Origin of the sequence: Neptunomonas antarctica (assembly GCF_001305295.1) — a bacterium.
GTDB lineage: Bacteria > Pseudomonadota > Gammaproteobacteria > Pseudomonadales > Balneatricaceae > Neptunomonas > Neptunomonas antarctica.
On record NZ_LJSI01000053.1, the window covers coordinates 230687 to 692059 of the forward strand.

Below are 461373 nucleotides of genomic sequence, written 5' to 3' on the forward strand. Positions count from 1 at the left end.
TCGACCTCTGCTTCAAGCAGTTCGCGCGAGCGGCGAACCAGTATACCTTTCTCTTCTAAGGGTTTAATCAGTTCTATAATACCGCCAACGTCTTCGATATTAGCGCTTCGGACTTGCTCATATGATTCTTGAATAATCATAGTGCCGGCACCGTCTCGGGTGTAAAGTTCAGCGAGTAATGCGCCATCGTCTTTATAGCTAATTAAATGGCAGCGGGGCACGCCTCCTGCGCATACTTCTGTGGCCATTTGTAGCAGCTTGGAAAGCTCGGTGTAAGCGGTTTCAGGGTTATCCAGTTGCGAGTGATATTGATGGAGAAAGCGTTCGGCCGTGCGTGCTAGTAATTCACTACGTAATGAACCACGGCTATCAATAATGCCCTTTTCGCCGCCAAACAGAATCAGCTTATCGGCTTTGAGTGTGATGGCTGTTTGTGAGGCGACCTCTTCAACCGGAAGATTGAATATTTCTCCGGTCGGCGAATAGCCAAGATTAGATAACAGCACAATATTACCCAGATCAAGTTGACTGCGTATGCCTCTATGATCAATGCGCCTGACCTCGCCGGTATGGCATAAATCGACACCTTCATAAATGCCGATCGGTCTTCCGGTAATGTAGTTACCGGAGCACACTCGCATTTCTGCTCCATGCATTGGTGTATTCACCAACCCCATGGAAAGTTTAGCTTCAATGGTGCTTCTGATGACACCTATTGCTTCAATAACGCATTGTAATGACGCGCTATCAGTCACACGTAGATCGTGATGTAGGCGAGTTTGTACGCCTTGTGCTGTTAATCTTTCTTCGATTTGTGGGCGCGCACCATGTACCAGAACCAGACGGATTCCCAGGCTGTTCATTAGCGCGATATCATGAACGATGTTTTCGAAATTGTTATCTGCTATCGCTTCGCCGCCAAGCATCAAAACAAATGTTTTGCCCTGGTGTGCATTAATATAAGGCGAAGCGTGGCGAAACCAATTGACGTAGTTAATGCTCTCGTCAGACACCTGTGTTTTCCTTTTGTACTTCTACGCAATAGCGCTGGATCATTTGTGTAAGAATATCAACAGTGGGAGTGATCTGATCCAGAGCCAAAAATTCATCCGGCTGATGGGCTTGGTTGATACTTCCCGGCCCCATAACAATGGTTTCCATGCCCAGTGATTGCAGGAAAGGCGCTTCTGTTCCAAATGCAACGGCTTCGGCCGTATGGCCTGTTAGCTGTTCAGCCATACGTACCAGTGACGCATTTTTGTCTGTTTCGAAGGAAGGGATGCCTGGAAACAGCGGTCGACAATCGATTTTGACATTAAATAAGTCTTCAATTGGGCGTACGCGCCGAGTGATATCTTCTCTCAATAATGAAAGTCCCATACCCGGTAGAGGGCGAATATCATACTCAAGTTCACACTGACCGCAGATACGGTTAGGGTTGTCGCCTCCATGAATGCAGCCAAGGTTAAGCGTTGGCACATTAACGCTAAAAGCACTGTTTTGATAATTCTGCTGTAAGTGGTTTCGGTATTTCACCAGTTCAGACAGGACTGCGTGCATTGCATCCAGTGCATTTGCACCTAAAGAAGGGTCAGATGAATGGCCCGCGCTTCCGGTTATTCGGATGCTTTCCATCATCATTCCTTTATGCATCCGAATCGGGGTCATCTCCGTAGGTTCGCCGATAATCGCATAACGGGCTTTCGGTTTGCCGGCATCTACCAGTGCTTGTGCGCCAGACATAGAGCTTTCTTCATCGGCCGTGGCAAGGATAATGAGCGGTGCTGCCAATGGTGTATTGATGAACTTGCGTGCTGCTTCAATGGCGATGGGGAAAAAACCTTTCATGTCACAGGTGCCCAAACCATAAAGCCGATTATCACGTTCGGTCAACCTGAAAGGGTTGCTTTTCCATAGCTCGTCATTGCATGGGACGGTATCAGTATGACCTGAAAGAACCAGTCCGCCCGGGCCATGCCCTAATGTTGCTATTAAATTAGCTTTTCCTGGGTAACCCGGCACTGGCATGATTTCGGTTTTGAAACCAAGGTTGTCGAGCCATTCTGCCAGAAGGGTTATCACCGCCAGGTTGCTCATATCATGTTCAGTTGTCGTTGAACTGATAGAGGGCGCTGCGATTAGCTGGCCTAGCATTTGTATAAGAGGGGGTGTTTGTTTAGACATAAAAAAAGCCTGCACATGTTTTTAATCTATTGTGCAGGCTTTTTTTGAACAGGTCGAGTGGAACTCGGTCTGCACTGCTCTCAAGTTAGATAAAGAGCTCTCAAGTCAGGTAAAAATACCTTTAAACATAAAGAAGAACATGATTGCTAAGAGCGCGCCTGCAGGAAGTGTGATTATCCAGGAGATAAAAATAGTTCCGACCACGCGCAGATTGAGTGCGGCTAAGCCTCGGGCAAGCCCTACACCTAACACAGCGCCAACCAGCGTATGTGTGGTGGAGATAGGCAACCCAGTACCTGACGCGACAACAACTGTTGCGGCGGCCGCTAATGTGGCGGCAAATCCACGGCTGGGTGTCAGTTCAGTAATATTGTTTCCGATGGTAGCAATCACCTTGTGTCCATACATCACCAATCCAGCAACAATCCCTCCGCCACCGAGCAGTAAAATCCATACCGGCATCGCGGTTTTTTGTGCTACTTCACCACCCGAACTAACCACGCCGACCACTGCAGCCAGCGGTCCGACAGCATTTGCAACATCGTTAGAGCCATGTGCAAACGCCATTGCGCAGGCAGTAAACATCATCAGCACGCCAAATACTTTCTCGACACTGGCAAAATGGTAATCTTTATCCGCTGCCGTATCGACTTTGATTTTCTTGAGCATAAAAATGCCCCCGATCATCGTCAGTACCCCGATTCCCACAGAGATAAGTGCACTGTTGCCCCATGATATATGTAAGCCAATATGCTTCAGGCCTTTAGTGAATGTCACCATGGAGATGATAAAGCCGACTAAAAAGATATACATCGGCACGTAGCGCTTAGCATTGACGAACGGATCGGCAGTGTCCAGAATTAAGCGCTGTACGCTCCTGAACAGGAAGAAAGCGATGACGCCCGCCGTTAAAGGCGAAATAACCCAGCTGGCGACAATCATTGTAACCTTGCTCCAGTTGACTGCATCAACAGAGATACCAACAGCGGCGAATCCAACAATCGCGCCAACAATCGTGTGAGTAGTGGAAACCGGCCAGCCAAAATGCGTTGCCACTAATAGCCAGATACCGGCGGCTAGCAACGCTGAGAGCATCCCAAACACCAGTAGTTCAGGTGTTCCTGAGAGCAAAGCAGGATCAATGATGCCTTTACGAATAGTCGCCGTGACCGCGCCCCCCGCGAGGTAGGCACCCGCAAATTCGAAAACGATTGCGATTAAAATGGCTTGCTTCAGTGTGAGTGCTTTGGAGCCAACCGATGTGCCCATCGCATTCGCTACATCATTCGCGCCGACGCCCCAGGCCATAAAGAAGCCAAACACACATGCCAGAATGATGATGATATCGCCGTATTGCGCAATAATTTGCATATCTAAGCCTTAATACTAGGAATTAACGAGCCAGTAGGAGCTGTAAACGGCTCCCTACCTGTTGAGCACGATCAGCCAGATCTCCTATCCAACCGATAATTTGGTATAGAAACATCGCATCGATAGGGTGGAGCTGTTTTTCAATAACAAACAATTGCGAACGAACCTGTCGCCCCAGTTCATCATTGTTATGTTCCAGCTCATCCAGCTCAATCAGCATCCGTTCCACGACTTCTACTTCACGCCCTCTAAAGCCGCTACTGACCAACTCATCAAGTTCATTCATTGATTGCAGGGCTTGCTCGGAGGTGGCTAATGCTGATTGGACAAAATCCAGCATCAGTGTTTGAATCTCAACAGGAATAGGCATTTTTCGGCCGAGCATGATGCCGCAAATATCTTTAGCGTTATTTGCGATCTTGTCTTGCATGCGCAGTAATTCAAGTAAGTCGGTACGGGGTACCGGCAGAAATATACTGTTAGGTAAGTGCTGGCGAACATCCTTTTTCATCGCATCAGCTTCGCCTTCAAGAACAGCAATCTTATGCTGGATCTTGCTGGCTTCTTCCCAATCATCCGCTATAACGGCTTCAAAGAAAGGCAGTAACTGAACGGCACAGGCTTGTGCTTTTGCAATATGTTCTTGCATGGGTTTGAACGGTGAACGAGCAAACATCTGCAGTATCGGGTTATTGGTGACCATGGCCCTCGCCTGTGTAGGTTAATTCGCGGGAATTATACGAGGAGATGTCATAAATTTGTAGTCATAATGAAATATTACTCAAAAATATCACGTTTATCCGTCTTACGGCAGGTTCAGAGCAGACCTATAAAAAGAGGGTTGTCTTTCGCGTTAACTTTTTGACTTTGTGCCCCCCTTTCGGGTTAAGTGTTGATAACTCAGGCAGGAATTATATTGATGGCTACGGAAACTGAAATAAAATTGCGTAGTTGCCCCGCGCAGGCTATTCATAAAATAGCGCCGCTACCCCTTATTTTTACGAGTTAAGTGCGGATAACTCAGGCAGGAATTACATTGATGGCTACGGAAACTGAAATAAAATTGAGTAGTTACCCCCGCGCAGGCTATTCATAAAATAGCGCCGCTACCCCCTATTTTTACGAGTTAAGTGCGGATAACTCAGGCAGGAATTACATTGATGGCTACGGAAACTGAAATAAAATTGAGTAGTTGCCCCCGCGCAGGCTATTCATAAAATAGCGCAGCTACCCCTTGTTTTCACGAGTAAAGAGCTGATAACTCAGGCAGGAATTATATTGATGGCTACGGAAACTGAAATAAAATTGTTAGTCCCCGATCAGGCTATACATAAAATAGCGCAGTTACCTTTCATTTCTACGGGGCGATGTGAAGGGCAAAAGAGATTAATAAACTGGTACTTTGATACGTCTGATTTGCGTTTATCGGCTAATAAAATGGCGCTTAGAATCAGAGAACAAAATGGTGTTTATATTCAAACCTTAAAAACTAAGGGGCAGAGTGTCAATGGTTTACACCAGCGTGGCGAGTGGGAATGGATTATTGATAAGCCGGTACTTGATCTTGCGCGGTTAAAGGAAACAGGTTTGTCTATAGTCGATGATTTTTCTGCTCTGGCGACCCGGCTTCAGGTGATTTTTTCTACTCATTTTGATCGTACCATATGGATGGTTGAATTAGCGGAAACGGCTACGGTAATCGAAGTGGCGCTTGATCAGGGAGAAGTCAGTTATACATCGCCAGAAGGAAGGGCATGGGTAGATAAAATTTGTGAGTTAGAGCTTGAACTGAAATCGGGAAGTGTTGATGCCTTGTTAGCAGTAGCCGTACAGTGCACTAACGCTATTCCTGAATTAACACCTGGTAATATTAGTAAAGCGGAACGCGGCTACTCTTTGTTTGAACAGGCGAAAGTTGCCTCTGCTTAAAAGGTTGTTATGAGATTGTTAAGCGCGCGTTATCTTTTATAAAGAAGGAATTTTTACATGCGTCAACCTGATCTTTCCATTGTGCCTTCATCTTTACATCTGTTACTTAATAAGCAATGGGAGCGCTTAAATACGGCGGTTCCGTTAGTGTTAGACACGTTGGCTGAAGCGTCTATTACCGAATTGACGCGGGTGGTCATCGGTAGTGATTACGTGGTCGATCAACTGGTTAAATTTCCTGAACTGCTGCATAACCTGGTGGCTACCGGGGTGCTTGATCGGGCATATCAGCGCCATGAATATACCGAGCTCTTATTAGTTGTTGAATTAGCAAAGGTCGATTCAGAAGCGTCCATGATGAGATTGCTGCGTCAATTTCGGCAGCAGGAGATGGTCAGGCTGATCTGGCGAGATCTGACGCGTAAAGCTAGCATGCTTGATACCACGCGCGAATTGAGTTGGTTGGCTGATGCCATAATTGAGGGGACGCTGAGTCTGCTTTATGAGCAGGGATGTGAGCGTTGGGGTACTCCCTATGGACCAGCGGATGATGCAGGCGCTCGGGAGGCGCAGCGCATGGTCGTGTTGGGGATGGGCAAGCTGGGTGCCAATGAGCTTAATCTTTCTTCGGATATTGATCTTATCTTTTGTTTTCCTGAAAATGGCGACACCGCAGGCGCGCGCAAGACGCTATCGAATCAGGATTTCTTTATACGTTTAGGGCAAAAATTGATTCAGGCGTTGGATACACTCAATGCCGACGGTTTTGTGTTTCGTGTCGATATGCGGTTACGTCCTTTTGGCTCAGCCAGTCCTTTGGCCTGCAGTTTTGCTGCCATGGAACATTATTATCAGGATCAGGGGCGTGACTGGGAACGTTACGCGATGATTAAGGCGCGCGTAGTGGCTGGCGATAAAGAGCAGGGCAGTGAGCTGTTAACGTTGCTGAGACCTTTTGTCTATCGAAAATATATCGATTTCAGCGCTTTTGAATCACTGCGTGAAATGAAACAGATGATTAATAGGGAAGTGCGCAGAAAAGGGCTGGAGTATAACGTTAAGCTGGGGTCTGGCGGAATCAGGGAAGTTGAGTTTATTGCGCAGGCATTCCAATTAATCCGTGGAGGAAGAGACAGCCGTTTACAGCAACGTGAGCTGCGAAACATTCTACCTTTATTGCCAGAGTTGGTCGGTATGCCAGAACAGGCAGTTGATGAATTAATGGCCGCCTATACTTTTTTGCGTAATGCCGAACATGCAATTCAGGCTGTTGCCGACAAACAGACACAGGAGCTACCGAAAGATGATCTCGGGCAGGCGAGATTAGCCTTCAGTATGGGATTTGATCAGTGGGATACCTTTATAAACGTGTTAGCACAGCACCGGGCTGCGGTGAGTCAGCACTTTGCTGATGTGATTGCGCCGGCACAAGAGCAATCAGAAGCAGAATCATTGCAGCAAACCGAATGGTTGGCGCTCTGGAATGGGCAGTTGTCAGAAGAAGATGCGCTGGATGTTATTACTGACAGTGGCTTTGATGATCCCCTCAGAGCGCTCAAACTACTGAGTGATTTAAAACAATCAAGAACGGTTCAGGTATTGCAACACAAGGGTGTGGAGCGTCTGAAAATTGTGTTGCCCATTCTGTTGGAAATGATTGCTCAGGTTGATAATGCTACGCAAACGCTGGCGCGCGTATTGTTACTGATTCAAGCCATATTGCGCAGATCAGCCTATCTGGTGTTGTTGGCCGAAAATCCGGCGGCTATGAAGCAGTTAGTTAAATTATGTTCTAGTAGTGGCTGGTTCTCCGATCAATTGGCGAAAAAACCGGTATTGCTGGATGAGTTGATTGATCCACGCTCACTTTACTCTCCGCCTGATAAAGCACAGCTGGGAGCTGAATTACGACAGCAATTGTTGAGAATTCCTGAAGAGGATACTGAGCAGTTAATGGAAGCTCTGCGTTATTTTAAAAGTGCACATCTGTTGCGTGTGGCTGCTTCCGATATCACCGGTGTTTTACCTTTAATGAGGGTAAGTGATTATCTGACCTGGTTGGCTGAAGTTATTCTTGAAAGCGTGCTGGATGTAGCATGGCGCGTGATGGTGGAAAAACACGGTAGTCCAATGAAGCAGGCAGGAGTGCCCTGTGAACTGGACTTTATTGTTATTGGGTATGGCAAGCTAGGTGGGATCGAGCTGTCTTATGGATCGGATCTTGATCTGGTGTTTATCCATGATAGCGACGCTAACCTGTCTACTAATGGTGATAAATCGATTGCCAATTCCGTATTTTTTACGCGCTTAGGTCAACGGATTATCCATATCCTTAACACCTTTACGGCCGGTGGGCAGTTATATGAAGTTGATATGCGACTGCGTCCTTCCGGTAACTCGGGTTTGCTGGTGAGTTCATTAAAAGCCTTTGAAGAGTATCAGCAAAAAGAAGCCTGGACATGGGAGCATCAGGCGCTTGTGCGTACTCGTGTTGTGGCCGGATCTGCGCGTTTGGGCGCAGCATTTGCGCAGGTGCGGGCGTCAATTTTACAACAAACTCGCGAGCAGGATGACCTTAAAAAAGCCGTCGTTGAGATGCGAGAGAAGATGCGTACGCATTTAGGGACGTCAGCGAAAGAAGCTGAAACGAAACATGTTTTTAATCTGAAACAGGATCTGGGTGGTATCGTTGATATTGAATTTTTGGTTCAATATCAGGTGCTGGCTTACGCACATTTATATCCTGAGTTGTATGAGTTCACCGATAATATTCGAATTCTGGATGTGATTGAAAAAGTCCAACTCTTACCAGCAGAGGATGCCGATGCATTACGCGAAGCCTATAAAGCCTACCGTGCTGCCGGGCATCGATTGACGTTGCAGGAGCAATCGAATGTGATCAGTGAAAGCGAAATGACTGAGTGCCGGGCGTTGATCGCACGGATATGGAGTTCGGTAATGGAGTCTTAGCTGGTCATAAAACTGAGGTATAAAAGGCCCGTGATGTGAATGAGCAGTGATACAAAAAAGCCTGGCTGTATTAAGTACAATCTTAATGACAGTCAGGCTTTTGGAAGAACGTAATTTAGCGCAATATTTATACGCGGGTTAACCAGCCATGTGTATCTTCGGTTTTACCCCATTGGATATCATTCAGGGCCTGGCGTAGTTTCAATGTAGTGCTGCCGACACCACCATTCCCTACTTTATATTCATTGCCTTTGTGAATCAGCGTGCCGACCGATGTCAGTACGGCTGCAGTGCCGGATAAGGCAGCTTCACAACCGGGTTTAGCGGCGCGTTCCAATAATTCAGCAACCGTGAGCTGGCGTTCAGATACCGTCATACCCATATCCCGAGCAATAGTCAGAATAGAGTCGCGTGTCACACCATGCAGGAAGCTGTCATCTAACGCTTTAGTAATAATTTCATTACCATCAATCAGTAAAAAGTTGGCGGCGCCCGTTTCTTGAACATCGCCATTCGGGCAAAACAATACCTGATCTGCTTTCACCTCTTGTTTGGCCTGCATGATAGGACGAAGCGCACTGGCGTAGTTGCCACCGCTTTTAGTCATCCCCATATGAGGCGCGCAACGCATGCCGTTTTCTTCAAGCAGTAAGCGTAACGTTGTATCACCACCGGAAAAGTAGTCGCCCACCGGTGAAAGTAAAATATACTGACAGGATGTTTGTGTCGGTGCTGCAGCTTTACCGATGGCAGGTTCAGTGCCAATATGAGTTGGGCGGATATACATAGACCCTGGTGGTTCAGGGACGTCATCAGCAAAACGGGCAACCGCATCCAGAATCATTTTTGCAGTGGCGTCTTTATCGATAGCAGGCATCGTTAATAGGCGGCTACTCTGAGCAAAGCGTTCCAGGTTGCGGTCCATACGAAAAATGTTAATAGAACCATCCGTGTGGCGGAAGGCTTTCAGCCCCTCAAAACAGGTGCTTGAATAGTGCAGCACATGCGCACCCGGGTGAAGCTGGATGCTGTTGCTGGAGACCATCTCAGCAGGGCTCCAATGGGAACCATCAAACCAGGAAATTGCCATTTCAGGCATAAAAACGGTACCGAATGCGGCCATGTAACCTACCTCAAAGAATCAAAAATAATAGTCAGTTGAGCCTATACGTTTACGGAGTATTGACTGAAAGAACACAGACGCTGCTGATTGGCTCAAGATCGAGACGTTAATTGTAATCACCACAGCCGCAAAAGGGAATTGCTACAGCCAGGTAAAAATTTAAACAGTCCTCAGTGGGTGTTTATAGCAGACTCTAGTATTATGGGCAGCATTAAGAGCATGCTTTTAGGGCGATTAATCAATTCAGTGGGAAGTGCGTGTCTGATATTTGTATTGTGAGTGACAGTAAGCCCGGGCATTTTAACCAATCCTTAGGGTTAGTAGAGGCGATACAGCGTATCGATGCCTCGCTAACGTACGACGTCTGCCCCCCTGTATCCTTATTTCAATTAGCGAGGCTAGTCATCGCCCGCCTGTTTTCTTCCTCTGTAAAAACTCACACGTCTGGCGTTAAGGTCTTTGTTGGCGCCGGTCATCAGGTGCATTTTACATTGCTGATTTATGGCTGGTTATCGGGTGCTAAAACGATTGTTTTGATGAAACCCTCTTTGCCTTGTCGTTGGTTTGATCTTTGCCTTATTCCTGAACACGACCAACCGACCGAGAATGCTTATGTGATAGAAACCTGGGGAGCATTGAATCGGATATTACCCAGCGAAAAACAGGCGGCCAGTGGTTTAATTCTGATCGGAGGCCCTTCTAGGCATTTTGATTGGAATGATGCCAATGTGTTAGCGCAGTTAGGTGATGTATTAGCACAAAATCAAAGTATTCAATGGGTATTAACGACCTCGCGCCGTACGCCCGATTCTTTTTTGGTTGGATTATTCGCCGCTGGTTTGTCTGTTGAGGTGGTGCCTTATGAGCAAACCGATAAGGACTGGCTTCCCGATAAACTGGCTAAAGCCGAGCACTGTTGGGTATCTGAAGATAGTGTATCAATGGTGTATGAGGCGCTTACAGCGGGTTGCCGGGTAGGTTTGATTGAGCTGGGGAATATAGGGAATAAGCAGAGTGAAGGGCGTGTGGTCAGAGGGTTGGCGCGTTTGCGTGCCTCTGGCAGAGTGCGTACGTTGAAGCAAGCTCTATTATCCGAAGATAAAAGTGTACCTGCGTTAGCTGAAGCAGATCGTTGTGCACAACAAATTATCAAGAAGGGCTGGCTATGAAAGTTGTTCAGGTACTGCCGGATCTGAATGGCGGTGGTGTAGAGCGTGGCTCGTTGGAAGTCGCCGAGGCGTTGGTGAAAGCCGGACATGAGTCTATCGTTATTTCGGCGGGTGGTAACATGGTAGCCGAGCTGGTAGCCGCCGATAGTCGTCATGTGGCATGGGATTTGGGGAAAAAGTCATTGCTGACCTTTCGGCATATCTGGGCCGTCCGTAAATGGCTGATAAAAGAGCAGCCAGATATTCTCCATTTGCGTTCACGCATGCCTGCCTGGGTTGTCTGGTTGGCATGGCGAGGGTTGCCCGAGCTATCGCGGCCGCATTTAGTCATGACCGTGCATGGGCTTTATTCAGTATCCGCTTACAGCGCGATTATGCTCAAAGGAGAAAAGGTCATCGCCGTATCTGATACGGTAAAAGCCTACATATCGACACAGTATCCTGATACCGATATGTCAAAAGTCGTTAGAATATTCCGTGGTGTTGATCAGGATGATTTTGTCTATGGTTATCAGCCATCCGCTGAATGGACGACAGCCTGGTATCAACAGTATCCTCAGACGCAGGATAAAATAATTCTGACGCTGCCCGGTCGGTTAACGCGTTTGAAAGGGCATCATGATTTTATTGAATTAATTGAACGCCTTAAGCTGGCGGGCTTGAATGTATGTGGTTTAATCGTGGGTGGTGAAGATCCCAAGCGCAAAGCCTATGCGCAGGAATTACTGGCCTGCGTTAACGATAAAGGTCTAGGTGACGCTATTGTTTTTACCAGTGCTCGTTCCGATATCCGGGATATCTATTCCATCAGTAATGCGGTGTTTTCCTTATCGACTAAACCGGAATCGTTTGGCCGTACGGTGCTTGAAGCGCTAAGGATGGGCGTTGCTACAATTGGATATAATCACGGCGGTGTCGGTGAAATATTAAGTGCGATGTTTCCTGCAGGGAAAGTTGTATTGGGAGATGCAGAAGCACTTGATGATGCAGTCAAGCGTGTGATTGCCGATAAGCTGATACCGGCAAAAAGCGCCTGTTTTACGAAACAACAGATGCTGGAAAAAACCCTGTTGGTTTATGCGTCGTTAATTGACACACCTGTTATCTCTAGCCCTAGTAATAAAGAGAGTTAAAAGCCCCATGATTATTTGCGAAGTGATGGCCAGCTATGAAGAAGGCGGACTGGAGAACCATTTTATTGAGTTGTGTAATAATACAGCTACGACTTTGGCCCGGAAATTAGCATAAGTATGACTTGTTATACGTGTCTGAGTTATCATCCCTTTTTCGTATATCTTTAGCGTTAACTACTCCTACATAAATTTTGGGAATTCCGATGAAAATAGCTATTATTAGTGTTGATTTTGCGCCGAATGTCGGTGGAGTCGCAGCACATGTTGTAGAGCTAGGGAAAGCCTTGGTTACGCTTGGTCATGAAGTACACGTGCTGACGCTACCCATCGCAGATAAACAAGAGTCAATTGAAACCTGGCAGGGTATGATAGTTCATCGTCCACGCTTGCCTAAATCTAAGCCGCTATACACTGTTTTTATGAAAATATGGTTGAGAAGATTTTTGAAAAAAAATCCAGTGGATATCATACATGTGCATGGAATGCGCCCGCTTGAAGCGACCAGAGGTCTTAATACCCCAGTGATCTTTACCAACCATACATCAGGTTATCTTCGCCGGTTGGAAAAAGGCCCTAAAGTACATGCAGAGCTGGCTCGGCGACTTGCGCATATTTGTCATGTTTTAGCGCCAAGTGACGAGCTGTGTGAGGCAACGAGGGTTGTTGGATTTACAAAACCTGTTGATTTTATTCCGAATGGTGTTGATGTCGCTCGTTTTACACCTTCACCGATACGCCCCGACCGCCCCGTGACTATCTTGCTGGCAAGAAGGCTGGTCGATAAGAATGGTGTGACCGTTTATGCCGAAGCGGTAAGTGCACTTAAAGGGTTAGATGTACAGCTTATTTTTGCTGGTAATGGCCCCGAACGAGTAAAAGTTGAACGCATTTTAAAATCAAATGGTATGTTTGATAAAAGTACCTTTCTTGGTGATGTATCTAACCAGGATATGCCGGATGTATATCGGTCGGCGGATATATCTGTGCTGCCATCGTTTATGGAAGCCACTAGTATTACTGGCTTGGAGTCTATGGCCTGCGGTCTGCCGCTTATTGGTACCAGAGTGGGAGGTATACCAACCCTGATTACTGAAGGTGAGACAGGGTTGATGGTGCCACCAGGAGATCCTGATGCTCTAGGTGAAGCATTAGTATTCTTGGCTAACAACCCTTTACTACAAAAAGAAATGGGGTTAAAAGCGCGTAAAAAAGCTGAACAACAATTTTCATGGCTACATATAGCAGAAAGAACAGTTGCTGTTTATCAACAGCATATCTAAGGGTAGTAGCAACATGGTTAGTTTTAAATTTTTAAAGAGTGCAGGTTGGGCTCCCTGGTTGCCGTTGTTAGCGGTAATATCACTGCCATTCGGACGTTCCGTGGAACTATTCGTTTTAATTATGGCTGTTATCGGCCTATATGATTTAATAAAAAATCATCAGAATATTCGTCAATCTTTTGGCTTAAAAGCTTTTACCATTGTATTTATCTGTTTTATGGCACCTGCTTTACTATCCCTTCCCGATGCTTTTGATCTTAGGTATTCTTCAACAAGTCTTATAGGGATGATTCGATTTTATTTTTGTGGAGTGTTTATCATTAATCGAATAACAAACTATAACACTCATCTTTGGTTAGCTACCGGGATTGGTTGTGTTTTAGCTTTTTGGGGAGTCGATGCATGGTTGCAGCAATTAGCAGGTCATGATGTGTTTGGTCTGCCACCTTTCTCTTCAGGTCGAATTAGTGGGATTTTTAGTGATAACGCAGAATTAGGCCTCATGATTATTCCTTTTTTGGGTGTGGCTATCGCTGCGTTTAAAGAAAGAATTAATGTCTACGCCTCAGTGATATTAGCTCTGCTGAGTGTGTCCGTTATTTTGATTAGCGGTGATCGCTCTGGATGGGTGTCGCTCTTTGCCATTGCAGTATTTTGGATATTGTTATTTAGACCTAAGAATTTTAAGTTTTCCAGGAATAATTTTTTAATAAGTATCAGTGGGATTGTTTTAATGGCTGTTGCCGTTTTTAATACGCCACAGTTTCAAGCAAGGTTAGATAGATCATTAATCGGACTCAGCGGGAATTATGAATCAGTTAATACCGCCTCCTCATTTCGACTGCCTATTTGGAATACCGCGCTAAGAATGTTTGCTGATAATCCTGTTAATGGTGTCGGTGTCCGGGGATTTCGTTATGCTTATCCTGATTATGCGCTTTCTGATGATATTTTCGTTGATAAAAGTTTACCTAAAGATGAACAGGTCGGTGCTTATCAGGCTCACCAGATTGTTTTAGAATTTTTGGCTGAGATGGGTATTATTGGGCTTATTGGTTTTATGGCTGCGATGTGGGTACTGTTTGTTAAATGGTACCCTATCGTTCGTAGTCAACAATCAGCATTGGCCAGTGGTTATCTTATTTCGCTAATGGCTATCTTCTTTCCAATAAACTCTCATTTATCTTCTTTTTCTTCTAGTTGGGCTCAAGTTATTTGGTTGTTGGTTGCATTATGTGTATCCGCAATGGCGATAGAAAAACGAGATTGCAGCGACAGCTAAATTAACTGTGATGCTTAAATGTCAGGTGCTGCTGATCTTAATGCAGAGTTGTCAGTATCATAGCAAAAAAGTGTTAAGGGTTGTCCAGGAGTCGACTTTAGCTTGAAGAGGTAGTATCAAGATGATTATGAGTATTATTGCTGTTCTGATCGCTGTTGTTTTGTTGTTATGGTTTTTAGGGAATTACAATATCTGGCGTCCGGTCGTTTCTTCAGATCAGCCACGTATCTTGATGTACCATAGTATTGGTGACGGAATATCGGATCTATCTGTCAGTACTGCTAAATTTGATCAACAGCTTAAGTGGTTAAAGGCAAAAGGATATCGGTTTGTTACCGTATCAGAGTTGCTTGAACTTGATTCGACGGTAAAAGTTGTTGCGCTGACTTTCGATGATGGCTTCGAAGACAATTACACAAATATGTTTCCTGTATTGCAGCGATATGCCGCTAAAGCCACGGTCTATCTGGCACCAGATATCAGTGGTATTGATAGATTAACAGTAGAACAAGTGAAAGGCATGCAGGCTTCAGGCCTTTGTGAATTCGGAGCTCATACCCTTAATCATGTTAATCTCAGTCAGCTTGATGATCCTCAGGCGCAGGTAGAGATTATAAAATCAAAACAAAAAGTTGAAAGTATGACGGAAAGCGAATGTCGCTCATTTGCTTATCCATTTGGTCGATATACAGATCGTACTGTTGAGTTAGTTAAAGCGGCGGGTTTTGATTCGGCGGTTACTGTAAAAAAAGGTATTGAGCATATCCAGGACCCTTATAAAATTAAGCGTATATCTGTATTGGGGAAAACAAACATAGTGCAATTTCAGATTGCCATGACACGGGGGCGTTATCGGGTATGAAAGATATCAGTGTTTATCTGGTTGTTATGAATGAAGAGAAAAATATTCGTCGTGTTCTGGACAGCCTGAAAGGGTTTGAGGACATTGTTATTGTTGATAGCGGTAGCCAGGATCGCACGTTAGATATCGCTAAGGAATATACCCAACGCATTTATCATAAGGCCTGGGATGGGATGGCTGCTCAGAAAGAGTACGCCAAATCTTTGTGTCAGCACGACTGGGTGTTGAACCTGGATGCGGATGAGGAGTTAACCTCTGAGTTGGGTGAACAAATCGCACAGTTAATAATACTTGATGATTACAATGGCGCAAGTATTCCCATTAGAGAACATTTCATGGGTGCGCGGATTCATGACAAAACAAAGAAAAACTCTCATATCCGTTTGTTTCGTAAAAGTCAGGGTGCCTATGGCGATGAACGCTTCCATGAAAGTCCGACTGTTCAGGGCGCTATCAAGCAATTGAGCGGCGAAATTAATCATTACGGTGAAGTTTCAGTAGAAGTTAAAGTTGATAAGGTTAATCGTTATTCATCGGGTAAAGCGCTTGATAAATTCGAAAAGGGAAAACGAAGTAGTGTGTTGAAGCTTTTACTTGTTTTTCCGATCATGTTTATTAAATCTTATTTTTTGAAACGAAATTGTCTCAATGGCCGCCGGGGTTTTATATCCAGTATGGTTAACGCGTTTTATGCTTTTTTGAAAGAAGCAAAGTTATATGAAAGAGAAGTAAACGATGATATCTGAGATTAAACAAACGGTTGATTAGGACGCCTGCGATTAAGTTCTTTGTACTTATTAGCACCTTCATATAATGGAATCAGTCGGATTTCAGATTGTGTCTTCCTAGATGTAGAAAGACCTTCACGTTTTATAGACATAATTCTTCCCTTCCGGGTGTGTCTTAAAGCGTCGATGTACCCACATGTATTGAGCTGGGTCTTTACGGATCCCTTTCTCTAACTCCTGATTAATCCTCGTGGCATCGGCGATTTCATCTCCGCTGGGGAAGTCTTTAATCACTGGAAAAATCTCAAGTTCGTAACCTGAATTATCCGCTTTACGATGATGGGTGAACATCAGAATGGGCGAGTTATTTAACTTTACCATGCGAGTGGTGGCGGTAATGGTTGCGGCGGAAACCCCGAAAAAGGGTGCATAAACTGAGTGCTTAGGGCCAAAGTCCTGATCGGGGGCATACCATACCACACGATTTTTGCGTAATGCTCTTAATACTGAGCGCAGACTTTCGCGTTCAATTGCTTTGCCCAGATGCTTTTCCCTGCAGGCTTTAATGATGCTGTCCATAAGTAGGTTGTTATGTTCACGATACATGGCATCCACGTCATAGAAGCGAGATAGTAAACGACCTCCCATGTCTAATGTCGAGAAGTGGGCGCCGAGTAAAATTACACCTTTACCTAATGCGATAGCTTCATCAAGATGTTCTTTTCCTTGCAAGGTCACGGGTAGGTTCAGGCGTTTGTCGCTCGTCCACCAGCTCATGCTGGTTTCGAATAAGCCAATGGCATTGTTACGAAATATGTCCCGCACCAGTTGCCGCTGTTCTTCCTCCGATTTGTCGGGAAAGCAGAGTCTGATATTAACTTGGGTAATATGACGGCGGGATTTAAATAGCCTATGCATCAAGTCGCCAACACGATTGCCCAGTTTAATTTGTACAGGATAGGGCAGTAGACTGATCAGATACAAAATACCCAGACCAACCCAGGTTAACCAGTATTTTGGAGCAAAAAATTGTTTATCAATATGTGTCATTTATGGTCACTAATGCAGAAGCGAGGCTAGATTGTAAGAGGCTTTTGCAGTGGCAGCAAATACTTACAAAAGCAGGTTATAATAAATTCATTTTTCAAGCATGTTTGGGTATTGAATTGAGAGTCAGATGAGTACTAATTTAAAAGATGCTGAAGGCAATAACGCTGATAGACAGAAGCCAGCGCAAGGCATACCAAATCAACCCTCGCAAGGGTGGTCTGTTTACAAGCGACTATTAACCTACGCTAAACCCTACTGGCCGGTGTTTAGTGTCGCCTTTATAGGCTATGCGCTTTACGGTGCTTCTCAGGCTATGTCTGCCAAGTGGCTGGAAAGCGTTGTTGATTCGGTGCAGGAAGGGCGTTTGGATGAGCGCGTTTGGCTGGCCTTGGCGGTGCTCGGTATTTTTGCATTACGTGGGGTTGGTACTTTTTTGGGTAATTTCTGCATCAGTTATGTGGCGCGTTTTGTGGTGCACGGCTTGCGAACGGATCTTTTTGACCGGATGTTACTGTTGCCTGCGCATTATTATCATCACCATTCCTCGGGCGAAATGCTGGCTCAATTGACGTTTAATGTTGAACAGGTAACAGGTGCCGTCACGGATGCCGTTAAAGTATTAATACGCGAAGGGTTAACCGTTATTGGTCTGTTTAGTTATCTTTTTTATCTCAACTGGAAATTGACGCTGATTTTTATTACGGCGGCACCTTTTATCGGCATTGTGGTGAGTATTGCTTCAAAACGTATGCGTCGTTTGGGGCATCGCATCCAGAAGTCTGTGGGCGATATTACAAATTCAGCCTCCGAGTCTATTCAGGGATATCAGGTGGTTCGGGTATATGGCGGTACAGAATTCGAACGTCAGCGTTTCCACGGTGCCAGTGATCTTAATCGTCGTCAGTTTATGAAGCTGGTTGTGGCAGAGTCAATCAACACGCCAGTAGTGCAGTTTTTGGTGGCCATGGCGTTGGCTGCACTTATGTATATGGCGATGGCTCCCTCGGTTATGGGAACGATGAGCACGGGGGCGTTTGTGGCATTCATTACCGCCGCAGGCATGATCACCAAGCCATTACGACTGTTGACTGAGATAAATGTGATGGTACAAAAAGGCATCTCCGCGGCAGAGGCTGTGTTTGCGACCATGGATCAGGACGTTGAAAAAGACCAGGGCGTATTAAAAGTTGATCGTGTCGCCGGACAGTTATTATTTAAACAAGTCGAATTTCTGTATCCCGACACGCGTGAGCCGGTGCTGGTTGATTTTAGTCTTGAAATACCTCAGGGGAAAACCGTTGCGCTGGTGGGTAAGTCGGGTAGTGGTAAGTCGACGGTTGCCGGGCTGATACCACGTTTTAATGATGGCTGGACCGGCCAGATATTATTGGATAATCAGCCGTTAGAGAGTTATCAGCTTGCCTCGTTGCGGGAGCAGATTGCTATCGTGAGTCAGAGTGTGGTGCTGTTTAACGGCAGTATTGCAGAGAATATTGCCTATGGCACTATGGTGTTAGCAACCGATGAACAGATTCAAGCGGCGGCTGAAGCCGCGCATGTAATGGAATTTGTGAGTCGTTTACCCGATGGATTACAGACTCAGGTAGGTGAAAGCGGTGTGTTGTTGTCGGGCGGTCAGCGCCAGCGAATTGCCATCGCACGGGCGATTTTAAAAGATGCACCGATACTGATTATGGATGAAGCGACGTCTGCACTGGATACGGAATCCGAGCGCCATATACAAGATGCTTTAGAAGAGGTGATGAAGGATCGTACAACGCTGGTGATCGCGCATCGCCTCTCGACGATCGAAAAAGCAGATATCATTGTCGTGATGGATAAAGGACGCATTATTGAACAGGGCACGCATAGCGAGTTGCTGCAAAAAGAAGGCGCTTATGCACAGCTCTATAAAATGCAGTTCGGTGAATCGGCGGATGATTAACTGGCGTCGACATCTCTATACACTGCTGTTCTATCTATTGGTGCCTCTGTTATTAATGCGTTTATGGTGGCGTGGACGAAAAGCGTCGGGGTATCGTGAACGCTGGTGGCAGCGTTTTGGTTTTGTTGCTGTTGTCGATGCACCGGATAAGCCAAAACCGCTTTGGATTCATGCGGTTTCAGTAGGCGAAACTATCGCCATTGCTCCGCTGGTTGAGCGACTGTTAGGCGATTATCCAGCGCTTCCTATTATTATCACCAGCATGACGCCAACCGGCGCCGAACGTGTTCAGGCATTATTTGGAGAACGTGTTCTTCATTACTATTGCCCTTATGATCTGCCTGATGTTATTTGTCGTTTTCTTGCCCGCGTGAAGCCTCGTGGCTGTTTGATTGTGGAGACTGAACTTTGGCCGAATATGATTGCAGGATGTCAGCGTGCTGGCGTGCCTGTTATGGTCGCCAATGCAAGGCTATCTGAGCGCTCTGCTAAAGGCTATTTACGCTTGGCCGGGTTAGCAAAACAGATGCTGTCAGGTCTGACATTACTGGTCACGCAGCATCAAAGTGATGCCGATCGTTTTCAGCAATTGGGGATGCCAGCGGATAAAATATTGGTGTCTGGCAGCATCAAATTTGATATTGAGATAGATGCAGCTTCGCAGGCTCAGGGCCGGTTGCTCAGACAGGAATTGGGAAATCGCTTTACGGTCATTCTTGCCAGTAGCCATGAAGATGAAGAAGATCAGCTTTTAGCGACGCTGAGTCCTTTGTGGTCTCACTATCCTGATCTGTTAATTATGATTGTGCCGCGCCATCCCGAGCGTTTTGAGTCGGTTTGTCAGACCTGCTTTGGCTATTCTGCAAACGTGGTACGTCGCTCAGAGATGAGCCGCATCACTCCTGGTAATACGACCCGTATCTATCTGGGTGATACCATGGGCGATCTGATGAAGCTCTATGCTGCCGCTGATGTGGCGGTGATGGGAGGCAGCTTCAGTAACGTCGGTGGGCACAATCCGTTAGAACCAGCCGTGTTAGGTCTGCCCGTTATTATGGGGCCACACTATTTTAATTTCAGTGCTATTAGCGACGCGATGACGCAGGCGGGTGGGATGTTGCTGGTGCCCAACATGGCAGCTGTTGCTGAGCTGTTACCGTCGTTTGTAGAAGTTCCCTCAGCTGTCTGTGAAGCAGGTGCTAAGGCGGCGAGCTATGCCGACTCACAACGTGGCGCGCTTGATCGGCTTTATCAGGAAGTGACCGCGCGCTTGTTGTAAGATAAGTGTGAGAGTGTGGTCTTGGTGTTAGGAAAGAAGATGTCTCATTAAACTTCGAATTTAAGCTCTTCACCTGTCTGCGTGACATAGGCGTGATTCAGCATATCCACCAACGGTGTTTGGTCGCTATCACGTAACCACTGATTGCTGGTTGCATCGTAATCAAAGTGAAAGCCGCCATCCTTGGTTGCCAGCCATAATTGTAAGACAGGTGTCTGGCGCGTGAAGATAATCTGACTGCGGTTCTCACACTTAATAGTCAGCACGCCACCACTGATCAGATAATCGATATCTGACTCCGCATCATCAAGACGTTCTTCAATTTGCTGTAGTGTGCTATCAACACGATCGTGAAATTCGGATTCGGTCATCAATAGGCTCTTTAGTAAAAATAATTCGGTTAGAAAAAATAATTAGGTGATAGTACAGCATATCAGCTTTTGTACGGTACTCATCAGGCTCTTTTCAAGGGTATAATCGGTCAATTATCGACTAAAAAATGAGAACTGTATTGTGAAACTGAGCTGGGTTTGGGTATTGGCAGGGGTGATCATTCTTTCTGGTTGTGGGCAAAAAGGCCCTCTTTACCTGCCTGAAGCGGCAGATCAGACTGAAAATCAGTAAAAATGCATGAAGTTTTGCAAGTAGGAAGGGTAAATGGATAGTTTTGAATACCGCAATGGCCGTTTGCATTGCGAAGATGTCGCGCTATATAAAGTCGCGGAGCGTTTTGGTACACCGGTTTATGTTTATTCCCGTGACGCTATTGAACGCGCTTATATGGACTATGCACAAGCACTGGAAGGCCGCGATGCACTGGTGTGCTTTGCTGTAAAAGCCAACAGTAATCTGGCTGTGTTAAATGTGCTGGCCAGGTTGGGTGCAGGTTTTGATATCGTCTCTTTGGGCGAGTTGGAACGCGTTCTTAAAGCAGGTGGTCAACCTGAGAAAATCGTCTTTTCAGGTGTTGGTAAACAGGCACATGAGATAAAGCGGGCGCTTGCCGTCGGTATTCGCTGTTTTAATATTGAGTCAGAAGCTGAGCTTGAGCGTGTTAATGAGGTTGCTGGAGAGTGCGCTAGCATTGCCGATATCTCTTTCCGCGTGAATCCCGATGTTGATGCAGGTACACATCCTTATATATCCACTGGATTGAAAGATAATAAATTTGGTATAGCGATTACCGACGCCGAACGTATTTACCGCCATGCGGCCAGCTTGCCGCATGTCAATATCGTGGGAATGGATTGTCACATAGGCAGCCAGTTAACTGAAATCGCTCCGTTTATGGATGCGCTGGATCGTTTATTGGTATTGGTAGATGAACTAGCGACACAAGGTATTCATATTCATCATCTGGATCTGGGGGGTGGTTTGGGTGTTCGCTATACCGATGAAACGCCACCAACAGCGCACAGTTACATAGAAGCTGTGCTGGAAAAACTGGGTGACCGTCCTTTAGGGCTGATTTTTGAACCTGGTCGCTCCATTGTGGCTAACGCCGGCGCGCTACTTACCCGTGTCGAGTTTCTGAAATGTACTGAGTTCAAAAACTTTGCGATTATTGATGGTGCGATGAATGACTTGATTCGTCCAGCACTTTACAGCGCTTATCAGGAAATTATCCCTGTGGAGTTGCGTGAAGAGGGTGAATCCAAAGCCTATGACCTGGTCGGTCCTGTCTGCGAGACTGGAGACTTTCTGGGTAAAAACCGTGAGCTGAACTTAGCAGCGGGCGATTTGCTGGCCGTTTGTTCAGCGGGTGCATACGGTTTTGTCATGAGCTCTAATTACAATACGCGTCCGAGAGCGGCTGAAGTCATGATTGATGATAATGCCATGTTTGAAGTACGTGCGCGTGAAACCTTGAAAGATCTGATGCGTGGCGAAGTAATGCTGCCTAAAGGGCATTAAGCGGAAGGAAAAAGATGTTAGTACGCTTTACCAAAATGCATGGTCTGGGTAATGACTTTATGGTCATTGACCTGGTAACTCAGCGCATCAACTTATCAGAAGATAAAGTCAGGCAGCTGGCCGATCGCCATCTGGGAATTGGTTTCGATCAGTTGTTGCTGGTCGAGCCGCCAACCAACCCGGAAATGGACTTTCGTTACCGTATCTATAATGCGGATGGCTCAGAGGTTGAACATTGCGGTAACGGTGCGCGCTGCTTTGCCCGTTTTGTTCGCGATAAACAGCTGACAACTAAAGACGTGATCACAGTTGAAACGGCAAAAGGTAAGGCTGTACTGACCATTCACCCAGATGATCGGATCGAAGTGGATATGGGCGCGCCTGTGTTGCTTCCAAGTGCTATTCCGTTTATTGCTGAAGAGCAGGCGGCAGTTTACCCGCTTGAAGTGGATAACCAGATCGTACACTTATCGGCTATTTCTATGGGTAATCCTCATGCGGTACTGGTGGTTGATAATGTTGATCAGGCGGCAGTAGAAACGCTAGGACCGGCGCTGGAATCACATTCGCGTTTTCCTGCAAAAGCCAATATAGGTTTTATGCAGATTATTTCGCCTAACGCAGTAAAACTGCGTGTTTACGAGCGCGGAGCGGGCGAAACGATGGCGTGTGGTACGGGTGCGTGCGCGGCTGTTGTAGCGGGGCGTCTGAGAGGCTTGTTAGATGAGAACGTAAAAGTTTATCTTCCGGGCGGCGCACTACAGATTATCTGGAAAGGCGGTACAGATGATTCCGTGATGATGACGGGGCCAGCAACGACAGTTTTTGAAGGTCAGGTGTTTATATGAAGCAGAATGAAGATCAACAGACGGCATTGCCTGACATCGGTGAAACAGTGTTGCCTGGTGTCAGTGAAGTCGCGGTGGCTGATTATTTAGCACAAAATCCGGATTTTTTCACACGTCATAAACCCCTGCTGGAAGTGCTGACGGTACCGCATGATAGTGGTCGGGCCATCTCTTTAGTTGAGCGTCAGACATCGTTATTACGTGAGCGCAACCAGCAGCTGACGATCCATTTGTCAGATATGATCGATATTGCACGGCATAATGATGCGCAGTTCGAGAAAACCAAGCGTATGGTTTTGTCGCTTTTGGATGCAGCAACACTGGATGATGTCGCGGTAGCGCTGGAAGAAAGTTTATGTCGGGATTTCTATGGTGATGAAACCGCACTAGTCTTGTTTAGTGATAAACCGCTTAGTGTGAATAATTTGAGAATATTACCGCGCGCTACGGCCGGTGTGATCGAACCTTTGCTGACCACCAATTTGCCGACCTGTGGTCAGCTACAATTGATTGAAAATCGTTTTCTATTTGAAGATGCTGCAGTCAAGGTGCAATCGGCAGCGGTGATTCCGCTGGTCAAAGGTCATACGGTCGGCTTATTGGCTATCGGTAGTTACGATCCTTATTATTTTCAGAGCAGTCAGGGAACCTTATTCCTATGCTATGTCGGTGAGGTGCTGAGCCGTGTCGCGAGCCGTATTATGCATGAGGAACAGGGTTAACATCTGATGCTTAATCAGGAGTTTGCCGACAAACTGGTGATGTCGGTGCAGTTGTTTTTGGTTTCCCTGAGCACCGAGCGCAACTTATCCTCTAATACCTGTGACAGTTATCAGCGAGACCTGAATAAGCTGGTGGGTTTTCTGGCCGACTGTCGGCAGCATCAATGGTCGGATGTCACCGAGCGTGAAATCCGTGCCTTTGTTGCAGAGATTCACCGTGAAGGCTTAAGTGGTAAAAGTATTCAGCGCTGTCTGTCTGCTGTCCGAAGCTTTTATCAGTATTTAGCAAAAGAAGGGTTGGTTTCGCATAATCCTGCGCTAGGTGTACGTGCGCCTAAGGTAGGCCGATCATTACCTGAAACCCTGGATGTTGATCAGCTTAATCAACTGCTCGCTTTCCCTGTTAATGATGCTATCTCGAGTCGTGATAAGGCGATGATGGAGCTGGTGTACTCCTCTGGATTGCGTGTTTCGGAGTTGATGAGTCTTAATATTCATGATGTGGATTTTCGTGATGCGAGCTTAGTCGTGACGGGTAAAGGGCGAAAAACCCGAATGTTACCCGTTGGGCGTATCGCGTTGGATGCCCTCAATGGCTGGATTAAGTACCGTACAGGCTGGGCCGATTATAACGAAAGTGCCCTATTTATTTCTAAGCGCGGCCAGCGTTTAAGTGTGCGTAGTGTGCAGCTGCGCTTTGATCATTGGGCGAAAATTATGCACACTCAAGGTAAAGTGTATCCGCATCGGTTACGTCATAGCTTTGCCAGCCATATGCTTGAATCCAGCGGTGACTTAAGGGCCGTGCAGGAACTGTTAGGTCATGAAGATATTTCTACCACGCAAATTTATACTCACCTGGATTTTCAGCATCTAATGGATGTCTATGAAAATGCGCATCCAAGGGCACGAAAAAAAGATGATTAAATGTATAACTTTCGATCTTGATGACACCTTGTGGGCGGTTGATCCGGTCGTGCGGGCGGCTAACCATACGTTGTATGAGTGGTTGTATGAAAATGCGCCACTGTTTAATCAGACCTATCAGTTACGCGATCTTAATCAACTCAGAGAGCAGGTGCTGATACAGCAACCTCACATAGCTTACAGCGTCTCGCGTATTCGTTTAGCCGTGCTTGAATATGGCTTAGCGCAGTCGGGATACGATACTAATCAGGTTAAAACGCTCGCTGAACAGGCCTTCACTGTTTTTTATCAGGCACGCCAGAAAGTTGAATTTTTCGAACATACTTTAGTGATGCTCGAAGCGCTCAAGGCCAGCGGTTATAGACTCGGCGCTATCAGTAACGGTAATGCGGATGTTAAGCAGGTCGGTTTGTCGCATCTGCTGGATTTTCAATTTAGTGCAGATAGTGCTGGCGTTGAAAAACCTGATCCATTGATCTTCCAGCAAATGTTGGCCCATACCAGACTCAGTCCAGAGCAAGTGATACATGTAGGCGACCATCCGGTACATGATATTGAAGGCGCTAAAGCGGTCGGAATCTGGGGCGTTTGGGTGAATCTTAAAGGCCAGACCTGGTCTGGTTCTGACATGCCCGACGCTGAAATTACCTGTCTTAGTGAATTACCACAACAGGTTAAGCGGATCAGTACGATTGTGCGCAACCGGCTGTAAAGCCGGCGGCCGGTTTCAATCAAATATACAGAAAGTCATGACACTCATCCGCTGATAAATGTTTCCAGCAGATCGTTTAAAAATAGCTGTCCCTGAGGCGTTGCTTGTAAGCGGCTGGCTTCGAGCAGGTTACGTGTACGCGCTGTTGATAATGAATCTGCAATATCGCTGAGCGGCATATAAGTGCGTTGCGGGAAACAGGATTCATCGACCCCTTCGATCAGACGCAAAGCGTTCATCATAAATTCAAACGGCCGGTCTTCTCGGGCAATCTCTTGCTCACCTCCCAGCGGGTTGATGCTTTGCAGATAAGCTTTGGGAGAACGTTGTTTCCAGCGACGTAGAATCAGATCCTGTTCGGGAAACGATACCTTGCCATGCGCGCCTGCGCCAATACCGATGTAATCACCAAACTGCCAGTAGTTGAGGTTGTGTCGGGCGCGTGCTTGTGAGCCTTTAGCATAGGCAGAGACTTCATATTGTTGAAAGCCAGCGGTGGCGATCAGGGATTGTCCGGCTTGCTGAATATCCCAGAGCGTTTCGTCCTGCGGGATTATCGGTGGCTTATTAAAAAACTCGGTGTTTGGCTCAATGGTTAGCTGATACCAGGAAAGGTGATCTGGCCCCAGCGCGATAGCCGTTTCTAAATCGTGTAGCGCTTGCTCGGGTGTTTGATCGGGCAGGCCATGCATCAGGTCAATATTCAGATGAGGAAAGCCGAGCTCTCCTGCCGCCATAATGGCTTTTTTCGCCTCGTCACCGGAGTGGATTCTGCCCAGTGCTTTCAGGTGCGTCGGGTTAAAGCTTTGTACGCCCACCGATAAGCGGTTAACACCGGCATTTAAGTAACCGGCAAAGCGTTCTTGTTCGAATGTTCCAGGGTTAGCTTCCATCGTGATTTCAATATCACGAGAGAACGGGATGATCTGGTTGGCGCCATCAAGAATCTGAGCAATGGCATCGGCGGTGAACAGGCTAGGAGTGCCGCCGCCAATAAAAATGGTGTCTATCTCGCGACCTTGTGCGGCCGGTTGCTCTAGTTGTAAATCCCGTAATAACGCCGCCACGTAAGCGGCTTCAGGTATCTCACCCTTAACGGCATGCGAGTTAAAGTCGCAATAGGGGCACTTACGCACGCACCATGGAATATGAATATACAGTGACAGTGGGGGTAGCGTGCTCATGGGTGCGTACTCAGAGAAGGTGAAGTCAGATCAAAGATAATCTGTAATCTGTTGCAGGAACATCTGCATGGCCTGCCCCCGATGGCTGATCTGATGTTTGATCTCGGGCGTCAGTTCAGCCGCTGTTTTATCCATGTCGCTGACTAAAAACAGCGGGTCGTAACCAAAGCCGTAGTCTCCACGTGGAAGATGAGCAATACGGCCTTCGAGTGTCCCCTGACATATCAGCGGCATAGGGTCTTTAGCGTGACGCATAAACACCAGCACACAACGGTAGCGTGCGGTTCTTTGTGCATCAGGCGTGTCTTTAAGTGCATCAAGTAGCTTACGGTTGTTATCCTGATCACCTTTTCCAGGGCCGGCAAAGCGTGCCGAGTAAATCCCCGGCGCGCCTTGTAATGCATCAACTTCAAGCCCTGAATCATCAGCCAGCGCAGGTAAGCCTGTTATTTCACACGCGTGGCGTGCTTTGATAATCGCATTTTCAACGAAGGTCAGGCCTGTTTCGTCCGCATCATCCACATTGAAGTGTGATTGTGGCAAAACATCAACACTGAACTGTTGGAGGATTTCGTTGAACTCTTTCAGTTTTCCTTTATTGCCGCTGGCTAAAACGATGGTCGGGGTCATGATTTATTCCGTATAAAACTTCTGATCAAAGCGAATGGTGGTGGCCGGTTGATTCGGATCTGGTTGAACGTTGATGGCAACGTGCATCACTTCTTCATTCCCAAACCTAAAGCTGCCAATGTAATAGATCGCCTTATCTTCTTTAATGAGTGTGAAGGTGATGTCTTGTGTTTGTTGCATTAAGTTAGCCACCTGACCTGATAAAATGGCAGGTACGGCCTTTTCTGTGCCGTCATTATTTTTCTCGAAAACAGCAACATTCAGCATGGCTGTATAGCGGCTGCGTTGCAGGTTGTGCTGCTGTGCTACTTCGGGCGCAACAATACTGCTATTGAACGCGTTGTAATGGATAACGTAACGATCCGTTTCAATCGATTGCTCTGCAACAGCCACTTGAGCCGTCAGTAAAAACAAGAACATCGACGCTATTAGTTTAAAAGAGCTGGCTTTTATAGGGTTAAGCTTCATGGCTGGTAATTTTATGCTGCTCAATTTCATGATCCTTGATTTCATAACGATCTCCAATTTCAAATTAGCCAGTAATAAACACGATACGACTGTGTTAATTGCTACTGACTGCTTGTTTAGCGAGTGATGCGGTAGATGGCAATTTCACCCAGCATGTTGGGCCATAACTTAGTCCACCATCTATGTTGATGCTCATTATCGACGACAGTTCGATTCAGTATCCGGATATTTTTCTGAACACACAGTTGTTCAAAATCCTTGAAGGTACAAAAGTGGATGTTGGGGGTGTCGTACCAGCTATAGGCCAGAAACTTCGATACCGGCATTTGTCCCCTGAATCCAAGATAGCCTCGGGCACGCCAATGACCAAAGTTAGGGAAGGTGACTATGCACTCTTTGCCGATGCGTAACATCTCATCAACGATCAGATCGGGGCGATGCATAACCTGCAAGGCTTGTGTCATGATAACTGAATCAAAACTGTTGTCTTTGATCGATGCCAGTCCTTGATCAATATCTTTTTCAATGACGTTAACGTGATTCAGAACGCAGGCAGTGATGTTGTCATGGTTGTTTTCCAGCCCGTAGCCACGTACTTGTTTATGATCAATCAAGTGGCGCAGGAATTTCCCATCACCACAGCCAAGATCCAAAACGCGTGTCGAAGGTTTGATCCATTCACGAATGATTGTCTGATCAGCGCGCATGCGTATTCTCCTGTGCTAAGGCCGGTATATCAGTAGCGATACGCCCCATGTAGGCGTGGAAAATTTCCATATAGCGGGGGATCGGAATTAAAAAAGCATCATGTCCCTGTGGTGAATCAATTTCTGTATAACTGACATCTTTACCAGCATCCATCAAGGCGTCCAGAATTTCACGCGAGCGCTCGGGAGCGAAGCGCCAGTCTGTTGTGAATGCTATCAGCATGAACTTGGCGGTCACATGCTTTAATGCCAGTGATAGGTCGTGATTGAACTCGGAAGCGGGGTCAAAATAATCGAGCGCCTTGGTCATCAACAGGTAAGTATTAGCATCAAACGAGGTCGAGAAGCGTTCGCCTTGGTATTGCAGGTATGATTCGACTTCAAACTGCGGGTTGAAATCAAACATCAGTTTGCCAGCGCTCATCTCACGGCCAAATTTTTCACGCATACCGTCATCAGATAAGTAGGTGATATGGCCAACCATTCGGGCCAGCATTAAACCTGTTTTAGGCACAGCATCGTAGTCGTAATAGCGACCGTTATAAAAATGAGGATCCTTGGATATAGCCTGTCGTGCCACTTCGTTAAACGCGATATTCTGGGCTGAAAGTTTGGCCGCTGCAGCAATCACCATGCAGTGCCGCAACCGGTCAGGATAGGTGATGGACCATTGTAAGGCTTGCATACCACCCAGGCTGCCGCCAATAATCGCTGCCCATTGCCAAATACCCAGATGATCAGCCAGACGTGCTTGACTGGTGACCCAATCTTTAACCGTCATCAACGGGAAATCAGGGCCATAAGGCTTACCGGTCAGCGGGTCCGCTTGATTAGGACCGCTGGATCCGTGGCAACCACCGAGGTTGTTCAACCCCACCACGAAAAATTTGTTGGTATCAATCGGCTTACCGGGGCCAATGGCTGAATCCCACCAGCCGGGCTTGGTATCACCTTCGTGATAGCCCGCAAGATGATGGTGGCCGGATAGCGCATGGCAAATCAGAATGGCATTAGACTTATCGGCGTTGAGTTCGCCATAGGTCTCTATCATCAGCGTATATTGGTCGAGCGTTCTACCGCAGGCAAGCGCAAGGGGTTCGTTAAACTCTATCGCCTGAGGCTCAACAAGGCCAACAGAGTCGTATGGATATTGCTTGGATGTAGGTGTATTGGGTATATTGTCAGACATGTAAAGGTACCTCGACTAAGGAAAAGGAAATGCGTTAGTCGGGTATCACATCTCGTATAGCAGTAGCAGCACGCGTCTTAAGATCAGCGTTTTTTGTCGGGTCAATTCACGTGCGTTCAATGTTGAGTAGCTCCGGTAGTTTGCCGGGATCTTCAATCCGGACCACTTTTTTTCGGCCTGATTCGCCGCTGGTAATTGTCACTGCTGATTTACTGACGCCGAATAATTTAGCCAGTATTTTAATTAAGTGCGCATTCGCTTTGCCATCAACGGGCGGCGCAGTAATGCGGATTTTAACACTATCATCGTATAGCCCCACAATTTCATTGCGGGACGATTTAGGCTGAATATGACAAGACAGCGTTAAAACGTCGCCTCGCCACTGGTAAAAAGACAAAAGTGCCGCCTTTAAATGACCAGCCGTGCCAGTTGTGACTGGATAAGCTGTATTGCCAGGAAAATCAAAATAGGCGATAGATCTAACCCACCTAAAGGAGGAAGAACTTTTTGCGCCAGTTTGAATAAAGGCTCTGTAATCTGGCCAATGAGCTGCGGCGCGGGATGAAAACTGCCCGGCGCTACCCAACTGATAATCACGGAGCCAATCACTGCCCAGAAGTAGATGTTAAGAATGCTGTCCATTAAACCCACGACGGCATAGATAAACAGCTTGAGCATATCCACCTGGATCGCGCCGCCCGACAGCATTATCAACGCAGCAAAGGTGCCTAGCTTAACGAGCAGCGCGACGACCAGAGGTGATAGATCCATACGTCCGGCTTTGGGCAGAATTTTCTGAAACGGTAATAATACCGGCTGCGTAAAGCGCACAATGGACTGTGATATAGGGTTGTAATAGTCAGCTCTGGCTAGTTGCAACAGGAAACGCATGAGCAGTAAAAAGATATACAGCTCGCCAAGAGTTTTGATAATGAGCGTAATTGGATCTTGTCCCATAACCGGATCAGTTCCTAATCAAATAGTGGTTTTTTGAGAGTATAGTGTTTTTCATAAAATGAATGAACCTTTATGATAATAGCTTAATCATCTCCCAGTTCTTTTGCTATGGCCACGGACCTTGCTGCGCATGCCTGCATCGCTTCCTCAACGAGTGTTTCCAGCTTATTTGCCTGGAAGGATAGAATGGCTTGTTCGGTCGTGCCGTTTGGAGATGAGACTCTGCGTCTCAGTACCGCGGGAGTGACATCACTCTGTATAGCCATTTCAGCGGCACCTCGGGCGGTCTGTAGCGTTAGCTGAGTCGCCATGTCACGTGACAGCCCTTGTTTCTCTCCGGCAGCAATCATCGCTTCCATAAAGAGGAAATAGTACGCAGGTCCGGAGCCGGATACAGCAGTCACTGCATGTAACAGCTCTTCATCTTCAACCCATAGCGTGAGCCCGGTCGCGGATAAAATCTCTTCAGCCTGAGTACGCTGTTCTGGTGTCACGCTATTATTGGCATATAAGCCATTAGTGCCCATTTTTACCAGCGCGGGTGTGTTGGGCATACAGCGAACAATAGCCTGATTACCGCCTAACCATTGATTGATGCTGCTAGACGTAATACCTGCCGCCACCGAGATGAACAAGGGTTTAGTCTGTGCTGCTGTAGCCGCGAGTTGCAGCAGTACCGCCTTAAACATCTGAGGCTTAACCGCCAGAATAACCACATCTGCGGAGTGCATCGCTTCGACATTGTCTTGTGTGGTAAATAGCCCCAGCGCTTTTAAATCATCTAATTTGTTAATAGTAGGCGCGCTGGCGCGGATTTTTTCAGCAGGGTAGCCGTTGCTGACTAAACCGCCAATGATAGCGCGTGCCATATTTCCGGCACCGATAAAGGCAAGTGTAGGATGTTGACTCAAAATAGATACCTGCTGTGATTAAAGTGAATTTTTTGAAGTAGGGTACTGACGTGGACCAAATAAAGCGGTGCCAATACGCACCATAGTAGCACCTTCCTGAATGGCAATCTGCATATCGCCGGACATGCCCATAGACAGAGTATCCAGCGCCGGATATTGCTTCTTAAGATGAGTAAACAGGGTCTGCATGTCAGCCAGAGCAGATTTTTGAATGACGCTGTCGTCAGTGGCGGCGGGTATGGCCATGAGTCCGCGCACGTTCAAATTAGGCAGTGTTGATATTTCATTCAGCAGCGCTTCAGTCTCATTAGGCAGGCATCCGGCTTTGCTGGCTTCGTGGCTGATATTTATCTGTAGACAAATATTAAGGGGAGGCATTGATGCCGGTCTTTGTTCAGACAGGCGCTGGGCAATTTTGTAACGGTCGACACTATGCACCCAATCGAACTGTTCGGCGATCGGGCGGGTTTTGTTGGATTGAATAGGGCCAATAAAGTGCCAGATAATATCGAGATCAGACAGTGCCGCTATTTTATCCAGCGATTCCTGAAGATAGTTTTCGCCGAAGTGTTTCTGTCCTTGCTGGTACAGCAAACGTAATTCATCGTTTGAGCGGGTTTTGCTGACGGCCAGTAAGGTTATCTCTTCTGGTCGGCGTTGAGCGAGTAGAGCAGCCTGATTAATTAGCTGCCTAACATGTTGGAAGTTCTCTGCTATGCTAGACATATAAATATTAATGATTCTTTGAAGTAGAATGATTTTTCTATTCTGAAGTAACTGATGACTTTAAGTAAACCCTTTAAGCAGCCCTGAGCAAAAACATTATGGATATTACAGAACTTCTTTCTTTTACGGTTAAGCAGGGCGCTTCCGACCTGCATATTACCGCGGGGATGCCACCGGTTATTCGTGTCGATGGTGATGTACGGCGCATTAAGCTACCTGCACTAGAGCAAAAGCAGGTGCAGACGTTAATTTATGACATCATGAACGACAAAATCCGTAAAGAATATGAAGACAAACTTGAGGCTGATTTTTCTTTTGAAGTGCCGGGGTTAGCGCGTTTTCGTGTCAATGCTTTTAACCAGAATCGTGGTGCCGCTGCTGTATTCCGTACCATTCCCAGTAAAGTTCTGACTATGGACGATCTGGGTATGGGGAAGGTTTTTCAGGACTTATCGATGCAGGCTCGCGGCCTGGTGTTGGTGACAGGGCCAACAGGCTCAGGTAAAAGTACCACGTTGGCCGCGATGGTCGATTATGTCAATGAAGTACGTTCCGATCATATACTGACGATTGAGGATCCAATAGAGTTCGTACACGAAAGTAAAAAATGTCTGATCAATCAGCGTGAAGTACATCGTGATACCCACAGCTTTGCGGCTGCACTACGCTCCGCATTACGTGAAGATCCCGATGTTATTCTTGTCGGTGAGATGCGTGATCTGGAAACTATCCGTTTAGCACTAACAGCAGCAGAAACCGGCCACCTGGTCTTTGGTACATTGCATACAACTTCAGCGGCGAAAACGATTGACCGTATTATTGATGTGTTTCCGGCAGCAGAAAAAGCGATGGTACGTTCGATGCTATCTGAATCTTTACAGGGCGTTATTTCGCAGACGCTCTTGAAAAAGGTGAATGGCGGTCGAGTCGCTGCGCATGAAATTATGATGGGCACTCCCGCTATCCGAAACCTGATTCGTGAAGATAAAGTTGCGCAAATGTATTCTGCAATTCAGACGGGTGCGTCGCATGGTATGAAAACATTAGATCAGTCTTTAACAGAACTTCTGCAGAAAGGACTGATATCAAGAGAAACGGCCCGCGATAAAGCCAAAAACCCTCAGGGTTTTTAGCATTGGCAAACGAGTGTCGTTAACAGGAGATTTAGAGTGGAGTTTACGCAGCTTCTTAAAGTGATGACTGAGCGCGGTGCGTCAGATCTGTTTATTTCGGCAGGGGCCCGACCTAGTATTAAGGTTGATGGAACAATGCAGCCACTGACGAAAGAGCCTCTAAAACCGTCACAGGCACGTGCACTTGTTTATTCAACGATGACGGATAAACAGATATCAGAATATGATAGAACGCATGAATGTAACTTTGCGATCAGCGCACCGGGCATAGGGCGTTTTCGTGTCAGTGCTTATTTTCAACGTAACTCATCAGGTATGGTGTTACGCCGGATTAATGCCACTATTCCGAGTTTAGAAGAGTTAAACCTACCACCGGTGATGAAAGATCTTGCCATGTCCAAACGTGGCTTGGTTTTACTGGTTGGTGGTACGTCGACCGGTAAATCTACATCGTTGGCTTCCATGGTGGATTACCGTAATCAGCACAGCCGGGGACATATCATCACGATTGAAGACCCGATCGAGTATATTCACGAGCATAAAGAAAGTATCGTGACGCAGCGTGAAGTGGGGATTGATACTGAGTCGTTCGAAGTCGCTTTGCGAAACACCTTGCGACAGGCGCCCGATGTTATTCTGATGGGCGAGATTCGTAGTCAGGAATTAATGAAGTACGGGCTGGCCTTTGCGGAAACCGGGCACTTATGTATGGCGACATTGCATGCCAATAACGCCAACCAGGCGCTTGACCGGGTGGTTAGTTTTTTCCCGCCAGAACATCATAACCAACTATGGATGGAGCTTTCGCTGAACCTGAAAGCGATTGTAGCTCAGCAACTATTACCGACAAAAGATGGTAAAGGGCGTCGTGCTGCTATTGAAGTGATGATTTGTACGCCGTTGATCCAAGACTTGATCCGAAAAGGTGACGTTCATGAGATCAAGGAGGTTATGAAAAAGTCGACCAATCTGGGTATGCAAACATTTGATCAGGCGCTCTTTGAATTGTACAAAGAAGGTGATGTTAGTTATGACACTGTACTTGCGCATGCTGACTCTGCCAATGATCTGCGCCTGATGATAAAGCTTAATGCCGATGCTAATCCGGGGTTGAATACGAGTGAAGGGGCTGATTCATTATTCCTGCAAGAAGAGGAAGATCACATGAATATTTCTGGAGCACTGGATATCAATAATATGTGAAAACGTATGCTTGAATAAGAAAAAACCGTACCCAAGTACGGTTTTTTTATGCGTAAGCTATTACGTAAAGGCTGTTCCTTGAAAGCGCAGCCTCTTTACGAAGCCTGATACACTGTTTTACCTTTAATTAAGGTATGTGTGACTTTCCCTTTTAGCGGTATGTTCATAAACGGTGAATTTTTACCGGCTGAAACACAGTTAACAGAGGTAAGCTGCCATTCTGTTTCAGGGTTGAAAATACAGATGTCGGCAATGCTGCCCACGCCCAATGATCCTTTATCCAATGACAAAATAGCGGCCGGTGCCGAGGTTAACTTCTCTATTAACTGAGGTAGAGATAGTAGTTCTTGTCGAACCAGGCGTAAGCAGAGTGGTAGCAGGGTTTCGAGTCCTGAAATTCCAGGGTCTGTGGAGGCAAAGGGGGCTTGTTTAGCGGCCGGGTCGTGAGGCTGATGATCTGAACAGATGGCTTGAATACCATCTGTTACCAGCCCGTGGAGTAATCCGGCACGATCCAGCTGGCTTCTCAGGGGTGGGATAACATGAAACATACTATTGAAGCCGTTAACATTTACGTCAGTCAGTAATAAATGGTGTATAGCAACATCGGCGGTTACATTGAGTCCGCGTTGGCGTGCATCCGTCACCATTCTGACGGAGCGCTCAGCAGACAATTGGCCAAAGTGTGCACGTACACCGGTTTGTTCTACTAGCAGTAAGCAGCGGGCGACTTCGACGGTCTCAGCTGTTTCAGGGATGCCGCTAAGGCCTAAGCGTGTGCACGTGATGTCGTCGTGCATACAGCCTTTGTCTGCAAGGTGATGATCTTGCGGTTGAAATATAACCAGAAAGTCATGCGTTGCGGCATATTCAAGGCATCGTAATAGCACCAGAGCACTTGGGATGCTTTTTCGTGCATTGCTAAAAGCGACGCATCCTGAACTGCTGAGTGCATGTAATGGCGCCAGTTGTTCGCCTTCCAGGCCCTGTGTCAGTGCTCCCATGGGCAGTACTTGCGCCAAGCCAGTGGCTTCGGCACGGTCAATAATCATTTCGGCAACGGCTGGGTTATCTACCACAGGTTTGGTGGTGGGAGGTGTCACCATGGTTGTGATGCCGCCTGCTACCGCTGCGGCCGTTTCGCTGGCAATGGTGCCTTTTTGTGTGTAGCCGGGTTCTCTGACGTGTGCGCACAGATCAATGAGTCCAGGCGTAACAACAAGGCCTGTCGCATCAATGATTTGGTTCGCACTCAGTGTTTCAGCGAAGCCTTCAGGAGCCTGACCTATAGCGATAACTTTGCCATTCTGAATGTATAGATCGCAGATTTTATCGAGTTTGTTTTTGGGGTCGATCAGACGCCCATTTTGTATTACGAGCATGGGTTATGCCTCCGCCTTCATATTTTTCTCAGCCATTTGGCCTGACATCGACATCGACATGACGGCCATTCTGACAGCAATGCCGTTGGTTACCTGATCAAGAATTAATGACTGAGGGCCATCAGCTACAGCCGATTCGATCTCAACACCTCGATTGATAGGCCCCGGGTGCATAACTACCGCATCAGGCTTAGCATGTTGCAGCTTTTCATTGGTCAGGCCAAAGAGTTTGTAGAATTCAGATTCGCTGGGCAGTAGGGCGCTTTGCATGCGTTCTTTTTGTAAACGTAACATGATGACCACATCAGCATCTTTCAGGCCGGTTTGCATATGGGTAAAGACTTTTACGCCAAGTGCCTCTATGTTTCGCGGTAGTAATGTCGTCGGGGCGATGACGCGTATTTCTGCCGCGCCTAATATGCGTAGCGCATGGATCTGTGAGCGCGCCACACGTGAGTGCAAAATATCACCGACAATCGCGACAATCAGTGGAGAGAAATCACCTTTGTGGCGACGGATAGTCAGCATATCCAACATCGCCTGTGTCGGATGGGCATGGCGTCCGTCTCCGGCATTGATAACCGCGACATTGGGTGTCACATGCTCTGCAATAAAGTGTGCCGCACCGCTGTCTGAGTGGCGTACGACAAACATATCTGAATGCATCGCTTCCAGTGTCTGTAACGTATCTTTCAGCGTTTCACCTTTTGAGGTGGACGATGTGCTGATATTCAGATTAAGCACATCGGCCGATAAGCGTTTAGCGGCCAGTTCAAAGGTGCTCAGCGTGCGCGTACTGGATTCAAAAAACAGATTAACCACCGTTTTTCCGCGCAATAAAGGGACTTTTTTGACTTGCTGGGCATTCATATCAACGAATGAATCCGCGGTTTCCAGGATCTCGGTGAGCAGTTCTCTGGATAAGCCTTCGGTTGTTATAAAATGCTTAAGTTGACCTGCGCTGTTTAGCTGAATGCTGTTAGGGTCTTTAATGTCGAACATGTTGTGCTCCAGCTCAAGTTAGTCTTTTTGACTGATTTCCAGCGTCAGAGGATCAGGGCCAGTCAGTTTGACCTGCTGGTTAGCTGCTAAGGAGAGCGTGCCTCCATAGATATCGGCTTGAATCGGCAGTTGGCGGCGTTGCAAATCCAGTAACGTCACCAGTGTGACGGATGCAGGGCGTCCATAATCGAATAGCTCGTTGAGTGCTGCTCTAATGGTTCGCCCACTCATAATGACATCATCGACGAGCACAATGTCGCGACCTTCTGTGACACAAGGGATTTGGGATGCCTGGACTTTAGGGTGCAGGCCAATTTGTGAAAAATCATCTCGGTAGAAGGAAATGTCCAGTGTGCCGATAGCATTGTCTAGCGCCAATGCCGTATGTAAACGCTCAGCAATCCAGATGCCGCCGGTACGAATGCCGATAATAATAGGGTCTTCGATCTGGCGGTGAATCAATAGTGTTTTAAGCTCTGATGCCATTTTGTCGAGCATAGACTCAACACTCAGTGTTCCCTGTACCATAAAGATCCTCCAGTCGTGTGTGGCTTGGAATGCGTTGTGAACTGTTAAACCAGCTATCAAGAATGATTTGAGCGGCAATGCCGTCGACCGACTCTTTTCGGAAATTGGTGCCGCCGCCCTGCGCAAAATGAATCTCTTTGGCTTCAGCGGTAGAGAGCCTCTCATCCATCAGGAAGCATGGTAGTTGATAGCGATCTTGCATGCGGTTGGCAAAGCGGCGTGCGCGGCGGGACATTTCGCTGATGCTGCCGTCCATATTCAGAGGGATGCCGACGACCAGCACATTGGGTTGCCACTCTTTAATCACTTTGTCGAGAGCGACCCAGTCGGGTGTGCCGTCCTTCGCTTGAATGGGTGCTAATGCTAAGGTTGTTGCGGTAATTGTTTGGCCTGTGGCAAGGCCTATGCGTCGTGTGCCAAAATCAAACGCGAGTACTTGTTGGCTGGAGGATTGGCTGGATACTGTCATAGTGGCTGCTTGGCTTGTTGTCTAAATTGTTGTTTAGTGCGTAGCATAGATTGTTGCATGAGTCAGGCATGTCCGGAATGGGCGGTGAGTAAGTGAAGATTAATGCCCAAAATGGCGGCACCTGCCTGCATTCTATCGGCAGCAGGCATGTTAAACATTATATCTGAATTTGCGGGACAGCTTAACCAAGCATTGTCACTTATTTCCTGTTCCAGTTGTCCTGGTCCCCAGCAGGAGCAACCCAGTGCAATAAGTGCGTCTGCAGAGCCGCTTTGGGCAAAAGCTTCTAGAATATCAAATGATGTTGTCAGAAATAGTTCATTGGTAATTGTATGGGTAGATAGCCAGGGATTGCCTAAATAGGCTTTATGTAAGACAAAGCCTTTGTTGTTTTGCACCGGCCCTCCAGAGTAAACCGGGATCGATCTGGCAAGATGGCCTGCGGGAAGTTCCAGGTGATCGAGGATATTATCCAGATGAAAATTGAGTGGTCGATTGACTATTAGCCCCATCGCGCCATATTCACTATGATCACAGAGGTAAATAATGGTTTGCACAAAATTTTCATCATCCAGATGAGGCATGGAGATTAAAAAATGGTCACGCAAACATGTCTGGAATTTAAGCATGATAAAGCCACATAGTCAGAAAAGAAATTAACCCTCTAAGGTTTAGTACAACTGTGTGGTTTTCTCAAATTTCCAGCTACGAATGATTTCTAAAACATCAGTGGTTTTTCTCATTTCTACACTGAATGGTTGAAACGGAGCGGCGAGTTTTACGATCCGGATAGCCGCTTCATCAAGCGTTGTACTACCGGATGATTGTGTTATTTCGACGTTTTTAAGGCTTCCATCCGGCAAGATGGCAACTAATACACGTAAAGTACCATAGAGTTTTTGTCGCCGGGCCTCTTCTGGATAATTAAGGTTGCCGATCCTTTCGATATGTTTCCGCCAGTTATCTAAATATATAGCATCTTCATGAACGGTAGTGGACACCGATGTTAATCGTCGGGTCTTTGGGCGCTGTGAAAATTGTTCTTGCTGCATTTTTATCTGCGCCTGCAGATTGGCAATCTCAAGGCTTTTAGCTAGCAGTGAGGTTGATTGCCCTGCTTTAGGTTGCGATGATATGGCTGCGGCTTTACGGGGTTTAGTAATATTTTTTTTCTTTTTTTCTTTTACAGTCGTTACGACTTTGCGTTTTATTTTATCGGTCTGGTGTGAGTTGCCTTTATCTACGACGGGATTTTCTTGCGCAGGCTTCACCATATGCGTGGGTTCAGGTGTAAGTTCAGGTTTGTCTACAGGTGGTGCGGGAAGTGCTGATTGAGTCCTGATCTTAGTATCCTGAAACGTAGAGAGTTCCGTCGTTGAGGGAAGACGTTTTTCTTCAATCGTACCGCTTGCCAATTGATTGGCTTGGGCCAGGAAATCGATTTTTTCGGGTGGCTTTTCGACAATATGTTGAGCCAGTGTGATTTCCAGAGTTTGCACGGGAGGGGTTGTTGGTGAACTAATGAAACTGCTGCCCAGGATAATGACAGCATGCAATGCTACTGCCATAAATAATGTAAAGCCCAACCGATCAGTCGCGCTGATGGCAGGGCTCGTTAACATTTCCCGTGGTGTGCTGGACACTAGGCGTTATTCCGCTTCTCTTCAATGATATTCATTAATTGCATGCCGATGTCCAAGTCGAACTGATTATCCAGTTCCCGAATACAGGTCGGGCTGGTGACATTGATTTCGGTCAGGTAGTCGCCGATAACATCTAAACCGACAAACAGTAATCCTTGCTCTCGCAGCGTCGGACCTACTTGTTCGCAGATCCAGCGATCACGATCCGTTAACGGACGACCTTCGCCGCGTCCTCCAACGGCAAGGTTACCGCGGGTTTCGCCAGCCATCGGGATACGCGCCAAGGCATAAGGAACCGGTTCACCATCCAGCATAAGGATACGCTTGTCGCCATCAATAATTTCAGGGATATATTTCTGAGCCATTATTGTTTGCGTGCCATGCTCGGTGAGAGTTTCAATGATCACGCCCAAATTTACACCATCGGCTGTAATTCTGAAAATAGACGCGCCACCCATGCCGTCCAGAGGCTTGAAAATAACGTCCTGATGTTCTGCATGGAAAGCCCGCAGCAGTGCTGAATCGCTTGTTACCAGTAAAGGCGGGCAGCACTGCGGGAAGTGAGTAGCAAACAGTTTTTCATTGAAATCACGCAGACTTTGAGGGCGATTGACGATCATCGTTCCCTTTTTTTCCGCCATTTCCAGCAGTAGAGTTGTATAGACAAACTCGTTATTAAACGGAGGGTCTTTGCGCATTAGAATGACATCCAGCGATGACAAATCGGCTATCTGGTACTCTCCCCGGGTAAAAAATGAATCTGGGTTCATGTCTACAGAGAGGGGTGCCATGTTAGCGCGTGCTTTTCCGTCACGCAGGAATAAATGCTGTGGTTCCATGTACCACAATTCCCAACCCTTTTGCTGAGCAGCCCAAAGCATCGCAAGAGAACTATCTTTTTTGTAGTTAATCCCGTCAATAGGGTCCATCACAATACCGATTTTAAGTGTCATTCTCTGCTATCCTCAGGGTAGTTTTCCATGATGAGTTTAATCTAAATGTGTACGTTGACCTAGCCCAGATCGCCCCATAAATACTGAAGTACCGCCTGAGCGGCAATCGGGGCAGTTTCTGTGCGCATTACGCGGGGGCCAAAAGCAACCGGCTTAAATCCGGCCGCCAGTGCTGCATTGACCTCTGTCTCGGTAAGTCCGCCTTCAGGGCCTATCAGCAGGGCAACGGATTCAGGTCTGGGAAGTTGGCCGAGGGGTTGTTCCGTGTGGTGATGTAATACCAGCTTCAGGTCAGCGTCAACGTTGTCCAGCCATTCTTGTAGTGTTTGAATAGGAGTAATGACTGGAAGCTCATTTCTAAGCGATTGCTCGCAGGCGCTAATTGCAATGTGTTGCCAGTGCTTGGTGCGTTTATCCTGGCGGTCATTGTTCAGCCGAACTTCACAGCGTTCAGTGAATAGCGGTGTCATACTGGACATGCCCAGTTCTGTCGATTTCTGTATGGTGTAATCCATCCGTTCACCTCGGGATATGGACTGGCCAATATGCACTTTCAGCGGGCTAGAGCGGGTTAAATTCTCTTCTTGTATAACCGTGACCTCTACGTGGCGCTTCTCAACGCGAGCGAGAGTGCATAAAAACTCGCTACCTTGCCCATTAAATAACGTAATCTGCTCTGCTGGCTTCATGCGTAACACACGGGAAATATGTTGAGTGACGGACTCACTTAACGAAAATGTTTGCCCTGGGCTTAGATCAGAAGGTTCATAGAATCGAGGTATGCGCATGCAACTCAGGTCCGGCAGTAGGAAAAGGCTTATTATGCCATTGAATACCTTAAATTAGTCTATCTCTATAATCAGGTTTTGATTTTCCAGTAATTTCATGAAGGCTTCTCTTTTTAATGGTTTGCTCAGTAGGAATCCCTGCACTATATCGCAATTCAGTGTTCTGAGGATGTTGAGTTGTTCCGGTGTTTCGACGCCCTCTGCCACGACTTTAACACCAAGCCCTTGCGCCATTGTGATAATCGCCGTGATTATTTTCTTATCTCCCTGGCTTTCAGCCAGGTTTTCAATAAAAGATTGGTCAATTTTAAGTTTATTTATCTGTAAATTGCGTATGCGGCTTAATGATGAGTAACCGGTGCCAAAGTCATCAATAGAAATGCTGATTCCCATTTCCTGAACCGTATTGATTTTATCTTGTAGTGTTTCTATAGAGGCGATCAGTACGCCTTCTGTGAGTTCGAGTTCAAGGGTGTTTAACGGAATATCATAACCGTCAGTCGCGTCATGTATCAGCTTTTTCAGGTCACTGTTCATAAATGTCAGGCCTGACAGATTGATAGCAAGATGGGGAGGGTGTACACCTGCTTGCATCCACTCGTAGATTTGTTTGGCGGCGGCTTTGAGAACCCAGGTATCAAGACGGGAAACCAGTCCGCTTTGTTCGGCAAAAGGCACAAATCGGGCAGGGGAAATAAAGCCGTGTTCAGGATGTTCCCAGCGTAGTAATACTTCTGCAGAAATTAGCTGGTTAGTCTGTAAATCGTAAAGAGGTTGGAATACCAGATAAAATTGATCGTGTTCAATCGCTTTTTGAATATCTCTCCATAGTTCTAGTCGTTCATCAAGCGCAAAGGTTTTTAATTGGCTGAAAAACAGGGAGTCCTGTTCAAGACGGCGAGCTTCGTTAAGTGCTTCTTCTGCATGGCTGATTAACAGGGATTCTTGATTACCATCGATGGGCGCGGTACTGACGCCAATTTGTGATTGAAAAGATACTTCCTGCCCGTCTATGAGAGAGGGCTGCATGATGATGTTCTGGACTGTGCTGATGAGGTTGCTGACCTCGCTGATATCTGTTAAATCATTTAAAATCAGAGCGATAGAGTCGTCTGCATGACGTGATAGCAGCGCCTTATAGTTCAGCGTGGGTTTGATTCGTTGAGAGATGTCCATCAGTACTTCATTGCAATAAGCGCTGCCCCACTGCGCTAATATGTCGCGTAATAATGGAATTTTAATAATTAAAATGGCGATTATCCGATCATCGGATTGTTTCTCCAGTGCCCGATTTAGCTCGTCATTCATGGCCTTTCGGGTGAGCAGTTGCGTCTCCGGATCGTAGGTTTCGCGATACTGAGCTTCCCTATACGCACTCCTTAGCGCGTTGTTTTCAATAGTTTGATCACGAAAGTGAATTAATGCTTTGGCAATACTGCCTATTTCATCCTTACGTTCGGCATCTGTTATTATTTCGTTGATATGACCAGATGTTAGTCTGTCAATTTGCTTGACGAGCCGGGCTGTAGGTTTAGTAATACTGTTAGCAATTCGGCCTGAAATAAGGAAGGCAAGAAGGACTGAAAATAATCCCATTAACGCGTAGGTGATACTGCGGCTAATAAAAATATTTTGAAGGTCATCTATGTAGGCACCTGTTCCTATGATCCAGTCAGTTCCAGGTATCTGTTTGGCGTAGCCAAGTTTTTCATCCAGCTGAATTTTGCCTGGATGAGGCCAATAATAGTGCCAGAATACGTCACCCGTTTCGCGAACGCCTTGTAGCATCGGTTGTAAAATAAAGGCGCCGTTGCGATCGCGAATCTGGCTTAAATTTGTATCCTCAAGCTCAGGTGAAATCGGATGGGCGATACTATTGCCGACGGTATCATATAAGAATAAATAGTTATTCGTATCGTAACGTAATGTATATATTAATTGCTTCACATGAGCGAGTTTGGCTGCTTCCGAAAGATCAGAATTTTCAGAGGAAAGAATAGGCTGTAGCTGACTGACAGTACTCTCTACCACACTCCTGATAATATTTTTGCGTGATTCAATCATATCATTATGAGACAACCACAACGAAGCAATATAGGCCGTCGCTATACTAAGCATCATAAGTGTGACGAGAATAAAAAGTTTCCGTCGGATACTGATATCTTGTAGCTGCATTCTAACTCCAACGTTCGTGTTTATGAGTAAATAATGGCTTATAAGTTAAAGCCTTATATCAAACGCTTGTATGATTTTCGAATATAAATGCAGGATATGCCAGCTTTGAATGCGTTTAGAGACAAAAAAAAGACGCTAACAGCGCCTTTTTGTATGGAGATAGCGTTAAATACCCGCGTCAGCTTTTAATGCTTCAATTTTATCCGTACGTTCCCAGGTGAATGCGGTAAATGTGTCATCTTTTACGGTCATTTCGCAAGGTGTGCGGCCAAAGTGCCCATAGGCAGCTGTTGCCCTGTACATTGGATGCAGCAGGTCCAGCATGCGGGTGATGGCGTGTGGCCGCAGATCAAAATGACGGTCTATCAGTGCGATGATTTTATCATCGGAGATTTTTCCGGTACCAAAGGTGTTGATGGCTACTGACGTAGGCTCCGCTACACCAATCGCATAAGACACCTGTATTTCGCAACGATCGGCAAGCCCGGCCGCTACCAGATTTTTGGCAACATAACGACCCGCGTATGCAGCAGAACGGTCTACTTTGGATGGGTCTTTGCCGGAGAATGCACCGCCGCCATGCCGCGCCATGCCGCCGTAAGTATCAACAATAATCTTACGACCAGTCAAACCACAATCGCCTACCGGACCACCAATAACGAAGTTGCCGGTTGGATTAATGTGGAATTTAGTATCTTTGGTAAGCCATTCAGCGGGTAGTACGTGCTTAATGATTAATTCCATCACCGCTTCGCGCAAGTCGCTCAGGGAGACGTCTGGGTTGTGCTGTGTTGACAGAACAACGGCGTCGATTCCACAAGGTTTACCATTTTCATAGCGAAAGGTTACCTGTGATTTAGCATCAGGACGTAACCAGGGTAGTAAGCCGGATTTGCGAACTTCTGCCTGACGCTCGACAAGACGGTGAGCGTAAGTAATGGGAGCCGGCATGAAAACATCGGTTTCATTGGAGGCATAACCGAACATCAGACCCTGATCGCCCGCACCCTGATCTTCAGGATTGGAGCGGTCAACGCCCTGGGCGATGTCGATAGACTGCTTACCGATGATGTTGATGACGCCACAGGTTTCGCCGTCGTAACCGACATCGGATGAGGTATAACCTATCTCGCAGATAACGTTACGCACGATACTTTCAAGATCAACCCAGGCGGAAGTGGATATTTCGCCAGAAACAATAGCCACACCTGTTTTAACCAGTGTTTCACAGGCAACACGCGCATATTTATCTTCACTGATAATGGCGTCAAGAACGGCGTCTGATATCTGATCGGCAATTTTGTCTGGGTGGCCTTCAGATACGGATTCAGAAGTAAATAGGCTGTATTCGCTCATCGCGTGTGTGTTTCCTCATTAATACGGTGGAAGTCAGAGACCGAATGACAAATGTGAGTATGTCTCTGATTCGAAAAGTAAACGGTATTTTAGCCCTGTTAATCTTGTAATGCATGATTTAAGGGCTGGTTTTCTATGAAAAATTCATGAATTAACATGAAAATCCTTCACTTTTAGCCAAAATCAGGTTTTCTCGTTGAAGCGAAAGCGTATCTGCGCGAAAATTGCCGCCTGTTTTTATACTTCGCTTTACTAACATTGGGAAAATCCCAGGAGTTGATTGAATGTCCTCTCGCAGAGAACTGGCAAACGCTATTCGTGCATTAAGTATGGATGCTGTTCAAAAAGCAAAATCGGGCCATCCAGGTGCGCCAATGGGTATGGCAGATATTGCTGAAGTGCTCTGGAACGACTTTATGCAACATAATCCGTCGAATCCACAATGGTTTGACCGTGACCGTTTTATCTTGTCTAACGGTCACGGATCTATGCTGATCTATTCGCTGTTGCACCTGACAGGTTATGACGTCTCTATTGATGACATCAAAAATTTCCGTCAACTTCATTCAAAAACCGCAGGCCATCCGGAATACGGCTACTGCCCGGGCGTAGAAACCACCACAGGTCCTCTGGGGCAGGGCTTAACTAACGCCGTGGGTTTTGCGTTAGCTGAGAAAATTCTGGCGGCACAGTTTAACCGTGAAGGCCACGAGATTATTGACCATAACACCTATGTGTTTATGGGCGATGGCTGCATGATGGAAGGTATCTCTCATGAAGCCTGCTCTCTGGCAGGTACGTTAGGTTTAGGTAAACTGGTGGCTTTCTGGGATGACAACGGCATCTCTATCGACGGTGAAGTCGAAGGCTGGTACACCGACGATAACGTTAAGCGTTTTGAAGCGTATGGCTGGCAGGTAATTCCGGGTGTTGATGGGCATGATGCTGATCAGATTCGTGATGCGATCGTTAAGGCACGCGAGAATACGGAACGTCCTACACTGATCTGCTGTAAAACCACCATCGGTTTTGGTTCGCCTAATAAAGAAGGTAAAGAAGACTGTCACGGTGCGCCATTGGGTGAAGCTGAAATTGCGCTGACCCGTGAACGTTTAAATTGGCCTCATCCTGCGTTTGAAATCCCTGAAGATCTGTATGCTGACTGGAATGCTAAGCAAGCCGGTACGCATGCAGAAAATGAATGGGATGAGCGCTTCGTTGCTTACCGTGCTGAATTTCCGGAACTGGCCAGTGAATTACTACGTCGTATGTCGGGTGATCTGCCAGCAGACTTTTCTGATAAAGCGGATGCCTGGATTGCTGATGTCGCCGCTAAAGGCGAAACCATTGCTTCTCGTAAAGCGTCACAGAATGCATTAAATGCCTATGGTCCTCTGTTGCCTGAGTTGTTGGGTGGTTCTGCCGATCTGGCAGGTTCTAACTTAACCATATGGTCCGGCGCTAAGGGCATCAATAAAGACGATGCTTCTGGTAACTATCTTTATTACGGTGTGCGTGAATTCGGCATGTCGGCGATTATGAACGGCTTGGCTCTGCACGGCGGTTTTATTCCTTACGGCGCTACCTTTCTGGTCTTCATGGAATACGCGCGTAATGCACTGCGTATGGCCGCATTGATGAAACAGCGTGTTATTCATGTTTACACACATGACTCGATTGGTCTGGGTGAAGATGGTCCGACGCATCAGCCGGTTGAGCAGGTTTCTAACTTGCGTCATACGCCGAATATGAGCTGCTGGCGTCCTGGTGATGCGGTTGAATCTGCGGTGGCCTGGAAAGCGGCGTTGGAGCGCACAGACGGCCCGACAGCGTTGGTGTTCTCTCGTCAAAACCTGCCACATCAGCAGCGTACGCCTGAACAGATCGCCAATATCGCACGTGGTGGCTATATTCTGCGTGATACCGACGGTCAGCCTGATGCCATCCTTATCGCTACCGGCTCGGAACTGGGTCTGGTTATGGATGCAGCGGCAGTCTTGACTGCTGAAGGTAAGCAGATACGTGTTGTCTCTATGCCAGAAACCGGTGTGTTTGATCGTCAGGATGCTGCTTATCGCGAATCAGTCCTGCCGGCTGCAGTAACGGCGCGCGTCGCTGTTGAAGCGCTTCAGGCAGACTTCTGGTACAAATACGTCGGTTTGAACGGTGCCATCGTAGGTATGACTACCTTTGGTGAATCAGCACCTGCTTCGGATCTGTTCAAGCACTTTGGTTTCACAGTTGATAACGTTGTTGCCAACGTAAAATCTTTATTGTAACTGCTTGCTAGATGAGCCTTAAGCCGGGCGCTTGTCCGGCTTTTTAATTTTTAGATTATATTTAAAAAGCGGGTCAGATGAGTTTTCGAATTGCGATTAACGGATATGGTCGAATCGGACAATGTGTCTTGCGGGCCATCTATGAGAATGGATTACAGCAGCATTTACAGGTGGTTGCTCTGAATGAGTTGTCTGATATCGAAACGGTCACTTACCTGACCCGATATGATACCACTCATGGCCGATTCCCTCTTCCGGTTGAACATGACGGCGAATGCCTATTGATAGCAGGGGATCGGATTCAGGTGCTTAACCAGCCTGATCCTAAACTGCTGCCTTGGGATGCGTTGGGTATTGATCTGGTGATTGAATGTTCGGGTTCTTTTAATGACCGAGAGACGGCAGAGCAGCATTTACACTCAGGTGCGAAGCGTTTGCTGTTTTCTCAACCTGCCATGCCCGATGTTGATGCCACTATCGTTTACGGGCTGAATCATCAGCTCTTAGCCGCAGACATGACGGTAGTCTCTGCCGCTTCCTGTACCACGAACTGTGTGATTCCCGTGTTGGATTTGCTACATCGTGAACTGGGAATTATCAGTGGCGTAACCACCACCATCCACTCAGCGATGAATGATCAGCCAGTGATTGATAGTTATCACCAGACAGATTTACGCTTAACGCGAAGCGCCATGCAATCGATTATTCCGGTTGATACCGGATTAAGTCGGGGTATTGACCGCTTATTGCCTGAATTGGCCGGTCGTTTTGAATGCCTGCATCTGCGCGTGCCGACTATAAATGTCTCTGTTATGGATATGAGCCTTAATGTTACACGTGCGACAACCACTGCGGATGTTAATCAAATATTTAAGCACGCTGCCGCTCAAGGCTTAAAAGGCTTGTTAGGCTATACCGAGGAGGCGCATGCCTCGGTTGATTTTAATCGTGATCCACGCTCGGCGATTGTGGACGGTACACAAACCCGTGTGAGTGGTGGCAATCTGGTTAAATTGCTCTGCTGGTTTGATAACGAGTGGGGGTTTGCGAATCGTATGCTCGATATTGCACAGGATTGGTTGCGTCTGTCTGAAAATGACGAACAGTAGCTGTTATAGTAAATATCGAACGCTAGCTAATTAAAAACCAAATACTAGCCTATTAAATATCGGGCGTTAGCCGCATTCAATGCCCGTAAGTAAGCATAAAATTATTAGTAAATCAGTAGTTAATCAATAGGACACACCCATGAGTGTATTGAAGATGACGGATCTGGATCTGAACGGAAAGCGCGTACTGATCCGTGAAGATCTCAATGTTCCTGTTAAGGATGGACAAGTAACCTCAGATGCCCGTATTCGCGCGTCGTTACCCACTATCGAGTTCGCCTTGAACGCCGGTGCCAAAGTGATGCTGATGTCTCACCTGGGTCGTCCTACTGAAGGTGAATATGAAGAGGAATTTTCACTGGCGCCTGTCGCGGCTCACCTGAGTACTCTTTTGTCGCGTCCGGTACCGCTGATTAAAGATTGGCTTGGTGGTGTAGACATTGCAGCAGGCGAAGTGGTATTGCTGGAAAACGTACGCTTCAATGTTGGTGAGAAAAAAGATAATGAAGCACTGTCTAAAAAAATGGCAGCGCTGTGTGATATCTATGTAATGGATGCATTTGGCACGGCGCATCGCGCACAGGCTTCGACGCATGGTGTAGCGCGTTTTGCTGATGTAGCCTGTGCTGGCCCCTTGTTAGCAAACGAACTGGATGCGTTGGGTAAAGCACTAAAGCAGCCTAAACCACCTTTGGTTGCTATTGTTGGTGGCTCTAAAGTGTCAACTAAACTCGAAGTACTTAATTCATTATCCGATAAAGTCGATCAGTTGATTGTTGGCGGTGGTATTGCGAACACATTTTTAGCGGCGGCGGGTAAGCCGGTCGGAAAATCTTTGTGCGAGCATGACCTGATACCGGTAGCTCAGGCATTGATGAAAAAAGTGAACATCCCATTGCCTGTGGATGTGGTCGTGGCTACTGAGTTTTCAGAAACAGCGACGGCGACCGTAAAATCAGTCGATGATGTGGCTGATAATGAGATGATTCTGGATATCGGGCCTGTGTCTGCACAGAACCTGGCTAACCTGCTAAAAGGTGCCGGAACCATCATTTGGAACGGCCCCGTCGGTGTGTTTGAGTTTGATCAGTTCGGCGGCGGAACTAAAACATTGGCGCTTGCGATTGCCGAATGTGATGGTTTTTCGATCGCTGGTGGCGGTGATACTTTGGCCGCTGTGGATAAATATGAGATTGCTGATAAAGTATCGTATATCTCGACCGGTGGTGGTGCTTTTCTGGAATTTGTCGAGGGTAAAGTATTACCTGCCGTAGCAATTCTGGAAACACGTGCCGTTCAGTAAGGCGCTAAGCCGACAATAATTTACACTAATAGGTGAACAATCATGGCTTTAATTTCAATGCGTCAGTTGCTGGATCATGCAGCTGAATACGGTTACGGCATTCCGGCGTTTAACGTTAACAATCTGGAACAGATGCGCGCGATTATGGAAGCAGCGGACAAAACCAACTCTCCGGTTATTGTTCAGGCTTCTGCTGGTGCGCGTAAGTACGCAGGCTCCAACTTCCTACGTCATATGATTCTTGCAGCGATTGCAGAGTTTCCACATATTCCTGTATGTATGCATCAGGATCACGGTACGTCTCCTTTAATCTGTCAGCGCTCTATCGCCATGGGCTTTTCCTCAGTCATGATGGATGGCTCGTTAATGATGGATGGTAAAACACCGGCAAGCTACGAATATAACGTCGATGTAACGCGTCGTACTGTCGAAATGGCGCATGCATGTGGTGTATCTGTTGAAGGTGAACTGGGTTGTTTAGGTTCATTAGAAACAGGGCAGGCGGGTGAGGAAGATGGCGTGGGTGCTGAAGGTACTCTCTCCATGGAACAGATGTTGACTGACCCTGACGAAGCGGCTGATTTCGTACGTCAAACCAATGTAGATGCATTGGCTATTGCGTGTGGTACATCGCATGGCGCCTATAAATTCACCCGTCCGCCTACCGATGATATTCTGGCGATTGACCGTATTAAGGCGATTCACCAGCGTATTCCCGGCACTCATCTGGTTATGCATGGTTCATCTTCTGTGCCACAGGAGTGGTTGGCTGTGATCAATCAGTTTGGTGGAGATATGCCAGAAACATACGGTGTTCCGGTTGAACAAATTGTTGAAGGTATTAAATTCGGTGTGCGTAAAATCAACATCGATACCGATCTTCGTTTAGCCTCTACCGGTGCGATTCGTCGTTTCCTGGCAGAAAATCCATCAGAATTCGATCCGCGTAAATACCTGCAGAAAAGCATCGATGCGATGAGTGCTATCTCTGCGGCGCGCTATGAAGCTTTTGGAGCGGCGGGTCAGGCCTCTAAAATTAAGGCGATATCGCTGGAAGATATGGCCGACGCTTATGAAGCGGGCAAGTTGGATGCGAAAATAGTTTAAAGTGACGTGTTTGAAAAAAGCAGCCTCTTGAGTCTAATGCTCTTTACGTAAGCATTTGAGCCTACGCAGTTCTTGTTAGAAAATCCGATGTCATCACTGACATCGGATTTTTTTATGCCTTTAAACAAATCGCCCGTCGATCCGGATGAGTTTTTTAACTTTTCAGGTTTAAATAGATTTACCCACAATACTCTCATGGTATCGATTGAATCGGCGCTACAGCTTTCTAATCAGGAGATGGTTCCTGTAACAGGCGTCAGCAAACACACACAGGCTTTTCCCCCCCCCATACAGCCAATGCTACGTTTGATGGCTGATGTTGACATGAAGCTATAGGTAAATCAGGTGCATGATTAGAGGTATTTTAAAAATAGTCTCTTTTTAGAGACTATTTTGTCTTTATGTAATGGTTTTTTTGAAGTCTGCACTACACTTAGACGAAATAATTACGTGGAGTTTTCTCATGGGAATCATCAGTCAATCGGCTTTGCGTTTATGTATTGCCTTTTTTGTTGTCATTGCTTCTGTTAGTCACGCTGATGAGTTGCCACACCCAAAGGGACAAGTGGTACTGACAATCACGGGCAAAATCCTTAATAGTAATTCAGAAGAGGGTGTAGTCCGCTTGGATATGGCTATGTTGGAGTCCTTGCCTGCTTTTACATTTCAAACAGTAACACCTTGGACTGAAGGATTACATACGTACAAAGGCGTTTTACTTAATGAGTTACTGGCATGGGTTGACGCAGAGGGTGATCAGTTAAAAGTGACGGCACTAAATGATTACAGCACGTTAGTTGAGGTTAGCCGAATTAAGCCATATCCCATCATTCTTGCTTACAAATCAGATGGAGACTACATGAAAGTGCGTAATAAAGGCCCTTTATGGTTGCTGTATCCCCTATCTGATTACCCCGAACTTGATACCGAGGGTGATTATTCCAGTATGGTATGGCAAGTTAAAGCGCTAGTTGTCCAATGAACGATAGCTCAATGAAAAATAGTTCAATGGGCATGATCCAGTGAAGAAAACTAAGTGAAAATGCCCAGCCACTTTTACCGATTGATGTTTTTATCGTTGATCGTTGCAGTATTTGTCGTCAGTGCCTATGTGACATTTATGAAGCACAGTGAAACGTTACGTCTGGTCACTGCCAGTAGTAAAACGACTACATGGGCGGCGTCAGAACTTGAAAGTGATATGCTGAAGTTCCTCTATACTTTCGAGCTGTATGAAACAGGCAACCGGACGCATGACGAGGTATTGTTGCGCTATGAGTTGTTATGGGGGCGTGTCAATATGTTGAAAACAGGTGATGAAACACAGAGGTTTCGTTTAATAAAAGATGCTGAAACTCTGTTAACCCGCTTGTTGACAACACTAAACCGTAATGAACAAATGGTGTTAGATTTTCCGTCCTTAAATGCCACGCTTGCGAAGAAAATACATCAAGAATTTGCCAGCTTATTGCCCAGCGTCCGGCAAGCTAATATAGATAGTTTTTTGGGGCCGCAGCGTCTGGATGACTTACTTAAAGTACATAAGCTACAAAAAGAGTTCGGTTTTTTTCTGATTGGCTTATTACTTAGCGGGCTCGCTTTCATTGCGATAATACTGATTGAAAGCACCCGGCATAAAATGCAATCGTTACATGATTCATTGACCGGTTTGCCGAATCGTAAATATTTCAATGACCGACTCAGCCTGGTAGAAATAAACTCCATAAAAAAGCGTCAGAAATTTTCTATTCATATCATTGATCTAAATGGATTTAAAAGTATTAATGATACTTATGGGCACGCCGCTGGTGATCAATTACTTAAAGAAGTGGCGATTCGTCTCCAGTACTGTATTAGTGCTGACGATATGGTTGCACGTTTAGGTGGTGATGAGTTTGGTATTATACAGGAAGGTATTAATGATTCGTCCAGAGCAGCCTTGCTGGGAGATCGTGTTTGTAAGGCCTTATCTATTCCCTTTTGTTTTAATGATATAAACATTTACCCACGCGCCAGTATAGGTATCAGCCTGTATCCCGATGATGCCAATAGTGCTATCGATACAATGGGAAATGCTGATATGGCAATGTACAGGGCAAAGAGCAGTAATTACTTTGGCTATAATTTCTTCGACTCTGTTATGTATGAAGATGCTTTGCGTCTGAAAATTCTAGGTAATGCTTTACCTCATGCGATTATTCGAAATGAATTAACTCTTTATTATCAATCTATCGTCGATATTCAAACGGGTATCATTACCGGAGTTGAAGCCTTAATAAGATGGGAGCATTCACGTTATGGATTTATAGCGGCGCGTGAAATAATTTCAGTTGCTGAGCAGATAGGACAAACGACGCATTTTAACGAATGGGTATTGAAAACGGCCTGCACACAGAATAAACAGTGGCAAGATGAGGGATTACCTTTTGTGTATATGAGTGTGAATGTTTCGCAGGTGATGTTCATACAGGATGATCTTATTGCTTCAGTGCAGCACGCTCTCGCAGTAACAGGCTTAGCGGCAAAGTATCTGACTATAGAGATAACGGAAGACTCTATTATGGTAGAGATTGATCGTGCTATCGATATTTTAGGTAATCTGAAGCGCTTAGGTGTTTCTCTTGCATTGGGGGATTTCGGGACGGGTTACTCCTCGTTAAGTCATATGAAAGAATTGCCTGTGCAGCGATTGAAAATAAACCACAGTTTTGTTCAGGATCTAAATGAAGATCCAAAAGATACCCGGTTTATTACAACTATTTTGCAGTTAGCGCAAAGTCTGGATCTGAATGTGGTGGCAGAGGGCGTTGAAACTGAGCAAAATCGTCTGGATCTTTTGGAGTTAGGGTGTCATTTTGGACAAGGTTATCTCTTTGCTATACCGATGCCGGCACTACACATGACCGCTTTGCTCCTTAAACAAAAGGATGGAATGGCTTAAATGAAGATAATGTCTGTGAAAAACTTCACTGTGAGTCTCTTCATTGTGTTGAATATACGTGCTTAAATACGGATCTTTTAATGCAGGCGCTAAGGTGGTCGCAGTATGGTTCTGATTCTTTCTACGTGGGTAAAGTTTACTTTTCTGTTGGCTCCATTTTTTGTCGTCTCAATGTTTTTAGCGCTGACCCGAACAGATTCAGTCGCTGACCGCCGTTCTATTGCCAATCGGGCGGTATTAGCAGCCTTTTGTATTAGCTTAGTATTGTTTTTCTTCGGATCTCCCTTATTCACCTTGCTGGGTATTACACTCGACTCATTTCGTATTGGCGCAGGTATTCTTTTATTTTTATCGGCTATCAGTTTGGTCAGAGACGGCGTTCGTGCAAATGCTGAGGTCCCTTCTGAACAACGTGATGATGTATCGGTGGTGCCGTTAGCTATTCCAACCATTATAGGACCAGCGACCATTGGTACGATTTTGGTATACGGTGCGGAGCTGAAAGGTCTGAATATTGCTTATGGGTTAATTGGATTGGTGTTAGCTTTATTGAGCTTGCTGGTTTGTTTGCATCTTTCTACATGGCTGGAGCGTATTTTGGGAAAAACCGGACTGAATGTGCTGAGTAAGGTCACGGGTTTGATTTTAGCTGCCATGGCATCTCAAATTGTATTAACAGGTATTCATGGCTTTATTAAATCGTCAGGTATTTAACCGAAAATTAACAGGCGATGTATATTAATAAGCCTAGTTTGTAGCCAGTTCATATATTACTTTAATCAGAGGCGTTAAACCGATGGATTTACTAAAAGTTGCAACCGAACTGTTTCTTAGCAAATTAGGCTCATCTGCTGGTGGGATAAGCGCTGATCAGGTTGCCGGCGCATTAAGCTCATTATTGGGTGGTGCTGATGGACAGATTGATCTCAGTGATTTGATTTCTAAAGTGAGTAATAGTGGCTTGGCTTCATTAGCGCAATCATGGTTAGGCGATAGCGCAAACAGCGGCTTTTCTGTTGAGCAGGTACTGTCTGTTCTGGGGCAGTCTAAGGTGAGTGAATTTTCATCGACGTTGGGTTTGAATGAGGCAACGGCAACGACTGCGCTTTCATATATGATTCCTGAACTTATTGATCAGAATAGCTCTTCCGGAGGTTTGCTTGAATCAGTTGGCGGTGTGAGTGGTTTAGCGGGTATGGCGTCAAAATTTTTTAGCTAAAATTATTTATGCTTTTCAGCCGTGAAAAAGGCAGACTATTTTAAATAGTCTGCCTTTTTTAGAAAAGTACTCGTGGCTACTTTACAGTAGCAATAACAGATACTTCTACTAACAATTCCGGCCGGGCCATGCGTGCTTCAACACACGCTCTGGCAGGTGCATAGCCCTCAGGAACCCAAGCGTCCCATACCTCGTTCATCGCAGAGAAGTCTTTCATATCCCGGATATAGAGTGTTGCCGACAGGACATGTTCTCTATCACTACCGGCTTGCTCCAATAGTGCGTCAACTTTGGCCAGCATGGTGCGGGTTTGTTCCTGAATGCCGGTATTAGCGTCTGCGCCAACCTGACCACACAGATAAATAGTGTCGTTATGAATCACGATACGGCTCATGCGTTGCTGTGTTTCTAAGCGGGTAATGCTCATGGTCTCTCTTTTCCTTTAAAGGCTGTTAGGGTTTAAGAAGGCTTACAGTAGCCGTTCTAATGTGGCGTTGATCGGGGTGTTGAGTTTTAATGTGAGTATTTCATCTGCACGTGTTTTCCCCAGCGTTAAGGCCGCAATAGGAATGTGCCACTCATGAGCTCGTTTGCAAAATCGAAAGCCCGAGTAGACCATCAGAGATGAGCCAATGACCAGTAAGCCATCCGCTTGCTGTAGGCGTGCTAATGAATGTTCAACTTGCGCGCGCGGTACGTTGTCGCCAAAAAAGACGACGTCGGGCTTCAGTGTACCAGCACACGTTGGGCAATCGCTGACTTTAAATAGACTAAAGTCTATATCTTCTAAGTCTGCATCGCCATCGGGAGCCGCATCCGCCTGAAGGTTTTTGAAGTTGGGATTCAGTGCTTGCATCCATTCATGGGTTTGATTGCGCGAATAGCGCGCGGCACAATGCATACAGAGCACCCGGTCAGAGCGTCCGTGCAGATCAATAATGTTCTTTTGACCAGCACGTTGGTGTAATCCATCGACGTTTTGTGTAATCAACAAATCGATTCGATCCGTCTGCTCAAGTTCGGCTAATATGAAATGCCCTTTATTCGGTTGCGCATCTCGCATGACCGGCCAGCCAATCAAGCTACGTGCCCAAAAACGCTGACGTGTTGCCAGGCTAGTCATAAAATCATGATGTTGTACGGGTTGTTTTCGCTTCCATTGTGCATTGTGATCCCGGTAATCAGGAATGCCCGAATCGGTGCTGATACCTGCGCCTGTCAGGACGACTAAACGCGGGTGATTATCGATAAAGGCCTGCAGTTTTTCAGCAGCGCCTTGTGCGGTATCGGTTGCCGAAAGTATTGCCGAAGTTTGTGCCAAAACGATGTTATTCATACGGTTGTTTTTTCCGCCGTTGCCGGATATTCGATTGATAACAGGGTCCAGCCCTCAGAGGTTGCCAGAGTTTTATCGGGGCTAAAAAACCGTAGCCGAGCGTCGGGTGTTATCGCCATCAGTAATGAGCGCTGGGGGTTATCCTTTTCCCAGTGTTCCAGTGTGTAATCGGCCGTCAGCCTGGTCGCTTTAATCGGGGCTTTAATCGGGGCTTTAATCGGGGCTTTAATTGAGGCGTTCTGGCTGATTAGACTCGAGAGCTTTCTGAATGAAAAGCCATCCCTACCCATGATTTTTCCCTGAAGATCAGAGGCCACGGCGTGTCTGGAGGGTAGAGTATTTGGTTTTTCTGTTTTAATAGAATATATGAAGCGAGTTTCGAACTCTCTCCTGAAATGCAAACAGACCAACGTGTTAATTTCATGTTGTGGGGTTGCCGCGAGCAGTTGCCCATAGCCGCCGAGTTCCAGTTTTTCTGAGACCCATGTTGAAAGAGGGTTTCCATGCAGTACTTTAAGACCCGCCATGCGAGCTTCTTTGATATTCTCCCAGCTAGGGTCAATCAGTAGTGTAGGAACGCCTTGCTGCACTAAAGCCTGTGCAATGGCGCGTGCTACCTTATTCGCACCAACAATTACCAGTCCTGTCGATTCAGGTTCAGTCACGCCGAGCTTCTGGGCGATAAAGCGTGCCGTCGCACTCTGGAATACAACGGTGCCGATAATCACTGAGAAGGTGAGTGCGGTTAGTATATCGGCGTTGGCATAGCCGTTTTCTTCTAAGCGCAGCGCAAAAAAGACAGACACGGCTGCCGCCACAATACCACGAGGCCCTACCCAGGCGATCAAACTTCTTTCTTGCCAACTCAGATCACTGCCGATACTACATAGCCCGACGGAAATAGGGCGTACCACAAACTGGATGATGGCGAGCAACCCCAGGGCCGGTATGCCCAGTGCCAGCAGGCTGTCCAGGTTCAGGCGTGCAGCTAATAGAATAAATAAACCGGAGATGAGTAATAGGGTTAGATTTTCTTTAAACGAGAGTATTTCATCGATATAAATGCCTTTGGCGTTAGCTAGCCATATTCCCATGATAGTGACGGCCAATAACCCTGATTCATGGGCCAAATGGTTGGATAAAGTAAAGGTCGTGAGCACTAATGCTAATGTGCCAAAGGCCTGTAAATATTCGGGTAGCCAGTGATGACGGATGACATAGGCCAGTGCCAATGCAGCTAATGCACCTAAGCCTGCGCCTATCAAAATAATCTCACCAAAAAGCAGTAGGGTATGTGATATTAAACCGCTGGCTTGCTGGCTGGAGATCACCCACTCAAAAACGAGAACGGCCATCAGAGCGCCTATCGGATCAATAATGATCCCTTCCCAGCGCAACACGTTGGCGATGCGGCGGGTGGCACGCAATGTACGCAGCATCGGGATAATAACCGTCGGGCCTGTGACTACTACCAGTGCGCCAAACAGCGCAGCGAGTTCAGCGGGCAAGCCAATGATCCAATAAGAGGCGAGTGCAATTAATGACCAGGTAATTAATGCGCCTGCGGTCACTAGCCGTCGGACAACGCCGCTGACCTCGCGTACCTCGTTAAAATGCAGTGTCAGGCTGCCTTCAAATAGAATAATAGCGATAGATAACGACACAAAAGGAAATAGTAAGTCGCCAAAAAGAGCGTCAGGATCGAGCGTGTGGCTCACCGGCCCTAAGATAATACCGGTTAATAATAAAAACAGAATGGCTGGTAACTTCAGCCGCCAGGCGAGCCATTGGCAGGCTATGCTACTTAGCGCAATAAGCGCCAGTAAAGAAGTATCTGAAAGTTGCATCGATTGATTCGCTATGATTAAAGCTGTATTAATCACTTTACTGGCTTCTCGATGAAAATCCAGTGATGTGTGTAATGCAGAGGGGTCGAATGATGGGTGTGTTTTTATTGAGATAAAAAGTTCTGATAAATAAAATCTATCAGTTCTAATAATTATTTTTCATTAGACAGTGAGTAGCATTGCAGAGCAAGCTATGCTGATGAGTAAATTGTTTAAATAGTACACAGAATAGAGGCAGGCTATGGACGTTAATATCTCCCCTTATGATCTTCGTCAGTTGATTCGCACGGGTGAATTCACCGCTAATACTTCCGGTTACGCTCAAGGATTTGTGCAAGGTAATCTGGCAATTATGCCAAAAGAGTGGGCGAATGAATTTTTACAATTTTGTCAGCTGAATCCTAAACCCTGCCCTGTTATTGGAATGTCTGCTAATCCGGGAGATTTCCTACTGCCGGACCTGGGTAGGGATCTTGATATCCGAAGTGATCTGCCGCGTTATCGTATTTACGAAAACGGTGTACTGACGCAAGAAGTTACAGATGTCCGCGAATTTTGGCGTGATGATCTGGTGACTTTTTTACTGGGTTGTTCTTTCTCGTTTGAGGAGGCGCTGATTGCTGATGGACTGGAAGTGCGTAATATTAGCGAAGGCGTTAATGTACCTATGTACCGAACTAATATTGCATGCCGACCCGCAGGGCGCTTTAGTGGTACAACGGTTGTCAGTATGCGTCCGATGAAGCCAAAAGATGCGATTCGTGCGATTCAGATCTGTACCCGTTTTCCGTCTGTGCATGGTGCGCCGCTGCACTTTGGTAACCCTGCTGATATTGGCATCAGTAATATTAACCAGCCGGACTTTGGTGATGCGGTGACTATTAAAGACGGCGAAGTACCCGTTTTTTGGGCCTGTGGTGTTACGCCTCAGGTGGCGATTGAAGAAGCGCGTCCGCCGTTTTGTATTACACATAGCCCGGGGCATATGCTGGTGACAGATATCCCTAACAGCCATCTGGCTATTATGTAATCGTTGTCAGGAGAATGAACATGGCGTTAAAACTAAATTGTGATTTAGGTGAGAGTTTCGGTTCCTGGACTATGGGAATGGACAGCGCGGTGATGCCGCATATTGATCAGGCGAATATTGCCTGTGGTTTTCATGCCGGTGATCCTTTGGTAATGCAGAAGACTCTGACGCTAGCCAAAGCACATGGCGTGAGTATAGGTGCGCACCCGGGTTACCCTGATTTGGTCGGTTTCGGCCGTCGCTCGGTAAAGGCCAGTGATGCCGAAATCCAGGCGCTGATGCTTTATCAGATAGCGGCGTTAGATGGTATGGCCGCTTCGATGGGGCTATCGTTAGAGTATGTTAAACCGCATGGTGCGTTATACAACGATATGATGGCGGATACGGCTGTGCGTAAAAGTATTATGCAGGCCGTGGCCAGCTATCATCGTCCTATTGTATTGATGTTGCAAGGCACGCCTGAAGCACAGCAGCATCGTGCGGAAGCGGCTCAGTTGGGACTGAATCTGTGGTTTGAAGCGTTTGCTGACCGTTGTTATGCCGATGATGGCAAGCTGCTATCTCGCACACAAGAAGGTGCGGTGCATAATAAGGAAAAAATGCTGGCTCAAGTCATACAACTGGCAAACACGGGTACGGTAACCAGCGTGAGTGGTCATACCTTAAATTTGCATGCTGATACTCTGTGTGTGCATGGCGATAACATAGCCGGCGTAGAGTCTATCGAAGAGATCCGTCGATTGATCTCTGGGAATAATGCCTAGATGAAAGTTGAAATTGCAGGCGAAAACTCCCTGATTATCTATTTTGGCGAAACGGCTGACCCTAAGGTGTCCGCTCAGGTGCAGCAAGCTGCCGCTCGACTGGAAGCGGTGATGGCCGATAGTCTGATCGATATGGTGCCCTCTTACGCGTCATTATTGGTGATTTATAATCCGCTTAAAACGGATCACTATGCAGTGCGTCGTCATATCCGTGAAATGCTGGCCCAGCTGGGCAATGCTACACAGCAGGAAGGTCAGGTTATTACTTTGCCTGTCTATTACAGTGTTGAGTCTGGTCCTGATCTGGAAGCGCTAGCCGTGCGTGCGCAGCTAAGCGTTGAAGAGGTAATCAGCATTCATAGTGCGATGGAATATCGCGTTTATGCTATCGGTTTTGCGCCAGGATTCGCTTATCTGGGTGAGGTAGATGCGCGCATTGCTGCACCGCGTTTGAGCACCCCCCGACTTAAAGTACCGCGTGGTGCTGTCGCCATTGCTGACCGGCAAACCGCAGTTTATCCTGCGGTTTCTCCTGGTGGCTGGAATTTGATTGGCTTGTGCCCCACCCGAATGTTTAATCCTGATGCCGATCCCACCATGCCGGTACAAGTCGGTGATCGCGTGCAGTTTTCGGCTATCGATAGGCATGAGTTTTTAGCGTTGGGAGGCGAACTATGAAGGGCTTTAAGGTAGTTCAGCCGGGTCTTCTGACGCTGATACAAGATGGTGGGCGCTATGGCCATCACCGCATTGGTTTGACAACAGGTGGTCCGTTGGATGCTCACGCCTTTAAATGGGCAAACCGACTCTGTGAAAACGATCTTAATACAACCGCATTGGAAGTCAGTATTGGAGGCTTGGTTCTTGAAGCACAAGTCGATACCCGTGTGGCTGTTTGTGGTGCCGTCATGCCCTTTAAAATTAATGGGCAACAAATGCCGCGCTGGTGTAGCCATCGGGTTAAAGCGGGCGATAAAATTGAACTGGGTTTTGCAACTTCCGGTGCACGTGCTTATCTGGCCGTTGCGGGAGGATTTGAAATTAAGCAATCTTTCTCCAGTACGTCTACGGTGACGCGTGAAATGATCGGTGGTTTACAAGGACAAAAACTACAACCGGGTGATTTCTTGCCCTGCCAGTCATCGTATTCAGGTGCCTTATGGGCGTTACCCGAATCAGAGCAGCCTGACTATTCGCGCAGCCCGACATTACGGGTGGTGCTGGGTTATCAGCACCAGGCGTTTGATCGTGTCCAGCAACAGTTATTTTTTTCCAGCGAATATACGCTCACCAGTAGTGCGGACCGCATGGGATTCCGGTTGGCCGGGCAAGCGGTTACATCGACAATGAGCGGCATGCTCTCTGAAGGGATTTGTCATGGAGCGATTCAGATACCGGCCGATGGTCAACCGATAGTCTTGTTAAATGACCGTCAAACGATTGGTGGCTATCCAAAAATGGGGTCTGTAATCGCATTGGATACTGCACAATTATCACAACAACTGCCCGGCGCGAAAGTCTGTTTTGAAGAGATTAGCCTGGAGTTGGCACATAATATTCTTTGTTTGGCTGAACGACGTTTTGTCACAACTGATGTACTGCGTATCGCCTGAACTCAATGGTTGGAGAAGTAAAGTGAGCAATAAAAAAATGGTTGATGGCGCCGCATTGAGTTTGAAAATTGAAGATGCACTGGTGGCACGTAATCCACGTGGAATGAAAACGGTACAGCAGGCATTGCAGACCGGTTACTACTTGCGTGCGGCGCGGATTCTAAATAAATGTAAAGGTCATGTTCTTATCGGTACGGGTTTCCCTGTGATCGATACGTTTGAAACTGATGGTCCCGTAGGTGCCATTGCCCTTTATAATGCGTTAGAAACCTTGGGAGCCACACCTATCATAGTCTGTGGTCCACCGGTTTCACAGGCGCTGATGCAAAACTATCGGGTTCATGAAATCCGTGTGGGTGAGCATCAGGAGCGTACTCTGGAAGCGTTTAAAGCACTGTATCATTATCAGCCCGATGCGGTGTTATCCATCGAACGTCCAGGTCAGGCGGCGGACGGTGGTTATTATAATATGCGCGGTGAAAGTATCAGTGCTCGCACGGCCTGTTTCGATACGTTTATTAATAACGCTAAGTGCCCGACCATTGGTATTGGCGATGGCGGTAATGAAATCGGCATGGGTAATATCGCGGACGCTTTGCAAGGGCTGAATATCGTACCTTCGGCTACCTGTGTGGATGAATTACTGATCGCTGACGTCTCTAACTGGGGGGCTTATGGCATCATGGCAATGTTGAGTGTCATGAATGATATTGATTTATTGGCAAGCGTTAAACCACGTGAGATCCTTGAATATCTTTCCGGGCTTGGCAGTGTCGATGGCGTTACCCGTCAGAATGAGTTGACTGAAGATGGTCTTGATCCATCGGAAGGCGAAGCCGTATTATTACAGCTTCGTCAGATTATCGGGATGGCTTGATCGAATTAGCCTGAAACAGGAAATTGCATAATGGCACGGCTGCTATCTGCCAGTAACCGGGGTAGTAGACGGTCGTCATCAAGCCGCCAGCTATAACAAAATGCAAGTTCTGGCGGTTCGGCATCTGTTTTAAGACGTATGAGTTCTCCCGTTTTCAATGACTGCTCAACCAAGGGTGTGGGCAGTAGAGCGATACCAATGCCTTGTTTAATTAAATTAAGCAGGTTGGCTACCGAGCTACAGGTATGAATCACGGGCGGTTCATTCAATGGGCTAAATAATTGCTGTAAATAATGCCAGGGGCGGCTGTCTCTGGGGAAACTCAAAATGGGAGTTTTAGCCAGATCTTCCAGGCTGCACAGCGTTTCTCTGGATAAAGCACTCTCTGGTGTGGCGACCCAGCATTGTGGGTAGCTACACAAGGGATCAACGACCAGCGTAGGCGGAATACTTTGTTCGGCTACCATCAAAGCAAAATCGATCTGGTGATTCTGAAGTTGCAGCATCAGCGTCGGGGTAACGTCACTGGTTAACTCAAATGAGATGAGTGGATGTTGTTCCTGCCAGTGTTTCAGTAATGAGGATAGCCATAAATGAGCCAGTGTATCCGCTATGCCGATTCGCATTGTTCCTTTCTGTGGTTTATCTTGGCGTACCTGCGCTTTCATTTCTTGGCTAATGGCCAGCAATTTTTCAGCATAAGGTAGTAATTGGCTTCCCCAAGCGGTAATTCGTGTCCCGCTTTTGTCACGCATGAATAGCTTAACGCCCAGCTCCTCTTCAAGAGCGACAATACGTGCAGAGATAGCCGGTTGACTGGCATGTAATTGCTGCGAGGCCGCGTGGAAACTGCCAAGACGAGCTACTTGAATAAAGGTGGCGAGATTACGTAGGCGCATAGCATTACTGAAAGCCATAAGAAGAATGCGGTAAAGTATATTGCCCCGGCTGATGGTTTAATAGTGCGGAGATTTTTGCGGTATTAAGAGTGCTTTCAATTGGCTCGATATTCTTGATAGGATAGAGGTTGTTTTCTGATAAAACTTTTAGTTGTAAGATTTCAGAATGAATTTTAATGGGGGTTTATTACCTGTTTAAAGCCATTTATTTAGTGGAAAAATCTGTTTTTTCGTTGTTTTTAGGTGTTCTTTTTTTAATTTTTTGTCTACTTGCAAATAATCCACTTTTCGTAATATAAACCTTCTTTGATTTTAAAAAATCAGGGAAGTCGTCTTGAGTTTAAGAACGTCTTCAACGAATACTGTGCAGACTTGGCAAGCCTCATATTGACTGCCTGCCGTCCGTCCGCAAATACCCTAGCAAGCACAATAGAGGTAAATGAATATGAGCATCGCATACTTAAACGGTGAATACCTGCCACTGGCAGAAGCCCGCATTTCGCCTCTGGATCGTGGTTTCCTGTTTGGTGATGGTATTTATGAAGTGATTCCATACTACGATGGAAAATCCGTCGGTTTGGTCCCTCATATTGAACGCATGATTGATGGTTTGGCGGCGATTGAAATCAAGTGTAATAAGTCAGCTGATCAATGGAAAGTTCTGTTGGATGACCTGATTGCACGTAACGCGGGTGCTACTAACAACTTGGGCATCTACGTTCATGTATCACGTGGCACAGACGTTAAACGTTTTCATGCCTACCCTGAAAATGTAGAGCCAACTATTTTTTGTTTTACATTCGATATTAAAGATCCTGAGCCAGTTGATCGTGAAAAGGTACATGGTTATACAGTGACTACGTCGGAAGACCTGCGTTGGAAAAGATGTCATATCAAATCCACAGCACTATTGGGTAATGTTATGCATTTTCAACAAGGCCATGCATCAGGTAATAGTGAGTGCTTGTTGTATAACGCAAATAATGAATTGACTGAAGGCAGCTCAGTTAATGCTTTCATTGTTAAAGATGGTGTGGTTATTACACCAATTCAGGACAACCAGATTCTGCCAGGTATCACGCGTCGTATCATCATTGATAGCTTAAAAGCTGACGGTTCAATTAAGGTAGAAGAACGCACTGTTACCATGGATGAAGTCCATAACGCCGATGAAGTTTGGATCAGCAGCTCTTCTAAAGAGATCGCGCCGATTACGCATATTGATGGCACGCCGGTAGGTGATGGAAAAGCAGGCCCTGTATGGGAGGCGGCTTTCCGTCTTTATACAGCCGCTAAGTTTACCAACAGCTAAATCTGTGTGACCTGTAAAAAGCTCCGGCCACTGATAAAGTGCCGGGGCTTTTTTATTTTTTAAAGTATTTTTAAAGCCCTTTTAAAAGTGACCTGCAAAGGTGTAGATTCTGATTCTACAAGAACTTCTTATCCTGCAATCTATCCCTTATCCTGAAATATAGTTAAGGGGTATGACAGTACTCCACAGAATGACCGTAGACGCCATTAAACCCACTAGTACACATAAACCTACTGTCAGTACTGATGTAGCGAATAAGAACGCACGATCTTCCGGTATCTGCATAATTACCGGCACCCCGGTATAAAGCAGATAGATGCTGTAGGTGAGAGCTGCCAAAACCACCATTACGTTCAGCCATAACATGGGGTATAGGCCAGAAAGACCGGCCAGGAACATAGGTGTTGCTGTAAAGGTAGTGAGTAACAGGCAGTCTTCATATGACGCATTTCCTCCATAGGTTTTCTCCATCCAGCGAATGGCATAGGCGATTAAGCCGACGGCAATCCACATGGCAAAGTAGAACGCGATGGCAGCTATTATTGCGCTGGATGAATTGAGTTTGATAAACTCACCTCCCGCAATACTCCAGCCGATCTGGGTGGTACCGATAAACAGTGATATGGCAGGAATGGCTGCCAATATACTGATTTGAGCTATGAACACATGGGTGGCCGAATAGTGTTCGTTTTTAATCACTTCCCATTCTTTTTTTGGATGGTAGAGAATGCCCATCATATGATGAATAAACATGTTTTTTCTCCCTTGTGGCGTTATCGCCTGCCCAGGTGAAACGCCTATCTGTTTTACGCTTTAGTTAATGCTGAACTTAAATTTTTGGTTTTGCTCTTGGTTTTGCTCTTTGTTTCGTACCCTTTTTTGCTCTCTGGCTCAGTCTCCACTCAATTTTGACCTTATTTTTATTTTTAATTTTATTATTAGTTCTACTCTTAGCTTTACTATTAGTCTCGTTCTCCGGTTTATAGTTGTACTCAAATATTTTTAATTCGTATAAATCATTTTTTCCCCGATACGATTATGAAAAAATCACATAGTAATGATCGATTAATAAGACGACAAACAGCAGCATAATGTAGGTGATGCTGTATCTGAACATGGCCATCGCAATTTGCTTTTCATCACTTTTGTACACGCGCCATGCCCACTGTATAAATCGTAAATTCAGAGCAACCACACCGGCCAGATACAATTCACCGCTGAGGTGCGTGAGGTAAGGAAATGCGGTTGTAGCAATCATCAACAGCGTGTAAAGCATGATCTGCAGTTTGGTGAAGGCGTCACCGTGCGTGACAGGGAGCATTGGGATACCGGCTTTTTGATAGTCGGCTTTACGTGCGAGGCATAGCGCCCAAAAGTGGGGAGGGGTCCATGCAAAGATAATCAGCATAAGAAGCAAACTATTAGGTTCCAATGTGCCTGTAACAGCCACCCAGCCGAGTAGCGGCGGAGCAGCACCGGCTACTCCACCGATCACAATATTTTGCGGCGTCGCACGTTTTAGCCACATAGAATAGATCACCGCATAGCCAATCAGGGACGCCAGCGTTAACCACGCCGTAAGAGGGTTGATGAAAATCACCAGAGAAGAGATACCCGCTATGCCTATGATGGCAGCAAACCAGAGGGCTTGCTGATGTGTGATTTTGCCTTGTGGTAGTGGGCGATGACGTGTTCGCGCCATTTTTTCATCAATATGACTGTCTACCACATGATTGACGGCTGCTGCTGAGCAAGATGCCAGTCCAATACCCGTCATGCCCCAGAATATGATATTGAGTGGTGGGAACTCGGGTGTCGCAAGGCACATACCGACAAGTACGGTGAGTAGCATGACTGCGACAACTTTAAGCTTACACAGCCCCAGATAATCCCGCCAATGAAGCGCGGTTCTGAGAGTTGCTGAGTGAGTAATATGATCAGATTGTTCCATGTGTCACCTCCTGAGAGAGCCCAGTGCTGCACTGTTGGATATTAGTACTGCACTGAAAAAAACTAATACTACGCTGATAAAGCCATAGCATGGCTAGCAGTAAAGCCACTGCTCCTGCATGATGCGCGGTTGCCAAAGGCAGCGGAACTGCCCAGATAATATTGGCAATACCAAGCCCTGCCTGAGTAATAGAAAGAAATAACACCAGTTGAATGGGGCGATTGAACGCTGTTGTTTGTCGGCGGATGGTCCACCAGAGCCAAATGATATAACTAATTAACACGAGTGCGACGAAGCGATGAGTCATCTGAATAGCCGCTCTGGCTTCGAGTGGTAACAACCCTCCTTCATAATTGGTGTGAGTGTTGCTTTGAATGCTGGTTTCAAAATTGGCTGTGCTATTGTTTTTCAACTCACCTATAAGTTGAAATCCACGGGCAAAGTCGAGTGAAATGTTCTTTTCCTGATGACAAAAAAACCAGTCAGAGCATGCCCAACCCGCATAGTTGGAACTGGTCCAGCCGCCCAAAGCCAATTGTATAAAGAGGAGACATACACCGGCTAATATCTGGTAGCGTAGCCAGGGGTTTAATGGTCGATTTGAAGTTGCAGACGGCGGCCTAGACGACATAGAAATCTTGGCCGTACGCTGTAGTTGGGCGCGTAAAGTAAACAGCAAGGTCAGCGTCAGTAAGCCGCCTAGTAAATGCAGTGTGACAATAGGAGGGAGTAATTTTAGTGTAACAGTCCACATACCAAACAGTGCCTGGATTATGACTAAAACCAGTAACAATGCCGGTAGATTGCTAGGTGTGACTTGAATCTTACGCATTTTGTAGCTGAGCAGTGCAATTCCCAGAATAAGTAAACCCAGCGTGCCTGCCGCATAACGATGGATCATCTCCAGCCAGCCTTTGTGGGTGTCGATGATGTGACCCGGAAAGTCCGTCTGCGCTTGTTGCATGCTCTCCGCTGCACTGGGTGGCACCAGTGAACCGAAGCATCCGGGCCAGTCCGGGCAGCTCAATCCTGCATAATTCAGGCGTGTCCAGCCGCCAAGCAACACTACCACGAGGGCAAGTAGCAAGGCTATATTGACCAGAACCCATAAACTACGCTGCATAGTGCGTACTCCTTACAGTCGTCTAATCTATTGTTTATTAATCTCGAAACCTTAAGTGACTAGCCTATCCGAGAGACTTTAAGTAAACGTTTAAGGTCTTTAAGTAAATCTTTAGGTGACTGTTCTAATGAATAGTGTAAAACCAGATTGCCAAACGGATCTGCCAACCACAGGGCCTCTCCCAACTGGGATTGCTGCTCACTATTAAGTTGTACTGTCGATGATGACGTTGATTGTGCACTGTTAACCAGCGTCCATAGAACTCTGTCTCTGTCTTTGCCTAATGCTTGATTTACCTGTGGTAGTTGTGTCTGCCAATAGGCGCAGCGGCCTGTACACTCCGCGTCACTGGTCAGTAGTAGTTGCCATTTACCATTGGCTTGCCATGCCTCTCCTTTACGATCAATCAGCTTCAAGTCGCTGAGTGTTTGTCCTGGCTGAAGGAGTGCGCCATGTTGGCTGGTGGCTGAAGGTGAAAATCCGTTAAAGTAGAGCAGCATCGCCAGTAGCATCGGACCTGCCCCAAATAGCCAGATTAACCAGAAATTCAAACGATTCATGATGTTGCCTCCTTATTTATAAACATTTTCCATGCGAGCACCATGCTGCAGATGAGCCATGCGACGGCGAGTCCAAACCACTGAACGGCATAGCCGATATGCCGTTCTGGGGGTAATACAACCGGTTTCCATGTCAGCGTCAGTTCTTGCAGGGGCGGCGATACAGGACGAAACAGCCATGCAGAGGCGGGTGTGTTGAGTGCGACCGCAATTTTTTTAAGATCAACCTGTTGTATGCGTTTTGGCCAACCCTCCGCCCATCGATCGGCGGTCAACAATAAAGGCTGGGAAGGGTGGTCGGCATACGCGGTAAAGTTGAATTGGTTGTCTGGGATAACGATGGAAGGAAGCTGGTTTCGGTCGCTTGTTGCAGCCAACCATCCCAAACTCACGAGTTGAAGTGACTTGCCTGAATCAGGCTGTAGTGCTGCGATCAGTTCGTAACCTACTTTTCCTTGCCAGGTGCGGTTATCCAGTAGGAAAAAGCGATGAGTCATGAGTGTGCCGCTGAGTTCAATCTTATCGAAGCGATGAATCTGATCGTCACTGATACTTTGCTTCGTTTGTGCGTTAGAAAATTTCATCAGCAGCTGCTCTTTCTCGTTAGCGCGCTGTAGTTGCCAGTTCCCCAGCCCCACCAGCAATGAACAGATAATCAACGCCTGCACTGCCACTATCCACTTGAATAGATCCGTGTGTCGGTATTTACTGTTGATATAGCCGCATTGGAGGTCACTCATGATTAAGCTTCTGCTCCTGTTACTTTTTATTGGTGCTGTCGTCAGTTTGTTTTCCGGATTGTTTTTTCTTATTCGGGATCGTGGTAAATCCCGCCGTATTATTTACTCACTGTACTTACGCGTTCTGTTTTGCGTGCTGTTACTGGTACTGGTTGTTTATGGTTTTCTGAGTGGCCATCTGGTCTCTCATGCACCTTGGCTCTGATCAGAATGCCTCTCTTAAAATACGTAAACAAATAGGAATAACCCCACCCACACCACATCGACAAAGTGCCAATACCAAGCAACTGCTTCAAATCCAAAATGGTTGTCAGGTGTGAAGTGCCCTTTAAGAACGCGTAGCCAGGTAATAATCAGCATCAGCGTGCCCATGGTGACATGCAGGCCATGGAAGCCGGTCAGCATGAAAAAAGTGGCACCGTAGACCCCGGAATGCAACGTGAGGCCTAGCTCTTGATACGCTTCTGCATATTCGATGACTTGCAGCGATAAAAAGGTAATACCTAATAAAATGGTTAAACCCTGCCAAAGCACGATGGCTGTGCGTCGCTCTGCTTTTAATGCATGGTGAGCCAGTGTAATGGTGAAACTGGAAGATATTAGAATGGCCGTATTAATCAGCGGGAGATGCCAAGGATCGATAACCGCCTTAGCCCCCGGGAATTGCTGCATATCCGGGGTGGTCAGTAAGGGCCATTCAGCTACAAAACCTTCCCACAGCATATTGCTGACACCTTTTTCACCTTCACCCCCGAGCCACGGAACCGCGAGCGTTCGTACATAAAAAAGAGCGCCGAAAAAAGCGATGAAGAACATGATTTCAGAAAAAATAAACCAGCTCATACCCCAACGAAAAGACAAATCTGCCTGTGGGCTGAATTTTCCCTCCATGCTCTCGTTAATAATATGACGAAACCAGCCAAACAGAATCAGTGCCATCATCAACGTGCCGGACAGTACCAGTACTAATCCGATGTTTCCCGTCTCGGTCTTAAGTCCGTTAATCAGGGTGCCTGCACCATAAGCCAGCAGGAATAGTGCAATAGAGGCCAGGATGGGCCAGCGGCTTTGAGCGGGGACATAGTAAGTCTCGTGACTCATAATGTGTTCCTCCCGATATTATTAGGTTGGGATGAATCAGTGACGGGCGTGGATGTGTTGGCTTGCGTTGAAGTGGATGGTGTTGAGGTGGCCTGTGTCGAGGTAATATCGAATAACGTGTAAGACAATGTAATTGTGCTGATGTGATCAGGTAGTTCCGGGTCGATAACAAACAGCAACGGCATCTCGCGCGATTCTAGGCTATTTAATGGCTGCTGGTCGAAGCAGAAACAATTGACTTTATGTAAGTATTGAGCCGCTTCTGACGGTGAGATTGAGGGTATTGCCTGTGCCACCATGCGTTGTGATGTTGGGTTATAAGCAAGATAAGCCGCCTGTTTGCTTTCGCCGGGGTAGACGCTAACCATGGGCGTAAGTGCTTTGAACTCCCATGGCATTGATTCGTTATTAACGGCGATCATCTGTACGCGGATATGGCGGCTGGTATCGCTACCAGCAGGGGTATAAGGCCCGGTATTAGTAACCTTACCGTTGAGTCCGGTGATACGGCAAAAAACGTCATACAGAGGTACCAATGCGAAGCCGAACCCAAACATCAATACGCTCGCCAGTAACAGTGTCCGTAAGATGGAGCGATTCTTTTTATGGGTTCGGTTGGCGTTATTCATGAGAGTGCCTACTTCACTTCAGGAGGGGTGGAAAAAGTGTGATAGGGGGCGGGTGAAGGAATTGTCCATTCTAAGCCGTGCGGTTCATCCCATACTTCGGCTGTAGCGGGGCTGCCGCCACGGATGGTTTTGATGACAACTACTAAAAAAATCAGTTGTGAAAAACCAAAAATGAAAGCGCCGATGGACGCGACCATATTAAAGTCTGCAAATTGCAGCGCATAATCCGGAACACGACGCGGCATGCCGGCGAGTCCGATAAAATGCATCGGAAAAAAGGTAAGGTTCACACCAATAAAACTACACCAGAAATGTACTTTTCCCAGCGTTTCCGGATAGTAATGCCCGGTCCATTTAGGTAGCCAATAATACACCCCCGCCATAATGGCAAACACGGCGCCGGGTACCAGTACATAATGAAAATGCGCGACTACAAAATAGGTGTCATGGTACTGAAAATCGGCGGGAGCAATCGCCAGCATCAGACCGGAGAGCCCCCCTATGGTGAATAGCACCACAAACGCAATGGCAAACAGCATGGGCGTTTCAAAGGTCATGGAACCGCGGAACATTGTTGCGACCCAGTTAAAAACCTTAACGCCGGTCGGCACGGCAATTAGCATCGTGGCATACATAAAGAATAACTCGCCCATCAGTGGCAAGCCCACGGTAAACATATGGTGTACCCATACGATAAAAGAGAGAAATGCGATGGACGATGTGGCATAGACCATGGAGCTGTAGCCGAATAGCCGCTTGCGTGCAAAGGTGGGAATAATCTCGCTGACGATCCCGAACGCGGGCAAAATCATAATGTAGACTTCCGGGTGGCCAAAGAACCAGAAAACATGCTGGAATAATACCGGATCGCCACCCCCGGCAGCGTTGAAGAAGCTGGTGCCAAAGTGAATATCCGTCAGCATCATGGTGACGACACCCGCTAGCACCGGCATCACAGCAATCAATAAAAAAGCGGTGATCAGCCACGTCCAGACGAACAACGGAAGTTTCATCATGGTCATGCCGGGTGCCCGCATGTTGAGGATGGTCGCGATAATATTGATCGCGCCCATAATGGAACTGATGCCCATCATATGTACCGCGAAAATGAAGTAAGTGACACTCGGTGGCGCATAAGTCGTGGAGAGCGGCGCATAAAAGGTCCAGCCAAAATTAGGCGCGCCGCCGTCCATAAAGAACGTGCTTAACATCATGGCAAAAGCGAAGGGTAGAATCCAAAAACTCCAGTTGTTCATACGAGGTAGCGCCATGTCTGGCGCACCTACCATTATCGGCAGCATCCAGTTGGCCAGACCGACAAAGGCGGGCATCACCGCACCAAATACCATAATCAGGCCATGCATGGTCGTCATTTGATTAAAAAATTCAGGTTGAATAAGTTGCAGGCCTGGTTGAAACAGCTCCGCTCTGATCATCAGTGCCATACAGCCACCGATTAAAAACATGGTGAAGCTAAACCATAGATACAGTGTGCCAATATCTTTATGATTGGTGGTGAAAAACCAGCGCCCCAAGCCACTTGCCGGGCCGTGATGTTCTGTATGTGAAACTTTGGTCATAGTATTCATCATCAGCTTCCTACTGTTTAGCCGCCATTTTGAGCTCATCGATGGCGGCAGGTTCAACCTTGTCACCCGTGTTGTTGTTCCAGGCATTACGTTCATATGTAATGACGGCAGCCAGATCGACGGCACTGAGCTGTTCGCGGAATGCCTGCATGGCGGTACCGGTTTTGCCATTCAGAACAAGATCAATATGTTGGCTGATATCTCCGGTGGCGATCAGGCTGCCGTTGAGTGCAGGAAAGACGTTGGGGATGCCTTCGCCGTTGAGTTGGTGGCAGGCTGCGCAGCTGCTGATATAGACAGCTTCTCCTTTCTCCATGAGCGCCTCCATGCTCATACTTTGCTGAGCGGAAGACTGTTCTTCGGCTTTCCTGTTTTTCATTTGCGCCAGCCATAGTTCGTAGTCGGCTGGCGTCCTTACATCGACGACAATCGGCATAAATCCGTGGTTCTTACCGCAGAGTTCAGTGCACTGGCCGCGATAAATGCCGGGTTCAGGTACATTGGTCCAAGACTCATTGATAAAACCAGGAATGGCATCTTTTTTAACGGCGAAATCAGGTACCCACCAGCTGTGGATAACATCCACAGAGGTGATTAAAAAGCGTATTTTCTTACCGGCAGGAATAACCAGAGGGTTATCCACTTCCAGTAAGTAGTGTTCACTTTTGGGGGCTTGATTGTTGATCTGCTCGGAGGGTGTGATGGTATTAGAAAAGAAATCGACCTCTTGGCCGAGGTACTGATAACGCCATTTCCATTGATAACCGGTTACCTGTATATCCAAATCGGCATCTGAGGGATCATACATTTTGACCAGTGTGGCAGTAGCAGGAATAGCCATGGCGATGAGTATCGCAAAAGGAGCCAGCGTCCAGATAATTTCAACGAGGGTATTTTCATGGAAGTTATGGGCTTTAGCGCCACGGGATTTACGGTGATGGAAAATCGACCAGAACATGACGCCAAATACCACGACGGCAATCGCTACACAGACCCAAAAAATCAGCATATGCAGGTCGAAAATCGAGTGGCTTATGTCGGTGACACCACGGCGCATGTTGAGCTGCCATTCTGCCCGAGCATATGGAACGTTACTCGCTGATACGAGTAACAGAATCAGTGCTGCTTTCATCACAGGTTCCCCTTATCGGGTACTAGCCTGTACGAAATCTGTCCACTAAAGGCGCTGTATATCAGCGTTCTGTCTGTCTTGTCTGGCAGGTTAACGCTGTAACTTCTGCATCGTCGGTAGTGACGGGTTTCGAATAGGTACTAATGACCCAAGCTCCATCCCATCTATTGTTATTATTCATCCGTTTGGAAGGCTCAGTATAGCAGTCAAGTATTATAAGAAGTCAATGCAAGAAATTATGAAATTTATAAAATCGCTTAAAATTCATAAAAATAACAATAAAGGCGTTAATTAAGCATTAAAATCTATCAAACGCCCGCTATCGATAATGCCCATCGGGTCAGAAAGATGACGGCTATAATGAAAACTATCAAAGTTATAAGACCTAAAAAAACAAAAGGCCATAGCCTGCCTTTGCTGAAATCGCGTTCATGATTCTTTTCTGACTGCACACCAATCATGGCAGCCAGAACGCTTAATAACATCTGCCAGAGTGAGGGACGTCGTTGCGACATAGATAACCTCCGCGTAGGTGCTGGGCTACATGCTCTCATGAACACTTTCACTCTAATTAATACGCAAAGAAAGACTGAAAGCAATAGCTGTAAAGTTATGACTCGCTCTAATGCTTAAGCTGGCAGATAAAACTTCCGATAGAGATAGCGCTGAATTAACGTGGTGAGCTGAATTCGCGGTTTCGTATTTTTTTTTGTTCGTACAGTGCGGCCAGCGTATTAGAAAGGAGAGCCGTCAGAATAATCATGCCACCCAATAATGTTCTTTCGGGCGTAGCTTCCCCCACCGCTAACCAGACCCAAACTGGTCCCAGAATAGTCTCGATCATCAAGAATAAACTGACTTCTGCCGAAGGAATATATCGAGGAGCCTGCATGAGCAACCAGGTAGCCAACGGCATCTGAACCAGGCCCATAATACCCAGCCAGAAATAGCTGTTTGCGGGTAATGTCAGAGGCTCTGCTTGAAAGGTTGCAAAAATACCAGCGAATGCGCCTGAGGCGGCGATGATAGGTAGCAAGGGTAGCGTATCGAAGCGCCTTAATAAGGTGAATGCCGCCCCCATCGAAGCGGCAGTAACAAGCGCTGCTATATCTCCCTGCCAGTGGCTGCCGTTAAAGGAGCCTGCAAAGATAGTGACAACACCAGTAAAGGCGAGGACTATGGTTAGCAATACACGGCGCTTGATCGGTTCGCGTAAAAATAGTCGTGAAAATATCGCTGCAAAAAGCGGCGAGCTAGCGAGTATGACCACCGTATTAGCGGTGCTGGTATGGCCTATCGAATAGACAAAAAGTACTGTGTTCAGGCCAAATAATAGTGCGATAACAACGGCGGCGAGCCCGTGTTTATAACTCTCTGGCAGGTACGTTTGTTTACGATTCAGTAGCATCAGAGCGCTAAAAGAAAGGCAGATTAACCAGCCTCGCCAAAAAATAACATCCCATGATGAGACCCCTGAAAGTCTGATCAACATGGCGTCGAAACTGAGAACAAGAACACCGCCAGCGGCAATTTGCATGCCTTTTTTATGGTTTGCCTGTGTCAAAAAAGTGACCTTGTTATCAATGTTATAAAGAGAGGGAGGTTAGCTGAGTATGTATGCAAATACCAGTCAGAAAAATAGAGTAACAAATGACTGTGAATTCAACTACCTAGGAGCTGTCACTGCTGACATTATACTCTATACAGAAAACCGGCCGATGTTACCTGCTGACATACTGTATGGCGAGCGGTTAATGATTCCCGATTTGATCGCGCTAAATGGAAATCACTGGCGAAAAATATTCACGATTTTTGCCAAACTCGTGTCGCCTTCAGATGATTGGCGTGGTTACCGGGATGGTTTTCTTCTGCAGGAAAAGGAAGCGATTTACTTTGGCGATGCTCTTCATGAAATGCTTCATGAAACGCGTAATGAAACGGGCGATGTAATAGGCAATACAACGGTGAAAATACATCTGATTTCTGGAAAATCCACGTGGGATCGTTTGGGAGTAAATCTGGAGGAATTCCAACCGCTGGACCCACAACAGCGATTGTGGGTAAAAGATAATATGATCTGTATGCCGTACTTAGATTACAGGCAATTTCCCAATAGCTTGATTGAAATTGCTCGTAACTATTTGATTAAAGCAACGCTTTAATAAGCTTTTAATGAATTTTTAATAAACTTTTGATGTATTTTTGAGACACCTCTTTTTCTTAACAAAAGTCCGTGAAAATATATTCTATCTATTTGATTTTCAAATATTTTAAAAAATATTAAGTTATCAACATTCAAGATGTGACTTTCCAGTTATGGCCTTAGTCTAATTATATAAGTGACTCATCCGAGCTTAGTATGGATGAGGTTTAATATGTATATGAATCTTCATATTTTGAAGGGGTAAATAGATGAAATTGAATAAATTGGCATATGTTATTGCTACAGTGGTTGCTGGTAGTAATGCTTCAATGGCTATCGCTGAAAATGTTTCTTTGTTTGACTATGAAGACGCCACATCTGCATACGAAGATGCATACATTAATGCAGACTTTAACCTGCAAAGCGGTAATCAGGATCAGACAAGTTATGATCTTGATCTGAACTTAGATTATGAAAAGGTGCTTTCTTCGCCGGATAGAAATACTAAGATAGATTTTTCTGGTTATACATCAAAATATCGTGGCGGTAATGCTAATGATCCAACCTTTACGCAATATAATGCAACAGGTTCTGTGACGTTGGATAACTATTTCGAACCAAACAGTAACGGTGCATTCTGGTATGGTAAGGGTGAGTTGGGTCTGCAAAAAGATATGGAAGATCCGTACACCAAAGCAACTGTGGGTATTGGTTATGGGCGTGTAGTTGTTGCAACGCCGATGGCAAAATCTATCCGTCTGGTTGAAGCATTGACTGCACGTAACATTCTGGCACAAGCGCCTTCTAAAGCTGTTTATCAGGCTATTGCAAATGTCATAGCTCGCGAAGATGAGTACCGTGCTAAGTACGGTGCAGAAGATTATGAAATGACCTGGATCCAGGATATTGAAAACGCTCTGGGTGGAAATTTGGGTGTACAAGGCGCGATTAAGTCGTACGATATCTTGTTGAATGAGCGTATTTCTACGCGTAAATATGGCTGGTTGGTACGTGCCGGTGTGGGTGCTGTATTGTCTGATTATGATGGTTCTGATGGTAAACCAGCGCTGGAACTTGGTGCTGAATATCACATGCCATTGAACAATGCGACTCAGTTCTCCAACGAAGCTATCTTTACGGCTGTATTGGATGACGATGATGATAGTTATCGCATCCGTAACGAGATGTCTTTGACGTATGAAATGACTGACCGTGTAGACTGGGAAAACTCTTGGGTGCTGGACTACCTTGATAACGAGTCTACAAATGATGTGACTACCAATGTTTTGGCTTCGACTTACCGTTATTACATCTCTAATGCGCTGAGTTTTTCAGTGACTGGTGCGTTGACAAACCTTGAAGATGGTATCAATGGCAACAATAACGACAAGCTGGATAAAAGCTTGGTTATGGGTCTCACTTACCGTCTGAAGTAATCATTACTGATCTCCCCTTGATCTTACGCCTCTGCTTTGCAGGGGCGTTTTTTATAGTGTGCGTATATTAAAAAGATTAAGCGTTATCTTCGTTAAAAAATGGAAGTATTTCCTGGATCAGAGTGTTACGTGCTCCTCGCACAGGAAAAACCGCGTATGCCGGATGTCTTATAGTAGGGGCGTCAGGTACGCAATAGAGTAGTCCGGTGGAAAGTTCGTGTTGAATCGCTTGCTTTGGTAAGTATGCACTTCCGCCTAATGTTTGAAGGTAAGAGATAGCCATTTTAGCGGTGCCTAAGCGTGTGCGGGGTTCTGGAATATCAGGAAATAAACGCTTATGGGTGAGAGAATGTGCCAGCCCCCAGTCCACCATCAAATAATGAGCGCTCATCGCTTCCGCTACCGAACAGTTAGGCGAAGAAGAAACCAAGTCCAGTTCCAGCACAAAGATTTGTTGAATTTGAAGTACATCCAGATGTGCGGGCTCAAGCATAAAAGCGACATCCAAAATGCCATCTAATAAGCGTCGAGTGAGCACTTCGGGGGTATGGGACTCAGCAATAAGCGCAATATCAGGCAAATGAGTGCGCAATGTATGCAGCCATGGCTGAAGCAACACATCCCATAACCTCAGGCTTCCGCCAATAGAAATTTGTTGGTTTGCTCCACCTGCCGAGACATCCTGGCGTGCTTTACGCCATTCGGATAACAGCATATCTGCATGGCGGGTCAGGCGGTTGCCTTCGGGGGTTAGTTTGATATCGCGTTTCAATCGGTCGAACAGTTGCACGCCTAAGTGAGACTCCAGTAATTTGATCCGGGCGCTGACGGCTGCTTGTGTAAGATGCAGTGCTTCAGCCGCATGTCCGAAATGTCGGGTGCGTGCAACTTCCAGAAATGTTCTGAGTAATTCCAGATCCATGGCAATCCATAAAAAATATTTTAATAAATGATAAAAATTTATAGTTAGATTTGTTAGTCGTAGTTAACTAAATTCTTTTCTCCATTGCAATAGTAGGCGGTCTACGGAGGAAACGGAATGAAGTTATCTGCGATTAAGGCACTAACCGATAATGAATTGGTTGATTTAATTCAGCGACAGACAGTCAATGCTGAACAACTCTACAGTGAATTAATGGGCCGCCATCAAGTGGCGTTGCTTCATCGTTGTTATTCACGTCTGGGAAATACAGCAGACGCAGAAGATGTGGTACAGGAAACACTTTCTCGTGGTTATCGGTACATGAATGCTTTTAAAGGCGACTCAAGCTTTAAAACCTGGTTATTTTCTATTGCTGATAATCAGTGCTATAGCTTGTTTGCTGCAAAGTCACGATATGAGTTGGTGGATGATGTTGCGGCGATTATCGATCAGAATGGAGAGTATTCTCTTTTTCAGGAGGAGGATGCGCAGGTACAAGTCAATGCCGTGCGTCAGGCATGGAATCAGCTACCTGAATATGCGCGTGATGTATTAATGCTACGGTTTGATCTGGAGTTGTCGCTTATGGGTATCAGTCAGACTTTGGGGATTAGCTTAAGCGCATCAAAAATGCGGCTATATCGAGCGATAGAATTGTTTGAAAAACAATTTAGCAGTAACGCTACGGTCTAGGTGTAAACTGCTGGTATATGAATACAATACTTTATATAGGTAACCAGAATGATACGGCCTCGCGTAAATATATGCCTGTGTTACCCGAACACAAGGAATGGATAGGCTATGAGAAAATACCTTACGATTGCTAATACTGAGATCGCGCCGGGTACGCGTACCGTGATCAATCTGCCATTGCCTAAACTCAGTAGCCATACCCCTATGAACATGCCGTTACATATTATTCATGGGCGTAAAGAGGGGCCGGTACTTTTCCTGAGTGCCGCGATTCATGGTGATGAGCTGAATGGGATAGAGATTATCCGTCGTGTGCTGGCAACGAAAGCATTATCAAAATTGTCAGGGACGCTGATCGCTATTCCCGTGGTAAATGCCTATGGGTTGATACAGCAGAGCCGTTATCTGCCCGATCGACGAGACTTAAACCGTTCCTTCCCGGGTTCCGAAGGAGGGTCGTTAGCGGCGCGTTTAGCGAATCTTTTTATGGAAGAGATTGTTACTAAATGCACTCATGGTATTGATCTGCATACGGGTGCCGTTAACCGTACAAATTTACCTCAGATTCGTGCCGATCTGGACGACCCTGAAACATGTCTGCTCGCTAGTAGTTTTGGTGTGCCGGTGCTGATTAACTCTTCGGTACGTGATGGATCACTGCGCGCTGAAACCAGTGCGTTAGGTATTCCTGTCTTACTGTACGAGGCCGGAGAAGCGTTGAGATATGATGAGATCTCAATCAGAGCGGGAGTTTCAGGTGTTATTAATGTTATGCGTACGCTGGGTATGTTACCGCCATCGAGAAGTCGGTCTGTGACATCAGAGCCTTTTATTGCACGTAAAAGTTTGTGGGTACGAGCTCATGAAAGTGGTATGTTGCGTACCAAAATTGCGTTAGGTGCGCATGTCAAAAAAGGGGCGTTGCTCGGATATATATATGACCCCTTTAGTGGGTCTCAGCATCCGATCTATTCTACCGTGGAAGGTGTCGTGATAGGACGTCTTGAGTTGCCGCTTGTTTATGAAGGGGATGCAACGTTTCATATCGCCTGCTTTACTGACAATGTAATGGATGTAGCTGAGCAGGTAGAATCATTTAATACTAATCATACCGATGAACCTGTATCTGCTTAAAATCATTCGGTAAGGCTGGGAGGGAAGAATTGAGAATGGCTGGTCCCATCCGTTAGAAATAATTAAGCCAGACCTGTGCGGTGCTGGCTTAATTAATAAGCGTATACTTATTCAGATACGCTATCGGGTGTTATTCAGACACCCTGCTTCGCTTTTATTTCTAAACGACGACGATGCAACACAGGTTCTGTATATCCACTTGGCTGAGTGCAGCCGTCGAATACTAATTCACAGGCAGCGGCAAAGGCGATGTTGTTATCAAAGTCAGTGGCCATAGCGGAATAGGTAGGGTCACTGGCGTTCTGCTGATCGACAATCGCAGCCATACGCTTGAGGGTTTCCATTACCTGCTCTTTTGAACAGATGCCATGGTGTAACCAATTGGCCATATGCTGGCTGGAAATACGCAGTGTTGCGCGATCTTCCATCAGACCGACGTTATTAATGTCAGGCACTTTAGAACACCCAACTCCCTGATCTACCCAGCGAACAACATAACCGAGCAGGCCTTGCGCGTTGTTATCCAGTTCTTGCTGAATCTCTTCAGCTGTCCAGCGTGGATTGGTTTCAACAGGTATCGTCAGGATGTCGTCAAGATTAGCGCGAGGACGGCTTTTCAGCTCTTCCTGTCGGGCAAATACGTCTACTTTATGGTAATGCAGTGCATGCAGTGTTGCCGCCGTAGGAGAAGGAACCCATGCAGTATTGGCACCTGATAAGGGATGCGCAATTTTCACTTCCAGCATATTTGCCATCTGTTCAGGAATGGCCCACATGCCTTTGCCTATCTGGGCACGGCCACTCAGGCCACACAGCAAGCCGTTATCAACGTTCCAGTCTTCATAAGCACCAATCCATTTGGCTGACTTCATGTCACCTTTACGGACCATCGGGCCGGCTTTCATTGAAGTGTGGATCTCATCACCGGTACGGTCGAGGAAACCGGTGTTGATAAACACAACACGCTCTTTGGCGGCGCGGATACATTCTTTCAGGTTGACGGTGGTACGGCGTTCTTCATCCATGATGCCCATTTTCAGGGTATAGCGCGCCAGCCCCAATGCATCTTCAACGCGGCCAAACAACTCATTGGAAAAGGCGACTTCTGCAGGGCCGTGCATTTTCGGTTTTACGATATACATGGAGCCTGTTGTGGTGTTGCGGAATTTTCCGAGTGATTTGACATCATGGACTGAGATCAGCGAGGTGAGCATCGCATCCAGAATGCCTTCAGGGACTTCAAATCCTTCTTTATCGATGATGGCGCTGTTCGTCATCAGATGGCCAACATTACGTACAAACATCAGGCTGCGGCCTTTAAGCGTCAGTGTGCCGCCATTGACAGATGTGTACTCGCGATCAGGATTCATTGAGCGGGTAAAGGTTTTGCCGCTTTTGGTGACTTCTTCGGTCAGGTCGCCTTTCATCAGGCCCAACCAGTTACGATAGATCACGACTTTGTCTTCAGCATCAACGGCTGCCACGGAATCTTCGCAGTCCATGATGGCCGTGAGGGCTGATTCCATGAGGATATCTTTGACGCCTGCCGCGTCACTTTTACCAATCAGACTGTTTCGATCAATCTGAACTTCAAAGTGCAGGCCGTTATTTTTCAGCAGAATACCGTCTGGGTTAGCGGCATCGCCGGTGTAACCCAGCAGTTTTTCGGGTTGCGTTAAGGTCACTTCTGAACCGTCGCGCAAGACAACAACCAGCTGGCCATTGTGGATGCTATAACCGGCAGAATCTTTATGTGATCCATTCGACAGCGGTGCCGCTTCATCAAGAAAGTTACGTGCAAATGCGATGGTCTTAGCGCCACGCGCTGGATTATAACTGCTACCCGCGGCTGCTCCGTCCTCGTCTGAAATAGCATCTGTTCCGTAAAGGCCATCATAGAGGCTACCCCAGCGCGCATTGGCTGCATTCAGTGCAAACCGGGCATTCATGACCGGCACCACTAGCTGAGGCCCTGCCATGGTCGCCATTTCAGGGTCGACATCGGTGGTTTCCGCGCTAAAGTCTGGGCCTTCCGGAATCAGATAGCCGATCTCTTTCAGAAAAGTTTTGTATTCTGCGAAGTTGAATAGCTCGCCTTTATGGCTCAGATGCCACTGATCAATTTGTGTCTGAAAGTCATCACGTATCACCAACAACTCACGGTTACGGGGTGCCAGGTCATGAATAACGGCGTCCATGGCAGACCAGAACTGTTCATTGCTGATGCCAGTGCCAGGAAGAGCTTCATTGTTAATAAAATTATAAAGACCTTGGGCAACCTTTAGGCTCCCAGCCTGTACTCTTTGACTCATAGTAGTAATGCCTCATTGTATATGGTCCGGCTCGATGCGAGGTAACCATGACCGGTCATTATTTTATATATACTTTCATTCAGCTGAATGGTGCGTTGCAAAATACATTAAAAAAGGCCGTCTTGTCGCCCCTCGCACGCCTAAAGTATGAGGGTTATAAACGGAAGCATTAGTTTTCCAACTGAATCCGGATCTCGGCAGGCAGCGCAACTGATTTCCCTGTGTGATGATCCATCCAGACTACTTTTGAATAGCCATTACTGACTGGATTTAACGTATCTGAAGCACTGTAGATTTCATAGCGGGTCATAAAACTGGAACGGCCAGGTTCACTGACAAAGCAGTCAATACGTAATGTGTCGGGATATACTACAGGGCGCATAAACGTACAACCCGTATTAATAATAACGGGATCAATTCCATTACCGTTCATTGTGGCGCCCATTTTAGCCAGTAACTGTACCCTGGCTTCCTCCATGTAGCGCATATACATGGCATTATTGACGTGGCCATAGGCATCCATATCACCCCAGCGGACAGGGATTTCACAGCTAAAAATTAATTTTCCGGTATCGGTACTCATGTTTGTGTCCTGATATTATTCTGATGTTTGCACAAGATAAGGGAGTTTACTTATTTTGTGAAGAGTCTGCACGTGTGTGGGCTCTTCACATGCTGAAGGCTCCGTACTTGTGAATATCATGCCGTATCAGGTTTTTGGGCTTCTGTGTAAGTGTACATCCAACTGTGGGAATGCAATTTCGATGTTATGCGCCTTAAAGGTATCATCAATTAACAGGTTAATATCATGAGCAACCGGTAGACGGTCCGCCATTGTACTGACGAATAAACGTAGTTCAAGATCCAGTGAGCTGGCTCCAAAAGTGGTGAAGTATGCGGAAGGTTCAGGGTCTTTGAGTACGTTGGGATGCTGTTTGGCAGCGTCGAGTAATAGCTTATGAGCGAGACGCGTATCGGAACCATAAGCGACTCCTATTTTTATGACAAGACGGGTAATAGGATCAGTTAAAGACCAGTTAATTAATTGATCGGTGACGAAGCTCTTGTTGGGAATGATGATCTCTTTACGGTCCCAATCAGTAATTGTTGTGGCTCGTATTTGGATACGCGTTACTGTACCGGAAAAGCCACCAATGGTTATAGTATCGCCAATTCTTATCGGTTTTTCGAAAAGAATAATCAGGCCTGATACAAAGTTGGCAACAATTTCCTGCAAACCAAAACCAAGACCCACACCCATGGCCGCAATGAGCCATTGTAGTTTGGACCACTCCAGTCCCAGTTGGGAGGTGCCTGCCAATATACTGATGACAATCAGAATGTATTTGGTAATGGTAGTGACGGCATAGGTCGTACCCGGCGACAGTGTCATATGGCGTAAGACCAGTAACTCTAATAAACCGGGTAAGTTATAGGCCGCTAAGATACACAGAGTAATTAATGCGCTGCTAAACAGAATGTTTTTCAGCGTTATCGACTCGGAAATAATGCCGGCTGATGTTGTGACATCGTGGCTCCATAAAACCACATTATCCAAGATGTCCAGTGTCGGTAGCGCATTTTTTAATAACATCCAGAGTAAAGTAACCAAGAGAATAACAGTGGTTGTTTTAAGTAGAATACGCGCCTGATCCGAGATGGATTGCAGGTTGATGTAGTTTTCTTCTAGTGGCGGTACGTCTTCATTTTTCTCGCGCGCTTCCAAAATTTCATTACGGCGGGCCTTTGCACGCTCAAAGGCTAAATACCTTTCTTCGATTAATAACCAGCGGTTACCGAGTTTGAAGAAGATAAAGGTTGTGTACAAAATGCCTGTAAGAACCAGTAGCAACAGCATAATAATAGAGCCGGTGTAGACGTATCCGAGCAGAGCGGCACCAATAATAACGAGGTGAATACCAACCAATCCAGTCAGCCAGAGTTGAGAACGCTGCCACCAATGTTGGCTGTCGATTATCAGGTCAATGTGCGGTGCGACCTTCCTTAATGCGGCCCAAAAAAGTGTCACAAGAATAGCGAGTGCCAGAAAGATTAAGCGACCAAGGCCTGATCTCAATGCAGTAGAATCGGACTGATCAATGAACAGTAATAATATGATTAACGGGAGACTCAGCCAGAACAATGGGTGCAATAGTTTACGAAGTTTATTGCATAATTTTTCCGGAACAGAAAAATGTCCTTGTAATAACCCGTTTGAACTACGGTTCCAAATGCACAACGTTAAATAGGTCCACGATAGTGATGCTATGGTAAAGGCTATCATCGGTAGAGATTCTGGACTCCATGCCTCAGGATTCATCACGTTTCGCGTGAAAATCATGATGGCTGCAGGAACGGGTACTGTGATGAGCGCTGGCATCACAAATAAGCCAAAGGTGTGACTGAAACGGTCGTGGATAACGTTCCCGACTTGTTGTGTCCAGATTTCTGCATTTTTTGAATAGCGCTTATATGTCACAAACGATAGTACTATCAATAATAATAAGGCAGCGACTTTAGGTACCCAGAGATTAGCAGGTTGCCAGAAAGGAACATTATTATTAGGTTTTAACAGCGCAGCGAGAGGCTTGATTCCTTGAATGATTTCAGTAAACCACTGTCCTGATACGGGTAAAATGCTGGGAATCCAGAGCAGGTGTTGTGATATTAATTCCCGCCCTAAATTTATCTGTTTATTAACCTGTTCCTGAATAGAAAGGAGCTGAGATAGCTCGTTAATACTTTGGTTGCTGGCATCTCTGATACGGGCAGAAAGGTTTTGTTTGTCTTCACGTAACTGTTTTAATTGGGATGCTTCATGTTCGCTAAGAGATGATTCGTTATTTTCGGCATTATTTTCGGCATTAAATAATGAGCGGGTAATTTCCAGATTCAAAAGGCGTAACCGGTTAATGTTTTTGCGGGTTTCACTGGTCGATACTGGTTGGGATAAGCGTTGTGTGAATTTGCGTAATTCAACCCCTAAAGGCTGTGTGCTGAGCTCTAGTTGTTGTTGGACAGCAATATAGCTTTGACTCACAATTGCTAATTGAGCATCTAGCAGGCGACGTTGTTTCAGCGCTTTTTCACTGGTAGCGATGACTGTACGCAAAGTATCACTCAGTCTCTGAGTCTCCACAGCCAGGCTGCTGATAAGCGGATTTTGTGCGGCATCGATATTATCAGAGGTCAGTGTTTGTAAGGTTTGTTCTGTTTCAGCACGGCGCTGCGTTTGTATTGTATCTTGCAGGGTATTGATGTAATCCTGCTTTTGATTCAAATCACGGTTGATTTTTTCCATGCTGAAACGATTCAGATCATTCTGACCAGGGAGGCTGAGTACCTCTAATTCTAACGCCTGGTTTTTTGCAGCGCGCAGTGCAAATTGAGCATCAAGCCACTCGTTATCCGTTTGGTTGTCAGGTGTTGCCGTTGCTTGCTTGAGTGATATCAGCTGCTCACGAAGAGAACTTAACTTCTGATCACTTTGGTTGATCTGCTTTTGCAGTTGTTCTTTAGCTTGCTCAATTTCAAGATACTCAGCTTTGCCGAGTGTTAACATCTGCTCCAATTCTGGAACCGTCTTTTGTTGTAATGCCTCAGAGTCAATAATACTGAGTTCAGTTTGCAGACTGTCCTTTAAGCGCTTCAGCACCTCAGGTTGATTTTTAAGCATTGCCTTGAGTTGTGTGGCCTTCGTTTCTAATTGAACGGCTTCTTTATAGGTGAAAAGAATTTGTTGATAGGTTTCTTTTCGTTGCATTGATGCCGGGTTATTTTCATCGACGGACAGTTGATCCAGCCGTTGTTGATAAAGGCTGACGGATTCTTGGTTTGACGCGAGCGTGAGTGGGCTGATGCAGAGAAAAATTAGAAACACAAAGCGACTAATATGTGCCATACAGATCCAGAGAATTGATAACGTGATGATGATCGATTATAAACAGTAGTTGTTCTGACGTAATAACATTTAAAGCTAATAGCTTTAAATTAACTAATAGCTATTAAATAAACTAGTCCCATTACTTAAGGGTCGCGCTATGCAAGGCTTCAATGCCGCCGCACTTCGTCATTCACTGAAGACGTTTCGACAGGGTGATTTTTTCGAGCCGGATGCTGCCTGGCTGTCATATTTTACACTCTACAATCTTGCGCCGTTAAGGGCTCGATATCAACTGAGTCTTGGCATTGTAACGTGCGGGACATTTGAGTTGGTGGTGCAGCATTATACTCAGAAGGGGAGCAGTCGGGGGCGCAGTAAGGGCAACATAGTATTGGTTCATGGTTATATGGATCATGTCGGCTTGTATAGCAAATTGATAGGTTATTTGCTGGAGCAGGGGTGGGATGTGCTTTGTTATGATTTACCCGGTCATGGTTTGTCTTCAGGTGACAGTTACGCGATTGACCACTTTTCACAGTATGCCGAACAGCTAGAGCATATTTTGCATTATCAGGTATTGGACGGACCCTGTGTGTTGATAGGACAAAGTACGGGAGGGTCGATTGTTATGGCGCATCAGTACTTATTTGGGGATGGCGAAAATAAGGTGAATTATCGTATCTTGCTCGCGCCTTTAATTCGTCCTGCACAATATGAACTGATTCGATTCAAGTATTTTATACTGCGTTTTTTCTTAAAGAGGGTGCGCCGTATTCACTCGACTAATTCACATGATACTGATTTTATCCGCTTTGTCCGTTTTCAGGATCCCCTACAAGATAAATGGGTGGCAGTTAACTGGATTGGCGCCATGCTGGAGTGGGTCGAGTTGATAGAGAGCGGGCCGTGTAAGGATGGACCTATTACAGTCATTCAGGGAACGGATGATAAAACCGTAGATGGGCAGCATAACGTGCAGGTATTACGGCAATTATATTCTGAAATTGATGTGTTATTGGTAGACGGTGGCCGTCATCATTTAGCGAATGAGGGGCTCGTATGGCGTGAGCAGGTTTTTAGTAAAATACAGAATGTGTTAAAGCAGATATCATAAAAAAGGCAGTTTCATCAGAAACTGCCTTTTATGGTCCTTAAGTCTTTTTAGGATCCATTAAAACAAGCGACGGCAACGAATTGTGCCTTCAATATCCGACATTTTATGCAAGGCAACCACGGAGCAGTCAGCATCTACGTCGATAACTACATAACCGACCTTGTCATTGGTTTGCAGGTACTGACCAGAAATGTTGATATTGTTCTCTGAAAGAATACGGTTGATGTTAGACAGTACGCCAGGGATATTATGGTGAACATGTAATATCCGGTGGGTATTTGGGTGTTCTGGTAATGCTACTTCAGGGAAGTTTACAGAGGTGATAGACGAACCATTATCACTGTATTTCACCAGTTTTTCTGCTACTTCATAGCCAATGTTTTTCTGTGCTTCCATCGTGGAACCACCGACATGTGGTGTGAGAATAACATTGTCGAACTCACGTAATGGTGAAATAAACTCATCATTATTAGAGCGCGGTTCAACGGGGAATACGTCGATAGCTGCACCGTTGAGTTTGCCTGCACGTAATGCATCACACAGATCATCGATGACAACAACCGTACCGCGCGCCGCATTGATGAAGATTGAACCATCTTTCATTTGCTCAAACTGTGCAGCACCCATCATATCTTTGGTCGATGCGGTCTCTGGTACGTGCAGAGAGATAATGTCGCAGGTACGCAGCAGCTCGTTGAGGTTTGCTGTTTGTTTCGCATTACCCAGTGTTAATTTATTTACGACGTCATGGAAGTAAACATCCATACCGAGGCCTTCAGCTAATACACTCAGTTGTGAACCGATACTGCCGTAACCGACGATACCCAGTTTTTTACCGCGGATTTCGTAAGAATTGGTGGCCGATTTCTGCCAGATGCCACGGTGTGCTTTAGCACTTTTTTCAGCCACGCCGCGTAGCAGAATAATCGCTTCGGCTAAGACCAGTTCAGCAACAGAACGGGTGTTCGAATAAGGTGCGTTAAATACAGCTACGCCCTGACGGGTAGCTGCTGCCAGATCAACTTGATTGGTGCCGATACAAAAACACCCTACGGCAACCAGTTTTTCTGCCGCTTCAAATACTTTTTCAGTTAGCTGTGTGCGTGAGCGCAGGCCAATAAAGTGAACGTCAGCGACACGCTCCAATAATTCCTCTTCCGGTAAAGAGCCGGTGTGAAATTCAATGTTGGTGTAGCCTTGAGAATTAAGCGTGTCGATAGCGGACTGATGTACGCCTTCCAACAACAGAATTTTGATTTTGCTTTTATCCAGTGACGTAGCTTTGCTCATCTTCTGCAACTCTTTGTAGTGGTCAGAAAAAATGTCGATTATCTCGACTGCGTGAAAGGGCGCTATATTATCACAGAGACAGATGAAAGTGATTGTGCCAAAAGAGTGATTTACAGGAAAAAAATTCAACTTAAGGTGAGTCAGTTTGCTGCACAGTTATGCACCCTGTGCAGCAAGAGGTTGCTAAGTTAGCTATATGAGTAACATATGAGCTAACTATAGATGCAAAGATAAGCTGTGGTCTGTGCAACGTTAAGCTGGAACTTCTGGTTCGCATCGACATTAAATTCAGTGCCTGCAGGAAAGCTGACGTATTCAGCAGCACCTGGCAGTTTAACAATCAATTCACCGCTCACAACTTTCATCAGTTCTTTCTGGCTAGTGCCAAATTCATATTCACCGGGTGCCATTACGCCCGCAGTGACCTGACCTTCACTGTTTTCAAAACCGATCGATTTTACTTTTCCGGAAAAATATTCATTTACGTTCAGCATAAGGCTCTCTCCAATTGTATGAGCGCCGCATCATAATACCTGTTTTGTATTTTGGCTACTTCGATGATCAAGCATAAAGTTAACGAATGCCCGGTTAGCCTGTGACAAGTGGCGGTCTTTATTCCAGGCAATCGATAAATCCAGCCAGACTGGCTGACTGAAGGGCAGTGCTATCAGGTCATCATCTTTTTCGATCACCATACCGAGTAACGTGGAGATGCCGAATCCCTGTTTTACGATCGACTTAATCAGAGGTATCAGGTTGGTTTCAAAGCCAATATGTGGTTTAGCACCGATCTGATTGGCAAGACGATCAACAATTTTACGGTGAAAATATCCATCTTTGAACATCACCAGCTCTTCGGCAAAAAAATCTGTATAGGTTACCGATTGTTGTGTTGCGAAAGCATGATCTTTGCCGACGGTAACGAGCATCTGTTGGCGTAAAAAAATCTCGGTATGGAGTGTATCGGGAACAAATTCTGAAACAATCACCCCCAGGTCCAATTCGCCTTGTTCAACCATCTGCTGCAGTTTCCAGGTGCCTGCTTCGATGACTTCCAGACTGAGTTCGGGATAACGATGTTTAAAAGCCATCAAAATAGGCGGAAAGTAATAAGAGCCGAGCATGCCAGGAATGCCAATGCGCACACAGCCTTGCGTTAATCCTTTAAGCTCACGCATTTCCAGTTCTGCGTCAGCTAAGTTTTGTAGAATTATTTCAGCATGTTTGAATAGACGTTCCCCTTCATCCGTCAGTCTGATCTTACGGTCATTGCGGTGGAAGAGTTTAAGATCCAGTTCACTTTCCAGCTTTTGGATAGACATGCTGATGGCTGGTTGAGCAATATGTAGGATTTCAGCCGCTTTAGAAAAACTCTTCTGACGGGCTACTTCATGAAAATAGCGAAGCTGTTTACTGTTCATATTAATTTAATTATCAATAAAATATATGGAATGGATAATAACTATATATTTTACTGATTATATTCTGCGCAGTATGGTAGTACCAGAAATAATCGATGTCCGAGCTGGTTAGTGGTTTAGATAACAGGCTTAGATCAGTGATGCAGGGGTTCATGATGATTGACGCAGGAACAAGAGCCTTTTGGCGAGCCACATTGGCGCTTTGCCTGGGCTCTTTTATGATTTTTTCCAATGTATATGTGACGCAGCCGTTACTGCCACTGCTAATGGATAACTTTCAGATATCAGAGCTTGAGGCTAGCTGGAGCTTCACAATCACCACGTTGACGCTGGGCCTGTCATTACTGATCTATGGCCCATTATCCGATGCGATCGGGCGCAAAAATATTATGTTGGTCAGTATGGCGGGTGTCGTGCTCACGACGTTCCTTTTATCACAGACACAAAATTATTCTATGTTGTTGATTCTGCGAGGGCTACAAGGGTTATGTTTAGGTGGTTTGCCTGCCATTGCTATTGCGTACATGAGTGATGAATTCAAACATAAAGCGATGATTCTGGCCGTAGGTTTTTACATTAGCGGTAACACTATTGGTGGTATCGGAGGGCGCTTGATTGGTGGTTTTGTAGGTGAGTGGTTAGGCTGGTCTGAAGCATTTTTGGTGATGACTCTGATCAGTTTTATTCTACTGGCACTATTTGCTCTATTGTTACCCGCCTCGAGTCATTTTACTGCTAAAAGTCTGAAGCCAAGCATGATGATGACACAGTTGGCAGGGCACTTGAACAATCCGCTGTTATTGTTGGCTTATCTGATAGGTGGCTTTAATTTCTTTATTTTTATTAATCAGTACAGCTTCGTTACTTTTTTATTAGCTGATGCGCCTTATCATCTGTCGCCTTCGTGGTTAGGTCTGTTGTTCCTTACCTACCTGAGCGGTACGGTAGGGTCTGCTCTTTCAGGACGTATTGCTCAGCGAATTCCGCAACCTATGTGCATGATTATTGGCATTTTGGTGCTGATGACGGGCTCTCTGATTACACTGATACCCAGCATCTGGGCGATTATTGTCGGCTTCTTTATAAACGCTTTCGGGTTTTTCTTTGCGCACTCGACGGCGAGTAGCTGGGTGAGCCATAACGCTTATCAAGCCAAAGCCAGTGCGTCGTCTTTGTATTTAGTGTTTTATTATTTAGGTGCAAGTAGTGGTGGGTTTTATCTGCAACCTTTCTGGCAATGGGCGGGATGGTCGGGCATTGTTGCAGGCTCCATGATCATACTGACACTGACGTTATTGGCTGCCATTTTGTTATACAAAATCAGTTCTCAATGCGTTTCTGATGCGCCATCAGTAAAGGTATAAGTAAGACTGAATTGACGCATTTATTGGAAATTCACGCTTACAGTCCTACAACCCTATAGCGGCTTCTATTGTCAGCAGCTGCTGTTTTAATTCAAGCCCTGCTGCATACCCTGTCAAATTACCATTTTTACCGATCACCCGATGGCAGGGAATGATGATGAGAAGCGGATTTCGGCCAATCGCAGCCGCCACAGATCGGGCTGATTCAGGCTGGTCTATACTATCGGCGAGTTGTTGATAGTAGAGGGTTTCTCCAGCGGGAATCAGTTTTAGTGCCTGCCATACGCTTTGCTGAAAAGGTGTTCCCTTGGGTGCCAAAGGTAGCGTGAATAGATGCTCAGGATGAGACGCAAAAGCTTCCAATTGCTTTTCTAGTTCGATGAAAACCGGATGATCGGGTTCTTCTTGCCATTGTGATGCAATAGCGGGTTGGTGTTTTTGGCCTATCCTATAACACCCTGTTAGTTGTTGATTCTCTTCGGTTGCCAGCATTTCACCAAAAGAGCTGTGCCATGTGCGGTAACTTATCATCAGCTTTGTTCCTTACATTGTGTGCTTATTGATGTGACCGTATTTTCAAGAGGCTGATTAGTTATATTTATCGGTGAGTTATTCCATGGTTCCCTTAATGAATGCCACAGATGCATCACTGCGTAGGCACGCCATGGGCGCCATTTTTCAGCTAATGCCAGTAGTTTTTTTGGTCTTCTTTCCTGTAATGCTTTCATAATCCCTAAGTCCGTATGCGGGAATGCATCTGGCCAGTGTAGTGCGCGCATTGCAATATAGTGTGCTGTCCAGGGGCCGATGCCGGGAATTTGCGTCAAGGTATTAATGGTAATGTCCGGTGATGCGCTGGGTTGCAGTACAATCTCACTTTTGGATATTTTTTCAGCCAGTATTATGATGGTGTGTGCCCGCTTACTGATAATACCGAGAGAGGCTATTTGATCAATACTCAGTGTTGAGGCTACTTCCGCACTGGGGAAGAGTGTTGTGAGTGCACGGTGTGTGGTGTGAATTCGGGTGCCGAATGCTTCGGCAAAGCGGCCTGCTAAGGTGTGGGCCGCTTTGACTGTAATCTGTTGGCCAAGTATGGCTCTGACCGCCATCTCAAACCCATCAAAACTGCCAGGAAGACGGATTCCTTGGTTATTATTGACCAGCTTACCTAGCTGTTTTGCTATTAGCGCGGGTTCTGCATGTAGATCAAACTGATGCTCCAGTTTTCTTAATACAATGGGAATAATATCGGATAATGATTCTGAAAGCTCGATTGCAAGAGTATTGGCTTTAGTGAGATGAAGCTGTACTTGCAGCCATCCCTGATAGTTTTTTTCGTTCACGGTCAGGTTGACGGTACGACTATAAGTTTGCTCTTCTACGTATTCAACTCCACGGACTGTTCTTTGTTCAAGAAACTCAATCAATTGTTGCCAGTTATAAGGTGGTCGGTATTGCAGCATTAGTTTAATAGGTTTTGCTGGGCTGGTTGTTGAGGCGCGGCTCTTTGTGTTAATTCGAGTTGTATCAATTCGAGTTGTATTAGCTTCAGTTATATCTGCTCGTTTTCGCAGCGAAGAGGGGGCGGATTGGTATCTGTTTTTAAAGTGCATGTTAAAAGTACGTAGGCTTGAAAATCCACTGATATAAGCAACATGGATGATAGGCAGATGTGTTTCTGTCAGTAATTGTTTGGCGCGAAGTAGTCTTCTCGTGAGTATTATATTGCTGGGTGTGGTGCCGAACTGAGCAAGCGCCATTCTGCTCAGGTGACGGGTACTGATATGAAGGTGACGTGACAATTCAGCAATACTGAAATCAGTATGTCCCAAATCCTCCAGTTGAGTAATGGCGGATAATATGAGGTTTTGATCATTTACGTGCTGTGCAATTTGCGGTGATAACTCCGGACGGCACTTAAGACAGGGGCGAAAGCCTGCCGCTTCAGCGAGTGCTGCTGAAGTATAAAAGCTGCAATTTTCTATCTTGGGTGTGCGGACGCGACAGACTGGGCGACAGTAAATGCCTGTGCTGCTGACGCCGACAAAAAAATGCCCATCAAAACGGCTATCGTGAGATACCAGCGCTTGGTAATAATATATGTTCTGTATACTCATAACGCTACTATAGGCTTATTTAAATAAGGCTGCTCGCAGCATTCGGACATGATATTTTTTACAGCTTCGTTACACTAATGCTGAAATAGAGTAGTTAAAAGAAAGGATTGTCATTTGGCGTTTAGAATATTAACCCTGTTACTACCGGCTGCGTTGTTATTAATGGGCGCATTTTTATTACTAGCACTGGTTCCAGCGTTATCAGCCGCACAGCAGAATACCTTAGCGCTGATGCCGTATCTGATGGCAGGTATTGCGGGCTTTTTGGGTTATTGCTTTAAGCACAGTCGAGTGTTACTGGTGTCGATCAATCTTTGTGCTGCTTATTTTTTAATTCAAAATAACCTCCAGTCGAGCTTAGCCCGACCCGATAATTATGTGCTGTACAGCTTTCTCTCGCTTCTTTTACCGGTCAATATTGCGTTGATTGCGACGTATGCAGAACGCGGCGTATTTACACCTATTGGCGTGATAAGACTTGTGGTTGTGAGTGCCGGTTATCTGGCCATATACATCCTTAAAGAAATGGGAGTGCTGGGGTATTGGCTTACGGAATTGCCGATCAGTCTAATCCAAATGGCCGTTGATGAAACCTACTTGAGTGAAGCCGCCGCTATGGTTTTTGTCGTGGCTTTAATTCCTGTGGTTTTGTCTTTAATCTTCAGAAGAACTCACACAGATGCGGGGCTTTTGGCTTCGCTTATTGCGGCATTAGTGACGTTGCTATGGTTTGAGCGGCCGTTGATTTCATCATTGTTTTTATCGGCGGCTTTAATAGCCTTAGCGGTTTCTGTGGTGCAAAACAGTTATAACATGGCTTTTGTTGATGAATTGACCGGCATTTTTGGACGCAGAGCACTGCGTGATAAGTTTGCTAACCTAGGCCGTCGATATACGGTTGCGATGCTGGATATTGATCATTTTAAGAAATTCAACGATACCTACGGTCACGAGACGGGCGATCATGTGTTGCGTATGGTGGCGGCCAAAATTAATAATGTAAAAGGAGGAGGTAAGGCCTACCGTTATGGTGGGGAAGAATTTGCGGTGGTATTTGCAGGCAAAACTGAGGATGAAGTGTTGCCTTATCTTGAAGAAGTACGTGAAATTATCGCTTATTATCCAATGGCGATTCGTAGTGAAGAACGTCCGACGGATAGCGATACGGGTAAACAACTGCGCTCGAACCAAAAAAGACCCGAGCATGTTCAGGTCACGATTAGTATCGGTGTCGCTGAGAAGGATGACTCGCACAGCAATCCTGATGCCGTTATGAAATCTGCAGACCAAGCGCTCTATGCTGCTAAAAAGGCGGGGCGCAACTGTACGATTGGGTCGCATCAGCCCATTTCAGTACCGAGGCGGGTACAACTACGACGAGCTAAGGTTGATTTTGTAAACCGTGAAGGATAAACATGATGTTAACAAAAGAGAGAAACAGGAGAGCTGTAGGACAGCTCTCCACATCAGCGATTACGAGCGGCTGGTGATTTCTAGCAAATGGTAACCAAACTGTGTTTTAACAGGGCCGTGAACTTTGTTCAGTTCGCCTTTGAAGACAACTTCGTCAAATTCACGCACCATCTGGCCTGGGCCAAATGAACCTAAATCACCACCCTGCTTGCCTGAAGGGCAAGACGAGTGTTGTTTTGCTACTTCAGCAAAGTCAGTACCGGCTTCGATCTGCTGTTTTAATGTTTCGCACTGCGCTTCGGTATCGACAAGAATGTGACGTGCACTTGCTTTAGCCATGAGTAAAACCTCGGGTTATTTGTGTTTTGCGTTGTTGATATAGTGTAGTTACATGAACAATCTCGGTATAGGATACCTGTTATTAACTGTGAACCAAATATTACGGAGTGAAAAATGGCATACCAACATCGATTTGTTAACGGACAGGCCTGCGAATTAACGTTGGGTAAGATTGTATGTGTGGGTCGCAATTACGCAGATCATGCTAAAGAGTTGAATAATCCTATCCCTACCGAGCCTATGTTGTTCATAAAACCCTCAACGGCGGCACTTGAGTTGGAGCAGGATTTTTCCATCCCCGTTGGCTTGGGTAGCGTTCATTTTGAAACAGAGATGTCGGTGCTGATTGGCAAAACACTCTGTAAAGCCAGCGAACTATCTGCCAAAGAAGCGATTGCAGGTGTGGGCGTAGGCTTGGATTTAACACTGCGTGATTTACAGGATGGGTTGAAATCCAAAGGTCATCCTTGGGAAAAAGCCAAAGCGTTTGATGGCGCGTGTCCATTATCTGCCTTCGTTACGCCTGATCAGGTCGATGATTTACAAAACGTACAGATTCGTCTGACGGTGAACGGGGATGTAAGACAAGACGGTAATAGTGCATATATGCTGAATCAGGTGCTTCCATTAATCAGCTATATCAGTCAGTTTTTTACATTAGAACCTGGTGATGTAGTAATGACAGGCACTCCCGCTGGTGTCGGGCCCATACTACAAGGTGATCAATTAGAGGTAGAACTCGTCAGTATTGTATCGGCAAGAACGTCAGTTATCGCTGCATAAAGATGCGGTATACGACTGTCTTTCTGCTGTGCTTAGTATGGCAAATTGCTATTGCTGAAGAGCATTGGCAAAAGCCTGAGTACATCGTGCAAAGCTTTCTCGAAGTTGCGTTGGGAAGCGAGTTTGGTGGTGCAAAGGAAATCGTGCATAAATGGGTAAAGCCTGTGCGTATTCTCGTAACGCATCAGGTGGGTGATGAAGCACTCCATGAAACCCTACTTGATGCACATATTGCCCATCTTATTCTGATTACTGGCCATGATATTAAACGTGTTCAGCGTGCAGAACAGGCGAATGTCAGGTTGTTTTTTACCCGTGAAAGTCTGTTAATACCATTAATAAAACAGCATTCAGGAGAAGCGTCAGCCGCGCATGAGCGGGGTGCGATCTGCCTTGCAGGTTTTCGTACGAATGTGGCTGATGAAATAGCGTCGGCGTCCATTTATATACCGGTAGATAGGGCGCGCCAGAAAGCAAAATTGTTGGCTTGTATCGTTGAAGAGCTGACTCAGGTTATGGGTTTGCCGCGTGATTCTGATCGTGTATATCCTTCTGTTTTTAATGATAAGACGCCGGATGATCTGTTGACTGGGTTGGATGATATCCTTTTGAGAGTGTTATATGATCCCAGAATGCGAGCAGGGTTAAATCGTAAGCAAGTGCTTAATGTCACGCCTGATATTGTGAAAGATCTTGATAGACAAGGGTTAATTAAGAATGCTGCATTCAGAGTGCGGAAACAGGGGGCTTTGTATCGGTACTATCAATAATATTATCGATATTGAAAACAGTAATAAGTTAAGTATTAAAAGAAATTACCATTAAGGAAATACTATGCTTTGGGTAAAAATGATTCATATTCTCGCCATGACCAGCTGGATGGCGGGCATCTTTTATTTGCCACGTATTTTTGTGCATTATGTTGAAGGCAAAGAAGCCGGGCAGGATGTTGCGCGTCTGCAGATCATGGGACGTAAACTGTACGGTTTTATGAGCATCATGGCGCTCTTTACCCTGGGTTTTGGGCTGTGGTTATGGCTCGGGTATGGTTTTTCCGGTGGCTGGTTACATGCCAAACTGACGTTCGTGGGCTTGCTGATTGGTTACCATTTCTGGTGTCGTCACTATTTGAAAAAGATGCAGAATGACGTGCTGGATAGAAGTGGTCGCTATTTTCGCTTATTTAATGAGCTGCCGTTGTTGATCTTCGTTCCAATTTTGATCTTTGTCGTAGTAAAACCTTTTTAGCCCTGATCTTCTAAGCTCTGTTTCTGTTGCAATACATGGATACGGGCCGTTAGTCGGTCTGTACGATCTTTCAGGTTGTCGACTGCGTCCATGAATGCGTCAGTTTCCGGGCGTGTTGGTAAAATACGCAGTTCTTCCTGAATATACTCATGCAGGTTTTCGCGCAGGCTGTCGCTGACGTGCTTAACAAAGCTGATCTGGCCTTTAACCGCATCGCTGATCTGATGTGCGGCTAAGTCACCTGTATGCTCTGCCAGTAACCCTTCCCAATCAATACGTGTGTCGGCTAAAAGATTCTGAAACTGATTCGCCAATGCTGACTCGCCCGTCACTGAAATCCCATTGCCGAAGAATAGTTCTGCTTTGTTATCGCTGCTGAGTAGTTGCAGAAGACGGTTAGACGAACCGCTGAGGGTTACATCCGCTTCTCCCTCTATATGCGACTGAAGCTGCATGCCTGCGTTAAAAGGGAGGATGAAAACAGACTGTTGTAAGTCGTCTGCTTCTATCTGGATAATTTTACCGCTGAGCCGTTGTAATGCCTGGCAAGTAACCGGATCGCTTTGCAGAAGGGCGTTGATCGCTGATTCGAGTGGAGTAAGGACTAGAGCATATAATATATCAGCGGCCATGAGAGGTTCCTTTGTTACGGTTTGATCCCTGTATGCAGGGCAACAACACCACCCGTCATATTCTGGTACTTACAATTAACCAGTCCTGCATTCTGCATCATGCTTTTCAGAGTTTCCTGATCAGGATGCATGCGTATAGATTCTGCCAGGTACTTGTAACTTTCTGCGTCGCCAGCAATGAGTTGCCCCATTTTTGGCAGGATATTGAACGAATAGAAATCGTAGATTTTAGTCAATGCTGGATTATTGGTTTTTGAAAACTCCAATACCATCACTTTTCCGCCGGGTTTGAGTACGCGAGTCATGGAGCGAATCGCTGCATCTTTATCGGTTACGTTGCGTAAGCCAAAGGCGATGGTAATAATATCGAATGTATTGTCAGGGAAAGGCAGGCACTCTGCATTGGCCTGAACAAACTCGACATTACCGGCCACACCGCGATCCATCAGACGATCACGGCCAACTTTCAGCATCGAATCATTGATATCAGCGAGTACGACTTTGCCTTGAGGACCGACAATACGGGAGAAGCGAATAGTAAGGTCGCCAGTGCCGCCAGCAATATCTAAAATGGTATTGCCGCGTCGTGCACCACTTTGCTCTATCGTGAGTTTTTTCCACAGGCGATGCACACCACCCGACATTAAATCATTCATCAGGTCGTATTTACCTGCGACGGAATGGAAAACGTCGGCTACTTTTTTGACTTTCTCTTCTACCGGTACTTCACGAAAGCCGAAATCAGTTGTGGATTCTTTGTTCTGCTCGCTCATATGCTTTTTGCTCAACCGTTTTTGCTCAATCAGTGCGTTTGAGGCATTGTACCTCCGCCGAAAAGGTTTGTCCTGTTTAGAACTTACCAATCAGATTCTGATCACGGGTTTCACCCGCATCCACTAGATTTTGTAGATATTTTTGCCAATACTCATCGTGCTGAGTGGCTAGATCGTGAAGATATTTCCAGGTATAGAGACCACTGTCGTGACCATCATCAAAGATGATTTTTAACGCATAATTACCCGATGCTTCAACGCCTGTAATTCCCACAAATTTTTTGCCAGTCTGGAGTGTGCCGTTGCCAATTCCATGGCCTCTGACTTCAGCAGAAGGTGAGTGAACTCGTAAAAACTCTGCTTCGAGTTCAAAACTGCCATCATCATAGATAAGCTCAAGGGTGCGGGATTTCTTGTGAAGCTTGATATTATTGGGGATCGGTGACTGGCTCATCTGCAATCTCTGGTTTTGGCGTTTGGCGTTTGGCCTTGGCCCTTAGCGGTTAGGTTAAAGAGAGTGAGCCAACAGTGTTGACTCACGTAAAGAGCATATTTAAGCCTGTCTTTAAAATATGTTTTAAAGGATATAGTGGCTTAAATCTTCATCCTGACTGAGCTCGTTCAGTTGTGCATTCACATAGTCAGCGTCAATAACAACAGCTTTTCCTGACTCGTCTGATGCGTGAAACGATAGCTCTTCTAAGAGGCGTTCCATCATGGTATGAAGACGGCGTGCACCAATATTTTCGGTTTTTTCGTTAACCTGAAAAGCGAGTTCTGCAACGCGAGCTATACCGTCGTCGGTAAAGCTGATATCAACACCTTCTGTTTGTAACAGGGCAATATATTGCGCGGTTAATGACGCGTTTGGTTCGGTCAGAATACGGCGGAAATCATCAGGCGTTAGTGCATTTAATTCGACGCGAATCGGTAAACGTCCCTGTAATTCAGGGATTAAGTCCGAGGGTTTTGCCAGATGGAACGCACCCGAGGCGATAAACAGGATGTGGTCTGTTTTTACCATGCCGTATTTGGTATTGACGGTACAGCCTTCTATAAGGGGTAACAGATCACGTTGTACGCCTTCACGTGAGACATCACCACCCGTTGATCCTGATCCTCCACGTTTGCAGACTTTATCGATCTCGTCGAGAAAGACAATGCCGTTTTGCTCAACCATGAAGACAGCACGTTGCTTAATATCTTCTTCTTTAACCAGGTTGGCGGCTTCTTCTTCGATAATAAGCTTCATCGCTTCTTTGACCGTCATGCGACGACTTTGTTTGTTACCACCACCCATATTAGAGAACATGCTCTGCAGTTGGCTGGTCATCTCTTCCATGCCCGGCGGAGCCATAATCTCGACGCCAGCCTTGGATTGTGTCACTTCTATTTCAATTTCTTTGTCATCCAGCAGGCCTTCGCGTAGTTTTTTACGGAAAATTTGGCGTGTGGCATTATCTGATTTTTTTTCTATAGCGCTACTATTGGCACTATCATTTGAGCCTGTTGGGCGGGCTTGTGGTAATAACGCATCCAGAATTCGGTCTTCTGCGGCATCTTCGGCACGAAAGCGTACTTTTTCAGTTTCCTGCTCGCGTATCATCTTCATGGCCATGTCGATCAGGTCACGTATGATCGTTTCTACATCGCGGCCTACATAACCCACTTCAGTGAATTTGGTCGCTTCAACTTTGATGAACGGTGCGTTGGCCAGTTTGGCGAGGCGGCGGGCAATTTCAGTCTTACCAACACCAGTGGGGCCAATCATCAGAATATTTTTTGGCGTAACTTCTACGCGCAGCTCTTCTGAAAGCTGCATACGTCTCCAGCGGTTACGCAAAGCAATGGCGACGGAGCGCTTGGCATCCTGCTGACCGATTATATGGCGATCCAGTTCGTGAACAATTTCACGGGGTGTCATGTTTGACATGGTGCGGCTCCTGAATTCGGGCTCAGACTTTTGCTGGCAGCGTTTCAATTGTTAAACTGTGGTTGGTAAATACGCAGATATCTGCAGCAATATGAAGGCTTTTTTCGACAATGTCTCTGGCGGAGTCGTCAGTGTTGGCAACCAGTGCTTTAGCTGCTGCGAGGGCGTAGTTACCGCCGGAGCCAATCGCGATAATGCCATCTTCGGGTTCAATAACATCGCCTGTGCCCGATAATAAGTAGGTTTTTTCACTATTAGCGACCAGCATCAGTGCTTCAAGGCGACGCAATGCCCTGTCAGTTCGCCATTCACGTGCGAGACTGATGACGGCATTAACGATATTGCCATGATGTTTGTCGAGCTGTTGTTCAAACAGATCCCGTAAAGTGATCGCATCAGCTGTACTGCCGGCAAACCCGGTAATTACGTTATGTTTAGGTAAAAAGTTTACTTTTTTAGCCGTACCTTTCATGACAGTGTTGCCAAGAGATACTTGCCCATCACCACCAACGACGACTTGATCGCCGCGGCGTACTGAAACAATTGTTGTCATGGTAGCTTGACCCTATTGCGGTTCGAATACCCTCAAATATGGGACGTCGGTTGACACATTTCAAGGGTAAGGGTAAAAATTGCTGGCTAATAGATAGTTGATAAATACTTAATCGATACGAATGGCCATCGCATTAATATTCAGTTTGGCTAATTTATTGTTGGCTTTGTTCATAACGGCTTGATTATCAAAGGGGCCTATACGCACCCGATACCAGATACCGTTAGCACCATCTGATTGATTTGTATGTACATTAGGTAAGCCTGAGAGAAGTAGTTGGGCTCTCATTCTCTCCGCATCAGCGGCATTGCGGAATGAGCCTGCCTGAAGTACATAATGTTTATCAAGTTTTGCATCGCGTGGTGTGGATTTATATTCTTCCACGGCGGCGGGCATTATTTCGCTTTTGGGTAGAAGCTCGTAAAACTCATACTTGTTTTGCTTAATGGCTGCCTCGGCATCGATCGACTTATCTATAACGGTCGGACCTGATGTCTGGGCGGTTGTTTTGGTTGTTTTTTCTGCAACGGGTTTGCTTATCGTTTCTTTCTTGCTTATTTTTTGGGTTGATGTGCTGGTCGTTTTTGTTGGCGCAGTCGCCGTAGGCATCTGGGTAGCGTCAACATCAAGTAGCTGATTCAGAATGAATATTAAGCCAGCCAGAGCACATAAACTAAAGAGCGCGAGTGCCCATGGCTTGCGTTTCGGAGGCGTTGCTTTGGCACGAGGCTTAGACGCTGCTAACGGTCGGTTAGGACTGGCAGAAGACTGTTTTCGTGAACGCTGTACAAAATCCTTACGCGAAGCCATGAGGTTTCCTGTTGTTTCTATATGCTTACATCTGCTCGGGTGAGTTAACACCTAAGAGCGTCAATCCGTTGTTCAGGATTTGTCGCGTCGCTTCGCTGAGCGTGATACGGGCATTACGCAGTTCTGCGTCATCTATCAGCATCTTGTTCGCGTTATAGTATGAGTGGAAATCATTCGCCAGCTCTTTCAAATAATTGGCAAGCAGATGTGGCTCATAGTTAACCGCTGCGTTGGTAAGGATTTCTGGATATTTTGATAGCTGAGTGATCAGGTCTTTTTCATATTCAGTATCGAGTCGGTTCAGATGTGCAAGACCTGCGTCGCAATCCCATGTCCAGCTGTGTTCCGCTAGCTTACGGTGAATCGAGCAAACCCGCGCATGAGCGTACTGGATGTAGTAAATAGGGTTGTCTTTTGATTCAGTTTTGGCTAATTCAAGATCAAAATCCATATGCTGATCGGCTTTGCGGGTAACGTAAAAAAAGCGGCAGGCATCTTTGCCTACTTCTTCGCGGAGTTCGCGAAGCGTGACAAAAGAGCCCGATCGGGTCGACATCTGCACACGCTCTTCACCTCGATAAAGAATCGCAAACTGAACCAAGCGAACTAATAAGCGTTCAGGATCGTAACCTAAGGCCTGGCACGCTGCTTTCATGCGGGCAATATAGCCGTGGTGATCAGCGCCCCAAATATACAGAACCTTTTCAAAACCGCGTTCAAACTTATTCTTAAGGTAAGCGATATCTGAAGCAAAGTAGGTTGTCAGGCCATTTGCACGGCGTACCACACGGTCTTTATCGTCACCGAAATCGGTGGAGCGGAACCAGAGGTTGCCTTCTTCTTCAAAGAGGTAGCCTTTTTCTTGCAGTATGTTGATAGCACTATCAACATCGCCATTGGTGTTTAAGCTGAGTTCGGAGAACCATTTTTGATAGGTGATACCGAATTCAGATAAGTCATCACGGATATCTGAAAGAATTGAATCCAGAGCAGCGTTAAAAAAGATCGCATAACCTTCTGCTGATAGAAGTTCTTGTGCTCTTTCTGTCAGCGCATCAATGTGGCTGTCTTTATCGCCACCTTGCGGTTCGTCTGCGGGGATATCACGCATAACGTCGTCAAGTGAACGGTTGTAGAGGTCGCCATGAGCGTCGGCTACCGACGCGGCAATATCAAGAATGTAATCACCTTTATAACCATTACTTGGGAAGGTGATAGCGGTATCGAATTGTTCAAGGTAGCGTAGCCATACACTGGTAGCCAGGATGTTCATTTGGCGACCAGCATCATTCACATAGTATTCCCGTTCAACAGGAACGCCTGCTGCTTCCAGCAGATCAGCGACTGCAGCGCCGTATGCAGCACCGCGACCATGGCCAACATGTAATGGACCTGTAGGGTTTGCAGACACAAATTCAACTTGGGTGCGCTCGTTGCTTCCTGCTAAACCACGGCCAAATTGGTCTTTTTGGGCGATAATCTGCTCTATGACTGCTGTTGTTGATTCCTGAGTCACAAAGAAATTAATAAAGCCCGGGCCTGCGATTTCAGTTTTTTCCAGCGTGGAGGAAATCGGCAGTGCTTCTGTGATGAGCTGAGCTAATTCTCGGGGATTACGTCGAGCCGGTTTTGCGAGAGTCAGGGCGACATTCGAGGCAAAGTCACCATGTGACTTGTCGCGGGTGTTTTCAACCATGATGTCAGGTTGAACATCGGCGGAGAATATACCATTTTCACTCAGTGTTTTGAGTGCTGCACTGATTAGGTCTGCAATATGCTGTTTCATTTGCCTGCTGTTACCGGTTCGGTTCGAGAATTTTTAAGTAGTTAAAGATTCGAGAATAAAATGATCAAGAAAGAGCCGGTAATTATCCTCTGTTGACGAGGGGATGTTAACCCCTTGTCAGCAGAAGATTTGCAGTTTTATCTTTAGATTGTGAAGCGGCGTATCAACCCTCGATTAATTTCTACGATTTTTAGCAAGGTTGCACTGCTCTCTGCGGCCATATTTGCACCCAGTGCTGTTTCTGTAGCTGAGTGATGAATGCTAACCAATGTGCGGCTAACCTCTTGGACAGCAGTGTTTTGTTGTGAGGCTGCTTCTGCAATCTGGGTATTCATATTACGAATGGTTTGTATCGATTCTTGCATTGCATTGAGTGCCTCACTTGAAGATTGAGCATAGTCGACACACTCTCCCGCCTGATTGTGGCTGTTTCGCATGCCTGTCGCTACGCTACGGATACGCATCTGCATGCTGCCCACCATCGCCTGAATTTCTTCAGTAGAGTTTTGGGTGCGGCTGGCGAGTTGTCGTACTTCATCAGCCACTACCGCGAACCCTCGTCCTTGATCACCAGCCCGAGCAGCCTCAATGGCGGCGTTGAGTGCCAGTAGGTTGGTTTGTTCTGCAATGGTGTTGATTGTGATAAGAATAGTGTCAATTTTTTTGCTGTCTTGCTCTAATTCTGTCGATGCATGTACGGCTTGTTCGATAGTAACTGCCTGTGAGGTAATGCTGGTACGTGTCAGTTCCATTTTCTGATCTACATCTAAGCTAAGCTCTTCACAATGTTGAACGGCGGACAGCGTTGAGTTCGCATGATGAGAGACTTCTGCTACGGTGTTTTCCATCTCAGTCGCGGCCGCGGAGGTGAGTTCTAATTGTTCGCTTTGGTCTGTCATTGCTGACGTGGTTTCCTGGCTTGTCTTGGCATTATCTTCGGCCATTTGTGAAAGCTGTTTAGAGTTCGTGATCATTTGTTGCAGAATTTCTTGCAGGCCCGTCACCACGGTATTCAGACTGACGGCAAGTTCTCCAAACTCATCAGGACGTTGGTCGTTAAAGCGAATGGTCAGGTCGCCCTGACCGACGGCGGCAAGTTGCTCACGCATGCTATTTAGTGGCTGACGAATGGTGTTCAATATGACCCACCCCACGAACAAAGCCATAATTAAGCCGGCGGCACTGAGGCTGTAGATAATTATCTGACTGGTTTTTATAGTGAGGTTTGCTTGTGTTCTTGCTTGATCTGTATTGTTTAGTGCGGTTTCGAGTACTTTTTCGAGTGCTGTTTCAGCGTGAGCAAGCTGTGTATCAGCATCTTTAAGCTTGCTGTTGATTAGTTTTCGGATGTTGTCCTGTTTGATGTAGGCGCCTAATAAACCAATATTTTCTTCAAGAGAGCTTTTTAAACCTTCGACAATGCCTTCGATGCGCGCGGCTTCTTTATCTGCCTTTTTAAAACTATTGAAATTTTCTATCACTTTTGCTCTTAAACCAATTAAAGATTTTTTTAATTTCTCTATATCAAGAGTCTTCTGGTAAATCCGAACGGTGGTTTTTACTTTGTTAACCGTTCTTAAGAGTGTGCGGATGCTGTCGAGCGCCTCTTCATTTGGGCCGGTTGTCAGGTATCGTTGTCCCCAATTTGACATGGAATCAATCTGTGCCTGAAACATCTGCGTTTCGGTGATGACTTTGCGGGTGAGTAGCGTGCGTTCGCCATGGATGGTCTGGACTTCTTTAGCCGCTTTTAAATAATAGTTAGCGGCTGCTCCTGACTCGCTTAGAGCAACAAAAAGGGGACTCCCCTCGATTTGTTGGCTTTTAAGTTGATCCAGCGCCTGGGTAAAATCAGCAAAGTGCAAATCAAAAGCATTAAGGTGGGTTTGGAAATTTTCCGGCCTGCTATTCAGAAACTTCAGCAGCGATTGATTTGCCTGATTAAGTGCCAGCGTTTGTTGATAGCTTCCTGTCAGTTGAGGCACGGACTCATCTGAAATAATATGTAGCTGTTTGTTGATTCCACCTATTCCGAAAATGCCACCCGCACCCACAATCAAGATTGTAATGGCCAGTACACTAAAACCCATTATTATTTTATTTGATATATTCATCTGTTTATTTACTTCTTAATTGTTAAGGCTTTAGTGTCGGTATAAACGCCATATCGGCATGGTCGCTACGAACATTAATATAATTATTAATAAAGATCATATGGATCCACATCAATGGTCCAGCGTATTTTGTTGGCCATTGGATGTTGTTCGATACTTAAACATAGACTACTTAATGCATTTTGCAATAATGGGCGGGAATGGCTTGAGAGGAGCAGTTGCGATCGGAAGAAGCCTGCACGTTTTTCCATCGGTGATGGAAATGGGCCTGACCACTGTATCTGTGGAAAAACAGTATATTGGTGATCTCTGATTGATTGAAGGAAGCCTTCTGCGCGTCCTGTATACGCGGCTTCTGCGCGCAATATAGCAATATGTTGATAAGGTGGGAGCTGGAATGAATGGCGTCGCTTAAGCTCTTCCTTGGCGAACACTTCGTACCCTTTTGTTGCTAGCAGTGAAAGCAGTGGGTGCTCAGCATGATGGGTTTGCAGCACCACGGTGCCGGGATGATCTGCTCTTCCGGCACGACCCGCCACCTGGATAATCATTTGAGCCGTTCTTTCCATTCCCCTGAAATCTGTACTGAAAAGCCCGGCATCGGCATCCAGAATGGCCACTAGGGTTACTTTGGGGAAGTGGTGGCCTTTGGCCAGCATTTGTGTGCCTACCAGAATGCAGGGATCGCCTTGATGAACTTGATCCATGATTTTCGCCATCGCGCCTTTGCGAGACGTGCTATCACGATCTACTCGCAATATAGGCGTTTTCGGGAATAGTTCGTTAAGTGTTTGCTCGGTTCTTTCAGTTCCCGCTCCCACGGGTTTTAATGACTGGCTTCCACACTGGTCGCAGTGCCTGGGGATTGGACGCTGGCTATCACAGTGGTGGCAGTGCAGATGTGCCGGTTTCTGATGGAGTGTCATTCTTGCATCGCAACGCCGACATTCTGCTAACCAGCCACAGTCATGGCAAATTAAACTCGGTGCAAAACCTCTGCGATTGATAAAAACCAGTACTTGTGTACCTTGCTTTAAATGCTGTTTTATCTGGTTAATAAGCGGTGCGGAGATGCCGTTATTAAGGGGCAGTTTTTTAATGTCGAGCAGCTGAAAATCGGGTGCTGAGGCATTGCCTGCGCGCTTTCGCAGTGTCAGGTGTTGGTATCTGTTAAGGGCGCAGTTATGCAGCGATTCAAGCGAGGGTGTGGCACTGCCTAAAATGATAGGTATTTGTTCTGCGTGCGCTCTGACAATTGATAAATCGCGTGCGGAATATCGAAATCCATCCTGTTGTTTGAATGAGCTATCGTGTTCCTCGTCGATGATGATAATGCCGGGTGATTTTAAGGGTGTGAATATAGCCGAGCGGGTGCCAATGACGATAGGAGCTTCACCCTGGCTTGCCTGCATCCAGGCATCGAAGCGTTGTTTGTCGGTAAGGCTTGAGTGTAATACGGCTACGGGCACCCGAAATCGATGCCTGAAGCGCTGAACGGTTTGTGGGGTTAAGCCAATTTCAGGCACCAGAATGAGCGCCTGTAAGCCCATTTTCAGCACATGATGTATTGCTTGTAGATAGACTTCAGTTTTGCCCGAACCGGTAATGCCATCAAGTAAGAATGTGCGGTAATCCTGACCTTGAATTATCTGGTTTAAAGCAACTTGCTGCTCAGGGTTTAGTGGTAAGGGGGCCTCTTTGAGTAAGTGGGATGCGTCGGGCAGGATGTGTTTTTGTTGAATACGTTGGATGAGCTGCTTGGTTTCTAGGGTGGCTAATAACGATGTTTGGCCGCCTTCGGCCTTTATCGCTTCCTGGCTAATGCCTTGGGGATGATCATCAATAAGTTGATAGAGTGCCTGCTGTTGATGAGCTCTGCCAGATATATCAAGAAGCGTCGTATCAGGTAATGTTTTCCAGAGGTAAGTGTGTGAGGCAACGCATTCACCTCCTTTTCTCAGGTAAACAGGCAGTGATTGAAGCAGTGCATCGCCAATAGGGTGCTGATAATAGTCAGCAGCCCAGAGTGCCAGATCGCGAATATATTGTGGCTGTAATGGTGTGGTGTCCAGAATCTCTATAACGGGCTTTAATTTACTCAAAGGAACGTCGGTTTCTGAAGTGACCTCCAGCAGTAAACCAATGAGCTCGCGTTTACCGAAAGGTACTTTTACACGGCAACCGGGATGAAAGCTGTCAGGCGCTGCATCGAGCGGGGGTAAGTAATCAAAGTGACGTCGAAGAGGAGAAGGAATGGCCACACGAAGAACAATCATGAATTTACGCTTTGCTGAATTCTGGTTTGTTTAGTGTAAGGGCTTTTCTTGTCAGTTTAAATGGTATATATGCTTGCGGCTGATACTATCTGTCCGTATAATTTGCCGCCTGTCATTATAGGCCGGTCGCGTATCGGTATATTTATATTTGTACGGTGCCTGACACGATGATCAGGTCGCGGTGCAGAAACAATTTTTGAGGTTTACTATGAAAGCGGACATCCATCCGAAGTATGAAGACATTACTGTTACTTGTTCATGCGGTAACGAAATGAAGACTAGTTCAACACTGTGCACTGATATGCACGTGGACGTATGCAGCCAGTGTCACCCTTTCTATACTGGTAAGCAGAAAGACGCGACTTCCGGTGGCCGTATCGATCGCTTCAACAAGCGTTTCGGTTCTATCGGTGCTAAAAAGACCGCTGAATGATCAAACAGTTATTACAAAAGGCACTCTTTATGAGTGCCTTTTTTGTGTCTGTTATTTCACCTGTCATGCTGCCCGTGCTTGCATCCGATAACTGCGTTTCCGGGCTTAAAAAAGAAAAAATAGCGATTCGCTATGTTTATGACGGTGATACGGTGCAGCTGTCTGATCGTCGCAAGGTTCGTTTGGCGGGTCTTAATACTCCCGAATTAAAAGCGGGGGTTGGGTGGTCCCGCGCTATTGCTAAGGATGCGAAATCATTTTTGGAGCATTGGCTTAATGTCAGGCAGGGTGGTGTTTTTCTGCAGATTGAGCAGGAAACTCATGATAGTTACGGCAGAGTGCTGGGTTATCTTGTTGATGCTAAGGGTAAAGGACCGGGTGTTGATTTACTGAAGAAGGGATTGGGGTATGCGATTGCTATCGCGCCAAATCTTGAAAAGCAGAAATGTTACTTCGCAGCAGAGCAAAAAGCCCGGTTAGCGGGTGTTGGTGTATGGTCATTTGATTCGATTGTTCTGGCAAAAAATATAACCAGGAAGCATTCAGGTTTTCTGGTTGTTGAGGGTGAAATCACGCATCAGTACCATTTTAAAACGTCGGATGCTCTGGTGCTGAATAATCACTTAGTGGTGATGTTACGTAAGGCCCCGCGTATGTCGGAACTGATGGGTAAAAAGATTAGAGTTAGAGGGTGGGTGCATGCTAAAAAATTCACGCGTGATGGTTTTTCTGCTGATTTTTCATTGTATTTAAACCATTCCGCTAATATCGATGTGCTTTGAATTATATGTGCTTTGAATTATATGTGTATTGAACAAGTATTGTGGACACTGCTTGATCGCTATCAAGCTTATGTTTGAATGATTGTTCCTTAGTTGGGGGGTGGTTGTCCCTTTAATGTCTTTTCTATATGATTCATGGTCCGTCTTTTGTTATAAAAATTGGAACAGCAATCATGTCTGAAGATCTGAAACAAGCGGCACTTGATTACCATGAATTTCCTCGCCCTGGCAAAATCAGTGTTGAAATTACGACAGCAGCAGCAACGGCCCATGATCTTGCTTTGGCTTATAGTCCGGGTGTTGCGGAGCCTGTTCGTGAAATAGCGCGTGACCCTGATAATGCATATCGCTATACCGCTAAAGGTAACTTAGTGGCAGTAATTACAAACGGTACTGCGATTCTCGGTTTAGGTAATTTAGGTCCATTGGCTTCTAAGCCGGTGATGGAAGGTAAGGCACTGCTGTTTAAGAAATTTGCAGGCATAGATTCTGTTGATATCGAAGTGGATGCAGAAAGCCCGCAGGCGTTTATCGATACTGTCGCACGTATTGCAGAGACGTTTGGTGGTATCAATCTTGAAGATATCAAAGCGCCAGAATGTTTTGAAATCGAGCGTACTTTGATCGAGCGTTGTAATATTCCTGTCTTTCATGATGATCAGCACGGTACTGCTATTGTTACTGCTGCAGGTATGATTAGTGCGTTGGAAATTGCAGGTAAAAAGCTCGAAGAAGCTCACATTGTCACCTTAGGTGCCGGTGCTGCCGCTTCTGCTTGCATGAAGCTGTTGATTAATATGGGCGCTAAAGTAGAAAATATCTACATGATTGACCGTAAAGGTGTGATTCATTCAGGTCGTGAAGATCTGACACCAGAGAAGGCAATTTTTGCTACTGAAACTGATAAGCGTACTTTAGATGATGCGATTGATGGTGCTGATGTATTCGTCGGTCTGTCGGGTCCTAATCTACTGTCTGCTGAACAGCTGAAAAAAATGGCCGCTACACCGGTAGTATTTGCCTGTGCAAATCCAGATCCTGAAATTTCGCCGGCAGTTGCTCATGCCGCACGTAACGATGTAATCATGGCGACAGGTCGTTCTGACTATCCTAACCAGGTGAACAATGTATTAGGTTTCCCGTTCATTTTCCGTGGAGCTTTGGATGTACGTGCGTCTGCCATTAATGAAGAGATGAAAGAAGCGGCGGTACGTGCGCTTATCAAGCTGGCTAAAGAACCTGTTCCGCAGGATGTCTTGGATGCATACGGTTTAGAATCTCTGGCGTTTGGTCCTGAATATATTATTCCCAAGCCAACGGACGCGCGTTTGTTCGGTGCTTTGTCTATGGCGGTAGCTCAGGCTGCAATTGATACTGGCGTGGCTCGTTTACCTTTGCCGGCTCATTATCCGCTGACAACACTGGCTGATTTGTATAAATAATGTCTACTAAATAGCGTCAAAAAAACCCGGCTTGCCGGGTTTTTTATTGTTTGTTTATTGGCTGGATTTCAGTAAATCAGAAAATTTCTTCAGTGGACTGGCCATGATTAGATGAGTTTCCGCCCATGCCTTGCCGGGGGATTTCTTCCGCTTTAAAGTATTCGAAAATAGCATTGCTTTGCTGTGGACTAGCACGCAAGCCGGTGTTGGGATCAATACGAACCTGCACTATGCCTGCAGGCTGTGGAAGCGGAGATTCCGGTGTGTCTGCGAGAGCGACTTTCATAAAGTCTATCCAGATGGGGAGTGCAGCTGAACCGCCGTATTCTGACCGCCCCATGGGTAATGGTTGATCATATCCAACCCACGTGGTTGTAACGAGTTTGTTATTGAACCCTGTGAACCACGCGTCTTTTTGTTCATTGGTCGTACCTGTCTTTCCTGCAAGATCGCTTCTGTTTAACACGTTAGCGCGAGTTCCTGTTCCCCGACGAATCACATCCTGCATGATGCTATACAATAAAAAGTTAGTGCGCTCGTCCATAATGCGAGGCGCAATATTAGTTTTCAAGCCTGGCTCTTCTTCGCTGTTTGCGCTGCAATCTGAACAGACTTTTGCTGTATTCGATGTAAAAATTGTTTCGCCGGATTGATTGTTAATACGTTCAATGAAGTAAGGTGAGATCTTATATCCTCCATTGGCAAGGCCTGCATAGCCTGTTATTAATTCCATAGGAGTGACATCGGCGCTGCCGAGTGCGAGTGATAAATTTGCCGGTAATTTTTCAGGATCGAATCCAAAACGTGATAAATATTCGATTCCCTTGTCGATGCCAAGAGAGCGTAGCAGACGAATTGAAACCAGGTTGCGCGATTTATAAAGCCCAACACGCAGGCGGGTAGGGCCTGAAAACTCGTTGCTGGAATTCTCAGGGCGCCAGTTGCCGTCGAGACCTTTATCTTGCAGTACAATGGGGGCGTCGTTAATAATAGACGCTGGGGTGAAGCCGTTTTCCATTGCCGCCGCATAGATGAAAGGTTTAAGGTTAGAGCCCGGTTGGCGATGGGCCTGTATGGCACGGTTAAACTTGTTATATGTAAAGCTAAAACCACCTACAAGAGAGCGAATAGCGCCCGTTTGAGGTGTCATTGAAATCAGCGTTCCCTGAACGCGCGGTATCTGACTCAGTTCCCAGTACTCGCCTGTATTGAAAATGCGCACTAAATCGCCGGTCTGAACTGCGTCGTCTGCTTTTTTAGGCATAGGGCCTGAATAATTTACGGTTTTAAAAGGTTTTGCCCAGCTTAGTCCTTCCCAGGGAAGAGTTATAATTTCACCATTTTTGCGCTGGGCTGTAGCGCTATCTTTATTAACTTCAAGAATAATAGCGGGTTCCAGTTTTGCGAATGTGGATTCATTTTGCAGTAGGGCTGTTATTGCATCATGCGACAGGTCTTGGATCGTGTGTTGCTTTTCCGGACCTCGGTAGCCGTGGCGTTTTACATAATTTATAAGCCCATCACGTACCGCATTGTTAGCCGCGCTTTGCATTTTGCTGTCTAGCGTCGTGTAAACCGTGAATCCATCTGTATAAAGATCTTCGCCGTGCTGGGCATATAACTCGCTTCTGACCATTTCGGCTATATAGGGGGCGTAAAGCTCTATTTCAGTAGTATGATAGCTGGCAGTGACGGGTGCCATAAGTGCTGTTTGTAGTTCTTGTTCATTGATAAAGGATAAGCTGTGCATACGCCCTAAAATCCAGTCTCTGCGCTCGGTAGCGCGCTCTGGATTTGTTATGGGATTGAAGGTTGATGGTGCTTTAGGCAGGCCTGCAATCATTGCTAACTGAGCTAAAGAAAGTTCATCAATGTTTTTCCCGTAATACACATTAGCTGCCGCCTGAATTCCATAGGAACGGTGGCCTAAGTAAATTTTATTCGCGTAAAGCTCGAAAATTTCTTCTTTGGACAAAGATTGTTCGATTTGAATTGCCAGTAGTATTTCACTGAATTTTCGTTCGAATGTGCGCTCTCTTGAAAGGAAGAAGTTTTTGGCAACCTGCATGGTAATAGTTGAGCCGCCGCTTTGGATTCTTCCTGTAGACACTAACTGAAAAACAGCTCGGGACAGGCCAATTAAATCAATGCCGAAATGCTCAAAAAAGCGGCTGTCTTCTGCTGCCTGAAGCGCTTGAACAAACTGTTCAGGGATTTGATTGTATATAATTGGCGTGCGTTTTTTTTCGCCGAACTCTGCAATTAATTTTCCATCGGCCGATAGAACTGTTAGAGGAGTCTGGAATTTAATATCGCGGAGCGTTTCAACATCAGGCAATTGAGGTGCAAAGTATTGATATAAGCCTACAGTTGCCCCTACGCCTACTAATAGCCCGATGAGTGAAAGAATAAGAACGAAGCGGAAAATGGATTTTAGTACGCGCATGCTGACCTTAAATAGTATTTATTGGAAAAAACACATTATATAGTCGTTAATATACCCTCTATAGCTGAATTAGAGTTTAATTTTTTGAGATTTATAGCTACAGTTATTAGGTAGAAGAAAATTTATATAGTTAAAGGGATATTTAAGTGGTCAGCTTTTTCGGGAAGAAAACGGCCAACTGGGTCGGTATAGACATAGGTTCGTCGTTCGTGAAGCTGGTCGTCTTGTCCAAGCGTGGTGGTTTAATTGGACTTGATGCTTATGCGGTTGTTTCGTTGCCTCCGACGGCGGTTATTGATGGTAGTATTCAGGAAGTTCAATCGGTTGCCGATGCTATAGCGCGCGGTACGAAAATCTGCGGTATTAAACAAGGGAGCGCTATCGCTGCTGTTCCTTCTTCTGCTGTGATTATCAAGCGGATGGAGTTGAGCCGGGCTTTCTCTGAAATTGAATTAGAAGATCAGGTTAAAGTCGAAGCTGATCAGTTTATTCCTTATCCTCTTGATGAAGTTGCGCTTGATTTTGAAATTATAGGTGAGTCTCGATCTCATCCTGATTTGAATGAGCTATTGTTAGTTGCGTGTCGGCGCGATGATGTCGATCAGCGTGAGGATGCTATCAATGCGACAGGCCTGAAATGCGCAGTGGTTGATGTGGATACCTATGCCGTTGAACGTGTCTTCCCTATGTTGGTGAATGAGGACCTTAAAAATGATGATATGGTCGCCATTGTGGACATCGGTGCAGCAACGCTGACCTTGAATGTTATTCGGGATCATAAAATCATCTATAATCGTGAACAGTCATTTGGTGGTAACGATCTTACAACTAATATCCATCATCAGTATGGAATGGCTATTGATGAAGTAGAACAGTCGTTAAGGCTGGGTGAGATTAGCGATGAAATACAGGAAGCGGTAGTACAGCCTTTTCGTCTTACGATATCCCAGCAAGTTTCGCGTGCATTACAGTTTTTTTATTCATCGGGTGTTCAGCATCAATTGACAAAAATCTATCTCTGCGGCGGTGCTTCTTCGATTGATGGCTTGGTTGGTATTCTCAGTGATGAATTGGGTATTCCGGTCAGTATTGCCAATCCATTTACACAAATGACTATCGGCGTGAAAGTAAACAAAGAAAGATTAGTAAAAGATGCACCTGCGTTGGTAAAAGCCTGTGGGCTGGCGCTGAGATCGTTCGATCAATAGGGAAAAGTGATGGCAAAGATTAACTTACGACCATGGCGAGAAGAACGAACCGCTGCCAGGCAGAAAGCATTCGTATCAAGCCTGATTGCTTCAGCCCTATGTGCGGCTGCGTTGGTGTTGATGATGAGCTATTATTATGATGTGCAAATGGATCGTCAGAATCTCCGTAATGGCTTTCTACAAAACAACATCAGTAAACTTGATAAAAAAATTAAAGAGATTAAAGATCTTAAACATCAAAGAGAGCGTCTTCTTGAGCGACTTAACGCTATTCAGCAGTTGCAGGGTAATAGGCCGATCACCGTTCGTAATTTTGATGAGCTGGTAAGGGTTTTGCCTGACGGTGTTTACTATAATTCTCTTCAGAGAAAAGAAGCGGGTTTCGGTGGTGCGCAAAGTCAGGATGCAATGAAGATTCAAGGGTTAGCGCTTCAAAATAAGGATGTTTCAGAGTTGATGAGGCGTTTAGACAGTTCTATCTGGTTTGGTGAAGCCAACCTTTCAAAAGTAGCGACGTTAGGTCAAGCTCGCTCAAAGGGTAGTGCGGTTGATTCATCCGACCTCAGGGAATTTGATCTCTCTGTTATTTTGGCTAAGCCTGAAGATGAGGATGCAAAATGAGCAGTCAGACATTTAAAAATGCATTTCAGGGCTTTGATCCTAATAACCTGGACTTGAATGCAGCAGGCAATTGGCCTATTGGTATTAAAATTGTTGTTTATATCATAGTCATGTCCGTTGTCGTTTACGCGGGTATCCATTTTTATATCAGTGAGCAGCATACCCAGCTTGAGCGGGAAGTTCAGAAGGAAGTTCAGTACAAGCAGGAGTTTGAAAGTAAATCATTTCAGGTTGCCAATTTGGCTACGCTACGAAAACAGATGGAAGATGTTGAAGGGACGTTTTCGGAGTTACTGGGGCAGCTTCCGACTGACAAGGAGGTACCTGGTCTGCTTGAGGATATCAGTGATATTGGTAGGGCGGCGGGCTTGCAAATACAAGTTATTAAATTAGCGGGTGAGCGTAAAGAGAAGTTCTATATTGAACTACCTATTAATATAGAAGTTAAAGGGACATATCATCAAATGGGGCAGTTTGTAAGTGGCGTAGCCGCGATAAAACGTATCGTGACACTGCATGACTACACGCTGAAACCTACTGATGATGACATGCTGGAGATGGTTATCAGTGCTAAAACTTATCGTTATGATGATACTAAATAAGCGTTCCTCCAGATGCCTGCAAGCGGCAGTTGTAGGAATAATGGTTAGTTTAGTGTCAGGGTGTATCTGGGTTGAAGATACGGCTGACTTGTCTAAATTTGTCTCGGATGTGCAGGCGAAACCTAAAGGGAAAATTGAGCCGCTGCCAACGTTCAAATCTTATAACAGTTTTGTTTATCAAGGGGCAAGCCTAAGAGACCCCTTCGAGCCATTGGTTCGCGTTGTTTCGACAGTAGCGAATTTTGAGCAGGATAATAATAGTTTACAGCCTGATCAAGACAGGCCGCGGAGCTATCTGGAGCAGTTTTCATTCGATCAGCTATTAATGGTAGGAACGATTGGGAAAGCCGATGAAGACTTTTTTTGGGCACTGCTGCTTGATGATAATCACGAAATACATCGCGTAAAAGTAGGAGATTATTTAGGACTGGATTTTGGTCGGGTAGTAGCTGTTTCTGATCAACAACTCGACGTGGTAGAAATTATATCGAATGGACGGGGTGGATGGATGAAGCGCCCTAGAACTATTGAGTTAGCCGAGCAGAAATGAGCGAAGGATAGAAACATGAATTATAATAATGCTTATCTTCAACCCCATAGCGCGGGGCTCTTCAACAGCGCCATAATAACGATTCTTTTGCTCATGCTGTTGGGTACGCTATCTCAACGTGTTTCAGCACAAGAGGTTGCCTTACAGAAATCTTCTTTTGTTGCGTTGCCAGGTAATAAAATTGAGGTGAAATTAGACTTCGATTCAGCCCCTCCGGTACCTAAAGCTTATACGATCGATAGTCCTCCCCGGCTGGTACTGGATTTCTGGGGTGTGAACAATGAACTTGGAACAAAATCTGTCGATGTTAAATCGGGTGTTGTGGAGTCGCTTAGTTTTGCTCAGGGAAGTGGACGCTTACGTATCGTCACAAACCTGCATGAAATGACGAGCTATCGTACTTTTACTGAAGGTAACAGTTTGTTTGTCGTCTTTGGTGAAAAACAAAATTCTGTAGCGGCGACGGGTACTCTAAAGAAAATGTCTGAAAAAAGATCATTGCTCGACGCGCATAATGATAAAACGCGTGTGCAGGGTATTGATTTTGAACGTGTTGATGGTGGTGTTGGGCGTGTCGTTATTACGCTTTCCGATGATCAGGCTGGATTGGATATTCAAGAAGAAGGTAATAATGTTGCTGTTAATTTTTCAGGGGCAACATTATCAGCAGCATTACAGCAACGGGTAAATGTTCAGGACTTTGCGACACCTGTTATGTTTATTGATGCGATGGCCAGCGGACGAAATACTACAGTACTTATCAAGCCAGGTGCTGAACCTTACGATTACATGGCTTATCAGACGGGAAATAAACTGATTCTGGATTTCAAACCGTTAACGCGGGCAGAAAAAGAAGAGGCCCAAAAAAATGATTTTCCTTACAGTGGTGAGAAAATAGACCTTAACTTCCAAAACGTGAGTGTTCGTTCGGTGTTGCAGATACTGGCCGAAGTCGCACAGTTAAATTTGGTTGTGGATGATGCTGTAGGCGGTGAAATCACATTACGATTAAAGCATGTTCCTTGGGACCAGGCGCTTGATATTGTAATGAAAACGCGCGGTTTGGATAAGCGTCAGGTAGGCAACGTGTTGCTGATTGCGCCCGCTGAAGATATAGCAGAACGTGAGCGTATTGAGTTGGAAAGCCAGAAGCAGGTGGAGGAGTTATCGCCGCTTAAAACTGATTATATTCAGGTTGATTATCGTAAAGCTTCTGAAATGAAATCCCGCATATATGAAGCAAAATTAGTTTCAGAACGAGGCTTTATAGTCGCTGATGACCAGACAAATGTACTGATGGTGCGGGAAACGGCGACGCAGTTGGAAGAGATACGCAGGACGCTGCGCAAGTTTGACACAGAGGTCGCGCAGATAATGGTGGAGGCGCGTTTGGTGACGGCTTCTACCGACTTTAGCCGTGAACTGGGTATAACATGGGGGTTTGGTCGTGAAGGAAATAAATTCACTATAGGTGGAGCCGGTGCTACCGGTACTAATTTGCTTGCGAGCGGAGTAAGTCCGCTGAATGTTGATTTGGGTGTGGCTGGGAACTCTGCAATCCGCATAGGTTATGCGACAAGTGATTTTTTAATCTCTTCGGAGCTTTCTGCGCTGCAAAGTGAAGGTAAAGCTGAGATCATCTCTCAGCCTAAAATTATCACTACTAACGGCAAAGCCGCGCGGATTCAATCAGGACAACAGATCCCTTACCAGACGGTTGAAGATGGTGAGGTTAAAATTGAGTTCAAGGATGTCGTTCTGAGTTTGGATGTGACGCCTCAGCTTAATCCCGGTGACCGTATAACGCTCGATCTGAAAATCACTCAGGACTCGATAGGTGGGGTGGCAACAAATGGTGAGATTATTATTAATAATAATGAGCTTGAAACTTCTGTTGTTGTCAAAGATGGCGAAACTATTGTGCTGGGTGGAGTTTATAGTAACGAAGTGTCTGATGACGTTGATAAAACTCCCTTTTTCGGTGATTTGCCGGGCATAGGAGCACTGTTTCGTCAAACCAGAGTAAATGATAAAAAAGTGGAGCTGCTGATTTTCATAACACCTAAATTAATCAGAGAGTCTTTATCCGCAAAGTAGTCGGAGTTAGGTCCGTTTGAATATATTTCTTATTGGTCCTATGGGTGCTGGAAAAAGCACTATAGGGCGTATGCTTTCTCAAGAGCTTGCTCTTGAATTTGTTGATGTTGATCGCGAGATAGAAGAGCGTGCAGGGGCAAACATACCCTGGATCTTCGATGTCGAAGGGGAAATCGGGTTCCGTGATCGTGAAGAAATGGTCGTAGATGATCTGACACAGAGCAATAATCAAGTATTGGCTACCGGCGGCGGTGCAGTGCTACGGGCAGCCAATCGTGCTTGTTTACAGAGCCGGGGGTTCGTGGTTTATTTGGATACATCTATCGAGCAACAGCTGGAACGGACCTCCAAAGACAAGAACAGGCCGCTGTTGCGGGCAGATAATCCTCAAGAAGTGCTTGAGAGGTTGATGGAAATCCGCGATCCGCTTTATCGATTAACATCAGACTTGATAGTGAAAACAGACCGTAGGCATCCCCGTGGTGTCGTGTCAGATATCGTTAAACAACTAGTTCGTCAGGGTATTATCGCTGGCGACTAACCTAGTAAATCGGAGCTGGTGTCTTGCAATCCTTAATGGTTGATCTTGGTGAACGTTCGTACCCTATTTATATTGGTCAAAATATTATATCCGCCGAGCTGATTAAACCTTTTATAAAAGGAAATCAGGTTATGGTGGTAACTAATGAAACTATAGCGCCTTTATATCTGGATTCTTTTCTAAGCAACTTGTCAGGATATACAGTGGATGTCACTGTGTTGCCTGATGGTGAATCTTACAAAGATTTGAATCACCTTAATTTAATTTTTGATGAGTTACTTAAGTGTAAACACAACCGTACGACAACACTGATTGCTCTGGGTGGTGGTGTTGTAGGTGATATGACAGGCTTTGCAGCAGCTAGTTATCAGCGCGGTGTTGATTTTATTCAAGTCCCTACCACCTTATTGTCGCAGGTCGATTCCTCTGTCGGTGGTAAAACAGGTGTTAATCACTCTTTAGGCAAAAATATGATAGGGGCTTTTTATCAGCCTCAATTGGTGGTCGCGGATATTTCTGTGTTTGCTACCTTGCCTGATTGTGAGTTCTCAGCAGGTCTTGCTGAAGTGATTAAATATGGTTTGATTTATGATTACTCTTTTTTCTGTTGGCTTGAAGAAAATATTGAATTATTGGTCGCACGTGATGCGGATACTCTCATGCGCGCTGTTTATCGTTCGTGTGAGATAAAGGCAGAAATTGTTGCTCAGGACGAAAAAGAAGGAGGGATTCGTGCCTGGCTGAATCTAGGGCATACTTTTGGGCATGCAATAGAAACACACCAGGGCTACGGTAATTGGTTGCATGGTGAGGCCGTTGCCGCCGGGAGCATGATGGCGTTGGCGCTATCATCGAAAATGGGATGGTTGCCTGTTGATGATATGCAGCGAGCACGCCAGCTTTTTGAAAAAGCAAAGTTGCCGGTGGTTCCTCCTGCTAATATGACAGCGGCGGACTTTATGGATCTAATGCTGGTCGATAAAAAAGTACTGAACGGCCAATTACGTTTAGTTCTTTTAACGGCATTAGGGGAGGGGGTAGTGACGGCTGATTATTCTAAAGATAAACTGATGGATGTGTTAAACGCCTGATCCGGGCATTGAGTGGATGGAATCAATGAGTCAACAATTCTACTTCGAGCCGCCCAGTCGTATGCAACTGGCCGATAAAATGGCCCATTTGCTAAGGTATTCTGATTTTCTGATTGTTATTGCCGGCCCTGAAGGTAGTGGTAAAAGCTCAGTTACACAAAGATTAGCATTAGTTGCCCGAACGCCGGATATTCATCAGATAATAGTGACGCTAGAAGGCGAAACAGATGCCCTTCAGCTTGCTCGCCAATGCGCAAAATTAGTGTCAGATGAGTATGCAGATGGACTGGATCCGTTAACTATTTTGCATAACCAGAGCCGGGCTTTGCACGACGTGGGTCAGCACTTATTGATTGTTATCGATAATGCCGAGTGGCTGAATGACGAGGCCGTCGAGTTATTGGCTGGATTGCTGGTGTCAGGGACCGGCAAGCCAAAAATTGTATTATGCGGCGAAGATTCGCTGGTGAGTCGTTTAACCTCCCTGAGTCTATATGAGCTATTGGAAGGGCGGTTGCATCTTGAACGGCTGAACCCTTTTACGGAAGATGAGGCAAAAGAGTTTTTGTCGCTTAGATTTTCGGCACAGCAGGATCTTAATAAGCAAGAGTTGAGAAGTATTTATAGTGTCTCTGGCGGATATCCTGGGCGGTTAACATCAGCAGCCTCTGAACTGTATCGTTCGGGTCGTGTGGTTGCCAGAGCATCGATATTACCGTTACCAATACCTCATATTGTAGGGATTAGTTTGGTGCTTTTAGGTGTGCTTTCTGTTTCATTGTGGAAGGTCCTGCAAGATGATAATACGTTGGTTGAGCCGCAAGTTGTAGATGGGCGCGTATCTGTCCCTCTTAATGTGAGTGTCGACCCTACTGTAGAATCAGATAGCCGCTCAGAGTCAATTAATGAGATGCAGAGTGCGTTGTCTAAGCTGTTGGCTGATCAGGAGCAGGTGTTGCGCAAAGAGTCTGTGTTGGAAGGGCGTGCATCAGTAGAAAATCAGCCGGATGTTGATCGTGTCGTGCTTGCGATGCCTGTTTTATCTGCAGAAACTAAAGAAGAAGTAATTGAATCACCTGCGCTGATAAATGACGCTACTCCGGTCATAGTTGAAGAGGACGTAGTGGCATTCAATAAAGTAGAACCTGATGTTGTTCCTGAGCCCAAGAGAGTAGTTGCTGATAAAGCCGAGATTAAGGCTGTTACGCAGCCTGAAATTGTAGCTCCGCCGAAACAGGTTGTTGTAGCACCTGTTAAAGCGGCTCCTGTTAAAGCAGCCCCCGTTAAAACTGCCTCGGCCAAAGTAACCACAGGATCGCAGCCAGACGCGAGTCAATGGCTTAAAGAGGATCAGTTGTTAACCTGGCCTTCTTCTGGCTATACATTACAAGTGCTGGGCGCTCGTTCCGAGGAAAGTATTGTTAGGTTTATGACGTCTTTAAGTAGCAGGGATAAACTCTATTACTTCAATACGCTGTATAAGAACGGGCCTTGGCATGTTGTTGTTTACGGGCAATATGCCAATCGGGCTGCTGCAAACCGAGCGATAAATTCCTTGCCTCCGGATTTGAAAAAACTTAAACCCTGGGCACGGAGCATTGGTGGTGTACAGCAGGACATCAAGAAGAAATAGGTTTTTCTTCATATAAAAACAGTAAATAGTGTTAAAAAAACGGCTTTTTGCCGTTTTTTTTGTGCCTGGGCAAAGGGTAATCGGCTTAATATTTGTCCCGGAAGGTGTCTGTGTGTAGAATGTTCTCCCTTTTTGCCTGCCAAGAAAATGTTCAGTCGAAAAGGTATATTGTTAAGCCTTTGTTTTTTTAAAGAACTTTTTTAAGTGAGAATGACTATGAGCACAGGTCTGTATCGCCCCGGTGAGTTTAAGGATAACTGTGGCTTTGGTTTGATGGCGCAGCTAGAAGGTATAGCCAGTCATGACCTTTTGCAAAAGGCAATGGGTGCCCTCGCCTGCATGACCCATCGTGGCGGTATCGCTGCCGATGGAAAAACCGGTGATGGTTGCGGTTTGTTAATGCAAAAGCCTGATGGTTTTATGCGTGCAGTCGCTAAAAGTGAACTCAATATTGTGTTGGGAGAGCAGTATGCCATCGGCATGGTGTTTCTATCCCAAGATTCCGCATTGGCTGAATTGTCCCGTGCTGCGTTAAATAAAGAGTTAGATGACCAAGGTCTTGTCGTAAAAGGATGGCGCGTTGTGCCAACAGATGAGAGCTGTCTGGGGCCTATTGCTAAAGATACATTGCCACGAATTGAACAGGTGTTTATAGAATCTGCGGGTAAAACCGAACGTGATTTTGGTATCAGTCTGTTTATTGCACGCCGCAAAGCTGAGATTACATTGTCTGCTGATGGTGATTTCTATATCTGTAGTTTGTCAGATAAGGTTCTTTCCTATAAAGGCCTGACAATGCCTGTTGATTTGCCGGTCTTTTATAAAGATCTCGCAGATGAGCGTTTGGAAACAGCTGTCTGTACTTATCACCAACGATTTTCTACGAATACAGCACCGCGTTGGCCTCTGGCGCAACCGTTCCGTTTCCTTGCTCATAATGGTGAAATTAATACCATTGAAGGTAATCGTAACTGGGCGCGTGCTCGTTCGCGTAAATTTTCGACGGACTTGTTGCCCGATCTTGAGGCATTGCAACCGATTGTAAATACTACCGGTTCTGACTCTTCCAGCATGGATAACATGTTGGAGTTCCTCATGGTCGGTGGGGTGGATATCTATCGAGCTGTTCGCATGATTATCCCGCCAGCCTGGCAGAACGTGGATACGATGGATACGGAGTTGCGTGCTTTCTACGAATATAACTCTATGCACATGGAGCCGTGGGACGGTCCGGCAGGTATGGTAATGACGGATGGTCGATTTGCTGTATGTATGCTTGACCGTAACGGTTTGCGTCCTTCACGTTGGGTAATTACGAAGCAGGGCTATATTTGTACAGCGTCTGAAATTGGTGTGTTTGATTATAAACCAGAAGATATCATCTCTCAGGGGCAGGTAGGACCGGGGCAGATTTTTGCAATCGATACAGTAACGGGTGAAGTCCTGCACACGGCTGATATTGATAACCGTCTGAAAAAAGCACAACCTTACAAAAAATGGCTAAGGGAAAATGCGCTGCGTCTTGAGCAGACGATGAACCTGAGTGAAGAGTCTCGGTCTTTCCGTGATATGCCGCCTGAAGAAGTCAAAAGGTACATGAAAATGTTCCAGGTGACTTTTGAAGAACGTGATCATGTTATCCGTCCACTCGGTGAGTCTGGTATGGAAGCCGTAGGTTCTATGGGTGACGATAAGCCAATGGCTGTTTTGTCCAGTCGTGTCCGTTCTCCCTATGATTATTTCCGTCAGCAGTTTGCCCAGGTTACTAATCCGCCGATAGACCCTTTGCGTGAAGCGATCGTGATGTCACTGGAAACCTGTATTGGTGCTGAGCAGAATATTTTTGAAGAAGGGCCGGAACATGCCCGACGCGTCATTCTGACATCGCCGGTATTATCTGCCTCAAAATTTCGTCGCCTGCGTGACAATAAAGTGTCCGGCTTTGAGGTGATAACGATAGATCTGAATTATGATCCGGCTCAGATGAACCTCAAAGAAGCGCTGATTTCAGTCACTGAACAGGCTGAACAGGCCGTACGTAATGGTAAGGTTATTCTGATTCTGTCCGATGCTAAGATCGAGCAGGGTAAGTTACCTATTCATGCGTCTATGGCGACAGGGGCTGTGCATCATCGTCTGGTAGATACGGGATTACGTTGTGATGCCAATATTGTTGTTGAGACAGCTACTGTCAGAGATCCGCATCATTTTGCAGTTCTGTTTGGCTTTGGTGCAACAGCGGTTTACCCGTTCCTTGCGTACCGGGTGCTTAAGGACCTATGCGCATCAGGTGAAATTCTTTTAGAGCCACTAGACAGCCATGAAAACTATCGTAAAGGTATCAATAAAGGCCTGATGAAAATCCTCTCAAAAATGGGGATTTCTACCATAGCATCGTACCGGGGTGCGCAACTGTTTGAAGCCATTGGTCTGAGCTCTGAGATTGTAAGTCAATGTTTTAAAGGCGTGAGTAGCCGTATTGAAGGCGCACGTTTTGAAGACTTTGAATATGAACAATCACTGTTGGCAAAAGAAGCCTGGACGGCACGTAAGCCTATTCAGCAGGGCGGCTTGTTAAAATATATGCCTGGTGGCGAATATCACGCTTATAATCCTGATGTAGTGCGGACTATTCATGAAGCGGTAGAAAGTGGTGATCCTGCTAAATATCAGTTATATGCTGACTTGGTAAACAACCGTGGTGTGGCAACCCTGCGTGATATGCTGGCGTTAAAAAAAGATGTGAAGCCAATATCGCTTGATCAGGTAGAACCGATAGAAGCCATTCTAAAACGGTTTGATTCTGCAGCCATGTCACTGGGTGCTCTGTCACCAGAAGCCCATGAATCATTAGCGGTTGCCATGAATGAGTTGGGTGGTCGTTCTAACTCGGGTGAAGGTGGAGAAGATCCTGCCCGTCATGGCACCATGAAACGCTCAAAAATCAAACAGATTGCATCAGGTCGATTTGGTGTAACACCAGAGTACCTGATGAGTGCAGATGTTTTGCAGATCAAGGTTGCTCAGGGCGCTAAACCCGGTGAAGGTGGACAGTTGCCGGGTGGTAAAGTAAATGAGCTGATTGCTCGCTTACGTTACTCGGTGCCGGGTGTAACACTGATTTCACCGCCGCCTCATCATGATATTTACTCGATTGAAGATTTGGCACAGCTGATTTTCGATTTAAAACAAATTAACCCTGAAGCTCTGGTCTCGGTAAAGCTGGTTTCACGTCCAGGCGTGGGTACCATTGCCTGTGGTGTGGCTAAAGCATACGCTGACTTGATTACTATCTCAGGATACGATGGCGGTACAGCGGCATCGCCGATCACCTCGATTCACCATGCCGGTTCCCCTTGGGAATTAGGTCTATCCGATGCGCATCAATCGTTACGTGGTAACCATCTGCGTGGCAAAATCCGCCTGCAAACAGACGGTGGGCTGAAAACAGGTCTGGATGTTGTTAAAGCGGCAATGTTAGGTGCTGAGAGCTTCGGTTTTGGTACCATGCCAATGGTGGCTTTAGGCTGTAAATACCTGCGTATCTGTCATTTGAATAACTGTGCAACCGGTGTGGCGACACAAAATGAACAACTACGTGAAGATTACTTCCGTGGTACGGTTGAAATGGTCAAAAACTTCTTCCGCTTCGTGGCTGAGGAAACGCGTCAATGGATGGCTCAGATGGGTGTTCGTACGCTGGAGGAGCTGGTGGGGCGTGTAGACCTGCTGGAAGCTATCGAAGGACATACGCCTAAACAGCGTAATCTGGACTTAAGCCCGATTATCAGTGATGGCGGTGTACCTGCTGAATATCCGCAGACGTGTCAGCAGCCGCGCAATGAACCTTATGATAAAGGCGCGTTAAATACGCAAATGCTTGAGTTATCATTGCACAGCATCGAAAAGAAAACCGGTGGCGAGTGGCAACTGACGATTACAAACTGTGATCGCTCTGTGGGTGCCCGTACTTCGGGTGTCATTGCGAAGCAGCATGGTAATCTGGGTATGTGTGGTCAGCAGCTCACGTTCCACTTTAAAGGTCATGCTGGTCAGTCATTTGGTGTGTGGAATGCCGGTGGTCAGGATCTTATCCTGGAAGGTGATGCCAACGACTACGTCGGTAAAGGCATGGCGGGTGGTAAGATTGTGATCAAACCGTTTAGTGCTGCGACGTTCAAATCGAATGAAACCGCGATCATGGGGAATACCTGTTTGTACGGTGCAACCGGCGGTAAGCTGTTTGCGGCAGGCCGTGCGGGTGAGCGTTTTGCAGTGCGTAACTCTGGTTGTCACGCTGTCGTTGAAGGTGCCGGTGATCACTGTTGCGAATATATGACAGGCGGTCTGGTGACTATTCTGGGTGCAACCGGTTACAACTTCGGTGCAGGGATGACCGGTGGTTTTGCTTATGTGTTGGATATGAGTAATACCTTTGTGGATAAGTACAACCACGAATTGGTTGAGATTCATCGTGTTCATACTGAACATATGGAAGCCTATAAAAACCATTTACGCTCAGTCATCATTGAGTTTACCAATGAAACAGGCAGTGCCTGGGGTCAGGAAATTGTCGATAATTTTGATGATTATATTGGTCGTTTCTGGATGGTTAAGCCAAAAGCGGCAGGCATTACTGATTTGCTGAATAGTGTTCGTAGGCGCCCTGAATAACAGGTTTCGTAGCGATAAAGTTTAACATGCGCCTGTTATCAGGCGCTTTAACGAGGTGGGGACCATGACTGAACGTCTTAACAACGATTTCCAGTTCCTCGACGTATCCCGTGAGGGGCCGAAGAAAATTAAAGCCTCGGTTCGTAAAAAGCAATATGCAGAAATTTACGAACCCTTTGTAGCAACAGAAGCAGCAGAGCAGTCACATCGTTGTCTGGATTGCGGTAATCCTTACTGTTCGTGGAAGTGCCCGGTGCACAATCATATTCCCGACTGGCTACAGTTAGTGGCAGAAGGAAATATTATTAAAGCGGCAGAGCTGAGCCATCAGACCAACACGCTGCCAGAAGTGTGTGGACGCGTTTGTCCACAGGATCGTTTGTGTGAAGGCGCGTGTACACTGAATGATGGTTTTGGTGCGGTGACTATTGGCTCGGTAGAAAAATATATTACGGATACCGCCTTTGCGATGGGCTGGAAGCCTGATATGTCTAATACGCCACAGACAGGTAAGCGAGTGGCAGTGATTGGCGCAGGCCCGGCGGGTTTGGGTGCGGCTGATATTCTGGTGCGTAATGGTGTGACGCCTGTGGTGTTTGACCGTTATCCGGAAATCGGTGGTTTGCTCACTTTCGGTATTCCAGAATTTAAGCTGGAAAAAGAAGTGATGGTAAACCGGCGCCGTGTTTTTGAAGAGATGGGTGTTGAATTCCGTCTCAACACTGAAATAGGCAAAGACGTATCGATGCAGTCTTTGGTTGATGAATACGACGCTGTATTTCTTGGTATGGGTACGTATACCTATATGAAAGGTGGTTTTCCAGGTGAAGACCTGGACGGTGTTTATGACGCATTGCCATTCTTGATCTCTAATGTAAATCATTGTCTGGGTTTTGAAAAAGATCCGGCTGATTACATTAACCTGAAAGGCAAAAAGGTAGTAGTTCTGGGCGGTGGCGACACGGCGATGGACTGCAACCGTACTTCTATTCGTCAGGACGCTAAGCGCGTTACTTGTGCATATCGTCGTGATGAAGCCAACATGCCGGGCTCTAAGGGCGAAGTCGTCAATGCCAAAGAAGAGGGCGTTAAATTTTTCTTTAACCGTCAGCCTGTTGAAGTGGTAGGTGAAAACGGCAAAGTAATCGGGGTTAAAGTGGTTACTACTCAGATGGGCGAACCTGATGAGAGGGGCCGACGCCGAGCAGAAGTGGTGCCGGGTTCAGAAGAAGTTCTGGATACTGATGTGGTGTTAGTTGCTTTCGGTTTCCGTCCTAGCCCCGCACCTTGGTTTGCTGATTTCGGTATTGAGTTGCATGAAGATGGCCGGGTTAAAGCGGACGAAAAACCTTCGCAGGGACGCCATGCTTTCCAAACAACTAACGCAAAAGTCTTTGCCGGTGGTGATATGGTACGCGGTTCTGACTTGGTTGTGACGGCTATTTTTGAAGGACGTCAGGCGGCTGAGGGTATCCTCGACTATCTGGAAGTCTGAATGCTTCGAGTACATTCGTAGGCACGTTAATACGAATTTGTATGTAAGCATTAGTAAATAAAAAGGCCGCTGATATCAGCGGCCTTTTTATGTTCTGGGTCCTGAATTAGCGACCCCTCCTCACTAAAGTAGTTACTTAAATGAGGAGAGCAGAGGGCTTACCTATTAAACATCCAGTTGCTTTTTGTAACGTTCAAAACTTTCCTGAATCGATTTCGCAGGCGCTGCTGTCATCAGGCTGACAGCGACGATAGCGACTGTAGCAAAGATGATGCCCGGAACTATCTCATACATATCAAAGATACCGCCGCTGATCTGTTTCCATACGACCACGGTAATACCACCGATAATCACGCCCGCCAGTGCACCAGAGTGATTCATGCGTTTCCAGTAAAGGCTTAAAACCAATGTCGGTCCAAAGGCGGCACCAAATCCAGCCCAGGCATAAGAAACCAGGCCTAATACTGAACTATCGGGGTTCAGCGCTAACATTAGCGCGACAAGAGACAGGCCAACAACCGCGATGCGGCCTACCATCACGACTTGCTTCTGAGACGCGTCTTTACGGAATACCTGTTTATAAAAGTCTTCTGCCAGTGCAGAGGAAGAGACCAGTAGCTGTGAATCTGCCGTACTCATAATGGCGGCCAGAATAGCGGCTAATAGAATACCGGCAATCACCGGATGGAACATGGCGTTGACCAGCAGCATGAAGATTTTTTCACCATCAGCAAGGTTGCCCGCTAGTGTGCTATCGACATAAATGATGCCGGCAAGTCCGACCAGAAGCGCGCCAGCCATTGATAAACCTGACCAGATAACCGCAATATGACGTGCCGTCTTGACTTCAGCATTGCTGCGAATCGCTGCAAAACGCGCCAGGATATGTGGCTGACCAAAGTAGCCTAAGCCCCACGCGGCGAGTGAAATAATAGCAATGGCGGTCAACGGTTCACCTTTACTGTCGTTCCAGATAGTAAGCAGTTCTGGATTTTTAACTTCAAGCGCAGTGAGTAGGTTACCAAAACCACCCTCTGTCTGTATGGCAATAATCGGAACAATAACAAGTGCGGCTGCCATCAATAAACCTTGCACCAGGTCTGTCCATGATACGGCCAGGAAACCCCCGAACATGGTGTAAGAAACAACACACACGGTGCCGACAATGACCGCCACGGTATAATCTAAGCCGAATACGGTTTCAAATAGTTTACCGCCGGCGACAAGCCCTGAGCTGGTGTAGAACAGGAAGAAAAGCAGGATAAAAAAGGCCGAGATGACGCGTAGATAGTTGGATTTATCCTCAAATCTATTGGCGAAAAATTCTGGAATAGTTAACGAATCGTTAGCTTCGATAGTGTAGGTGCGCAGACGTTTAGCGACGAATAGCCAATTTAACCAGGTGCCGATTAATAAGCCACCGCCGAGCCAGATGGCTTCCAGGCCAGATGAAAATGCATAGCCAGGCAGGCCGAGCAATAACCAGCCGCTCATATCCGAAGCACCGGCAGACAATGCCGCCGGCCAGGGACCGAGGGAACGACCACCCAAAAAGTAATCAGAAGAGTTAGCCGTACGCCGGTAAGCATACACACCAATGGCCAGCATTAAAGCCAGATAAATAGTAAAGGTGCCAATAATGGCACCGGTGTTAGCAATCATTTAACATACCCTGTAGTTGTTTCTAAAATTTATTATTAGAGGTTACTGTTATAAGCAACCTGCCAAGAACTAAGGTGTTTCTTCGCAGGTTGTGGAAGCCAAAAAAACCAGCCATCAATACGCGGGTGATTTTTGGATTAGTGGTCTTTGCCACCCAGTTCGAGCAGTGTGGCATTACCACCCACAGCGGTTGTGTTAACGGAAAGCGTACTTTCTGTTACAAAGCGCCAGGGATAATCGAGACTTGTCAGTGTTGGATAAGTCTCAAATTCAGTTTCTGAAATCAGTTGGGCTAAAACGCCGTTGCGTTGTGACAGTGTTTTATTAAGTGTTATAAGCGGTGCTGGCATTCCACAAAAGGCATAGGCATGAAATCCCTCATGGCGGCTTAATTCATCAATAGAAGCCGAGGTTAGCTGGGCAATGCTGTCTCCGATACCGGTATTGAGTAATGCAGCATGTAATTGATGTGCATACTTATCGACTGTTTGCATGATAACGACGTTACCGGTTGCTAACGCCGTGAACAGTTGTGCTGCTATCGCTGTGTCGAAGGCGGCTGTATCGGAGGCTGCTGAATCTGCGCAGATACAAATCACCCCCCGGCCACTCCAGTTCAGGCTATTAGCTTCGCCCGTGGGACCCGGCAAAATAACGCTATCAGGCATGCTAGCGGCGACGTTATTAAGTAACCAGTTAACTAAAGGCTGGTTCAATTCTTGTGCTGCTTTCTTTAGTTGAACGATACGTGCCGCTGCACCTAAAGCATTCCACGCTTCCCAGGCTGATTCTGCTTTCATCACCGCGTTATCTAAGGTTTGAATAGTCATCGGTATCTCCTCCTGCTCACGCTTGCTTGTTTTGGGTTTGAGTGCTTTGAGTTTGAGTGCTCTGAATTTCACGCGTAAAGCGTTTCAGATAATGCGGTCCACCGGCTTTTGGGCCAGTGCCTGAAAGTCCCTGCCCACCAAACGGTTGCACACCGACCACGGCACCTACCTGATCACGGTTAATGTAAATGTTGCCGGCACGAACACGGGCAGTAATATGCCTGGCGGTGGTTTCATTACGTGTATGTACGCCTAATGTCAGGCCAAAACCGCTGGCATTAATACTATCGATAACCTTATCAAGCTCACGTGATTTGTAGCGCACGACATGCAGGATAGGCCCGAACTGCTCTTCAGTTAACAAATCGATACCTGATATTTCAAAAGCAGTCGGTGCCACAAAGGTTCCTTTATCAGCATCAGACGGTAGCGGCGATTGAGCAATGAAGGTTGCGCTTTCCTGCATTCTTTCAATGTGTTTCAGCAGTCCGGACTGTGCTGTTTTATTGATGACCGGCCCCACGTCTGTTTGATGCAACTCGGGGTTGCCTACTGCCTGTTCTTGCATAGCGCCGCGTAACATCGGGATAATCCGATCAGCAACATCCTGTTGTACAAACAGCACACGCAGTGCTGAGCAGCGTTGGCCGGCGGATGCAAAGGCTGAGCGCACCACATCCCGAACCACTTGTTCAGGTAGGCAGGTGGAGTCGATAATCATGGCATTCTGGCCACCGGTTTCAGCAATAAAGGGTACCGGTTCTGCATCACGATTCGCTAAGGATCTGTTAATTCGTTGGGCGGTGCCTGTTGAACCGGTAAAGGCGACACCTGCTACACGCTTATCTGATGTCAGCGCTGCCCCGAGGATTGCGCCGTCGCCGGGAAGCAGTTGAATTGCGCCTGCCGGGATACCGGCTTCCAGCATTAGCTGAATAGCACGGAAGGCAATAATGCTGGTTTGTTCGGCTGGCTTAGCGATAACGGTATTGCCTGCGGCCAGAGCGGCTGAAATTTGTCCGAGGAAGATCGCCAGTGGAAAGTTCCAGGGAGAAATACAGACAAATATGCCACGCCCCTGGCGCTCAATAGTGGTGGTTGTGTTATCAAATGCAGGCATGCTGATAGCATCGGTCATGGCCAGACGCGCTTGCACGGCGTAATAACGACAGAAATCTACGGCCTCGCGAATTTCATCAATACTGTCCTGTAGCGTTTTACCTGCTTCGCGATGGCACAACGCCATCAGTTCACCGTAGTTTATTTCCAGTAAATCGGCTAAGCGTTCCAGTGCTGTTGCGCGTACTTCAACAGGTGTGTCGCGCCAGCTAGGGTAGGCGGCGGCTGCGTAAGAGAGCGCCTCGTCGACATGCGAGGCTGAGGCCCAGTTGATCTGTCCTACCGTTTGGTCATGATTGTAAGGAGCGGTAATGTGCTGTTGCGTCACATCCGTCGAGATCACTTCGCCGTTAATGATAGGGCCGGCTTGCCATGTTGTTGACATAAAGGGTTGAATCATCGCGTCAAAGGATGCAGATTCCGCTTCGATTTCGATATTGAAGCCGTGTGAGTTTTTACGCTCATCACCAAACAGCTGCGCAGGTAATGGGATATATGGATTAGCCAGTATCTGGCGTGATGACAGTACATCGGCCGGATGGTGAACCAATTCGCTGATTGGGCAGCGGGCATCAACCAGACGATGAACAAAGGAGCTGTTAGCGCCATTTTCTAACAGGCGGCGCACCAGGTAGGGCAGTAAATCTTTATGATTACCGACCGGTGCGTAAATCCGCACATTAACATCATTGTCTTTGATGATTCTGTTGTATAGCGCATCACCCATGCCATGCAGGCGTTGGAATTCAAAATCAGTATGCGTGCTCATCGCTATAACTGACGCGGCAGTGTGTGCGTTGTGGCTGGCAAATTGAGGATAAATATGGCCATGTACAGATTCGCTTAACAGAAAGCGGGCACAGGCAAGATAAGCCGTATCGGTGGCTTCTTTACGGGTATAAACCGGGTAGCCGCTCAGACCCCGCTGTTGGCAATTTTTAATTTCACTATCCCAGTAAGCGCCTTTTACCAAGCGTAATGGGATGCGATCGCCCTGGCTTTTAGCCAATGCGGCCAGCCAGGCCAGTACGGGTAAGGCGCGTTTTGAATAGGCTTGTATTACTAAGCCAAATTCACCCCAGCCACGGGTCGATTCGTGCTGATACAATTGCTGAAAAAGTTCCAGAGATAGTTCAAGACGATCGGCTTCTTCGGCATCGATGGTAATGCCCACACCCGATGCGCGGGCATGGCAGATCAGCTCAAGTACTTTATCGCACATTTCACCTAATACACGGGTTTTCTGGCCGACTTCATAGCGCGGGTGTAATGCCGATAATTTAATAGAAATAGTTGGTTTAGACCTGCTGCCTTTACCTTTACCTTTACCTTGATAGTTATCTTGTCCGACGGCGGTGATCGCCTGTTCGTAGTCAGTAAAGTATTTATCGGCATCTTGCGCGGTGAGTGCCGCCTCACCCAACATATCAAAAGAGTAAGAATAGCCTTTATCACGATCGCTGCGACCGTTTTTCAGCGCTTCTTTTATGGTGCGACCCAGTACAAACTGATGTCCCATAATTTTCATCGCCTGGTTCATCACTTTACGGATGACCGGTTCAGACATTTTATTAACAAAACGATTAATCACATTGGACGGTGTGCCGTCTTTGTTTTCGTCTAATGAAACTACCTTTCCGGTCAGCAATAGTCCCCAGGTAGAGGCATTGACGAACAGAGAATCAGAGTTCTTCAGGTGAGCCTTCCAGTCGGCAACAGAGAGCTTGTCCCGGATTAACGCATCAGCCGTGTCCGCATCGGGGATGCGCATGAGAGCTTCTGCCAGGCACATCAGCAGAATTCCTTCGTGGCTATCCAGACTGTATTCCAGCAGTAATGCATCGATCATGTGAATCGCGCCGTCATCAGCCCGCACTTGTTCAATGAGTGTGGTTGCGCCTTGAGTAATGCGTTGGCGCTCATGTGCGTCGGGTGCGGCTAAGGGCAGAAGTTCTTTCAGCCAGATAGATTCATCCACGGCATATAAGGGTGAAATTAATTGCCATAAGTTTGAAAGCGGCTGATCTAAAAACCCGGGGTTGAATATATCGGTGGCTTTGAACATAGTTATGCTCCCTAAACACGTTGAACTGCAGATAATGCAGCATAGATGAATATCATGGATGTTTCACTTTAGGGATAACGTGCATGTTTAGTCTTGCTAAATACTAGGTTTTTTTTGCGAAAAGCTCTGATCGCTTACCGCTGAGAGGTTTTTTAATAAACTTTTTCCATAAACGTGGAGGGAGTTCAGGGAAAATTCTAGTTTTTAAGCGATCAATCGCACAGAATTTGCTATGATCCGCTTTAGCGGTGTTAACTGAGTTAGCGCCTTTTTCAATACAATATATTGAATCGGATCGAGTTATATGCAACCGAAAGTCGCCATTATCATGGGCTCTAAAAGTGATTGGGAAACCATGAAATTTGCCACTGAAATTCTGGATCAACTTCAGGTGTCTTATCATGTTGAAGTGATCTCTGCACATCGCACGCCTGATAAGCTGTTCTCTTTCTCTTCGCAGGCAGTTGATGCCGGATATCAGGTTATTGTGGCGGGTGCCGGTGGTGCTGCGCATTTGCCGGGTATGGTGGCATCAAAAACCCGTTTGCCGGTGTTGGGTGTGCCCGTACAAAGTAAAGCACTCAATGGTATGGATAGCTTGCTGTCGATCGTTCAGATGCCTAAAGGTATTGCTGTAGGAACATTTGCAATAGGAACCGCAGGCGCTTTTAACGCAGGTTTACTGGCAGCACAGATTCTGGCGAATAATGATGCGGCGTTGGCGCAACGTCTGGACGCTTTCCGTCAGGCGCAGACTGATACTATTCTTGAAAATCCAGATCCAAGAGAAGACTAATGAATAAAGTATGGGTGTTAGGGGCGGGTCAGCTGGGAGCAATGATGCGCCATGCGGCTATGCCGCTGAATATTGATGTGGTACCTGTCGACTTTAATCAAGCGTTGCCAGCAGTATTGGCACCTGATGATGTTGTTACTGCTGAGATTGAGTTATGGCCTGATACAGAAACGACGACGGCGCTATCGAATCACCCGCACTTTATTAACGGTAAGGTGTTTCCTCGTCTGGCAGACCGTTACACTCAAAAGCAATTGTTGGACGAGCTTGATATAGCAACGGCACCTTGGCAATTAGTCGAGGTGGCTACTCAGGCAGATGAGCTTTATCAGACGCTCGGCGATACGGTGTTACTGAAACGTCGAACCGGTGGCTACGATGGTCGTGGGCAGTTCTGGTTGAAGCACGCACAAGCAACGGCTATTCCACAGGGCTGGCATGAGCAGGCAATCGCCGAACAGAAAATCCCTTTTGATGAAGAGGTGTCGCTTGTCGGTGCACGTGATCAGCAGGGGAATCTGTATTTTTATCCGCTGACATTAAATCTGCATGTTGATGGCATTCTGATGGCGTCGATCTCGCCGCTTGAGCGTCTTGCCGGTATTCAGTCCGAAGCAGAAGAGATGCTGGGCAAGTTGCTGACCTCTCTGGACTATGTCGGCGTGATGGCGATGGAATGTTTCCGTGTGGGTGAGAACCTTATGGTGAATGAGCTGGCGCCTCGTGTACACAATAGTGGCCACTGGACGCAGTCGGGTGCGAGTATCAGCCAGTTTGAATATCATGTTCGTGCGGTTGCCGGGCTACCTTTGGCTAATGCCGTGATTAAAGGTCAATCTGTGATGATCAATCTGATCGGTGTCGAACGAGATAACCGATGGATGGCGGTGGCAGGTACTGAGCTTTATTGGTACGGAAAAGAAGTGCGTGTGGGGCGTAAAGTCGGGCACCTCAATCTTACGTCTACTGATGTGCAGCAGTTGCATGGTTCGCTGAATACACTGCAACCTTACTTTCCGGAACCTTATCCACAAGTGTTTAGCTGGGTCGCGAACAATCTCAGGTAGTCATTATAATTAATAGTTGTAAATAGTCTTCATCCGTAAACAGCCATTACTTATGTAATGGCTGTTTACGTTTTGGTGCTTTTTATTAAGAGATACGTTACGCCTGAATCGCTGTTTTGCGGCAACGTGCAGGTGTTGTATTAAAATGATCACGAAATGCATGGGTGAAAGCGCTTTGACTGCTGAAGCCGCAATGTTCCGCTGTCTGCAAGACGTTCCAGCCGGCCGTAAGTTTTTCTCTGCCTTGTTCAAGGCGTTTATGTAATACATATTGATGCGGAGTAACGCCGGTGTTTTCTTTGAAGCAGGCGTGAAAATGGCTCGGGCTTAAAAAAGAGATGCCGGCTAATTCAATAATGGATATTTTTCGATGCATGTTCAGCTGGATGTGCAGGTCAATGGCAGTTTGATCAATGTATGAGTGAGTACGTCGGGGCGTGGGCGATTTTATGAGGTTTTGTATGGATAACAGCAGCGTCTGCCCGCAGGCTTGCAATAGTGGAGAATCAGCAGGTGTTTGTTTTATTTCCTGGCAAATCGCTTGCAGTAGCACCTGGCGCTGGCTGTCCAATGTAAAGTAAGAGGGTGTATCAAACAGCCGTGCTATTTGTTCTTGCATGGGTGCAAGTTCTATCTTCTCTGCGGGTATATTGATCACTACAATGCGGTTCTCGCCTACGCCACAGAAGGCATGATCGGTCGAAGAAGGTACCAGGCAGCCGCGGCCGAGTCCGACGTTTTCGCCGCGTCCCTGAATATCAAATTCAGTTTTCCCCTCAAGACCAAAGACCAATTGATGGAATTTATGATCATGATGGTTGGCCGTATCCGGCAATGTCAGTAGTTCTGTTGTCGTCACTGTTGCCCTTTTTATTGTCTGCGTAAGGCTTATTATGATTCAAGTGCAGCGTATTACTTTGATGGCCATGTTATGACTAAAAGTTTCACTAAAGTGGCACTGTTCGATTAGTGTACAGTAAATTTTTATCAACACCATCTGATTGAATGTGGCTTAGCCGCGTTTTCTTTGATATCGATCTTCTATTTAAAGCGCATTTTTCCTTAGAAATCGGTAGAATACGCCGCATTAAAAGAAACTTTTAGATGGCTGAAATTAACATGGCTGAATTGAAAAACGACCGCTTTTTACGTGCGCTGTTGCGCGAACCTGTTGATGTTACACCGGTATGGATGATGCGACAGGCCGGACGTTACTTACCGGAATACCGGGCTACGCGTGCTCAGGCAGGTGATTTTCTCAGCCTGTGCAAAAATAGAGAGTTGGCTTGTGAGGTGACGCTGCAGCCGTTGGAACGCTTTGATCTGGATGCGGCCATCCTGTTTTCCGACATTCTGACGATCCCTGATGCCATGGATCTGGGGCTTTATTTCGAGGAAGGTGAAGGCCCGCGTTTCAGAAAAATCATTCGCACCGAGCAAGATGTAGAAGCACTGAAAGTACCCGATGCTGCGACTGATCTTGATTATGTAATGAATGCAGTGAAGGAAGTTCGCAAAGAGTTGAATGGTCGGGTGCCGTTGATTGGTTTCTCCGGAAGCCCATGGACACTCGCAACCTATATGGTTGAAGGTGGCTCTTCTAAAGATTTCCGTCATATTAAGAAGATGATGTTCGCATCTCCGGAAGTGCTGCATGAACTACTGGGTAAATTGGCGGAGTCGGTCACTACTTATCTGAATGAGCAAATTCGCAGCGGTGCTCAGGCCGTTCAGATTTTTGATACCTGGGGTGGAGTCTTAAGTGGCGATATGTACAAAGCGTTCTCGCTGGATTACATGCGTAAAATCATCTCGGGCTTAATTCGCGAGCATGATGGCCGCAAAGTACCTGTGATTATGTTTACCAAAAATGGTGGTCAGTGGTTGGAAGTGATGGCTGAGGCTGGCGCTGATGCATTAGGGCTGGACTGGACCATAGATATTGATAATGCGCGTCGTCGGGTCGGTGATAAGGTTGCGTTGCAAGGTAATATGGACCCCTCCGTCTTATATGCACAGCCAGAACGTATTCGACAAGAAGTAGCGGATATTCTCCAGCGCTTCGGTACGGGCAATGGGCATGTGTTCAATCTGGGGCATGGTATTCATCAGTTTGCGGATCCGGATCATGCGAAAGTTTTTGTTGATGCGGTGCATGAACTCAGTGCCCAATATCATGTCTAACATAAACGTTTAAGGCGTCATAACTGGCACGATAAGAAAGGGGCCTGGTGTCCCTTTTCTGTATCTGAATTCTCATAGCTGATTTTCACGGATTAATATGAAAAAACTGCAGCACCTATTTGATAGTAATCGTTCATGGGCGGATAAAATTAACGAAGATTCCCCTGACTTTTTCGCCATATTAGCTAAACAGCAAGCGCCGGATTATTTGTGGATTGGTTGCTCAGACAGCCGGGTGCCGGCAAACGAAATTATGGGAATGATGCCGGGTGATGTTTTTGTCCACCGTAACGTCTCTAATTTGGTGATACATACGGATATGAATTGCCTTTCGGTCATTCAGTATGCTGTTACTGTGTTGAAAATTAAACATATTATGGTAGTCGGACATTATGGCTGCGGTGGTGTGCGTGCAGCGCTAGAGTCAAGACCGCATGGGCTGATCGATAATTGGCTACGGCATATTCGCGATATTGATATGAAACATCGTGGTTTGCTGTCGGCATGGCAAGATTCGGATCACTATCTTGATCGTCTTTGTGAGCTGAATGTCATTGAGCAGGCCTATAACGTTTGTAACACCACCATTACTCAAGATGCCTGGGAAAAGGGTCAGGAACTGACTATCCATGCGTGGGTCTATGGTTTAGATAATGGATTAATTCAGGATTTGAATTTTTGTATTTCAGATCAGGATTCCATTGAGTCGGGATATGCAGAGGCCATTGAAGCGATTAATCAGAAGGTCATAGGTTAAAAGTCATAGATTAAAGATCATAAATTGGCATCTGCCTGTCAGTTATTAACTGACGGGCAGATGCCGCATATAACACGTTGCTTATTTTTTCCGCTGCACCTGAACTATTTTGTGGCAGCCAGTGCCTGTTCAAGATCATCGATCAGATCGTCGATGTGCTCTATACCAATCGATAAACGAATCATCTCAGGCGCAACACCTGCAGATTTTAGTTCTTCATCATTGAGCTGGCGATGTGTGGTTTCTGCTGGAATCGATGCCAGTGATTTACAATCACCAATATTGACCAGACGTACAAAAATAGCCAACGCATCATAGAATGCCCGTGTAGCCTCACGTCCTCCTGTAACGCCAAAGCTCAGAATGCCAGATGCTTGGCCGTTCATATATTTTTGAGCGAGGGCGTGATCTTTATGACTTTCAAGACCCGCATAGTTTACCCATGCAACCTGCTCGTGGCATTGTAGATATTCGGCAATTTTTTGGGTGTTTTGATTTACTCGTTCCATGCGCAGTGCGAGTGTTTCTAAACCCTGTAAAATCAGGAAGGCATTCATCGGGGAAAGTGCTGCGCCCATGTTACGCAATGGCACAACACGACAACGGCCAATAAATGCAGCGGGTCCGAAAGCGTCGGTATATACCACGCCGTGATAAGAGGCATCCGGTTCATTCAGCAACGGAAAGCGTGCTTTGTTGTCGGCCCAGGGGAATTTTCCGGAATCAACAATGACGCCTGCCAGAGAGTTGCCGTGCCCACCCATATATTTTGTGGCGGCATGTACAACAATATCGGCGCCTTGTTCAATCGGGCGCCACATCATAGGGCTGGCGACGGTGTTATCGACAATCAATGGAACACCATGACGATGGGCGATCTCGGCTAGTTTTTCTATGTCAGCAATACCACCAGAAGGGTTGCCTATTGACTCACAGAACAGGCCTTTAGTGTGCTCATCAATATGTGCCTCAATGGCGGCGAAATCATCTTTATTCGCGAAACGTACCTTAATTCCCTGGCGTGGTAGTGTATGTGCAAACAGGTTGTAAGTGCCGCCGTATAGCTCGCTGGTAGAAACGATATTATCACCGACTTCTGCCAGTGTCTGAATGGTGTAGGTAATAGCAGACATACCAGAAGCGACCGCTAATGCGGCTATACCGCCTTCCAGTTCAGCGGCACGTTTTTCCAGCACGTCCGTTGTAGGATTCATGATACGGGTATAAATATTACCGGGCACTTTCAGGTCAAACAGATCAGCACCGTGCTGAGCATCATCAAATGCATACGCCGCTGTTTGATAAATAGGAACAGCAACGGCCTTGGTAGTGGGGTCTGGCGAATAGCCACCGTGAACGGCAATGGTTTCCAGTTTCATGTATTACTCCTTGGACGTGTGTTTATTGTTATCAGATATCAGTTATTAATAGATAAAGTAGGTCGATTGTAATGGTTATTGCTTATAAATAAACAGTGAAACCGACTAAAGCTTTATGAAGAGTGTGCAGGTTGGGTAGAATGCTGTTCATGTAACGAAGAGGGTGAGCATTATGGCGAAAGCCAAAACAGCCTATGTTTGTAATGAATGCGGCGCAGACTATAACAAATGGCAAGGGCAGTGTACTGCTTGTCAGGCATGGAACACGTTAAGTGAAGTCCGTTTGGGGGCGGTGCAAAGTGCAGCGGCGCGCCCTCGTTACGATGGCTATGCGGGGCAAGCCAGCCAGCGGGTGATGAGCCTGGCGGATGTAGATCTTGCGGATATGCCGCGTTTTGGTACGGGTACCGAAGAGCTGGATCGCGTCTTAGGTGGCGGCTTAGTGCCGGGCTCTTCAATATTGATAGGCGGGCATCCGGGTGCCGGTAAAAGCACGCTGTTACTGCAGATTATGTGTTATCTGGCCGAAAATATGCCCGCGCTCTATGTCACCGGAGAGGAGTCACTGCAACAGGTTGCCATGCGGGCACACCGTTTAGGTTTAAAAGCCGAGCATCTGAAAATGTTATCAGAAACCAGTGTGGAGGCGGTGTGTCAGGTGGCATCTGAGCTAAGACCCCGAGTTATTGTTATCGATTCTATTCAGGTTATGCATATGGCTGATATTCAGTCGGCCCCCGGCTCTGTTTCACAGGTGAGGGAGTCTGCCGCAGATCTGACGCGTTTTGCCAAACAGACCGGTTGCGTGTTGTTTTTGGTGGGGCACGTCACCAAAGATGGCTCATTAGCAGGGCCTAAAGTTCTGGAGCATATGATTGATTGCTCATTGCAACTGGAAGGTTCTTCAGACAGTCGTTTCAGGACATTACGTTCCCATAAAAACCGTTTTGGTGCCGTGAATGAGTTAGGTGTGTTCGCGATGCTGGAGACGGGATTACGTGAAGTAAAAAATCCCAGTTCTATTTTTCTCAGCCGTGGCGAAACAGCAAGCCCTGGCAGTGTGGTGATGGTGGTCTGGGAAGGTACACGGCCGTTGCTGGTAGAGATTCAGGCATTGGTTGATCAGTCGCATATGAATAACCCACGACGGGTAGCAGTTGGGTTAGATGGCAACCGTTTGGCCATGTTATTAGCCGTATTGCATCGCCATGGCGGCTTGCAAACCGGTGATCAGGATGTTTTTGTCAATGTTGTTGGCGGCGTCAAAGTGTTAGAAACCAGTGCGGATCTTGCCTTGTTGCTGGCGGTTGTCTCCAGTTATCGGGATAGAGCTTTGCCGCAGGATTTGATGGTGTTTGGTGAAGTGGGTTTGTCGGGAGAAATACGGCCCGTGCCTAATGGTCAGGAGCGGATCAGAGAAGCCGCCAAACATGGCTTTAAGCGTGCCATTGTTCCTAAGGGCAATGTGCCTAAAGAAGTCGTCAAAGGAATGGAAGTCGTTGGCGTCAGTCGCTTGGCTGACGCGCTGGATGCGCTTTGATAATCAGGTATATATATCAGGATCGATATTAGGTGCTATATAAATGATCGAGCTCTCGTTCCAGTAACGTCGGGTCGCCTAAGTTAAGCTCTACCAATCGGCGTAGATGGCTGATGCTTGACAGTTTCATTGTCTGGGCTTTGAAGCCCAGATATTTGTCACGCCGATGATTGATGATGGCAGGCATCTCAATAATGACCTCATTCCCGTCTAACACAATAATCAATTCTGCCTGGTCGCCTATGGACAGTGGAAGTTCAGTGTTGCTCTCTGCCAGTGCACCTTTAAAGCATATATCAATTAATTTAATCTCCCACTCCTTATCAGAAGTCCGGAGAATGCAGTTCGCATCAAAATTAATACGGGTAAACCGGCGGCGTTCTTGTATATTTTTTTCCACTACTTTCTCCCAATTGATCCAGACTCCAACATTAGTATAGTGTGTAAACCGGAATTAGCGAAGATCATCGTCTACACTTAGTTTATAAAGTGAATATGCAAAATATCATGGATGTATGGAGCGTAAATGAGCAGCTTTGTCGGGTTATTGAATAATGCTATTTTATTGTTGGCGCTTGGCGTTATCTATGACGTACTGGGTCTGCATAATATTGCCAATAAGAAACTGAGAGATCTGTTTACAGGGATTTTAGTCGGTGTTATCGGTATTTCCGTAATGTTGACGCCGTGGGAAATGACGCCTGGTTTGTTCTTCGATACGCGTTGGGTGCTGATCAGTTTATGTGGCTTGTATTTTGGTTGGGCTCCGACCCTGATTGCTGTATTTATGACAGTTTTCCTTCGACTCTATCAAGGCGGTGCAGGTATCTATGTCGGATCATTGGTGATCATTACCGGTGGAGCGATAGGACTCGCCTGGCGTTACTGGAGCCTGCATTATCACAAAGAGCTAAATTGGGGTGGGCTTTACCTATTAGGCCTTTCTGTTCAAATTGCCGTTATTTTATGTATGTTTCTGCTACCAGCAGAGGTGCGTTACTCCGTTATTTCGGCCATAGCATCTCCTCTGTTAATTATTTACCCTTTGATCACTATGTTGCTGGGGATGCTGCTTAAGATCCAGAAAGAAAGGCGACAAGCTGAAGTAGAGCTACGTAAGCATAAAGAAATACTGGATAGGGATCAGGGGCTGTTGAAAAGGATTATCGATAGCATCCCTGATTATATTTTTTATAAAAGCGTTGAGGGTGCTTATTTAGGCTGTAATAAAGCGACGTCTGAATTATTTGGCTGTGATGAGGCGGATCTTATTGGGAAAACTGATTTCGATATTTTTGAGCAGAAGCAGGCGATATTTTTTCGTCAAAAAGACAGTGAAATGTTACAGACGGGCAAGCATCAAAGTAATGCAGAAACTGTAATGCATCCCGATGGAAGAGAGATTCAGCTGGATACGTTAAAAACACCATTTTACGGTGAAACGGGCAAGCTATATGGTTTGATTGGTATCGGCCGGGATGTTACCGAGAAGCAAAAAACTGAAGAGCATATCCGTAAGAGTGCAGTAATCTATCATAGTGTTCTGAGTACAGCGCTGGATGGTTTCTGGATTGTGACTGCAGCGGGGATTATTGAAGACGTAAATGAAGCCTATGTGAAAATGTCAGGTTACGCTTTTGATGAGCTTCTGGGTATGCGAGTAACTGAGTTGGATGCTCTTGAAAGTGAAAAGATGGTGCAGCAGCACCTACAAAAAATTCTGGAGCAGAAAGAAAAGTGTTTCATTAGCCGGCATTGTCGTAAAGATGGCTCTGTTTTTGATGTCGAAATCAATGTCACCTATTGGCCGGAAGAGGGTGGGAAATTTTTCGTTTTTATCAAGGATATTACTGAGCGAATATTGTCACAGAAGCAACTTTTACAAAGTGAAACTCGTTTTCGGCATGTGTTTGAAAACATGGCTACTATTGCGGTTCAGGGATATGACAAAAACAGGAATGTTATTTTTTGGAACCGTGCCAGTGAAGTGCTCTACGGTTATGGATCAGAAGACGCGATAGGACAAAAGCTCGAAGACTTAATCATCCCGGATACTATTAGAGGGCCTGTAATTCAGGAGGTTGGTCGTTGGGTAGCAGGCGGCCCCGTTACACCTTCTGGCGAGATAGTTTTAAAGAAAGCTGACGGTTCACCGGTAACAGTATTTTCCAGCCATGTCATTATTACCGGAGTGAATAATGAACCGGAAATGTATTGTGTTGATTTGGATCTGACAGCACTGAAACGCGCAGAAGAAAGAGTGGTTATGCTGTCTCAGGCCGTTGAGCAAAGTCCGGTTTCTGTCGTGTTATCAGATACTGATGGTGTTATTGAATACGTCAATAGCGCGTTTGAAAAAGTAACGGGTTACGCCCGCCATGAAGTCATTGGGCAGTCGACACGTTTACTTCAATCGGGGCTGACGCCTTTAAGTCAGTATAAGCAGCTATGGGATGCGTTGATCTCGGGCGAATCGTGGCAAGGAGAGTTTCAGAATCGTAAGAAAAATGAACAACTCTTTTGGGAGTACGTTCATATTGCACCGGTAAAAAACGACTCAGGAGAGATAAAGCATTTTTTGGCGGTGAAACAGGATGTAACACAACAAAAAGAACAGGCTGAACAACTCCTGTATCAGGCGCATTTTGATCATTTAACAGGGCTTCCTAATCGGTTTTTGTCGTTAGATCGATTGTCACAGATGTTGAAAGAAGCAAAACGATCACAGCAACAGGTTGCCGTTTTTTTTCTGGATCTGGACGACTTTAAAAAAGTTAATGACACATTAGGGCATCAGGTTGGCGATGAATTGCTTGTTGAAGCGGCGTTCAGGTTGCGCTCGGCCGTACGAGATGATGATGTTATTGGGCGATTAGGGGGAGATGAGTTCATCGTATTAATTAAGCATATGGAAAGTAGTGCATTCATCGATCAATTAGCGGAAACACTATTGGCACAATTCAGAACACCTTTTTTGCTAGGTGAAAGGGAGCTTGTAGCGACGGTTAGCATTGGTGTAGCCGTATATCCAACCGATGGTTTTACACCGAACGAATTGCTTAAACAGGCTGATGCCGCGATGTATCATTCTAAAGAGCAGGGCCGCAACACCTATAATTTTTATACGAATAAAATGAATGAAGATGTTGCTCGTCGGTTATTAATAGAGGAGCAGCTACGTAATGCGCTCACAAAGAATGACCTCTATGTTTGTTATCAACCTGTAGTCGATCTGAAAAGCCGGGAAATTATTGGCGCGGAAGCACTGTTACGCTGGAATAATGAAGTGATGGGGAACGTGCCGCCCGATGAGTTTATACCTATCGCTGAGCAAACCGGTTTGATTGTGGCGATCGGTCGTTATGTGCTCGAGCAGGCCGTGATTTGCGCCTCAGGTTGGCGCAGTAAATATGCAGCCGACTTTAAGGTGGCTGTTAATATTTCACCCCGTCAATTCAGAGATGCTGAGTTGCTTGAATATTTAGAATCTTTGTTGATACAGCACAACTTACCCGCGTCGGGTCTTGAACTGGAAATAACTGAAGGCGTCTTAATGACAGGTCACGCCACGGTTGACAAGGCATTGTCCGATTTACATACCATGGGGATTAATATTTCCATGGATGATTTTGGAACGGGTTATTCTTCTTTAAGTTATTTACGCAGCTATCCATTCGATACATTAAAAGTGGATAAAAGCTTTATCGATGATATTTCGGTGGACCAGGCTGGTTTGCAGTTGGTCGGTGCTGCTATCGCAATGGGGCAGGTTCTTGGGTTGAAAATTATCGCTGAAGGCATTGAAACCGAAGAGCAGTACCAGTTGTTGGTCACCCAGCAATGCGACTATGGACAGGGATATCTGTTCAGTAAGCCTGTGCCCGCTGATGAGTTTGGAAAAATGCTTGAGGCTGATAGATTAAGGTTTTCGTGAGCCTCCGGCTGCATAAAAAATCAAATAAAACAGCCGGCGATGCCGACTGTTTGCGCATGATAATTTAATTGATACGTTTGTACTTAATACGCTCCGGTTGATGAGATTTACCGTGACGCTTTTTATAGTCTTCGGCGTACTCTGTGTAGTTACCTTCAAAGAAAGCGACCTGAGAATCACCCTCATAGGCCAGCATGTGAGTACAGACCCGATCAAGGAACCAACGGTCATGTGAAATAACGACGGCACAACCAGGGAACGCTAAAATAGCTTCTTCCAGTGCGCGTAATGTTTCCACATCCAAATCATTTGTCGGCTCATCCAATAACAATACGTTGCCACCTTCCTTCAACAGCTTCGCTAAATGCAATCGGTTGCGCTCTCCACCGGAAAGATCACCTACACGTTTCTGTTGATCCGAACCTTTGAAGTTAAAACGTCCGCAATAAGCACGAGAAGGTGTCTGATAATTACCAATGGTAATTATGTCTTGTCCATCAGAGAGCTCTTGCCAAACCGTGTTATCACCATTGAGCTGCCGCATCTGGTCAACATAAGCCAGTTTCACTGTACTGCCGATCACGACTTCGCCGGAATCTGGTGTTTCTTCACCTGCAATCATCTTGAAGAGAGTCGATTTACCCGCACCGTTACCACCGATGATGCCAACGATCGCTCCTTGAGGAATGGTTGCGGTCAGGTTTTCAAACAACAATTTATCGCCGTATGCTTTGGATACATTGTGTAGTTCAATGACCTGAGTACCAAGACGTGGTCCTGGTGGAATGTAGATCTCCTGCGTCTCATTGCGTGCCTGAAATTCGCGCGAATTCATCTCTTCGAACTGTTTCAGACGCGCTTTTGACTTGGCTTGTCGGCCTTTCTGGCCTTGCTGAACCCATTCTAATTCAGATTTCACGGCTTTTTGGTGCGCCGCTTCCTGTTTAGATTCTTTCGCTAACCGTTGCTCTTTTTGCTCAAGCCATGAAGAGTAATTTCCTTCGTACGGAATACCATGGCCGCGATCAAGCTCCAGAATCCAGCCAGCAGCGTTATCCAGAAAATAGCGGTCATGTGTAATCGCAACCACAGTACCGGGATATTCCTGTAAGAAGCGTTCGATCCAGGCGATAGACTCGGCATCCAGATGGTTGGTCGGCTCATCCAGTAATAGCATGTCCGGCTTATCAAGTAACAAGCGACACAAGGCTACGCGGCGACGTTCACCGCCCGATAGATGCTCCACTTTGGCATCCCACGGTGGCAGGCGCATGGCATCTGCTGCGCGCTCTAGTGCGATCTCCAGATTGTGGCCATCTTTGGTTTCAATCAGGTTTTCAAGCTCGCCCTGTTTCTTTGCTAAGGCATCAAAATCCGCATCGGGTTCTGCATAGGCAGCATAGACCTGATCAAGCTCAGTCAGCGCGTTTTTAACATCAGCAACCGATTCTTCAACGATTTCGCGTACAGTTTTGCTGTCATCTAATTCAGGTTCTTGCGGTAAATAGCCTACTTTAAGATTTGGCATTGGCTGAGCTTCACCAATAAAATCAGTGTCTACTCCGGCCATTATTTTCAGCAAAGTTGATTTGCCCGAGCCATTAAGACCCAGTACACCAATTTTTGCGCCAGGAAAGAAAGAAAGTGAAATATCTTTTAGAATTTGGCGCTTGGGCGGAACGATTTTGCCCAAGCGGTTCATTGTATAAACGTACTGTGCCATAAGCCCTCAGCATGTGGGTTGGTTAACCTGCCACTTAATTTTAACTGAATAAATCAAAATAAAACTCAAAGTTTTTCAAAGCATATCTGAGGTTATCCAAAAAGAATAATCTATAAATATACCTCATCGTCTTGAGCGTATTCTAATCAAGTGAAAGCAATAACAATAAAGGAGTAAGCGATTATGGGCAACTTAACTCGTTTTAATCGATTAATGGATGATACTTTTTTAAATGATTTTTTCATGCCAGTAGAAAAACGTATGGGTAGTCGGCTTCCTGCTATTGATGTACATGAAACGGATGAGAAATATTTAGTTAATGTCGATCTTCCCGGCATCAATAAAGAAGATATTCATGTGTCGATGGAAAACGGTGTCCTTACGGTGAAAGGCGAAACCCAAACGGAAGAGAAGGAAGAAAAGGAAGGTAAGATGATCCGTCGTGAAAGACATGTGGGAAGCTACATGCGACAATTTACCGTGGGTTCGGAAGTAGATCCTGATGCGATTGATGCCAGATTCGAAAATGGAGTATTGTCTCTGGAACTTAAGAAGCTTGAGAAAAGTAAACCTAATAAGCTTGAAATCAAAGTGAACTAAGTGGGTTGCTCCATGGATGCTTGCATAAGTTGTTACGCTTGCTAATAGTTAAGTACGGCCCAGTATTGCTGGGCCTTACTTTTAGTGTCGTTAGCTTTTTGAAGCAGATTAGCGTACTTCACTTATATTGAGCATCTAGGATGGGCTAACGAACTTTTGCTCCAGATAGCTGACGATGTCGTTGGATTCATACATCCAGCTGACGCTTCCGTCTTCATTCGTAATACGCAGGCACGGTACTTTGATTTGGCCGCCTTGTGTTAATAACTCCTGTCGGAATTGCCCCTCTTTTTTAGCATCGCGTAGCTCTATATTCAGCGAAGAACGCTTCATTGCACGACGAACCTTTACGCAGAAAGGGCAGGCGTTGAATTGGTAAAGTGCCAACAAGCAGGTTTGTTTATCGATTTGCGCCTGTTCTTCTGCGGTTCGTTTGATTCCGCGTGGAGTGGTAAGGAAATTGATCGTCAGAATGATTTTGCCTAAGAACCAGCGAATAAAAGCCATCGTAAAAATCTCAGTTAACAGTATAAAAAGGCGCCCACTTTACCATGTAATGTAGAGAATGATTAGCTGTTGGCTGCAGATGAATCTTCTTCGCGTAAAGGTGACCGACTTTCAAGTGCGTTTTTGTCTCAGGTTAGAGTATAATGCGCTCCTTTTTTAAGGCCGGACATAATCATCCGGGCGAGACCAGTAACCGTTCAGTTACCTTTCCGTTACCCAGGGGATAGCTATGTTTAGTAAAGATATGTCAATTGCCGGCTTTGATGCTGATCTGTGGTCAGCAATGCAGTCTGAAGCCACACGTCAGGAAGAGCACATTGAGCTGATTGCTTCTGAAAACTACACCAGCCCGCGGGTTATGGAAGCTCAGGGTTCTGTGCTGACCAATAAATATGCTGAAGGCTATCCTGGTAAACGTTACTACGGCGGTTGTGAGTATGTTGATGTCGTAGAACAGTTGGCGATTGATCGTGCCTGCGAACTATTCGGCGCAACCTATGCTAACGTGCAGCCGCATTCTGGTTCACAGGCAAACGCCGCAGTGTATATGGCGTTGTGCAAACCCGGTGATACTATTCTGGGTATGAGTCTGGCTCATGGTGGTCACTTGACGCACGGTGCCGCTGTTTCTTTCTCTGGTCGTATTTACAACGCGGTTCAGTATGGATTGAATGCTGAAACCGGCGAAATCGATTACGCAGAAGTTGAGCGTCTGGCGGTTGAACATAAACCAAAAATGATAGTGGCCGGATTCTCTGCTTATTCCCGTGTTGTTGATTGGCAGCGTTTTCGTGATATCGCAGACAAAGTGGGTGCGTACCTGTTTGTTGATATGGCGCATGTCGCCGGTCTTGTAGCCGCAGGTGTATACCCATCGCCTATGGCAGTGGCTGATGTGGTGACTACAACAACGCATAAAACATTAGGTGGGCCACGTGGTGGTTTGATTCTGTCTGCCCGTGCTGATGCCGATCTGCAGAAAAAACTTAATTTTGCAGTATTCCCTGAATCCCAGGGCGGCCCGTTGATGCATGTGATTGCGGGTAAAGCGGTGTGCTTTAAAGAAGCCATGCAGCCTGAATGGAAAGCATACCAGGCGCAGGTTGTTAAAAATGCACAGGCAATGGCTGAGACGTTCAAGTCTCGTGGCATTAACATTGTTTCTGATGGAACGGATAATCATCTATTCCTGATGGACCTGATTGGTAAAGACTACAGCGGTAAAGATGCAGATGCTGCTTTAGGCCGCGCTAATATTACGGTTAATAAAAACTCGGTACCTAATGACCCGCGTTCACCGTTCGTGACTTCTGGTTTACGTATTGGTACGCCAGCGGTGACACGTCGCGGCTTTAAAGAAGCAGAAGTGACGCAGTTGACTAACTGGATTTGTGATATTCTTGACGATATTAACAACGAAGAAATTAGTGCACGTGTAAAAGGCCAGGTACTGGATATCTGTAGCCGTTTCCCTGTTTATAAATAGTATTGCGGTTTATAAATAAGCACTAAATCAGGTAGAATAGACGGGCGACTGAGAGGTCGCCCTTTTTTGCTTTTATTTTTAGCTTTAAGACACTTTACTTTACAAACATCGCTCTTTATTTCGGGTACAAGCTTTGTTATTGCTTATGTATTTTTCTTGTACTCACGCTCTTTTATGACAGGATTTCACGATGCATTGTCCCTTTTGCGGCGCCAATGAAACCAAAGTAGTTGATTCACGTCTGGTCGCTGAAGGCCAGCAGGTGCGTAGACGACGTGAATGTATAGCCTGTCATGAACGCTATACCACCTTCGAAATTGCAGAACTCCTGATGCCTCGTCTGATTAAAGCCGATGGCTCACGTCAACCTTTTGATGAAGACAAACTCCGTGCGGGTATTCAACGTGCGTTAGAGAAACGTCCGGTCAGTGTTGAAGATGTCGAGGCATGCATTAACCGTATCAAACATCGCTTACGTGCTACTGGTGAGCGTGAGCTTCCGTCACGTCAATTGGGTGAAGAGGTGATGGCAGCACTGCGTAAGCTTGATCAGGTCGCCTACGTCCGTTTTGCTTCCGTTTATCGTAGCTTTCAGGATATCAACGAATTCAGAGAAGAAATTGAGCGGCTGTCCGAAGAAGACAAGGCCGGGGGCTAAGCTATGTCTGTCTGGAGTGTAGAAGATACGACATTGATGGCCGAAGCTATCCGTCTGGCACGCCAGGGGCAATACACCACACATCCTAATCCACGTGTCGGTTGTGTCTTAGTCAAGAACGGCAGCATCGTCGGGCGTGGTTTTCATGTTCGGGCCGGTGAAGGTCATGCCGAAGTTAATGCGATAAAAGAGGCAGGTGATGCCGCACGGGGTGCTACCGCGTATGTAACACTCGAACCTTGCAGTCATTATGGTCGGACGCCTCCGTGTGCTGAAGGGCTGATCAAAGCAGGCGTGGTAAGGGTTGTGAGTGCGATGCAGGACCCGAATCCAGCCGTGGCCGGGCGTGGTCTGCAGATGCTTGTCGATTCAGGTATCAGGTGTGAAGTGGGCTTGCTGGAAGCCGCCGCGCGTGAACTCAATCCGGGCTTTATTAAAAGAATGGAAACCGGGCTGCCTTGGGTACGCGTCAAACTGGCAATGAGTCTGGATGGACGAACGGCCATGCAAAGTGGTGAGTCGCAGTGGATTACCGGCGCGGCAGCACGCCGGGATGTACAACGTTTACGCGCTAAAAGTTCGGCAATAGTCACCGGTAGTGGCTCCATCATGATCGATGATTCTTCTTTGACGGTACGTGAGGCGGAGCTGAGTTTTGGGGCCGGACTTGAAAATGCCGCTGAAATTGTAAAGCAGCAGCCTCTTCGTGTTGTCCTGGATACTGCGGGACAGATGTCAGCCAGTGCTAAAATATTGAGTCAGCCAGGTCGGACTTTATGGGTCACATTAAGCGAACGTGAGATGCCTCATGCTGAAATGCTGACGGCGCAGACCAGTGATGGTCGTATTGATCTGCGTTGGTTGCTGGAGTATTTGGCGGCAAACGAACAGTGTAATGAGGTGCTCGTTGAGGCCGGCGCAACAATGGCCGGGGCTTTTGTTGCAGCCGATTTGGTCGATGAATTAATCGTCTATATGGCGCCGACATTATTGGGATCTAACGCACGTCCATTGCTGCAATTACCATTGGATAAAATGGAGCAGCAGAAACGTCTGAAAATGACAGACTGTCGTCAGCTAGGCGATGATCTGCGTTTGACCTACCGTTTTCACGTCAATACGACAGAGGGCCCTGTTTAATGTTTACCGGTATTATTGAAGCAATAGGGAACGTGGCTGCGATAGAGCAGGCTCAGGGTGATATGCGCCTTTATATACGTACCAATACGCTTGATTTGTCGGATGTGAAGCGCGGAGATAGTATTGCGACCAACGGCGTTTGTCTGACGGCCGTTGAGCTTACAGGAGATGGTTTTTGGGCGGATGTTTCACGCGAATCGTTAGCGCATACCCGCTTCGCATCATTGAAAGTGGGTGAAAAAGTTAATTTAGAAAAAGCACTGATGGCGTCCGGTCGTTTGGGCGGTCATATCGTGACCGGACATGTTGATGGTATCGGTAAGGTTATTGAGCGTCGGGAAGATGCCCGTTCAATACATCTGGTAGTTGAAGCGCCTGCGGCGTTGTCCCGCTATATTGCCGCAAAAGGCTCGATTACCGTCGATGGTGTCAGCCTGACGGTTAATAGTGTGGAAGGTGCGTTGTTAACGCTCAATATTGTGCCTCATACTGCGCAGGAAACGTTGCTTGATCGTTATGTGGCCGGAACAGAGGTGCACTTGGAAGTAGATATTATTGCCCGTTATATGGAGCGTCTTCTGCTGGCCGGACGAGCAGATGATACGCAGGAACAGCAAAGTGGGTTGACGCTGGCGACGCTGGCGGAACATGGTTATATGAAGCGCTAAAAGCTTACAAAACAGGAAGATGATGATGGAGCTCAATAGCCCACAAGAACTGATTGAAGATATTCGTCAGGGTAAAATGGTCATCCTGATGGATGATGAAGACCGTGAAAATGAAGGTGATATCCTTATCGCCGCTGACCAGGTGCGTGCTGAAGATATCAATTTTATGGCGACGCATGCCCGTGGTCTTATTTGCCTGACGTTGACACAGAATCGTTGCGAGCAGTTAAAGCTGCCGTTAATGGTGCAAAGTAACGGTGCCCAGTTCTCGACTAATTTCACCATGTCTATCGAAGCGGCAACGGGTGTGACGACGGGTATCTCTGCGGCCGATCGTGCGCACACAGTACGGGTTGCCGTTAAAGGTGATGCCAAGCCGGAAGACATTGTCCAGCCTGGCCATGTTTTTCCACTGATGGCACAGCCCGGTGGTGTATTGAGCCGTGCAGGACACACTGAAGCGGGTTGTGACTTAGCACGTTTAGCGGGTCTGACCCCGGCGGCTGTGATTGTAGAGATTATGAATGAAGACGGCACTATGGCGCGTCGTCCTGACCTCGAAAAATTCGCCGAGAAGCACAATCTGAAAATTGGTACGATTGCCGATTTGATTCATTACCGCACGACTAATGAGCGTACCGTCGAAAAAGCCGATGAAGGCATTCTTTCGACAGAATACGGTGATTTTAATTACACCACGTATCACGACACAATCCAGAACGTAACGCACATGGCGCTGGTTAAAGGTGATATTTCATCTGATGAAGCCACGATTGTGCGTGTACATGTGCGTGGCGATGTCTTGCGTGACTTGGTGGGCGTTAACCGCGATGGCGACTCTAAATGGACGATGCATCGTGCCTTGGAGTACGTTGCTAAACAAGGGCAAGGGGTTGTGCTGCTGCTGGATAATGGTCAGCGGGAAGACTTAGGTGTTGCGCTTGATCGTGTCTTGGGTAAACAGCCTAAAATACGTGCGGCTAACTTCAGTTCATCGGGTGCCTACCTGACGGTCGGTACCGGCTCTCAGATTCTACGTGATCTGGGCGTTGGCAAGATGCGTCTGCTCAGTTCTCCGATTAAATTTAATGCGATTTCCGGATTTGATCTGGAAATTGTGGAATACATCCCCTGCGATGAGTAATTAACAGGAACACACTATGTCAGTACAAATTATTGAAGGTGACTTCGTTTCCGCCGATGGTAACTACACCATCGTAGTGGGCCGTTTCAACGCATTTGTGGTTGAGAGCTTATTGGAAGGCGCGTTGGATACCCTAAAGCGCCATGGCGTTAAAGAAGAAAATATCCGGGTAGTGCGTGTACCGGGCGCATTTGAAATTCCTTTGGTGGTGCAAAAAGTTGCAGCGCAGAAGAAAGATGATGCCATTATTGCTTTAGGTGCTGTTATCCGTGGCGGAACGCCTCATTTCGAGTATGTTTCAGCCGAAAGTTCGAAAGGTGTCGCTCAGGTGGCTATGGACTCCGGCATCCCTGTAGCAAACGGTATTCTGACTGTGAATAGTATCGAACAGGCGATTGAACGTTCGGGTACAAAAGCTGGCAATAAAGGCGCTGAAGCAGCGTTATCTGCACTAGAAATGGTTAGCTTACTGCGTAACCTTGAGGCGTAATGGGAATGATAGAAGAAAACTCTCCAACTCCAGATCCAGCTCCACAAAAAGCGAAAAAAACATCATTAACCTTGCAGCGACGTGCTGCCCGTAGTTTTGCTTTGCAGGCCCTGTATCAGTGGCACATGGCTGGCCAACCGGTGAATGAGATTGAAGCTCATTTTCGGGTTGAAAATGATATGTCAGGTACCGATATAAAACTGTTTCGTGAACTCCTGCAAGGCGTGACTCATGCAAAGAGTGAGTTGGATGAAGCATTTCAGCCTTTCCTTGATAGGGGATTGCATGAGCTTGATCCTATCGAATTAGCGGTATTGCGCATCGGTAGCTTTGAATTGATGCATCGTCCTGCAGTGCCTTACCGTGTTGCGATCAACGAAAGTGTTGATTTAGCCAAGATCTTTGGCGCGACTGATAGCCATCGCTATGTTAATGGTATCTTGGACAAACTGGCTCAGCGCGTACGTATGGTTGAGATCCGGGGCGCACGCGGAAAATAGTCGATCATGGATGAGTTTGCACTGATACGACGCTATTTTCAGTCGTTGCAACAAGATGGCTTACCTTCCAGCGTATCAGTGGGGATCGGGGATGACTGTGCGGTATTGAACGTGCCGCCAGATCAGCAGTTGGTTGTGTCTATTGATACGCTGGTGGAAGGTGTCCATTTTTTACCGGATACTCCCGCCGATCAGCTCGCCTGGCGTATTTTAGGCGCTGCCGTTAGCGATTTAGCTGCCATGGGCGCAACACCTGCGTGGTTAACATTAGCGCTTACATTGCCGCAAGCAGAGGAATCCTGGATTAGTGCTTTCTCTGCTGCGCTGTCTGCAGCGACCCGGCAGTACAATATTCAGCTGGTGGGTGGCGATACGACTCGAGGGCCGCTTACGCTTACGGCGCAAGTGCATGGTTTTGTTAAAACCGGTACGGCGCTATTACGCAAAGGTGCAAAGCCTGGCGATTTGATCTGTGTAACCGGTACGCTGGGAGATAGTCGGGCAGGGCTTGACACCTTGCTGAATGATGCCTCGTTAGATGAAGATGTGGCGTATCTGCGACGGCGTTTTTATCGGCCTGAGCCGAGAATAGAGACGGGCCAATTGATATCTCCTTTCGCCTCTTCTTGTATCGATATTTCTGATGGACTGCTGGGAGATATTAATCATATTCTGGAGCAATCGGGTGTCGGGGCGCAAATAAACCCTGCCGCACTGCCGCTCTCAGCTGAGTTGCTAAGATTCGCGGGTCAAAAAAAGGCACGAAGTTGGGCGTTAACAGGTGGTGAAGATTTTGAACTTTGCTTTACTGTGCCACCCTCACAGTGGATAAGTCTGCAGTCACAATTACAGCATCACGACGTGCAAGTAACACCTGTAGGTGCTATTTGTGAAGCCACAGGTATACAGCTCTTTATAGAATGCGAGTGGCAGATGGTTGAAGCATCAGGCTATAAACACTTTTAACCGGGCTCTTTAACCAGGAGCTTTAATTAAGCTCGTTAACCCGACTGTTTAATCAAATTCAAAGAGAAATCATATGAAACCCGACGCTATCAGTATTTTAAAGAATCCTATTCACTGTCTGGCATTTGGTTTAGGCAGCGGTCTTGCTCCTAAAGCACCAGGTACTTTTGGTACGCTAGCGGCTGTGCCATTGTTTTTATTGTTGTCCTCGTTATCGTTATCTGAATACCTCTATGTGGTGGTATTTACCTCGGTTATCGGTATCTATCTCTGTGGAAAAACAGCCCGCGATTTAGGTGTACATGACCATCCGGGAATTGTTTGGGATGAGTTTGTCGGATTCTGGATTACGATGATCGCCATACCTGTTACCTGGTGGAGCGTCCTATTAGGGTTTGCACTGTTCAGACTCTTTGATATATGGAAACCATGGCCTATTAAGTGGGTAGATCAACATGTTGATGGTGGCTTTGGAATTATGTTTGATGATGTTTTAGCGGGTCTGTTAGCGCTGGGTTGTATGCATCTGTTTATTCAGTTCATGTCTTAACAAGTAATTTTTTGTTCTAAAAACAGTGGCTTTTTTCAGTTTGGTTTCAGTTTCAGGGCTTATTCTGCAATTGAAAATAAAAAAGGAGAAAGATCATGAAAACGTTCACACAGACAATTGCTCTTACTTCAATCCTCTTTGCTGCTAGCGCGATAGCTTCAGCTGAAGGATTGGCTCCACCCATGCACTCAACTGAACTCAACATGAGCTACCCAAGTACTATGATGGCGGGTAAGCATGGTCATCCTGCTGACCTTTATCAAAATACGCTTTCAAAAAGCTCCACAGAGCGCCAGATGGGGCAAGGTTCTTTTTCTACACCACATTTAGCAGATTTTTGTGTAATAACAGACTTATCTGTTGCTCTTAATGAGCATTCAGTAGAAAACCATTTAGGTGGTAAGCAATGCTGAGTATGATGTTGCGTAGTACTTTTTCTAGAGCTATATAGTATAGGGGGATGCAGCAATGTATCTCCTTTATACTATGCAGTTAACGATGGATATTATATGAATAAAAAGAAGATATATATTCTGTTACCTTTGATAGCGTTGTTATCTCCATTAGTTGAAGCGGGTGAAGGAACACCAATCAGCTCTCCTATCTATGAAAACGGTTCTCGATTAGATTATCAGGCATGTCGCGTATTAGTCAGACGAGGAGAGATTCTTCCTATGTCCGATCTGATGACGCTAGCAAAAAAGAGATCAACCGACCATATTCTGGACGCTTTTTTATTGAAGCAAAACGATCGTTACTTTTACCAAATAGAAGCGGTCGGCGATAATGGTATTGTTAATATATTCTATATGGATGCCACCTCAGGTGAGCTGCTGCAGAATTTAGGAAAGTCTGAATGAGAATACTCTTAGTAGAAGATGATCCTGCCTTAGGGCCCGATTTGAAAAAAGAGTTGGCAGGGATGGGCTACGCTGTTGATCTTGCTGATAACGGTGTTGATGCCGAAGCATTGGGTTATGAGGATATCTACGATCTGGCTGTGCTGGATTTGGGATTGCCGCAGCGCCCTGGTATTGAGGTGCTGAAAAATTGGCGTAAACGCAGTAATAATATTCCAACGTTAATACTCACGGCTCGCTCCTCATGGCAGGAAAAGATCGACGGTTTTGATGCAGGAGCCGATGATTATTTAGCGAAGCCCTTTCATACAGAGGAATTGGTCGCACGTATGACGGCCTTATTACGTCGTGCAAAACAGCAGCCAACTAAACAGCTCGAAATATCAGGTTTGATTCTGAATGAAAAGACTCAGGCCGTGAGTGTCGATGGAGTCGATGAGTTTGAGTTAACAGGAATGGAATATAAACTGTTGAGATATTTCATGCACAATCCCGGAAGGTTGCTTTCTAAACTGCAAATTGTCGAACACATTTATGATGATGGCACGGAAAATGACAGCAATGTTGTTGAAGCTTATATCAAGATGCTGCGCAAAAAAATTGGTAAAGAACGTATCCAGACAAAACGGGGTCAGGGTTATATTTTTGTAAATCAGGCATGATAAATTCTATTCAGGGTCGCCTTAATCTGGCATTTATTGGCCTGACACTTGTCGTTTTTACCATACTCTGGTTTATGCAGGGTATGGCCGTTCGGGATGTGGCTTACGAGTTCGTTAGCGCAAGAATGCAAAGTGATGCTCGCACAGTGTTGCAAGCTGTTATGCGAAAAGATAACGAATGGCAAATTGATCCCAATTACATCTCTCCCGTTTATACGCTGCCTATGTCTGGTCATTATTATCAATTCCTGGTTGATGAGGGTGAGTGGATATATTCAAGATCATTGTGGGATGAAGAGATCCCTACTTATGATGGAAAACCCGTTGGGCAAATGAATATTAATTTGCAATATAAGCGCGATATTCCCTGGCTGGTCTATGATCACCGTTTTGAAAAATCAGGCCATCAGATTCGTATCGTATTAGCGGAAGATATTAGTCATATCGAGGCTGAAGTCGAACGTTTGCGTTGGTGGGTTGCCGGTATCGGATTAAAATTTACTATTATTCTATTGATTGCTCAGATCATTATTATTCGTGGTGGTTTAAAAAGCCTAACGCGAATGCGACTGGATATAGTCAGACTTAAAGAGGGTGATATATCTAGCCTGCCTGAGGTTCAGGTTAAAGAAATAGCCCCCTTAGTCAACGAAATCAATTACATGGTTGAGAGTATGAGTCTCAGGCTGGATCGTTCACGTCATGCTGTGGGCAATTTGGCACATGCCGCTAAAACGCCGCTTACTGTGATTGACCGACAAATTGAAACCCTCAGGCAATCCAGTCCTGAATGCGCTAATGCACTTGAGCAGCAATCTAAAGCATTACGCAGTCTGGTGGAGCGCGAGCTCACCCGTGCACGTATTGCCGGTGCTGCCATGCCGGGGCAGAAGGTGATTATTGAGGAAGAAGTAGAGAAGCTCATTAAAGCGATGAAGATGATTCATCGCGACAAGCAACTTGGCTATGAGGTTTGTATCAAGAGCACTACCTTTTTTCCTGGCGAGCGGGATGATCTGATCGAGTTGATGGGGAATTTAATAGACAACGCGAGCAAATGGGCGACAACGCAGGTTCGCATCAGAGGTATGATGAACGATCACTGTTTAGAGCTGTGTATCGAGGATGATGGGCCGGGCATTCCTGCAGATAACATGGCTCAGTTAATAGCCCGGGGTGAAAGACTTGATGAATCTACCATCGGACATGGTTTAGGGCTTAGTATCGTGATGGAAATTGTTCGTCAGTATAAAGGCATGTTCGAACTTCTGCCCTCCGATATGGGTGGATTACATGCGCATCTATTGTTACCTCGGCAGCAGAATGCTGAACTGAGATCAGTTGCATCGACCAGTCAGTTATAATGATTACCCAAAAGAGCCATCCACTGATAAACTATGCTGCCTGTTTTCTGAGGATAGATGAGTGACTGTCGAGTATGTAGCTGATTCCAAACTTCCCATGCCTTGGGGAACCTTTACTATGGTGGGTTTTGAAGACACCGAAACCGGTAAAGAACATATAGCCATGGTGTTTGGCGACGTGTCCGGTGATGAACCGGTATTAGCGCGCATTCACTCAGAATGTCTCACGGGGGATGCTTTGTTTAGTCTGCGTTGTGACTGTGGATTTCAGCTCCAGGAAGCGCTTAAGCGTATCGCAGAAAATGGTTGTGGTGTGCTTCTGTATTTACGTCAGGAAGGCCGGGGAATTGGTCTGCTTAACAAGATTAAAGCCTATCACCTACAAGATCAGGGTGCTGATACCGTTGAAGCCAACGAACGTTTAGGGTTTGCCGCAGATCTGCGAAACTACAGCATGTGTGAGCCTATGCTGGAGTATTTGGGGGTCAAGTCGGTCAGATTGATGACAAATAATCCTCGTAAAGTCTCTGCTATGGAAAGCTATGGCGTTAAAGTCGCTGAACGTGTACCGCTACAGGTAGGGAAAAACCGTCATAATGAAGAATATCTGGCGACTAAAATGGGCAAGATGGGCCATATGATGTCAGAACATCATTTTACGGATAAAGATAAAAGCTAACCTGTTTGTTGGACTGTTGGTAGATAGTTTCGTGATATTTAGGCTAGTTATAGATAATTCATTGGTTTTTAATTCAGCGAATTAAGCACTGCTTCAATTGCTCGGCTCGGGAAGCATGTTCAATCCATTGATCGGGAATGCCGAGCATTTTTAGCGTTCCGTTCCAGCCCGACTGCGTAACAAACTCTGCTACGGCGGAGCCTGCCCCGCCTTGTATCGCGTGATCTTCCATCGTTATAAAACGCTGATGCGTTTTCATCAGTATGCTGAGCAGCTCGGTATCTAATGGCTTCACAAATCTCATATCGACTAACGTGTGTTGTTCTTGTTCGGCGAGTTTTCTCGCATCGGACAATAACGGGCCAAAGTTAAGCACCGCTGTGCCAGAGTCACCTGTTGATAAAAGTCTTCCCTTGCCTATAGGCACCGTTTCGGTAAGCAGTGCTTCATCGCTGCCATCAGGCGCTGCTGGACAGGTGCCGCTACCGCGTGGGTATCTGACAGCGGCAGGCCCCGGGTAATGATAGCCTGTATTCAGCATTAACCATTGTTCCTGCTCATCGGCCGGAGTCATGATGACAAGGCCGGGAATGCAGCGCATGGCAGCAATATCAAAGCAACCTGCATGTGTAGCGCCATCTTCTCCTACTAGGCCCGCACGGTCGACGGCCAGCAATACATCCAGTGACTGAATAGCAATATCGTGGATGAGCTGGTCGTAAGCGCGTTGCAAAAAAGTAGAGTAAATGGCAACGACTGGCTTAGCGCCAGCGCAGGCCAGACCTGCAGCAAAGGTCAGTGCATGTTGTTCGGCAATAGCTACATCAAAATAGCGTTCAGGGAACGCTTCTGAAAAAGCAATCAGATCAGACCCTTCACGCATCGCAGGTGTGATGCCAATGAGTTTTTTGTCTTGTTGTGCAGTGTGTAGCAACCAGCGGCCGAAGTTGTTGGCGAATGTCGGTTGTTTCTTTTTTTGAGGTGCGTTGATTGGCTCAAGTTTGGTTAGGGCATGGTAGCCCACAGGGTCGGTTTCTGCAGGCTGAAAACCTTTACCTTTTTTAGTAACAATATGCAAAAACTGCGGGCCTGATTTACTCAGCGCGCTTGTTAATGCGGGTAATAGTGCGTCAAAGTCGTGTCCATCAATAGGGCCTTGATATTCAAATGCGAGCGCTTCAAACAAAGCGGCGGTTGTTTCGCTACGGCTGCCTTTGGTTAATTTAAGGTTTTTTGCCAGATAGGTAGCCAGGCCGCCTTCATTGCGAGAGATCGACATATCATTATCATTAAGCACGACCAAAATATTGGCATTTGTATGCGCGGCATGATTGAGTGCTTCAAATGCCATACCGGCTGTTAGTGCCCCATCGCCGATGATAGCGACAGTTTTTGTATTTTTCCCGTTCAATTGGTCGGCAACAGCCATGCCTAGTGCCGCACTTATCGATGTGCTGGAATGGCCAGTGCCGAAGGCATCATAAGGGCTCTCATCACGACGCGGAAACGGAGCAAGCCCTCCTTTCTGGCGTATGCTTAGCATCTGCTCGCGTCGGCCTGTCAGTATTTTATGCGGATAGCACTGGTGGCCTACATCCCAGACTATATGGTCGTCTGGTGTGTTAAGTAGATAATGCAGCGCGATAGTGAGCTCAACCACGCCCAAACCTGCGCCAAAATGACCACCTGTCTGGCCTACGCTATAGAGTAAGAATGCGCGTAATTGTTCAGCTAACTCTGGCAGCTGAATGTTAGCTAAACGGCGCAGATCTGTTGGCAAATTAATACCATCAAGGAGCGGTGTTTCTGGGCGTATGGTGGGTATATGAGTAAACATCAGTAAGACCGGGTGACGATGTAGTCAGCTAATTCTCTGAGCAGTTTCCCCTGAGTGCTAAAAGGTAGCAATGCATCAAGAGCCGCTTGGTGAAGTTGCTCAAGTTTGGATTTTGCGCCATCCATGCCTAATAGAGCAGGGTAAGTGGGTTTGTTTTGGTCAAGATCTGATCCTTGAGGTTTACCGAGTGTTTGTGTATCGCTCTCGATATCAAGAATGTCATCTTTGACCTGGAACGCTAATCCAATAGCGTCACCGTAGGCGATTAATGCTGTTTTGATCGCCACATCCTGGCACTCAGCGGAGTGATAACCTAATTCAATGGCCGCATTAATCAGTGCACCGGTTTTATGGCGGTGCATCTGCTCAAGTTGTATTAGCGTCAGTGGTTTGTCAACATGGCACAAGTCGAATGCCTGGCCCGCGACCATGCCGCGATTACCGCTGGCTTTTGCCAATACCGATATCATTTGCAGTCGGATTTCAGCGCTTGAGGGCGTTTCTGTTAATAGCTCAAAGGCAAAGCATTGTAGTGCGTCACCCGCCAGAATGGCGGTTGCTTCATCAAATGCAATATGACAAGTAGGTTGGCCGCGGCGTAACTCATCATCATCCATCGCCGGTAGGTCATCATGCACCAGTGAGTAACTATGTATGCACTCAATAGCAGAGGCGGGCGCATCAGCTTTATCAATCTCGCCATTAAGTAGCTGGTTGACTAAATAAACCAGCAGTGGGCGCACCCGCTTACCCCCATTGAAAAGCGCATAACGCATCGCATTCTGCAATTGGGGTTCTATACTATTATGCGAAAGAGAGCGCCTTAGATGCTCATCTACGCGGGTGTGGTATGTATTGATGGCGATTTGCAGAGCCACGAGATTATTCCTGTTCTATTTGGAAAGGCTCTGTTTGTAACTCACCGTTTTGAGAGGTGAGTATAAGCACTTTTTGTTCGGCCTGATCAAGCATAGTCTGGCATTCACGCGTAAGTTTGATACCCTCTTCAAAGGTACTGAGTGACGCTTCCAATGTCAGATCTCCTTGCTCCATTTGGGTGACCAGTGATTCCAGCTCAGCTAATGAAGTTTCAAAATCAGGTGTTTTTTTCTTGCGAGGCATCATGGACTCCGTACTGACCAAAGCGTAAAAATAACAAATTGAAAACTAGAGGTTAATCAATTCATAAAGCTGCCGACATACACCTATACTTAAACTTATGTCAGCAGAGTATATCAGCCATCGATTCTGTTATTATCCTATAAAATATATCAGACCAACAGCCATTAGCTTGTAGTAAAAGGAGATTTATGTGGATATAGCAACGATCGTCGGGTTGATAGGTAGCCTCGGTATTGTTATCGCTGCCATGATGTCGGGGGGGGATATAGGCACATTTGTTAACGGACCCTCCATGCTTATCGTGATTGGGGGTACTATTTTAGTTGCGCTGATGAAGTTTACGTTAAGTCAGTTTCTCGCAACCGGCAAAGTGGCAGCCAAAGCGTTCATGTACAAATCTGTCAGCCCTGAAGTCATCATCACCGAAACGGTTGAGCTGGCTGATGCCGCGCGCAAAGGTGGTTTGCTTTCACTTGAAGACAAAACAGTCAGTACCGATTTTATGCAACGGGGTATCCAGTTGCTGGTCGATGGTCATGATCCTGACATTGTACGTACGCTCCTTAATAAAGAGATGAGGCTGACATATGACCGGCATGACTTTGGCAGTGAAATATTTAAAGCCATGGGTGATGTTGCTCCCGGTATGGGTATGATCGGCACACTTGTTGGTCTTGTGCAGATGCTTTCAAATATGAGTGACCCTAAGTCGATCGGACCCGCGATGGCCGTAGCTCTGCTGACAACCTTATATGGAGCCATGATAGCAACGATGATCGTATTGCCGATGGCTGATAAATTGTCCCTGCGTAAAAATGAAGAAGCACTTAATCAGGCATTGACCATTGACGGTTTGCTGGCCATTCAAGCGGGCCAGAATCCACGTGTTATCGAACAAATGCTCAGAAACTACCTGCCTGAGAAAAAACGGGTTGTGGCCAGTTAGAGGATTTGAGTAATGAGTGACGAAAACGAACAAGATTGTCCTCCTTGTGTACCGGGATTGCCGGGGTGGGTCGCAACATTTGCAGATTTAATGTCCCTATTAATGTGTTTCTTTGTGCTATTACTCTCTTTTTCTGAGATGGATGTGCTGAAGTTCAAACAGTTGGCCGGTTCAATGCGTGAAGCTTTTGGCGTTCAAAATGAGATTAAAGTGGAGGATATTCCTAAAGGTACTTCCATTATTGCTCAAGAGTTCAGCCCAGGGCGTCCGGAGCCTACCCCGATAAATGAAGTCCGTCAGATGACACTCAATAACGATATGAATACGTTGGATGTTCGATCGGAAAGAGGCGAATCTGAGATCGCAGATAAAAAGTTAGGGGAAGCTGAATTACTGGCGCAAATGCAGCAGGAGATGGTGCAGCAAGCGAAGCTAGAGGCGGTGATGTTTGCCGCTGCGTTGGCGCAGGAGATTGGTGATGGCAGTGTTGAAGTAGAAACAAGTGAGCGAAAAATTATTATTCGGGTAAAAGAAAAAGGCTCCTTTACGTCAGGGTCTGCTGCGTTGAAATTTGAATATATTCCAGTGATGGCGAAAATTCGTGATGTTTTGATCGAAGTTGATGGAAGTGTATCTATTGAAGGGCATACCGATAACATTCCCTATTCTGGCAGAGCGTTTCAGTCAAACTGGGATCTATCGACGGCACGTGCGTTAGCGGTGGCTAATGAGCTATTTGATGATCCACGGATTGATCAATCTCAATACCAGATCATAGGTCATGGAGATAGTAAGCCGTTAGTACCCAATGATTCGGCACAGAATAGAGCGACCAACCGACGTGTTGAAATTGTCATTCAGAAAGGTAAAGACAAAGAGTTATTAGAAAAAATTCAGGCTAAAGGTTTAGATGATACCGAAGGGGAGCGTTTGGCACCCAATGAGATATTTTAATAACTAAGATTCATATAAGGTATTGAGCACCTCTTATAGATACCAATATAGAGAGATAAAAAAACCGCCAATAGGCGGTTTTTTTTAAAGTCTTAGACGCTATTTAGAATGGCTCAGCATATGGTCGATAGCAGCTGTTAATTCTGTATCAGTACAATCCATGCAGGTGCCCATGGGTGGCATCGCATTGAGTCCTGTTTTAGCCGTCGCCAGCAGTGCTTCAGCACCTTTTGCAATGCGAGGAGCCCACGCAGCGGCATCTCCTAATTTCGGTGCACCAGCAATACCGGACGCGTGACAGACAACACATTTACCGTTATATAGTTCTTCGCCTGTGCGTTCAGCGTTAGCGGCGATAGGTAGCATCAATGCAGTCACCGTTGCCAGAAAGAAAGCCTTTTTCATAGTAATACCCTATTGTGATTTGAAGCGATAATTGTATTCAGGTAATAAACGGCAGTTTAGGTCGTTCACCTTACTTAAGTAAATAGATGAATTAGTATTAATATGCCAACAATCAATAGTCTGATTGAATCCAATACCGATTAAAATGACGAATATCAATTATTCTGCACAAAGCTATTATTATGGATAAGCGGCTATCCTCTTAATCCCATAGCGTACTTAGCCTGGTGGTGTTGGCTGAGCAGCGTTCGCTGTGTTACGTACTTATCAGTCATACAGTCACGCGTGGCCTGCTCGATAATCTCGCGGGGTGCCGTTAGTAAATTTTGAGCATCATTGATTGAATAGCCGCGTTTCAGTAATTGCTTCAACTGAACGCTTATATGATGGTGTTCCATCTTTATTTCCTTCATTAGTTAGCATCGTCATCATGCACGAAAGGTATGACATTTTTATGTCAATGTTAGATGTCAAAGTTGAATACCTTTCTTTGTATCTCAGCCTGGTCGTTACTTTTCTGACCCTGCGTTATCAGTAATGCCCTATAAGGGTGCGTTTATCAGTCAGCCGTTATTATGCGTTCGTTTATTGTGCGTGTTTGCTGCATCAATATTATAAAATTTTCAATAATGTTTAGTTAACTAATTGAAAATATGATGTTTTTTCTAGTTGGAACGGCTTGTGCTGTATAGCTTCATATCAATAATGAGATGGAGCATCAACGGTGAAGACATTTAAAAAGACGTTGTTAAGCGCAGCATGTGTATTAACGTTATCAGCTGCGGCTCAGGCTGCATTAGCTGAAGAGACCATTAAAGTAGGTATTTTACACTCCTTATCCGGCACCATGGCTATCAGTGAAACGACACTGAAAGATACGATGCTGATGCTGATTGAAGAACAGAACGCGAAAGGTGGCTTGCTCGGTAAAAAGCTGGAAGCAGTGGTGGTTGATCCTGCCTCTAACTGGCCGTTGTTTGCTGAGAAGGCACGTGAGCTAGTCTCAAAAGATAAAGTCGATGCTGTTTTCGGCTGTTGGACGTCGGTATCCCGCAAGTCCGTTTTACCGGTGTTTGAAGAAACCAATAGCCTATTGTTTTACCCGGTACAGTACGAAGGTGAAGAGTCTTCGAAAAACGTATTTTACACCGGCGCAGCGCCTAACCAGCAGGCGATTCCTGCGGTTGATTACCTGATGGCTCAAGGTGTTGAACGTTGGGTGCTGGCGGGAACAGATTACGTCTATCCGCGCACCACCAATAAAATCCTCGAAGCGTACCTTAAATTGAAAGGTGTCGCGGCTGAAGACATCATGATCAACTACACGCCATTCGGACATTCTGACTGGCAGTCGATTGTTTCAGATATCAAAAAATTCGGATCTACCGGTAAGAAAGCCGCCGTGGTGTCTACTATCAATGGTGATGCCAACGTGCCTTTCTATAAGGAATTGGGTTCGCAGGGCGTCGCTGCTTCTGATATCCCGGTTGTTGCTTTCTCGGTAGGTGAAGAAGAGCTTTCCGGTATTGATACCGGGCCGTTAGTCGGGCATTTAGCGGCATGGAATTACTTCATGAGTGTCGATAGTGAAGCCAATGATGAATTTATCGATGCATGGCATAAATATACTAAAAATGAAGATCGTGTCACTAACGATCCGATGGAAGCCCATTATTTAGGTTTCAATATGTGGGTAAAAGCGGTAACCAAAGCCGGTACAACAGACCCGGCAGCCGTACAGGAAGCCATTATTGGTGTTGCTGTTCCAAACCTGACAGGTGGATACGCCACCATGATGCCTAACCATCACATTACGAAGCCCGTGTTGATTGGTGAAATTCAGGACGATGGTCAGTTTGCTGTTGTATGGAATACGGCAGGTACCGTGGCGGGTGATGCATGGTCTGATTTCCTTGAAGGTTCAAAAGACCTGATTTCTGATTGGAGAGCACCTTTGTCGTGCGGTAACTACAACGTCAAAACAGCTAAATGTTCAGGTCAGAATTTTTAATCAGAGCTTTTAATCGGAGCTTTTAATCAGAGCTTTGAATTAGAACTTTTAATCAGAACTGATAATTAGCGCTGTTACCCGGATGTTGATTTTCTCAATGATCATTTAAGTAATAGTTTTGTACCCGGGAGCCGGTCTATTCATTAATAGGCCGACTCCTTCCGTTTTTTGTCGCCAGAGATTTAGATTTATGACCGTTAACTTCCGCACCCTTCATCGATATTTACTGAGCTGCATTGTCATCTTTTTCTTAATGTCGGCTGGTTTCTCCATGGCAGGTACAGCGCCAAATGCGAAATTGGACGAGGTGAGCCGGTTGTTGATGAGTAAGACTTTTGACGACAAAAGTCGGGCTCTGGATGTGCTGGTAGAGCAATCTCAGCCGCGTACCGCTGAACTTTTACATCTGTTGTTAGATAGCCGGTTGTACTACCACAAAAAAGAAAAGCAGCTCTATATTATTGCCGATTACGACACGGGGAAAATAGCGATAGATTTGGCGGGTGCCGAACAGCTTATTAAGAAAAAGCGAGATTATAAAAAGATAATACTGAACAACAATTTACGAGGTCAAATCAACCGGATTCTGGCGGAATTGGGGTTAAATTCCAATGACCCGCAGCAGCGTGAAAATGCTGTGCGTGATCTGTTGAAAGATATTACACCCGATACAGTGCTGGCGTTGAAGGCTCGATTTACCATTGAAGAGAGTAAAAAAGTCCGGGAGATGATTCGGATTGCACTCGCCATTAATGATATGAAAAGCAGCGATGAAGTCTTGATCAGCAATGCGATTGAGCAACTCAATGGCTCATTAGAACAGGAATCTCGCGGTGCGTTGGTGACGTTTATCGATGCTACAGAGACACTAGATACCCCAGAGGCAAGTGCGCTGAATAAACAGGCACAGATTGCGCTGAAAGGTATCGAAGACAAGGTGCAGTACTACGGCTGGCTCGAAACGCTCTATTTTGGTTTGAGCCTGGGTTCAGTGCTGGTATTGGCGGGTATCGGTTTAGCCATCACTTTTGGCGTGATGGGTGTGATTAACATGGCGCATGGTGAGCTGATTATGATCGGAGCTTACACCACCTATGTGATTCAACTATTAATGCCGAATCATATCGAATGGTCAATTTTAGTTGCCATTCCTGCGGCATTTTTAGTCTCGGGTTTGGTCGGTATAGCGATAGAGCGGGGTGTGATTCGCTTTCTTTATGGTCGTCCGCTGGAAACATTATTAGCAACCTTTGGTATTAGTCTTATTTTACAGCAGGCAGTGCGCTCGATTTTCTCGCCACTGAACCGCAGTGTTGAAACACCCGAATGGATGAGCGGGCTTATCCAGATTAACCCGGTGTTCTCATTAACCCTGAGTCGTTTATATATCATTGTCTTCTGCTTAATGGTGTTCGTGGCACTCTTGTTAGTACTGAAGAAAACCGCGTTGGGCTTACAAGTACGTGCTGTGTCGCAGAACCGTGCGATGGCGCGTGCCATGGGCGTACGTTCGAATCGAGTCGACGCTCTCACCTTCGGGCTGGGCTCTGGCGTGGCGGGTATCGCGGGAGTCGCGTTGTCTCAGCTAACCAATGTAGGCCCTAATATGGGGCAGGCTTATATTATCGACTCCTTTATGGTGGTTGTCTTTGGCGGCGTGGGTAATCTGTGGGGCACGCTGGTGGCCGGGCTTACGCTGGGTGTGGCTAATAAGGTACTCGAACCCTGGGCTGGCGCTGTGCTGGCCAAAGTATTGATGCTGATTTTTATTATTTTGTTTATTCAGAAACGCCCACGCGGGTTATTCCCGCAACGTGGCCGTGCGGCAGAGGGTTAGATCATGAGACTGCTGAATATATTGAAAAATGACCGGGGTGGTCAGATCATGATGCTTGTGTTGCTGATCATGGCTATTCTGGTACCGATATTTAATCTGATGGTGCCGGAAAATCACCCGCTGCATGTACCCACGTACACCGTCACCTTGATGGGTAAATATCTGACGCTGGCATTACTCGCCGTTGCTGTCGATCTGGTGTGGGGCTATTTGGGCATACTCACCTTAGGCCACGGTGCATTTTTTGCGCTGGGTGGCTATGCGATGGGTATGTACCTGATGCGCCAGATAGGCGACCGTGGCGTGTACGGTAATCCTGAACTTCCCGACTTTATGGTGTTTTTAGACTGGAAGGAATTGCCGTGGTTTTGGCAGGGCTTCGACCAGTTCTGGTTTGCCGCTATTATGATTATGCTAGTGCCGGGGCTGCTGGCGTTTATCTTTGGTTGGCTGGCGTTTCGTTCCCGCGTCTCGGGGGTGTATTTATCCATCATTACACAGGCCATGACCTACGCACTGATGCTGGCGTTCTATCGTAATGAGATGGGCTTTGGTGGGAATAACGGCCTGACAGACTTTAAAGACCTGGTAGGTTTCTCACTACAGGAAGATACCACGCGCATTGCGCTGTTTGTTTTGTCTGCTGTGGCGTTAGCCATCGGTTATCTGATCTGCCGTTATCTGATGAATAGCCGCTTAGGGCGTGTCTGTATTGCCGTACGTGATTCCGAGTCACGTGCCCGCTTTATGGGTTATCGGGTCGAAAATGTAAAACTCTGGATTTTTGTTATCTCCGCCATGTTAGCGGGTGTCGCTGGTGCGCTGTATGTACCGCAAGTTGGCATCATCAATCCTAATGAATTCTCACCGATTAATTCCATTGAAATCGTCGTCTGGGTCGCGGTCGGCGGTCGGGCAACCTTGTACGGTGCTGTGATTGGCGCACTACTGATTAATTATGCCAAAACCTACTTTACGGCCGAACTGCCGGAAGTGTGGCTATTTGCACTGGGTGGCATTTTCGTACTCGTCACCCTGCTATTACCTAAAGGTGTGACCGGATTAATAGCGGGATTGAAACGCCATAAAGAGGTGCCAGCATGAGCATTATTTCAACCTTAGAGCAGATCACAGACCGGCATCATGTGTACCCGTTCTTGGTGCCGGCACAGGCACCCAAGCTGGACGTCTCTCATAATGTACTGCTCTATCTTGAAGATATTACGGTGAGTTTTGATGGCTTTAAAGCCATCAATAACCTGAATATGTATATCAATGATGGCGAGTTGCGCTGCATTATCGGCCCCAATGGTGCCGGTAAGACCACCATGATGGATATCATCACCGGTAAAACTCAGCCTGATAGCGGTTCCGCCTGGTTTGGCCAGACAATCAATTTACTAGAAATGGATGAACCGGCGATCGCACAAGCGGGAATCGGCCGGAAGTTTCAAAAGCCTACTGTATTTGAAGAACTCAGCGTCTGGGAAAACCTCGAATTGGCGATGGCGGGTAACCGTAATGTATGGTCGATCCTCAATGCCCGTCTCAACAGCGAACAAAGTGCGATGTTGCTCGAGACTATTGAGTTGATTGGTTTGCAGGCCAACACACAAATGTTGGCGGGGCGTTTATCCCACGGACAAAAACAGTGGCTGGAGATTGGCATGCTGTTGATGCAAAAACCCCGTTTACTGCTGGTGGATGAACCTGTCGCCGGTATGACGCATCAGGAGATGGACCGCACTGCTGAGTTGTTAATCTCGCTGGCGGGTCGCCATTCCGTTGTCGTGGTTGAGCATGATATGGATTTTGTACGTAATCTGGCAGGTAAAGATCGTACCGTCACCGTGCTGCATCAGGGGAGCGTTCTATCCGAAGGAACGATGAGTAAAGTGCAGCAAGACCCAAAAGTGGTCGAAGTTTATCTGGGAGAGTAATTGATGCTGAAAATTGAAGGCTTAAATCAGTTTTATGGCCAAAGTCATACCCTCTGGGATGTTGATCTGCATGTGCAGGAGGGGCAATGTACCGTTCTGATGGGGCGTAATGGTGTGGGTAAGACCACCTTGCTGCAATGTATTATGGGGCATCAGGCCGTTAAAAGCGGCAGCATGATGCTGGACGGAGCAGATCTGCTAAAAGCTTCAGTCGAGCAGCGTCCACGGATGGGTATTGGTTATGTACCACAAGGGCGACAAATATTTCCGCTCCTTAGTGTCGAAGAAAATCTACAAATAGGGTTGCCCGTCAGAGCCCGTAATGACCGTAAAATCCCCGACTACATATTTGATCTTTTTCCGGTGTTGGCTGAAATGATGCACCGCCGGGGTGGTGATCTGTCGGGCGGGCAGCAGCAACAGTTAGCGATAGGGCGTGCATTGGTGGTTAATCCTAAGTTGTTAATTCTGGATGAACCCACCGAAGGTATCCAGCCTAATGTGGTGACCGAAATAGGCGATATTATTTGTAAGCTGAACCGTGAAATGGGGCTTACTGTGCTGCTGGTCGAACAAAAACTACCCTTTGCGCGTAAAGTTGGTGATCATTTTTGTCTGCTTGATCGGGGCCGCAATGTTGCCGGTGGTGAGATAGCTACATTGGACGACGAGCTGGTCAAAAAGTACCTGACCGTATGAACGCGCCAGTTAGCAATCCGTCAGTTCAAAATCAGCAGGCCGAAAATCAGCCTCCTTCCGGCACTGGCTGGAAAGCGCAGCTACAGCTGGGTTACCGCTTTCGACAGGACAAAACGCGTTTAGTCGAACGGCTGCAGCGCGGTCCGTTAGCGGTTCAACGCTCTCTCTATCCCGAAGGCAGCCCTTGCCATACGTACATACTGCATCCTCCGGGTGGCGTTGTCGGTGGCGATCAACTGGATATCCGGGTACGAACGCACAGCGGCTCACACGCGTTGCTTACCACACCGGGGGCGACCAAATATTATCGATCAGATGAAAAAATGGCGTATCAGCAGCAGACGTTAACGGTCGAAAAAGACAGTATTCTGGAGTGGTTTCCACAAGAAAATATCTGTTTCCCCGGTGCGCATGCACAAATTCACAGCGATATTTATCTGGAGCAGGGAAGCCGCTTTATCGGCTGGGAGTTGCAGTGTCTGGGTCGGCCCGCGATACAGGAAGCTTTTACACATGGCAGTATTGATGCCAGAACCCGTGTCTATATCGACGGAGAGATCACCCTGATAGACCGCATGAGCACTCAGGGTAACGGGCTTATTAACAGTGCGGCAGGGTTACGTGGTTACGCCATGAATGCCACCCTGATTGCGGGTGTTATCGATGCCGACTCGCTTGAGCTGGTACGTTCTATATTGGAAACATTTGATCCACAATTGCCGGTAGGAGCGACCTGGGTGGATAATCTGCTGGTGGTGCGGATGCTCGGTAACAACACCGAAGATATCCAGAAAGTCTTGATACCGGTCTGGAAAGCCTTGCGTCAACACTGGCTGAAAATCCCCGCGTGCTCGCCGAGGATATGGGCCACCTGATCCTCGGTAATAAAACGCCTCTTATTAAGCGGTGTTTTTAGTATGCGCAAGTGCCCAGCGGGATGCAAAAGTACCCACCACAAAAGCGATAAACACAATCAGAATATCACGGTCAATAAAGCTCAGTGAGGTAATTATCGGGCCTGGGCAATAGCCGGCCAGACCCCAGCCGATGCCGAACAGTATGCCGCCGATGATGATTCTTTTGTCGATCTCTACCTTCAAGGGCAGACGGAAAAATTCTGCCAGCAACGGCCGCTGACGCTTAAGAATGAATGGCGTTATGAGTGCGTTGACTGCCAGGCCTCCCGCCATAACAAAAGCCAGCGATGGGTCCCAGTTTCCAAAGATATCAAGGAAATTCAACACTTTGGCAGGATCGATCATTTGCGACACCGCCAACCCAAGACCCAGCAGAGTACCGGCTGCCAGTGCGGTTAACAGGCGAAACAGGTTTGACATTAGGCAACTCCCGACAGATGACGTACGACATAGACAGTGACCACTGCACTTCCCATAAAGCATAGCGTGGCAACTAAGGAACGTGGGCTGCGCCGCGCCAGGCCGCAGATGCCATGGCCGCTGGTGCAGCCGGTACCTATCTGGGTGCCGATCCCGACCAGGAGGCCACCGATGATTAGCAGCGGTGTATCGACGATCGCCCGGATATGCCCGACCCCGACGCCGAACCCCATCCACTGGTAGATAAAGCCGCCGAGTACCAGCCCCAGAACAAACATCAGCCGCCAGCTAATATCGTTCTTGTCTTCGGGGTATATGATACCGCCAGCGATGCCGGAAATACCGGCTACGCGGCCCTGAGCCAGCAGCAGGAAAGCAGCTGCCAGACCGATCAGGGATCCGCCCAACAGAGCTGGCAGCGGGGTGAAATTAATAATTGTCATAAAAGGGTACCTGTTAAAATAATAGAGCCTGATAAGGCTCGCCAATTATTCGCTGTTAGCGCGTAATCAAGTCACTTTGCTGTTGTGGGTTCGAGGGCCGGATTAAAGGTCGTGAGGCGATAGTCCGGTAACCATTCCGGCATGGGAGGACTCGTTTGATGTTAACTCTGATCTCTTGAGTCGCTCGTCAGATTTAGCGTTTGATTAAGGCGTCATGTTGATCCGATAAATCATGCCCGGCCGCATGTGCTGCCTGCAGAAGAGGGCCAATATCACAATCTGCTTTTTGTGCCTGAGTATGCGCCCAAAGGGATATTGCACGGCGGCCAGTGCGGCAGAAAGCAAGAATAGGTGTCGGCAGCGTTTCTATCGCGTGTCCGAATGCTTCAATAGCATCGGGTGTGTATTCGCCTGGAGTTACCGGGATTTCACACCATTCCAGACCTGCCTCTTCAGCGGCTTTGCGCAGAGCAGCATCATCAGAATGATCCTCAGCTTCACCCGGCTGGCGGTTGCAGATAATAGAGAGAAAGCCATTCGCTTTGACCTCCGCCATGTCAGCAGGGTAGATCGCATGGCAGATACTAAATCCGGGTTCTAGTTGTTTGATTTCCATATAACACCTCAGGGGTTAAAATAAATTGATAGGTACTTTAAGATAAATCTGGCCGTTTTTTTCAGGCGCAGGCATGTCGCCGCCGCGCATGTTGACCTGTACCGCCGGTAGAATCAGTGCCGGCATATTCAGGGTGGCATCGCGTGCCGTTCGCATCTGGACAAACTCGTCTTCGCTGATACCTTCGTGTACATGTATGTTGTGTTGGCGCTGCTCACTTATCGATGTCTGATGTTCGAAAGACTCACGGCCGGGTGCCTTGTAATCATGACAGAGGAACAGACGAGTGCTCTCCGGCAGGCTAAGAACCTTCTGAATAGAGTGGTAAAGTATTTTGGCGTCGCCGCCGGGGAAGTCACAGCGCGCTGTGCCGTAATCAGGCATAAACAAGGTATCACCGACAAAGGCCGCATCACCGATCACATAGGTCAGACAGGCAGGTGTATGCCCCGGAGTGTGCAGCACAGTGCCCTCTAACTGGCCAATACTGAAATGATCATTACCTTCAAACAAGCGGTCAAACTGACTGCCATCGTGGGCAAATTCAGTGCCGGCATTAAAGGCTTTGCCGAAGGTTTCCTGCACCAGAACTATGTTGGCGCCTATACCGGTTTTACCGCCGAGTTGCGCCTGTAAATAAGGTGCGGCAGAAAGATGATCGGCGTGAACATGGGTTTCCATAATCCACTTGACCTGAAGCTGTTCTGATCTTATAAAATCGATGATCTGGTTGGCTGAGCGTACATCGGTACGACCACTGGCATAGTCAAAATCCAGTACCGAATCGATAATCGCGCAGGCATCAGACAGCGGATCACGGATCACATAACTAAAGGTGTTGGTCGGCTCGTCAAAAAAGGCCGTAACCTGAGGGGTGACCGGGTTTCCTTTCTTATCACTCACGGCTAATCTCCTGTTACAAACATACCGCTACCCTTGGCAGGGTAACGGTATGTTGTTGTCGACTAAATTAATCAGTCTCTAAATTACAGTTTTCTCTATATTTTCGATAATATTACTGTGCTTGTCTGTTTAGCGATATCTAATTTAGCAAATTCTAAAATATATGTTATAAGTATATTTCAATCAGATCTATAGATTTTTTCTATTGGAGCTGACTATCTCAATATTTTGGAGGGTATTCTCTTCTTCGTGCAAAATTACATTAAAATTTTAAGGTAATTTTAAGTACCTCACTCATTTCAAAGCCCCCACATTAAACTAATATATGTATAACGCCTATCTATGTTGGTCGTACTACGCTTGTCAGATAGAGCAAAGTAATGTTTTTAATCTCGCAAAGGTTTTTATGATTTTTTTCAGATGTTACAACGGACTAGCTAAGGCTGGGGTCGACCACTCGCATTGCTTTACCACCAATAAAGCTTATCCTTGGCGCAGTAACCACGGAGTGGTCAATAGTAGTATGGAGCGCTGATGAATAATCTCAAAGAGCCTGGCTTTATAGAAGGCGGGCGGTTTCGCATTATCGAAGTATTTATACTGTGGGAAGGCCGGGTCAACACAAAGAATCTGCAAAATATACTGGAAATAAGCCGTCAGACTGCTTCATATATTCTGCAACAATATCAAAAGCATTATCCAGAAAATCTACAATACAGTGCTTCATTGAAAGGTTATGTGCCTACAGCAGTTTTCGCACCCTGCCATTCGCAAGGGAGAATTGATGAATATGCTCACATACTTTCTCAAAGCCAGCACCCGGAAGATGTATCACTCGTTGAGACAGGTTTTACCCATCTGGATGCTCCGCTACGCAAAATATCACCCGCGCTGGTGCAACCTGTCATTCGAGCAATCCGCAATAAATTAAGGATAAATGTTGGATACACTTCAATTGCCCATCCCGAATATGAAAGCCGAATCATAGAACCCCACAGCCTTGTATTTGAAGGCATGTGCTGGCGCGTACGCGCCTATTGTGAAAAGCATCAAGGCTATCGAGATTTCGTGCTATTACGTTTTAATGGTGAGTACACTTTCGAAGGCCCCGCAACCCATTTCGCCGCACAAGACGAGCTCTGGAACACCTGGCTAGACCTCATTATCGAGCCTGATCCACGCTTTAGGCCCGAACTGCGTCGTATGATCGAAATAGACCACCAGATGGAAAATGGCCAGAGAATCATACCGGTAAGAGCCGCGCTGCTTATGTATCTCAGGCAAAAATTACGTCTGGACCACTACCAGATCACACCTGAAATGCAGCAAATCATCACTAATCCCGAATGCCTGAAAAAAATCACACCTTACATGTCTTAAAATTTGAGGTGTTTTAATGCATAGCATTCCCCGTAATCACGGGGAATGCTGGTTAAAAGGTGGCAGGCTCTGAATCGTTTTTTCTATTGATGATATTAATCGCCATTATTCAGTGGCGACTCCTTCTCATGAAGCGACACCTGAAGCGCCTGGTTTACTGCTTCGACCGGATCGCTCATCTCGGTGAGTAGCGCTTGAATTCCTTTTCTCTTTAATCGCTGAGTGAGGCCGCTACCCATACCGGCCGTAATGAGAACATCGATGTCATCCAGAGGATGTTCAGCATTAGGATTGCTTTCTCGAAAGCATTGCTCTTTGGGTAACTCTAACAACTGCTTGCTCAGGATCTGGTTTTCTTTAACGGTGAATATCCAGAATTTTCGACAGACGCCTGCATGTTCAGTGACCGTTTTGCGATTCTGGCTGGTAACGGCAATTTTCATGACTTAGCCTCTTTCCAGGTGTTGACTGATTTTTCGTTGTGCAACATAACGTGGGTTTATTATAGCCTTGTAATATTAGAATAATCTAATATTTAAACACAGGAAAAAAAAGACGGGTGTGGATGGGCTACCTGATGCAGTTGCTTTCTGTTCAATAGCGCTTATGCTTACTCCGCAACTTTGTTGTGAAACACCGCTACGGAATAGCTAATAGCAGTATGGAGTGCTGATGAGTAACCCTAAAGACCCCGGCTTTATTGAAAGTGGACGCTTTCGCATTATCCATCAATACCAGAAGCTGCATCCCTCTAATCTGCAATACAACGCGTCCCTGAAAGGGTACGTACCCACCGCCGTATTCACGCCTCACTATTCGCTGGGCAGTATCGACGAATACAATCAAACCCTCTTACATAGCCAACATCCCGAACACGTGTCTATTGCAGAAACAGGTTTTACTCATCTGGATGCACCACTACGCAAAATATCCCCCGCATTAGTACAACCGATTATTCGCGCTATTCGAGACAAATTAAGGCTCGATATCGGCTACACCTCCATCAGCAACCCAGAATATGAAAGCCGGATCATAGAACCTCACAGCCTTGTATTTGAAGGCATGCGCTGGCACGTGCGTGCCTATTGCTGCAAAAATCAAAGTTACCGCGATTTTGTACTGTCGCGCTTCAATGGCGAGTATGCCTTTGAAGGCCCAGCCACTCAGCGTTCTCCGTAAGCAAGGGGATGAGCCACCGTAGAATCTTCTGAGTGGTTCGCTTTCTTCGTCGAAGAAAACATGTATTACTATGCAATATCAAAAAGTTATGCAGGAAGATTATCCTGAATTTTCGCGTTAAAAAACGCCGGGAAATCGCAGATAATGTGATGCAAATAATCGAAAAATATAAGAATATGGCGGGGTGTTGCTGTATTAGGCTGGCCAGAATAAAAAAGCCCCACACGCAGTCTGTGGGGCAAGTCGATTGGGTCTCAGTGGCTAATCATCCAGGGTCGCATTGATGGGAACATCTTGTTGCCGTCAGCCGTATACATAAGTTTAGAGCCGCGTTTCTTATGTGTGCAACCGCAGCCATGCTTTAATTTATCTGCATTCTCTGCGCGGGAATCCACCGTAGAATGCTGCGGTTCATGTTTAGCTGCTTCATTAAGCTCTATAGCCTGTTTTTTCTCCTTAGGCATATTAAGAATACTCGGAGACAAAATGATAATGCGTGCAGACAAGCTCTGACATTCAGGGCAGGGCATCGGTTTTGCATGATCGTCGATACTGGCCAGCTCGTAAAATAAACCGTGCTCGGCGCATTTATAATCATAAACGGGCATATTGACCTCTCGTTATTATTTGATATCAGGCGCCAGAGGCATAGTTACGCTGCCATCAAGGAATTTAGTGGGGCCGTCGGCATTGGGTTTGATATCAAACTCAAAGATATCGGTCGGGAGCCAGAGAGTAGCGCAGGAGTTGGGGATATCGACCACGCCACTAATATGGCCTTGAACCGGCGCGGTGCCGAGTAAGGAGTAGGCCTGGGCGCCTGAGTAACCAAATTTCTTAAGATACTCGATGGCGTTTAAGCAGGCTTGTCGGTAGGCCACATTCACATCAAGGTAGTGCTGTTTGCCTTGCTCATCAACGGATATACCTTCAAAAATCAGGTAGTCATCATATTTAGGCGTGATAGGGCTCGGTTTGAAAATTGGGTTTTTAATGGCATATTTTTCCATGCCTCCCTTGATTAAATTGACGCGCAGGTGAATCCATCCAGCCATTTCAATAGCGCCGCAGAAAGTAATTTCGCCGTCGCCCTGACTAAAGTGAAGATCGCCCACTGACAGACCGGCGTCTTTAACATAAACGGGGAAGTACACTTTAGAGCCGCGCGATAGATCTTTTATATCGCAGTTTCCGCCATGCTCTCGGGGAGGAACGGTACGGGCTCCCTCGGCGGCGGCTATTTTCGCCTCATCAGGTTTCATTCTGCCCATATGAGCCGTGTCAACATAGGGAAGTGCTGCCAGCGGAGGTACTCTATCCGGTTCGGTATCGTACAGTTCTTTTTCTCGGGTATTCCAGTTGTTGAGCAACTCTTTTGACGGCAGGCAACCAATCAGGCCTGGGTGAATCATGCCTGCAAATTCGACGCCGGGTATGTGACGAGAGCTGGTGAACATGCCGTTGAAATCCCAGATGGATTTTTGTGCTTCAGGAAAGTGCTCGTCGAGAAAGCCGCCCCCGTTTTTCTTAGAGAAGAAACCATTAAAACCCCATTGGCTGTCATCAAAGGTGCCAATATCTAAGATATCAACGACCAGCAGGTCGCCAGGTTCCGCGCCTTCAACGCCAACAGGACCCGATAAAAAGTGAACTTGCGTTAGGTCGACGTCCCTTACATCTGAGGCGTCATCATTATTTTTGATCTGTCCGCCGGTCCAGTCGACGCACTCTATTTTAAAATCATCACCGGGTTTAACCATGGCCGCCATCGGAATATCCGGATGCCAGCGGTTATGAATATTTTCGTTCTCATAGGCTGATCTTTTAAGGTCAACTTTAATAATAGTGTCAGTCATTTTAGGCTCCTAATTTAACCCAGTGTGTTATTAATTATTTGCTTGATAATGCTATGCAGACGTTGTCGTTATTTATTGGTTTGGTTAAAAAGTCATTTTCTTAAACTGATAGATATTTTTTGATCTGATCACTGTCGACCTGATCTCGCATGTCTTCATGAATAAATTCACCTTTATCAATCACTATGATCCGATCTGCTATTGCCATGGTGAAGCTCAGTACCTGTTCCGAAACGATGATGGTGATGTCTCTGAGCTGCTTGATTTCATTTAGGATGCGGGCGATGTCTTTAATGATGGATGGCTGAATACCTTCAGTAGGCTCATCCAACAGCAATACTTTGGGGTTGGTTACCAGTGCTCGTGCTATGGCAAGCTGCTGTTGCTGGCCTCCGGAAAGGTTTCCGCCTTTACGGTGGCGCATCTCTCTGAGCACAGGAAAGAGGGCGTAAATGTCGTCGGGGATTTCTTTAAGTTTTGAAACCTCCATGCCGGTCTCAATATTTTCCTTGACGGTTAGATTCGGAAAGATCATTCGGCCTTGAGGTACGTACGCTATGCCGTTCTCAACACGCTGGTAACTTTCGAATGTCGAGACGTCTACGCCGTCTATTTCAATCACGCCTTCAGAGGAGGGTAATATGCCAATCAGTGATTTAAATAGCGTGGTTTTACCCATGCCATTGCGGCCCATAATGGCCAAGGTTTCGTTTTTCGGTACGTTGAAAGTCAGATCACTTATGACTTCACTTTGTCCGTAGCACACCTTCAAATTAGAGACGCTTAACATATACTCACCTATTAATAATGTATGATTTTCCAGACCACGTAGCGCGTTAAAAAACGCAGCCTTGTTCTAATGACCCAGATATACTTCAATCACTTTAGGGTCGTTTTGCACCTTTTCCATGTCACCTGTGGCTAGAATTTTTCCTTGGTGGAGCACGGTTACTTTGTGGGCGATGCGGGCGACAAACTCCATGTCATGCTCGATAACCAGCACAGAGCGCCCCTGGCTGATTTTATTGAGCAGCTTTGCTGTTTGCTCTCTCTCTTTTACGCTCATTCCCGCGACCGGTTCATCGAGCATCAGCAGTTGTGGATCCTGAATTAGCAGCATTCCTATTTCTAACCATTGCTTCTGTCCATGGCTTAACAATCCCGCTTCGGTATCCAGCGCTTGCTCGAGCATGATCTCTTTAGCTATTTCATGGATTTTATCCAAGACCTTTTTATTACGTTTGAACAGTAACGACCCCAACACTCCCCGGCCATGCGGGTAGGATACTTCCAGGTTTTCAAGTACGGTCAGGTTCTCGTAGATTGAAGGTGTTTGAAATTTCCGGCCAACGCCCGCTCGTACGATGGCGTGTTCCGATAAGCCTGTCAGTTCGCTATTCAAGAACTTGATGCTGCCGGAAGTCGCTTTTGTTTTGCCGCAAATCAGATCAAGAACGGTTGTTTTACCTGCGCCGTTAGGGCCGATAATGACATGCAGTTCGTTTTTATCGAGATAGAAGTTGAGATTATCGACTGCTTTAAAACCATCGAATGAAACCGTCAGGTCTTCTATGGATAAGGTAAAGTCAGTATTTGTGTGCATGTTCATTAGCGCGCATCCTCCACTTTTTTAAGTAATGATTGAGGTACTAACTTGCTAAATGCTTTTGATATAAAAACAAACTTATTGGTGATGTGGTGACCATAATCATTCCATAGGCCTGCCAGTCCGTTCGGGAATAGCATGACAACGGCGATAAATAACCCACCTATCAGGAATAACCACATCTCCGGGAAGGATTCCGAGAAGGCTGATTTTCCGTAATTAATTAATAACGTTCCGTAGACCGCCCCAATCAGTGACATTCGGCCACCCACGGCGGCAAATATGACCATTTCAATGGACGGCACAATGCCGACAAATGAAGGCGACATGAAGCCTACCTGCAGGGTAAACATGGCTCCCCCTATGGCGGAGATCATGGCAGCAAAGCAGAAGATAAATATTTTGAAATTAGCGACGTCATATCCCGAAAACCTGACCCGGTCTTCTTTGTCTCGAATCGCTAATAAAATACGCCCGAATTTACTGGTGAGAATAAATCTTGACGCCAATATGACGGTTAGTAACAGGCCGCAATTGATAAAGTAAAAAATATTTTTGGCGCTATCTGAGGTAATGTCCCAGCCATGCAGTGTACGCAAGTCGGTGATGCCGTTTATGCCGCCGGTGACACCTTGTTGGCCGACAATAAGCACGGTGAGTATGACGGCGATAACCTGTGTGATAATCGCAAAATACACACCCCCGACGCGGCGCTTGAACATGGCAGAGCCAATGATGTATGCAAACGCGGCGGGTACTATTAATACCGCCAGAATAGTAAAGGTAAAACTGGTGAAGGGTTCCCAGAACCAGGGAAGTTCTGTTAGCTGATTCCAGTCCATAAAATCGGGTATGCCCGGGGTGGATTGTATCGTGGTATTTTCCGGGGATGAGGCTTCAAGTTTCAGAAACATCGCCATGGCATACCCGCCTAAACCAAAGAATATCCCCTGGCCCAGACTGAGTATTCCGCCATAGCCCCACAACAACACCAAACTGACCGCTACAAAGGCATAAGTGAGATATTTTCCAACCAGATTAAGACGGAATGCATCCAGAAATAGTGGGAATATTATCAATATTAATGTGGCAAGAATGATAAAGCCGGTCAGGCCTTTCTTTCCGCCCATTATTTTTTCATATACGAAGCTCATAACTCTCTCCAGGACGCATCAAAGGTCAATGTAAATAGTGACTGGCTACTGTTAGTTTTTTACATTGAGAGTAAAGCTTGGCCTAACGGCGAACTTTACTGGCGAATAGTCCTTCTGGCTTAAACATTAAAATCACGACTAGGGCGAGCAAGGTATAGACTTTTGCCATAGACCCGCTGATGAAGAATTCAAGAATCGATTGTGCCTGTGCGATAGAGAACGCTGAGGCAATGGTGCCGAATAAGCTTGCCGCGCCGCCAAAGACAACCACCATAAAGGTATCAACAATATACAGAGTGCCCGTTGTGGGTCCGGTTGAAGCGATAGTGGTAAAGGCCGCTCCTGCGATGCCGGCGATACCACAGCCTAATGCAAACGTATAACGGTCAACTTTTTTAGTGTTAATCCCCACCGCACCGCTCATGACCCGATTCTGCGTGGTAGCTCTAACGCGCAGTCCCCATCGCGATTTAAACATCAGATAGTAAACGCCGAGAGTGACTACCGCCGTTAACCCCAGTACGAACATGCCATTGATCGGTATGTAGATCGTCTCTGTGGGTTGATATGAACCTAACAACCACTCAGGTAACGTTGGGCTTACTTCTCTGGCGCCGAATAGTGACCGAAATGATTGTTGCATGATGAGGCTTAATCCCCAGGTGGCTAACAAGGTATCAAGCGGTCTTTTGTAGAGGTGCCTGATAAGTGCAAACTCAGCGAGGTAGCCCAATATGCCTGCCACAATAAATGCCACGACGATGGCAAAGACAAAATAATAAGGCATGAATGCCGGAAAGTAGGTTTCGGTAAGAGTCGCCATGAAATAGGTTGTGTAAGCCCCGACGGTCATAAATTCACCGTGGGCCATGTTTATCACACCCATTTGACCAAAAATGATCGCTAAACCTAAGGCCATTAGCAAAAGAACACTGAACAAACTAATGCCAGAAAAACCCTGCATAGCAAATATTGATATCAATTCACTACTTGTATATGCGTCCATTATTAATTCCCCAAATTTAGCCAAGAGAGACAAAGATCAAGTGATACTTTGTTTGCGCTTATGACTGAAATTTTGTAACAACGTTAATCTTTGGATAGATAAGCGAACGTCCTTGTTCGCGATTGTGGCGTTAAATTTTGCTGGCTTTTAATCGGAGGTGACTAAGAAACCAGCGATTAAAATTTATTGATAGCCAGCAGGGAATGGATTTGGTTCGATCAACTCGGAGGTGTATACCACTGTCGCCTGACCATCTTTGCTCCATTCGCCAACGCGGGCTTTGCTCCACAAATGGTGGTTTTTGTGCAGTTTCACGTAGCCTTCGGGTGCTGTTGTCAGCTCGATATCACCTTTTTCAGACTCAGCAACGACCTTGTCGATATCAAAGGAACCGGCTCTTTCAACAGCAGCTTTCCATAACCATGGGCCAAGGTAGGCCGCCTGAGTTACGTCACCCATAACACTGTCTTCGCCCCACATTTCTTTGAATGCAGCAACAAAGGCTTTGTTGTTAGGGTTATCCTGGCTTTGGAAGTACTTCATGATGGAGTAGAAGCCTTCAAGGTTTTCTCCACCAATACCCAATACTTCATCTTCTGTTACCGAAATTGTCAGCAGGGTCTGTTTTTTGGATGTGATGCCGGCTGCTTTCAACTGTTTAAACCAGGCAACGTTGCTCCCACCTACCACTGCAGCATAGATAACATCAGGTTTTTTCAAACGTATCTTATTGATGACAGAACCAAATTGAGTGTTACCTAAAGGCTTATAATCTTCGCCGACTACTTTACCGCCCAGTACATTTTCAATGTGCTTGCGTGCAATTTTCATCGCCGTTCTAGGCCAGATATAGTCAGAGCCGATTAAGTAAAAAGTCTTGGCTTCTTTCTCTTTAGCTACCCAATCCAGGCCTGCCAGGATTTGTTGTGTGGCTTCTTGTCCTGTGTAGATAACGTTTTTTGATTGCTCCAGTCCTTCGTAAAAGGTGGGGTAATATAAAAGACCGTTTTCTTTTTCAAAAACAGGGAGTACCGCTTTACGGGATGCCGATGTCCATGCGCCAAATACAGCGGCTACTTTGTCTTGTACTAGTAGTTTTCTGCTTTTTTCGGCGAAGGTTGGCCAGTCACTCGCACCATCCTCCTGGATGATTTTAATCTGTCGACCGAGAATGCCGCCCGTGGCGTTAATTTGCGAAATTGCTAACTTTTCAGCTTCTTGTGCGCCGGTTTCACTAATCGCCATGGTTCCCGTTAGCGAATGTAAAATACCGATCGTTACTGTTTCATCCGTTACCGCCAAGCCGGTTGTATTGACGTTTGCCGCTGATGCGGACATTCCGATACTGGAGAGAAGAATCGCAGCCGGGAGTGCCATCAAACCTTTTGCGAAGCATCTGCGCATTACACTGGGTAGAAGAGAACTGCTAGGTTTTCTCATGAGATAGCCTCTTTAAAGTTACTTAATCAGACAAGGTTGTCGTCCTGATAAAGTATGTTGAATTTTGCGGGAGGCTATAATTCGCTAATCACACCATCCTTCTACGTCATTTAACGTATGTTTATTGGCATGATTTATGTATTGGCTTATACGGCACACGGAAATTTAAGTGCAAGCTATTAAATTGAGAGCAGTATTTAGTGGATGAGCAGCATGTATTCAAGGCCAGACGTAAATACAATCGCTGGGTGGCGAATCAAACCTTAGAAGACTATGCCCTTCGCTTTACCTCAAAAAGTGCGCGGCGCTGGTCGGTCACAAGGGTTTCTAATACGGCCTTGGGTGCGATCTCTTTTCTTGCATTAGAAGCAATAGGAGGGGCGATTACCATCCGCTATGGGTTTGATAACGCTATTACTGCCATCATGGTGGTGTCGTTTATTATCTTTCTCACAGGATTGCCTATTAGCTACTATGCGGCACGCTACGGTGTGGATATTGACCTGCTTAGCAGGGGTGCCGGCTTTGGATACATTGGTTCGACTATTACCTCGCTTATTTATGCCTCCTTTACCTTTATATTTTTTGCTCTTGAAGCGGCCATTATGGCGTCGGCGCTGGACGTCTTGTTTGGCCTGCCTCTGAGTATTGGTTATCTGGTGAGTGCGTTGGTCATTATTCCGCTGGTTACCCATGGCATCACCTTTATCAGTCGATTTCAGCTCTGGAGCCAACCTCTCTGGCTGGTGCTGCAATTGACACCTTTCGTCTTTATCCTTTGGAATGAGTGGTCTTCGGTGGACCAGTGGGTGGAGTATTCCGGATCAGCACCTATTCAGGGCGAAGGGTTTAATCTGCTCTTTTTTGGAGCGGCTTCAGGGATATTATTCGCATTGATTGCTCAAATAGGTGAGCAAGTGGATTTTTTGCGTTTCTTACCCGAAAAAAAATCCGATAACCGGGTGCGTTGGTGGCTCGCCCTGATTTCAGCTGGGCCGGGGTGGATTATTCCCGGTAGTTTGAAAATTATGGCGGGATCATTTCTAGCGGTGTTGGCTATCAACCACGGGATATCTGAAGTACTGGCTGATGATCCTGTTCATATGTATCTGATTGCCTTTGGATATTTGCATCAGTCACCTACAGCGACGCTCGCCATGACGGGTATATTCATTATTATCTGCCAGTTAAAAATTAATGTAACCAATGCCTATGCAGGTTCAATCGCGTGGTCTAATTTCTTCTCGCGTTTAACCCATACCCACCCCGGGCGTGTTGTCTGGTTGGTCTTTAATGTTGTTATTGCACTCTTGGTGATGGAGTTAGGTATCTATGCAGCATTGGAGAATATTTTAGGGATCTACTCCAACGTCGCGGTAGCCTGGGTCGGCACATTGGTAGCGGATCTGGTCATCAACAAGCCGTTGAAGTTGAGTCCGCCGCATATCGAATTTAAAAGGGCGCACCTTTACGATATTAATCCCGTGGGTGTGGGTGCGATGTTGATTGCCTCTTGTGTAGGTATTGTTGCTTACATCGGTGAAATAGGAGAACTAGCGCAAGCGATGTCTCCTTATATTGCGTTAATGACGGCTTTTATTGCTTCACCTTTAATCGCCATCGGTACCAAGGGTCGATTCTACATCGCTCGTCCCAATACGCTTGTGATAGCGGCGGTGTCTATTGACGCAGGATCGCAGTCACCAGGCGAGAGCGCGGAGGTGCAATGCAAAGTCTGTGAAAACAAATTCGAGTTTGAAGATATGGCGTCGTGCCCCGCTTATGGCGGCGCAATTTGTTCTCTGTGCTGCACGCTTGAATCACGTTGCCATGATCAATGTAAGGTGGATGCCCGGTTTGGTGAACAAGTGGCGGCTTTAGTCGCGGCCATGTTACCTCAGCCAATAGCCTCTCGAATGAATAGAAGTGTTTTGCAGTTTTCAGGATTGCTTATTCTCATTGCTGGTGTCATTGCGTCGTTATTTGGACTGGTCTATTTACAAATGCCGATAGGCGATACCGAGCTCATAGCCGCTGTGGCATCTACCATGACCCAGCTTTTCTGGTTGTTATTGATTATTGTCGGTGTATTGATCTGGCTGTTCGTGTTGGCTAATGAAAGTCGCCTGTTTGCATTAGATGATGCGCAACGTCAAACCCATTTGCTGCAAAAAGAAATTGGTGCTCATGGAGAGACTGATCTGGCTTTACAAAAAGCCAAAGAGGTAGCTGAAGCGGCGAACCAGGCAAAGAGCCGTTACTTAACCGGTATTAGTCATGAGTTAAGAAGCCCTCTTAATTCGTTGTTAGGGTATGCGCAGATATTAGAAAAAGATCGTCGTTTATTACCTGAACATCGCGATAAAGTCAGCGTGATTCGACGCAGTGGCGATCACCTTTCGGATTTAATTGAAGGGCTGCTGGATATTTCCAGAATCGAAGCGGGACGAATAGAGATTTTGCGCGATCAAGTGTCACTCCAGGGGCTTATTGTGGAGTTGATTGAGATGTTCCGTCTGCAGGCGGCCGCAAAAGGCATTCGATTCGAATATATTCCCCTAAGTAAGCTTCCTCCGGTGGTTACGGTGGATGAGAAACATCTACGTCAAATTTTAATTAACCTGCTATCCAATGCGATTAAGTATACCCAGGTAGGTCAGGTGACGCTTGAGGTGCGATACCGCAATCAGGTAGCGGAGTTTAAGATCAGTGACACCGGAGTGGGCATAGCGCCCCACGAGTCAGAACGCATATTTAAGCCCTTTGAGCGCATCAGAAAACCCGGGTCACCCCAGACTTCAGGAACAGGGCTTGGTTTAACGATTTGTAAACTACTGAGCGAAATTATGGGAGGGGATATCGCGTTACAGAGCGTCCCGGAAGTAGGGAGTACCTTCAAACTGTCGCTAATGTTACCCACTGTCGCTAAGCCTTTAATACGCCCGGAACCTATTAAACGTATAGAGTCTTATGCTGGCAAGCGGCGCACGATTATGGTGGTTGACGATGAGCCTACACACCGGGGCGTTATCAGCGAAATCCTTTCACCTTTGGGCTTTATTGTTTTTGAAGCGACGGGCGGGGATGAGTGTTTGAGTTTCGATAGTGTTGCTGATATTGATCTCTTTTTACTAGATATTTCGATGCCCGGTATGAGTGGCTGGACATTGGTTAGGGTGCTCCGTGAACGGCAGGTAAAAGTCCCGATTATTATGGTTTCTGCTGATGCGATTGAAGGCTCAGAGCATGCAGAGTCGGCTGAAAGTAAAATACGTCTCAATGATGACTATCTGAGTAAACCTATCCGAGACAACGCATTGCTCGACAAGGTGGCTACAGCGCTCAACATAAAATGGTGTTATGAGTCTGATACGCATCAGATTCATAAGATAGATAGCGCTGAAAATACTGCTAAACAAGATAAGTCTGGTGATGAAAGTTTTGATCATGGTGTCAGTGATGACGACTGCAGAGAACTTATTTCGATGGCTGAACTTGGGTTTGTCTCTGGAATGGATACCATATTAAAGCGAATGGAAGCCGCCAATATCGCTGTTGAATTTGTTACCTCTTTGCGTCGCCATTTCAGTAGTTATCAGTTTTCAGAAATAATTTCTCTTTGTAAACAGGCAATAACAGATGATCAATAATAAGCTTAAAGGGGTTGTATTGATCGCAGATGATAACCCTGATTCATTAGGGATGCTCAATGAGGTGTTAGCCAGCGAAGGTTATACCGTCTTTGTAGCACTGGACGGTGCCCAGGCGTTAGCCATTGCTGAGCGGATGGCACCTGACATTGTATTGATGGATGCGATTATGCCAAATATGGATGGTTTTGACGCTTGTAAGGCACTCAAAAAAAACAGTGAGTTGGCTGATATCCCTGTGATCTTTATGACGGGGCTGAGTGAGAGTGAAGATGTCGTTAGAGGCTTGGAAGCGGGTGGCGTTGACTATATCAATAAACCCGTAAAACTCGATGAACTCTTAGCCAGAGTTAAAGTGCATTTAAATAATTCTCGCATGACCCGCAGTGCCAGAGTTGCTTTGGACGAAGTAGGGCAGCTCACGTTTGCTTGTGATATTAATGGGGGTGTTATCTGGTCTACCACTCATACAAGACAACTACTGGCTTCGCGCAGCGATGGCCTTACGTGGATGGAGATGCAGTTACCACAGCAACTTAAAACGTGGCTAACACACAGCCCTGAAAAGCATAATAGTTTGCAATTGAACGGGCTTACAAAACCTTTACAGGTTAATTTTTTGGGTAGATCTTCTCTGGGAGAGTACTTAATGCGTCTGCTTGATGATGACGAACTTGTGGCGCGGACTGCTTTTAAAGAACGCTTTGAGCTCACAGAACGAGAGGCTGAAGTTCTGTTTTGGTTGTCGCGTGGAAAAACTAATCAAGAGATAGGCCAGATACTGTCTATGAGCCCACGAACCGTCAATAAGCACCTTGAACCTATCTATCGAAAATTAGCGGTCGAAAATAGAACGACGGCAGCCTCTGTTTGCTTACAGTACCTCAGCAACCGCTAACGCTCATAATTAAGTAATTGCGTGGAAGTGTTGTGGCTAAAATGCTTTACCCGGGACAAAGCTGCCATAACGAATGATGGGTTCAGGTTTGCCTTCTTTATTATTTCTGTATTTGAAGTATTCATCGCCTTTACGAACAACATAGCGACAACCAAATCGGGTGTTTTCCATGTTCAGGCAGATCTTATCTTTGCTATTTATTTTCCATTGTCCGGTGCGGATTTCATCGTCTCTTTGTTGAACAACCTGACCATCAACTGCATAAAATGTATAACTGATCTGATTATTATTCAGGTTGTGCGATTCGACGGTTTGATTAACAAACAGTTCATGGAGTTGCGCACGGTTAAGCGTACCGGGTTCTATGAACTGAGGTTTAATAGCCTGGCAAGCTGTGAGCGATAGTCCGAGTAAGCCGGCAGCTAAAAAAGAATGTATTTTCATAAGTGTTCCTCTTAATGTAATGTCCAAAATTTACTGATATGAGCGAGCATGTCACTCCGGCGGGCATTTTTTCCAAAATCGTGACGTTGTTTTGGCATTAGATGCAATGTGATATCGGCGGGTAGATGCTGTTGCTCTTTCGCACGATTAGCGGCGTTAACCCACGCCTCGGCGCGTTGTAAACGGTTAATGCCCTGATCTCGGTCGAGTCGCTCCGATGTTCTCAGGCTGCCATCTCGTATCGTATCCTTACTGCCGACCATAACGATGGTGGGTATGTTTAAAAACTCCTTAAGTCTTGCTGTGCCTAGCCATAATGGCCAGTTATCCAGCCCGCGTGGAAATCGTTGTTGATCATTAGGGAACGTATACCAGCCAGCACTCACCAGTGTTAGTGATGCCAGGTTGTAGGGATGCAACAATGCATAACGATGTGCAAATTGGGCACCGCCAGAATAGCCACATAAATGTATTTTAAGATCGGTAATGTTGCGCTGTGTTTTGTACGCGAGTAATAGCCGATTAAGAGCAAGATCGGAGCGTGGCGATAACGGGTCTTTGGCCAGTCGCTGATAGCCCGGGAAGTTTTCTTCACTAAATTCAGGCGCCAATAGCCAGAGGCCGTGTTTTTCTGCCAGCAGTGAATACGCTTCAATTTGTTCAATGCTATTTCGTGAGATCCCGTGGACAGCAATAATTACTTTTTGGCTATTTGTTTCGTGAGATGGTCGAAATACCCACATCGGTAAAGAAAGGCTGGCTGCAAAGGTAATCCGGCTGCTTTTTCCTGGCTCAGGTAGTTCGTTATTGAGGCTGGATGACATCATATTTTCCTAACTATCTGCATATTTTTCGCCTGACTGTTGGTTGCTTCAGCTGTTTTTCTGACCTGGCATTCAGAGGAGAGAGTCCAAATTTGATCGTACTCATTACGGGTAGCCTGCATGTCAGTTGCAGTAATGATTATTCCTTTGTACCAGGAAAAAATAGCATTAATGATGGTCATTATTTCTTGGCTTTGTTGTGCTGAATCAGAATCGATAAGCAATATTTTCGGACGTCTTAACAAGGCTCTCGCCAGCATGATTTTATAGCGCTGGCTGTCAGACAGATTTGCTCCGTTTTCCTGTAAACGGGTATCCAGCCCTGAAGGTAAACCAGAGATCCATAGGTCCAGGCCACAGACTGATAGTACTTCCTGAGTGTATGGGTCGGTGATCCTGCGAGCGCCATAAAACAGGTTTTTTCTCAGAGTCCCTCGCAGTAATGGCATATCAGGACACATCAGCGTGGCCAGTTGCGAAATAACTAACGGGTTATAATGATTGATTTCAATATCGTTAATACGCAAATCACCACTGGTAGGGCGCAATAAGCCAGCCAGTGCCGCTAACAACGAGCTTTTTCCGCTGTCTTGTTGCCCGGTGATGAGAATCCGATTTCCTTCTTTAATCGATGTCGTTACGGCTGGAAAACGGTCATGTGAAGAAAAATTATTGAGAGATAGCCGGAGTGGTTCGGTGGGGTGCTTTTTTAAGCCTTTTCTTGACATCGTTTTGCGGTTGAAAAAATACTCCAGTTTGTGTTCAGCTACTTTTTTTAATGTCCAGAGTTCGTAGAGTCTGCTGAGTGGACGTAGATGAGACAGTAAATACAGTGCGGCGGTCATCACGATGGCAATGTCACTGGTTTGGATCATCTGCTTTTGTTCCAGCAGAAAACCAACCACCAGCAGCGTTAATATTCCGCCGCCTAAAATTGCTTCATTAAAACCGCGAAGTACACCTGACATGTTGGCTCGCTTAATGCTGCTATGGGCCAGGCGGTCGCTTTGTTCATTGAAGCGTTTCCTTTCACGATTGTGTTGGTTAAAAGATTGAATCACCTTGAACTCGCGTAATTTCTCAGTCACGTTACGAATGAGTTGACCACGTATTCTTCTGACGTGAGCTGAGCAGGTATACAGGTGCTTTCCAATCCAATAGTTTCCGGCCATGATTAATAAGGTTAATGGCACTAAACTGAGGGAAAACAGGTAGTGAATGCGTGTCAGGCCGGTAATGGCAACTAACAACCATACGCTAAGAATGATAGCCGGTACCAGGCCATTTACAATCCAGTTTCGAATAGCACTCATATCCCCGGTTAAGCGCAGCAGCGTACCGCCTTTGTTAATCATTAAGGCATCAGAGACCGGCAGTTGCAGTACTTTAGCAAACACATTGTGGCGTAATTCATTGATGTATTGCTGGGCAAAAATTTCAGCCAGATAACGTTCCATATATCGCCCGATGGCAATAATAAAAACCCCTCCTATGGCTAATGCAACCCAGCCGGCGCTCAATGAAAAGGTATCCGATTGCAGTGCTGTTTTTGCTTCATACATCATGCCTATCATGCATAATGACTGAATCAGCGCAATCAGCACCAGCCCGACAAATAGCCTGCGGCGTTTTTTATCCAGCAAGGATGTGAGCACGGCTGTAGTCCTGCTTGAGGGCGCTGTACAGGTAATCAATCGCCGTCGGTTTTGCTAAGTTAGACGCGGTGAATACCGGTAAGCCGGATTCTTGTGCCACTTCTTGACAGGCGATAGGTGAACGTGAAAACAAACCGCTGATAGCATAAACGGGGAAGTTTGCTCTGGTAATCCGCTCTGTTACCATCATGGCTGACGTTGCGCTATCGGCAGCCACTATCGCCCCCGTGATTTGTTGAACAAACCGGCTAGAGTTAATCAACGCTCTGGTTTCTGGTTGTAAAATGCCATCGGCTATTTCAAGAATTAATACCTGACAGTGGGCTGCTATCGCAGCTGACTTGAATTTTTGCAGGAGATCTAAAAAGTTATCATTGGATAAACCTATCGTTGAAGGGTGGCCCGCATCCAGAAAATCAACGACTGCATTTGCACCGGCATCGTGCATGCGCCAATAGTCAGGTCCGGCACCCGTGCCCGTTAGTTTTGCGCCTGCTGTTTTTATTCCCTGACGAGTCAACCCATTGATGCAAGCGCACGCCGTGGTGGTCTTGCCTGCATTCATATCACTGCCAATAATGACTAAAACCGGAATATCTTCCTGTGTAATTGGGATTTTGGAAATAGGTGCGAAGGCCGAAAGGTTCAAAGTGTTCCCTTGCTGATCGCCTAAAACACCCAATAGCGTTATTTCGGTGGGTGCTTTGACCTGGCCGCTGCGATGAATGACATGGCCTGCAATACCGCCTGCGGCGACTAAATGACAAGTGTCTTGCTGTGTCGGTAATTCGGCACAAAACTGATCAGTTGCATAGCGTTGTGCGGCGACCACAATAATAGTGTCGCCTTCGTAAAGATGGTTTCTTCGTCCGTGAATATCTTCAAGACGCGTATGCTGTCTTATTTTATCTACTTTACAAAGCAATAAATCACCGGCACTCGGGGGAATATCTAGCAGTTGTGTGGCGTTATCAAGCTTAACATTGCGAGTGATGTAGCTTCGTTTTGCCTTATGTATAGCATTCATAAAATCAACTCATTCTTTATTAAATTCATACGTAATGTTTCTATTATTTATGAACGATAGCTGATCAATCTTAAGTGAACCTTAAATTCCCTTATGCTTATTGATTCATATCATGAAAGTCAGTGTTGAATAAAGCAGGTGTGCTTTTTGGGGGAGCATGTTGATAGTTGGTGCATGAATTGCACCATCACGGTGCTTGCCGGATCGCTTGATCGCTTGTTTCGTTTGAATGTAGGCCAACGAACTCGTACAACGTCGCAGAATTCAAGCGATGGTACGTTCCTTGCTTTACCCCTGTTGTATATAAACTGATTTGGCTTATGGGAGGCTCCGATACCGATGGAACTTACGCCGCGCGAAAAAGATAAGCTGTTGCTGTTTACTGCAGGGTTGTTGGCCGAGCGCCGCAAAGCCCGGGGCCTCAAGCTGAATTACCCCGAAGCGGTGGCCTATATCAGTGCCGCCATTCTGGAAGGTGCTCGCGATGGAAGGTCGGTTTCTGAATTGATGGATTATGGCCGTACCTTGTTATCGCTGGAAGATGTGATGGACGGTATCGCCGAGATGATCCCGGCGGTGCAGGTTGAAGCCACTTTTCCCGATGGCACCAAGTTGGTCACCGTTCACGATCCGATTGTATAACTGAGGGCAGTCATGATGATTCCAGGTGAATTAAAAACCCTTACCGGCGATATCGAACTTAACGCAGGACGCGAAACCTGTACGGTTAATGTGGCTAACACCGGTGACCGCCCGATCCAGATCGGCTCTCACTATCATTTTTTTGAAGCCAATAACGCCTTGTCTTTCGAACGGGCTAAAACGCGTGGCTTTCGTTTGAATATTCCTGCAGGGACCGCCGTGAGGTTTGAGCCGGGGCAGTCACGGACAGTTGAGCTGGTGGCTTATGCGGGCACTCGGCGGGTATTTGGTTTTCAAGGCAAGATTATGGGCGACCTGTAACTCGATTATGGGCGACCGGTAAGGAGAACACACATGGCAACAATTTCACGGCGTGCCTACGCTGAGATGTTTGGCCCGACAACGGGCGACCGGGTGCGGTTGGCAGATACTGAGTTATGGTTGGAAGTTGAAAAGGATCTGACCACTTACGGCGACGAAGTTAAGTTTGGTGGCGGTAAGGTTATCCGTGATGGCCAGGGGCAAGGCCAGTGTTGCAGTGCTGAGACGGTTGATCTGGTGATAACTAATGCAGTGATTGTTGATCACTGGGGCATTATTAAAGCCGATATCGGGATTAAAAACGGACGTATTGTGGCTATCGGTAAGGCCGGTAATCCTGATGTGCAGCCTGATGTTGATATCGTGATTGGTCCCGGCACCGAAGTGCTGGCGGCTGAAGGTTCGATCATTACAGCGGGCGGTGTTGATGCGCATATTCACTTTATCTGCCCGCAGCAAATTGATGAAGCCTTGGTGTCAGGTGTCACCACTATGCTGGGCGGCGGCACTGGCCCTGCAACCGGCACTAATGCCACGACCTGTACACCGGGGCCCTGGAATATCCACCGCATGTTGCAGGCTGTCGATAACTTACCGATGAACATTGGGTTTTTGGGTAAAGGTAATAGCAGCCAGCCAGAGGCCTTGCGTGAGCAAGTGGCAGCGGGAGCCATGGGGCTTAAATTGCATGAAGACTGGGGCACTACGCCGGCATCGATCGATTGCTGTTTGTCGGTGGCGGATGAGATGGATGTGCAGGTGGCTATCCATACCGATACGCTGAATGAGTCCGGTTTTCTGGAAGATACACTGGCGGCGATTGGCGGTCGGGTGATTCATACTTACCACACAGAAGGCGCGGGTGGCGGCCATGCCCCGGATATTATCAAGGCGGCGGGCTTTCCTAATGTGCTGCCGTCGTCCACCAATCCGACGCGCCCATACACGGTCAATACGGTTGATGAACATCTGGATATGTTGATGGTGTGCCATCACCTGGATCCGAGTATTGCCGAGGATGTCGCCTTTGCTGAGTCGCGCATCCGTCGGGAAACCATTGCCGCCGAAGATATCCTGCATGATCTCGGCGCTTTTTCGATGATAGCGTCCGATTCGCAAGCGATGGGGCGCGTCGGTGAGGTGATTATCCGCACCTGGCAAACCGCTCATAAGATGAAGGTACAACGTGGCAGCCTGGAAGGTGATCCGGCTGAGCATGATAACGGCCGTATCAAACGTTATATCGCCAAGTACACCATTAACCCGGCATTGACGCATGGTATTGCGCATGAGGTGGGTTCGGTTGAGGTGGGTAAGTTAGCCGATTTGGTGTTGTGGAAACCGGCCTTTTTTGGCGTAAAACCCAGCGCTATTCTTAAAGGCGGGATGATTGCAGCAGCCCCGATGGGTGATCCTAATGCGTCGATTCCAACACCTCAGCCCGTGCATTATCGGCCGATGTTTGGCGCGATGGGTGCGGCGTGTCATGCCACCTCGATGCTGTTTTTATCGCAGGCCGCGATTAAAAACGACATTCCTGAAAAGCTGAATTTACAGAGTTTGATCGGTGAAGTAAAAGGCTGCCGCACACTGCAAAAGGCAGACATGATTCATAATAATTATCAGCCGGATATCAGTGTCGATTCGCAAACCTACGAGGTGAAAGCCGACGGCGTATTACTCACCTGTGAGCCGGCGGCTGAGCTACCGATGGCACAACGCTATTTTCTTTTTTGAAGTTTTTTATTAAGGAACCACTATGTTACAGCTGACAAGCGTGCTGGCGGTAGTGAAACCCCATCAGGCAACGTTAAGTCTACCAATTGATAAACGTATTAAAAGTCGTTTGCGGGTCACCCTGGATGATGGCCGCGAAGCGGGTTTGTTTCTGCCACGCGGTTTGATTTTGCGTGATGGCGATCTGGTCGAAAGTGCAGAGGGCGTTGTGGTGCTGGTGCGTGCCGCGGATGAAGCGGTATCAACGATACATTGTGCTGATGCGGTATTGCTCACACGTGTGGCCTATCACTTGGGTAACCGTCATGTATCGCTGCAGGTAGCGGCAGGCTTTGTACGTTATCAGCATGATCATGTACTGGACGATATGGTGCGCGGCTTAGGCGGCGACGTTGTGGTTGAGCAAGCCCCCTTTGAGCCAGAAGCCGGCGCTTATCACAATAGTAAGCATGGTGGACATCATAATCACGAGCACCATGATCATTAATTTTTTGGAGAATGTTATGAAGAGTGCTATGAACACATCGCTTAAGACAGCAACGCTTAAGACAACAATATTAAAAACAATGGGTTGGGTTAGTCTGGCATCATTAAGTGGTCAGGCCTTCGCGCATAATGAAGCAACGGCCAGCAGTGTGCAGGCAACTCTGGCGCATCAGCTGACGGCCCCCGACCACGTGCTGACATTTTGTGGTGTGGTGGCATTAGTCGTGGCGGCGGTGGTGTATGGTCCTGCGCTTTATCGTCGTATCCGTAACGACAAAAGATAACCGAGGTTGTCTATGCTAGCGGATCTGCGTTTATATCAATTGATCAGCCCAACCTTACCGATAGGTGCGTTTACCTATTCGCAAGGCTTGGAATGGGCGATAGATTCGCATTGGGTTACGTCTGAAGCCGAGCTCGAAGCGTGGGTATGTGGCATGTTGGTGCACAGCATGAGTACCTTGGAGTTACCTGTGTTATTGCGTTTACGCGAGGCGTTTGTGCAGCAGGATGCGGAGCAGGTTTCTTATTGGTGTCGTTTTTTGCTGGCATCGCGGGAAACCTCCGAGCTGCGTAAAGAAGAACGACAACGCGGCCAGGCTCTGGCGGTTTTGCTACCACATTTGGGCGTAAAGGTAGCGCCGGAATATGAAGACGCGGTCCGTTCCACGCAAGTCGCTGGGTTTGCTGTGGCCGCGCAGCATTTTGATATTGCTGCCGATTCCGCCTGTGGAGGTTATCTGTGGAGTTGGCTCGACAATGCCGTGATGGCCGGCGTGAAGTTAATCCCTTTAGGACAAACATCGGGGCAAAAGCTGCTATTACGTATTAGTGAGCAGATTCCTGCGGTGTTAGCGCGGGCACTACTTATTGAAGATGAACAGATTGGCAGTTCTACACCGGCTCAGGCAATCGCCAGTAGCCGTCATGAAACACAATATTCACGGCTGTTCCGCTCCTGAAAGCGGGCGTCACTATTGATCAGGAGTTAACGATGAGCGAATACAAATCACCCTTGCGTATTGGGGTGGGTGGCCCTGTAGGGTCGGGTAAAACCGCGTTGCTGGAAGTGTTATGTAAAGCTATGCGCGACCAATACGATATTGCTGTTGTGACCAACGATATCTATACACAGGAAGATGCGAAAATTCTGACGCAGGCGGGCGCGTTGGCGCCGGACCGCATCATCGGCGTTGAGACGGGCGGTTGTCCACATACGGCGATTCGTGAAGATGCTTCTATGAATTTAGCGGCAGTAGAAGAGCTGGCCAAACTTCATAAAACACTCGATATCGTATTTATAGAGAGCGGTGGCGATAACCTCAGTGCGACCTTTAGCCCTGAGCTGGCAGACCTGACTATTTACGTGATTGATGTGGCGGAAGGTGAAAAAATTCCACGTAAAGGCGGCCCGGGCATTACCCGCTCGGATCTGCTGATTATTAATAAAATCGATTTGGCCCCTTATGTAGGTGCCGATCTGAACGTCATGGATCAGGATACCAAAAGGATGCGTCCGACATCGCCCTATGTATTTACCAACCTTAAAACAGGGGTAGGTGTTGAGGAAATTATCAGCTTTATTATTGAGCAGGGGATGCTGGACGCAGCATAACAGTAATAATAGCTATCTCTGTATTGAAAAAAATCGGTAATATACCAGCTGATATCAACAGCAGGCAGAGGGTATTAACGTTATGGAAACGGGTATTCTGATAGGGGGGTGTGATAACGGAAAGGTCTTTCTGAACCCTCGTTACGCTAACCGACACGGATTGATCGCTGGGGCAACGGGCACGGGTAAGACAGTGACGCTGCAGTGCCTTGCTGAAGGCTTTTCAGATATTGGCGTGCCTGTTTTTATGGCCGATGTTAAGGGCGATCTTTCGGGATTATGCCAGACTGGTAAGCCGCATCCTAAAGTGGATGAGCGTGTTGAAAAGATCCGGATTGAGAACTTTGTTCAGCGTGGTTATCCGGTAGCGTTCTGGGATGTTTTTGGTGAGCAGGGCACGCCAGTCCGTTCGACTATTTCGGAAATGGGCCCGCAGTTACTGTCGCAGCTACTGGATTTGAACGAAACCCAGGAAAGTATCCTGACGTTGATCTTTGAATTTGCTGATAATGAAGGTCTGTTGCTGGTGGATATTAATGATCTGCGCACCACGCTGGAGTTTATCGCCTCTCATGGCAAGGAGATCAGTACAAGCCTGACGGTTTCACGCGCCTCGGTAAATGCTATTTTACGCCGCTTGCTGATGCTGGAACGCGAAGGAGGTGATCTGTTCTTTGGTGAGCCAGCCCTGTTGCTCGAAGATCTGATGCAGCTGCACAGTGATGGTCGCGGCATGATTAACGTACTGGCGGCCGATAAGCTGATTTTGAGCCCGCGTGTTTATTCTACGTTTCTGTTATGGCTGTTGTCGGAGTTATTTGAAAACCTGCCTGAAGTCGGCGACGCTGAAAAGCCGAAGATGGTGTTCTTTTTTGATGAAGCGCATCTGCTTTTTAATAACGCCTCTAAGGTGTTAATTGAGAAAGTTGAGCAGGTGGTGCGTCTGATCCGCTCTAAAGGCGTAGGGGTTTATTTTATTACCCAGAGTCCGGGTGATCTGCCTGAAAACGTATTAGGTCAGCTGGGTAATCGGGTGCAGCATGCATTGCGGGCGTTTACACCCAAAGATCAAAAGTCGGTCAGAGTCGCCGCGCAAACCTTCCGTGCTAACCCGAATATGGATACCGCTGAGGTGATAACCACTATGGGTGTGGGCGAGGCGTTGGTGTCGGTGTTGCTCAAAGACGGTGTGCCCAGCATGGTTGAGCGTACTTTAATTCGGCCGCCTTCGTCACGTATGGGGCCTGCTACTGATCAGGAGCGTCAGGCCATTATCGACAGTAGCCGCCTGCAGCGCCGTTATGCTGAGGCTTATGATCCGCGTTCAGCGCATGAGGTCCTGCTGGAGCGCACCGCAGCGCGTTTGAAAACTGCTGAGGATGAAGACGCACGTGTCGCACAAGAGAAGCAAGACGCAAAAGATAATAGAAGAAGCACGCCAAAAGGCAGTAATCGTCAATCGGTGACGGAGGCTTTATTGAAGAGTGTGATACGCAGTATCGGTAGCAGCTTAGGCCGCGGCGTTGGTAAAAGTTTATTACGCGGTATCTTAGGATCTTTGATGAAGTAAGCGACGGCTGAAGCATCACCTGCGCGAGTGCGCAGGTGATGCTTTCAATTATTCCTCTTTATACCAGCAGCCTCTTATTCAAATTCCATAGCCTCAAAGACACGGCCGGCATTTTTTGACGCCAATGCTTCGAAGGTTGCCAGATGGGAGTAAGCACTTTGATCAATCTGGTAGGCATCCGCAAGGGTGCCGCCTTGCTCAATGAGTTCCGCTACCTCGCCACGAATAAATTCCAGATAGCCACGAGTCCATTGGTCAACTGTTGCAAAATCGGTGGGGCCGCCGTGTCCCGGTACAATGATTTTGTCATAAGCAAATTTACTAAAAGTCGAGTGCCATGTTTCTAGCCATTCAGCAGTATTGGTGTCGGGGAAAATAGGTAAAAGGCGCACGTGAAAGGCGATATCACCGGCGATAAGAACATTGCGCTCCGGAATGAAAACGGAGATATCTCCTGGTGAATGTGCCGGCCCAAAGCGGATGATTTCGGCGGTAATACCACCCAGGTCCACTGTCATGTTGTCTTCAAATGTTTGGTCGATAGGGACTATTTTTGTTCCTTCGGCGCGCTCTTTAAGAATGGCCTGTAAGCTGGCGATGCCCTCTAAACCATGAGCCTGAATCTCTTTTGCGGCATCCACATGGGCAATCAGTGTGGCACCTTGTTCTTTCCAGTAATTATTGCCCAGTGAGGCATGCGACTGGCCATTTTCATCTACCACATACTTAACGGGTTTGTCGGTAAGCTGTTTTATTTCATCGTGCAGTGCTTTGGCAAGTAAGTAGGATGCACTGCCATTAACCACCAATACGGCATCGTTCCCAATGACAAAAGAGAGATTGTTATTGTGGCCGGCATTTTCGTAACTGTAATACTGGGTTTGGCCAATGGCAGACCAGACATTATCTGCGACCTTCACCGGCTTATCATAGAGAAGTGATTCAGGGTAACGATCAGGAATAACTTCAGCGAGTGTACTTGTGCTGAAAATGAGGATTAAGCTGAAGCTTAGTGTCTGAAGAGCCGGAGCACTATAATTAAGGACAATTGATCGGAGTGTTCGCATCATGAGTAAACAGCCTTTTTGAATTATTATATGAGCGTATTATTTAACTACATTAGAATTATCTAATAATTAAGCGAAACGCAATAAAAGGCAAGCTATTTGGCTGCAAACTTTGCGATCGTGATGTCCATCAATTGTTGGTAGGCGGGTTTTAACTGCTGCCAGCGTAGTGCATCAATGTTGGGTGCTTGGGGGAGCGTTCCTGACTCTTTTTGGCTGACGAGTTGCTTTAGCATATCAACCAGTGACGCCGTCTCATTGCGCTTGATGGTCTTGTCCTCGGTGGCGTAACGATAGCGGCTATCAAACAGTTCTGTATACGCCAGCCGGTCGGGTATGACGGGTATTGCGCCAGCAGCCACGCCTTCCAGTACCGCAATACCCTGAAAGTCATGTAATGCGGTGGAAAGAACCACATCGGCCGTCTGTAATAGCTGGCGATATTCACTGGCAGACTGGACATACCCAAACTGGCTAAGCAGAGAGGGTAGTTGTGTTTTTATTTTGTTAAAAGCATCCGGTAGCTTGCGGAACTGCTGGCCGACAATCGAGCAGGTGATATTGACGCCCTCGGCATGCAGCGCTGCCAATGCTTCATAAAGTAGCTCCGGGCCTTTATCGAATTCCCAACGATGATTCCAGACAATATGCAGTGGGCCGGCTTCTTTTTGTGGTGGCAGGTAGCAGTTATCATTGAGTGGTACAGGCAATACGCTGGAATGTTGTTGTAGGTGTTCAGATAAGCCAGCCGGTACAAAATCAGGTAGTTTTTTTAATAACGCGCTGGCCCCGTTCAGGAAAGTATCGCGGTTGTAGTGAGTGTTAAACACGATGTGATCGGCTGCCAGCGCAGAATAGAGATTCAGAATTTTAGGTTCTACGCTTTTGAATTCATGGCCTGATTCAGGGTAGGCGAATTGATTCTCGTGAAAGTACAGCAAGGTTGGTATGCGGCTGAGCGCCGGCACAAAGCCTCTGAGGCTGGACAGGTCTGTCATCGAGGTCGCGATGATCAGGTCATAAGGTTGTTGTAACAGCGCCGCCGATTCTCCAAATGCCCAGCTAAGGCTATTGCCCCGTAGTCGCCAGGAGAAGTATCTGGCGGGCAGGGTGAGCACTGTCCATTGGTGTTCGGGGAAGTGTGTTACCAGCCCCTTATGCCAGTATTGGTGGCTGTCAGCGTCATAAGCCGATAAAAGGAGAATGTGCATAGGTTAAAATCGATTCGTTTCAGTCATGTAATTAGTGTGTTATCAACGCTTTAGCGCTTCATCTGTTTACCTTTTTACTAATGATACGCCTTTAATCTGGGCATAGAGTTTATCTCCCGTTTTTAATGCCAGCTTATCTTTTGAGCGACGCGTGATGCGCGCTAATATCTGGCTATGCTTGCCGAGTTGCAAGCGTACGTTGCACTGAGCCGTGTCGGCTTGGCTTATCTCCAGAATAGTCACCGGCAGAATATTAATGATAGTGCTATCGAGAGCTGCTTGTCGGGTCAGGCTGATATGGCTGGCACTGAGATGGATACGTTTGGCGGTGCCTACCACACCAATATTGCCCGGGACGGTCACGGTTCCTCCATCAACACTGAACTCGGTTAAATCATAGGCTGCATCATAATGGCTTACAACGGCGTCGAGCAGTGAGCCTGCGTTGCTGAAGTGTGCCAATGGCGCTGACAGATCGAGCATCATCTCTTTAATCGGCCCTTGTGCAGTTACGCGCCCCTGATCCAGCAATACGATGTGATCCGCCAGGCTTTCCACTTCCGCTAGCGCATGTGTGACATAAATAATCGGAATAGATAAACGTTCATGCAGTTGTTCAAGGTAAGGAATGATCTCTGCTTTGGTGGCGTAATCCAGTGCCGACAGCGGTTCATCCATCAGTAAAATTCCGGGATTAGAGAGCAGAGCACGGCCAATCGAGATGCGCTGCTTTTCGCCCCCCGAAAGCTTATCTGGCATGCGTTGTAATAAGTGCGATATACCGAGCAGTTGGCTGACTTCTTCTAAGGATAAAGGGCTCTGTTGTTTCGCGCGGCGATGACCAAATAAAAGATTGTTCTTAACGGATAGATGGGGAAATAAGCTAGGTTCCTGAAAAACATAGCCGACCGCCCGTTGATGGGCCGGAAGGTGCACTCCTTGTTGTTCACAACCTTGCCGTTCCCAAAGATCACCATTAATACTCAGTTGCGCATGTTCTGCATTGTGAAGCCCCGCTATGCAGCGCAGCAGTGTTGTTTTACCGCAGCCGGAGGGGCCAAATAAAACGGTAATACCGGAAGACGGAATACTGATATCAATATCTAGCGTGAAGTGTTCCAGAGGCGTACGGAAGCTAATATGCAAAGGCGTGCTCTGCTTCAAATTCGGATTGAGGCTCTGGTTCAGGCTCTGGTTCTGGTTCATAGCCTGCTTCCTTTACGGCTGTTGCGTTCCATCAGTGTCACGCTGAGAATCACAATAAAAGAGAAGCACAACATGCCGCCGGCAATCAGGTGGGCCTTACCCCATTCAAGTGATTCAACATAGTCATACATAGCAATGGATAGCACTTTGGTTTCGCCGGAAATATTGCCACCAATCATCAGCACCACACCAAATTCACCCAGTGTGTGAACAAATGTCATGATAGAACCGGTGAGTAACCCCTGTCTTGATAGCGGTAAAACGACAGAGAAAAAAGTATCCAAAGGTGATGCACGCAATGTGGCAGCAACCTCAAGAGGCCGGGAGCCGATAGACTCAAAAGTATTGCGTAGCGGTTGCACCATAAAAGGTAGCGAAAAGATAACAGAACCAATCACAAGGCCACTGAAAGTAAAGGTGAGTGGTGCACCGAAAATGGAGGTCAGTAATTGTCCTAGCGGGCTATCTGGCCCCAGTGCAATCAGCAGATAGAAGCCCAGTACAGTAGGCGGCAGCACCAGAGGCATACTGACCAGTGTCGCGATCATATCTTTAAATAACCCACGGGATTGCGCTAGCCACCAGGCTAGTGGAATACCCAGAATCAGCAATATGAGAGTCGTTAGGGTAGCGAGTTTTAAGGTCAGCAGAATGGCATCTAACATGTGTTATTTAATCACTGTGAAATATAACCGTAGTGTTGGATAACCGACTTTGCCTTATCAGTTTGTAAAAATCGATAGAAAGCGTGTGCAGCGGGGTTATTATCGCCTCGTTTCAGTAAAAGCGCGCCCTGATGAATAGGGAGATATAATGATTGAGGAACATCCCAGGCATAACCTCTCTGATCTAATGCTATTTGAGCACGCGCAACAAAAGCGGCATCTGCATTACCGCTGGCGGCGAATTGATAGGTTTGAGCAATATTATCTCCTTTCACCAACGTCCAAGGATAAGGAGAGGAGATACTGTTATCTAATACTTGTTGAGCTGCTTTTCCATAAGGAGCTGTTTTGGGGTTGGCAATGGCCAGGCGTCTGATCGCTTTACTTTTAAGGACATCGAGCCCTGAAGACACTTCCGCTAAATCACGGCTCCATAATACCAGCTTCCCGGTGGCGTAAATAAATGCTGCTGTGTTGGCATAACCTTCGTCAAATAAGCGTTGAGGGCGTTCCATATCTGCCGCAAGCAATAGGTCAAAGGGCGCACCTTGTCGTATCTGAATATACAGCTTGCCTGTTGAGCCTGAGCTTACTTGTATAGTGTGCGTTGAGGTTTGTTCGAATAAGAGAGCCAGTTTCTGTGCCGCGATAGTAAAATTGGAGGACACCGCAATACGTGCCGTATCGGCTGGCAGATATTGTGAACAGGAAATAAACAATAAGAGTGTCAGGGTAAACCTTTTCATGATGTGCCTATTATCAATGTGCCTGTCTTAAATGCAAAAAACCTCAATTAATATAGCCGCTTAGAAAAGAAAATTCAGCTCTGTGTCTACATAAGAAGAGTTTCGTTATATCTGATAGACGATAGCAGAAGTGAAGGGTTCATTTTAGTGTCACATACCTATGTGATAGTAGGTCTATAAAAATGTTTGTGCAGCGCAACAAAAAATGTTGACAAGCATGTGAATCCGACTAAAATGACCATCATTGTGCAACGCAACATAAACCAACATACAGGGATATTATCATGACTAACAACATCGATTTACAAAAGCCACTTGAAGCTGTTAAAACTTTAATGACTCTGCAGTCTACTGCTATGAACCAGTCTGTTGAATTGCAGAAAAAAGCAGGTGAAGATCTGGCTTCTTTCTTCAAAGGCGAAGTTGAGAAAGCTAAAGAACTGAAAACTCCAGAAGACTTTGTTAAATTCAACGTTGCAGCTAACACTGCACTGTTCGAAATGCTGAAAGCTCAAGGTGAAGCTTTCACCGCTTTGGCAACTTCTGCTAGCAAGAATGCAATGGAAGAAATGCAGAAAATGGCTAAGTAATTAGCGATTCTCTTTAAGAAAACCCGACATCTGTCGGGTTTTTTTTCGCTTAAAATTTAGGTTTTACTAAGCATCACCGTATTTCGTCCTGCATTTTCGGGCAAAACTAATAAAAACTCTTCCCCTCCATCCGTCTAATATATCTGCCTAATACATCAGCATCCAGGGTAAAGATATCCACCTCATGACTTACGTGTTCAGAGCCTGATCAGTAGTTTTCCTATGGGGTTGGCAATGGCGTTCTATCTCTGCCGAAAACGCCTGTCAAAGAGCGCTGAGTCTCTATATAGAATCATTTGGCTATGTCTAATGGATACTTGCGAAAGTAATGTATTCATTTTATCGTCACATACCTATGTGATAGTAGGTCTATCAAAATATTTGTGCGGTGCAGTAAAAAGAAGCATTGACAACGATGCGAATCTGACTAAAATAATCGTTATTGTGCAGTGCAACATAATTTAATTTACAAGGATATTATCATGACTAACAACGCCGATTTACAAAAGCCTCTTGAAGCTGTTAAAACGCTAATGGCTCTTCAATCTACAGCTATGAACGCGTCTGTCGAATTGCAGAAAAAAGCGGGTGAAGACATGGCTGCTTTCTTCAAAGGCGAAGCTGAGAAAGCTAAAGAATTGAAAACTCCGGAAGACGTTGTAAAATTCAACGTTGCCGCTAACACTGCATTGTTCGAAATGTTTAAAGCTCAAGGTGAAGCTTTCACTGCTCTTGCAACATCTGCTAGCAAAAATGCAATGGAAGAAATGAAGAAAATGGCTAAGTAATTAGCGATCATTTTTAAAAAATCCGACAGTTGTCGGATTTTTTTTGTCTGTAATTTAGTCTTTACTGCGCGTTACCTTATTTCGTCCTGTGTCTTTGGCACTATATAGCAGCTCATCCAAGCGTTTTAGCAAAGAACCATAATCCTCATCTTCGCGAAGCTCTGCTACACCTGCGCTTAATGTGATTTTTATATCGGATAAAAATAGCTGCTGCTGGATATGCAAACGAACTTTATTCGCCAGATTGCATGCTCCATCAAGCGTTGTTTTAGGACAGACTAGTAAAAACTCCTCCCCTCCCCATCGGCCTAATACATCAGAGTTCCGGGTAAAGGTATCCATCTCATGACTCACCTGTATCAGAATCTCATCACCGGTTTGGTGTCCGTATTGATCATTAATATTTTTAAAGAAATCCAAATCAAAAAGGGCCATCGAAACGGGTTCGTTATAACGTTTTGCCGAAGCAATCACTATCTGAATTTCCTGATCTAATAAGTATCTGTTAGGTAGCCCGGTGAGTTGGTCTGTTGTGGCTTGTTTAGCTAGTTTCTGGTTAAGGACTTCAAGCTTTCTGTTGTATTTAGTGACTTCGCGATTACGATAAACGAGTACGAATACACATGACGTAATGACCGCAAGAATGCTTCCGAGCCATGTATAATTAAAAGGGTTATCGTAGGTGATCCCTATCCAGCTATTCTGTATTTTCTGATGCTGTTCACTGGAAATACTCTGAATGGCTTTGTTCATCAGTGGGATCCACTCCGGCCAGTCTTTTCTGATGCCAATGGCAATATCAAATTCAATAGGCAGCGTGCTTGATATTTTTAAATTAACGTAATTGCTTTTTTTAACGTTGTAAGCAATGACTTCGAGGGAATCGATATAACCGAAAACTTTTTTCTCCGAGAGCAGTTTTAGTCCCTCCTGAACAGACAGTACTTCGATAAGGTTTATCTGTGGATACTTGTTATTTACGAGTAATGCCGCTGCGCTGTTTTTTATAATAGCTATAGATTGATCGGTAATCTTGCTTAAATCAGAGATGAAAAATTGATCCAGACGTGTGGCTAATACAATGGGCGAAGTGAATAACGTTTGAGTAAAATTCAGAAATTCTTTACGTGCATCGGTAGGGTTTATAGTAGTAATAATGTCACATTTCTTGTCTTTTATAAGCGCAATGGATTCGTTCCAATGGGACGTGGGTATTAGGGAGAAATTGACATCTAAACGTTGACGAATCACATCGACAAGATCAGCACTGATACCCTCATATTTACCTTCTTTATTAATGCTTGAAAATGGTAGCCACTGAGGGCCAACGCACATTTTAAGAGTCGGTTGTTGATGTATTATAGATTTTTCGTCTTCACTAAAATTGATCACGTCATCTTTAGGCTTATTATCGACCAAGGGTTGTTGGCTAAACCATTGGGTTTGAATACGTATCCTTTCATGCGCTTTGAGTGCTGCCAATCCTTTATTAAGAATTGAAACGGCTTCTGGCCATTCCTTTCTTACGCCAAAGACCAGATTCAATTTCTGCGGTAGATGAAAAGCAATGTGCAGATAAGGCATGCCTAATTTATTCGCCAGATAGAGGGTGGCACCATTACCAAATGTTGCATCTGCAGCGCCTGTCGATATTGCCGAAAATAACTCTTCTACTGTGTCGACATAGAGAATACGAGATTCTTTAAATTGTTTCGCTAGCTCGATATCAGCCAGGTTTCCTTTTTGAATGACCAGTGTTTTATGCCGTAAGTCTGCTGGACTTTGGATTAATAGAGGATTGCCACTCGACGTGAATACAGATTTTTGGAGCGTTAAATAAGGGACGCTAAAATTAAGGTAGGATCTTCTTTTCTGAACAGCGGTCCCTGTACTTAGGCCATCTATTTCACGAGATTGTGCGCTTACCTGCATATCAGTCCATTGACCGGCTGTCAGTGTAAAATTTGCGCCGGTAAGCTGATTAATTTTTCTCAGAATATCCGCATCATAACCAGAAATATGTCCATTAGGGTTAACAATGACAAAAGGTTCCCATGACGCGTCTGTGCCCAGGGTTATTTCAGGGTGGTTTTGTAAAAATATTTTCTCTTGAGCGGATAAAATCACACTATGAGGGTTAGGTGAACTGTATTCAGAAAATACAAAAGCGGAACATGTTAATCCTAACCAGAGGAACAATACTTTGCTTAACTTATACGCAAACAATCTCTGATCCATGGCTTCTCTGCTTTCTATTTAATTGAACGTTTGCTCATTAATTCCTTATATCAATAAAGTGTAGACCGTAATTGGGTTTTTTTCTTCATCAAGGTGAATGATATTGAATTAATTATCAGGCGACCAAAAAATCCATGTTTGGGTCGCCTTATCGCATCTGAAAGAAAGGCTGGTTAAGCCTCCTGCCAAATACATCCTGATCGAAATACGAGGCTACGGACTGTCTATATAAAGATTATTTAAGCATTGACGGCGCGTGGGTCGCTCTCTGCTACACCATCAAACTCAAGCTTATTAGTACGGAAATCGGAAAGGTGGGGGTATTGTGCTAAATTTGAGAGTTCCCTGAAGTGGACCCAATCTAAAAGGCAAAATAGGCAGATAGATGAGTAATCCCACGCGGAAAACTGTCCGTCTGCTACGGCTTGCTCTAAAATTGGCAGGGTGCGTTCGATACGTTCTTTTTGCAAATTTGTAATCAAAAGATCAGCATCGGTATTTATGTTTGATCGTGTCGATAGTAATAAGACGACAAATGAATCATTGGCGGCATCAATCAGAGTCAATAGGTTTTCCTGATCCCAGCTGAGCGCGGTTCCTTTTTGCTTTTCATTCAGATAGCGATGAATAATTCGTGAATCATAAATGGTCTGTTTGTTATCAATCAAAACAGGGATTTTCATGGTGGGTGTATAAGTAGAGAGTGCCTCGCGGCCTTCGGGAGAGTATATGTTGAGGTCAATAAAATCATAGTCATGACCGTCTAAAAGCAAACGAATACGACGCACATAAGGTGACATGGCTGAGCCAATGAGTTTCATACTTTCTCCAGAGTAATATTTATTGGTCGTTTAATGAGTATTTTTTCAAAGCTATTTCGTCACGTCTTTTATAGCGTAATAACAGCTTTTCTGAAACGTTAATTCCTGCCCTGCTGAAAGATAAGTAGTCAATGCATTATTGATGTACATTATTCCAGCCAACCGCCTGTTGCTTGTAGCGGTTGTGAGCTTGCTGCGGAGGTTAGCCAGACAACCATTGCTTTACGGTGCGCTTTATCGAACGCAGGTAGGTTGAAATACCATTGCTGTGTCTGACTCAGTGCCTGTAACTCTTGTAAAGCAACGAAGTCGTGGTGTAATTCTTTGCCGCTATTTTCACCGGCTGTGACGGATGTTTTTTGGTTAAATGACAAAATAACGAGATGCGCAGTGAGGTTCTCTGAGCGAGTGGGCTTCTCTGGAGTAGTGTCAGGGGCTTGGTATGCAATGCTAACCTGCTGATTGTCGTCAACACTCACGGTTAACTGACCGCCTTGTCTGGCTGAGTTAGAAGGCAGTGGTTGGCCGAGAAAAAAACCTTGCCATTCTTTGCCGTCTACCACCCATCCTGGCGTGTAAATGCTCTCGATTGAGCCCATTTTTTTCAGTGAATACTGCCGTTCATTGAACTGGCTTTGTGCGTAAGGATCTTTCCAGCCAATGTAATCCCAGTAATCAACATGAAAGGCTATCGGTAGTTTTTGTGTCCATAGTCCGGGGTCGTTAAGCAGCGCGCCTAGCGTCCGGTCAGCGGGCGGGCAGCTAGAACAACCTTCAGATGTGTACAGCTCTATTAACTGAGGAATAGGCCCTGATTGCTCAAAAACTTGTGCGGCAGATGCCGTAAGTGATGATGAAAAACCAGCCAGGTAAACAAGCAATAAAGGAATTGAAATAGGGATCATAGTGTTTACTCTTTGAGTTCAAAATCACGTTAAGCTTATTTTTTTTATATTTTTTAAGACACATAATTATCAAGAGAGTTCATAAGGCCAACGTGCCTGTAATGAAACAGAGGTCATAATGAATTTATGTTGTCACAGTATGATAAACGTGTTATTTAGCTACTTTTTTAAAGTCTCTTTTAACTCCTCTGGTTGAGGTGCCCAATGCATCAGTGTGTGGGATGTTGTAAGCATCGTTTGCCAATGTGAATGGATTGTTATGTGATGCCGTCAACACCACCTGATTTACCGTTTGAGGCACGCTCCGCTAATGTGCCTGCACCGGAATTTGAGCTACCTGAAGCGTATCTCAGTTTATTATCTTCCTTAATTCGTAGTCCCAGTGTTGTTGGCTCGGAGCATTCCTTTTTCCGCGTATTGCAGCGTGAGTTGGAAGAGCGCGGAGCCAATGTTACCTGGTACGAAGGTGTCTTAGTGGCGCAAGGGAATAAACCGGATAGCGTTATGTTTTCGGCGCATGTTGATCGCCACGGGCTTATGTGTACCGGGCCTAATGAGTTTCAGTATGCCGCGTTTGTGTCGGGTGCACGTTCGGATCTGCTCGGCAATTCGGTTAGCGAACAGTTAATGAACAAGATTGTTAATCGCTTTGAAGCTGAGGCTGTTTACGCCTATGAGCCTTGGTCCGGGGCTTATCGTGGACGCGGTGTGATTAACAGTGCTTATATTTGTGAATACCGCAACAACTTGATTTTTGAGCTCAAAGGACTTGAACATCTGGTGGCGGGAACGCCTGTGGCATTTGCCGACAAATTGAGAATAGAAAACAACGCATTGGTAGGGCAGTTGGATAATGTCCTGACGGCGGCGGCGTTAGTCTATATGTTTGAGATAGGTTTTCAGGGCACGGCATTTTTTACCGCACAGGAAGAGGCCGGTAAAAGCTGGCGCTATCTGCTGGAGTGGTTCCGTCGATTTGGCGGCACAACTAACCAGTTGATTGTAGTTGATACCAGCCCTTATCCTGATCTTGAAACGGCGCAACAGCAACATCTGGTGTTGCGTAATAAAGATGCTAACGCGACATTCAATGCGGACCTGACACAGCAGCTAGTGTCTTTGTGTTTGCAGCATGATATTAGTTATCAAATGAAAGATCATTATGTAGACACGCAGAATGCACAGCGTATCGCAAATGGAGAATCACCGGTTTCTCTTGGCTCTACTGAGCTGGGACGGATTATCTCGGCTTCCGGCGGCCTGGTTGATGGCACGACACTACAAATACCCAGTTCGGGTTACCACACATTATCAGAGTCGGCACCTATTGCTTCTGTCAGGGGATTTATTCAGATCTTGTCAGCGCTTGCGGGTTTGAGATTTCCTGAACATTAAACGAGCGACATCTCATGCATAAAACTATCGTTGTTGTTGATACCCATGATCTGATCTTTGAAAACGATCACCTCAGTATTATTACTTTTGAACAATATTTAGCGGACTACCCAAAACGTAACGAGCCGAAAACTCGTCTTATTAACCTCTGTGATACCGAGCACTATCTGAGCCGGGGTTACTATTGCTCGCTTCTGGCGGAAGCGCGCCAGCATAAAGTGTTACCCAGTGTAAGTACGATTAATGATTTACGTGATTTATCCAATGATACCTCTGCTGGTCTGCAGTTTGCGGTGCCAGCAGAGCTGATCAGTTCAGTTCCACAAGATGAATCTATCGAATTTCTGGTATTTATGGGATGGGTGGGGCACGAGCCCTGGAAAAAACTGGCTAAGCAGCTGTTTGAAAAATATCCTGCACCTATTCTGCATTTCAGTTTATCAAAAGACAGCAATGGGGTGCTGTTGCAGGTGAAACGGCATTCCTTTATCAATCTTTCTAAAGCAGATCAGGTACTGTTTTTAGAAAGGCTCAATGTATTTACTGAGCGCGTCTGGCGTACGCCAACGGCACGTAAAAAACAGCGTTGGGATATGGCCATTCTGGTTAATCCAAACGAAGAGCAGCCGCCCAGTGATAAAGATGCTATCAAACTGTTCATTAAAGCGGCCGCTAAAGTTGGCATTCATGCCGAGACAATTACGGCAGAACAGGGCAGCCAGATTTCCCAATATGATGCGTTGTTTATTCGTGAAACAACGGCAATTGATCATCATACTTATCGGTTGGCGCGTAAAGCCGAGCGCGAAGGTCTGGTCGTCATCGATGATTCTGCGTCTATTTTGCGCTGTTGTAATAAAGTTTTTCTGCATGATGCGTTCAGTTATAACGGTGTGCCTGCGCCTAAAACACATGTAGTTATTGGAGATTCAGAGCAAGATCTTGATCATATCGAATCCAGCTTTAGCTATCCTATCGTGCTTAAAATGCCCGAGGGGTCTTTTTCTAAAGGTGTTTTTAAAGTTAAGACCAGAGAAGAGTTGAAGCTTAAATTACAGGAACTCTTGGTTGATACCGCATTAGTACTGGTGCAAGAGTATCTGTATACCGATTATGACTGGCGGATTGGGGTGCTGAATGGCCGGGCTATTTATGCCTGTCGTTATCACATGGTGCGCGATCACTGGCAAATTTATAATCATGGAAATCAAAAAAGTGAGTCGGGTGGTTTTGAAACACTGCCAACCTTTGAGGTACCCAAAAGCGTATTAGATGCCGCTCTGAAAGCCTGCGCCATGATCGGACGTGGACTGTATGGGGTTGATATTAAGCATAAGGATAATCAGGTTTATGTTATTGAAGTAAATGATAATCCGAGCATAGATCATGAGGTGGAAGATCTCTATCTGGGTAATGAGCTTTATATGCTGATTATGCAGGAGTTTGTTAGCCGTTTAGAACAACGGGGTCGGTAATGTCATTCGAGAACGAGTTGCTCTCTATCGCGCCTTATGACTGGGCTGCTATTGGAACCGCTTTTTTTTGCGGTTCTATTATCGGTCTGGAGCGGCAGTTAAGGGGCAAACCGGTCGGTATTCGCACCTCTTCGTTGATCACGTTGGGGACTTACATTTTTCTGGCAACCGCATTCCAGTTACATGGAGCAGCCGTTGATCCGTCACGTGTCATTGGGCAGGTGATTACCGGTATCGGTTTTCTGGGTGCAGGCGTGATGTTGGCAAAGAATGGCGCCGTTGTTGGTGTTACCTCTGCTGCCACGATCTGGATGCTGGCAGCCATAGGTGTAATGATATCGTCAGGGTACTTATTATCGTCGGTAAAGATTGCGGTATTGGTCGTGGTTATTTTATACGGTGTGGATTTTATGGAAGATCATACGAAAGCGTTTAGTCGCGGTGTGCATGCAAAAGTGCGTGGATATACGGTTAAAAATAAGTAAATATTAAGTGTTAATGAGGGTGTATTGCTATCACCCTCATTAACGCTGTATTTGTGGATAGTAGGCGTGTTATTTACGGATAACGACTGCGGTTCTCAGGCGCTTATTACCAAACGCCGACATTTTCGCAAAATTTTCTCTGGCAATAGGGATGTGTTGGCAATCAATAGGTAGCTGATGCTTATCGTCGGGATCGGGATCATGCACATATAAACAGATATCATCGACCGCCGTCACCGTTACCCAGTGAGGTGCTTTAAGTCCATCCATTCGATAGGTGCTGATAAGTACCAGTACGGCAAAGCCTTCGGTTAACCATGCCTGAATCTGATTCTGAGTCACATCGGCATAAATCGTTTCTACACCCTCCGCTTCCGCTTTTACATGAAACTGTTTATCGACCTCTGTCATTACCGATTTTTTATGCTCTGATCGAACGCCTTCAATGAAGAGAGGGTTGCGAGAACTAATGTAAGCGGTGGCCGTAAAGCCACGACGCTGTGCGGCTAAGGCTAACCCCAACGGGTGACAACCGCCCAGGCCTGAGGTCATGAAAATAGTCGTGGCTTCGCGCCAGATATCCAGTTCCAGCCCCTGACTGAGTGTTACCTGTTTATCCAGACTCGCCATGGCCATCATTAGCGCCGCCGGTCCGCAGCTGAACTCGGTGGTTTGCTGGTACCAGGGGGTAGGCTTGTAGGCTTGTACTGATTGCATGAAGCGGATACGTTTTTGCATCCGTAGCGCGTCTGTATGGTCTTCGTAATAGTCGGAATATTCATCAAAACAAATATATCCCAGGCTTTCATAAAGACGAATGGCACCGGTATTGGATTTAGCAACTTCCAGGCGCATGTAAAGCCTGCCGCGTGCGGAAGTATCTTCCTCAAGCTGCTGCATCAGTTGCCGGGCAACGCCGTGGTGTCGGCCTCTGCTGGCAACCGCGAGGGAATAGAGGCGGGAAAGCCGTGTGCCTTTGTGGAGCAGTACGAGCCCATAGCCAACGAGACCTTGAGAATCCTCAGCGACTAAAAAAACACAGTTGGTGGCTTTCAGCCAATGCTGGAAACGTCTTTTGCTGATTCTATCGCCGGAAAAGCACGCCTGTTCAAGTTCAAGAAGGGCTGATAGATCAGCCCCGATTGCCTGACGAATACTCAGTTCACTCATCGCTTTGAGCTTCATTCCAAAAAGGAAAGATCATACACCCGGCGGAGGTTTATCAATACGAGTCCTTAAAATAAAAAGAGGTAATTTGCCCAAATTAATCTATATCCATGCAATTCGCGTAATAAGTCACGGTTGCCGGCCAATCGGAAAAGATTCCGAGAATACCTACCTCTTTTGCAAGAACATCCAGAATATGCATCGTATTACCATCACTGTTAATGACCGCGTGCTCACTGTTCTCACCGTTTAACGTCTGATGATACCAGCCCCCACCCTTAACTAGCGGGCCAGAGCGTTCCAGCGTCCAGGTTATAATCTTCAGCCCTGCTGATTTGGCTGCTTTGGCGTAATCAGAAGGAACGATCTCGCCTTCTTTTGCTTCCAGAAGCATCCACATGGGCGGCGCGATAATGTTGACACCTTGCGTGACCAATTGCTTCATTGATGGGTTCCAGGTGGCAGGGTCCCGATGATCAAATGTTTTGTCGTCGTAGCGCCCATCCAGATAAACCGCTTGGTGAGCAAAGTCGGGCTCATTTTCAATCCAGTACTGCAGATCATCCAGGTTAAATGATTGCGCATAAACATCGGAAGCAGGAATGCCCGCTTGCTTATATTCGTTGATCATCTTCTGCGCATAGTCTTGCTGTGAAAAACCATTAAATGGCATCGGAACATCGGCTGATTTCAGTTCAGGTGTCATTTTGACGCCCAGTTTTTTGAAGAGACTTATACTGTCTTTATGCGTCATCAAGGTGCCGTGAGTGGCATACAGATCCGTTCGCCATGCGGCAGTCGCGTTCATGAAGGCTTTGGCGGAGGAGGCGTTTGGATTGGAGGCATCCATTTTTCCCTTCAGCGTTTTGAATTCAGCCAATGTGATGTCGCTGGTACAGCATTGGGCGGTTGCCGGTGTCGTTAATGTACCGTCAGCAGCAAATACAGCGGGCTGAAAAGGAACAGAGCAGTTTTCAGCGAGCGGTGTGTCAAGAATGTTAGTGGTGGATTGCAGGTCGCATTGAGAGTGACGGCAGACTAATTCTTTATCCTGAGTAAAAGTCACATCACACTCAATCACACCGGCTCCCATACGGGCGGCCGCTTCGTAAGATTCTTTTGTATGTTCAGGGAATTGCATAGCAGCGCCACGATGCCCAATAGAGAAATCAGTACGCTTAAATGGCCCTTCGGCACAACTCTGTAGCGTATCTTTGAGTGCACTCTCTGCCATTTCATTGATCAGAAAATAGGGACGGGGTCCGAGTTGTATGTTCTGCTCATGTGTTTTTGTTACGCGCGTATCAGTAGCCGCTGTAACTGTTTGGCACAGCGTGGATACTGACAAAATGGCTGTTAGCATTATTGAAAAGTGTGTTGCAAGAGGAGTCGCAAGGGATGAAACAATCGTAAGACGCCGCATATCAGTCTCCTGAGTTATATCCGTGATTCACAGGTATGTGAATCACGGAACATTACGCTACGATTGTTGCAGTTGTGTGCCTGTGTGAGGACCTGAGCTACTGAGTTACGTCACTCAGGAATTCAGTAAAGCGCTGCCATGACTTTTTATCGGCGTCTTGGCGATAACTTTCCTGATCAAATACAGTAAAGGCATGCGGGGCACCGCTGTAGGTGATCATCTCATGCTGAACTCCGCTGGCTTCAAGCTCGGTGGCGAGGCTGGCAAACTGAGTCAGAGGTATGGCGGTGTCGGCACTGCCATGCATAATCAGAAACTTTCCTTTAGCCTTGCTATAGTTTTGTCCCTCAGGTGTAGCGAGCCCCCCATGGAACGTTACAAAGCCTTTCATATTGATGCCGGATCTGGCCATTTCCAGAACGGCCGCGCCACCAAAGCAATATCCCATGACAACGGCGTTACTGGTTTTCGCGCCTTGTGCCTTCGCGGTATCCAGCGCACCGGTTAACAGGTTTCTCATTTTGCCACGGTCTTTATAAAGTTCGCCGGTGTGTTGGCGTTTATCTTCAATTTGGGTGGGGCGTACGCCCGCACCGAACAGGTCGGCGGCAAACACGCTATAGCCCATGTCGGCCAGCATGTTAGCCCGTTTTATTTCATAGTCGGTTAAACCATCCCAGTCATGGATGAGTAACACCAGTGGGGCGCCTGCCGATGGGCTTACATAATAACCTTGATAGGATTTTCCATTGACGGTGTAGTTTATATTCTTACCATCAGCCATGGCTGTGGCTGATAAGATAAAACTCAGTAAAGCGATTAGCAGTGTTTTCATTATTATTCTCCCATGCTCGATCAGAAAGGTCTCTTTACTGCTGAGATAACTCAGTGTAATACGCTGAGCTTTTGAGTCTAGCGCTATTTTCATTGTGTAAAAACTACACTAATATTTTAATATTGCTGCATGTTTGAAGATGCGGGTGGTGCTTGATCACAGGCAGTGATGGTGAACCTTCCGCCGTGTTCAGATTGCGCAAGGCTCTTTCTGACTAAGCTTAAGGCTATTTCTAATTAAGCTTAAGGCTACTTCAAACTAAGCTAAAGGCTACTTCAAAATAAGCTAAAGGCTATGCCGGTTAAGCGTTAAATTTCTCCACTTCGGATGCGTTCTCCACGGGCGCGTATGTATTCAATCGTTAGCAGCATCAGCCCTGAAATGACCACCAGTAATACGGCAACGGCCAATATGGTGGGGTTGATCTGCTCACGCAATCCTGAAAACATCTGGCGTGGAATAGTGCGCTGTTCAGGTCCGGCTAAAAATAGTATCACCACCACTTCGTCAAAAGAGGTCACAAAAGCAAATAGGGCCCCAGAGATCACACCTGGACGAATCAGCGGCATGATGACGTTAAAGAACGTATAAATAGGCGGTGCTCCTAAGCCGAGTGAGGCGCGCATCAGCGAGTGGTCAAACCCGGATAATGCCGCATTGACGGTAATAATGACGAACGGCGTACCGAGTGCCGCATGCGCAAGGATGACGCCCAGATAAGTGCCTGACAGACCTAGTTGAGTATAGAAAAAATACATGCCGGCTGCTGTGATGATTAAAGGAACAATCATCGGCGAGAGCAGCATTGCCATGATGACGCGCTGAAACGGCATCACTGGATTGGATAACCCAATGGCGGCAAAGGTACCCAGAGCGGTCGCAATAATGGTGGCGCACAGGCCAATAAAGAAGCTGTTTTTGATGGCGAGCAGCCATTTTTCGTTATTGAATATTTCCGCATACCACTCCAGTGAATAGGCATCGGCATCCAGTGATAGCATCCCTTCAGTAAAGGTGAAATAAGGCTCGGCGTTGAACGATAGCGGAATGATGACCAGTATCGGGACCATCAAAAATGCCAGCACAGCCCACGCAGTCAGTCTGAGACCGTGCATGCCTGTTTTTTGCCAAAAGGAGAAGTACTTTGGAAATTTCATAGCATTACCCCAGTTTAATATTGCTGACCCCGACCAAGCGGTCGTAGATCCAGTAGAGGAGGAGAATCAGAGCCAGTAACAGCGAGCCTAATGCGGCTGCCAGTTCCCAGTTGTTCGATGACTGCATATGGAAAGCAATAATGTTGCTGATCATTTGGCCATCAGTACCGCCGACTAAGGCCGGTGTGATGTAATAACCGATAGATATAATGAAGACCAGTAGTGCTCCGGCACTCAATCCAGGGACTGTCATAGGCATATAAATCCGGATAAATGCCGGAATAGGTTTAGCTCCTAACGACATGGCCGCCCGTAAGTAACTGGGATCGATCCCTTTCATAACGCTGTATAAAGGTAAAATCATGAAAGGTAATAGGATATGTGTCATGGCTATTACGGTTGCGAACTCGGTGTAAAGCATTTCGATGGGTTCGGATATCACATGGAGATATTGCAATACGGAATTGACCACACCATTGGTCTGCAATAACGCAATCCAGGAGGTGGTTCTCACCAGCAGTGATGTCCAGAAAGGTAACAGAACAAATACCATCAGTGTATTGGCCGTTTTCGGAGAAGCAGTCGCCAGATAATAGGATAAAGGAAAACCAATAAGTGCGGTCAGCAAGGTTATTGTGAGCGCAATTTTCAGACTTTTTAAATACAGTTGTATATAGACTTGCGTGTCTCGGGGGACAATTTCATCATCTGAATTACGGTCTAAATCCAAGGCGGTTAAATAGGAGCTGTCAGTAAAGATAGCACCGGACTTTTTCATAACACGCCATATTTCTACTGTCTGCCATTGTGGCTTAGTGGCAATCAGTAGGCTTGCTCCCTCACTGCTAAGCAGCGCAGGATCCATTTTTTTCATTTTGCGCCCGGTCGCCTTTATGACGCTGGAACTACCAGGCAGGCCACGGTTAATCTCTTCTGCAAGTTTGCCTGAATCACGGTCAATGGCGAGTTGTCGCAATTCCACCGCAAAGCGATTAAGTACCGCATCATCAGGACGCGCATCACTACTCTCATCCCAGTCGGACAGGGCTTCAAGCGTGTCTGGAATCAACTGTGCAACAGTAGGGTTATAAACACTTCGGTAGAGCATCGTGCCAATGGGCGCAATGAAAGCGATCATGACAAATACTAATAGAGGTGTGACGAAAGCAAAGGCGATTAATTTTCGTCGCCGCTGTATTTTACGGCTTTGTGCCATCTCCTCAACAGTCAGCACTGACTGCACCTTGTTCGAATTAGTTGTCAGATCAAATTGAGGCATAGTGGCAGCCCTTTAATAAAAGATAACGGGCCTGCGCCCAGAAAAAAAACCGGTGCGCTCAGAGGGGAGTATTCATTAACCCACTGAGGCACCCGTTGGATTCAGCAGTGACATTCATTACCACGACATGTCACATCAAGCCCAAATTTATTAAGCTCAGTTCAGCAGCCATTCGTTGAATTTTTCACCTAATGACTCACCATAATCAGCCCAGAATGTACCCGACGCCTGTAACCCCTCTTCAAGATGAGCAGACGGGAGCCTTGGAATAATGGCCGGATCTACATAAGCATAGGAAGATTGGCGTGTTGGACCGTAAGCTACATCCTGCATACCGCTTTCGGGCTTAGAGCTGGTAGCAAAGCGAATGAACTCTTCTGCCACCGCTTTATGTTTGGTGCCTTTTACAATGGCCCATACATCAAGATCGTAGATGTGAGCATCCCAGACCATTTCAAATGGCTTATTGTCGCTTTGAATCGCATCGAAGATACGACCGTTGGCGGATTGCACCATGACTGCGCCACCGTCATTCAGAAGTTGAGGGGCTTGAGACCAGCTATCGAACCACACCAGATCATTCTTGATGGTGTCCAATTTAGCAAAGGCTTGTTTTTGCCCTGCCTCAGTAGCAAGCACATCGTAGATTTGTTCTTTTGGTACGCCATCCGCTAACAAAGCCCATTCCATATTGACCTGAGGGCGTTTACGTAGCGCGCGTTTGCCGGGGAATTTTTCAGTATTAAATAAATCTTCTATCGTCGTGGGCTGTCCGCCTTCGATCGTCTCTTTGTTGTAAGAGTATAAAACGGTCCAGACAATGTTACCTACACCGCACTCGTTGGATAGAGCCTCAGGAGAAAAATCATCTTTAGCCGGGGTTCCATCATCGCCCGCAGGCAGGGTGTCGTGTGGGAAAACTTCAAGTAACCCTTCAGAGCACGCTCTCTCCAGATCTATTACTTCAATATCTACAACGTCCCAGAGCACATTGCCACTTTCTACCTGCGCCTTAATTTCGGCGATACCGCCGGAGTAATTTTCAAATAAAATTTTATGGCCTGTTTTTTCCATAAATGGATCGAGCATGTGTTTCTGTTGTGCTGCTCCGTATGCACCACCGAAAGAAACGGCAGTGAATTGGTCAGCCATCACAGGGGCTGCTGCTGTGCAGAGCGCGATGGCCACGCCTAATCGCTTGAGTGCTTTCATTATTATTTTTCCTCTACGTTTTTGTGCCGTTTATTGAAAAATCTTATGTGTGTATTGCGTTACTCCGAACGGTCTAGCGCCAACCCTCCGGCTGTTGACCAGGTTAGTCGGGTCATCGCACCACGTTGAAGTACCGGAGCGCGATGATCGTTCAGTGTTTTAACCATCAATTCGGAGCCCGAACTGAGTTTGAAAAAGTAGCGGATAGAATCACCGACATAAAGTCGTGTTGTAAAACTGGCTTCGATACTGTTTTCCAGGGATCTGTTATCCAAAGCGTCATTACTACTAATGGTACTGGCAATAAATAGATTTTCAGGGCGAATAGTGAGCGTGCAGGGAGAGCCTTCCGGCGGGCAGTTAGTGTTGCCTGTGGTGGCTATTGTGCCATCGGCAAGCTGCACCTGCGCAATACCGTTTTCGATCCGCGTGACGGTGCCTGGGATGCGGTTGTTCTCGCCGATAAAATTGGCCACAAAGGAATTAGCGGGCTTCTCATAGAGAATCTCGGGTGCGGCACATTGTTCAACAATTCCGTCGTTGAAGACGGCGACGCGGTCAGACATGGTTAACGCTTCAGTTTGGTCGTGAGTGACGTAAATGGCCGTAAAACCCAAGTCTTCATGTAAGCGTTTTATCTCGAACTGCATTTGTTCGCGTAAATTTTTATCGAGAGCACCAAGCGGTTCGTCCATCAGAACGATACTGGGTTCGAAAATCAGAGAACGCGCCAGTGCCACACGTTGCTTCTGACCACCGGAGAGTTGGCCTGGATAGCGTTTGGCGAAGCTTCCTAGTTCGACCAGCGCGAGTGATTCGTTAACCCGACGCTTAATTTCTGATGCGGAAATTTTACGCACTTTTAATGGATACGCCAGATTTTCGGCAATGGTCATGTGCGGAAATAGTGCGTAATGCTGAAAAACCATGCCGATGTTGCGGTGATAAGGAGCAATATTTGTGACGGGTTCACCATTGATAAGAATGCTGCCACTGGTAACGTCTTCAAATCCTGCCAGCATCATCAGGCAGGTTGTTTTGCCTGAACCCGAAGGCCCTAGTAAAGTGACGAATTCGCCCTTTTTTATGTCCAGATTAAAATCTTTAACGACAAGATTTCTCTGGTCGTAGCTTTTTTTGACATTAACAAAGCGTACATATTGATCATTGGTTGTGGGCGAATTACCGGCCGGGGGAGCGTCTGTCATCTTAGGGTAATCTCCATTTCGTTTTATCTTTGATACTACGTAAAAGCAAAAAAAGCTACTTAAGAGGATTATTTCCAGAAAAATAATGTGCACTTGTTTACTGAAGAGTTCAAGTATTTCTTTTGTTTATAATGAGTTAGTGGGCATAATTCTGGCGTGGTAAAAATGGGTGCGAAAAAACAGATACATTAATAAAGCGCATCAGAGTGAAGCAGTGAGTGACTATTGCAGTCACACCTTAAAGTTTAATATTATATAAAAATATTTAAAGCTGTAGTCGGTAGCACTGAAGCAATAGGTATTTTACGTAATGGATTTTATAACAAAACTAATAAAAATAAATTAGGTTTTTAGTTATACATCGGTACTTACAGGCAGGGATATATTATATCTTAGTTATTATAAATAGAGTGGGTGCTAATAATTTTATCTGCCCATTTTAATTGTCTTCTTTTTAAAAATACAGGCTTTGTTTTTTAATAACTTCTAATAATTCATGTTCTTTAATTGGCTTACTATAATAATAGCCTTGGTAACTACCGCATCCTTTAAGCTTTAAAAAATCGTATTGCCTTTGAGTGACGACGCCTTCAGCAACGACCCATAGATCAAGATTGTTAGCCAGCGATATAATAGTCTGGACGATGGCTTCATTATTATGATCTATGCCAATGTCTTGAATGAAAGACTGGTCAATTTTAAGAACATCTAACGGTAAACTTTTTAGATATTGAAGTGAGGAATAACCGGTACCAAAATCATCTATGGCAAGACGCACTCCCATATCTTTAAGAGTAAATAATTTATTTTGTGTTTCAGTTAAGTTATGAATAAGAAGAGATTCAGTGAGCTCTAATTCCAATTGTTGAGGTTTAATATTATATTTAAGAAGAATACGCTCCATCTCTGAAATAAAATTTTTCTGCTGAAATTGGCGAATACTCATGTTTACGCTGAGATAGGGCGTTGGTGGCGTGCTAAGTTTATTCCAATCAGAGATTTGCCGGCAAGCTTGCTCTAAAACCCAGGTGCCTATGGGAACAATTAATCCCGTTTCTTCCGAAATCGCAATAAATTCATCTGGGGTGACTAAACCACGATCAGGGTTATTCCATCGTATTAGTGCTTCTACACCGCTAATTTTTTGGGTTGAAAAGTTTATCTGTGGCTGATAAAAAAGTTCAAATTCCTGCCGTTCAAGGGCTTGGTGTAATCCATGTTGAACCGTTAGGCGTTCATCTGCTTCTTTCTGTAAACTCGGCGTAACAAATTGGTAGTTATTACGGCCCGATTTTTTAACCTTATACATGGCATTATCAGCAAGTTTAATCAAATTTGATATCTGATCAGAGTCATCAGGGAACATGACAATACCTATACTGAGAGTGATTTGTAGTTTATTGTTATTAGCAATAATCGGTTGCGAAATTTCATCAATAATTTTTTTAGCGACATTACTTGCACGTAATATAGCATTATGTTTGTCTTCACCCAGATCTGTGAGTAATACGACAAACTCGTCCCCCCCCATTCTTGATATAGTGTCTTCTTTACGAATACATGAGGTTAATCGCTTCGCCACTTCCTGTAAAAGTTCATCTCCGACCATATGTCCTAATGAATCATTAACCACTTTAAAGTGATCAATATCCAGAATGAAAACAGCACCGTGCTGACGGTTTCGATGTGATTGAACCAATGCTTGTTTTAAGCGATCTTGTAGTAAAATTCTATTTGGTAAACCTGTTAAGGGGTCATAGTAAGCCATAAAATGAATATGAGCGGCATCCTTTTTCCGCTCAGTGATATCAGAAGAAACGCTGATGTAATGTGCTATAGAATTATCAGTATTCTTTATTGCAGTCAGGCTTAGCCATTCAGGGTAGATCTCTCCATTTTTACGCTTGTTCCATATTTCACCCTGCCAATGGTTGTGTTCATTCAACTCGGACCACATTTCTTGGTAAAAAGATTCATCATGTTTTCCGGATTTTAATATTCTTGTATTTTTTCCAATGATTTCTTGCTCGGAATACCCTGTCGTTTGGATAAACGCATTATTAATTTTTATTATGTTCCTGTTGGCGTCTGTAACTACAATCATTTCGGCACATTCAGCAAAAACAGAAACGGAGAGACGTAAATCTTTCTCGAGTGCTTTTAAGTTTGAAATGTCAGTAATTGAAATATGAATACGTTTTCCTTGCTCATGCTGTTCTGGTACACAGTCTAATTTGACCCAAAATGGCTGGATTTTATCACTATGTAGTTGAAGCTCACATGTCTGTGGTTTTTTTTCAGTTATTAATTTCTGGCAACAGAAATAGAAAGTATCCTGATCTTCTTGTCGAATAAATTTACTGAAAAAATGTTTAAGGCAGTCTTCTTTTATTAAATGTAACATACGAACTAAGGTTTGATTCAGTTCAATTATACTGTAACTGCGATCGAGCGTAACATATCCCACAGGAGCAATGTCATAATGCCTGAAATGTATTGCAATTTCTTCTTTAAGTGTGTCTTGCAGTATATGAAGTTCTGTATTAGCCGTATGTAATTCTTCATTTTGTAATTCAAGTTCAATTCTATAGGTATCCAGCTCATGTAATAACCTGAAGAGATCACTATCTTTTTGAACGTTAGTTGGCTCGGATATCATTTTTAGAATATCTTCTGCTCGTTTACGTAGGTCGAAGAACTTATCTCCTATTTTCATTAGTTACCCCTCCTCTCTTCCATTAGTTTCTGGGATTATTACTAAAATAGAATTAAGAGCTCTTTCATTACTAACGTGTTTAGGTATTGTTATAGTTATTTCACAGTTGGTTATTGATTTTTCAGAGGTGTGAATTTTTGATGTAAATATAATATTTGTGCATTCTTCTATTATTATCTTTATTTGGTTGAAAATGTAATCGTGGTTAATGATTATATTTGGTAATGAATCAAGTAGTTTTTTCTTGTTCGGTTCATTAAATAAGGAGAGTCCAGATTCGTTTATATTTAAAACCTGAATAAGGTTTTTAATATTATTATCCATTATTTTATTAGATTTTAAATGAGACTTTAATTGAGCTACACTAATTAATTGATTATTCACTATATAGTTTTTAAGTTCTGAAATGTCGAGTTCTATTATTGTTACAGGGCAGTGATCAAATAAACTTCTGTAGCGTTGCTCGCTTTCTCTTAATTCTATTTCCACATCTTTAATCTTAGTTATATCTTCAAACGACATGACCACGCCTGCAATTACATTGTTTGCAGTACGGTAAGGAAGAGTACGCATGCGATAAAATTTGTTTTTGTCATCGCGTACTTCAGTTTCTATTTTCTCTAATGTTTTTAATACGATAGCCGCCGCATCGGATAATTTTATGTTCTGTAAACTTGACGAAAGATGATCGATAGGGCGATGTACATCAGAGGGGAGTAGATTGATAATATCAGTCATTTTTGGCGTGTAACGTCGAATTTTCAACTCAGTATCTAAGAAAACTGTCGCGATTTGAGTACTATCTAATAGGTTTTTAATATCGTCATTAGCCGTAGATAGTTCATCAATATGGCTTTGTAATTCAGCATTAACGGTGACTGATTCTTCGTTAAGCGATTGTAGTTCTTCTTTGGATGTTTCTAATTCTTCATTAGTGCTTTGTAATTCTTCGTTTGTCGATTGTAACTCTTCATTAGATGATTTTAGTTCTTCATTCGACGTTTCAAGTTCTTCAATGGTTGTTTGTAAATTTTCGCGTGTGCTTTCTAGTTCTTTTCGTAAAATATTGTCATCATTAAGGTCGGAGTCTTTGGCGGTTTCTTTGTTATTTTCTGTATTTTTTTTCTGTACATTCTCTAAAAAAGTAATCATTAATAAATCTTTAAAACCGCTAAAATCAGGCAGAGGTTTAATAGTAATATCTATAAATTTTTTATCTTCTTTATTACCTGTAATAATAGATTTTTTCTGTATTTCATTTTTTTGTAATAACGATTTACGTATGCTATGTGATAAAATATCTTTCAGCTCTGGTGTTCGTGCCATGTCTAGAATGTTACTGCTTGACCTGCCTTCTGCTGGTTCTAAATAATCTCCAAGACGGCCGTGTACATAAATAATGTTATGTTGGTTATCAATAATCACACAAGGTGCTATGTGACTTTGCTTTAGGATTATTTCAACCAGTTGGAGTGCACTAAATTCTTCGATTTGTGTCGTCGTCGCTGGTAAATTTATTCTATTCATTTTTAAAGAACTCATAGGGTCCGAGAAATGCAAACTTGACGTTGTAGTTTTTTTCTTATATTTACGTTTAAATAATTTCCATTTCTTATCTATTATTTCAAAATAAAGATTGGACTGGCCTGTTGTTTCAGAAGGTCCTAAAAAAAGAATACCGTCATCCTTTAAGCTGTAATGAAAGATAGGTAAAATATTTTTCTGTAATTCAGGCCCAAAATAAATTAATAAATTCCTGCAGCAAATAAGATCTATTTTTGAAAATGGAGGATCTTTTATCAGATTCTGAGTAGCAAAAACCAGCATGTCTCTCAGGGATTTATTAATGCGGTATTTATTTCCTTCTTTCGTAAAATATTTTTTACAATACTTTTCACCAATTTCTGAAATAATAGTGTCAGGATAGACACCACTACGCGCATGATCAATGGCATACTCATCAATATCAGTACCAAAAATTTGGATATTAATATTACTTTTGCTTTTTTCAATACACTCTAGCAACGCTATTGCAATAGAATACGCCTCCTGGCCGCTACTGCAGCCGGGAATCCAAACGCGAATTGTGTAATTGTCGGGCTTTTTGAGTAATAATTCAGGGATAATTGAATTCATGAGTACATCAAAAGCTTCTTTGTCCCTAAAAAAACTAGTAACACCGATCAGTAAATCTCTGAATAAAATAGTTATTTCATGGTTGTCTTTTTGTATAAAGGATAAATAGTCTTTGATGTTTTTTATCTGGTGTACGTGCATTCGCCTTTCAATTCGACGGTAAATAGTTTTTTTCTTATAGAGTGAAAAATCATGACCTATTTGATTTCTAATCAGTACGAGTATTTCATGTAGTATGTTATTTGAGATGGCTGTATTATTTTCGTTACTAGAATCATTCGGATGTATGTTTTTAATGTATTTTATTAAGCATTGAGGCATTTCGTCAGGAGGTAATATGAAATCAGCCAACCCTGTAGCGATTGCGTTTTTTGGCATGCTGTCATATTTGGCTGACAGAGGAGACTGCACCATCACCATGCCAGATTCTGCTTTTATTTCTTGCAGCCCTAATGATCCATCTGAACCTGTACCCGATAAAATGACGCAAATCGCATTCGAACCTTGATCTTGCGCCAACATTTTAAAGAAATAATCTATCGGTAGCTTAATACGAAGGTCAGAACGCTCCTCTAATCGTAATTCCCTGTTGATAATGGACAGATTCTTATTCGGAGGAATGACATAAATCCTATTGGCTTCGATACGTACGCAGTCAGTAATTTTGACCACATCCATTTTTGTTTGTCTTTGGAGCAATTCGGGTAAAAGGCTGACATGGGATGGGTCAAGATGCATAACGACCACAAAAGCCATATTATTGTTAGTAGGCATGGATGTAAAAAAGGTATCCAGGGCTTCTAGACCGCCTGCAGAGGCGCCTATCCCTACAATAGGTAGTATTTCATTCATATTAGTTTTAGGAATAGTCATTTAGTTGATTCAATAATAGGATAATATTGTTCTGCCGCGATATGTAGCATTATCGACACAGTAAGCATGCTGTCACCCGCATGTGTAGGTAACGTATTAACACCAACAATACTTCCTCTATTCTTATATTTCACAAACCAATGCCCTTTAGTTAATTGAAGGATGTTATATTAGTCATAACAAATACTATGGTTGAATAAAATTAAGGTGTCAATAATTGCTGAATTTCGTCCTGGTTCAGATGATTTAAGGTTGAATTATTCTGTGATAATATACTATCAAATATCAAATAAAATTTATTAAAATCAATCTATTAGAGTTTTAATAAGGACGTGCTATTACAGTTTTCCTGTATGTTTAATACAAAAGTATAGTTCAAAAATTTAATAAAAGGATGTAGCTGTTTTTTATTAGGCCACATCGCTTCTTTTAGTCCTGATGAATTTGTTGCATAGAGTGTTTTCTTGCTCTCAACCAAAAGAAATTTTCGCTTGATGGTTTAGCTTTTTTTCAGCTGGAAAATAAGGGTAAGCCAGATCTAAATGATGGCGATAGGTTGTGTCGTTTGAAGGAGGTCGCAGACACGTATCTTTCAAGTTGCTTGTTCTGGTTGAATAAGCAGGGAAGCCGCTAAAATCGATCTTGAAACAGTTCAGATGTATCAGCAAAAATCCTGAAATTTTTTCTTTAGCAGGTCGATATAAACTTCTACTAATACGTCAGTAATGCGCCGTCCTTGCGGATTAGGCTGTAATGACGGGTAGTGTTTGATCATGCTCTCTCGCTTATCCGAGTCTGACCGACGATCAATAGTTGTAGTGCGTCGTTCAACCTCTCTATAGGTGTCAAATAGGTTTTGAATACGCCATTCTTTAGTCAGCTCTAGCGTTTTACCTTCTGGGTTGAGGCTATCCTCTGATACATCAAACCCATAAAATCTGACGCCTTTGTCAGTAAGGTTTTTAACGAGTTCCATTAGCGTCTCTTTAAGACGTACAACGTAGCGCCGTTGTTGAATTACTGTCACGCTCTTCGTTTTATAGATACAACGCTGGATCAGGTAGCCCTCTATCATCTGCGCTGTGACATCTTGCGGCATGTTTAGCTTTACACTGAAAGCTATTATATCTTCAATGCTCCAGCCATTGAGGGCCATTAAAACGCCCTGATGATGGTTGTCTTGCGTGCTTGCCATATATCCTCCTTAATGTTTAAAGGCTTCCAGCCTAGGCCTTAGTATCCAACAATAGCTGATCGAATAACTATTTACCAACCGCACCTGACAGTTCACTTATCACTTGCTGATCCAGCAAGTCTTGCAGCGAGTTCTGGATAAAACAGAAATGACTCCCCAGAAGGTCAGGTAACGCATGTATTACGATATAGCTTTGCTAGCCACTTTGTAATGAACGGTGGGAATATTGTAACGTTACAAAGGATTCTTGGTCACTCTTCAGTGAAGACAACCATGCGTTATGTTCACCTGTGTCCTGACTTTTTAAACGCTGCTATTAAGTTCAATCAGATGAGTGGTATCAGTGGGCTTAGTAGTATGACGTTTGCTAAAGCTGTTTTTTTATACTATATATCAATGGGTTGTAAGCCATCTAGAAGTTTATAAATAGACTGCTATGAACATAAAGGAGTGTCATGTGAAAGAAATGGAATTGCTATCTAACTTCTGCTCGCTAGAAAAACAATTTAAATTGAATGAAAGAAAATCAGAATGTTTGGGTGAAGTTGAATATGGAAAATATATTTGTGTTCGTTTGGATGGTATAGGATTAAGCAAAAAATATCTCAAAAATGATATATCTAATACCAAATTTGATGGAGCTATGTGGCAAGCATTTCTATCAACATATGAAGCATTAAATATAAATAAAGATAAACTAGCAGATGCACCAAAAATTTTTCTGGGTGCAATAATTTGTTCCGACGAAATCTCAATAATATTCGACTCACAGTCGAATTATTGTGATAGAAGATTATTCAAAATAGTAACGACTATAGCCTCAACTTTCTCTTCATTCTTTACACGTAATGGGTGTGAACATTTTAAGAAAAAGCTTGGACATAAAATCTGCGGTGCATTTGATGGTAGGCCATTAGTTTTTTCAAGCGTGACGGATGTGTCAAATTATATGACTCATCGATACGCTATATGTATCCGCAATTCAATGTCGAAAATTTTAAGGGTATCTGGTGTAGATGCGAGTGAATTATACTCAAGAGAAAATTTTAACAACATTGATTATTACAAAAGAAAGATTGATGATTTGTCTCTTCAGGAACAATACAAGAGTGTCTTTGATAAACCCATCGTATTTTTACCAAATTACCTAAGGGAGATGCAATCTTACCGCCACGAATCAATGAGTCGCTTTATTTTAGGTCTAAATGGTGAGATTTTCGAATAAGTGTTTTCGACACATGCAGTAAATATCAAACTCCATACATGAAAAAGGTCTGGAAAACAGTCCCTTATCACTTGTGCTTTGGTGGCGGGTTTCGAACCCAGATACTACGCCTTTTGTTGTGCCAGTACATACCATAATGCTAGGGTTTCAAGGCTTTATGGTTTTCTTTCAAGGCTGTTAAACCACTATATAACGCTATGTTTTCGACACTTTATCGACACGTGTCATACCTATTCGCGTTTGTACTGGCATCTTGTTATGAAATTGTGCATTATCAAAAGCATAAGGAAAGCGTGAGTGAGATCCTGTAACCACTTACAACATCAAAACGCATGTTTATTTTCAACGGAGGAAAATAGCTGATGCAGTTAAAAAAATATACCATCCTTTACTATTAACTTTGAAATAAACTGGGAATGTAATGTGTTGGCGAATAGTCGGTTTACAAAAACCTTATATAGTCACACGCAGTTAAAGAAAGCAGGTCTGGATAATTTTAGAGTCAGAATATGTTTTTAAAGTTTTCTTGCTTATTTGTTGATTATTCAAAGTTTTTTGTATTTATATTGTTTATTTTCTTGTAAAAATTTAAAAAATACTAGTATTGTCTTGAGGATGTTTTTGTGTCTGAAAAAATAGCGGAACTGAATGATGGGTTTAATGATATTTCTTTGACTAAACTTAAGTTCCTATCCATAAGGAGGTTTAGTAAGAAGACTAATAAAACAACAAAGCTAATTAATAATAAAGATTCTTCTTCTTATATAAAAGGTCAGAATAGAGACTTCGGGTTTGAACTTCTTGAGCCTGTATATATTCATAAAATAAGTATTAGTTCTGAGGGTTATAGCAGCTATAAATCTGTTACTTTTTCTGGGGAGACAATAGGGAATAAAAAATTCGAAAAAAAACAACTAATCAATAGTGACGGTTCTTTTGATATTGTTATTAATAATGTGATTAAATCATTTGAATTTAAACCTGATAAGGATTATAAAAGCAGCCCTTTAATAAAGAGTATCGAAGTTACTGGGCTTTCTTTAGTTGAATTTAATATAGCAATTGGAGAGATAGCTGATATTGATGGCTATCATGCCGCCGCCTCAGAAAAGCTTGCTGGTATTACGGCTGATTATACTAATAAACAAATGGGATTAGAAACTGTTGATTCAGAACTCCAGTCGCTTCAAAAAGAAAAAAGTGAATTAGAAAATAGTGTAGAAGAACTGTATAATTTAATTGAAAAATCAGATGAGGATTTATCGGAAGTTGAAAGAAATATAGCAAGTATAAAGACTGAAGAACTTGCTGTTAGAAATCGTATTACTTCTTATGAACAAAATTTGGATAAAAGTAAAAATGAGCTAAATGAGTTAAATATAACGATAATAAAAAATAAAAAAACACTTAATAGTTTAGAAAATGACATTAATTTATTTCCAACTGATATACGTGGTTTTGTTGAACAAGGCGCTAGTAATATTCAACGCTATTTATTGCTATCTTTTTTGCCAATAGCAGCATTGTTTTATGTGACATGGTATTTGTTTGATAATGCAGCATTTTTTTCTGAGATTTATACGAATCTAAATTTATCTCAAATGTTTTCTCTCCTTATATCAAGACTCCCATTTGTTTTAGTATCGGTCGCTATAATTAGTGCTTGTTATAAAATAACAAGTATTTTTGTTTCTGAGATTATGAATATAAATAATCAGCGGCTGACACTTTCAAAAATTAGCATTATAGCTAAAGATGTGCATGATTCTTCTACGTTTGACCTAAACTTAAGTGAATCGCAGAGATATGAATTCAGAACTAAGCTGAAAATGGATCTATTAAAGTCTCACTTGAAAGGTGATATTGCAGATGATTATAGTTATGTTGGAAGTCCTATTTTACAAGATTCTTTAGAGAGAGATGTGGAAGTTAGTAAGTAACGATTTATTTGTAAATTTATATACGAATATTTTTGTGAGTTGTGAAATCATCCTTATTAAATTAAGGATGATTCGATTAAGTAAATGATGGATTGGTATGAGTTATTTATGCTGCTGGTAGCTATGAAAAATGAGCTTAATCGTAAGTTCCAAAAGGTATTAGAATCCCCCTGTATTTGGTGTCTATCCCTGCTTTATTTCTTGCCTCTTCTTGTTCCTAACCATTAAAACGAATCTCTTAATGCGTTTTTAAATTGTGTCCATTTCGTATCAAAAATCATGTTTCCGCTGTATTGAACCATCCAATAAACATCATCCTTTTTCCAAATAAATTGCCAGCTTGAGCAGTATCTGTTTTTTCTCACTAGGATGTATTTGCATGTGCTTTTACTTCTTATATTTATGTCTGGATTTCCCCATGCTCGGATCACGGCGTTAACGTTTGATCCAGGCGGGGCCAGCTGTCCATCGGGTAGCCTGATAATGGCAGATGAAGCAAATGCGTTTAGTGATAGTGTTAGTAAAACTATAACCGTGATTGTGCAAGCATGTGATTTTTTTTTAAGCGATCCAATTAAGTACAATCTGATAAGTGGTTTCGACACATACTGAAATTCTTAAACGCAAAATGTGAAAAAATCTCTTTAAAAACAGTAATTTATCAATTGTGTTTTTTGGAGTTGGCGGGTTTCAAACCCAGATACTACGCCTCTCGTTGTGGCAGGACATACCATAACGCTATGATTTTCAGGTTTTACGGTTTTACGTAGCGGTTGTTAAACCACTATAGATAGCTATGTTTTAGATACTTTATCGACACATGTCACAACTGAGGGTAGTTTCTCTAGCATCCTGATATGAAATTGTGCATTATCAATCGGCTAAGGAAAGCGTAGGTCAGATCCTGTACCGGATGATCATCTAAATACGCATGCTTTTTTCAGTGGAGGAAAATAGTGGATGTAATCAAAAAATCCCAATTTATCATTATCCTTCAAAGCGAAAAGCTGAACATATTGATTAATTTAAGGAATTCGAATGAGTGAAAAAGTAAGCTTTGGTAGTGTAAGTTTGGTTCGTCAAGGTGACCATAGGTTTTACTCATTCACAATGCCAAGTGATGTGCTTGCAGAGACATGTTACGTTGTAAATCGAGACGAAGATCCTATAGAAGGATTTCAGCGAGAACTAGATAAAAAAAGAGCATCAGAGATTGCTAATTATATTGATGCTGGGTTAGGAACAATTCCGAGTTCAATTGTTTTGTCAGCGCAAGACGGATGCGGTTTTTATTATGACTCCAAAAAGAAATCTGTGAGCTTTTCAAATATTAATAAGGCATTTTTAATAATTGACGGTCAACATCGTGTTTATGGTTTTAAACTAGCTAAAACAGCCCTTCGAATTCCTGTTGTAGTGTATGAAAACTTATCAAAACGTGATGAATCTAGATTATTTATAGATATTAATTCTAAACAAAAAGGAGTTCCTACCGAGTTACTTTTAGATATTAAAAAAATGGCTGAATACGAAAACGATACTGAACAATATCTCAGAGAGCTTTTTGATACTTTTTCAAAAGAAAGTGATAGTGTTCTTTATAATAGATTGTCAGCATCCAAAAGAGAAAAAGGAAAGATTACTCGATCAGTTTTTAATACTGCTTTAAAACCATTAGTGAAAGTATTTGGAAACAAAACTTCTGATGAAATATATGAAATATATAATTCTTATTTAGTTGCTTTTAATGAAGGTGTTTTAGTGCCACATCAGTTAGTCGAGCAAGCATTCAATACGACTGTATTTAAAGCAATTGCAGGATTTTTTCCTATCATTACAGCAAGAGTTAAAGATAGATTCGGTGCTATTTATTCTGTTGATAACTATTATGAATTTACACAAATGACTGGTCAAAGAATTAAACCGATTAAGATTGAAAATCCGACAAATGCATATAAGCCGCTTGTAGAACACCTTGAGGAGTCATTAAAACAGGAGTTTACTTTATAAATGACGCCTGAAATAAAAATAATTCATCAGCTTGCTGTAAATGAAATTTTTGAAATTACTTCAACAACAGAATCCGACTTAAAGGCATGGGTCGTGAATGGTCAATATCTAATGTCAAAAAAACTGGTACCTGCTGCTAAAAACCGTGCTACCAGTTTTGAACTTGATTTTAAACATTCTGATATCCTTCACGCGTCATTAGCAAATGACTGTAACCGATTTGCTCAAGCAGCAATTGAATCAATGTGGAGTGTAGGAAAAGTTGACAAGCTACCTAAAAGTACGGGATGGGCGGCTGTACAAATGTATTATTCTGCTTTTTTTGCTGCGCACGCAATATTGCGAATTTATGGAAGAGCTTGTACTCAATTAGAGCCCAATCATGTTAATAAAGTGTTCGAAATTGCGAGCGCAACGCAGTTTGATGACGGTGTTTCTAGTATTGAGAGTGGATTCTATTTTTCATTAATTTCGAATGGAGAAATTAAGTTTAAAAAGTTAAAAGAATCCCATGCTGATACATGGTCTTCTTTTTCAACTTTACTGACATGGCTAATTGATAATATTTCTAGTACAACGGGACTTGGATTGCATAAATCTGATGCAATTACATTTTTATCAGAGATAAAAGCGATAATCCACAGCTCCGGCGCTGCTAAGGGGAATTGGCTTTCACAAATTAGAAACAAGGTTAATTATCAGCACAGTCATGGTGTATGGTTTCCATACAAATTTGCGCTGCACAATAATGAAGCAGTATTAAGAAATGCAGAATGGTTAAAGGAACCTAAGTCATTTGATCTAGGTGTAAGTCATAATGATATATCAAAGCTATATAGTGTTAGCAATACCATATTGTCATTAATGTACCAGCTAATGAAATATGGTTATGAACGTTCTGGTAAAGTATCTGTTCCACTAACTAACGGGACATTTCGGCTTGTAAATCAAATACAGGTAGCGTGAAGGGAGTTAGGTGAACCAGTCGTTGCATGCGTTCTTATGCTTTTTTTTATATATGAGTAGGTAGATTTTTTATAATCTGTTTCTTTTCTGTACTGCGTCCTTAGCGGCATTGCTTATCCCTAGTCATTTTTTTAGGACTAAAACGAGTCCCGTAATGCGTTTTTAAATCGTGTCCATTTTGTATCAACAATCATACTGCCGCTGTATTGAACCATCCAATAAATATCATCCCTTTTCCAAATAAGTCGCCAGCTTGAGCAGTATCTGTTTTTTCTCACTAGGATGTATTTGCATGTGCTTTCGCTTTTGATGTCCATCAGAGGATTTCCCCATGCTCGGATCACGGCGTTAACGTTTGATCCAGGCGGGGGCCAGCTGTCCATCGGGTAGCCTGATAATGGCAGATGAAGCGAATGTGTTTAGTGCGAGTGTTAATAAAACTATAGCCGTGATTATGCTTTTCATTTTTGTTGCATCCTTGCTTTGCGCATTTCCCTGTTTTACTTACGGTACCAGCGTTCCCTTATCGTCTGCGCTATTCGGTATCCGTTCCCTTTGCTAATCCAGAGAGCATATTCTGGAAATAGGCTGTATGAACATTAGGCTAAGGTTGGCCCGTTTACTAGTGCTATCTGTTTCTTTAGGCGAGTGCTGGATAAAACCGGAATTGTTCTTCCAGAAGGTCAGGCAACGCATGTCTTACGACATAGCTTTGCTAGCCACTTTGTTATGAATGGTGGGAATATTATCACGTTACAAAGGATTCTTGGTCACTCTTCAGTTAATACAACCATGCGTTATGCTCACCTGTGCCCTGACTTTTTAAATGATGCTATTAAGTACAATCCGATGAGTGGTATGGGTATGTTCTGACCTTTAAATATGAGTAACTTCTAATATGCCTTGGCGTGTAGTTGTATAGGTATGCAAGTGTAGATGTTAGTCCTGTTGATTTGTAGATTGTTTAAACCTGTAGGTTTGTTGTACATTGTTATTTAGGTGGTTTATTTTCTTTTTTGTAGATGTGTATGTGCTGATTTGTAGATGTTGTAGTACATTGTTGTACAAGTGTTAATGTTTTTTTCGAGGATAGTATGACTTTCAAGCATTTTGATTTAGGCGTTGTTACGTGGCGTGATGAGAAGTCTTGAATCCGAAGGATTTACCCCATCTCAGAACTAAATAAACGAGATAAGTAAGCGCAATTCAATTGTTAGTTTCGACACATACCGTAAATCTCAAACTCCAGACATGAAAAAGGCCTGTAAAAACAGGCCCTTATCACTTGTGCTTTGGTGGAGGTGGCGGGTTTCGAACCCAGATACTACGCTTCTCGTTGTGCCAGTACATACCATAACACTAGGGTTTTAAGGCTTTATGGTTTTGTGTCGAGGCCGTTAAACCACTATACAAAGCTATGTTTTCGACACTTTATCGACACATGTCACAACTGCACGTTGTTTCGCTGGTATCTTCATATAAGATTGTGCACTATCATTCAAACGTGATGTTGTCACAATTCTCCAGCACTAAAGTGTGGGGTCAATACTCACAATAGGGAAATGTATGAGTAGTGCAGATATAAATGAGGTTGCCAGCTACCTCATATTAAAAGGGGAAGTTGGAATAACTCATAGAGAGTTACAAAAATTATTGTATTTCTCTCAAGGCTTTTATCTTGCTCAGTATGGTGAGCCGCTTTTTGATGCTGATATGGCTGCTTGGCAATTTGGCCCAGTAAACGTCTCAATATGGAGTCGGTTTAAAAGTAGAGGGTATAGTTGCTTAAGTGTTTCGAAGGATGTTTCAACTATCACATTAGATGATACAAGAAAGAAATTTCTAGCTGGAATATTAGCCTCTTTTTTAGTTCTCGGGCAGTCGGCCTTAATTGATATGTCGCATACAGACTACCCATGGGAAAGAAATTATATTGCAGACAGGAATAATCTGATCGAGAAAGATCTTATAAAGGAGTATTTCAATACGTTTGAAAGTCAGGAGCAATATATTAAAATTGCTAAAGAGAAAGTTGAGTTTTCAAATTTAATAGATAAAAGAACTGCTTATCTGTCTTCACTTGATGAAATTGGAGATGATTGGATATCTGGTGTTTCTGTGGCGCCAACAAAAGAAATTTGCGATGAGTGTAAGAAATTCTTGAATATATTTAGGCGAGACTTGTTTGCAAAAAATGCTGTGCCAAAAATACCAAAATTGTTACTCGGTCCAATACCTACAGGTGGAGTGGGGATTGAGTTACACCTTGAAAATAAAAATATTTATTTGCATTTTCATAACGAATCTCTGGTTGAGGTCTCCATTGAAGTTGGTGATAACTTTGAAGAATATGATATTGTACTTGAAGATTTCAATAAAGATATTGGTGTGTTTTTGGAAAGGGTAGCATAACAATGTTAATTAATGATGGTGATACTCTTTATCGATACGCTCGTCCTGATATCCTTCCAGAAGGTCAAGATGAATTACCTCTTTCAATTTTTAATGATCCTGAAATGTCTTGTGATTGGATGAAGTATCAAAAGAGTCCTAAGTGTTCTCCTCAGGTATTACATGGTAAAAATATGGTTATTTCAATAACTATTTGTGAGGAGATTAGGAATCCTAGAAACCCCAAAAGAGTTGGTGAGGTAGTAAGTGATTGGATGCAACAGGTCTTATATGATCCCGTAGATATAGTTGTAAATGATCCATTTACACCAAATAAATCACACTCACTTATTAAGGGAAAGAAAAAATGTGCAGTAACTACTGCTATACGTAAAAATTCGACGTTTGAAGTTTTTTTAGTCGTCACCTAACAATCTCTTCGATCTAACTCAGTTAAACTGATACTAAAATTTCTAGCGAAATGATAGTGCTAGGGGTATCAAGAAGTATGTTTTTTGGCTGAGTAGACTTTTTTATGTCGTCTGTAACTCAGCTAAAGAAACTTAATCTCCAGTCCCCTTGTTTAGCTTATAATTTCACTGTCATTAGCTTTCTTATAGGAATTATATGAAATCATCGACATTAAATACGCTATTAGTTGCGAAGTCTATTCTTGGTGAAACAAAGTACTTAGTCAATTCAGGAGACAAGTACTCTTGTACCGCTGGAATAATTTTACTGCAGGATTTTGTAGAGCTTGTTGTATTAGCCGCTTTAGATGAATTAGATGTAGAGGAGCAGAGAAGTCTCGCGTCGATGCCGTTTGATGGGTTGCTGGGAGAGCTCAAAAAACTAAAAGTTCCAATAATAAAATCAGGTACTATCAAAGCATTAAATAAACAAAGAGTTATTTCTAAACATTATGGGCAGTTGGCTGAACCTACGTCTGTTATTAATTATTTTGATGTGGCTCTGAAATTTGTAGATGCCCTTTTAGAACATGTAGTTGGCTCTAAACTGCAGGATATTTTCTTAACCGATATATTGAATGATGGTGTTGTGAAAACTTTAGTTAAACAATCCATAGAATTTTCTGAACAAGATAAATTTTTAGATTCGTTAATTTGTTTAAGGAAAGCGTTTTTTGTTGCTTATGAGTATGATTACAGTGTCTATTATTTTAGGAATGGTCTAGAGAAGAAGAGTGGATTGCTTGGATTAAGTCTACGTGGTGGCATAAAAGCAAATTATTGGGCTAAAGATAAAGAATGGATTCGAACCCATGTAAAAAAACCTATGGATTACATGCAAGTAAATCACGCACAGCTAAAAACCGACTGTATGGAGTTGGGAGTTAGTACGGTTGATATTGAAAATTTCAGAAGACTTACGCCCGAAGTCATTAGAACGGAGGATCAATCGTGGCACTTTGAATATACAACTAGTTTTGTAGCTAATGAAATTAATAAAGATAACTTTAATTTTTGCTTAGATATATTACTAAACTTTCTGCTTAAAAAGCAGGAGTTTGATTCAAGCAGAAAATATCCTAAATATGATAAATCGATTATGGCTCCACCTATATATATAGGGAAGCCAGTGTTTGAAAAACCGTCTCAGAGGTCTTCTGTTCTAACTGAAGTAAGGACCGAATATTATTACACTGTTGAACGTGTAGTAACTGGGTTTGATTCGTCTGAAAGGTATTTTTATGTATATTTATATCCACAAAAAGAACAGTATCAGAATGAAGAAGCCTTTCAGGGTTTTTTACTTATTGAGGATAGTAGCGAAGGCTGTTAAATTAAGCCTAATAATTTTCGTTAGTCGGTATCAGTCCCTGTTTTTCTGTAGACACTTTATTGGTGTATAGATGGCTGTTTGTTACTTTCTTTTATGCTTAGCAATTAAAACGAATCTCTTAATGCGTTTTTAAACCGTGTCCATTTTGTATCAACGATCATGCTGCCGCTGTATTGAACCATCCAATAAATATCATCCCTTTTCCAAATAAGTCGCCAGCTTGAGCAGTATCTGTTTTTTCTCACTAGGATGTATTTGCATGTGCTTTTGCTTCTTATATTCATGTCTGGATTTCCCCATGCTCGGATCACAGCGTTAACGTTTGATCCAGGCGGGGCCAGCTGTCCATCGGGTAGCCTGATAATGGCAGATGAAGCGAATGTGTTTAGTGATAGTGTTAATAAAACTATAGCCGTGACTGTGCTTTTCATTTTTGTTGCATCCTTGCTTTGCGCATTTCCCTGTTTTACTTACGGTACCAGCGTTCCCTTATCTTCTGCGCTATTCGGTATCCGTTCCCGTTTTGCCGTATTCACTCGCAGTCTCTTTTAACTCAGGGCTTATTTGTCCGATTTCTGGGTTTACTGTATCTAGCGTTAGCCAAAATGTATAAGCCGGATATCCCTTACAAATTGCTTTTAGTATAGAAGATGAAGGATCTGTTCCTTTGTTCTCTATGCTCTCTAAAGTTCTTTGAGAAATGCCTAATTTATCTGCAAAGGCTTTTCTACCCATTCCTTCTGAATCTCGAATAGCTCTGATTTTTTCTGATACGCTTATTGACATACCCATATTTCAGTATCTATACTCATATTCCAGTTACTCATATTTCAGTATCTGGTTTAGTTTATTTCTTAATGACGAAGTATAGAGGCGCAACGATGGAACAACAACCGATTACACCTGTGTCTATCCCGATGCCGCCTCTTATGCAGTGGAGAGCGTTTGCGGATTGGATACGTATGGATCATGGCGTTGTGCGTGGATGGCTTGATAACGGCTACCTACCGACTCAAAGAATTGGCAAACATCTTTTAGTCAACGTTGCTCTCTTATCTAAAAATTTATTGGAAAAGGATGACCTGGTCTAGTCATTCATCAGTAAGTATCAAGAGGTGAAAGGTATGGATATTCAAAGCGTTTCAAAACAAGTCCCCTTAATGGATAGGTCAAAATTTGCTGAAGAAGTCGGCATTTCTTTAGCCACTTTAAACGAGATGATCAGAAAAGGTTATGTCCCTGTCATCCGTCTCAAAAATGCTAATGGCAATACAAAACGTTCATTAGTTAATTTGGCAGCCCTTCGCATTACGTGCTTAAACGAGGAGGGGTTGCCGTCATGAAAAACCCTAAATACTCCCTGTTTCGTCGCTTCTGTGCGGATTCCTGCAAAAAGCGTGTAGTGACTCATAGTGACTATATGCAGGCGGTGGATATGTATCTCGAAATCTCCCGTTCCGGTGATACATCGTTAAGAAAAATTCATTACCGCTGGGTTCAGCTGCTAAGCCTTAAATTCAGACGTACCTCGTTTATGGCTCCGAACCCTACTCAATACCCTCGTTCAGTGTTCATGGCTCTAAAAAGTCATAGCGCTATCAGTTCCCGTATCGACGCTAAAGTCATTCAAGACTATAACAGCGTCGGGGGCCGTTGGACTGCTCACCCAGTTCGACGGTTTTTCAGAGCGTTTCAACGTGACTTTTTTGGTTACCCGAAAAAGCACAACACTCAACAGCTAGCACCTGCAACTGCTCGGGCCTCGGTCTCTTCATACCTTACCGCAGGCCCGTCACATTCTAAAAAAGGGTGTTCATTATGATCATCCTTACTACCAAGCCAGGTATCGGTGAATTTTGCACCCGTTGTGGTGAACTGTTCACAGAAACTAAGGCCTTTGCGGCCTTTATTGATCCTCTTTTAAATCGCGGTGCTTTAACTCTGTACGGAGCCGAGTGTTGCAAAAAATGCGCTGAAGCAATGCAGCGGATGGGAACTATTTTAAGAACTCACTATGCGACGACGTTTGGCATTAAAGAGCTGAAACTCGACCCTGTTCATTTGTGTCTTGTTTCCTGGTCAAGCTGGTGTCCGAAAGCATATGCCGAGTTTGGAATTCTTCATCGTCCAACATTAACAGCGTTCATCAATTCTCAAATCAAAGGTGTTTCTCATGGAAGTTAATATGACAGTAATCGTCACAGCGGCTAAACGCTATGACTTCGACGGTAACAAAGGTGCGCAGTTTTATACCCTGGGCGACATGATCGAAGAAGAGGATCGTGTGGGTTGTCCCGTTATGAAATTGTCCGGTGAATACAATGTTTTGGATAATCTGCGCGGCGTTAGATTACCGGCGCGATTCGATCTTAAATGTGATGTTCAAGTCGGTGCTAAAGACTCGATGAAGTACCACGTTGTTGGAGCAGCTCCTACGATGACTGCTCAACAGGAAAAAGCTTCTCAGCCTGCCAAGGCGTAGCCGTGCAGATAGCGGTCCGTTTTCAGAGAGAGTCAGTTTTCTCATCTGAAAAACCGCAAACGCACATTCTTAAATAACACACGTAACGTGGTGAACTATGAATTATTTGGGGTGCAACGGGAGTATTACCGAGAATGTTGACGGTTTTCCGCTGTGCTCCGATGGCTGGTTGGTTGTTTCTCAGGAAGCAATTATCCAGCAGTCTATGGTCATATCTCAACAAGATTCAGCTGAGTTATGGCCATTACTCTTAGGTCTGCTAGTCCTTGGCGGATCTATTAAAATTTTGAGAAATGTTTTCTCACAAAATCTAAAGGGTGGCTGATTATGTCTCGTAAATTTATGAAAAAACTGGCAGCGGGTGGTGTTGCTGTTTCTGGTCTTGTGGTTATGGCTTCGGCTAATGCAGCGCTTGATGCTGCGGTGACTACTCAGATCGCTACGACGTCCGCAGATATTACCGAAGCCGGTACTTTGCTGATTGGTTTGGCGGTTGTGGCCATGGGTCTTCGTTGGGTTAAAGCTACGTTCTTTTAACCTGGTGCCTCTTTAAACAGGGGGCATTACGTCCCCTTTTTTTGTGGAGAAATTTATGCTGATTGATCCGTATTCATTAATTCTTATTGTAGGCTTGGCGTCTCTTGCCATTGCAGCATCATGATTTCCTTTTCCTACTTAAAACCTAATTTCAAATCGCACCTGCTCAATTATTTCTTTGTTGTTATTTTCTTTTGTGTTGGTTTTTTTCCCGTTTCTTTATTTGCTGCTGATTATTATTGGAAAACTGGTTATACAACTCAAGGAATTCCAAGTGGCTCTTATATTAATTCATCACCTGTTGCGGGTTGCTATGCGTTAGTTGCTGATAAGGGTTGGACAGAAGCTAGTCCAAATAAAAGTTCAGATCGTTATAATTGTTCATCCAGAATGGCGCCTAATGCTCAGGGTTATACTCAATTTATTAGATATGGTAACGGGTGTCCTGAGGATACTGTTTATAATTCTGATACTTTGGTATGTGATGCTCCGGCTGAGCCAGAACATTGTACAGATTTAACGGGTACTACTGCTCAAGTTGCTTCTGCTAATTTATCAATGTGTGTTTCTGGTTGTCGTGCTACTACGTCCGGTTCTTCTATTACAGTTCAGTTAACTGGTGGAGATACTGCACCTAATACTTATACCTATAACGGTGAGGAATGTAATACCAATCCTTTAGTACCTTGGCAGACTAAATACGGTGATCTTTTTAATGGTACTGATCATGCTTTGCCTGCTCCTACTCAGGCTGAAAAAGACGAAGGAGATATGCAGACGTGTTATACGGCTGATGGTAAATATCTAGGCCAGGTCTCTGCTTCGGTCAATTGTCCGACATATCAACAGGCTTGTTACGATAATGATACGGGTGCTAAAACGTCGGTGATTGGTCAGGGTCAGTCTTGCCCTAATAATTCCAGTTCGTTGGCGGCGGCTTCTCGGGATACGATTAAAAAATGGGTTGAAAATAAAATCCTTAATCCTGATGGTTCTATTACTGAAAATAAAACGACCAGAACAACTGAGACGGGTGTTGATGGATCTACACATACCACTACTACCAGTACAACAGGTGGTACTAATGCTGATGGTTCGCCTAAAACTGAGACTACCACAACGACTATTGCAGTAGGCGGTGGCGGTGGCGGAGCTGATGAAGAAAAATCTAAAACATCGGTTGATTTGAAGTGTAAAACTCCTCCGGTTTGTGTCGGTGATGCGGTTGATTGTGCTTCATTAGAATTAAATTGGTTAGAGTTTTGTAAAGCCCAGGGCGCTGAATTTGGTGGATTAGATCAATGCGTTGAGCCTCCTACCTGTACGGGAGATCCGTGGCAATGCACCTTGATTATTCAGGATTGGAAGTCGTCGTGTAATCTTTCACCTGATGCATTAAATAGCGCTCTTGATGCTCCCGATACTGCTTATGATGATATTCGTACCTTAGTCGGTGATAACACTGATTCTGATGGTTCTTTATCTAATATTACGGAAGAGATTAATGTTGAGCAGGCTTTAGGCTTAGGTTCAATTCTGGCTGATAACGGGCGTTCGGGTTCTTGTCCTCCTAATGTTGGTTTAGGCATGTCTATGGCTGCTATTTTCAAATTCGATTCGATTTGTCAAATGATGGAAGCATTGCGGCCACTGGTATTATTCTCGGCGGCTTTCATGTGCATGATGATGATTTATCGTGGATTAGTGGAGAATATGTAAATGATGTGGGGAACGATTTTAACATTTATATTTTCAATTGCGGGCCCGTTGGTTTTTACCATTATTCGCATAATTGGTGTATCTGCGGTTACGTTTTTGGGGATGAATTTAGCGGTGGGTTTTGCGGTTGATTATATGCTTGATAATTATAATGGCCTGCCTTCTCAGCTTCTCGGTTTAATGGATTTATGCGGCGCTAATTCGGGTTTGGTTATGATTGGCGCCACTATGTCCTCTGTTGCAACATTCAAAGCGGTTAACCGTTTAAATTCAGTGTGGCGTGCTCCAGGCTCAGGCCCTAAACCGTGGAACGCATAGGAGGATAGAATATGTTTTTCTTATTTACGGGTCAGCCAGGCTCTAAAAAAACAGCCAACATGATCCACTTCGTTATGACGGATCCGCAGTTTAAAAATCGTCCGGTGTATTTTTATAATATCACTGAGTGCATTGTTCCTGGTTGGGAAGAACTGACAAAAGAACAGGTGTTAAATTGGCCTAATGAATTACCAGAAGGGGCGGTGTTGCTGATCGATGAAGCTCAGGAAATTTGGCGTCCTGCTGCCTGGGATAAAACTCCGCCTGAGCATGTAACCGGATTGGAAAAACATCGTCATCGTGGTCTGGATATACTCGCGACTACTCAACATCCCATGCTTATTCATACAGCTGTCAGAAGGCAGGTTCAACAACATAGGCATATTTCAGCGGCGTATGGTTTACGTTCAAAAGCTATGATCTGGGAAAAATGTGTTAATGATCCTGATGAGCATTTTACGAAACAAGATGCGGCCAGTGAGTCAGCCAACGTTCCTAAATCAGTTTTTCAGCTTTATAAATCTACGGCACTAAATACCCATAAAGTGCGTGTTCCGAAAAAACTCTACTTTGTTGGGTTTATTGTGGCGGCGGTTTTGATTGGCGGGATTAATTTTGTGTATGACATGTCGACCAGGGCTAATGATAAACAATCGGTTGCCGGTGGGTTGTCCGGTGTGGTGTCTACTATGGCGGGCGGTATTACTCAGGCTGCTCCTTCTCAAAATAAATCTTATGCGCCGATTTACCCTGTTGATCCGATCAAATATTTATCTATGTATAAACCTAGGATTGAAGGGCTTCCAGCCACTGCTCCTATCTATGATGAATTACAAAAGCCGGTAGTGGCTCCGCGTGTATTGTGTGTGCGTATTCATTTGAAAGAGGGTGCGAGTTGTAAATGCCTTACCCAGCAGGCCACTAGGGTAAATGTCCCTCTTGGTCGATGTGATTCATTAATTGATGATGGCATGTTTGATAATACTCGCACGCAAACAGTCTCCTATGATCGACGTGGTGATTCAGACAATAAAATAACTCAAGGTCAAAGGAGTGATTTATGATTATTGCCCCAATGCTCGCCCTTTTTCTGTTTACCTCTTTGCCGGTTGTCCAGGCTGAGACGGACTATGCTCCTGATTCGGAATGTCTGTACCTGGTGAAACAGTTAGAAGATATAAAAGATGCTCGTGCTATTGGTGGCTCTTCTCATTATTTCAGAATGTTAGCTGTTGAAAATAAGCGGCTCTATGATTTATTTAATATTTTGAATTGTTCATTTACATCTAAATTATTACAGAATCGGGGGTGATTTATGGATGATATACAGCATGTGGTTGAAACGTTATTAACGATTAATACCGTTCAAACGGGGATCTTTGTCGCCCTGGCTATTGGTGTGTCGAATGTTTTATTAGGTTCTATTACCAGTTATCGACTTGATCGCAACGATACTATTAAGGCGTTAAAAGCTGAGAATAAAAAGCTGTCTGATTTATTGTTTTCTACTTCTACTCCTTATGAAGAACACTCTTAATGGTCTTTTCTGATATGCGCGCGCCCCTGTGTGCATGGATGAGCGGAGCCCACAGGACAGGGGCGCAGATCACGACCCCTGTAACACGTGAAATATAACCCTTTAGATATACCCGTTGTATGTGTTTAGGCAGTTAGATAAACCATTAACCTTTATTTTCGTATGGTGAGATATGAAAAACCACGCTACTAGAGTTAATTCATTTGATTTTTCAGAGTCAAATACAGGTGATATTTTTATTGGTCAGGATTTCCAATCAGATCTATCAGATATCAATGTAATCATGTCTTCTGTTGATACGGTTAGGCAGTTATATCGTTGTACCCTTGATCATAATTGGTTATCTGACTTCGAGAATAGAATCCTCGTACATAGATCAACGGTTCAAAAGGTTCAATTGAACGGTTTTGATTTTATTCTCGGCTCTGGTGGTGCTTCTCGCTTTCAATATCGGTTACAGAACAATGAATTAGGAATGATTGTCTTTGTTAAGTCAGGATCGGTCAAAGGTGAATTTGAAGGGACTCATATTAAGATTGAATGTTCTCCAGGGCTGCTATTACGTTACAAGGTTGATGTTGTGCAAGCATGGATGGATGGTGTCGTTTCTGAATTAACTCAAGGTGAAATCTTTTACCAGGGCGTAGCAATACATTTGGCAGTTGATGTGCAGGGTTGGGACGTTCCTAAAGACTTTATGCAACGTTTACATTGTAGATCGTCTAAACGTGTTTCTTACGATGGTATAGAGACAGCTGAATATACGTTAGCGGGTGTTTCAGCTACGTATGGTGATAATGAGACTATGACGTTTGGTTCTGTTAGTGCTGTTCAATTCTCTAACTATGACAAGACTAAGCAAATGGTTGTTATGGATAAATCAGACTTCTTTAAGTCTGCTTGGTCTGGTGAATTTGCTACCCCTCTGTGTTTCTCTGAATATGACCCTGATAAGCCTGTAAGACGTTTAGAGATGCGTTTTCATCATAGTGTTATCAATCAGTTTCATGAGGGATTACTCAAGCTAGATGGTGAGAAGGGTGGTTCTATGAAGTCATATAAGGATGTATATCATCACCTCGGGGCTTTATGGCGCTATGCAATGAATCAATTCAAGCTGATGTACAACGAAGAATGGTTCGATCCTACCTGGACTATGTTTACTCAGGATGCCAATTTTAGCCAGGCACATGATGATGCTAAATATAAGCGTGTTTACAAAGAACCAGGACGAGATAACTCGCGGAATATAGGCATGATGTTAGGGAATATGATTTCCATCTATGCCAGGAACAAAACTAAAGCTCATGTAGCTATAAAAGCACTGGTTAAGATGCCTTTATGGGATGAAATCTGTGGTTATCTCTCAGATAAGGGAATGTCCTTCGACATGTTTTACCGGTGGTTCTCAGATGCCTTACTTGAAAGGCGTATGCGTTCAAAATGGGGTTAGTATTTGGCGTTGCTAACTTCTCATGCTTACGATCCTAAGCGTTACGTTATTCAATGTGCTTTTTTTACGTCATCCCGATAACGTAAATTCATGGGTGTTTATTCGAGTAGGAATTTATGATTAAACAAAAACCTAATGGAAAGTGGTTAGTTGATATTGAACCGGTCAAAGGTAAACGGTTTAGAAAGACGTTTGATACCAAGGCTGACTGTAAACGTTACGAAACACTTATCCTGTCAAAATTCACAACTAACAATGAATGGGTAAATCCTAATTCTGATAAACGTTCGTTGGTTGATATCGTCGATCTCTGGCACCAGCTGCATGGCCATACCCTTAAAGATGGGTTTCGTCGATTCAATGCCTTGATCAGATTGAGCAATGATTTAGGTAATCCAGTTGCGTCCAGGTTAACGTCTTCTATGTTCCTCATGTACAGAAAGCAAAGAATCAACCAGGGACTGAAACCAAAAACACTGAATAACGAGCTGATCTATATCAGAGCTGTGTTTAATGAACTGATAGCTCTACAACAATTGAACTATGTGAATCCTCTGGAGAAAGTGAAACCTTTGAAAGTACCTGAAAGGGAACTTACCTGGTTAAACAAGGATGAGATTAATGAATTGTTCGCAGCTGTAAGTCAGAGAACTGGTTATAACCTGAACCCTCATTTGTTTTTACTAATCGAAATTTGTCTTTCAACAGGTGCCAGGTGGTCTGAAGCTGAAGGTTTGAATGCTTCATTAGTAAAAAACAACCAGGTAACTTTTGTAGATACAAAGAATGGTAAAGCTAGAACTGTTCCGATCTCAGAAGATCTGGCAAATAGACTGTATAAACACTGGATTGAGTTCGGCCCGTTTACTAGTGCTATCGGTTCCTTTCGACGAGTCCTAGATAAAACTGGAATGACTCTCCCAGAAGGTCAGGCAACACATGTATTACGACATAGCTTTGCTAGTCACTTTGTAATGAATGGTGGGAATATTGTCACGTTACAAAGAATTCTTGGTCACTCTTCAGTCAAGACAACCATGCGTTATGCTCACCTGTGCCCTGACTTTTTAAACGATGCTATTAAGTACAATCCGATGAGTGAAGTCAGAAATATGGAATAGGGTTTGCTACGGCTGTATTTTTGCTCTATAAACTAACCCGTGTGAAATCCTATAAGGACGTAGGGGGACTGACAATTATTATGAAGATGTATTCTTCATAAATAATAGGGCGTCATATGTTCTAAACCAACGGAGAGGTTTATAAATTGCAATTTATTATTATGTTAATTACGTTCATTGGTATTGTTCTATTTCTTGTGTACCCAGTAAAGTTCTCAGCTGAGGCATTAGGAGCGGACAACACTGGATTTGGAAGATGTTTTTTTGCCGTTATTGCTTCAGTATTTATTAGTACCTTTACTGAAAGCATTGGTATCTCTGCTTTAATTCAATTAGTTATCACGTTAGCTGGTACTGCGGTTGTTTTTTCATTTCTGTTAGGCGCAAAGCTCGTTCAGGGTTTTATTATAGCACTACTTTCGACACTGATTCAATTTGGCTTAACCTTTGCTTTGATTGGTTTGGGGAGCATGTTTGGGCTGCTTAAATCATAAAAAACTTACTATCGCTTTAGGTGGCTGTTATGCACATATAAAAGCGAGTTTCAGAGCTAAAAAAGCATAACTATTCACTTAGCGGTTTCGACACTTTTTCGACACATGCAGCAAATCTTAAACGCCAGACATGAAAAAGGCCTGTAAAAACAGGCCCTTATCACTTGTGCTTTGGTGGAGGTGGCGGGTTTCGAACCCGCGTCCGCCAATCCGCTGCCTTAAGGTCTACATGCGTAGACACCTCTATTCAATTAACCCAGCACGGCCCGAGGGTCAGGGCGTTTAGGGCGAGCCTTTTTAGTTTTAACCGTTCAGCTTAAGGCGAAGCGTCCAGGCGATTCTGTCTCAAATGACACCACAAACCTCATAGTTACAGACACCTTTGAGTGTGGCGCTAGCGGCCCTTTAGGCTGCTAGAGCGTAGTTATCGTCGTTAGCAACTATAACTGTGCAGTAATTGATTTACGTGATTCACTACACTCACGGCATGCACTCAAGGTTTTGTAATCGGCGTCGAAGCCATGTCACCCCCAAGTCCGGTGATTATAACGGTACGGCTGGTGTAAATGAAAGAAGTTTCGGCCTTGATTAGCGCGTAGCCATGATTCTTTGCTTCTGACGGTCCCAGTCGCGATTTTTCTCGGTTTGGCGTTTGTCATGCTGCTGTTTACCTTTCACCAGTGCTATTTCACACTTTACGCGTCCGGTTTTCCAATATAAGGACAATGCAACACAGGTATATCCTTTTGCCTCAGTTTCTACCGATAGCTTATCTATCTGGCGGCGATGCAATAGAAGTTTCCGGTCACGTCTGGGTTCGGTGACATGGTGTGTCGATGCTTGCAGCAAAGGCGTGATATTTACGCCAACCAGCCACGCTTCACCGTCTTTCAACACGACATAGGAATCAACCAATTGAGCGCGTCCTTCGCGGAGACTTTTTATTTCCCAACCGGCGAACACAACGCCAGCTTCAAACTTCTCTTCGACATGATATTCATATCGAGCTCGTTTGTTCTGACAGATGGTGCTGCTCGTGTTTTTTGCTTTCTTTTGTTTAGCCATAGCTCGGGATTATAGCGATGCTGATGGTTGGTAGGAAGCTACTCAGGCTTTATTTGTTGATTATTTATTATTTAATGAATGAGTTTTTAAAATCGGTTCTACTAAAGTTGTCAAGACTGCAAAGAAAGGGAACAATACGTCTCCTTTTAGTCTGTTTTTTATTGAAACTGCTTAGTATAGAGAGACGTATGCAAGAGAAATTATCAATTCATGGTGCCTGGTCTAGCCGTTGGGTATTCATTATGGCGGCGACTGGGTCGGCTGTCGGTTTGGGTAATATCTGGAAGTTTCCTTATATCACGGGGGAAAACGGTGGCGGGGCGTTTGTCCTGGTTTATCTGATATGTATTCTCCTGGTAGGTATTCCTATCATGGTGTCCGAAGTGTTGATTGGCCGTCGCGGTCGGCAAAGCCCTATTAATTCAATGAAGGATCTTGCGGTTGAGTCGGGCCTGAGTCGCAAATGGTCTCTGGCAGGTTGGATGGGCGCTATCGCGGGTGTGATGATTTTTTCATTTTATTCGATTGTAGCGGGTTGGGTTCTCTATTATGTGGCGGGGATGGCTAATGGAGAATTCATTGATATTGGCAGTGAGATGGCCGGTAAAAAGTTTGAGGCGTTATTAGCTGACGCGCAAACCTTGTTAATCTGGCACACCGTGTTTGTTTTGATGGTGATGATTGTTGTTGCCGGTGGTGTTAATAAAGGGCTAGAGCGGGCCACTCGCATCATGATGCCTGCGTTGTTTGTGTTGTTATTTGTCCTGTTGGGATACTCCATGACATCCGGTGCTTTTGGCCAGGGTTTCGATTTCCTATTTCATTTTGATCCTTCTGAGTTGACGTGGAATTCAGTTCTGGTTGCGTTAGGCCATTCTTTCTTTACGTTGTCGTTAGGTATGGGGTCGATCATGGCGTATGGCTCTTATATGCCTAAGAAGTCCAGTATTGGCGGTACGGTCGTGATGATTGCGCTATTGGATACATTGGTTGCACTCGTTGCTGGTTTGGCAATTTTTCCTATCGTATTTGCCAATCAGCTAGACCCTGGTGCGGGTCCTGGGTTGATGTTTATCACGTTACCTGTTGCGTTTGGTCAGATGCCGGGCGGACAAATCTTTGGTTTCTTGTTCTTCGTGCTGATTGCTGTGGCCGCATGGACATCTGCGATCTCTCTGATGGAGCCTGCTGTTGCCTGGATGGTTGAAAAATTTGGTATTAAGCGCCTTCCTGCCTGTACTGCACTCGGCTTTTTAGTATGGGCGCTGGGTATTGCTTGTCTTGGATCATTTAATTTTATGTCTGACCTTAAAATAGGCAGTATGACTTTCTTTGATCTAATGGACTTTGCGACTGCAAACGTCATGTTGCCGTTGGGTGGTTTGTTTATCGCTATCTTTGCGGGTTGGAAGATCAAGCAGTCTGTTCTGAAGGATGAGCTGTCTATGCAGAATCATTTTTGGTTTTCGGCTTGGTATGTCGCTATCCGTTTTATCGCGCCGGTTGCAGTTGCAGCAATTTTCGCTCTTAATTTGTACAATAAGTTCACCGTGTAGAGTGGAAAAATAAAAGAGTGGGAAGATAAAGATGACGCAAGTTAATCGCAGCGCGCTGGTTCTTCATAGCGCTCAGCAGATGTTTGATATTGTTAATGATGTGAAGGCATATCCGGAATTTTTGCCGTGGTGTGCCCGAACTGAACTTTTATATGAAGATGAGCAAAAGATGGAGGCGACTCTGCATCTTGCTAAAGCGGGCTTGAAATACAGTTTTACTACGCGTAATCATTTGTTGAAGCCGAATCGGATTACACTTGATCTGGTGGAGGGCCCATTTTCTCAATTGTCCGGACTATGGATTTTTGAAGCGTTGAACGAAGAGGCGTGCAAGGTGAGTTTGAGTTTGAACTTTGAGTTTGCCGGTAAATTGAGAAGTATGGCGATGAGTAAGGTATTTAATCAGGTGGCCACCACGCTGGTCGATGCTTTTGTTCAGCGTGCGGATAAATTACATGGGTAATGTAATGATTAATGTTGAAGTGGCATATGCGCTGCCCACAGAGCAAAAAATTATTGCGCTTAAAGTTAACGAGGGAACGACGGTATACGAAGCGGCTAAATTATCGGGTATTACGAAAATTTACCCTCAGATAGATATAGAAACGGACGCTATGGGTATTTTTGGTAAAGCCGTCAAAGATCCCAAAACCGCCCTGTTAAATGAAGGGCAGCGGGTAGAGATTTACCGCCCGTTAATTGCCGACCCTAAAGAGGCGAGAGCAAAACGAGCGGAAAAAATTAAAGCCCAGCAAGCAGCTCAGCAGTAAGTGCAGCAGGCGTTATTGCACTTCTGTATTGGCTGAAGGTCTGTAATCACCAGAAAAGCGCGTTAATTGACCATCAGTAAAGAACAAAGACAGATGTTCCTGTGTTCTGGTGTCTCCGCCTTTTTTGAAGGTGTAGATGTAATCCCAGCGTTCTCCATTAAAGGTATCCACAACCAGAGGTGTTCCCATCACGTAGCGGACTTGGCTGCCGCTCATGCCAGGCTTGAGTTGGTCTACCATTTCCTGCGTAATGACGTTACCTTGAGGAATATCAATTTTGTATACACCCGGAAATTCGGAGCAACCCGACAGTACGGTAACAGCGATAATGCTAATTAGAAACTTTCGCATCTGTAAATGACTTCCACTTTTGCATATAAATAAAGATAATAGAGTCTAACATTCAGTTGTTGGAATCAATAGAGTAATGATCATGTCCCTCGAAAATCAAGAATTAAGGAAGGCAGGCCTTAAAGTTACTTTGCCGCGCGTTAAGATTTACCAAATTCTCGAGAAAGCGGGTGAGGGTGATCATTTTAGTGCTGAAGATATTTATAAATTACTCATGAGCATCGGCGAAGATGTGGGTTTAGCCACGGTTTACCGTGTGTTGACACAGTTTGAAGCGGCTGGTTTGGTGACGCGTCATCATTTTGAAGGTGGTCATTCAGTTTTTGAATTGGCGAGTGAGCAGCAGCATGACCATATCGTTTGTGTGAAATGTGGGAAAGTGCGGGAGTTCGTAGACCCTCAAATAATTGAGCGGCAGTATGAAATAGCTAAAAAACTGGGTTTTACCATTACTGATCGTACTTTATATCTTTATGGTGTATGCGCCGATGGTTGCAAAGAAGAGTAATTCCCCTCGTCTGGTAAATAACCTTGTGTAAAAAAGCCGGCTCGGATGTTGTTGTCTCTGGTCGGCTTTTTTATGATTAATTTACTTATAATTAATTATAGCCCAGCATCTCTTTGGCGTGATCGATAGAGCGCTGAGTCACATCGATACCCCCTAGCATACGTGCAATTTCCTGGATGCGATCTTCTTGTGACAGGGTATTAATGTGGGTATGCGTATGTTCTTTATCCGCACGTTTACTGACAAATAGATGCTGATTTCCTTGTGAAGCGACTTGTGGTTGGTGCGTGACACACATAATTTGCGCACGCTCTCCTAATTGGCGCAGCATACGTCCGACTACTTCCGCAATCGCACCGCCAATACCTACGTCAACTTCATCAAATATCAGGGTTGGCGTAGTCGAGCATTGGGCTGTAATGACCTGGATTGCCAGACTGATGCGGGAAAGTTCACCGCCGGAGGCGATTTTGGCTAATGGACGTGCTAATTGGCCTTTGTTGGTAGAAATCAAAAACTCGACATCTTCAAGCCCGCTGGCCTGAGGTTTGTCGTTTATTGTTAGCGTGGCGATAAAGCACGCAGACGTCATGCCCAGTAAATGCAGCTGTTCATTAATTTGCTTATTGATCTGAATCGCGGCCTTGGTGCGAGCCTTGCCGAGTTTTGCCGCCGCCTTCATGTACTCAGTGCGTAGACTATCCACTTCTTTGCTAAGCTGTTCCAATGCATCATCTGAGTGCTGTAATGAATCGAGTTCTTGTTGCAGTTGTTGATGGAAGGCGGGCAGTGTTTCTGGTGCAACCCGGTGTTTACGGGCAATGTCATAGATGCTGGTTAGTCGCTCTTCGGTGTTGATTAAGCGCTCGGGGTTGATTTCAACCCGATCCAAATAGTGTCGCAGCTCTTGGCTCGCTTCTTCTATCTGAATTTGGGCGCTGTTCAATAATTCTGAAATTTGATCAATAACAGGCGTCTGATTTTTTAATTCTGCCAGCAAATGCAGGGAATTAGTTAAGATCTGGCTACAGTTTTCCTGCTCTCCTTCCGTTGTCAGGGTAAGCACCAGCTGGCCATTTTGCAGTATGTCGCCTGCCTGGCTGAGTGTTTTTTGTTCCTCCTCTAAGGTGCTTAACTCACCGCTAAGCATGCCTAGCTGGTCAAGTTCGCTCATCTGATAGCTGAGTAATTGAACTTTGGCTTGATGCTCATCTCCTTGGTTCAGAAGTAATTCAAGATGTTTTTGTTTTTTCTGCCAGTGCTGATACAAGCTTTTGATTTGCTGGGCTTGGGTTGTTTGGTTAGCGAACTGGTCGAGTAGCTCCCGATGGTGCTCTTTTTTTAACAGGCGCTGATGCTCATGCTGGCCGTGAATGGCAATCAGGTACTCTCCGAATTCTTTGAGTGCATTCAATGGGCAGGGTTGGCCATTAATATAGCTACGGGATCGCCCTTCACGCGTAATGACACGCCTGATAATACATTCGTTATCCTGATCAAGATCCTGCTCTTTTAACCACTGCTTTGCGTCGTGGAGCGCTTCAATATTAAAACTGGCAATGATTTCAGCTCGTTCAGCCCCGTGCCTTACGCTGCCGCTGTCGGCTCTGTAGCCCAGGGTTAAGCCTAATGCATCAAGCATTATCGATTTGCCTGCCCCCGTTTCTCCGCTGACAACCGTCATGCCTGATTTTAGTTCCAGATCGAGAGATTCGACAATGGCGTAATTTCGAATGGTTAATTGCATCAGCATTACCAGGGCTCCATACATGTGTTTTTATACAGTAGTTATTTATAGGTTATTTTTGTTTCAGGTGCAATCTTGTCAATCATATACTTGTAAAAAAAAGCGGGTTTCAGGGTTGAATTATCGAGGATTGACCGCATAAAAGACGGCATCCTAGTTTTATGAATATTTACTGCCTGCTTGAGTTGGAGTGCCCCAATGGCGAATGATCAAACGACACAAAATGAACAGGTTCTACCTGCCGATGTTGATGAAACAATACTTGAAGGCGAGTTGGTGGGTACGGAGGATGAAACTGCATCTGACGATGCCGGGAAAGTCGCACCTGAAAGCGCTGAAAATGAAGACGTTGCATCGGACACGGGCGAGAAGTCTGAGTCCACTGTGAATGCGCTTGGTAAACAGTTAGCGGCCGCTCAGGAAGAGATAGTCACACTTAAAGAACAAACGCTGCGTGTGGCGGCTGATATGCAAAATAACCGTCGCCGTGCTGATAAAGATGTTGAAAACGCGCGTAAGTTTGCACTTGAAAAATTTGTGAATGAAATGCTACCCATTATTGACAGTCTGGAGCGTACGCTTGATGCCTGCAATGTTGAGGATGAAGCGACCAAAGTGCTGCGTGATGGTGTTGAAATGACGCACAGCATGTTTGTTGCAGGGCTGGCAAAATTCAATGTTGAACAGCTGAATCCTCAGGGTGAGGTTTTTGATCCTGTTTATCATCAGGCTATGTCTTTGGTTGATGCGCCGGATGCTAAGCCTAATACGGTGATCGCTGTGATGCAGAAAGGCTATAACCTTAATGGACGTCTTATTCGCCCGGCAATGGTAATGGTCTCGAAAAGTTAAAAAAATCCTTAGTAAATGCCTTGAAATTGTACAAAACGTAGCCATATATAAGGCATACAGAATTTAACAGATTTATAGCTCGCTGAAGCGAACTACGAATAGCGGAGTAAGAAAAATGGGCAAAATTATCGGTATAGATTTAGGTACCACCAACTCTTGTGTGGCGGTTCTGGATGGCGGCAAAACACGTGTGATCGAAAACGCTGAGGGTGATCGTACAACCCCTTCTATCATTGCCTATACAGAAGATGAAATTTTGGTAGGTCAGTCTGCTAAGCGTCAGGCGGTGACTAATCCACATAATACTTTGTATGCCATCAAACGCCTTATTGGCCGTCGTTTTAAAGATGATGTTGTACAGAAAGATATCAGCATGGTGCCTTATAAAATTATCGAAGCTGATAATGGCGATGCCTGGGTTCAGGTAAGAGACAACAAAATGGCGCCACCACAGATTTCTGCTGAAATCTTGAAAAAAATGAAGAAAACAGCAGAAGATTATCTGGGTGAAGAAGTAACGGGTGCTGTTATTACTGTACCTGCTTACTTTAACGATTCTCAGCGTCAGGCTACCAAAGATGCGGGTAAAATCGCGGGTTTGGATGTTAAACGTATTATCAACGAGCCAACAGCTGCAGCACTGGCTTACGGTATGGACCAGTCTAAAGGCGATAAAACAATCGCAGTTTATGACTTAGGTGGTGGTACGTTCGATATCTCTATTATCGAAATTGCTGATGTAGATGGTGAGCACCAGTTCGAAGTATTGGCCACTAACGGTGATACTTTCCTCGGTGGTGAAGATTTTGATATGCGTCTGATCGAGTATTTGGCAGCTGAGTTCAAAAAAGAATCCGGTATCGATCTGCATCATGATCCATTAGCGCTACAGCGCTTGAAAGAAGGTGCTGAAAAAGCCAAAGTTGAATTGTCTACTACTCAGTCTACTGATGTTAACTTGCCTTACATTACGGCTGATGCAACGGGTCCTAAGCACCTTAACGTTAAAATCACCCGTGCTAAGTTAGAATCACTGGTTGAAGAGCTGGTAACACGCTCAATCGATCCTTGCCGTACAGCATTGAAGGATGCAGGCCTGAGTGCTTCTGATATCGATGAAGTTATTCTGGTCGGTGGTCAGACACGTATGCCTATGGTGCAGCAGGTTGTGGCTGATTTCTTCGGTAAAGAAGCACGTAAAGATGTTAACCCCGATGAGGCCGTAGCCGTGGGCGCAGCGATTCAGGGTGCGGTACTGTCGGGTGATGTTAAAGACGTTCTGTTGTTGGATGTTACGCCACTGACATTAGGTATCGAAACGATGGGTGGTGTTTCGACAGCATTGATCGACAAAAACACGACGATTCCTACTAAGAAATCACAGATTTTCTCTACCGCTGACGATAACCAGAATGCAGTAACGATTCATGTTGTGCAGGGTGAGCGTAAACAGGCCACGCAGAATAAATCACTGGGTCGTTTTGATCTGGCTGATATTCCACCAGCCCCTCGTGGTGTTCCACAGGTTGAAGTGACATTTGATTTGGATGCTAACGGTATTCTGAACGTGTCGGCTAAAGATAAAGCTACCGGTAAAGAGCAGTCTATTATCATCAAAGCCAACTCAGGTTTGACCGATGAAGAGATTGAACAGATGGTGCGTGATGCAGAAGCCAATGCTGATGCTGATAAAATCTTCGAAGAGTTGACTAAGGCCCGTAACCAGGGCGACGCTATGGTTCATTCTGCTAAGAAAACGCTGAAAGAAGGTGGCGATAAAGCGACTGAAGAAGAGAAATCAGCTATTGAAGCAGCGATCGCTACTTTAGAAGAAGCCTTAAAAGCTGACGATAAAGCAGAAATCGATAGCAAGACTGAAGCGTTGACTGAAGTTATCTCTGCCCTGGCTGAGAAAATGTATGCGGATGCAGCTAAAGCAGAAGGTGCTGAAGGTGAGCAGCCGGCTACTGAAAAAGAAGCGGGTGATGATGCTGTTGATGCTGAGTTTGAAGAAGTAAAGGATGACAAGAAGTAAGTCGATTCTTGCCTTTGTAAATACTGAAGTGTGACAGCGCGGGCGACAGCCCGCGTTGTTGTGTCCGGCTCCCGGCGGGAGCTAACCGCTGAAAGAGAATTAATCCGGATATGTCCAAACAAGATTATTATGAAATTTTAGGCGTTGATCGTAACGCTAACGACCGGGATATTAAAAAGGCGTTTCGTCGTCAGGCGATGAAACACCATCCCGATCGTAATCCTGATGATGCGTCAGCTGAAGATAAGTTCAAAGAACTTAACGAGGCCTATGAAGTACTCTCAGATGCGCAGAAAAAAGCTGCTTATGATCAATATGGTCATGAGGGTTTAAACCAGAATGCACGCGGCGGCGGCGGTGGTTTTGACGGCGGCTTCTCCGATGTGTTCGGCGATGTATTTGGTGATATCTTTGGCGGAGGCGGTGGCAGACAGCGCAGTTCTGTACAACGTGGAGCCGACCTGCGTTACACCATGGATCTGACACTTGAAGAAGCAGTTCGCGGTGTTGATAAAACCATCAAAGTGCCTACGCTGGTTGCTTGTGAGCCATGTAATGGTAGTGGAGCCAAAAAGGGCACTTCGGCTAAAACATGTGGTACTTGTGGTGGTGTGGGTCAGGTGAGAATGCAGCAGGGATTTTTCTCTGTACAGCAGACGTGCCCAACGTGTCGTGGCGAAGGTAAGATTATCAGTGATCCTTGCCGTAGCTGTAACGGTCAGGGACGTGTTGAAAAAACTAAAACTTTATCCGTTAAGATTCCTGCAGGTGTTGATACCGGTGACCGGATTCGTCTATCGGGTGAAGGTGAAGCGGGTTCACACGGAGGTCCGGCCGGAGATCTGTATGTGCAGGTGAGTGTACGCGAACACGCTATTTTTGAGCGTGACGGGCGTCATTTGTATTGTGAAGTACCGATCAGCTTTATTGATGCGGCGTTGGGCGGTGAGATAGAAGTGCCTACACTGGACGGTCGCGTAAAACTGAAAGTTCCCGCTGAAACCCAAACAGGCAAATTATTCCGCCTGCGTGGAAAAGGTGTTGCGCCGGTGCGTGGTGGTGGTGCAGGTGACTTGATGGTGAAAGTGGTGGTAGAAACACCGGTTAACCTGACTAGTCGTCAGAAAGAACTCTTACGTGAGTTCAATGAGACGACTGAAGAGGGACATCGTAAGCACAGTCCGAAGAGGCATTCCTTCTTTGATTCGGTGAAAAAGTTTTTTGAAGATTGATGAGTAACGGGCCGCTTAGCGGCCCGTTTGTTATATTACGGAGTGGTGAATGACGAATTTAAGTGCAGAGCCAACTGAATTGTGGCTGAGTATCCAGGAAGAGGCTAAATCCGAAGTGGCGAAAGAGCCTTGCCTGGCTAGCTTCTATCACTCTTGTATTATTAATCATTCGGATCTTAAGTCAGCATTATCCTATTTACTCGCCAGTAAACTAGCTGATGATGTGATGTCTTCATTGTTATTGCGTGAATTGTTTCAAAAAGCGATGGATTCGGATCCTGAAATTATCACCTCAGCATGTTATGACATCATTGCCGTCAGAACACGCGATCCTGCGGTAGTGCATTGTTCTACGGTGCTGCTTTATCTGAAAGGCTTTCACGCACTGCAGGCCTATCGTGTTGCTCACTGGTTTTGGCATCAGGATCGTCGTTCCATGGCGCTGTATATTCAGAGTCGGGTGAGCAGTGTTTGTCAGGTAGATATTCATCCCGCTGCACAAATTGGTCATGGGGTGATGTTTGATCACGCGACGGGTATTGTCGTGGGTGAAACCTGTGTGATTGAAAATGATGTTTCTATATTACAATCAGTCACATTGGGAGGAACCGGCAACGAAAGTGGCGATCGCCATCCCAAAATACGCGAAGGTGTATTGATTGGTGCCGGGGCAAAAATCCTGGGTAATATTGAAGTAGGTAAGGGCGCCAAAGTTGGCGGCGGTAGCGTGGTACTTGAAGATGTACCGTGTCATACAACCGTTGTTGGTGTGCCTGCCCGTGTTGTGGGGGCGTCCGGATGTGATAAACCCGCATTGGACATGAACCAGAATTGGACATAGACGCAAGAATTAAACGTCGGCAGGCCATACAGAGAGATAAAGATGATGAGAATTGCAGTAATGGGTGCCGCCGGGCGCATGGGTAAAGCATTAATTGAAGCAGTATGTCAGGCTGAAGGTGTGAGTTTGACCGCCGCGATTATTCAACCAGGCAGTACTTTGATTGGTGCGGATGCCGGTGAAGTGGCGGGCGTCGGTAAATTGGATGTACGCTTAGTTGACCAGTTATCTAAAGCAGTCGATGATTTTGATCTGTTAATCGATTTTACTTCGCCGGAAACTACCATGGAAAATCTTGATTTTTGTGCCGCTCATGGCAAAAAAATTGTGATCGGTACCACGGGGCTGTCGGATGAGCAAAAAGATCATTTGGCCGTGTGCGCAGAAAAAACGGCCGTTATGTTTGCGCCTAATATGAGTGTGGGTGTGAATGTTTGTTTCAAAATTCTGGATATTGTCGCGCGTACGTTAGGCGATGATTACGATATAGAAATTATTGAAACACATCACCGCCATAAGGTGGACTCGCCTTCAGGAACGGCATTACGTTTGGGTGAAGTTGTCGCTGATGCGTTGGGGCGCGACCTCAAAGAGTGTGCTGTGTATGGTCGTGAAGGTAAGATTGGTGCGCGCACTCGCAAAGAGATCGGTTTTGAAACAATTCGTGCCGGTGATGTTGTTGGTGATCATACGGTTATGTTTGCAACCGAAGGTGAACGTGTAGAAATTACTCATAAGGCGAGTAGCCGAATGACCTTTGCTAAAGGGGCTGTGCGTGCAGCGGGTTGGCTGGCAGGAAAATCAACCGGCCAATTTGATATGCAGGATGTTCTGGATCTGCGTTAGTCGTCGGTTTATTCTGAATACGTAAAGTCGCCTGTAGGCGGCTTTTTTTATAGTGATTTAAAATCTAGTTTATAAAAGATTTTTGTTTCCTTTAGTGAGCTTTTTTTCTATGGTGTTTTATACTTTCGTATTGATTTAAAAAATTCTGAGGGAGTGATAAGGATATGTCAGCAGATAAGTTTCCGACATTAACAGAAATGGGTATTGATGAGCCTTCTGATATCGAGCGTTATACGTCACGTATCGAAGGGGATATAGATATTCTGAAAATTTATTACCATCGTCATCAGGGCGATTGGGTGACGAAAAGTAAAAAATTCAAGTTCAAACGTATGCATAAAAACATGCGTGTCAATGAAGGCCGCGTCCCTTATATTGCCACGACTGAGTCATCGCCTTATTTTCTGCGTGCTGTTGCTGAACTTGATCAGTTAGTCAGTGCTGAAAAAACAACACAGACTCGAAAAGCGAAATTGCTGGATGATATTGAGCATCTGGAAAAAGTCGTGGCGCGTAAGATTGAAGATATTCGTCGTCAAATCGACGAAATATAAATAACGCGTGATGGATATCAGCATGTGATGCTGATATAGCGTCGTCGTTATAATAGCGGCAATGACTAGTCGCGGTCATGCTTAAAAGGGGTCTGGTAGCACGTTGATATGTGTTGCATAGAGAATCTCGCAGGCCCCTGCTCCTGTGTCTTCGCGTGTCATTGAGGTGTGCCAGAAAAAACCGTCCGGACTCTCTATATCCACCAGTTGGCCTGATACTTGAACCATATCACCTTCATCCATACGTGATAGCTGGTCTTTTACTGTTTTATTCGCGGCAATGATGTGAACATTGGCTGCGTTTGTTTCAATGTCTCTGCGAGGAATGGGTAACTTATCCGTTCGCCAGTGAAACCAACGGCCACTTTGGGTTATTTGTATCTGATCCGTAACCTCAGGATCTGCCATTGGCCCCCAGCCAAGTGCCAGGTCGATGGGCGATAAATCCGACTCTCGTCCTAATCTGTAACGCTCCTTACTCAATAATCTTGCTGCAAAGTGTATTTCGGCTTTTGGCTGAAGTGTGTATTCGTCCATTTTAAATGCTTGAGCGTTTTATTGTGTGCGTTCCGGATTGCTCCATGCCCGTGATATTTTAATTAATAAATTTTTACTGAAGCTTTAGTCGCAAATCGAGTCAATAGTACAATAAACATTGCTCTCATGCCGCACTTGCACAACGCATCAGTAATGTCTTATGTTGTAGATCAATACAGTTATTTATGGTGTGAGTTAATATATGCATTCGCTTGTTTTTTTTGTTCCTGATTCTCATCTTGATAAAGTTAAAGCTGTTCTATTCGCAAAAGGTGCCGGCCGCATCGGAGATTATGATTCCTGTTGCTGGCAAGTGTTGGGGCAGGGACAGTTTAAACCCTGCGAAGGGAGTCAGCCTTTTATCGGTGTAAAGGGTCAACTGGAAACGTTATCCGAATGGCGGGTGGAAATGGTGTGTGCGGATGACCTTATTAAAGAGGTGGTGGCAACACTCAAAGTTGTTCATCCCTATGAGGAAGTCGCTTATAGCGTGTATAAACTTGTGGACCTGTAAATCAGATGTATGCTTTGAATTAAAAGCAGGTAGTAACGGGAAGTAATGTTACTCAGCGAATCTCTGTTACCGGAATGACTATTAAGTGGTGTCTGTGTCTGGTCACTGAATTTCTTGATTTTAGAAAGCAAGAGGATGGATAGATTAATGGACTTAGGGCTCACTTCCTATAAAGGCATAGCCAGTATTGTCGGAGATATCATCAACTTACGAGTGTCTGATGTAGCGACTATGAGTACCCCGCCGAGAAATAGAGACCTCGCGATTATTGAACAAAATGGCGAGTTCTTCTCCTTAGCACAGATTATTAAACTGTCAGATGATCTGGTCTCATTGCAGGCATTCTCCGGAACGAAAGGTTTATCAAATAATGCATCGGTACGTTTTCTGGGTGAAACCATGCAGGCCATTTATTCTGAAAATATCTTCGGTCGTATTTTTAATGGCTCTGGTGTACCTATCGATAACGGGCCTGGTTTGACTCAGGAGCCTAAGGTTGCCATTAATGGTCCTACGGTAAACCCGGTATCGCGTGTGCTTGCCTCCCGTATGATTCGTACCAATATCCCGATGATCGATGTATTTAACTGTCTTGTAGAAAGCCAGAAAATCCCGATTTTTTCAGTCGCCGGAGAGCCGTTTAATAAATTTTTAGGGCGTATTGGTGTTCAGGCAGATGCTGATGTCGTTATTTTTGCAGGCCTGGGTTTGATTTTTGATGATTACTACAGCTTCAAAAAAATGTTTGAAGATGCGGGTGTAATGTCGCGAACCGTTATGTATGTCAATCTTGCATCTGATCCTGTTGTCGAACGATTAATGGTGCCTGATCTCGCATTAGCGGTAGCCGAAAAACTGGCCGTCGAAGAGGGTAAGCGAGTATTGGTGTTAATGACTGATATGACAGCTTACGCTGATGCCATGAAAGAGATTGGTATTGCGATGGAGCATATCCCATCAAATCGTGGCTATATGGGAGATTTATACTCTCAATTGGCACGTCGTTACGAGAAAGCCTGCGACTTCAGAGGCGCTGGCTCGGTTACCATATTATCTGTTACGACCATGCCGGGTAATGATGTGACGCATCCGGTTCCTGATAACACGGGATATATCACAGAAGGCCAATTTTATTTGCATAACGGTGTTATTGATCCTTTCGGCTCATTATCTCGCCTTAAACAGCATGTTATTGGTAAGCAGACCCGAGAGGATCACAGCCAAATTATGAATACCATGATTCGCTATTACTCTGAAGGTGTTGAGGCAGAGCAGAAACAGGCGATGGCCTTCGATTTAAGTGAATTTGATCATAAATTATTGAAGTTTAGTCAGTTGTTTAAGCAACAATTTATGCGCCTGGACATTTCAATGGCACTGGAACCCGCACTGGATGCTTGCTGGGTATTACTTGCTGAGTGCTTTGATAAAGAAGAAGTGATCATTAAGCAGGTATTAAAAGACAAATATTGGGCAGGGACTGATGGCAAAGTTAGCGCTTAATAAAAGTGCCTTAAGCAAAGAAAAGCACCGTAAAGCTTCTTATGGTCGATATCTGCCATCGCTTGAAATGAAACAAAAGCAGCTGTTGCTCGAGCGGAAAAAAGCAGAGGAAGCGTTACAGCAGCATGCACACGATATTGAGTCTTTGGAAGCGTCGGTCTATCAGAAGCTGCCAATGTTAGCGGTTGCAAATATCCAAATGGAAGGCTTGGTTGTTGTCGAAAGTTTCAAGCTTGCTGAAGAAAACCTGTTAGGCACCAAAGTACCTGTTCTAGAGAGCATTATCTTCAAAAGAGCCGAATATGGTTATCTTATTCGGCCGCATTGGTTTGAAGAACTCGCTACATCCCTTGAAAAAGTAATGCATCTTAAAATGGAAGAGCAAGTACTGCGGATAAGGTTTGAAAAATTAAAATCGGCTGCACGTACCATTACTCAACGGGTTAATCTGTTTTCTAAAGTGCTTATTCCTGAAGCTGAAGAGAATATAAAGAAAATCGGGCTTTTCTTATCTGATCAGGAAAGAGCAGGCGTGGTTCGCTCAAAGCTAGCTAAACAAAAAAAGCTGGTTGATGCAGAAGGGGGGCAACGATGAGTATAGCGGCGTTAAAAAAACTAACTCTGATTGGCGAAATAAATGAAAAAAGCGCCATTATGGAGCAGTTTCAGACATTTGGATTGGCTCACCTGATTACACTGTCTGAGCAGACCTTAGATCAATCAACTGATGCAACAATCCGCTTGCGGGAAGCATTAAGCTATTTGATGAGCGCGCCACTGAAAAGAAGAATGCAGATTCCACCTGAGTCCATTGAATTATCAGAGGTGATTGATCGGGTAATAAAAAACAAAAATGGCCGCGAAGATGTCATTGATGAAATTGAATTAATGACAACGCGACAAAAAGAATTAAGCGTATGGGGTGATTTCGAATTTCCACCCTTGAATGAATTAAACCAGTATCGGGTTTGGCTTTATTTAGTACCCCTCAGTAAAGAAGCGTTGTTGGATAATGTTGAACTTCCCTGGAAAATTATAAATCGGGACCACAAAAGCATCTATCTGGTAGTGATCGCCGTTGATGAGCCTGGTGCAGAAGAGGTGCCGTTTCCTCGAGCACATATTGGGCCTAATTCCCTTTCCTGTCTGGCCAGATTAAAAAATGATGCGCTCGTGCGGTTAGAAGATCTGAATGCTGAACGGCAGCTACTAACTCGATGGATAATGTCACTGACGCTATCGTTGAATGACACTATTAATGCACATGAGTTGTCATTGGCTGAGCAGCTTGTTGTGGATACAGGTGACTTTTTTGTTCTGCAATCCTGGGTGCCTGTAGATAGCTTATCTGCTTTTAAAGCGTGGGCAGAAGGCTTGCCGGTTGCTTATCAGCTTGAGGAGCCTGCTGCCAATGAGCTTCCGCCTACGTTGTTGAAAAATGACAGTTTTATGGGAGGAGGAGGAGAAGAAGCCGTCTCTTTCTTTCAGTTACCCGGGTATCGTTCCTGGGATCCTTCCATTGTCATTTTCTTCTCTTTTTCACTGTTCTTTTCAATGATTATGGCCGATGCAGGCTATGCGCTGGTATTAGGTGGCATTCTGTTGATCTTCTGGCGGAAACTGAGCGGTGGCAGTGAAACCACGGTAAGAATTCGTAACTTGTGGTTAGCGCTCGTGGCAGCCGCCTTTGTTTATGGCGTTTTGGTGGGTAGTTACTTTGGTATTAAACCCTCTGATGGAACACTCCTTAGTATCTTGCATGTGATTAACATGGACGACTTTTCATCGATGATGAGGTTATCAATTGGTGCGGGTGTTTTGCATTTGGTGATTGCCAATAGCATGGTTGCCTGGGGAAGACGCGCATCGTTAGTCGCTCTTTCGTCTATTGGCTGGGTGCTCAGCATTGGCGGTGCTTTTGCTTTATGGCTTAACTACATGCGTGTTACGGATCTTGATGTGGCAGGTACGTTTTCTCTGAAAGTTGTGCTGGCTGGTATCGTGCTTATTTTATTATTTTCAGGTGAGCGAAAACTGGATAGCGTAAAGAGTTCGTTCTTACAGTTATTTGACGGCTTTGCGGCGTTATATGGCTTGTCTAAGGCGTTTGGTGACGTGCTGAGTTATATGCGCTTGTTTGCCTTGGGCTTATCCAGTGCTTCATTAGCCGTTACTTTTAATGATCTTGCGGTTGCCGCCAGAGACTCGGTGTCAGCGGGAGGATTTATTTTATTTGCGTTAATTATTGTCCTGGGACACGGATTAAATTTTGTGCTCGGTGTTATGAGTGGAGTGATTCATGGTCTGCGCCTGAATTTACTTGAATTTTACAACTGGGGTGTAAAAGGCGAAGGCTATCCCTTTAAAGCTTTTAAGAAACGAGGAGAGTAAACATGGAACAACTCATCATCACTTTAGGGTGGTTGGGTATATTTGCTCCAACAGCATTGGGCGCAATTGGCAGTAGTTATGGGTGCTCTCGTGCGGGGCAGGCCGCCGCAGGTGCTTTGCTGGATACAGAGAGCGGTTATGGTAAATATATTGGCTTATCTGCCATGCCTTCAACCCAGGTTATTCTAGGGATTGTCGTGATGTTTACGCTTAATCGAGAGCTTACGCTTGAAAACTCACCGGGTATTTTTGCGATTGGAGTACTGACAGGTTTGGCGCTAATGATGAGTGCTATTTATCAGGGTCAGGCGCTTGTTGCCGCCATTAATGCGGCTAAAAATAAACCTGAAATATTTGGTTTGGCGATTGCGCCTGCCGCTATTGTTGAAGGCTTCTCAGTATTCGCATTCGTTTTTGCATTAGTGCTTGCAGGTTCTCTGCCTGCTTAAGTGGCTATCAAATTAGCTCGTTTCCTTAATAAGGGAAAACTGATGGTACAGTTTAAGCATAACGCTCAGGAATAAGAGGTTGATATGTCACAGTCTTTAGATATTAAACAGTCTGCCAGTGGCGTGCAGGAGCTCATTGATCAAATTAGGGAGAAAGGAGTCAGTGAAGGTAAAACGCAAGGCTCCCGAATTGTTGAGGAAGCTGAGCAGCGAGCAGCATGGATTATTAAACAAGCGACAGAAGAAGCTGAAGCGATTAAGAAAGAAGCGGATGCTAATTACCGTTTTGTTACAGAGGCAGGTAATGGTGCATTGGCGTTAGCATTCAGGGATATAAAGTTAAAACTTAAAGATGAGCTCTCGATACAGTTCTCAGAACAGTTGCGAAAACTGGTTGAAAAAGAGTTACAAGACCCGGACACGCTCAGGTTATTGCTTATTTCTGCCGTCTCAAAAATATCTATACCTGAAGCACCGCACACTATTGCGCTACCAGATAAGACTTTAGGTCTCAATGAACTACGTGAAGATCCCAGTTCTCTTGAACGCGGGGCTTTGGTGGAGCTGGTGTCAGATACGGCTAAAAAAATGTTAACAAAAGGTGTCGATATACGTCTTGATAGCAATATAAACAGTGGATTTGTATTTTTATTAAATGATGGGGAAATTACAGTAGAAGTGACCGATAAGTCACTCTCGAATATGCTGCTCAAGCATTTGCAGCCTCGTTTTAGAGCAATACTAGAAGGAGTGGTAAGCTAGTGGCCGACGCATATGATAAGTCCTAACGTTAATGCAGACTATGTAGAGTTACTCTGCTCACTGCCGTATTTACATAATCCCTTTGTTCGTCAGCGGCCCCCTATTTCTGCCGTGCAGTTTAGTAAAAGGCTAAAGATGCTCGACTTCGAGTCCCGTAAGTTAGTCGGTGAATTAGCGGGAACCTTTTATTGGGGACGGCTAAAACTTGATGATACCGACGTGGAGCTGGTGCGTAAGGCGACACGTATCATTGAGACATTAGAATTCCAGGATATAAAAAAGTGGCAGATGTGGCGAATGGATCTTCGTACCGTTATTGCCGCCCTCAGACGTCGAAAACAAGGGCTTGCTGCCCCGGATAACAAAACATTGTGGGGATATGGTCATTATGTAAGCCATATTAGTCGTCACTGGAACCACCCTACGTTTAAATTGGAATCACGTTTTCTCTGGTTGCCTGAAGCAAAAGAGCTATTGGAATCAGGTGATAGTTATGGGCTCGAACGGCATTTGATGACGACGGCATGGAACTATTATTCGCGTCAGGAGGCAGATAGGCCCTATTCATTTTCTGATGTCTGGCTTTACGCTGTGAAATGGGATCTTGTAGATCGCTGGTGTTGTTATAACGCCGATGTTGCTAAACAACACTTCGAAGAACTTGTACAGGCCGGGCTAAAACAGCCAATGGAAGAATTGAGGGCAATGGCATGAATCCGGAAATATCAGCATTAAATACTCTTAATGCCACGGCGCGGGTTGTATCGGTTAGTGATGATGTAGTCACCATTGAAACGATAGACAAAGATGTAGGAGACGCGATTACTCCTTTGGTTAAAAATGAAGTTGTGTTTATTTGCCCGCAGACAATACCGGGTACTAAACAAGAAAAACTGAAAGCCGAAGTTCTCCGGGTAAGAGGGCGCCGGGCCGACGTCCAGGTATATGAAGATACCACCGGTGTGGCGATTGGCGACCTCGTAGAGCAAAGCGGAGAAATGCTCTCAGTAGAGCTCGGACCTGGTTTATTGAGTCAGGTTTACGATGGATTACAAAATCCGTTACATCGCTTAGAGGTGATGAACGGGCGGTTTCTTCTTCGTGGTGAAGTGGCTGCAGCACTGGATCGAAATGCGAAATGGGCCTTTGTGGCCAAAGGTCGTGTAAAAGATCAACTGAAACCCGGCGATGTCTTGGGTACGGTGCAAGAAGGACGCTTTACGCATAAAATTATGGTGCCGTTTTTGCTTAGGGGAACACTCACCATTGAGTGGATTCAGGAGGGGACGTTTCCGGTTGAAACTGTTATAGCAAGATTACGTGATGCAAAAGGCAGGCTTCATGAGGTTTCTATGGTTCAGCGTTGGCCTGTGCGTGTCCCGCTGCCGGTTAATCTAATCAAAGAGGGTAGCAGTGAGCGCAAATTTCCTACTCAGCCAATCATAACGACACTACGTCTTATCGATACGTTTTTTCCCATTGCTAAAGGCGGAACGGGGTGTATTCCCGGGCCATTTGGTGCGGGTAAAACGGTTTTGCAAAATCTGATTTCACGTTACTCTGATGTTGATATTGTTATTGTAGTAGCTTGTGGCGAGCGTGCCGGTGAGGTAGTTGAAACTATTACCGAGTTTCCTAAACTTCAGGATCCGCATACCGGTGGTACGTTAATGGACCGTACCATCATTATTTGTAATACCTCTTCGATGCCGGTTGCTGCACGAGAAGCTTCTATTTATACAGGAGTTACCCTTGGCGAATATTATCGTCAAATGGGATATGAAGTCTTATTGATTGCCGATTCTACTTCACGCTGGGCGCAGGCAATGCGTGAAACGTCCGGTCGGTTAGAAGAGATTCCCGGTGAAGAAGCGTTTCCAGCGTATCTTGAATCTTCAATTCGTAATTTATATGAGCGAGCAGGTGTTATTCGTACCAATGATAACAGTGAGGGCTCACTAACCTTGATCGGAACGGTTTCTCCCGCTGGCGGCAACTTCGAAGAGCCTGTGACGCAGGGGACTTTGAATACCGTTAAGACCTTTTTGGGGCTGACTTATGAGCGTGCCTACAAACGTTTTTATCCTGCCGTAGATCCGCTACAGTCCTGGAGTCGTTATACAGAGCAGCTTGCTCCCTGGTTTTTAGAAAATATGGGGTCATCCTGGTTAGATGGAGTGGCTCATATCAATCAGTTACTGATTAGAGGTGATGAGATATCGAGAATGATGCAGGTGACGGGTGAAGAGGGCGTAAGCCAGGCTGATTTCGTTATCGAGCAAAAATCAACATTAGTCGATATGGTCTATTTGCAGCAAGACGCTTTCGATGACGTGGACGTTTCAACGGATATAAATCGTCAGAAACACAGTTTTTCGTTGCTGGTTAGCATAGTCGATACCGAGATGGTATTTCAGTCAAAAGCGGACACGCGTCGTTGGTTTAGTCGTATGACTGACACCTTTAAAAATTTAAATTACTCACAGATGAACAGTGAAGATCATAAGAAGTATGTAGATCAAATAGGTTTATTATTAAATGAATCTATTGGGAAAATTTCCGGAACAGAAACAATGCATAAGGAAGTGGCTGAATAACCTGGATGTGGTTCCAGATAAAAAATGCAAGAGTAACGGCTGTTTATACCCAATAAATCAGTCTGTTACTCACAGTGCATGAGTTGAAAACCGATGACTATTTGGATGTATTCTTTTATGAGGATAGACTATTCAAATCTAAGATGTCGTTAAGCTTTCATTAATTTTAGCTATTCTGTTCTTGGAAGCTGTTATACAATCCGGCACCTACACGGGTTTGCAGTAAAGCACGCTTTCACCTAATGGCTGAACGGATGCAGTTTTCGATTTTTTTGAATAATGTTTAATATTATCTCATTGCGAATAGATGCCCGTTCTATCCCCAGATATCAGACGTGGGGAATGATGGCTATCATCTCACTTCTTTTAATTACTATTTTTATCTTCTTCATCTCACGTCAGTATTTGGCCGATGATAAGCGGATCGCGTCGTTGTATCAGGAAACGCTGGATGAGCAGAAATCACGCTTAAAGGCCGAGCTTGGTTCAGCGCAAGACTATATCCGTTTTATGAGTCAGCAGGCTGACGTCGTATTGAAGGATGATGTGAAAGCTGAGGTGGATCAGGCATACAGTGTGATGAATGCTATTTATCAGAGCACTAAAGGTCAGCATTCGGATCAAGATATAAAACAACTCATTAATGATGCGCTCCGTGATGTGCGTTTTTTCAATGGAAGAGGTTATCTCTTTATTGATGATATGCAGGGGAAGTGCATTTTATTGCCAACCGCTCCGCAGTTTGAAGGTCAGTCTCTTTGGGATAATCAGGACGACAGCGGCCGCTATATTATGCGCTCTCTGGTTGATGCGGTAAAAAATCCGGCGGCAGCGGGCTATAGCCGATACCGTTGGTATCCGCCGGGTAACGCTACTGAAATGAAAGATAAAATCACCTATGTACGTTATTTTGAGCCTTTCGATTGGATTATTGGTGCCGGTGATTATGTGTTTCAGGCAGAGAATGATCTAAAAAAAGCAACACTTGCACGTTTATCCTCTCAGCGATTTGGGCAATATGGTTATATATCCATACTGGACCAGGAGGGTAACGTGTTATTTACACCTCAGACTAGCGCAAAGCAGCTTCCTATTCATTACAGCTTGTTACCCGATATACACGAACGTCGGGCTGTTGAGAGTATTATGGCAACGGCAATGGAAGGGGGAGGCTTTACAGAGTATGACTGGTTTGTCTCCGATAGTAGTGAACATATATCGTCAAAGTTATCTTTGGTGGAGGTCGTGCCTTTGTGGGGCTGGGTTCTTGTTGCAGGCGTCTACCCTGAAGAAATTCAGGAGGTGTTTCTGCGTGAGCGGGATAACCAGCAACAAAATTTAAAGGATGATGGTTGGCGTTTACTGTTAGCGTTGGCCGGCGTTGGTGTATTCATGATGTTAATTGTCTGGGTTTACGGGCAGTGGCTGAAACGACTTTTTTTGAATTACCAAGCAGATATTGACGTTAAACAAGAACAAATTGAAGGTGATGCGCAGGCGTTGAAAATAGCCTCACGGGTTTTTGATACAGCGCATGAAGCGATAATGGTGACGGATCCGAGTACTAAAATAGTCGCGGTAAACCATGCGTTTACTGTGATTACCGGATATCAGTTGGCAGAGGTGTTGGGGAAAACGCCGAGAATGCTTTCATCGGGTCGTCACTCTTCCGAATTTTATCATGATATCTGGAGTTCGTTGGCCACGTCTGACCAGTGGTGCGGGGAGATCTGGAATAGGAAAAAATCAGGAAAATCTTTCCCTGAGCAACTCTCTATTTCCGTTTCTAAGGATGCTGCAGGTAAAATTGTTAATTACATAGCAACTTTTAGTGACGTGACGGATAAAAAACATGCAGAAGAACAGCTGCGCTATCTTGCTGAGTATGATGATCTGACCGGGTTGCCGAACAGGCATCTTTTAATAGATCGTGTTAATCAAACAATAGCGAGGGCTAAAAGGAATGAACTACGCTGTTTTTCATTGATGTTTATCGATCTGGACCGTTTTAAAAACATCAATGATTCGTTGGGCCATGGCATAGGGGATATGGTGCTTCAGGAGGTTGCGCAAAGGCTTGAGGGTGCCGTGCGTGAAATTGATACTGTGAGTCGTATCGGTGGTGATGAATTTGTTATTCTGATTTCCGGAAAAAGGGATGATTCCAGCATTTCTGCCGCGAATCTGGCGCAGCGATTGCTTAAGTTGGTGTCTGAGCCGATACAGGACGACGCGCTAGACCTGATCGTTACTCCGAGTATTGGTATTGCTTCTTATCCTGCCGACGGGCAAGACTTTGCTACGTTACTGAAAAATGCTGATGCGGCGTTGTATTTTGCGAAATCTCAAGGGCGTAATAATTATAAATTTTATAACAGAAAGATGAACGAAAAGGCCGCTGCGCGCTTGATAATGGAAAATGCGCTGAGGCAAGCAATTGAAAAAGGGGAGTTTGAACTTTATTACCAGCCACAATATTGTTTAGTTAATAAAACAATCAGTGGGTGTGAAGTGCTACTGCGATGGTTTCATGACGATAAATTTATTCCCCCTGATGTGTTTATTCCCCTGGCAGAAGAAACCGGTCTTATACCTTCTATCGGGCAATGGGTATTAGAGCAAGGTTGTCACCAGGGAGCACAATGGATAAGTAAGGGGATCAATATTCCTACTGTTGCCATTAATGTTTCAGCATTTCAGTTTCAGCATGAGTTTTATCGTATGGTGGATAATGCTTTACGCAAGACCGGCTTTCCTGCGAATCGATTAGAACTCGAAGTGACCGAGAGTGCGCTAATGGCTGATGCTGTAAGAACCCAGCGGCTGCTTACTGCCTTTAAAAAATCGGGGATTAAAATTTCATTGGATGACTTTGGTACAGGCTATTCTAGTTTGGCTTATCTGAAAAAATTCTCGTTGGATAAGCTTAAAATTGATCGCGCTTTTATTGATGGCTTACCAGATGATAAAGACGATATGGCAATTACGGCCTCAATTCTTGATGTGGCAAAGCATTTAGGTTTGGAAACAATTGCTGAAGGTGTAGAGACGCAAGAGCAACTGGATTTTCTTGAAGCATATGGATGCGATAATGTGCAAGGGTATTACTTTTCTAAGCCGATTCCGGCTAGCGAGTTCGAATTGCTTATTAACGCTTCTAATGACATTAGATAATTATTTATTAGGCTAATACTGTTTAAAGCGTATCCTCCAGTATTTTTGAGGGATGTTCCTATGTTAGGGCGCTGGGTACCTGCGGTTAGTCTTTTTCTGGCGATGTTGTTGTGGGCGAGTTCTTTTATTGCGTTAAAGATAGCCTTTACTTTTTATGATCCGATGGTCGTCATTTTTGGCCGTATGCTGATAGCGACTTGTTGTTTTCTGTTCTTTTTTAAATATTTACTGCGTTTTGAATACCGCGCCGGTGACTGGCGTCTGTTGTCGCTGATGATTATTTCTGAGCCTTGTTTATACTTTCTATTTGAAGCTCATGCATTACAAAATACCAGTGCCGCTCAGGCAGGTATGATTACTGCAATGGCGCCGTTATTGGTTGGAGTGGGCGCGCTCTATTTTCTGCGTGAGAAATTACCCCGGGAAGCATGGGTAGGGTTTGCGGTGGCTGTTGCAGGAGCAACCTGGTTAAGTTTGGCCGGTACTGAGACTGAACATGCACCGAATCCGTTATTGGGTAACTTTCTTGAGTTGTGCGCCATGGTGTGTGCGACTGGTTATACTTTGTGTCTGAAACAGCTGTCACAGCGCTACTCAACCTGGCTTTTAACAGCGTTGCAGGGATTTTTTGGTACGTTGTTTTTTGCGCCTTTTTTGCTGCTTCCGGGAACAACTTTGCCCTCTGCATTGGAATGGGATGGGGTGTGGGCGATTGTGTATTTGGGAACGTTAATTAATATAGGGGCTTATGGATTATATAATCTAGGGGTGTCTAAAATTAAAGCAGCGGAGGCCTCGGCATATATTAACCTGATTCCCGTATTCACTTTGTTGATGGCTTATTTGGTTCTTAAGGAAACCTTCAATTTCCAGCAGTTGTGTGCCTCGGCGTTAGTGTTAGGCGGTGTGTTTCTGAGTCAGTGGAAGCCATCGATTAAACGTGAGCTGGCTGACGTGGTGTCTGTGAAATAGGAAAATTACGAGCGAGTATTTATATATTCCCTCTGATTATTTGCGAACTCTCACCACTTTTTTGCATTTAGCCTCTATTATATAAGTCTGAAACGGTTGCGTTTAGCTGTTTATGAGGGTGATTAAATGATTAATTACCATCATGTTACCCTTCTGCTGGCGTATTATGAAAAGAGAAACTAGTCAGTAGGATTTTAGTAAAAGTATTGGTAAAGGTGCTATGTTAGATCAATTACGAGAACGATTAAGCGGGTATCAGGCGCGTAGTTTTGATAGTCAGTACCCTCAGGCGAGTGTACTGATTGCATTAACCGATTGTCACGATCCTCATGTTATTCTAACCAAGCGGGCCATTGGTCTATCTACCCATGGAGGCGAAATTGCTTTTCCGGGAGGTCGGCATGACGTCTCTGACCCCGACTTATTGTTTACTGCTCTACGTGAGGCGCATGAAGAAATTGGTCTGTTGCCTGAAGCGGTAGAGGTGCTTGCTCCCCTCGGGCAGGTGATGTCTAAACATATGCTGCAGGTGACTCCGTGGGTGGGGATTGTACCTGCGTCGGTGAAATTGATTCCTAGTCCTGATGAACTTGAAAGTGTATTTACTGTGCCGTTGAGTTTTTTTCTTGAAGATAAGCGGCATCATACCGATGAAATACACTTTAAAGGAATGACACATTTTGTGCCTGCCTATGAGTATGATGGGCATATTATCTGGGGATTAACTGCCTATATGTTGGTTGAATTATTGAATATTGGTTTTGATGCGAGGATTCCTATGAAGCCGCGTCCGGAGTATGAAAGTGGGTGTTAGTCTGAAAAATAATGATGTAGTAGGTACGATTGATAAAAGTATCGAGAGACCTGTTCGTAGCCCTTGTGTGGGTGTTTGTGCATTGGATAACAATGATCTTTGTATTGCCTGTCGCCGCAGTGGTATAGAAATAGGGGAATGGGGAGTGTTGTCAAATGATCAGCGTAAAGATGTAATTAAAAAAATTGAACAACGATATCTGGACGATATGCGTTAACAGGCTTTGCTCGATGTTGGTAATGTTGGGCGATAATGATCGGAAAGGTGCAGAAAATCTGCAGAAAATCTGCAGGACTGATAGAAAACAGTCCTACAGACAATAGAGATGCTATGGGTAGAGCGTCTTGCTGTGCGTTGCTAAGGTTTGTTTGGTCGATCAAGTTCAATAATACGTGCCGTTTTGATTAAGTTATCGGTCATCTGTAAGGTTTCAATGCGATAACCATTAATATTCAGGCAGACATTCGCGTCCGGTATGGATTCCAATGTTTCAATGATCAGGCCATTCAGCGTTTTAGGGCCATCCGTAGGTAAGTCCCAGGAAAGCGATTTGTTAATGTCGCGAATATAAACGGATGCCTCAATGAAATAGCTACCATCTTCCTGAGCATGAATATCGGAGTTCTCTTCTCTGTGCTCTGTTGATAGCTCACCCACAATCTCTTCAAGAATATCTTCCAGCGTGGCTATTCCTAATACATCCCCATATTCATCAACGACCAGGCCAATGCGTCGGCTCTCTTTCTGGAAGTTGAGTAGTTGGGTTTGCAGTGGTGTGCTCTCAGGAATGAAGTAAGGCTCACGGATAACCTGAAGAATAGAGGCTTTGGTTACTTTGCCTTGTTGGATTAGTTGCGCCAGATTACGCATATGTAAGATACCAACCACTTTGTTGATATCGCCATTATAAACAGGCAAACGTGTATGGTTAGTCGTCGATAAACGGTCAAGAATCTGATCAAGCTCAAGATCCAGATTGATTCCCTGAATATCATTTTTCGGAATCATGATGTCATCGACCGTTACATCATTCAGCTCCAGTACTCCCAATAGCATCGATTGTTTGCGTTTAGGGAGTAAGGCACCGGCTTCATGTACGAGTGTACGCAGCTCTTCTGTACTAAGATGGTGATTGCTGTTGCCGTCAGGGCTAAGGCCAAAGAGTTTGAGTAGGCCGTTAGTGATGCTGTTTACAATCCAGACAAGCGGGTAGGTCAGTGTGAGTAGAGGCGTTAAAATATAAGCAGCAGGAAATGCTATTTTTTCCGGATACAGCGCGGCGACGGTCTTGGGTGATACTTCGGCAAAGATAAGGATAACAATGGTCAGTGCGGCGGTGGCAATGACAATGCCGGCATCTCCCCATAAGCGAACCGCGATAACGGTAGCAATGGCAGAGGCTAAAATATTAACAAAATTATTACCAATCAGGATGACGCCAATCAAACGGTCAGGCTGATCTAAAAGTTTGCTGGCCTTACGTGCTCCCCGGTGATTCTGTTTGACCAGATGTTTTAATCGATAACGATTAAGGGACATCATGCCTGTTTCTGAGCTAGAAAAAAAAGCTGAGCATAGAATCAGGAAGCAAAGAACTCCCAAAAGAAAACTTATCGATGCGTCTTCCAAAACCGTAACCTTATATTGCTGACTGGAGGGCTATTTTCAGTGTGGGTTGAAGAAGTGTCAAGATTTAGCGTTGGTCCAAACGTCAATAAGATCAAGAACGAGCTTTGAACCGAAAAAACTCAGCATTAATAGGAAAAAACCGCTAATAGTCCACCTTACTGCTCGATGGCCGCGCCAGCCACGGAAGACCCTTCCCCAGAGCAAAATGGCATAAAGAAACCAGGCCATGATAGATAAGAGTGTTTTGTGGACAAGGTGCTGAGCAAAGAGATTATCTAAAAATATAAAACCCGTTAGCAGTGAGGCTGTTAATAACGCCATGCCGATCCAGAGCATTTCAAACAGTAAGCGCTCCATGGTCTGCAGTGGAGGGAGTGATGCAACCAGCCCGCGGGTGTGATGTTGTTTAAGGGCCTGGTCTTGTTTTGATAGTAAAAAAGCCTGGAATGTTGCTACGGTCAGAATGCTGTAGGCCAGTATCGATAACAGTATGTGAATGATCAGGCCGCCGTGAAATATTTTAGCTGCGCCGAGGTCAGGCCCCCAGGCAGCCAGTGATGCCGCGATGGCGGCCATCGGCAATACGCCTATAAAAAGATTTTCAATAGGCTGTCGCAGGCTACTGATCACGACGACAGCGGCTACCAGCCAGGCAACCAACGAACCGGCAATGAAAAAGCCAAGATTAATGCCGCCTGGTTGGTGTAATACCCAATAGACAGTCAACATATGCAAGATAACGCCAGAGCCTGCGATTAGCTTGATCATGACAGGAGAAGCTTTCGCTTGTCCTTTCAGAGTGAATGACTGCAAAATAGTCGCAATCAGGTATAAAAATATCGCAATATATGTTGAAAGGCTAAGCATCTTTTTCTCCTAAAGACGGCTAGTTTGGCATAAATGTCGAGTGGTTGAAATATGGGGTGTGGCCTTGATCGTCACTGCGCTATAATGTCGCCAAAGTTTTAGGAAATTTAGGGTTTGACCTTGCTCAGTTATTGGCACGGTGGATAAATACTTTTTCCATCCTGATGGGGTCTGGTCTTTTAAGAGGCGATTATGTTTGAGAATCTGTCAGAACGTTTAACGAAGACGCTACGCGCGGTTACCGGGCAGGCAAAGCTCACTGAAGATAATATCAAGGATACCTTGCGTGAAGTACGTATGGCCTTGCTTGAAGCGGATGTAGCTCTGCCTGTTGTAAAAGAATTTGTAGGCTGTGTTAAAGAACGCGCTGTCGGATTAGAAGTGTCGAAAAGCCTGACGCCAGGTCAGGTCTTCGTTAAAATTGTTAACGAAGAATTAGTGCGTGTTATGGGTGAAGCCAATGAGAGCTTAAACCTGGCCGCAATTCCTCCGGCTATCGTATTAATGGCGGGGCTTCAGGGGGCGGGTAAAACCACATCCGTTGCCAAGCTGTCGTTGTTGCTGAAAGACCGTGAGAAGAAAAAAGTATTGGTAGTCTCGGTTGACGTTTATCGCCCCGCGGCTATAAAGCAGCTGGAAATGCTGGCAAAGGAGGTCGGTGTTGACTTTTTCCCTTCGGCTGCCGATCAGGATCCTATCGCTATAGCTCAGGCGGCTATTCAGCACGCTAAAATCCAGAATTACGATGTGTTGCTGGTGGATACGGCGGGTCGTTTGCATGTCGATAATGACATGATGGACGAAATTAAGCGCCTTCACAGCGCCATCAATCCCGTTGAGACGCTGTTTGTTGTTGATGCAATGACAGGTCAGGATGCCGCGAATACAGCGCGTGCCTTTAATGAAGTGCTGCCTTTAACCGGTGTGATTCTGACCAAGGCCGATGGTGATGCACGCGGTGGTGCGGCGTTGTCAGTGCGCCATATTACCGGCAAGCCTATTAAATTTATCGGTATGGGCGAGAAGGTTGATGCACTTGAACCCTTTCATCCCGATCGTCTTGCCTCACGTATTCTGGGCATGGGTGATGTGCTTTCTCTGATTGAGGAAGCAGAGCGTAAAATTGATAAAGATAAAGCAGAAAAATTTGCTGCCAAGATTAAAAAAGGCAAAGGGTTTGATCTTGAGGATTTTCGAGAACAGCTGCAGCAAATGAAAAACATGGGCGGCATGATGGGTATGCTGGATAAAATGCCAGGAATGGGGCAGCTGGCACAGGCGGCGGATGCCACCAAAGCCGAAAAAGGCATGGGGCAGATGGAGGTCATTATCAACTCCATGACGCAGGCTGAACGTCGCAACCCGGATATTATCAGTGGTTCCCGGAAAAAGCGTATAGCTTCTGGCTCAGGTACTCAGATTCAGGATATCAATCGTCTGCTGAAACAGCACAAACAGATGTCCAAGATGATGAAGAAGTTTTCCGGCAAGGGCGGTATGACCAAAATGATGCGTGGAATGAAAGGTATGTTGCCTCCAGGCATGGGTGGCGGTCCCGGTGGTTTTCCGCGGGCTTGATTTTCCAGAAAGAATAACCGTATTTGCTTTCCAATGGGGGCGGCTTCGCGTAGAATTTGCCCCTGAATTTATTTTAGTCCGGCTGAAGCTCTATTCAGTCGGTAATGCAACGCTGGGTGATATTAAAACCCACGCAATATAAAGGGATTAACGTATGGTCATTATTCGTTTGTCACGTGGCGGCTCTAAAAAGCGTCCTTTCTATCAACTTTCAGTTGCTGATTCACGCAATGCGCGCGATGGTCGCTTTATTGAGCGTATCGGCTTCTTTAATCCTTCAGCACGTGGTCAGGAAGAACGTTTCCGCGTAGACCTTGAACGTGTTGAATACTGGACTGGTAAAGGCGCGCAGTTATCTGAGCGTGTTGCACAGTTGATAAAAGAATCTAAAAAAGCTGCACAGTAATTATTTATAGTAGCTGGATAGGTCAATGAGTCGAAATACAAAGAATGATTTTACTGTAATCGGCCAGATTACCTCGGTTTATGGTGTGAAGGGTTGGGTGAAGATTTTTTCACACACTGAGCCCATGGACAGTATCCTGACCTATTCACCGTGGTTGACGAAGGTCAACGGTCAATGGAAGCCGCTTAAAATAGAGGCTTGCAAACGACACGGTAAAGGCTTTATAGCCAAGCTGGACGGTATAGACGATCGTGATATCGCGCGCAAGTTTTGTGGTGAAGATATTGCGATTGATTCCGCGCTCTTGCCAGCATTGGAAGAGGGTGAATATTACTGGAGCCAGCTGGAAAATCTGACAGTTTATACACTTGCCGACGAATTGTTGGGACGTGTAAGTCATCTGATGGAAACCGGTGCTAACGATGTCATCATCGTTAAAGGTAATGCAGAAAGTATAGATCTTCGAGAGCGAATGATCCCTTATCTGCCCGATCAGGTGATAAAAGATATTAACCTGGAGTCAGGTACTATGCGGGTCGATTGGGATCCGGAGTTCTAGACCATGTGGTTTGGTGTTATTACGCTGTTTCCTGACATGTTTGAGGCGATTACTCAGCACGGTGTCACGGGAAGAGCTGTTCGTAATGGATTGTTGTCTGTCAGGTGTTGGAGCCCTCGGGACTTTGCACATGATAAGCACCGTACCGTGGATGACCGGCCGTATGGCGGTGGTCCGGGGATGCTGATGAAAGTACAGCCATTACGTGATGCGATCCATGCTGCTAAGGCAGTAGCGGGAGAAGGAGTTAAAGTTATTTATCTTTCTCCTCAGGGTCGTAGACTGGATCATAAGGGGGTACAGGAACTTGTTTCCTGTAAAAAGTTGATTTTAGTAGCTGGGCGCTATGAAGGTATCGATGAGCGCCTGATAGGTACAGAGATTGATGAAGAATGGTCGCTGGGGGATTTTGTCCTCAGTGGAGGCGAGTTGCCTGCGATGACCATGATTGATGCAGTCTCTAGATTAGTGCCTGGTGTGTTAGGACACGAAGATTCAGCCGGAGAAGATTCTTTTGTTGAAGGTTTATTAGATTGTCCTCACTACACGCGACCAGAATCAATTGAAGAACAGCATGTACCTGATGTTCTGCTCAGTGGCAATCATGAGAAAATCAGACGCTGGCGTCTGAAGCAACAGTTAGGCAGAACCTGGCAACGCCGTTCTGATCTGCTGGTGGATCTCAAATTGACTGCGGAGCAGCAAGCGTTGTTAACCGATTATATCCATGAGGCCGATGTGCCTGATGGCGGAATATTAGGAGCGAGCGATGAGCAGTAAGAACTTAATCATTCAGCAGATTGAAGCTGAACAGATGACAAAAGAAATCACAGCATTTTCACCTGGTGACACAATTGTTGTTCAGGTGCGAGTAGTTGAAGGCACCCGTAGTCGTTTGCAGGCATTTGAAGGCGTAGTTATCGGTAAGCGTAATCGCGGTCTGAACTCTGCTTTCACTGTACGTAAAATTTCTCACGGTGTGGGTGTTGAACGTACTTTCCAGACATACAGTAAAGTGGTTGAAGAGATTACTCTGAAACGCCGCGGTGATGTGCGTCAGGCTAAAATCTACTACTTGCGTGAGCGTAGCGGTAAATCTGCACGTATCAAAGAAAAACTCGGCTGAGTTATATTTGATTCGCTGCTGTACAAAAAAGGTGACCTCAGGTCACCTTTTTTTGTTTTAGATTAGCAAACAGCAGTAAAGATCACTAGAATCTCAGAAGGTTTATAGTATTAGGGATGGACGGATAACAAATGCGACGATGGCTTAAATGGTTGTCAATACCACTAGTTATTATCTTATTAGCAGGTGGGGTTCAAGGGTATTTCTGGTACCAGATCCGATCTGATATTGATGATTTGATTGCGTCTATAAGACCTTTCGCAAAAGTTGAATATGGGAATATTTCATTTTCATTATTGGGTCGGGTCGATGTAGATCAAATTACGATTCAGCCTGCTGCGAGCAAACAGAAAGTCTCTATTCAGCAGATGTCGCTGATAGCGTCATCCTGGACTTTTTTTCTGACAGCCCAGGAGCAGTTCCGCTCGGGTGTTCTCAGGGAACCTTTATCCCTAAATTTTTCGGGTTTACGTTACGATCTAGCGGCGACATCTACACTGGATGCAAGAACTGCTCACAGCAGCACGGTTACTTCTGCTGATCTGCAAGACAGATCGCTCGAAATGTTGCTTTGCGGAGATACTTATCAGCTGAATCAAAACACCCTGCAGGCGATGGGCTACCATTATCTGAAGGGAGGATTTGATCTGTTGTTAGAGCCCTCGGCAAACAATAAGCTAATGAAAGTACGTGTGAGTGCAGAGTTTCCTGAGCTATTAAAAGGAGAAATGAATTTATGGTTGGCGTTGCATCAGGGAGGGACTCTGCGGCGTGAGGATCTGGCTAAAACAGCTATTCAGATGTTCGGTATCACATTAAGTGACCTGGGTTATAATCAACGCTGGAAGACCTATTGTTCTCAGCAAGCAGTTATTCAACCCGAGCTCTATCTGGAACGCTACCGTTCAGCACTAGCAGATAAGTTAGGGGATAAAGGGCAAGAGACTGATAGCCCTCTTTTGGATGCTTTTGCTAGTGCTCGTGGTGCGCGATCAATTGTCGCTGCCCGTTTAGAGCCTGCGGTTCCTCTTGAATTGCAAGTATTAGCGAGTGCGGAGGGTGGAGATTCGCTATTCTCCAGTTCAGAGTTTGCCATTCAGGTTAATGGTAAAGAGTTAGCGCTCGGTGAGCGTGATTGGCAGGTAATGAGTGACTTGCTGGGTGGCGATATGCGCCAGGCGGTATCAGCAGTCGTTAAGAATGAACACATTGTTTCTGTGGTAAAAAAGCTACCTGAAGTTGCTTATATGAAAGAAATTATTCCAGGTGTTATGCCGATTCGCCCTCCTGAAGTGATGAAGGCTTTTCTGAAAACGCCAGTGAATGATCTTTCAGGTTACGTTGGGAGCGCCGTGAAGCTACGCACTTTTTTTGGACGGGATTTGGAAGGTACGCTTGTGGATGTGACCCCGGATGGGATTAGTCTTCGTCATCAAATGGAGCAAGGTCGTGCAACCTTTCCCGTTGCTAAAGATAAAATTGCGTTGATAGAAGTATACCGTTAATGGTGTCGGCATCGGCTAACCATGATGATGGCTCAGGGCAGCAATGCATAGCAGATAAACGTTTTACACGGCGTTTGCCGCAGTCTGATGATGTGTGTCAGATCAGGCAGTTTATTGATGCTATTTGGTTAGAAGAAGGGCTTAGTAAAAACACCCAGTCTGCCTATCAGCGTGATCTGTCTATTTTTGCGTGTTGGTTGAATGATCACGGTAAGCTGATTGCTGAAACGGATGCACTTGTTGTCCGCCAATATCTGATGTGGCGGGTCGAACAGCACTTTACACCCACATCAACCTCTCGATTCCTCTCTTCTGCACGACGTTTTTTCCGTTACCTTTTACGTGAATCTCTTATTTCTGAAGATCCTATGCTGTTGATCGCTTTGCCTAAACGTGGACGGCCTTTGCCTAAAACGCTGAGCGAAGCTGATGTTGAGCAAATTCTAAACTCGCCTGATGTTACAAGTGTGCTGGGTTTGCGAGATAGAGCCATGTTGGAAACGCTTTATGCATCCGGGTTAAGGGTTTCGGAGTTAATATCACTTCAGTTGGGACAGGTGAATCTTGAACTGGGTGTTATCCGAGTGGTAGGTAAAGGAGAGAAAGAAAGGCTCGTGCCGTTAGGTGAAGAAGCTGTCCGCTGGATAAAGGAGTTCCTTCTCTCCGGAAGAGCCGAATTGCTGGTAGATAGGGCGGATGAAACTCTTTTCCCCAGCCTGCGTGGCACAATGATGACGAGACAGACCTTTTGGCACAGAATTAAACGTTATGCGGTTTCCTCAGGTATTGAAAAGCCAATATCCCCGCACGTGCTTCGGCACGCCTTTGCGACGCATTTGATTAATCATGGTGCAGACCTTCGTGTTGTGCAGATGATGCTGGGTCATAGTGATCTTTCGTCAACGCAAATATATACTCACGTCGCTCAACAGCGTTTACAATCGTTGCATCAGCAACATCACCCCAGAGGGTAATTGAACTTTAATTGTTTGATTTCGTCTGATAAATGTATCCATCTGAATATTGAGAGAAGTATGCGAAGTAAAATTTTTATGGCAGGCGTGTTGCTGCTGGTGAGTACACTGGTTGCCGCTGATGATGTAAAAGATGTCATCATGAAGCAGCTCCAGAAAATTGATCAGAATATTCCAGTGGTTTCTGTTAATGCCGCGCCGCTAAAGGGTATGTACGAAATTGAACTAAGCTCTGGAGAGATTATTTATTCAGATGCCAAAGGTGAGTATTTTTTATTGGGGCAGATGTACCAGTTGTCAGATGACAAAGGCTTTGTGAATCTCACAGAAGAGAAGATGGACGATCAGCGCCAGGCGCAGCTGAGTACTATCCCAGATAAAGAAAAAGTTATATTTGAGGCTGAAGGGTCTGAAAAAACTTCTGTTTATGTCTTTACGGATGTGGACTGTCCTTATTGTCGTAAATTGCACCAAGAAGTTCCTAAGCTGCAAGCTATGGGTATTCGTGTAGAATATTTAGCGTTTCCGCGTCAAGGGCCCGGTTCACCTGCGTATAAAAAGATGTCTAATATCTGGTGTGCTGCCGATAAGGCGCAGGCCATGACACTTTCTAAGCAAGGTAAAGCGCTGGAAAATATCGATTGTAACAATCCAGTGCTGGCTCAGTATGAATTGGGTCAGAAAATTGGCGTGACAGGAACCCCTGCTATTATCACAAAAGAAGGCCGGTTGATTCCTGGCTATATGCCAGCAGAACAATTGGCTATTAAATTAGGTGTTAAACCGTAATGGAGTGATGTTGCCCAAGGGCTGTGTTGCTTAATTTGTGTTTATAGAAAAGCGATCCTTATCTGAGGGTCGCTTTTTTGTGTCGCAAAGGATTCAGATTTTATTCTGCAGCAGTTAAGCCACGTGGTGGCCTGAAATTTCTAACTGCTGCTTTTCATCGATCCTTGTTTCATGGGCGAATAAATGGCATTTGACGGTTCACGTCTTTGTACAGCAAGTAGCGGAATTGGCCTGGGCCGCCTGCGTAGCAAGATTGTGGGCAGAACGCGCGCAACCACATAAAGTCGCCTGCTTCTACTTCAACCCATTGACCATTAAGGTGGTAAACCGCTTTTCCTTCCAGCACGTACAGGCCATGTTCCATTACGTGAGTTTCGTCGAATGGAATGACGCCGCCTGGCTGGAAAGTAACAATGGTGACGTGCATGTCATGACGCATATCAGTTCCATTAACAAAACGCGTGGTAGACCATACATCAAGGTCGGGCATCATAATGGGTGCAATATTGTTCTCATTAGTAACGAAAGCTTCAGGTGCCTCGATACCTTCGACGAACTGATAAGCCTTACGGATCCAATGGAATTTTACTGGCGTGTCGCCGTTGTTACGTATTGTCCAGCGACATCCTGGTGGTAGGAAAGCGTAACCGCCTTCGGTCATAGGATGCTTTTCACCTTCTATGGTGACATCCATTTCGCCTTCAACGATAAACAATACCGCTTCAGCAGCGTTATCCAGCTCTGGCTTTTCAGAGCCGCCACCTGGTGACACTTCTACAATGTACTGAGAGAAGGTTTCAGCAAAACCACTCAGCGGTCGAGCGATAACCCACATGCGCATTCCTTCCCAGAACGGCAGAAGGCTGGTAACGATATCAGTCATTACGCGTTTAGGGATAATTGCGTATGCTTCGGTGAAAATGGCGCGATCAGACAGTAGTTGAGTCTGTGGTGGCATACCGCCCGACGGTGCGTAATAAGTGTTATTTTTTGTCATTTTTTATTCATCCTCTGTAGCGGTTTTAATGTTAATCAGCCATGAGTATAGGAAGTTTGTTTTTGATTGATAAATTAAATAATCGAATTAGAATTAGTGGGAAAATCACTGATTAAAGAAGTTTTTTATCATGAAAACGATACTTGATCCTGTACTGCTGCGCAGTTTTGTTGCGGTTGTCGATACCGGTAGCTTCACCCGTGCCGCCGAGAGTACGCACCTGACTCAATCGACTGTTAGCCAGCAGATACGTAAATTGGAATCTCAGATAGGCTGCGATTTACTGCTTCGTAAGGGGCGTTACGCTACACCAACGCTAGAGGGTGAGCGGGTGCTAAATTATGCCCGGCGTATTCTGCTCCTAATGGGAGAAGCTATCTCCCAGACACTCCTCAGTGCCGAGCAGCGCGAGATCAGGCTTGGTGTGCCCGAAGATTTTGCCACTCATGAATTGATGCCAACTCTGTCACATTTTTCTGAGGATTTTCCGGATGTGCGGCTAGAAGTTAAAAGCGGCATGTGTATTGATATTTGGCGTCAGTTCCAGCAGAACGAACTTGATATGGCGTTGGTTAAACAGCGTCCGGGTAATGCTCAGGGAATGGCGAGTTGGCCGGAGCCGCTTTGCTGGATCGACAGTTTGAAGCGGGATAATCTACAGCGAAGTACTATCGAAGGTACGCCTATTCCGTTAGTTAGCCTGCCAAGCACCGGTCTGTATCTTAGTGAGATGACGCATACTTTCGATACGCTTGGTCGGCACTGGCGTATGGCATATATCACCACTAGTCTGTCAGGTGTGAGCTGCGCGGTAGAAGCGGGGTTGGGTATTTCGTTGCTACCGCAGCGGCTGGTAACGCACAAACATCGTGTGCTGGGTTATGCAGAGGGTCTGCCCGAAATACCGGCGCTTGAGCTCACGCTGCATACCCACCCGCAGTTAACGGCGCATAGTAAACTGCTGGCGGAACGTCTGATCAAAACCTGTGATGAGATCTTCGAGCGCGCGCAACAGAGTAGGGTTTAATCGCCCTTTTAGTCGCATTCTCATTAATATCATCCGAATTATAGTCTGCAGCACTCTCTGTTTTTCTTGCTTATGGTTGGTGCAGGCGATAAGGATTGGCAGCATAAAATGATCCGGTTCCCGGTTAGGTTGCAGATTAGTCGCTTTTTTTGCAGTTTGTTGTGTGTCGAATAGAGTCTGTGTGGATTATTAGCTATAATATTTTCCATTTTTATTCGTTAAGTCGGCTTAACATTGGCCTGTAAACTGCGAGGTATTAGTTTGAAACCTGTAAAAGTTGGAATATGTGGCCTGGGTACAGTAGGTAGCGGTACATTTAATGTTTTGCATAGAAATGCAGATGAAATATCTCGTAGAGCAGGGCGTCGGATTATTGTCGAGCAGGTAGGGACGCGCCGCGATCATCCTAATTGCGATACAAAAGGCACTCAGGTAACCCGTGATATTTTTGACGTGGCAACCAATCCTGAAATTGATATCGTCGTTGAGCTGATCGGTGGTTATGACATCGCCCGGGAACTCGTGATGACGGCTATTGAGAATGGCAAGCATGTGGTTACTGCTAACAAAGCTTTGATTGCTGTTCATGGTAATGAAATTTTTGCAGCGGCACAAAAGCATAATGTGATGGTCGCTTTTGAGGCGTCTGTTGCGGGTAGTATCCCGATTATTAAAGCGATTCGTGAAGGCTTGTCGGCCAATAAAATCGAATGGCTGGCAGGTATTATTAATGGTACCGGTAACTTTATACTGACCGAGATGCGCGATAAAGGGCGTGATTTTGCTGATGTATTGGCTGAAGCGCAGGCACTGGGTTATGCAGAAACTGATCCGACATTTGATGTTGAAGGGATCGATGCTGCTCATAAATTGACTATTCTTGCTTCCATTGCATTCGGTGTTCCGCTGCAATTTGATAAAGCTTACACCGAAGGGATCAGCAAGATTACTACGGAAGATGTTCAATATGCAGAGGAATTAGGTTACCGCATTAAGCATCTCGGTTTTAGCCGTCGAACAGAAAGTGGTATTGAACTACGTGTTCATCCGACATTGATTCCTGCTACTGCATTATTAGCCAATGTAAATGGTGTGATGAATGCCATATTGGTTGATGGTGATGCCGCAGGACAAACCCTTTATTACGGTGCCGGTGCCGGTGCAGAACCAACGGCGTCTTCTGTTGTTGCGGATGTTATTGATGTTGTACGTACATTGACAGGTGATCGGGATAACCGTGTTCCTCATCTGGCTTTCCAGCCAACTGAGTTATCCGATAAACCTATTTTGCCAATGAACGAAACAGAAACTGGTTATTACCTGCGTTTACAAGCCGCTGAAAAACCAGGAGTGTTGGCAAGCATCACTAAAATTCTGGGTGATAACGGCATTAATATTGAGGCCATTGTGCAGAAAGAAACGGCTGAAGAGCAGGTGCCTGTGATTCTGCTGACTCAACGTGTCAAAGAGTGGAAGATGAACGAAGCCATTGCTGCTATCGAAGCGCTGGATGCCATTATTGGCCAGGTGACGCGTATTCGTGTTGAGCACCTTTAAGGTTCAGGGGTATTTATCGTGAAATATATATCGACGCGTGGACAAGCACCTGCTCTTAATTTCGAAGAGGTATTGTTAGCTGGATTGGCTAGCGATGGTGGGTTGTATGTGCCGGAAAGTCTGCCGGTTTTCAGTCAGGAAGAGATCGCCAGTTGGGCAGGGCTTTCCTATGCCGAACTGGCTTTTAAAATCATTTCACCTTTTGTTAATGATTGCATTGCCGATACGGACCTGAAACAGATGATTGATGAAACCTACGCGGGTTTCAATCATTCAGCCGTGGCTCCGTTGAAGGAGTTGGGTACCAATGAGTGGGTGCTTGAGCTGTTTCACGGGCCAACATTAGCCTTTAAAGATTTCGCCCTTCAGTTGCTGGGACGCCTGATGGATCATGTGCTGGTTAAGCGCAATGAACATCTGGTTATTATGGGGGCGACATCGGGTGATACCGGATCTGCCGCGATTGAAGGTTGCCGTCATTCCAAGCATGTGGATATCTTTATCCTGCATCCGCATAACCGGGTTTCAGAAGTGCAGCGTCGTCAGATGACCACTGTGCTTGCTGATAATGTGCATAACATTGCATTGGAAGGTAACTTTGACGACTGTCAGGAGATGGTTAAAGCCAGCTTCGCCGATCAAAGCTTTCTTAAAGGTATGAAGCTGGGTGCTGTTAACTCGATCAATTGGGCGCGTATTATGGCGCAGATCGTGTATTATTTTTCAGCCTCATTAGCGGTGGGCGGTCCTCAGCGTCCGGTTGCTTTCTCTGTACCTACGGGTAACTTCGGTGATATTTTCGCGGGCTATCTGGCTAAAAAAATGGGTCTGCCCATCAACCAGTTAGTGGTTGCCACTAACCGCAATGATATATTGCACCGTGCGATTTCAGACAATGATATGTCCAAAAGTGAGCTGGTGCATACCTTGTCTCCGTCCATGGATATCATGGTGTCTTCGAACTTCGAACGTATGTTGTTTGAAATTTATGATCATGATGGCGCCGCTATTGATGATCTGATGAAGCGCTTCAAAACCGAGTCAGTACAGTTAGACGAATCACGTTGGAACAAAGTTCGTGAATTGTTCGATAGTTGTGCCGTTGATGACGAGGCTACCTGCCAGACCATTGCAGATGTGCATGCTGAGACGGGATATCTGCTGGATCCTCATACCGCGATTGGTGTGAAAGCAGCGAGAGAATGTAATCGGGATAAAGCGGTGCCGATGATTGTCTTAGCGACGGCGCATCCGGTTAAATTTCCTGAAGCTATACTGAACGCCAAATTGGAGTCACCTGAACTACCGGCTCATATGACGGGATTGTTTGAACGCGAAGAGCGGTTAACGGTTCTTGATAACGATATTTCGGTTGTGCAGCAATTTATCGCAGGGCATATTCACGCTGAATAGTGCCCGGCATTCTGAAAGAGCCCGATATTAATCGGGCTTTTTTGTTTGGCTCAGATTCCTGATGTAAGAAGGAGAGTGTGTGAAACTTGTATCCATTCATCGTCGGGAAGTGCCTGACGAACCCTTTCCTATCTTTAATGAAGTACCGCTTGCGCTAGCCCGTATTTATGCCAGCCGTGGCGTACAAAGCAAAGCGCAGTTGGGGCGCAATCTTAAAGAATTACTGCCCGATACAGAGATGAAAGGGATGGCGGCGGCGGTCACTCGTTTGCTGCAGGCAGTGCGGGGTAACGAATCGATAATGATCGTCGGTGATTTTGACTGCGATGGTGCCACCAGCACAACGGTTGCGGTACTCGGGCTGCGCATGATGGGGGCAGGTAATGTTGATTATCTGGTACCTAACCGGTTTGAATATGGCTATGGTTTAAGTCCTGAAATTGTCGATGTGGCGTTTACACAATCGCCGCAACTCCTGGTGACTGTTGATAATGGTATCTCCAGTGTTGAGGGGGTAGCGCGGGCTAATCATCTGGGTATGGATGTTGTGGTGACCGATCATCATCTTGCAGGCCGCGTTATTCCTGATGCCGTTGCCATCGTCAATCCAAACCAACCGGGTTGTAACTTTAAAGCGAAGTCTACCTGCGGCGTTGGTGTGATTTTTTATGTGTTGATTGCGTTGAGACGTGCGTTGCAGGCTGAGAATTGGTTCGAAGAGAATAATCTTCCGCCGCCCAACCTGGCATCCTTGTTAGATTTAGTCGCGTTGGGAACGGTCGCTGATGTCGTGGCGCTCGAGCATAATAACCGCACACTGGTCTATCAGGGGTTGCAGCGTATCCGCGCAGGCTATGCCCGGCCTGGTTTACTGGCGCTGATCGAAATAGCGGGTCGTCGAAAAGAACGGCTGGTGGCAAGTGACTTAGGTTTTGCCGTTGCACCACGTTTGAATGCTGCAGGTCGCCTGGAAGATATGTCGATTGGTATTGAGTGCTTATTGGCAGATGATCCTGAATATGCGCATGAGCTGGCGCAGCAACTGGACCAATTGAACCTTGATAGGCGCGCCATAGAACAGGATATGCAGCAACAGGCACTGAGTTGGTTAGATGAAATGCATTTTGACAATGACTCGCTGCCTTTTGGTCTTTGTCTGTTTGAAGAGGGTTGGCATCAGGGTGTTGTCGGGATTCTGGCATCACGCATAAAGGAACGTACACATCGTCCCGTGATTGCTTTTGCGCCAGGTGATAATGGAGAAATTAAAGGTTCAGCACGTTCCATTCCCGGGTTGCATATTCGTGATGTACTGGATCAAATAGCGACGCGCAATCCAAGCCTGATCAGCAAGTTTGGTGGTCACGCCATGGCGGCGGGGCTCACACTTGCTGCAAATGGACTCGAGGATTTTCGACAGGCGTTTGATGACGTCGTGCGAGAGCATCTGAATAAAGAAGATCTGGATCAGCACCTGGAAACAGATGGCCCGCTTCAGTCGACAGAGATGACCTTAGCATTAGCTGAGAATATTCGTGAAGCAGGGCCATGGGGGCATCAGTTTCCTGAACCCTTGTTTGATGGTGTCTTTCGGGTGCTGCAGCAGAGAATTGTGGGACAGCGGCATCTCAAAATTGTATTAATGGAACCGCTATCAGGTTTGGCGATAGATGCTATTCAATTTAATACAGATCTTGCGGTATGGCCAAGTGAGAGCATTAATAGCGTCCGTGCTGTTTATAAATTAGATGTAAATGAGTTTAGAGGTCAGCAATCAGTGCAGTTAATGATTGAATATCTTGAACCTGTAACCGACTAAAATGAGGAATAAAAAATGAACGATTTAACCTTAACCGAACTGGCAACATTGCTTTCTGTGTTTAATCGAGCAGGATTATCTGATCTTGATAAAACAGAACAGGAAATGTTTGAACGTATCCAGCATGCGCATGCAGAGCGTCTGGAACTGGAAAGCATGGACTTTGACGATTGTCTTGGCGGCGCGTGTAAGCTGTAATGACAATGCTTAAACCTTATTACATTGGTGCGCATGTGAGTGCCAGTGGCGGTGTTGAAAATGCACCGCTGAATGCGGAAAAAATTGGCGCGAACGCTTTTGCTTTTTTTACCAAAAATCAGCGTCGTTGGGATGCTAAGCCCCTGACGGAAAAAAGTATTGGGTTGTTCAAGGAGCGCTGTACTTCACGTGGTTTTTGCCGTGATCAAATATTGCCGCACGACAGTTACTTAATCAATTTAGGGCATCCGGAAACGGATGCGCTGGAAAAATCGCGTCTGGCATTTATTGATGAAATACGTCGTTGTCAGCAATTGGGGTTGAAATACCTGAACTTTCATCCGGGTAGTCATTTACGGGTTTTATCTGAATCTGAGTGCTTGCAGCGCATTGCTGAGTCTATCAATCTGGCGCATACAGAAACGGATGATGTCATTGCCGTGATCGAAACCACCGCTGGACAAGGTAGTAATCTGGGATATAACTTTTCACAAATTGCGCAGATTATTGACGGTGTCACGGATAAGCAACGTGTGGGTGTATGTATCGATACGTGCCATATTTTTGCCGCCGGTTATCCGCTAATAACACCTGAAGATTGTGAAACGACCTTTAATGAATTTTCTGAAAAGGTGGGTTTTTCATATTTATGTGCCATGCATTTGAATGATTCAAAAGCGGCATTAGGTGCACGTGTTGATCGTCATCACAGTCTTGGTCACGGTGAAATGGGGCTGGAAGTTTTTAAATTTATTATGCAGGATGATCGTTTTAGAGGTGTGCCGTTGGTGCTTGAAACGATTGATGAAACGGTCTGGCCCGAAGAAATACAGCTTCTCAGGGGTTTTAGTCAGCCTGTTAGCAGTTCATGAAATAAAAGCTATACTTAATCTATCTTATATTAACAGTGTTGTTTTTTCCTATGTATAGAAATACTGTCTTCATTAAAAGGTGCGGGCAGTTTTATCTGTTTATATGCCTTTTATTGACCATGACGTTAGTTACTGCAAATACGGATGCGAGTCCCCGCAGTAAGGTATTAGTGATCAATTCTTATCATCACGGCTTTCCTTGGTCTGATGGCATCTATCAAGGCCTGAGTAAGGTGCTCGAAGAATCCGGTTTAGCGGTCGATTTGCAGGTGGAGTATCTTGATACAAAGCGCTATTCAGTGGATAGCATGTTCCCATTAATGGCGTCTGTGTTGGCGGTAAAAAATAAGGGTCACATTGACGCGATCCTCGTCACTGATAATAACGCGTTGAATTTTCTGTTGCGGTATAGATCATCCCATTTCGCGGGTATTCCCGTTGTATTTGTCGGTATTAATTTTTATTCAGATACAATTATTGAAAATGATACGTTGATAACCGGTATTGCTGAAACAACAGCGCCTGACGCTAATTTCCAGTTAATTTTGACGCTTCATCCAGACGTAAAAGAAATAGTATTGTTAAGTGATTCCACAACATCAGGGCTTGCAGAACAGGCGATTTTTTCACAAGCGGCAGAAAAGTACGCCTCTCGTTTTTCTATAAAATCTATCAGTGATTGGACATGGTCTGAGTTAAAGCAGTTACTTACTGAGCTGGAGCCTGGTTCAGTCGTCTTTCGTTTACCTCTACACAGTGATAACACGGGTCTTTCAATTAGCTTGAAGGAGAGTGTTGGGATTCTTCTTGAGAGAACGGCTGTTCCTATCTATTCAGCGTGGGATACCGCTATTGCTGAAGGGCTGCTGGGTGGTTATGTCGCAACCTCTACGCTGCAAGGACAAGTAGCCGCTGAGTATCTTTTAGACATTCTTAAAGGCCGGCCAGTAAGCGAATTACCGATCATTATAGACAGCCCCACCGAGCCTGTTTTTAATGGGCGGGCTATGCAACACTTTGAGATTGACCAAGCTTTGGTTCCTGAAAATAGCGTTATTCTTGATCCTGAGCCTGTAGGAGAACGTTTAGTTTATCTTATTATCTCTCTTATTATACTGTTGACTGGCTTAGGCTTTTTTGTTTACCAGTGGTTGACTAAAAAACAGGAATTAGTGTCTTTAAATGATGAACTTGATCACGTCATAGATAAATCCTTGTTGTTGCGAGCGTTAATGGATTCTAATCCAGACCATATTTATGCTAAAGGCCTGGATGGTTCTTATATTGATTTTAATCAATCGTTTACTGAATTTGTAGGCCGCCCGCGAGAGGAAATATTAGGGCGGCGTGTGGAAGATTTTTTTGCTGATATCAATATAAATCTAACCAATGAACAAGATGCACAGGTCTTCTTAAAAGGTCAGGTTAATACTAAAGAAATCTGGGTTCCCAGGCGTGAGGGTGTCGATCAGTTGATCGAGTGTATAAAAACACCGTTGAAAAATCCAGATGGTAAGGTGATTGGACTATTGGCGGTGAATCGCAATATTACCCGAAGATATTTTGAAAATGCATTACTGAAACAGAATACACGTGTTTTAGATATGCTTATTCGTGGTGTGCCACTGAATAATATTCTCAATGAAATAGTGAAAGGTATCGAAGGGGTTTACGCTAATAGTTTGTGCTCAATATTATTAATGGCTAAAGATAAAAAGCATCTTGTACATGGAGCGGCACCTAGTTTGCCTGAATTTTATATTGAGGCCATTAATGGTATAGCGATTGGAAAAGGTGTTGGCTCATGTGGCACGGCGGCGGCAATAGGCAAGTTGGTTGTTGTTGGTGATATTCAGAACCACCCCTATTGGGTTGATTTCAAAGAACTGGCTTTAAAGGCCGGGCTTGCTTCCTGTTGGTCGCAGCCGATTATTGGATCTGGTGATGAGGTTCTGGGAACATTTGCTATTTACTACCGGCATCTGCATGAACCTAGTGTTGATCATATAGCCATGATGGAACAGGCGTCTCAATTAGTGAGTCTGGTGCTTGAGCGAAAGCACGTTGAAGGGGATTTGCAAAAAATATCGAGGGCGTTGGAACAGAGTCCAACGATGGTGCTAATTACCGATGAAACAGGAAAAATTGAATATGTAAACGAAGAGTTTACAGAGGTCAGCGGTTATTTTCTTAATGAAATAAGGGGCCTTACTCCCGCTATTTTAAATGCCGGCGAAACCGACCCTGAATTTTACAAAGAGATGTGGGCGGTAATTCAGGCAGGAAACGACTGGCATGGTGAAGTTCTTAACAGAACAAAAGCGGGTCAGTCCTACTGGTCGATGTTATCAATCTCTCCCATTCTGGATGAATCAAAAAAAATTACGCATTATATCGGTGTGAGTGAAGATATATCAGCGAAGAAGCAGACCCAGAAGCAGATTGAACAGCTGGCTTTTTATGATCCATTGACCCGTTTAGGAAATCGACGATTATTTAAAGAGCAGCTTGAGGTTGAGTTAAAAAAAGCAAAGAGGAACTCAACAATATTTGCCTTGTTTTATCTGGATTTGGATAATTTCAAACAGATTAATGACACCTTAGGACATGATGCAGGTGATGGTCTGTTGATGGCGATAGCAGATCGATTACGGAGTACCTTAAGAAACTCGGATTTGATCGCTCGCTTAGGAGGAGATGAATTTATCGTGCTCTTACCTAACGTCAGTGGTCCTGCTGAAGTAGGAACGGTTGCCCAAAAATTGCTGAAGTCGATCAATATGCCTATTTCTTTAGGGGGGAGTGATATAAAAGCGACTGTGAGTATGGGTATTACGATGGCTCCGTCTGATGGAGATGATTGGGCGGTGTTGATGAAAAATGCTGACCTGGCTATGTATCGGGCGAAAAGTAAAGGGCGCAACAACTTTCAATTGTTCACCCAAGAAATGAACATAGAGGTCATTAATCGCGCAAATATGGAGCAGCAGTTGCGTAGTGCGCTGAAAAATAAAGAGTTTTGTGTTCATTATCAGCCTCAGTGGACAATTATGAGTGAGTTGTTACCTGTCTGCTTGGAGGCGTTAGTGCGTTGGGATCACCCTCAAAGAGGTCGGGTTTCTCCTGCGGAATTTATCCCGATTGCGGAAGAGTTGGGATTGATTGTTGAGTTGGGGGAATGGGTATTGAATGAATCCTGTCGTCAAGGGCGTCAATTAATCGATGCCGGACACGCTATTCGTATCGCGGTGAACCTTTCAATGCGACAGTTTTTCGATCCGGAGTTACTGAATAAAATCACAGCAGCGTTAACATTGCATAACTTTCCAGCGTCGATGCTTGAGTTGGAAATTACAGAATCCATGATAATAGAAGATGTTGATGTGGTAGTGGATACCTTGCATCAGTTAAAACATCTGGGCGTATCATTGGCGATCGATGATTTCGGAACAGGTTATTCTTCCTTGAGTTATTTAAAACGTTTACCTTTTGATCATCTTAAAGTAGACGCTTCTTTTGTCCGTGACATCCCGCATGATAAAAATGATATGGAAATCACATCGGCTGTTATAGCAATGGCGCATAAATTGGGATTGAAGGTGATTGCAGAAGGCATTGAAACGCACGAACAGATGGCTTTTTTAAGGGAAAATAATTGTGAAATGGGGCAAGGTTATTTGCTAGCAAGACCTGCCTCGCTCGAAGAAATAATGAAATATATTGATGTTGAAATGGATTCTAGCAGCGACTGATTTAATCTGTTTGTCATTAAACTTTCATATGATTACACATTGGTATTTTTGTTATCACGGTAATCAATATGCAATCTGCTGTAATACCGCTGCCATTCTCTGAAGATGAGCAGTCGCTGAGTTATATTATTAAGAACGGTGCAATAACGGCCTATTTTCAACCAATATTTGACCTGATGACGGGCGATGCGATTGGTCATGAAGCCCTGTCTCGCGGTCCGGAAGGCAGTGCATTGTTCTCCCCGGATCAGCTATTTCAGACGGCCGTTGCCTCCGGACGATTGCATGAACTTGAGTTGCTTTGTCGCGGCAAATCATTACAGCGTTTTTCCGAATTGGCACTGCCTGGCAAGCTGTTTCTTAATATATCAGCGTCGTTGCTGAGTTCTGTTGATCATCAAAAGGGAATGACGCTGGCGTTGTTAGAAGCGATGGACATACCCCGGGATCGAATCATTATTGAGCTTTCAGAGCAGCATCCCTATGATCATTTTGGTCTGTCTCGTGCCTCTGTCGAATATTACCGGCGTATGGGTTTTGAAATTGCTATTGATGATCTGGGTGTGGGTTATTCCGGATTACGCTTATGGTCAGAACTGCAGCCTGAGTACGTTAAAATTGATAAGCATTTTATTAGTGGCGTCGATAAAGATGCGGTAAAGCGTGAGTTCGTTCGCTCTATTATTGCTATCGCTAACACCCTTCAATGCAAAATTATTGCTGAAGGGATAGAGACTCAATCTGAGTTGGACATGTTGATGGCGCTGGGCGTGACACTCGGGCAGGGATACTTGTTGGGTTATCCTGTGCAAGTACCAGATCAATTTCATAATAAATTGCTGGTCAATAAAGCGCTGCGTAGTGAGCAGAAATCTCGGCTTGATGCAGAAGAAACGGTGATTTCATTATCTCAGCCGGTGCTTGCTGTTAATGAAGATGTCCAATTGAAAGAGTTGCACAAGATTTTTAAAGAAAAGCCGGGCCTACATACCATTCCTGTATTAGCTAATGGTATGCCTGTCGGGGTGGTTAGACGAAATGATCTGCTGGAGTTATTTTCCACCCAATACGGCAGGGCGCTTGACGAGCACAAAACAGTTTCACGGTTATTAAAAAAAGAGATATTGGTCGTCGAGAGTGATGTGAGCTTATCAAAAGTGTCACGCCTACTTACGACGCAGGATTCCGATAATATCCATAATGAAATTATTATTGTTCAGGAAGGTTGTTATCTGGGGATGGGGCGTTTACGGGACTTACTGAAAAGAATAACCGAACTGAAAATACAGAATGCAACCTATGCTAATCCGCTGACGCTGCTACCGGGTAATGTACCTATTAATATAGAAGTGAATCGTTGTCTGAAACAGGCGCGGAACTTCAGAGTAGCGTATTTCGATCTCAACGACTTTAAACCGTTCAATGATTACTATGGCTATGCTCAAGGCGATCAGGTTATACAGTTGTTAGGGCGTTTAATTAAACAGCATGCTACCCATGCCGATAATTTTATCGGGCATATCGGCGGTGATGATTTTGTGGTTGTCTTTGGCTCTGCCCAGTGGGAAGAAAGTTGCCAGGCTATTTTGAAAGATTTCGCTAAGAAAGCAAAAGATCTGTATGCCCCAAAAGAACGTGAAGAAGGTGGTTTATGGGGGGTGACCCGTTCTCAAGAAAGAGTTTTTCATAATATTATTAGTTTGGCTGTTGGTGTGGTTAATCCGGATTCGCTGGCTTGTGAGAGTCATCTTGAGGTGTCAGAACTGGCGGCAGAGGCTAAGAAGGCTGCAAAAAACATGGGTGGTAATGCGCTCTTCCTCTCCCGACGACGCAAAATAAGGCTGTTTCGCGCTAACTGTAAAATCTGAGATCCATTATTACTTTCATAATATTCGGCTCTGGTTTTCTGTTGTTTAATAGGCAACCGGTCAACTCTCATGAAAGATGAATGCTGTCTTATTTAGAATGAAATAAGAAGATAAAAGCAGCCGAAAGGCTGTTTTTTGATAGGGGGGGGTGGTTCGGTAGCAAGGCAGGTTCGTGCAATACTGTTTCTTGATTTGGATAAGTTCAAAAATCTGAATGACACATTGGGACATGCTATGGGTGATTTGCTGTTGTAACAAGTGACAGGACGCCTGACTGCATGCCTCCGAGAAGGCGATGCCGTAGCCCGTTTTGGGGGTGATGAGTTTGTCGTGCTATTAGAAAATCTGAGCGCACATGTTTACTATAATTTCTCTAGCATAGGCGCTACCTTGGCCATGAACTGATGCCAGAGGAATTGTTAAAACAGGCGGATATTGCCATGTATGCATCCAAGGTCGAAGGCGGCAATACCCTGCGTTTTTTTGACCAAATGAAGCAGAAGGCTATCATTGCCCGTGTTCACCTTGAAAATTTGCTACGCACAGCCATTGAACAGCAGCAATTCCAATTACACTATCAAATGCAAGTCGACCGTGCGGGTCAACCTTTAGGTGCTTACAGTTACGCGGCGAGTGCTGCAACCAAATTTAGAGTATTTTTGCTCGTTACTAAATATGCTGCAGCAACATCTATCCATCTAATTTTCGGTAATTTAGGCTGATTTACTTGTACTTCATTAACTTTTAACTGATCCTGCAGATTCCAACCTCTATAGTTCAAATAAGGGGGGCTTTATGAAATCGCTTTTTTTCATCATGTTGATTGCTTTCACCACCATACTTTCTGGTTGTTTTGTTGGATCGAAAACACCGCTTTTCACCGATGGTGATGATCTAGGAGTCAGCAGCAACACCTACGCGCTGAAAAACACATCCAACGAAGTTAGTATGATGGGATTGCTTCTTCTAAGCCGTAAAGGTAATACACATCAGTTTCATGACGCACTTATTGCTGCTACCGAAGATCGCTCTATCATCGATTTATACCAAGGTTCGCTGGTTTTCAAAAAGATTCCTTCTTACTCGAATTATTTCCTGATACAAAACACTCAGGTTTATAACGGTGAAAACATATATTCGTATTGGCTTGCGCATAAAAAAGAAAGGCGCCTGCAGATTTCAATGATGAAACTTAATAATCAACAGTTACAAATCGCAAAAAAGTCTGGCTTAAAATTCAGCGACGGGAAGCGAAGTGTCACGGTAGACTCCAAGGAAAGCCTAATCGAATATGCCCAATATTGGCTCGAACTAAAAGGCAGTGATTGGGTTTCGGATAGTATTTCAGAGAAAACCTTAGCCGATGGTGATAGACAATCCAGTTTTCAAATTATCGAATCACAACCAATAATTAACACAGCTAAGCAACACATTTACGATCAATTGTGTTTGATCGCTGCAGGCCATCCTGATGACACTGATGTGCAAGCACTCCCTGCACCCAATGCCAAAGGTGTTAGATCGATAAGTCAAATCAAACCCGAAGCAATGGCTTTTTGTCGGCGAGAAAGTCTTAATACAGCGCCTTTCGCTGTCCAATACGCATTAGCTAGGGCCTATTTTCAACATCACATTTATTTACCTAAGGGAAGTGATGAAGGCTCACTCGCAATTAGTAAGAGATTAGTTGCAGCCGGAGATCCTCTCGCTCATATCCTCTTGGCCAGCCACTATTTATCTGGTACTGGGGTAGAAAAAAACCTCGCTAAGGCCCAAAAAATACTAGAGCAATCTGCTCCACATCCTGCCGTATTAGCATCACTAGGCTATTACTACTTGTATGGATATTTAGGAAAAAAGGATGAGCAACAGGCCAAAGTTTTATTCGAACAGGCGATAGAGCTCGGTAGCGTCATAGCTATGGGAAGACTAGGCCTTATGTACCAAAATGGTTTAGGTATAGAAAAAGACCAAAAAAAGGGCTTAACATTAATAATCCAAGCAGCAAACAAGGGTGACTCGGAAGCGCAATATTATCTAGGCAATACCTATTATTATGCTCGTGGAACCCCTCTTAATTATACGCGCGCCTTAAGCAATTACAAAAAAGCAGCTGCAGGCAATTATGCGAGAGCCATGTACGCACTCGGGTTTATGTATTACCAAGGCCAGGGCGTTGAAGCCAGCCGTATTGAAACATTATCGTGGCTCAGAAAAGGCGCCAAGCTTGATGATATTGCTGCACGCGACCTTCATTCCGAAGTTTATTACAACAACCCAGCAACGGTAGATAAAAATGATACCTACCAAAAATGGCTGCTGGAAGGCGCTGAGTCAGGTAACCCAAGGCTTCAGTTTTTACTTGGCTCACTGTATGAAAACGGCAGAGAACAGCAGTCAGATAAACACAATAGTCGTGCACTATTCTGGTACCAAAAAGCCGCAAACCAGGGCCACAATCATGCTCAATATGCCAGCGCCCTTATTTTACTTAAGTTGAGAAATCATCGTGATGCGTTGGAATATCTGACTAAAGCATCTGCAGAAAATTTTGCACTTGCAACGCTTAAATTAGGTGACCTTCATACCAACGGACTTTCCTCCGGCAACAATGCTGTCGCTCTTAAAGCCGATATCCAAAAGGCTATATCGTATTATGAAATGGCAGCACAGCAAGGCAATAGTAACGGTTTACTAAAAGCAGGGATGACCTATTACAGTGGTCGTATCAAAGGTATACGTCGCATAGCTATAAATAAAACAAAAGCGCTCAACTACTTTAAACAGGCGGCAGCATCAGGAATCCCGCGCGCTCAAGGAATCTTAGGCAGCATTTACCAATATGGAGATGGAGTGGCTCAGGATTACAAAAAAGCTTTTAATTTATATCAAAAGGCGGCCGCTCAAGATGATACTGAATCAATCTTTGCCCTCGGCACCCTCTATCAATATGGATATGGTGTAAAACAAGATTATGCACAAGCCATTACTTGGTACAACAAAGCGTCGGCCAAACAGTATCCGCGCTCATGGAACAACCTTGGCATACTTATAGAGAAAGGTCGTGGTACCAAGCGAGACTTACCTAATGCCATCAATTTTTATCAACTGGCCGCAGATAAAGGCATTGCTGAAGCCCATGGGAATTTAGCGAGAATTTGGGCGACTGAACCAGCCACCCGCAATGCAGATAAAGCATTCGAGCATGCTAAAACTGCCATTGAAATTCAAGATAAAGCATATTTTCACGAATTATTAGCTGCTGCTTACGCCGCTAAAGGACAGTTCCAAGATGCTATAGCAGAACAAGCCACTGCAATTGCTATGTCCGCACGAAGTAACTTTTCACACCCTATACAAGACTATCGATTGAAGCTCTATCGTGAGCACAAAAGATTAACTTGCGTCAAAGAAGAAGGGCCTGGCTGCTTTTAGGAAAGAAGCAAAGGGAATCGATAGGATACCCAAAACAACCGAATGATGTTCAATTTTACTAGTATTATTTATTAAGATGGGTCTCCAATTAATCGTTACGAGTAGCCCAAGGGAACTGCCTCCTCAAGCTCTCATTGAACAAGTGCTTTGAAAGGATCATCCACGATTAATGGTGCTTAGTATCTCCAGCTACTTTATCCATGTAAGCGAAGATCAGTCCTGAAAAAACAAATGTTAAATGGATGATTACTTTCCACATAATCACATTTGTTTGTTCATCCGTAAGGCTTACGGGAATATTCATAAAAGTTTTTAACAGGTCAATGGCGGAGATCGCAACAATCGCTCCAATGACTTTTAGTTTGAGTCCTGAAAAGTTGACCTTTCCCATCCAATCAGGTCGGTCTTCATGATTATCCAAATTAATTTTTGATATGAAAATTTCGTATCCGCTAAAAATAATCATCAGTAATAAGCTACCGACAAGTGACAAATCAACTAACGCCAGAATGCCAATCACGACGTCACTTTCCGACATAGAGACAACATGACTGGCGATATGCCAAAATTCTTGAACAAATTTTACAAACAGCAATACAATGCTAAGCACTAATCCAACGTAAAAGGGAGCTAATAACCAACGACTTTTGAATATGGTTGTTTCTAGTGCGACTTCAAGTTTGTTTGACATGTATTTCTCGGTTATAAAGCACTTAATACTGCTGATTGGTTGATTAATAAATATAATATTATCGTCATATGACGCAGTTCATTTTACAGGCTTCATCATAAATATAGGCACTTATTATCTGAAATCGAGGATTAATTACAAGGCTAATTCTGTATGCAATAGAAATGGTTCAGTAGTATTTGTCGCAGAGAGTTATCTGCTCGTTTAGTGTCATTGTATAATATTCAAAGAGTTAGGCTATATTGTTGCCCATCATTGATTTTTTACTATAGACCGGGTTAGGGATGCCCTGTAGGGAGTTGAACAAAGCATTCAGGTTCTGCCGGTGTAGTGAATCATAAACAGCTGATATCAGGGTATTTATCGTCCCAGCAATCCGCAGTCGCTTAACGTTTGAAATAAAAAAGGACGCGGTTTAGAAAAACCGCGTCCTATTATGTCGTTATCTATGTCGTTACCTATTTCGGTAAAAGCACCGCGTCGATAACATGTATAACACCGTTACTCGCTTCCACATCAGTCATAACCACGTTGGCATTGTCGATCATTACACTACCATCAGCGGTCTTAATCATTAGCTTTTGACCCTGTACAGTATCTGCGCTATCTAATTTTACGACATCTGCAGCGTTAACTTTGCCAGGTACTACGTGGTATGTGAGTACAGCAACAAGTTTGGCTTTGTTTTCAGGCTTTAGTAGCATGTCCAAGGTGCCGTCAGGAAGCTTCGCAAAAGCCTCGTCTGTTGGCGCAAATACAGTAAATGGACCATCACCTTTCAAGGTTTCAACGAGTTCTGCTGCCTTGATAGCGGCGACAAGCGTATTAAACGAACCGTTTTCTGCAGCCACATCCACAATATCTTTTTTCATACCATGGCTGTCTGCATAAGAAATGGGCGTAAAAGCTAAGCTTGCGACTACAACAGCTAATATAGCGGTTAATTTTTTAAACATTATCATTTCCTTTTAAAGTTTGTTTGTTTGTTTGTTTGTTGTTTGCTTTGTCCAATACCTTTACGAAGAATCTTGATAAATAGATCAACGTGGATAGGTGAGTTTTATATTTATTGGGAGGGTTCATTACCTTCGTTCGCGTCAGACGTATCGCAGCAAGAAAATACAGGTGCTTCTTTTCAAAAAAACGGGGCCTGCCGCCTGATTTTGGCGTCCGGCACTAATCAGACTATACTGGCGTATAAGATTATGTCCTTGTTGTCATTCCTCTTAATAATAGAAGCAATGCACTACCGCCTCAGGTTCTATTTTTAACTAATGGAGAATCATCGATGAGTAAGTACTGGAACCCGGAGTTTTGTGTAGCAGACTTTACGATAGAAGATGACACTATTATTTGTGATAGTTTTTATCAGATGCGGGAAGTGCGGTTACAGCATCAACGCTTTGACGGTGGCACGGTCAGTTTGAAGCGAGATTTATTTTGGCGTCCTGATGCAGTGTGTGTGCTTCTTTATGATCCTGTAAGGGAAACCGTTGTGTTGATCGAGCAATTCCGTATAGGTGCGATCGATCATCCGCGCAGCCCTTGGTTACTTGAGTTGGTGGCGGGGCTAGTGGAGCCGGGTGAGACGATAGAAGAAGTGGCGCGTCGTGAAAGTATAGAGGAAGCGGGTGCGAAGATACTGCATTTAGAGCATATCAGCCGCTTTACACCCAGCCCGGGTGGTGCGCGTGAGTATATCGATCTCTATTGTGGTTGTGTGGATAGCGAAGGTCTTGGCGGTATACATGGGTTGGAAGGCGAAGGGGAAAACATTAAGGTTCACCTTTTTCCGGTAGACACGGCAATAGCCATGATAAAAACCGGTGATGTGGATAACGCCGCCGGTATTATCGCTTTACAATGGTTGCAGCTTAACCGATCCATAATTAAAGAGAAGTGGAGTACGAACGCCGAATGAAACGTAAGTATGTACCTGATTTAACGCGTCAAATGGCTGTGTGTGAAGTCAACTATGCGCGTTTGAATAAACTCATGCCTGACTTGGAGGGATGTGATGTGCGCGAATTCCAACTGGTATGGGGTGAGCATCAGGCGCAGATCCGGATTAAAGTCGAAGAGCGGTTTGTCTATACCACGACCTTGCAAATTTCACAGCAAGAACAGAGTGGCTCGTCTTGGTTGGATTCACCTGCCTTAGTGGTCAGGCTTTACCATGATGCTAATATGGCTGAAGTTATCTGCTTAAAGCGCCGTCGTCAGTTATCAGGGGTTTATCCCTATCCTAATCGTGAAATGCATCAGCCCGATGAAAAAGTTCAGTTGAACGAATATCTGGGTGAGTGGCTAAGCCATTGTCAGCAATATGGGCAGCTGATTGAACCCGTGTTTAGCGTTGATGCATAAGTTTGATGCATAGCCTGTGAATGAGTCTGATGAGTAAGCCTGATGAATAAAATACGGATTATCCAGGTGACGGACTGCCATTTGCAGGCGAGTGCTGATCACGACTTCAAAGGAGAGAATCCTGAGCAGCGATTATTAGCGACACTCACGCATATCCGTAAGGATCATCCGTTTCCTGATGTGCTGCTTTTGACAGGTGACCTTGCCCATCACGGTTATGAATCTGCCTATAAGCGGCTGCAGACATATACCCAAGGCATGGCCAAAAAAGTGCGTTGGATACCGGGTAATCATGATGTTGCGGCTACGATGCAGGAATACACTGAGTTATCCGGGAAGGTAATTTGCCAGGGGAGTTGGTGTATCATCTTGCTGGACTCGACCGCTGAGGCTGATGGTAAAGGTAAAGGTTCATTGTCTGCTGATGAGTTAAGCTGGTTGAATAAAGTAGCAGCCGAACACGTTGGGAAATATCTGTTGTTGGTGTTACATCACCCTCCGCTCGCGGTGGGTAGCCTGTGGCAGGATCAGATCATGCTGGGCAATGCTCAGTCTTTCTTGTCGCAAGTTGGCGGGTACGAAACGCTTAAATTACTGCTCTGCGGGCATCTGCATCAGGATCATCAATTGCAACATAACGATGTGACTGTGCTGGCCACACCGGCAACAGCACCACAGTTTGCCGTAGGAACCGCTGCGCCTGAACTGGAATCTGATCCTTATCTGTCATTACCGGGATACCGCGTGATTGACCTGTTTGATGATGGTCGATTTAGTACAGAGGTTAAGCGAGTAACCTTCTGACCTTGTATCGTGGCTTAACCTTCGGTATCTTTCTTGCAAACACTGTAAGGATAGCCAGTATGTTATCGCCGCTTTTTATTTACGTGCATGGCTTCAATAGCTCTCCCGATTCTATAAAAGCCCGCTTGTTAGGCGAATACCTCGCCATGCATGCTGATAAAGGCGATTATGTCGTCCCACACCTATCTCACTGGCCTGGCGAAGCAATGCAGCAGTTGGAGGTGTTAGTTCAGGAGCATACCGGGCGGCCCATCGTACTCGTGGGCAGTTCATTAGGCGGCTATTATAGTCTGTGGTTAACCGAGCACTATGAACATTGCCGGGCCGTTTTAGTTAACCCTGCTATGTATCCGTATCTATTGTTATCGGGTTGGCTTGGCGATAACCAAAACATCTATACGCATGAAAGCTACACCCTGACCCGTGAACATCTGCAACAACTGCAGGCTGTTGCGATTAAATCGATTAATGATCCGGCGCGTTATTTGTTGCTGGTACAGACGGCAGATGAAGTGCTGGATTATCGCGAAGCTGTTGAGTTTTTTAAACACTCGGAGATGTTCGTTCAATCAGGTGGCAGTCATGGTTTTGATCAATTTGAAAAACTGATACCGGCAATCATCAGTTTTTCTCGGGGGCAGGCAGAATTACCCGAAGCCACCCCTTTACCCTCTTTTACTGAGTAACAGGAAAAAAGAAATCGATGTCGACGCAATATACAGCTGATTCGATAGAAGTCTTAAGTGGTTTGGATCCCGTTAGGCGGCGTCCGGGCATGTATACCGAAACTGATCGGCCTAATCATCTGGCGCAGGAGGTTATTGATAACTCAGTTGATGAAGCCTTAGCAGGCCATGCAAAACAAATCGATGTGATATTGCATAAAGACGGCGCGGTCTCTGTTAGTGATGATGGACGAGGAATGCCTGTCGATCTGCATCCTGAAGAGGGTGTCAGCGGTGTTGAATTGATTTTGACGCGTCTGCATGCGGGTGGGAAATTTAATAATGATAATTACAGTTATTCCGGCGGCCTTCATGGTGTCGGTGTCTCTGTCGTTAATGCATTGTCGAAATTGCTTGAAGTGCAGATTAAACGTGATGGGCAGGTCTATAAGATTGGTTTTGCCGATGGTTATAAAGTCTCCGAGCTTGAAGTCATTGATACCTGTGGCAAGCGTAATACGGGAACGACGGTTCGCTTTTTGGCTGACCCGCAATATTTTGATACGCCTAAATACAGTGTGTCTCATCTGAAACATAATTTACGTGCTAAGGCGGTGCTTTGTCCTGGTTTGAAGGTGACTTTCACTGACCAGAGCAGCGGAAAAAATGAAAAAGAAGAATGGTATTACGAAGATGGTTTAAGTGCGTATTTACGCGGTACCACACAGGTATACGACACTTTACCTGAAGAGCCATTTATCGGCTTTCTGCAAGGCGAGACAGATGCGGTTGAATGGGCGGTTCAATGGCTGCCGGAAGGCGGTGATTTGACCTGTGAAAGTTTTGTGAATCTGATCCCGACGGTTCAGGGTGGAACTCATGTAAACGGTTTTCGCACCGGATTATTGGAAGCGATGCGCGAGTTTTGTGAAATCCGCAACATACTGCCACGCGGTGTAAAGTTGACCGGTGATGATATCTGGGAGCGCTGCGCCTATATCCTGTCCGCTAAAATGCGCGATCCACAGTTTTCCGGGCAAACTAAAGAACGTCTTTCCTCGCGTTATATTGCCGCCTTTATTTCAGGCTCCGTAAAAGATGCGTTTTCATTGTGGCTTAATAGCCATGTTGAAGAGGGTGAGAAGCTCGCGGAAAGTATCATAGCGAATGCCCAGAAGCGGTTACGTTCCAGTAAAAAAGTAGTGCGTAAAAAGATCACGCAAGGGCCGGCACTGCCTGGGAAACTGGCCGATTGTGCGGGTTCAGAAACCATGCGTTCCGAGCTGTTTCTGGTGGAAGGGGATTCGGCGGGAGGTTCTGCCAAGCAGGCGCGTGATCGTCAGTTTCAGGCCATCATGCCGCTGCGAGGCAAGATCCTGAATACCTGGGAAGTCGACTCTGGCGAGATACTGTCATCACAAGAGATACACGATATTTCAGTGGCGGTGGGTGTTGATCCGGGTTCCGATAATCTGGAAGGTCTGCGCTACGGTAAAGTCTGTGTGCTGGCCGATGCCGACTCCGATGGAGCGCATATCGCTACGCTTATCTGTGCACTGTTTCTGCGTCATTTTAAACCGCTGGTGGACGCCGGGCATATCTATGTGGCGATGCCGCCGCTGTATCGTATTGATGCGGCAAAAGATGTGTTTTACGCGCTCGATGATGCGGAGAAAAATGGCATCGTTGAGCGCATTCGGGCCGAGCGAAAAAATGTAAAAATTAATGTCCAGCGATTCAAAGGTCTGGGTGAGATGAACCCTCTGCAACTCCGCGAAACGACGATGGATCCGGATACTCGCCGCCTGGTGCAGTTGACCATTGATGCTGAAGATAATACGCACGAGATGCTGGATATGCTCTTGGCGAAAAAGCGTGCCGCTGATCGTAAAAGCTGGTTAGAAAGTAAGGGGAACCTGGCTCGAGTGTAGTCAGTTTGATGGATATTAAGATATGAGCGAAGTAGTAATAGACGAGAACATTGAGCGTATACCCCTCAAGGATTTTACCGAAAAGGCTTATCTGGATTATTCCATGTACGTCATTCTGGATCGTGCTTTACCGCATATAGGCGATGGCATGAAGCCCGTACAGCGCCGTATTATTTACGCGATGTCCGAGCTGGGATTGAAAGCCAGTGCCAAGCACAAAAAATCTGCCCGTACCGTCGGTGACGTATTGGGTAAATACCACCCGCATGGTGACAGTGCCTGCTATGAAGCGATGGTGCTGATGGCGCAGCCATTCAGTTATCGCTACCCATTGATTGATGGTCAGGGGAACTGGGGTTCGCAAGATGATCCCAAATCTTTTGCGGCGATGCGTTATACCGAAGCAAAGTTGGCTAAGTATGCAGAAGTGTTACTCCAAGAGGTTAATCAGGGAACTGTAGACTGGCTGCCTAACTTTGATGGAACCATGGTTGAGCCAACCGTATTACCGGCGCGTTTGCCTAATATTCTGCTTAACGGCGGGAGCGGTATTGCGGTCGGAATGGCGACGGATATTCCACCGCACAATCTGCGCGAAGTAACCTCGGCCTGTATTCATTTGCTGGACAACCCGAAAGCGGATATTGCTGAGCTCTGTACCTTTATTCCTGCACCAGACATGCCTACCGATGCTGAAATTATATCGTCGCGTGCAGACCTGCTGAAACTCTACGAAACCGGTAAGGGTTCGGTGCGGATGCGCGCTATCTATACGATGGAACAAGGCGATATCATTATCACTGCGCTACCGTATCAGGTGTCGGGTGACAAAATTCTCGAGCAAATTGCACAACAGATGCAACAGAAAAAGTTGCCGATGGTAGCTGATCTGCGGGATGAGTCTGATCATGAAAATCCTACGCGGTTGGTGATTATGCCGCGTTCCAACCGTATCGATGTAGATCAGTTAATGGCGCATCTGTTCGCGTCCACCGATCTGGAAAAGACCTATCGCGTGAATATGAACATGATAGGTGTGGATGGTCGTCCGCATGTAAAAAACCTGCGTACAATTCTGACCGAGTGGCTTGGCTGGCGGACAGGCGTGGTACGTAGTCGCCTTGAACACCGCTTGGCGAAAGTGCTGGATCGCTTGCATATCCTTGAAGCTCTGATGATCGCCTACCTCAATATTGATGAGGTCATCGCGATTATTCGTTATGAAGACGAGCCTAAGCAGGAATTGATGAAGCGGTTTAGCCTGAGTGAGACTCAGGCGGATGCCATTCTTGATCTTAAACTGCGGCATTTGGCCAAGCTCGAAGAATTTAAAATTCAATCTGAACAAGATGAATTAGAGGCTGAACGTAAGCGTCTGGAGCAAATATTAGGTTCAGATCAGCGTATGCGTACTCTGATTAAAAAAGAACTTAAAGACGATATGGAAACGTATGGCGATGCACGTCGCTCGCCGATTGTAGAGCGTCAGGAAGCGCAGGCGTTTAGCGAAAAAGATTTATTGTCCTCGGATCCGGTTACCTCGGTTGTTTCCAAGCAAGGTTGGATTCGTGCGGCTAAGGGTCATGATATTGATGGTGCGGGTCTGAGTTACAAAACAGGTGATGGATTCAAACTGGCGTGCGCCGGGCGTATGAATCAACCGCTGATTCTATTAGATTCGACGGGCCGCAGTTATACGGTCGAACCACATACGTTGCCAACAGCGAGAGGCCAGGGTGAGCCGATTACCGGTCGTATTACTATGCCTAAAGGTGCAACTATTGATGCGGCTGTCTCAGGCAAAGATAGCGACAAAATATTGTTGGCTTCGGATGCAGGCTATGGATTCGTCACCTCTATTGCGGACCTTTCCAGCAAAACTAAGAATGGTAAAGCTGCATTAACCTTGCCAAAAAATGCTCAGGTACTTGAGCCAATCAAGATTGAAGACATGGAGAATGCGCTGTTGGCAGCCATTACCAGTGAAGGGCGTTTGCTGGTGTTCCCTGTTGCTGAATTACCTGCGTTGGCGCGGGGCAAAGGTAATAAAATCATTAACATTCCTTCGGTGCGTGCAGCAACGCGTGAGGAAGTCGTGTGCGATATAGTTGTGCTGATGCCAGGAGCTACTCTGCAAGTGCATGCGGGTCGCCAGCATCTTAAGTTAAAGCCGGCTGATCTTGATCATTATCGGGGTGAGCGCGGTCGACGTGGTAATAAACTACCGCGTGGATATCAGCGGGTTGATCGATTAGAAGTGATGAGTGAAAAGTCTGAAACAGTCGATCCGTAATCAGCTGTTTTATGGTGTGGAGGTATCTTTAGCAGGCTTACTAAGCAGGTGGGTTGCCTGTTTGGTAAGCAGGGCCTGATAAGACGGTGTTAGCGAGAGTATTAATATCTTGTCTTCATCTTCCCGGCGCAGATCAGCACTGGATAGCAGTGTTGATTTGAGTTGGCTGGCTTCGGTCAGTGCGGTATGACTAATCAACTCATTGGTCTGCGTGGTCCGTGTCAGAAATAACGCTTCTTCTTTAATCAGACTAAATTTATTTCGATTACCGCGCACAATGGCCATGTGTAAATTAAGCACAGGCTTAAATGCTTTGATGCGTGCCTGATTAAATGCCCGGTAAAGCAGCGTGAATAATTTTGCTGCACACAGTGCATGAACGCCATGACCATCATCGGCATCCTGATCGTCAAAGAAAAGCTGCAGATCACCACTTGCGTCAATCGTAACGGTGCCACCATAAATGCTGGCCACTTTCTGAATTAGTTGTTCATAGGTTTGTAGCAGGTGGTTATGTTCTTCAGGTTCTACATAATCTGCGTGGCCGGTAGTAGCATCAATGTAGAATAAGTAAGCGGCTTCCTGTGGTTGTAACGTAAGTTCTAGCTGGTGACCTAAGCTATAGAGATCAAGCTGCTCTTCTGTGTGTTCATATTTGCGCAGAGGGTTAGGCTTCCCGGGTGACGGTTGTGATTCCTTTTGCTTATGTTCTTTAAGCTCTTCAAGCTCAAAATCAGCTTCAGGATTTTTACGTGGCACATCATCGTCTTCTTGTTGCATCGGTGTTGGAATAAAGTGAGGCATGCGCAATGTAGCGTCGGGTCTTAGTAGTTCGACCAGTTCGCTGTTATCCAGAATTTCATCTGTTAAGGTCGTTTGCATAACAGGCAAATTGGGCGGTGTGCTAAAAGGTGCTGATTTAATAAAGGTATTATTGTCTGTAGTGTTAAGTAAAGGTGGCTGGGCAGTCATTTGTTGAAGTGTTTGTTCGAAGCTTTTTGATTGCGTGCTTCCTGTGTCTGAGCTTTGATTAACAGTGCTTTGATCAGCAGCACTCTGTTCAACAAAAGTCTGCTCGAATGAAAGGTCGTCTGTGTTGCGGCTATCTTCTTCCGGTTGAGATGATCTCGCGGCCAGTTGTTTTAATGCCAGCCATAAGGTGATGAGTGTCGCCAGTAAGGTGATAGTCGACAGGATAGCCACTTGCCATAGTAAACCGGTTAGCATTTGCAGCTGTGATTGATGGCCGATATAGAGTGTTAATGTCCCTGTGGGTGTTTGCTGGTTTCCGAGAATGACTTGTTGTTCTGTACCGCTCTCTATGCCTGCCCGGGCGATCAGTTGTGAACGTTTATTGAAGACGGCGGCGCCGTTCACTTGCTGAGCTTCAGTCAGGCTGTTGAGGAAGAAATTCAGACTGATAATATCTTCTGCCAGAATATAAGGCTGGATAGTTAGGGCCGCTTGGCGGGCCGTGTGTCTTGCCGTTTTGATGGCTTCCGTTTTGGCAATACTGTCCGCCGCAAAATAAAGATAAGACGCGCTAATAACCAAGCCTGATATCATGACTAACGCGGTGGCGAATATCAGACGGAAGTGCGGTTTCTTTATAAGGAATTGCATTTTGCAGTTATTTATCCGTTAAAGGTTATTTTCCATTTAAATGTTGGCTGATGATACCAGTTAGTAGTCTTTCTGGTCACTCATATAAAGCAGTTCATGACCCGGGATTGATAGCATTGTATAATTATGGGTCACGTGAATGCGCAAGGGTAAGTGATGAACGTTGAATTATATATGAACACATTAGGGCAAAAAGCCAGAGATGCCTCTCGGTTGGTTGCGCGTGCAGATACTGGCGTCAAAAATAAAGCATTGTTAGCGATGGTTGCCGCACTGGATAGTAGCCGTGCCACGCTGGTTGAAGCCAATAAAAAAGATTTGGCACATGGTCGTGAAAATGGCCTCGATGCCGCCATGCTGGATCGTCTTGAGCTTAATGATAGTACGATTGATGGCATGATCGAAGGGCTCAGGCAGGTGGTGGCACTTCCTGATCCGGTAGGCGGCATCACGGATATGAATTATCGCCCTTCTGGTATTCAAGTAGGTAAAATGCGTGTGCCCTTGGGTGTAATCGGTATTATTTATGAATCCAGACCCAATGTGACGGTTGAAGCGGCCAGTCTGTGTCTTAAGTCGGGTAATGCCACTATTTTACGCGGCGGATCTGAAGCGATTCATTCTAATCAGGCTATTGCTGCCTGTATCCGGGTAGGATTAAAAGCAGCGGGGCTTCCTGCTGAAGCGGTTCAGGTTGTAGAAACAACTGACCGCGAAGCGGTAGGGCAGTTGATTACTATGCCTGAATTTATTGATGTGATTGTGCCTCGCGGCGGTAAAGGGTTGATCGAGCGTATCAGTCGTGACGCTAAAGTACCTGTGATTAAGCATCTGGATGGTATCTGTCATGTTTATATCGATGAACAGGCAGACAGAGCTAAAGCGGTTAATATTGCACTGAATGCTAAAACACATCGTTACGGCACCTGTAATACGATGGAAACCTTGTTGATCCATATCGCGATTGCCGCAGATATTCTGGGTGATCTGGTTGAACGGTATCAGGCGGCAGGCGTTGAGCTGCGCGGTTGTGCAAGGACATGTGCCTTGGTGCCTGCAATGATTAATGCGACGGAGGATGATTGGTCAACTGAATACCTTGCTCCGGTGTTGTCGATCAAAATTGTTGACGATATTGATGCCGCAATGTCGCATATTAATCGCTATGGTTCTCATCATACCGATGCAATTGTCACAGAAAACTATACACTGTCGCGCCGTTTTCTGCGTGAGGTGGACTCGAGCTCTGTGATCGTGAATGCATCGACTCGTTTTGCTGACGGATTTGAGTATGGCCTGGGTGCTGAAATTGGTATATCCACGGACAAAATTCATGCGCGTGGGCCGGTAGGTCTGGAAGGGCTGACATCGCAGAAATACGTGGTGTTAGGTGATGGTCATACCCGTAAATAAGCTCATTAACAAAGCACATGTGTTTATGGGTGGGACGTTTGATCCTATCCATTATGGGCACTTGAGAACAGCGCTGGAAATACAGCAGTGGCTGGACGTTGAATCTGTTTATCTGATGCCGGCTAATGTGCCTGTGCATCGGGAAACACCCGGTTCTACTTCTGCTGCGCGTCTGGCTATGATTGAGCGGGCGATTAGTGGTGAAAATACGCTCCGGTGCGATCCTCGTGAAATTCTGTCTGACCGACCGTCTTTCACGATTTACACATTGGAAGCGTTGCGTAAGGAACTCGGTTCAGAAATTCCGGTCTGTATGGTTATAGGCATGGATTCTTTTTTGACGCTGGATCAGTGGTATCGATTTGATGAATATCTTTCGAAGTGCCACATTATTGTTGCGGCAAGACCGGGTTACCACTTTAAACCGAACCAGAAACTACAGCAGTTGTTGACAGAGCATCAGGTAAGCGAGAAAAGTGATGTGCTGACACAAGCTGCAGGTGGGATTCTGCTTCATGAGCTGACACCGTTGAGTATTTCAGCAACGCACATTCGTGAATTGCTGTCCAACGGACTGTCGCCAAGGTATCTATTGCCGGATTCGGTCTGGGATTATATACAGCAAAATAAACTCTATGGTTCAAATGAAGGGTAATTAATTGTCGATGCAAACTGAACAACTTATTGAAATTGTACGTGGTGCGCTTGAAGATGTGAAAGCACGTGACATCGAGGTGATCGATGTACGAGGTAAATCAAGTATTACGAGTTATATGGTGGTTGCTTCAGGAACGTCTAAGCGACATGTGGTATCACTGGCGCATGCGGTGTCTGATAAAGTGAAAGAGGTAGGTATTCAGCCACTGGGTACTGAAGGTCAGACAGACGGTGAATGGGTGTTGGTAGATCTTGGTGAGGTTGTTGTGCATGTCTTAATGCCTGATGCCCGAAGCTATTATGATCTTGAGCATTTATGGCGCTTTGATTCACGCGAAGACGCAACGTCTGAAGCCGCACTTGAAACCGGATCTGACACTAAGGTAAGCGGGTAGCTCTGATGAAAATACGTTTGCTGGCTGTGGGCGGTAAAATGCCTGACTGGGTAACAACTGGTTTCCATGAATACAGCAAACGTTTGCCTCATGAAATGACACTGGAGTTGGTCGAACTGGCTCTGGGTCACCGGGGTAAAGGTGCCGACATGGCACGCGCCATCCGTCAGGAAGGTGATGCAATGTTGGCGGCTATTCCCAAAGGAGACCGTGTCATCGCGCTGGAAGTTAAAGGTCGTTCATGGTCAACAGAACAATTGGCTGATCAGGTGAGTGAGTGGCAGATGGATGGCCGCAATATCTCTTTGTTAGTCGGCGGGCCAGATGGTCTTGATGCCAGGTGTGTTGCTTTAGCGGATCAGAAATGGTCCTTATCCGGACTCACGCTTCCCCATCCTCTAGTGCGCGTTATTCTTGCAGAGCAAGTTTATCGGGCCTGGACAATCATTCAGGGTCACCCGTATCACAAGTAGTTATGTCTCGATTTGAACAATTAAAAGACCATTCTCAAGAAAATCGGACGTTTGTTTTCCGGGTTGTTCTTGCCTTCTGTATTGTGCTGCTATTGATAGGCGTCCTGTTAGGTCGGCTCTATTATCTGCAGGTTGTACAATATGACCGCTATGCTGCTATGTCTGATAACAACCGTATCCAGTTACAACCTGTTGCACCCACTCGTGGTCTGATTTATGACACACATGGCGTATTACTGGCGGAGAACCGGCCCAGCTATAGCGTCACGATTCTCAAAGAAGAAGTCGGTAAACAGTTGGACTCTACCTTGAGTGAACTGCAAAAAATCATTGAAATCAGTGGTAAAGACATTGAGCAGTTTAAAAAACGCTTGAAGCTACGTCGCAGACCTTATGAAACCGTGCCGGTAAGGTTTCGATTAACAGAAGAAGAAATTGCTAAACTTGCTGTCAATTATCATCGTTTGCCGGGTGTGCAGGTAGAAGCCGATTTAATACGCCACTACCCCTATGGAGAAAGTTTGGTCCATGCGATGGGGTATGTCGGGCGGATTAATATAAAAGAACTCCAACAGGCCGATCCTAAAGAATATGCAGGTACGAATTACATTGGAAAGCTAGGCATTGAAAAATTCTACGAACCGATGTTGCATGGTTCAGTGGGGATGCAAAAAGTTGAAACGAATGCTCGGGGCCGCGTGATGCGTGTGCTTGAGCGGACTGACCCGGTGCCTGGCCAGAATCTACAGTTATATATTGATCTTAGATTACAGCAAATTACTGAAAAGCTACTACAGGGAGAAAAAGCCTCTATAGTGGCCATTGATCCGGCGACGGGGGGGATTCTGGCGTTGGTCTCGACGCCCGGTTATGACCCTAATCTTTTTGTGACCGGTATATCTACCGCTAATTATTCGGCATTACGTGATTCCCCAGACCTGCCGCTGTTTAACCGTGCCGTACGTGGTCGTTACCCGCCGGGCTCAACGATTAAACCCGTGAATGCATTAGCGGCCATCGATTCTGAGACAGTATTGCCTACCCATACTGTCTGGGATCCGGGCTTTTATACGCTGACTCGTGGCGGGCGAAGGTACCATGACTGGAAGCGAGGCGGGCACGGTAAAGTTAATATGCACCTTGCTTTAGAGCAATCTTGTGATGTCTGGTTTTATGATGTTGGCTATCGGATGGGTGTCGATCCTATGTCGGATTATTTAGGGCGCTTTGGTTTTGGTCAGGTAACCAGTCTTGATTTGCCTGAGGCGCTTGCCGGTATTCTTCCCTCTCGGGAATGGAAGCGTAAAACACGTAACTTGCCCTGGTATCCGGGTGATTCATTGAATTTGAGTATCGGACAGGGCTTTTTCCTGACAACGCCGCTACAGTTGGCAACAGCGGCAACAGTACTGGCTAACCGTGGTAAATGGGTACAACCCAAACTTCTGAAAGGTGTGCGTGACGTTGATGAAGATGGTTTTTTGCGTCTTGCTATGCCTGATATTCCGAATGCGCGTCCTTACCCTGAAGATGTAAAACTTAAACACCCTAAGTACTGGGAAACCATTATTGAAAGCATGGTTGCAGTCGTGCATGGGGAGCGCGGTACTGCGCGTAGAATTGGAAAAGATGCGGCCTATAAAATTGCCGGGAAAAGCGGTACTGCACAGGTCATCGGCATAAAGCAGGATGAGCGTTATGATGCTGATAAGCTGGACAAGCGTTTCCATGACCATGCGCTGTTTTTAGCGTTCGCACCAGCAGATAAACCACGCATTGCTTTGGCCGTCATTGTCGAGAACGGTGGTGGCGGTTCCAGTGTTGCTGCGCCGTTAGCGCGACAGGTGATGGATGCCTATTTGTTAGGAATAGACCCCACCGCGGACAAAGTAGTTGCTAGTGGAACAGATGCTCATGAATAATCGTGATTTTGAACGTTCATTGCCAGAGGCAGGGCATCATCTGCGGCGCAAAAAGGGATGGTGGAGCTATACACATCTGGATGCCTGGATGTTGTTTTTTTTGTTTTTACTTTCTGCTTTCGGTTTATTTGTGCTTTATAGCGCGTCCGGACAGGATGTAGATTACGTGTTGAGGCAGGCTGTTCGTATTGGCGCAGGTTTTGTCGTGCTGATCATACTTGCTCAGTTTACACCGCGTTTATTGGCTCGATGGGCACCGTGGGTGTATGCCGCTGGTGTGGTTTTATTGGTTGCCGTCATACTTTTTGGTGTTGGGGCAAAAGGGGCTCAACGTTGGATTGCCTTACCCGGATTTCGCTTTCAGCCGGCTGAAGTCATGAAGCTTATTTTGCCGCTTATGGTGGCCTGCTATCTTGCAGGGCGATCTCTGCCGCCTAGTTTTAAGCACTGCTTTATTAGTTTGCTGCTTATTGGCGTGCCAACCGTATTGATTATGAAACAGCCGGATCTGGGGACCTCTCTGCTGATTGCTGCTTCGGGTGTCTTTGTTCTGCTGTTTTCAGGTATTCGCTGGCACTATATTATGGGTGCTCTTGCTGTTGCTGGCGCCGCATTACCTGGTTTATGGATGGTAATGAAGGACTATCAGCGGCAACGAGTGCTGACTTTTCTTGATCCTGAAAGTGATCCTTTAGGTGCTGGATGGAATATTATTCAATCGAAAACAGCGATAGGTTCAGGTGGTATCTGGGGTAAAGGCTGGTTAAGTGGAACTCAGTCGCAATTAGACTTTCTACCAGAGTCACATACCGATTTTATTATCGCAGTGATTGCTGAAGAATTGGGTCTTATAGGAATCAGTATCCTATTAGTGATGTATATTCTTATTATCGGCCGCGGCTTATGGATGGCCACGCGCGTATCAGATTGCTTCGGTAAATTGGTTGCAGCTAGTATTGTGCTCACGTTTTTTGTGTATGTTTTTGTAAATATAGGCATGGTAAGTGGCTTGTTACCTGTGGTGGGCGTGCCATTGCCGTTTGTGAGTTACGGAGGAACATCGGTCGTTACCCTGATGGCGGGTTTTGGTATTCTGATGTCGGTTTATAGTCACAAACAGATGACGTTGAGATAGGGCTGGAAATGAGAAATAATTTTACAAAATGTATTGGATTTTTGTGTGTATTGTTAATCAGTAATGGTGTTCATGCGGCAGATTCCAAAGGCTATAGTGAGCACCCTGAAGCGGAAAAATGGTTGCTCAGAATGGCGTCCGAAGATTTCTCGACAACTTATCTCAGATCAGTTCTGGAAGATGCTAAAAAGCAGGACTCTATACTGGCCGCGATGAACAGACCCGCAGAGAAACGTCTGGACTGGGGTGGTTATCGCCAGATTTTTTTACAGTCTAAGCGGATTCACAGAGGCGTTGATTTCTGGCAAGAGCATGCAGAAACGTTAGCGCGAGCAGCGCAGGTTTATGGCGTACCGGCAGAAGTGATTGTTGCGATTATTGGCATAGAAACCCATTATGGACGTAACACGGGAAGCTACCGTGCGCTGGATGCACTGGCAACGCTGGGTTTTGACTATCCCAGGCGTGCTGATTTTTTTCAAGAGCAACTAAAAGATTTGCTGGTGCTGGCGCGTAATGAAAAGCTCAATGTAGCGGATTTGAAAAGTTCGTACGCCGGTGCGATGGGGTATGGTCAATTTATACCCTCTAGCTTCCTTGCTTATGCTGTAGATTTTGATGGTGATGGCGACAAAGATCTATGGAACAGCCCGGTGGATGCTATTGGTAGTGTTGCGAATTATTTTTTAGTACATGGCTGGCAGCACAATGGTGAAGTAGTTGTTTCGGTAACACTTGAAGGTACGTTGCCTGAAGAGCAAATTAACACAGGAGAAGAGCCAGTACGCCCGTTATCTGAGTGGCAGGCTTTAGGAGTTAATGTTAATTTGCATAATAGAGGGAATGTAGCTGCTGTTTTATTGCGAATGAAAGACCAGGATAAAGCATCATACTGGCTTGGATTGAATAATTATTATGTCATTACCCGTTATAATCGCAGTCGTCTTTATGCGATGGCAGTGCATGAACTAAGTCAGGCTATCGCGGCTGAAAAAAATGCTGCAAATAGCCCGATAAAAAAGGTTAACGCAGAATGAAATTTATAATCTTGTCACTTTCTGTTATCGCTCTACTTCTTAGCGGTTGCGCAAGCAATAAAAATGGAAGTAGTCGTTACAGTATTAAAAATGATCATGGTCCTTCTTCCCCGGTTGATGTGTCGAAGATTCCGGATGCCGTCCCGAAAGTTGAACCCAGAAGCCGTGGTGGTAATAAAAGCCTCTATGAGGTTTTTGGTAAACAGTATGCTGTGCTGGATGCGTCTGATGGGTATCGGGAGCGTGGTGGGGCGTCATGGTACGGGAATAAATTTCATGGCCATCTGACATCGAACGGTGAAACGTACGATATGTATGAAATGAGTGCGGCGCACAAGTCTTTGCCTCTCCCCACCTATGTTAAAGTAACCAATCTGGCCAACGGTAGGCAGGTAATCGTCAGGGTTAATGATCGAGGTCCCTTTCATTCAGGCCGGATTATTGATTTATCTTATGCCGCGGCTTCAAAACTGGGTATGTTGCAACATGGAACGGCAAGGGTTGAAGTTGAAGCAATTAACCCCATTACCTGGAACGCATCACAAACAGTGATAGCCGTAGGGCAACAGAATAGTGCATTGACGGCCGGCAGTTATTTGCAGGTAGGTGCTTACTCAGCAGAAGTATCGGCGAATAGAGTGGCGAATCAACTAGGCGACGATTTTATCATGTCTGCATATGTGAATAATGTAGAGCGTGAGAGTGGTAAGTTTTACAGGGTTTTATTAGGGCCTGTATCTGACCGTTTTGAAGTAGATAATGTGATTGAACAATTAACCCAAAGAGGGTTTATGGGAGCGCATCTGGTAGATTTTCCATAAAGTAATTAAATAAAACAGATAAATCACCCCTATAATACGCAGGTGAGTAGAACTAAATCTTTTGATCAACGTCTACTTACAAATATCTTTAACAGACCTATTCAGGAATTTACTGTGCAAAGACTGAAAACAGCCTTTTTGACTTTTCTATTCCTTATGCTTGCAGCGAACTCTCTGCAGGCCGCAACAACACTGATACCTTCGGCTCCGCAAGTTTCCGCAACGGCTTACTTGGTCATGGATTCAGATACCGGTAAAGTGGTGCTGTCCGATAAAGCGGATGAGCGTTTTGCGCCGGCAAGCCTGACAAAAATGATGACCAGTTATATTGTTGAATATGAACTGGGTAAGGGTAATATCGGTAAAGATGATCTGGTGTTGGTGAGCGAGAAGGCTTGGCGCACGCCAGGTTCAAGAATGTTCATCAAAGAAGGTACACAGGTTAAGCTGGACGATCTTTTAAAAGGCATTATTATTCAGTCAGGAAACGATGCTTCTGTTGCTGTTGCCGAGCATATTGCAGGTAGTGAATCAGCTTTTGCTGATTTAATGAATCAGCATGCTAAATTGCTGGGGATGAATAATTCACATTTCAATAATGCGACAGGTTTGCCGTCAGAGGGACATTTCTCGACAGCAGAGGATTTAGCGATCCTGGCAAAAACGATTATTCAGAGGTTTCCTGAACATTATGGAATCTACTCTGAAAAATATTTCACCTATAATAATATTCGCCAACCTAATCGTAACAAGTTGCTGTGGCGCGATCATACGGTAGACGGTATGAAAACCGGCCATACTGAGGAAGCGGGTTATTGTTTGGTTGCTTCCGCTAAGCGTGATGGCATGCGCCTGATTTCGGTGGTGATGGGGACTAACAGTGAAGAAGCACGAGCGCAGGAAAGTCAGAAAATACTGGCGTATGCTTTTCGTTACTTTCGCACCCATAAACTTTATGGTTCTGATGAAATCCTGAACACGGCCAAAGTATGGGGTGGGCTTCAGGATGAAGTTAGTCTGGGGTTAAATGAAGCACTGGCTGTCACTATTCCTCGCGGCCAGGCCGACCAGTTAGAAGCAACTCTGGATATTGATAAAGTAATAAAAGCACCCGTTGTGAAGGGGCAAGAATACGGTAAAGTGCGTGTTACATTGAACGGAGAAGAGGTCGCGAGTGTGCCTTTAGTGGCGATGCAAGATGTTGCTGAAGGAGGGCTGCTCAAGAAAATATGGCATACCATAATGCTATTCTTCATAGGCTTGATTAGCTGATAAAGCCTTCTCGGTTCAGCTTTTATAAACTGAGCTCTTATTAATTGCGTTTTATAAATTACGCTTTTTAAATTGAGTGTTTTCAGGAACCTGCATTATCCAATGCGGGTTTCTGCGTTTTGGTGATCATGGATACAGTGTACTTAAACGGGCAGTATCTGCCTGCTGACCAGGCAAAAGTTTCAGTGTTTGATCGGGGCTTTCTGTTCGGTGACAGCGTCTACGAAGTGATTCCTTTTTATCAGGGAATAGGTTTCAGGCTGGCTGAGCATTTGCAACGTCTGGAACATAGTCTGCGAGCATTACGCATAGAAATGAATCAAGACTGGACGCCAATATTGACCCGTCTAGTTGAGTTAAATGGTGGTGGTAACGTCTCCGTTTATCTGCAGGTTACCCGTGGTAGCGCCGGTAAACGTGTTCATGTTATTGAGCCAGATATTGTGCCGACGGTGTTTGCCTGTTGTCAGTCAATCCGCGATATTTATCAAGAGGGAATTGATAAGGTCGTAGGGATCAAAGTTATCGTCACGGCTGACTTACGTTGGCATCGGTGTGATATTAAGTCGACCTGCCTATTGCCTAACATACTGGTACTTCAGCAAGCGAAAGAATCAGGTGCTCAGGAAGCTATTCTGCAACGTGATGGCGCGTTAACCGAAGGTGCCAGTTGCAACTTTTTTATAGTAGAGCAGGGTGTGATTTATACACCTCCTATAGGCACGGAAATTTTAAGTGGTACAACTCGGGCGTTGATTCTTGAGTTGGCAGATCAACATGGAATACCTCGCCAGGAAGCAGAAATTGATTATCAGCGTCTGATTCATGCTGATGAGGTCTGGATTTCCAGTTCAACAAGAGCCATTGTGCCTGTTCTTCAGGTGGACGATTATGTTGTAGGTGATGGACAAAAAGGTCCGCTCTGGCAGCGTATGTTTGAAATTTTTACGCGCTATCAACATCAGTTGATGACGGGGGAGTAATGATGAGTGAAGTGAAGCCACCAAAAATAGAATTTCCCTGCCCGGATTATCCGGTCAAGGTTGTCGGCAAAAATACTGAAGATTTTCAGGACTTTGTGGTCGAAGTGATGTTATTGCATGTACCTGATCTGGATGTGAGCCGGATTACCATTCGGGACAGTAAAAAAGGTACTTATCGATCAGTCAGAATGCTTATTACTGCCACCGGCGAGGATCAGCTAAAAAGTTTGCACGAACAGCTGATTGCCTCCGACCGGGTGCATATAGTTCTGTAATGGGTTTGCATCATAAACTCATTATCCGCACCTTGGGAATTCAGCCATACGAGCCGGTCTGGCAAAAAATGCAGGCCTTCACGGATCAGCGAGGTCCAGAAACGGCTGATGAAATATGGGTGTTGCAGCATGAGCCAGTTTTTACACAAGGACAGGCGGGTAAAGCTGAGCATCTGTTAGTAACCGGTGACATTCCCGTGGTGCAGGTGGATCGCGGCGGGCAGGTTACCTATCATGGCCCTGGCCAGCTGGTTATTTATCTATTGCTGGATATTCGCAGAAATAAGCTCGGCGTTCGTGACGTCGTTACGTTAATGGAAACTGGTATAATTGCAACGCTGCAACATTATGGCGTTGAGGCATATGCAAAGCCAGATGCGCCAGGTGTATATGTCGATAATGCTAAAATTGCTTCATTAGGCTTAAGAGTCAGAAAAGGCTGTACCTTTCATGGCTTAGCGCTGAATTTAGATATGGATCTTGAACCGTTTCTTAGAATAAACCCTTGCGGATATGCCGGTATGGCAATGACGCAACTCTGTTCGCTGGTGCCGGATGCCGATCCGCAACAGGCGAGCGAATGGCTGCTAAATTACCTGACTACAGAAATAGGTTATAATTTGATATCTCATCTGACGTCCCTTGACTCATAATAATATAGCGAACAGTTCCAATAAAGCCTGCAAGTGAGGTGTCTTATCTGGCGGCACCGATCTTCCATTCCTTCTGGTTGACAGCCTCTCTTCTTGACTTACAGCATGATCTCTCGCTTTAAGTTTCCTATCTCTTTTATTTTTAATCACTGCCTATTACTTCTTTAGTATGGATTTGCTAATATCGTTATATTAGATATTTCTTATGTTATGTGGTTCCTAGATAGTTCTTATAGAGAGGTGTTATGTCTGTTACTAAAACCGTGCGCGTTGAAGCGAAAATGGATGCGTCGTTTCGGGTTGAATCCGATATTCGTGGTCATAAAGTTATTATAGATCAGCCGGTTGCGGGTGGTGGTAGTGATGAGGGTCCAACACCGCTGGAATATTTTCTTTTCTCTTTAGCGGGTTGTGTGGCTACGATTGGTCGTGTTGCAGCAAAGCAGAAGAAGATCGAACTGCGAGAGTTTTCTGTATCAGTCGAAGGTGATTATGATCCGGCAGGGTTGTTAGGTAAGCCTTCTGAAAACCGATCAGGTTTTCAGATTTTCAGAATAACGGCAGAGATTGATGCCGATTTATCGGCTGCTGAAAAACAGGAATTTTTGGATGAAGTGTGTGAGCGTTGCCCGTTACACGATAATATTAAATTAGCGACGGTGGTGGTACATACTCTCGCAGAGTAAGTACGCTGTATTTATTGATGCTAGTTTGAGCTGCTTTTTTGTATAGAAGTGCTTCTCTGAATAGCCACGACATATTCGGCAATTGCATCTGCTTGTTCGGCAGATAATTGATCGAACATAGGCATGTTATGACCCATGTCGTAACCATACTTGATCATCAGTACGATTTCGTGGCTGGCCAGCTTTTGGCGGTCAGGCGGGAGGTATTCATACATCGCGCCTACGCCGTTTTTAATGTGACACTGCATGCAATAGTAGCTATAAAGCTCATTACCCTCTTCTAACTTCAGAGGGTTTTTCTCAGAACATCCAGTGGCGATTATAGTGCTGATAAATAAGAGTAAACAGAGCTGCTTGCCATACATCATCGCATGCTACATCCAGATTTTTTACGGCAGGAATTTCAAGAGAACGCTGTGAGTTGCAGACGTTTACCTGAAAGCGTAATAGCAATATCGGATAACATCAACCAAGGTGAGCCCGTACCCATTCCCTTGATAACTTTATCTAGCTGCTGGCTAATGTTAAGCAGTTCTTCGAGTGTATTGATACTCAGGCGGTCAGCGCAACGTCGCAGGGTTTGCTTACGTTTGCCCCAGATACGTTCTTTCTGACAGATAGTTTCATAAAGTAAACCGCGATCTAAGCCTTGGCGTATAGCGTACAAGGTGCGTATCTCTCGCGTTAGCGCCCATAGTACAATCGGTGGTTCCGTGCCTTCCTGTCGTAAAACATTCAGGATTTTGATACAGCGTTCGCTCTGTCCTAATGCAATAGCATCCATTAAAGCATAGACATCATAGCGTGAGTTATCAGAGACAGCCTCGATTATCTGTTCAGCTGTCAAAACTCCTGAGGGGTAGAGCAGATGGAGCTTGTCCAGCTCTTGTTTGGCTGCGAGTAGGTTGCCTTCAACACGATCACACAAAAGTTGAGTCGCCGCATCATCCAATTGCATATTCTTGCTGGCGGCCCTGTGCCGGATCCAGCCCGCCAGTTGATTAATATCAACCGGCCAAATTTCAATAAACACGCCTTTTTGTTCAATCGATTTATGCCATGCGGATTTCTTGGCGGCCGCATCAAGCTTATCAGCAATGATCAATAGAATATTTTCAGGCGGTGCGTGCGCTATATATTCCTGAATTATATCGCTCGCCGCTTTGTTGATTTTGTGGCTGCCTAAGCGTATCTCGATTAACTTTTGCTCAGCAAACAGAGACAATGCATTAGCGCATTCAAGCAGGTATTCCCACTTGAACTGACCTTCAACATGCAGTACTTCACGCTCGCTAAAACCTTTTTGGCGAAAAGCGCTACGTAGTTGATCACAACATTCAGCACTCAGTAGTGGCTCATCCCCCGAGACCAGATAGACCGGGGCATGAGGCTGCTGCAGATGTCCTGTGAGCTGTTCAGGTGTGAGTTTCATTACTCGCTAACCCTTACCACTAACGTGTTTGGGCTACGTATTGGCGTACAATACGTTCTGCGATTGATCCCCACATCTCTTCACGAATCTCTTTTTCTAAAGAGTAGCTGGCGGTAGCCGCATTGGCATTGTAGTCATAAATGCGTTCAGTGCGAGCAACTAACGGGCCGGAGATCGATTCACCTTTGCCATTAAGCACTTCAAACTTAACCAGCAGCAGTAACTCGTATTCATCAACATTGGCGTCGCTATCCAGCGTAATGGAACGACGATTTTCCAGAACCTGAGTGATCGCTAATTGATAAGGTGCCGCTGCCTGTAAAGTGATATCTTGTTGTCTAAGCGTTCTTTTAAGGGCTTGCTCAAACGGTAAAGACGTACCGCTTTTTAAAACCAGCGTTACGAGTCTGGCCGATTCCGGAATATCCATAGCGCCGCGTAATTTAAAACCGCAGCCAGACACCAAAACAGCGGCCAGAGTGAAACACACAAATCTATTTAAAAAACGGTAGAGGGTCATTTTCTTAATTAACTCCTTTTAGCCCACAATTATTTAGCCAGCCGATTTTAACCAGCTTATTTAACCTACAACAATGTTGACCAGTTTTCCGGGAACGACAATCTTTTTACGGATAGCTTTGCCCACTAAAAATTTCTGCACATTCTCGATCGACAGAGCGGTATGCAAAATAGTGTCTTGTTCCGCATCAGCCGCGACTTCAATTTTAGCCCGTACTTTACCGTTCACCTGAACAACCATCTCAATAGATGAGCGCACCAATGCTGATTCATCGCAGATAGGCCACGGATAATTGAGCAGGTCTGTTGTATGCCCAAGCTCGCTCCACAATTGATGTGTTACGTGCGGAACAATAGGTGCTAATAGTTGAATGGCTGCTTGTAATGCTTCGCGCATAACTGCACGGCCCTGATCGCTGGCATCAACAAATTTGCTGATACTGTTCAGCAGTTCCATGACAGCCGCAATCGCCGTATTGAAAGTCTGGCGGCGTTCAATATCATCAGAAACCTTTTTAATGGTTTCGTGGACTTTAAGACGCAGGTCTTTCTGTGGCTTGGTTAGTGCGCTCGTGTCCAGAGCAACAACACTCTGCCCGGCTTGAAGATGGTCATGAACATGCTTCCATAAACGACGCAGGAAGCGGTGAGCACCTTCCACACCAGAATCAGACCATTCCAGAGATTGCTCTGGAGGTGCTGCAAACATCATAAACAAACGCACCGTATCCGCACCGTACTTATCAATCATGACTTGCGGGTCGATGCCGTTGTTTTTTGACTTAGACATTTTAGTAACGCCTGCCTGTAATACCGGCAATCCGTCATCTTTGTGCGTGGCGCTGATAATGCGGCCTTTGTCGTCTGTTTCCGTGACAACATCGGTCGGCGCGATCCAGACTTTGCCGCCATTCTCTTCTTCGCGGTAGTAGGTGTTGGCCAATACCATTCCCTGACACAGCAGGCGAGTGAATGGCTCATCGGAATTAACCAAACCTTCGTCACGCATCAGCTTGTGGAAGAAACGGGAATACAGAAGATGCAGAATCGCGTGCTCAATACCACCGACATACTGATCTACCGGTAGCCAGTAGTTAGCTTTTTCGGGATCCAGCATGGCATTATCGCTAGAGCGACTCGCGTAACGGGCATAATACCAACTCGATTCCATGAAGGTGTCGAAGGTGTCTGTTTCGCGTTCTGCAGGACCGCCGCAAGAAGGGCAGGAGGTATTAATGAAGCTGTCCATCTTTTTGATAGGAGAACCAGTGCCATCGAACTCTACGTTTTCAGGCAGCACAACGGGTAGCTGATCTTCCGGTACAGGTACGGGACCACAGCTGACGCAGTTGATAACGGGAATGGGTGTTCCCCAATAACGCTGACGTGAAACACCCCAATCGCGCAGGCGGTAGTTAATGGTTACCTTGCCTTTACGCTGGCGTTCAAGTTGGCTTGAGATTGCTTTAAACGCAACATCAAATTCCAGATCATCAAAATCACCCGAATTGATCAATACGCCTTTATCAGTGAAGGCTTCTTTTTCGATATCGACATGAACATCTTTATTCGTAGAAGCAATCACTTGCTTGATCTGCAAACCGTATTTCTTAGCAAAATCCCAGTCACGTTGGTCATGCGCCGGAACTGCCATTACGGCGCCCGAGCCGTAATCCATCAAGACAAAGTTAGCCGTCCAGACAGGTACCTGTTCACCGGTTAACGGATGGGTGGCGGTAATGCCCAGCGCCATGCCGCGTTTTTCCATGGTCGCCATATCGGCTTCAGCCATTTTGATGTTTTTGCATTCATCAATAAACTGAGTCAGCGCCGGGTTAGATTCGGCCGCTTTCAGTGCCAATGGATGTTGTGTCGCAACAGCAACATACGTCACACCCATCAGAGTATCCGGGCGGGTGGTAAATACTTCCAGATCAGAGCCGTCTTCAACGTGGAACGCAAGCTCAACACCTTGAGAGCGGCCAATCCAGTTACGTTGCTGCGTGATGACCTGCTCTGGCCAGTCGGTCAGCTTATCCAGATCATCAACGAGTTGATCAGCATAATCAGTAATTTTGAGGAACCACTGTGGGATCTTCTTACGCTCGACCAATGCACCAGAGCGCCAGCCGCGACCATCAATCACCTGCTCGTTAGCCAGAACGGTCATGTCGACCGGATCCCAGTTCACTTCGGCTTCTTTCTTATAAACCAGCCCTTTTGCCATCAAACGGGTAAAGAACCATTGTTCCCAACGGTAATATTCCGGATGACAAGTAGCCAGTTCGCGGTTCCAGTCATAACCAAAACCCATCAGCTTCAACTGATCACGCATATAACTAACGTTTTCATAGGTCCACTTGGCAGGCGGAACATTGTTCTTCATCGCCGCATTTTCAGCCGGAAGACCAAATGCATCCCAACCCATTGGTTGCAGCACATTTTTGCCCTGCATCCGCTGGTAACGAGAGATCACATCACCGATAGTGTAGTTGCGAACATGCCCCATGTGCAGACGGCCGCTGGGGTAAGGAAACATGGAAAGACAGTAAAATTTTTCTTTACTGCTGTCTTCCGTGCAAATGAAGCTATCATTATCTTCCCAGTACTGTTGAGTCTGGGTTTCAATCTTTTGCGGTTCGTATTGTTCGTTCATAGTAGTATCGTGTCGGATCTCTAACAAAAAACCGCTTATATTGATGCCGGTTAAGAGTCTGCTGGAAAGTTCAGGGTATGCTACATAGCATACAATATAAGCCCTGCTATCAACAGCAGGTAGGCCGTCTAATTGTGTAGGACAGGAGTTGAAAATGGACAAAGAATCTAAAAACACACCAGAAAAAAAACCAGATGCCACCGGTTTATATGATCGTGTTCTGGATCGTTTAACCGAAACATTGGGAAACGCTGAGCATCACTCCTGGGAATATCTGCAAGAAAAGATAGAAGAAGCGGTAGAACTGGAGATTACCGCCGAAGAGATGACGCGAGATGAGATAGACCTGCTCACCGCGTATCTGAAACGCGATGTCAAACAGCTAGGCTACTACGCACACGAAACTGGCGAAGGCATAGCGGCCTGGTTGCATTTTGATTTGAATGTTCTGGAAAGCACCCTCGTTAAAAATCTGATGGCGTTGGCCGATCAAACGCGTATCGAGCAGGAGCGGTTGCGTGAGCAGTTAGCTAATGAAGATGACGCCTATATGGCGGGAGAGATTGCTGCCGTAGGTACATTCGAATGTCAGGGATGTGAGCAGCGCATGCAACTCACGCAAACCAGTATCATCCAGCCGTGTCGCGAGTGTGGATTTGAACATTTCAAGCGAATTTCAAACCCGTGGAACAAGCTTGTGTAAGTCAGGCTAGTATATCCAGCTATCTCAACATAAATTGCTGAGATGGCTGGCCAAAATGCCGGGAATAAGTGCTCGAAGTACGTCTCGTAAAAAGATCCCGATCAGCGTGATCAGTCGATCAAACCATACTGATCACGTAAAATTTCAACAATATCCGCTTTAGGATTATCAGAAAGCACTAATTTTTTACCAGTGACTTTCTCGGCAATGCCCACATACGTCGCTGAAATATTCATCATCACCGCTGCAGGCAAGGCGTTGTCGCGTGCCAGTGCTTTGCGTTCGGGCATACGCTCTTTGTTCAGCAGAATATCCGGATCAGGGAAATTGTTTAGCAGCCATTGACGAAAACCTTCTTTAGAATTCTCAACGATTTTGCCTTCACGATAAGCCGCGCCTTCCCAAATCCGTGAAGAGTCGGGTGTGCCAACCTCATCCATATAGATCAGCTTCTCATTGCCAGCGGCATCGGTCACATACCCAAATTCAAATTTGGTATCGACAAAAATCTGATCCAGTGCCGCCAGTGCATCGCTGATAACGCCGAAGCCTTCTTTAAGCAGTTTTTCGTATTGAGTGATATCAGCTTTGCTGCGCAGATTAAAGGCGGCAAAGTTATCTTCCAGGTTCTTACGTGTGATGTTCACATCATCCGCTTCAGGTACACCGTCAATACCTTTCAGGATGCCTTTGGTGGACGGCGTGATCAGTAGCTCAGGTAGCTTCTGGTCTTTCTGCAGGCCATCGGGTAACTGAATGCCGCAGAACTCGCGCTCCCCTTTAGAGTAGGCGCGCCACATAGAGCCCGTGATGTACTGGCGACAGATCGCCTCGATCATCACCGGTTTGGCTTTCTGCACAATCCAGACAAACGGATGCGGAATGTCCAGAATATGGCTATCGGCTAAACCGTTATCACGAAACAGCTTAAACCAATGATTAGAAATCGCGTTCAACGCCGCGCCTTTACCCGGCACACCGTTCATACCGCCTTCGCCATGCCAGATACAGTCAAATGCAGAGATACGGTCGCTAATCACCATAATTGCTAACGGTGCATCCGCCGCAACATCATAGCCTTTCTCTTCGATAAGGCGACGGCTGTCGGCGGCGGTTAACCAGTAAACCGAGCGTACTTTACCGCTATGGACGGGGCTATCGGTACGAATTGGCAGGTCGTTATTAACGGCCAGCACTTTATCGGCAAGACTCATAGGTAAACTGTCCTGTTCAGGAGTGAATCACGAAGGCTTTTTTACAGTATAGGGTTTGCGACATCACGTTTTACCGCCCTATCGCAACCGGTTTATTTCTTCTGCTTAATTTTTTGCTTAGCTTTACCCGTCGTTTTAGACGTAGTCACCCTGTCACGGATGATCTTGGTTTGGCTGGGTTTGTTGGCACGTGGCTTCTGCGATTTCTGGGTGATCTGTTTCAGTAAGTTTTCACGATTACCCACTTCAAAACCCGGCATGTTAATACGTTTAATTCTGCTGCCGATAAGACGTTCGATATCATCCAGTGCGCGTTCTTCTTCGCGGCTGACAAACGATATCGCATGGCCTTTAGCGCCTGCACGGCCGGTACGACCAATACGGTGAACATAATCTTCGGCAAGAAACGGCAGATTATAGTTAACCACATACTCCAGCCCTTTAATGTCCAAACCACGAGCAGCCACTTCGGTAGCGATCATTACCTGTACTTTGCCGGCTTTAAAATCGGCTAAAGCACGCTTGCGTGACCCCTGCGTTTTATCGCCGTGACACACCACATAAGTGATCTTGTCCATCTTCAGATCGACCACTAACTCATCTGCCTGAGCTTTGGTACTGGTAAACACTAATACCTGATACCAATTCTGCGCCTTGATCAACTCAAGAAACAAGTCCGCTTTGCGGCGCTCTTCTACCGGATAGACCACATGATCAACCGTATCGGCGGTCGAGTTTTGCTTAGCAACACGGATAGTTTCGTGACGGCTCATCAGCTTTCTGGCTAACTCATTAACCGTAGGCGTAACCGTGGCAGAAAACATAAGGGTTTGATGCTTGCTTGCTGTTTGTTGGATCAACTTATAAACATCGTTGATAAAGCCCATGTCGAGCATGCGATCGGCTTCATCTAATACCACAAACTCAACCTTAGATAAGCTGATATTACATTGCACCACATGCTCAAGCAGCCGCCCTGGCGTAGCTACCAGAATATCGACACCGGCCTTTAACCTGCCTTTTTGTGAGTCCGTACTCACGCCGCCGTAAATACCTTTAACTGTAAAGGGCAGGAACTGCGCATAACCTTTAATTGTGGTGGTTAGCTGTTCGGCCAGCTCACGCGTAGGTGCCAGAATCAGCGTACGAACCTGGCCCGGCTGAGTAGTGACAGGGCGGTCATGCATCTGCTGCAAAACCGGCACAGTAAAGGCTGCAGTTTTACCTGTGCCCGTTTGAGCATTAGCCAACACATCCTTACCACGACGGGCAGGAATAATTGCTTGTTCTTGAATCGGAGTCATCTGGCTGTAGCCGCAGGCATCCAAAGCACGTTGTAGCTCGGGAGCCAGGTCTAAAGAGGAAAACTTCATTATCTATCCTTTGTGGACAACGCCACAGCCAAAAAATACAGGTCGGATATTATAAAGGAAATTAGTATTATGATCGCCGTTTTTCGTGCATGTTTTAACGAGAAGCCGCAACGCTTAACCTAAGCAACAGAATCCCCCTGTGTGCTTCACGCACGTTCGCAAATAATACCTTAGTGTGAAGCGGGCTCTTGTGTCATCCGGAGCAGTATTTCAGGGCAGACTCTCAACCATCTTGGATTGGGTTCTGGCGATTAAGTGCAATTTATTCTGAGCAAGCTTTGGAAGAATTAAAACCTGTCAAGTCGACGCACTAGCACTAACGCATATGAGTCTTCTCAAATAATAATCAAAAGTAAGGCTTACGTGCAAAGAAATGAATATTGTACCTTCTAAGGAAAATTATCTTTAAACAGCAAACCGTCCGCTGTTTTGCCAGCCATTGAGGATGCAATATGAATAAACCTGAAAAACTAAATTATGTCGAGTTTTCAACCAAAGACTTGGCGGCGACAAAACAGTTCTTTGCTCGGGTATTTGCTTGGGCGTTCGTTGATTATGGTCCTGAATATACCGCATTTTCTAATCAAGGTTTAAATGGTGGTTTTTTTCAGGCAGACTTAGCTTCGACTGTGGCTTCAGGCGGTGCGTTACTGGTCTTTTACAGTGCGGATATAAAAGCGACATTAGCAAAAATTGTGCAGTATGGTGGCGTGATCAATCGGCCTGTTTTTGAGTTTCCGGGCGGCTATCGGTTTCACTTTATCGAGCCAGGTGGTAATGAATTTGCGGTGTGGTCCGAAGGTTGCGCCTAAGCACGGCTATCGAAGACCTATCTTATCTGTGGTACCTTGACTGAGCGCATACGAAATAAGCTGTTCATACGGAGCCTTATGAATATTACTATTTCACATAGATGTTGGTTCTCCTGTAGGAGGCTTACGGTCAATAAGTTCATGCCTAACCTGCGTGTCAATTAGGTCGCTCGCTAGTTCGCAGTAATCTTACAGTTTTAAATACAACCGCAAAAAACACGCACAAACACAACCGAAAATACACACAAACTAATTCACATAAGCAGTCTGCTGCCAGTTTCCTGATGTTGGTTTTTCCTCGACTATTGTCTTCACAGGCCACTGTGTTGCTTTGGCGCAGCCGAGAAAACCCAAAAGAAATTACGCAGTAAATCGAACAGTAAAAAGATATCTTGCGGATTAAAACCACACTGCAAACGCGGTGTCGGATCTGCTTGATTCTGAAAAACAAAACATCAAGCGTAAAGCCAAAAGGGTATATGTCGCTGATCATCTCTTTAAGGGTAAAAAATGAACCAGACATCGAAAATTACTATTTCATCACTTGATGCCACACGGCTTGAGAAAATGCTGGATTCCTTGGATGATAGCCACTTTCCCGCTCAGGATGCGTTGTCTTATGAATTAGCCAGCGCCGAGATTGTTGCGCCTGAAGATATACCGCCCAATCTCGTTACGATGAATTCAACCGTAAAGTTTATGAATAAATCTTCTGGTAAGGAGTCTTCTTTAACACTGACTTATCCACAAGATAGCCGTAACGGTGATGCTACTGTTTCGATACTGGCACCGGTTGGTGCTGCGTTGCTTGGACTGGCAGAAGGCAAACAAGTCGAATGGCCGAAACCTGATGGCGGTGTATTGGTCGTCGAAATCATTGAGGTGATTTATCAGCCTGAGCGTGAAGGTGAGTTTCTCATCTAATTTAAAAGGTACTCAGCGCTTCAACCCAGGATGCCAACGTGATGCTGATTGGCAGCATTAGCGGCCAATCGTACATCTATCAGAACGAGAGTGTATTCTTGCCTTTCATCTCACCTGCCCACCTACCTATCAATAGCCCTGTCCTATCTGTTGTGCTGGTGGTGGTTGCGATTCATACTTGTTCTGCTAACGGTAAAGATGCGAGCTCTGATGAGAATAGTATTTTTGCCGAAGTGCATTAACGATTATTATGTGTCGATACCACTACTGAATTTCAGAGTATCTGTATTAAAAAATGAAAATTGAAACCACCACTTTACCTCAGGCAGCTATTACCTGCTCAAACTGCATGGCCTGCTGTTGCCGTTTGGAAGTCATGCTTATTACGGATACGGGAGTGCCCGATCGTTTTATTGAGATAGATGAGTGGGGCGGCATGCGAATGGCCCGGCTAGAAGATGGCTGGTGCGCGGCGTTGGATCGAGACTCTATGGGTTGCACTATTTACGAGAAGCGGCCTTTGATTTGCCGTGAATTTGAAATGGCTGAATACGAATGCATCTCCGAACGCGCTGCTAATATGTAAATGGCATAACAAGCGGCTTAGCTGAAGTTACCGGTGTCACATCCTAATGCTACTAACGCGAAAATTTAAAATGGGTTCTCATGACTAATTCACAATATTTTTATCGAACTGTCATTTACACACGAAAAGATAATGAAGTTGGGTTGGCAGACATTAATCAGCCAGACAATGTAACACCCTTAGATGAATGGCTGGGTCTTGTGGTGTCGCTAGCCGATGGTTCCCATACTATTCAGGAATTGCTGGATTACGTCAGTAAGCGATATCCAACACCGCCGCCTAATCTTGAAGCGACGTTGCACTCGGTAATTGAGCGGCTTGAGGAAGGTAATCTTATTAAATTAAGCGAGAGTCCCGTGGCTTTGCCTTATTATCTGGCCGAGCCTATTGAAGCACTCGACGTAGACAAAGCCCGACAACTCATCGAAGAAGATGGCTACAGGGTTCATTAAAATGCGGGTTGATAGATCTCCTTACCTCGCAGAAGAGCAGGCAGTGCCATCAGTTAAATAGTGCATTTAATTGAGTGAGTCCTGCCTTGTAGATGCCCTGGATTGCTGCTTTCGCATCAGCATCAGCAGCCCCGGAGGCTTCGAAGGTCGAGCTTCAGATAACCTTACTGGTATGGTTTTTCGCTGATTCGACTCGTAGGGTAGATTGATAGTCTTTAACGGGTAGAGGATCAGACGTTATCGCGTAGCTGTAGTGTTGCCCTTGTGCATTATAATTAGTCAGGCGTTCGGTGATAGTGGCGCCATCCTGAAGCGTTAATGTTCTTACGTCTTCTGCCTGGTGACTCTTGGCGATGGCGGGGTGCCAGCGATCAAGTCCGTTGAAGTTGCCCGCCAGTGCCCATACAGCCGCAGGGTTAGCATTCACCATAATTGATTCTTCAACCTCGAGCGTCCCCGCAGCAAAGCCCGGAATAGAGACAAGGCCGCAGTACAGAGCTGCACCTGCGATCATTTTATTTATCATGACATTATTCATTTATTATTAGAAAGCAGTGTTAACCATAAACCTGTAGAGGTAAAAATCTATCCTGCACAGGTACCTTATCCTTAAGTATTAATAGTGTGGCGGACTTGAAATGCTTGGAGTAGTCTATATAAATAAGGTTAGTCCAGTATTACGGCTGTTGTTATGACTGTTATTCCGATTTGTGGAGGTTGTTAGCCTATTATGAATAAAGACCTGATGGTCAATACATGATTCCCTGTTCATCAAAAGACGGTGCAAATGAGCGGCGTCAGATTGCTCAGCTTTTCTTTTATTTCATACTGGTTATCGCTTCTGCCATCAGTGTGGGTAAGTGGATTGATTCTGATGCTGGCAGTGTTATTGATTATCGAATCTCCTATATCGATCAGAACTTATTAGAATATGATTATGATTCTGTATCTGATGGCCCTGATGATGTTTGTTTTGTTTCAACTCCATTTATTTATGCGAATGATACACGTACCGCTTTACCGCACTCCCCCCGTGCTTCTATAAAATTAATTGCTAAAAACTATTTCATCCGCGCTCCGCCTCTTCTCTTTAGTTAACTCTTATAGCTAGCTTTTATAGCTTAAGAATAGATATCCGATAAATTTAAGATTTAATTTTATATAGAATAAAGTTGGGTGTGATTTGTACCACTCAAACTTTATTTCTATTGTATGAAATATGGAGTTTTTTAATGAAATCATTAACCTTATATACAACAAATCCAGTCGATGAATTAGTCGTTACCCACGAGCACGCTGTGATTTCGCTGGGTTCTAGTGCGCTCGATATATTTACGGACTTTAAGGATGTAAATCCTTTTATTATCGATGAAAATATTTCAGCCATTGAAGCTGAAAGATTAATGAAAAAATCGCATGTGCGATTAAAATTGGTGGTTGATCACGATAAGAAGTTTTTGGGTGTGGTGAGTCTTGATGATTTAAATAACCAGGAAATCATGAAAAAACTGTCCGAAGGTTATGACCGTAATGACTTAACGATCACAGACTTCTTTCAGCCAAAGAGCAAGCTAAAGGCTTTCGATTATGCTGAATTGTGTCACGCTACCATTTTTGATGTTGTTGAAGTGCTAAAAAATAATGCTCAGCAGCATTGCTTGGTAATTGACCGGACGCAGCACAAAATACGCGGTGTTATTTCGGCCAGTGACATTGCGAGACGGTTACAGATTGCAGTGGATATCACCAAAGCATCGAGCTTTGTGGGTATTTATAATGCTGTTCATGTGTAAAAAGCAATGCCACATCTGAGCTAGACCCAGGTCAGACCGTAGTCAGGTTTAAGCTCTGTTGATGCTACATCAGCCCCAGGTAGGGGCTGATGTACAAGATGTTTAGGCTGTTGCCTCAGTGCTGATAAGCCCTGCATACACCATATAAAACAGTAGCAGCCCGAAAATAATTCGATACACACCAAAGGCTACAAATGTCCATCGATCAAGGAAGGATATAAAGAGTCGCATAACGATATAGGCACTTAAAAATGCCATCACAAAACCCGCAATTAACGGCCAGGCATTAACGCCGATAAAGTCCTGATAGTGTTTTAGTAGGTCTAAACCGCTGGCTGCGACCATCACAGGCATCGCTAATAAAAATGAAAATTCGGCACTGGCTTTGCGGTTAATACCCAGCAGCAGGGCACCAATAATGGTTGCGCCTGCCCGGCTGGTACCCGGAATTAATGCAAACACCTGCGCAATGCCAATAATGGCAGCCTGTGGAAAGGTTATATCTTCAACATCGTTCACGGTCGGCTCATGGTGTTTAAGACGGCGCTCAACCCACAAAAATATAAGCCCTCCTATTATGAACATGGTAGCCACGACTTCGACGGAAAACAGTTCTTTTATCTGGCTATGAAATAACAACCCCACTATGCCAATAGGGATAAAGGAAACGGCGACCTTCATCCATAATGTTGTATGGCGAAATGTGAATTTATCCCGGTAGTTTGCAACAACGGCAAGAATAGCGGCCAGTTGAATAATAACCTCAAATGCTTTGTTGCTATCTGTGGCGGGTAAACCTAGCAGATCACTGGCAATAATGAGGTGGCCTGTAGAGGATATGGGCAAGAACTCTGTAATGCCTTCTATAATGCCGAGCGTTATTCCTTGTAGCAAATCCATCTATCTAACCCTTGTAAGAAAAGCATGTATGAAAAATATCATGACGGAAATGTTGTCACGATAGGGTGTTTTTTATATCGATAAATTTTTCATGATGAGAATTTTCACCAAATGATGCGTATTTTGAACGTAAGCAGGTTATTTGCAATTTAATCTTTATTGTTATTTACGATCTTATGCTTTTAGTCGGAGCTATCTGTCGGTTTTTTACATATTTATACTGATCTTGAGGTAACGAGGGGGTGTGGGGAATGAAACGCTACGCATTGGTGTTTTTTGTTTGACTAAAAGCAGCCGCCCGGATGATTCCGAACGACTATTTTGTTGGGTTCGTACTAAAAATCAGTTATTGAATAAGGCATTTTTATATGGGGTTCCAGTAGTTCTATTGCTGACCCCAGTGCAGATGATACATTTGTAGGAATAGATAACGTTGTGATGTTTGAATCTGTTCGCTTTTCACATGCGCTATTATCCGTGAGGTTTTTGTCTTGTTGCACTGGGCGGTATGCCAAAATAGTCTTTAAAACAGTGACTGAAGTGACTCGTACTGATAAAACCGCAGGCGAGGGAAATATTGATGATTGATTCATTGCTTTGTTGAAGCAGTCGCCTTGCGTAGGATAAACGTAATTCAAGGTAGTAGCGCGAGGGTGATGTTTCCAGATAGGTCTGAAACATGCGTTCTATCTGACGCCGTGAAAGACTGACTAATGCTGCCAGTTCTTCCAGGTGAAGTGGCTCGTCAATATTGGTGTGCATCAGCGCTAAAAGGTTGCGAAGTGCCACGGGAAACGCTGAGTTATCACCTGCTAGTAGTAGTGTATGGTCGTTGTTCTCTGTTACTTGATCACAACTAAGAATTTCACGAACTGCACGGGCAAGGTGGCTGCCTTGAGTCTGTTCTATGAGTGATAACATTATTTGCAGCGCACTGACAGGGCCTGCACAGCTGATCAATTTCTCTTCGATAACTAGCGTGTTGGGCGAAAGCCTTACTTGGCTAAAGCGCTCTTTTATGTATGCATGGTTATCGGGATGGGCCGCACAACTGTGGCCATCAAGCAGACCTGCATGAGCCAATGCAATGGCGCCGTTCCATATTCCACCTAAGGTGAGTCCTTGCTTTTCTGCCGCTTTAAGTACTGACGAGAGTGGCGGTTTTTCTTCTAATGCGCATCGGAATCCGCCGCAAATGATCAATACATCAGCGGCATTATTTCCCTCCAGAGGTACCTGTTTGAGGTAGGTGTTGGTCGATATTTCGATCCCAAGATCACTGTTAACGGTTTGAGAATCAATCCCGATCGTTATGTGTGAAAAAAGCGCTACCGTATTGACAAGATTGGCGGTGACCAAGGCATCGACCGCTGCGGTAAAAGCCATCATTGAGAAATGCTCTAATAGCACGAAGCCAACGATCAATGGCTTTACTGTCAGCTCCTCGCTTGGCAGGTAGACACTGTTTTTTGCACGCATTACGGAACTAAAATCGCGCTTTATCAGGGAATTAGTCAAATTTTACCTATTATGCCATCGCTTATACATGACCTATTGTCTGGTTTTTCAGAGACGTTGTCGATAATCAAGAGGCCATAACCTGATTAAACAGCACGCTGCAAGCCGTTATCTGTTTGAGTTCATCAATAGCGTGAATGATGGTATTAATGTGATCAACGCAATTAGCGTTTGCAAACATAGCCTTAGCTATTGACATATTATTAAATTGCACTAGCATACTAGTACATGAATACAGACAAGCAATATACCCGTGAGTTAATGGAGCATCTGCTGGCGTTTAATACGCCGGATGAGATGGAGCAGGCGTTGCGTGCGCTGCTAACCCCTGCTGAATTCAGCGAGGTCACTAAGCGGTTACAGATTTTCAAGCTGTTGGGGCAGGGTATGCCACAGCGTCAGATTGCTGAAACGCTGGGTGTGGGTATTGCCACCGTGACGCGTGGTTCGCGTGCGCTTAAAGCCGAATAAGGATAACTGAGAGTAAATAAGGTTAAATGAATATGATGTCCCGTAGACCTGATCGTATCGATCTTCCTCGCAAACCGCATTATGTCACTATCACGTCTGATTGTGATTTTTTTGATCTGTTTAAGAAAATCGACAAGCAGTTTGACACCTGTTTTATGTTGGAGTCGTTAGGTGAAGATAGTTTTATCTCGCGCTATTCGATTATCGGTTTTGATCCGGAAAAAATAATCTGGGCTGAAGGCAAAACGCTGACGATTCAGGAACGTGATGGCCAGTGCGAGCAGTATCACAGTGATAACCCTTATTACCTGTTGCGTGATTTGATGCCGCAGAATGTGATTTCACGTAAATATGCGGGTGGGCTAACGGGTTATCTCAGCTACGACAGTATGAATTACTTTGAGCCAACCCTTAATCTGCAAAGCAGCGAGCTGTTCGAGGCGTTTAAGTTTGGCCTTTATAAAGATGGCGTGATTCTGGATAAGATGACAGGCGAGGTTACCTATTTCTATTACACCGATAGCCGTCTGGACTTAGTGGAATCATTAATTGCTCAAGAGTATGTGGGCAATGGCGCGCTGCAAATCACGCCCATGGGTGAGACGATGACGCAGGCTGAGCACGCGGCCGCGGTGATGAAGGTTAAGCAGGATATTATTGACGGTAAAATTTTCCAGACCGAGGTGGGCTTTAAGAAGCGCTTTAAGCTGGAAGGCGACACCATCAATATTTATGAGAAATTGCGCGAGGTTAATCCGTCTCCGCAGATGTATTACGTTAAGTTTGGCGAGCAGAAGCTGATCGGGGCCAGTCCTGAGTTATTGTTCCGTTTGCGTCAGGGCGAAATGGAAACCTTCCCGTTGGCAGGTACGGCAAAACGCGGTGCTACAGAGGAAGAAGACCGCGCCTTGGCGCGTAATCTGCTGAACGATCCTAAAGAGATCGCCGAGCACAATATGATTGTCGATCTGCACCGCAATGATATTGGTCGGGTGGCGCAGTTTGGTACGGTGAAAGTACGCAGCTTGATGGATATTAAACGCTTTAGCCATGTGCAACATATCTCCAGTGAAATTGTCGGTATTATCGCCGAAGATCAGGATATGTTCTCTGCATTGGCGAGTAATTTTCCAGCGGGTACGCTTACCGGAGCGCCAAAAATTGAAGCGATGAAAGTTATTAATGAGCTGGAACTGGACGGCCGTGGCCCGTATGGCGGCGCTGTAGGAAACTTTTCTTTTAATGGCGATTGCACCTTTGCTATTCCGATTCGGACGGTGTTTGCTAACGGCGAAGAGGCATATGTGCAAACCTGTGGAGGCAATGTTTACGATTCCAATGCCGAAGATGAATATGAAGAGATTCAGCGTAAGTTTGCAGGTACCAAGAAAGTCCTGGATCTATTTATTAAGGAAGAGGCGTGAGCATGAAAGTTTATATTATCGATAATTACGACTCGTTCACCTATAACCTCTATCAGTATATTGGCGAGATCCTGACATCTGAAAAAGCCAAAGGGGCTGTGGATGATTTCGAGATTATTGTTAAACGTAATGATCAGGTAACGCTTGAAGAGATTAAAGCCGCCAATCCTGACCGAATCATTATCTCTCCGGGGCCGGGCTCACCAGAAGATGAGCACTATTTTGGCGTCTGTGCTGAGGTTATCGGGCAGCTGGGTAAAACCATTCCCTTATTGGGCGTGTGTTTGGGAATGCAGGGTATTGTGCATCAGTTTGGCGGTAAGGTGGTGAAAGCTCCGCTGCCTGTACATGGTAAGATCAGCCCGATTACACATAATGGAAAGGGGATTTTTCGCGGTATTCCCGATAAGCTTGAAGTGATGCGTTATCATTCGCTGATGGCTGAAGTTGAGAGTTTCCCTGAGTGCCTGATATTGACCTCAGTGGTGGGAGAATTAGCAGCAGATGAGTTTGCTGATTATGCAAGAATCCATCAGGGCGGGGCGTTTGAAATTATGGCGGTCCAGCATCGTGAATATCCGATTAGCGGTATCCAATTTCATCCCGAGTCCTTTGCCACTGAAGGCGGCAAAGAGCTGATTAAGAACTTTCTTTTCTTCGCGGAATAAAACCCGCTGCTATCAATAGCATGCTGAATAACAACACAGGCAGTACCCCGTAGAGTTGATACGGTGTACTGCCTGATCTGTTCTCTATCTGTCCTTTCAATACTGCCACTTCATACGCCGGTGCTTGTGCTGCGATATCGCCATAGGGGTCGACAATGGCGGTGAGTCCGTTATTGGTGCTTCGGACTAGCCAGCGACCATTCTCTAACGCACGCATGCGCGCAATCTGTAGATGTTGCGCCGGTGCAATTGAATGGCTAAACCATGTATCGTTCGATACGGTGAGAATCCAGTCGCTGTCAGCAGACATTTTTCTGACCAGTTCCGGGTAGGCTATTTCATAGCAGATGGCCGCTGCGATTTTGCTGTCGCCCACACTTAGTGTGGTCTGTTGTTGTGTCGGCAGGCTGAAGCTGGACATAGGTAGATTGAAAAACTCGATCAGCCCCCGCAAGTAGTTTTCCATGGGTACATATTCGCCAAAAGGTACCAGTCGTTGTTTGTGGTAAATATCGGTTTCGCCTGTTAATAGCGCAAGGCTGTTGTATGCGCGATAGCCATTGGGGTGTGTTGTGTCACGTTCAATCGAGGGGATGCCACTGATCAGTGAGCGGTTATCTGCATTGAAAATGCTGAGCAGGTTATGCATGTAAGGTGTTGCGGTCGATAATAACGAGGGAATAGCTGTTTCCGGCCAGATCACGATGGACGCCTGGGTCTGTTCAAGAGTGATTTTGCTATACAGGTTAAGAAAATCCGGCAGATAATTTTTGTCCCATTTTAGCTGCTGCGCAACATTGGCCTGAACAATATCGATATCCTGAAAGTTACCGCTTGCCTGAGTCCAGTCTTTAGGCAACACCAGAGATAGACAAGGCAGTGTCAGTATAATGGCAAGAGTAATGCGCTGAGTCATGCTGCGGGAGCGGATCAGTAATATACCCGCGAGCGACAGGCTAAGTGCCACTAATGACAGTAACCAGACACCGCCTATCGGTGCCCAGAATTTAAACGGGGTGTCTATGAGTGCGTAGCCAAGATAGAGCCACGGAAATCCGGTGAGAAACCAGCTGCGAATCCATTCAAATACTATCCATACACCGATGAAACCGGCGGCCGGGAAACGTGACCCTGAAAGCCATTTGGCATAACACCAGCCTTGCGCGGCGAACATAAGTGCCAGTCCCATAGCAAATGCCAGTGTCAGTAATGACGCCAGTAAAACCGAGGCATTGCCGTAAGTATGGATGCTGACATAGACCCACGAGACGCCTGAACCAAAAAAACCCACACCAAAGCACCAGCTGACCCATGCGGCTTTGCGCGGTGCTAGATCTTGTAGTAGTAAATACAGAATGCCCGGTGTGAGTAATATCAGGACCCACAGGTCAAGCGGGGAAAATGCCAGAGGCGTGAGCGCGCCGCATAGTAGTGATAGCAGCGCGCGGTGTTTCAGTAGGGCTGTTTGTAGCATTTCAGAAGCTCTTTACGCTAAGGCGCTATAAATTCCGTTTTACCTGCAGCAATCTGATGCGTCGGTTGTCGGATGACAGTACTGTGAAGGTAAAGCCATGTATCGATACGGTTTCATCTTTGCGGGGTAAGTGGCCGAAACGGTGTGTGACAATGCCGCCAATGGTATCAAACTCGTCATCTGAGAAACTGGTGTCGAAATACTCATTAAAGTCGTCGACTTCAGTCAGTGCTTTAACAATATAGGCGTTGTCATCAAATAGACGGATATTGCCTTCGTCGTCATTGATGTCATGTTCGTCTTCAATTTCGCCGACGATCTGTTCGAGCACATCTTCAATCGTTACGAGTCCGGCAATGCCGCCGTATTCATCAATCACGATGGCCATGTGGTTTCGCGTTGCTCTGAACTCTTTCAACAGTACGTTGAGTCTTTTGCTTTCCGGGATAAGCGTCGCTTTGCGCAGTTTGCTGTAAATATCAAACGCTTCAGCGCTGTCATCAATGATCAGAGGTAGTAAGTCTTTCGCCAGTAACACACCAATCACTTCATTGGGGTTGTCACCGATCACCGGAAAACGCGAGTGGGCGCTGGATATGATAAGAGGCAGAAACTCTTTAGGTGTTTGTGCCGCGCTGACAACGGTCATTTGTGAGCGTGGGATCATGACATCCCGTACCTGCATTTCGGCGACTTGTATGGCGCCTTCGATAATGCTGAGGGCTTCTTGATCCAGTACGCTTTCTTCTACCGCATCGCGCAAGATAGTGAGTACTTCTTCGCGGGTTTTGGGTTCATCAGAGAATGCCTGGGCAAGACGCCCGAACCAACTTCGTGGTTGTCCCGATCGACCTTCACTCATTTTTCTTACACTCCTTGTTGGTAAGGATCAGGGATATTCAGGCTCGCCAGTAGTGCGATCTCCAGTGTTTCCATTTGCTCTGCATCAACATCATCTATATGGTCAAAACCGATCAGATGCAAGGTTCCGTGTATTACCATATGTGCCCAATGGTGGTGCGGCAGTTTGTTTTGTTCTTTAGCTTCTTGGGCTACGATTTCGGCGCAGATGGCAAGATCGCCGAGTAAATCCATGGGAATATCCGCCGGGCCTTCAAACGGAAAAGAAAGCACGTTGGTCGGCGATGCTTTGCCGCGATAGTCGGTATTTAGTTGCTGGCTCTCTTCGGGTTCTACCAGGCGAATACACATTTCGCCTGCTGTTTTACGTCCAGTCAGAGCTAACGAAACCCAACGTAGAAAATCTTCATCGCTGGGTAGGTCCGGGTTCTCTATGTCTCTTTGAACGTCAACAAAATAGCTCATGTTTCTGATTCCTGTTTTTGTTCAAAACGTTCGTATGCTTCAACAATGTGCTGTACCAGTGGGTGACGCACCACATCTTTAGAAGAAAAATGTGTAAATCCAATACCTTTTACACCATCCAGCACATGCATTGCGTGTTTCAGACCGGAAGGTGTTCCTTTCGGTAGGTCGATTTGGGTAATGTCGCCGGTAATAACGGCGGTGGTGCCAAAGCCTATGCGTGTCAGGAACATTTTCATCTGTTCACGCGTGGTGTTCTGGCTTTCGTCCAAAATGACAAAGGCACCATTGAGTGTGCGGCCGCGCATGTAAGCCAGCGGCGCAACTTCGATAATATTGCGTTCAAGCATCTTGTCGACTTTTTCAAAACCAAGCATTTCGTAGAGGGCGTCATACAGGGGGCGTAAATAAGGGTCGACTTTTTGTGATAGGTCGCCAGGCAGGAACCCCAGTTTTTCACCGGCTTCAACGGCAGGCCGGACCAGTAAAATGCGTTCGACTTCTTCGCGTTCGAGTGCTTCAACGGCACAGGCAACGGCTAAGTATGTCTTTCCTGTTCCTGCAGGGCCAATACCAAAATTAATGTCATGTTTCAAAATCGAGCGCACGTACATTTCCTGATTAGGGCCGCGAGGCTTAATCAGTGCTTTGCGCGTACGGATGACGACTTCATTTTTTGGCAGTTTGTGGCCGTTATCGGTACGTTGCTCTGTGCCCGATTGTTGTAAGTGCAGATGTATCAGTTCAAGCGTGATGTTAGTGCCATCAATGGAATCCTGATAAAGCTGTTTTAACATTTCGCTGGCCAGTACGATTTGCTCGGGTTCACCCGATACCTGAAACTCATTACTGCGGTTAGTGATCTCGACTCCTAAGCGCGCTTCGAGCAGTTTCAGGTGTTCGTTTACCTGCCCGCACACGTTGGCGAGGGCATCTGCATGAAAAGGCGTCAGTAAAAACTTTACGTCCTGAGTGATTTTTGAGGTCATACCGCTGGTCTAATCCGCTGTTAGGTTATCTAGCTCAGAGCTGATGAGTTCGCCCAGCAATGAGTTCTGATAAGCATCGAGAATACGCACGTCCGCGAAGTGGCCTATCAGATTAGGGTTGTCGCATTTGAAATTGACGACACGATTGTTTTCGGTGCGTCCTGACAATAAACCCGGATCTTTACGTGAATATCGGTTTACCAGAATACGCTGAGTAGACCCGATCATACGACGGCTGATCTGCATGGTTTGTTGAATAATACGTGTTTGCAGAATCTGCAGGCGCTCTTTCTTAGTCTCTTCCGTTACCGTATCAGGTAGGTCGGAAGCGGGTGTTCCCGGGCGTCGGCTGTAAATAAAACTGAATGAATTGTCGAAACCAATTTCCTGAATCAGGTTCATGGTTGCTTCAAAATCTGCATCGGTTTCGCCAGGGAAGCCGATGATGAAGTCGGATGACATGGTCAGCTCTGGACGGACTTTCATCAATTTTCGGATTTTTGATTTATATTCCAGCGCGGTATGGCCACGTTTCATGGCCATTAGAATCCGATCTGAGCCGGACTGTACCGGCAGGTGCAGATGGCTGACCAGTTCCGGTACCTCAGCGAACGCCTGAATCAGGCTGTCGGTAAACTCAACCGGATGCGATGTCGTGAAACGAATACGGTCCAAACCATCAATGGCGGCAACGTTACGAATCAATTCGGCCAGATCAACGCTGTCGCCATCATGAGTCGCACCGCAATAGGCGTTTACATTCTGGCCTAGCAGGTTGACTTCCCTTACCCCTTGTTCGGCCAGTTCTACGCATTCGGTAATAACATCATCCAACGGACGGCTGACTTCTTCACCACGGGTATAAGGCACCACGCAGAAGGAGCAATATTTACTACAACCTTCCATGACAGACACAAATGCTTCTGCGCCATCTGCCTTAGGTGTGGGCAGAACGTCGAACTTTTCTATCTCGGGGAAACTGATATCCACAATACCTTTCTTGCCCTGATAAGACAGGTCAATCATTTCAGGTAAGCGGTGCAGCGTCTGTGGACCAAAAATCATATCGACATAGGGTGCCCGGGTAAGGATATTTTCCCCTTCCTGGCTGGCAACGCAGCCGCCAACGCCAATGATGAGATCGGGGCGCGCATTTTTAAGTTTGCGCCATCGACCCAGCTGGTGAAATACTTTCTCTTGCGCTTTTTCCCTGATAGAACAGGTGTTTAGCAGCAAGACATCGGCGTCATCCTGATTATCGGTTAATTCCAATGCATGGGTCTCTCCAAGTAAGTCTGACATACGCGCAGAATCATACTCGTTCATTTGACAACCATGAGTTTTAATAAACAGCTTTTTCGCCATTACACACCTTGCTGGATCATTACAAAAGACCCGATATTGTACTGGATACGGGTGGGTTTTAATAGTTTTTGACGTGCTTGTAAAAATCGGGTTTGCCCCCATATATTGGTCAGAAAATAATGCTGTGTTATGCGGAGTTAATTGAGTATATGGCCATTGAAGAATGCATCTATCGTGTGAAATTTATTAATCAGGATAAGGTGTATGAAGTCTTTGTGGAACACATATTTCAAAGTGAAATGTGGGGTTTTATTGAGCTGGAAGGGTTTGTTTTTGGTCGCCGCTCTGAATTGCTGGTAGACCCGGGAGAAGAGAAACTAAAGCAGGAGTTTGCGGAAGTTGAGCGCAGTTATGTTCCTTTGCAGGCTATTATCCGCATTGACGAGGTTCCCAAAGGAGGTGTGGCGAAAATTAGTGATGTAAAAGGTAATGTCACACCTTTTCCTATCATGCCGCCCGCTAGAAAATAGCTAATCACAAAAATACCGCTAACCATAGGCCGCTTGATGCGGCCTATTGCCTGTCGATAATCAATGAATGCAGGCTCCTTCATCCGTTTTTATCAGCGTGTCACCACTGGCGACTTCAACGCTGCCGTCACTGAATACGATCTCAATCTCATCTATATCTAGACAATGTACGTTGCTTTTACTCCAGGTGTTTTTCCATGAGTGGCCTTGTCTGTAAGTGCCGGGCAGCACAGGACCAGCGACGCGTAAATAGGCGCTCTCATCACGGCTTCTTCTGGCGCGAACAACGTTGCCCTCTTTGTCATAGGCTGTGGTACGAAATAAAATGTACTGATAAATGCCCGTAGAGGAATTCGTAAATTGAATATTAGCGCCGACAGGCCCGCGTTTTTTATGAAGTATCGGGTCAGCGCGCTCTAATGTAATCAATGGGATAGGTACATAAACCGGTTCAGGTGGCGCAACCACCGCCACTTTTTCTGTGCTGCAGGCCGATAATAAAATAATTGTAATCAGTAGACTTGCTTGTTTTAGGCGTGATTGTTTTAGATGAAGGCCTGAGTGTTGGATGAGCTGCATGGGAAGTTCCTGTGGCTATGCATGTTTCAGTAATTAATTAATAGTTATTAACAGTAGACACCTGTCGTTCTGAAGTGGTTCCCTTTATACACGAGTAAGCTTAAGGTTAGCTGATTCTACTTGGCTGAATCAAGTTAGATTACGTTAAGCAAAGTAGTGTTTTTGACGGACGTCCCGGTATTTCCCTGGCTAATTTTGGTACCAGATAGCCAGGCAGCGCTGCTTGCAGTGATTTGACTAACTCAATGGCATCGTTATCGCTGATATCAAAATGAGCGGCACCGTGTACCGGATCGAGCACAAATAGATAGTAAGGTAAAACCCCACAATCAAACAGCGTTTCGCTGAGTGATTTTAAACCCTCTACTGAGTCATTAATACCTTTAAGCAGGACTGCTTGATTAAGCACTGTGACCTTGGCAGCTTGTAATTTTTCGATACTATAGGCGACTTCAGGGTCAATTTCATTGGCATGATTAATGTGGAGTACGCATACTGTTTTCAGGCGCGTTGATGCGAGTAGTTGGCACAGATCGTCGGTGATACGTTGCGGAATAACGACAGGTAAGCGGCTGTGAATTCTAAGTCGCTGAATATGTTGAATGGCTTCCAGGTCCTTGATCATAGAGGCCAGACGTTTATCCGGTGTTGCTAATGGGTCGCCGCCTGAGAAAATAACTTCAGTTATGCTACTGTCATTTTGTAAATAGGCCAGTACTTGCTGCCACTGCTGGTGGCCAAGTTGGTTCTCCTGATAGGGAAAGTGACGCCTGAAACAGTAGCGGCAGTTGATGGCGCATGCGCCGCTGATAATAAGCAGCACGCGGCCTTTATACTTATGAATTAATCCGGGCACAGGATTTGTGTCGCGTTCTTCCAGAGGATCGTTAGAATAGCCCGGGTAGCGTTCCATCTCCTGCGATTGTGGCAGTACCTGTAGCAATAAAGGGTCGTTAGGATTACCTTTCTCTATCCGGTTGATATAGGGCATCGGTATTCTGACCGGAAAGTCTTTGGCCGCACTGTCGCATACATCAACGGCTTCTCTGCTCAGGTTGACCTGAGTGAGTAAGTCGTCAAGACTGCAAACAGACTGACGTAATAAGGTTTGCCAGTCGGATTCGAGCAAAATAGGTGTGATTTGGTTCATGATGACCGAGGCCCAGAGTAGATTCAATTTTGCTCGCATTCTCCTTTCAAGTAGAATGAGTGTCAATTTTGAGGTGTAAACCTTTTTAGCTCGGCTTTTTAGCTCGGCTTTTTAGCTCGGCTTTTTAGATCGACTATATTTGTTAATTATTGATTAGAGAAGATTATGGCATATTCCGCGAACCAGTTAAAAAATGGCCTGAAAGTTATGCTTGAAGGTGATCCGTGTACGATGCAGGATGTTGAATTTGTTAAACCCGGTAAAGGTCAGGCATTTACTCGCGTAAAAATGCGTAATTTGCTGACCGGTCGCGTCTGGGAGCGTACATTTAAAGCTAACGAGAGCCTTGAAGGTGCGGATGTCATGGATAGAGATATGGAATATCTCTATAACGATGGTGAGCTTTACCATTTCATGGTGCCGGTGACGTTTGAACAGTACGGCGCTGATATGACGGCTGTGGGTGATGCAGCGAAATGGTTGAAAGAAAATGATACGTGCATGGTAACCCTCTGGAATGACAACCCGATTGCCATCACGGTAGGCAACTTTGTTGAGCTGGAAGTGATGGAAACAGACCCGGGTATGAAAGGTGATACCGCGCAGGGTGGATCAAAGCCGGCTAAAATGACAACGGGTGCCGTGGTTAAGGTTCCTTTATTTATAGAGCAGGGTGATATATTGAAAATTGATACACGCAGCGGCGATTACGTCAGCCGCGCATAGCTTTTCAATAGCTTATCAAACTTTCAGAATACGGCAGCTTCGGCTGCCGTTTTTAGTTTTTGTGGGCGTGAGTGACGACTATGCGTGACTGGAAACCGGCGGCCTCCGTCGAAAATTTACAAAAAAGAGCCGCTATTCTTGCTCTTATACGCCAGTATTTTACTGAGCAGCAGGTGCTCGAAGTGGATGCGGCGGTATTGTCGCAATGTGCTGTCAGCGACCCTTTTATTGATTCATTGGAGGTGAACTTTCGCGGTCATCCGACAGCTGAAGCTGAGCTCTGTTATCTGCAGACTTCACCCGAATATGCCATGAAGCGTTTGTTGGCCGCCGGTATAGGCTCTATTTATCAGATGGGTAAAGTCTTTCGGAGCGGTGAAGAAGGGCGTTTCCATAATCCTGAATTTACTATGCTGGAATGGTACCGCTTAGAATTTGATGATGTGGCGCTAATGAAGGATGTTGAGCAGCTTGTCCGGTCCATATTGGCTATCGGGCCGATACGCCGTTGTACCTATGCCGACATTTTTATGGAAAAACTGGGTATAGATATTAATCAGTCGAGCACTGAACAGCTCGCGTGCGAAATGCACCGACATGTTGAAGTTGAGCTGGATCCGGATGATCGTGATGGTTGGCTTAATCTTTTGATGTCGCATGTCATTGAGCCGATGTTAAAAGATGAGCCTGTTTTTATTACGGACTATCCTGCTAGCCAGTCTGCCTTGGCGCGCCTTAAAGCAGCGGCTGATGGGGTGCCGGTAGCGGCCCGCTTTGAGCTTTTTGTGGAGGGGATAGAATTAGCCAATGGTTATCATGAATTAACCGATCCGCAGGAACAGCAGCGCCGCCTGGAGGCCGATCAGCACACCAGACAGACACTTGGATTGCCTCAACGTCCGTTGGAGCAGCGGCTGGTGTCAGCGCTTGAAGTAGGCTTGCCTGATTGTGCAGGCGTTGCTTTGGGTGTGGATAGGCTGGTGATGCTGGCGTTGCAGGTGACACATATTGAGCAAGTGATTCCCTTTACCTTTCGTAACGCCTGATCAGTTTTAGGTTTATGTGCTAGCGTTAGTTAAGCCCTAAAACTGATCAGAAATTTAGTGTGCCGTTTTAGGCAGGCAAGTGCTTCAATAAGGCGCTTCTGATGCGTTTAACGGCTTCTTCCAGCATAGATCTTGGGCAGCCAAAGTTGAGTCTCATATAATTGCTGTCGCCAAAATCACGGCCAGGTGACATGCCTACGCCAGCTTGTTCAAAAAACTGTGCGGGGTTCTCCAATTTTGCGGCAGAGATATCGATCCACGCCAGATAAGTCGCTTCAATAGGATTGAGCTTCAGGCCGGGGATCTGATTTATCTCCCGTACCAGATAATCCCGGTTGCCCCGCAGGTAGTCGAGTTGTTTTTTGTTCCAGTCATCGCCTGCCTGATATGCCCCGATAGCGGCGGTATATCCGAGTAAATTAACGTCTGGCACAATGCCTTTTCTGACATTATTGAATTGTTTGCGCAGTTGCTCATCAGGAATGATGGCAAATGAGCAGCCTAGACCGGCAATGTTGTAGGTTTTACTCGGTGCCATCAAGGTGATAGAGCGGCTTTCCATATCTGGATTAATGGTAGCCAGCGGAATGTGTTTGAGACCGGGTTCGAGAATTAAATCACAATGAATTTCATCTGAGCAGATAACCAATTGATGTTTTTTAGCAATGTCTGCCAGTTGGCGTAACTCTGCTTCCTGGTAAACCGTACCGCCAGGATTGTGGGGGTTACAGAACAGGATGATATGAGTGTCCGGCGTGATGGATTTTTCCAGTGCAGTAAAATCCAGTACACAGCGTTCGCCCTGCTGTTGCATCGGCACTTGAATCACGCGGCGTTTAGACAGGTGAGGCGCAGAGACAAAAGGAGGGTAAACCGGCTGAGGAGCAATAATATGATCGCCGGGTTCACCTACGGCTCGGCACGCGAGATTGAGACCGCAGACCAAACCGGGTAGCCAGACTAGCCAGTCTGCTTTTATGGGCCACTGGTAAAGTGATTCCATGCGTTGGATAATCAGCTCGTTCAGTTCGGAGGGTGTGTTTGTGTAGCCGAATACCCCGTGTTCAATGCGTTTTTGTAATGCTTGAATCACACTGGGTGGGGCCATAAAGTCGGTATCTGCAACCCACATGGGTAGAATTTCAGTATCGCGGTAACGTTCCCATTTTTGGCTGGCAGTGTCGCGGCGATCAATAAACGTATCGAAATTTATGGGACTCATCGGTTTTCCCTGTTGTGTTTATAGGTCAGTAAAAAGCCGGAATAATCTATCTTGATCATTGTAACGACTGAAGGTTGCAAATGGCTCACGTCAGATTATAGTCATCGGTTGTGCAAATCAATTCAGTTAACGGGAGAGTGTTCGATTCGTGATATTATAGGCAGTCTCTGATGTGAACGGCATAGCAGATTTTCAGTACCTGCATTCGCTGCCCTGATGCAGTGAATATCCTGTTCCCTAGTCCCTGATAAATACGCTAAAATAATTCGTTTAACTCAATGCATCGATTACGCATTGCGTCACTGGTTGGAGCGCCTCCGATGAGCAGTAATAATCAAGTCATAATTTTCGATACAACCTTACGTGATGGTGAGCAGAGTCCGGGTGCGTCAATGACCAAGGACGAAAAACTGCGTATTGCCAGACAGCTTGAAAAAATGCGGGTTGATGTTATTGAGGCAGGTTTTGCCATCGCCTCTCCCGGCGATTTTGCGTCCATTAAAGCGATAGCTGATACGGTGACGGGTAGCACTATTTGTTCTTTATCCCGCGCCTTGGATGCGGATATTGATCGCGCTGCTGAAGCGCTTAAAAATGCAGCGTCAGGCCGTATTCATACCTTTATCGCTACGTCCCCGATTCATATGAAATATAAGCTTCAGATGACACCGGATCAAGTCGTTGAACATGCGGTACGTGCGGTTAAACGGGCGCATAACCTGATCAGTGATGTTGAATTTTCACTGGAGGATGCCAGTCGCTCTGATCTGGATTTCATGTGTCGTATTATCGAAAAAGTGATTGATGCCGGTGCCCGAACGATTAATATCCCGGATACGGTCGGCTACGCGATTCCAGAAGAGTTTGGTCATACTATTGAGCAGCTATTGCAGCGTATCCCCAATGCAGACAAAGCGATCTTCTCGGTTCATTGTCATAATGATTTAGGCTTAGCGGTGGCAAACTCGTTGGCGGCAGTCACCGCCGGTGCTCGTCAGGTGGAATGCACCATTAACGGATTAGGAGAGCGCGCCGGTAATGCCTCGCTCGAAGAATTTGTGATGGCTATCCGCACCCGTAAAGATCTTCTGGGTTTGGAAACCAATATCGATACCACGCAGATTGTTCCTGCATCACGTTTGGTCTCCAGCATCACGGGGTTCCCGGTGCAACCTAACAAAGCGATTGTGGGTGCCAACGCCTTTGCTCATGAGTCCGGTATTCATCAGGATGGCATGCTGAAGCACCGTGAAACTTACGAAATTATGACCGCTCAGGATGTGGGTTGGCAGACTAACCGAATGGTGATGGGCAAACATTCGGGGCGTAATGCTTTTCGTGCACGTTTAAATGAGTTGGGTGCGACCTTTAGTTCGGACGCTGAATTGAATCACGCTTTTACTCGATTTAAAGAGTTGGCGGATAAAAAACACGAAATCTTTGATGAAGATCTGCTCGCCCTGGTATCTGATGTGCAGGCGGCCGATGCTTATGAAAAGTATAAGTTATCTTCTTTGAATGTGACGTCCCAGACAGGTGAAACGCCGGTAGCACAGGTGTCTCTGATGGTTGATGGGGTTGAGCATAAAGCGGAATCAGCCGGCGGCGGTCCTGTCGATGCGGCACTGAAAGCCATTGAAGCGATCGTTCATTCTGAATCGAGCCTTGAGTTGTATTCGGTCAATGCCATTACCAGCGGTACCGACTCGCAGGGTGAAGTAACGGTTCGTCTGGAAAAATCGGGTCGTATTGTGAATGGTATGGGTGCGGATATCGATATTATCATAGCGTCGGCCAAAGCTTATGTGCATGCGCTTAATCTGCTGGATGCTAATGTACAAAAGGCACACCCACAGGTTTAATGGCGATGCACTCTAATCACTTTAAACAAGAGCAGCGTCGTCATCAGTATTTGGCGGCCATGGGGGTGACCAGCTGGTTGCCCCGTGCTGCGTTAGTGGGTGCTCGTTCCTCTCCCGAGGCCGTTTATCAGTTCCTTTATGGACATGAAAACGATGTGTTTGAATCGGATGAGGCGATAGTTGGTTCAGCTATTCTTGGCGAGCCTGCTGTTGGCCAAGCTGTGGTTTACGAAGGCGCTGATGATGCTGCCGCGATAGCCGACGCTGAACATGCAGGCGAAGACACAGTGCGAGGTGTTACCAGCAGTATTGCACGCGCTTCTCACAGCACTTCTCCCGGTCCGTCTCATAGCGTTTCTCATAACAGCTCTCATGCTACACGAGAAGCAGCGCCCGTTACGGCGGCTTCTTTGGCTCTGAATACGCCATCTGCTGTTATTTCTGAATCGCCAACAAGAGCTGCTGATCTGCCGAAAGTGCGTATTGAACCACGTGTCAGTAAAGAGCTGGCTCCGCGTTTTCGTCTGGGTTTCTGGTTGTATAATGATGTGCTGATCATTGATAGTTTGCCACCACAAAGCAGAGGCGGTATTACGGCAGAAAAATACAAGGCATTATGCGCTAATATCATGAGCGCCATGGGGCTGCGTGCTGATTTGTTAGCCTCTCCGTATGTGCTGGCATGGCCCATGCTCGCAGGTGCAGCGCTGGATCAGGGGAAATCTGAAGCAGCGTTGGCTGTGAATCATAAAATCCATAAGCTGTTTCAGATAGCGACGCCGCGTTTGATATTGTTTCTGGGTGAATCAGCGGCACAGATGGCGATGCAACGCGAAGAAGGTATTGATGAGCTACGTGCCGTCGTCTTTAGCTACAGTAGCGAGATTAAAGCGGTGACTTCACTGAGTCTTACGCAAATGATTCAAATCCCGGGTTGTAAGAAAGAGGTCTGGAGTGACCTTCAGAAAGTCCTGCCGCTCGATGCCTGAATTCTATTCGCTCACTGATAGTGATGTGCCTTCAATCATGCCGATTGAGGCGCTTTCATTTTCTGATGATCACTGGTCTGACAAGCAGATAACACAGCAATTACTAAACCCTCAATATCTGAATGTGGGTGTTAAGGAGCAGGGGGTATTAATAGGTTTTGCGTTGCTTGGTTGTGTGCTGGATGAAGCTGAAATTTACCAGATTACTATTCTTCCCGCCTTTCAGGGGCGAGGCTTAGCGACGGCTTTATTGCATCAACTCTGCGAGCGGCTAAACGTCTCAGGTGTGTGTCGGTTATTGCTGGACGTGAGAGAAACCAATCTGCCCGCTATCCGTCTGTATGAATCATTTGGTTTTGTGTTGGATGGGCGGCGCAAAGGATATTACGTTACATCGACGGGGCATGAAGATGCCTTGTTGTATTCGTATGCACTATAGCGTCGGCTAGCGTTCGTTAGTCAGTATCACCTTTACCTTCACATGTATTAATCTACTGTCCTTGTAGACCAGAATCCGGGTGCAGATTCTGGTCTTAGTGGCGGGCAAATGTATATGATTCAGGGATAAGAAGAGAGCCTTATGCAGCTCCTTTTATTTCTTCACCTCTCATATTAACCTCTTTCATCTGACGTTGAGCAAACGCTGTTAACACCGCTTGCAATACTGCCGCCGACGTATCAACCGCGATAGCGACCGCCGCATAAGCCTCGCCATTAATCGTTAAAGCAACACAGGCTTGTGCTTGGGCTGTAGTGCCTTGCGTCAGCGAGTATTCATCAAACTGAGTGATGTTTATCTCGCTGGTAAACTGCTGGCTGAGCGCGTCGCATAAGGCTTCGACGGCGCCGGCACCTTTGCCTGTGAGTATTTGACTGCTATTGCCTAAGGAGCTATCACCTAAAGTGAAGTGAGCACTAACCAGTCCCGCTTCTGTATGTAAGTCATAACCGCTGAGTAACCAGTGCGGTGCTACCTCCGTAAAGTGCTGATCAAAAAGGGCTTTAATATTAGGAGGGGATATCTCCTCGCCCGTCACTTCGGTCGCTTTCTGAACCACTTTGCTTAACTCGCTATGCATCCACTTAGGTAAGGCGATGCCATAGTCGCGTTCCAGCACTAAGGCAACACCCCCTTTGCCGCTCTGGCTATTGATGCGGATAACCGCCTCATACTCGCGTCCTATGTCGCGGGGATCAATCGGTAAGTAAGCTACATCCCAGAAGGGTAAATTGTGCGTTTCGTGATAGCTGATCGACTTTCGAATAGCATCTTGATGGCTACCCGAAAATGCGGTGTACACCAGTTCGCCGGCCCATGGGTGACGTGCAGCAACGGGTAATTCAGTACAGTATTCCACCACCTTGATAATCTCTTTGATGTCAGAGAAATCCAGCTTAGGATCAATACCCTGAGAATATAAATTCATCCCCATAGTGACAATATCCATATTGCCGGTGCGTTCGCCGTTACCAATTAATGTGCCTTCTATGCGATCTGCGCCGGCCATAATACCCAGTTCGGCTGCTGCTACGCCGCAGCCGCGATCATTGTGCGTATGTAAACTAATGGTAATCAGATCACGGTGTTTTACCTGTCGGCAAAACCACTCGATCTGATCAGCAAACACATTGGGTGTTGTCATTTCAACGGTGGCCGGCAGGTTGATAATAATTTTGCGTCCTTGTTCCGGCTGCCATTCGGCAATCACTGCATCACAGACTTCAACGGCATAATCCATCTCGGTACCGGTGAAGCTTTCTGGCGAATACTGAAAACTCCAGTCAGTGTGCGGATACTGTGCCGCATACTCCCTGACCCATTTAGCACCCTGTACGGCAATCGCTTTTATCCCCTCTTTATCAAGGCCAAACACCTGCTCACGCTGGACAGTTGAGGTTGAATTGTAAACATGCACAATGGCTTGTTTGGCGCCTTTCAGTGCTTCGTAAGAGCGGCTGATCAGTTCTTCTCTTGCCTGTGTTAATACCTGGATACAGACATCATCCGGAATCATATTTTTTTCAATCAAGGTGCGAACAAAATCAAAATCAGGCTGCGACGCGGAAGGGAAGCCGACTTCTATTTCTTTAAATCCCAGGGCTACCAACAGCGTGAACATGCGGGTTTTTTGTTCAACATTCATCGGGTTAATCAGCGCCTGATTACCATCTCTCAGGTCAACACTGCACCAGTTGGGTGCTTCAGTGATCTGTTTGTCCGGCCAGGTACGGTCAGAAAGGCGAATCGGTGTTGAAGGACGGTATTTACGATGATCAAACATAATGTGCTTCCTGCATGTGCCTGTTGGCATGTGTATGGGATGGCTTGTATTAAAGAGTCTTGGATAAAAAATCTTATAAATAACGTATGCACTTATGGTGCAAAAAATCGCTGGGTAAGCATCGGTAACACCGTTGGGATCATTAACTTTTGATCACTCTCCCGCCGGCTATCGGGTGGATGCCGGTGTATGATTCCGATGATGTAAAGTTTACGTAGGTAGGCGCGCAATTACCTTGCTATTGTTGCTGTCTGTTTTATATTTACGCAAATATATGCAATAGTATTTGTCATTATATTGTTTTTAATTGCGCTAAGGAGTATTTGGCTGATGCAAGGTGTTGAGTTGGACCGTTTTGATATCACAATATTGCGCGAACTGCAGCACGATGGCTCGTTGTCTAATCAGGAGTTGGCCGAGCGGATTGGTTTAACGGCTGCGCCTTGTTCGCGCCGCGTGAAGCAGTTGGAAGATTCGGGTGTGATTGCCAGTCGTGTGATTCGTGTCAATGAGCGTAGTGTTGGTTTAAATCTGATCGCGATGCTTCACATTAGTATGGATAAACATATACCTGAGCGATTTGAAGAGTTTGAAAAAGCAATTAGTGCGATTAGTGAAGTCATGGAGTGCTACTTAATTACCGGGCATGATGCCGACTACCAGTTAAAGGTGGCCGTGCCTGATATGGATAGTTATCACGATATTTTATTAGGAAAGATTACCCGTATTAAAGGCGTTACTGGTGTTAAATCTGCTTTTATTATGCGTAAGGTTATTGATACCACTGCGGTGCCATTGCACTATTTGCCCAATTATCGCTAAGACTTAACGCGCGTTATGTCTTTTTTAATGAGTGTTTGGGCGTAGAATGAGAGGGCAGTAAAAGTAGAATGATCTTGTATTAAAGACAATTGTATTAACAGCGATTGTAGTAGATGCAAAATAAACTTTGGATTTCACACGACATCAATAAATGACTTTTAACAATGAATATTACTGACGGTCTTTTTTCGGGTGCATGGCTTTGGGTGATGGATATTTTGTATCTCTGCGTAGTGCTGGTGGCTGCGTGGAAAAGTCCGTGGTCTGTGATTATTAGCAATCGAGGGCTGCAACACCTTTTTTTTGGCGCGACTGTGCTACTGCTGATGATGTGGAGTATGCGCGCAGGTCTCTCTCCCGGATTGAGTATTCATTTCCTGGGAGTCACGGCCTTAACCTTGGTTTTGGGCTGGGATCTGGCGATTCTATCAGCAAGTCTGGTATTACTCGGCATGACATTAATCGGTAAAGAAAGCTGGGAAGGCTTGGCGGTTAATGGACTGTGTTTAGTCGTCCTCCCTGTGTTTTTATCTTATGCAATTCATTTGTTTGTTGATAAAAAACTACCAAAAAATTTCTTCATCTATCTTTTTGTATGTGCGTTTGCAGGTTCTGTAATTGCTATCGCTGCATCAGGGTTGACCATGGCAACACTGCTTTGGATGGATGGCGTGTATCCCTGGAGTAAAATTGATCATCAATATGTAAGCCTCCTGCCGTTGATCATGTTCCCTGAGGGGCTCATGAATGGCATTTTGATGACGGCTATTATGGTGTTTTATCCTGACTGGATCAGAACTTTTAATGCGAAAGTTTATATTGATGAGCAATAGGGAGTGATATTTCTACTGATCCTTTCGCTGGGGGGCGATGGTCGAACCAGATCAACTGTTTTGACGGGTTAGTGCCAAAAACGGTCATAGGCAGTAATCCTAAAGAGTGCGAGTCACAACCCATGCGGACCCTGAGCCTGAGCGCTTAGGTGATGGGGTCACAGCCCATCTGGGGTCTAATGTGTCAGATTTCTTTACAATATTCGAGTGAAGATAGCCGCCGCCGATAGCAGAAAGTCACCTCGATGTCGCAAAGTTAGCATAGGGTCAAAAACGACTTAAATGGCTCTGAGTCGAACTACATCAATCGCTCGGGCAGGTTTGTGAACCGGTCATAGACAGTAATCCTAAAGATAGCCCGCATTCAAACCACTACAGTCCGTACCTTATTGCGTAAACGGGACAGTAAATTTCAGATGCCGTTGTTAACACTCGCTAATCCGTTAAGCGATATATAATAGTCACGTGGGCGTTGAATTGGCGTTTACCTTTAACTAAAAGTTAGTTCGCTGCGCTTTAAGCCACATTTATTGCTAAATCACCTTGGCAAAATAGCCGGACCTCGCTAGACGTTATCGTAGTCGCGGACCGGCCTTGATAGTGGATACTCAGCCAATAGAGCCTTTTTATGCGCTTTGTGTCAGATTCTTTTACATCTAAAACTCAAAAAATTTTAAGTAATATTTAAATGTTTGTATTGATGAGATATTTTCTTGATGGCATGGTTCGTGCTTAATGTGACTCTATATCGATAAAATATGTAATATAACGGAGATTAAAAAATGAAAAGAATTATTTGTTTACTTGTTTGTTTATTAGCTGGCCCGGCTAACGCTAATTTAATTACTAACGGGGATTTTACTAGCGGTAACACTGCTGGATGGACTCTCACAGGTGGTGACTATACTGATGCGTCATCCGGATATTTCACTGCATATGACAACAGTGGGTGGGGGATTATAAGTCAGGATATTAGTACCAATGCTGCATACAATTACGATCTTTCATTTGATACATACGCAGGTCAAATATCTGGCAACCAATTTGCTTGGGCGGTTGATGGAGTAATGACTACGATTGCTACCACTACCTCGTGGGTCACCAACACTGCAATGTTCGCGGGTACTGGTGCAGTTACAAATGTTGCGTTCTATTATGCAACGGGCGGTGGCTCAGGAGTTTGGAATATGGATAATGTTTCCGTCACTCAGGGAGCAGCAGCCGTTCCAGAGCCTGCTTCTCTCGCTCTGTTTGGCCTAAGTCTAGCTGGACTTTTATGGTCACGCCGCAAGAAAGCGTAATTAGATTTCTGCAATACTAAGCCTCGCTTCGGCGGGGCTTTTTTATGAGCTAATTACCTGTATGTGTCCAGGGTGTGTGAAAACTCGATTAGACCGATTAAACTAGTAATAAGACATTTTTGCTGAGGGGATACAGCATGAATAGATTCATTACCGGCGAAGCACGCTCTCAGGCGACTTTATTTCCTGAGCGTATCGATGATTACATTGATGAAGAAAACCCTGTTCGGGTCGTTGATGTATTTGTTGATTCAATTGATCTTCCTGTTCTTGGTTTTAAAACCATCCCAGCGGCTACCGGCAGACCGTCCTACCACCCTTCAACCATGCTTAAGTTATTTATCTACGGCTATCTCAATCGCATTCAATCATCGCGTCGTCTTGAACGAGAAGCAGGCCGTAATGTTGAATTAATGTGGCTGCTAGGTCGTTTAGCGCCAGACTTTAAAACCATCGCCGACTTCAGAAAAAATAATGGCAAAGGCATTCGTAAAGTCTGCGGTGAATTTGTACAGATCTGTCGTAAGCTCAATCTCTTTGCCGATGCGTATGTGGCTATTGATGGCAGTAAGTTTAAAGGGGTGAATACGCGGGATAAGAATTTCACTCAAGCGAAGATTAAGCGTCGACTTGAACAAATCGATGAAAGCATCGCTCGTTATCTAGGACAGATAGCCAGTGCTGATAGACAAGATACTCAACAGGCACACCATAAAATCGAACGACTGAAAACAAAACTCGGCAAGTTAAATGCTGAAGTCATTAAACTGAATACACTTGAAAAGCGACTGCAATCATCGCCGGATAAGCAAGTATCGCTGACCGACCCCGATGCTCGGTCAATGGCAACCAGCGGTAAAGGCAGTGGCATAGTCGGTTACAACCTCCAGGCCGCTGTTGATGCCAAGCACCATCTGATTGTCGCCCATGAAGTAACGAATGTCGGCAATGATCGCTCAGCACTGTATCGAACCGCAACGCTGGCTAAAAATGTTATCGGCAGTGACACATTAGAAGTCGTTGCTGATAGAGGGTATTACAGCGGCTTTGAAATTTATCATTGCGAACAGTCACAGATAAAAACATATCTTCCCAAAACACATACCTCGAACAACATGGCGAAAGGCTTGTTTGATAAACGCGATTTTAAATGGATAGCCAGCGCGGGTGAATATGAATGTCCGGCAGGTGAGCGTTTAATCTGGCGTTTTACTACGCAGGAACAGGGAAAGACGATTAATAAATATTGGTCTTCACGGTGCCCAAACTGCTCAATGAAAACACAATGCACAACGGGCACGTATCGACGAGTAACGCGCTGGGAACATGAAGATGTATTGGATGAAGTCGAAGCAAGAATAGACCGCGAACCCGAACGCATGGTCGTGCGTCGATCCACAGTAGAGCATCCGTTTGGTACGATTAAATCCTGGATGGATTCGACACACTTCCAAATGAAAACGCTTAAACATGTCAGCACGGAGATGAGCCTGCATGTCTTGGCCTATAACTTGAAACGCATGATTAAAATCATGGGAATTACGCCACTCATAAATACAATGAGAGCGTGATGCGCTCTTTTCTTCCGATAAATCTATTCCCCGACGCTTATTAGGTGCCAAATAGAGCTGAATCTAAATATTCAGCCATTATAGGTAAGAAAATGAAGCCGAGTGTGACAGCTCGTTAAAAGGTCATCCTGTTCGATGTGACAGCAAAAAATTAGACGAAATGCAAAGCGATACCTGTTTTTACACAGCCTAGGTCGAAAGCAGTCAATCCACTAACGAGATAGTGGCAGCGTTGGGATGTAGTCGGGCAACGGTATCCAGACGAAATAAACTTTTGCTACCCACGAATACTTAATAATAATCACTACTGCCTTACCGGGCGTTTTGCCAGTTTGCGCTGCAGCGTTCTGCGATGCATGTCTAACGCCCGCGCTGTAGCAGAGACGTTGCCATTATGCTCGCTTAGTACTTTGTGGATATATTCCCACTCTAAGCGGTTCACCGACATTGGCTGGTTGGCTATGTCGATATCTTCGTTGGCTTGGCTATGTTCAAGCGCCTGCAGAATATCATCGGCGTTAGCGGGTTTAGGCAGGTATTGTGTGGCTCCTAACTTGATAGCATCGACGGCCGTTGTAATGCTTGCATAGCCTGTTAGCACCACAATGCGCACTGACGGATTAGCCTCCACTAAGGGTTGGATAACTGTGAGTCCGGACGCGCCGTCCATTTTCAGGTCAAGAGAGACATAGTCCGGAATCCACGCGGTAATAATCTCCAATGCCGCTTCGGCGCTGCTGGCAATCTTCACGTCAAAGCCGCGTTTGGCCATGGCACGGGCTAAGACACGCGTAAAGGTTGCATCATCATCGACGATGAGAAACTGCTTGAGTTGATCATCCATGAACGGCCCTGCGTGATAATCTGACTTCCGTCATGGTTCCTTTGCCCTGTGCTGGATAGAGTTTGACCTCGCCGTCATAATGGGCGAGTGTGGTTGATGTAAGAAAAAGCCCGATACCTAAACCTTTCCCTTTAGTTGAGATAAACGGTTGGCCTAATTTATTGGCCTGCTCGATCGGTAAGCCGGCACCATAATCCCGAATGGTTAACCAAATAGCCACAGTATCCCAGCATAAAGTAATGTCTATGTGATCGGGGCAGGCATCCGCTGCATTGTTGAGAAGATTTAAAATGGCTTGTCGCAGCGCGGTTGTATTGCGCAGATCCGGCGGGAGATCTTCTTGAATGCTAGCACTATAGGTCACCTCGGGGCGGGTAATTTTCCATTGTTCTAATACTTCATCAAGAAAGGTAGTTACCAGTGATGTTTTTTCACTGTTTTTCTCTTCAGCGACCGAACGTGCCAACTGTTTTAGTTTGTCGGCACAAATCTGAACCTGCTGCTGAAGAATGCCAATGTCCTCTTTTTGTTCATCGGATAACGTAGGATCAATCTCCATTTCGTGCAAAATTACCCGCATCGTACTGAGCGGTGTGCCGAGTTCGTGGGCAGTGCCAGCGGCCATGGTGCCCAATGCCAGTATTTGTTGATGATGTACTTTGGCTTCTCGCTCTTCGATGAGGTGCTGCTGTTGGCGTTGCAGGGCGCGGTTAATTCGTACAATAAAATAGGTGATGACGATCACAGTAAGAATGAAATTTAGCCACATACCGAGCATGTGGATATTAAAAAGCTCAGGTAAAGAGTGCCGGTGCTCAGACATGATAGGTATAACAGGAACATAGTAAACCAACAGCGAGCCATAGATGGACGTGACTGTAATTGCCATCATCCAGATATAGCGACTGCTAAGCGTCATCACCGTAATAATCAGCGGAATTAATAACATGAAAATAAAAGGATTGGTGCCGCCACCTGACTGATAAAGAATAAAACCATAGATGATAGCATCGGCGATTAATTGGGTAAAAAATTCTGGTTGAGTCACCGGCCACGGTGAATGCAACCGGGCATAGGTCATGAAATTTAAAAGGCTTAACAGGACGAGCGCCAGCCCCAGAGGCCAGGGATGAATATCGATATGCAGATAAAGTAATGCAAACGCAATAGCGCAGCACTGACCAAAAAGAATAACAAAACGTATGTAGGTCAGTTGTAAAAGCTGTTGATGGTTACCTGTCACAGGACACCCCATTGAAGTAGACGCCGGATTATAACCGAAAGGGGCGTTATTGTGTCCTGAGTCAGATTGTCGCAGCTTGGTTGTGTTGGTAATGGGATATTAGAAACCCCTGCTTCAGTAGAAGGAGGAGTTTAGGGATAGGTGCTGAACATGTTGTTGTGGCGCAATTTATTAAAGCTCGGTTTGTTGAGGCTCTACTTATTAAGGCACAGCTGCATACACTACCACTTCACACAACATCTCTTCGCGGGCGAGTCCTGCAACAATCATAGCGGCACGGTTTGGATAGGGCGCTGCAAAATACTCTGCATAAACTTTATTAAACACAGGTAGTTGTTCACGAGCCGTGACATAGATTAAGACTTGCGTAACATCATCCATGGTCAGTTTAGCGGCTTCAATGGTGTGCTTTAAGTTGTCCATTGTTTGGCGGGCCTGTGCTTCGATCCCGCCGTCAACAACCTTGCCTTCTGCATTAATAGGTATCTGGGCAGTATAAAATTGATTGTTAGCAATAATGGCCCATTCAAGCGGTGCTGCTGAAGCAAATAGGTCGGTTTTTACGGCTGTTTTCATATCGTTACCACTTTTTAAATGTGAAAGTAAAAAGGAGCCATGAGCAGGCTCCTTTTGAATAATTTAAGACATTAGAGACCTTGCTCATCCGCCATTTTTTTCGCGATCTGCGGTGCAGTCCACAATGAAGGTAGCAATACCAGCGATACGGGTACGGCCGTGACAACAATGAATGATTGCAGCGCTGAAATACCGCCTGATCCGATGGAGATCAGAAGTGCAGCAACGACACCCATCATGACGCCCCAGAAGACACGTACAGAGCTTTTCGGATGATCCGTTCCTGTCATTACCATGGAGACGGCATATGTCATGGAGTCTCCGGTGGTGGCAACAAAGATAGTGGTCAGGATCAGAAACAGTACTGAGATAAAGAAGCCCATCGGTAGCTGTTCAGTAATCGCCAGCAGGGCCGCCGGTAAATTGAATCCTGTGAAGGGTTCAGAAATCACGCCGGGGTTCGCCAGTTCAAAGGCCAGGCCACTACCACCCACAATCGTAAACCAGAAGCAGGTGATAACGGGTGCCACGATTGAGATCATAAGTATCATTTGACGGATAGTGCGGCCACGGGAAATACGTGCAACGAACATCGCCATCAGTGGGCCGTAACCCAGAAACCAGCCCCAGAAAAACACAGTCCACCAGTCTAACCAGCCTGGGCTGGCACGAAAGGTTGCCATTGGGATGAATTTATCCAGGTAGATGCCAAAAGAGTGCAGGTAACTATCAATGATAAAGGCGGTTGGACCAAAAATCAGTATAAACGCCATCAGAGCAACGGCGAGAACCACATTAGCGCGGCTCAATATTTGTATACCACGGGTCACCCCACTAACCGCAGACAGTGTATAGATGGCGATCAGCCCGAGTAGAATGATGATCTGAGTAGTGTAGGTGTTAGGAATGCCAAAAAGTTTTTCCAGTCCAAAGCTGACTTGCAGCCCAAGAAAACCGATCGGGCCAACGGTACCAGCCACCACTGCTAAAACACAGCAGGAGTCAACAATGGCACCAAAAGGGCCTTTCATAACGCGATCACCAAAGACTGGATACAGCAAGGTGCGCGGCTTGAGCGGCAATCCTTTTTCATAATGCAGGTACATGTAAACAATGGCTGTCAGGCTACCGAGAATCGCCCAGGCAAGAAAGCCCCAGTGCATAAAGCTTTGCGCTAATGCATTGTAGGCCGCTTCCGCTGTGCCTGTTTCACCACCGAATAACGGTGGTGGAGAGGTAAAGTGAGCCATAGGCTCAGCTGCTGCCCAAAATACACCGCCACCCGCAAGTAGCGTACACATGATGATGGATATCCACTGGAAGGTTGACATTTCAGGGGCTTTTAAACCGCCGAGAACAACCGCACCAGTGCGTCCGATCGCCAGAATAATACCAATGACAAATGTCAGCAATAAGAGTACTTGCCAATAGGCTCCGAAATACTTAGTGGATGTGGCAAATGCGCTATTGACCCAGCCAGACATCATGTCGATGTCATAGAGTGCCAATATTGCAAACAGCACTATCGTGCCGCCACTGATAAGGAATACAGGTATATCTACACCTGCCAGCCATGTGCCTTGGCTATTATCTGGCGCGTCAGTCGCCAGAGAAGCCTGAGTTGTTTTACTCATGTGAGTCTCCTGATGGATCTCTTATAGTTATTAGTTGATCAGGTCATTTATTGATACAAGGAGTCGCTATTGCTCTCCTTATTATCAAACGCCTACATTTAGTGGCTTAAGTGCATCATCCAGAAAGTTAAGCCAGTTCAGACCCATGACTTTGGCCACATCGTCCGGGCTAAAACCACGCGCTAACAGTCCATTGGTAATGTTTGGGAAGTCTCGGCTATCCTTGAACCAGGACAATGGCCGAGGCCAGTTGGCGTTGGCTTTAGATCCTTCGCCGTAATCCATATCTTTTGACCAGCGGCCGTTGCGCATCCATTCAAGAATCGATAAGGGTTGTTCCTGACAAAGATCAGTTCCAATACCGATATGATCGATCCCCATTAGTTCTGCGGTGCTGGTGACCATGTCGCAAAACTCATTTAGCGTGCAGTCCGGGCCATTTTTCAGATGGAAAGGGTACAGGCTGAAGCCCAGTAAGCCGCCGGATTCACCGAGTGCTCTGAGTACTGTATCGGACTTGTTGCGTTTGGCTTCGTGGAAGCTGGTAGGATTTGCATGTGAAATCACAATCGGACGCTGTGAAATCTCAATGGCTTCCAGCGTACTGCGTTCTGCACTATGGCTCATATCGATAACCATACCGACGCGATTCATCTCTTTAATCGCCTGGCGGCCAAATCGAGTCACACCGCTATCTTCAGCTTCGTAGCAACCGCAGGCCAGTAGGCTTTGGTTGTTATAGGTAAGCTGCATAATCATCAGGTTCAGCTCGCGCATCACCTCAATCATGCCGATATCATCTTCAATCGGAGAGCAGTTCTGCGCACCAAACATGATGCCCACTTTGCCGAGTTGTTTAGCGTGGCGTATATCCGACGCACTTTTAACCGGCATAATCAGGTCGCTATTTTGCTCGAAAAGCCGGTTCCATTCCGAAATCCGCAGCAGTGTTTCACGAATTTGCTCGTGGTAAACGATGGTGGCATGCACCATCGTTACACCACCTTCGTGTAGCTGCTCGAAGATTTTACGGTTCCAGTTCGAATACTGCAGACCGTCAATCACAATCAGATCATTATGCAGTGCATTATTCATGGGTCTGCTCCTGTCAGGCGCGGATGTAAGTCGTTTTTACAACGGTATAAAACTCTTTCGCATAGGTGCCCTGTTCACGCGGTCCAAAGCTGGAGTCTTTACGTCCACCGAATGGCACGTGGTAATCAGTACCCGCTGTCGGCAGGTTAACCATCACGCAGCCTGTTTTGGCATTGCGTTTGAAGTCAGTGGCGTATTTCAGCGATGCTGTACAGATACCACCGGTCAGACCAAAGTTGGTATCGTTCAGCGTCGCCAGCGCTTCTGCGTAATCTTTAACTTTGATCACACAAGCGATAGGAGCAAAGGCTTCTTCACGGTTGATCGTCATAGCATTGGTAGTATTGGTGAACAGTGCTGGCTGCATGTAGTAGCCTTCGGTTTCTTCCGTCAGTACTTCACCACCATAAACCAGCGTACCACCTTCATTTTTAGCGGAATCTAAATAGCCAAGGTTCTGTTCCATCTGGCGCGCATCAGCGACTGCACCGATGTGTACACCGGCTTTTAATGGATGACCCACCACCAGTTTTTTCATACGCTCAATCACGGCAGCAACGAAACGATCATGGATGCCTTCCGTGACGATTAAACGCGAAGAGGCTGTACATTTCTGGCCTGTACCGCCGTAAGCACCACCGACAGCGCATTCGACCGCATTATCAAGGTCCGCATCATCCAAAACGACCAGTGCGTTTTTGCTGCCCATTTCAAGCTGACATTTCACCAGGTTAGCCGCGGTAGCCATGGCAACTTTACGGCCCGTTTCAAGAGAACCGGTAAAGGTTAGTGCGTTGATACCACGAGAGTTGATGAGCACGTCACCGACTTCAGCACCAGGACCCATAACCAGGTTGAATGTACCTGCTGGTAATCCTTGGCGAGAGATGATTTCAGTTAGCGCCCAGGCACTTGCCGGAACCTGATTCGCTGGTTTGAAAACCACAGCGTTACCAAACGCTAAGGCTGGCGCAATTTTCCAGGCGCCGGTGGCTGTCGGGAAGTTCCATGGAGTAATAACACCCACGACGCCTACTGGCTCACGACGGGTTTCAATCTCAACACCCGGACGAACGGAATCAGCAGTTTCGCCCATTTGGCGCAGCACTTCAGCGGCGTAGTAATGGAAGAACTGACCTGAGCGGTAAGTTTCGCCAACACCTTCTGCCAGCGTTTTACCTTCTTCGCGAGCGAGCAGTTCGCCAAGCTCATCTTTACGTGCAACCAGCTCGTCGCCAATCGCCATAAGAACAGAATAACGTCGTTCTAAACCGCTCTTAGCCCATTCGGCCTGGCCAACAGCAGCGGCTGTGATAGCTGCTTCAGTCTGAGCTTTATCCGCTTGAGCATAGTGACCGATTACGTCGCTGGTATCGGCTGGGCTGATGTTAGCCAGGTTACCCTTGTTGCCTTCTACCCACTCACCTGCGATGTAATTTTTGAATACTGAATCAGACATGTTGACCTCCGGAATGTAGTTGGAATGATCATAAAACTTGTGCTGTAATAATAAAAATTAATAAATAATATCTAACAATAAGGTTTCCTTATCATGCTTCCAGAATTAAAAGTGACTCAGCTACGCCACTTTGTTTGGGTATCTGAATTAAAAGGGTTTCATGCCGCTGCAGAGAAAGCTCATCGTACCCAGCCTGCTATTTCGTTATCTATCCGTGATCTTGAAAATAAACTCGGCGAAGGGCTATTTGAAAAGCGCAATGCAAGAACAACTAAGACCGAGCTCACACCTTTTGGAAACTATTTTTTGCCCAAAGCCAAAGAGCTGATCGCGCATCATGACCGTATCGCAGAAGATATGATGCTGTTGTCCGAGCATAAAACCGGACACTTGCGGCTTGCCTCCGTGCCTTCTATTGCGAGCCGTGTTCTGCCCGATATCTTATTGAAATTTATTGCGAATTTACCCTCTCTGCATGTGAGTTTTTATGATGATAATTCTGATGCTGTGTTGAAAATGGTAGAAAATCAGCAAGTTGATTTTGGTATTTGTCATCTGCTTCACGAGCAGGATCATAGCGATAAAGCATTTACGCCTATCTGGGAGGATCGTATTGGTGTGGTGTGTCCTAAGGGTCATCCGTTGGCAGATAAACAGGGAGTGCATTGGAAGGATCTGCGGCAGCATCGGTTGATTAGCAATGGAACCTCTCGGTTATTAGAAGATACCGAAGCACACCCGCTGCTGGGACATTCTCAGTTTTATGTGTCCAACATGATCTCGTTAATCGCGATGCTGGAGGCAGGTTTCGGGATTACAACATTGCCCTGGTATGCTTTTCCTAAAGAAAGTACCACGCTGCAATTTGTACCTCTGGAAGCACCAGAAGTGACGCGGCGGATCGGTATTGTAAAATTGAACAACAAGTCCCTGACGCCACCGGCTCAGGCGCTGGTTGATTTTATCCTTGAACAAACTAAAAAGTGATAGGGGCACGTATCAGCAGACTATTTTATAAGAAAGATCACGCGAAAAATATGACGTGGTTATAGGAAAAATAACGGTTTATGGTGATTTGATAAGTATTGCTTATCGCATGATATAACCTTTTGATTTGAGTATTATTGCCTGTTTGGCAGATGATGAGTTGCCGGTTGATGGCGGAGTGACGAAAACCAGATGTGAGCCAACAAACGAGGATAAAAATAATGATATCGCCAGCAGCCATTAACGCAGCCCTAAGGGGTGATAACGCATTGCCATTACGGCCGATTAACCAGGTTATGAATCTGGAGCGGTTAGGGGCAATGCATCAGAGCCGATTAAGTTTTATGCGCACTTTAGTGCGTCGTATTATGCGTGAACGCTGGCAGATTGCGCCGGCACGTTTTGAACTTGATGCACAGGGTTACGGCACGCTGGTATACGAAGTTAAAGCCCCTCATGGGTTGTTTAGTTTCGTTTTATTTTCCAGTTATCTGGCCCCGGAAGACCGCAATGATCGTGTCATTGCGACGCAGTGGGATCTCACCATGGCGTTGGTGGACGGTCAGGTTGACACTATATATCTTGAAAAATTACGTCAAAATGTTCCTAAGCAGGAAGCCGGGCGGGTTGACTCACGTGTGTTCGTTTTATCACGTGCTAATCGTAGTGCGCGCAATTTTGATTATGTCGTTAATCAGTTAGCCAAAGGTGAGCAGCCGGATGTCGCCAAAATTGCACAAGTAGGTTATCTGTATCGAACCACTGCTGTTTACGGCAGTGGTAAGTTGGGCATGGCGGACTGGGAAAAGGTCTCGACTCGTTACCCTGACTTCGCACGCCCTTTTGCTGCTGAGATGTTTTCGTGTTTAATGTTGCGCAATTTCAGCCTGTTACAGGTAGAGCATATTGCAAAGCATCAGGCACCGGATTCTTTTAGGCCTATGCAGCCCAAGATTAAACGTTTCTTTGGTATCGGTAATTCAACGGGTTTGGGAATGGCGCCGTATCTGATTAATCATCCTATCTTGATTAATCAATGGGTGGAGATGCGTGAATTGGCATTGGCACGTATTAGGGTGTTGGGGGGGATTGATGCGCATATCTGCCAGCAGCTGGAAGCGTTGATTCAGCGCTGCTGTGTGCATACCGCTGAAACGGTAACGGAAGATGAGTGGCAAACGCGTAATAATAAGCAAGTCCTTAACGATATGGATGCGCTTAAAGAGCGTGTGGCCGTTTCTTTTAATGATTGGAATGAATTATTGAGCTGGAGCGAGAAGTACTGCTCGTTACAAGGTCAGGAGATGCTGATCTCCATGATGTTAGAGCTGTACCCTGAGTTGGTGGATGATCTTGAAGATTATCATACAGCAGAAGAGTTCTTAGACCTTGATCCGCTGATGCCGGTACAGCAATTAAAAGAGATGATAGAACAGCGTTATGACTGGGCGCTGGCGATCGACTTTACGGCGGAGGGCGCCCGCGAAATATTCTGGTATCGCTCAGAAGAAAAAATGGAACCGCGCTTGGGTGGTTGTGAGCTGGAAGAGGGCAGGAAAAAACAGATGGCACTCGGTGTGGGTTATGCCGTGCGTAAATGCTATGACCAGTTATGTGAATATGTTGCCGCTTATCCAGAACATACGACCGCTCGCTTTATGGTGGCTCGTCCAAAGTTGAGAGGTATAGTGCGCCGCATTCAGACCATGAGTAAATGTGTCTATGGTGATATTCAGGCCAACCTGCTCGATAAAAATGTGCTGCCCATGCACTTGCTACGTGCCAAATTAGCCTTTTTTGGTGTCGGTAAATTTGATCCAAGGTCGCGTTTATGGGTACGTAATACCATGTTTCAGGGTGCTCCGTTATTGGAAGATATCGGTAAAACCTTTAATGACGACTGGTTTATGCCTTTATCACCAAAGCCAGAATCAGTAACCCCGCAACAGTAGGAGAACGCTATGCATGTATCAATGATAGAACTGAAAGCTGCTCTGCGCCGCTGTTTTGAAGCGAGTGGTTATTTTGTCGGTAATTATGAAGACGCCGCCAATATGATTTTGTGGCTGGAAAAACACGGACTCAATGGCTTAGGTGAGTTAAAAAGAGCGATCTCTTACATCAAAGAAGACAAAGAAAAGCCACTAAGCATCATGATATACGAAGATAGCACATCGGCTATTATTGATAGCAATGGCCGTAGTGCGCTGAACTGTATCGCGGCTTCTGTCGACCTTGCTCATGCCAAAGCGTTGGAGTGTGGCATCGCAACAGTGACAGTACATAACTGCCATAATCGTATGTTTGTACTTAAAGCGCTGACTGATTGTGGGCGGCGCGGTATCAGTGCTGCAGCTTATTGGCAAAATGGCTCACAGGTTGTAACTGAACATACGGTGGCTATTAAAGCAGGTGCCCGCTACCCGAGTTATAGTGAGGCAACCACTAATTTGGCGTCCACCGTGGGAGAAAAGCAAGCATTGACGATTATCTGCAGCTCTCGTGTTGACCTGACGGCCTCTTTACAACAGTCCAAAGGCAACACTAATGCGCGCTATGTCAGTGCGTTGCAGGTCGAAAAAAATAAGGAATACAGTGTAGATCACGGTATCGAAATTGATGAAACACTGTGGGCGGAGATAAACCATATCGGTGAAGGGATTCTTGTAGAGAATACAGAGCGTTCCCGGATGGGTGCTGGTGGAAGGTAGAATGGTATTATTGGTCGTGTTATCGATAGTCTGATTAATAGCATGGAAAATAGTTAAATGAGCTACTCGGCTTATGAGTTGCTAGCGCTATTGATCGTTACCAGTGGCGTTATTTTGCAAACCTGGGTTGGTATTGGCTTCGGTTTGCTGGCAGCGCCTCTGCTTTATCTGATAGATCCTGCCTATATACCGGCACCTATTTTAATTCTTGGTTTTTTCCTTTCGTTTTTGCTGGTATTGAATTCGCAGAATAAGGTGAGTTGGCGGCGCGTTTTGCCGGCGATTATTGCGCGTTTTCCAGGTTCCTTGTGCGGGGCAATGTTATTAGTTGCAGTGCCGGCCTATATGCTGAGTTTGCTGTTTGGCAGTATGTTGCTGGTAGCTGTGGGGGTTTCCTTGCGCACCTGTAAAGTGACGATAACGCCTGTTAACTTATGTATTGGCGGTTTTTTTTCGGGCCTTGTTGGTACCGTTACCTCAGTCGGCGGGCCGCCTATTGCATTAGTCTACCAAGAAGAAAATAGAATCACTGCCCGCAATGAGTTGGCCGTTTTCTTTCTGATAGGTACGCCCATCTCGATCTTCTTCCTGGCTGTACAGGGAAGTGTTGCTCTGAGCGATGTGATGCTTAGTCTTAAAATGTTGCCGGGTGTATTTATCGGATTTGGCTGCGCTCATGTGTGGGACAGTCGTATTAACACCTCTTCTGCTAAGTCTGCGTTACTGGTGATATCCAGCGCATCGGCACTGGTTGTTTTGTATAAAGGTGTGTGCGGTTGGCTGGCTGTATAGCTGGCTTAACACGTTAAGCTGACGAAAGCGTTAAGCTTAGATTGTTTCTGTACCCCAGATCAGCGAAAATAGTCATCAATCCTATTTAACACATGCAGGTTTGCGCTTTCTGTTGGTAATGTACCGTCGGTAGCAGGCACCCTATGCATAACTCAGAAGATTCTATCTCATGTCGAACGCTGCTATTGCGCAAGAAGTCTCTAAACGCAGGACTTTTGCTATCATCTCCCACCCTGATGCGGGTAAAACCACGATCACCGAAAAGCTGTTGCTCTTAGGTAACCTGATTCAGAAAGCAGGTACGGTTAAGGGTAAAAAGAGTGATCGTCACGCGACCTCCGACTGGATGACGATGGAGCAGGATCGCGGTATCTCAATAACATCTTCGGTGATGCAGTTTCACTGGAACGACCGTGTAGTTAATCTTCTTGATACTCCGGGGCATGAAGACTTCTCTGAAGATACTTATCGCACGCTGACGGCCGTCGACAGTGCCTTGATGATTGTTGATGGTGCTAAGGGTGTGGAAGACCGCACCATTAAATTGATGGATGTTTGTCGGTTGCGTGACACGCCAATCTTTTCTTTTGTGAACAAAATGGACCGCGATATTCGTGATCCGATTGAGTTGCTGGATGAGATTGAAGAGGTTCTGAAAATTCAGGCCGCGCCGATTAACTGGCCGATTGGCATGAGTACTTTTTTTAAAGGTGTATATAACCTTTATACCGATACTATTCATGTGTTCAAACCAGGACAGAATGCGGTGTTGTCTGATGATGTGCGGATTCAGGGTTTATACTCAGACGAGGCGCGGGCGCTGTTTGAAGATGACTACGATAGCTATGTAGAAGAAATTGAATTAGTCCGTGGTGCCAGTCATATATTTGATAGAGAAGCCTTTCTTGCCGGTAAGCAGACACCGGTGTTTTTCGGTACGGCGCTGGCTAACTTTGGCGTTCGTGAGATGCTGAATGACTTCGTTGAGTGGGCTCCGCCACCGATTGCGCGCGCAACGACCACGCGTGAAGTGTCTGCTGATGAAGAGCCGTTTTCTGGGTTTGTTTTCAAAATTCAGGCCAATATGGATCCTAAACATCGTGACCGTATTGCGTTTATGCGCATCTGTTCCGGTAGCTACACGCGTGGTATGAAAATGAAGCATACGCGTATTAATAAAGATGTCAGAATTGCGGATGCGGTGACTTTTCTGGCTGGAGATCGTGAGAACGTAGAAGAGGCGTGGTCCGGCGATATTATTGGTTTGCATAACCACGGTACGATTCAGATTGGCGATACCTTTACGGAGGGTGAAAATCTCAAATTTACGGGTATCCCCCACTTTGCGCCAGAGATGTTTCAGCGTGTCAGATCACTGGATCCGCTTAAGATAAAGCAGTTGCAAAAAGGTTTGCAGCAGTTAGCGGAAGAGGGAGCGGTGCAACTATTTCAGCCGCTTAAGAATAATGATCTGGTGTTGGGTGCTGTTGGTCAGCTGCAGTTTGAAGTGGTTATGTTCCGCTTGAAAGATGAGTATAAAGTGGATTGTAAGTATGAGCCTGTATCGGTTCAAACAGCACGTTGGGTTGAGTGCAACGATAATAAAATGGTAGAAGAGCTGCGTAAAAAGGGTTACGAAAACCTGGCGCTGGATGGCGGCGGCTTGCTTACTTATTTAGCCCCTACGCGGGTTAACCTTAGCCTGACTATTGAACGCTGGCCGGATGTGCAGTTCCGCGCAACACGCGAGCACTAAGGGCCAGGCTCTGGATTCTTGATTTTAGAGAGGGGGTATTAAGATGGCAGATTGGCAGATTATAGATAGTCACTGTCATCTTGATTTTCCAGTGTTTGACGGGGTTCGCCCGCAACGGGTAGTCGCAGCTCTACAGGCTGGAGTAGGCCGTATTATTGTGCCTGGTGTGGCTGCTAAGGACTTTCAGCGTGTTGTTGATACGGCGTCGGCGTTTGCTAATGTTTACTTTTCGTTAGGTCTGCATCCCTGCTTTATGCCGGAGCATCAAGCAGACGATTTGCAGATACTAGCCGATTGGGTTGCTCAATATCCAGTCTGTGCTATTGGTGAGATCGGCCTGGATTTCTATATCCCTGATCACGATAGTGCCGCTCAGATTGCCTTGTTAAAAGCTCAATTGAAAATTGCTAAGCAGCACCAGTTGCCGGTGTTACTTCATGTGCGTAAAGCACATGACGTGATGTTGAAAACACTACGTGATTTGCAATTTGAGCAGGGGGGTATTGTGCATGCCTTCAATGGTAGTGCGCAGCAGGCAAATATCTATATAAAAATGGGTTTTAAGTTAGGCTTCGGCGGGACTTTAACATATCCGGGGTCACATAGGATCAGAGCGTTGGCGGCCGAGCTTCCGCTGGAGTCTATTGTCTTGGAAACTGATGCACCGGATATGCCTTTGTATGGGCGTCGGGGCGAGCCTAATCAACCAGCCTACGTGGCAGATGTGCTGAAAGAGTTAGCCCAATTAAGAGTGGAGCCCATTGAGACGATAGCGACGCTGACGAGCGCTAATGTTGAGCAGCTATTGTCGCTGAACTAATACGACCAAAGCGTTTTTTTCAGCGCTCTTCTTTTCACTCTGTGTTTTCAATGTGGTAATTTAGCGTTGTTAGTTATAAGTACTGTTATGTATTTCGTTCAGGGTTTGCCACGTAAGATTGGTTTTATCATTTTTAGGCAAACTGTAAACATTGCCGGTTGTGCCAATTTTAGTCGCGCGATAGCTGTTATCGTTCGGTTTCATCAGTATAAGCATCAGGCTAAGAGGGTAATTCGGGCCTGTTATTCTCTGCTTATAAGCTGTCTCGACCGGCGCTAGCGAACCATTCTGACTGGCGATAATACTTAAACTGATACACATGCGCGTCATACCGTTACATAGACTGCCGGATTTAGTATCCAGGAGATAAAAACTACTGTCTTTCTCCTCGGGTACCAGAGCGCTAGCTGAAAAGCACCCACTAAGCAGTGATGTTGCCAGAATGGTGAGTGCCACTGCGAGTCTGTTGATCATAAGTATTGTCTCAAAATTGTATTATTACTTAGCTGTGTAATCACTGAAGGGATTTCCAGAGGTTAAGTCTATCTTATTTTCATAACCCGGAAGTCTGATGCTATTTTCTGTTATTTCCAGGTCATAACCAACCAGTACATTATGATCATAATGGTAAATGGGTTTAGTCAGCCCTAGTGTCGTCTGCTGGTCGTATTCCAAGGCGCGAGCAAGGGGTACTACTTTTTTCTCTTCCCACTCGGTCATTTTTTGCTGGCCATGCTTGGTCAATAGCATTTTTCGAACAATATGAGGCGCCAGCATTGGTGCGCTGGCGTTATTACCGCCAAAACCTTTTGAGTTCAATATAACGCTGTCCATGCCTTCTACGCCAACGTCTAAGTGCTGCTGAGAAAACAACAAGTTGGATTGATGGACGTCCGAAGCAATCTCGTCAGTTGTCTGTATTCCGGGAATATAGCCATAGGCCCAAGTGCCGAGTGATGCGATAAGTTGGTCGCCTCCGGCTGTGCCCTGAGAATGTCCTATGTAGCATTTGATGGCCGCCACTGGCCAGGATTTAATGTCAAAGGCTTTAGCTATTTCATTAATGACATGTGATTCAGTGACACGGTTCTGTGGGGTGCTGGTGCCATGTGCCTGAACATAAGAGCGTTGTTTTAATGACTCTTCCCCCAGCATGCTTTTAATTAGTGATGCCGCTTTGCCTAGCGTGATGTAGTTGCCGATACCCGGCGCTGCAATAGATTTTTTGTGACCGTCTGCGTTAACAAAGACATCAGGGACGGCACCGTATACTTCTGCGCCGAGCTCCATGGCCAGATCATCACTCATCAGCACGATAAACTGACTGGCTTCGCTAATGGTAAATCCGCAATTATTGCCAAAAGGACGGCAGGCTTTGCGATAATCTGCATCCGTCAGTTCCGTTAGTTTATCCAGTGCTTGCAGGTCTTTATCTTCAGCTAATGCTCCCATCGCCCGAAAGCCTTCAATGACTTCCGGTGTGACCGGTGCATCACTGCCGCCGACCAGAACGACTTTGCGGCGTCCTGAGCGGATATCCTGAACACCGCTGCGCAGGTTATACAGAAAAGTTGCGCAGGCACCCAGTGCGCCGCCTGTTGCGCCAACATTGCCCAGAATGTAAGCGTTAACAAAGTCGGCTGGCATCTGCGCATAGCCTAAAGGCATCTGTTTGGAGCTGGTACGTTTGCCGATGGACGGATATTTAGTGAGTCCGCCAAATCCAAAATCATCCAGTTGTCCAATCGAATTGCTGGCATAGACAGCAACCTGATCAGGGGATATACGGTTTAAAATATCGTCAAAAGGAATACCTGTTGATAACAGTGCATCAGAAGCGCTGTAAACAGTCATCTGTAAGTTACGCGGATGGCTTCTTGATGGGTACAGTTTTCCGGGTGAAAATCCTGAAGGTAGTTGGCCTGCAGATTGTACTTGTGCTGTTTTAAAGTCAGGTATTATTGTTGTGAAATTTCCTATGATCGTAATCTCTACTTCCTGACCACTCCCCGGTGTGACGGACCAATTATCGGGAATAATGTTCGGTAGATGGCGCTTACGTAAAGTGAAGCGAATAGGCTCTTTTTCAGTACTTTTTAATGTGGCTGCTTTATTGAAGGTGACTTGATTGACGTCAAAGCAGTCCGCTTCAATGCGGCGAATTAATGTAGAGCTAAGTAGTTGATCTTTGATGCCAGTTAATAAATTTTCCAGAGAAAGCTTATCACCCTCCTTATTGAAATAATGACCGTCCTTGTAGGTCGCTAAACCGGTTAATGTGGCTAATCCCAGCAGCGTGTTTTGCTGGTCTTGGTGATCCAGCTTTTCGAAGATAAGACGACGATAGGCGTGATGAAAGGAGCTGCGACCTGCGGGATTGATTCCACCAAAACCGACTATGAGAGGTAGATGTGACAATTAAAACTCCTCGGATGCAACTATACTGGATAGGTGTTATAAATCTTGTATTCTAGCGGTACTGCTGATCTGTGACTAGATGGAATCTGATGTAATGTCAGGATAATTTGTATTTCAGCGTGGGCGAGTCAGTTGAATAACACCAGTTCACTGTAATTTAGGTTGTTGGGAGCTGATAATGAATTCTTGTTAGATAGCTGGTTATTTGGAATAAATCTGAATTTATCAATCAGGTAGTTGTTTTGCTATTGTATAAATTTTAAGTAATCCGATATTCAGCGCTATTCAGTTATAGTGAATTAATCATTAATGTGTGTTTAGCACATAAGAGAGATATTTATGAAAAAATTAGTCGTTGCATTATTAGCGTCCAGTGTCCTTGCGGGCTGTACAACCATGGATCCATATACGGGGGAGCAGCAGACAAGTAAGTCGACTATTGGTGCGGGCGTCGGTGTTCTTGCAGGTGCTTTGTTGGGTTCGGCCGTTTCTGGTAAGGGTGATAAAACCCAGGGTGCTGTGATTGGTGCTTTAGTGGGTGGTGCGGCTGGGGGTGGTATTGGTAATTACATGGATCAGCAGGAAAATTTATTACGTCAACAGCTGCAAGGTACCGGTGTTGGTGTCGAACGTATAGGTGATGATATTCGTTTGATTATGCCTGGGAATGTTACTTTCCAGACAAATTCATATCAAATATCGGGCGGTTTTTATCCGGTGCTGGATTCCGTATCAACGGTGCTGAATAAATTCGATAAAACAGCTTTGAGTGTTAATGGTTTTACGGACAGTAGCGGTTCGTTTGAGCATAATCAGCAGCTTTCTGAGCAGCGTGCGGCCAGTGTTGCTAATTATCTGTCCAGTAAAGGTGTCAGTGGCTTGCGTATCAGCACGCAAGGGTATGGCGAGCGCTATCCTGTCGCTGATAATGCGACAGCGTCAGGACGTGGATTAAATCGTCGCGTTGAAATTAATATTCGAGGGACTCAAAAATAAGAGGTTGAGCCCCTGTTAGAGTGCGTTACTCGGCAGCGTCGACTGAATCGAATTTATTCAGAAGATGCTGCAGGTTTTCCTGCCAGACCTGCTGACCATCTTCTAATTTTTGTTTGGCTTCACGTAGTTCATTAATTTCCATTCGTAACAGTTCGACTTCATCGATCATGCTTTCAATTTTGGCTTCTAACTGGTTGAACAACTCGGTTTGCATGGGTGGCCCTTTCGTATATAACAATAAAGATGCCGATTATAGAGCGGAGCCGGGCGAAGTAAACCATTACCAGAACATCACAATGTCATCTTGCTGGATATTATGCTGTGATGTCAGGCCGTTGATATGGCCTTTAACGACTGTCGGTTGAATTTCGTCCACAATCATTGTCAGACGGGTGTTAATAAGCTCAGTCGTTGGTAGGTTTGTCTGGTTGTAAAACATGGTCTTACGATAGACTGTGAGTTTGTCGCCGCGCTTGAGTCCGCTTTCTTTGCCTGCATTGATCCATAAGTTATTATCTTCAGTGCGCGTGATCCTGGCTGAAAATGGCAGGCAGCGTAAAGACTGGACTACATCTGCGCTAATATCATCGAGTAATTTCTGGACATTTTTGCCATATTCACTCGTAAAAAAAGCAGGTGTGGCAAAGCCGATTTTTTCGGTGAGTTTGTGATTCCAGCGACCCTGTGTTTCGTAATTTTTCTGCTCTAATAACGTACCGCTGAAGCCGTCATGAATGAAAAGTTCCAGACTGAAGTGTCTTAGGTGCTTGCTGCTTTTGAAATCGAGCTGATTGTAGGTGTCAATTAACCAGTTTTTCTCGTTAATAGCAGCAGGATCTTGCATAGATAGATCTCTGATAATGCCTGATATGATAAATTGACTGTCTAGTTGCTGTGTATGCGCCATCATTGTGGTGAGGGCGCCATTATCCAGTTGGCGGGTTGTTGCGGTGCCTAGTTGCGTATAAAGCGATAAGTGACCTGCATTTAAAGCGGTGATGCCATCGTTAGCACTCAGGCGTTTTTTGAGTAATGAAGCAATACCGGATTCGATATTTCTTAAACTGCCCAGATTTGCTTGGTCCTGATGCTCCAGTGGAAATGCGGCAATGGCAACAGTTTTTCGAAAGCTGTTGCCGGTATTGCCGTTAGCGCATGTGGTTTGGGCATCTATATCTGCTCTAATGCGGACGTGAAGTTTATTTCCAACGAGTTTCTCTTCAATGATCTCGATATTAGTTAATGCGCTCATGGTTGAAATGCGCATGTTATCAATTTCAAGAATTCCATCTTCGAGTTGCTGCGTGCTGCTGATAAAAGCAGCTGCTTGTAACGATGCCTGTTGTTTAGCGTCTGTAATCGCTTGCTCGCGTGCTTTGCCCAGGTCGTTGTTATAGATGAGGGCTTGCCCTATGGCTTCGACGGTTGTTGTCGCGGATGCATGGAAAGTGCATAGCAATAACGCCAGACAAAATAAATAATATTGAAAATGTCTCAACATGTGAGCAACCTGACCGATATAAGAGTAAGAGACGAAAAGGTATGCAATTTAGGTCCTACATGCAAATCATGTCTGCCTTGTTACGCTAAAAAGTGTGAAAGAGGTGATGTGAACGGAGTGCGAACTGGCGGTTATGATAAAAAATATTGGGTTAATCCTGCTGTTGAGCTTAATGGGTTGTAGTTATCGCCAACCGGTTCCGGTCAATATTATTAGCCCACAGGCCAGTAGGGCTATCTTGGCTGAAGCACGCAATATGGCTCATGCCGAACCTGTGCCTTATAATACCGTATCAGATATGGATGTAGAGATTGATCCGGTGAGTGAGGCGGTAGAGCAGATGGCTATTCAACTGGTAAACGGCTTAAATCAGAACCGGGTAAAGCGCTTCCCTATTGCGGTTTTGCCGTTTTCGTCGTTACGTAATAGTGTGCCAGATCCGTTGTTGGGTGATCGCTTGTCTGAAAGTTTTATTTTTCCTTTGCAGCAACGTGGATATAATCTTGTGGATTACCGTGCGGTTAGTTTGGCAACGACGGAAAAATCTCCTGTCTCAAAACAAAATATTTCTGCTTTACGGCAACGGTACAAGATCTACTTTGTGCTGACCGGAACGTATGCGCACCATCCTGATGGTATTGTTATTAATGCCAGGGTGCTGGATACCACGACTCGTCAAGTGCTGGCTTCTGCGCAGACGCATATCTCTAATAAACGCTTAGAAGGAGCATTGCCGGGATTTGATCCTGTTAAGGCGCTCAGCAATGGTTATATCATTGAAAACGGTACGGGTCCTATGAGGGAGCTTAAATGAGGCTTTTGTTAATAATGTGGGTGGTTATGTTGGCTGGCTGTGAAACCGTCAGGATAACCGCTGCTGAAATGGTGGATAAACTGCCAACCCCGTCATTTGTAAAACACAGTGCGCCCGCGCCTGCGTGGGTGCAGGCTACAGGGTATGCACCGATTAGTTTGCAGCCCGGTGATACGCGTCAGCAAAAAGTGATTATGGCCATGCGCGCGTCTAAACTCAGAGCTTACCAAGAGCTGGTTGGTGTGGTGCACGGGCAGTATATTTTTGGTACAACGACAGTGCAGGATATGGTTGTGCAGAAGGATTCGTTTAAAGCAGCCGTGGCTGGATTTGTCAGAGGGGCTCGGGTTGTTAAGTCTTATCCTGTACAGGATGATACCTATGCAACGATCTTAGAAGTGGATATGAATCAACTGCAGCGTGCCTGGATTGAATAAACCGCTACAGTTGAGTTAATTGATATGCGTTTAGTGCTTCGCGTTTTCTATTTTTGGGAGTCCTTCTGCGCGAAAGCGGCGAGTTGCTCGGGCGTCGCTTCTAGCTGATGCTTTTGCTTCCACTCGGAGTAAGGTTCGCCGTAGATGGCTTCTCTGGCTTGTTCGTAGTCCATCTCTATGCCGCGTTCTTCGGCAGCGGCTTTATACCACTTTGATAAACAGTTTCGGCAGAAACCAGCTAAATTCATCAGGTCTATGTTTTGTGCGTCTTTGCGCTTATCGAGATGCGCAACCAGTTGCCGAAAAGCAGCTGCTTCAATTTCAGTCTTGGTCTGTTCGTTCATAATAATGCCTTGTTGTTTATTCATCACGGATATGTTCGTCCAACTCTCTGCAAACACGCGTTTGTAGCTCCTGGCACAGTTCCGGGTCGCTTATCGGAAGCCCATCCGCATCAGTTAAAAAGAAAAAGTCTTCAACCCTTTCGCCTACACTGGAAATTTTAGCTTTACGCACAGCGATGTTGAGTTCTGAAAATATCTGACCAATACGTGCCAGTAATCCCGGCCGGTCAGGGCTGCGGACTTCCATGATAGTGAGCTGTAAATTCGGATCATTGCTCAGGCTAACTGTGGTCGGCATGGCAAATAGTTTCATCTGTCTGGGCACGCGTCGATGAATGATGTCAGGGTAATCATCCGGATCATCAAGTTCTTCAATCAAACGCTCTTGAATACTATTCAGATAGCCTGGATTTTCAGACAAGGGTTCATTGTCGTCGGTCAGTACGGTGTAGGTGTTTAGTGTTCTGCCGTCGTCAGTCAGAATGACGCGTGCGTCTTGAATGTTGAGGTGTAGCTGATCCAGCGTTGCGACCGTTGCCGAAAATAGATTCGGCATATCTTTACTGTAAATAAAGATCTCGGTAGCGCCTTCGTAAACCCGATAAGAGGTTTTCTGAATTAATACTAAGGGTAGTTCACTTGATCCGTGCTCCAGGATTGACTGGGTATGCCATGCAATATTTTTAGCATCTTCGCGTAGAAAGTAATCTTCGCCTAATGTGCTCCAGAACTCTTTGATTTCATCATCCGGTTGGCCCGAATGAGCCAGGACGAACATCGCTTCGTTTTGAACTTGCTCAATACGGTCTTCTTTATTGATGGGGTTGTCTAGGCCGCGTCGTAGTACGCGTTTGGTTTCCATGTAAAGCTGTCTGAGCAGTGTGGCGCGCCAGCTGTTCCACAGGGTATGGTTGGTTGCATTGATATCGGCAACGGTCAGGACATAGAGATAATCAAGGTGAACAATGTCACGGACTTGCATGGCAAACGTATGTATAACATCAGGATCAGTGATGTCCTTTCGCTGAGCTGTCATCGACATTAATAAATGACTGCGTACCAGCCATGCTGTCAGATGACCATCCCATTTGCCCAGATGATGGCGATCGCAGAAAATCAATACATCTTCCGCGCCCAGTTCTGAATGATCGCCACCACGGCCTTTGGCGATATCGTGGTAGAGGCCTGCGATATAAAGTAGTTCAATTTTTGGAAGGTTGTTGACGACCCGGTGAGCGATAGGAAATTGCTCACGATGATCGGCGTGGCGGAATTGACGCATTTTCTGAATGACTTTCATAGTATGCGCATCGACGGTATAAATATGGAAAAGGTCGTGCTGCATCTGGCCAACAATTTTTCCGAATTCAGGCAGATATCGGCCAAGAATGTCGTACCGGTTCATGCGATTAAGTTCGGTTGATACGCCATTCGGAGAGCGCAGAAGTTCCATGAACAGGCTGGTGTTGCGCAAGTCGTTGCGAAAATCATCATCAATCAGATGGCGGTGATCTCTGAGCAGGCGGATGGTGGATGCTCTTACGCCGAGTATCTCGTCATGCTGGGCGAGTAAAACAAAGGCTTCGAGGATAGCAAAGGGGTGATGTTCAAAGACTTTGTCGTAAGTTGCTTCTAAATAGTTATTATGAATCTGGAAGCGTTTATTGATAGAGGTAACGGTTTGTTTGTCTTCAATTTTCAGGATTGCTTCGTTGAAATACTGCAGGAGCATGTCATTAAACTCTCCCATAGCCATGGCAACCCGATAATATTTGCTCATGAACTGCTCAACGGCGAGTGCGCCATGCTGGTCTTTATAACCAAAAAAATCAGCCAGTGTTCTTTGATGATCAAATAGCAGGCGGTCTTCCCGGCGTCTGCAAAGCATGTGCAGAGCGTAGCGTACGGTCCAGAGATAGAGTTCACCCCTGTTGAGGGTTTCCAGTTCTGATTCCGTGACAAAGCCGTGATCTACCAGGTCACGAATATAGGTGGCACCAAAGTGGCGTTTTGCTACCCAGCCGATCGTTTGTAAATCTCTGAGTCCGCCTGGCGAGTTTTTTAAATTAGGCTCAAGATTGTATTCTGTGTTGTTGGTCTTCTGATGGCGCGCTTTTTGTTCTTTCAATTTGGCGATAAAGAATTCTTTATCTGTCCAGGCGCCTTCCGAAGTGACTCGGTCATACATGCGCTGATGCAGTGCCGGATCACCGGTTAAAGGGCGAGACTCGATCAAATTAGTAGCAATAGTAATGTCATCACGAGACCGGTCGTAGCAATCTTCAATGCTTCGTACACTGGAGCCTATTTCCAGCGCGATATCCCACAATAAGGTTAAAAATTGACTGATACTCTCTTCGTAAATCGCCGGATCAATGTCGTCGACAAGAATCAAAAGGTCTACATCCGAATGTGGATGTAATTCGCCGCGTCCGTATCCTCCGACCGCTATCAGAGAAATTTTCTCGTCGGCAGGCCATGTAAAAAGATGCCAGGCAGACGTGAGTATTTTGTCAATGACACCTGCACGCCCATAGATCAATTTGCGGATGTCGCCGCCAGATTTAAAGCGTGCATCCATTGCCGCCTGGGCTTTTTTAATCGTGCTCTTGAAGACTTGGATGGGTGCTTCGCCGCTGGCCAGGCGTTCTTCGAATGCCAGGATATCAAGAAAGTCATCTGTTTCAGCAAGGGCTTGCAGGGTAGTGTTCATAATTTAATCTCAGATGATTAAAAGGTTTCGTCAGGGCGTCGGGTTAATACTTCGTGGCCTGTCTCTGTGACCAGGATAGTATGTTCCCACTGAGCAGACAGGCGTCGATCTGTTGTTTCTACAGTCCAGCCATCGCGTTTCGATGTTTTTACCTGGCGTTTACCGGCATTAATCATAGGTTCGATGGTGAAAATCATACCTTCCTCAAGCTGAATGCCTGTGCCTGCACGGCCATAGTGAAGCACTTGTGGATCTTCATGAAATCCTGCTCCAATGCCATGTCCGCAATATTCCCTGACGACCGTGTAATGGTTGGCTTCAGCATGCTGTTGAATCACATGTCCGATATCGCCCAGAAAAACACCTGGCTTGACGAGTTCAATGCCTTTGTACAGGCATTCTAATGTGACCTCGGCTAAGCGTTTAGCGTGAGGGATTTCTTTTCCTGCGAAAAACATTTTGCTGGTGTCGCCGTGGTAGCCATCTTTGATAACGGTAATGTCAATATTGACCATGTCACCATCTTTTAGTGGTTTGTCATTAGGGATGCCATGACAAACAACCTGATTCACAGAAGTGCAGATGGATTTCGGGAAGCCGTGATAATTAAGGGGTGCAGGGATGGCTTGTTGTTCATTGACAATATAGTCATGGCAAATTTTATCGAGTTGATTGGTAGTGACGCCGGCTTTGATATGAGGCGCGATCATTTCCAGAACATCGGCGGCGAGTTTGCCTGCGATACGCATTTTTTCAATCTCGTCCGCAGTTTTAATAATAATAGACATGGTTTTCCTTAAAATAATGAATGTCGAATTCTACCGCAGTTGAGTCTGCGTGTTAAATTCAGATCAATAGATTGTACCGAATTATCGCTTCTTAGCGAAGTCGACCTTCAAATTGGTCTTATCTTATGGTATAAAACGCGCTCCCGAAATGCGCTAGGTGTTTCGAGGAATATCTCACACACATATCGTCACAGTTTCCGGGTGCCGTTTTACGGTTGGATGCTGGGATATGTGGAGGTTGAACCCAATTAAAAACAGGAAATGCTAAAAATGGCACAAGTTACAATGCGCGAACTGCTTAAAGCAGGCGTTCACTTTGGACACCAGACCCGTTACTGGAACCCTAAAATGTCTCAGTACATTTTTGGTGCACGGAATAAAATTCATATCATTAACCTTGAGCATACATTGCCAGCACTAAACGGTGCTATCAACGTGGTTGAAGGTTTGGCGCAGAATAAAAATAAAATTTTGTTCGTGGGCACTAAGCGTGCTGCCAGCAAAATTATTAAAGAAGAAGCTTTGCGTGTAGGTATGCCATTCGTTAACCATCGCTGGTTGGGTGGTATGTTGACGAATTATAAAACTATTCGTCAGTCAATTCGTCGCTTGCGTGAGCTTGAAGCTGCTGTTGCGGATGGTACATTCACACAGTTGACTAAGAAAGAAGCATTGATGCGTCAACGTGAAATGGAAAAACTGGATCGTTCTATCGGTGGTATTAAAGATATGGGCGGCTTGCCAGACGCTCTGTTTGTTATCGATGTTGACCATGAGCGTATTGCGGTAAACGAAGCTAACAAGCTAGGTATTCCGGTTATCGGCGTTGTTGATACTAACAGCAACCCGGATGGCATTGATTATGTTATTCCTGGTAACGATGATGCTCTGCGTGCGATTCAGATCTATGTTAAGTCTATAGCTGATGCGTGTGGTGGTGATGTTGAAGCTGTTGCTGAGAGTGAATTTGTTGAAGTAGAAGCACCAGCGGCAGAATAATTTCTGTTGCTGTGAAGTTATATCTTCTACAGCGTTGAGTATAAGGGGAGCTATGCTCCCCTTTTTTAGATTTTGATTGAATGCGTAATCAAGGGGTAATTCAGATGGCAAGTGTATCAGCTAAGTTAGTTAAAGAACTGCGCGATCGTACTGGTTTGGGTATGATGGAGTGCAAAAGAGCACTAACTGAAGCCGGCGGTGATGTTGAAGCCGCTATTGATGAAATGCGTAAATCATCAGGCATGAAAGCCGCTAAAAAAGCAGGTCGTACCGCTGCTGATGGTGTTGTTGCTGCACGCGTTGCTGATGATAATTCTTATGGTATTATCGTTGAAGTTAACTCTGAAACTGATTTCGCTGCACGCGATGAAGGTTTCCTCGCTTTTGTAGATAAAGTGCTTACTGCTGCATTTGCTGCTAAGTCTGTTGATGTTGCTGCACTGATGGCGGGTGAGTTGGAATCGGCTCGTGAATCTCTGGTCCAGAAAATCGGTGAAAATATCGGTGTTCGTCGCATTTCTATTGTTGAAGGTGAAATGATTGGTGCATATGTGCATAGCAACAATCGTATCGCTACACTGGTGTCTTTGAAAGGCGCTAATACAGAAGTAGCTAAGGACGTTGCGATGCACGTTGCTGCGGTTAATCCGCAGGTCGTTTCTCAGAGCGATATGTCTGAAGAAGTTATCGCCAAAGAAAAAGAAATCATTATGGCGCAGCCAGATATGGCAAGCAAACCAGCTGCAATTGCAGAAAAAATGGTTGTGGGTCGTATCAATAAATTCCTGGCAGAAAACAGTCTTGTTGAGCAGGCGTTTGTTAAAAACCCAGAGCAAACAGTGGGTGAAATGGTTAAAGCTGCCGGCGGTGAAGTGGTATCTTTCTCTCGTCTGGAAGTTGGCGATGGTATTGAAATTGAGCACGTTGACTTCGCAGCAGAAGTGGCAGCCCAGTTAAATAATAAATAATACTGTTCGCTAAAAAGGTGTGTGTGCTGTGTTACAGTACGCGCACTAATTTAAGTCCTTTTAACTTCGTTCTGCGGAGGTCCTCCATGCCTGCTGTACATTCTAGACACGCCAAATATAAACGTATTCTTCTTAAGTTAAGCGGCGAGGCCTTAATGGGGGAAGAAAATTTTGGTATCGACCCTAAAGTTCTTAATCGTCTGGCGCTTGAAATAGGTCAGTTGGTTGGTATCGGCGTGCAGGTTGGTATCGTTATTGGCGGTGGTAACTTATTTCGTGGGGCAACGCTAAGTGCGGCGGGGCTTGATCGGGTGACTGGTGACCATATGGGTATGCTGGCGACGGTGATGAACTCATTGGCACTTAGAGATGCGCTTGAGCGGTCGAATATTGCCACTCGTATTATGTCTGCTATCCCGATGAGCGGTGTGGTCGATCATTATGATCGACGTAATGCTATACGCTATTTAAGTCAGGGAGATGTGGTTATTTTTTCTGCGGGCACCGGTAATCCTTTCTTTACGACCGACTCTGCTGCTTGTTTGAGAGGTATTGAGATTGATGCTGATGTTGTGTTGAAAGCAACAAAAGTGGATGGTGTGTATACAGCCGATCCGATGAAAGATCCTTCGGCTAAGCGTTATCTGCGTCTGTCTTATGATGAAGTACTGGAAAAACAGTTGGGTGTTATGGACTTAACAGCAATTTGTCTGACCCGGGACCATAAAATGCCTGTCCGAGTGTTTAATATGAATCGTCCGGGTGCGCTTGTTAATCTGCTGGTTGGCGGTGATGAGGGCACGTTGATATGTGACGAGGTAACAGGAGATCAATATGCTGAATGAAATAGCTAAAGATACTGACGTGCGTATGCAAAAAAGCGTCGAAGGCTTGGTGTCTCAATTTAAAAAAATCCGTACAGGGCGTGCTCATCCAAGTATATTGGATTCTGTTCAGGTTATGTATTATGGCGCTCCTGTTCCGTTGCAGCAGGTTGCCAATGTGTCGGTAGAAGATGCACGGACCTTGCTGATATCCCCTTGGGAAAAGCAAACTATTTCGGATATCGAAAAAGCTATTTATAAGTCCGATTTAGGTTTGAATCCTTCCAGTAATGGCGGCGTGATTCGCTTACCGATGCCTGCGCTGACAGAAGAAACACGGAAGGTGTATATTCGTCAGGCACGGCAGGAAGTTGAATCGGCGCGGGTATCGTTGCGCAGTATTCGACGTGATGCTAATAATGATCTGAAAGAGTTGCTGAAAGAGAAAGAGATTTCAGAAGATGATGAGCGTCGTGGTCAGGAAGGTATTCAAAAACTGACCGATAAATATGTATCAGAACTCGATGGCTTGCTTGAGCAAAAAGAAGCCGACCTGATGGAAATCTAAATCAGAAGGAGGGCCGGTGTGAGCTGGCCTGTCTGCCCCTCTATATGTCAGTACATGCTAAATTAAACATACCATCTGATAAGGTGTTGCCAAAACATATTGCGATTATAATGGATGGCAATAACCGTTGGGCGAAAGCACGCCGTTTGCCAAGCCTTGCAGGTCATAAGGCTGGTGTTGATAGTGTGCGTAGTGTTATTGAAGGGTGTGTTGAATACGGTGTTCAGTCACTGACACTCTTTGCTTTTAGTAGTGAAAACTGGAAGCGCCCTGAATTGGAAGTCAAAGGCTTGATGGAGCTCTTCGGTCTGGCGTTAAGTCGTGAGGGGAAGAAACTACATAAAAATAATATCCGTTTGAATGTGATAGGCGATAAAACCCGTTTTAGTAAAACGCTGCAAAGTAAGATAGCTAAGATTGAAGAGCTGACAGCGGATAATACGCTCATGACATTGAATGTAGCGGCTAACTATGGAGGCCAGTGGGATATAGTTCAGGCCGCCAAACGTTTGGCGGCAGAGTGTGTTAGCGGTAGCCGACAGCCAGAAGATATTACTGAGTCTGTTTTCGATGAATATGTATTGCTTCATGATCAATCAAACCCGGATCTTTGTATCAGAACGGGAGGCGAAAGCCGAATCAGTAATTTTCTGGTTTGGCAGATGGCCTATACGGAATATTATTTCGTTGATGATTATTGGCCTGATTTTAATAAAGTTTCTTTAGCTGCGGCTATTCGCGATTTTTGTACCCGCGAGCGGCGCTTTGGTAAAACCAGTGAACAGCTAGGGACGAAAACGAGTGCTTAAACAAAGAATTTTGACGGCATCAATATTGGCTCCTCTGGTGTTGTGTGGTGTATTTTTGTTGTCGGTTAAAGGCTTTGCTGTGTTTTTTGCTGCAGTAACACTGATTGGTGCTTGGGAGTGGGCGTTATTGTCGGGAATGAAAAAGCCGATATATCGTCTGATTTTCTCCTCTATTGTGTTTTTGGTGATTGTGATTAGTGGCTGGCTCTTTACATTGGGGCAGTATTATTTTGTACTTCTTCCCGCGGTTTTGATCTGGTTAATGGCATTCGTCTGGGTGGTTCGTTACCCATCTCCCGGTATATGGGCCAAGTCGGCTGTCAGATCGGTTTGCGGAGTTCTTATTCTTGCAGCTGCCTGGTTGAGTATGCTTGAACTGAAGTCGTTAGAATCAGGTAATGCTTGGTTATTGCTTATTTTGTTAATTGTCTGGGCCGCAGACATAGGTGCTTATTTTTCGGGTAAACGCTGGGGTAAAACTAAACTTGCGCCGCATGTAAGTCCCGGTAAAACCAGAGAAGGTATGTATGGCGGATTAGTAGCCGTCGGGATCACGGTTGTGGTATTTTCTTGGTGGAATGAACTTGAATTGGACGCAACGGTCTATTTGATGCTGTTGAGTTTTTTGGTGGGTCTTGTGTCGGTTATGGGTGATCTGTTCGAAAGTTTGCTTAAACGGCATGCCGGGATAAAAGATAGCGGTTCAATTTTGCCTGGGCATGGTGGTGTGTTGGACCGAATAGATAGTATTCTTGCAGCCGCCCCTTTCTATTTTATTGGCTTAACTTTCTTGCCTATTGTGTGAATCATTGATGGAAATTATTCAAACGCTTCTGGCGACTATTGTTACGCTTGGGATATTAGTTACTATTCATGAGTGGGGCCATTTTTGGGTCGCCCGTCGTTGCGGCGTGCAAGTACTCAGGTTCTCTATTGGTTTTGGTAAGTCGTTATGGCTGCGTAAAGGTAAAGATGGCACGGAGTATTCTGTCGCCGCGATTCCTTTAGGTGGTTACGTTAAGATGTTGGATGAGCGTGAAGGCCCTGTGCCTGAACACCTGAGATCACAAGCATTTAACAACAAACCGGTTATGCAGCGCATTGCTATTGTGGCTGCAGGGCCTGCGGTGAATCTGATTTTCGCTGTTTTTGCCTACTGGCTTATGTTTGTCGTCGGTGTTAGTACGGTTGTACCTGTCGTTGGTTCTGTTGTGCCGGGTTCTGTTATCGCTCAAGCAGGTGTGCCTGAGGGTGTGGAGTTGGTAGAAATTGATGGGCATCGGGTACGTTCCTGGGAGGAAGTGAACCTTCGCTTTGCTTCGCGTATTGGTGAATCAGGTGCGCTGACGCTGGCAGCTATATCATCGGCATCTGCTATGCCGACATATTATGATGTTGTCTTGAAAGATTGGAATGTCGATCTTGAAAGCGAATCGCCGTTGTTCGCCATGGGTATTCAGCCGTACCGACCTGAAGTGAAGCCGGTGCTTGGTCAAATAATACCAGGTGGTGCTGCTGAACAAGCTGGATTAAAAGTAGGTGACATTGTTGTCGAGGTTAATGCAGAACCTATTGATAATTGGCAGGCATTGGTCAAGATTATTCAGCAATCACCTGATCAGGAATTAGAATTTTTAATTAAACGTGGAACCGATGTTCGTAACCTTAGAGTGTTACCTGCCAGCAGGCAGCTGGACAGTGGTGAAATACAAGGCGTCATTGGCGCAGGGGTGACTCCTCCGCAGTGGCCTGTAGCTATGCTTCGAACCATTCAATATGGGCCAGTTGAGGCGGTAGGGGTTGCGTTTAATAAAACAGTTCACATGGTTGCTTTGACGCTGGATTCCATCGGGAAAATGATTGGCGGTGTTATCTCGGTAAAAAACTTGAGTGGTCCGATAACGATTGCTAAAGTGGCTGGTGCTTCGGCGGCATCGGGTTTTGAACCTTTCATTAGCTTTCTTGCTTATTTAAGCATCAGCTTGGGAGTTTTGAACCTGTTGCCAATACCTGTGCTTGATGGTGGGCACTTACTTTTTTATGGCATTGAGCTTGTAAGAGGTAAGCCGGTCAGTGAGCGGGTGCAAGTAATAGGTTTTAAGTTGGGTATGGCTTTGCTTTTGTCGTTGATGACACTAGCCATCGTTAATGATTTTATGCGCCTTTAAAAAGCAGATGCTTTTTGACTGGGAAGGGGTTTCATGAAGAATAAATTTGGGCTCGTACTTGGGTTGGTATTGTTGGCAGGTAATGTTAATGCCGCATTTACTCCCTTTAAAGTGCAAGATATTCGGCTGGAAGGTGTGCAGCAAGTTGAACCGGGTATTGTTTTCAGGAACTTTCCTATCGCTTCCGGAGATACTGTCAGTGAAGCAAATATAGCTGATGCCACCAAGCAACTTTTTAAATCAGGCTACTTTGAAGATATTAATATCTCCAAAGAAGGTGATTATTTGATTCTAACGGTCAAGGAAAGACCTTCTGTCAGCCTTATTAAGCTTGAAGGTAATAAAGTCATCAAAGATGAGGACTTGTTAAAAGGATTAAAGCAATCAGGGCTGCGTGAAGGGGATATTTTCAAACGCTCAGCGTTAGATCAGATTCGTTTAGATCTGCTACGTCTTTATGTAGGGCAAGGGCGTTACGGTGCAGCGATTGATACTACGGTTGAGACATTACCCGGTAACCGGGTTGCGTTGAACATAAAGATTAAAGAGGGCAGTGTTGCTTCTATTCAACATATAAATGTTATAGGCAATACGGTTTTTGATAATGAAACCCTGAAGAACTTATTTGCATTAAAGCTGCCAAGCTTCTGGTCTTTCTATACAAAAGATGACCGTTACGCTCGTGAAAAACTATCGGGAGATTTAGAGCGTTTACGTTCTTATTACATGGACCGTGGTTACGTCAATTTTTCGATAGACTCAACACAGGTTTCAATTACGCCTGATAAAAAGAATGTTTTCATTAGCGTGAACATTCATGAAGGCGAGCAATATACTTTACGTAATGTTGATGTGTCCGGCGATTTGGTGGTCTCTGAAGACAATCTTAAGTCGGCGATTAGTCTTGAGCAGGGCCAGGTATTTTCGCGTAAAGCGATGACTAATGCGCAAGAAATAATGACCAAAATGCTAGGTGATAAGGGTTACATGTTCGCCAATATCAGCCCGGTACCGAGTGTTCATGAAGAAGATAAGTCAGTTTCTCTTAAATTCTTCGTAGATCCGGGTAAGAAAACCTATGTCAGACGTATTAATGTACGTGGTAATAGCCGCACAGCAGATCAGGTAGTGCGTCGTGAGATGCAGCAAATGGAAGCGGCGATTGTATCGACAAAAAACATTGAGAGGACAAAAGAGCGACTCGAACGTACTGGTTATTTTCGCTCAGTCAATCTTGAAGCAACGCCGGTAGCCGGCTCTGATGATCAGGTTGATCTGAATTATACGGTTGAAGAGCAGCAATCAGGGCAATTTACAGCCAGTGTAGGGTTCTCGCAGAGTGACGGCATTATTCTTGATTTAGGCATCCAGCAGGATAACTTCTTTGGCTCGGGTAAAAAGGTAGGTTTTAATATAGCAAACAGCTCGACCAGAAAAGAAGCCAGTTTTAATTATCTGGATCCTTATTATACCGTTGACGGTGTGAGTCGTGGTTTTGATGTCTTTTATCGTAAAACTGATTTTGAAGAAGATGATGTCAGCAGCTATTCTTTGAATGAGTATGGTGGTGGCGTGACGTTCGGCTATCCTATTAACGATTACCAGCGCCTGAGCTTTTCATTAGGTATAGAAAATATTGAAGTTAACACCAATACTTCAGTGCCGGTTGAGGAAATTGAGTCCTTTCTTACTGTTGAAGGCAATGAATACCTGAATGTGAAGGGCACGTTAGGCTGGAGTGATAACCATCTTAACCGTTCGATATTTCCATCGAGTGGTTACTCACACAGCGCAAGTTTTGAAGTATCGGTTCCCGGTAGTGATTTAGCGTATTACAAAGCACTCTATCAGACTAAGTTCTATAAACCGTTAGTAGATGATTCTGGTTGGGTTTTTGGCCTCAAAGGACGTCTTGGCTATGCACAAAGTTATGGTGATAATAGCTATCCGTTCTTTAAAAACTTTTTCGCCGGAGGCTTAAGAACAGTCAGGGGTTACAAAAATAATTCGTTAGGACCGAGAGACTCGAATGACGATCCATTTGGTGGCAACATGATGGCTGTCGGCGGTGCAGAGCTTGTCTTTCCGCTCCCATTTATTGAAAATCAAAGTAGCTGGCGGTCGCTGCTGTTTGTCGATGCCGGGAATGTATTCGCGACTGAGTGCTTGGCTGACTCGGTTGCAGATGGCCGGTGTGTAGAAGGTATCACGTTTGAGGAGTTGAGATATTCGGCAGGAGTCGGCATTAGTTGGTTATCTCCTATGGGGCCGCTGTCTTTCTCTCTTGCTAAGGCGCTGAATGAAAAGACTGCTGATGAAACTGAGTTTTTCCAATTTTCCCTTGGACAAAGTTTTTAATCCATGCATTTAAAATTACATGCTTTCTAAAAAGGAATTCATATGAAGTTTTTAAAAGTTATTACTATTTGTTTGTCTCTTTCATTTGTACCTGTTGCTTTCGCGGATAAAGTGGCCGTTTTGGGGTATGAAGAAGCCTTACTGAAAACAAATGCTGCGAGCACCTTTCGCGATACTCTGAAGAAAGAACTACAAGGTGAAGAGAAAAGAGTTCTAGAGCTTGAAAAACAGGCTAAATCTTTGCGTGAGAAAATCCAGAAGAACGGCGCGACGATGGATCAGGATACATTGAGACAGTCTCAACTACAGTTTCAGAAGGCGTTTGAAGAATACCAGCGCAGTGGACAGGCTTTACAGCAGAAAGGCAAAGAACGCCAACAAGAATTTCTTAATGAAATGAGGCCGAAGCTTGATGCTATCGTCAAAAATATAATTGATGAAAATTCCTATGATGTCGTAATTTCTAAAAAAGCCACTGTTTATGTAGCTAAAGGCTTCGATATTACACCAGAAGTTATTAAATTACTTAATAAGTAGTGAGTATGCAGCCAGTCAATAGTTACTCATTAGTCGAAATAGCCAGCCTGATTAAGGGGCAGCTGATTGGGAATGGTGAGTTAACTATTAACGCATTAAATACGCTGGAGTGTGCAGTCGCGGGTCAGCTGGCTTTTCTTGCTAATACAAAGTATTTACCTCAATTAGCTAAGACAAAAGCCACGGCCGTCTTAGTGAAAGCGGAGTTTGCGAAAGATTTACCCTGTGTTGCTATCGTAGTTGATGATCCCTATTTGGCCTTTGCCAGGTTGTCCCGGATTTTCGACTGGCGTGTTCAGCCCTCTCCCGGTATTCACGACTCTGCACATATCAGTGCGAGTGCAATAATAGACGTCGCCGCTGTGATTAGTGCCGGCGTCGTTGTTGGGGATCACGTGATTATAGAGTCGGGTGTATTTGTTGGCGCGAATACGGTGATAGGTAATCGTTGTAAAGTGGGTAAGAATACCCGCTTAGAGGCTAGTGCTGTTCTTTATGATAATGTCTGTATTGGCGAAGGATGTTTGATCCACTCGAGTGTTATTTTGGGTAGTGACGGTTTTGGGTTCGCGCCTACACCTGACGGTTGGGTTAAAATTCACCAGTTAGGAGGGGTTCGTATCGGCAATGATGTTGAAATAGGTGCCGGTACCACCATTGATCGTGGCGCGCTTGATCATACTTATATTCATGATGGTGTTAAGCTCGATAATCAGATTCAAATTGCTCACAATGTCGTTATTGGTGAGCAAACGGCAATAGCGGGCTGTACGGCCGTTGCTGGAAGCACTAAAATTGGCCGCCGCTGTACCATCGCGGGATTAAGCGGAATAGTGGGGCATTTAACCATTGCCGATAATACGCATGTCACAGCCATGACACTGATTAGTAAATCAGTGACTCAGCCAGGGCAAGTATTATCTTCAGGAACAGGTCAGGATGCTCATCGTAACTGGAAAAAAAATGTTATCCGTTTTAAGCAATTAAATGAGATGGCAAAACGTATTTCCAAATTAGAACAGAAAGCTGATAATTTCTCTAGTGAAGGTTAAAACATATAATGGATGTTAAGGAAATCAGGGAATACCTCCCTCATCGCTACCCGTTTCTGTTAGTGGATAGGGTGCTTGAACTTGTTCCGGGTGAGTCAATCGTAGCGCTTAAAAACGTGTCTGTGAATGAACCTTTTTTTACTGGGCACTTTCCTGAGCACCCTGTAATGCCTGGTGTTCTCATCATTGAAGCCATGGCTCAGGCCGCCGGTATACTTGGTTTTAAAACCATGGATAAAAAACCTGAGGACGGATCCATTTATTATTTTGTTGGCTCCGATAAGTTGCGTTTTAAGCGTCCAGTCGTTCCTGGGGATCAGCTTAAATTAGAAGCCAGTATTCTGTCTGAAAAACGTGGAATATGGAAATTTGCGGTGAAAGCATCAGTTGATGGTGCTATCGTCAGTACAGCAACTATTCTCTGTGCTGATCGAAAGGTATAAAAGTGATTGATCCACAAGCAATTATTGATCCTAAAGCTATACTCGCGGATAACGTTAGTGTTGGTCCTTGGACATATATTGGACCTGATGTTGTTATTGGTGAAGGAACAGTTATTGCGTCACACGTGGTTATTAAAGGGCCCACAACGATTGGTGCTAATAACCGCTTCTTCCAATTTTCATCCATCGGTGAGGATTGTCAGGACAAAAAATATGCGGGCGAACTAACGCGCCTTGTCATCGGCGACTCCAATGTGTTTCGTGAGGGATGTACCATCCATCGCGGTACGGTTCAGGATAATGCGCTAACTCAGATTGGCAACCATAATTTATTTATGGCATATGCGCATGTCGCTCATGACTGTATTGTTGGTAATCATGTGATTCTAGCCAATAATGCAGCGCTTGCCGGGCATGTACATGTAGCTGATCATGCCATTCTTGGTGGTTTTACTGCGGTTCATCAGTTTTGCCATATTGGCGCTCATGTCATGTGTGGCGCTGGCACTGTTGTTTTAAAGGATATTCCGGCTTATGTTATGGCGACCGGTAATCCAGCAATACCACACGGCATTAATGCTGAGGGACTCAAGCGTAGAGGTTTTACGCCTGATGTTATTCGACAGATTAAGCTGGCATATAAAGCGATTTACCGCCAAACGCTAACGGTAGATCAGGCGCTTAGTGTTCTTTCTGATATGGCAGTGAATACTGTTGAAATTCAGCCGTTAATCCACGCTCTACAAACCTCATCCCGGGGCGTTATCCGCTAGGAGTCAATGTGACCAAGCTGCGTATTGCTATGGTAGCTGGTGAGGCTTCAGGTGATATTCTTGGAGCCGGCCTGATCCAGTCAATCAAAAAACGTTACCCTAATGCTAAATTTGAAGGTATCGGAGGCGATTTGATGCGCGCCGAGGGTTTTGAGTCGGTCGTGCCTATGGATAAACTGTCTGTTATGGGGCTTGTGGAAGTCTTAGGGCGATTGCCCGAGCTGTTATCCATTAGAAAGAAGCTGCGACATGCTTTCATTAAAAACCCGCCAGATCTTTTTATTGGTATCGATGCGCCTGATTTTAATCTGAATCTTGAATTTCATCTGAAGCAAGCCGGTATCCCCACCGTTCATTACGTGAGCCCTTCCGTATGGGCGTGGAAGTCGAAGCGCATATACAAGATAAAACAATCAGTCGATCTTTTGTTAGCTCTATTCCCTTTCGAATCCCGATATTATGAGCCTACGGGGCAGGATGTCGTTTGTGTCGGGCATCCGTTGGCCGATTTGATTGCAAACGATCCCAATTTACAGGATGTGAAAACACGGCTGGGTTTAGTGGGATCAGAAAAGGTGGTAGCACTTTTACCGGGAAGCCGTACGAGTGAGCTGAAATACCTTGCCGAACCTTTCCTTGAAGCGGCAAAACTATTGCAGATAACACATCCTGATATGATTTTTCTGCTACCTGCGGCAAATCAAAAGCGCTGGGAGTGGATTAAGAAGCTAATTGATGAAAAGTTTTCTGATCTGAATGTGCGATTATTACTTAATCAGTCCAGAGAAGTGATGGCTGCGTCAGATGCAATATTAATCGCATCCGGAACCGCCACACTAGAGGCTACGCTACTGAAAAAACCTATGGTGGTGGCTTATAAGATGGCCGCGTTAACCTATGCTATCTATTCGCGCATGATGAAAACCCCTTACATATCGTTACCTAATATTCTTGCAGGGGAAAAATTAGTGCCGGAAATTTTGCAAAATGATGTGACGCCACAGCGGCTTGCGAGTGAGATGGAAAAGGCACTACTGGATAAGGATTATCAGGACCGGTTAGCGGAGCGTTTTACACAAATCAATCAGACGTTAAAGTTGAATGCGGATGAGCGTGCGGCGGATGCGGTGATCTCCTTACTACAGGAAAAAGGTGTTTTAACATGCAGTCAATTATAGCGTTGGATTTTTCTCACTATGGCCGTGTGGCCGGAGTCGATGAAGTCGGACGTGGCCCTTTGGTTGGTAATGTTGTAGCTGCGGCGGTTATCCTGAATCCTGAGAAAAAGATTATCGGATTAGCGGATTCGAAAAAGCTGACAGAGAAAAAACGCGAAGCTTTGTATGAGGAAATTATGGAGAATGCGCTGGCGTGGGCTGTGGCTAGCGCTTCTCCGGAAGAAATTGATCAGATCAATATTTTGCATGCCACCATGTTAGCCATGCAAAGGGCTGTTGCTGCGTTACAAGTTCTGCCTGATTATGTGGTGATTGATGGAAATCGTTGTCCTGAATTACCTTATCCGTCTGAAGCTATCGTGAAAGGTGATTCAAAAGTCGAAGCGATCAGTGCCGCATCAATTTTGGCTAAAGTTGTGCGCGATCGCGAAATGTATGTGCTACATGAGCAGCATCCTGAATACGGCTTCAATAAGCATAAAGGCTACCCTACGGCGATGCATATGGCGGCATTGAAACAACATGGGCCTCTCCCTCAGTATAGAAAGTCATTTCGTCCGGTGGCACAGCTACTTGATGCGTCAAGCAGCTAACAGGAAAAAGTATGTCGACAAATTTTGTACATCTGCGCGTGCATACCGAGTTCTCACTCGTTGATGGGTTGGTGCGTGTTAAAGGTTTAGTGGGTGCGGCTAAAGACTCAGGCATGCCCGCGGTTGCTGTGACTGATCAGGTTAATCTGTTCGCCTTAGTTAAATTTTATAAAGCCGCATTAGGTGCAGGTATAAAGCCGATTTGTGGTGCTGATGTTCTGGTACTTAATGAAGCAGACAATGAAGGTGAACCTTATCGTGTGACTTTATTAGCTCAGAATTTTCTGGGTTATCGTCATCTGATGGAGCTGGTCTCACAAGCCTATACTGAAGGTCAGGGATACATCGTTGATAAAGCGCTGGTTAAAAAATCCTGGTTAATTGAAAAGTCAGAAGGGCTTATTGCGTTGTCGGGTGGCCGAGAAGGTGAGATAGGTCGCGCTATGATCTCCGGTAATGGTATGGCAGACAGCTTACTGGATGAGTGGATGGGGTTGTTTCCTGGTCGCTTCTATCTTGAGGTGCAAAGAACAGGACGTATTAGTGAAGATGTCATTGTTGCCGAAAGTGTGCGCTTGGGATTAGCGAAGAATTGTCCACTCGTGGCAACGAATGAAGTAATGTTTTTACGGGATACAGATTTCGACGCACATGAGGCGCGCGTGTGTATCAACCAGAGTCGCACCTTAGAAGATCCACGCAGGCCGCGTCACTACACTGCTCAGCAGTATTTTCGTACAGCAGATGAGATGGTTGAACTCTTTTCTGATATACCCAGCGCAGTACAAAATAGCGTAGAAATTGCTAAGCGATGCAATCTTGAGCTGGACTTCGGTAACTACTATCTTCCTAAATATCCCATCCCGGCCGGGATGATGATGGATGAGTATTTCTGTAAGGTTTCTGAAGACGGTTTAGAAAAGCGCTTAGAAGTACTCTTAGATAAAAATGACCCTGAGTATGCGCAAAAAAGAAAAGCGTATGATGATCGTCTTACATTTGAGCTTGGCATCATCACCCAAATGGGCTTTCCCGGTTACTTCCTGATAGTTATGGACTTTATCCAATGGGCTAAAGATAACGGCATTCCTGTAGGGCCGGGTCGTGGTTCGGGTGCCGGATCGCTGGTCGCGTATGCGCAAAAAATAACGGATTTAGATCCGCTCGAATATGATCTTCTGTTCGAGCGTTTTCTTAATCCTGAACGTGTCTCCATGCCTGACTTTGATATCGATTTCTGTATGGATAATCGTGATCAGGTTATCGATTATGTCGCAAGAACCTATGGGCGCGACGCTGTTTCTCAGATTATTACCTTCGGTACGATGGCGGCAAAAGCAGTCGTACGAGATGTTGCCCGCGTGCAGGGTAAGGCATTCGGTCTGGCGGATAAACTTTCAAAACTGATACCTTTTGAAGTGGGTATTACGCTGACCAAAGCGATGGAGCAGGAGCCGGCGCTCAGTGATTTTGTAGCGGGTAATGAAGAAGCCCAGGAAATCATGGAGATGGCTTATAAGTTGGAGGGTGTAACCCGTAACGTCGGTAAGCATGCGGGCGGTGTTGTGATCGCACCGACTAAACTCACTGATTTCTCGGCGACCTATTGCGATGCAGAAGGTCATGGGCTGGTGACACAGTTCGATAAGAACGATGTGGAAGAAGCCGGCCTGGTAAAGTTTGACTTTTTGGGTTTACGTACGCTCACCGTTATAGACTGGGCGATGAAAACGATTAACCGTACCCGTGAAAAGGAGGGTAAAGCGCCGCTCGATATTTCACAGATACCGTTGGAAGAAAAAGCCGTATTCGACCTGTTACAGTCCGCTAATACCACCGCTGTGTTTCAGTTAGAGTCCAGTGGAATGAAGGATCTGGTGAAGCGCCTGCTACCTTCGCGTTTCGAAGATATTGTAGCCCTTGTAGCGCTGTTTCGTCCTGGTCCGTTGCAGTCCGGCATGGTAGATGACTTCATCAACCGAAAGCATGGGCGGGCAGAAATGGCCTGGCCTCATGCGGATTATCAGTTGGCGAGTTTACAGCCTGTATTAGAGCCTACCTACGGGATTATCCTGTATCAGGAACAGGTCATGCAAATCGCCCAGGTGATGGCAGGCTTTACCCTCGGTGGTGCCGATATGTTACGTCGGGCGATGGGTAAGAAAAAACCGGAAGAGATGGAAAAGCAACGCTCTCTGTTTCTTGATGGTTCTGATAAAAATGGTATAGATCGTGACTTGGCCGGCAATATCTTTGATCTGGTTGAAAAATTTGCGGGTTATGGTTTCAATAAATCACACTCTGCTGCTTATGCGCTGGTTTCTTATCAGACGGCTTGGCTGAAAACATATTACCCAGCGCCTTTCATGGCATCAGTTTTATCGGCGGATATGCAGAATACCGATAAAGTTGTGATCTTTATCGAAGATTGCCGAAGCATGGGATTGCCGCCCGCATTGCCAGATGTGTGTTCCAGTGAATATATGTTCACTGTGAACGAAGAGGGGCAGATACTATATGGCCTCGGTGCTATTAAAGGGGTAGGTGAAGGTGCTATTGAAGCCATAGTCAGCGCGCGCAATGATGGTGCTGGTGACTTTAAAGATTTTTTTGATTTTTGTAAGCGTGTCGGTGCCAAAAAACTTAATAAGCGAGTGCTGGATGCGCTGGTTAGATCCGGCGCGCTAGATAAGTTGGGGCCTGATCGCGCTATATTGTGGGCCGCTATTGGTGATGCATTGCGTACGGCCGATCAAAGCGAGCGTAATCAGAGCGCCGGTATTTTCGATCTGTTTGGTGAAGTTGAGGCTGAAGCGCCGCGTGACCCTTTTGATGATTATCGCGGCGTGCGTAGTTGGTCAGATAAGGAGCGGCTAAAAGGCGAAAAAGACACGCTGGGGTTGTATCTTACGGGCCATCCGATTGATGAGTATGAAAAAGAGTTGAGTCAATTTGTCTCTAAAAAGATAGTTGACCTACAGCCCGCCCGTGGCCGACAACAGAAAATTGCGGGTTTGATTGTGGACCAGCGGGTTAAAAAGACAAAGCGAGGCGATAATCTGTGTTTCCTGACATTGGATGATCGCTCTGCCCGGATAGATATTACCCTCTATGGTGAAGTGTATGAACAAACCCGTGAGTGGGCGGTAAAAGATACGATAGTCATCATGGAAGGAGAGGTTGTTCAGGACGATTATTCAGGTGGCCTCAAGGTGCGTTGCAATAAGTTAACGAATATTCCTCAGGCGCGTGCGCAATACGCTAAGCTGTTTAAGATAAAATCAGACGATAAAATGCTTTCAGGCCGTAACCTGAAGCCGTTTGAGGAAATTTTGAAGACATATAGCATGCCCGAGGGGCTTCCTGTGGTGGTTGAATACCAGAGAGAAGATGCAGCAGGTGTAGTCAGGCTGGGTCGAGACTGGACGGTCAATCCTTCAGATGACTTTATTTTGGCCCTTAAGGACCATTTTGGCGACGAAAGCATTACATTAGAGTACTGATCAGGGTGGTTATCCTGTAAGGGTAACGGTAAAATCTGCATTCTGAATTTGACATAATTATTTACTGGTTAAGCGGAAAGAATCGAATGAATCCGAATTATCTGGATTTCGAGCAGCCTATCGCAGAGCTCGAAGCCAAAATTGAAGAGCTAAGATTGGTTGGTGATGATACAGAGATCAATATTACTGACGAACTCGCTAAATTGCTGGGGAAAAGCCGCAGTTTAACTGAATCTATTTTTTCGAATCTTTCTGCTTGGCAGATCTCCCAGCTGTCTCGTCACCCTAAACGCCCTTATACATTGGATTATCTTAATCTGATGTTTGACGACTTCGAAGAGATTCATGGCGATCGTCATTTCTCAGATGACGCCGCCATTGTCGGTGGTATAGCGCGTTTGGAGGGGCGTCCGGTGATGGTGATCGGCCATCAGAAAGGCCGTGAAGTAAAAGAAAAAGTGCGTCGTAACTTTGGTATGCCGCGTCCGGAAGGCTACCGTAAAGCCTTACGTCTTATGGAAATGGCTGAACGTTTTCATTTGCCGGTTCTGACGTTTATTGATACACCGGGTGCTTATCCGGGAATCGATGCTGAAGAGCGTGGACAAAGTGAAGCTATCGCTTTTAATTTGGCGAAAATGTCGCAGTTAAAAACACCTATTATCTCCACGGTTGTCGGTGAAGGTGGTTCGGGTGGTGCGTTAGCCATCGGTGTGTGTGATCAGTTAACTATGCTTCAATATTCAACTTACTCTGTTATTTCTCCAGAAGGCTGTGCATCGATTCTGTGGAAAAGTGCTGAGCGCGCGCCTGATGCTGCTAAAGCCATGGGTATTACTTCCGGCCGTCTGCACGAACTCGGTTTAGTAGATAAAGTGGTGCCGGAACCCTTAGGTGGAGCGCATCGTAATCCTGAAGCCTTGGCTATGGATTTGAAAAAAGCGTTAATTGAATCTCTGGCGCATTTGGATGTGTTATCAATAGATGAATTGCTGGATCGGCGCTACAAACGTTTAATGTCTTACGGATTGACGTCTGAATAGTTTATAAAAATTCAGGCATCACTCAATACTCATGAGCCACTCGCCACTGATTGCAGCCTTTGTAGAGTCATGTGAAAAGCACCCGTGTCAACGCTGGGTGGTTGCCTTAAGTGGCGGGTTGGACTCGATAGTGATGCTGCATCTTGCCGCATCCTATCTGCCACGTAATACGCTTCATGTGCTGCATATTAACCATCATCTGCAAAAAAGTGCCGATGACTGGTCGGTTTTTTGCCGAGCGCAGGCTGAAAACCTTTCGATACCGTTTACTCAAATAGATGTATACCCCAACAACAGCAGTGAAGCGGCGGCTCGCGATGCTCGCTATCTGGCGTTCAGTGATTTTGTGCAGGCGACTGATGTGCTTTTGCTGGCTCACCATGCTGATGATCAGGCTGAGACTGTTTTATTTCGTCTGCTGAGAGGGAGCGGACTAAGAGGGCTGTCGGGGATTCCTGTTAGCAGAAGCATTGGTGCTGCTGAAATTGTACGCCCTTTGTTGACTATTTCCCGTCATAGTCTGGAAGCGTGGGCGCGTGATGAACAGTTGAGTTGGATAGAGGATCCGAGTAATCAACATGAAGTTTATGACAGAAATTTCTTACGCTTGAAAGTACTTCCTGTGCTGAAGCAGCGCTGGCCGGGCGTTATTGCGAGGATGTCATCGACTAGCCGGCTATTAGATGAAGAGCAACGCTTACTTGACCGATATCTTGATGATGAACTACAGACGCTTATTTTCAAGCGAGATTGTATTAATGGTCGGGCGCTTGAAACTTTTTCATCCTTTAAGCGAAAAACACTGCTGCGTCGTTGGATCTATAACGCTAAGGGTCAGCTGTTGAATGAGGTTCAGTTGGAGCAACTGGATGTCGACTTTTTCCAGGCGGCGCCTGATAAGTCACCTGAGTACGCACTTAAGTCTGGATGGATTAGGCGCTACAGAAGCAATTTGTACATTTGTTCTGCTCTGGATAAGGATCAAGATGATCAATCAGCTATTAATTCACTGGCCCTGACATTAGGTTTTCTGGATTGGCCAGGTGGTGTTCTCAGAGTGGAATCTGGACACGGTGCATCCGCTAGATTAAAAACGCTGGATAATGTTGTCTGTGTGAAAAGAGTGGATGGCATGAGTTGCAGGCCTGCGGGACGCAGTAGAAAAACGCTTAAAAAACTCTTTCAGGAGGCGTCAATCCCCCCGTGGCAACGGAAAAACTGGCCCGTTTGTATGGTGGCGGAGGAGATTGTTGCGATTCCTGGTATCTGTATCTGTGAAGGGTGGTTAGCCTCCTCAGCGGAAAAGCAGGGATTCTGTGTAATATGGGAGCCTTTCTGATTGTCCCAAGCGCTATTTTTTGGTAACCTGTGGCCCCATCTCTAGTTAGTTTTTTTCCTCACTTTCAGCCAAAACAGGTTCCACATGACGCGTTACATTTTCGTCACAGGTGGTGTCGTGTCCTCTTTGGGCAAAGGCATCGCATCCGCATCGCTTGCTGCTATTTTGGAAGCGCGCGGCCTAAAAGTCACTATGTTGAAACTCGACCCTTATATTAACGTCGATCCAGGTACGATGAGCCCTTTCCAGCATGGTGAAGTGTTTGTTACGGAAGATGGCGCTGAGACGGATCTCGATTTGGGACATTATGAACGTTTTATTCGAACGACTATGAATAAACGTAATAACTTCACGACGGGGCGTGTTTATCAGCATGTACTGAATAAAGAACGTCGTGGTGATTATCTGGGAGGTACCGTACAGGTTATTCCCCATATTACCGATGAAATTAAACGTCGTGTTATTGAAGGGGCCGGAGACGTTGATGTTGCGCTGGTCGAAATTGGCGGTACTGTCGGTGATATCGAGTCTCAGCCATTTTTGGAGGCAGTGCGTCAGTTAAAAGCTGAAGTGGGCTTCTCGCGTGCCATGTTTATGCATCTGACTTTGGTGCCTTACATTGCTACGGCAGGTGAAATTAAAACTAAGCCTTCTCAGCACTCAGTTAAGGAACTTCGTTCGATCGGTATTCAGCCAGATATTCTGGTGTGCCGTTCTGAGCAAGCAATTCCGGACTCCGCTCGTCGTAAGCTGTCGCTCTTCACCAACGTAGAAGAGCGTGCCGTTATCTCTATGCCAGATGCCGAGACTATCTACGACATCCCTAAAATGTTGTGGGATCAGGGATTGGATGACATCGTTGTCAAACGCTTTAATCTGGATGTGCCAACAGCTGATCTGAGTGAGTGGATCGCGGTTGCTGATGCGCATCTTAATCCCGATGGTGAAGTTAAGATCGCCATGGTCGGTAAATATATGGAGTTGTTGGATGCCTATAAATCGTTGATTGAAGCGATTTCACATGCCGGCATTCAATTGCGCAGAAAAGTACGCATCGAATATATTGATTCGGAGCGTGTCGAGCGTGAAGGCGTTGAAATATTGAAAGATGCGTGCGCTATTCTTGTTCCGGGTGGTTTTGGAGAGCGCGGCGTTGAAGGTAAAATTGCCGCTGTTAAGTATGCCCGTGAAAACAAAGTGCCTTACTTAGGTATCTGTCTGGGTATGCAGGTTGCTGTTATTGAGTATGCGCGTAATGTGGCGCATCTCGACGGTGCCACTTCTACAGAGTTCGATAAAAACACTGAGCATCCTGTTATTGGCCTGATTACCGAGTGGATTACGGAAGAAGGTGATGTTGAAGTGCGTAGTGCTGAAACCGATCTGGGTGGAACAATGCGACTGGGTGCACAGAAATGTCATCTGGAAGAAGGTTCAACCACAGCGCAGTGTTATGGCAGTACCGACATTGTAGAGCGTCATCGTCATCGCTATGAAGTTAATAATAACTATGTGTCTATTCTTGAAGAAGCAGGCTTGCGGATTGCAGGTCGTTCTGTCGATGGTGAGTTGGTTGAAGTAGTAGAAGTAGCTGACCATCCATGGTTTGTTGCCTGTCAGTTCCATCCGGAATTTACCTCATCACCTCGTGATGGGCATGGCCTCTTTACTGGTTTTATTGAAGCAGCATTAGTTGAACAGGCGCGCCGTCAATAAGACTGCATGCAGGGATTTACATCATCTTAGGAAAATTGGAGAGTAACAATGGCTCAGATTGCCGATATCAAAGCACGTGAAGTGCTGGATTCTCGTGGTAACCCAACAGTTGAAGCAGATGTTATTCTGACATCGGGTGTTGTTGGTTCTGCATGCGCACCATCTGGCGCGTCTACAGGATCTCGTGAAGCACTGGAACTACGTGATGGTGATAAATCACGCTACTTGGGTAAAGGTGTCCTGAAAGCGGTAGCGGCAATCAATGGCGTGATTCGTGACGCATTGCTTGGCATGGATGCAAAAGATCAGCGCGCAGTAGATAACGTAATGCTGGCGTTGGATGGGACTGAGAATAAAGAAAATTTAGGTGCTAATGCTATCCTGGCCGTCTCTTTGGCGGCCGCTAAAGCAGCAGCCGTTGAAAAGGGCATTCCTTTATATGCTCATATTGCTGAAATCAATGGTACGGCAGGTCAGTTTTCATTGCCGGTGCCTATGATGAATATTATCAACGGTGGTGAGCACGCGGATAACAACGTTGATATTCAGGAGTTCATGGTTCAGCCGGTTAACTTCACTAAATTCTCTGAAGGACTGCGTTGTGGCGCTGAAATCTTTCATTCGTTGAAAGCCGTTTTGAAAGCGAAAGGTTTGAGCACCTCGGTCGGTGATGAAGGTGGATTCGCGCCTAACCTTGCTTCAAACGAAGAAGCGTTGGTTGTTATCAAAGAAGCGATTTCAAATGCCGGTTACGAATTAGGTAAAGATGTAACGCTGGCATTAGATTGTGCCGCCTCTGAATTCTACAAAGATGGCAAGTATGACCTGGCGGGTGAAGGTAAAATCTTTGATGCAGAAGGTTTTAGTGATTACCTGGCAGCGTTGACTGAAAACTATCCGATTTTGTCGATTGAAGATGGTTTAGACGAGTCTGATTGGGATGGCTGGGCATACCTGACTAAGAAAATTGGTGATAAAATTCAGCTGGTCGGTGATGACCTGTTTGTCACCAATACCAAAATTCTGAGCCGTGGTATTGAACAGAATATTGGTAATTCTATCCTGATTAAGTTTAATCAAATAGGTTCGTTATCTGAAACCTTAGATGCTATTAAAATGGCGAAAGATGCAGGCTTTAGTGTCGTTATTTCGCACCGTTCAGGTGAGACAGAAGACACTACAATTGCTGATTTAGCCGTAGGTACAGCTGCCGGACAGATTAAAACGGGTTCACTGTGCCGTTCGGATCGTGTTGCTAAATACAATCGTCTGTTGCGCATCGAAGAAGAACTTGGCGATAAAGCTGTGTATAACGGTCGTGCAGAAATCAAGGGTCAGGGATAACATCCGATTCTTGTCAGAAGGGGGCTTTAGCCCCCTTTTTGGGCTCTAATTTTAGGTTCTGATTTTAGGTTCTGATTTTAGACTTTTTTTAGACGCCGATTTTAGATTCTGAGGTAAGCTGTGTTTCGCTGGTTTATTGCATTACTGCTTTTGATTCTGCTAGGCCTTCAGTTTCGTCTCTGGTTTGGCGACGCTAATATTTTGTATGTCTTGGATTTACAGGAAAAGATTGGCGAACAAGTTCAAGAGAACGAACGTTTGCAGATGAGGAATAGCCAGCTTGAGGCTGAAGTGAGTGATCTGAAAAAAGGTCTTTCTGCAATAGAAGAACGAGCCCGTAGTGATCAGGGAATGGTTCGCGACGGTGAAACCTTTTATCAATTGATCGAACCTCAACCCGAGGCAACTAAGAGAAAATAATGGATCTGCCAACCCAGTATAGCTATCTTTATAGCAAGCCTGCCAGTCAGGCTGTTATGCGTCAAACTCCTGAAGACTTTTACGTTGTTGAAATCCCTTCTTTTGTACCTGAAGGTGAAGGAGAGCATGAGTTTATTTTGATTCGTAAAACGGGTGAAAATACTGATTGGGTGGCTAAATTATTGGCAAGCTTCTGTCAGATTCCTGTCAAAGATGTAGGCTATGCAGGGAAAAAAGATCGACACGCCATTACTGAGCAATGGTTTAGTGTGCGGTTGCCTCTCACCCGTAAAATCGACTGGTCGCTGTTTGGTGGTGATTCTATACAAGTACTGGACTCGGTACGCCATCAGCGAAAATTAAGATTAGGTGCATTGCTGGGTAATAGATTTACCATCAGGCTCAAGCACCTCACTAATGAAGCTGATTTTATAGAGCGTTTGGAAAAAATAAAACTAGGCGTACCAAATTACTTTGGAGAACAGCGATTTGGTCGCGATGGCGGTAACCTCGTCAAAGGTCTTGCTTTGATCAAGGGTGAGTTTAAAGAGCGCCAGCGACATAAAAAGGGATTATATATATCAGCGGTAAGGTCCTGGTTATTTAATCATGTTGCATCTGAGCGGGTCGCACAGGGATTGTGGGATAACATTATGCCTGGCGATATGATGATGCTTAACGGCTCACGGAGTCATTTCCTGGCCGAAGCAACGGATGATAGTTTAGTGGCGCGCTTGAAAGCCTATAATATTCATCTGAGTGGCCCATTGTGGGGGCGTGGAACTAGCTTAGTAACGGATGAAGGGGCGGTATGGGAAGGAAGCGTACTGGCATCTTTGGCTAGTATAACAGAAGGACTTGAGCATTTAGGGTTACAGCAGGAGCGCCGGGCGCTAAGATTAGTACCTGAGGGCTTACGGGCCGTTAAAGAATCAGAAGGGCAGTGGTTATTAAGTTTTTCTCTGCCGGCGGGTTCTTTCGCCACCAGTATATTGCGCGAGTTATGTGAAACTTTACAGGCTGAACCAGAAGAAAAATAATGATGAAAATTCTAATCTCTAATGATGATGGTGTTTATTCTCCCGGTCTGGAAGCGCTGGCGTTAGTGCTGGCTGAAGTGGCTGAGATACAAGTTGTTGCCCCTGATCGTAATCGCAGTGGCGCTAGTAATGCATTAACGATTAGTCGTCCGGTAGATGCGCATCGTCACGAGAATAATGGTTTTGTTAGTTTGAATGGCACGCCAACTGATTGCGTCCATATGGGTGTTTCCGGATTGTTCGGGGTCGTGCCGGATATTGTCGTATCAGGTATCAATGCAGGTTCTAATCTGGGAGATGATGTTATCTATTCCGGAACGGTCGCTGCGGCTATGGAAGGTCGTTCATTAGGTCTGCCTCCGATTGCTATTTCGGTGGCGGGTCATGATCCGCAGCACTATGCTACGGCTGCCGAGATAGCTAAAAGCATCATTATGCGTATCGACAAGCTCTCACTGCCTGCGCGTACAGTATTAAATGTCAATGTACCTGATTTGCCACTGTCTGAGATAAAAGGCATCCATATTACTCGCTTGGGGCATCGGGCAGCGGCAGGTAAGCCTGAAGCGGTGGCTGATCCCCGGGGTAAGATTCGTTACTGGGTCGCGGGTGTTGGGGATGCCGTGGATAAAGCGCCGGGTACCGATTTTTATGCTATTGAACATGGCTATGTATCTATCACACCTTTACATATTGATATGACCTTATATGCCGGTATGGATAATCTGGGTGAATGGTTAGAGGGTTTGCTGTGAATGATATTCGCCTTCAGGGCATTGGTATGACATCCAGGCGAACGCGGGATCGTCTTATCGTGCGGCTACGAGAGCAAAATATCCAGGATGAGAAAGTGCTTGCTGTTATTAAAGAAACCCCAAGGCATATTTTTATTGATGAAGCGCTGGCGCATCGGGCCTATGAAGACACCGCATTACCGATCAGTTTTAACCAGACAATATCACAGCCTTACATTGTTGCAAAAATGACTGAGGTGCTGCTTGCGGGGGGGCCGTTAAAACATGTTTTAGAAGTAGGAACCGGCTCTGGTTATCAGACAGCAATATTAGCACAACTAGTAGAGCAGGTATTTTCTGTCGAGCGCATCAAGCCCTTACAGGATAAAGCGAGGCATCGATTTCGTCAGATGGGGCTTAAAAATATTAGGTTGCAGCATACTGATGGCGGTATGGGGTGGTCATCAAAAGCACCGTTTGATGGAATTATGGTAACAGCGGCACCGCAGGAAATACCTGAAGAACTATTAGCTCAGCTAGCGATCGGTGGGCGCTTGGTGATTCCTGTAGGGCAAGAGCAGCAGCAGTTAAAGTTGGTTGTTCGGGTCAATGTTAGGGATTATGACACCCGTATCATTGAAAATGTTAGATTTGTGCCTTTATTGGCGGGAACAATACAGTAAGGAGATACATATTGTGAGTCAGCGTCGTAGCCTAAAAGATTATTTTATATTGGCGTGTAAAGGTATCTTAATGGGCGCGGCTGATGCCGTGCCAGGCGTGTCAGGTGGGACTATCGCTTTTATTACGGGCATTTATGAAGAGTTAATTGGTAGTATTCGCCGTTTTGATATTGATGCAGTCAAATTGTTATTCAGCGATGGGCCTGGTGCTTTTTGGGACCATGTGAATGGTAATTTTCTAGTGACTTTACTGAGTGGTATTGCCATTAGTTTGCTGACACTTTCTCACATTGTATTATTCATGCTGGCTACCTACCCGGTTATGCTCTGGTCATTTTTCTTTGGCTTGATTCTCGCGTCGACCTGGGTTATTTCTCGCCATATTACGCATTGGAATATGACTTCTACTATACTTTTTCTCCTGGGTGCCGTATCAGCTTACGTAGTGACCAGTATTGTGCCCACTGAAATTGAAGTGACCTCCCTTGCTGTGTTCTTGTCAGGCGCTGTGGCTATCTGCGCCATGATTCTCCCGGGAATATCTGGCTCGTTTATTTTGCTCTTATTAGGTATGTACGGGCCGGTGTTGTTGGCGGTAAAAAATCTGGAGCTGTCTATTATTGGATTATTTATGGCGGGATGTGCTGTGGGTTTACTAAGCTTCTCGCGGCTACTTAACTGGTTGTTTACCTCCTATCGGATGTTTACTCTTGCTTTAATGTCTGGCTTTCTACTGGGCTCATTAAATAAAGTGTGGCCGTGGAAGTATACAACGGCTTATACGTTCGACAGGCAGGGGAAGCAGATACCTCTAGTGCAGGACAACGTTTCTCCTTTTAATTATGAAGTATTAAACGGTCAGGATTCTTTTATGGTGGCATCTATTGCATTGCTTATTTTAGGTATGGCAATTGTGCTTTGGATGGAAAGAGTTCAGTCTGCGAATCGATGAATTGTGTATATCAGCCGGAATAAAGTAAGGGTCAATATCAAATTCGTTTTGTTGGTTTCCGTGCTTCTAATGCTGGGAGGATGCTCATCAGGGTATGCCCCTGTCAGTGACCAATCTATTACACAAAATAACAGAATAGAAATTGTTAGTTCATCTCGAAACAAAAGAGCACCTGCAACTTATCGTGTCAGAAGCGGAGATACGCTTTATTCCATTGCCTGGCGATACGGGTTGGATTACCGTGAATTATCGAGTATTAATAATATTGGCCGGGACTTTCGCATTAATGTTGGTCAGAAGTTACGTTTAAAAGACTCTCGTACTGTATCAAAGACTGCCGCTACTTCTTCTGTCAATAATTCTGCGAACGCTGCGGGTGCGAAAAGTGATGTAAAGGCTGGGTCAGTCACTACAAAAATAAACACCCGTGTCGGTACTGCAAAAAATCAAGCGTCGTTGAACACAGAAAAACAATTGGCGGCAGTGAAGCCTGCAAAACCATCGTCTTCGAATGTGTCTGTTTCATCTTATAGCAGTACGCAAAAAGTAAACTGGCAATGGCCGGCGCATGGAAACATTATTGGTAAATATTCATCAGCAAGTAATATTAACAAAGGTATTAATCTGGAGGGTAAGCGAGGTGACCCTGTTTATGCGGCCGCTACCGGGAAAGTGGTGTATGCAGGCAATGGCTTATTGGGTTATGGAAATTTGATTATTATCAATCATAATCAGGAATATCTCAGTGCGTATGCACATAATAGTCGAATTTTAGTAAAAGAAAATGATAGTGTTAATGTTGGAGCGCAAGTTGCCGAAATAGGTAATAGTGGTGCTACACGTATAATGCTGCATTTTGAAATCCGCAAGGATGGTAAACCAGTAAATCCGCTTCAATATCTGCCTAAACGGTAGGTAAATATAATTATTATAATAGTGATAGATAGGTGATAACGGTGATGACAAGTCTTGATGAAAATGAGATGGACAGTGATGATTTGCCAATCGATTCGGAAGGCAGTAAAGCGTCTAATATAGATGCTGTTGAACAAGAGCCTGAGTTCATGAATAGCGGGCGAGGTCGTGGAAGTCTGGCTCACAAAGATTTAATGAATGCCAAGTCTTTAGACGCTACTCAGCTGTACCTCAATGAGATTGGTTTTTCGCCGTTATTAAGCGCAGATGAGGAAGTATACTTTTCACGGCTGGCACTCAAAGGGGATGAAAAAGCACGCAAGCGCATGATAGAGAGTAACCTTCGTTTGGTGGTTAAAATCTCTCGTCGATATATTAACCGTGGTTTGACGCTGCTTGATTTAATTGAAGAAGGTAATCTGGGGCTTATTCGTGCCGTCGAAAAATTTGATCCTGAGCGTGGCTTCAGGTTTTCTACCTATGCTACCTGGTGGATAAGACAAACTATTGAACGTGCCATTATGAATCAGACGCGCACAATCCGGTTGCCTATTCATGTCGTTAAAGAGCTGAATGTGTATCTGCGTGCTGCGCGTGAATTGTCTCAGACATTGGATCATGAGCCTTCTGCAGATGAAATCGCTGAGCTACTCAGTAAGCCGGTTGATAAGGTACAGAAAGTACTTAGGTTGAATGAGCGTGTCACCTCTATTGATATCCCTATGGGTGATTCGGATAAATCTGCTATAGAAACGATTGCCGATACACAAACATCTGATCCTGAAATTTTACTGCAGAATACTAATATTAGCGGTAATCTTGAAAAATGGTTGGATATGCTTCCCGATAAGCATGCTGAAGTATTGTCGCGACGTTTTGGTCTGCGTAACTATGATATGAGTACGCTGGAGCAAGTAGGAACAGAAATTGGCCTGACACGTGAGCGTGTCAGACAAATTCAGGTTGAGGCGTTACGTAAGTTACGTGAAATCGTTGAGAAAAATGGTCTTAGTAGCGAAGATTTACTGACATAAAGCCCTTCGCTATTTAATTAAAAAGACAAGCTTATCGTGTTTGTCTTTCCATTCTTCAGCGTCTTCGAGTGGTTCCGTTCGTTCTGTTATGTTGGGCCACTTTTCTGCAAGGTCGGCATTCAATTGAATAAAATTCTGCTGATCATCCGGTACTTCATCATCCAGAAAAATTGCTTCAGCAGGACATTCCGGTTCACATAGACCACAGTCTATACATTCATCAGGGTGAATAACCAAAAAATTCTCACCTTCGTAAAAACAATCTACCGGGCAAACTTCCACACAGTCAGTATATTTACAGCGAATGCAGTTTTGCGTTACGACGTAGGTCATTGTCTACCTCCATGCTTAATTATTATGATTTTCATTATCAAAGTTTGCTTTTCAGTGAATATAACAGTTCTAATGCCTGACGTGGAGTGAAGTTATCCAGATCAGTCTGTTTTAGTTGCTCGACAACGGGATGTATGACCGAATTAAACATGTCATTTTGTACCGGTGGCGGGCTCTCAATGTGGGTACCCGCAGCAACCGTTTCAGTTTCTAACTGAATCAGTTTCTGTCTCGCCTGAGAAATGACGTGAGCAGGCACACCGGCGAGTTGTGCTACCTGTAAACCATAGCTCTGGCTGGCGGGGCCATCATGAACCTCGTGCATGAAAACGATAGTGTCCTGATGTTCCAGTGCTGTCAGGTGAACATTGTAAACACCCTCTTGCTGATCAGGGAGCGCTGTTAGTTCAAAGTAATGGGTCGCAAATAGCGTAAAGGCTTTAATCTGCTGGGCAAGAAATTCAGCGGCTGACCACGCCAGAGATAAGCCATCAAATGTACTGGTTCCGCGTCCGACTTCGTCCATTAATACGAGGCTATATTCTGTCGCATTGTGCAGAATATTGGCCGTTTCAGTCATCTCTACCATAAAGGTAGAGCGCCCACCTGCCAGATCATCAGAAGACCCCATGCGGGTAAAAATACGATCCATTATGCCGATGTCGACCTGCTCGGCCGGTACGTAGCTTCCAATATGCGCCAGCAGACAAATTAAGGCTGCCTGTCGCATGTAGGTGGATTTACCCCCCATATTCGGGCCGGTAATAATAAGCATGCGTCGCTCAGGATCCAGAGACAGATCATTGGCAACAAAAGGTGCATCCAGCACAGATTCCACTACCGGGTGGCGACCTCCAATAATTCTTAATTGAGGAGTCTCATGCAAACGGGGTGCACTAAAATTGAGAGTGTCCGCTCTTTCGGCCAGGTTATTGAGCGTATCCAGCTCAGCTAATGCCTGCGCGCAATCTTGCAATGCGGGAAGCTGCTCAGCTAATGCGGCAATGAGCGATTCATAGAGCGCTTTTTCCCGTGCCAGCGAACGGCTTTTTGCGCTGAGTGCTTTGTCTTCGAAGTTTTTCAGTTCGGGGGTAATAAAACGTTCAGCATTTTTAAGCGTCTGGCGACGAATATAATCAGCAGGTGCCGCATCGGCCTGGCCTTTACTGATTTCAATAAAGTAACCATGGACGCGATTGTAACCCACCTTTAAGGTTGAAATGCCGGACCGCTCGCGCTCTTGCTGTTCAAGCCTGATCAGATACTCGCCGGCATTTTCGCTGATATTTCGTAACTCATCCAATTCTGCATCATAGCCTTCAGCAATCACGCCACCCTCGCGAATAATGACGGGAGGGTTATCCATAATGGCTTTCTGTAACAACTCGGCCTGCTCTGGGAATTCGCTAATGGCTTTAGCTAAAGTCTGAATATGATCGGCGCGAGATTCATCCGTCAGGAAGCTTTGCAGCTCAGGTAAACGCTGCAAAGCATCCCTTAAGCGTTCTAAATCGCGTGGTCGTGCTGATCCTAGTCCTACACGGGATAATATCCGCTCGATATCACCAATCCCTTTGAGTGTTTCAGCGAGTGTTTCATAGCGATAGTTTTGCTGTAACCACTGGATAGAGTGCTGGCGCTGTACCAGTATGTTTTTATCTCTTAGAGGTTGGTTCAACCAGCGTCGCAGTAAGCGGCTGCCCATCGGCGTGGCCGTATTGTCCATCACACTAAGCAGGGTGTTTTCACGTCCGCCAGCCAGATTCTGATCAATTTCCAGATTCCTACGTGTAGCAGCATCAAGAATAACGGTGTTCGAGCGTTGTTCAATTTGGAGCCGACGAATATGCGGCAAAGAGGAGCGCTGCGTATCCTTAGCATACTGCAGCAGGCATCCCGCTGCGCCAATGGCAATATGCATTTCAGCACAGCCAAAACCTTCAAGGTCTTGTGTGTTAAATTGTTGGCATAACAAGCGTTTTGAGGTTTCTGGTTCAAAATTCCAGGGTGCCTGAGAGCGAATGCCTTTACGGCCTTTGAGCAGAGTTTCCAGATTACTTTCATCGTTATAAAGTATTTCAGCGGGCTTCAGGCGCTCCAGCTCTGCCAATAGTGAATCGTCATCTTCAAGCTCCATCAAACTAAAACGGCCGGTGCTGATATCGACTAACGACACGCCATACCTGGACTGCGATGAGTAGATCGCGAGTAGAATATTGTCGCGGGACTCATCCAGAAACGCTTCATCGCTCAATGTTCCCGGCGTAACAATGCGCGCAACTTTACGTTCCATCGGGCCTTTGCTTGCGCCCGGATCACCATACTGCTCGCAAATCACAACCGACTCGCCTGCTCTTACGATCTTAGCTATATAGCCTTCAGCCGCATGGTAAGGCAGCCCGGCCATCGGGATCGCATTGCCACCTGTTTTACCTCGAGCCGTCAGTGATATATTCAATAACACGGAGGCGCGTTTAGCATCATCATAAAACAGCTCATAAAAGTCACCCATCCGGTAAAAAACTAATTGGTCCGGATATTCAGCTTTAATTTTAAAATATTGCTGCATCATGGGTGTGTGTTCAGGCTTTACGTCTATTGTTTTAGCTGTCTTTTTACTCATTATAAATCTATTATGCCTATATAAAACAATTGCTTATATGTTTTCTTGTTGGGTTAGACTGTCCATAGTGTTTCATTTTTTTTAATTAAAAAGTTACACTTTTTTTGTTCAGTGAGCCCCAGCGCTTGATCATAAGTTCATGGGAATCTTGTACTAATAAAAGAGATCAAAACAAGTGATGCAGGTTACCAAATCAGCCGCTAAACCGCTATCGTCAAGGGCTATCGACACAATGAAGCCTGGTGCCAAGGTAAAGTCAGGTTGAAGTTCTGGACTGAAGGGTAAGTGCAACTTGGAGCCATAAATAGCACTGGTGTTCTAAAGCTTAGACAAGCTTTAGAAATAATGAGTCATTATTTGTCAGACGAGGCTGAGAGGAATGGTGAGGAACTGTCAAAGATTGACGCCTCTTCCCTAGTTAGCTCCTGCGTTAATCATATTCTTGGTGAAACTGATATATCGATTGCTATTGAGTTCTCTGAATTAAGGAATAGGTTATTTTCAGAAACACTTTCATTGGCAGACCCTCAAATAGAGCAGTTACTTGACTCACCACCGTTTTACATTAAAACAGTGGTCTCTGTATTGTTATCAGGTATTAAGCATGAGCAAGATGCGGCTCAATAGCATGCAGTTGGTAATATTAGTACGTTCATTCATCCGATTTGGTCTCACATACCTGAAAAGGATAGATGGCAAATAGGTAACGCTTATCGAGATGCAACGGCTGCCGGGAACATTGCTGCTACTAAAGGATTAAAAAATGCATTACTAAAAGTAAATGGCTTTGATTACGTACCCGAAAACTTACGATCGGCCACCTTCAAGAAGGCTGCAAAATCTATTATTGATGCTCACTTTTCCTTGAATAACTTTTATACCGAAGCTCCCCTTGTTTCAAACTTGTCGAAGCTCGGAAGCTCGATTCCTGCACCAGCATTTATAGAATGTGTGCAAGCTATCTATGTGTTTATCTGGGTAATGCCTACGGATGTATTAAAACTTGTTCAGGCACTCGCTAATGGGGATGATTCCCGAATTCAGAGTATTGCGAAGAAACTTTATAAGAAAACTAGACAGTAAAAATCTAACAAGTCAACGCACGCGAAATTAGTAAGGCTGTCACCTTCACCAAGCCGGTGTTTGAGGCGTTACTGTCCGTGCTATTAACTTGTGCGCTTGACGGGAAGCTTACAGAGGGATTTGGTTGTTTGTGGCCAGAAGTCTAGCAAGTCCAAACTAAACCGTCCCCAGTATTGTGTGTCTAGGAAAGTCTGGGAAGTCCAATATTGGGTCTCTTGTTTATGTAGTGACGTCCATTATTTCTCTCATGATGACCAGACACACTAAGCCGATCTGAACCTAACTTGCTTAGCTCGAGGCATGCAATCACACTAGAATCGCTCGGTCAATTAACTAGTAAAAGGTACTTTGATAAAGCTTTATACGTCCAAAAAAATACTTTTATGACACCGTAAAGGTTGGCTCGTTGCTAATTTCTGTTACATTGGCCCCAAGTTCCCACTAAACCTCCTCCTTTCCCGATATAAACATCCATAGAATGACCTAGCCGGATACGTAGGCTGATTCATGGATATGCTATTTTTTCATCGGGCTGGTTATTTATGGTTGTACAAATGAATCGCACATTTAAAGTTATTTGGAATGTCAGTCGTCAAGTCTGGATGGTCACGGGTGAACTTACCAGAGGCAAAAGTAAAAGCAGCACGGCTGCATCAGCCTCTAAATTCATACCCACTCTAAGCTCTGCGCTCTTGGCGACAGGACTCAGTGCTATCGCACTACCAGCATGGAGTGTGGACACCTCTCGGACCGGTGCTAGCGGCGATTGGTTTACAACGGATAACTGGGATACCAATGCGGTCCCTACTTCATCTGATAATACGTTTATAGATAACGACGGTGCAGCACAAGTAAGTTCAGGTACAGCGCAGGCTAGGGACCTTTCCGTTGGTTTTTCAGGTAACGGCACACTCGATATCACCAATGGCGGCGCGGTTAGCAATACTTTTGGCTTCATAGGTCGCAACTCAGGCAGCAGCATCAGCAGCGTTACAGTCGATGGTGTCGGCTCTAGCTGGACTAATAGTGGCAACCTTTCCGTTGGTCATTCAGGTGACGGAACTCTCAACGTTAGCGATGGCGGCACGGTGAGCAATAATCGTGGTTTCATAGGTTTCGGCTTAGGTAGTACCAGTAGGGCCACCGTTGATGGTGCCGGCTCTAGCTGGACTAATAGTGATAGCCTTTACGTTGGTGATTCAGGTAACGGAACACTTGAAATCACCAATGGCGGCGCGGTGAGCAATACTGTTGGTTATATAGGTCATAAGTTAGACGGGATCAGTAGTGCCACCGTTGATGGTGCCGACTCTACCTGGGCTAATAGTGATCGCCTTTACGTTGGTGATGTAGGTGAGGGAACACTCGACATCACCAATGGTGGCGCGGTTAGCAATACTGTTGGCTATATAGGTTACAACACAGTTAGCAAAGGCTGGGTAACTGTTGATGGTGCCGGCTCTAGCTGGACTAATAGTGATGACCTTTACGTTGGTGATTTGGGTGACGCAGCACTCGCCATAAGCAATGGCGGTGCAGTGAGCAATACATTTGGCTACATAGGTCGTCAATCAGGCAGTACCGGCAACGTGACTGTCGATGGTGCTAGCTCTAGCTGGACTAATAGCTCCAGGCTTTACGTTGGTAGTTCAGGTGATGGAACACTCGACATCGCCAATGGCGGCGCGGTTAGCAATACTTTTGGCTATATAGGTTACGACTCGGGTAGCACGGGTAGCGTTACTGTCGATGGTACTGGCTCTAGCTGGGCTAATAGTAGCGAACTTATCGTTGGTGAGTTAGCTAACGGAACACTTGAAATCACCAATGGCGGCGCGGTGAGCAATACTAATGGGTTCATAGGTTACAACTCAGGTAGTACCGGCAGCGTTACTGTCGATGGCAGCGGCTCTAGCTGGACTAATAGTGACGACCTTTTCGTGGGTTCGTCAGGTGACGGAGCTCTCGACATCAGCAATGGTGGTACTGTCAATGTTAATTCTGGTACAGGCACAGTATCTATTGGCGGCAGTCCAGGCTCTACAGGCACACTTAATATTGGCGCCGCAAGTGGTGACACGGCTGTCGCTGCCGGCACACTGAGTGCCGCATCTGTCTCATTTGCTGCCGGTACAGGCGCTTTAGCATTCAATCATACCGAAACTGACTATACATTTTCACCTACTATTAGTGGCGCTGGCTCAATCGGGTTACTCTCTGGCAGTACTCGCTTTACCGGTGCGTTAACAGGGTATACCGGTACGCTGACTGTCGATGGTGGCACCTTAGCTATTCAGAGTGGCGAGACATTGTCTCTGGGTGGTAATTACACACAAGCAGCATCAGGTGTTATTTCTCTTGGCGTTACCAATACCGCTTCGTTCGGTAAGCTTATTGTCGCTGGCACAGCTACACTTGCTAGTAATGCTCAAATTAACGTCGATGTGGCAGGCTTGAGTACGCCCCCTAGCTTAACTAACGTTATCTTGGCAGGCACATTAACATCAGACGGCTCGTTTGTGGTGACAGATAATTCACTGCTATTTAACTTTGACGCCGTCAAAGACGGCAACACGGTTGATCTCACGCTAGCCTCTGCAGCCACCGCCCAGTCTTTGACCACTAAAAGGTCAACATTAGGTGCAGCAGCAACCATTGATAGCATCATTAGCACTAATCCTACGGGCGAGATAGCAAGCAGTCTCATTTCGCTTACCACCGTACAAGAAGTGACGGATGCCGTTGAATCATTACTTCCTGGCAATTCAAGTGGCATGGCCCAAACGACTAATATTAGTACCAATGCTGTAACGGGTATTGTGGCTTCACGCCAAGATTTAACGCGCGGCCTATCATCAGGTGATGACTTTATAACTGACCGTCATATTTGGGTTAAACCGTTTGGTGGTTGGGCAGAGCAAGATACCCGCCAAGGTGTCACAGGTTATGACGTTGATAGTTATGGTTTAGCCTTGGGTATGGATCGTGATGTCTCATCATCATGGAATGCAGGCTTGGCACTGGCTTACATCAACAGTGATGTTGCAAGCACTTTAGCTGCTGGCGCGCAATCCGTTGATATTGATACTTACTTAGCCAAAGTCTATGCCACTAACATGCTTGACGCCACGACAGCCTTAAACCTTCAAGCTGGTTTAGGCTTCTCAAACTACGATAGTAATCGCCGTATTTTCACAGGCGATGTTGCCAGTGCCGGTTACGATAGCTGGAATGTACAACTCAGTGCTGAACTTGAACGCAGCTACCAAGTCAGCGATAAAACAGTCATGACACCGTATGTGCATGCTGATTATGGTTATACCAATGTAGATGGCTACACTGAATCAGGTGCAGGTGCATTAAGCTTAAATGTGGCTAATGATAGTGCTGACAGCTTAATTATCGGTACAGGCGTAAAAGCCAACCATACCGTATCAGATAGTCTGTTACTGATGGCCAATGCCGGTATTGGATATGATGTAATGACTGATCGAACCAGTCTCACATCCTCGTTTGCAGGCGGTGGTGCGCAATTTACTACTGAAGGAATTGAACCTGATGAGTGGGTTTATAACGCAGGTCTCGGTGCTAAATACATTTTAGACAATGGCGCTGAAATTACAGCGAGCTACAACATTGATGCTCGCCAAGATTTCACAGATCAGTCGGTCAGTGTTAATTTTAGAATGATGTTCTAAAGACACATCATCAAGACAAACAAGAGAGGCGCCTTCGGGTGCTTTTTTATATTGAAACAACGCACCCTATGGTTTATCGCTCTGCTACTCTCTGGCTGCGCTAGTGTGCCCTTGCCACAACAGCGGCAAAATATTGCAAATCAACTTGCAGCAAACCACAGCTGGCAAGCCAAACTTATTCAAGCATCACCTTTTCTGTCGGTATACAAACCCTCTTACCGGAAAATTTGTACAGATAAAATTAGGGAACTCCTGATGCTTAATCATAGTTAGGTATCGCTTCAGCAATCCCTGTAGCTATGGGAGGTAGGTGGAGGGTTTTTCTAGTAAAGAGCGAAGTCAAGTAAAGATATTAGGTATCATGGGTTTTCAGTTGATCTGATGCTGCTGGTTCATGCCTTTTTTTGTGTAGTCGGTGGTAAGAACCCAGCCTTGAGCAGGTACGTTTTTAATAATGTCGTACTTTATTTTCTTACGTAACTCGCATAATAAGTTTTTTAATGCCGAGTCAGTCATATATGTTTGTGGCCATATACTATTGGCAATGGTGTTTCTTGTTACTAAGCGGCCAGCATTATGTAAGAACAACTCAAGTAATAAGCGTTCTTTTTTACCAAGGCTTGTAAGTTTTAAATCGATTATTAAAGAGCATGTTAAAAAACAGTAACGAATATTTTCAGCAATGTGATAAATAGAAAGCTTATGCTCTAATTGTTGACCAATGCGCTCAAAAATGGGATTGAGTTCTTTAAATGGAAGCGGCTTAATGAAATAACCATCAACGCGTAAATTTGCTGCACGTAATAAATGCTTGCGTTCAGATAATGCTGATAAAACGATGATAGGAATGTCGTAATTTTCTTCGCGAATTTTATCAATAAAAGTCAGGCCATCTTCGTCTGAGAGTTGAATGTCAATAATAATGATATCAATTTGTGATGTGTTGTAATAATGCATGGCAGAGCTGACATCATGAGCGAGTATTACAGACTTAAACATGGGAGAAAAAAGTGAATATGCATCTCTTTTTACATGGATGTCGTCGTCAATAAAAAGTAAATTAAGACTTTGCAAAATGATATGCGATTGCATGTATTACGGCGCCTTTTTTCATTGAGACCTTTGCGCGATAGTAGTAAACGCGCTCCCTTTTAATTTAATACGTTTTTTAAGCTGAAAACTTAATAAACGCGTAGTATCAGTAAAGCGCTTCCTTATCTTTACCTTTTTCACGCCGGCTTCAGGGTCTTGATCTACCCTGGGTTATACCTGCAGACCTCGTTTGAGGTTGTGCGCCACTTACATTAACTCAGAGCGCATACGGTTTCGGTCAATACCGAGGTGACGTGCTTTAGCTCTTGTGTAATGTTGTTTTAAGACACCAAAGACGGGTTCGTTATCCGCGTAAACAGACGATTCGTTACCGCTAAATATGTCACTGAATAGTTAGATGATATATTTTACCTGATTACTCCAATTATGTAGTCTTTTGGTATACAGCTTTTTTAAAAAACCCCAGAACAATGATGTATATCAATGGTTAAGGCGTCTGCAATTAAATTCAGCACTATGAGGCTAGGTATATTATAGCTTTCATTGGTAAATCAATGGATTGTCCGCTTATATTTGCTAGCAATGAAATCAGTTATAAACGTCGCCTAATGCGTAAAGAGAAGTTTCTTGGTTTCATCGAGCAGGGGTTCCCCGATAGTATACGCAGCATAGTTTTCGATGCGGATTATATTTAATTCATCTAATATAAGAATGTCAGCATCTGGTTATTTGCAGCGTTTTAGGAAAGATAAATATTTAATTTCAATAAATAGTAAGGACTTCAAAAAATATTATTTACCAAACCGGTTTTATTCATATTCTGTTCATGTTTGGTTGATGTTTTTTGTTAGATGCCTCGCCGGCCAGTTTAGTACAAGGCACCGAAGAGAGATAGTTCATCCATTTTCTTAGAATTTTTGGTTGCATCGTTAGTTAAATTTTTATATCAGACTGCTTTGAGACTTCATCGCGTATATTCTTTGCCGATATATTAAGACTATATTTTCATACTTATACCTGAGTGCGTGGAGAGTGCGCAGCAGAAGTGAAATATATGATTTCGTCATATTTCTGACTAATAGCTCGAATTATGATTTTTCCCCTCAAAGTATTAAAAGGATAGAAGCGCACATGTTTAAGCGAACTTTGCTGGCAACCTCACTGACCATTGTTTTGAGTGGCTGTTCAATTACACCCAACGTAATTTCTCCTGATCAGGTCGCTTCAACCGCACAGGCAGATATCGATCTGCTATCACGGAGTCAATCCGTAGAAGGCGTTGTTACGCTAAATGAAGCGATTGCCCGTGCCGTTCTGAATAACCGTGATAAAAAGCTGAAGTTATTAGAGTCTGCTCTTGCCCAAGGGCAGATAGACCTGATTCAGCATGGAATGCTGCCTAGCCTGACAGCCTCTGCCGGGTATTCAAAACGGGATGAGTATGCCGGTTCTGCCAGTGTTAGTTTCTCTGACGGCGAACCTGATGCATTGGATCCGGATCCTGCCTACTCTGTGTCTCAAAGCAAAGAACACGATACCCAAAATGTTGCCTTTACCTGGAATGTTCTGGACTTCGGGCTTTCGTATGTGCGTGCAAATCAGTATGCCGATCGTTACCTGATAAGTAAGGAACGTGAGCGCAAGGTCGTACATAACATCACGCAGGATGTACGTGCAGCCTATTGGCGTGCAGTCTCAGCTGAGCGACTTTTGACGAAGATTAACCCACTGATAGGGCACGCTAGCGTAGCGCTTAAAAACTCTCGCGAAATAGAAACTCAGCAGCTGCGTTCGCCTCTGGAAGCGCTTTATTATCAGCGGGAGTTGCTTGATATTCTTCGCGCTTTGCAGTCCGTGCGTCAGGATCTGATGGGCGCGAAAACCGAGTTGACCAGCTTATTGGGGCTCAAGCCTGGTACTGCATTTGAACTGGCGGATGTGAATACGTCCCGGCACCAGATTCCTGAATTGTCTGTCGAGCTTGAACAGATGGAAGAGCTGGCACTGCAGCAGCGTCCTGAGTTGATTGAAAACCATTACCAAAAGCGTATATCGGCTGCTGAAACTAAGGCTGCTATGTTAGACATGCTGCCCGGTATTAACTTAACCGCTGGTGTTTATAAGGATAGTAATGAGTATCTGCTCAATCAGGATTGGACCAGCATGGGTGCTCAGATTAGCTGGAACCTGTTTGATGTGTTCAAGATCGGAGCAGAGAACCGTATGGCTAAGACTAGGGATGCTCTGGTCGAAGAGCAGCGCTTAGCTACTTCCATGGCTGTGCTGACCCAAGTACACCTTGCTAATATTCGCTATAACCAGGCGCGCAAAAGCTTTGATCTTGCTAGCAGCTATCTGGATGTGGCAGAAAGAATCAGTGAGCAGACTGAGAACTCAGCCCGAATGAAGCGTGCTTCGCCGCTTGATCTGATCCGAGAGTCTCTCAACACCTTGCTGGCAGAGCTACGCCGTGATGTTGCTTATGCTGACCTGCAAAACAGCTATGGTCGTGTCTATGTCACTATGGGGATGGATTTACTGCCAGCAAACTACACCGAGGTTGGTTTAAAAGATCTGAGCCAGCAGATCGGCGAGCGTTTTGAACAGTGGCAAAAAGGCGAGCTGCAACTGAGCGCTGAACAGGTTAAAACAGAGACGGATAAATCCGCTGCTGTGAAAATAAGTGAGCAGCCTGTCGTTGCATTCGCAGAAGACAAAGTGAAATGATGCGAAAAGCATGTGTCTTTGCGCTGAACGCATCATTTCTGTTGGCTTCGGGTGCCAGTTTCGGTGCTGATTATGAAGCACGTGCCGTTATTAATGCGCTCGACCGTGCGATTTTATCGGGGGAGATTGCTGCGAAAGTCGATCGGCTTCCCCTTCGTCCAGGAGACGCCTTTGTAAAAGGCGATCTCCTTGTGGCGCTCGACTGTGCTTTGTATGAGGCTCAGACGGCTAAGGTTTCTGCTGAGGTTAAAGGGGCTAGAATCAAGCGTAATAACGCACAAGATTTGAATGCACTTCACTCGATAGGGGCGCTGGATGTTGCTTTGGCTCAGTCAGAGTATTCGCAATCATTAGCTGAGCTACGTATCGCCAAACTGAATACTGAACGTTGTGAAATACACGCTCCCTGGGAAGGGCGTGTCGTCAGCCTATTGGTTAATGCTCATGAAAATATTCGTCAACAGCAGGCGTTAATTGAAATTGTCGGAGATCGTCAGCTTGAAGCTGAAGTAGTAGTGCCGGCTGCCTGGATCTCCTGGCTAACAGTCGGGATGCCTTTGCAGCTGCAGGTAGATGATGTTGCCGCAGAGGTAGAGGCGAGCGTGGCCACAATAATCCCAGCGATCGATACCGTTAGTCAGACTGTCCTTGTACGTGTAGCACTACCCGTTGATTCCAATTTGATACCTGGCATGAGTGCCATCGCCCGATTTGATGTGCCACAGGCTCAGTGAAAATACATCTAAACAGGCCGCGCGCCTGTGCTATGGAAGGATTTAGATCATGAAAAACAAGACCCTCAATACCCCGCTCCATTGTCGTCGTAAACCGTTAATTATGGCTCTCGAGCCGCGCATCTTGCTTGATGGTGCGGCGGTAGCAACGACGGCGGAAATGACCACGGATGTTGCTTATCAGGATGATTCTGCACAGACGGACACGGTCGAACAAAGTGTTCACTTTGCAGCACCGGCACCAACGGTAGCAGATGCAGGCAACCGTCGAGAAGTCGCGTTTGTTGATACGGCAGTCGAAGACTACCAGAGTCTGGTGGATGGTTTGGGTGAGGGTGTCGAGATTATCCTGATTGATGGCAACGAAAATGGCCTGGAGCAGATGGTTACGGCGTTACAAGGTGAGACTGGCATTGATGCTATTCATCTGTTTTCACACGGTGATGTGGGCGAACTGAAACTGGGTACCCTGACCCTGAATGATGAGAATTTGCAGGCTAACGCTGAGCTGCTTTCTACGCTCGGCGAGTCGTTGAGCGAAGCCGGCGATTTGATGCTTTACGGCTGCTATGTGGGTGCTGACAATACAGGGCGCGATTTTGTCGACTCTGTGGCATCACTGACGCAGGCCGATGTAGCGGCCTCTGAAGACTTGACCGGTGCTGAAAGTCTGGGTGGGGATTGGGACTTGGAGGCCAGTAGTGGGGTGATTGAAACGCAGAATCTCAGCGTTTCAGGATATGAGCATTCATTGGTGATTTCTGGCTGGAATGATCAGTCTTACACCGAACAGCAGGGCGAAATTGCACTTGGAAACGGTATTTCGATCACCGGAGGAGATAACTACGGTACGGGCTATATCCAGTTTGAGGTTACCAACGGTAAACAGGTAGAAGATATTCTAAGTCTCGACAGCTCTAATAACCCAAGTATTGAAGATCAAGTTTCGCTGCAAGGCAGCGATGTTTATATAGGCCAAGGAGCTGGTAAAGCTCTGCTCAAAATAGGAAGCATTGATAACTACCTCAATGGGCAGGCTGGCCGTACGTTGCGGATCAATTTTGATAATGCAACGATCCCGGGCACCAACCCTGTTTTGAATGGAGATTTTTCAAGCCCATTCAGCGCCGGCTGGAATGCGTATACATCTACTGTGGATTTGGGTGTTACCAGTTTTACTTTCAGCAACGGCAGGACTTGGGTGATACCAGAGCTAGCTACGAGTGATTATCCGTCCCAAACTCCCGGCCGCGATGATAACGACCTCAACGGTACAAGCTACGGCACTTATGATAACGGCATTGTGCAGATAGATGGCAATCGCTTGCGTCTTGAAGAGTCCCGTTTGACCACCAGCGGATACGGAGTGGTGCATGGCCCCGCAGCTTACAGTGATGTGTTTGCGGCCACCAAGGATATGGTGCTGCAGTTTGACTGGGAGGCCAACAACATTGGTGATGACTACCATGTGGCTGCCTATTTAATGAATGTCGATACGGGGAATGCAGAGCTGGTCTTTACTGACTACGGCACCCGTGGTACAGGTACCGAATTTATTTCTGTTTCAGCGGATGGTAATTATAGTTTTGTCTTCGTCTCAGGGACGTTCGATAAGACCGGTGGTAGGTTGGCCGGCGCATCCATGTATATCGATAATATTCGCGTTGAAGAGGCCGCTATAACCGATGAAGTGCTGACAAATATGTTGCTTCAGGTGAAGTATAAGAATGACTCTGATAACCCTTCAACCTCTAAAGTGGTTACGCTAACCGCTAAGAATATTAATAACATAATACAAACTGATAATATGACTCTGACCGTTACCCCGGTCAATGATCCTTCGTCACTAGCGGGCAATGCGCAACTACCGACAATTATGGAAGACCAAGCCAGTAATGACGGCCGGTCGGTATCCCAGCTGTTTGGTTCACTATTCTCAGATGTGGATAATGGCGATACGCTGGGCGGTGTGTTTATTACAGCAAACCCATTGGCAGGAGATGCAACGGATGGTGTTTGGGAATACCAGGTAGCGGGCAGTTCAACCTGGCATGATGTCGGTTCTGTAAGTGAAACAGGGGGGCTTCTGCTGGCGGCTGATACCCTTATTCGATTTAACCCGGCTACTGATTATAATGGTACACCGGATTCGCTCAGCTTACGGGGTGTTGATCAGACGCTTGCAGGCATTGCTGCAACTACCGATGGCGCTCGTGGGGAGTACAACACAACAGCGGCACCGGCTAGCTCGGGCCTGAGTACTCAAACTAGAACACTGTCGATTAATGTTACATCAGTAAACGATATTCCGGAGTTCACCAACAACGAAAACAGCACAACGCTGACTGAGACCAGCGGTGCGGATTCTAATGTGAGTGACTTGACGGTTTCGCCGGGAGATGTGTTAACGGGAGTGCTAAGTGTTGATGACATCGAAACTGATGCTAACCTGCTGGCTCTGGTCATCCGAGGTGGCGTTGAAACAAGCCTTGATTCTGGCGTATGGCAGCTGTCCGGTCGTTACGGCACACTGGAACTGGATACAACCAACAATAATACATGGACCTACACACCCGATAAATGGGATGCCATCAATGCGTTGCGGGCAGGTCAGGTTGTCACGGATACCTTCCAGTTCAAGGTCAGTGATAGTGATGGCGGCCTCGCTTTACAAGACTTTATTATTACCCTCAACGGTGTAAATGATACGCCGCTCGTTGTTAATGCGCTGGCTGGCCAGTCTTTCGCAGACGATGGTAGCTGGACCTGGCAAATACCCGCCAACACGTTTACCGATGCTGAAGGAACCGGCTTGGCCTATACCGCGTGGGTGACACACGAAAGTGGCGTTGGGGTGACGCCATATCAAATTACAGTCGTCAATGGCGTCGAAGATGGCAGTGCGGCTGACTGGCTGACTTTTGATGCCAGTTCACGCACTTTAAGTGGTGACCCGACCGCTACCTGGGCAGATAAGAACCTTACCATCGAAATTCGGGCAGATGACGGGCTCGTAGAGGTAAGCAACTCCTTCACATTAGACTTGACCGGTACTGCCAACAATCAGCCGCCGGTTGTGGCTAATGAAATGACATGGACATCGATTGATGCTCAGGATACATCCTGGGAACTACAGATTCCAGGCAACACTTTTAGTGATGCTGACAGTCCGTCTGGTTTGAGCTATTCGGCTAATATTATCGAGACAAATGGCACACGTACCTCAATTGACGGTTCCACGTTCCCCGGCCTGATTTTCGATAGCAACACTGGCAAGTTGTCTGGCGACGGTACACTACAGGATCTCCTTATCGAGATTGTAGCTACTGATGATAAAGAAGCAGGGTACTCCAACGGAACGGCTTCAACTCAGTTCCAACTGGGCGTTTATGATTCTACGGGTGTTGATGGAACACCAGCGACAACAGTAACCCCTAACGTTAATGGTATCACTGGTTTGCTGATTGATGGCGCCGGTAGTGGTCGCTATACGCTACCCGCCAATGCTTTTGATATTGTGGCATCTGCCAGCAATACAGTCACCTATGCCGCACAACTTAGTAGCGCTGGGGGGCTGCCGGCCTGGCTGACCTTCGATGCTGCAACGGGTGCTTTCACTGGTAATCCGCCGCAGGGTAGCGCTGGTCTGTCCATCGAAGTAACGGCAACTGTTGACGATGGAGTCTCGCCGGTTACCTCCGGTGCGTTGGCACTCTCGTTGCAAGTGACTAACCCTAATGATCCTATAGTGTTGATTACATCACCGCTGGATGACCAGACTGTTACGGCGGGGTCTCTATTAGGCCTGACATTTGCGGCACCGTTCACGGATCCTGATGGTGTGTTATCAGGCTCAGTGAGCAATGCAGGGGTTCCGCAAGTGGATGGCATCACCTACGAGGCCTTTGTAGTTGATGAAAACGGAGTCGAGAGGCCGGTTGATGACTTTGGTCTCGCACTGGATCAGAATGCTGGTGACTTGACGCTGAACGGTAACCTGCCGGGTGGCTATGCCTATTTGAATATTCTGCTAAGAGGCACTGAAGTGGACGGGGGCACTACCCAGACAGCAACTTTCACCCTGTTCCTCAATGACCCCGCAGCTAGTGGCGATCAGGATGTAGCAGCTTATAGCGCCAACGATGCAGGTGTGGTGACGGTAGCGGGTACACCGACCCAGGGACAAACATTAACAGTATCCACCGTGGATGATGACGGGCTTACCAATAATGCGCCGAGCTATCAGTGGCAGGTTTCATCAGACAGTGGCACGACCTGGCAGGATATCGCACGCTCTCAGGCTCAGACTGCTTCCTTACAGCTAACTCAAAGCGAAGCTGGCAAACAGGTGCGTGTTCAGTCGTTCTATACTGACGACAGCGGCGTATTTGAAAGCCCATTTTCAACTGCCGTATCTGTTGCTGATGTAGATGATGCTGGCGCGATTACTATCGCCGGGTCGCCGACCGTTGGTAGCGTCCTGTCCTCGACACTAAGCGATGCAGATGGCCTGACACAGGCCGATCCTGATTATCAATGGCAGGTATCCACCAATGAAGGTGTCAGTTGGAGCAATGTTGCGGGTGCAACTTTTAGTACCTATCAGGTGACGTCTAACGAAGGTGGTCGTCAGGTTCGAGTGCAGGCAACTTACTCGGATGATATGGCTAATAATGAGACGGTAACGTCTGCTGCGCACACGATACAACTTGGTGCTGTAGCACCTGTGGCAGTGAATGACAGCGCTAGTGTGACAGAGGCTGGAGGTGTCAATAACGCCACACCTGCTGCAACCCCGGTCGCCGGCAATGTATTGACGAACGATACTGATGAGAACGTCGGAGATACGTTGAGTATTGCCAATCTCCGAGTCGGTTTGATTGAAGGCTTCGGTTTTGAAGCAACAAAGGTTTCAAGTGACTTTCAACTGTCCGGACTATACGGTCAAATTGTGATGAATTCCGTTGATGGCAGCTTTATCTACACACTGGATGAAAGTAACTCTGCTGTTCAAGCGCTTGCACTAGCAGGGACTTTGACCGAATCTTTCAATTACTCGGTCAAGGATTCGACTGAACTATTCGATGTGGGAGTGCTATCCATCACGATCAACGGCTCCAATGATGCGCCTGAGGTTGTTGTATCTACTGCTGATGATGTTGACGAGGCTGTGGATGGGGCTGCGCAGTCTATTTTATTGACAGGCACCGTGGCGTTTGATGATGTAGATGCTGGTGACCAAGTTGATATTCTTTCTGCAAGTAACGTTGATATGGCATGGAGCGGCGGTTCTTTATCTACTGACCTGCTAGCACTGCTGTGGAGTGGCTTGTCGGTAAACGAAACCGACTTGTCCGCGCCTGGTCGTATCGGCTGGGCTTATGACGTTTCTAATGCGGATCTGGACTTCCTGGCGACAGGCGAAACCATCACCTTTAGTTATGACATCACGGTGACTGACTCGGCAGGTGCCACTGTAACTGATACCTTAATGTTCACCATCAATGGCAGCAACGATACGCCGACTGTGCAGGTCTCGACAGCCTCAGATTACACCGAGGCGTTAGACGGCAGCGCTCAGTCATTGATGCAAACCGGTACAGTGTCTTTTGATGATGCTGATCAGAACAATGTACTGGTCGGCATTAGCAACGCATCCAATAATGATATCGTCTGGAAGCGAAACAATAATAGCGATGTAGTCAGTGGTCTGCCGGCTGGCTTAGCAGCACAGCTTGTGAGTGCGTTCAGTACCAGTGTTGATGATGCGGCCAATCATGGTCAGATCGCTTGGGAGTTTGATGCCAACGCACTAGATCTGGATTTCCTTAACAAAGACGACACAATAACCTTCAGCTATGCGGTCACAGTGAATGATGAACAGAATGCGCATAGCTCTGCAACAATAGGGTTCACGATTGTTGGTACTAACGATGCGCCGGAAGTGACATCGCGTCAACTTATAGATGACGAGACTATCGTGCAGATGGGCGATGATTACATACTGGATATAAGCACTCTTTTCAGCGATAAGGATTCTGTTCAGAGTCGTGAAGATTTAGATTTTCTGATAGAAGGGCTTCCCGACGGATTAAGTTATGATGCGCAAACCGGCGTTATATCCGGTGCCTCACGTGAGTCTGGAAAGTTCATAATTACTATGACGGCTATCGATACCGAAGATGCCAGGGTTACCAGGAGTTTCGAGCTGACCGTGACGGCAGTCGTTCAAGATGATAGCGGTACATCGGTGGCAGACACTACCCCACCACCGCCACCAGAGTCTGATACACAGCCGGTAGAAAGTCCCCTTTCTGGTATGCCTGATGGTTTGGTGAATGAGGATGGCTCGGCAGATCCGACAGACACCAGTGGCTATATCAATAGCGAATCAGCTACCCCTCCTGTTGATTCGGTGGTGGATGCGGCATCTGATTCAGGTGTTGCTAATGGCCTGGTAAATGAAGGCAATGATGCAGGAAAGGCCTCTGAGCAGGTGATTTTGGCCAAAGAGGGTGTTCTGGTCGTTGAAAGTAGATCTCTGGATGGCAAGACGAGTGTGCGGGCATCGGTGGATGTCAATGTCAATGATTCAGGTGAAGTCGTCTTCAGTGACACTCAGCAGGAAGCCTTTGGCGTGGTTTCTCTGGCGGTGGTTAGTATTGAGCAAACAGCTGATAATGAGCTATTTATCAATGTTAAGGATACAAGTCCCAGTGCCAGTGCTCAACGTTATAGTGGCACGCTTGGCAGTGGTGAAAGCTTGCCTGGCTGGCTGACCGTTGATCCCGCTACAGGTTCGATGACCATTCTTAACCCGCCGGCTGGACAGAAAGAAGTTGTTGTGCGTATTCAGACGATCGATGCTGACGGGAAGGTCCGGATGCTAGAGCTTAAACTGGATCTGGAAGAACTCCTCAAGCGTAACCAGGCTGATAATGATAAGACGGTTGAGACTATTAAACCGCAGACCACTTTCGTTCCTTTAGCAGACCAGCTCGAAGCGGAGCTAGTCGATAGAGATCAATATGGTAATAAGCTTATGGCATTACTGCATTCAGCATAAGGAAATATTGTGAGTGAAATTGTTGCATCCCTTTTGGGGTTGGAACAACAATTGCGCAAGGCTTCAGACCTTGCGCAATTGTTTTATACGCTGGTCAATCAGACACATCGTTGTGTCCCTTATACTCAGGCGATATTGTTAGTTGGGAAAAATTTGGAGCATACACAGATAGTGGCTGCTTCCGATATTCCAACGGTGGACTACACCTCTCCCTTTATCAGTTGGGCTGAAAGGCTCAGTAAAGAGCTTATCAGGTCAGAAAAATCATCAGCCCAGCAAGTGATGGCGGCAGATGATGTTAGTGATGATTTGGCGGTTGAGTGGCGAGACTTAGGATTGCCCAGCTTTCTTTTGTGGCAGCCGTTACCGGTGGAAGCGCTTGATAATGAGCCTGCCGGAGCGCTGTTATTGTTTCGCGAGCAGCGCTGGTCTGAGGCAGAGTACGGGGTCAGTCAGCACCTTGGAGGCAGTGCCGGGCACGCGCTATTTGCTTTACGCCGGCAGCAACCATTGCAGGGGTTTTTGCCTCGCTTGCGGCAACGCAAAATGTTGGTTATCTACTGTGTTGTTGCGGCGCTGGTGTTGATTATGCCGGTGAGGCTGAGTACGTTGGCTCCGGCTGAGGTTATTCCTAAAAATCCCTATGTAGTCGCGGCGCCTATTGATGGTGCGGTTGAAGAAGTAACCGTGTCTCCTAATCAGCTTATCAAAAAAGGCGATTTGCTGGCACGCCTGGAAACTAATGAGCTAAAAAGTGAGGAAGCGATTGCTAATCAGGCGCTGTTTGTCGCACAGGCGGAACTGAAAACCGTTCAGCAAAGTGGTTTTATGGATCCGCGTGAGAAAGCGCGTCTTGCTGAACTCGAAGCCCAAGTGCAATTGAAATCTGTGCAATGGCAATATCTGCGCGAGCGTTTGTCTCGGGCGCATATTCTATCGGACATTTCAGGGGTAGCGGTGTTAGGTGATCCGGGTGAATGGAAAGGCCGGCCGGTTAAAACCGGAGAGCGTATCTTACTGGTTGCTGATCCTGCGCAGGTTGAATTTGAAGTTCTGTTACCGGTCAAAGATTCAATTTCACTCTTGCCTGGCGCAGATGTGCGCGTATTTCTGGATAATGACCCTATGCGAGCCTGGTCTGCCCAACTAAAACATGCCGCGTATGAGCCGCGTACCACCCCTGATCAGCAGATGGCTTATAGGTTGGTTGTTAGTCTTTCATCTCATGAGGGGCCTCCACCCCGGATCGGATTGCGTGGGGCCGCTAAAATATATGGCGAGCGGGTGAGTCTTTTCTTTTACCTCTTCCGACGACCTGTTACCAGTCTCAGGCAGTGGGCAGGGTGGTAGAGGCTCGTTTACCCGCCCTTAGGCAGGACCTGAAATTATTACCGGGTTCACATGATGAGGACGGTGCTCCTCGTTGGCTACTTTATGATGGTGTTCGTAACCGTTACTTTACTCTGGCCTTGTCGGCACTCGACCTGATCAAGCACTGGCAGCCGGGAGTTACCGCTGAGGAAATGTCAGCGTATCTGGGTAGTCGGGCGCTTGAGTGTGAGGCGATTGAGATACGAGCGTTTGCGGATTTTTTGATTTCAAATAATCTGGTGATTGCTCGCTCAGAGGGCGCTTCTGATTATTTCGCGAAACAGAAACGTGATAGCCAAAAAAGTCTCTGGCGATGGTTGCTGCACAATTATCTTTTCGTGCGTATACCGCTGGTTCGCCCAGACCCGCTACTGGCTAAAATTGCTCCCAGGCTTTCCTGGCTGTTTAGCTCTGTGGTGCACTGGACGATATTGTTTTTGGGTTTGCTGGGTGCCTTGCTGGTATTAAGGCAATGGGACAGTTTTACGTCTACTTTTCTCTACTTTTTTAGTCTTGAGGGTATGTTGCTGTATGCGCTGACACTGGTTGTCGTTAAAAGTGCGCACGAACTTGGGCATGCGTTGGTTTCTCAACGGCTTGGGTGCAGGGTAGCCTCGATGGGCGTCGCTTTTCTCGTCATGTTTCCTGTGCTGTACACCGATACTACGGATGCCTGGAAGCTTCGCTCGAAAAGAGATAGGTTACGGATTGTTACGGCGGGGGTTAGAACGGAGCTTTATCTGGCGTTACTCGCAACGTTTCTGTGGGGGATTTTGCCTGATGGTGCGTGGCGCAGTGCTGCTTTTTTTGTTGCCACGACCAGTTGGATTACTTCCGTATTAGTGAATATAAGTCCATTTCTGCGTTTTGATGGCTATTACGCATTCTCTGATCTGATCGGTATCGAAAACCTTCAGCAGCGATCGTTTGCGTTGGGCCGGTGGCGAATGCGGCGCTGGCTCTGGGGTATCAATGATCCGCTACCTGAGCCACTTCCAAGGCCTCGGGCACGGCTGCTTATCGCTTATGCCTGGTGTACATGGGTCTACCGTCTATTTCTTTTCCTTGGTATCGCATTGCTGGTTTACCATTTCTTTTTCAAAGTATTAGGTATTCTGCTTTTCGTTGTCGAGATTCTCTGGTTCATTGTAATGCCTATAGTCAAAGAGCTTAAAGTCTGGCGAGAGCGTCACGCTGATTTTCATTTTACTCCACTGCGTTTTCTGGCCTGGTCATTGCCTGTGATTGTTTTGGTTTTAGGAATACTACCTCTGTCAACGGAGGTGCCTGTTTCGGCTGTCATTAAGGTTGATCGTTTTCAATATATGTTTGTACCGGAACCGGCGCAGGTTGCCGAGCTGCATGTGAGTGCCGGCGATCGTGTGGAGGCTGGTGATTTTTTACTACGCCTGAAAGCGCCCGCCTTGGAAAATGCCATGCTGCAAATTAGGGAGGAGCTGCAGTTAGCTGAACTCAGACTGGCTCGATTGGCCGCTTCTCCTCAAGAAAAAGCGGAACAGGCGAACAATCGTGAGCGCATAAGGCAGCTACAGTTAAGGCTTGCCGCGCTTGAGCTAAGGCAGCAGTTGCTGGGTGTTAGGGCTCCGTTCGCCGGTTTTATTTCTGCACTTGAAATACTTCGGCCTGATCAATGGGTTGGAAAAGATCAGTTGTTATTAACATTGGTAGACCCCGCAACACTTAAAGTGGAAGGTTTTGTCAGTGAGCAGGACCTTAATCTGTTGTCGATAGGCAGTCCGGGTGTCTTTATCAGTAACTCAGGAGAAGATCCTGCACTGCCGGTTGTTCTTGAGCAGATTGATGTGAGCGCTATCGCATCACTTCCTTATCCAGAGCTGGGTTCCGATACGGGCGGTTCAATGGCTGTTCGTCAGGTAGATAAAAGACTTATTCCTGAAACAGCACATTATCGGATCAGCGTCAGGCTTGATAGCTACCCTGCTAAAGATAGGGCGCTTCTACGCCAACCAGGTATTCTGCTACTGGAAGGGAAGAAACAGAGCTGGTTATGGAAGCAAGGTCAGCGGATTCTTGCGATTGCACTCAGGGAATCAAGTTTTTGATATGGAATATTCTTAATCATAAATGAAGCTGGGATGGATGTAGCCTTAATGTTTATGCCTTTACTAAGTACGCGTCCGATGGAAAAGATGATGCTTGTTCAGTGCTGCGAGCCAGTGTGTTTACGGTACAACCACATCATACATAATTGCGTTGTTCCACTCATTGATAAATCGTTGTTGTTTTAGTTGGTCAAGATAAACCATGAGCGCCGGGCCCAGTGGGATGGGTTTAAAGCGCAGTGGGTAGGCTTGTTGTAAGGCGCTGGCAGTGAATTTTCCTTGCGCTTTTGGGTGCAATGCAATCAGGCTGCTGTCTTGGGCGATAATTTTCTGGCCTTCCAGTGACAGCAGAAACCGTAAAAAGGCTTTGGCGTTTTCTGGATGGGCTGCGTGTTTAGTAATAAAGGCGACCCGACTCATGACGAGTGTGTAATCTTGCGGGTAAATAATGCCTAAGTTTGGTTCATTGTGAGCGTATCTCATCGCATACGAACCTAATAAATTATAGCCAAACAGTGCGTCACCAGAGGCTATTTGTTGAATGATTTCGCTTGTGCAGCAGTAAAGCTGGGTCATTACCCGGCCTAAATTCTCTTTGAGTCGGCTGCTGATACTGGAGTTGATTTCATCTTGTGAAGCAAATAGATAGCCCACTCCGGATAAACGGATATCGTAAGTAGCAATATTGTGCATAAAGAAACTGTCGTTATTACGAATCGCCAGCGCCAGATCCTCATGAGTCTGAGGTATAGGTTTTCCTTCGAAGGCCGTTTTATTATAAACCATGACAACGGGTTCGTAGGTGAAACCGAATGCCTCATCTCGCCAGTTAGCCCAATCAGGAAGTGCTTCGGTCACCGGATCGTTGAATGCCTGGGCATAGCCATCGTTTACCAGTTTTATTTGCAAATCCATGGCGGAGCTTATGACCAGGTCAGGCATCTGCTCTTTGGGTATGTGTTGGATTGTTTGGAATAATTCACTGGTTTGGAATTCTTTATATTCAACGCGGGTCGTCGGCGCAATGAGTTGAAAGGCATCAATGATTGGCTGTATGGCATCAGTATCGGTTGCGCTGTAAATAATTAACGACGTGGATTCTGATGATGGATTTTTTACGCTGGAAAGTGTCGGTAAGGCAAGCAGTGACGCCAGAACGAAGAGCCATAGCCTGAAAGTTATTTTCATAGAGGAGTACCGGGTAATCGGATGAATACGCGAAGCCCACCATGGGGACTGCGATCGAGTTTCAGAGTGCCTTGGTGTGCCTGAATAACGGTTTCAACAATAGCAAGACCAAGTCCGGATCCAGATATGGCCGGGTTTAGACATGAAAACCGTTGCAGCGCCTGACGGCGCTGATGTGGTGCAATGCCGGGCCCGCTGTCATCAATAATGATCTCTATTGTCTGCTCATCGATGCGGCCTAAAGTAATATCAATCTGGTTGTTATCAGGCCCGTAACGCACGGCGTTGTCTAGCAGGTTTTTAAGAGCTTCTTTGAGGCTGATTTTATCACCCGGCAGTTGGATAGGCTGATCTGCGGCTGTGTAGGAAAACTCGATATCAGTGTGGGCATAATCTCTGACGACTTCTGTTAATAATTCTTCTACCAGGGTGTTGAGCTTAATTTTTTGTGGTGTAAGACTGTCGCTGCGATGAGTCACCAACGCATGTGCCAGCAGTTGGTTGGTAAGTCGGGTAAGCTTCTGGTATTCATGGCGAATTTTTATTAATCGCGATTTTAGCTCGTGAGAGTCTGTGGTTTGTAATGCGATATCCAGCTGCCCCTGCAAACCTCCCAAGCTGCTGCGAATCTGGTGTGAAGCATCGGCAATAAAAATTTTCATTGTGGTGAGATTGGTCAGTAATTGCTGCTGATAATCATTGATGGCATCCACAAGCGGCGCTACTTCCTGAATGGGTGTGTTCTGTAATGGTTGGCGATTATTGAAGGGTTGCGCATGCAGGTTATTAGAGATAATACTTAAGGGTTGCAGAGCTCGCCTTACGCCAAGCCACACCAGTAGCAAGGTCAATAAGAGAATGCCAAATAAGGTGGCAAGAGCACTGTAAAAAATTTCATCAGCCAGTTCAGTTCTGGCTCGACGTGTTTGCCCTAATTTAATCACGACCCAGCCATTGGCAATCGGTGCTGTCAGGTGTTTACTTTGAATAACCCAGCTGACTGCCTCTCCTTTGTAGTAGGCATTGTAAAATTCGGGGCGGCTAGTGGGATGATAACCTGTTGGCGCCGGTGTTTGCTGGTGGCCCGTGAGATGCTGGCCTCGATGATCAAGGACTTCGTAAAAGACTTTGTCGTCGGGTGCAAGTTCAAGTATAGATAATGCGGCATAGGGTAGATCAAGATCAATCTGAGCGTCACGTACTGTGATGCGTTCGATAATCGACAAGCTGGCACTATTGAGTAACCGGTTAAAAGAAATATCGGCCGCGCGTTTGGCGTAATCCCACACCCCCGCACTCAGTACAACAAAGACGATAATCATTAATAAAGCGGTACGTATTATCAGTTGATGTTGTAGTGAGTAGCCGCGTTTAGTCATGAATGTGGCCCAGATAACCCAGTCCACGAATGGTTTTAATACGCAATGAAGAGTCGCTGAGTTTTTTGCGTAGGCGTGTCAGTGTTTGCTCAATGGCATTTGGGGTATAGGCTTCGTCAAAGGTATAGAGGCGATTCGCTATTTCTTCTTTGGTAAGAACACGATCGAGATTTTTTAAAAATAATTCTAATAGCTGAAGTTCGCGGAGTCGAAGTTCAACCGGCTCATGGTTGACTGTGATCTGGTGAGTCGCCAAATTCAAAATCAAGTTGCCACAGATCATAATGTTGCTGGCTTCGCCGCGTTCACGGCGTAATAGCGCCCGACAGCGCGCTGCCAGTTCCCTGAAATCGACCGGTTTGACCATGTAATCATCGGCACCCAGATCAAGAGCGCTGACGCGATCATCAATTTCGGCGCGGGCGGTGAGGATTAGTACCGGAATCGTATTGCCTTTGTGGCGTAACGATTGCAGTAATTGGTAGCCACTTCGTCCGGGCAGGTTGATATCAAGAATCAGTAAATCAAAGTCATCCCATGACAGATTTTTTTGAGCCTGTTCGACCGAAATAGTCCAGTCCAGTGGATGACCGATCTGGCGAAAGTATTCTTGTGTGGCGTCGGCCAGAGCTTCGTTGTCTTCTATAAGGAGTATGCGCATAGCGCTAAGAATATCGGGAGATAATTAAACAGCAAGTTATTTATTACCTATTTATGTCCATATATTGTTGCTGTCAGGCGGGTGTCAGTTAAAAGGACTATCTTTTATCTGCGCGCTCCAAGCGCTAATAAAACTAACAACAAAAAATCAATTCTGGAGAGCCTTATGAAGTTTAAACTTCCTACACTAGTCCTTGCTGCTGGTCTGGCAACGGCTATGAATGCGGCAGCATTCGAACCTTCCAAACCTGAATGTATCGCACCCGCCAAACCCGGCGGAGGTTTTGATTTAACCTGTCGTATTATCTCTAACGGTTTCAAAGAGGCGGGTCTTACGGATATCCCTATGGCCGTTAAATTTATGCCAGGTGGTGTGGGTGCTGTTGCTTATAACCATATTAATGCCAACCGTCGTGATGATGGTAATGCGCTAGTCGCTTTTAGTTCGGGTTCTCTGTTGAATATTGCACAGGGTAAATTCGGCAAAAACCTCGATGAAAATTCAGCGCGTTGGGTTGGCGCTGCGGGTGTCGACTACGGTGCGGTTATTGTGAGCGCTGATGCGCCATGGAACACGCTGGCTGAACTGGTTGCTGCTGTAAAAGCGGATCCCACTAAATATGTGGTCGGTGCGGGTGGTGGTGTCGGTAGTCAGGATTGGATGAAAGCCGCCATTTTGATGAAGTCGTCGGGTGTCGATCCTAAATCGATGCGTTATGTGGCTTATGAAGGGGGTGGTGAAGCGACAGCTGCATTGATGGGTGGGCATATTCAAATTTACCCAGGCGATGTGGGCGAAATGGTCGGTCAGGTGGCTGCCGGGAAATTAAAAATGCTGGCTGTGATGGCTCCCGAACGTCTGGAAGGCGAGTTTGCTCAAATTCCAACGGCAAAAGAGCAGGGTTTTGATGCAGAGTGGACGATTTTGCGCGGCTATTATCTGGGACCAGACGTATCGGATGATGCTTATAATTACTGGGCTGGTCAGTTTGAAAAAGCTTATGCAAGTGATGCTTTCCTCAAAGCGGTTCATGAAAAAGGCTTAATTCCTTTAAAAATGTCAGGCAAGACGTTTGATACTTATGTAAAAAGTCGCGTAGTTTATATGCGCGAATTAGCGACTGAAGCTGGCTTAATTAAGTGAGATTAGCAAATGTATGACCGTCTTTTTGCGGGTATATTGCTGCTGCTGTCCGGCCTGATGGTCTGGACAGCCCTTCAGCTCGAAGTACCCTTTCAATACGAACCACTGGGCCCTAAAGCTTTTCCGGTCATGCTAGGTAGTCTGATGTCGATGGCTGCGATCTGGTTATTTATCAAACCAGACAGTAATAGCTGGCATCCGACAAAAGAGATCGTGAAAAAACTAGTGGCTGGTTTAGTGCTCCTGGTTATCTACGCTGCGCTATTTGAACGTGCGGGCTTTATTATCGCTACCTTTGTTGTGGGTAGCGTATTTAGCTGGTTGTTTGGCGAAACGCCGAAAAGAGCCGGTATTTATGCAGTGGTGATGAGTGTCGTCAGCTATTTTCTGATGGCATCGTTACTGCAACTTAATGTTCCTTCCGGCACCTGGTGGGCTGGTCTTTTTTAGGGAGTTAACCCATGGATGTTCTTAGTCATCTGGCGACCGGTTTTTCGGTAGCCCTGCTCCCGCTTAATATTTTTTTGGTTTTGATGGGATGTTTTATTGGCACATTGATTGGCTCCCTACCGGGTATCGGTCCAATTAATGGCGTCGCGATTTTATTACCGCTGGCTTATGCATTGGGCTTGCCGCCTGAGTCTGCTTTGATTCTGTTAGCGGGGGTGTATTACGGCGCTGAATACGGTGGTCGGATATCCAGTATTTTACTGAATGTACCCGGTGATGCGGGCGCGATTATGACCACGCTTGATGGTTACCCTCTCTCACGTAAAGGTGAGGGCGGTCGTGCATTAGCTCTGTCAGCAGTGAGTTCGTTTGCAGGCAGTATAGGCGCATTGATTCTAATGGTGTTTACCGCACCTATGCTAAGCCAGTTGGCCATCAAATTCGGGCCGTCTGAATATGTTTGGTTAATGGTTTTTGCCTTTACCTGTTTGGCTACTATGGTCGGTTCCCGGCCTATTAAAACGTTAGTCGGTGTCGTGATTGGCTTGCTGTTAGCTACGGTAGGTGTCGATTCGGGTACCGGTGTGTTGCGCTTTACCATGGGTATTCCTAACTTTTTTGATGGAGTAGATTTTCTGGTAGTAGTGATCGGCATGTTTGCGATCAGTGAAGTCTTTGTCTTGCTTGAATCCTGGGCGCTTAATGACTTGAAAATCACACCTATCGGTAAGAGTTTTGTCAGCATGGCTGATATGATGCATGTTAAATGGGTCGTATTACGCTCGACATTGATGGGGTTCCTGATTGGCGTTCTGCCAGGCACAGGGGCTTCTATTGCCAGTGCGGTTGCTTACGGTATCGAAAAACGATTTGCCGTCGGTGATAAAGAACATAAAGAACATTTTGGTGAAGGTGATATTCGTGGCCTTGCAGCACCAGAAGCCGCCAATAATGCATCAGCTGTAGGTGCGATGGTGCCGATGCTGACACTGGGTATTCCGGGAAGTGGCACAACCGCTATTTTGCTGGGTGCACTGATGATGTTTAATATCACACCGGGGCCTCTCTTGTTTGAACAGCGGCCTGATATTGTCTGGGGTCTGATAGCTTCAATGTTTGTCGGTAACATTGCGTTATTGGTTATGAACTTACCTATGATCGGGATTTTCGTCCGTTTGTTATCGATTCGTCAGTCGTATCTGGTACCCGTGATCGTGATGCTCACCTTTATCGGTATTTACTCGATCCACGGCGATAGTTTCGACCTGTACTTTATGATTTTACTGGGCGTGATCGGATTTTTGCTACGCAAGCTACACTTTTCACTGGCACCGGTTATTTTAGGCTTGGTGTTAGGCGAAGTAATGGAAGAAAATTTGCGTCGTGCACTTTCTATTAGTGGCGGTGATTGGTCGATATTGTTTAATGGCCCGATTACTTATGGTTTAGCTGCTGCGACAGTCTTGGCCATATTTGTGCCATTAATGGTGGGTTCTCTGAAGAAACGTAAAGCGTTGGCGAACATGGCTGATATGGAAGATTAAAGTTAGACGTTGCCGCCTGCTGTGCAGGCGGCACTTTTAGGGTGGCTTCGGTTACCCTTTTTTTGGATTAAATTATCATGTGGCTAGTCATTCGTACCTTGTTGATTGGCGTGATGGGCTCGCTGATTGCGCATTGGATCGGTTTGCCGTCAGCTTGGCTGATTGGTGCATTAATAGCAGTAGTCTCTGTTGCTGTAGGCGGTGTGCAGGTTGCCATGCCTGCATCAACATCATCTGTTGTCAGTCTTTTTTTAGGCATTTCGGTGGCGCTAAATATCGATGCCGAACTGGTTAGTCAATTAATTAACTGGAGCCGTTCCGCGATATTAATGTGTTTTATGATGGCTGCACTGCTGTTTGTTATGTATCGCTACTATGCGCGTTTGCCGGGTTGGCGCAAAGAAGAGGCACTGTTTTGTGCGGTGCCAGGCAACTTGGCGATTATGCTATCAATGGCGTCTGAAGCAAATGCTAATGTGCGACGTATCGCGCTGATCCATAGTGTCCGGTTAGTGTTTCTGGTGTTTTTGGTTCCTCTGTTTCTTCCGTTGGCCGAGCGAGAAGTATCGTGGCGCGGCTTTTATATTGAACGTCCGGAGCAAATGCTCCTGACACTGTTATTGGCGCTGATACTTGGTTTGTTGTTACAAAAAGTACGGGTTCCTGCGTCGATGCTGGTGGGCGGTATTCTTGCTACATTGATTCTTAAATTTAGCTTTGATTGGCACTGGCGTTTCCCTGATATGGTGATGCTCACCTTGCTGGTGTTTCTTGGTTGCGCTATTGCTTCGCGTTTTAATGGTCTGGTGTTGAGAGAAGTAGTTCCCGAACTAAAAGCGGCGACAGGTGGTTTGATTATTACGCTGGTTATTTCAAGTAGTTTTGCGGCGGCGTTGCATTTTTATGCGAATATCCCGTGGACACAAGCGATGCTGGCTTATGCGCCGGGTGGTATGGAAGTGATGATTGCGATTGCTATGAATCAGAATGTTGATGCTTTGTTTGTCGCGACGCACCAAATGTTTAGGATGTTGATGATGAGCATGATGATACCGGCGCTGATGTTATTAATTAAACGCCGTTGATCGATTGCCATCAGGTGCTTAATCAGTCATCTGTTTAAGACACGTACTCAGTAAAAATGAGGAAATCTCCTTAATCACGGATCAACTATTTTAAGCAGTCCTCTCTTCATTTTTCTTTAAAATAGCCCATCCGATAAAATGTTGAGCAGTGCAATGACCCCAGAACATAAACAGAAACTGATTTCTACGCTTGAACGGCGTCAGCCTGATCTGCATTTGATCGCGGATCAGGTGCATAAACCGAGAAACCTTGCCGCACTTATTCGCAACTGTGATGCGGTGGGTATTCTTTATGCGCATACCGTGACGCCTAAGCTTGGCTATGATTTCAGAGGTACGGCTAAGGGTAGCAATCGTTGAGTTAAAACGATTAATCATGACAGTTGTGAAGAGGCTATTCAGCAGCTTAAATCGCAGGGTATGAAAGTTTATGCGGCGCATTTTTCCGAGCGAGCCATTTATTACCGGGATGTGGATTACACGCTTCCGTGTGCCATTCTGATGGGGTCTGAAAAAGACGGTGTGAGTCAGTCGGGCGCTGATTTAGATGTTGGTGACGAAGTTAACTTGTCAGTACCATGATAAGTTGGGCGCATTGATGATCGGTTCACTTCCAAGAAAGACAGGTTTTGGTCTATGCCCCTTGTGCGAGCGCGAAACATTTCTTAACTTTCATCATTTGATTCCAAAGAAAATGCATCGTCGTATGTATTTCAAAAAACACTACAGCAAACCTGAACTTGCTGCAGGTATTAATATCTGTCGGCAATGCCACAACGGCCTACATAAACGTTTTACCGAAATGGAGCTGGCTAAAAAACTTAACACCCTAGCCGCTATCCAAAATCAGCCTGCGTTGTCAGAGTATTTTAAATGGGTTAGCAGACAAAAAGTCCAATAAAGAGGGCCTAAATCAGAACAAGGGCTGTATATATAAACAGTTATTTAGTATGCTCATCTTCAAGATGATGACGTTTAAATAGAGCACACAGCCATTGCGATCTTTACCTACATTCTATTATTTGAGCCATTTTCATGAGTTTTTAAAATTTGTGATGGGCCCGTGTGGGGTACTATTAAATAATACGGATAAACAATTTATCCAAGATTTTATGGCGTTATCGAAACCACAACAATGCCTGATTGTTCGTTTTATTAACCGTAAATCTATATTTGTTAAACCAACATCTTATGCCTACGAAGAGGTTGAAGATATTGCTGGTAATTTTAAATTTTTATTTCAGGAACGATGGTTTAAGCCCCTAGAATCAAACAATGTAAGCGCGTTTGTTGAGCATCTCACCAAAGATGAGATCATTCAAATTATCGACGAATTGAATGATACCGGTTTTAATGAAAAGCCCGCATTGATATATAAAAAATCACAAGCTAAATCGATATTAGTGACCTGTATTTTAGAGTCATCTAAGGTTGATGCCGTAGTCACAACCAGCGTTGCTCAGTCTTATTGGCAAGGCAATTTTGAAACACATATTAGCTACTTCCTTTATTTGTACTTTGGCAATTTCCGTTCAAAATTGAATCAATTTTCCATGCGTGATCTGGGTGTAATGCGCACTCGAAAGGAGCAGGCGCAAGTAATGGCAAGGTTCGCTGACATTGACAGCGCTAAATCTGCTTTTGCCTTGCACTTTCTATTAAATGAATTGCGGACACAGCGTCAGTCGCTGAATCGCTCGCTTATTGTAAACCATCTTGAAAGCTTACCCCGCCCGATAGGTGCTAAAGCAAATGAGCTAGAAGCTAAAATAAAATTTTTACTGGCTTGCGAGCTGCTCAAAGAAGATGCAACTCGTGCCATTGATGTTTTAAAAACAATTAACACTGATGTTGCGCAAGAAAAATGGGCCCGCGAAGCATATAAACTAGGTTTAACAGACGAGGTTGAAGCCGAACTGAATCGTATCATCGACGAACCATTGTCTGAGGATTTATTGGCTTTTGCAGAAGACTTTTTGGCGCGTAAATATCATAAAAAGCGCACCAGCATACTCACCGATATGTTGCGTGAGAACAGTCAAACTCTGTTCATTGATGAAATGCATAAAGGCGCAGTTGAGTGTGGAGTCGTCGCTTATTATGAGCAACGAGAGTGCAAAGCCTATCGGACCGAAAATGAGATATGGCGAGAGTTATTTGGCTTATATTTCTGGCATGAAATATTCGAGCTAGAGGGGTTAGGCTTAACTAACGAGTTTGAGCATGTACCGTTATCACTTAACACTAATCAGTTTTATGAGCTCGCCTCAGACTATATTGAAATGCGGTTTAAGAGCACGGATTCTAAAGCGAAATTGATTCAACAACTCTCTCTGTCGGCAGCAACATACTATGGCCAGGGCAATATTATATTTAGATGGCGCAAAAATATATTAGAGCGCCTTATTTTGCTTATTAATCACAGTAATCTAGACGCGCTACTCTCACTACTGAAAGCCATGACTCAGGACTGGAAAAATTTGAGCGATGGATTTCCCGATTTAATGCTGATTGAAAATGAAAAGCTGCGTTTTGAAGAAGTTAAATCAGAAGGCGATCAACTGCGTCGCAATCAACTCCTCAGTATTCAAAAACTTCAAAGCGTGGGCTTTGATGTCCGTATTACTAATGTAAATTGGACTATTGACCCAATGCAGCCTTATGCGGTTATTGACATAGAGACAACCGGCGGCAGGGCGCAACAGCATCGTATTACCGAGGTCGGTATTGTTAAAATGATTGGGGGCGAAGTCGTGGCGCAGTGGCAATCTTTAATTAATCCCCAGCGACACATCCCACAAAATATCACAGCACTCACGGGTATTAATAACGACATGGTCGCTGATGCACCATTATTTTCTGAAGTAGCAGATGATATCGACGAGTTCACTAACGGATGTGTATTTGTCGCACACAATGTTAATTTCGATTATGGCTTCATAAAAGAGGAGTTTAATCGCTTAGAACGTCATTATCGACGACCAAAGCTTTGCACAGTAAGAGAAATGCGAAAGCATTTTAAAGGCTTACCCTCTTATTCTTTGGCAAACCTTACGAGGCATTTTGGTATTGATATGCAGCGTCATCATCGCGCAATGTCAGATGCTATTGCTGCGGGTGAATTGTTAAACATGGTGAACGAAAAACGGCTTAACGATAATAAAAGCTGATCCAATTCATTCATGGAAACGTAGAGAATTTATAACAATTGATTCGCTGCGGGGAAGGTTTATGCAAAAAACTAAGTTCTCGATCAAGGATATTAAGTCGCAACTCACTACTGTAGATATGCTTACAGTCTATTCTTATGAGATGAATGTTTACCTTATTAAACTTAGCGTAGGTGATAGCACCGGGTGGGTTTGTGAAGGTAACAGTCCCAAACGTTTTACTAGCTCGCAGCAGATTCGGGATGTCTTTGAAGGCCTGAATATATTAGCTTCGCAGATGTTACACGAGTCGCCTTATGATGAGATGATCGGTAATCCAGTGTCTGTACAAAGCACAAGTACGCTACCTTTCTCTATGAGACAGCCATACGAATTAAGGTATTGAAAGGTTAACTCGTGTTACTGGATGACCAGAGTATGAAGCCATCCCAAAATAAGTATAAACGTCATTGCTTTCAGCCGTATGACTAACCCTGATAACCTTAAGGGTCGTATTTTTGATTATGGCAGATGATAGTTAATTTCCAACGTCTCTAATAAAAGGAAGTTTTCATGATGATAAAAAAAATAGTAAGTTTTGCAGCTCTTATGCTGCTGTCGGTGGCGTCTGTAAACGCCAGTGTCATGGTAAATTTTTTAGAAGGTGCCCCTAAAGATAGCTTTGTAATCACCAATACTGGTCAATGCTCGTTACAGGCTGTTCGGGTCGATATTGACTTAACAAATACAACGGGGGGGTTGATCTTTGATACCACGGCGAACGGTGCTGGAGTGGAAGTCTTTCAGCCATTTGAAGTAACCAAAGGTGATATTCAGTTGAAAGACAAAGCCAGCGTGAATGACGGTGACAAGATATTGTCAGTTATCATATCCAGCATTCAGCCAAATGCATCGGTCAGCTTTACTATTGATGTCGATGACACCATGCGAAAAAGTGAACGTGGCATGATCATCGTATCTGGTGCTGAAATTGAAAACGGCTTGGTTACGGTTACGCAAGGTTCAGTTGCCAGTTCCGGCACTTTTGGTCGCAACAGTAAAGCTATGGTTAATATGGCTTCTTGCTCATAGAAAGCTGATATGGATTAGCGCGAAGTTCGACTCATTCATAATATTTATCGAGTAAGCAATGATTAAACTACATAATCTCTGTATGAACTATAACCTTGAGCAAGCGCAATTGAATGTATTAAACGACGCTCAACTAAGCATTGCAGAAGGTGAGACTCTAGCAATAGTTGGCCCGTCCGGATCGGGTAAAACAACCTTGCTTACTTTGCTTGCGGGTCTGGAACAGCCATATTCTGGCGATATAATGCTGGATGGGGTTAAGTTAAATGAGTTAGATGTAGATTCATTAGCCGATATTCGTCGGGACAAGCTAGGTATTATCTTTCAGTCTTTTCATTTAGTTCAGAGTCTTACTGCTCTGGGCAATGTCGCACTTCCACTAGAAATTGCAGGAAATAAGAATTCGTATCAACTCGCCCGTAAAATGCTTGATAGGGTTGGACTGGCTGAACGTGAAAAGCATTATCCTGCGCAGCTATCTGGTGGAGAACAGCAACGCGTGGCAATTGCGAGAGCATTAGTACACAAACCAAAACTGGTACTTGCAGACGAACCAACAGGAAACCTTGATGTAGCCACAGGTGCAACCATCATCGAACTCTTGTTTTCTCTTAACATGGACACAGGTTCAACCCTGGTATTGGTTACCCATGATGATGAAGTAGCACGGCGCTGCAAACGCATCGTGCGACTTCAAAACGGCAAGTTAGTTGAGGATCAGGATCATGCGTTTTCTGTTTGATTTCGCATGGAGAGATCTTCGTTCGAGTGGTCAGTCATTGTGGGTGTTTTTTGCCTGCCTGGTATTGGGAGTAACCCTCTTATCAGCCACGGGTGGTCTGTATCGTTTGGTAAACCTTAGTTTGCTTGCTGATACTCGTGCAATTATGGGTGGAGATTTGGAGGTGGTTACTAACCAGCCGTTAACCGGGGAGGCACTAAACTGGATCAAAGCTAATGGTGTGGTTTCAATGGTAACTGAAGTAGATACCATGCTTGGAACCGAAAGAGATCGTTTTTTGCGAATTGAATTGCAAACCATGGATGCGCAGTACCCTCTATATGGTGGCTTAGTGTTGGAGCCATCGAGGCCACTTTCGAAGATCACAGCGTTTACTAATGACCAGTGGGGCGTTGCAATTGATCCAACGCTGGCAAATCGACTCGACATTAAGGTTGGCGATAACGTAACTATCGGAGCGCTAACAATGAAAGTGAGGGCGCTTGTCCTCAAACAACCTGATAGAAGCCTGAATGCTGACTGGCGAGGAACGCCCGTTTTGTTGAGTGCTGAGGCGCTGCAGGCATCGGGTCTGATCCAGCCCGGCAGTCGAATAGATTATGAATACCGTGTACGCACTAATCAGTCAGCAGAAACATGGAGATTAAATTTTTATGATGCATTTCCAGACGAAACCTGGGAAGTAAGAACGTTCAATGATCGTAGCCAACGTCTTTCAGAGCGTTTAGGTCAAGTTGCTTCAGGGTTGCTGATTATAGGCTTTAGCACTTTGTTTATTGGCGGTCTCGGTGTGTTTAACAGTATACAGGCCTATCTGCAGGGTAAATTGAAAACTATCGCTACTCTGCGCGCACTTGGATTGCGCAACAGACGCCTTGCTATTGTTTATCTTTTACAGATCGCAATTCTTGCCGGAGCGGCTAGCTTGTTGGGTGTATTGATCGGCAGTGGACTGACGTTAGTCGGTGCTTCGATTGTGACTACCCAAATTCCATTAAGGATCAACTTCGGTGACCTTTTTTATCCAAGCATTATTGCCTTCTTTTTCGGCTTATTGACAGCCTATAGTTTCGCTTTACCCGCACTAGGTAAGGCACTCTCTACAGACCCCGCATCACTTTTTCGTGGCCTGGAGCAGAAAGGCATGCCGCTTCCACACAAATGGTGGCTAGCCACTTTAGCGTGCGCCACATTGATCGTTAGCATGATTCTGCTTGTGCTGCCAGATACCCTGTTTGGGGTTGGTTTTGTCCTGGTGATAGGTGCTCTATTGTTGATTCTTGATTTAGTCGTGCGGGGTATTAGACGTTGGGCAAGGTTAATGGAAGATCACCCGTGGATGAGAGGGCGCCTGGCGTTGAAGCTGGCGCTAGCTAACTTACACAGACCGGATAATAATTTGCGAATTTCATTAATTTCATTAGGTTCTGCGCTAACCCTCTTAGTTGCTTGTACTTTAATCGTCGTGTCGTTGTTACGTACGCTAAACGCTACCATTCCCGAACAATCTCCCGGTCTGGTGTTGTACGATGTTTTAAACGATCAGGTTGATGTTGTCGTCGATGCTATCGAGAGTTTACCCAGTGTAAAAAAAGTTGATATAGCACCGTTAGTCAGAGGTCGCATTAACGCGTTAAACGGTCGTGTACTCAGTGACGTTGATCAGCTAAATGAAATTCAACGGCGTGACAGTTCTCAGGAACGTTACAAGCTGAGTTATTTATCCAATAACATCGATGATGTCAGTATCGTCGATGGTGCATGGTGGTCGGAACCCGTTAGTGGATTACCAAAACTTGCGTTTGAGGATCGCGAAGCCAACAAGCTCGGGTTACGCGTGGGGGATGTAGTCACTTTTGCACTCCAGGGCACCAGCTTTGATGCAGAGATTGCCGCAATTTACAGTCAAAAGGGTATGCAAACACGGTTTTGGTTTGAAGGTATTCTTTCTAAGGGGGCTTTGGATCCATTTATTACAAGACATGTTGGCGCCGTATATATCGATGACGAGCAAGCAATAGCTGCGCAAAACCGTATCGCAGTCATTGCACCCAACGTTATAACGGTACGAACTGCTTCACTGTTGCAGGTAGCCCGTCAAATTCTGGGTAAGGCTGGTTCTGGGCTTGCTGTGGTCGCGAGTGTCAGCCTGTTGGCGAGTTTGTTGGTATTAATAAGCGTTATGGCTGCCGGTAGAAACCGGCAAATATATGAAGCGACTATCTTACATAGCCTCGGTGTGAGAATGGCAACCATCAAGCATAGCCTGCAATTGGAATATATGCTGCTTGCACTTATCTCCTCAGTGTTTGCGGTATTACTCGGTTCTGCCATAGCATTACCATTGCTTGAATTTCGTCTTAAATTACCCTCTACAGATTTGGTTTGGTTAGGTGCTATCGTAGCAATAGTGGTAAGTACTTTAGCTCTCGGGTCTGGCGCAGCCTATCTTTTACGTCGACTCCGATTGAAGCCGGCTGTCTTGTTGCGCAGTTCTAATTGACCGATTTTATTATCTTATCAGGACAGCCCAAAGATGCCTTTAGCGAGCCGAAAACAGACAAATTTACGTACGTTTGTGGTTCGCTGTTTAGTTCGCTATCGGAGGGTATAAAGGTTTCCGGGAAAGTTGTCAGCTTTGCCATCATATTTTACCACAAGGATTCGGATACCAGTATGTATCTGATAAACGTAATTTTAAAAACGGACAATGCAGTTCCGTTTGCATTTTTTCGTTAAAATAGCGGATCTAATAAGACTTCAGAGCATAATAATGACACCGGAACGCAAACAGAAACTGATTTCTACCCTCGAGCGGCGTCAGCCTGATCTGCATTTGATCACTGATCAGGTGCATAAACCGAGGAACCTTGCCGCGCTTATTCGTACTTGTGATGCGGTGGGTATTCCTTATGTGCATACCGTCACACCAAAAGCCGGTTATATATTCAAGGGCACGGCAAAAGGTAGTGATCGCTGGGTTAAAATGATTAGCCATGATAGTTGTGAGCAGGCGATCCAGCAGGTGAAGTTGCAAGGCTTAAAAGTGTATGCAGCGCATTTCTCTGATCGGGCTGTGGATTATCGGGATGTAGATTACACTATCCCCTGCGCGATTCTTATGGGTTCGGAAAAAGAGGGGGTTAGTGATGCGGCAGCCGGGTTGGCTGACCAGCATATTCTTATCCCTATGATGGGTATGGTAGGGTCGTTAAATGTCTCCACGGCGGCAGGTATTATCATGGTGGAAGCGCAGAATCAGCGTTTGAAAGCTGGTTTGTATAATGAGTCGCGTCTTGATCCTGACGAATTTACCGATACGCTGTTTGAGTGGAGTTTCCCGGATATGGCTGATTTCTGCTATAAAAAAGGGTTGGCGTATCCCCCTCTGAATGATGATCTGGAAATGCAGGATTCCGCTGCATGGTATCAGGCTATTCGGGATGATACGGCGATTAAACGCAATTGGTAAGTTTGATCCATAGTTATAAGGAAGCTATAAGGAAGTTATAAGGGATCTGATAAAGGCGTTGATAAGAAAGGTGGCGTGTTACTGCGTTGGCTTCCCAGAAGAAAAATCTGTTCTTTAAGCCAGCATAGCCCCGGATCATTATCGAATAAAGGATGGTGGATAGTCGTCATCTCAATGCTCGGCATTCCTTCAGGCGGCGTGACGACACGTACGGCTAACATCTGGCTGAACAGGTTCGCCATATGAGAGGGAAGCGTGATGATGGCGGATGTCTGGGCGACGATACGCGCGGCAGCCATGTAGTTGACGGTGCGCACAATCGATTGACGTGATAGCTGCTGAGTGCTCAGCCAGTTATCGATACTGCTTGAGTTGTCGCCTGTGAGATCAGAGAATACCGCATGTGGCAGATTAATATATTGCTGAATCGATAAGTTGTTTCCTACCTCTGTGTTAGCGACACCCGCCAGACAGACCAGTTGCTCGGTTATCCAGTGCTCAGCAATCAGATGAGCCGGTATTTTTTTCGACGCATCCATCCCTACAACCAAATCCACCTGTCGGTTTTCGAGTTTGGAAGATGAGGCATCCTCACTAATCATCTCTATTTGTAATCTGATATGCGGGGCAATAGTCTGCAGATGACTCACCAGATCAGGAAAAATAACGGATTCAAAATAATCGGTGCTGGCAATGCTGAAAGTTCGTTCGCTGGTGTCTGCTGTGAATAGTTCGGTGGGCTCCAGCGTACGCTCTATGAGCTCCAATGCCTTGCGTATCTCGGGCAACATTGCCAGTGCCCGTGGTGTGGGTTGCAAGCCGTGTTCGGTTCTGACCAGCAACGGATCATTCAGGTACTGACGTAAGCGGTTCAGTGCATGGCTCATGGCCGACTGACTGAGAAATACTTTTTCGGCGGCACGGCTAACATGGCACTCGCTGATCAATGCTTCAAAGATGATCAGCAGGTTGAGGTCAAACTGACGTAGAGGTTTCATTTATACCGTTCGCTTTACTAAGTATTAATTTTATACATTTATATATTATAACTATGCATTTAACTAATGGTACTGCTGGGTTTATGCTTTCTTTAATGTTTGTCTAATCAAATTTTATAGATGAGGAAGAGTGGATGTCTGGTCTGAATGATGGCGCTACCAATGCTGATGTTACTAACGATAGTGTTTCTGTAGCGGATGCGGATATGCCTTTATACGCGGCTATGGGAATGACGTTTATGCAGTTCCCTGCCGTTACCACATTGCCACAATGTAATGCAGAAGTGATTGTTAGCGGTGTGCCGTTTGATATGGCGACATCCGGGCGTTCCGGGGCACGTTTCGGGCCACAAGGCGTGCGTCAGGCATCGGTAAATCTGGTGTGGGAAGGGGCGCGTTGGCCGTGGACGTTCGCATTGGATGATCATCTGAAAGTTGCCGATGCAGGCAACGTGACATTTAAGCATGGTGAGCCACAGACGCTGGTGGACAATCTGGAAGCGCATATTTCACATATTCTGGATGCCGGTAAAAGTGCATTAACCTTTGGCGGTGACCATTTTATTACGCTGCCAATCCTGCGTGCCTACGCTAAAAAACATGGTCCGGTCGCGCTGATTCATTTTGATGCGCATACCGACACCTACTCTGGCGGCAGTAAATATGACCATGGAACCATCTTCCATCATGCGGTACAGGAAGGCTTAGTCGACACTGAGCACTCCCTGCAAATTGGTATTCGGACCGCGTACACGCTTGAAAATCATCCGTTTGAAGTACTGGATGCGGCATGGGTGAACGATCTTGGTCCTGCTGCCACGCTGGAGCGTATCAAGCAGCGAGTCGGTGATAAAAAAGCCTATGTCAGTTTTGATATTGATGGCCTGGACCCTGCATTTGCACCCGGCACAGGTACGCCGGTTGTTGCCGGTATCAGTATTGATTGTGCGTTAAAAGTCATCCGTGGCTTGCAAGGTTTGAATCTGATCGGGATGGATGTGGTTGAAGTGGCACCGGCGTATGATCATGCTGAAATTACGTCTCTGGCAGGTGCAACGTTGGCGTTGGAATACTTATACGTGCTGGCCGCGAATAAAATGGCATAAGAAACCACCGCCGCTGATGCAGCGTAACCGTTCATTGTCGGTCATAGATTTACCATTTCTGGTGAATGAGGAGGCCAGCTTATCCCGCGATTAATCAAGCATTATCCAATGCTTATTTAAAGTCTCAGGGGCTTTATGCACTACGTGATGGCTGGATTAAGCTTCATCATTCTCAGTGAAACGCCCTGTGCGGATCCGATGTGCTTGCATACCCGGAGAGTACAGGGTGTTGTGGGGGCTGAGGGTTAGGTACCCTCAGCTACCGATTATGAGACTTTTTGCTGGAATTTAATTGATTCTTTTATCAGGTCAGCGGCGTCAATTACATGCGCTATGTCTGCAAGGCTGCCTATTTTAAGTGGCAGTGGACCAACGTGCTCGGTTTGTTTCAGAGCAAGACGCCATTCGTGCTGCCATGCGTATTCCTTGGATTTATTGAATACACTCAGTTGGCTGTGATGTAGCTTTCGTTCTACATAGCTGACTTTCCTGCCGATAATATTATTTTCTTCTAGTGTGTATATTGATTGATCATTGTCTATGGTGTTTTTTAATCGATGCCAAAATTCACTTATGTCGCTACCGCCTATGAAAATAGCCTTGTTGCCAAATTTTACAAAATTGCTTGATAAGCATAAGCCGTTCTCACCAGAGCTCAATATGTCTTGGTCACTGATAATCGTCATGCTGTAGATGTTTGTTTCATCCTGATGGCATTGCCGTAAATCAACTTTATCGACAAGGCCGGTAAAGACGTGTCCGTTTAGCTCTAGAGTTATATTCTCAGGCAGGAAGCTGGCTGCGAGTCCTTCGTGTGCATCGCCTCTCAATGCTGGTTCGCTATCCTCGTAAGCTCTAAAGTATTGAATATTGTTCATGAACAATAAGCCTTCATTTATAAAGCTGTGAACGTGTTTCTCATCCATGAATTTGATAAGCAATCGATTTCGGTTTTCTGGGCTCACCATTGGAACTTCCTAAAGGCATATAACAGTCTATTTATGAGGAGCGCGTCCTCATAATAATTATTATCAGGAATCCTTATAATTCCGCTAATAATTTCTTATGAACTTTAACCACATGATATTTATAAATAATAATACACGTAGCGCTACCTCCAGAAATTAATAGGGAAAGAGTAAACGAAGGTTTTATTGATTTTTTAAGAAAAATTACACTGGGTAAATAAATAATATTTGAAAAATAACTGCTCAATGTCTCACTCCCCATTCCTTTGGTTGATCTGCGAGTACAGGCTGGTTAGGCGCTATAGTCGTAGAACCATAGCGGCATAAATAGACTGGATCAAGGCCTATATTTAATTCATCTAATGAATATCTTCCCTAAGCTCGGGAGGTGATCGGGATAAGTATTAAAAATTGTCGCAAGAGGTTGCTAGCCCCTGGCTTCAGCTGACTCAGGCCGCAAGGGTTTGGGTAAACTCTGCGCCTTACGCCAGACGATCGTGAGTCCTGACTCTGTGTCGGATATCGCGCAGTCATTGGCGTCGCTCAGATGTTCTTTTTGGGTAGGCCAACCACACAACCTGCTCTTGATTTTGATAAGCTTTACAGATCTATATGTTATAACATAACATATAGATCTGTAACACTAGGTTAATATTATGACTGGAGTATCCAACATGGGGCAGCTGCCTGTAACCGTGCTTTCTGGCTTTCTTGGCGCGGGTAAGACAACCGTACTTAGCCATATCCTGAATAATCGTCAGGGGAAGAAAGTGGCCGTTATTGTAAACGATATGAGCGATATCAATATCGACGCCGCCTTGATCCAGAGTGAGGTGTCACTGAGCCACAAGGAAGAGAAGCTCATCGAAATGAGTAATGGCTGCATTTGCTGCACACTTCGTGAGGACTTGCTGCTGGAAGTTAATAAGCTGGCCAAAGACGGAAAATTCGATTACCTGGTGATTGAATCGACGGGTATTTCCGAACCTTTACCGGTTGCAGAAACCTTTACTTTTGCTGACGAAAATGGTCTATCACTAGCGGATGTAGCAACACTGGATACCATGGTCACCGTGGTCGATGCCGTCAATTTTATGCAGGATTACGACGCAGCGAAATATTTACAAGAAGCGGGTGAATCTTTGGGCGAAGAAGATGAACGCAGCGTCGCTGATTTGCTGGTGGATCAAATCGAGTTTGCCGATGTGCTCCTTATAAGCAAAACAGATTTGCTGGAAGAACCCGATGTCGGGAAGCTGATAGCTATTCTCAAGACCCTCAACACTGACGCGCGTATCATTCCTATTGCACACGGAGAAGTAAAAATTGAGGACGTATTGAATACCGGTCTCTTTAATTTTGAGCGTGCTCAACAAGCGCCGGGCTGGTTAAAAGAAATGCGAGGTGAGCACCTTCCCGAAACCGAAGAGTATGGCATTGCCAGTTGTAGCTATGTGTCCCGTCGTCCGTTTCATCCTGAAAAGTTCTATCAGTTTCTGCATAATACCCAGGATTTTGGCAAATTGATTCGTTCAAAGGGCTATTTTTGGCTGGCTTCGCGCCCTGAATTTGCCGGCCAATGGAGTCAGGCGGGAGGCATGGCCCGTTATGGTTTTGCGGGTATGTTCTGGAAAGCCATACCGAAAACAGAGTGGCCTGCTGATGAATATTCTCTGGCCTCAATACAAAAACAATGGGTCGAACCTTTTGGTGATATGCGTCAGGAATTGGTGTTTATTGGTCAGAATCTGGATCAAAAGTTGATGATTCAGGCGCTTGATGAATGCCTGTTATCGGAGGAAGAGCTACTTAAAGGTAAGGGTTATTGGGCGACGCTAAGTGATCCATTTCCAGAATGGGAAGAAAGCGCATGAATGCCCTAAGTACTCATATGGATCATCTGACTGCAGTGGATCTATTCCGAAGTAGCGCTACGGGTAAGTCGCACCAGATACTTACAGACATCTACAGGGATGATGTCAATATGGTTATATGGCAGCGTGATCTTTGCGACGCGTTAGTGTTGGCTGCTCATCAGATTATGGAGACAAAGCCGACTTTGAAAGTCGCTATGGCTGTCACGCCGAGTGATGCCTGTTCCGCTATCTACACCGCTCTAGGGTCTACAGAGTATGCACAAACCCTGAGCGAAGATATCGCACAATTGGTCGATATGTTCTGCTGTTTGTTTGGTCTCAAACGTGCTGGGTTAAGATTGGTTGCGCTCGATCGTGCCATGTGCCCCCGCTTTCATGTCGATAAAGTACCTTCTCGCTTGATGACGACCTATCAGGGTATCGCTACGGAGTGGCTCCCTAATCACCCGCTTGATCGAAGTAAATTAGGTGCCGGCAATGACGGTAAACCGGATGAACAGTCCGGGTTGTTTGGAACAAACGACGACATTCAGCAACTGACCAAAGGCGACGTTGCTTTACTCAAGGGCGAGGGTTGGCTGGGGAATCAGGGCGCAGGGCTGGTACATCGTTCACCTCATTTATCAGATAAAAAACGCCGCCTGCTGTTAACGCTTGATTTTATAGACGATTGAGCCGCTATTCCGGCCCGTCTTCATGGCGGGCCACAACAGGCACGGCGAATAAAATGGTATAAAAATCCGCCTGTGATGAATAGGCAATTAAGTACACATATCCTTAAGTGGGTTATCCAATGATAAGCGGCAGGCATCATCATGTTTGTCGCGCTGGCTACCTACTCAGGTGTATATATTGTGGTGCTCGGGTCCTCGTAGAATCATGCTAAATGCGGTCACAGTAGAGAGGATTAATAATGACAAATCATACCGAGTGGAAAGCGCTGAGTAAGTCTCTGACTTTTCGTCATCAAGCGTATATTAATGGTCGCTTTCAGCCCGCTATCAGTGGTGAAACCTTTCCCTGTATTAATCCTGCGACCGAGCAGCTGCTGGTGGATGTTGCAAGCTGTGACGAGGCCGATGTAAATCTTGCCGTAGAAAGTGCCTTGCAGGCTTATCGTTCAGGAGTCTGGTCAGAATTAGAGCCGAAACAGCGTAAGCGTATTTTGTTAAAACTGGCTGATTTAGTCGAGCAGCATAAAGATGAGTTTGCCTTGCTGGATACTTTGGATATGGGTAAATCGATATCAGAAATGACGGCGATTGATATTCCCGACAGCATTGATTGCATCCGTTGGACCGCCGAGTGTATTGATAAGATTTACGGTGAAATTGCGCCAACGGGTAATGATACCCTGGCGCTTATCAGCCATGAACCGGTGGGAGTCGTGGCGGCTATTACACCGTGGAATTACCCCTTGATGATGGCAACGTGGAAGTTAGCACCCGCGTTGGCTGCCGGTAACAGCGTTATTCTGAAACCTTCAGAAAAATCCCCTTTGAGTGCATTGCGCTTAGCCGAACTGGCTTCAGAAGCCGGTATTCCAGATGGTGTGTTTAATGTGTTGCCAGGCTTTGGTCATACGGCGGGTAAAGCGCTGGGGCTGCATCACGATGTGAATGTGCTGGCATTTACCGGCTCTACGAGAGTGGCGGGTATGTTGATGGAATATGCCGGCCAGTCCAACCTGAAGCGTGTTTGGTTGGAAGCGGGGGGTAAGTCACCTAATTTAATCTTTGAAGATTGTGAAGATGTGAAGAAAGCGGCGGCGACAGCGGCGGCGGCTATCTTTTCAAACCAAGGCGAAGTCTGTATTGCCTGCTCGCGTATCTATGTTCAGAAAAGCATTAAAGAAGCATTTATCGCAGCGCTGGTTGAAGCCGCTAAAAGTTATCAGCCAGGCGACCCACTTGATCCTGCTACCAATATGGGGCCGATGGTGGATGAGGCGCAATTAGATACCGTTGCACGTTTCATTCGCTCTGCTCAGGATGAAGGCGGTCAGGTGTTGCTGGGAGGCTTGCCTGAGTATATTGAAGGCAAAGGTTTTTATGCTAAACCGACCATAGTTGCGGAAGCTCATAATGGTATGACGTTTGTGCAGGAAGAGATCTTTGGTCCCGTCTTAGCGGTATGTGAGTTTGAAACTGAAGAGGAGGCGATTGCGCTGGCGAACGACTCTAAATATGGCTTGGGAGCCTCTGTTTGGACGGCTAATCTGTCACGGGCACATCGCGTTAGTCGTAAAATTCACAGTGGCATGATCTGGGTAAATACCTGGGGTGAAGGTGATTCAACTGTGCCATTCGGTGGTGTTAAAGCGTCCGGTAATGGTCGGGACAAATCCTTGCATGCTATGGAGAAGTATACTGAACTGAAGAATGTCTGGATCCGATTATAAGGCAATAAAAGTCAGTAGATGGATTAACGCAGGCCAGGCTGCGTTAATTTACACAGGCGAGGCTTCTGCGCTCGGCGTGGCGGCTTCCAGTTCATTCAGGTGGGCAAGAAAGAGCGTAAATATCTCGGATTGCGTTGATGTATGTAGGCGGGTATGGATATTTTTACGGTGTACTTTGACTGTCCCTAAACTGATATTCAGTTTGCTTGCGATGGCTTTAGATGAGTGTCCGCGGAGTATTAATCCTGATATTTCCTGCTCGCGTCGGGTCAGGATGCCGCTGCCAAAGGTGTTGATCGCCTGCTTCATGGCCCCTTCAGATTTTTCATACTTCACATATTCTTGTGACTGAGACAGCCAGAACTGCCGCACCAGCGAATTAATGATGGGATAGATCTCATTCAGACGATTGAGCTCTGCGCGTGTGATTGTTCCCAGGCTGGATTTCCGACCGAGTGAAATGGTGCAGGTAACGTCGTTATCCAGCTCAATGCTGAGGTTGATTTCGTCAACCAGGTCAAAATTTTTGTAACAGGTCTGATAATACTCACTGGTATCAAATGAGTCGGGAGCGATATCGGCCAGGCGACTCAGGTCAGGATTGCACCCTGTTTGGATAGCATTAAACAGCGGATCAAGAATATAGGCCTTGTTAATATAGGTACGTAATGTAGGGCTCTGTTCCGCCGGGTCGGTTGGATGCAAAATAATAGGTTTGAACGATTTCTTGTAAGTAACCATCAGAACGCTACTGACATTACACTGTGTAGCCAGTAAATCTGCCATTGCTTTAGGGAAGTTTCGCAGACGGATATGATCGATTAAGTAAGCAAGATCTTTTTGCCAGTTAATCGAGGTGCTGTTCAGACTGGGCTGGTGATTCATCCGCTTACGCTCTCCGCATATTAGCGTTTATTAAGTTTGATAGAGCAGCTTTGAAAGCTGCTCTATATTGGCTCTTTCCTGTAATTAACTAACGGATTTTAATGTCAGATCAAAGCAAAGACGTGCTTTTTCGCATAGCTCATCCACTTCAGCATGGCTGATAATCAGTGGTGGTGACGCGACCATACGGCTACCCACGGCACGCATGATAAGGCCGTTATCAAAACAATGATCACGACAGATCATGCCGATATCAACATTATCAGGGAAAAGCTCTTTGGTTGCTTTGTCTTTAACTAAGGCAATGCCTACGAGTAAACCAACGCCTTCGATATGCCCCACGAGCGGATGATCTGCCAGGGTTTCGCGTAATTTTTTCTGGAAGTATGGGCCAATATCCTTAGCGACATACTCAACAATGTTTTCTTGCTTCATCAGTCGGATGTTAGCGATGGCCACGGCCGCCGCGACCGGATGGCCAGAATAGGTAAAGCCGTGGTAAAAGTCTTCATCGTGTTCAATCAAGGCATTAGCGATACGATTACCGACAGCGACGGCGGCAATGGGCAGATAGCCGGAAGACAGGCCTTTTGCCATCGAGATGATATCGGGCTTGATACCTAAAGTTTCACTGCCAAACCAGCTGCCGGTGCGACCAAAACCACAGATAACTTCGTCTGCGGCTAACAGAATGTCGTACTTGGTACAGATTTTCTGAATTTCAGCCCAGTAGTTCGCAGGTGGAACAATCACGCCGCCCGCTCCTTGAATAGGCTCGCCAACAAAAGCGGCTACATTATCCGGACCTACCGCTAAAATTTTATCTTCCAGTGCTTTTGCACACGCGATACCAAATTCTTCTTCTGTCATATCTCCGGCTTCGCCATACCAATAGGGCTGACGGATGCGCTCGATGTTGGGCAGCAGTGGTGCGCCCTGTTTGTGCATGCCGCTCATTCCGCCGAGGCTGGTGCCGCCTAAGGTGCTGCCGTGATAGGCGTTTTCACGACTGATCAGAATGTTTTTATAAGGTTTGCCCTGAATAGCCCAGTAATGACGCACCATACGGATAATAGTGTCGATCGCTTCTGAACCTGAATTGGCAAAAAAGATACGATTCAAATCGCCGGGTGTAACGCTGGCAATCTCTTTAGCCAGCTCTGCTGCAGGGGAATGCGTCGTTTGGAAGAAGGTATTGTAAAAAGGTAATTCGGTCATCTGGTGAGTGGCCGCTTCAACCAGCTCTTTACGCCCATAACCCATATTGACGCACCATAGGCCGGCCATTCCATCCAGAATTTTATTGCCTTCGCTATCCCAGATATACACGCCTTGGCCTTTAGTAATGACGCGTGCGCCTTTCTTGTTAAGCGCGCCAGTGTTAGTAAACGGATGTAAATGGTGGTCTGCGTCTATGGATTGGATGTCTGCCATGACGGGTGAATTATTGTTCTTATCGTTGCGCATCTGTTTCTCCACAAGGCTTTCATAAATCGCTGAAAGCGAATAACTGAAAACGAATAGTTGTCGTATTTCTGGCGACAAATATGATCATAAATGAGGCTGATTTTCCGGTGAATTATCCAGAAGTTGAGGTTATTTTGTGATCACAAAATTAAAAAGTCAATTAAAAAGCACCAGAATCAATATTTAAAAATATCGTCTGATGCTTCTCTTGGGTGTCACTCTAATACCGGTGATGCAGGAAAATACGAAGAAAGTCAGGACGCGTCTGTTCGTGATTGTTCTATAAAACGTTGTAGTAGTTCAGGCGTGTTCGCAAAGGCGATGCCTTCTCTTATGTCGGCGGAGATGGCTAATTGAAGGGCGAAGGCATCCTTTTTTTCAATCGCAATCATAGCTTCATTATGGCGATCGACTAAATAGTGCTCTTCCAGTTTACTGGTGGCCAAGCGCATAAACGGACCTAATTGAAGCCATAGACTCTCGATCAGAGGCAGCGTGACCTGATGTGGATTTGCGGTATAAAGCAGGCGATGAAAATTTTGATTAAGAATGCTGATTTGCTCCAGATCATCGTTCTCCTGAGCCTGGTCAATTAAACGATCAAGGCTGTGAAGCTGCGCCAGACGTGCCGCATCAATGTAAGGTAAGGCACGTGCCGCTGCATGTGATTCAATCGCGATGCGTGCTTCACACAACTCGTTGAATTTCATGGCAGTCATTTTTGGGACGATAACGCGGCGGTTTCCCTGGATTTCTAAGGCGTTTTCCGCAGACAGCTGTCGCAGGGCTTCACGTACCGGCATTGGGCTGACGTTAAGCAGTGTCGCAAGTTCGCGTATGGTCAATGCACGGCCAGGCAGTATCTGACCATTCATGACGGCACTTCTTAATGTCTCATATACCCACTGGGTGATAGTTACAGACTCATCACGCTCAGTTAATGTGAATTTAATAGGAGACTTCTTATCCATGGTCATTATAGATTCTGGTTATTTTCTCCTATTCTAATGCGATCACTAAACAGGAAAAAGATTTTTTTCTTAAAAGACCTGATTGATTCTGATTTATTTTTGTGATCATATAAATCTATTCTTTGTGATCACAAAATATAGTTATTTCTTGAAGTGATTATGTGAAACTATGTACATATTATTTCGTTAAAATTGCACAAAAAAGATGTCGAGTGAGAATCTGCTATGAATTCTAAAAAAGCGAATGAGTTTGATCTGTTTATCACTGATTTGAACGGTAACCTGCGTGGCAAACGTATGCCTGCCAATGCGTTATCGAAAGTAATGGAAGAGGGTGTGAAGTTGCCTCGTTCAGTGCTGGGGTTTGATTTCTGGGGCGATGACGTACTGGAAAATGGTTTGGTATTTGAAACCGGTGATAGCGATGGCGTATGTATGCCGGTCCATGATGGTGCTGTATCCGTGCCGTGGGCTGAGTCGCCGCGCGATCAGGTATTAGCAATGATGTTTAATCCCGATGGCACGCCGTTTGGTGCAGATCCTCGTCAGGTATTAAGCGGTGTAGTGAAACGATTTAAGGCACTGGGGTTAACACCGGTAGTGGCGACTGAGCTCGAATTCTACCTGATGGATGGCAAGTCAGAGGAAACTCAGCGTCCTCGTCCTCCGGTACTGATTGAAGGGCACGGCCGTCGTTTGTCTGAAACAGACTGTTACTCCATTGATGAAATGGACTGTTTGTCTGCCTTCTTTACTGAAGTACGTGAAGTCTGTGAAATACAGGGCGTTCCTGCTGATACGATTATCTCTGAGCTTGGCCCCGGCCAGTTTGAGATTAATCTGAATCACGTAGCCGACCCAATGCTGGCCGGTGACCAGGCAATTATGTTTAAACGTCTGGTTAAAGGTATTGCGCGCAAACAAGGTTACCTGGCGACCTTTATGGCTAAGCCATACACGAAAAAAAGCGGTAATGGCATGCATGTGCATTTCAGCTTATTAGACGAAGACGGTAACAACGTTTTTGATAATGGCGGGGAAGAAGGCACGGATG

Annotated in this window: 428 protein-coding genes, 1 other RNA gene and 1 pseudogene (2 of these 430 only partly in view); 268 read left to right on the forward strand and 162 right to left on the reverse strand. The window is 45.6% G+C overall.

Features of this window, described 5'->3' with window-relative positions; genetic code table 11:
* From argA to Nant_RS15825, 4 genes are all read right to left on the reverse strand, one after another.
* Nucleotides 1-1013 carry the 5' portion of an amino-acid N-acetyltransferase gene (gene argA / locus Nant_RS15810; protein ID WP_054342617.1) on the reverse strand. The gene continues 325 nt to the left of window position 1, outside the view, so only the first 1013 of its 1338 coding nucleotides appear in the window; its start codon is at nt 1011-1013; its stop codon lies beyond the left edge, outside the window.
* A complete protein-coding gene (gene argE, locus Nant_RS15815) occupies nt 1006-2184 on the reverse strand; it encodes an acetylornithine deacetylase (RefSeq protein ID WP_054342618.1) in 1179 nt (392 codons plus the stop codon). Before argE ends, argA begins: the two co-directional genes overlap by 8 nt.
* 105 nt (nt 2185-2289) lie before the next feature.
* Nucleotides 2290-3555, reverse strand: coding sequence for an inorganic phosphate transporter (locus Nant_RS15820; protein ID WP_054342619.1), 1266 nt, complete (start codon nt 3553-3555; stop codon nt 2290-2292).
* 22 nt (nt 3556-3577) lie between these two features.
* Nucleotides 3578-4258 carry a TIGR00153 family protein gene (locus Nant_RS15825; RefSeq protein ID WP_054342620.1) on the reverse strand — a complete coding sequence of 227 codons (681 nt, stop codon included), beginning with the start codon at nt 4256-4258 and terminating at the stop codon, nt 3578-3580.
* 578 nt (nt 4259-4836) lie between these two features.
* Between Nant_RS15825 and Nant_RS15830 the strand changes: the two genes are divergently transcribed.
* On the forward strand, nt 4837-5484 hold the full coding sequence (locus Nant_RS15830; RefSeq protein ID WP_054342621.1) for a CYTH domain-containing protein: 648 nt from the start codon (nt 4837-4839) through the stop codon (nt 5482-5484).
* Nucleotides 5485-5541: 57 nt separating this feature from the next.
* Nucleotides 5542-8454: a bifunctional [glutamate--ammonia ligase]-adenylyl-L-tyrosine phosphorylase/[glutamate--ammonia-ligase] adenylyltransferase gene (gene glnE / locus Nant_RS15835; RefSeq protein ID WP_054342622.1), complete on the forward strand. Its 2913-nt coding sequence runs from the start codon at nt 5542-5544 to the stop codon at nt 8452-8454.
* Between the two features lie 127 nt (nt 8455-8581).
* Here the strand turns inward: glnE and Nant_RS15840 are convergent, their stop codons facing one another.
* Nucleotides 8582-9577, reverse strand: coding sequence for a branched-chain amino acid aminotransferase (locus Nant_RS15840; protein ID WP_054342623.1), 996 nt, complete (start codon nt 9575-9577; stop codon nt 8582-8584).
* 257 nt (nt 9578-9834) lie between these two features.
* Between Nant_RS15840 and Nant_RS15845 the strand changes: the two genes are divergently transcribed.
* The 6 genes from Nant_RS15845 (at nt 9835) to Nant_RS15870 (ending at nt 16049) form a co-directional block, all read left to right on the forward strand.
* Nucleotides 9835-10746 (forward strand): mitochondrial fission ELM1 family protein, encoded by a 912-nt coding sequence (locus Nant_RS15845; protein ID WP_054342624.1) that lies wholly within the window; start codon nt 9835-9837, stop codon nt 10744-10746.
* Entirely contained in the window at nt 10743-11879 is a 1137-nt protein-coding gene (locus tag Nant_RS15850; RefSeq protein ID WP_054342625.1) for a glycosyltransferase, read from the forward strand. The genes Nant_RS15845 and Nant_RS15850 overlap by 4 nt, the downstream gene beginning before the upstream one ends.
* Nucleotides 11880-12082: 203 nt before the next feature.
* Nucleotides 12083-13159 carry a glycosyltransferase family 4 protein gene (locus tag Nant_RS15855; RefSeq protein ID WP_054342626.1) on the forward strand — a complete coding sequence of 359 codons (1077 nt, stop codon included), beginning with the start codon at nt 12083-12085 and terminating at the stop codon, nt 13157-13159.
* Nucleotides 13160-13172: 13 nt separating this feature from the next.
* Nucleotides 13173-14441 (forward strand): O-antigen ligase family protein, encoded by a 1269-nt coding sequence (locus Nant_RS15860; RefSeq protein WP_054342627.1) that lies wholly within the window; start codon nt 13173-13175, stop codon nt 14439-14441.
* Between the two features lie 121 nt (nt 14442-14562).
* Nucleotides 14563-15303 carry a polysaccharide deacetylase family protein gene (locus Nant_RS15865; RefSeq protein WP_054342628.1) on the forward strand — a complete coding sequence of 247 codons (741 nt, stop codon included), beginning with the start codon at nt 14563-14565 and terminating at the stop codon, nt 15301-15303.
* A complete protein-coding gene (locus tag Nant_RS15870) occupies nt 15300-16049 on the forward strand; it encodes a glycosyltransferase family 2 protein (RefSeq protein ID WP_054342629.1) in 750 nt (249 codons plus the stop codon). Before Nant_RS15865 ends, Nant_RS15870 begins: the two co-directional genes overlap by 4 nt.
* A gap of 117 nt (nt 16050-16166) precedes the next feature.
* On the opposite strand, the gene lpxL is transcribed toward Nant_RS15870, so the two are convergent.
* Nucleotides 16167-17081 (reverse strand): LpxL/LpxP family Kdo(2)-lipid IV(A) lauroyl/palmitoleoyl acyltransferase, encoded by a 915-nt coding sequence (lpxL, locus tag Nant_RS15875; RefSeq protein ID WP_054342630.1) that lies wholly within the window; start codon nt 17079-17081, stop codon nt 16167-16169.
* A 127-nt stretch (nt 17082-17208) separates the two neighbouring features.
* Between lpxL and msbA the strand changes: the two genes are divergently transcribed.
* Both msbA and waaA read left to right on the forward strand, forming a co-directional pair.
* Complete coding sequence (msbA, locus tag Nant_RS15880) at nt 17209-19026, forward strand: lipid A export permease/ATP-binding protein MsbA (protein ID WP_054342631.1); 1818 nt, start codon at nt 17209-17211, stop codon at nt 19024-19026.
* A complete protein-coding gene (gene waaA, locus Nant_RS15885; protein WP_054342632.1) occupies nt 19019-20305 on the forward strand; it encodes a lipid IV(A) 3-deoxy-D-manno-octulosonic acid transferase in 1287 nt (428 codons plus the stop codon). Before msbA ends, waaA begins: the two co-directional genes overlap by 8 nt.
* Before the next feature lie 47 nt (nt 20306-20352).
* Here waaA and cyaY read toward each other — a convergent pair whose 3' ends face one another.
* Nucleotides 20353-20676, reverse strand: coding sequence for an iron donor protein CyaY (gene cyaY / locus Nant_RS15890; RefSeq protein ID WP_054342633.1), 324 nt, complete (start codon nt 20674-20676; stop codon nt 20353-20355).
* 142 nt (nt 20677-20818) lie between these two features.
* Here cyaY and lptM point away from each other — a divergent pair, with 142 nt between their 5' ends.
* Genes lptM through Nant_RS15915 form a run of 6 tightly spaced genes read left to right on the forward strand, consistent with a single transcriptional unit; the run spans nt 20819 to nt 25428 of the window.
* Nucleotides 20819-20929 carry an LPS translocon maturation chaperone LptM gene (gene lptM, locus Nant_RS21125; protein WP_238377169.1) on the forward strand — a complete coding sequence of 37 codons (111 nt, stop codon included), beginning with the start codon at nt 20819-20821 and terminating at the stop codon, nt 20927-20929.
* Nucleotides 20930-20962: 33 nt separating this feature from the next.
* Nucleotides 20963-22219 carry a diaminopimelate decarboxylase gene (gene lysA / locus Nant_RS15895; RefSeq protein WP_054342634.1) on the forward strand — a complete coding sequence of 419 codons (1257 nt, stop codon included), beginning with the start codon at nt 20963-20965 and terminating at the stop codon, nt 22217-22219.
* A 14-nt stretch (nt 22220-22233) separates the two neighbouring features.
* Nucleotides 22234-23067 carry a diaminopimelate epimerase gene (gene dapF, locus Nant_RS15900; RefSeq protein WP_054342635.1) on the forward strand — a complete coding sequence of 278 codons (834 nt, stop codon included), beginning with the start codon at nt 22234-22236 and terminating at the stop codon, nt 23065-23067.
* Nucleotides 23064-23789, forward strand: a complete 726-nt coding sequence (locus Nant_RS15905) for a DUF484 family protein (RefSeq protein ID WP_054342636.1) — start codon at nt 23064-23066, stop codon at nt 23787-23789. The genes dapF and Nant_RS15905 overlap by 4 nt, the downstream gene beginning before the upstream one ends.
* A gap of 6 nt (nt 23790-23795) precedes the next feature.
* The gene (gene xerC, locus Nant_RS15910) at nt 23796-24716 is read left to right on the forward strand and encodes a tyrosine recombinase XerC (RefSeq protein WP_054342637.1); all 921 of its coding nucleotides are present in this window, start codon (nt 23796-23798) and stop codon (nt 24714-24716) included.
* Entirely contained in the window at nt 24709-25428 is a 720-nt protein-coding gene (locus Nant_RS15915; RefSeq protein WP_054343249.1) for an HAD family hydrolase, read from the forward strand. The genes xerC and Nant_RS15915 overlap by 8 nt, the downstream gene beginning before the upstream one ends.
* Nucleotides 25429-25472: 44 nt before the next feature.
* Here Nant_RS15915 and hemW read toward each other — a convergent pair whose 3' ends face one another.
* From hemW to Nant_RS15960, 9 genes are all read right to left on the reverse strand, one after another.
* Nucleotides 25473-26612 carry a radical SAM family heme chaperone HemW gene (hemW, locus tag Nant_RS15920; RefSeq protein ID WP_054342638.1) on the reverse strand — a complete coding sequence of 380 codons (1140 nt, stop codon included), beginning with the start codon at nt 26610-26612 and terminating at the stop codon, nt 25473-25475.
* A 30-nt stretch (nt 26613-26642) separates the two neighbouring features.
* Nucleotides 26643-27242, reverse strand: a complete 600-nt coding sequence (gene rdgB / locus Nant_RS15925; RefSeq protein ID WP_054342639.1) for an RdgB/HAM1 family non-canonical purine NTP pyrophosphatase — start codon at nt 27240-27242, stop codon at nt 26643-26645.
* A gap of 3 nt (nt 27243-27245) precedes the next feature.
* On the reverse strand, nt 27246-27755 hold the full coding sequence (locus Nant_RS15930; RefSeq protein WP_238377170.1) for a DUF4426 domain-containing protein: 510 nt from the start codon (nt 27753-27755) through the stop codon (nt 27246-27248).
* A 71-nt stretch (nt 27756-27826) separates the two neighbouring features.
* On the reverse strand, nt 27827-28417 hold the full coding sequence (gene metW, locus Nant_RS15935; protein ID WP_054342641.1) for a methionine biosynthesis protein MetW: 591 nt from the start codon (nt 28415-28417) through the stop codon (nt 27827-27829).
* The gene (gene metX / locus Nant_RS15940) at nt 28407-29606 is read right to left on the reverse strand and encodes a homoserine O-succinyltransferase MetX (RefSeq protein ID WP_054342642.1); all 1200 of its coding nucleotides are present in this window, start codon (nt 29604-29606) and stop codon (nt 28407-28409) included. The genes metW and metX overlap by 11 nt, the downstream gene beginning before the upstream one ends.
* Nucleotides 29607-29712: 106 nt before the next feature.
* Complete coding sequence (locus tag Nant_RS15945) at nt 29713-30003, reverse strand: DUF167 family protein (RefSeq protein ID WP_054342643.1); 291 nt, start codon at nt 30001-30003, stop codon at nt 29713-29715.
* Nucleotides 30004-30014: 11 nt separating this feature from the next.
* Nucleotides 30015-30563, reverse strand: coding sequence for a YggT family protein (locus Nant_RS15950; protein WP_054342644.1), 549 nt, complete (start codon nt 30561-30563; stop codon nt 30015-30017).
* A gap of 83 nt (nt 30564-30646) precedes the next feature.
* Nucleotides 30647-31474 carry a pyrroline-5-carboxylate reductase gene (proC, locus tag Nant_RS15955; RefSeq protein WP_054342645.1) on the reverse strand — a complete coding sequence of 276 codons (828 nt, stop codon included), beginning with the start codon at nt 31472-31474 and terminating at the stop codon, nt 30647-30649.
* An 18-nt stretch (nt 31475-31492) separates the two neighbouring features.
* Nucleotides 31493-32200: a YggS family pyridoxal phosphate-dependent enzyme gene (locus Nant_RS15960; protein ID WP_054342646.1), complete on the reverse strand. Its 708-nt coding sequence runs from the start codon at nt 32198-32200 to the stop codon at nt 31493-31495.
* Between the two features lie 98 nt (nt 32201-32298).
* Between Nant_RS15960 and Nant_RS15965 the strand changes: the two genes are divergently transcribed.
* A complete protein-coding gene (locus tag Nant_RS15965) occupies nt 32299-33333 on the forward strand; it encodes a type IV pilus twitching motility protein PilT (RefSeq protein WP_054342647.1) in 1035 nt (344 codons plus the stop codon).
* Nucleotides 33334-33369: 36 nt separating this feature from the next.
* Nucleotides 33370-34536 (forward strand): PilT/PilU family type 4a pilus ATPase, encoded by a 1167-nt coding sequence (locus Nant_RS15970; protein WP_054342648.1) that lies wholly within the window; start codon nt 33370-33372, stop codon nt 34534-34536.
* 95 nt (nt 34537-34631) lie between these two features.
* On the opposite strand, the gene Nant_RS15975 is transcribed toward Nant_RS15970, so the two are convergent.
* From Nant_RS15975 to metK, 10 genes are all read right to left on the reverse strand, one after another.
* Nucleotides 34632-35918 (reverse strand): dihydroorotase, encoded by a 1287-nt coding sequence (locus Nant_RS15975; RefSeq protein ID WP_054342649.1) that lies wholly within the window; start codon nt 35916-35918, stop codon nt 34632-34634.
* A gap of 3 nt (nt 35919-35921) precedes the next feature.
* On the reverse strand, nt 35922-36920 hold the full coding sequence (locus Nant_RS15980) for an aspartate carbamoyltransferase catalytic subunit (RefSeq protein WP_054342650.1): 999 nt from the start codon (nt 36918-36920) through the stop codon (nt 35922-35924).
* Nucleotides 36921-36938: 18 nt separating this feature from the next.
* On the reverse strand, nt 36939-37448 hold the full coding sequence (gene pyrR, locus Nant_RS15985) for a bifunctional pyr operon transcriptional regulator/uracil phosphoribosyltransferase PyrR (protein WP_054342651.1): 510 nt from the start codon (nt 37446-37448) through the stop codon (nt 36939-36941).
* On the reverse strand, nt 37423-37917 hold the full coding sequence (gene ruvX, locus Nant_RS15990) for a Holliday junction resolvase RuvX (RefSeq protein ID WP_054342652.1): 495 nt from the start codon (nt 37915-37917) through the stop codon (nt 37423-37425). Before ruvX ends, pyrR begins: the two co-directional genes overlap by 26 nt.
* 62 nt (nt 37918-37979) lie before the next feature.
* Nucleotides 37980-38546, reverse strand: coding sequence for a YqgE/AlgH family protein (locus Nant_RS15995; protein WP_054342653.1), 567 nt, complete (start codon nt 38544-38546; stop codon nt 37980-37982).
* A 42-nt stretch (nt 38547-38588) separates the two neighbouring features.
* On the reverse strand, nt 38589-39560 hold the full coding sequence (locus Nant_RS16000) for an energy transducer TonB (RefSeq protein WP_238377171.1): 972 nt from the start codon (nt 39558-39560) through the stop codon (nt 38589-38591).
* Nucleotides 39560-40513, reverse strand: coding sequence for a glutathione synthase (gshB, locus tag Nant_RS16005; RefSeq protein WP_054342655.1), 954 nt, complete (start codon nt 40511-40513; stop codon nt 39560-39562). The genes Nant_RS16000 and gshB overlap by 1 nt, the downstream gene beginning before the upstream one ends.
* 59 nt (nt 40514-40572) lie before the next feature.
* Complete coding sequence (locus tag Nant_RS16010) at nt 40573-41301, reverse strand: 16S rRNA (uracil(1498)-N(3))-methyltransferase (RefSeq protein WP_054342656.1); 729 nt, start codon at nt 41299-41301, stop codon at nt 40573-40575.
* 54 nt (nt 41302-41355) lie between these two features.
* Nucleotides 41356-43476, reverse strand: a complete 2121-nt coding sequence (locus tag Nant_RS16015) for an EAL domain-containing protein (RefSeq protein WP_054342657.1) — start codon at nt 43474-43476, stop codon at nt 41356-41358.
* Between the two features lie 165 nt (nt 43477-43641).
* A complete protein-coding gene (metK, locus tag Nant_RS16020) occupies nt 43642-44832 on the reverse strand; it encodes a methionine adenosyltransferase (protein ID WP_054342658.1) in 1191 nt (396 codons plus the stop codon).
* Nucleotides 44833-45116: 284 nt separating this feature from the next.
* Here metK and tkt point away from each other — a divergent pair, with 284 nt between their 5' ends.
* The 9 genes from tkt (at nt 45117) to Nant_RS16065 (ending at nt 54790) form a co-directional block, all read left to right on the forward strand.
* Nucleotides 45117-47111: a transketolase gene (gene tkt / locus Nant_RS16025; protein ID WP_054342659.1), complete on the forward strand. Its 1995-nt coding sequence runs from the start codon at nt 45117-45119 to the stop codon at nt 47109-47111.
* Between the two features lie 77 nt (nt 47112-47188).
* The gene (locus Nant_RS16030) at nt 47189-48220 is read left to right on the forward strand and encodes a type I glyceraldehyde-3-phosphate dehydrogenase (RefSeq protein WP_054342660.1); all 1032 of its coding nucleotides are present in this window, start codon (nt 47189-47191) and stop codon (nt 48218-48220) included.
* Nucleotides 48221-48359: 139 nt separating this feature from the next.
* Entirely contained in the window at nt 48360-49523 is a 1164-nt protein-coding gene (locus Nant_RS16035) for a phosphoglycerate kinase (RefSeq protein WP_054342661.1), read from the forward strand.
* Between the two features lie 42 nt (nt 49524-49565).
* Nucleotides 49566-50630, forward strand: a complete 1065-nt coding sequence (gene fba, locus Nant_RS16040) for a class II fructose-bisphosphate aldolase (RefSeq protein WP_054342662.1) — start codon at nt 49566-49568, stop codon at nt 50628-50630.
* A gap of 114 nt (nt 50631-50744) precedes the next feature.
* Nucleotides 50745-50966: a hypothetical protein gene (locus tag Nant_RS16045; protein WP_143773471.1), complete on the forward strand. Its 222-nt coding sequence runs from the start codon at nt 50745-50747 to the stop codon at nt 50964-50966.
* 127 nt (nt 50967-51093) lie between these two features.
* Complete coding sequence (locus Nant_RS16050) at nt 51094-51612, forward strand: putative pterin-binding protein (RefSeq protein ID WP_202905032.1); 519 nt, start codon at nt 51094-51096, stop codon at nt 51610-51612.
* Between the two features lie 60 nt (nt 51613-51672).
* The gene (locus tag Nant_RS16055) at nt 51673-53571 is read left to right on the forward strand and encodes a putative bifunctional diguanylate cyclase/phosphodiesterase (protein WP_076495927.1); all 1899 of its coding nucleotides are present in this window, start codon (nt 51673-51675) and stop codon (nt 53569-53571) included.
* A 105-nt stretch (nt 53572-53676) separates the two neighbouring features.
* Nucleotides 53677-54285 (forward strand): MarC family protein, encoded by a 609-nt coding sequence (locus Nant_RS16060; RefSeq protein ID WP_054342665.1) that lies wholly within the window; start codon nt 53677-53679, stop codon nt 54283-54285.
* A gap of 82 nt (nt 54286-54367) precedes the next feature.
* On the forward strand, nt 54368-54790 hold the full coding sequence (locus tag Nant_RS16065) for a YidB family protein (RefSeq protein ID WP_054342666.1): 423 nt from the start codon (nt 54368-54370) through the stop codon (nt 54788-54790).
* 76 nt (nt 54791-54866) lie between these two features.
* Here Nant_RS16065 and Nant_RS16070 read toward each other — a convergent pair whose 3' ends face one another.
* The 3 genes from Nant_RS16070 to Nant_RS16080 are packed head-to-tail and all read right to left on the reverse strand — an operon-like array spanning nt 54867 to nt 57973.
* Complete coding sequence (locus Nant_RS16070; protein WP_054342667.1) at nt 54867-55217, reverse strand: RidA family protein; 351 nt, start codon at nt 55215-55217, stop codon at nt 54867-54869.
* Between the two features lie 42 nt (nt 55218-55259).
* A complete protein-coding gene (locus Nant_RS16075) occupies nt 55260-56126 on the reverse strand; it encodes an NAD-dependent protein deacetylase (protein ID WP_082400330.1) in 867 nt (288 codons plus the stop codon).
* Nucleotides 56123-57973 (reverse strand): cation:proton antiporter, encoded by a 1851-nt coding sequence (locus tag Nant_RS16080; RefSeq protein ID WP_054342668.1) that lies wholly within the window; start codon nt 57971-57973, stop codon nt 56123-56125. The genes Nant_RS16075 and Nant_RS16080 overlap by 4 nt, the downstream gene beginning before the upstream one ends.
* Nucleotides 57974-58214: 241 nt before the next feature.
* Here Nant_RS16080 and Nant_RS16085 point away from each other — a divergent pair, with 241 nt between their 5' ends.
* The 5 genes from Nant_RS16085 to Nant_RS16105 are packed head-to-tail and all read left to right on the forward strand — an operon-like array spanning nt 58215 to nt 62257.
* Complete coding sequence (locus tag Nant_RS16085; RefSeq protein ID WP_054342669.1) at nt 58215-59003, forward strand: putative hydro-lyase; 789 nt, start codon at nt 58215-58217, stop codon at nt 59001-59003.
* 20 nt (nt 59004-59023) lie between these two features.
* A complete protein-coding gene (locus tag Nant_RS16090) occupies nt 59024-59767 on the forward strand; it encodes a 5-oxoprolinase subunit PxpA (protein WP_054342670.1) in 744 nt (247 codons plus the stop codon).
* Nucleotides 59768-60445 (forward strand): 5-oxoprolinase subunit PxpB, encoded by a 678-nt coding sequence (pxpB, locus tag Nant_RS16095; RefSeq protein WP_054342671.1) that lies wholly within the window; start codon nt 59768-59770, stop codon nt 60443-60445. It abuts the gene before it with no gap.
* A complete protein-coding gene (locus Nant_RS16100; protein ID WP_054342672.1) occupies nt 60442-61380 on the forward strand; it encodes a 5-oxoprolinase subunit C family protein in 939 nt (312 codons plus the stop codon). The genes pxpB and Nant_RS16100 overlap by 4 nt, the downstream gene beginning before the upstream one ends.
* Before the next feature lie 37 nt (nt 61381-61417).
* The gene (locus tag Nant_RS16105; protein WP_054343252.1) at nt 61418-62257 is read left to right on the forward strand and encodes a DUF4392 domain-containing protein; all 840 of its coding nucleotides are present in this window, start codon (nt 61418-61420) and stop codon (nt 62255-62257) included.
* 5 nt (nt 62258-62262) lie between these two features.
* Here Nant_RS16105 and Nant_RS16110 read toward each other — a convergent pair whose 3' ends face one another.
* Nucleotides 62263-63174, reverse strand: a complete 912-nt coding sequence (locus Nant_RS16110; RefSeq protein WP_238377173.1) for a LysR family transcriptional regulator — start codon at nt 63172-63174, stop codon at nt 62263-62265.
* A 427-nt stretch (nt 63175-63601) separates the two neighbouring features.
* On the opposite strand from Nant_RS16110, the gene Nant_RS16115 reads away from it, so the two are divergent.
* Nucleotides 63602-64468: an aminotransferase class IV gene (locus Nant_RS16115; protein ID WP_054342673.1), complete on the forward strand. Its 867-nt coding sequence runs from the start codon at nt 63602-63604 to the stop codon at nt 64466-64468.
* Nucleotides 64469-64615: 147 nt separating this feature from the next.
* On the opposite strand, the gene Nant_RS16120 is transcribed toward Nant_RS16115, so the two are convergent.
* The 5 genes from Nant_RS16120 to Nant_RS16140 all read right to left on the reverse strand — a co-directional run bounded on the left by Nant_RS16120 (nt 64616) and on the right by Nant_RS16140 (nt 68842).
* A complete protein-coding gene (locus Nant_RS16120) occupies nt 64616-65221 on the reverse strand; it encodes a Yip1 family protein (RefSeq protein ID WP_054342674.1) in 606 nt (201 codons plus the stop codon).
* A 283-nt stretch (nt 65222-65504) separates the two neighbouring features.
* Nucleotides 65505-66419, reverse strand: a complete 915-nt coding sequence (gene cyoE / locus Nant_RS16125) for a heme o synthase (RefSeq protein ID WP_054342675.1) — start codon at nt 66417-66419, stop codon at nt 65505-65507.
* Nucleotides 66406-67542, reverse strand: a complete 1137-nt coding sequence (locus Nant_RS16130; RefSeq protein WP_076495894.1) for a COX15/CtaA family protein — start codon at nt 67540-67542, stop codon at nt 66406-66408. The genes cyoE and Nant_RS16130 overlap by 14 nt, the downstream gene beginning before the upstream one ends.
* 59 nt (nt 67543-67601) lie before the next feature.
* A complete protein-coding gene (locus Nant_RS16135) occupies nt 67602-68102 on the reverse strand; it encodes a hypothetical protein (protein WP_054342676.1) in 501 nt (166 codons plus the stop codon).
* The gene (locus Nant_RS16140; protein ID WP_054342677.1) at nt 68099-68842 is read right to left on the reverse strand and encodes an SURF1 family protein; all 744 of its coding nucleotides are present in this window, start codon (nt 68840-68842) and stop codon (nt 68099-68101) included. Before Nant_RS16140 ends, Nant_RS16135 begins: the two co-directional genes overlap by 4 nt.
* On the opposite strand from Nant_RS16140, the gene Nant_RS16145 reads away from it, so the two are divergent.
* Nucleotides 68841-69047, forward strand: coding sequence for a DUF2909 family protein (locus Nant_RS16145; RefSeq protein WP_054342678.1), 207 nt, complete (start codon nt 68841-68843; stop codon nt 69045-69047). The two genes, Nant_RS16140 and Nant_RS16145, sit on opposite strands and share 2 nt — an antisense overlap.
* A gap of 14 nt (nt 69048-69061) precedes the next feature.
* On the opposite strand, the gene Nant_RS16150 is transcribed toward Nant_RS16145, so the two are convergent.
* The 6 genes from Nant_RS16150 to Nant_RS16175 all read right to left on the reverse strand — a co-directional run bounded on the left by Nant_RS16150 (nt 69062) and on the right by Nant_RS16175 (nt 74857).
* Nucleotides 69062-69943 carry a cytochrome c oxidase subunit 3 gene (locus Nant_RS16150; protein ID WP_218640599.1) on the reverse strand — a complete coding sequence of 294 codons (882 nt, stop codon included), beginning with the start codon at nt 69941-69943 and terminating at the stop codon, nt 69062-69064.
* Nucleotides 69940-70572 (reverse strand): cytochrome c oxidase assembly protein, encoded by a 633-nt coding sequence (locus Nant_RS16155; RefSeq protein ID WP_076495895.1) that lies wholly within the window; start codon nt 70570-70572, stop codon nt 69940-69942. The genes Nant_RS16150 and Nant_RS16155 overlap by 4 nt, the downstream gene beginning before the upstream one ends.
* Before the next feature lie 8 nt (nt 70573-70580).
* A complete protein-coding gene (gene ctaD, locus Nant_RS16160; RefSeq protein ID WP_054342680.1) occupies nt 70581-72161 on the reverse strand; it encodes a cytochrome c oxidase subunit I in 1581 nt (526 codons plus the stop codon).
* Between the two features lie 10 nt (nt 72162-72171).
* Nucleotides 72172-73293, reverse strand: a complete 1122-nt coding sequence (gene coxB / locus Nant_RS16165) for a cytochrome c oxidase subunit II (protein ID WP_238377175.1) — start codon at nt 73291-73293, stop codon at nt 72172-72174.
* Nucleotides 73294-73601: 308 nt separating this feature from the next.
* Nucleotides 73602-73808 carry a DUF2970 domain-containing protein gene (locus Nant_RS16170; protein ID WP_054342682.1) on the reverse strand — a complete coding sequence of 69 codons (207 nt, stop codon included), beginning with the start codon at nt 73806-73808 and terminating at the stop codon, nt 73602-73604.
* A 155-nt stretch (nt 73809-73963) separates the two neighbouring features.
* Nucleotides 73964-74857, reverse strand: coding sequence for a DMT family transporter (locus tag Nant_RS16175; RefSeq protein ID WP_076495896.1), 894 nt, complete (start codon nt 74855-74857; stop codon nt 73964-73966).
* 49 nt (nt 74858-74906) lie between these two features.
* Between Nant_RS16175 and Nant_RS16180 the strand changes: the two genes are divergently transcribed.
* Both Nant_RS16180 and Nant_RS16185 read left to right on the forward strand, forming a co-directional pair.
* A complete protein-coding gene (locus Nant_RS16180) occupies nt 74907-75455 on the forward strand; it encodes a DUF6942 family protein (RefSeq protein ID WP_054342684.1) in 549 nt (182 codons plus the stop codon).
* A gap of 250 nt (nt 75456-75705) precedes the next feature.
* Nucleotides 75706-76872 carry a DUF481 domain-containing protein gene (locus Nant_RS16185; RefSeq protein ID WP_054342685.1) on the forward strand — a complete coding sequence of 389 codons (1167 nt, stop codon included), beginning with the start codon at nt 75706-75708 and terminating at the stop codon, nt 76870-76872.
* A gap of 76 nt (nt 76873-76948) precedes the next feature.
* On the opposite strand, the gene Nant_RS16190 is transcribed toward Nant_RS16185, so the two are convergent.
* The gene (locus Nant_RS16190) at nt 76949-77794 is read right to left on the reverse strand and encodes a LysR family transcriptional regulator (protein ID WP_054342686.1); all 846 of its coding nucleotides are present in this window, start codon (nt 77792-77794) and stop codon (nt 76949-76951) included.
* 117 nt (nt 77795-77911) lie between these two features.
* On the opposite strand from Nant_RS16190, the gene Nant_RS16195 reads away from it, so the two are divergent.
* A complete protein-coding gene (locus Nant_RS16195) occupies nt 77912-78487 on the forward strand; it encodes an RNA polymerase sigma factor (protein ID WP_054342687.1) in 576 nt (191 codons plus the stop codon).
* 108 nt (nt 78488-78595) lie between these two features.
* A complete protein-coding gene (locus tag Nant_RS16200) occupies nt 78596-79621 on the forward strand; it encodes a succinylglutamate desuccinylase/aspartoacylase family protein (protein WP_054342688.1) in 1026 nt (341 codons plus the stop codon).
* A 134-nt stretch (nt 79622-79755) separates the two neighbouring features.
* Here the strand turns inward: Nant_RS16200 and Nant_RS16205 are convergent, their stop codons facing one another.
* The 3 genes from Nant_RS16205 to Nant_RS16215 form a co-directional block, all read right to left on the reverse strand.
* Nucleotides 79756-81933, reverse strand: coding sequence for a malate synthase G (locus Nant_RS16205; protein WP_054342689.1), 2178 nt, complete (start codon nt 81931-81933; stop codon nt 79756-79758).
* Nucleotides 81934-82102: 169 nt separating this feature from the next.
* Nucleotides 82103-82516 carry an acyl-CoA thioesterase gene (locus tag Nant_RS16210; protein ID WP_054342690.1) on the reverse strand — a complete coding sequence of 138 codons (414 nt, stop codon included), beginning with the start codon at nt 82514-82516 and terminating at the stop codon, nt 82103-82105.
* A 126-nt stretch (nt 82517-82642) separates the two neighbouring features.
* A complete protein-coding gene (locus Nant_RS16215; protein WP_054342691.1) occupies nt 82643-85834 on the reverse strand; it encodes a mechanosensitive ion channel domain-containing protein in 3192 nt (1063 codons plus the stop codon).
* A 139-nt stretch (nt 85835-85973) separates the two neighbouring features.
* Here Nant_RS16215 and Nant_RS16220 point away from each other — a divergent pair, with 139 nt between their 5' ends.
* Entirely contained in the window at nt 85974-86930 is a 957-nt protein-coding gene (locus Nant_RS16220) for an alpha/beta hydrolase (protein WP_054342692.1), read from the forward strand.
* Nucleotides 86931-86987: 57 nt separating this feature from the next.
* Here Nant_RS16220 and serA read toward each other — a convergent pair whose 3' ends face one another.
* The 3 genes from serA to Nant_RS16235 form a co-directional block, all read right to left on the reverse strand.
* Nucleotides 86988-88220: a phosphoglycerate dehydrogenase gene (gene serA / locus Nant_RS16225; protein ID WP_054342693.1), complete on the reverse strand. Its 1233-nt coding sequence runs from the start codon at nt 88218-88220 to the stop codon at nt 86988-86990.
* A gap of 212 nt (nt 88221-88432) precedes the next feature.
* A complete protein-coding gene (ppnP, locus tag Nant_RS16230; protein ID WP_179078895.1) occupies nt 88433-88714 on the reverse strand; it encodes a pyrimidine/purine nucleoside phosphorylase in 282 nt (93 codons plus the stop codon).
* Nucleotides 88715-88744: 30 nt separating this feature from the next.
* Nucleotides 88745-89641 (reverse strand): LysR family transcriptional regulator, encoded by an 897-nt coding sequence (locus tag Nant_RS16235; RefSeq protein WP_054342694.1) that lies wholly within the window; start codon nt 89639-89641, stop codon nt 88745-88747.
* 155 nt (nt 89642-89796) lie between these two features.
* Here Nant_RS16235 and Nant_RS16240 point away from each other — a divergent pair, with 155 nt between their 5' ends.
* The gene (locus Nant_RS16240; RefSeq protein ID WP_054343255.1) at nt 89797-91005 is read left to right on the forward strand and encodes an MFS transporter; all 1209 of its coding nucleotides are present in this window, start codon (nt 89797-89799) and stop codon (nt 91003-91005) included.
* Nucleotides 91006-91050: 45 nt separating this feature from the next.
* Here the strand turns inward: Nant_RS16240 and Nant_RS16245 are convergent, their stop codons facing one another.
* Nucleotides 91051-91536, reverse strand: a complete 486-nt coding sequence (locus tag Nant_RS16245) for a methylated-DNA--[protein]-cysteine S-methyltransferase (RefSeq protein ID WP_054342695.1) — start codon at nt 91534-91536, stop codon at nt 91051-91053.
* Nucleotides 91536-93125: an Ada metal-binding domain-containing protein gene (locus tag Nant_RS16250; protein WP_054342696.1), complete on the reverse strand. Its 1590-nt coding sequence runs from the start codon at nt 93123-93125 to the stop codon at nt 91536-91538. The genes Nant_RS16245 and Nant_RS16250 overlap by 1 nt, the downstream gene beginning before the upstream one ends.
* A gap of 114 nt (nt 93126-93239) precedes the next feature.
* Between Nant_RS16250 and Nant_RS16255 the strand changes: the two genes are divergently transcribed.
* Complete coding sequence (locus Nant_RS16255) at nt 93240-94538, forward strand: GGDEF domain-containing protein (protein ID WP_054342697.1); 1299 nt, start codon at nt 93240-93242, stop codon at nt 94536-94538.
* A gap of 60 nt (nt 94539-94598) precedes the next feature.
* On the opposite strand, the gene Nant_RS16260 is transcribed toward Nant_RS16255, so the two are convergent.
* Nucleotides 94599-94877, reverse strand: coding sequence for a peptidylprolyl isomerase (locus tag Nant_RS16260; RefSeq protein WP_054342698.1), 279 nt, complete (start codon nt 94875-94877; stop codon nt 94599-94601).
* A gap of 114 nt (nt 94878-94991) precedes the next feature.
* Between Nant_RS16260 and Nant_RS16265 the strand changes: the two genes are divergently transcribed.
* The 3 genes from Nant_RS16265 (at nt 94992) to Nant_RS16275 (ending at nt 96908) form a co-directional block, all read left to right on the forward strand.
* The gene (locus tag Nant_RS16265; RefSeq protein WP_054342699.1) at nt 94992-95660 is read left to right on the forward strand and encodes a fumarylacetoacetate hydrolase family protein; all 669 of its coding nucleotides are present in this window, start codon (nt 94992-94994) and stop codon (nt 95658-95660) included.
* Nucleotides 95661-95662: 2 nt separating this feature from the next.
* A complete protein-coding gene (locus Nant_RS16270; protein ID WP_054342700.1) occupies nt 95663-96430 on the forward strand; it encodes a DUF2927 domain-containing protein in 768 nt (255 codons plus the stop codon).
* Nucleotides 96431-96494: 64 nt separating this feature from the next.
* Nucleotides 96495-96908, forward strand: a complete 414-nt coding sequence (locus Nant_RS16275; protein ID WP_054342701.1) for a CopD family protein — start codon at nt 96495-96497, stop codon at nt 96906-96908.
* On the opposite strand, the gene Nant_RS16280 is transcribed toward Nant_RS16275, so the two are convergent.
* The 9 genes from Nant_RS16280 to Nant_RS16320 all read right to left on the reverse strand — a co-directional run bounded on the left by Nant_RS16280 (nt 96905) and on the right by Nant_RS16320 (nt 107785).
* Nucleotides 96905-97540 carry a ubiquinone biosynthesis accessory factor UbiJ gene (locus Nant_RS16280; protein ID WP_054342702.1) on the reverse strand — a complete coding sequence of 212 codons (636 nt, stop codon included), beginning with the start codon at nt 97538-97540 and terminating at the stop codon, nt 96905-96907. The two genes, Nant_RS16275 and Nant_RS16280, sit on opposite strands and share 4 nt — an antisense overlap.
* A 14-nt stretch (nt 97541-97554) precedes the next feature.
* The gene (gene ubiE, locus Nant_RS16285) at nt 97555-98313 is read right to left on the reverse strand and encodes a bifunctional demethylmenaquinone methyltransferase/2-methoxy-6-polyprenyl-1,4-benzoquinol methylase UbiE (RefSeq protein WP_054342703.1); all 759 of its coding nucleotides are present in this window, start codon (nt 98311-98313) and stop codon (nt 97555-97557) included.
* Between the two features lie 76 nt (nt 98314-98389).
* On the reverse strand, nt 98390-98767 hold the full coding sequence (locus Nant_RS16290) for a gamma-butyrobetaine hydroxylase family protein (RefSeq protein ID WP_054342704.1): 378 nt from the start codon (nt 98765-98767) through the stop codon (nt 98390-98392).
* A 123-nt stretch (nt 98768-98890) separates the two neighbouring features.
* On the reverse strand, nt 98891-100246 hold the full coding sequence (hslU, locus tag Nant_RS16295; RefSeq protein WP_054342705.1) for an ATP-dependent protease ATPase subunit HslU: 1356 nt from the start codon (nt 100244-100246) through the stop codon (nt 98891-98893).
* Between the two features lie 22 nt (nt 100247-100268).
* On the reverse strand, nt 100269-100799 hold the full coding sequence (hslV, locus tag Nant_RS16300) for an ATP-dependent protease subunit HslV (protein WP_054342706.1): 531 nt from the start codon (nt 100797-100799) through the stop codon (nt 100269-100271).
* A 108-nt stretch (nt 100800-100907) separates the two neighbouring features.
* Nucleotides 100908-101609: an SPOR domain-containing protein gene (locus tag Nant_RS16305; RefSeq protein WP_054342707.1), complete on the reverse strand. Its 702-nt coding sequence runs from the start codon at nt 101607-101609 to the stop codon at nt 100908-100910.
* A 25-nt stretch (nt 101610-101634) separates the two neighbouring features.
* Nucleotides 101635-103395: an arginine--tRNA ligase gene (gene argS, locus Nant_RS16310; protein ID WP_054342708.1), complete on the reverse strand. Its 1761-nt coding sequence runs from the start codon at nt 103393-103395 to the stop codon at nt 101635-101637.
* A 143-nt stretch (nt 103396-103538) separates the two neighbouring features.
* Nucleotides 103539-105509 (reverse strand): methyl-accepting chemotaxis protein, encoded by a 1971-nt coding sequence (locus tag Nant_RS16315; protein ID WP_054342709.1) that lies wholly within the window; start codon nt 105507-105509, stop codon nt 103539-103541.
* An 86-nt stretch (nt 105510-105595) separates the two neighbouring features.
* The gene (locus tag Nant_RS16320; RefSeq protein ID WP_054342710.1) at nt 105596-107785 is read right to left on the reverse strand and encodes a primosomal protein N'; all 2190 of its coding nucleotides are present in this window, start codon (nt 107783-107785) and stop codon (nt 105596-105598) included.
* A 208-nt stretch (nt 107786-107993) separates the two neighbouring features.
* Here Nant_RS16320 and rpmE point away from each other — a divergent pair, with 208 nt between their 5' ends.
* From rpmE to Nant_RS16335, 3 genes are all read left to right on the forward strand, one after another.
* On the forward strand, nt 107994-108218 hold the full coding sequence (gene rpmE, locus Nant_RS16325; RefSeq protein ID WP_054342711.1) for a 50S ribosomal protein L31: 225 nt from the start codon (nt 107994-107996) through the stop codon (nt 108216-108218).
* A 29-nt stretch (nt 108219-108247) separates the two neighbouring features.
* A complete protein-coding gene (locus tag Nant_RS16330) occupies nt 108248-109000 on the forward strand; it encodes a thermonuclease family protein (RefSeq protein WP_162224952.1) in 753 nt (250 codons plus the stop codon).
* 173 nt (nt 109001-109173) lie between these two features.
* Nucleotides 109174-110442, forward strand: a complete 1269-nt coding sequence (locus Nant_RS16335) for a malic enzyme-like NAD(P)-binding protein (RefSeq protein WP_054342713.1) — start codon at nt 109174-109176, stop codon at nt 110440-110442.
* Between the two features lie 76 nt (nt 110443-110518).
* Here Nant_RS16335 and Nant_RS16340 read toward each other — a convergent pair whose 3' ends face one another.
* Nucleotides 110519-112888, reverse strand: coding sequence for a penicillin-binding protein 1A (locus Nant_RS16340; RefSeq protein ID WP_054342714.1), 2370 nt, complete (start codon nt 112886-112888; stop codon nt 110519-110521).
* A 146-nt stretch (nt 112889-113034) separates the two neighbouring features.
* Between Nant_RS16340 and pilM the strand changes: the two genes are divergently transcribed.
* The 10 genes from pilM (at nt 113035) to Nant_RS16390 (ending at nt 127400) form a co-directional block, all read left to right on the forward strand.
* Nucleotides 113035-114096: a type IV pilus assembly protein PilM gene (gene pilM / locus Nant_RS16345; RefSeq protein WP_054342715.1), complete on the forward strand. Its 1062-nt coding sequence runs from the start codon at nt 113035-113037 to the stop codon at nt 114094-114096.
* 9 nt (nt 114097-114105) lie between these two features.
* Nucleotides 114106-114717 (forward strand): PilN domain-containing protein, encoded by a 612-nt coding sequence (locus tag Nant_RS16350; protein ID WP_054342716.1) that lies wholly within the window; start codon nt 114106-114108, stop codon nt 114715-114717.
* Nucleotides 114714-115319: a type IV pilus inner membrane component PilO gene (locus Nant_RS16355; RefSeq protein ID WP_054342717.1), complete on the forward strand. Its 606-nt coding sequence runs from the start codon at nt 114714-114716 to the stop codon at nt 115317-115319. Before Nant_RS16350 ends, Nant_RS16355 begins: the two co-directional genes overlap by 4 nt.
* A gap of 40 nt (nt 115320-115359) precedes the next feature.
* Nucleotides 115360-115869, forward strand: a complete 510-nt coding sequence (locus tag Nant_RS16360) for a pilus assembly protein PilP (protein ID WP_238377176.1) — start codon at nt 115360-115362, stop codon at nt 115867-115869.
* A 15-nt stretch (nt 115870-115884) separates the two neighbouring features.
* Nucleotides 115885-117966 carry a type IV pilus secretin PilQ gene (locus Nant_RS16365; RefSeq protein WP_076495897.1) on the forward strand — a complete coding sequence of 694 codons (2082 nt, stop codon included), beginning with the start codon at nt 115885-115887 and terminating at the stop codon, nt 117964-117966.
* 16 nt (nt 117967-117982) lie between these two features.
* Nucleotides 117983-118507, forward strand: coding sequence for a shikimate kinase AroK (aroK, locus tag Nant_RS16370; protein WP_076495898.1), 525 nt, complete (start codon nt 117983-117985; stop codon nt 118505-118507).
* A 23-nt stretch (nt 118508-118530) separates the two neighbouring features.
* A complete protein-coding gene (gene aroB / locus Nant_RS16375; RefSeq protein WP_054342719.1) occupies nt 118531-119598 on the forward strand; it encodes a 3-dehydroquinate synthase in 1068 nt (355 codons plus the stop codon).
* Between the two features lie 25 nt (nt 119599-119623).
* Nucleotides 119624-121231, forward strand: a complete 1608-nt coding sequence (locus Nant_RS16380; RefSeq protein ID WP_054342720.1) for an AAA family ATPase — start codon at nt 119624-119626, stop codon at nt 121229-121231.
* A 216-nt stretch (nt 121232-121447) separates the two neighbouring features.
* Nucleotides 121448-125905, forward strand: coding sequence for a glutamate synthase large subunit (gene gltB, locus Nant_RS16385; RefSeq protein ID WP_054342721.1), 4458 nt, complete (start codon nt 121448-121450; stop codon nt 125903-125905).
* Between the two features lie 64 nt (nt 125906-125969).
* Entirely contained in the window at nt 125970-127400 is a 1431-nt protein-coding gene (locus tag Nant_RS16390) for an FAD-dependent oxidoreductase (protein WP_054342722.1), read from the forward strand.
* A 165-nt stretch (nt 127401-127565) separates the two neighbouring features.
* Here the strand turns inward: Nant_RS16390 and putP are convergent, their stop codons facing one another.
* The 3 genes from putP to putA form a co-directional block, all read right to left on the reverse strand.
* The gene (gene putP / locus Nant_RS16395) at nt 127566-129062 is read right to left on the reverse strand and encodes a sodium/proline symporter PutP (protein WP_054342723.1); all 1497 of its coding nucleotides are present in this window, start codon (nt 129060-129062) and stop codon (nt 127566-127568) included.
* A 137-nt stretch (nt 129063-129199) separates the two neighbouring features.
* Nucleotides 129200-129892, reverse strand: a complete 693-nt coding sequence (locus Nant_RS16400) for a hypothetical protein (RefSeq protein WP_054342724.1) — start codon at nt 129890-129892, stop codon at nt 129200-129202.
* Nucleotides 129893-129908: 16 nt separating this feature from the next.
* On the reverse strand, nt 129909-133076 hold the full coding sequence (gene putA, locus Nant_RS16405) for a bifunctional proline dehydrogenase/L-glutamate gamma-semialdehyde dehydrogenase PutA (protein WP_054342725.1): 3168 nt from the start codon (nt 133074-133076) through the stop codon (nt 129909-129911).
* A 304-nt stretch (nt 133077-133380) separates the two neighbouring features.
* Here putA and purE point away from each other — a divergent pair, with 304 nt between their 5' ends.
* Nucleotides 133381-133872 (forward strand): 5-(carboxyamino)imidazole ribonucleotide mutase, encoded by a 492-nt coding sequence (gene purE / locus Nant_RS16415; RefSeq protein ID WP_054342727.1) that lies wholly within the window; start codon nt 133381-133383, stop codon nt 133870-133872.
* Nucleotides 133872-134939, forward strand: a complete 1068-nt coding sequence (gene purK / locus Nant_RS16420) for a 5-(carboxyamino)imidazole ribonucleotide synthase (protein WP_054342728.1) — start codon at nt 133872-133874, stop codon at nt 134937-134939. The genes purE and purK overlap by 1 nt, the downstream gene beginning before the upstream one ends.
* Before the next feature lie 97 nt (nt 134940-135036).
* Here purK and Nant_RS16425 read toward each other — a convergent pair whose 3' ends face one another.
* Nucleotides 135037-135798 (reverse strand): AraC family transcriptional regulator, encoded by a 762-nt coding sequence (locus Nant_RS16425; protein WP_054342729.1) that lies wholly within the window; start codon nt 135796-135798, stop codon nt 135037-135039.
* A gap of 260 nt (nt 135799-136058) precedes the next feature.
* Here Nant_RS16425 and hemE point away from each other — a divergent pair, with 260 nt between their 5' ends.
* Nucleotides 136059-137123: a uroporphyrinogen decarboxylase gene (hemE, locus tag Nant_RS16430; protein ID WP_054343258.1), complete on the forward strand. Its 1065-nt coding sequence runs from the start codon at nt 136059-136061 to the stop codon at nt 137121-137123.
* A gap of 97 nt (nt 137124-137220) precedes the next feature.
* On the forward strand, nt 137221-137880 hold the full coding sequence (gene can, locus Nant_RS16435) for a carbonate dehydratase (RefSeq protein ID WP_054342730.1): 660 nt from the start codon (nt 137221-137223) through the stop codon (nt 137878-137880).
* A gap of 104 nt (nt 137881-137984) precedes the next feature.
* Here can and Nant_RS16440 read toward each other — a convergent pair whose 3' ends face one another.
* Nucleotides 137985-139259 (reverse strand): O-acetylhomoserine aminocarboxypropyltransferase/cysteine synthase family protein, encoded by a 1275-nt coding sequence (locus tag Nant_RS16440; protein ID WP_054342731.1) that lies wholly within the window; start codon nt 139257-139259, stop codon nt 137985-137987.
* Between the two features lie 172 nt (nt 139260-139431).
* Between Nant_RS16440 and radA the strand changes: the two genes are divergently transcribed.
* Nucleotides 139432-140799, forward strand: a complete 1368-nt coding sequence (radA, locus tag Nant_RS16445) for a DNA repair protein RadA (protein WP_054342732.1) — start codon at nt 139432-139434, stop codon at nt 140797-140799.
* Nucleotides 140800-140827: 28 nt separating this feature from the next.
* Here the strand turns inward: radA and Nant_RS16450 are convergent, their stop codons facing one another.
* Nucleotides 140828-141199, reverse strand: coding sequence for a PilZ domain-containing protein (locus tag Nant_RS16450; RefSeq protein ID WP_054342733.1), 372 nt, complete (start codon nt 141197-141199; stop codon nt 140828-140830).
* Nucleotides 141200-141325: 126 nt separating this feature from the next.
* Here Nant_RS16450 and Nant_RS16455 point away from each other — a divergent pair, with 126 nt between their 5' ends.
* On the forward strand, nt 141326-144733 hold the full coding sequence (locus Nant_RS16455) for an EAL domain-containing protein (RefSeq protein ID WP_054342734.1): 3408 nt from the start codon (nt 141326-141328) through the stop codon (nt 144731-144733).
* 64 nt (nt 144734-144797) lie between these two features.
* Here the strand turns inward: Nant_RS16455 and ettA are convergent, their stop codons facing one another.
* Nucleotides 144798-146456, reverse strand: coding sequence for an energy-dependent translational throttle protein EttA (gene ettA / locus Nant_RS16460; RefSeq protein WP_054342735.1), 1659 nt, complete (start codon nt 146454-146456; stop codon nt 144798-144800).
* A 183-nt stretch (nt 146457-146639) separates the two neighbouring features.
* Here ettA and Nant_RS16465 point away from each other — a divergent pair, with 183 nt between their 5' ends.
* Nucleotides 146640-147056: an Hsp20/alpha crystallin family protein gene (locus Nant_RS16465; RefSeq protein WP_054342736.1), complete on the forward strand. Its 417-nt coding sequence runs from the start codon at nt 146640-146642 to the stop codon at nt 147054-147056.
* A 135-nt stretch (nt 147057-147191) separates the two neighbouring features.
* On the opposite strand, the gene Nant_RS16470 is transcribed toward Nant_RS16465, so the two are convergent.
* Nucleotides 147192-147563, reverse strand: coding sequence for a glutathione S-transferase N-terminal domain-containing protein (locus Nant_RS16470; protein ID WP_054342737.1), 372 nt, complete (start codon nt 147561-147563; stop codon nt 147192-147194).
* Nucleotides 147564-147792: 229 nt separating this feature from the next.
* Between Nant_RS16470 and glyA the strand changes: the two genes are divergently transcribed.
* The 14 genes from glyA to ribA all read left to right on the forward strand — a co-directional run bounded on the left by glyA (nt 147793) and on the right by ribA (nt 158730).
* Nucleotides 147793-149049, forward strand: coding sequence for a serine hydroxymethyltransferase (gene glyA / locus Nant_RS16475; protein WP_054342738.1), 1257 nt, complete (start codon nt 147793-147795; stop codon nt 149047-149049).
* A gap of 190 nt (nt 149050-149239) precedes the next feature.
* Complete coding sequence (gene nrdR, locus Nant_RS16480; RefSeq protein WP_054342739.1) at nt 149240-149707, forward strand: transcriptional regulator NrdR; 468 nt, start codon at nt 149240-149242, stop codon at nt 149705-149707.
* 3 nt (nt 149708-149710) lie between these two features.
* Nucleotides 149711-150847 (forward strand): bifunctional diaminohydroxyphosphoribosylaminopyrimidine deaminase/5-amino-6-(5-phosphoribosylamino)uracil reductase RibD, encoded by a 1137-nt coding sequence (gene ribD, locus Nant_RS16485; RefSeq protein WP_054342740.1) that lies wholly within the window; start codon nt 149711-149713, stop codon nt 150845-150847.
* Nucleotides 150847-151515, forward strand: a complete 669-nt coding sequence (locus Nant_RS16490) for a riboflavin synthase (protein ID WP_054342741.1) — start codon at nt 150847-150849, stop codon at nt 151513-151515. The genes ribD and Nant_RS16490 overlap by 1 nt, the downstream gene beginning before the upstream one ends.
* A gap of 25 nt (nt 151516-151540) precedes the next feature.
* Nucleotides 151541-152659, forward strand: a complete 1119-nt coding sequence (ribBA, locus tag Nant_RS16495; protein WP_054342742.1) for a bifunctional 3,4-dihydroxy-2-butanone-4-phosphate synthase/GTP cyclohydrolase II — start codon at nt 151541-151543, stop codon at nt 152657-152659.
* Between the two features lie 16 nt (nt 152660-152675).
* Nucleotides 152676-153149 carry a 6,7-dimethyl-8-ribityllumazine synthase gene (gene ribH, locus Nant_RS16500; protein WP_054342743.1) on the forward strand — a complete coding sequence of 158 codons (474 nt, stop codon included), beginning with the start codon at nt 152676-152678 and terminating at the stop codon, nt 153147-153149.
* Nucleotides 153150-153154: 5 nt separating this feature from the next.
* Nucleotides 153155-153649, forward strand: coding sequence for a transcription antitermination factor NusB (nusB, locus tag Nant_RS16505; RefSeq protein ID WP_054343259.1), 495 nt, complete (start codon nt 153155-153157; stop codon nt 153647-153649).
* A 6-nt stretch (nt 153650-153655) separates the two neighbouring features.
* A complete protein-coding gene (gene thiL, locus Nant_RS16510; protein ID WP_054342744.1) occupies nt 153656-154615 on the forward strand; it encodes a thiamine-phosphate kinase in 960 nt (319 codons plus the stop codon).
* A gap of 73 nt (nt 154616-154688) precedes the next feature.
* On the forward strand, nt 154689-155165 hold the full coding sequence (locus Nant_RS16515; protein WP_054342745.1) for a phosphatidylglycerophosphatase A family protein: 477 nt from the start codon (nt 154689-154691) through the stop codon (nt 155163-155165).
* Nucleotides 155166-155260: 95 nt separating this feature from the next.
* Nucleotides 155261-155578, forward strand: a complete 318-nt coding sequence (locus Nant_RS16520; protein WP_054342746.1) for a hypothetical protein — start codon at nt 155261-155263, stop codon at nt 155576-155578.
* Nucleotides 155579-155674: 96 nt separating this feature from the next.
* On the forward strand, nt 155675-156025 hold the full coding sequence (locus tag Nant_RS16525) for a PepSY domain-containing protein (protein ID WP_054342747.1): 351 nt from the start codon (nt 155675-155677) through the stop codon (nt 156023-156025).
* Nucleotides 156022-156687, forward strand: a complete 666-nt coding sequence (locus tag Nant_RS16530; RefSeq protein ID WP_054342748.1) for a response regulator transcription factor — start codon at nt 156022-156024, stop codon at nt 156685-156687. Before Nant_RS16525 ends, Nant_RS16530 begins: the two co-directional genes overlap by 4 nt.
* Nucleotides 156684-158051, forward strand: a complete 1368-nt coding sequence (locus Nant_RS16535; RefSeq protein WP_082400336.1) for a sensor histidine kinase — start codon at nt 156684-156686, stop codon at nt 158049-158051. Before Nant_RS16530 ends, Nant_RS16535 begins: the two co-directional genes overlap by 4 nt.
* Before the next feature lie 61 nt (nt 158052-158112).
* Nucleotides 158113-158730 (forward strand): GTP cyclohydrolase II, encoded by a 618-nt coding sequence (gene ribA, locus Nant_RS16540; protein WP_054342749.1) that lies wholly within the window; start codon nt 158113-158115, stop codon nt 158728-158730.
* 73 nt (nt 158731-158803) lie between these two features.
* Here the strand turns inward: ribA and Nant_RS16545 are convergent, their stop codons facing one another.
* The 3 genes from Nant_RS16545 to Nant_RS16555 are packed head-to-tail and all read right to left on the reverse strand — an operon-like array spanning nt 158804 to nt 161689.
* On the reverse strand, nt 158804-160567 hold the full coding sequence (locus tag Nant_RS16545; protein ID WP_054342750.1) for a 1-deoxy-D-xylulose-5-phosphate synthase: 1764 nt from the start codon (nt 160565-160567) through the stop codon (nt 158804-158806).
* On the reverse strand, nt 160567-161445 hold the full coding sequence (locus tag Nant_RS16550; RefSeq protein WP_054342751.1) for a polyprenyl synthetase family protein: 879 nt from the start codon (nt 161443-161445) through the stop codon (nt 160567-160569). The genes Nant_RS16545 and Nant_RS16550 overlap by 1 nt, the downstream gene beginning before the upstream one ends.
* A gap of 4 nt (nt 161446-161449) precedes the next feature.
* Nucleotides 161450-161689, reverse strand: a complete 240-nt coding sequence (locus Nant_RS16555; protein ID WP_054342752.1) for an exodeoxyribonuclease VII small subunit — start codon at nt 161687-161689, stop codon at nt 161450-161452.
* Between the two features lie 190 nt (nt 161690-161879).
* On the opposite strand from Nant_RS16555, the gene pomA reads away from it, so the two are divergent.
* Nucleotides 161880-162635, forward strand: a complete 756-nt coding sequence (gene pomA / locus Nant_RS16560) for a flagellar motor protein PomA (RefSeq protein ID WP_054342753.1) — start codon at nt 161880-161882, stop codon at nt 162633-162635.
* 12 nt (nt 162636-162647) lie between these two features.
* On the forward strand, nt 162648-163589 hold the full coding sequence (locus Nant_RS16565; protein ID WP_054342754.1) for a flagellar motor protein MotB: 942 nt from the start codon (nt 162648-162650) through the stop codon (nt 163587-163589).
* A gap of 99 nt (nt 163590-163688) precedes the next feature.
* On the opposite strand, the gene Nant_RS16570 is transcribed toward Nant_RS16565, so the two are convergent.
* On the reverse strand, nt 163689-163994 hold the full coding sequence (locus Nant_RS16570) for a c-type cytochrome (RefSeq protein WP_054342755.1): 306 nt from the start codon (nt 163992-163994) through the stop codon (nt 163689-163691).
* Between the two features lie 194 nt (nt 163995-164188).
* Nucleotides 164189-164392 (reverse strand): hypothetical protein, encoded by a 204-nt coding sequence (locus Nant_RS16575; protein ID WP_054342756.1) that lies wholly within the window; start codon nt 164390-164392, stop codon nt 164189-164191.
* A gap of 347 nt (nt 164393-164739) precedes the next feature.
* Between Nant_RS16575 and urtA (Nant_RS16580) the strand changes: the two genes are divergently transcribed.
* From urtA (Nant_RS16580) to Nant_RS16605, 6 genes are all read left to right on the forward strand, one after another.
* Entirely contained in the window at nt 164740-166005 is a 1266-nt protein-coding gene (urtA, locus tag Nant_RS16580; protein WP_054343261.1) for an urea ABC transporter substrate-binding protein, read from the forward strand.
* Between the two features lie 322 nt (nt 166006-166327).
* On the forward strand, nt 166328-167842 hold the full coding sequence (gene urtB / locus Nant_RS16585; RefSeq protein WP_238377177.1) for an urea ABC transporter permease subunit UrtB: 1515 nt from the start codon (nt 166328-166330) through the stop codon (nt 167840-167842).
* 3 nt (nt 167843-167845) lie between these two features.
* On the forward strand, nt 167846-168946 hold the full coding sequence (gene urtC / locus Nant_RS21605) for an urea ABC transporter permease subunit UrtC (RefSeq protein ID WP_054342758.1): 1101 nt from the start codon (nt 167846-167848) through the stop codon (nt 168944-168946).
* Nucleotides 168943-169782, forward strand: a complete 840-nt coding sequence (gene urtD / locus Nant_RS21610) for an urea ABC transporter ATP-binding protein UrtD (RefSeq protein WP_054342759.1) — start codon at nt 168943-168945, stop codon at nt 169780-169782. The genes urtC (Nant_RS21605) and urtD (Nant_RS21610) overlap by 4 nt, the downstream gene beginning before the upstream one ends.
* 3 nt (nt 169783-169785) lie before the next feature.
* On the forward strand, nt 169786-170481 hold the full coding sequence (urtE, locus tag Nant_RS16600; protein ID WP_054342760.1) for an urea ABC transporter ATP-binding subunit UrtE: 696 nt from the start codon (nt 169786-169788) through the stop codon (nt 170479-170481).
* Complete coding sequence (locus tag Nant_RS16605) at nt 170478-171356, forward strand: urease accessory protein UreD (RefSeq protein WP_054342761.1); 879 nt, start codon at nt 170478-170480, stop codon at nt 171354-171356. The genes urtE (Nant_RS16600) and Nant_RS16605 overlap by 4 nt, the downstream gene beginning before the upstream one ends.
* A 24-nt stretch (nt 171357-171380) precedes the next feature.
* Here Nant_RS16605 and Nant_RS16610 read toward each other — a convergent pair whose 3' ends face one another.
* From Nant_RS16610 to Nant_RS16625, 4 genes are all read right to left on the reverse strand, one after another.
* A complete protein-coding gene (locus tag Nant_RS16610; RefSeq protein ID WP_179078896.1) occupies nt 171381-171818 on the reverse strand; it encodes a DUF6691 family protein in 438 nt (145 codons plus the stop codon).
* Nucleotides 171818-172261 (reverse strand): YeeE/YedE family protein, encoded by a 444-nt coding sequence (locus Nant_RS16615; RefSeq protein ID WP_054342762.1) that lies wholly within the window; start codon nt 172259-172261, stop codon nt 171818-171820. Before Nant_RS16615 ends, Nant_RS16610 begins: the two co-directional genes overlap by 1 nt.
* Before the next feature lie 193 nt (nt 172262-172454).
* Nucleotides 172455-172877: a protein tyrosine phosphatase family protein gene (locus Nant_RS16620; protein ID WP_054342763.1), complete on the reverse strand. Its 423-nt coding sequence runs from the start codon at nt 172875-172877 to the stop codon at nt 172455-172457.
* A gap of 15 nt (nt 172878-172892) precedes the next feature.
* Complete coding sequence (locus Nant_RS16625; RefSeq protein WP_054342764.1) at nt 172893-173780, reverse strand: MBL fold metallo-hydrolase; 888 nt, start codon at nt 173778-173780, stop codon at nt 172893-172895.
* A 534-nt stretch (nt 173781-174314) separates the two neighbouring features.
* On the opposite strand from Nant_RS16625, the gene Nant_RS16630 reads away from it, so the two are divergent.
* Nucleotides 174315-175160, forward strand: coding sequence for a BrxR family helix-turn-helix transcriptional regulator (locus Nant_RS16630; protein WP_054342765.1), 846 nt, complete (start codon nt 174315-174317; stop codon nt 175158-175160).
* 95 nt (nt 175161-175255) lie between these two features.
* Here Nant_RS16630 and Nant_RS16635 read toward each other — a convergent pair whose 3' ends face one another.
* Nucleotides 175256-175603: a NifB/NifX family molybdenum-iron cluster-binding protein gene (locus tag Nant_RS16635; RefSeq protein ID WP_054342766.1), complete on the reverse strand. Its 348-nt coding sequence runs from the start codon at nt 175601-175603 to the stop codon at nt 175256-175258.
* Between the two features lie 229 nt (nt 175604-175832).
* Here Nant_RS16635 and Nant_RS16640 point away from each other — a divergent pair, with 229 nt between their 5' ends.
* Nucleotides 175833-176339, forward strand: a complete 507-nt coding sequence (locus Nant_RS16640) for a helix-turn-helix transcriptional regulator (protein ID WP_054342767.1) — start codon at nt 175833-175835, stop codon at nt 176337-176339.
* 254 nt (nt 176340-176593) lie between these two features.
* On the opposite strand, the gene Nant_RS16645 is transcribed toward Nant_RS16640, so the two are convergent.
* From Nant_RS16645 to urtA (Nant_RS16675), 7 genes are all read right to left on the reverse strand, one after another.
* Nucleotides 176594-176947, reverse strand: a complete 354-nt coding sequence (locus Nant_RS16645) for a zinc ribbon domain-containing protein (protein ID WP_054342768.1) — start codon at nt 176945-176947, stop codon at nt 176594-176596.
* Between the two features lie 15 nt (nt 176948-176962).
* On the reverse strand, nt 176963-178195 hold the full coding sequence (fmdA, locus tag Nant_RS16650) for a formamidase (RefSeq protein WP_054342769.1): 1233 nt from the start codon (nt 178193-178195) through the stop codon (nt 176963-176965).
* Between the two features lie 100 nt (nt 178196-178295).
* Nucleotides 178296-178985, reverse strand: a complete 690-nt coding sequence (urtE, locus tag Nant_RS16655) for an urea ABC transporter ATP-binding subunit UrtE (protein ID WP_054342770.1) — start codon at nt 178983-178985, stop codon at nt 178296-178298.
* Nucleotides 178986-179051: 66 nt separating this feature from the next.
* Nucleotides 179052-179798: an urea ABC transporter ATP-binding protein UrtD gene (gene urtD, locus Nant_RS16660; protein WP_054343263.1), complete on the reverse strand. Its 747-nt coding sequence runs from the start codon at nt 179796-179798 to the stop codon at nt 179052-179054.
* Nucleotides 179799-179803: 5 nt separating this feature from the next.
* Nucleotides 179804-180955 (reverse strand): urea ABC transporter permease subunit UrtC, encoded by a 1152-nt coding sequence (gene urtC, locus Nant_RS16665; protein ID WP_054342771.1) that lies wholly within the window; start codon nt 180953-180955, stop codon nt 179804-179806.
* An 82-nt stretch (nt 180956-181037) separates the two neighbouring features.
* Nucleotides 181038-181961 carry an urea ABC transporter permease subunit UrtB gene (gene urtB / locus Nant_RS16670; protein WP_054342772.1) on the reverse strand — a complete coding sequence of 308 codons (924 nt, stop codon included), beginning with the start codon at nt 181959-181961 and terminating at the stop codon, nt 181038-181040.
* 183 nt (nt 181962-182144) lie between these two features.
* Nucleotides 182145-183401 carry an urea ABC transporter substrate-binding protein gene (urtA, locus tag Nant_RS16675; protein ID WP_082400340.1) on the reverse strand — a complete coding sequence of 419 codons (1257 nt, stop codon included), beginning with the start codon at nt 183399-183401 and terminating at the stop codon, nt 182145-182147.
* A gap of 200 nt (nt 183402-183601) precedes the next feature.
* Between urtA (Nant_RS16675) and Nant_RS16680 the strand changes: the two genes are divergently transcribed.
* Nucleotides 183602-187051, forward strand: a complete 3450-nt coding sequence (locus Nant_RS16680) for a hybrid sensor histidine kinase/response regulator (RefSeq protein ID WP_054342773.1) — start codon at nt 183602-183604, stop codon at nt 187049-187051.
* On the forward strand, nt 187041-187949 hold the full coding sequence (locus Nant_RS16685; protein WP_054342774.1) for a response regulator transcription factor: 909 nt from the start codon (nt 187041-187043) through the stop codon (nt 187947-187949). The genes Nant_RS16680 and Nant_RS16685 overlap by 11 nt, the downstream gene beginning before the upstream one ends.
* A gap of 36 nt (nt 187950-187985) precedes the next feature.
* On the opposite strand, the gene Nant_RS16690 is transcribed toward Nant_RS16685, so the two are convergent.
* Genes Nant_RS16690 through Nant_RS16705 form a run of 4 tightly spaced genes read right to left on the reverse strand, consistent with a single transcriptional unit; the run spans nt 187986 to nt 191899 of the window.
* Complete coding sequence (locus Nant_RS16690; RefSeq protein ID WP_054342775.1) at nt 187986-188393, reverse strand: hypothetical protein; 408 nt, start codon at nt 188391-188393, stop codon at nt 187986-187988.
* 11 nt (nt 188394-188404) lie between these two features.
* Nucleotides 188405-189220, reverse strand: coding sequence for an alpha/beta hydrolase (locus tag Nant_RS16695; RefSeq protein ID WP_143773473.1), 816 nt, complete (start codon nt 189218-189220; stop codon nt 188405-188407).
* Entirely contained in the window at nt 189217-190872 is a 1656-nt protein-coding gene (locus tag Nant_RS16700; RefSeq protein ID WP_054342777.1) for an ABC transporter transmembrane domain-containing protein, read from the reverse strand. The genes Nant_RS16695 and Nant_RS16700 overlap by 4 nt, the downstream gene beginning before the upstream one ends.
* A complete protein-coding gene (locus tag Nant_RS16705; RefSeq protein WP_054342778.1) occupies nt 190850-191899 on the reverse strand; it encodes a P-loop NTPase family protein in 1050 nt (349 codons plus the stop codon). The genes Nant_RS16700 and Nant_RS16705 overlap by 23 nt, the downstream gene beginning before the upstream one ends.
* A 339-nt stretch (nt 191900-192238) precedes the next feature.
* Between Nant_RS16705 and ureA the strand changes: the two genes are divergently transcribed.
* The 8 genes from ureA (at nt 192239) to Nant_RS16745 (ending at nt 198270) form a co-directional block, all read left to right on the forward strand.
* Nucleotides 192239-192541, forward strand: coding sequence for an urease subunit gamma (gene ureA / locus Nant_RS16710; protein ID WP_054342779.1), 303 nt, complete (start codon nt 192239-192241; stop codon nt 192539-192541).
* A gap of 15 nt (nt 192542-192556) precedes the next feature.
* Nucleotides 192557-192862, forward strand: coding sequence for an urease subunit beta (locus tag Nant_RS16715; RefSeq protein ID WP_054343265.1), 306 nt, complete (start codon nt 192557-192559; stop codon nt 192860-192862).
* Between the two features lie 33 nt (nt 192863-192895).
* Nucleotides 192896-194599, forward strand: coding sequence for an urease subunit alpha (gene ureC, locus Nant_RS16720; RefSeq protein ID WP_054342780.1), 1704 nt, complete (start codon nt 192896-192898; stop codon nt 194597-194599).
* Nucleotides 194600-194621: 22 nt separating this feature from the next.
* Complete coding sequence (ureE, locus tag Nant_RS16725) at nt 194622-195086, forward strand: urease accessory protein UreE (RefSeq protein ID WP_054342781.1); 465 nt, start codon at nt 194622-194624, stop codon at nt 195084-195086.
* Nucleotides 195087-195102: 16 nt separating this feature from the next.
* Nucleotides 195103-195369 carry a hypothetical protein gene (locus Nant_RS16730; protein ID WP_143773474.1) on the forward strand — a complete coding sequence of 89 codons (267 nt, stop codon included), beginning with the start codon at nt 195103-195105 and terminating at the stop codon, nt 195367-195369.
* Between the two features lie 12 nt (nt 195370-195381).
* The gene (locus tag Nant_RS16735) at nt 195382-196047 is read left to right on the forward strand and encodes an urease accessory protein UreF (protein ID WP_054342783.1); all 666 of its coding nucleotides are present in this window, start codon (nt 195382-195384) and stop codon (nt 196045-196047) included.
* A gap of 32 nt (nt 196048-196079) precedes the next feature.
* Nucleotides 196080-196700, forward strand: coding sequence for an urease accessory protein UreG (ureG, locus tag Nant_RS16740; RefSeq protein ID WP_054342784.1), 621 nt, complete (start codon nt 196080-196082; stop codon nt 196698-196700).
* 82 nt (nt 196701-196782) lie between these two features.
* The gene (locus tag Nant_RS16745) at nt 196783-198270 is read left to right on the forward strand and encodes a helicase HerA-like domain-containing protein (RefSeq protein ID WP_054342785.1); all 1488 of its coding nucleotides are present in this window, start codon (nt 196783-196785) and stop codon (nt 198268-198270) included.
* A 74-nt stretch (nt 198271-198344) separates the two neighbouring features.
* On the opposite strand, the gene Nant_RS16750 is transcribed toward Nant_RS16745, so the two are convergent.
* The 5 genes from Nant_RS16750 to modA all read right to left on the reverse strand — a co-directional run bounded on the left by Nant_RS16750 (nt 198345) and on the right by modA (nt 203165).
* Nucleotides 198345-199340, reverse strand: coding sequence for an MBL fold metallo-hydrolase (locus tag Nant_RS16750; RefSeq protein ID WP_238377178.1), 996 nt, complete (start codon nt 199338-199340; stop codon nt 198345-198347).
* A 92-nt stretch (nt 199341-199432) separates the two neighbouring features.
* Nucleotides 199433-200548: a tRNA-queuosine alpha-mannosyltransferase domain-containing protein gene (locus tag Nant_RS16755; protein ID WP_054342786.1), complete on the reverse strand. Its 1116-nt coding sequence runs from the start codon at nt 200546-200548 to the stop codon at nt 199433-199435.
* 66 nt (nt 200549-200614) lie between these two features.
* Nucleotides 200615-201754: a molybdenum ABC transporter ATP-binding protein gene (modC, locus tag Nant_RS16760; RefSeq protein ID WP_082400342.1), complete on the reverse strand. Its 1140-nt coding sequence runs from the start codon at nt 201752-201754 to the stop codon at nt 200615-200617.
* A complete protein-coding gene (modB, locus tag Nant_RS16765; protein WP_054342787.1) occupies nt 201751-202419 on the reverse strand; it encodes a molybdate ABC transporter permease subunit in 669 nt (222 codons plus the stop codon). Before modB ends, modC begins: the two co-directional genes overlap by 4 nt.
* Before the next feature lie 11 nt (nt 202420-202430).
* On the reverse strand, nt 202431-203165 hold the full coding sequence (gene modA / locus Nant_RS16770) for a molybdate ABC transporter substrate-binding protein (RefSeq protein WP_054342788.1): 735 nt from the start codon (nt 203163-203165) through the stop codon (nt 202431-202433).
* A 284-nt stretch (nt 203166-203449) separates the two neighbouring features.
* On the opposite strand from modA, the gene Nant_RS16775 reads away from it, so the two are divergent.
* Nucleotides 203450-203755, forward strand: coding sequence for a hypothetical protein (locus Nant_RS16775; RefSeq protein WP_054342789.1), 306 nt, complete (start codon nt 203450-203452; stop codon nt 203753-203755).
* Between the two features lie 482 nt (nt 203756-204237).
* On the forward strand, nt 204238-204543 hold the full coding sequence (locus tag Nant_RS16780) for a hypothetical protein (protein ID WP_054342790.1): 306 nt from the start codon (nt 204238-204240) through the stop codon (nt 204541-204543).
* A 54-nt stretch (nt 204544-204597) separates the two neighbouring features.
* On the opposite strand, the gene Nant_RS16785 is transcribed toward Nant_RS16780, so the two are convergent.
* From Nant_RS16785 to Nant_RS16795, 3 genes are all read right to left on the reverse strand, one after another.
* Entirely contained in the window at nt 204598-206781 is a 2184-nt protein-coding gene (locus Nant_RS16785) for a transporter substrate-binding domain-containing diguanylate cyclase (protein WP_054342791.1), read from the reverse strand.
* 239 nt (nt 206782-207020) lie between these two features.
* Nucleotides 207021-207602 carry a glutathione S-transferase family protein gene (locus tag Nant_RS16790; RefSeq protein ID WP_054342792.1) on the reverse strand — a complete coding sequence of 194 codons (582 nt, stop codon included), beginning with the start codon at nt 207600-207602 and terminating at the stop codon, nt 207021-207023.
* A gap of 149 nt (nt 207603-207751) precedes the next feature.
* Nucleotides 207752-208507 carry a DUF1223 domain-containing protein gene (locus Nant_RS16795; protein WP_054342793.1) on the reverse strand — a complete coding sequence of 252 codons (756 nt, stop codon included), beginning with the start codon at nt 208505-208507 and terminating at the stop codon, nt 207752-207754.
* A gap of 264 nt (nt 208508-208771) precedes the next feature.
* Between Nant_RS16795 and Nant_RS16800 the strand changes: the two genes are divergently transcribed.
* Genes Nant_RS16800 through Nant_RS16810 form a run of 3 tightly spaced genes read left to right on the forward strand, consistent with a single transcriptional unit; the run spans nt 208772 to nt 211862 of the window.
* Complete coding sequence (locus Nant_RS16800) at nt 208772-209902, forward strand: peptidase M42 (RefSeq protein WP_179078897.1); 1131 nt, start codon at nt 208772-208774, stop codon at nt 209900-209902.
* A 14-nt stretch (nt 209903-209916) separates the two neighbouring features.
* Complete coding sequence (locus Nant_RS16805) at nt 209917-211377, forward strand: RimK family protein (protein ID WP_054342794.1); 1461 nt, start codon at nt 209917-209919, stop codon at nt 211375-211377.
* Nucleotides 211377-211862 (forward strand): MgtC/SapB family protein, encoded by a 486-nt coding sequence (locus Nant_RS16810; RefSeq protein WP_054342795.1) that lies wholly within the window; start codon nt 211377-211379, stop codon nt 211860-211862. Before Nant_RS16805 ends, Nant_RS16810 begins: the two co-directional genes overlap by 1 nt.
* Before the next feature lie 69 nt (nt 211863-211931).
* Here the strand turns inward: Nant_RS16810 and Nant_RS16815 are convergent, their stop codons facing one another.
* The 10 genes from Nant_RS16815 to Nant_RS16860 form a co-directional block, all read right to left on the reverse strand.
* Entirely contained in the window at nt 211932-213032 is a 1101-nt protein-coding gene (locus tag Nant_RS16815; RefSeq protein ID WP_054342796.1) for a GNAT family N-acetyltransferase/peptidase C39 family protein, read from the reverse strand.
* 94 nt (nt 213033-213126) lie between these two features.
* A complete protein-coding gene (locus tag Nant_RS16820) occupies nt 213127-214452 on the reverse strand; it encodes a glycerophosphodiester phosphodiesterase family protein (RefSeq protein WP_082400344.1) in 1326 nt (441 codons plus the stop codon).
* Nucleotides 214453-214549: 97 nt separating this feature from the next.
* Nucleotides 214550-215287, reverse strand: a complete 738-nt coding sequence (locus tag Nant_RS16825) for a dienelactone hydrolase family protein (protein WP_054343270.1) — start codon at nt 215285-215287, stop codon at nt 214550-214552.
* Nucleotides 215288-215595: 308 nt separating this feature from the next.
* A complete protein-coding gene (locus Nant_RS16830; RefSeq protein WP_054342797.1) occupies nt 215596-216444 on the reverse strand; it encodes an ABC transporter permease in 849 nt (282 codons plus the stop codon).
* A 4-nt stretch (nt 216445-216448) separates the two neighbouring features.
* A complete protein-coding gene (locus Nant_RS16835; protein ID WP_054342798.1) occupies nt 216449-217723 on the reverse strand; it encodes an ABC transporter permease in 1275 nt (424 codons plus the stop codon).
* A 156-nt stretch (nt 217724-217879) separates the two neighbouring features.
* Complete coding sequence (locus Nant_RS16840) at nt 217880-218935, reverse strand: ABC transporter substrate-binding protein (RefSeq protein WP_054342799.1); 1056 nt, start codon at nt 218933-218935, stop codon at nt 217880-217882.
* 59 nt (nt 218936-218994) lie between these two features.
* The gene (locus tag Nant_RS16845) at nt 218995-220143 is read right to left on the reverse strand and encodes an ABC transporter ATP-binding protein (RefSeq protein ID WP_054342800.1); all 1149 of its coding nucleotides are present in this window, start codon (nt 220141-220143) and stop codon (nt 218995-218997) included.
* A gap of 454 nt (nt 220144-220597) precedes the next feature.
* The gene (locus Nant_RS16850; protein ID WP_054342801.1) at nt 220598-222859 is read right to left on the reverse strand and encodes a bifunctional diguanylate cyclase/phosphodiesterase; all 2262 of its coding nucleotides are present in this window, start codon (nt 222857-222859) and stop codon (nt 220598-220600) included.
* Between the two features lie 3 nt (nt 222860-222862).
* Nucleotides 222863-225868, reverse strand: a complete 3006-nt coding sequence (locus Nant_RS16855; RefSeq protein ID WP_054342802.1) for a chemotaxis protein CheB — start codon at nt 225866-225868, stop codon at nt 222863-222865.
* 661 nt (nt 225869-226529) lie between these two features.
* Complete coding sequence (locus Nant_RS16860) at nt 226530-227063, reverse strand: hypothetical protein (RefSeq protein ID WP_054342803.1); 534 nt, start codon at nt 227061-227063, stop codon at nt 226530-226532.
* Nucleotides 227064-227273: 210 nt separating this feature from the next.
* Between Nant_RS16860 and Nant_RS21130 the strand changes: the two genes are divergently transcribed.
* From Nant_RS21130 to Nant_RS16900, 9 genes are all read left to right on the forward strand, one after another.
* Complete coding sequence (locus Nant_RS21130) at nt 227274-227489, forward strand: tyrosine-type recombinase/integrase (RefSeq protein WP_076495900.1); 216 nt, start codon at nt 227274-227276, stop codon at nt 227487-227489.
* A gap of 40 nt (nt 227490-227529) precedes the next feature.
* Nucleotides 227530-228288: a tRNA(His) guanylyltransferase Thg1 family protein gene (locus tag Nant_RS16865; protein ID WP_238377195.1), complete on the forward strand. Its 759-nt coding sequence runs from the start codon at nt 227530-227532 to the stop codon at nt 228286-228288.
* Nucleotides 228289-228911: 623 nt separating this feature from the next.
* Nucleotides 228912-230228, forward strand: coding sequence for a coiled-coil domain-containing protein (locus Nant_RS16870; protein ID WP_054342805.1), 1317 nt, complete (start codon nt 228912-228914; stop codon nt 230226-230228).
* Nucleotides 230229-231266: 1038 nt separating this feature from the next.
* The gene (locus Nant_RS16880; RefSeq protein ID WP_054342807.1) at nt 231267-232238 is read left to right on the forward strand and encodes a DGQHR domain-containing protein; all 972 of its coding nucleotides are present in this window, start codon (nt 231267-231269) and stop codon (nt 232236-232238) included.
* Complete coding sequence (locus Nant_RS16885; protein WP_054342808.1) at nt 232239-233204, forward strand: hypothetical protein; 966 nt, start codon at nt 232239-232241, stop codon at nt 233202-233204. It abuts the gene before it with no gap.
* A gap of 648 nt (nt 233205-233852) precedes the next feature.
* Complete coding sequence (locus Nant_RS21390; RefSeq protein ID WP_076495901.1) at nt 233853-234077, forward strand: tyrosine-type recombinase/integrase; 225 nt, start codon at nt 233853-233855, stop codon at nt 234075-234077.
* A 693-nt stretch (nt 234078-234770) separates the two neighbouring features.
* Complete coding sequence (locus Nant_RS16890; RefSeq protein ID WP_054342809.1) at nt 234771-235616, forward strand: Panacea domain-containing protein; 846 nt, start codon at nt 234771-234773, stop codon at nt 235614-235616.
* A gap of 2 nt (nt 235617-235618) precedes the next feature.
* On the forward strand, nt 235619-236026 hold the full coding sequence (locus tag Nant_RS16895; RefSeq protein ID WP_054342810.1) for a hypothetical protein: 408 nt from the start codon (nt 235619-235621) through the stop codon (nt 236024-236026).
* 196 nt (nt 236027-236222) lie between these two features.
* On the forward strand, nt 236223-237398 hold the full coding sequence (locus Nant_RS16900; RefSeq protein ID WP_054342811.1) for a hypothetical protein: 1176 nt from the start codon (nt 236223-236225) through the stop codon (nt 237396-237398).
* 501 nt (nt 237399-237899) lie between these two features.
* Here the strand turns inward: Nant_RS16900 and Nant_RS16910 are convergent.
* Nucleotides 237900-238190: a helix-turn-helix transcriptional regulator gene (locus Nant_RS16910; RefSeq protein WP_054342813.1), complete on the reverse strand. Its 291-nt coding sequence runs from the start codon at nt 238188-238190 to the stop codon at nt 237900-237902.
* A gap of 89 nt (nt 238191-238279) precedes the next feature.
* Between Nant_RS16910 and Nant_RS16915 the strand changes: the two genes are divergently transcribed.
* The 15 genes from Nant_RS16915 to Nant_RS16985 all read left to right on the forward strand — a co-directional run bounded on the left by Nant_RS16915 (nt 238280) and on the right by Nant_RS16985 (nt 247059).
* A complete protein-coding gene (locus tag Nant_RS16915; protein ID WP_054342814.1) occupies nt 238280-238489 on the forward strand; it encodes a hypothetical protein in 210 nt (69 codons plus the stop codon).
* 33 nt (nt 238490-238522) lie between these two features.
* Nucleotides 238523-238741 carry a hypothetical protein gene (locus Nant_RS16920; protein ID WP_054342815.1) on the forward strand — a complete coding sequence of 73 codons (219 nt, stop codon included), beginning with the start codon at nt 238523-238525 and terminating at the stop codon, nt 238739-238741.
* Nucleotides 238738-239220, forward strand: a complete 483-nt coding sequence (locus Nant_RS16925; protein ID WP_054342816.1) for a hypothetical protein — start codon at nt 238738-238740, stop codon at nt 239218-239220. Before Nant_RS16920 ends, Nant_RS16925 begins: the two co-directional genes overlap by 4 nt.
* Nucleotides 239217-239582: a hypothetical protein gene (locus Nant_RS16930; RefSeq protein WP_054342817.1), complete on the forward strand. Its 366-nt coding sequence runs from the start codon at nt 239217-239219 to the stop codon at nt 239580-239582. The genes Nant_RS16925 and Nant_RS16930 overlap by 4 nt, the downstream gene beginning before the upstream one ends.
* A gap of 1 nt (nt 239583) precedes the next feature.
* The gene (locus Nant_RS16935) at nt 239584-239880 is read left to right on the forward strand and encodes a hypothetical protein (RefSeq protein WP_143773475.1); all 297 of its coding nucleotides are present in this window, start codon (nt 239584-239586) and stop codon (nt 239878-239880) included.
* A 97-nt stretch (nt 239881-239977) separates the two neighbouring features.
* Nucleotides 239978-240205 carry a hypothetical protein gene (locus Nant_RS16940; protein ID WP_054342819.1) on the forward strand — a complete coding sequence of 76 codons (228 nt, stop codon included), beginning with the start codon at nt 239978-239980 and terminating at the stop codon, nt 240203-240205.
* 2 nt (nt 240206-240207) lie between these two features.
* Nucleotides 240208-240417, forward strand: a complete 210-nt coding sequence (locus Nant_RS16945; RefSeq protein ID WP_054342820.1) for a major capsid protein — start codon at nt 240208-240210, stop codon at nt 240415-240417.
* 120 nt (nt 240418-240537) lie between these two features.
* On the forward strand, nt 240538-242136 hold the full coding sequence (locus tag Nant_RS16950; RefSeq protein WP_054342821.1) for a virulence factor TspB C-terminal domain-related protein: 1599 nt from the start codon (nt 240538-240540) through the stop codon (nt 242134-242136).
* Complete coding sequence (locus Nant_RS16955) at nt 242137-242454, forward strand: DUF2523 family protein (protein WP_054342822.1); 318 nt, start codon at nt 242137-242139, stop codon at nt 242452-242454.
* Between the two features lie 11 nt (nt 242455-242465).
* Nucleotides 242466-243518: a zonular occludens toxin domain-containing protein gene (locus Nant_RS16960; protein WP_054342823.1), complete on the forward strand. Its 1053-nt coding sequence runs from the start codon at nt 242466-242468 to the stop codon at nt 243516-243518.
* A complete protein-coding gene (locus Nant_RS16965) occupies nt 243515-243766 on the forward strand; it encodes a hypothetical protein (protein ID WP_054342824.1) in 252 nt (83 codons plus the stop codon). Before Nant_RS16960 ends, Nant_RS16965 begins: the two co-directional genes overlap by 4 nt.
* A 3-nt stretch (nt 243767-243769) precedes the next feature.
* Nucleotides 243770-243991: a hypothetical protein gene (locus Nant_RS16970; protein ID WP_054342825.1), complete on the forward strand. Its 222-nt coding sequence runs from the start codon at nt 243770-243772 to the stop codon at nt 243989-243991.
* 172 nt (nt 243992-244163) lie between these two features.
* Nucleotides 244164-245444, forward strand: coding sequence for a hypothetical protein (locus Nant_RS16975; RefSeq protein WP_054342826.1), 1281 nt, complete (start codon nt 244164-244166; stop codon nt 245442-245444).
* A gap of 116 nt (nt 245445-245560) precedes the next feature.
* Nucleotides 245561-246565 carry a phage integrase gene (locus Nant_RS16980; RefSeq protein WP_054342827.1) on the forward strand — a complete coding sequence of 335 codons (1005 nt, stop codon included), beginning with the start codon at nt 245561-245563 and terminating at the stop codon, nt 246563-246565.
* 146 nt (nt 246566-246711) lie between these two features.
* Nucleotides 246712-247059, forward strand: a complete 348-nt coding sequence (locus tag Nant_RS16985) for a hypothetical protein (RefSeq protein ID WP_143773476.1) — start codon at nt 246712-246714, stop codon at nt 247057-247059.
* Nucleotides 247060-247231: 172 nt separating this feature from the next.
* Here Nant_RS16985 and ssrA read toward each other — a convergent pair.
* Both ssrA and smpB read right to left on the reverse strand, forming a co-directional pair.
* Nucleotides 247232-247591: a transfer-messenger RNA gene (ssrA, locus tag Nant_RS21140) on the reverse strand.
* Nucleotides 247592-247647: 56 nt separating this feature from the next.
* Nucleotides 247648-248124 carry an SsrA-binding protein SmpB gene (smpB, locus tag Nant_RS16990; protein ID WP_054342829.1) on the reverse strand — a complete coding sequence of 159 codons (477 nt, stop codon included), beginning with the start codon at nt 248122-248124 and terminating at the stop codon, nt 247648-247650.
* A 188-nt stretch (nt 248125-248312) separates the two neighbouring features.
* On the opposite strand from smpB, the gene Nant_RS16995 reads away from it, so the two are divergent.
* Genes Nant_RS16995 through Nant_RS17005 form a run of 3 tightly spaced genes read left to right on the forward strand, consistent with a single transcriptional unit; the run spans nt 248313 to nt 250450 of the window.
* Nucleotides 248313-249680: a sodium-dependent transporter gene (locus Nant_RS16995; protein ID WP_054342830.1), complete on the forward strand. Its 1368-nt coding sequence runs from the start codon at nt 248313-248315 to the stop codon at nt 249678-249680.
* Nucleotides 249681-249711: 31 nt separating this feature from the next.
* A complete protein-coding gene (locus Nant_RS17000; protein ID WP_054342831.1) occupies nt 249712-250143 on the forward strand; it encodes a type II toxin-antitoxin system RatA family toxin in 432 nt (143 codons plus the stop codon).
* Nucleotides 250136-250450 (forward strand): RnfH family protein, encoded by a 315-nt coding sequence (locus tag Nant_RS17005; protein ID WP_054342832.1) that lies wholly within the window; start codon nt 250136-250138, stop codon nt 250448-250450. The genes Nant_RS17000 and Nant_RS17005 overlap by 8 nt, the downstream gene beginning before the upstream one ends.
* A gap of 12 nt (nt 250451-250462) precedes the next feature.
* Here Nant_RS17005 and Nant_RS17010 read toward each other — a convergent pair whose 3' ends face one another.
* Nucleotides 250463-250801: an outer membrane protein assembly factor BamE gene (locus tag Nant_RS17010; RefSeq protein ID WP_054342833.1), complete on the reverse strand. Its 339-nt coding sequence runs from the start codon at nt 250799-250801 to the stop codon at nt 250463-250465.
* An 82-nt stretch (nt 250802-250883) separates the two neighbouring features.
* Here Nant_RS17010 and fur point away from each other — a divergent pair, with 82 nt between their 5' ends.
* Entirely contained in the window at nt 250884-251309 is a 426-nt protein-coding gene (fur, locus tag Nant_RS17015; protein WP_054342834.1) for a ferric iron uptake transcriptional regulator, read from the forward strand.
* A gap of 91 nt (nt 251310-251400) precedes the next feature.
* Here the strand turns inward: fur and recN are convergent, their stop codons facing one another.
* Complete coding sequence (gene recN, locus Nant_RS17020; protein WP_054342835.1) at nt 251401-253062, reverse strand: DNA repair protein RecN; 1662 nt, start codon at nt 253060-253062, stop codon at nt 251401-251403.
* 192 nt (nt 253063-253254) lie between these two features.
* Between recN and grpE the strand changes: the two genes are divergently transcribed.
* From grpE to Nant_RS17050, 6 genes are all read left to right on the forward strand, one after another.
* On the forward strand, nt 253255-253908 hold the full coding sequence (grpE, locus tag Nant_RS17025) for a nucleotide exchange factor GrpE (RefSeq protein ID WP_082400348.1): 654 nt from the start codon (nt 253255-253257) through the stop codon (nt 253906-253908).
* Nucleotides 253909-254023: 115 nt separating this feature from the next.
* On the forward strand, nt 254024-255943 hold the full coding sequence (gene dnaK / locus Nant_RS17030) for a molecular chaperone DnaK (protein WP_054342836.1): 1920 nt from the start codon (nt 254024-254026) through the stop codon (nt 255941-255943).
* Nucleotides 255944-256053: 110 nt separating this feature from the next.
* Entirely contained in the window at nt 256054-257175 is a 1122-nt protein-coding gene (dnaJ, locus tag Nant_RS17035; protein WP_054342837.1) for a molecular chaperone DnaJ, read from the forward strand.
* 49 nt (nt 257176-257224) lie between these two features.
* Complete coding sequence (gene cysE, locus Nant_RS17040) at nt 257225-258016, forward strand: serine O-acetyltransferase (RefSeq protein ID WP_054342838.1); 792 nt, start codon at nt 257225-257227, stop codon at nt 258014-258016.
* Between the two features lie 42 nt (nt 258017-258058).
* Nucleotides 258059-258862 (forward strand): 4-hydroxy-tetrahydrodipicolinate reductase, encoded by an 804-nt coding sequence (gene dapB / locus Nant_RS17045; RefSeq protein ID WP_202905033.1) that lies wholly within the window; start codon nt 258059-258061, stop codon nt 258860-258862.
* Between the two features lie 164 nt (nt 258863-259026).
* The gene (locus tag Nant_RS17050; protein ID WP_054342839.1) at nt 259027-259416 is read left to right on the forward strand and encodes a DUF3461 family protein; all 390 of its coding nucleotides are present in this window, start codon (nt 259027-259029) and stop codon (nt 259414-259416) included.
* Nucleotides 259417-259497: 81 nt separating this feature from the next.
* Here the strand turns inward: Nant_RS17050 and Nant_RS17055 are convergent, their stop codons facing one another.
* Complete coding sequence (locus Nant_RS17055) at nt 259498-259953, reverse strand: hypothetical protein (RefSeq protein ID WP_054342840.1); 456 nt, start codon at nt 259951-259953, stop codon at nt 259498-259500.
* Between the two features lie 202 nt (nt 259954-260155).
* On the opposite strand from Nant_RS17055, the gene Nant_RS17060 reads away from it, so the two are divergent.
* From Nant_RS17060 to Nant_RS17115, 12 genes are all read left to right on the forward strand, one after another.
* Entirely contained in the window at nt 260156-260467 is a 312-nt protein-coding gene (locus Nant_RS17060; RefSeq protein WP_054342841.1) for a YqfO family protein, read from the forward strand.
* 147 nt (nt 260468-260614) lie between these two features.
* Entirely contained in the window at nt 260615-261970 is a 1356-nt protein-coding gene (locus Nant_RS17065) for a V-type ATP synthase subunit B (protein ID WP_054342842.1), read from the forward strand.
* The gene (locus Nant_RS17070; RefSeq protein ID WP_054342843.1) at nt 261951-262565 is read left to right on the forward strand and encodes a V-type ATP synthase subunit D; all 615 of its coding nucleotides are present in this window, start codon (nt 261951-261953) and stop codon (nt 262563-262565) included. The genes Nant_RS17065 and Nant_RS17070 overlap by 20 nt, the downstream gene beginning before the upstream one ends.
* On the forward strand, nt 262562-264361 hold the full coding sequence (locus Nant_RS17075; RefSeq protein WP_054342844.1) for a V-type ATP synthase subunit I: 1800 nt from the start codon (nt 262562-262564) through the stop codon (nt 264359-264361). The genes Nant_RS17070 and Nant_RS17075 overlap by 4 nt, the downstream gene beginning before the upstream one ends.
* Nucleotides 264362-264363: 2 nt before the next feature.
* Nucleotides 264364-264810 carry an ATP synthase subunit C gene (locus Nant_RS17080; protein ID WP_054342845.1) on the forward strand — a complete coding sequence of 149 codons (447 nt, stop codon included), beginning with the start codon at nt 264364-264366 and terminating at the stop codon, nt 264808-264810.
* An 84-nt stretch (nt 264811-264894) separates the two neighbouring features.
* A complete protein-coding gene (locus Nant_RS17085) occupies nt 264895-265572 on the forward strand; it encodes a hypothetical protein (RefSeq protein ID WP_054342846.1) in 678 nt (225 codons plus the stop codon).
* Between the two features lie 12 nt (nt 265573-265584).
* Nucleotides 265585-266286, forward strand: coding sequence for a DUF2764 family protein (locus Nant_RS17090; RefSeq protein ID WP_054342847.1), 702 nt, complete (start codon nt 265585-265587; stop codon nt 266284-266286).
* Entirely contained in the window at nt 266283-268169 is a 1887-nt protein-coding gene (locus Nant_RS17095) for a V-type ATP synthase subunit A (RefSeq protein ID WP_054342848.1), read from the forward strand. Before Nant_RS17090 ends, Nant_RS17095 begins: the two co-directional genes overlap by 4 nt.
* A 342-nt stretch (nt 268170-268511) precedes the next feature.
* Nucleotides 268512-271343, forward strand: coding sequence for a bifunctional diguanylate cyclase/phosphodiesterase (locus Nant_RS17100; protein ID WP_162224953.1), 2832 nt, complete (start codon nt 268512-268514; stop codon nt 271341-271343).
* Between the two features lie 60 nt (nt 271344-271403).
* On the forward strand, nt 271404-272315 hold the full coding sequence (locus Nant_RS17105; RefSeq protein ID WP_054342850.1) for a DMT family transporter: 912 nt from the start codon (nt 271404-271406) through the stop codon (nt 272313-272315).
* Nucleotides 272316-272535: 220 nt separating this feature from the next.
* The gene (locus Nant_RS17110) at nt 272536-273129 is read left to right on the forward strand and encodes a CoA pyrophosphatase (RefSeq protein ID WP_054342851.1); all 594 of its coding nucleotides are present in this window, start codon (nt 272536-272538) and stop codon (nt 273127-273129) included.
* Nucleotides 273119-273346 carry a DUF1289 domain-containing protein gene (locus Nant_RS17115; protein WP_238377179.1) on the forward strand — a complete coding sequence of 76 codons (228 nt, stop codon included), beginning with the start codon at nt 273119-273121 and terminating at the stop codon, nt 273344-273346. The genes Nant_RS17110 and Nant_RS17115 overlap by 11 nt, the downstream gene beginning before the upstream one ends.
* Nucleotides 273347-273486: 140 nt before the next feature.
* On the opposite strand, the gene Nant_RS17120 is transcribed toward Nant_RS17115, so the two are convergent.
* Together Nant_RS17120 and Nant_RS17125 are read right to left on the reverse strand one after the other, a co-directional pair.
* The gene (locus Nant_RS17120; protein ID WP_054342853.1) at nt 273487-274758 is read right to left on the reverse strand and encodes an HlyC/CorC family transporter; all 1272 of its coding nucleotides are present in this window, start codon (nt 274756-274758) and stop codon (nt 273487-273489) included.
* A gap of 57 nt (nt 274759-274815) precedes the next feature.
* The gene (locus Nant_RS17125; RefSeq protein ID WP_054342854.1) at nt 274816-275625 is read right to left on the reverse strand and encodes a cytochrome C assembly family protein; all 810 of its coding nucleotides are present in this window, start codon (nt 275623-275625) and stop codon (nt 274816-274818) included.
* Nucleotides 275626-275817: 192 nt separating this feature from the next.
* Between Nant_RS17125 and ffh the strand changes: the two genes are divergently transcribed.
* The 8 genes from ffh to Nant_RS17165 all read left to right on the forward strand — a co-directional run bounded on the left by ffh (nt 275818) and on the right by Nant_RS17165 (nt 282562).
* Nucleotides 275818-277203 carry a signal recognition particle protein gene (ffh, locus tag Nant_RS17130; RefSeq protein WP_054342855.1) on the forward strand — a complete coding sequence of 462 codons (1386 nt, stop codon included), beginning with the start codon at nt 275818-275820 and terminating at the stop codon, nt 277201-277203.
* 154 nt (nt 277204-277357) lie between these two features.
* Nucleotides 277358-277609, forward strand: coding sequence for a 30S ribosomal protein S16 (rpsP, locus tag Nant_RS17135; RefSeq protein WP_054342856.1), 252 nt, complete (start codon nt 277358-277360; stop codon nt 277607-277609).
* Between the two features lie 25 nt (nt 277610-277634).
* Nucleotides 277635-278168 carry a ribosome maturation factor RimM gene (gene rimM / locus Nant_RS17140; protein WP_054342857.1) on the forward strand — a complete coding sequence of 178 codons (534 nt, stop codon included), beginning with the start codon at nt 277635-277637 and terminating at the stop codon, nt 278166-278168.
* 3 nt (nt 278169-278171) lie between these two features.
* Complete coding sequence (gene trmD, locus Nant_RS17145; RefSeq protein ID WP_054342858.1) at nt 278172-278948, forward strand: tRNA (guanosine(37)-N1)-methyltransferase TrmD; 777 nt, start codon at nt 278172-278174, stop codon at nt 278946-278948.
* Nucleotides 278938-279294 (forward strand): 50S ribosomal protein L19, encoded by a 357-nt coding sequence (gene rplS / locus Nant_RS17150; RefSeq protein WP_054342859.1) that lies wholly within the window; start codon nt 278938-278940, stop codon nt 279292-279294. Before trmD ends, rplS begins: the two co-directional genes overlap by 11 nt.
* Before the next feature lie 131 nt (nt 279295-279425).
* Nucleotides 279426-280799 carry a hypothetical protein gene (locus Nant_RS17155; RefSeq protein ID WP_054342860.1) on the forward strand — a complete coding sequence of 458 codons (1374 nt, stop codon included), beginning with the start codon at nt 279426-279428 and terminating at the stop codon, nt 280797-280799.
* Nucleotides 280799-281773 (forward strand): site-specific tyrosine recombinase XerD, encoded by a 975-nt coding sequence (gene xerD / locus Nant_RS17160; RefSeq protein ID WP_082400350.1) that lies wholly within the window; start codon nt 280799-280801, stop codon nt 281771-281773. Before Nant_RS17155 ends, xerD begins: the two co-directional genes overlap by 1 nt.
* A 60-nt stretch (nt 281774-281833) precedes the next feature.
* On the forward strand, nt 281834-282562 hold the full coding sequence (locus tag Nant_RS17165; protein ID WP_054342861.1) for a DsbC family protein: 729 nt from the start codon (nt 281834-281836) through the stop codon (nt 282560-282562).
* Nucleotides 282563-282731: 169 nt separating this feature from the next.
* On the opposite strand, the gene Nant_RS17170 is transcribed toward Nant_RS17165, so the two are convergent.
* Nucleotides 282732-283559 carry a bifunctional allantoicase/(S)-ureidoglycine aminohydrolase gene (locus Nant_RS17170; RefSeq protein ID WP_054342862.1) on the reverse strand — a complete coding sequence of 276 codons (828 nt, stop codon included), beginning with the start codon at nt 283557-283559 and terminating at the stop codon, nt 282732-282734.
* Between the two features lie 130 nt (nt 283560-283689).
* Here Nant_RS17170 and Nant_RS17175 point away from each other — a divergent pair, with 130 nt between their 5' ends.
* The 11 genes and pseudogenes from Nant_RS17175 to Nant_RS17220 all read left to right on the forward strand — a co-directional run bounded on the left by Nant_RS17175 (nt 283690) and on the right by Nant_RS17220 (nt 299500).
* The gene (locus Nant_RS17175) at nt 283690-284586 is read left to right on the forward strand and encodes a LysR family transcriptional regulator (protein ID WP_054342863.1); all 897 of its coding nucleotides are present in this window, start codon (nt 283690-283692) and stop codon (nt 284584-284586) included.
* A 261-nt stretch (nt 284587-284847) separates the two neighbouring features.
* Complete coding sequence (locus tag Nant_RS17180) at nt 284848-286143, forward strand: homoserine dehydrogenase (RefSeq protein WP_054342864.1); 1296 nt, start codon at nt 284848-284850, stop codon at nt 286141-286143.
* An 18-nt stretch (nt 286144-286161) separates the two neighbouring features.
* Nucleotides 286162-287556 carry a threonine synthase gene (gene thrC, locus Nant_RS17185; protein WP_054342865.1) on the forward strand — a complete coding sequence of 465 codons (1395 nt, stop codon included), beginning with the start codon at nt 286162-286164 and terminating at the stop codon, nt 287554-287556.
* A gap of 79 nt (nt 287557-287635) precedes the next feature.
* Nucleotides 287636-289375, forward strand: a complete 1740-nt coding sequence (gene recJ, locus Nant_RS17190; protein ID WP_082400352.1) for a single-stranded-DNA-specific exonuclease RecJ — start codon at nt 287636-287638, stop codon at nt 289373-289375.
* A gap of 15 nt (nt 289376-289390) precedes the next feature.
* Complete coding sequence (locus tag Nant_RS17195) at nt 289391-289573, forward strand: hypothetical protein (RefSeq protein WP_054342866.1); 183 nt, start codon at nt 289391-289393, stop codon at nt 289571-289573.
* Nucleotides 289573-290445, forward strand: a complete 873-nt coding sequence (gene nfo, locus Nant_RS17200) for a deoxyribonuclease IV (protein ID WP_054342867.1) — start codon at nt 289573-289575, stop codon at nt 290443-290445. Before Nant_RS17195 ends, nfo begins: the two co-directional genes overlap by 1 nt.
* A gap of 170 nt (nt 290446-290615) precedes the next feature.
* Complete coding sequence (locus Nant_RS17205) at nt 290616-294197, forward strand: ABC transporter substrate binding protein (protein WP_162224954.1); 3582 nt, start codon at nt 290616-290618, stop codon at nt 294195-294197.
* A gap of 68 nt (nt 294198-294265) precedes the next feature.
* Nucleotides 294266-296065 carry a GGDEF domain-containing protein gene (locus Nant_RS17210; RefSeq protein ID WP_054342869.1) on the forward strand — a complete coding sequence of 600 codons (1800 nt, stop codon included), beginning with the start codon at nt 294266-294268 and terminating at the stop codon, nt 296063-296065.
* A 135-nt stretch (nt 296066-296200) separates the two neighbouring features.
* Nucleotides 296201-296470 (forward strand): annotated as a pseudogene (locus tag Nant_RS21615) (diguanylate cyclase domain-containing protein).
* The gene (locus Nant_RS17215) at nt 296470-296787 is read left to right on the forward strand and encodes a hypothetical protein (RefSeq protein ID WP_054342870.1); all 318 of its coding nucleotides are present in this window, start codon (nt 296470-296472) and stop codon (nt 296785-296787) included. The pseudogene Nant_RS21615 and the gene Nant_RS17215 overlap by 1 nt, the downstream one beginning before the upstream one ends.
* A 73-nt stretch (nt 296788-296860) precedes the next feature.
* The gene (locus Nant_RS17220; RefSeq protein ID WP_054342871.1) at nt 296861-299500 is read left to right on the forward strand and encodes a tetratricopeptide repeat protein; all 2640 of its coding nucleotides are present in this window, start codon (nt 296861-296863) and stop codon (nt 299498-299500) included.
* A gap of 166 nt (nt 299501-299666) precedes the next feature.
* Here Nant_RS17220 and Nant_RS17225 read toward each other — a convergent pair whose 3' ends face one another.
* Nucleotides 299667-300191: a TIGR00645 family protein gene (locus tag Nant_RS17225; RefSeq protein ID WP_054342872.1), complete on the reverse strand. Its 525-nt coding sequence runs from the start codon at nt 300189-300191 to the stop codon at nt 299667-299669.
* Nucleotides 300192-300649: 458 nt separating this feature from the next.
* Entirely contained in the window at nt 300650-301147 is a 498-nt protein-coding gene (locus Nant_RS17230; protein ID WP_054342873.1) for a fasciclin domain-containing protein, read from the reverse strand.
* A 332-nt stretch (nt 301148-301479) separates the two neighbouring features.
* On the opposite strand from Nant_RS17230, the gene Nant_RS17235 reads away from it, so the two are divergent.
* The 6 genes from Nant_RS17235 to parC are packed head-to-tail and all read left to right on the forward strand — an operon-like array spanning nt 301480 to nt 308251.
* On the forward strand, nt 301480-302112 hold the full coding sequence (locus tag Nant_RS17235; protein ID WP_054342874.1) for an NUDIX domain-containing protein: 633 nt from the start codon (nt 301480-301482) through the stop codon (nt 302110-302112).
* A complete protein-coding gene (locus Nant_RS17240; RefSeq protein ID WP_054342875.1) occupies nt 302109-302558 on the forward strand; it encodes a DUF1249 domain-containing protein in 450 nt (149 codons plus the stop codon). The genes Nant_RS17235 and Nant_RS17240 overlap by 4 nt, the downstream gene beginning before the upstream one ends.
* A gap of 42 nt (nt 302559-302600) precedes the next feature.
* Entirely contained in the window at nt 302601-303362 is a 762-nt protein-coding gene (locus tag Nant_RS17245; protein ID WP_054342876.1) for a metallophosphoesterase, read from the forward strand.
* Nucleotides 303363-303421: 59 nt separating this feature from the next.
* Nucleotides 303422-304048, forward strand: a complete 627-nt coding sequence (locus tag Nant_RS17250; protein ID WP_054342877.1) for a YqiA/YcfP family alpha/beta fold hydrolase — start codon at nt 303422-303424, stop codon at nt 304046-304048.
* A gap of 17 nt (nt 304049-304065) precedes the next feature.
* Nucleotides 304066-305958 carry a DNA topoisomerase IV subunit B gene (parE, locus tag Nant_RS17255; RefSeq protein ID WP_054342878.1) on the forward strand — a complete coding sequence of 631 codons (1893 nt, stop codon included), beginning with the start codon at nt 304066-304068 and terminating at the stop codon, nt 305956-305958.
* 22 nt (nt 305959-305980) lie between these two features.
* Nucleotides 305981-308251 carry a DNA topoisomerase IV subunit A gene (gene parC / locus Nant_RS17260; RefSeq protein ID WP_054342879.1) on the forward strand — a complete coding sequence of 757 codons (2271 nt, stop codon included), beginning with the start codon at nt 305981-305983 and terminating at the stop codon, nt 308249-308251.
* Nucleotides 308252-308260: 9 nt separating this feature from the next.
* Here parC and Nant_RS17265 read toward each other — a convergent pair whose 3' ends face one another.
* Nucleotides 308261-309874, reverse strand: a complete 1614-nt coding sequence (locus Nant_RS17265) for a hypothetical protein (protein ID WP_054342880.1) — start codon at nt 309872-309874, stop codon at nt 308261-308263.
* A gap of 156 nt (nt 309875-310030) precedes the next feature.
* Between Nant_RS17265 and Nant_RS17270 the strand changes: the two genes are divergently transcribed.
* From Nant_RS17270 to Nant_RS17330, 13 genes are all read left to right on the forward strand, one after another.
* Nucleotides 310031-311287 (forward strand): glutamate-5-semialdehyde dehydrogenase, encoded by a 1257-nt coding sequence (locus tag Nant_RS17270; RefSeq protein ID WP_054342881.1) that lies wholly within the window; start codon nt 310031-310033, stop codon nt 311285-311287.
* Nucleotides 311268-311942 carry a nicotinate-nucleotide adenylyltransferase gene (nadD, locus tag Nant_RS17275; RefSeq protein ID WP_076495902.1) on the forward strand — a complete coding sequence of 225 codons (675 nt, stop codon included), beginning with the start codon at nt 311268-311270 and terminating at the stop codon, nt 311940-311942. Before Nant_RS17270 ends, nadD begins: the two co-directional genes overlap by 20 nt.
* 10 nt (nt 311943-311952) lie before the next feature.
* Entirely contained in the window at nt 311953-312339 is a 387-nt protein-coding gene (rsfS, locus tag Nant_RS17280; RefSeq protein ID WP_054342882.1) for a ribosome silencing factor, read from the forward strand.
* Between the two features lie 5 nt (nt 312340-312344).
* On the forward strand, nt 312345-312812 hold the full coding sequence (rlmH, locus tag Nant_RS17285; protein ID WP_054342883.1) for a 23S rRNA (pseudouridine(1915)-N(3))-methyltransferase RlmH: 468 nt from the start codon (nt 312345-312347) through the stop codon (nt 312810-312812).
* 2 nt (nt 312813-312814) lie between these two features.
* Entirely contained in the window at nt 312815-314734 is a 1920-nt protein-coding gene (gene mrdA / locus Nant_RS17290) for a penicillin-binding protein 2 (RefSeq protein WP_054342884.1), read from the forward strand.
* Nucleotides 314727-315869 (forward strand): rod shape-determining protein RodA, encoded by a 1143-nt coding sequence (gene rodA / locus Nant_RS17295; protein ID WP_054342885.1) that lies wholly within the window; start codon nt 314727-314729, stop codon nt 315867-315869. The genes mrdA and rodA overlap by 8 nt, the downstream gene beginning before the upstream one ends.
* Before the next feature lie 8 nt (nt 315870-315877).
* Entirely contained in the window at nt 315878-316906 is a 1029-nt protein-coding gene (mltB, locus tag Nant_RS17300) for a lytic murein transglycosylase B (RefSeq protein ID WP_054342886.1), read from the forward strand.
* Nucleotides 316903-317727, forward strand: a complete 825-nt coding sequence (locus tag Nant_RS17305) for a septal ring lytic transglycosylase RlpA family protein (protein WP_054342887.1) — start codon at nt 316903-316905, stop codon at nt 317725-317727. The genes mltB and Nant_RS17305 overlap by 4 nt, the downstream gene beginning before the upstream one ends.
* A gap of 156 nt (nt 317728-317883) precedes the next feature.
* Nucleotides 317884-318999, forward strand: a complete 1116-nt coding sequence (locus Nant_RS17310) for a D-alanyl-D-alanine carboxypeptidase family protein (protein ID WP_054343276.1) — start codon at nt 317884-317886, stop codon at nt 318997-318999.
* Between the two features lie 128 nt (nt 319000-319127).
* On the forward strand, nt 319128-319982 hold the full coding sequence (locus Nant_RS17315) for a D-amino acid aminotransferase (RefSeq protein ID WP_054343277.1): 855 nt from the start codon (nt 319128-319130) through the stop codon (nt 319980-319982).
* Nucleotides 319982-320257: a YbeD family protein gene (locus Nant_RS17320; protein ID WP_238377180.1), complete on the forward strand. Its 276-nt coding sequence runs from the start codon at nt 319982-319984 to the stop codon at nt 320255-320257. Before Nant_RS17315 ends, Nant_RS17320 begins: the two co-directional genes overlap by 1 nt.
* Nucleotides 320257-320910, forward strand: coding sequence for a lipoyl(octanoyl) transferase LipB (gene lipB, locus Nant_RS17325; RefSeq protein ID WP_054342889.1), 654 nt, complete (start codon nt 320257-320259; stop codon nt 320908-320910). The genes Nant_RS17320 and lipB overlap by 1 nt, the downstream gene beginning before the upstream one ends.
* A 245-nt stretch (nt 320911-321155) precedes the next feature.
* Complete coding sequence (locus Nant_RS17330; protein ID WP_054342890.1) at nt 321156-321596, forward strand: OsmC family protein; 441 nt, start codon at nt 321156-321158, stop codon at nt 321594-321596.
* A 20-nt stretch (nt 321597-321616) separates the two neighbouring features.
* Here Nant_RS17330 and Nant_RS17335 read toward each other — a convergent pair whose 3' ends face one another.
* The 4 genes from Nant_RS17335 to leuS are packed head-to-tail and all read right to left on the reverse strand — an operon-like array spanning nt 321617 to nt 326203.
* Nucleotides 321617-321964, reverse strand: a complete 348-nt coding sequence (locus Nant_RS17335) for a c-type cytochrome (protein ID WP_054342891.1) — start codon at nt 321962-321964, stop codon at nt 321617-321619.
* A 35-nt stretch (nt 321965-321999) separates the two neighbouring features.
* Entirely contained in the window at nt 322000-323028 is a 1029-nt protein-coding gene (holA, locus tag Nant_RS17340; RefSeq protein ID WP_054342892.1) for a DNA polymerase III subunit delta, read from the reverse strand.
* 19 nt (nt 323029-323047) lie between these two features.
* Nucleotides 323048-323548 carry an LPS-assembly lipoprotein LptE gene (locus tag Nant_RS17345; RefSeq protein ID WP_054342893.1) on the reverse strand — a complete coding sequence of 167 codons (501 nt, stop codon included), beginning with the start codon at nt 323546-323548 and terminating at the stop codon, nt 323048-323050.
* Nucleotides 323549-323608: 60 nt separating this feature from the next.
* Complete coding sequence (gene leuS / locus Nant_RS17350; RefSeq protein WP_054342894.1) at nt 323609-326203, reverse strand: leucine--tRNA ligase; 2595 nt, start codon at nt 326201-326203, stop codon at nt 323609-323611.
* 154 nt (nt 326204-326357) lie between these two features.
* Here leuS and Nant_RS17355 point away from each other — a divergent pair, with 154 nt between their 5' ends.
* Nucleotides 326358-326906, forward strand: coding sequence for a zinc ribbon-containing protein (locus Nant_RS17355; protein ID WP_054342895.1), 549 nt, complete (start codon nt 326358-326360; stop codon nt 326904-326906).
* A gap of 110 nt (nt 326907-327016) precedes the next feature.
* Here the strand turns inward: Nant_RS17355 and Nant_RS17360 are convergent, their stop codons facing one another.
* Entirely contained in the window at nt 327017-328120 is a 1104-nt protein-coding gene (locus tag Nant_RS17360; protein ID WP_054342896.1) for a phosphoribosylaminoimidazolesuccinocarboxamide synthase, read from the reverse strand.
* 92 nt (nt 328121-328212) lie between these two features.
* Nucleotides 328213-329493 carry a DEAD/DEAH box helicase gene (locus Nant_RS17365; protein ID WP_054342897.1) on the reverse strand — a complete coding sequence of 427 codons (1281 nt, stop codon included), beginning with the start codon at nt 329491-329493 and terminating at the stop codon, nt 328213-328215.
* A gap of 452 nt (nt 329494-329945) precedes the next feature.
* Here Nant_RS17365 and Nant_RS17370 point away from each other — a divergent pair, with 452 nt between their 5' ends.
* The 5 genes from Nant_RS17370 to Nant_RS17390 all read left to right on the forward strand — a co-directional run bounded on the left by Nant_RS17370 (nt 329946) and on the right by Nant_RS17390 (nt 332267).
* Entirely contained in the window at nt 329946-330305 is a 360-nt protein-coding gene (locus tag Nant_RS17370; RefSeq protein ID WP_054342898.1) for a VOC family protein, read from the forward strand.
* 510 nt (nt 330306-330815) lie between these two features.
* On the forward strand, nt 330816-331229 hold the full coding sequence (gene rnk, locus Nant_RS17375) for a nucleoside diphosphate kinase regulator (RefSeq protein WP_054342899.1): 414 nt from the start codon (nt 330816-330818) through the stop codon (nt 331227-331229).
* 41 nt (nt 331230-331270) lie between these two features.
* Nucleotides 331271-331471, forward strand: a complete 201-nt coding sequence (locus tag Nant_RS17380) for a hypothetical protein (RefSeq protein ID WP_054342900.1) — start codon at nt 331271-331273, stop codon at nt 331469-331471.
* 53 nt (nt 331472-331524) lie between these two features.
* Nucleotides 331525-331815 carry a YkgJ family cysteine cluster protein gene (locus tag Nant_RS17385; protein ID WP_054342901.1) on the forward strand — a complete coding sequence of 97 codons (291 nt, stop codon included), beginning with the start codon at nt 331525-331527 and terminating at the stop codon, nt 331813-331815.
* 80 nt (nt 331816-331895) lie between these two features.
* The gene (locus tag Nant_RS17390; protein ID WP_054342902.1) at nt 331896-332267 is read left to right on the forward strand and encodes a hypothetical protein; all 372 of its coding nucleotides are present in this window, start codon (nt 331896-331898) and stop codon (nt 332265-332267) included.
* 154 nt (nt 332268-332421) lie between these two features.
* Here the strand turns inward: Nant_RS17390 and Nant_RS17395 are convergent, their stop codons facing one another.
* Nucleotides 332422-332793, reverse strand: a complete 372-nt coding sequence (locus Nant_RS17395) for an SRPBCC family protein (RefSeq protein ID WP_054342903.1) — start codon at nt 332791-332793, stop codon at nt 332422-332424.
* A 230-nt stretch (nt 332794-333023) separates the two neighbouring features.
* On the opposite strand from Nant_RS17395, the gene Nant_RS17400 reads away from it, so the two are divergent.
* The gene (locus Nant_RS17400) at nt 333024-333365 is read left to right on the forward strand and encodes a hypothetical protein (protein ID WP_054342904.1); all 342 of its coding nucleotides are present in this window, start codon (nt 333024-333026) and stop codon (nt 333363-333365) included.
* A gap of 134 nt (nt 333366-333499) precedes the next feature.
* Nucleotides 333500-334060: a CBS domain-containing protein gene (locus tag Nant_RS17405; protein ID WP_054342905.1), complete on the forward strand. Its 561-nt coding sequence runs from the start codon at nt 333500-333502 to the stop codon at nt 334058-334060.
* A 102-nt stretch (nt 334061-334162) separates the two neighbouring features.
* Here Nant_RS17405 and Nant_RS17410 read toward each other — a convergent pair whose 3' ends face one another.
* Nucleotides 334163-334960, reverse strand: a complete 798-nt coding sequence (locus tag Nant_RS17410) for an undecaprenyl-diphosphate phosphatase (RefSeq protein ID WP_054342906.1) — start codon at nt 334958-334960, stop codon at nt 334163-334165.
* A gap of 471 nt (nt 334961-335431) precedes the next feature.
* On the reverse strand, nt 335432-336439 hold the full coding sequence (locus Nant_RS17415; RefSeq protein WP_054342907.1) for a GlxA family transcriptional regulator: 1008 nt from the start codon (nt 336437-336439) through the stop codon (nt 335432-335434).
* Nucleotides 336440-336706: 267 nt separating this feature from the next.
* Here Nant_RS17415 and Nant_RS17420 point away from each other — a divergent pair, with 267 nt between their 5' ends.
* The 3 genes from Nant_RS17420 to Nant_RS17430 are packed head-to-tail and all read left to right on the forward strand — an operon-like array spanning nt 336707 to nt 339041.
* Nucleotides 336707-336949, forward strand: a complete 243-nt coding sequence (locus tag Nant_RS17420) for a Trp family transcriptional regulator (RefSeq protein ID WP_054342908.1) — start codon at nt 336707-336709, stop codon at nt 336947-336949.
* Between the two features lie 35 nt (nt 336950-336984).
* Nucleotides 336985-338373, forward strand: a complete 1389-nt coding sequence (locus tag Nant_RS17425; RefSeq protein ID WP_054343278.1) for an anthranilate synthase component I family protein — start codon at nt 336985-336987, stop codon at nt 338371-338373.
* Nucleotides 338374-338375: 2 nt separating this feature from the next.
* Nucleotides 338376-339041, forward strand: coding sequence for an anthranilate synthase component II (locus Nant_RS17430; protein ID WP_054342909.1), 666 nt, complete (start codon nt 338376-338378; stop codon nt 339039-339041).
* Here the strand turns inward: Nant_RS17430 and lnt are convergent.
* From lnt to miaB, 5 genes are read right to left on the reverse strand one after another with little or no spacing between them, the layout of a single operon-like run.
* On the reverse strand, nt 339013-340515 hold the full coding sequence (gene lnt, locus Nant_RS17435; RefSeq protein ID WP_054342910.1) for an apolipoprotein N-acyltransferase: 1503 nt from the start codon (nt 340513-340515) through the stop codon (nt 339013-339015). The genes Nant_RS17430 and lnt overlap by 29 nt on opposite strands.
* 25 nt (nt 340516-340540) lie before the next feature.
* Nucleotides 340541-341377, reverse strand: coding sequence for an HlyC/CorC family transporter (locus Nant_RS17440; RefSeq protein ID WP_054342911.1), 837 nt, complete (start codon nt 341375-341377; stop codon nt 340541-340543).
* A 5-nt stretch (nt 341378-341382) separates the two neighbouring features.
* Entirely contained in the window at nt 341383-341841 is a 459-nt protein-coding gene (gene ybeY / locus Nant_RS17445; protein WP_054342912.1) for an rRNA maturation RNase YbeY, read from the reverse strand.
* A complete protein-coding gene (locus tag Nant_RS17450) occupies nt 341838-342830 on the reverse strand; it encodes a PhoH family protein (protein ID WP_054342913.1) in 993 nt (330 codons plus the stop codon). Before Nant_RS17450 ends, ybeY begins: the two co-directional genes overlap by 4 nt.
* 9 nt (nt 342831-342839) lie before the next feature.
* The gene (gene miaB, locus Nant_RS17455; protein ID WP_054342914.1) at nt 342840-344195 is read right to left on the reverse strand and encodes a tRNA (N6-isopentenyl adenosine(37)-C2)-methylthiotransferase MiaB; all 1356 of its coding nucleotides are present in this window, start codon (nt 344193-344195) and stop codon (nt 342840-342842) included.
* Nucleotides 344196-344344: 149 nt separating this feature from the next.
* On the opposite strand from miaB, the gene Nant_RS17460 reads away from it, so the two are divergent.
* Nucleotides 344345-344665, forward strand: coding sequence for a DUF1820 family protein (locus Nant_RS17460; RefSeq protein WP_054343279.1), 321 nt, complete (start codon nt 344345-344347; stop codon nt 344663-344665).
* Between the two features lie 60 nt (nt 344666-344725).
* On the opposite strand, the gene Nant_RS17465 is transcribed toward Nant_RS17460, so the two are convergent.
* Entirely contained in the window at nt 344726-345244 is a 519-nt protein-coding gene (locus Nant_RS17465; protein ID WP_054342915.1) for a hypothetical protein, read from the reverse strand.
* 139 nt (nt 345245-345383) lie between these two features.
* Nucleotides 345384-346433 (reverse strand): EF-P beta-lysylation protein EpmB, encoded by a 1050-nt coding sequence (epmB, locus tag Nant_RS17470; RefSeq protein WP_238377181.1) that lies wholly within the window; start codon nt 346431-346433, stop codon nt 345384-345386.
* A 126-nt stretch (nt 346434-346559) separates the two neighbouring features.
* Here epmB and efp point away from each other — a divergent pair, with 126 nt between their 5' ends.
* Both efp and epmA read left to right on the forward strand, forming a co-directional pair.
* Nucleotides 346560-347120 (forward strand): elongation factor P, encoded by a 561-nt coding sequence (gene efp, locus Nant_RS17475; RefSeq protein WP_054342916.1) that lies wholly within the window; start codon nt 346560-346562, stop codon nt 347118-347120.
* A gap of 80 nt (nt 347121-347200) precedes the next feature.
* The gene (epmA, locus tag Nant_RS17480; RefSeq protein ID WP_054342917.1) at nt 347201-348166 is read left to right on the forward strand and encodes an EF-P lysine aminoacylase EpmA; all 966 of its coding nucleotides are present in this window, start codon (nt 347201-347203) and stop codon (nt 348164-348166) included.
* 67 nt (nt 348167-348233) lie between these two features.
* Here the strand turns inward: epmA and Nant_RS17485 are convergent, their stop codons facing one another.
* On the reverse strand, nt 348234-349388 hold the full coding sequence (locus Nant_RS17485; RefSeq protein ID WP_054342918.1) for a MalY/PatB family protein: 1155 nt from the start codon (nt 349386-349388) through the stop codon (nt 348234-348236).
* 320 nt (nt 349389-349708) lie between these two features.
* On the opposite strand from Nant_RS17485, the gene Nant_RS17490 reads away from it, so the two are divergent.
* From Nant_RS17490 to rimI, 3 genes are read left to right on the forward strand one after another with little or no spacing between them, the layout of a single operon-like run.
* Nucleotides 349709-351250 (forward strand): 2-isopropylmalate synthase, encoded by a 1542-nt coding sequence (locus tag Nant_RS17490; protein ID WP_054342919.1) that lies wholly within the window; start codon nt 349709-349711, stop codon nt 351248-351250.
* A 5-nt stretch (nt 351251-351255) separates the two neighbouring features.
* On the forward strand, nt 351256-352239 hold the full coding sequence (locus tag Nant_RS17495; RefSeq protein ID WP_143773477.1) for a uracil-DNA glycosylase family protein: 984 nt from the start codon (nt 351256-351258) through the stop codon (nt 352237-352239).
* Entirely contained in the window at nt 352205-352678 is a 474-nt protein-coding gene (gene rimI, locus Nant_RS17500) for a ribosomal protein S18-alanine N-acetyltransferase (protein ID WP_156298840.1), read from the forward strand. Before Nant_RS17495 ends, rimI begins: the two co-directional genes overlap by 35 nt.
* A 139-nt stretch (nt 352679-352817) precedes the next feature.
* On the opposite strand, the gene leuA is transcribed toward rimI, so the two are convergent.
* Nucleotides 352818-354521 carry a 2-isopropylmalate synthase gene (leuA, locus tag Nant_RS17505; RefSeq protein ID WP_179078898.1) on the reverse strand — a complete coding sequence of 568 codons (1704 nt, stop codon included), beginning with the start codon at nt 354519-354521 and terminating at the stop codon, nt 352818-352820.
* 330 nt (nt 354522-354851) lie between these two features.
* On the opposite strand from leuA, the gene Nant_RS17510 reads away from it, so the two are divergent.
* The 4 genes from Nant_RS17510 to Nant_RS17525 all read left to right on the forward strand — a co-directional run bounded on the left by Nant_RS17510 (nt 354852) and on the right by Nant_RS17525 (nt 359048).
* Nucleotides 354852-355343 carry an Lrp/AsnC family transcriptional regulator gene (locus Nant_RS17510; RefSeq protein ID WP_054342922.1) on the forward strand — a complete coding sequence of 164 codons (492 nt, stop codon included), beginning with the start codon at nt 354852-354854 and terminating at the stop codon, nt 355341-355343.
* A gap of 164 nt (nt 355344-355507) precedes the next feature.
* Nucleotides 355508-356176, forward strand: a complete 669-nt coding sequence (locus Nant_RS17515; protein ID WP_054342923.1) for an energy-coupling factor ABC transporter permease — start codon at nt 355508-355510, stop codon at nt 356174-356176.
* A gap of 782 nt (nt 356177-356958) precedes the next feature.
* Nucleotides 356959-357477, forward strand: coding sequence for a PEP-CTERM sorting domain-containing protein (locus Nant_RS17520; protein WP_054342924.1), 519 nt, complete (start codon nt 356959-356961; stop codon nt 357475-357477).
* Between the two features lie 137 nt (nt 357478-357614).
* Nucleotides 357615-359048, forward strand: coding sequence for an IS1182 family transposase (locus tag Nant_RS17525; RefSeq protein ID WP_054342925.1), 1434 nt, complete (start codon nt 357615-357617; stop codon nt 359046-359048).
* A 304-nt stretch (nt 359049-359352) separates the two neighbouring features.
* On the opposite strand, the gene Nant_RS17530 is transcribed toward Nant_RS17525, so the two are convergent.
* The 6 genes from Nant_RS17530 to Nant_RS17555 form a co-directional block, all read right to left on the reverse strand.
* Entirely contained in the window at nt 359353-359892 is a 540-nt protein-coding gene (locus Nant_RS17530; protein WP_054342926.1) for a response regulator transcription factor, read from the reverse strand.
* Nucleotides 359885-361135, reverse strand: a complete 1251-nt coding sequence (locus Nant_RS17535; RefSeq protein WP_238377182.1) for an ATP-binding protein — start codon at nt 361133-361135, stop codon at nt 359885-359887. Before Nant_RS17535 ends, Nant_RS17530 begins: the two co-directional genes overlap by 8 nt.
* A gap of 201 nt (nt 361136-361336) precedes the next feature.
* Complete coding sequence (locus Nant_RS17540; protein ID WP_054342928.1) at nt 361337-361711, reverse strand: RidA family protein; 375 nt, start codon at nt 361709-361711, stop codon at nt 361337-361339.
* Between the two features lie 71 nt (nt 361712-361782).
* Nucleotides 361783-363345 (reverse strand): BCCT family transporter, encoded by a 1563-nt coding sequence (locus Nant_RS17545; RefSeq protein WP_054342929.1) that lies wholly within the window; start codon nt 363343-363345, stop codon nt 361783-361785.
* Between the two features lie 84 nt (nt 363346-363429).
* Nucleotides 363430-364440 (reverse strand): membrane dipeptidase, encoded by a 1011-nt coding sequence (locus Nant_RS17550; RefSeq protein WP_179078899.1) that lies wholly within the window; start codon nt 364438-364440, stop codon nt 363430-363432.
* A gap of 13 nt (nt 364441-364453) precedes the next feature.
* Nucleotides 364454-365899 carry an aldehyde dehydrogenase family protein gene (locus Nant_RS17555; RefSeq protein ID WP_054342930.1) on the reverse strand — a complete coding sequence of 482 codons (1446 nt, stop codon included), beginning with the start codon at nt 365897-365899 and terminating at the stop codon, nt 364454-364456.
* 93 nt (nt 365900-365992) lie between these two features.
* Here Nant_RS17555 and Nant_RS17560 point away from each other — a divergent pair, with 93 nt between their 5' ends.
* From Nant_RS17560 to Nant_RS17585, 6 genes are all read left to right on the forward strand, one after another.
* Nucleotides 365993-366886, forward strand: a complete 894-nt coding sequence (locus Nant_RS17560; protein WP_054342931.1) for a LysR family transcriptional regulator — start codon at nt 365993-365995, stop codon at nt 366884-366886.
* A gap of 221 nt (nt 366887-367107) precedes the next feature.
* Nucleotides 367108-368838: a hypothetical protein gene (locus Nant_RS17565; RefSeq protein ID WP_054342932.1), complete on the forward strand. Its 1731-nt coding sequence runs from the start codon at nt 367108-367110 to the stop codon at nt 368836-368838.
* Between the two features lie 9 nt (nt 368839-368847).
* Complete coding sequence (locus tag Nant_RS17570) at nt 368848-369597, forward strand: DUF3726 domain-containing protein (protein ID WP_054342933.1); 750 nt, start codon at nt 368848-368850, stop codon at nt 369595-369597.
* A gap of 57 nt (nt 369598-369654) precedes the next feature.
* Nucleotides 369655-370389, forward strand: coding sequence for a sulfite exporter TauE/SafE family protein (locus tag Nant_RS17575; RefSeq protein ID WP_054342934.1), 735 nt, complete (start codon nt 369655-369657; stop codon nt 370387-370389).
* A gap of 169 nt (nt 370390-370558) precedes the next feature.
* Entirely contained in the window at nt 370559-372145 is a 1587-nt protein-coding gene (locus Nant_RS17580; RefSeq protein WP_054342935.1) for a peptide chain release factor 3, read from the forward strand.
* 43 nt (nt 372146-372188) lie between these two features.
* Nucleotides 372189-372965 (forward strand): TatD family hydrolase, encoded by a 777-nt coding sequence (locus tag Nant_RS17585; RefSeq protein WP_054342936.1) that lies wholly within the window; start codon nt 372189-372191, stop codon nt 372963-372965.
* Between the two features lie 69 nt (nt 372966-373034).
* On the opposite strand, the gene Nant_RS17590 is transcribed toward Nant_RS17585, so the two are convergent.
* A complete protein-coding gene (locus Nant_RS17590; RefSeq protein WP_054342937.1) occupies nt 373035-373439 on the reverse strand; it encodes a hypothetical protein in 405 nt (134 codons plus the stop codon).
* A gap of 24 nt (nt 373440-373463) precedes the next feature.
* Nucleotides 373464-375383 (reverse strand): beta-ketoacyl synthase, encoded by a 1920-nt coding sequence (locus tag Nant_RS17595; protein WP_054342938.1) that lies wholly within the window; start codon nt 375381-375383, stop codon nt 373464-373466.
* Between the two features lie 339 nt (nt 375384-375722).
* Here Nant_RS17595 and Nant_RS17600 point away from each other — a divergent pair, with 339 nt between their 5' ends.
* Nucleotides 375723-376379, forward strand: a complete 657-nt coding sequence (locus tag Nant_RS17600; RefSeq protein WP_054342939.1) for a YiaD family glycine zipper/OmpA-like lipoprotein — start codon at nt 375723-375725, stop codon at nt 376377-376379.
* Between the two features lie 25 nt (nt 376380-376404).
* Here the strand turns inward: Nant_RS17600 and zapB are convergent, their stop codons facing one another.
* Entirely contained in the window at nt 376405-376593 is a 189-nt protein-coding gene (gene zapB, locus Nant_RS17605) for a cell division protein ZapB (protein ID WP_054342940.1), read from the reverse strand.
* 66 nt (nt 376594-376659) lie between these two features.
* Nucleotides 376660-377880 (reverse strand): flagellar assembly protein T N-terminal domain-containing protein, encoded by a 1221-nt coding sequence (locus Nant_RS17610; RefSeq protein ID WP_054342941.1) that lies wholly within the window; start codon nt 377878-377880, stop codon nt 376660-376662.
* 133 nt (nt 377881-378013) lie between these two features.
* Here Nant_RS17610 and Nant_RS17615 point away from each other — a divergent pair, with 133 nt between their 5' ends.
* Nucleotides 378014-378694 (forward strand): FlgO family outer membrane protein, encoded by a 681-nt coding sequence (locus Nant_RS17615; protein ID WP_162224955.1) that lies wholly within the window; start codon nt 378014-378016, stop codon nt 378692-378694.
* Nucleotides 378691-379131, forward strand: a complete 441-nt coding sequence (locus tag Nant_RS17620) for an LPP20 family lipoprotein (protein WP_054342942.1) — start codon at nt 378691-378693, stop codon at nt 379129-379131. The genes Nant_RS17615 and Nant_RS17620 overlap by 4 nt, the downstream gene beginning before the upstream one ends.
* A 47-nt stretch (nt 379132-379178) precedes the next feature.
* Here Nant_RS17620 and Nant_RS17625 read toward each other — a convergent pair whose 3' ends face one another.
* Genes Nant_RS17625 through map form a run of 3 tightly spaced genes read right to left on the reverse strand, consistent with a single transcriptional unit; the run spans nt 379179 to nt 382976 of the window.
* Nucleotides 379179-379475, reverse strand: a complete 297-nt coding sequence (locus tag Nant_RS17625; RefSeq protein WP_054343284.1) for a DUF1244 domain-containing protein — start codon at nt 379473-379475, stop codon at nt 379179-379181.
* Between the two features lie 16 nt (nt 379476-379491).
* Nucleotides 379492-382188: a [protein-PII] uridylyltransferase gene (locus tag Nant_RS17630; protein ID WP_054342943.1), complete on the reverse strand. Its 2697-nt coding sequence runs from the start codon at nt 382186-382188 to the stop codon at nt 379492-379494.
* A gap of 17 nt (nt 382189-382205) precedes the next feature.
* Nucleotides 382206-382976, reverse strand: a complete 771-nt coding sequence (gene map / locus Nant_RS17635; RefSeq protein ID WP_054342944.1) for a type I methionyl aminopeptidase — start codon at nt 382974-382976, stop codon at nt 382206-382208.
* 270 nt (nt 382977-383246) lie between these two features.
* On the opposite strand from map, the gene rpsB reads away from it, so the two are divergent.
* The 26 genes from rpsB (at nt 383247) to rpoS (ending at nt 410969) form a co-directional block, all read left to right on the forward strand.
* Nucleotides 383247-383975, forward strand: a complete 729-nt coding sequence (rpsB, locus tag Nant_RS17640) for a 30S ribosomal protein S2 (RefSeq protein WP_054342945.1) — start codon at nt 383247-383249, stop codon at nt 383973-383975.
* Nucleotides 383976-384079: 104 nt separating this feature from the next.
* The gene (gene tsf / locus Nant_RS17645; RefSeq protein ID WP_054343285.1) at nt 384080-384943 is read left to right on the forward strand and encodes a translation elongation factor Ts; all 864 of its coding nucleotides are present in this window, start codon (nt 384080-384082) and stop codon (nt 384941-384943) included.
* An 86-nt stretch (nt 384944-385029) separates the two neighbouring features.
* Nucleotides 385030-385788, forward strand: coding sequence for a UMP kinase (pyrH, locus tag Nant_RS17650; RefSeq protein WP_054342946.1), 759 nt, complete (start codon nt 385030-385032; stop codon nt 385786-385788).
* Nucleotides 385778-386335: a ribosome recycling factor gene (gene frr, locus Nant_RS17655; RefSeq protein ID WP_054342947.1), complete on the forward strand. Its 558-nt coding sequence runs from the start codon at nt 385778-385780 to the stop codon at nt 386333-386335. The genes pyrH and frr overlap by 11 nt, the downstream gene beginning before the upstream one ends.
* A gap of 44 nt (nt 386336-386379) precedes the next feature.
* A complete protein-coding gene (uppS, locus tag Nant_RS17660; protein ID WP_054342948.1) occupies nt 386380-387144 on the forward strand; it encodes a polyprenyl diphosphate synthase in 765 nt (254 codons plus the stop codon).
* Complete coding sequence (locus Nant_RS17665) at nt 387137-387949, forward strand: phosphatidate cytidylyltransferase (protein ID WP_054342949.1); 813 nt, start codon at nt 387137-387139, stop codon at nt 387947-387949. Before uppS ends, Nant_RS17665 begins: the two co-directional genes overlap by 8 nt.
* A 7-nt stretch (nt 387950-387956) precedes the next feature.
* Entirely contained in the window at nt 387957-389312 is a 1356-nt protein-coding gene (gene rseP / locus Nant_RS17670; RefSeq protein ID WP_054342950.1) for a sigma E protease regulator RseP, read from the forward strand.
* A 33-nt stretch (nt 389313-389345) separates the two neighbouring features.
* Nucleotides 389346-391670 carry an outer membrane protein assembly factor BamA gene (gene bamA, locus Nant_RS17675; RefSeq protein ID WP_054342951.1) on the forward strand — a complete coding sequence of 775 codons (2325 nt, stop codon included), beginning with the start codon at nt 389346-389348 and terminating at the stop codon, nt 391668-391670.
* Nucleotides 391671-391712: 42 nt separating this feature from the next.
* A complete protein-coding gene (locus tag Nant_RS17680; protein ID WP_054342952.1) occupies nt 391713-392207 on the forward strand; it encodes an OmpH/Skp family outer membrane protein in 495 nt (164 codons plus the stop codon).
* A 5-nt stretch (nt 392208-392212) separates the two neighbouring features.
* The gene (lpxD, locus tag Nant_RS17685) at nt 392213-393259 is read left to right on the forward strand and encodes a UDP-3-O-(3-hydroxymyristoyl)glucosamine N-acyltransferase (protein WP_054342953.1); all 1047 of its coding nucleotides are present in this window, start codon (nt 392213-392215) and stop codon (nt 393257-393259) included.
* Nucleotides 393260-393267: 8 nt separating this feature from the next.
* Entirely contained in the window at nt 393268-393702 is a 435-nt protein-coding gene (gene fabZ / locus Nant_RS17690; protein ID WP_054342954.1) for a 3-hydroxyacyl-ACP dehydratase FabZ, read from the forward strand.
* A 2-nt stretch (nt 393703-393704) separates the two neighbouring features.
* On the forward strand, nt 393705-394475 hold the full coding sequence (gene lpxA, locus Nant_RS17695; RefSeq protein ID WP_054342955.1) for an acyl-ACP--UDP-N-acetylglucosamine O-acyltransferase: 771 nt from the start codon (nt 393705-393707) through the stop codon (nt 394473-394475).
* An 8-nt stretch (nt 394476-394483) separates the two neighbouring features.
* Complete coding sequence (gene lpxB / locus Nant_RS17700) at nt 394484-395653, forward strand: lipid-A-disaccharide synthase (RefSeq protein WP_076495904.1); 1170 nt, start codon at nt 394484-394486, stop codon at nt 395651-395653.
* Nucleotides 395638-396246, forward strand: a complete 609-nt coding sequence (gene rnhB / locus Nant_RS17705; protein ID WP_054342956.1) for a ribonuclease HII — start codon at nt 395638-395640, stop codon at nt 396244-396246. The genes lpxB and rnhB overlap by 16 nt, the downstream gene beginning before the upstream one ends.
* An 11-nt stretch (nt 396247-396257) precedes the next feature.
* Complete coding sequence (gene dnaE, locus Nant_RS17710; RefSeq protein WP_054342957.1) at nt 396258-399749, forward strand: DNA polymerase III subunit alpha; 3492 nt, start codon at nt 396258-396260, stop codon at nt 399747-399749.
* Between the two features lie 86 nt (nt 399750-399835).
* Nucleotides 399836-400792 carry an acetyl-CoA carboxylase carboxyl transferase subunit alpha gene (gene accA, locus Nant_RS17715; RefSeq protein ID WP_054342958.1) on the forward strand — a complete coding sequence of 319 codons (957 nt, stop codon included), beginning with the start codon at nt 399836-399838 and terminating at the stop codon, nt 400790-400792.
* A gap of 31 nt (nt 400793-400823) precedes the next feature.
* Nucleotides 400824-402131, forward strand: a complete 1308-nt coding sequence (gene tilS / locus Nant_RS17720; protein WP_054342959.1) for a tRNA lysidine(34) synthetase TilS — start codon at nt 400824-400826, stop codon at nt 402129-402131.
* Between the two features lie 84 nt (nt 402132-402215).
* The gene (locus Nant_RS17725) at nt 402216-403847 is read left to right on the forward strand and encodes a CTP synthase (RefSeq protein WP_054342960.1); all 1632 of its coding nucleotides are present in this window, start codon (nt 402216-402218) and stop codon (nt 403845-403847) included.
* A 48-nt stretch (nt 403848-403895) separates the two neighbouring features.
* A complete protein-coding gene (gene eno, locus Nant_RS17730; protein ID WP_054342961.1) occupies nt 403896-405191 on the forward strand; it encodes a phosphopyruvate hydratase in 1296 nt (431 codons plus the stop codon).
* A 120-nt stretch (nt 405192-405311) separates the two neighbouring features.
* Entirely contained in the window at nt 405312-405611 is a 300-nt protein-coding gene (gene ftsB / locus Nant_RS17735) for a cell division protein FtsB (protein ID WP_054342962.1), read from the forward strand.
* Nucleotides 405611-406651, forward strand: coding sequence for a tRNA pseudouridine(13) synthase TruD (truD, locus tag Nant_RS17740; protein WP_054342963.1), 1041 nt, complete (start codon nt 405611-405613; stop codon nt 406649-406651). The genes ftsB and truD overlap by 1 nt, the downstream gene beginning before the upstream one ends.
* Nucleotides 406651-407406 carry a 5'/3'-nucleotidase SurE gene (gene surE / locus Nant_RS17745; protein WP_202905034.1) on the forward strand — a complete coding sequence of 252 codons (756 nt, stop codon included), beginning with the start codon at nt 406651-406653 and terminating at the stop codon, nt 407404-407406. The genes truD and surE overlap by 1 nt, the downstream gene beginning before the upstream one ends.
* Complete coding sequence (locus tag Nant_RS17750) at nt 407385-408068, forward strand: protein-L-isoaspartate(D-aspartate) O-methyltransferase (RefSeq protein WP_238377183.1); 684 nt, start codon at nt 407385-407387, stop codon at nt 408066-408068. The genes surE and Nant_RS17750 overlap by 22 nt, the downstream gene beginning before the upstream one ends.
* A gap of 13 nt (nt 408069-408081) precedes the next feature.
* Entirely contained in the window at nt 408082-409020 is a 939-nt protein-coding gene (locus Nant_RS17755; protein WP_238377184.1) for a polyprenyl-phosphate transporter, read from the forward strand.
* A gap of 231 nt (nt 409021-409251) precedes the next feature.
* On the forward strand, nt 409252-409935 hold the full coding sequence (locus Nant_RS17760) for a peptidoglycan DD-metalloendopeptidase family protein (RefSeq protein ID WP_054342964.1): 684 nt from the start codon (nt 409252-409254) through the stop codon (nt 409933-409935).
* A gap of 44 nt (nt 409936-409979) precedes the next feature.
* Nucleotides 409980-410969 (forward strand): RNA polymerase sigma factor RpoS, encoded by a 990-nt coding sequence (rpoS, locus tag Nant_RS17765; protein ID WP_054342965.1) that lies wholly within the window; start codon nt 409980-409982, stop codon nt 410967-410969.
* Nucleotides 410970-410978: 9 nt separating this feature from the next.
* Here rpoS and fdxA read toward each other — a convergent pair whose 3' ends face one another.
* Nucleotides 410979-411302 carry a ferredoxin FdxA gene (gene fdxA / locus Nant_RS17770; RefSeq protein ID WP_054342966.1) on the reverse strand — a complete coding sequence of 108 codons (324 nt, stop codon included), beginning with the start codon at nt 411300-411302 and terminating at the stop codon, nt 410979-410981.
* 37 nt (nt 411303-411339) lie between these two features.
* Nucleotides 411340-413925, reverse strand: coding sequence for a DNA mismatch repair protein MutS (gene mutS, locus Nant_RS17775; RefSeq protein ID WP_054342967.1), 2586 nt, complete (start codon nt 413923-413925; stop codon nt 411340-411342).
* A gap of 285 nt (nt 413926-414210) precedes the next feature.
* Here mutS and Nant_RS17780 point away from each other — a divergent pair, with 285 nt between their 5' ends.
* Both Nant_RS17780 and Nant_RS17785 read left to right on the forward strand, forming a co-directional pair.
* On the forward strand, nt 414211-414552 hold the full coding sequence (locus Nant_RS17780; protein ID WP_054342968.1) for a hypothetical protein: 342 nt from the start codon (nt 414211-414213) through the stop codon (nt 414550-414552).
* 1010 nt (nt 414553-415562) lie between these two features.
* Nucleotides 415563-418706, forward strand: a complete 3144-nt coding sequence (locus Nant_RS17785; protein WP_162224956.1) for an autotransporter domain-containing protein — start codon at nt 415563-415565, stop codon at nt 418704-418706.
* A 369-nt stretch (nt 418707-419075) separates the two neighbouring features.
* Here Nant_RS17785 and Nant_RS17790 read toward each other — a convergent pair whose 3' ends face one another.
* On the reverse strand, nt 419076-419798 hold the full coding sequence (locus Nant_RS17790) for a response regulator transcription factor (RefSeq protein WP_054342970.1): 723 nt from the start codon (nt 419796-419798) through the stop codon (nt 419076-419078).
* Between the two features lie 1092 nt (nt 419799-420890).
* On the opposite strand from Nant_RS17790, the gene Nant_RS17795 reads away from it, so the two are divergent.
* From Nant_RS17795 to Nant_RS17815, 5 genes are read left to right on the forward strand one after another with little or no spacing between them, the layout of a single operon-like run.
* A complete protein-coding gene (locus Nant_RS17795) occupies nt 420891-422486 on the forward strand; it encodes a TolC family protein (RefSeq protein ID WP_082400358.1) in 1596 nt (531 codons plus the stop codon).
* Complete coding sequence (locus tag Nant_RS17800) at nt 422483-423220, forward strand: efflux RND transporter periplasmic adaptor subunit (RefSeq protein WP_202905035.1); 738 nt, start codon at nt 422483-422485, stop codon at nt 423218-423220. The genes Nant_RS17795 and Nant_RS17800 overlap by 4 nt, the downstream gene beginning before the upstream one ends.
* A gap of 49 nt (nt 423221-423269) precedes the next feature.
* Nucleotides 423270-430286 (forward strand): DUF4347 domain-containing protein, encoded by a 7017-nt coding sequence (locus Nant_RS17805; RefSeq protein ID WP_054342972.1) that lies wholly within the window; start codon nt 423270-423272, stop codon nt 430284-430286.
* Nucleotides 430287-430295: 9 nt separating this feature from the next.
* Nucleotides 430296-431636, forward strand: coding sequence for an efflux RND transporter periplasmic adaptor subunit (locus Nant_RS17810; RefSeq protein ID WP_054342973.1), 1341 nt, complete (start codon nt 430296-430298; stop codon nt 431634-431636).
* The gene (locus Nant_RS17815; RefSeq protein WP_054342974.1) at nt 431630-433741 is read left to right on the forward strand and encodes a site-2 protease family protein; all 2112 of its coding nucleotides are present in this window, start codon (nt 431630-431632) and stop codon (nt 433739-433741) included. Before Nant_RS17810 ends, Nant_RS17815 begins: the two co-directional genes overlap by 7 nt.
* A gap of 120 nt (nt 433742-433861) precedes the next feature.
* Here the strand turns inward: Nant_RS17815 and Nant_RS17820 are convergent, their stop codons facing one another.
* The 3 genes from Nant_RS17820 to Nant_RS17830 are packed head-to-tail and all read right to left on the reverse strand — an operon-like array spanning nt 433862 to nt 436969.
* Nucleotides 433862-434929: an ABC transporter substrate-binding protein gene (locus tag Nant_RS17820; RefSeq protein ID WP_054342975.1), complete on the reverse strand. Its 1068-nt coding sequence runs from the start codon at nt 434927-434929 to the stop codon at nt 433862-433864.
* The gene (locus Nant_RS17825; protein ID WP_054342976.1) at nt 434926-436308 is read right to left on the reverse strand and encodes a sensor histidine kinase; all 1383 of its coding nucleotides are present in this window, start codon (nt 436306-436308) and stop codon (nt 434926-434928) included. Before Nant_RS17825 ends, Nant_RS17820 begins: the two co-directional genes overlap by 4 nt.
* Nucleotides 436301-436969, reverse strand: a complete 669-nt coding sequence (locus tag Nant_RS17830; protein WP_054342977.1) for a response regulator transcription factor — start codon at nt 436967-436969, stop codon at nt 436301-436303. The genes Nant_RS17825 and Nant_RS17830 overlap by 8 nt, the downstream gene beginning before the upstream one ends.
* Nucleotides 436970-437134: 165 nt before the next feature.
* On the opposite strand from Nant_RS17830, the gene Nant_RS17835 reads away from it, so the two are divergent.
* The 13 genes from Nant_RS17835 (at nt 437135) to trmH (ending at nt 449646) form a co-directional block, all read left to right on the forward strand.
* Nucleotides 437135-438112 carry a Bug family tripartite tricarboxylate transporter substrate binding protein gene (locus Nant_RS17835; protein WP_054342978.1) on the forward strand — a complete coding sequence of 326 codons (978 nt, stop codon included), beginning with the start codon at nt 437135-437137 and terminating at the stop codon, nt 438110-438112.
* A gap of 9 nt (nt 438113-438121) precedes the next feature.
* Nucleotides 438122-438562 (forward strand): tripartite tricarboxylate transporter TctB family protein, encoded by a 441-nt coding sequence (locus tag Nant_RS17840; RefSeq protein WP_054342979.1) that lies wholly within the window; start codon nt 438122-438124, stop codon nt 438560-438562.
* 11 nt (nt 438563-438573) lie between these two features.
* Nucleotides 438574-440106, forward strand: a complete 1533-nt coding sequence (locus Nant_RS17845) for a tripartite tricarboxylate transporter permease (RefSeq protein WP_054342980.1) — start codon at nt 438574-438576, stop codon at nt 440104-440106.
* Nucleotides 440107-440183: 77 nt separating this feature from the next.
* On the forward strand, nt 440184-441191 hold the full coding sequence (locus Nant_RS17850; RefSeq protein ID WP_054342981.1) for an AbrB family transcriptional regulator: 1008 nt from the start codon (nt 440184-440186) through the stop codon (nt 441189-441191).
* 153 nt (nt 441192-441344) lie between these two features.
* On the forward strand, nt 441345-441551 hold the full coding sequence (locus Nant_RS21770) for an RNA methyltransferase (protein WP_054342982.1): 207 nt from the start codon (nt 441345-441347) through the stop codon (nt 441549-441551).
* Between the two features lie 9 nt (nt 441552-441560).
* Nucleotides 441561-441773 carry a TrmH family RNA methyltransferase gene (locus tag Nant_RS21775; RefSeq protein ID WP_274378342.1) on the forward strand — a complete coding sequence of 71 codons (213 nt, stop codon included), beginning with the start codon at nt 441561-441563 and terminating at the stop codon, nt 441771-441773.
* 16 nt (nt 441774-441789) lie between these two features.
* Complete coding sequence (locus Nant_RS17860) at nt 441790-442092, forward strand: hypothetical protein (protein ID WP_054342983.1); 303 nt, start codon at nt 441790-441792, stop codon at nt 442090-442092.
* Nucleotides 442093-442186: 94 nt separating this feature from the next.
* Nucleotides 442187-444361 (forward strand): exonuclease domain-containing protein, encoded by a 2175-nt coding sequence (locus Nant_RS17865; protein WP_054342984.1) that lies wholly within the window; start codon nt 442187-442189, stop codon nt 444359-444361.
* Between the two features lie 61 nt (nt 444362-444422).
* Nucleotides 444423-444746, forward strand: coding sequence for a DUF6482 family protein (locus Nant_RS17870; protein ID WP_054342985.1), 324 nt, complete (start codon nt 444423-444425; stop codon nt 444744-444746).
* A gap of 167 nt (nt 444747-444913) precedes the next feature.
* Nucleotides 444914-445432 (forward strand): hypothetical protein, encoded by a 519-nt coding sequence (locus Nant_RS17875; RefSeq protein ID WP_054342986.1) that lies wholly within the window; start codon nt 444914-444916, stop codon nt 445430-445432.
* A gap of 58 nt (nt 445433-445490) precedes the next feature.
* A complete protein-coding gene (locus tag Nant_RS17880; protein ID WP_054342987.1) occupies nt 445491-446174 on the forward strand; it encodes an ABC transporter ATP-binding protein in 684 nt (227 codons plus the stop codon).
* The gene (locus Nant_RS17885; RefSeq protein WP_054342988.1) at nt 446158-448677 is read left to right on the forward strand and encodes an ABC transporter permease; all 2520 of its coding nucleotides are present in this window, start codon (nt 446158-446160) and stop codon (nt 448675-448677) included. Before Nant_RS17880 ends, Nant_RS17885 begins: the two co-directional genes overlap by 17 nt.
* 270 nt (nt 448678-448947) lie before the next feature.
* Nucleotides 448948-449646, forward strand: a complete 699-nt coding sequence (gene trmH, locus Nant_RS17895; protein ID WP_054342990.1) for a tRNA (guanosine(18)-2'-O)-methyltransferase TrmH — start codon at nt 448948-448950, stop codon at nt 449644-449646.
* Nucleotides 449647-449681: 35 nt separating this feature from the next.
* Here the strand turns inward: trmH and Nant_RS17900 are convergent, their stop codons facing one another.
* Complete coding sequence (locus Nant_RS17900) at nt 449682-450644, reverse strand: LysR family transcriptional regulator (protein WP_054342991.1); 963 nt, start codon at nt 450642-450644, stop codon at nt 449682-449684.
* Nucleotides 450645-450778: 134 nt separating this feature from the next.
* Between Nant_RS17900 and speB the strand changes: the two genes are divergently transcribed.
* Entirely contained in the window at nt 450779-451750 is a 972-nt protein-coding gene (gene speB, locus Nant_RS17905) for an agmatinase (protein WP_054342992.1), read from the forward strand.
* Between the two features lie 266 nt (nt 451751-452016).
* On the opposite strand, the gene Nant_RS17910 is transcribed toward speB, so the two are convergent.
* Nucleotides 452017-452718, reverse strand: coding sequence for a hypothetical protein (locus Nant_RS17910; protein WP_054342993.1), 702 nt, complete (start codon nt 452716-452718; stop codon nt 452017-452019).
* A 656-nt stretch (nt 452719-453374) separates the two neighbouring features.
* Here Nant_RS17910 and zigA point away from each other — a divergent pair.
* The 3 genes from zigA to Nant_RS17925 all read left to right on the forward strand — a co-directional run bounded on the left by zigA (nt 453375) and on the right by Nant_RS17925 (nt 456996).
* Nucleotides 453375-454592, forward strand: a complete 1218-nt coding sequence (gene zigA, locus Nant_RS17915) for a zinc metallochaperone GTPase ZigA (RefSeq protein WP_054342994.1) — start codon at nt 453375-453377, stop codon at nt 454590-454592.
* The gene (locus Nant_RS17920) at nt 454589-455269 is read left to right on the forward strand and encodes a DUF1826 domain-containing protein (protein ID WP_054342995.1); all 681 of its coding nucleotides are present in this window, start codon (nt 454589-454591) and stop codon (nt 455267-455269) included. Before zigA ends, Nant_RS17920 begins: the two co-directional genes overlap by 4 nt.
* A gap of 239 nt (nt 455270-455508) precedes the next feature.
* Entirely contained in the window at nt 455509-456996 is a 1488-nt protein-coding gene (locus tag Nant_RS17925; protein ID WP_054342996.1) for an aldehyde dehydrogenase, read from the forward strand.
* Between the two features lie 48 nt (nt 456997-457044).
* Here the strand turns inward: Nant_RS17925 and Nant_RS17930 are convergent, their stop codons facing one another.
* From Nant_RS17930 to Nant_RS17940, 3 genes are all read right to left on the reverse strand, one after another.
* Entirely contained in the window at nt 457045-457881 is an 837-nt protein-coding gene (locus tag Nant_RS17930) for a response regulator transcription factor (RefSeq protein WP_054342997.1), read from the reverse strand.
* Between the two features lie 84 nt (nt 457882-457965).
* A complete protein-coding gene (locus tag Nant_RS17935) occupies nt 457966-459348 on the reverse strand; it encodes an aspartate aminotransferase family protein (RefSeq protein ID WP_054342998.1) in 1383 nt (460 codons plus the stop codon).
* A 254-nt stretch (nt 459349-459602) separates the two neighbouring features.
* The gene (locus tag Nant_RS17940) at nt 459603-460325 is read right to left on the reverse strand and encodes a GntR family transcriptional regulator (protein ID WP_238377186.1); all 723 of its coding nucleotides are present in this window, start codon (nt 460323-460325) and stop codon (nt 459603-459605) included.
* Between the two features lie 219 nt (nt 460326-460544).
* On the opposite strand from Nant_RS17940, the gene Nant_RS17945 reads away from it, so the two are divergent.
* Nucleotides 460545-461373: the 5' portion of a glutamine synthetase family protein gene (locus Nant_RS17945; RefSeq protein WP_054342999.1), read on the forward strand. 509 nt of this gene lie beyond the right edge of the window; 829 of the gene's 1338 nt are visible here — the first part of the coding sequence; its start codon is at nt 460545-460547; its stop codon lies off the right edge, out of view.

What these genes read in the sequence shown, in the direction of transcription:
- argE (WP_054342618.1), bottom strand. Translation starts at nt 2,184, where the DNA reads ATGTCTAAACAAACACCCCCTCTTATACAAATGCTAGGCCAGCTAATC.
- Nant_RS15820 (WP_054342619.1), bottom strand. Translation starts at nt 3,555, where the DNA reads ATGCAAATTATTGCGCAATACGGCGATATCATCATCATTCTGGCATGT.
- Nant_RS15825 (WP_054342620.1), bottom strand. Translation starts at nt 4,258, where the DNA reads ATGGTCACCAATAACCCGATACTGCAGATGTTTGCTCGTTCACCGTTC.
- Nant_RS15830 (WP_054342621.1), top strand. Translation starts at nt 4,837, where the DNA reads ATGGCTACGGAAACTGAAATAAAATTGTTAGTCCCCGATCAGGCTATA.
- glnE (WP_054342622.1), top strand. Translation starts at nt 5,542, where the DNA reads ATGCGTCAACCTGATCTTTCCATTGTGCCTTCATCTTTACATCTGTTA.
- Nant_RS15840 (WP_054342623.1), bottom strand. Translation starts at nt 9,577, where the DNA reads ATGGCCGCATTCGGTACCGTTTTTATGCCTGAAATGGCAATTTCCTGG.
- Nant_RS15850 (WP_054342625.1), top strand. Translation starts at nt 10,743, where the DNA reads ATGAAAGTTGTTCAGGTACTGCCGGATCTGAATGGCGGTGGTGTAGAG.
- Nant_RS15855 (WP_054342626.1), top strand. Translation starts at nt 12,083, where the DNA reads ATGAAAATAGCTATTATTAGTGTTGATTTTGCGCCGAATGTCGGTGGA.
- Nant_RS15860 (WP_054342627.1), top strand. Translation starts at nt 13,173, where the DNA reads ATGGTTAGTTTTAAATTTTTAAAGAGTGCAGGTTGGGCTCCCTGGTTG.
- Nant_RS15865 (WP_054342628.1), top strand. Translation starts at nt 14,563, where the DNA reads ATGATTATGAGTATTATTGCTGTTCTGATCGCTGTTGTTTTGTTGTTA.
- Nant_RS15870 (WP_054342629.1), top strand. Translation starts at nt 15,300, where the DNA reads ATGAAAGATATCAGTGTTTATCTGGTTGTTATGAATGAAGAGAAAAAT.
- lpxL (WP_054342630.1), bottom strand. Translation starts at nt 17,081, where the DNA reads ATGACACATATTGATAAACAATTTTTTGCTCCAAAATACTGGTTAACC.
- msbA (WP_054342631.1), top strand. Translation starts at nt 17,209, where the DNA reads ATGAGTACTAATTTAAAAGATGCTGAAGGCAATAACGCTGATAGACAG.
- waaA (WP_054342632.1), top strand. Translation starts at nt 19,019, where the DNA reads ATGATTAACTGGCGTCGACATCTCTATACACTGCTGTTCTATCTATTG.
- cyaY (WP_054342633.1), bottom strand. Translation starts at nt 20,676, where the DNA reads ATGACCGAATCCGAATTTCACGATCGTGTTGATAGCACACTACAGCAA.
- lysA (WP_054342634.1), top strand. Translation starts at nt 20,963, where the DNA reads ATGGATAGTTTTGAATACCGCAATGGCCGTTTGCATTGCGAAGATGTC.
- dapF (WP_054342635.1), top strand. Translation starts at nt 22,234, where the DNA reads ATGTTAGTACGCTTTACCAAAATGCATGGTCTGGGTAATGACTTTATG.
- Nant_RS15905 (WP_054342636.1), top strand. Translation starts at nt 23,064, where the DNA reads ATGAAGCAGAATGAAGATCAACAGACGGCATTGCCTGACATCGGTGAA.
- xerC (WP_054342637.1), top strand. Translation starts at nt 23,796, where the DNA reads ATGCTTAATCAGGAGTTTGCCGACAAACTGGTGATGTCGGTGCAGTTG.
- Nant_RS15915 (WP_054343249.1), top strand. Translation starts at nt 24,709, where the DNA reads ATGATTAAATGTATAACTTTCGATCTTGATGACACCTTGTGGGCGGTT.
- hemW (WP_054342638.1), bottom strand. Translation starts at nt 26,612, where the DNA reads ATGAGCACGCTACCCCCACTGTCACTGTATATTCATATTCCATGGTGC.
- rdgB (WP_054342639.1), bottom strand. Translation starts at nt 27,242, where the DNA reads ATGACCCCGACCATCGTTTTAGCCAGCGGCAATAAAGGAAAACTGAAA.
- Nant_RS15930 (WP_238377170.1), bottom strand. Translation starts at nt 27,755, where the DNA reads ATGAAATCAAGGATCATGAAATTGAGCAGCATAAAATTACCAGCCATG.
- metW (WP_054342641.1), bottom strand. Translation starts at nt 28,417, where the DNA reads ATGCGCGCTGATCAGACAATCATTCGTGAATGGATCAAACCTTCGACA.
- metX (WP_054342642.1), bottom strand. Translation starts at nt 29,606, where the DNA reads ATGTCTGACAATATACCCAATACACCTACATCCAAGCAATATCCATAC.
- Nant_RS15950 (WP_054342644.1), bottom strand. Translation starts at nt 30,563, where the DNA reads ATGGGACAAGATCCAATTACGCTCATTATCAAAACTCTTGGCGAGCTG.
- Nant_RS15960 (WP_054342646.1), bottom strand. Translation starts at nt 32,200, where the DNA reads ATGTCTAGCATAGCAGAGAACTTCCAACATGTTAGGCAGCTAATTAAT.
- Nant_RS15965 (WP_054342647.1), top strand. Translation starts at nt 32,299, where the DNA reads ATGGATATTACAGAACTTCTTTCTTTTACGGTTAAGCAGGGCGCTTCC.
- Nant_RS15975 (WP_054342649.1), bottom strand. Translation starts at nt 35,918, where the DNA reads ATGCTCGTAATACAAAATGGGCGTCTGATCGACCCCAAAAACAAACTC.
- Nant_RS15980 (WP_054342650.1), bottom strand. Translation starts at nt 36,920, where the DNA reads ATGTTCGACATTAAAGACCCTAACAGCATTCAGCTAAACAGCGCAGGT.
- pyrR (WP_054342651.1), bottom strand. Translation starts at nt 37,448, where the DNA reads ATGGTACAGGGAACACTGAGTGTTGAGTCTATGCTCGACAAAATGGCA.
- ruvX (WP_054342652.1), bottom strand. Translation starts at nt 37,917, where the DNA reads ATGACAGTATCCAGCCAATCCTCCAGCCAACAAGTACTCGCGTTTGAT.
- Nant_RS15995 (WP_054342653.1), bottom strand. Translation starts at nt 38,546, where the DNA reads ATGCTTAAATTCCAGACATGTTTGCGTGACCATTTTTTAATCTCCATG.
- gshB (WP_054342655.1), bottom strand. Translation starts at nt 40,513, where the DNA reads ATGACACTTAAAATCGGTATTGTGATGGACCCTATTGACGGGATTAAC.
- Nant_RS16010 (WP_054342656.1), bottom strand. Translation starts at nt 41,301, where the DNA reads ATGCGCATACCTCGATTCTATGAACCTTCTGATCTAAGCCCAGGGCAA.
- Nant_RS16015 (WP_054342657.1), bottom strand. Translation starts at nt 43,476, where the DNA reads ATGCAGCTACAAGATATCAGTATCCGACGGAAACTTTTTATTCTCGTC.
- metK (WP_054342658.1), bottom strand. Translation starts at nt 44,832, where the DNA reads ATGAGCGAATACAGCCTATTTACTTCTGAATCCGTATCTGAAGGCCAC.
- tkt (WP_054342659.1), top strand. Translation starts at nt 45,117, where the DNA reads ATGTCCTCTCGCAGAGAACTGGCAAACGCTATTCGTGCATTAAGTATG.
- Nant_RS16030 (WP_054342660.1), top strand. Translation starts at nt 47,189, where the DNA reads ATGAGTTTTCGAATTGCGATTAACGGATATGGTCGAATCGGACAATGT.
- Nant_RS16035 (WP_054342661.1), top strand. Translation starts at nt 48,360, where the DNA reads ATGAGTGTATTGAAGATGACGGATCTGGATCTGAACGGAAAGCGCGTA.
- fba (WP_054342662.1), top strand. Translation starts at nt 49,566, where the DNA reads ATGGCTTTAATTTCAATGCGTCAGTTGCTGGATCATGCAGCTGAATAC.
- Nant_RS16045 (WP_143773471.1), top strand. Translation starts at nt 50,745, where the DNA reads ATGCCTTTAAACAAATCGCCCGTCGATCCGGATGAGTTTTTTAACTTT.
- Nant_RS16050 (WP_202905032.1), top strand. Translation starts at nt 51,094, where the DNA reads ATGGGAATCATCAGTCAATCGGCTTTGCGTTTATGTATTGCCTTTTTT.
- Nant_RS16055 (WP_076495927.1), top strand. Translation starts at nt 51,673, where the DNA reads ATGCCCAGCCACTTTTACCGATTGATGTTTTTATCGTTGATCGTTGCA.
- Nant_RS16060 (WP_054342665.1), top strand. Translation starts at nt 53,677, where the DNA reads ATGGTTCTGATTCTTTCTACGTGGGTAAAGTTTACTTTTCTGTTGGCT.
- Nant_RS16065 (WP_054342666.1), top strand. Translation starts at nt 54,368, where the DNA reads ATGGATTTACTAAAAGTTGCAACCGAACTGTTTCTTAGCAAATTAGGC.
- Nant_RS16070 (WP_054342667.1), bottom strand. Translation starts at nt 55,217, where the DNA reads ATGAGCATTACCCGCTTAGAAACACAGCAACGCATGAGCCGTATCGTG.
- Nant_RS16075 (WP_082400330.1), bottom strand. Translation starts at nt 56,126, where the DNA reads ATGAATAACATCGTTTTGGCACAAACTTCGGCAATACTTTCGGCAACC.
- Nant_RS16080 (WP_054342668.1), bottom strand. Translation starts at nt 57,973, where the DNA reads ATGCAACTTTCAGATACTTCTTTACTGGCGCTTATTGCGCTAAGTAGC.
- Nant_RS16085 (WP_054342669.1), top strand. Translation starts at nt 58,215, where the DNA reads ATGGACGTTAATATCTCCCCTTATGATCTTCGTCAGTTGATTCGCACG.
- Nant_RS16090 (WP_054342670.1), top strand. Translation starts at nt 59,024, where the DNA reads ATGGCGTTAAAACTAAATTGTGATTTAGGTGAGAGTTTCGGTTCCTGG.
- pxpB (WP_054342671.1), top strand. Translation starts at nt 59,768, where the DNA reads ATGAAAGTTGAAATTGCAGGCGAAAACTCCCTGATTATCTATTTTGGC.
- Nant_RS16100 (WP_054342672.1), top strand. Translation starts at nt 60,442, where the DNA reads ATGAAGGGCTTTAAGGTAGTTCAGCCGGGTCTTCTGACGCTGATACAA.
- Nant_RS16105 (WP_054343252.1), top strand. Translation starts at nt 61,418, where the DNA reads ATGGTTGATGGCGCCGCATTGAGTTTGAAAATTGAAGATGCACTGGTG.
- Nant_RS16110 (WP_238377173.1), bottom strand. Translation starts at nt 63,174, where the DNA reads ATGGCTTTCAGTAATGCTATGCGCCTACGTAATCTCGCCACCTTTATT.
- Nant_RS16115 (WP_054342673.1), top strand. Translation starts at nt 63,602, where the DNA reads ATGAGCATCGCATACTTAAACGGTGAATACCTGCCACTGGCAGAAGCC.
- Nant_RS16120 (WP_054342674.1), bottom strand. Translation starts at nt 65,221, where the DNA reads ATGTTTATTCATCATATGATGGGCATTCTCTACCATCCAAAAAAAGAA.
- cyoE (WP_054342675.1), bottom strand. Translation starts at nt 66,419, where the DNA reads ATGGAACAATCTGATCATATTACTCACTCAGCAACTCTCAGAACCGCG.
- Nant_RS16130 (WP_076495894.1), bottom strand. Translation starts at nt 67,542, where the DNA reads ATGCAGCGTAGTTTATGGGTTCTGGTCAATATAGCCTTGCTACTTGCC.
- Nant_RS16135 (WP_054342676.1), bottom strand. Translation starts at nt 68,102, where the DNA reads ATGAATCGTTTGAATTTCTGGTTAATCTGGCTATTTGGGGCAGGTCCG.
- Nant_RS16145 (WP_054342678.1), top strand. Translation starts at nt 68,841, where the DNA reads ATGATTAAGCTTCTGCTCCTGTTACTTTTTATTGGTGCTGTCGTCAGT.
- Nant_RS16140 (WP_054342677.1), bottom strand. Translation starts at nt 68,842, where the DNA reads ATGAGTGACCTCCAATGCGGCTATATCAACAGTAAATACCGACACACG.
- Nant_RS16150 (WP_218640599.1), bottom strand. Translation starts at nt 69,943, where the DNA reads ATGAGTCACGAGACTTACTATGTCCCCGCTCAAAGCCGCTGGCCCATC.
- Nant_RS16155 (WP_076495895.1), bottom strand. Translation starts at nt 70,572, where the DNA reads ATGAATAACGCCAACCGAACCCATAAAAAGAATCGCTCCATCTTACGG.
- ctaD (WP_054342680.1), bottom strand. Translation starts at nt 72,161, where the DNA reads ATGAATACTATGACCAAAGTTTCACATACAGAACATCACGGCCCGGCA.
- coxB (WP_238377175.1), bottom strand. Translation starts at nt 73,293, where the DNA reads ATGAAAGCAGCACTGATTCTGTTACTCGTATCAGCGAGTAACGTTCCA.
- Nant_RS16170 (WP_054342682.1), bottom strand. Translation starts at nt 73,808, where the DNA reads ATGTCGCAACGACGTCCCTCACTCTGGCAGATGTTATTAAGCGTTCTG.
- Nant_RS16180 (WP_054342684.1), top strand. Translation starts at nt 74,907, where the DNA reads ATGTATGCAAATACCAGTCAGAAAAATAGAGTAACAAATGACTGTGAA.
- Nant_RS16185 (WP_054342685.1), top strand. Translation starts at nt 75,706, where the DNA reads ATGAAATTGAATAAATTGGCATATGTTATTGCTACAGTGGTTGCTGGT.
- Nant_RS16190 (WP_054342686.1), bottom strand. Translation starts at nt 77,794, where the DNA reads ATGGATCTGGAATTACTCAGAACATTTCTGGAAGTTGCACGCACCCGA.
- Nant_RS16195 (WP_054342687.1), top strand. Translation starts at nt 77,912, where the DNA reads ATGAAGTTATCTGCGATTAAGGCACTAACCGATAATGAATTGGTTGAT.
- Nant_RS16200 (WP_054342688.1), top strand. Translation starts at nt 78,596, where the DNA reads ATGAGAAAATACCTTACGATTGCTAATACTGAGATCGCGCCGGGTACG.
- Nant_RS16205 (WP_054342689.1), bottom strand. Translation starts at nt 81,933, where the DNA reads ATGAGTCAAAGAGTACAGGCTGGGAGCCTAAAGGTTGCCCAAGGTCTT.
- Nant_RS16210 (WP_054342690.1), bottom strand. Translation starts at nt 82,516, where the DNA reads ATGAGTACCGATACCGGAAAATTAATTTTTAGCTGTGAAATCCCTGTC.
- Nant_RS16215 (WP_054342691.1), bottom strand. Translation starts at nt 85,834, where the DNA reads ATGGCACATATTAGTCGCTTTGTGTTTCTAATTTTTCTCTGCATCAGC.
- Nant_RS16220 (WP_054342692.1), top strand. Translation starts at nt 85,974, where the DNA reads ATGCAAGGCTTCAATGCCGCCGCACTTCGTCATTCACTGAAGACGTTT.
- serA (WP_054342693.1), bottom strand. Translation starts at nt 88,220, where the DNA reads ATGAGCAAAGCTACGTCACTGGATAAAAGCAAAATCAAAATTCTGTTG.
- ppnP (WP_179078895.1), bottom strand. Translation starts at nt 88,714, where the DNA reads ATGCTGAACGTAAATGAATATTTTTCCGGAAAAGTAAAATCGATCGGT.
- Nant_RS16235 (WP_054342694.1), bottom strand. Translation starts at nt 89,641, where the DNA reads ATGAACAGTAAACAGCTTCGCTATTTTCATGAAGTAGCCCGTCAGAAG.
- Nant_RS16240 (WP_054343255.1), top strand. Translation starts at nt 89,797, where the DNA reads ATGATTGACGCAGGAACAAGAGCCTTTTGGCGAGCCACATTGGCGCTT.
- Nant_RS16245 (WP_054342695.1), bottom strand. Translation starts at nt 91,536, where the DNA reads ATGATAAGTTACCGCACATGGCACAGCTCTTTTGGTGAAATGCTGGCA.
- Nant_RS16250 (WP_054342696.1), bottom strand. Translation starts at nt 93,125, where the DNA reads ATGAGTATACAGAACATATATTATTACCAAGCGCTGGTATCTCACGAT.
- Nant_RS16260 (WP_054342698.1), bottom strand. Translation starts at nt 94,877, where the DNA reads ATGGCTAAAGCAAGTGCACGTCACATTCTTGTCGATACCGAAGCGCAG.
- Nant_RS16265 (WP_054342699.1), top strand. Translation starts at nt 94,992, where the DNA reads ATGGCATACCAACATCGATTTGTTAACGGACAGGCCTGCGAATTAACG.
- Nant_RS16270 (WP_054342700.1), top strand. Translation starts at nt 95,663, where the DNA reads ATGCGGTATACGACTGTCTTTCTGCTGTGCTTAGTATGGCAAATTGCT.
- Nant_RS16275 (WP_054342701.1), top strand. Translation starts at nt 96,495, where the DNA reads ATGCTTTGGGTAAAAATGATTCATATTCTCGCCATGACCAGCTGGATG.
- Nant_RS16280 (WP_054342702.1), bottom strand. Translation starts at nt 97,540, where the DNA reads ATGGCCGCTGATATATTATATGCTCTAGTCCTTACTCCACTCGAATCA.
- ubiE (WP_054342703.1), bottom strand. Translation starts at nt 98,313, where the DNA reads ATGAGCGAGCAGAACAAAGAATCCACAACTGATTTCGGCTTTCGTGAA.
- Nant_RS16290 (WP_054342704.1), bottom strand. Translation starts at nt 98,767, where the DNA reads ATGAGCCAGTCACCGATCCCCAATAATATCAAGCTTCACAAGAAATCC.
- hslU (WP_054342705.1), bottom strand. Translation starts at nt 100,246, where the DNA reads ATGTCAAACATGACACCCCGTGAAATTGTTCACGAACTGGATCGCCAT.
- hslV (WP_054342706.1), bottom strand. Translation starts at nt 100,799, where the DNA reads ATGACAACAATTGTTTCAGTACGCCGCGGCGATCAAGTCGTCGTTGGT.
- Nant_RS16305 (WP_054342707.1), bottom strand. Translation starts at nt 101,609, where the DNA reads ATGGCTTCGCGTAAGGATTTTGTACAGCGTTCACGAAAACAGTCTTCT.
- argS (WP_054342708.1), bottom strand. Translation starts at nt 103,395, where the DNA reads ATGAAACAGCATATTGCAGACCTAATCAGTGCAGCACTCAAAACACTG.
- Nant_RS16315 (WP_054342709.1), bottom strand. Translation starts at nt 105,509, where the DNA reads ATGAATATATCAAATAAAATAATAATGGGTTTTAGTGTACTGGCCATT.
- Nant_RS16320 (WP_054342710.1), bottom strand. Translation starts at nt 107,785, where the DNA reads ATGATTGTTCTTCGTGTGGCCATTCCTTCTCCTCTTCGACGTCACTTT.
- rpmE (WP_054342711.1), top strand. Translation starts at nt 107,994, where the DNA reads ATGAAAGCGGACATCCATCCGAAGTATGAAGACATTACTGTTACTTGT.
- Nant_RS16330 (WP_162224952.1), top strand. Translation starts at nt 108,248, where the DNA reads ATGAGTGCCTTTTTTGTGTCTGTTATTTCACCTGTCATGCTGCCCGTG.
- Nant_RS16335 (WP_054342713.1), top strand. Translation starts at nt 109,174, where the DNA reads ATGTCTGAAGATCTGAAACAAGCGGCACTTGATTACCATGAATTTCCT.
- Nant_RS16340 (WP_054342714.1), bottom strand. Translation starts at nt 112,888, where the DNA reads ATGCGCGTACTAAAATCCATTTTCCGCTTCGTTCTTATTCTTTCACTC.
- Nant_RS16350 (WP_054342716.1), top strand. Translation starts at nt 114,106, where the DNA reads ATGGCAAAGATTAACTTACGACCATGGCGAGAAGAACGAACCGCTGCC.
- Nant_RS16355 (WP_054342717.1), top strand. Translation starts at nt 114,714, where the DNA reads ATGAGCAGTCAGACATTTAAAAATGCATTTCAGGGCTTTGATCCTAAT.
- Nant_RS16360 (WP_238377176.1), top strand. Translation starts at nt 115,360, where the DNA reads ATGGTTAGTTTAGTGTCAGGGTGTATCTGGGTTGAAGATACGGCTGAC.
- Nant_RS16365 (WP_076495897.1), top strand. Translation starts at nt 115,885, where the DNA reads ATGAATTATAATAATGCTTATCTTCAACCCCATAGCGCGGGGCTCTTC.
- Nant_RS16380 (WP_054342720.1), top strand. Translation starts at nt 119,624, where the DNA reads ATGAGTCAACAATTCTACTTCGAGCCGCCCAGTCGTATGCAACTGGCC.
- gltB (WP_054342721.1), top strand. Translation starts at nt 121,448, where the DNA reads ATGAGCACAGGTCTGTATCGCCCCGGTGAGTTTAAGGATAACTGTGGC.
- Nant_RS16390 (WP_054342722.1), top strand. Translation starts at nt 125,970, where the DNA reads ATGACTGAACGTCTTAACAACGATTTCCAGTTCCTCGACGTATCCCGT.
- putP (WP_054342723.1), bottom strand. Translation starts at nt 129,062, where the DNA reads ATGATTGCTAACACCGGTGCCATTATTGGCACCTTTACTATTTATCTG.
- Nant_RS16400 (WP_054342724.1), bottom strand. Translation starts at nt 129,892, where the DNA reads ATGACTATTCAAACCTTAGATAACGCGGTGATGAAAGCAGAATCAGCC.
- putA (WP_054342725.1), bottom strand. Translation starts at nt 133,076, where the DNA reads ATGTTCAAAGCCACCGATATATTCAACCCCGGGTTTTTAGATCAGCCG.
- purE (WP_054342727.1), top strand. Translation starts at nt 133,381, where the DNA reads ATGCAACCGAAAGTCGCCATTATCATGGGCTCTAAAAGTGATTGGGAA.
- purK (WP_054342728.1), top strand. Translation starts at nt 133,872, where the DNA reads ATGAATAAAGTATGGGTGTTAGGGGCGGGTCAGCTGGGAGCAATGATG.
- hemE (WP_054343258.1), top strand. Translation starts at nt 136,059, where the DNA reads ATGGCTGAATTGAAAAACGACCGCTTTTTACGTGCGCTGTTGCGCGAA.
- can (WP_054342730.1), top strand. Translation starts at nt 137,221, where the DNA reads ATGAAAAAACTGCAGCACCTATTTGATAGTAATCGTTCATGGGCGGAT.
- Nant_RS16440 (WP_054342731.1), bottom strand. Translation starts at nt 139,259, where the DNA reads ATGAAACTGGAAACCATTGCCGTTCACGGTGGCTATTCGCCAGACCCC.
- radA (WP_054342732.1), top strand. Translation starts at nt 139,432, where the DNA reads ATGGCGAAAGCCAAAACAGCCTATGTTTGTAATGAATGCGGCGCAGAC.
- Nant_RS16455 (WP_054342734.1), top strand. Translation starts at nt 141,326, where the DNA reads ATGAGCAGCTTTGTCGGGTTATTGAATAATGCTATTTTATTGTTGGCG.
- ettA (WP_054342735.1), bottom strand. Translation starts at nt 146,456, where the DNA reads ATGGCACAGTACGTTTATACAATGAACCGCTTGGGCAAAATCGTTCCG.
- Nant_RS16465 (WP_054342736.1), top strand. Translation starts at nt 146,640, where the DNA reads ATGGGCAACTTAACTCGTTTTAATCGATTAATGGATGATACTTTTTTA.
- Nant_RS16470 (WP_054342737.1), bottom strand. Translation starts at nt 147,563, where the DNA reads ATGGCTTTTATTCGCTGGTTCTTAGGCAAAATCATTCTGACGATCAAT.
- glyA (WP_054342738.1), top strand. Translation starts at nt 147,793, where the DNA reads ATGTTTAGTAAAGATATGTCAATTGCCGGCTTTGATGCTGATCTGTGG.
- nrdR (WP_054342739.1), top strand. Translation starts at nt 149,240, where the DNA reads ATGCATTGTCCCTTTTGCGGCGCCAATGAAACCAAAGTAGTTGATTCA.
- ribD (WP_054342740.1), top strand. Translation starts at nt 149,711, where the DNA reads ATGTCTGTCTGGAGTGTAGAAGATACGACATTGATGGCCGAAGCTATC.
- Nant_RS16490 (WP_054342741.1), top strand. Translation starts at nt 150,847, where the DNA reads ATGTTTACCGGTATTATTGAAGCAATAGGGAACGTGGCTGCGATAGAG.
- ribBA (WP_054342742.1), top strand. Translation starts at nt 151,541, where the DNA reads ATGGAGCTCAATAGCCCACAAGAACTGATTGAAGATATTCGTCAGGGT.
- ribH (WP_054342743.1), top strand. Translation starts at nt 152,676, where the DNA reads ATGTCAGTACAAATTATTGAAGGTGACTTCGTTTCCGCCGATGGTAAC.
- nusB (WP_054343259.1), top strand. Translation starts at nt 153,155, where the DNA reads ATGATAGAAGAAAACTCTCCAACTCCAGATCCAGCTCCACAAAAAGCG.
- thiL (WP_054342744.1), top strand. Translation starts at nt 153,656, where the DNA reads ATGGATGAGTTTGCACTGATACGACGCTATTTTCAGTCGTTGCAACAA.
- Nant_RS16515 (WP_054342745.1), top strand. Translation starts at nt 154,689, where the DNA reads ATGAAACCCGACGCTATCAGTATTTTAAAGAATCCTATTCACTGTCTG.
- Nant_RS16520 (WP_054342746.1), top strand. Translation starts at nt 155,261, where the DNA reads ATGAAAACGTTCACACAGACAATTGCTCTTACTTCAATCCTCTTTGCT.
- Nant_RS16525 (WP_054342747.1), top strand. Translation starts at nt 155,675, where the DNA reads ATGAATAAAAAGAAGATATATATTCTGTTACCTTTGATAGCGTTGTTA.
- Nant_RS16530 (WP_054342748.1), top strand. Translation starts at nt 156,022, where the DNA reads ATGAGAATACTCTTAGTAGAAGATGATCCTGCCTTAGGGCCCGATTTG.
- Nant_RS16535 (WP_082400336.1), top strand. Translation starts at nt 156,684, where the DNA reads ATGATAAATTCTATTCAGGGTCGCCTTAATCTGGCATTTATTGGCCTG.
- Nant_RS16545 (WP_054342750.1), bottom strand. Translation starts at nt 160,567, where the DNA reads ATGTTTACTCATATACCCACCATACGCCCAGAAACACCGCTCCTTGAT.
- Nant_RS16555 (WP_054342752.1), bottom strand. Translation starts at nt 161,689, where the DNA reads ATGCCTCGCAAGAAAAAAACACCTGATTTTGAAACTTCATTAGCTGAG.
- Nant_RS16565 (WP_054342754.1), top strand. Translation starts at nt 162,648, where the DNA reads ATGAGTGACGAAAACGAACAAGATTGTCCTCCTTGTGTACCGGGATTG.
- Nant_RS16570 (WP_054342755.1), bottom strand. Translation starts at nt 163,994, where the DNA reads ATGAAAAAGGCTTTCTTTCTGGCAACGGTGACTGCATTGATGCTACCT.
- Nant_RS16575 (WP_054342756.1), bottom strand. Translation starts at nt 164,392, where the DNA reads ATGGAACACCATCATATAAGCGTTCAGTTGAAGCAATTACTGAAACGC.
- urtB (WP_238377177.1), top strand. Translation starts at nt 166,328, where the DNA reads ATGAGTAAGACTTTTGACGACAAAAGTCGGGCTCTGGATGTGCTGGTA.
- urtC (WP_054342758.1), top strand. Translation starts at nt 167,846, where the DNA reads ATGAGACTGCTGAATATATTGAAAAATGACCGGGGTGGTCAGATCATG.
- urtD (WP_054342759.1), top strand. Translation starts at nt 168,943, where the DNA reads ATGAGCATTATTTCAACCTTAGAGCAGATCACAGACCGGCATCATGTG.
- urtE (WP_054342760.1), top strand. Translation starts at nt 169,786, where the DNA reads ATGCTGAAAATTGAAGGCTTAAATCAGTTTTATGGCCAAAGTCATACC.
- Nant_RS16605 (WP_054342761.1), top strand. Translation starts at nt 170,478, where the DNA reads ATGAACGCGCCAGTTAGCAATCCGTCAGTTCAAAATCAGCAGGCCGAA.
- Nant_RS16610 (WP_179078896.1), bottom strand. Translation starts at nt 171,818, where the DNA reads ATGTCAAACCTGTTTCGCCTGTTAACCGCACTGGCAGCCGGTACTCTG.
- Nant_RS16615 (WP_054342762.1), bottom strand. Translation starts at nt 172,261, where the DNA reads ATGACAATTATTAATTTCACCCCGCTGCCAGCTCTGTTGGGCGGATCC.
- Nant_RS16620 (WP_054342763.1), bottom strand. Translation starts at nt 172,877, where the DNA reads ATGGAAATCAAACAACTAGAACCCGGATTTAGTATCTGCCATGCGATC.
- Nant_RS16630 (WP_054342765.1), top strand. Translation starts at nt 174,315, where the DNA reads ATGAATAATCTCAAAGAGCCTGGCTTTATAGAAGGCGGGCGGTTTCGC.
- Nant_RS16635 (WP_054342766.1), bottom strand. Translation starts at nt 175,603, where the DNA reads ATGAAAATTGCCGTTACCAGCCAGAATCGCAAAACGGTCACTGAACAT.
- Nant_RS16640 (WP_054342767.1), top strand. Translation starts at nt 175,833, where the DNA reads ATGAGTAACCCTAAAGACCCCGGCTTTATTGAAAGTGGACGCTTTCGC.
- Nant_RS16645 (WP_054342768.1), bottom strand. Translation starts at nt 176,947, where the DNA reads ATGCCCGTTTATGATTATAAATGCGCCGAGCACGGTTTATTTTACGAG.
- fmdA (WP_054342769.1), bottom strand. Translation starts at nt 178,195, where the DNA reads ATGACTGACACTATTATTAAAGTTGACCTTAAAAGATCAGCCTATGAG.
- urtE (WP_054342770.1), bottom strand. Translation starts at nt 178,985, where the DNA reads ATGTTAAGCGTCTCTAATTTGAAGGTGTGCTACGGACAAAGTGAAGTC.
- urtD (WP_054343263.1), bottom strand. Translation starts at nt 179,798, where the DNA reads ATGCACACAAATACTGACTTTACCTTATCCATAGAAGACCTGACGGTT.
- urtC (WP_054342771.1), bottom strand. Translation starts at nt 180,955, where the DNA reads ATGAGCTTCGTATATGAAAAAATAATGGGCGGAAAGAAAGGCCTGACC.
- urtB (WP_054342772.1), bottom strand. Translation starts at nt 181,961, where the DNA reads ATGGACGCATATACAAGTAGTGAATTGATATCAATATTTGCTATGCAG.
- urtA (WP_082400340.1), bottom strand. Translation starts at nt 183,401, where the DNA reads ATGAGAAAACCTAGCAGTTCTCTTCTACCCAGTGTAATGCGCAGATGC.
- Nant_RS16685 (WP_054342774.1), top strand. Translation starts at nt 187,041, where the DNA reads ATGATCAATAATAAGCTTAAAGGGGTTGTATTGATCGCAGATGATAAC.
- Nant_RS16690 (WP_054342775.1), bottom strand. Translation starts at nt 188,393, where the DNA reads ATGAAAATACATTCTTTTTTAGCTGCCGGCTTACTCGGACTATCGCTC.
- Nant_RS16695 (WP_143773473.1), bottom strand. Translation starts at nt 189,220, where the DNA reads ATGATGTCATCCAGCCTCAATAACGAACTACCTGAGCCAGGAAAAAGC.
- Nant_RS16705 (WP_054342778.1), bottom strand. Translation starts at nt 191,899, where the DNA reads ATGAATGCTATACATAAGGCAAAACGAAGCTACATCACTCGCAATGTT.
- ureA (WP_054342779.1), top strand. Translation starts at nt 192,239, where the DNA reads ATGGAACTTACGCCGCGCGAAAAAGATAAGCTGTTGCTGTTTACTGCA.
- Nant_RS16715 (WP_054343265.1), top strand. Translation starts at nt 192,557, where the DNA reads ATGATTCCAGGTGAATTAAAAACCCTTACCGGCGATATCGAACTTAAC.
- ureC (WP_054342780.1), top strand. Translation starts at nt 192,896, where the DNA reads ATGGCAACAATTTCACGGCGTGCCTACGCTGAGATGTTTGGCCCGACA.
- ureE (WP_054342781.1), top strand. Translation starts at nt 194,622, where the DNA reads ATGTTACAGCTGACAAGCGTGCTGGCGGTAGTGAAACCCCATCAGGCA.
- Nant_RS16730 (WP_143773474.1), top strand. Translation starts at nt 195,103, where the DNA reads ATGAAGAGTGCTATGAACACATCGCTTAAGACAGCAACGCTTAAGACA.
- Nant_RS16735 (WP_054342783.1), top strand. Translation starts at nt 195,382, where the DNA reads ATGCTAGCGGATCTGCGTTTATATCAATTGATCAGCCCAACCTTACCG.
- ureG (WP_054342784.1), top strand. Translation starts at nt 196,080, where the DNA reads ATGAGCGAATACAAATCACCCTTGCGTATTGGGGTGGGTGGCCCTGTA.
- Nant_RS16745 (WP_054342785.1), top strand. Translation starts at nt 196,783, where the DNA reads ATGGAAACGGGTATTCTGATAGGGGGGTGTGATAACGGAAAGGTCTTT.
- Nant_RS16750 (WP_238377178.1), bottom strand. Translation starts at nt 199,340, where the DNA reads ATGATGCGAACACTCCGATCAATTGTCCTTAATTATAGTGCTCCGGCT.
- Nant_RS16755 (WP_054342786.1), bottom strand. Translation starts at nt 200,548, where the DNA reads ATGCACATTCTCCTTTTATCGGCTTATGACGCTGACAGCCACCAATAC.
- modC (WP_082400342.1), bottom strand. Translation starts at nt 201,754, where the DNA reads ATGAACCAGAACCAGAGCCTGAACCAGAGCCTCAATCCGAATTTGAAG.
- modB (WP_054342787.1), bottom strand. Translation starts at nt 202,419, where the DNA reads ATGTTAGATGCCATTCTGCTGACCTTAAAACTCGCTACCCTAACGACT.
- modA (WP_054342788.1), bottom strand. Translation starts at nt 203,165, where the DNA reads ATGAAAAGGTTTACCCTGACACTCTTATTGTTTATTTCCTGTTCACAA.
- Nant_RS16775 (WP_054342789.1), top strand. Translation starts at nt 203,450, where the DNA reads ATGACTAACAACATCGATTTACAAAAGCCACTTGAAGCTGTTAAAACT.
- Nant_RS16780 (WP_054342790.1), top strand. Translation starts at nt 204,238, where the DNA reads ATGACTAACAACGCCGATTTACAAAAGCCTCTTGAAGCTGTTAAAACG.
- Nant_RS16785 (WP_054342791.1), bottom strand. Translation starts at nt 206,781, where the DNA reads ATGGATCAGAGATTGTTTGCGTATAAGTTAAGCAAAGTATTGTTCCTC.
- Nant_RS16790 (WP_054342792.1), bottom strand. Translation starts at nt 207,602, where the DNA reads ATGAAACTCATTGGCTCAGCCATGTCACCTTATGTGCGTCGTATTCGT.
- Nant_RS16795 (WP_054342793.1), bottom strand. Translation starts at nt 208,507, where the DNA reads ATGATCCCTATTTCAATTCCTTTATTGCTTGTTTACCTGGCTGGTTTT.
- Nant_RS16800 (WP_179078897.1), top strand. Translation starts at nt 208,772, where the DNA reads ATGCCGTCAACACCACCTGATTTACCGTTTGAGGCACGCTCCGCTAAT.
- Nant_RS16805 (WP_054342794.1), top strand. Translation starts at nt 209,917, where the DNA reads ATGCATAAAACTATCGTTGTTGTTGATACCCATGATCTGATCTTTGAA.
- Nant_RS16810 (WP_054342795.1), top strand. Translation starts at nt 211,377, where the DNA reads ATGTCATTCGAGAACGAGTTGCTCTCTATCGCGCCTTATGACTGGGCT.
- Nant_RS16815 (WP_054342796.1), bottom strand. Translation starts at nt 213,032, where the DNA reads ATGAGTGAACTGAGTATTCGTCAGGCAATCGGGGCTGATCTATCAGCC.
- Nant_RS16820 (WP_082400344.1), bottom strand. Translation starts at nt 214,452, where the DNA reads ATGCGGCGTCTTACGATTGTTTCATCCCTTGCGACTCCTCTTGCAACA.
- Nant_RS16825 (WP_054343270.1), bottom strand. Translation starts at nt 215,287, where the DNA reads ATGAAAACACTGCTAATCGCTTTACTGAGTTTTATCTTATCAGCCACA.
- Nant_RS16830 (WP_054342797.1), bottom strand. Translation starts at nt 216,444, where the DNA reads ATGAAATTTCCAAAGTACTTCTCCTTTTGGCAAAAAACAGGCATGCAC.
- Nant_RS16835 (WP_054342798.1), bottom strand. Translation starts at nt 217,723, where the DNA reads ATGCCTCAATTTGATCTGACAACTAATTCGAACAAGGTGCAGTCAGTG.
- Nant_RS16840 (WP_054342799.1), bottom strand. Translation starts at nt 218,935, where the DNA reads ATGAAAGCACTCAAGCGATTAGGCGTGGCCATCGCGCTCTGCACAGCA.
- Nant_RS16845 (WP_054342800.1), bottom strand. Translation starts at nt 220,143, where the DNA reads ATGACAGACGCTCCCCCGGCCGGTAATTCGCCCACAACCAATGATCAA.
- Nant_RS16850 (WP_054342801.1), bottom strand. Translation starts at nt 222,859, where the DNA reads ATGAAAATAGGAGATAAGTTCTTCGACCTACGTAAACGAGCAGAAGAT.
- Nant_RS16855 (WP_054342802.1), bottom strand. Translation starts at nt 225,868, where the DNA reads ATGACTATTCCTAAAACTAATATGAATGAAATACTACCTATTGTAGGG.
- Nant_RS16860 (WP_054342803.1), bottom strand. Translation starts at nt 227,063, where the DNA reads ATGGCAAGCACGCAAGACAACCATCATCAGGGCGTTTTAATGGCCCTC.
- Nant_RS21130 (WP_076495900.1), top strand. Translation starts at nt 227,274, where the DNA reads ATGAACGGTGGGAATATTGTAACGTTACAAAGGATTCTTGGTCACTCT.
- Nant_RS16865 (WP_238377195.1), top strand. Translation starts at nt 227,530, where the DNA reads ATGGAATTGCTATCTAACTTCTGCTCGCTAGAAAAACAATTTAAATTG.
- Nant_RS16880 (WP_054342807.1), top strand. Translation starts at nt 231,267, where the DNA reads ATGAGTGAAAAAGTAAGCTTTGGTAGTGTAAGTTTGGTTCGTCAAGGT.
- Nant_RS16885 (WP_054342808.1), top strand. Translation starts at nt 232,239, where the DNA reads ATGACGCCTGAAATAAAAATAATTCATCAGCTTGCTGTAAATGAAATT.
- Nant_RS16890 (WP_054342809.1), top strand. Translation starts at nt 234,771, where the DNA reads ATGAGTAGTGCAGATATAAATGAGGTTGCCAGCTACCTCATATTAAAA.
- Nant_RS16895 (WP_054342810.1), top strand. Translation starts at nt 235,619, where the DNA reads ATGTTAATTAATGATGGTGATACTCTTTATCGATACGCTCGTCCTGAT.
- Nant_RS16900 (WP_054342811.1), top strand. Translation starts at nt 236,223, where the DNA reads ATGAAATCATCGACATTAAATACGCTATTAGTTGCGAAGTCTATTCTT.
- Nant_RS16910 (WP_054342813.1), bottom strand. Translation starts at nt 238,190, where the DNA reads ATGGGTATGTCAATAAGCGTATCAGAAAAAATCAGAGCTATTCGAGAT.
- Nant_RS16915 (WP_054342814.1), top strand. Translation starts at nt 238,280, where the DNA reads ATGGAACAACAACCGATTACACCTGTGTCTATCCCGATGCCGCCTCTT.
- Nant_RS16920 (WP_054342815.1), top strand. Translation starts at nt 238,523, where the DNA reads ATGGATATTCAAAGCGTTTCAAAACAAGTCCCCTTAATGGATAGGTCA.
- Nant_RS16925 (WP_054342816.1), top strand. Translation starts at nt 238,738, where the DNA reads ATGAAAAACCCTAAATACTCCCTGTTTCGTCGCTTCTGTGCGGATTCC.
- Nant_RS16930 (WP_054342817.1), top strand. Translation starts at nt 239,217, where the DNA reads ATGATCATCCTTACTACCAAGCCAGGTATCGGTGAATTTTGCACCCGT.
- Nant_RS16935 (WP_143773475.1), top strand. Translation starts at nt 239,584, where the DNA reads ATGACAGTAATCGTCACAGCGGCTAAACGCTATGACTTCGACGGTAAC.
- Nant_RS16940 (WP_054342819.1), top strand. Translation starts at nt 239,978, where the DNA reads ATGAATTATTTGGGGTGCAACGGGAGTATTACCGAGAATGTTGACGGT.
- Nant_RS16945 (WP_054342820.1), top strand. Translation starts at nt 240,208, where the DNA reads ATGTCTCGTAAATTTATGAAAAAACTGGCAGCGGGTGGTGTTGCTGTT.
- Nant_RS16950 (WP_054342821.1), top strand. Translation starts at nt 240,538, where the DNA reads ATGATTTCCTTTTCCTACTTAAAACCTAATTTCAAATCGCACCTGCTC.
- Nant_RS16955 (WP_054342822.1), top strand. Translation starts at nt 242,137, where the DNA reads ATGATGTGGGGAACGATTTTAACATTTATATTTTCAATTGCGGGCCCG.
- Nant_RS16960 (WP_054342823.1), top strand. Translation starts at nt 242,466, where the DNA reads ATGTTTTTCTTATTTACGGGTCAGCCAGGCTCTAAAAAAACAGCCAAC.
- Nant_RS16965 (WP_054342824.1), top strand. Translation starts at nt 243,515, where the DNA reads ATGATTATTGCCCCAATGCTCGCCCTTTTTCTGTTTACCTCTTTGCCG.
- Nant_RS16970 (WP_054342825.1), top strand. Translation starts at nt 243,770, where the DNA reads ATGGATGATATACAGCATGTGGTTGAAACGTTATTAACGATTAATACC.
- Nant_RS16975 (WP_054342826.1), top strand. Translation starts at nt 244,164, where the DNA reads ATGAAAAACCACGCTACTAGAGTTAATTCATTTGATTTTTCAGAGTCA.
- Nant_RS16980 (WP_054342827.1), top strand. Translation starts at nt 245,561, where the DNA reads ATGATTAAACAAAAACCTAATGGAAAGTGGTTAGTTGATATTGAACCG.
- smpB (WP_054342829.1), bottom strand. Translation starts at nt 248,124, where the DNA reads ATGGCTAAACAAAAGAAAGCAAAAAACACGAGCAGCACCATCTGTCAG.
- Nant_RS16995 (WP_054342830.1), top strand. Translation starts at nt 248,313, where the DNA reads ATGCAAGAGAAATTATCAATTCATGGTGCCTGGTCTAGCCGTTGGGTA.
- Nant_RS17000 (WP_054342831.1), top strand. Translation starts at nt 249,712, where the DNA reads ATGACGCAAGTTAATCGCAGCGCGCTGGTTCTTCATAGCGCTCAGCAG.
- Nant_RS17005 (WP_054342832.1), top strand. Translation starts at nt 250,136, where the DNA reads ATGGGTAATGTAATGATTAATGTTGAAGTGGCATATGCGCTGCCCACA.
- Nant_RS17010 (WP_054342833.1), bottom strand. Translation starts at nt 250,801, where the DNA reads ATGCGAAAGTTTCTAATTAGCATTATCGCTGTTACCGTACTGTCGGGT.
- fur (WP_054342834.1), top strand. Translation starts at nt 250,884, where the DNA reads ATGTCCCTCGAAAATCAAGAATTAAGGAAGGCAGGCCTTAAAGTTACT.
- recN (WP_054342835.1), bottom strand. Translation starts at nt 253,062, where the DNA reads ATGCTGATGCAATTAACCATTCGAAATTACGCCATTGTCGAATCTCTC.
- grpE (WP_082400348.1), top strand. Translation starts at nt 253,255, where the DNA reads ATGGCGAATGATCAAACGACACAAAATGAACAGGTTCTACCTGCCGAT.
- dnaK (WP_054342836.1), top strand. Translation starts at nt 254,024, where the DNA reads ATGGGCAAAATTATCGGTATAGATTTAGGTACCACCAACTCTTGTGTG.
- dnaJ (WP_054342837.1), top strand. Translation starts at nt 256,054, where the DNA reads ATGTCCAAACAAGATTATTATGAAATTTTAGGCGTTGATCGTAACGCT.
- cysE (WP_054342838.1), top strand. Translation starts at nt 257,225, where the DNA reads ATGACGAATTTAAGTGCAGAGCCAACTGAATTGTGGCTGAGTATCCAG.
- dapB (WP_202905033.1), top strand. Translation starts at nt 258,059, where the DNA reads ATGATGAGAATTGCAGTAATGGGTGCCGCCGGGCGCATGGGTAAAGCA.
- Nant_RS17050 (WP_054342839.1), top strand. Translation starts at nt 259,027, where the DNA reads ATGTCAGCAGATAAGTTTCCGACATTAACAGAAATGGGTATTGATGAG.
- Nant_RS17055 (WP_054342840.1), bottom strand. Translation starts at nt 259,953, where the DNA reads ATGGACGAATACACACTTCAGCCAAAAGCCGAAATACACTTTGCAGCA.
- Nant_RS17060 (WP_054342841.1), top strand. Translation starts at nt 260,156, where the DNA reads ATGCATTCGCTTGTTTTTTTTGTTCCTGATTCTCATCTTGATAAAGTT.
- Nant_RS17065 (WP_054342842.1), top strand. Translation starts at nt 260,615, where the DNA reads ATGGACTTAGGGCTCACTTCCTATAAAGGCATAGCCAGTATTGTCGGA.
- Nant_RS17070 (WP_054342843.1), top strand. Translation starts at nt 261,951, where the DNA reads ATGGCAAAGTTAGCGCTTAATAAAAGTGCCTTAAGCAAAGAAAAGCAC.
- Nant_RS17075 (WP_054342844.1), top strand. Translation starts at nt 262,562, where the DNA reads ATGAGTATAGCGGCGTTAAAAAAACTAACTCTGATTGGCGAAATAAAT.
- Nant_RS17080 (WP_054342845.1), top strand. Translation starts at nt 264,364, where the DNA reads ATGGAACAACTCATCATCACTTTAGGGTGGTTGGGTATATTTGCTCCA.
- Nant_RS17085 (WP_054342846.1), top strand. Translation starts at nt 264,895, where the DNA reads ATGTCACAGTCTTTAGATATTAAACAGTCTGCCAGTGGCGTGCAGGAG.
- Nant_RS17090 (WP_054342847.1), top strand. Translation starts at nt 265,585, where the DNA reads ATGATAAGTCCTAACGTTAATGCAGACTATGTAGAGTTACTCTGCTCA.
- Nant_RS17095 (WP_054342848.1), top strand. Translation starts at nt 266,283, where the DNA reads ATGAATCCGGAAATATCAGCATTAAATACTCTTAATGCCACGGCGCGG.
- Nant_RS17100 (WP_162224953.1), top strand. Translation starts at nt 268,512, where the DNA reads ATGATGGCTATCATCTCACTTCTTTTAATTACTATTTTTATCTTCTTC.
- Nant_RS17105 (WP_054342850.1), top strand. Translation starts at nt 271,404, where the DNA reads ATGTTAGGGCGCTGGGTACCTGCGGTTAGTCTTTTTCTGGCGATGTTG.
- Nant_RS17110 (WP_054342851.1), top strand. Translation starts at nt 272,536, where the DNA reads ATGTTAGATCAATTACGAGAACGATTAAGCGGGTATCAGGCGCGTAGT.
- Nant_RS17125 (WP_054342854.1), bottom strand. Translation starts at nt 275,625, where the DNA reads ATGCTTAGCCTTTCAACATATATTGCGATATTTTTATACCTGATTGCG.
- ffh (WP_054342855.1), top strand. Translation starts at nt 275,818, where the DNA reads ATGTTTGAGAATCTGTCAGAACGTTTAACGAAGACGCTACGCGCGGTT.
- rpsP (WP_054342856.1), top strand. Translation starts at nt 277,358, where the DNA reads ATGGTCATTATTCGTTTGTCACGTGGCGGCTCTAAAAAGCGTCCTTTC.
- rimM (WP_054342857.1), top strand. Translation starts at nt 277,635, where the DNA reads ATGAGTCGAAATACAAAGAATGATTTTACTGTAATCGGCCAGATTACC.
- trmD (WP_054342858.1), top strand. Translation starts at nt 278,172, where the DNA reads ATGTGGTTTGGTGTTATTACGCTGTTTCCTGACATGTTTGAGGCGATT.
- rplS (WP_054342859.1), top strand. Translation starts at nt 278,938, where the DNA reads ATGAGCAGTAAGAACTTAATCATTCAGCAGATTGAAGCTGAACAGATG.
- Nant_RS17155 (WP_054342860.1), top strand. Translation starts at nt 279,426, where the DNA reads ATGCGACGATGGCTTAAATGGTTGTCAATACCACTAGTTATTATCTTA.
- xerD (WP_082400350.1), top strand. Translation starts at nt 280,799, where the DNA reads ATGGTGTCGGCATCGGCTAACCATGATGATGGCTCAGGGCAGCAATGC.
- Nant_RS17165 (WP_054342861.1), top strand. Translation starts at nt 281,834, where the DNA reads ATGCGAAGTAAAATTTTTATGGCAGGCGTGTTGCTGCTGGTGAGTACA.
- Nant_RS17170 (WP_054342862.1), bottom strand. Translation starts at nt 283,559, where the DNA reads ATGACAAAAAATAACACTTATTACGCACCGTCGGGCGGTATGCCACCA.
- Nant_RS17175 (WP_054342863.1), top strand. Translation starts at nt 283,690, where the DNA reads ATGAAAACGATACTTGATCCTGTACTGCTGCGCAGTTTTGTTGCGGTT.
- Nant_RS17195 (WP_054342866.1), top strand. Translation starts at nt 289,391, where the DNA reads ATGAACGATTTAACCTTAACCGAACTGGCAACATTGCTTTCTGTGTTT.
- nfo (WP_054342867.1), top strand. Translation starts at nt 289,573, where the DNA reads ATGACAATGCTTAAACCTTATTACATTGGTGCGCATGTGAGTGCCAGT.
- Nant_RS17210 (WP_054342869.1), top strand. Translation starts at nt 294,266, where the DNA reads ATGCAATCTGCTGTAATACCGCTGCCATTCTCTGAAGATGAGCAGTCG.
- Nant_RS17215 (WP_054342870.1), top strand. Translation starts at nt 296,470, where the DNA reads ATGCCAGAGGAATTGTTAAAACAGGCGGATATTGCCATGTATGCATCC.
- Nant_RS17220 (WP_054342871.1), top strand. Translation starts at nt 296,861, where the DNA reads ATGAAATCGCTTTTTTTCATCATGTTGATTGCTTTCACCACCATACTT.
- Nant_RS17225 (WP_054342872.1), bottom strand. Translation starts at nt 300,191, where the DNA reads ATGTCAAACAAACTTGAAGTCGCACTAGAAACAACCATATTCAAAAGT.
- Nant_RS17230 (WP_054342873.1), bottom strand. Translation starts at nt 301,147, where the DNA reads ATGTTTAAAAAATTAACCGCTATATTAGCTGTTGTAGTCGCAAGCTTA.
- Nant_RS17235 (WP_054342874.1), top strand. Translation starts at nt 301,480, where the DNA reads ATGAGTAAGTACTGGAACCCGGAGTTTTGTGTAGCAGACTTTACGATA.
- Nant_RS17240 (WP_054342875.1), top strand. Translation starts at nt 302,109, where the DNA reads ATGAAACGTAAGTATGTACCTGATTTAACGCGTCAAATGGCTGTGTGT.
- Nant_RS17245 (WP_054342876.1), top strand. Translation starts at nt 302,601, where the DNA reads ATGAATAAAATACGGATTATCCAGGTGACGGACTGCCATTTGCAGGCG.
- Nant_RS17250 (WP_054342877.1), top strand. Translation starts at nt 303,422, where the DNA reads ATGTTATCGCCGCTTTTTATTTACGTGCATGGCTTCAATAGCTCTCCC.
- parE (WP_054342878.1), top strand. Translation starts at nt 304,066, where the DNA reads ATGTCGACGCAATATACAGCTGATTCGATAGAAGTCTTAAGTGGTTTG.
- parC (WP_054342879.1), top strand. Translation starts at nt 305,981, where the DNA reads ATGAGCGAAGTAGTAATAGACGAGAACATTGAGCGTATACCCCTCAAG.
- Nant_RS17265 (WP_054342880.1), bottom strand. Translation starts at nt 309,874, where the DNA reads ATGCAATTCCTTATAAAGAAACCGCACTTCCGTCTGATATTCGCCACC.
- Nant_RS17270 (WP_054342881.1), top strand. Translation starts at nt 310,031, where the DNA reads ATGAACGTTGAATTATATATGAACACATTAGGGCAAAAAGCCAGAGAT.
- nadD (WP_076495902.1), top strand. Translation starts at nt 311,268, where the DNA reads ATGGTCATACCCGTAAATAAGCTCATTAACAAAGCACATGTGTTTATG.
- rsfS (WP_054342882.1), top strand. Translation starts at nt 311,953, where the DNA reads ATGCAAACTGAACAACTTATTGAAATTGTACGTGGTGCGCTTGAAGAT.
- rlmH (WP_054342883.1), top strand. Translation starts at nt 312,345, where the DNA reads ATGAAAATACGTTTGCTGGCTGTGGGCGGTAAAATGCCTGACTGGGTA.
- mrdA (WP_054342884.1), top strand. Translation starts at nt 312,815, where the DNA reads ATGTCTCGATTTGAACAATTAAAAGACCATTCTCAAGAAAATCGGACG.
- rodA (WP_054342885.1), top strand. Translation starts at nt 314,727, where the DNA reads ATGAATAATCGTGATTTTGAACGTTCATTGCCAGAGGCAGGGCATCAT.
- mltB (WP_054342886.1), top strand. Translation starts at nt 315,878, where the DNA reads ATGAGAAATAATTTTACAAAATGTATTGGATTTTTGTGTGTATTGTTA.
- Nant_RS17305 (WP_054342887.1), top strand. Translation starts at nt 316,903, where the DNA reads ATGAAATTTATAATCTTGTCACTTTCTGTTATCGCTCTACTTCTTAGC.
- Nant_RS17310 (WP_054343276.1), top strand. Translation starts at nt 317,884, where the DNA reads ATGCTTGCAGCGAACTCTCTGCAGGCCGCAACAACACTGATACCTTCG.
- Nant_RS17315 (WP_054343277.1), top strand. Translation starts at nt 319,128, where the DNA reads ATGGATACAGTGTACTTAAACGGGCAGTATCTGCCTGCTGACCAGGCA.
- Nant_RS17320 (WP_238377180.1), top strand. Translation starts at nt 319,982, where the DNA reads ATGATGAGTGAAGTGAAGCCACCAAAAATAGAATTTCCCTGCCCGGAT.
- lipB (WP_054342889.1), top strand. Translation starts at nt 320,257, where the DNA reads ATGGGTTTGCATCATAAACTCATTATCCGCACCTTGGGAATTCAGCCA.
- Nant_RS17330 (WP_054342890.1), top strand. Translation starts at nt 321,156, where the DNA reads ATGTCTGTTACTAAAACCGTGCGCGTTGAAGCGAAAATGGATGCGTCG.
- Nant_RS17335 (WP_054342891.1), bottom strand. Translation starts at nt 321,964, where the DNA reads ATGATGTATGGCAAGCAGCTCTGTTTACTCTTATTTATCAGCACTATA.
- holA (WP_054342892.1), bottom strand. Translation starts at nt 323,028, where the DNA reads ATGAAACTCACACCTGAACAGCTCACAGGACATCTGCAGCAGCCTCAT.
- Nant_RS17345 (WP_054342893.1), bottom strand. Translation starts at nt 323,548, where the DNA reads ATGACCCTCTACCGTTTTTTAAATAGATTTGTGTGTTTCACTCTGGCC.
- leuS (WP_054342894.1), bottom strand. Translation starts at nt 326,203, where the DNA reads ATGAACGAACAATACGAACCGCAAAAGATTGAAACCCAGACTCAACAG.
- Nant_RS17355 (WP_054342895.1), top strand. Translation starts at nt 326,358, where the DNA reads ATGGACAAAGAATCTAAAAACACACCAGAAAAAAAACCAGATGCCACC.
- Nant_RS17360 (WP_054342896.1), bottom strand. Translation starts at nt 328,120, where the DNA reads ATGAGTCTTGCCGATAAAGTGCTGGCCGTTAATAACGACCTGCCAATT.
- Nant_RS17365 (WP_054342897.1), bottom strand. Translation starts at nt 329,493, where the DNA reads ATGAAGTTTTCCTCTTTAGACCTGGCTCCCGAGCTACAACGTGCTTTG.
- Nant_RS17370 (WP_054342898.1), top strand. Translation starts at nt 329,946, where the DNA reads ATGAATAAACCTGAAAAACTAAATTATGTCGAGTTTTCAACCAAAGAC.
- rnk (WP_054342899.1), top strand. Translation starts at nt 330,816, where the DNA reads ATGAACCAGACATCGAAAATTACTATTTCATCACTTGATGCCACACGG.
- Nant_RS17380 (WP_054342900.1), top strand. Translation starts at nt 331,271, where the DNA reads ATGCTGATTGGCAGCATTAGCGGCCAATCGTACATCTATCAGAACGAG.
- Nant_RS17385 (WP_054342901.1), top strand. Translation starts at nt 331,525, where the DNA reads ATGAAAATTGAAACCACCACTTTACCTCAGGCAGCTATTACCTGCTCA.
- Nant_RS17390 (WP_054342902.1), top strand. Translation starts at nt 331,896, where the DNA reads ATGACTAATTCACAATATTTTTATCGAACTGTCATTTACACACGAAAA.
- Nant_RS17395 (WP_054342903.1), bottom strand. Translation starts at nt 332,793, where the DNA reads ATGATAAATAAAATGATCGCAGGTGCAGCTCTGTACTGCGGCCTTGTC.
- Nant_RS17400 (WP_054342904.1), top strand. Translation starts at nt 333,024, where the DNA reads ATGATTCCCTGTTCATCAAAAGACGGTGCAAATGAGCGGCGTCAGATT.
- Nant_RS17405 (WP_054342905.1), top strand. Translation starts at nt 333,500, where the DNA reads ATGAAATCATTAACCTTATATACAACAAATCCAGTCGATGAATTAGTC.
- Nant_RS17410 (WP_054342906.1), bottom strand. Translation starts at nt 334,960, where the DNA reads ATGGATTTGCTACAAGGAATAACGCTCGGCATTATAGAAGGCATTACA.
- Nant_RS17415 (WP_054342907.1), bottom strand. Translation starts at nt 336,439, where the DNA reads ATGCGTGCAAAAAACAGTGTCTACCTGCCAAGCGAGGAGCTGACAGTA.
- Nant_RS17420 (WP_054342908.1), top strand. Translation starts at nt 336,707, where the DNA reads ATGAATACAGACAAGCAATATACCCGTGAGTTAATGGAGCATCTGCTG.
- Nant_RS17425 (WP_054343278.1), top strand. Translation starts at nt 336,985, where the DNA reads ATGTCCCGTAGACCTGATCGTATCGATCTTCCTCGCAAACCGCATTAT.
- Nant_RS17430 (WP_054342909.1), top strand. Translation starts at nt 338,376, where the DNA reads ATGAAAGTTTATATTATCGATAATTACGACTCGTTCACCTATAACCTC.
- lnt (WP_054342910.1), bottom strand. Translation starts at nt 340,515, where the DNA reads ATGCTACAAACAGCCCTACTGAAACACCGCGCGCTGCTATCACTACTA.
- Nant_RS17440 (WP_054342911.1), bottom strand. Translation starts at nt 341,377, where the DNA reads ATGAGTGAAGGTCGATCGGGACAACCACGAAGTTGGTTCGGGCGTCTT.
- ybeY (WP_054342912.1), bottom strand. Translation starts at nt 341,841, where the DNA reads ATGAGCTATTTTGTTGACGTTCAAAGAGACATAGAGAACCCGGACCTA.
- Nant_RS17450 (WP_054342913.1), bottom strand. Translation starts at nt 342,830, where the DNA reads ATGACCTCAAAAATCACTCAGGACGTAAAGTTTTTACTGACGCCTTTT.
- miaB (WP_054342914.1), bottom strand. Translation starts at nt 344,195, where the DNA reads ATGGCGAAAAAGCTGTTTATTAAAACTCATGGTTGTCAAATGAACGAG.
- Nant_RS17460 (WP_054343279.1), top strand. Translation starts at nt 344,345, where the DNA reads ATGGCCATTGAAGAATGCATCTATCGTGTGAAATTTATTAATCAGGAT.
- Nant_RS17465 (WP_054342915.1), bottom strand. Translation starts at nt 345,244, where the DNA reads ATGCAGCTCATCCAACACTCAGGCCTTCATCTAAAACAATCACGCCTA.
- epmB (WP_238377181.1), bottom strand. Translation starts at nt 346,433, where the DNA reads ATGCGAGCAAAATTGAATCTACTCTGGGCCTCGGTCATCATGAACCAA.
- efp (WP_054342916.1), top strand. Translation starts at nt 346,560, where the DNA reads ATGGCATATTCCGCGAACCAGTTAAAAAATGGCCTGAAAGTTATGCTT.
- epmA (WP_054342917.1), top strand. Translation starts at nt 347,201, where the DNA reads ATGCGTGACTGGAAACCGGCGGCCTCCGTCGAAAATTTACAAAAAAGA.
- Nant_RS17485 (WP_054342918.1), bottom strand. Translation starts at nt 349,388, where the DNA reads ATGAGTCCCATAAATTTCGATACGTTTATTGATCGCCGCGACACTGCC.
- Nant_RS17490 (WP_054342919.1), top strand. Translation starts at nt 349,709, where the DNA reads ATGAGCAGTAATAATCAAGTCATAATTTTCGATACAACCTTACGTGAT.
- Nant_RS17495 (WP_143773477.1), top strand. Translation starts at nt 351,256, where the DNA reads ATGCACTCTAATCACTTTAAACAAGAGCAGCGTCGTCATCAGTATTTG.
- leuA (WP_179078898.1), bottom strand. Translation starts at nt 354,521, where the DNA reads ATGTTTGATCATCGTAAATACCGTCCTTCAACACCGATTCGCCTTTCT.
- Nant_RS17510 (WP_054342922.1), top strand. Translation starts at nt 354,852, where the DNA reads ATGCAAGGTGTTGAGTTGGACCGTTTTGATATCACAATATTGCGCGAA.
- Nant_RS17515 (WP_054342923.1), top strand. Translation starts at nt 355,508, where the DNA reads ATGAATATTACTGACGGTCTTTTTTCGGGTGCATGGCTTTGGGTGATG.
- Nant_RS17520 (WP_054342924.1), top strand. Translation starts at nt 356,959, where the DNA reads ATGAAAAGAATTATTTGTTTACTTGTTTGTTTATTAGCTGGCCCGGCT.
- Nant_RS17525 (WP_054342925.1), top strand. Translation starts at nt 357,615, where the DNA reads ATGAATAGATTCATTACCGGCGAAGCACGCTCTCAGGCGACTTTATTT.
- Nant_RS17530 (WP_054342926.1), bottom strand. Translation starts at nt 359,892, where the DNA reads ATGGATGATCAACTCAAGCAGTTTCTCATCGTCGATGATGATGCAACC.
- Nant_RS17540 (WP_054342928.1), bottom strand. Translation starts at nt 361,711, where the DNA reads ATGAAAACAGCCGTAAAAACCGACCTATTTGCTTCAGCAGCACCGCTT.
- Nant_RS17545 (WP_054342929.1), bottom strand. Translation starts at nt 363,345, where the DNA reads ATGAGTAAAACAACTCAGGCTTCTCTGGCGACTGACGCGCCAGATAAT.
- Nant_RS17550 (WP_179078899.1), bottom strand. Translation starts at nt 364,440, where the DNA reads ATGAATAATGCACTGCATAATGATCTGATTGTGATTGACGGTCTGCAG.
- Nant_RS17555 (WP_054342930.1), bottom strand. Translation starts at nt 365,899, where the DNA reads ATGTCTGATTCAGTATTCAAAAATTACATCGCAGGTGAGTGGGTAGAA.
- Nant_RS17560 (WP_054342931.1), top strand. Translation starts at nt 365,993, where the DNA reads ATGCTTCCAGAATTAAAAGTGACTCAGCTACGCCACTTTGTTTGGGTA.
- Nant_RS17565 (WP_054342932.1), top strand. Translation starts at nt 367,108, where the DNA reads ATGATATCGCCAGCAGCCATTAACGCAGCCCTAAGGGGTGATAACGCA.
- Nant_RS17570 (WP_054342933.1), top strand. Translation starts at nt 368,848, where the DNA reads ATGCATGTATCAATGATAGAACTGAAAGCTGCTCTGCGCCGCTGTTTT.
- Nant_RS17575 (WP_054342934.1), top strand. Translation starts at nt 369,655, where the DNA reads ATGAGCTACTCGGCTTATGAGTTGCTAGCGCTATTGATCGTTACCAGT.
- Nant_RS17580 (WP_054342935.1), top strand. Translation starts at nt 370,559, where the DNA reads ATGTCGAACGCTGCTATTGCGCAAGAAGTCTCTAAACGCAGGACTTTT.
- Nant_RS17585 (WP_054342936.1), top strand. Translation starts at nt 372,189, where the DNA reads ATGGCAGATTGGCAGATTATAGATAGTCACTGTCATCTTGATTTTCCA.
- Nant_RS17590 (WP_054342937.1), bottom strand. Translation starts at nt 373,439, where the DNA reads ATGATCAACAGACTCGCAGTGGCACTCACCATTCTGGCAACATCACTG.
- Nant_RS17600 (WP_054342939.1), top strand. Translation starts at nt 375,723, where the DNA reads ATGAAAAAATTAGTCGTTGCATTATTAGCGTCCAGTGTCCTTGCGGGC.
- zapB (WP_054342940.1), bottom strand. Translation starts at nt 376,593, where the DNA reads ATGCAAACCGAGTTGTTCAACCAGTTAGAAGCCAAAATTGAAAGCATG.
- Nant_RS17610 (WP_054342941.1), bottom strand. Translation starts at nt 377,880, where the DNA reads ATGTTGAGACATTTTCAATATTATTTATTTTGTCTGGCGTTATTGCTA.
- Nant_RS17615 (WP_162224955.1), top strand. Translation starts at nt 378,014, where the DNA reads ATGATAAAAAATATTGGGTTAATCCTGCTGTTGAGCTTAATGGGTTGT.
- Nant_RS17620 (WP_054342942.1), top strand. Translation starts at nt 378,691, where the DNA reads ATGAGGCTTTTGTTAATAATGTGGGTGGTTATGTTGGCTGGCTGTGAA.
- Nant_RS17625 (WP_054343284.1), bottom strand. Translation starts at nt 379,475, where the DNA reads ATGAACGAACAGACCAAGACTGAAATTGAAGCAGCTGCTTTTCGGCAA.
- Nant_RS17630 (WP_054342943.1), bottom strand. Translation starts at nt 382,188, where the DNA reads ATGAACACTACCCTGCAAGCCCTTGCTGAAACAGATGACTTTCTTGAT.
- map (WP_054342944.1), bottom strand. Translation starts at nt 382,976, where the DNA reads ATGTCTATTATTATTAAAACTGCGGACGAGATTGAAAAAATGCGTATC.
- rpsB (WP_054342945.1), top strand. Translation starts at nt 383,247, where the DNA reads ATGGCACAAGTTACAATGCGCGAACTGCTTAAAGCAGGCGTTCACTTT.
- tsf (WP_054343285.1), top strand. Translation starts at nt 384,080, where the DNA reads ATGGCAAGTGTATCAGCTAAGTTAGTTAAAGAACTGCGCGATCGTACT.
- pyrH (WP_054342946.1), top strand. Translation starts at nt 385,030, where the DNA reads ATGCCTGCTGTACATTCTAGACACGCCAAATATAAACGTATTCTTCTT.
- frr (WP_054342947.1), top strand. Translation starts at nt 385,778, where the DNA reads ATGCTGAATGAAATAGCTAAAGATACTGACGTGCGTATGCAAAAAAGC.
- uppS (WP_054342948.1), top strand. Translation starts at nt 386,380, where the DNA reads ATGTCAGTACATGCTAAATTAAACATACCATCTGATAAGGTGTTGCCA.
- rseP (WP_054342950.1), top strand. Translation starts at nt 387,957, where the DNA reads ATGGAAATTATTCAAACGCTTCTGGCGACTATTGTTACGCTTGGGATA.
- bamA (WP_054342951.1), top strand. Translation starts at nt 389,346, where the DNA reads ATGAAGAATAAATTTGGGCTCGTACTTGGGTTGGTATTGTTGGCAGGT.
- Nant_RS17680 (WP_054342952.1), top strand. Translation starts at nt 391,713, where the DNA reads ATGAAGTTTTTAAAAGTTATTACTATTTGTTTGTCTCTTTCATTTGTA.
- lpxD (WP_054342953.1), top strand. Translation starts at nt 392,213, where the DNA reads ATGCAGCCAGTCAATAGTTACTCATTAGTCGAAATAGCCAGCCTGATT.
- fabZ (WP_054342954.1), top strand. Translation starts at nt 393,268, where the DNA reads ATGGATGTTAAGGAAATCAGGGAATACCTCCCTCATCGCTACCCGTTT.
- rnhB (WP_054342956.1), top strand. Translation starts at nt 395,638, where the DNA reads ATGCAGTCAATTATAGCGTTGGATTTTTCTCACTATGGCCGTGTGGCC.
- dnaE (WP_054342957.1), top strand. Translation starts at nt 396,258, where the DNA reads ATGTCGACAAATTTTGTACATCTGCGCGTGCATACCGAGTTCTCACTC.
- accA (WP_054342958.1), top strand. Translation starts at nt 399,836, where the DNA reads ATGAATCCGAATTATCTGGATTTCGAGCAGCCTATCGCAGAGCTCGAA.
- tilS (WP_054342959.1), top strand. Translation starts at nt 400,824, where the DNA reads ATGAGCCACTCGCCACTGATTGCAGCCTTTGTAGAGTCATGTGAAAAG.
- Nant_RS17725 (WP_054342960.1), top strand. Translation starts at nt 402,216, where the DNA reads ATGACGCGTTACATTTTCGTCACAGGTGGTGTCGTGTCCTCTTTGGGC.
- eno (WP_054342961.1), top strand. Translation starts at nt 403,896, where the DNA reads ATGGCTCAGATTGCCGATATCAAAGCACGTGAAGTGCTGGATTCTCGT.
- truD (WP_054342963.1), top strand. Translation starts at nt 405,611, where the DNA reads ATGGATCTGCCAACCCAGTATAGCTATCTTTATAGCAAGCCTGCCAGT.
- surE (WP_202905034.1), top strand. Translation starts at nt 406,651, where the DNA reads ATGATGAAAATTCTAATCTCTAATGATGATGGTGTTTATTCTCCCGGT.
- Nant_RS17750 (WP_238377183.1), top strand. Translation starts at nt 407,385, where the DNA reads ATGGTTAGAGGGTTTGCTGTGAATGATATTCGCCTTCAGGGCATTGGT.
- rpoS (WP_054342965.1), top strand. Translation starts at nt 409,980, where the DNA reads ATGACAAGTCTTGATGAAAATGAGATGGACAGTGATGATTTGCCAATC.
- fdxA (WP_054342966.1), bottom strand. Translation starts at nt 411,302, where the DNA reads ATGACCTACGTCGTAACGCAAAACTGCATTCGCTGTAAATATACTGAC.
- mutS (WP_054342967.1), bottom strand. Translation starts at nt 413,925, where the DNA reads ATGAGTAAAAAGACAGCTAAAACAATAGACGTAAAGCCTGAACACACA.
- Nant_RS17785 (WP_162224956.1), top strand. Translation starts at nt 415,563, where the DNA reads ATGAATCGCACATTTAAAGTTATTTGGAATGTCAGTCGTCAAGTCTGG.
- Nant_RS17790 (WP_054342970.1), bottom strand. Translation starts at nt 419,798, where the DNA reads ATGCAATCGCATATCATTTTGCAAAGTCTTAATTTACTTTTTATTGAC.
- Nant_RS17795 (WP_082400358.1), top strand. Translation starts at nt 420,891, where the DNA reads ATGTTTAAGCGAACTTTGCTGGCAACCTCACTGACCATTGTTTTGAGT.
- Nant_RS17800 (WP_202905035.1), top strand. Translation starts at nt 422,483, where the DNA reads ATGATGCGAAAAGCATGTGTCTTTGCGCTGAACGCATCATTTCTGTTG.
- Nant_RS17805 (WP_054342972.1), top strand. Translation starts at nt 423,270, where the DNA reads ATGAAAAACAAGACCCTCAATACCCCGCTCCATTGTCGTCGTAAACCG.
- Nant_RS17820 (WP_054342975.1), bottom strand. Translation starts at nt 434,929, where the DNA reads ATGAAAATAACTTTCAGGCTATGGCTCTTCGTTCTGGCGTCACTGCTT.
- Nant_RS17825 (WP_054342976.1), bottom strand. Translation starts at nt 436,308, where the DNA reads ATGACTAAACGCGGCTACTCACTACAACATCAACTGATAATACGTACC.
- Nant_RS17830 (WP_054342977.1), bottom strand. Translation starts at nt 436,969, where the DNA reads ATGCGCATACTCCTTATAGAAGACAACGAAGCTCTGGCCGACGCCACA.
- Nant_RS17835 (WP_054342978.1), top strand. Translation starts at nt 437,135, where the DNA reads ATGAAGTTTAAACTTCCTACACTAGTCCTTGCTGCTGGTCTGGCAACG.
- Nant_RS17840 (WP_054342979.1), top strand. Translation starts at nt 438,122, where the DNA reads ATGTATGACCGTCTTTTTGCGGGTATATTGCTGCTGCTGTCCGGCCTG.
- Nant_RS17845 (WP_054342980.1), top strand. Translation starts at nt 438,574, where the DNA reads ATGGATGTTCTTAGTCATCTGGCGACCGGTTTTTCGGTAGCCCTGCTC.
- Nant_RS17850 (WP_054342981.1), top strand. Translation starts at nt 440,184, where the DNA reads ATGTGGCTAGTCATTCGTACCTTGTTGATTGGCGTGATGGGCTCGCTG.
- Nant_RS21770 (WP_054342982.1), top strand. Translation starts at nt 441,345, where the DNA reads ATGACCCCAGAACATAAACAGAAACTGATTTCTACGCTTGAACGGCGT.
- Nant_RS17860 (WP_054342983.1), top strand. Translation starts at nt 441,790, where the DNA reads ATGATCGGTTCACTTCCAAGAAAGACAGGTTTTGGTCTATGCCCCTTG.
- Nant_RS17870 (WP_054342985.1), top strand. Translation starts at nt 444,423, where the DNA reads ATGCAAAAAACTAAGTTCTCGATCAAGGATATTAAGTCGCAACTCACT.
- Nant_RS17875 (WP_054342986.1), top strand. Translation starts at nt 444,914, where the DNA reads ATGATGATAAAAAAAATAGTAAGTTTTGCAGCTCTTATGCTGCTGTCG.
- Nant_RS17880 (WP_054342987.1), top strand. Translation starts at nt 445,491, where the DNA reads ATGATTAAACTACATAATCTCTGTATGAACTATAACCTTGAGCAAGCG.
- Nant_RS17885 (WP_054342988.1), top strand. Translation starts at nt 446,158, where the DNA reads ATGCGTTTTCTGTTTGATTTCGCATGGAGAGATCTTCGTTCGAGTGGT.
- trmH (WP_054342990.1), top strand. Translation starts at nt 448,948, where the DNA reads ATGACACCGGAACGCAAACAGAAACTGATTTCTACCCTCGAGCGGCGT.
- Nant_RS17900 (WP_054342991.1), bottom strand. Translation starts at nt 450,644, where the DNA reads ATGAAACCTCTACGTCAGTTTGACCTCAACCTGCTGATCATCTTTGAA.
- speB (WP_054342992.1), top strand. Translation starts at nt 450,779, where the DNA reads ATGTCTGGTCTGAATGATGGCGCTACCAATGCTGATGTTACTAACGAT.
- Nant_RS17910 (WP_054342993.1), bottom strand. Translation starts at nt 452,718, where the DNA reads ATGGTGAGCCCAGAAAACCGAAATCGATTGCTTATCAAATTCATGGAT.
- zigA (WP_054342994.1), top strand. Translation starts at nt 453,375, where the DNA reads ATGACTGGAGTATCCAACATGGGGCAGCTGCCTGTAACCGTGCTTTCT.
- Nant_RS17920 (WP_054342995.1), top strand. Translation starts at nt 454,589, where the DNA reads ATGAATGCCCTAAGTACTCATATGGATCATCTGACTGCAGTGGATCTA.
- Nant_RS17925 (WP_054342996.1), top strand. Translation starts at nt 455,509, where the DNA reads ATGACAAATCATACCGAGTGGAAAGCGCTGAGTAAGTCTCTGACTTTT.
- Nant_RS17930 (WP_054342997.1), bottom strand. Translation starts at nt 457,881, where the DNA reads ATGAATCACCAGCCCAGTCTGAACAGCACCTCGATTAACTGGCAAAAA.
- Nant_RS17935 (WP_054342998.1), bottom strand. Translation starts at nt 459,348, where the DNA reads ATGCGCAACGATAAGAACAATAATTCACCCGTCATGGCAGACATCCAA.
- Nant_RS17940 (WP_238377186.1), bottom strand. Translation starts at nt 460,325, where the DNA reads ATGACCATGGATAAGAAGTCTCCTATTAAATTCACATTAACTGAGCGT.